Annotated in this window: 432 protein-coding genes, 1 tRNA gene, 3 rRNA genes, 2 pseudogenes and 1 riboswitch (2 of these 439 running past the window's edge); of the genes and pseudogenes, 288 read left to right on the top strand and 150 right to left on the bottom strand. The window is 68.7% G+C overall.

Annotated elements, in window-relative coordinates:
- Nucleotides 1-98, bottom strand: the start of a protein-coding gene (gene aspS / locus OG555_RS02425; RefSeq protein ID WP_329480726.1) for an aspartate--tRNA(Asn) ligase. Its footprint begins 1,192 nt before the window's first position; only the first 98 of its 1,290 coding nucleotides appear in the window; the start codon lies at nt 96-98; its stop codon lies off the left edge, out of view.
- Nucleotides 99-356: 258 nt separating this feature from the next.
- Nucleotides 357-2,627, bottom strand: coding sequence for a sigma-70 family RNA polymerase sigma factor (locus OG555_RS02420; RefSeq protein WP_329480725.1), 2,271 nt, complete (start codon nt 2,625-2,627; stop codon nt 357-359).
- A 270-nt stretch (nt 2,628-2,897) separates the two neighbouring features.
- Between OG555_RS02420 and OG555_RS02415 the strand changes: the two genes are divergently transcribed.
- The 6 genes from OG555_RS02415 (at nt 2,898) to rsrA (ending at nt 7,009) form a co-directional block, all read left to right on the top strand.
- Nucleotides 2,898-3,713: a hypothetical protein gene (locus tag OG555_RS02415; protein ID WP_329480724.1), complete on the top strand. Its 816-nt coding sequence runs from the start codon at nt 2,898-2,900 to the stop codon at nt 3,711-3,713.
- Between the two features lie 394 nt (nt 3,714-4,107).
- Nucleotides 4,108-4,305 (top strand): DUF6767 domain-containing protein, encoded by a 198-nt coding sequence (locus OG555_RS02410; protein ID WP_329480723.1) that lies wholly within the window; start codon nt 4,108-4,110, stop codon nt 4,303-4,305.
- A gap of 171 nt (nt 4,306-4,476) precedes the next feature.
- Nucleotides 4,477-5,277 carry an SOS response-associated peptidase gene (locus OG555_RS02405; protein ID WP_329480722.1) on the top strand — a complete coding sequence of 267 codons (801 nt, stop codon included), beginning with the start codon at nt 4,477-4,479 and terminating at the stop codon, nt 5,275-5,277.
- 37 nt (nt 5,278-5,314) lie between these two features.
- Complete coding sequence (locus tag OG555_RS02400; RefSeq protein WP_329480721.1) at nt 5,315-5,956, top strand: alpha/beta hydrolase family protein; 642 nt, start codon at nt 5,315-5,317, stop codon at nt 5,954-5,956.
- A gap of 127 nt (nt 5,957-6,083) precedes the next feature.
- Complete coding sequence (locus tag OG555_RS02395; protein ID WP_329480720.1) at nt 6,084-6,734, top strand: sigma-70 family RNA polymerase sigma factor; 651 nt, start codon at nt 6,084-6,086, stop codon at nt 6,732-6,734.
- The gene (gene rsrA, locus OG555_RS02390) at nt 6,731-7,009 is read left to right on the top strand and encodes a mycothiol system anti-sigma-R factor (RefSeq protein WP_329480719.1); all 279 of its coding nucleotides are present in this window, start codon (nt 6,731-6,733) and stop codon (nt 7,007-7,009) included. The genes OG555_RS02395 and rsrA overlap by 4 nt, the downstream gene beginning before the upstream one ends.
- A 151-nt stretch (nt 7,010-7,160) precedes the next feature.
- Here the strand turns inward: rsrA and OG555_RS02385 are convergent, their stop codons facing one another.
- Together OG555_RS02385 and OG555_RS42695 are read right to left on the bottom strand one after the other, a co-directional pair.
- Nucleotides 7,161-9,632 carry a tetratricopeptide repeat protein gene (locus tag OG555_RS02385; RefSeq protein ID WP_329480718.1) on the bottom strand — a complete coding sequence of 824 codons (2,472 nt, stop codon included), beginning with the start codon at nt 9,630-9,632 and terminating at the stop codon, nt 7,161-7,163.
- Nucleotides 9,633-9,969: 337 nt separating this feature from the next.
- A complete protein-coding gene (locus tag OG555_RS42695) occupies nt 9,970-10,044 on the bottom strand; it encodes a 50S ribosomal protein bL37 (RefSeq protein WP_369759046.1) in 75 nt (24 codons plus the stop codon).
- 274 nt (nt 10,045-10,318) lie between these two features.
- Here OG555_RS42695 and OG555_RS02380 point away from each other — a divergent pair, with 274 nt between their 5' ends.
- Entirely contained in the window at nt 10,319-11,668 is a 1,350-nt protein-coding gene (locus tag OG555_RS02380) for an HD-GYP domain-containing protein (RefSeq protein ID WP_329480717.1), read from the top strand.
- A complete protein-coding gene (locus tag OG555_RS02375) occupies nt 11,668-12,948 on the top strand; it encodes an HD-GYP domain-containing protein (RefSeq protein WP_329480716.1) in 1,281 nt (426 codons plus the stop codon). Before OG555_RS02380 ends, OG555_RS02375 begins: the two co-directional genes overlap by 1 nt.
- On the opposite strand, the gene OG555_RS02370 is transcribed toward OG555_RS02375, so the two are convergent.
- The 3 genes from OG555_RS02370 to OG555_RS02360 form a co-directional block, all read right to left on the bottom strand.
- On the bottom strand, nt 12,910-13,536 hold the full coding sequence (locus OG555_RS02370) for a DUF5317 domain-containing protein (protein WP_329480715.1): 627 nt from the start codon (nt 13,534-13,536) through the stop codon (nt 12,910-12,912). The two genes, OG555_RS02375 and OG555_RS02370, sit on opposite strands and share 39 nt — an antisense overlap.
- Nucleotides 13,537-13,653: 117 nt before the next feature.
- Complete coding sequence (mctP, locus tag OG555_RS02365) at nt 13,654-15,309, bottom strand: monocarboxylate uptake permease MctP (RefSeq protein WP_442914478.1); 1,656 nt, start codon at nt 15,307-15,309, stop codon at nt 13,654-13,656.
- Complete coding sequence (locus tag OG555_RS02360) at nt 15,306-15,596, bottom strand: DUF3311 domain-containing protein (RefSeq protein ID WP_329480714.1); 291 nt, start codon at nt 15,594-15,596, stop codon at nt 15,306-15,308. Before OG555_RS02360 ends, mctP begins: the two co-directional genes overlap by 4 nt.
- Nucleotides 15,597-15,679: 83 nt before the next feature.
- Between OG555_RS02360 and OG555_RS02355 the strand changes: the two genes are divergently transcribed.
- Nucleotides 15,680-16,657 (top strand): endonuclease/exonuclease/phosphatase family protein, encoded by a 978-nt coding sequence (locus OG555_RS02355; protein ID WP_329480713.1) that lies wholly within the window; start codon nt 15,680-15,682, stop codon nt 16,655-16,657.
- Here OG555_RS02355 and OG555_RS02350 read toward each other — a convergent pair.
- Entirely contained in the window at nt 16,641-17,549 is a 909-nt protein-coding gene (locus tag OG555_RS02350; protein WP_329480712.1) for a DUF2785 domain-containing protein, read from the bottom strand. The genes OG555_RS02355 and OG555_RS02350 overlap by 17 nt on opposite strands.
- Before the next feature lie 104 nt (nt 17,550-17,653).
- Between OG555_RS02350 and OG555_RS02345 the strand changes: the two genes are divergently transcribed.
- Nucleotides 17,654-19,132 (top strand): sensor histidine kinase, encoded by a 1,479-nt coding sequence (locus OG555_RS02345; protein WP_329480711.1) that lies wholly within the window; start codon nt 17,654-17,656, stop codon nt 19,130-19,132.
- Nucleotides 19,133-19,241: 109 nt separating this feature from the next.
- On the opposite strand, the gene OG555_RS02340 is transcribed toward OG555_RS02345, so the two are convergent.
- Nucleotides 19,242-19,493 carry a WhiB family transcriptional regulator gene (locus OG555_RS02340; RefSeq protein WP_012922773.1) on the bottom strand — a complete coding sequence of 84 codons (252 nt, stop codon included), beginning with the start codon at nt 19,491-19,493 and terminating at the stop codon, nt 19,242-19,244.
- 567 nt (nt 19,494-20,060) lie between these two features.
- Between OG555_RS02340 and OG555_RS02335 the strand changes: the two genes are divergently transcribed.
- Complete coding sequence (locus OG555_RS02335) at nt 20,061-20,339, top strand: hypothetical protein (RefSeq protein WP_329480710.1); 279 nt, start codon at nt 20,061-20,063, stop codon at nt 20,337-20,339.
- Nucleotides 20,340-20,343: 4 nt separating this feature from the next.
- Here the strand turns inward: OG555_RS02335 and OG555_RS02330 are convergent, their stop codons facing one another.
- The 5 genes from OG555_RS02330 to OG555_RS02310 form a co-directional block, all read right to left on the bottom strand.
- The gene (locus OG555_RS02330) at nt 20,344-21,138 is read right to left on the bottom strand and encodes an RNA polymerase sigma factor SigF (protein ID WP_329480709.1); all 795 of its coding nucleotides are present in this window, start codon (nt 21,136-21,138) and stop codon (nt 20,344-20,346) included.
- Nucleotides 21,135-21,527 carry an ATP-binding protein gene (locus OG555_RS02325; protein ID WP_329480708.1) on the bottom strand — a complete coding sequence of 131 codons (393 nt, stop codon included), beginning with the start codon at nt 21,525-21,527 and terminating at the stop codon, nt 21,135-21,137. Before OG555_RS02325 ends, OG555_RS02330 begins: the two co-directional genes overlap by 4 nt.
- A 123-nt stretch (nt 21,528-21,650) precedes the next feature.
- Complete coding sequence (locus OG555_RS02320; protein ID WP_329480707.1) at nt 21,651-22,469, bottom strand: amino acid ABC transporter ATP-binding protein; 819 nt, start codon at nt 22,467-22,469, stop codon at nt 21,651-21,653.
- Nucleotides 22,469-23,431: an amino acid ABC transporter permease gene (locus OG555_RS02315; protein ID WP_329480706.1), complete on the bottom strand. Its 963-nt coding sequence runs from the start codon at nt 23,429-23,431 to the stop codon at nt 22,469-22,471. The genes OG555_RS02320 and OG555_RS02315 overlap by 1 nt, the downstream gene beginning before the upstream one ends.
- A gap of 7 nt (nt 23,432-23,438) precedes the next feature.
- A complete protein-coding gene (locus OG555_RS02310; RefSeq protein ID WP_329480705.1) occupies nt 23,439-24,341 on the bottom strand; it encodes an ABC transporter substrate-binding protein in 903 nt (300 codons plus the stop codon).
- 360 nt (nt 24,342-24,701) lie between these two features.
- On the opposite strand from OG555_RS02310, the gene OG555_RS02305 reads away from it, so the two are divergent.
- The 4 genes from OG555_RS02305 (at nt 24,702) to OG555_RS02290 (ending at nt 28,877) form a co-directional block, all read left to right on the top strand.
- The gene (locus OG555_RS02305) at nt 24,702-25,898 is read left to right on the top strand and encodes an NAD(P)-dependent malic enzyme (RefSeq protein ID WP_329480704.1); all 1,197 of its coding nucleotides are present in this window, start codon (nt 24,702-24,704) and stop codon (nt 25,896-25,898) included.
- 1,040 nt (nt 25,899-26,938) lie between these two features.
- On the top strand, nt 26,939-27,907 hold the full coding sequence (locus OG555_RS02300) for a zinc-binding dehydrogenase (RefSeq protein WP_329480703.1): 969 nt from the start codon (nt 26,939-26,941) through the stop codon (nt 27,905-27,907).
- Complete coding sequence (locus OG555_RS02295; protein WP_329480702.1) at nt 27,908-28,417, top strand: GNAT family N-acetyltransferase; 510 nt, start codon at nt 27,908-27,910, stop codon at nt 28,415-28,417.
- A gap of 154 nt (nt 28,418-28,571) precedes the next feature.
- Nucleotides 28,572-28,877, top strand: a complete 306-nt coding sequence (locus tag OG555_RS02290) for a WhiB family transcriptional regulator (protein WP_329480701.1) — start codon at nt 28,572-28,574, stop codon at nt 28,875-28,877.
- Here the strand turns inward: OG555_RS02290 and OG555_RS02285 are convergent, their stop codons facing one another.
- Nucleotides 28,878-30,113 (bottom strand): sodium:proton exchanger, encoded by a 1,236-nt coding sequence (locus OG555_RS02285; RefSeq protein ID WP_329480700.1) that lies wholly within the window; start codon nt 30,111-30,113, stop codon nt 28,878-28,880.
- A 114-nt stretch (nt 30,114-30,227) separates the two neighbouring features.
- On the opposite strand from OG555_RS02285, the gene OG555_RS02280 reads away from it, so the two are divergent.
- The 3 genes from OG555_RS02280 (at nt 30,228) to OG555_RS02270 (ending at nt 32,507) form a co-directional block, all read left to right on the top strand.
- Nucleotides 30,228-30,581 carry an ArsR/SmtB family transcription factor gene (locus tag OG555_RS02280; RefSeq protein WP_328518813.1) on the top strand — a complete coding sequence of 118 codons (354 nt, stop codon included), beginning with the start codon at nt 30,228-30,230 and terminating at the stop codon, nt 30,579-30,581.
- A 222-nt stretch (nt 30,582-30,803) separates the two neighbouring features.
- Nucleotides 30,804-31,007: a hypothetical protein gene (locus OG555_RS02275; RefSeq protein WP_329480699.1), complete on the top strand. Its 204-nt coding sequence runs from the start codon at nt 30,804-30,806 to the stop codon at nt 31,005-31,007.
- 252 nt (nt 31,008-31,259) lie between these two features.
- Nucleotides 31,260-32,507 (top strand): IS256 family transposase, encoded by a 1,248-nt coding sequence (locus OG555_RS02270; protein WP_329475051.1) that lies wholly within the window; start codon nt 31,260-31,262, stop codon nt 32,505-32,507.
- A gap of 393 nt (nt 32,508-32,900) precedes the next feature.
- Here the strand turns inward: OG555_RS02270 and OG555_RS02265 are convergent, their stop codons facing one another.
- From OG555_RS02265 to OG555_RS02250, 4 genes are all read right to left on the bottom strand, one after another.
- Nucleotides 32,901-33,620 (bottom strand): AAA family ATPase, encoded by a 720-nt coding sequence (locus OG555_RS02265; RefSeq protein WP_329480698.1) that lies wholly within the window; start codon nt 33,618-33,620, stop codon nt 32,901-32,903.
- 9 nt (nt 33,621-33,629) lie between these two features.
- Nucleotides 33,630-33,806, bottom strand: coding sequence for a DUF6104 family protein (locus OG555_RS02260; RefSeq protein ID WP_165554028.1), 177 nt, complete (start codon nt 33,804-33,806; stop codon nt 33,630-33,632).
- Between the two features lies 1 nt (nt 33,807).
- A complete protein-coding gene (locus tag OG555_RS02255) occupies nt 33,808-37,611 on the bottom strand; it encodes a multifunctional oxoglutarate decarboxylase/oxoglutarate dehydrogenase thiamine pyrophosphate-binding subunit/dihydrolipoyllysine-residue succinyltransferase subunit (RefSeq protein ID WP_329480697.1) in 3,804 nt (1,267 codons plus the stop codon).
- A gap of 426 nt (nt 37,612-38,037) precedes the next feature.
- A complete protein-coding gene (locus OG555_RS02250) occupies nt 38,038-38,445 on the bottom strand; it encodes a DUF3052 domain-containing protein (protein WP_329480696.1) in 408 nt (135 codons plus the stop codon).
- Nucleotides 38,446-38,475: 30 nt separating this feature from the next.
- Here OG555_RS02250 and OG555_RS02245 point away from each other — a divergent pair, with 30 nt between their 5' ends.
- The 4 genes from OG555_RS02245 to OG555_RS02230 all read left to right on the top strand — a co-directional run bounded on the left by OG555_RS02245 (nt 38,476) and on the right by OG555_RS02230 (nt 43,526).
- Nucleotides 38,476-39,147, top strand: coding sequence for a FadR/GntR family transcriptional regulator (locus tag OG555_RS02245; RefSeq protein ID WP_329480695.1), 672 nt, complete (start codon nt 38,476-38,478; stop codon nt 39,145-39,147).
- Between the two features lie 14 nt (nt 39,148-39,161).
- The gene (locus OG555_RS02240; protein WP_329480694.1) at nt 39,162-39,371 is read left to right on the top strand and encodes a DUF6343 family protein; all 210 of its coding nucleotides are present in this window, start codon (nt 39,162-39,164) and stop codon (nt 39,369-39,371) included.
- Between the two features lie 151 nt (nt 39,372-39,522).
- Nucleotides 39,523-41,103 (top strand): ABC-F family ATP-binding cassette domain-containing protein, encoded by a 1,581-nt coding sequence (locus OG555_RS02235; protein WP_329480693.1) that lies wholly within the window; start codon nt 39,523-39,525, stop codon nt 41,101-41,103.
- Between the two features lie 350 nt (nt 41,104-41,453).
- The gene (locus OG555_RS02230; protein ID WP_329480692.1) at nt 41,454-43,526 is read left to right on the top strand and encodes a copper-translocating P-type ATPase; all 2,073 of its coding nucleotides are present in this window, start codon (nt 41,454-41,456) and stop codon (nt 43,524-43,526) included.
- On the opposite strand, the gene OG555_RS02225 is transcribed toward OG555_RS02230, so the two are convergent.
- A complete protein-coding gene (locus tag OG555_RS02225; RefSeq protein WP_329480690.1) occupies nt 43,503-44,048 on the bottom strand; it encodes a TetR/AcrR family transcriptional regulator in 546 nt (181 codons plus the stop codon). The two genes, OG555_RS02230 and OG555_RS02225, sit on opposite strands and share 24 nt — an antisense overlap.
- Before the next feature lie 69 nt (nt 44,049-44,117).
- On the opposite strand from OG555_RS02225, the gene OG555_RS02220 reads away from it, so the two are divergent.
- The 7 genes from OG555_RS02220 (at nt 44,118) to OG555_RS02190 (ending at nt 52,365) form a co-directional block, all read left to right on the top strand.
- Nucleotides 44,118-44,423 carry a DUF2218 domain-containing protein gene (locus tag OG555_RS02220; RefSeq protein WP_329480688.1) on the top strand — a complete coding sequence of 102 codons (306 nt, stop codon included), beginning with the start codon at nt 44,118-44,120 and terminating at the stop codon, nt 44,421-44,423.
- Between the two features lie 118 nt (nt 44,424-44,541).
- The gene (locus OG555_RS02215) at nt 44,542-45,888 is read left to right on the top strand and encodes a purine-cytosine permease family protein (protein WP_329480686.1); all 1,347 of its coding nucleotides are present in this window, start codon (nt 44,542-44,544) and stop codon (nt 45,886-45,888) included.
- 20 nt (nt 45,889-45,908) lie between these two features.
- Entirely contained in the window at nt 45,909-47,477 is a 1,569-nt protein-coding gene (locus tag OG555_RS02210) for a hydantoinase/oxoprolinase family protein (RefSeq protein WP_329480685.1), read from the top strand.
- A gap of 20 nt (nt 47,478-47,497) precedes the next feature.
- Nucleotides 47,498-48,571: a DUF917 domain-containing protein gene (locus OG555_RS02205; RefSeq protein ID WP_329480684.1), complete on the top strand. Its 1,074-nt coding sequence runs from the start codon at nt 47,498-47,500 to the stop codon at nt 48,569-48,571.
- Nucleotides 48,568-49,683: a DUF917 domain-containing protein gene (locus OG555_RS02200; RefSeq protein ID WP_329480683.1), complete on the top strand. Its 1,116-nt coding sequence runs from the start codon at nt 48,568-48,570 to the stop codon at nt 49,681-49,683. Before OG555_RS02205 ends, OG555_RS02200 begins: the two co-directional genes overlap by 4 nt.
- Before the next feature lie 88 nt (nt 49,684-49,771).
- A complete protein-coding gene (locus OG555_RS02195; RefSeq protein ID WP_329480676.1) occupies nt 49,772-50,842 on the top strand; it encodes a DUF917 domain-containing protein in 1,071 nt (356 codons plus the stop codon).
- On the top strand, nt 50,839-52,365 hold the full coding sequence (locus OG555_RS02190) for a helix-turn-helix domain-containing protein (protein WP_329480673.1): 1,527 nt from the start codon (nt 50,839-50,841) through the stop codon (nt 52,363-52,365). Before OG555_RS02195 ends, OG555_RS02190 begins: the two co-directional genes overlap by 4 nt.
- Nucleotides 52,366-52,496: 131 nt before the next feature.
- On the opposite strand, the gene OG555_RS02185 is transcribed toward OG555_RS02190, so the two are convergent.
- From OG555_RS02185 to OG555_RS02175, 3 genes are read right to left on the bottom strand one after another with little or no spacing between them, the layout of a single operon-like run.
- Entirely contained in the window at nt 52,497-53,459 is a 963-nt protein-coding gene (locus tag OG555_RS02185; RefSeq protein WP_329480672.1) for an aldo/keto reductase, read from the bottom strand.
- The gene (locus tag OG555_RS02180) at nt 53,459-54,220 is read right to left on the bottom strand and encodes an SDR family NAD(P)-dependent oxidoreductase (protein WP_329480670.1); all 762 of its coding nucleotides are present in this window, start codon (nt 54,218-54,220) and stop codon (nt 53,459-53,461) included. The genes OG555_RS02185 and OG555_RS02180 overlap by 1 nt, the downstream gene beginning before the upstream one ends.
- Nucleotides 54,217-55,542, bottom strand: coding sequence for an L-fuconate dehydratase (locus OG555_RS02175; RefSeq protein ID WP_329480668.1), 1,326 nt, complete (start codon nt 55,540-55,542; stop codon nt 54,217-54,219). The genes OG555_RS02180 and OG555_RS02175 overlap by 4 nt, the downstream gene beginning before the upstream one ends.
- Before the next feature lie 186 nt (nt 55,543-55,728).
- Here OG555_RS02175 and folP point away from each other — a divergent pair, with 186 nt between their 5' ends.
- The 5 genes from folP (at nt 55,729) to OG555_RS02150 (ending at nt 59,635) form a co-directional block, all read left to right on the top strand.
- Entirely contained in the window at nt 55,729-56,610 is an 882-nt protein-coding gene (gene folP, locus OG555_RS02170; RefSeq protein ID WP_329480666.1) for a dihydropteroate synthase, read from the top strand.
- Nucleotides 56,610-57,335, top strand: a complete 726-nt coding sequence (locus OG555_RS02165) for a pyrimidine reductase family protein (protein ID WP_329480664.1) — start codon at nt 56,610-56,612, stop codon at nt 57,333-57,335. The genes folP and OG555_RS02165 overlap by 1 nt, the downstream gene beginning before the upstream one ends.
- Before the next feature lie 2 nt (nt 57,336-57,337).
- A complete protein-coding gene (locus tag OG555_RS02160; RefSeq protein ID WP_329480662.1) occupies nt 57,338-58,024 on the top strand; it encodes a class III extradiol dioxygenase subunit B-like domain-containing protein in 687 nt (228 codons plus the stop codon).
- Nucleotides 58,025-58,039: 15 nt separating this feature from the next.
- A complete protein-coding gene (locus tag OG555_RS02155) occupies nt 58,040-58,648 on the top strand; it encodes a hypothetical protein (protein WP_329480660.1) in 609 nt (202 codons plus the stop codon).
- 69 nt (nt 58,649-58,717) lie between these two features.
- Nucleotides 58,718-59,635, top strand: a complete 918-nt coding sequence (locus tag OG555_RS02150; RefSeq protein WP_329480658.1) for an alpha/beta hydrolase — start codon at nt 58,718-58,720, stop codon at nt 59,633-59,635.
- 1,225 nt (nt 59,636-60,860) lie between these two features.
- On the opposite strand, the gene OG555_RS02145 is transcribed toward OG555_RS02150, so the two are convergent.
- Entirely contained in the window at nt 60,861-61,517 is a 657-nt protein-coding gene (locus OG555_RS02145; protein WP_329480656.1) for a hypothetical protein, read from the bottom strand.
- Nucleotides 61,518-61,538: 21 nt separating this feature from the next.
- Nucleotides 61,539-62,519 carry an ABC transporter substrate-binding protein gene (locus OG555_RS02140; protein ID WP_329480654.1) on the bottom strand — a complete coding sequence of 327 codons (981 nt, stop codon included), beginning with the start codon at nt 62,517-62,519 and terminating at the stop codon, nt 61,539-61,541.
- A gap of 73 nt (nt 62,520-62,592) precedes the next feature.
- Here OG555_RS02140 and OG555_RS02135 point away from each other — a divergent pair, with 73 nt between their 5' ends.
- The 8 genes from OG555_RS02135 (at nt 62,593) to egtD (ending at nt 70,549) form a co-directional block, all read left to right on the top strand.
- Nucleotides 62,593-63,642, top strand: coding sequence for a FecCD family ABC transporter permease (locus tag OG555_RS02135; protein ID WP_329480652.1), 1,050 nt, complete (start codon nt 62,593-62,595; stop codon nt 63,640-63,642).
- Nucleotides 63,639-64,667: a FecCD family ABC transporter permease gene (locus tag OG555_RS02130; protein WP_329480651.1), complete on the top strand. Its 1,029-nt coding sequence runs from the start codon at nt 63,639-63,641 to the stop codon at nt 64,665-64,667. Before OG555_RS02135 ends, OG555_RS02130 begins: the two co-directional genes overlap by 4 nt.
- A gap of 3 nt (nt 64,668-64,670) precedes the next feature.
- Complete coding sequence (locus OG555_RS02125; RefSeq protein WP_329480649.1) at nt 64,671-65,444, top strand: ABC transporter ATP-binding protein; 774 nt, start codon at nt 64,671-64,673, stop codon at nt 65,442-65,444.
- Nucleotides 65,441-66,100, top strand: a complete 660-nt coding sequence (locus OG555_RS02120; RefSeq protein ID WP_329480647.1) for a (2Fe-2S)-binding protein — start codon at nt 65,441-65,443, stop codon at nt 66,098-66,100. Before OG555_RS02125 ends, OG555_RS02120 begins: the two co-directional genes overlap by 4 nt.
- Before the next feature lie 165 nt (nt 66,101-66,265).
- Entirely contained in the window at nt 66,266-67,492 is a 1,227-nt protein-coding gene (locus OG555_RS02115; RefSeq protein ID WP_329480645.1) for a glutamate-cysteine ligase family protein, read from the top strand.
- Complete coding sequence (gene egtB / locus OG555_RS02110; protein WP_329480643.1) at nt 67,489-68,826, top strand: ergothioneine biosynthesis protein EgtB; 1,338 nt, start codon at nt 67,489-67,491, stop codon at nt 68,824-68,826. Before OG555_RS02115 ends, egtB begins: the two co-directional genes overlap by 4 nt.
- A complete protein-coding gene (gene egtC, locus OG555_RS02105; RefSeq protein ID WP_329480641.1) occupies nt 68,826-69,587 on the top strand; it encodes an ergothioneine biosynthesis protein EgtC in 762 nt (253 codons plus the stop codon). The genes egtB and egtC overlap by 1 nt, the downstream gene beginning before the upstream one ends.
- Entirely contained in the window at nt 69,584-70,549 is a 966-nt protein-coding gene (gene egtD / locus OG555_RS02100) for an L-histidine N(alpha)-methyltransferase (RefSeq protein WP_329480639.1), read from the top strand. Before egtC ends, egtD begins: the two co-directional genes overlap by 4 nt.
- 2 nt (nt 70,550-70,551) lie before the next feature.
- Here the strand turns inward: egtD and OG555_RS02095 are convergent, their stop codons facing one another.
- The 3 genes from OG555_RS02095 to OG555_RS02085 are packed head-to-tail and all read right to left on the bottom strand — an operon-like array spanning nt 70,552 to nt 73,737.
- Nucleotides 70,552-71,853, bottom strand: coding sequence for an ABC transporter substrate-binding protein (locus OG555_RS02095; RefSeq protein WP_329480638.1), 1,302 nt, complete (start codon nt 71,851-71,853; stop codon nt 70,552-70,554).
- 14 nt (nt 71,854-71,867) lie between these two features.
- Nucleotides 71,868-72,794, bottom strand: coding sequence for a carbohydrate ABC transporter permease (locus tag OG555_RS02090; protein WP_329480636.1), 927 nt, complete (start codon nt 72,792-72,794; stop codon nt 71,868-71,870).
- Complete coding sequence (locus tag OG555_RS02085) at nt 72,775-73,737, bottom strand: carbohydrate ABC transporter permease (protein ID WP_329480634.1); 963 nt, start codon at nt 73,735-73,737, stop codon at nt 72,775-72,777. The genes OG555_RS02090 and OG555_RS02085 overlap by 20 nt, the downstream gene beginning before the upstream one ends.
- A 110-nt stretch (nt 73,738-73,847) precedes the next feature.
- Here OG555_RS02085 and OG555_RS02080 point away from each other — a divergent pair, with 110 nt between their 5' ends.
- Nucleotides 73,848-74,897 (top strand): LacI family DNA-binding transcriptional regulator, encoded by a 1,050-nt coding sequence (locus OG555_RS02080; RefSeq protein WP_329480632.1) that lies wholly within the window; start codon nt 73,848-73,850, stop codon nt 74,895-74,897.
- Between the two features lie 29 nt (nt 74,898-74,926).
- Nucleotides 74,927-75,655, top strand: a complete 729-nt coding sequence (locus OG555_RS02075; protein ID WP_329480630.1) for an alpha/beta fold hydrolase — start codon at nt 74,927-74,929, stop codon at nt 75,653-75,655.
- Between the two features lie 43 nt (nt 75,656-75,698).
- Here OG555_RS02075 and OG555_RS02070 read toward each other — a convergent pair whose 3' ends face one another.
- Complete coding sequence (locus OG555_RS02070) at nt 75,699-76,388, bottom strand: CHAP domain-containing protein (protein WP_329480628.1); 690 nt, start codon at nt 76,386-76,388, stop codon at nt 75,699-75,701.
- A gap of 107 nt (nt 76,389-76,495) precedes the next feature.
- On the opposite strand from OG555_RS02070, the gene OG555_RS02065 reads away from it, so the two are divergent.
- Nucleotides 76,496-77,179 (top strand): NBR1-Ig-like domain-containing protein, encoded by a 684-nt coding sequence (locus OG555_RS02065; RefSeq protein WP_329480626.1) that lies wholly within the window; start codon nt 76,496-76,498, stop codon nt 77,177-77,179.
- A 283-nt stretch (nt 77,180-77,462) separates the two neighbouring features.
- On the opposite strand, the gene OG555_RS02060 is transcribed toward OG555_RS02065, so the two are convergent.
- Together OG555_RS02060 and OG555_RS02055 are read right to left on the bottom strand one after the other, a co-directional pair.
- Nucleotides 77,463-78,383, bottom strand: coding sequence for a type IV toxin-antitoxin system AbiEi family antitoxin domain-containing protein (locus OG555_RS02060; protein WP_329480624.1), 921 nt, complete (start codon nt 78,381-78,383; stop codon nt 77,463-77,465).
- A 370-nt stretch (nt 78,384-78,753) separates the two neighbouring features.
- The gene (locus OG555_RS02055; RefSeq protein WP_329480622.1) at nt 78,754-79,263 is read right to left on the bottom strand and encodes a GbsR/MarR family transcriptional regulator; all 510 of its coding nucleotides are present in this window, start codon (nt 79,261-79,263) and stop codon (nt 78,754-78,756) included.
- A 97-nt stretch (nt 79,264-79,360) separates the two neighbouring features.
- Between OG555_RS02055 and OG555_RS02050 the strand changes: the two genes are divergently transcribed.
- The 7 genes from OG555_RS02050 (at nt 79,361) to rpe (OG555_RS02020) (ending at nt 85,908) form a co-directional block, all read left to right on the top strand.
- The gene (locus tag OG555_RS02050) at nt 79,361-80,278 is read left to right on the top strand and encodes an ABC transporter ATP-binding protein (RefSeq protein WP_329480620.1); all 918 of its coding nucleotides are present in this window, start codon (nt 79,361-79,363) and stop codon (nt 80,276-80,278) included.
- Nucleotides 80,275-81,873, top strand: a complete 1,599-nt coding sequence (locus OG555_RS02045; protein ID WP_329480618.1) for an ABC transporter permease — start codon at nt 80,275-80,277, stop codon at nt 81,871-81,873. The genes OG555_RS02050 and OG555_RS02045 overlap by 4 nt, the downstream gene beginning before the upstream one ends.
- Before the next feature lie 84 nt (nt 81,874-81,957).
- Nucleotides 81,958-82,344, top strand: a complete 387-nt coding sequence (locus OG555_RS02040) for a pyridoxamine 5'-phosphate oxidase family protein (protein ID WP_329480616.1) — start codon at nt 81,958-81,960, stop codon at nt 82,342-82,344.
- Nucleotides 82,334-83,605, top strand: a complete 1,272-nt coding sequence (gene cbiE, locus OG555_RS02035) for a precorrin-6y C5,15-methyltransferase (decarboxylating) subunit CbiE (RefSeq protein ID WP_329480614.1) — start codon at nt 82,334-82,336, stop codon at nt 83,603-83,605. The genes OG555_RS02040 and cbiE overlap by 11 nt, the downstream gene beginning before the upstream one ends.
- Nucleotides 83,602-84,342, top strand: coding sequence for a precorrin-4 C(11)-methyltransferase (gene cobM / locus OG555_RS02030; RefSeq protein WP_329480612.1), 741 nt, complete (start codon nt 83,602-83,604; stop codon nt 84,340-84,342). The genes cbiE and cobM overlap by 4 nt, the downstream gene beginning before the upstream one ends.
- Nucleotides 84,339-85,073, top strand: coding sequence for a cobalt-precorrin-6A reductase (locus tag OG555_RS02025; RefSeq protein WP_329480610.1), 735 nt, complete (start codon nt 84,339-84,341; stop codon nt 85,071-85,073). Before cobM ends, OG555_RS02025 begins: the two co-directional genes overlap by 4 nt.
- Nucleotides 85,074-85,242: 169 nt before the next feature.
- Nucleotides 85,243-85,908 carry a ribulose-phosphate 3-epimerase gene (gene rpe / locus OG555_RS02020; protein ID WP_329480608.1) on the top strand — a complete coding sequence of 222 codons (666 nt, stop codon included), beginning with the start codon at nt 85,243-85,245 and terminating at the stop codon, nt 85,906-85,908.
- Here rpe (OG555_RS02020) and OG555_RS02015 read toward each other — a convergent pair.
- The gene (locus OG555_RS02015) at nt 85,873-87,090 is read right to left on the bottom strand and encodes an MFS transporter (RefSeq protein WP_329480606.1); all 1,218 of its coding nucleotides are present in this window, start codon (nt 87,088-87,090) and stop codon (nt 85,873-85,875) included. The genes rpe (OG555_RS02020) and OG555_RS02015 overlap by 36 nt on opposite strands.
- 80 nt (nt 87,091-87,170) lie before the next feature.
- Between OG555_RS02015 and OG555_RS02010 the strand changes: the two genes are divergently transcribed.
- A complete protein-coding gene (locus OG555_RS02010) occupies nt 87,171-87,962 on the top strand; it encodes an HAD-IIA family hydrolase (RefSeq protein WP_329480604.1) in 792 nt (263 codons plus the stop codon).
- Here the strand turns inward: OG555_RS02010 and OG555_RS02005 are convergent.
- The 6 genes from OG555_RS02005 to OG555_RS01980 all read right to left on the bottom strand — a co-directional run bounded on the left by OG555_RS02005 (nt 87,959) and on the right by OG555_RS01980 (nt 92,832).
- Nucleotides 87,959-88,699: a polysaccharide deacetylase family protein gene (locus OG555_RS02005; RefSeq protein WP_329480602.1), complete on the bottom strand. Its 741-nt coding sequence runs from the start codon at nt 88,697-88,699 to the stop codon at nt 87,959-87,961. The genes OG555_RS02010 and OG555_RS02005 overlap by 4 nt on opposite strands.
- A gap of 115 nt (nt 88,700-88,814) precedes the next feature.
- Nucleotides 88,815-89,561 (bottom strand): polysaccharide deacetylase family protein, encoded by a 747-nt coding sequence (locus OG555_RS02000; protein WP_329480600.1) that lies wholly within the window; start codon nt 89,559-89,561, stop codon nt 88,815-88,817.
- Between the two features lie 80 nt (nt 89,562-89,641).
- Complete coding sequence (locus OG555_RS01995) at nt 89,642-90,391, bottom strand: amino acid ABC transporter ATP-binding protein (RefSeq protein WP_329480598.1); 750 nt, start codon at nt 90,389-90,391, stop codon at nt 89,642-89,644.
- Nucleotides 90,375-91,142: an amino acid ABC transporter permease gene (locus tag OG555_RS01990; RefSeq protein WP_329480596.1), complete on the bottom strand. Its 768-nt coding sequence runs from the start codon at nt 91,140-91,142 to the stop codon at nt 90,375-90,377. The genes OG555_RS01995 and OG555_RS01990 overlap by 17 nt, the downstream gene beginning before the upstream one ends.
- Complete coding sequence (locus OG555_RS01985; protein WP_329480594.1) at nt 91,142-92,011, bottom strand: substrate-binding periplasmic protein; 870 nt, start codon at nt 92,009-92,011, stop codon at nt 91,142-91,144. Before OG555_RS01985 ends, OG555_RS01990 begins: the two co-directional genes overlap by 1 nt.
- 176 nt (nt 92,012-92,187) lie before the next feature.
- A complete protein-coding gene (locus tag OG555_RS01980) occupies nt 92,188-92,832 on the bottom strand; it encodes a DNA-binding protein (RefSeq protein WP_329480592.1) in 645 nt (214 codons plus the stop codon).
- A gap of 181 nt (nt 92,833-93,013) precedes the next feature.
- Between OG555_RS01980 and OG555_RS01975 the strand changes: the two genes are divergently transcribed.
- The 8 genes from OG555_RS01975 (at nt 93,014) to ribH (ending at nt 102,421) form a co-directional block, all read left to right on the top strand.
- Complete coding sequence (locus OG555_RS01975; RefSeq protein WP_329480590.1) at nt 93,014-95,083, top strand: vWA domain-containing protein; 2,070 nt, start codon at nt 93,014-93,016, stop codon at nt 95,081-95,083.
- Nucleotides 95,084-95,344: 261 nt separating this feature from the next.
- Nucleotides 95,345-96,766 carry a serine/threonine-protein kinase gene (locus tag OG555_RS01970; protein ID WP_329480588.1) on the top strand — a complete coding sequence of 474 codons (1,422 nt, stop codon included), beginning with the start codon at nt 95,345-95,347 and terminating at the stop codon, nt 96,764-96,766.
- A 49-nt stretch (nt 96,767-96,815) separates the two neighbouring features.
- Entirely contained in the window at nt 96,816-98,042 is a 1,227-nt protein-coding gene (locus OG555_RS01965) for an MFS transporter (protein ID WP_329480586.1), read from the top strand.
- Nucleotides 98,043-98,132: 90 nt separating this feature from the next.
- Nucleotides 98,133-98,266, top strand: a riboswitch (FMN riboswitch).
- A 130-nt stretch (nt 98,267-98,396) separates the two neighbouring features.
- Nucleotides 98,397-99,434, top strand: a complete 1,038-nt coding sequence (ribD, locus tag OG555_RS01960) for a bifunctional diaminohydroxyphosphoribosylaminopyrimidine deaminase/5-amino-6-(5-phosphoribosylamino)uracil reductase RibD (RefSeq protein ID WP_329480584.1) — start codon at nt 98,397-98,399, stop codon at nt 99,432-99,434.
- Nucleotides 99,435-100,040 (top strand): riboflavin synthase, encoded by a 606-nt coding sequence (locus tag OG555_RS01955; RefSeq protein ID WP_329480582.1) that lies wholly within the window; start codon nt 99,435-99,437, stop codon nt 100,038-100,040. It begins immediately after the preceding gene.
- Entirely contained in the window at nt 100,037-100,711 is a 675-nt protein-coding gene (gene pnuC / locus OG555_RS01950) for a nicotinamide riboside transporter PnuC (protein WP_329480580.1), read from the top strand. The genes OG555_RS01955 and pnuC overlap by 4 nt, the downstream gene beginning before the upstream one ends.
- A gap of 1 nt (nt 100,712) precedes the next feature.
- A complete protein-coding gene (locus OG555_RS01945; protein WP_329480578.1) occupies nt 100,713-101,951 on the top strand; it encodes a bifunctional 3,4-dihydroxy-2-butanone-4-phosphate synthase/GTP cyclohydrolase II in 1,239 nt (412 codons plus the stop codon).
- Entirely contained in the window at nt 101,951-102,421 is a 471-nt protein-coding gene (ribH, locus tag OG555_RS01940) for a 6,7-dimethyl-8-ribityllumazine synthase (protein ID WP_329480576.1), read from the top strand. Before OG555_RS01945 ends, ribH begins: the two co-directional genes overlap by 1 nt.
- Before the next feature lie 156 nt (nt 102,422-102,577).
- On the opposite strand, the gene OG555_RS01935 is transcribed toward ribH, so the two are convergent.
- A complete protein-coding gene (locus OG555_RS01935; RefSeq protein WP_329480574.1) occupies nt 102,578-103,540 on the bottom strand; it encodes a hypothetical protein in 963 nt (320 codons plus the stop codon).
- A gap of 62 nt (nt 103,541-103,602) precedes the next feature.
- Between OG555_RS01935 and OG555_RS01930 the strand changes: the two genes are divergently transcribed.
- Entirely contained in the window at nt 103,603-104,568 is a 966-nt protein-coding gene (locus tag OG555_RS01930; RefSeq protein WP_329480572.1) for a helix-turn-helix transcriptional regulator, read from the top strand.
- On the opposite strand, the gene OG555_RS01925 is transcribed toward OG555_RS01930, so the two are convergent.
- Nucleotides 104,559-104,738 (bottom strand): hypothetical protein, encoded by a 180-nt coding sequence (locus OG555_RS01925; RefSeq protein WP_329480570.1) that lies wholly within the window; start codon nt 104,736-104,738, stop codon nt 104,559-104,561. The genes OG555_RS01930 and OG555_RS01925 overlap by 10 nt on opposite strands.
- Nucleotides 104,739-104,802: 64 nt before the next feature.
- Nucleotides 104,803-105,798 carry a P1 family peptidase gene (locus tag OG555_RS01920; RefSeq protein ID WP_329480568.1) on the bottom strand — a complete coding sequence of 332 codons (996 nt, stop codon included), beginning with the start codon at nt 105,796-105,798 and terminating at the stop codon, nt 104,803-104,805.
- Here OG555_RS01920 and OG555_RS01915 point away from each other — a divergent pair.
- Nucleotides 105,797-106,510 (top strand): MBL fold metallo-hydrolase, encoded by a 714-nt coding sequence (locus OG555_RS01915; protein ID WP_329480566.1) that lies wholly within the window; start codon nt 105,797-105,799, stop codon nt 106,508-106,510. The two genes, OG555_RS01920 and OG555_RS01915, sit on opposite strands and share 2 nt — an antisense overlap.
- Here the strand turns inward: OG555_RS01915 and OG555_RS01910 are convergent.
- A complete protein-coding gene (locus tag OG555_RS01910) occupies nt 106,487-106,891 on the bottom strand; it encodes a VOC family protein (protein WP_329480564.1) in 405 nt (134 codons plus the stop codon). The two genes, OG555_RS01915 and OG555_RS01910, sit on opposite strands and share 24 nt — an antisense overlap.
- 82 nt (nt 106,892-106,973) lie before the next feature.
- Between OG555_RS01910 and OG555_RS01905 the strand changes: the two genes are divergently transcribed.
- From OG555_RS01905 to OG555_RS01895, 3 genes are read left to right on the top strand one after another with little or no spacing between them, the layout of a single operon-like run.
- The gene (locus tag OG555_RS01905) at nt 106,974-107,237 is read left to right on the top strand and encodes a phosphoribosyl-ATP diphosphatase (RefSeq protein ID WP_328518885.1); all 264 of its coding nucleotides are present in this window, start codon (nt 106,974-106,976) and stop codon (nt 107,235-107,237) included.
- A gap of 51 nt (nt 107,238-107,288) precedes the next feature.
- Nucleotides 107,289-108,137 (top strand): ATP phosphoribosyltransferase, encoded by an 849-nt coding sequence (gene hisG, locus OG555_RS01900; protein ID WP_329480562.1) that lies wholly within the window; start codon nt 107,289-107,291, stop codon nt 108,135-108,137.
- 1 nt (nt 108,138) lies between these two features.
- On the top strand, nt 108,139-108,600 hold the full coding sequence (locus OG555_RS01895; protein WP_329480560.1) for a PH domain-containing protein: 462 nt from the start codon (nt 108,139-108,141) through the stop codon (nt 108,598-108,600).
- Here the strand turns inward: OG555_RS01895 and OG555_RS01890 are convergent.
- The gene (locus OG555_RS01890; RefSeq protein WP_329480558.1) at nt 108,597-109,487 is read right to left on the bottom strand and encodes an aldose 1-epimerase family protein; all 891 of its coding nucleotides are present in this window, start codon (nt 109,485-109,487) and stop codon (nt 108,597-108,599) included. The two genes, OG555_RS01895 and OG555_RS01890, sit on opposite strands and share 4 nt — an antisense overlap.
- A gap of 187 nt (nt 109,488-109,674) precedes the next feature.
- On the opposite strand from OG555_RS01890, the gene OG555_RS01885 reads away from it, so the two are divergent.
- Genes OG555_RS01885 through OG555_RS01870 form a run of 4 tightly spaced genes read left to right on the top strand, consistent with a single transcriptional unit; the run spans nt 109,675 to nt 112,507 of the window.
- Entirely contained in the window at nt 109,675-110,019 is a 345-nt protein-coding gene (locus tag OG555_RS01885; protein ID WP_329480556.1) for a YciI family protein, read from the top strand.
- 1 nt (nt 110,020) lies between these two features.
- Nucleotides 110,021-111,259, top strand: a complete 1,239-nt coding sequence (locus tag OG555_RS01880; RefSeq protein WP_329480554.1) for an RNA polymerase sigma factor — start codon at nt 110,021-110,023, stop codon at nt 111,257-111,259.
- Complete coding sequence (locus OG555_RS01875; protein ID WP_329480552.1) at nt 111,256-112,044, top strand: class I SAM-dependent methyltransferase; 789 nt, start codon at nt 111,256-111,258, stop codon at nt 112,042-112,044. Before OG555_RS01880 ends, OG555_RS01875 begins: the two co-directional genes overlap by 4 nt.
- Before the next feature lie 4 nt (nt 112,045-112,048).
- On the top strand, nt 112,049-112,507 hold the full coding sequence (locus tag OG555_RS01870) for a group II truncated hemoglobin (protein WP_329480550.1): 459 nt from the start codon (nt 112,049-112,051) through the stop codon (nt 112,505-112,507).
- On the opposite strand, the gene OG555_RS01865 is transcribed toward OG555_RS01870, so the two are convergent.
- The gene (locus tag OG555_RS01865) at nt 112,486-113,163 is read right to left on the bottom strand and encodes a uridine kinase family protein (RefSeq protein WP_329480548.1); all 678 of its coding nucleotides are present in this window, start codon (nt 113,161-113,163) and stop codon (nt 112,486-112,488) included. The genes OG555_RS01870 and OG555_RS01865 overlap by 22 nt on opposite strands.
- Complete coding sequence (locus OG555_RS01860) at nt 113,150-113,644, bottom strand: hypothetical protein (protein WP_329480546.1); 495 nt, start codon at nt 113,642-113,644, stop codon at nt 113,150-113,152. The genes OG555_RS01865 and OG555_RS01860 overlap by 14 nt, the downstream gene beginning before the upstream one ends.
- Nucleotides 113,645-113,824: 180 nt before the next feature.
- On the opposite strand from OG555_RS01860, the gene OG555_RS01855 reads away from it, so the two are divergent.
- Complete coding sequence (locus OG555_RS01855) at nt 113,825-114,325, top strand: SseB family protein (RefSeq protein WP_329480545.1); 501 nt, start codon at nt 113,825-113,827, stop codon at nt 114,323-114,325.
- On the opposite strand, the gene OG555_RS01850 is transcribed toward OG555_RS01855, so the two are convergent.
- Nucleotides 114,315-114,740, bottom strand: a complete 426-nt coding sequence (locus OG555_RS01850) for a DUF1707 domain-containing protein (RefSeq protein ID WP_329480543.1) — start codon at nt 114,738-114,740, stop codon at nt 114,315-114,317. The genes OG555_RS01855 and OG555_RS01850 overlap by 11 nt on opposite strands.
- Before the next feature lie 120 nt (nt 114,741-114,860).
- Between OG555_RS01850 and OG555_RS01845 the strand changes: the two genes are divergently transcribed.
- Entirely contained in the window at nt 114,861-115,565 is a 705-nt protein-coding gene (locus OG555_RS01845) for a TetR/AcrR family transcriptional regulator (RefSeq protein WP_329480541.1), read from the top strand.
- Between the two features lie 57 nt (nt 115,566-115,622).
- Here the strand turns inward: OG555_RS01845 and OG555_RS01840 are convergent, their stop codons facing one another.
- Nucleotides 115,623-116,792 carry a glycoside hydrolase 5 family protein gene (locus tag OG555_RS01840; RefSeq protein ID WP_329480539.1) on the bottom strand — a complete coding sequence of 390 codons (1,170 nt, stop codon included), beginning with the start codon at nt 116,790-116,792 and terminating at the stop codon, nt 115,623-115,625.
- Nucleotides 116,793-116,812: 20 nt separating this feature from the next.
- Nucleotides 116,813-117,847 carry a LacI family DNA-binding transcriptional regulator gene (locus OG555_RS01835; protein ID WP_329480537.1) on the bottom strand — a complete coding sequence of 345 codons (1,035 nt, stop codon included), beginning with the start codon at nt 117,845-117,847 and terminating at the stop codon, nt 116,813-116,815.
- A 110-nt stretch (nt 117,848-117,957) separates the two neighbouring features.
- Here OG555_RS01835 and OG555_RS01830 point away from each other — a divergent pair, with 110 nt between their 5' ends.
- From OG555_RS01830 to OG555_RS01810, 5 genes are all read left to right on the top strand, one after another.
- Nucleotides 117,958-119,250: an ABC transporter substrate-binding protein gene (locus OG555_RS01830; RefSeq protein ID WP_329480535.1), complete on the top strand. Its 1,293-nt coding sequence runs from the start codon at nt 117,958-117,960 to the stop codon at nt 119,248-119,250.
- A 35-nt stretch (nt 119,251-119,285) separates the two neighbouring features.
- Entirely contained in the window at nt 119,286-120,128 is an 843-nt protein-coding gene (locus OG555_RS01825; RefSeq protein WP_329480533.1) for a carbohydrate ABC transporter permease, read from the top strand.
- The gene (locus tag OG555_RS01820) at nt 120,125-121,045 is read left to right on the top strand and encodes a carbohydrate ABC transporter permease (protein ID WP_329480531.1); all 921 of its coding nucleotides are present in this window, start codon (nt 120,125-120,127) and stop codon (nt 121,043-121,045) included. Before OG555_RS01825 ends, OG555_RS01820 begins: the two co-directional genes overlap by 4 nt.
- Nucleotides 121,046-122,075: 1,030 nt before the next feature.
- Complete coding sequence (locus OG555_RS42690) at nt 122,076-122,381, top strand: hypothetical protein (protein WP_442914477.1); 306 nt, start codon at nt 122,076-122,078, stop codon at nt 122,379-122,381.
- A 51-nt stretch (nt 122,382-122,432) separates the two neighbouring features.
- Entirely contained in the window at nt 122,433-123,206 is a 774-nt protein-coding gene (locus tag OG555_RS01810; protein WP_329480530.1) for an LLM class F420-dependent oxidoreductase, read from the top strand.
- Nucleotides 123,207-123,262: 56 nt separating this feature from the next.
- On the opposite strand, the gene OG555_RS01805 is transcribed toward OG555_RS01810, so the two are convergent.
- The gene (locus tag OG555_RS01805; RefSeq protein ID WP_329480528.1) at nt 123,263-123,679 is read right to left on the bottom strand and encodes a DUF1844 domain-containing protein; all 417 of its coding nucleotides are present in this window, start codon (nt 123,677-123,679) and stop codon (nt 123,263-123,265) included.
- Between the two features lie 276 nt (nt 123,680-123,955).
- Here OG555_RS01805 and infC point away from each other — a divergent pair, with 276 nt between their 5' ends.
- The 5 genes from infC to OG555_RS01780 all read left to right on the top strand — a co-directional run bounded on the left by infC (nt 123,956) and on the right by OG555_RS01780 (nt 127,154).
- Entirely contained in the window at nt 123,956-124,690 is a 735-nt protein-coding gene (infC, locus tag OG555_RS01800) for a translation initiation factor IF-3 (RefSeq protein ID WP_329480526.1), read from the top strand.
- An 84-nt stretch (nt 124,691-124,774) separates the two neighbouring features.
- The gene (gene rpmI / locus OG555_RS01795) at nt 124,775-124,969 is read left to right on the top strand and encodes a 50S ribosomal protein L35 (protein ID WP_329480524.1); all 195 of its coding nucleotides are present in this window, start codon (nt 124,775-124,777) and stop codon (nt 124,967-124,969) included.
- Between the two features lie 79 nt (nt 124,970-125,048).
- Nucleotides 125,049-125,441, top strand: coding sequence for a 50S ribosomal protein L20 (gene rplT / locus OG555_RS01790; RefSeq protein ID WP_131367113.1), 393 nt, complete (start codon nt 125,049-125,051; stop codon nt 125,439-125,441).
- Nucleotides 125,442-125,464: 23 nt separating this feature from the next.
- Nucleotides 125,465-126,283 (top strand): TrmH family RNA methyltransferase, encoded by an 819-nt coding sequence (locus tag OG555_RS01785; protein ID WP_329480522.1) that lies wholly within the window; start codon nt 125,465-125,467, stop codon nt 126,281-126,283.
- Nucleotides 126,284-126,449: 166 nt separating this feature from the next.
- Nucleotides 126,450-127,154, top strand: a complete 705-nt coding sequence (locus OG555_RS01780; RefSeq protein WP_329480520.1) for a hypothetical protein — start codon at nt 126,450-126,452, stop codon at nt 127,152-127,154.
- Here OG555_RS01780 and OG555_RS01775 read toward each other — a convergent pair.
- Nucleotides 127,144-127,848 (bottom strand): TetR/AcrR family transcriptional regulator, encoded by a 705-nt coding sequence (locus OG555_RS01775; protein ID WP_329480518.1) that lies wholly within the window; start codon nt 127,846-127,848, stop codon nt 127,144-127,146. The genes OG555_RS01780 and OG555_RS01775 overlap by 11 nt on opposite strands.
- 55 nt (nt 127,849-127,903) lie before the next feature.
- On the opposite strand from OG555_RS01775, the gene OG555_RS01770 reads away from it, so the two are divergent.
- From OG555_RS01770 to OG555_RS01745, 6 genes are all read left to right on the top strand, one after another.
- On the top strand, nt 127,904-129,436 hold the full coding sequence (locus tag OG555_RS01770) for an MFS transporter (RefSeq protein ID WP_329480516.1): 1,533 nt from the start codon (nt 127,904-127,906) through the stop codon (nt 129,434-129,436).
- Nucleotides 129,437-129,613: 177 nt separating this feature from the next.
- Nucleotides 129,614-130,723 (top strand): phenylalanine--tRNA ligase subunit alpha, encoded by a 1,110-nt coding sequence (gene pheS, locus OG555_RS01765; RefSeq protein ID WP_329480514.1) that lies wholly within the window; start codon nt 129,614-129,616, stop codon nt 130,721-130,723.
- Nucleotides 130,723-133,302 (top strand): phenylalanine--tRNA ligase subunit beta, encoded by a 2,580-nt coding sequence (locus tag OG555_RS01760; RefSeq protein WP_329480512.1) that lies wholly within the window; start codon nt 130,723-130,725, stop codon nt 133,300-133,302. Before pheS ends, OG555_RS01760 begins: the two co-directional genes overlap by 1 nt.
- A 5-nt stretch (nt 133,303-133,307) precedes the next feature.
- Nucleotides 133,308-134,855, top strand: a complete 1,548-nt coding sequence (locus OG555_RS01755; protein ID WP_329480510.1) for a gamma-glutamyltransferase — start codon at nt 133,308-133,310, stop codon at nt 134,853-134,855.
- A 36-nt stretch (nt 134,856-134,891) separates the two neighbouring features.
- Nucleotides 134,892-135,866, top strand: coding sequence for a glycosyltransferase family 2 protein (locus OG555_RS01750; protein WP_329480508.1), 975 nt, complete (start codon nt 134,892-134,894; stop codon nt 135,864-135,866).
- On the top strand, nt 135,863-138,070 hold the full coding sequence (locus OG555_RS01745) for a hypothetical protein (protein ID WP_329480506.1): 2,208 nt from the start codon (nt 135,863-135,865) through the stop codon (nt 138,068-138,070). The genes OG555_RS01750 and OG555_RS01745 overlap by 4 nt, the downstream gene beginning before the upstream one ends.
- A gap of 1,083 nt (nt 138,071-139,153) precedes the next feature.
- Here OG555_RS01745 and OG555_RS01740 read toward each other — a convergent pair.
- From OG555_RS01740 to OG555_RS01730, 3 genes are all read right to left on the bottom strand, one after another.
- Nucleotides 139,154-139,672 (bottom strand): GNAT family N-acetyltransferase, encoded by a 519-nt coding sequence (locus tag OG555_RS01740; RefSeq protein WP_329480504.1) that lies wholly within the window; start codon nt 139,670-139,672, stop codon nt 139,154-139,156.
- Between the two features lie 219 nt (nt 139,673-139,891).
- Nucleotides 139,892-140,764, bottom strand: a complete 873-nt coding sequence (locus OG555_RS01735) for an RNA polymerase sigma-70 factor (RefSeq protein WP_329480502.1) — start codon at nt 140,762-140,764, stop codon at nt 139,892-139,894.
- Nucleotides 140,761-141,315: a carboxymuconolactone decarboxylase family protein gene (locus tag OG555_RS01730; RefSeq protein ID WP_329480500.1), complete on the bottom strand. Its 555-nt coding sequence runs from the start codon at nt 141,313-141,315 to the stop codon at nt 140,761-140,763. The genes OG555_RS01735 and OG555_RS01730 overlap by 4 nt, the downstream gene beginning before the upstream one ends.
- Nucleotides 141,316-141,541: 226 nt before the next feature.
- Here OG555_RS01730 and argC point away from each other — a divergent pair, with 226 nt between their 5' ends.
- From argC to OG555_RS01690, 8 genes are all read left to right on the top strand, one after another.
- Nucleotides 141,542-142,573, top strand: a complete 1,032-nt coding sequence (argC, locus tag OG555_RS01725) for an N-acetyl-gamma-glutamyl-phosphate reductase (protein ID WP_329480498.1) — start codon at nt 141,542-141,544, stop codon at nt 142,571-142,573.
- The gene (argJ, locus tag OG555_RS01720; protein ID WP_329480496.1) at nt 142,570-143,772 is read left to right on the top strand and encodes a bifunctional glutamate N-acetyltransferase/amino-acid acetyltransferase ArgJ; all 1,203 of its coding nucleotides are present in this window, start codon (nt 142,570-142,572) and stop codon (nt 143,770-143,772) included. The genes argC and argJ overlap by 4 nt, the downstream gene beginning before the upstream one ends.
- On the top strand, nt 143,769-144,656 hold the full coding sequence (gene argB / locus OG555_RS01715; RefSeq protein WP_328518927.1) for an acetylglutamate kinase: 888 nt from the start codon (nt 143,769-143,771) through the stop codon (nt 144,654-144,656). The genes argJ and argB overlap by 4 nt, the downstream gene beginning before the upstream one ends.
- Nucleotides 144,653-145,855, top strand: coding sequence for an acetylornithine transaminase (locus OG555_RS01710; RefSeq protein ID WP_329480494.1), 1,203 nt, complete (start codon nt 144,653-144,655; stop codon nt 145,853-145,855). The genes argB and OG555_RS01710 overlap by 4 nt, the downstream gene beginning before the upstream one ends.
- On the top strand, nt 145,852-146,787 hold the full coding sequence (gene argF / locus OG555_RS01705) for an ornithine carbamoyltransferase (RefSeq protein ID WP_329480492.1): 936 nt from the start codon (nt 145,852-145,854) through the stop codon (nt 146,785-146,787). The genes OG555_RS01710 and argF overlap by 4 nt, the downstream gene beginning before the upstream one ends.
- Entirely contained in the window at nt 146,784-147,338 is a 555-nt protein-coding gene (locus tag OG555_RS01700) for an arginine repressor (RefSeq protein WP_329480490.1), read from the top strand. The genes argF and OG555_RS01700 overlap by 4 nt, the downstream gene beginning before the upstream one ends.
- A gap of 66 nt (nt 147,339-147,404) precedes the next feature.
- Nucleotides 147,405-148,820, top strand: a complete 1,416-nt coding sequence (argH, locus tag OG555_RS01695; RefSeq protein WP_329480488.1) for an argininosuccinate lyase — start codon at nt 147,405-147,407, stop codon at nt 148,818-148,820.
- A 21-nt stretch (nt 148,821-148,841) separates the two neighbouring features.
- A complete protein-coding gene (locus OG555_RS01690) occupies nt 148,842-149,525 on the top strand; it encodes a DNA-3-methyladenine glycosylase (protein ID WP_329480486.1) in 684 nt (227 codons plus the stop codon).
- Here OG555_RS01690 and OG555_RS01685 read toward each other — a convergent pair.
- Nucleotides 149,522-150,469 (bottom strand): LLM class flavin-dependent oxidoreductase, encoded by a 948-nt coding sequence (locus tag OG555_RS01685; protein ID WP_329480484.1) that lies wholly within the window; start codon nt 150,467-150,469, stop codon nt 149,522-149,524. The genes OG555_RS01690 and OG555_RS01685 overlap by 4 nt on opposite strands.
- Before the next feature lie 111 nt (nt 150,470-150,580).
- On the opposite strand from OG555_RS01685, the gene OG555_RS01680 reads away from it, so the two are divergent.
- The 8 genes from OG555_RS01680 (at nt 150,581) to OG555_RS01645 (ending at nt 162,281) form a co-directional block, all read left to right on the top strand.
- Nucleotides 150,581-151,618, top strand: a complete 1,038-nt coding sequence (locus OG555_RS01680; protein ID WP_329480482.1) for an App1 family protein — start codon at nt 150,581-150,583, stop codon at nt 151,616-151,618.
- 59 nt (nt 151,619-151,677) lie between these two features.
- Nucleotides 151,678-152,982, top strand: coding sequence for a tyrosine--tRNA ligase (gene tyrS / locus OG555_RS01675; protein ID WP_329480480.1), 1,305 nt, complete (start codon nt 151,678-151,680; stop codon nt 152,980-152,982).
- Between the two features lie 562 nt (nt 152,983-153,544).
- A 16S ribosomal RNA gene (locus OG555_RS01670) occupies nt 153,545-155,062 on the top strand.
- A 490-nt stretch (nt 155,063-155,552) separates the two neighbouring features.
- Nucleotides 155,553-158,678: ribosomal RNA gene (locus tag OG555_RS01665) — 23S ribosomal RNA — on the top strand.
- A gap of 170 nt (nt 158,679-158,848) precedes the next feature.
- Nucleotides 158,849-158,966 (top strand): 5S ribosomal RNA (gene rrf, locus OG555_RS01660).
- The 16S, 23S and 5S rRNA genes sit together here, the layout of an rRNA operon.
- A 235-nt stretch (nt 158,967-159,201) precedes the next feature.
- Complete coding sequence (locus OG555_RS01655) at nt 159,202-160,473, top strand: hypothetical protein (protein ID WP_329480478.1); 1,272 nt, start codon at nt 159,202-159,204, stop codon at nt 160,471-160,473.
- Nucleotides 160,470-161,348: a hypothetical protein gene (locus OG555_RS01650; protein ID WP_329480476.1), complete on the top strand. Its 879-nt coding sequence runs from the start codon at nt 160,470-160,472 to the stop codon at nt 161,346-161,348. The genes OG555_RS01655 and OG555_RS01650 overlap by 4 nt, the downstream gene beginning before the upstream one ends.
- Nucleotides 161,349-161,402: 54 nt before the next feature.
- Entirely contained in the window at nt 161,403-162,281 is an 879-nt protein-coding gene (locus OG555_RS01645; RefSeq protein ID WP_329480474.1) for a CHAD domain-containing protein, read from the top strand.
- Nucleotides 162,282-162,285: 4 nt separating this feature from the next.
- On the opposite strand, the gene OG555_RS01640 is transcribed toward OG555_RS01645, so the two are convergent.
- The gene (locus OG555_RS01640) at nt 162,286-163,455 is read right to left on the bottom strand and encodes a DUF1015 domain-containing protein (protein ID WP_329480473.1); all 1,170 of its coding nucleotides are present in this window, start codon (nt 163,453-163,455) and stop codon (nt 162,286-162,288) included.
- 24 nt (nt 163,456-163,479) lie between these two features.
- Here OG555_RS01640 and OG555_RS01635 point away from each other — a divergent pair, with 24 nt between their 5' ends.
- The 16 genes from OG555_RS01635 to OG555_RS01560 all read left to right on the top strand — a co-directional run bounded on the left by OG555_RS01635 (nt 163,480) and on the right by OG555_RS01560 (nt 179,211).
- Nucleotides 163,480-164,589, top strand: a complete 1,110-nt coding sequence (locus OG555_RS01635; RefSeq protein ID WP_329480471.1) for an HAD-IIA family hydrolase — start codon at nt 163,480-163,482, stop codon at nt 164,587-164,589.
- A 167-nt stretch (nt 164,590-164,756) separates the two neighbouring features.
- Nucleotides 164,757-165,242 carry a polyhydroxyalkanoate synthesis protein PhaF gene (locus OG555_RS01630; RefSeq protein ID WP_329480469.1) on the top strand — a complete coding sequence of 162 codons (486 nt, stop codon included), beginning with the start codon at nt 164,757-164,759 and terminating at the stop codon, nt 165,240-165,242.
- A 1-nt stretch (nt 165,243) separates the two neighbouring features.
- Complete coding sequence (locus OG555_RS01625; protein ID WP_329480467.1) at nt 165,244-165,738, top strand: hypothetical protein; 495 nt, start codon at nt 165,244-165,246, stop codon at nt 165,736-165,738.
- Entirely contained in the window at nt 165,739-166,554 is an 816-nt protein-coding gene (locus OG555_RS01620) for a TlyA family RNA methyltransferase (RefSeq protein WP_329480465.1), read from the top strand. It abuts the gene before it with no gap.
- Between the two features lie 12 nt (nt 166,555-166,566).
- On the top strand, nt 166,567-167,508 hold the full coding sequence (locus tag OG555_RS01615) for an NAD kinase (protein ID WP_329480463.1): 942 nt from the start codon (nt 166,567-166,569) through the stop codon (nt 167,506-167,508).
- A complete protein-coding gene (gene recN / locus OG555_RS01610) occupies nt 167,508-169,229 on the top strand; it encodes a DNA repair protein RecN (RefSeq protein ID WP_329480461.1) in 1,722 nt (573 codons plus the stop codon). Before OG555_RS01615 ends, recN begins: the two co-directional genes overlap by 1 nt.
- 127 nt (nt 169,230-169,356) lie before the next feature.
- On the top strand, nt 169,357-170,538 hold the full coding sequence (gene steA, locus OG555_RS01605; protein ID WP_328518946.1) for a putative cytokinetic ring protein SteA: 1,182 nt from the start codon (nt 169,357-169,359) through the stop codon (nt 170,536-170,538).
- Nucleotides 170,535-171,482 (top strand): copper transporter, encoded by a 948-nt coding sequence (locus OG555_RS01600; RefSeq protein WP_329480459.1) that lies wholly within the window; start codon nt 170,535-170,537, stop codon nt 171,480-171,482. The genes steA and OG555_RS01600 overlap by 4 nt, the downstream gene beginning before the upstream one ends.
- Before the next feature lies 1 nt (nt 171,483).
- Entirely contained in the window at nt 171,484-172,293 is an 810-nt protein-coding gene (locus tag OG555_RS01595) for a hypothetical protein (protein WP_329480457.1), read from the top strand.
- Complete coding sequence (gene murJ / locus OG555_RS01590) at nt 172,272-173,897, top strand: murein biosynthesis integral membrane protein MurJ (protein ID WP_329480455.1); 1,626 nt, start codon at nt 172,272-172,274, stop codon at nt 173,895-173,897. The genes OG555_RS01595 and murJ overlap by 22 nt, the downstream gene beginning before the upstream one ends.
- A complete protein-coding gene (locus OG555_RS01585; protein ID WP_329480453.1) occupies nt 173,894-174,919 on the top strand; it encodes a glycosyltransferase family 4 protein in 1,026 nt (341 codons plus the stop codon). The genes murJ and OG555_RS01585 overlap by 4 nt, the downstream gene beginning before the upstream one ends.
- A 21-nt stretch (nt 174,920-174,940) precedes the next feature.
- Entirely contained in the window at nt 174,941-176,659 is a 1,719-nt protein-coding gene (locus tag OG555_RS01580) for a CTP synthase (protein WP_329480451.1), read from the top strand.
- Nucleotides 176,656-177,306: an NUDIX hydrolase gene (locus OG555_RS01575; RefSeq protein ID WP_329480449.1), complete on the top strand. Its 651-nt coding sequence runs from the start codon at nt 176,656-176,658 to the stop codon at nt 177,304-177,306. Before OG555_RS01580 ends, OG555_RS01575 begins: the two co-directional genes overlap by 4 nt.
- Before the next feature lie 101 nt (nt 177,307-177,407).
- Complete coding sequence (locus tag OG555_RS01570; protein WP_328518953.1) at nt 177,408-177,557, top strand: hypothetical protein; 150 nt, start codon at nt 177,408-177,410, stop codon at nt 177,555-177,557.
- A complete protein-coding gene (locus tag OG555_RS01565) occupies nt 177,554-178,246 on the top strand; it encodes a cytochrome b N-terminal domain-containing protein (protein ID WP_329480447.1) in 693 nt (230 codons plus the stop codon). The genes OG555_RS01570 and OG555_RS01565 overlap by 4 nt, the downstream gene beginning before the upstream one ends.
- Complete coding sequence (locus tag OG555_RS01560) at nt 178,243-179,211, top strand: hypothetical protein (RefSeq protein ID WP_329480445.1); 969 nt, start codon at nt 178,243-178,245, stop codon at nt 179,209-179,211. The genes OG555_RS01565 and OG555_RS01560 overlap by 4 nt, the downstream gene beginning before the upstream one ends.
- Before the next feature lie 149 nt (nt 179,212-179,360).
- Here the strand turns inward: OG555_RS01560 and OG555_RS01555 are convergent, their stop codons facing one another.
- On the bottom strand, nt 179,361-179,969 hold the full coding sequence (locus OG555_RS01555; RefSeq protein WP_329480443.1) for a hypothetical protein: 609 nt from the start codon (nt 179,967-179,969) through the stop codon (nt 179,361-179,363).
- A gap of 106 nt (nt 179,970-180,075) precedes the next feature.
- On the opposite strand from OG555_RS01555, the gene OG555_RS01550 reads away from it, so the two are divergent.
- From OG555_RS01550 to OG555_RS01535, 4 genes are all read left to right on the top strand, one after another.
- On the top strand, nt 180,076-180,933 hold the full coding sequence (locus OG555_RS01550) for a sulfurtransferase (RefSeq protein ID WP_329480441.1): 858 nt from the start codon (nt 180,076-180,078) through the stop codon (nt 180,931-180,933).
- Between the two features lie 92 nt (nt 180,934-181,025).
- Nucleotides 181,026-181,259 (top strand): hypothetical protein, encoded by a 234-nt coding sequence (locus tag OG555_RS01545; RefSeq protein WP_329480439.1) that lies wholly within the window; start codon nt 181,026-181,028, stop codon nt 181,257-181,259.
- Nucleotides 181,260-181,271: 12 nt separating this feature from the next.
- Nucleotides 181,272-181,535, top strand: a complete 264-nt coding sequence (locus OG555_RS01540; protein ID WP_329480437.1) for a hypothetical protein — start codon at nt 181,272-181,274, stop codon at nt 181,533-181,535.
- A gap of 84 nt (nt 181,536-181,619) precedes the next feature.
- Nucleotides 181,620-182,903, top strand: coding sequence for an amidase (locus OG555_RS01535; protein WP_329480435.1), 1,284 nt, complete (start codon nt 181,620-181,622; stop codon nt 182,901-182,903).
- A 1,095-nt stretch (nt 182,904-183,998) separates the two neighbouring features.
- Here OG555_RS01535 and OG555_RS01530 read toward each other — a convergent pair.
- Together OG555_RS01530 and OG555_RS01525 are read right to left on the bottom strand one after the other, a co-directional pair.
- Nucleotides 183,999-185,039, bottom strand: a complete 1,041-nt coding sequence (locus tag OG555_RS01530) for an HAD-IIA family hydrolase (protein ID WP_329480433.1) — start codon at nt 185,037-185,039, stop codon at nt 183,999-184,001.
- Nucleotides 185,036-185,923 (bottom strand): class I fructose-bisphosphate aldolase, encoded by an 888-nt coding sequence (locus OG555_RS01525; RefSeq protein ID WP_329480431.1) that lies wholly within the window; start codon nt 185,921-185,923, stop codon nt 185,036-185,038. Before OG555_RS01525 ends, OG555_RS01530 begins: the two co-directional genes overlap by 4 nt.
- Before the next feature lie 197 nt (nt 185,924-186,120).
- Between OG555_RS01525 and OG555_RS01520 the strand changes: the two genes are divergently transcribed.
- Genes OG555_RS01520 through OG555_RS01505 form a run of 4 tightly spaced genes read left to right on the top strand, consistent with a single transcriptional unit; the run spans nt 186,121 to nt 190,366 of the window.
- A complete protein-coding gene (locus OG555_RS01520; protein ID WP_329480429.1) occupies nt 186,121-187,191 on the top strand; it encodes a class 1 fructose-bisphosphatase in 1,071 nt (356 codons plus the stop codon).
- Nucleotides 187,192-187,203: 12 nt separating this feature from the next.
- Nucleotides 187,204-188,079, top strand: a complete 876-nt coding sequence (locus tag OG555_RS01515) for a phosphoribulokinase (RefSeq protein WP_329480427.1) — start codon at nt 187,204-187,206, stop codon at nt 188,077-188,079.
- 39 nt (nt 188,080-188,118) lie between these two features.
- Complete coding sequence (gene gap / locus OG555_RS01510) at nt 188,119-189,126, top strand: type I glyceraldehyde-3-phosphate dehydrogenase (RefSeq protein ID WP_329480425.1); 1,008 nt, start codon at nt 188,119-188,121, stop codon at nt 189,124-189,126.
- A 4-nt stretch (nt 189,127-189,130) separates the two neighbouring features.
- On the top strand, nt 189,131-190,366 hold the full coding sequence (locus OG555_RS01505) for a phosphoglycerate kinase (protein WP_329480423.1): 1,236 nt from the start codon (nt 189,131-189,133) through the stop codon (nt 190,364-190,366).
- Here the strand turns inward: OG555_RS01505 and OG555_RS01500 are convergent.
- Genes OG555_RS01500 through OG555_RS01480 form a run of 5 tightly spaced genes read right to left on the bottom strand, consistent with a single transcriptional unit; the run spans nt 190,342 to nt 195,022 of the window.
- Complete coding sequence (locus tag OG555_RS01500; protein WP_329480421.1) at nt 190,342-191,109, bottom strand: CbtA family protein; 768 nt, start codon at nt 191,107-191,109, stop codon at nt 190,342-190,344. The genes OG555_RS01505 and OG555_RS01500 overlap by 25 nt on opposite strands.
- 10 nt (nt 191,110-191,119) lie before the next feature.
- Nucleotides 191,120-191,302: a CbtB domain-containing protein gene (locus OG555_RS01495; RefSeq protein WP_328518967.1), complete on the bottom strand. Its 183-nt coding sequence runs from the start codon at nt 191,300-191,302 to the stop codon at nt 191,120-191,122.
- Nucleotides 191,287-192,483 (bottom strand): MSMEG_0565 family glycosyltransferase, encoded by a 1,197-nt coding sequence (locus OG555_RS01490; protein ID WP_329480419.1) that lies wholly within the window; start codon nt 192,481-192,483, stop codon nt 191,287-191,289. Before OG555_RS01490 ends, OG555_RS01495 begins: the two co-directional genes overlap by 16 nt.
- 2 nt (nt 192,484-192,485) lie before the next feature.
- The gene (locus OG555_RS01485) at nt 192,486-194,015 is read right to left on the bottom strand and encodes a hypothetical protein (RefSeq protein WP_329480417.1); all 1,530 of its coding nucleotides are present in this window, start codon (nt 194,013-194,015) and stop codon (nt 192,486-192,488) included.
- Nucleotides 194,012-195,022: a carbamate kinase gene (locus OG555_RS01480; protein WP_329480415.1), complete on the bottom strand. Its 1,011-nt coding sequence runs from the start codon at nt 195,020-195,022 to the stop codon at nt 194,012-194,014. The genes OG555_RS01485 and OG555_RS01480 overlap by 4 nt, the downstream gene beginning before the upstream one ends.
- A gap of 119 nt (nt 195,023-195,141) precedes the next feature.
- Here OG555_RS01480 and OG555_RS01475 point away from each other — a divergent pair, with 119 nt between their 5' ends.
- From OG555_RS01475 to OG555_RS01465, 3 genes are all read left to right on the top strand, one after another.
- A complete protein-coding gene (locus OG555_RS01475; RefSeq protein WP_329480413.1) occupies nt 195,142-195,798 on the top strand; it encodes a hypothetical protein in 657 nt (218 codons plus the stop codon).
- A gap of 74 nt (nt 195,799-195,872) precedes the next feature.
- Nucleotides 195,873-197,036 carry an MSMEG_0568 family radical SAM protein gene (locus OG555_RS01470; RefSeq protein ID WP_329480411.1) on the top strand — a complete coding sequence of 388 codons (1,164 nt, stop codon included), beginning with the start codon at nt 195,873-195,875 and terminating at the stop codon, nt 197,034-197,036.
- A complete protein-coding gene (locus OG555_RS01465) occupies nt 197,036-197,569 on the top strand; it encodes an MSMEG_0567/Sll0786 family nitrogen starvation N-acetyltransferase (protein WP_329480409.1) in 534 nt (177 codons plus the stop codon). The genes OG555_RS01470 and OG555_RS01465 overlap by 1 nt, the downstream gene beginning before the upstream one ends.
- Before the next feature lie 4 nt (nt 197,570-197,573).
- On the opposite strand, the gene OG555_RS01460 is transcribed toward OG555_RS01465, so the two are convergent.
- Nucleotides 197,574-198,554, bottom strand: coding sequence for an AIR synthase related protein (locus OG555_RS01460; protein WP_329480407.1), 981 nt, complete (start codon nt 198,552-198,554; stop codon nt 197,574-197,576).
- A 77-nt stretch (nt 198,555-198,631) separates the two neighbouring features.
- Between OG555_RS01460 and OG555_RS01455 the strand changes: the two genes are divergently transcribed.
- Both OG555_RS01455 and OG555_RS01450 read left to right on the top strand, forming a co-directional pair.
- Entirely contained in the window at nt 198,632-200,047 is a 1,416-nt protein-coding gene (locus tag OG555_RS01455) for a DUF1116 domain-containing protein (protein WP_329480406.1), read from the top strand.
- A gap of 4 nt (nt 200,048-200,051) precedes the next feature.
- Nucleotides 200,052-200,864, top strand: a complete 813-nt coding sequence (locus OG555_RS01450; RefSeq protein ID WP_329480404.1) for an oxamate carbamoyltransferase subunit AllH family protein — start codon at nt 200,052-200,054, stop codon at nt 200,862-200,864.
- On the opposite strand, the gene OG555_RS01445 is transcribed toward OG555_RS01450, so the two are convergent.
- Complete coding sequence (locus OG555_RS01445) at nt 200,815-203,997, bottom strand: ATP-binding protein (RefSeq protein WP_329480402.1); 3,183 nt, start codon at nt 203,995-203,997, stop codon at nt 200,815-200,817. The genes OG555_RS01450 and OG555_RS01445 overlap by 50 nt on opposite strands.
- A gap of 112 nt (nt 203,998-204,109) precedes the next feature.
- Between OG555_RS01445 and OG555_RS01440 the strand changes: the two genes are divergently transcribed.
- The 7 genes from OG555_RS01440 to OG555_RS01410 are packed head-to-tail and all read left to right on the top strand — an operon-like array spanning nt 204,110 to nt 211,124.
- Nucleotides 204,110-204,904, top strand: coding sequence for a phosphosulfolactate synthase (locus OG555_RS01440; protein ID WP_329480400.1), 795 nt, complete (start codon nt 204,110-204,112; stop codon nt 204,902-204,904).
- Nucleotides 204,894-205,823, top strand: a complete 930-nt coding sequence (locus OG555_RS01435) for a DUF7714 family protein (protein ID WP_329480398.1) — start codon at nt 204,894-204,896, stop codon at nt 205,821-205,823. The genes OG555_RS01440 and OG555_RS01435 overlap by 11 nt, the downstream gene beginning before the upstream one ends.
- A complete protein-coding gene (locus OG555_RS01430) occupies nt 205,808-207,157 on the top strand; it encodes a class-II fumarase/aspartase family protein (RefSeq protein WP_329480396.1) in 1,350 nt (449 codons plus the stop codon). Before OG555_RS01435 ends, OG555_RS01430 begins: the two co-directional genes overlap by 16 nt.
- Nucleotides 207,148-208,140 carry a 1-aminocyclopropane-1-carboxylate deaminase/D-cysteine desulfhydrase gene (locus OG555_RS01425; RefSeq protein WP_329480394.1) on the top strand — a complete coding sequence of 331 codons (993 nt, stop codon included), beginning with the start codon at nt 207,148-207,150 and terminating at the stop codon, nt 208,138-208,140. Before OG555_RS01430 ends, OG555_RS01425 begins: the two co-directional genes overlap by 10 nt.
- Nucleotides 208,137-209,651: an argininosuccinate lyase gene (locus OG555_RS01420; RefSeq protein ID WP_329480392.1), complete on the top strand. Its 1,515-nt coding sequence runs from the start codon at nt 208,137-208,139 to the stop codon at nt 209,649-209,651. The genes OG555_RS01425 and OG555_RS01420 overlap by 4 nt, the downstream gene beginning before the upstream one ends.
- Nucleotides 209,652-209,706: 55 nt before the next feature.
- Nucleotides 209,707-210,039, top strand: a complete 333-nt coding sequence (locus OG555_RS01415) for a hypothetical protein (protein ID WP_329480391.1) — start codon at nt 209,707-209,709, stop codon at nt 210,037-210,039.
- A gap of 17 nt (nt 210,040-210,056) precedes the next feature.
- Nucleotides 210,057-211,124, top strand: a complete 1,068-nt coding sequence (locus OG555_RS01410; protein ID WP_329480389.1) for a type I glyceraldehyde-3-phosphate dehydrogenase — start codon at nt 210,057-210,059, stop codon at nt 211,122-211,124.
- On the opposite strand, the gene OG555_RS01405 is transcribed toward OG555_RS01410, so the two are convergent.
- Nucleotides 211,125-211,781 carry a helix-turn-helix domain-containing protein gene (locus OG555_RS01405; RefSeq protein WP_329480387.1) on the bottom strand — a complete coding sequence of 219 codons (657 nt, stop codon included), beginning with the start codon at nt 211,779-211,781 and terminating at the stop codon, nt 211,125-211,127. It abuts the gene before it with no gap.
- A gap of 130 nt (nt 211,782-211,911) precedes the next feature.
- On the opposite strand from OG555_RS01405, the gene nthB reads away from it, so the two are divergent.
- From nthB to OG555_RS01370, 7 genes are all read left to right on the top strand, one after another.
- Nucleotides 211,912-212,574, top strand: coding sequence for a nitrile hydratase subunit beta (nthB, locus tag OG555_RS01400; protein ID WP_329480385.1), 663 nt, complete (start codon nt 211,912-211,914; stop codon nt 212,572-212,574).
- Nucleotides 212,571-213,167: a nitrile hydratase subunit alpha gene (nthA, locus tag OG555_RS01395; protein WP_329480384.1), complete on the top strand. Its 597-nt coding sequence runs from the start codon at nt 212,571-212,573 to the stop codon at nt 213,165-213,167. Before nthB ends, nthA begins: the two co-directional genes overlap by 4 nt.
- The gene (locus OG555_RS01390) at nt 213,164-213,526 is read left to right on the top strand and encodes a nitrile hydratase accessory protein (protein ID WP_329480382.1); all 363 of its coding nucleotides are present in this window, start codon (nt 213,164-213,166) and stop codon (nt 213,524-213,526) included. Before nthA ends, OG555_RS01390 begins: the two co-directional genes overlap by 4 nt.
- The gene (locus tag OG555_RS01385) at nt 213,507-213,950 is read left to right on the top strand and encodes an OsmC family protein (protein WP_329480380.1); all 444 of its coding nucleotides are present in this window, start codon (nt 213,507-213,509) and stop codon (nt 213,948-213,950) included. Before OG555_RS01390 ends, OG555_RS01385 begins: the two co-directional genes overlap by 20 nt.
- Before the next feature lie 31 nt (nt 213,951-213,981).
- Nucleotides 213,982-215,304, top strand: a complete 1,323-nt coding sequence (locus OG555_RS01380) for an FAD-dependent oxidoreductase (RefSeq protein WP_329480378.1) — start codon at nt 213,982-213,984, stop codon at nt 215,302-215,304.
- A gap of 10 nt (nt 215,305-215,314) precedes the next feature.
- On the top strand, nt 215,315-215,572 hold the full coding sequence (locus OG555_RS01375) for a hypothetical protein (RefSeq protein WP_329480376.1): 258 nt from the start codon (nt 215,315-215,317) through the stop codon (nt 215,570-215,572).
- 70 nt (nt 215,573-215,642) lie between these two features.
- Entirely contained in the window at nt 215,643-216,131 is a 489-nt protein-coding gene (locus tag OG555_RS01370; RefSeq protein ID WP_328518992.1) for an MSMEG_0572/Sll0783 family nitrogen starvation response protein, read from the top strand.
- 56 nt (nt 216,132-216,187) lie between these two features.
- Here the strand turns inward: OG555_RS01370 and OG555_RS01365 are convergent, their stop codons facing one another.
- From OG555_RS01365 to rpe (OG555_RS01355), 3 genes are read right to left on the bottom strand one after another with little or no spacing between them, the layout of a single operon-like run.
- Nucleotides 216,188-216,889, bottom strand: coding sequence for an HAD-IA family hydrolase (locus OG555_RS01365; RefSeq protein WP_329480374.1), 702 nt, complete (start codon nt 216,887-216,889; stop codon nt 216,188-216,190).
- Nucleotide 216,890: 1 nt separating this feature from the next.
- Nucleotides 216,891-218,825 carry a transketolase gene (gene tkt / locus OG555_RS01360; protein WP_329480372.1) on the bottom strand — a complete coding sequence of 645 codons (1,935 nt, stop codon included), beginning with the start codon at nt 218,823-218,825 and terminating at the stop codon, nt 216,891-216,893.
- Nucleotides 218,825-219,538 (bottom strand): ribulose-phosphate 3-epimerase, encoded by a 714-nt coding sequence (rpe, locus tag OG555_RS01355; RefSeq protein ID WP_329480371.1) that lies wholly within the window; start codon nt 219,536-219,538, stop codon nt 218,825-218,827. Before rpe (OG555_RS01355) ends, tkt begins: the two co-directional genes overlap by 1 nt.
- A gap of 134 nt (nt 219,539-219,672) precedes the next feature.
- On the opposite strand from rpe (OG555_RS01355), the gene OG555_RS01350 reads away from it, so the two are divergent.
- Together OG555_RS01350 and OG555_RS01345 are read left to right on the top strand one after the other, a co-directional pair.
- Complete coding sequence (locus tag OG555_RS01350) at nt 219,673-220,341, top strand: response regulator transcription factor (protein ID WP_329480369.1); 669 nt, start codon at nt 219,673-219,675, stop codon at nt 220,339-220,341.
- Complete coding sequence (locus OG555_RS01345) at nt 220,338-221,507, top strand: GAF domain-containing sensor histidine kinase (RefSeq protein ID WP_329480367.1); 1,170 nt, start codon at nt 220,338-220,340, stop codon at nt 221,505-221,507. Before OG555_RS01350 ends, OG555_RS01345 begins: the two co-directional genes overlap by 4 nt.
- 9 nt (nt 221,508-221,516) lie before the next feature.
- Here OG555_RS01345 and OG555_RS01340 read toward each other — a convergent pair whose 3' ends face one another.
- Together OG555_RS01340 and OG555_RS01335 are read right to left on the bottom strand one after the other, a co-directional pair.
- Nucleotides 221,517-222,512: a class I fructose-bisphosphate aldolase gene (locus tag OG555_RS01340; RefSeq protein ID WP_329480365.1), complete on the bottom strand. Its 996-nt coding sequence runs from the start codon at nt 222,510-222,512 to the stop codon at nt 221,517-221,519.
- 35 nt (nt 222,513-222,547) lie between these two features.
- On the bottom strand, nt 222,548-223,447 hold the full coding sequence (locus tag OG555_RS01335; protein ID WP_329480363.1) for a LysR family transcriptional regulator: 900 nt from the start codon (nt 223,445-223,447) through the stop codon (nt 222,548-222,550).
- A gap of 110 nt (nt 223,448-223,557) precedes the next feature.
- Here OG555_RS01335 and OG555_RS01330 point away from each other — a divergent pair, with 110 nt between their 5' ends.
- The 3 genes from OG555_RS01330 to OG555_RS01320 are packed head-to-tail and all read left to right on the top strand — an operon-like array spanning nt 223,558 to nt 226,445.
- Entirely contained in the window at nt 223,558-225,018 is a 1,461-nt protein-coding gene (locus tag OG555_RS01330) for a form I ribulose bisphosphate carboxylase large subunit (RefSeq protein WP_329480361.1), read from the top strand.
- Between the two features lie 32 nt (nt 225,019-225,050).
- The gene (locus OG555_RS01325; protein ID WP_328519001.1) at nt 225,051-225,476 is read left to right on the top strand and encodes a ribulose bisphosphate carboxylase small subunit; all 426 of its coding nucleotides are present in this window, start codon (nt 225,051-225,053) and stop codon (nt 225,474-225,476) included.
- Between the two features lie 3 nt (nt 225,477-225,479).
- Nucleotides 225,480-226,445, top strand: a complete 966-nt coding sequence (locus tag OG555_RS01320) for an AAA family ATPase (RefSeq protein WP_329480359.1) — start codon at nt 225,480-225,482, stop codon at nt 226,443-226,445.
- On the opposite strand, the gene OG555_RS01315 is transcribed toward OG555_RS01320, so the two are convergent.
- Nucleotides 226,439-227,017 (bottom strand): hypothetical protein, encoded by a 579-nt coding sequence (locus OG555_RS01315; protein WP_329480357.1) that lies wholly within the window; start codon nt 227,015-227,017, stop codon nt 226,439-226,441. The two genes, OG555_RS01320 and OG555_RS01315, sit on opposite strands and share 7 nt — an antisense overlap.
- A 140-nt stretch (nt 227,018-227,157) precedes the next feature.
- On the opposite strand from OG555_RS01315, the gene OG555_RS01310 reads away from it, so the two are divergent.
- Nucleotides 227,158-227,532, top strand: coding sequence for a BlaI/MecI/CopY family transcriptional regulator (locus OG555_RS01310; RefSeq protein ID WP_329480355.1), 375 nt, complete (start codon nt 227,158-227,160; stop codon nt 227,530-227,532).
- A gap of 16 nt (nt 227,533-227,548) precedes the next feature.
- Nucleotides 227,549-227,971 carry a cupin domain-containing protein gene (locus OG555_RS01305; RefSeq protein WP_329480353.1) on the top strand — a complete coding sequence of 141 codons (423 nt, stop codon included), beginning with the start codon at nt 227,549-227,551 and terminating at the stop codon, nt 227,969-227,971.
- A gap of 16 nt (nt 227,972-227,987) precedes the next feature.
- On the opposite strand, the gene OG555_RS01300 is transcribed toward OG555_RS01305, so the two are convergent.
- From OG555_RS01300 to OG555_RS01290, 3 genes are all read right to left on the bottom strand, one after another.
- Nucleotides 227,988-228,683 carry a DUF4386 family protein gene (locus tag OG555_RS01300; RefSeq protein WP_329480351.1) on the bottom strand — a complete coding sequence of 232 codons (696 nt, stop codon included), beginning with the start codon at nt 228,681-228,683 and terminating at the stop codon, nt 227,988-227,990.
- Between the two features lie 126 nt (nt 228,684-228,809).
- The gene (locus OG555_RS01295) at nt 228,810-229,640 is read right to left on the bottom strand and encodes an LLM class F420-dependent oxidoreductase (protein WP_329480349.1); all 831 of its coding nucleotides are present in this window, start codon (nt 229,638-229,640) and stop codon (nt 228,810-228,812) included.
- A 105-nt stretch (nt 229,641-229,745) separates the two neighbouring features.
- The gene (locus OG555_RS01290) at nt 229,746-230,492 is read right to left on the bottom strand and encodes a phosphotransferase (protein ID WP_329480347.1); all 747 of its coding nucleotides are present in this window, start codon (nt 230,490-230,492) and stop codon (nt 229,746-229,748) included.
- Between the two features lie 355 nt (nt 230,493-230,847).
- Here OG555_RS01290 and ald point away from each other — a divergent pair, with 355 nt between their 5' ends.
- The 7 genes from ald to OG555_RS01255 all read left to right on the top strand — a co-directional run bounded on the left by ald (nt 230,848) and on the right by OG555_RS01255 (nt 238,243).
- Nucleotides 230,848-231,963 carry an alanine dehydrogenase gene (gene ald, locus OG555_RS01285; RefSeq protein ID WP_329480345.1) on the top strand — a complete coding sequence of 372 codons (1,116 nt, stop codon included), beginning with the start codon at nt 230,848-230,850 and terminating at the stop codon, nt 231,961-231,963.
- A gap of 41 nt (nt 231,964-232,004) precedes the next feature.
- Entirely contained in the window at nt 232,005-232,892 is an 888-nt protein-coding gene (gene xerD, locus OG555_RS01280; RefSeq protein ID WP_329480343.1) for a site-specific tyrosine recombinase XerD, read from the top strand.
- Nucleotides 232,893-233,517: 625 nt separating this feature from the next.
- Nucleotides 233,518-234,429 (top strand): ParA family protein, encoded by a 912-nt coding sequence (locus tag OG555_RS01275; protein ID WP_328519012.1) that lies wholly within the window; start codon nt 233,518-233,520, stop codon nt 234,427-234,429.
- Nucleotides 234,414-234,794: a hypothetical protein gene (locus OG555_RS01270; protein ID WP_329480341.1), complete on the top strand. Its 381-nt coding sequence runs from the start codon at nt 234,414-234,416 to the stop codon at nt 234,792-234,794. The genes OG555_RS01275 and OG555_RS01270 overlap by 16 nt, the downstream gene beginning before the upstream one ends.
- A 2-nt stretch (nt 234,795-234,796) precedes the next feature.
- Nucleotides 234,797-235,780: a segregation and condensation protein A gene (locus tag OG555_RS01265; RefSeq protein WP_405072295.1), complete on the top strand. Its 984-nt coding sequence runs from the start codon at nt 234,797-234,799 to the stop codon at nt 235,778-235,780.
- Between the two features lie 86 nt (nt 235,781-235,866).
- On the top strand, nt 235,867-237,519 hold the full coding sequence (gene scpB / locus OG555_RS01260) for an SMC-Scp complex subunit ScpB (RefSeq protein WP_329480339.1): 1,653 nt from the start codon (nt 235,867-235,869) through the stop codon (nt 237,517-237,519).
- Complete coding sequence (locus OG555_RS01255; protein ID WP_329480337.1) at nt 237,509-238,243, top strand: pseudouridine synthase; 735 nt, start codon at nt 237,509-237,511, stop codon at nt 238,241-238,243. Before scpB ends, OG555_RS01255 begins: the two co-directional genes overlap by 11 nt.
- Before the next feature lie 105 nt (nt 238,244-238,348).
- Here OG555_RS01255 and OG555_RS01250 read toward each other — a convergent pair whose 3' ends face one another.
- Complete coding sequence (locus OG555_RS01250; protein ID WP_329480336.1) at nt 238,349-238,537, bottom strand: hypothetical protein; 189 nt, start codon at nt 238,535-238,537, stop codon at nt 238,349-238,351.
- A 127-nt stretch (nt 238,538-238,664) separates the two neighbouring features.
- Here OG555_RS01250 and pafA point away from each other — a divergent pair, with 127 nt between their 5' ends.
- The 3 genes from pafA (at nt 238,665) to OG555_RS01235 (ending at nt 242,488) form a co-directional block, all read left to right on the top strand.
- Entirely contained in the window at nt 238,665-240,026 is a 1,362-nt protein-coding gene (gene pafA, locus OG555_RS01245) for a Pup--protein ligase (protein WP_329480334.1), read from the top strand.
- 51 nt (nt 240,027-240,077) lie between these two features.
- Nucleotides 240,078-241,370, top strand: a complete 1,293-nt coding sequence (locus tag OG555_RS01240; RefSeq protein WP_329480332.1) for a GNAT family N-acetyltransferase — start codon at nt 240,078-240,080, stop codon at nt 241,368-241,370.
- A gap of 143 nt (nt 241,371-241,513) precedes the next feature.
- Nucleotides 241,514-242,488: an FKBP-type peptidyl-prolyl cis-trans isomerase gene (locus tag OG555_RS01235; protein ID WP_329480330.1), complete on the top strand. Its 975-nt coding sequence runs from the start codon at nt 241,514-241,516 to the stop codon at nt 242,486-242,488.
- A 54-nt stretch (nt 242,489-242,542) separates the two neighbouring features.
- On the opposite strand, the gene OG555_RS01230 is transcribed toward OG555_RS01235, so the two are convergent.
- Together OG555_RS01230 and OG555_RS01225 are read right to left on the bottom strand one after the other, a co-directional pair.
- Entirely contained in the window at nt 242,543-242,749 is a 207-nt protein-coding gene (locus OG555_RS01230; RefSeq protein ID WP_329480328.1) for a hypothetical protein, read from the bottom strand.
- Nucleotides 242,750-242,881: 132 nt separating this feature from the next.
- Entirely contained in the window at nt 242,882-243,955 is a 1,074-nt protein-coding gene (locus OG555_RS01225) for a DUF3866 family protein (RefSeq protein WP_329480326.1), read from the bottom strand.
- Nucleotides 243,956-244,064: 109 nt separating this feature from the next.
- Here OG555_RS01225 and OG555_RS01220 point away from each other — a divergent pair, with 109 nt between their 5' ends.
- Together OG555_RS01220 and OG555_RS01215 are read left to right on the top strand one after the other, a co-directional pair.
- The gene (locus OG555_RS01220; RefSeq protein WP_329480324.1) at nt 244,065-245,018 is read left to right on the top strand and encodes a helix-turn-helix transcriptional regulator; all 954 of its coding nucleotides are present in this window, start codon (nt 244,065-244,067) and stop codon (nt 245,016-245,018) included.
- Nucleotides 245,015-245,986 (top strand): helix-turn-helix transcriptional regulator, encoded by a 972-nt coding sequence (locus OG555_RS01215; RefSeq protein ID WP_329480323.1) that lies wholly within the window; start codon nt 245,015-245,017, stop codon nt 245,984-245,986. Before OG555_RS01220 ends, OG555_RS01215 begins: the two co-directional genes overlap by 4 nt.
- 753 nt (nt 245,987-246,739) lie before the next feature.
- Here the strand turns inward: OG555_RS01215 and OG555_RS01210 are convergent.
- The gene (locus tag OG555_RS01210) at nt 246,740-247,930 is read right to left on the bottom strand and encodes a winged helix DNA-binding domain-containing protein (protein WP_329480321.1); all 1,191 of its coding nucleotides are present in this window, start codon (nt 247,928-247,930) and stop codon (nt 246,740-246,742) included.
- Nucleotides 247,931-248,083: 153 nt separating this feature from the next.
- Here OG555_RS01210 and OG555_RS01205 point away from each other — a divergent pair, with 153 nt between their 5' ends.
- From OG555_RS01205 to OG555_RS01185, 5 genes are all read left to right on the top strand, one after another.
- The gene (locus OG555_RS01205; protein WP_329480319.1) at nt 248,084-248,275 is read left to right on the top strand and encodes a hypothetical protein; all 192 of its coding nucleotides are present in this window, start codon (nt 248,084-248,086) and stop codon (nt 248,273-248,275) included.
- Between the two features lie 59 nt (nt 248,276-248,334).
- Nucleotides 248,335-248,628, top strand: coding sequence for a twin-arginine translocase TatA/TatE family subunit (locus OG555_RS01200; RefSeq protein WP_328519027.1), 294 nt, complete (start codon nt 248,335-248,337; stop codon nt 248,626-248,628).
- An 84-nt stretch (nt 248,629-248,712) separates the two neighbouring features.
- Nucleotides 248,713-249,468 carry a twin-arginine translocase subunit TatC gene (gene tatC, locus OG555_RS01195; RefSeq protein ID WP_329480317.1) on the top strand — a complete coding sequence of 252 codons (756 nt, stop codon included), beginning with the start codon at nt 248,713-248,715 and terminating at the stop codon, nt 249,466-249,468.
- Complete coding sequence (locus tag OG555_RS01190) at nt 249,468-250,337, top strand: diacylglycerol/lipid kinase family protein (RefSeq protein WP_329480314.1); 870 nt, start codon at nt 249,468-249,470, stop codon at nt 250,335-250,337. The genes tatC and OG555_RS01190 overlap by 1 nt, the downstream gene beginning before the upstream one ends.
- Nucleotides 250,338-250,418: 81 nt before the next feature.
- Complete coding sequence (locus OG555_RS01185; protein WP_329484946.1) at nt 250,419-250,865, top strand: chitosanase; 447 nt, start codon at nt 250,419-250,421, stop codon at nt 250,863-250,865.
- 58 nt (nt 250,866-250,923) lie between these two features.
- Here the strand turns inward: OG555_RS01185 and OG555_RS01180 are convergent, their stop codons facing one another.
- Nucleotides 250,924-251,427, bottom strand: a complete 504-nt coding sequence (locus OG555_RS01180; RefSeq protein ID WP_329480312.1) for a MarR family winged helix-turn-helix transcriptional regulator — start codon at nt 251,425-251,427, stop codon at nt 250,924-250,926.
- Between the two features lie 87 nt (nt 251,428-251,514).
- Between OG555_RS01180 and OG555_RS01175 the strand changes: the two genes are divergently transcribed.
- The 3 genes from OG555_RS01175 to OG555_RS01165 all read left to right on the top strand — a co-directional run bounded on the left by OG555_RS01175 (nt 251,515) and on the right by OG555_RS01165 (nt 256,645).
- Nucleotides 251,515-252,405 carry an alpha/beta hydrolase gene (locus tag OG555_RS01175; RefSeq protein ID WP_329480310.1) on the top strand — a complete coding sequence of 297 codons (891 nt, stop codon included), beginning with the start codon at nt 251,515-251,517 and terminating at the stop codon, nt 252,403-252,405.
- 90 nt (nt 252,406-252,495) lie between these two features.
- Complete coding sequence (locus OG555_RS01170; protein ID WP_329480308.1) at nt 252,496-255,309, top strand: DEAD/DEAH box helicase; 2,814 nt, start codon at nt 252,496-252,498, stop codon at nt 255,307-255,309.
- 67 nt (nt 255,310-255,376) lie between these two features.
- Nucleotides 255,377-256,645, top strand: a complete 1,269-nt coding sequence (locus OG555_RS01165; protein WP_329480306.1) for a serine hydrolase domain-containing protein — start codon at nt 255,377-255,379, stop codon at nt 256,643-256,645.
- Here OG555_RS01165 and OG555_RS01160 read toward each other — a convergent pair.
- Nucleotides 256,642-257,106: a MarR family winged helix-turn-helix transcriptional regulator gene (locus tag OG555_RS01160; RefSeq protein ID WP_329480304.1), complete on the bottom strand. Its 465-nt coding sequence runs from the start codon at nt 257,104-257,106 to the stop codon at nt 256,642-256,644. The genes OG555_RS01165 and OG555_RS01160 overlap by 4 nt on opposite strands.
- Before the next feature lie 63 nt (nt 257,107-257,169).
- Between OG555_RS01160 and OG555_RS01155 the strand changes: the two genes are divergently transcribed.
- Nucleotides 257,170-257,541, top strand: a complete 372-nt coding sequence (locus tag OG555_RS01155; RefSeq protein WP_329480303.1) for a cupin domain-containing protein — start codon at nt 257,170-257,172, stop codon at nt 257,539-257,541.
- 1 nt (nt 257,542) lies between these two features.
- On the opposite strand, the gene OG555_RS01150 is transcribed toward OG555_RS01155, so the two are convergent.
- Nucleotides 257,543-258,829, bottom strand: a complete 1,287-nt coding sequence (locus OG555_RS01150; protein WP_329480301.1) for a glycoside hydrolase domain-containing protein — start codon at nt 258,827-258,829, stop codon at nt 257,543-257,545.
- A 104-nt stretch (nt 258,830-258,933) separates the two neighbouring features.
- On the opposite strand from OG555_RS01150, the gene OG555_RS01145 reads away from it, so the two are divergent.
- From OG555_RS01145 to OG555_RS01130, 4 genes are all read left to right on the top strand, one after another.
- Entirely contained in the window at nt 258,934-259,407 is a 474-nt protein-coding gene (locus OG555_RS01145) for a GyrI-like domain-containing protein (protein WP_329480299.1), read from the top strand.
- Nucleotides 259,408-260,463 carry an ArsR/SmtB family transcription factor gene (locus tag OG555_RS01140; protein WP_329480297.1) on the top strand — a complete coding sequence of 352 codons (1,056 nt, stop codon included), beginning with the start codon at nt 259,408-259,410 and terminating at the stop codon, nt 260,461-260,463.
- A gap of 795 nt (nt 260,464-261,258) precedes the next feature.
- Complete coding sequence (locus tag OG555_RS01135) at nt 261,259-261,801, top strand: GNAT family N-acetyltransferase (RefSeq protein WP_329480295.1); 543 nt, start codon at nt 261,259-261,261, stop codon at nt 261,799-261,801.
- A 63-nt stretch (nt 261,802-261,864) separates the two neighbouring features.
- The gene (locus OG555_RS01130; protein ID WP_329480293.1) at nt 261,865-262,620 is read left to right on the top strand and encodes a DinB family protein; all 756 of its coding nucleotides are present in this window, start codon (nt 261,865-261,867) and stop codon (nt 262,618-262,620) included.
- A 1-nt stretch (nt 262,621) separates the two neighbouring features.
- On the opposite strand, the gene OG555_RS01125 is transcribed toward OG555_RS01130, so the two are convergent.
- A complete protein-coding gene (locus tag OG555_RS01125; protein WP_329480291.1) occupies nt 262,622-263,008 on the bottom strand; it encodes a VOC family protein in 387 nt (128 codons plus the stop codon).
- Between the two features lie 254 nt (nt 263,009-263,262).
- Here OG555_RS01125 and OG555_RS01120 point away from each other — a divergent pair, with 254 nt between their 5' ends.
- Nucleotides 263,263-264,489, top strand: coding sequence for an MFS transporter (locus tag OG555_RS01120; RefSeq protein ID WP_329480289.1), 1,227 nt, complete (start codon nt 263,263-263,265; stop codon nt 264,487-264,489).
- Nucleotides 264,490-264,510: 21 nt separating this feature from the next.
- On the opposite strand, the gene OG555_RS01115 is transcribed toward OG555_RS01120, so the two are convergent.
- Nucleotides 264,511-265,596: an FAD-dependent oxidoreductase gene (locus tag OG555_RS01115; protein WP_329480287.1), complete on the bottom strand. Its 1,086-nt coding sequence runs from the start codon at nt 265,594-265,596 to the stop codon at nt 264,511-264,513.
- Between the two features lie 40 nt (nt 265,597-265,636).
- Between OG555_RS01115 and OG555_RS42685 the strand changes: the two are divergent.
- A pseudogene (locus OG555_RS42685) lies at nt 265,637-266,197 on the top strand (LysR family transcriptional regulator); the annotation flags it as partial.
- Nucleotides 266,198-266,321: 124 nt separating this feature from the next.
- A pseudogene (locus OG555_RS42680) lies at nt 266,322-266,537 on the top strand (LysR substrate-binding domain-containing protein); the annotation flags it as partial.
- Here OG555_RS42680 and OG555_RS01105 read toward each other — a convergent pair.
- From OG555_RS01105 to OG555_RS01070, 8 genes are all read right to left on the bottom strand, one after another.
- Nucleotides 266,527-267,009, bottom strand: coding sequence for a 2,4'-dihydroxyacetophenone dioxygenase family protein (locus OG555_RS01105; RefSeq protein WP_328519049.1), 483 nt, complete (start codon nt 267,007-267,009; stop codon nt 266,527-266,529). The pseudogene OG555_RS42680 and the gene OG555_RS01105 sit on opposite strands and share 11 nt — an antisense overlap.
- An 11-nt stretch (nt 267,010-267,020) precedes the next feature.
- Nucleotides 267,021-267,725 (bottom strand): SDR family NAD(P)-dependent oxidoreductase, encoded by a 705-nt coding sequence (locus tag OG555_RS01100; RefSeq protein ID WP_329480283.1) that lies wholly within the window; start codon nt 267,723-267,725, stop codon nt 267,021-267,023.
- 91 nt (nt 267,726-267,816) lie between these two features.
- Nucleotides 267,817-268,467, bottom strand: coding sequence for a hypothetical protein (locus OG555_RS01095; RefSeq protein ID WP_329480281.1), 651 nt, complete (start codon nt 268,465-268,467; stop codon nt 267,817-267,819).
- 87 nt (nt 268,468-268,554) lie between these two features.
- Entirely contained in the window at nt 268,555-269,331 is a 777-nt protein-coding gene (locus OG555_RS01090) for a hypothetical protein (protein WP_329480279.1), read from the bottom strand.
- Between the two features lie 61 nt (nt 269,332-269,392).
- Nucleotides 269,393-270,928, bottom strand: coding sequence for a precorrin-2 C(20)-methyltransferase (locus tag OG555_RS01085; RefSeq protein WP_329480277.1), 1,536 nt, complete (start codon nt 270,926-270,928; stop codon nt 269,393-269,395).
- Entirely contained in the window at nt 270,928-271,560 is a 633-nt protein-coding gene (locus OG555_RS01080; RefSeq protein WP_329480275.1) for a precorrin-8X methylmutase, read from the bottom strand. Before OG555_RS01080 ends, OG555_RS01085 begins: the two co-directional genes overlap by 1 nt.
- A complete protein-coding gene (locus OG555_RS01075) occupies nt 271,557-272,651 on the bottom strand; it encodes a precorrin-3B synthase (RefSeq protein ID WP_329480273.1) in 1,095 nt (364 codons plus the stop codon). The genes OG555_RS01080 and OG555_RS01075 overlap by 4 nt, the downstream gene beginning before the upstream one ends.
- A gap of 10 nt (nt 272,652-272,661) precedes the next feature.
- Nucleotides 272,662-273,828 carry an MFS transporter gene (locus OG555_RS01070; protein WP_329480271.1) on the bottom strand — a complete coding sequence of 389 codons (1,167 nt, stop codon included), beginning with the start codon at nt 273,826-273,828 and terminating at the stop codon, nt 272,662-272,664.
- 281 nt (nt 273,829-274,109) lie between these two features.
- Here OG555_RS01070 and OG555_RS01065 point away from each other — a divergent pair, with 281 nt between their 5' ends.
- Nucleotides 274,110-274,592, top strand: a complete 483-nt coding sequence (locus OG555_RS01065) for a MarR family winged helix-turn-helix transcriptional regulator (RefSeq protein ID WP_329480269.1) — start codon at nt 274,110-274,112, stop codon at nt 274,590-274,592.
- Nucleotides 274,593-274,603: 11 nt separating this feature from the next.
- On the opposite strand, the gene OG555_RS01060 is transcribed toward OG555_RS01065, so the two are convergent.
- Genes OG555_RS01060 through OG555_RS01045 form a run of 4 tightly spaced genes read right to left on the bottom strand, consistent with a single transcriptional unit; the run spans nt 274,604 to nt 276,643 of the window.
- Nucleotides 274,604-275,224, bottom strand: coding sequence for a dihydrofolate reductase family protein (locus OG555_RS01060; protein ID WP_329480267.1), 621 nt, complete (start codon nt 275,222-275,224; stop codon nt 274,604-274,606).
- Nucleotides 275,224-275,727 (bottom strand): SRPBCC family protein, encoded by a 504-nt coding sequence (locus OG555_RS01055; protein WP_329480266.1) that lies wholly within the window; start codon nt 275,725-275,727, stop codon nt 275,224-275,226. The genes OG555_RS01060 and OG555_RS01055 overlap by 1 nt, the downstream gene beginning before the upstream one ends.
- 3 nt (nt 275,728-275,730) lie before the next feature.
- The gene (locus OG555_RS01050) at nt 275,731-276,072 is read right to left on the bottom strand and encodes an ArsR/SmtB family transcription factor (RefSeq protein ID WP_329480264.1); all 342 of its coding nucleotides are present in this window, start codon (nt 276,070-276,072) and stop codon (nt 275,731-275,733) included.
- 46 nt (nt 276,073-276,118) lie between these two features.
- Entirely contained in the window at nt 276,119-276,643 is a 525-nt protein-coding gene (locus OG555_RS01045) for an NUDIX hydrolase (RefSeq protein ID WP_329480262.1), read from the bottom strand.
- A gap of 378 nt (nt 276,644-277,021) precedes the next feature.
- Between OG555_RS01045 and OG555_RS01040 the strand changes: the two genes are divergently transcribed.
- On the top strand, nt 277,022-278,449 hold the full coding sequence (locus tag OG555_RS01040) for a DHA2 family efflux MFS transporter permease subunit (protein WP_329480260.1): 1,428 nt from the start codon (nt 277,022-277,024) through the stop codon (nt 278,447-278,449).
- Complete coding sequence (locus tag OG555_RS01035; protein ID WP_329480258.1) at nt 278,442-279,056, top strand: TMEM175 family protein; 615 nt, start codon at nt 278,442-278,444, stop codon at nt 279,054-279,056. Before OG555_RS01040 ends, OG555_RS01035 begins: the two co-directional genes overlap by 8 nt.
- Here the strand turns inward: OG555_RS01035 and OG555_RS01030 are convergent.
- The 9 genes from OG555_RS01030 to OG555_RS00990 all read right to left on the bottom strand — a co-directional run bounded on the left by OG555_RS01030 (nt 279,049) and on the right by OG555_RS00990 (nt 286,949).
- Complete coding sequence (locus tag OG555_RS01030; protein WP_329480256.1) at nt 279,049-280,620, bottom strand: carboxylesterase/lipase family protein; 1,572 nt, start codon at nt 280,618-280,620, stop codon at nt 279,049-279,051. The two genes, OG555_RS01035 and OG555_RS01030, sit on opposite strands and share 8 nt — an antisense overlap.
- Nucleotides 280,621-280,676: 56 nt before the next feature.
- Nucleotides 280,677-281,435, bottom strand: a complete 759-nt coding sequence (gene cobF / locus OG555_RS01025; RefSeq protein ID WP_329480254.1) for a precorrin-6A synthase (deacetylating) — start codon at nt 281,433-281,435, stop codon at nt 280,677-280,679.
- A gap of 19 nt (nt 281,436-281,454) precedes the next feature.
- Complete coding sequence (gene frdD / locus OG555_RS01020) at nt 281,455-281,811, bottom strand: fumarate reductase subunit FrdD (protein WP_329480252.1); 357 nt, start codon at nt 281,809-281,811, stop codon at nt 281,455-281,457.
- A complete protein-coding gene (locus tag OG555_RS01015) occupies nt 281,808-282,188 on the bottom strand; it encodes a fumarate reductase subunit C (protein WP_329480250.1) in 381 nt (126 codons plus the stop codon). The genes frdD and OG555_RS01015 overlap by 4 nt, the downstream gene beginning before the upstream one ends.
- Nucleotides 282,185-282,928 (bottom strand): succinate dehydrogenase/fumarate reductase iron-sulfur subunit, encoded by a 744-nt coding sequence (locus OG555_RS01010; protein ID WP_329480248.1) that lies wholly within the window; start codon nt 282,926-282,928, stop codon nt 282,185-282,187. The genes OG555_RS01015 and OG555_RS01010 overlap by 4 nt, the downstream gene beginning before the upstream one ends.
- A gap of 2 nt (nt 282,929-282,930) precedes the next feature.
- Complete coding sequence (frdA, locus tag OG555_RS01005) at nt 282,931-284,673, bottom strand: fumarate reductase (quinol) flavoprotein subunit (protein ID WP_329480246.1); 1,743 nt, start codon at nt 284,671-284,673, stop codon at nt 282,931-282,933.
- A 12-nt stretch (nt 284,674-284,685) separates the two neighbouring features.
- Nucleotides 284,686-284,919: a hypothetical protein gene (locus tag OG555_RS01000; protein ID WP_328519072.1), complete on the bottom strand. Its 234-nt coding sequence runs from the start codon at nt 284,917-284,919 to the stop codon at nt 284,686-284,688.
- Nucleotides 284,920-285,003: 84 nt separating this feature from the next.
- On the bottom strand, nt 285,004-286,500 hold the full coding sequence (gene zwf, locus OG555_RS00995; RefSeq protein ID WP_329480244.1) for a glucose-6-phosphate dehydrogenase: 1,497 nt from the start codon (nt 286,498-286,500) through the stop codon (nt 285,004-285,006).
- 71 nt (nt 286,501-286,571) lie between these two features.
- Nucleotides 286,572-286,949 (bottom strand): VOC family protein, encoded by a 378-nt coding sequence (locus tag OG555_RS00990; protein WP_329480242.1) that lies wholly within the window; start codon nt 286,947-286,949, stop codon nt 286,572-286,574.
- 142 nt (nt 286,950-287,091) lie between these two features.
- Between OG555_RS00990 and OG555_RS00985 the strand changes: the two genes are divergently transcribed.
- The 7 genes from OG555_RS00985 (at nt 287,092) to OG555_RS00955 (ending at nt 293,825) form a co-directional block, all read left to right on the top strand.
- A complete protein-coding gene (locus OG555_RS00985) occupies nt 287,092-287,421 on the top strand; it encodes a YciI family protein (protein WP_329480240.1) in 330 nt (109 codons plus the stop codon).
- Entirely contained in the window at nt 287,418-288,605 is a 1,188-nt protein-coding gene (locus OG555_RS00980) for an RNA polymerase sigma factor (protein ID WP_329480238.1), read from the top strand. Before OG555_RS00985 ends, OG555_RS00980 begins: the two co-directional genes overlap by 4 nt.
- A gap of 18 nt (nt 288,606-288,623) precedes the next feature.
- Nucleotides 288,624-289,253 (top strand): maleylpyruvate isomerase family mycothiol-dependent enzyme, encoded by a 630-nt coding sequence (locus OG555_RS00975; RefSeq protein WP_329480236.1) that lies wholly within the window; start codon nt 288,624-288,626, stop codon nt 289,251-289,253.
- A complete protein-coding gene (locus tag OG555_RS00970; protein WP_329480234.1) occupies nt 289,250-289,633 on the top strand; it encodes a VOC family protein in 384 nt (127 codons plus the stop codon). Before OG555_RS00975 ends, OG555_RS00970 begins: the two co-directional genes overlap by 4 nt.
- A gap of 389 nt (nt 289,634-290,022) precedes the next feature.
- On the top strand, nt 290,023-292,629 hold the full coding sequence (locus OG555_RS00965; protein WP_329480232.1) for an ATP-binding protein: 2,607 nt from the start codon (nt 290,023-290,025) through the stop codon (nt 292,627-292,629).
- 102 nt (nt 292,630-292,731) lie between these two features.
- Nucleotides 292,732-292,983, top strand: coding sequence for a DUF4242 domain-containing protein (locus OG555_RS00960; protein WP_329480230.1), 252 nt, complete (start codon nt 292,732-292,734; stop codon nt 292,981-292,983).
- A gap of 2 nt (nt 292,984-292,985) precedes the next feature.
- The gene (locus tag OG555_RS00955; RefSeq protein WP_329480228.1) at nt 292,986-293,825 is read left to right on the top strand and encodes an alpha/beta fold hydrolase; all 840 of its coding nucleotides are present in this window, start codon (nt 292,986-292,988) and stop codon (nt 293,823-293,825) included.
- On the opposite strand, the gene OG555_RS00950 is transcribed toward OG555_RS00955, so the two are convergent.
- Nucleotides 293,774-294,787 (bottom strand): aldo/keto reductase, encoded by a 1,014-nt coding sequence (locus tag OG555_RS00950; protein WP_329480226.1) that lies wholly within the window; start codon nt 294,785-294,787, stop codon nt 293,774-293,776. The two genes, OG555_RS00955 and OG555_RS00950, sit on opposite strands and share 52 nt — an antisense overlap.
- Before the next feature lie 63 nt (nt 294,788-294,850).
- Here OG555_RS00950 and OG555_RS00945 point away from each other — a divergent pair, with 63 nt between their 5' ends.
- Both OG555_RS00945 and OG555_RS00940 read left to right on the top strand, forming a co-directional pair.
- Nucleotides 294,851-295,771, top strand: coding sequence for an AraC family transcriptional regulator (locus OG555_RS00945; protein WP_329480224.1), 921 nt, complete (start codon nt 294,851-294,853; stop codon nt 295,769-295,771).
- 397 nt (nt 295,772-296,168) lie between these two features.
- Nucleotides 296,169-296,567, top strand: a complete 399-nt coding sequence (locus tag OG555_RS00940; RefSeq protein WP_329480222.1) for an SHOCT domain-containing protein — start codon at nt 296,169-296,171, stop codon at nt 296,565-296,567.
- Between the two features lie 143 nt (nt 296,568-296,710).
- On the opposite strand, the gene OG555_RS00935 is transcribed toward OG555_RS00940, so the two are convergent.
- Both OG555_RS00935 and OG555_RS00930 read right to left on the bottom strand, forming a co-directional pair.
- The gene (locus OG555_RS00935; protein WP_329480220.1) at nt 296,711-300,265 is read right to left on the bottom strand and encodes a PQQ-dependent sugar dehydrogenase; all 3,555 of its coding nucleotides are present in this window, start codon (nt 300,263-300,265) and stop codon (nt 296,711-296,713) included.
- 156 nt (nt 300,266-300,421) lie between these two features.
- Complete coding sequence (locus OG555_RS00930; protein ID WP_329480219.1) at nt 300,422-300,823, bottom strand: SHOCT domain-containing protein; 402 nt, start codon at nt 300,821-300,823, stop codon at nt 300,422-300,424.
- A gap of 369 nt (nt 300,824-301,192) precedes the next feature.
- Here OG555_RS00930 and OG555_RS00925 point away from each other — a divergent pair, with 369 nt between their 5' ends.
- Nucleotides 301,193-301,711: a DUF1269 domain-containing protein gene (locus tag OG555_RS00925; RefSeq protein WP_329480217.1), complete on the top strand. Its 519-nt coding sequence runs from the start codon at nt 301,193-301,195 to the stop codon at nt 301,709-301,711.
- A 16-nt stretch (nt 301,712-301,727) separates the two neighbouring features.
- On the opposite strand, the gene OG555_RS00920 is transcribed toward OG555_RS00925, so the two are convergent.
- A tRNA-Arg gene (locus OG555_RS00920) sits at nt 301,728-301,799 on the bottom strand.
- Nucleotides 301,800-301,967: 168 nt separating this feature from the next.
- Between OG555_RS00920 and OG555_RS00915 the strand changes: the two genes are divergently transcribed.
- The 13 genes from OG555_RS00915 (at nt 301,968) to prmC (ending at nt 314,657) form a co-directional block, all read left to right on the top strand.
- Nucleotides 301,968-302,153 carry a PspC domain-containing protein gene (locus tag OG555_RS00915; protein ID WP_329480215.1) on the top strand — a complete coding sequence of 62 codons (186 nt, stop codon included), beginning with the start codon at nt 301,968-301,970 and terminating at the stop codon, nt 302,151-302,153.
- 44 nt (nt 302,154-302,197) lie between these two features.
- A complete protein-coding gene (locus tag OG555_RS00910; protein WP_329480213.1) occupies nt 302,198-302,728 on the top strand; it encodes a hypothetical protein in 531 nt (176 codons plus the stop codon).
- 57 nt (nt 302,729-302,785) lie between these two features.
- A complete protein-coding gene (locus tag OG555_RS00905) occupies nt 302,786-303,025 on the top strand; it encodes a FitA-like ribbon-helix-helix domain-containing protein (protein ID WP_329480211.1) in 240 nt (79 codons plus the stop codon).
- Nucleotides 303,025-303,438: a type II toxin-antitoxin system VapC family toxin gene (locus OG555_RS00900; protein ID WP_329480209.1), complete on the top strand. Its 414-nt coding sequence runs from the start codon at nt 303,025-303,027 to the stop codon at nt 303,436-303,438. Before OG555_RS00905 ends, OG555_RS00900 begins: the two co-directional genes overlap by 1 nt.
- Before the next feature lie 62 nt (nt 303,439-303,500).
- Complete coding sequence (argS, locus tag OG555_RS00895) at nt 303,501-305,159, top strand: arginine--tRNA ligase (RefSeq protein WP_329480207.1); 1,659 nt, start codon at nt 303,501-303,503, stop codon at nt 305,157-305,159.
- Nucleotides 305,156-306,559: a diaminopimelate decarboxylase gene (lysA, locus tag OG555_RS00890; RefSeq protein ID WP_329480205.1), complete on the top strand. Its 1,404-nt coding sequence runs from the start codon at nt 305,156-305,158 to the stop codon at nt 306,557-306,559. Before argS ends, lysA begins: the two co-directional genes overlap by 4 nt.
- A gap of 150 nt (nt 306,560-306,709) precedes the next feature.
- Nucleotides 306,710-308,005, top strand: coding sequence for a homoserine dehydrogenase (locus OG555_RS00885; protein ID WP_329480203.1), 1,296 nt, complete (start codon nt 306,710-306,712; stop codon nt 308,003-308,005).
- A gap of 3 nt (nt 308,006-308,008) precedes the next feature.
- Entirely contained in the window at nt 308,009-309,085 is a 1,077-nt protein-coding gene (thrC, locus tag OG555_RS00880) for a threonine synthase (protein ID WP_329480201.1), read from the top strand.
- Nucleotides 309,085-309,975, top strand: coding sequence for a homoserine kinase (gene thrB / locus OG555_RS00875; protein WP_329480199.1), 891 nt, complete (start codon nt 309,085-309,087; stop codon nt 309,973-309,975). Before thrC ends, thrB begins: the two co-directional genes overlap by 1 nt.
- A 326-nt stretch (nt 309,976-310,301) precedes the next feature.
- Entirely contained in the window at nt 310,302-312,350 is a 2,049-nt protein-coding gene (gene rho, locus OG555_RS00870; RefSeq protein ID WP_329480197.1) for a transcription termination factor Rho, read from the top strand.
- A 104-nt stretch (nt 312,351-312,454) separates the two neighbouring features.
- On the top strand, nt 312,455-312,661 hold the full coding sequence (gene rpmE, locus OG555_RS00865; RefSeq protein WP_130387310.1) for a 50S ribosomal protein L31: 207 nt from the start codon (nt 312,455-312,457) through the stop codon (nt 312,659-312,661).
- Between the two features lie 95 nt (nt 312,662-312,756).
- Nucleotides 312,757-313,833: a peptide chain release factor 1 gene (gene prfA, locus OG555_RS00860; RefSeq protein WP_329480195.1), complete on the top strand. Its 1,077-nt coding sequence runs from the start codon at nt 312,757-312,759 to the stop codon at nt 313,831-313,833.
- Nucleotides 313,830-314,657, top strand: coding sequence for a peptide chain release factor N(5)-glutamine methyltransferase (prmC, locus tag OG555_RS00855; protein WP_329480193.1), 828 nt, complete (start codon nt 313,830-313,832; stop codon nt 314,655-314,657). Before prfA ends, prmC begins: the two co-directional genes overlap by 4 nt.
- Here the strand turns inward: prmC and OG555_RS00850 are convergent, their stop codons facing one another.
- Together OG555_RS00850 and OG555_RS00845 are read right to left on the bottom strand one after the other, a co-directional pair.
- The gene (locus OG555_RS00850; protein ID WP_329480191.1) at nt 314,658-315,575 is read right to left on the bottom strand and encodes a hypothetical protein; all 918 of its coding nucleotides are present in this window, start codon (nt 315,573-315,575) and stop codon (nt 314,658-314,660) included.
- A 54-nt stretch (nt 315,576-315,629) separates the two neighbouring features.
- Nucleotides 315,630-316,646 (bottom strand): adenosine deaminase, encoded by a 1,017-nt coding sequence (locus OG555_RS00845; protein ID WP_329480189.1) that lies wholly within the window; start codon nt 316,644-316,646, stop codon nt 315,630-315,632.
- Between the two features lie 119 nt (nt 316,647-316,765).
- Here OG555_RS00845 and OG555_RS00840 point away from each other — a divergent pair, with 119 nt between their 5' ends.
- From OG555_RS00840 to OG555_RS00760, 17 genes are all read left to right on the top strand, one after another.
- On the top strand, nt 316,766-317,587 hold the full coding sequence (locus OG555_RS00840; RefSeq protein WP_329480187.1) for an L-threonylcarbamoyladenylate synthase: 822 nt from the start codon (nt 316,766-316,768) through the stop codon (nt 317,585-317,587).
- Nucleotides 317,587-318,705: a glycosyltransferase family 4 protein gene (locus OG555_RS00835; protein WP_442914476.1), complete on the top strand. Its 1,119-nt coding sequence runs from the start codon at nt 317,587-317,589 to the stop codon at nt 318,703-318,705. Before OG555_RS00840 ends, OG555_RS00835 begins: the two co-directional genes overlap by 1 nt.
- Before the next feature lie 215 nt (nt 318,706-318,920).
- The gene (locus tag OG555_RS00830; protein WP_329480183.1) at nt 318,921-319,385 is read left to right on the top strand and encodes a hypothetical protein; all 465 of its coding nucleotides are present in this window, start codon (nt 318,921-318,923) and stop codon (nt 319,383-319,385) included.
- 90 nt (nt 319,386-319,475) lie between these two features.
- A complete protein-coding gene (locus tag OG555_RS00825; protein ID WP_329480181.1) occupies nt 319,476-319,688 on the top strand; it encodes an AtpZ/AtpI family protein in 213 nt (70 codons plus the stop codon).
- A 118-nt stretch (nt 319,689-319,806) separates the two neighbouring features.
- Nucleotides 319,807-320,589, top strand: coding sequence for a F0F1 ATP synthase subunit A (atpB, locus tag OG555_RS00820; protein ID WP_329480179.1), 783 nt, complete (start codon nt 319,807-319,809; stop codon nt 320,587-320,589).
- Between the two features lie 74 nt (nt 320,590-320,663).
- Entirely contained in the window at nt 320,664-320,897 is a 234-nt protein-coding gene (atpE, locus tag OG555_RS00815; protein ID WP_329480177.1) for an ATP synthase F0 subunit C, read from the top strand.
- A 30-nt stretch (nt 320,898-320,927) separates the two neighbouring features.
- Nucleotides 320,928-321,500: a F0F1 ATP synthase subunit B gene (locus OG555_RS00810; RefSeq protein WP_329480176.1), complete on the top strand. Its 573-nt coding sequence runs from the start codon at nt 320,928-320,930 to the stop codon at nt 321,498-321,500.
- Nucleotides 321,500-322,297, top strand: coding sequence for a F0F1 ATP synthase subunit delta (locus tag OG555_RS00805; protein ID WP_329480174.1), 798 nt, complete (start codon nt 321,500-321,502; stop codon nt 322,295-322,297). Before OG555_RS00810 ends, OG555_RS00805 begins: the two co-directional genes overlap by 1 nt.
- A gap of 90 nt (nt 322,298-322,387) precedes the next feature.
- Complete coding sequence (gene atpA / locus OG555_RS00800) at nt 322,388-324,025, top strand: F0F1 ATP synthase subunit alpha (RefSeq protein ID WP_329480172.1); 1,638 nt, start codon at nt 322,388-322,390, stop codon at nt 324,023-324,025.
- Nucleotides 324,026-324,028: 3 nt separating this feature from the next.
- Nucleotides 324,029-324,940, top strand: coding sequence for a F0F1 ATP synthase subunit gamma (locus OG555_RS00795; protein WP_328519108.1), 912 nt, complete (start codon nt 324,029-324,031; stop codon nt 324,938-324,940).
- A 5-nt stretch (nt 324,941-324,945) separates the two neighbouring features.
- Nucleotides 324,946-326,403 (top strand): F0F1 ATP synthase subunit beta, encoded by a 1,458-nt coding sequence (atpD, locus tag OG555_RS00790; RefSeq protein ID WP_329480170.1) that lies wholly within the window; start codon nt 324,946-324,948, stop codon nt 326,401-326,403.
- Nucleotides 326,404-326,408: 5 nt separating this feature from the next.
- Nucleotides 326,409-326,822, top strand: a complete 414-nt coding sequence (locus OG555_RS00785; protein WP_329480168.1) for a F0F1 ATP synthase subunit epsilon — start codon at nt 326,409-326,411, stop codon at nt 326,820-326,822.
- A gap of 104 nt (nt 326,823-326,926) precedes the next feature.
- Nucleotides 326,927-327,358, top strand: coding sequence for a DUF2550 domain-containing protein (locus OG555_RS00780; protein WP_328519111.1), 432 nt, complete (start codon nt 326,927-326,929; stop codon nt 327,356-327,358).
- Between the two features lie 164 nt (nt 327,359-327,522).
- Entirely contained in the window at nt 327,523-328,575 is a 1,053-nt protein-coding gene (locus OG555_RS00775) for a TRM11 family SAM-dependent methyltransferase (protein ID WP_329480166.1), read from the top strand.
- A 16-nt stretch (nt 328,576-328,591) separates the two neighbouring features.
- Nucleotides 328,592-330,151, top strand: a complete 1,560-nt coding sequence (locus tag OG555_RS00770; RefSeq protein WP_329480164.1) for an FAD-dependent oxidoreductase — start codon at nt 328,592-328,594, stop codon at nt 330,149-330,151.
- Nucleotides 330,152-330,288: 137 nt separating this feature from the next.
- Nucleotides 330,289-330,723 carry a hypothetical protein gene (locus tag OG555_RS00765; protein WP_329480162.1) on the top strand — a complete coding sequence of 145 codons (435 nt, stop codon included), beginning with the start codon at nt 330,289-330,291 and terminating at the stop codon, nt 330,721-330,723.
- A gap of 543 nt (nt 330,724-331,266) precedes the next feature.
- Nucleotides 331,267-333,279, top strand: a complete 2,013-nt coding sequence (locus OG555_RS00760; RefSeq protein WP_329480160.1) for a hypothetical protein — start codon at nt 331,267-331,269, stop codon at nt 333,277-333,279.
- A 4-nt stretch (nt 333,280-333,283) separates the two neighbouring features.
- On the opposite strand, the gene OG555_RS00755 is transcribed toward OG555_RS00760, so the two are convergent.
- Both OG555_RS00755 and OG555_RS00750 read right to left on the bottom strand, forming a co-directional pair.
- Nucleotides 333,284-336,217: a glycoside hydrolase family 2 TIM barrel-domain containing protein gene (locus tag OG555_RS00755; protein WP_329480158.1), complete on the bottom strand. Its 2,934-nt coding sequence runs from the start codon at nt 336,215-336,217 to the stop codon at nt 333,284-333,286.
- Nucleotides 336,202-337,998, bottom strand: a complete 1,797-nt coding sequence (locus tag OG555_RS00750; RefSeq protein ID WP_329480156.1) for a glycoside hydrolase family 127 protein — start codon at nt 337,996-337,998, stop codon at nt 336,202-336,204. The genes OG555_RS00755 and OG555_RS00750 overlap by 16 nt, the downstream gene beginning before the upstream one ends.
- Before the next feature lie 226 nt (nt 337,999-338,224).
- Between OG555_RS00750 and OG555_RS00745 the strand changes: the two genes are divergently transcribed.
- The 14 genes from OG555_RS00745 to OG555_RS00680 all read left to right on the top strand — a co-directional run bounded on the left by OG555_RS00745 (nt 338,225) and on the right by OG555_RS00680 (nt 358,950).
- Nucleotides 338,225-340,588 (top strand): Ig-like domain-containing protein, encoded by a 2,364-nt coding sequence (locus OG555_RS00745; protein ID WP_329480154.1) that lies wholly within the window; start codon nt 338,225-338,227, stop codon nt 340,586-340,588.
- 11 nt (nt 340,589-340,599) lie between these two features.
- Nucleotides 340,600-342,588, top strand: a complete 1,989-nt coding sequence (locus tag OG555_RS00740) for an ABC transporter substrate-binding protein (protein WP_329480152.1) — start codon at nt 340,600-340,602, stop codon at nt 342,586-342,588.
- Nucleotides 342,588-343,586, top strand: a complete 999-nt coding sequence (locus OG555_RS00735) for an ABC transporter permease (protein ID WP_329480150.1) — start codon at nt 342,588-342,590, stop codon at nt 343,584-343,586. Before OG555_RS00740 ends, OG555_RS00735 begins: the two co-directional genes overlap by 1 nt.
- A gap of 6 nt (nt 343,587-343,592) precedes the next feature.
- The gene (locus OG555_RS00730) at nt 343,593-344,681 is read left to right on the top strand and encodes an ABC transporter permease (RefSeq protein WP_329480148.1); all 1,089 of its coding nucleotides are present in this window, start codon (nt 343,593-343,595) and stop codon (nt 344,679-344,681) included.
- A gap of 10 nt (nt 344,682-344,691) precedes the next feature.
- A complete protein-coding gene (locus OG555_RS00725) occupies nt 344,692-345,693 on the top strand; it encodes an ABC transporter ATP-binding protein (RefSeq protein WP_329480146.1) in 1,002 nt (333 codons plus the stop codon).
- Complete coding sequence (locus OG555_RS00720) at nt 345,690-346,694, top strand: ABC transporter ATP-binding protein (RefSeq protein ID WP_329480144.1); 1,005 nt, start codon at nt 345,690-345,692, stop codon at nt 346,692-346,694. The genes OG555_RS00725 and OG555_RS00720 overlap by 4 nt, the downstream gene beginning before the upstream one ends.
- Before the next feature lie 28 nt (nt 346,695-346,722).
- The gene (locus OG555_RS00715) at nt 346,723-348,231 is read left to right on the top strand and encodes an ABC transporter substrate-binding protein (protein WP_329480142.1); all 1,509 of its coding nucleotides are present in this window, start codon (nt 346,723-346,725) and stop codon (nt 348,229-348,231) included.
- Complete coding sequence (locus OG555_RS00710) at nt 348,225-349,292, top strand: sialidase family protein (protein ID WP_329480140.1); 1,068 nt, start codon at nt 348,225-348,227, stop codon at nt 349,290-349,292. Before OG555_RS00715 ends, OG555_RS00710 begins: the two co-directional genes overlap by 7 nt.
- A complete protein-coding gene (locus tag OG555_RS00705; RefSeq protein WP_329480138.1) occupies nt 349,289-350,683 on the top strand; it encodes a DUF5060 domain-containing protein in 1,395 nt (464 codons plus the stop codon). Before OG555_RS00710 ends, OG555_RS00705 begins: the two co-directional genes overlap by 4 nt.
- Nucleotides 350,680-351,867 carry a DUF5605 domain-containing protein gene (locus tag OG555_RS00700; protein ID WP_329480136.1) on the top strand — a complete coding sequence of 396 codons (1,188 nt, stop codon included), beginning with the start codon at nt 350,680-350,682 and terminating at the stop codon, nt 351,865-351,867. The genes OG555_RS00705 and OG555_RS00700 overlap by 4 nt, the downstream gene beginning before the upstream one ends.
- Nucleotides 351,867-353,927 (top strand): hypothetical protein, encoded by a 2,061-nt coding sequence (locus tag OG555_RS00695; RefSeq protein ID WP_329480134.1) that lies wholly within the window; start codon nt 351,867-351,869, stop codon nt 353,925-353,927. Before OG555_RS00700 ends, OG555_RS00695 begins: the two co-directional genes overlap by 1 nt.
- Nucleotides 353,924-355,030, top strand: a complete 1,107-nt coding sequence (locus tag OG555_RS00690) for a glycoside hydrolase family 28 protein (protein WP_329480132.1) — start codon at nt 353,924-353,926, stop codon at nt 355,028-355,030. Before OG555_RS00695 ends, OG555_RS00690 begins: the two co-directional genes overlap by 4 nt.
- 17 nt (nt 355,031-355,047) lie before the next feature.
- Nucleotides 355,048-357,753 (top strand): alpha-L-rhamnosidase, encoded by a 2,706-nt coding sequence (locus tag OG555_RS00685; protein WP_329480130.1) that lies wholly within the window; start codon nt 355,048-355,050, stop codon nt 357,751-357,753.
- Nucleotides 357,754-358,095: 342 nt separating this feature from the next.
- Nucleotides 358,096-358,950 carry an alpha/beta fold hydrolase gene (locus OG555_RS00680; protein ID WP_329480128.1) on the top strand — a complete coding sequence of 285 codons (855 nt, stop codon included), beginning with the start codon at nt 358,096-358,098 and terminating at the stop codon, nt 358,948-358,950.
- A gap of 12 nt (nt 358,951-358,962) precedes the next feature.
- On the opposite strand, the gene OG555_RS00675 is transcribed toward OG555_RS00680, so the two are convergent.
- The gene (locus tag OG555_RS00675) at nt 358,963-359,982 is read right to left on the bottom strand and encodes a LacI family DNA-binding transcriptional regulator (RefSeq protein WP_329480126.1); all 1,020 of its coding nucleotides are present in this window, start codon (nt 359,980-359,982) and stop codon (nt 358,963-358,965) included.
- 191 nt (nt 359,983-360,173) lie between these two features.
- Between OG555_RS00675 and OG555_RS00670 the strand changes: the two genes are divergently transcribed.
- Both OG555_RS00670 and OG555_RS00665 read left to right on the top strand, forming a co-directional pair.
- Nucleotides 360,174-362,621, top strand: a complete 2,448-nt coding sequence (locus tag OG555_RS00670; protein WP_329480124.1) for a pectinesterase family protein — start codon at nt 360,174-360,176, stop codon at nt 362,619-362,621.
- Between the two features lie 51 nt (nt 362,622-362,672).
- Nucleotides 362,673-363,866 (top strand): hypothetical protein, encoded by a 1,194-nt coding sequence (locus OG555_RS00665; protein ID WP_329480122.1) that lies wholly within the window; start codon nt 362,673-362,675, stop codon nt 363,864-363,866.
- Nucleotides 363,867-363,980: 114 nt separating this feature from the next.
- Here OG555_RS00665 and OG555_RS00660 read toward each other — a convergent pair whose 3' ends face one another.
- Genes OG555_RS00660 through OG555_RS00650 form a run of 3 tightly spaced genes read right to left on the bottom strand, consistent with a single transcriptional unit; the run spans nt 363,981 to nt 368,090 of the window.
- Nucleotides 363,981-365,267, bottom strand: a complete 1,287-nt coding sequence (locus tag OG555_RS00660; RefSeq protein WP_329480120.1) for a glycoside hydrolase family 28 protein — start codon at nt 365,265-365,267, stop codon at nt 363,981-363,983.
- The gene (locus tag OG555_RS00655; RefSeq protein ID WP_329480118.1) at nt 365,264-366,688 is read right to left on the bottom strand and encodes a glycoside hydrolase family 28 protein; all 1,425 of its coding nucleotides are present in this window, start codon (nt 366,686-366,688) and stop codon (nt 365,264-365,266) included. The genes OG555_RS00660 and OG555_RS00655 overlap by 4 nt, the downstream gene beginning before the upstream one ends.
- Before the next feature lie 10 nt (nt 366,689-366,698).
- Nucleotides 366,699-368,090 (bottom strand): glycoside hydrolase family 28 protein, encoded by a 1,392-nt coding sequence (locus tag OG555_RS00650; RefSeq protein ID WP_329480116.1) that lies wholly within the window; start codon nt 368,088-368,090, stop codon nt 366,699-366,701.
- Nucleotides 368,091-368,247: 157 nt separating this feature from the next.
- On the opposite strand from OG555_RS00650, the gene OG555_RS00645 reads away from it, so the two are divergent.
- The 5 genes from OG555_RS00645 to OG555_RS00625 all read left to right on the top strand — a co-directional run bounded on the left by OG555_RS00645 (nt 368,248) and on the right by OG555_RS00625 (nt 377,367).
- On the top strand, nt 368,248-369,675 hold the full coding sequence (locus tag OG555_RS00645; RefSeq protein WP_329480114.1) for a glycoside hydrolase family 28 protein: 1,428 nt from the start codon (nt 368,248-368,250) through the stop codon (nt 369,673-369,675).
- Nucleotides 369,654-370,661, top strand: coding sequence for a LacI family DNA-binding transcriptional regulator (locus OG555_RS00640; RefSeq protein WP_329480112.1), 1,008 nt, complete (start codon nt 369,654-369,656; stop codon nt 370,659-370,661). The genes OG555_RS00645 and OG555_RS00640 overlap by 22 nt, the downstream gene beginning before the upstream one ends.
- A gap of 54 nt (nt 370,662-370,715) precedes the next feature.
- A complete protein-coding gene (locus tag OG555_RS00635) occupies nt 370,716-372,719 on the top strand; it encodes a beta-galactosidase (protein ID WP_329480110.1) in 2,004 nt (667 codons plus the stop codon).
- Complete coding sequence (locus OG555_RS00630; protein ID WP_329480108.1) at nt 372,701-375,583, top strand: glycoside hydrolase family 2 TIM barrel-domain containing protein; 2,883 nt, start codon at nt 372,701-372,703, stop codon at nt 375,581-375,583. The genes OG555_RS00635 and OG555_RS00630 overlap by 19 nt, the downstream gene beginning before the upstream one ends.
- 611 nt (nt 375,584-376,194) lie before the next feature.
- Nucleotides 376,195-377,367, top strand: coding sequence for an IS110 family transposase (locus tag OG555_RS00625; protein ID WP_329484945.1), 1,173 nt, complete (start codon nt 376,195-376,197; stop codon nt 377,365-377,367).
- 89 nt (nt 377,368-377,456) lie between these two features.
- Here OG555_RS00625 and OG555_RS00620 read toward each other — a convergent pair whose 3' ends face one another.
- The 4 genes from OG555_RS00620 to OG555_RS00605 are packed head-to-tail and all read right to left on the bottom strand — an operon-like array spanning nt 377,457 to nt 384,511.
- The gene (locus OG555_RS00620) at nt 377,457-380,207 is read right to left on the bottom strand and encodes a glycosyl hydrolase family 95 catalytic domain-containing protein (protein ID WP_329480106.1); all 2,751 of its coding nucleotides are present in this window, start codon (nt 380,205-380,207) and stop codon (nt 377,457-377,459) included.
- Nucleotides 380,204-382,630, bottom strand: a complete 2,427-nt coding sequence (locus OG555_RS00615; RefSeq protein WP_329480104.1) for a glycosyl hydrolase family 95 catalytic domain-containing protein — start codon at nt 382,628-382,630, stop codon at nt 380,204-380,206. The genes OG555_RS00620 and OG555_RS00615 overlap by 4 nt, the downstream gene beginning before the upstream one ends.
- On the bottom strand, nt 382,627-383,403 hold the full coding sequence (locus OG555_RS00610) for an amidohydrolase family protein (RefSeq protein ID WP_329480102.1): 777 nt from the start codon (nt 383,401-383,403) through the stop codon (nt 382,627-382,629). The genes OG555_RS00615 and OG555_RS00610 overlap by 4 nt, the downstream gene beginning before the upstream one ends.
- Nucleotides 383,396-384,511, bottom strand: coding sequence for an FCD domain-containing protein (locus OG555_RS00605; protein WP_329480100.1), 1,116 nt, complete (start codon nt 384,509-384,511; stop codon nt 383,396-383,398). Before OG555_RS00605 ends, OG555_RS00610 begins: the two co-directional genes overlap by 8 nt.
- A gap of 177 nt (nt 384,512-384,688) precedes the next feature.
- Here OG555_RS00605 and OG555_RS00600 point away from each other — a divergent pair, with 177 nt between their 5' ends.
- The 10 genes from OG555_RS00600 to OG555_RS00555 all read left to right on the top strand — a co-directional run bounded on the left by OG555_RS00600 (nt 384,689) and on the right by OG555_RS00555 (nt 397,871).
- A complete protein-coding gene (locus tag OG555_RS00600; RefSeq protein WP_329480098.1) occupies nt 384,689-385,957 on the top strand; it encodes an ABC transporter substrate-binding protein in 1,269 nt (422 codons plus the stop codon).
- Nucleotides 385,954-386,823, top strand: a complete 870-nt coding sequence (locus OG555_RS00595) for a carbohydrate ABC transporter permease (protein ID WP_329480096.1) — start codon at nt 385,954-385,956, stop codon at nt 386,821-386,823. Before OG555_RS00600 ends, OG555_RS00595 begins: the two co-directional genes overlap by 4 nt.
- Nucleotides 386,820-387,698: a carbohydrate ABC transporter permease gene (locus OG555_RS00590; protein WP_329480094.1), complete on the top strand. Its 879-nt coding sequence runs from the start codon at nt 386,820-386,822 to the stop codon at nt 387,696-387,698. Before OG555_RS00595 ends, OG555_RS00590 begins: the two co-directional genes overlap by 4 nt.
- Nucleotides 387,695-389,614 carry a hypothetical protein gene (locus OG555_RS00585; protein ID WP_329480092.1) on the top strand — a complete coding sequence of 640 codons (1,920 nt, stop codon included), beginning with the start codon at nt 387,695-387,697 and terminating at the stop codon, nt 389,612-389,614. Before OG555_RS00590 ends, OG555_RS00585 begins: the two co-directional genes overlap by 4 nt.
- Nucleotides 389,615-389,622: 8 nt before the next feature.
- Entirely contained in the window at nt 389,623-390,417 is a 795-nt protein-coding gene (locus OG555_RS00580; RefSeq protein ID WP_329480090.1) for a hypothetical protein, read from the top strand.
- Nucleotides 390,418-390,439: 22 nt separating this feature from the next.
- Complete coding sequence (locus OG555_RS00575) at nt 390,440-392,299, top strand: right-handed parallel beta-helix repeat-containing protein (protein WP_329480088.1); 1,860 nt, start codon at nt 390,440-390,442, stop codon at nt 392,297-392,299.
- Nucleotides 392,296-394,149: a right-handed parallel beta-helix repeat-containing protein gene (locus tag OG555_RS00570; protein ID WP_329480086.1), complete on the top strand. Its 1,854-nt coding sequence runs from the start codon at nt 392,296-392,298 to the stop codon at nt 394,147-394,149. Before OG555_RS00575 ends, OG555_RS00570 begins: the two co-directional genes overlap by 4 nt.
- Before the next feature lie 310 nt (nt 394,150-394,459).
- Nucleotides 394,460-395,326: an ABC transporter permease gene (locus OG555_RS00565; RefSeq protein WP_329480084.1), complete on the top strand. Its 867-nt coding sequence runs from the start codon at nt 394,460-394,462 to the stop codon at nt 395,324-395,326.
- Complete coding sequence (locus tag OG555_RS00560) at nt 395,323-396,255, top strand: carbohydrate ABC transporter permease (RefSeq protein WP_329480082.1); 933 nt, start codon at nt 395,323-395,325, stop codon at nt 396,253-396,255. Before OG555_RS00565 ends, OG555_RS00560 begins: the two co-directional genes overlap by 4 nt.
- Nucleotides 396,256-396,257: 2 nt before the next feature.
- Complete coding sequence (locus tag OG555_RS00555; RefSeq protein ID WP_329480080.1) at nt 396,258-397,871, top strand: hypothetical protein; 1,614 nt, start codon at nt 396,258-396,260, stop codon at nt 397,869-397,871.
- Nucleotides 397,872-397,942: 71 nt separating this feature from the next.
- On the opposite strand, the gene OG555_RS00550 is transcribed toward OG555_RS00555, so the two are convergent.
- Complete coding sequence (locus OG555_RS00550; protein WP_329480078.1) at nt 397,943-399,049, bottom strand: SGNH/GDSL hydrolase family protein; 1,107 nt, start codon at nt 399,047-399,049, stop codon at nt 397,943-397,945.
- A gap of 487 nt (nt 399,050-399,536) precedes the next feature.
- On the opposite strand from OG555_RS00550, the gene OG555_RS00545 reads away from it, so the two are divergent.
- On the top strand, nt 399,537-402,038 hold the full coding sequence (locus tag OG555_RS00545; RefSeq protein ID WP_329480076.1) for a DEAD/DEAH box helicase: 2,502 nt from the start codon (nt 399,537-399,539) through the stop codon (nt 402,036-402,038).
- Here the strand turns inward: OG555_RS00545 and OG555_RS00540 are convergent.
- Nucleotides 402,025-403,236 (bottom strand): MFS transporter, encoded by a 1,212-nt coding sequence (locus tag OG555_RS00540; protein ID WP_329480074.1) that lies wholly within the window; start codon nt 403,234-403,236, stop codon nt 402,025-402,027. The genes OG555_RS00545 and OG555_RS00540 overlap by 14 nt on opposite strands.
- 128 nt (nt 403,237-403,364) lie before the next feature.
- Here OG555_RS00540 and OG555_RS00535 point away from each other — a divergent pair, with 128 nt between their 5' ends.
- Nucleotides 403,365-403,916, top strand: a complete 552-nt coding sequence (locus tag OG555_RS00535; protein WP_329480072.1) for a CGNR zinc finger domain-containing protein — start codon at nt 403,365-403,367, stop codon at nt 403,914-403,916.
- A 16-nt stretch (nt 403,917-403,932) separates the two neighbouring features.
- Here OG555_RS00535 and fabV read toward each other — a convergent pair whose 3' ends face one another.
- Nucleotides 403,933-405,102, bottom strand: coding sequence for an enoyl-[acyl-carrier-protein] reductase FabV (gene fabV / locus OG555_RS00530; RefSeq protein ID WP_329480070.1), 1,170 nt, complete (start codon nt 405,100-405,102; stop codon nt 403,933-403,935).
- A 71-nt stretch (nt 405,103-405,173) separates the two neighbouring features.
- Nucleotides 405,174-406,460, bottom strand: a complete 1,287-nt coding sequence (murA, locus tag OG555_RS00525) for a UDP-N-acetylglucosamine 1-carboxyvinyltransferase (RefSeq protein WP_329480068.1) — start codon at nt 406,458-406,460, stop codon at nt 405,174-405,176.
- Nucleotides 406,461-406,509: 49 nt separating this feature from the next.
- Here murA and OG555_RS00520 point away from each other — a divergent pair, with 49 nt between their 5' ends.
- Nucleotides 406,510-407,097 (top strand): cob(I)yrinic acid a,c-diamide adenosyltransferase, encoded by a 588-nt coding sequence (locus OG555_RS00520; protein WP_329480066.1) that lies wholly within the window; start codon nt 406,510-406,512, stop codon nt 407,095-407,097.
- Between the two features lie 7 nt (nt 407,098-407,104).
- On the opposite strand, the gene sppA is transcribed toward OG555_RS00520, so the two are convergent.
- From sppA to OG555_RS00495, 5 genes are all read right to left on the bottom strand, one after another.
- Nucleotides 407,105-408,757: a signal peptide peptidase SppA gene (gene sppA, locus OG555_RS00515; protein WP_329480064.1), complete on the bottom strand. Its 1,653-nt coding sequence runs from the start codon at nt 408,755-408,757 to the stop codon at nt 407,105-407,107.
- A gap of 79 nt (nt 408,758-408,836) precedes the next feature.
- Entirely contained in the window at nt 408,837-409,787 is a 951-nt protein-coding gene (locus tag OG555_RS00510; RefSeq protein WP_329480062.1) for a hypothetical protein, read from the bottom strand.
- Nucleotides 409,788-409,897: 110 nt separating this feature from the next.
- Complete coding sequence (locus OG555_RS00505) at nt 409,898-411,022, bottom strand: CU044_5270 family protein (RefSeq protein WP_329480060.1); 1,125 nt, start codon at nt 411,020-411,022, stop codon at nt 409,898-409,900.
- Entirely contained in the window at nt 411,019-411,636 is a 618-nt protein-coding gene (locus tag OG555_RS00500) for an RNA polymerase sigma factor (RefSeq protein ID WP_329480059.1), read from the bottom strand. Before OG555_RS00500 ends, OG555_RS00505 begins: the two co-directional genes overlap by 4 nt.
- Before the next feature lie 132 nt (nt 411,637-411,768).
- On the bottom strand, nt 411,769-412,101 hold the full coding sequence (locus OG555_RS00495) for a hypothetical protein (RefSeq protein ID WP_329480057.1): 333 nt from the start codon (nt 412,099-412,101) through the stop codon (nt 411,769-411,771).
- 126 nt (nt 412,102-412,227) lie between these two features.
- Between OG555_RS00495 and OG555_RS00490 the strand changes: the two genes are divergently transcribed.
- The 3 genes from OG555_RS00490 to OG555_RS00480 all read left to right on the top strand — a co-directional run bounded on the left by OG555_RS00490 (nt 412,228) and on the right by OG555_RS00480 (nt 416,649).
- The gene (locus tag OG555_RS00490) at nt 412,228-412,596 is read left to right on the top strand and encodes an STAS domain-containing protein (RefSeq protein ID WP_329480055.1); all 369 of its coding nucleotides are present in this window, start codon (nt 412,228-412,230) and stop codon (nt 412,594-412,596) included.
- A gap of 74 nt (nt 412,597-412,670) precedes the next feature.
- Nucleotides 412,671-414,653 (top strand): methylmalonyl-CoA mutase family protein, encoded by a 1,983-nt coding sequence (locus OG555_RS00485; protein WP_329480052.1) that lies wholly within the window; start codon nt 412,671-412,673, stop codon nt 414,651-414,653.
- A gap of 349 nt (nt 414,654-415,002) precedes the next feature.
- The gene (locus OG555_RS00480; RefSeq protein WP_329480050.1) at nt 415,003-416,649 is read left to right on the top strand and encodes a glycoside hydrolase family 32 protein; all 1,647 of its coding nucleotides are present in this window, start codon (nt 415,003-415,005) and stop codon (nt 416,647-416,649) included.
- Here OG555_RS00480 and OG555_RS00475 read toward each other — a convergent pair.
- Nucleotides 416,618-417,220, bottom strand: coding sequence for a TetR/AcrR family transcriptional regulator (locus OG555_RS00475; RefSeq protein WP_329480048.1), 603 nt, complete (start codon nt 417,218-417,220; stop codon nt 416,618-416,620). The two genes, OG555_RS00480 and OG555_RS00475, sit on opposite strands and share 32 nt — an antisense overlap.
- Before the next feature lie 77 nt (nt 417,221-417,297).
- Here OG555_RS00475 and OG555_RS00470 point away from each other — a divergent pair, with 77 nt between their 5' ends.
- Nucleotides 417,298-418,248: a patatin-like phospholipase family protein gene (locus tag OG555_RS00470; protein ID WP_329480046.1), complete on the top strand. Its 951-nt coding sequence runs from the start codon at nt 417,298-417,300 to the stop codon at nt 418,246-418,248.
- 116 nt (nt 418,249-418,364) lie between these two features.
- Nucleotides 418,365-419,195 (top strand): aldo/keto reductase, encoded by an 831-nt coding sequence (locus OG555_RS00465; RefSeq protein WP_329480044.1) that lies wholly within the window; start codon nt 418,365-418,367, stop codon nt 419,193-419,195.
- Here OG555_RS00465 and OG555_RS00460 read toward each other — a convergent pair.
- From OG555_RS00460 to OG555_RS00445, 4 genes are all read right to left on the bottom strand, one after another.
- Nucleotides 419,150-420,382, bottom strand: coding sequence for an MFS transporter (locus tag OG555_RS00460; protein WP_329480042.1), 1,233 nt, complete (start codon nt 420,380-420,382; stop codon nt 419,150-419,152). The genes OG555_RS00465 and OG555_RS00460 overlap by 46 nt on opposite strands.
- A 41-nt stretch (nt 420,383-420,423) precedes the next feature.
- Nucleotides 420,424-421,611, bottom strand: coding sequence for an amidohydrolase (locus OG555_RS00455; protein WP_329480040.1), 1,188 nt, complete (start codon nt 421,609-421,611; stop codon nt 420,424-420,426).
- Nucleotides 421,612-421,637: 26 nt separating this feature from the next.
- Nucleotides 421,638-422,270 (bottom strand): GntR family transcriptional regulator, encoded by a 633-nt coding sequence (locus tag OG555_RS00450; protein WP_329480038.1) that lies wholly within the window; start codon nt 422,268-422,270, stop codon nt 421,638-421,640.
- Between the two features lie 85 nt (nt 422,271-422,355).
- A complete protein-coding gene (locus tag OG555_RS00445; RefSeq protein WP_329480036.1) occupies nt 422,356-422,844 on the bottom strand; it encodes a pyridoxamine 5'-phosphate oxidase family protein in 489 nt (162 codons plus the stop codon).
- An 85-nt stretch (nt 422,845-422,929) separates the two neighbouring features.
- On the opposite strand from OG555_RS00445, the gene OG555_RS00440 reads away from it, so the two are divergent.
- Complete coding sequence (locus tag OG555_RS00440; protein ID WP_329480034.1) at nt 422,930-424,819, top strand: hypothetical protein; 1,890 nt, start codon at nt 422,930-422,932, stop codon at nt 424,817-424,819.
- A 15-nt stretch (nt 424,820-424,834) separates the two neighbouring features.
- Here OG555_RS00440 and OG555_RS00435 read toward each other — a convergent pair whose 3' ends face one another.
- The 3 genes from OG555_RS00435 to OG555_RS00425 form a co-directional block, all read right to left on the bottom strand.
- Entirely contained in the window at nt 424,835-425,557 is a 723-nt protein-coding gene (locus tag OG555_RS00435; protein WP_329480032.1) for an isocitrate lyase/PEP mutase family protein, read from the bottom strand.
- Nucleotides 425,558-425,563: 6 nt separating this feature from the next.
- Entirely contained in the window at nt 425,564-426,028 is a 465-nt protein-coding gene (locus OG555_RS00430) for a carboxymuconolactone decarboxylase family protein (RefSeq protein WP_329480030.1), read from the bottom strand.
- 302 nt (nt 426,029-426,330) lie between these two features.
- Nucleotides 426,331-427,047 carry a TetR/AcrR family transcriptional regulator gene (locus OG555_RS00425; RefSeq protein WP_329480029.1) on the bottom strand — a complete coding sequence of 239 codons (717 nt, stop codon included), beginning with the start codon at nt 427,045-427,047 and terminating at the stop codon, nt 426,331-426,333.
- A 127-nt stretch (nt 427,048-427,174) separates the two neighbouring features.
- Between OG555_RS00425 and OG555_RS00420 the strand changes: the two genes are divergently transcribed.
- The 6 genes from OG555_RS00420 to OG555_RS00395 are packed head-to-tail and all read left to right on the top strand — an operon-like array spanning nt 427,175 to nt 432,834.
- A complete protein-coding gene (locus tag OG555_RS00420) occupies nt 427,175-428,173 on the top strand; it encodes an NAD(P)-dependent alcohol dehydrogenase (protein ID WP_329480027.1) in 999 nt (332 codons plus the stop codon).
- On the top strand, nt 428,170-429,069 hold the full coding sequence (locus tag OG555_RS00415; RefSeq protein WP_329480025.1) for an ABC transporter ATP-binding protein: 900 nt from the start codon (nt 428,170-428,172) through the stop codon (nt 429,067-429,069). The genes OG555_RS00420 and OG555_RS00415 overlap by 4 nt, the downstream gene beginning before the upstream one ends.
- Nucleotides 429,066-429,869 (top strand): ABC transporter permease, encoded by an 804-nt coding sequence (locus OG555_RS00410; RefSeq protein ID WP_329480023.1) that lies wholly within the window; start codon nt 429,066-429,068, stop codon nt 429,867-429,869. Before OG555_RS00415 ends, OG555_RS00410 begins: the two co-directional genes overlap by 4 nt.
- Before the next feature lie 4 nt (nt 429,870-429,873).
- The gene (locus OG555_RS00405; RefSeq protein ID WP_329480021.1) at nt 429,874-430,734 is read left to right on the top strand and encodes an SDR family oxidoreductase; all 861 of its coding nucleotides are present in this window, start codon (nt 429,874-429,876) and stop codon (nt 430,732-430,734) included.
- A 40-nt stretch (nt 430,735-430,774) separates the two neighbouring features.
- Nucleotides 430,775-432,151: a MocR-like pyridoxine biosynthesis transcription factor PdxR gene (gene pdxR, locus OG555_RS00400; protein WP_329480019.1), complete on the top strand. Its 1,377-nt coding sequence runs from the start codon at nt 430,775-430,777 to the stop codon at nt 432,149-432,151.
- A gap of 2 nt (nt 432,152-432,153) precedes the next feature.
- On the top strand, nt 432,154-432,834 hold the full coding sequence (locus OG555_RS00395; protein ID WP_329480018.1) for a VOC family protein: 681 nt from the start codon (nt 432,154-432,156) through the stop codon (nt 432,832-432,834).
- A gap of 43 nt (nt 432,835-432,877) precedes the next feature.
- On the opposite strand, the gene mmuM is transcribed toward OG555_RS00395, so the two are convergent.
- Genes mmuM through OG555_RS00365 form a run of 6 tightly spaced genes read right to left on the bottom strand, consistent with a single transcriptional unit; the run spans nt 432,878 to nt 438,886 of the window.
- A complete protein-coding gene (gene mmuM / locus OG555_RS00390) occupies nt 432,878-433,828 on the bottom strand; it encodes a homocysteine S-methyltransferase (protein WP_329480017.1) in 951 nt (316 codons plus the stop codon).
- Complete coding sequence (locus tag OG555_RS00385) at nt 433,812-434,738, bottom strand: FAD-dependent oxidoreductase (protein ID WP_329480016.1); 927 nt, start codon at nt 434,736-434,738, stop codon at nt 433,812-433,814. The genes mmuM and OG555_RS00385 overlap by 17 nt, the downstream gene beginning before the upstream one ends.
- Nucleotides 434,739-434,789: 51 nt before the next feature.
- A complete protein-coding gene (locus OG555_RS00380; RefSeq protein ID WP_329480014.1) occupies nt 434,790-436,112 on the bottom strand; it encodes an enolase C-terminal domain-like protein in 1,323 nt (440 codons plus the stop codon).
- Nucleotides 436,109-437,023: a 5-dehydro-4-deoxyglucarate dehydratase gene (gene kdgD, locus OG555_RS00375; protein WP_329480012.1), complete on the bottom strand. Its 915-nt coding sequence runs from the start codon at nt 437,021-437,023 to the stop codon at nt 436,109-436,111. Before kdgD ends, OG555_RS00380 begins: the two co-directional genes overlap by 4 nt.
- A 52-nt stretch (nt 437,024-437,075) precedes the next feature.
- Nucleotides 437,076-437,768 carry a FadR/GntR family transcriptional regulator gene (locus tag OG555_RS00370; RefSeq protein ID WP_329480010.1) on the bottom strand — a complete coding sequence of 231 codons (693 nt, stop codon included), beginning with the start codon at nt 437,766-437,768 and terminating at the stop codon, nt 437,076-437,078.
- Nucleotides 437,765-438,886 (bottom strand): L-talarate/galactarate dehydratase, encoded by a 1,122-nt coding sequence (locus tag OG555_RS00365; protein ID WP_329480008.1) that lies wholly within the window; start codon nt 438,884-438,886, stop codon nt 437,765-437,767. Before OG555_RS00365 ends, OG555_RS00370 begins: the two co-directional genes overlap by 4 nt.
- Before the next feature lie 104 nt (nt 438,887-438,990).
- Between OG555_RS00365 and glsA the strand changes: the two genes are divergently transcribed.
- The gene (gene glsA / locus OG555_RS00360) at nt 438,991-440,346 is read left to right on the top strand and encodes a glutaminase A (protein ID WP_329480006.1); all 1,356 of its coding nucleotides are present in this window, start codon (nt 438,991-438,993) and stop codon (nt 440,344-440,346) included.
- Nucleotides 440,347-440,365: 19 nt separating this feature from the next.
- On the opposite strand, the gene glmS is transcribed toward glsA, so the two are convergent.
- The 3 genes from glmS to nucS form a co-directional block, all read right to left on the bottom strand.
- The gene (gene glmS, locus OG555_RS00355; protein ID WP_329480004.1) at nt 440,366-442,186 is read right to left on the bottom strand and encodes a glutamine--fructose-6-phosphate transaminase (isomerizing); all 1,821 of its coding nucleotides are present in this window, start codon (nt 442,184-442,186) and stop codon (nt 440,366-440,368) included.
- Between the two features lie 34 nt (nt 442,187-442,220).
- Nucleotides 442,221-442,502 (bottom strand): hypothetical protein, encoded by a 282-nt coding sequence (locus tag OG555_RS00350; protein ID WP_442914021.1) that lies wholly within the window; start codon nt 442,500-442,502, stop codon nt 442,221-442,223.
- 128 nt (nt 442,503-442,630) lie between these two features.
- Complete coding sequence (gene nucS, locus OG555_RS00345; RefSeq protein WP_329480002.1) at nt 442,631-443,290, bottom strand: endonuclease NucS; 660 nt, start codon at nt 443,288-443,290, stop codon at nt 442,631-442,633.
- A 73-nt stretch (nt 443,291-443,363) separates the two neighbouring features.
- Between nucS and OG555_RS00340 the strand changes: the two genes are divergently transcribed.
- The 4 genes from OG555_RS00340 to OG555_RS00325 all read left to right on the top strand — a co-directional run bounded on the left by OG555_RS00340 (nt 443,364) and on the right by OG555_RS00325 (nt 446,916).
- A complete protein-coding gene (locus OG555_RS00340) occupies nt 443,364-443,687 on the top strand; it encodes a hypothetical protein (RefSeq protein ID WP_329480000.1) in 324 nt (107 codons plus the stop codon).
- Nucleotides 443,684-444,565, top strand: coding sequence for a class I SAM-dependent methyltransferase (locus OG555_RS00335; RefSeq protein ID WP_329479999.1), 882 nt, complete (start codon nt 443,684-443,686; stop codon nt 444,563-444,565). The genes OG555_RS00340 and OG555_RS00335 overlap by 4 nt, the downstream gene beginning before the upstream one ends.
- Nucleotides 444,562-445,017 (top strand): NUDIX domain-containing protein, encoded by a 456-nt coding sequence (locus OG555_RS00330; RefSeq protein WP_329479997.1) that lies wholly within the window; start codon nt 444,562-444,564, stop codon nt 445,015-445,017. Before OG555_RS00335 ends, OG555_RS00330 begins: the two co-directional genes overlap by 4 nt.
- A 120-nt stretch (nt 445,018-445,137) precedes the next feature.
- Nucleotides 445,138-446,916 carry a 3-hydroxyacyl-CoA dehydrogenase family protein gene (locus OG555_RS00325; protein WP_329479995.1) on the top strand — a complete coding sequence of 593 codons (1,779 nt, stop codon included), beginning with the start codon at nt 445,138-445,140 and terminating at the stop codon, nt 446,914-446,916.
- Between the two features lie 13 nt (nt 446,917-446,929).
- On the opposite strand, the gene OG555_RS00320 is transcribed toward OG555_RS00325, so the two are convergent.
- The gene (locus OG555_RS00320; protein WP_329479993.1) at nt 446,930-447,718 is read right to left on the bottom strand and encodes a phytanoyl-CoA dioxygenase family protein; all 789 of its coding nucleotides are present in this window, start codon (nt 447,716-447,718) and stop codon (nt 446,930-446,932) included.
- Nucleotides 447,719-447,888: 170 nt separating this feature from the next.
- Between OG555_RS00320 and OG555_RS00315 the strand changes: the two genes are divergently transcribed.
- Complete coding sequence (locus tag OG555_RS00315; RefSeq protein ID WP_329479991.1) at nt 447,889-448,686, top strand: helix-turn-helix domain-containing protein; 798 nt, start codon at nt 447,889-447,891, stop codon at nt 448,684-448,686.
- Between the two features lie 514 nt (nt 448,687-449,200).
- Here OG555_RS00315 and OG555_RS00310 read toward each other — a convergent pair.
- Together OG555_RS00310 and OG555_RS00305 are read right to left on the bottom strand one after the other, a co-directional pair.
- On the bottom strand, nt 449,201-449,848 hold the full coding sequence (locus OG555_RS00310) for a response regulator transcription factor (RefSeq protein ID WP_328519215.1): 648 nt from the start codon (nt 449,846-449,848) through the stop codon (nt 449,201-449,203).
- Nucleotides 449,800-451,095, bottom strand: coding sequence for a sensor histidine kinase (locus OG555_RS00305; protein WP_329479989.1), 1,296 nt, complete (start codon nt 451,093-451,095; stop codon nt 449,800-449,802). The genes OG555_RS00310 and OG555_RS00305 overlap by 49 nt, the downstream gene beginning before the upstream one ends.
- Nucleotides 451,096-451,365: 270 nt before the next feature.
- On the opposite strand from OG555_RS00305, the gene OG555_RS00300 reads away from it, so the two are divergent.
- From OG555_RS00300 to OG555_RS00250, 11 genes are all read left to right on the top strand, one after another.
- Nucleotides 451,366-452,397 (top strand): fatty acid desaturase family protein, encoded by a 1,032-nt coding sequence (locus tag OG555_RS00300; protein ID WP_329479987.1) that lies wholly within the window; start codon nt 451,366-451,368, stop codon nt 452,395-452,397.
- A gap of 67 nt (nt 452,398-452,464) precedes the next feature.
- Nucleotides 452,465-453,856, top strand: a complete 1,392-nt coding sequence (locus tag OG555_RS00295) for a M28 family peptidase (protein ID WP_329479985.1) — start codon at nt 452,465-452,467, stop codon at nt 453,854-453,856.
- 56 nt (nt 453,857-453,912) lie between these two features.
- Nucleotides 453,913-454,206, top strand: a complete 294-nt coding sequence (locus tag OG555_RS00290) for a hypothetical protein (protein WP_329479983.1) — start codon at nt 453,913-453,915, stop codon at nt 454,204-454,206.
- An 11-nt stretch (nt 454,207-454,217) separates the two neighbouring features.
- Entirely contained in the window at nt 454,218-454,982 is a 765-nt protein-coding gene (locus OG555_RS00285) for an alpha/beta fold hydrolase (protein ID WP_329479981.1), read from the top strand.
- Between the two features lie 104 nt (nt 454,983-455,086).
- On the top strand, nt 455,087-456,187 hold the full coding sequence (locus OG555_RS00280; RefSeq protein ID WP_329479979.1) for an exo-beta-N-acetylmuramidase NamZ family protein: 1,101 nt from the start codon (nt 455,087-455,089) through the stop codon (nt 456,185-456,187).
- A complete protein-coding gene (locus OG555_RS00275; RefSeq protein WP_329479977.1) occupies nt 456,187-457,152 on the top strand; it encodes a GNAT family N-acetyltransferase in 966 nt (321 codons plus the stop codon). The genes OG555_RS00280 and OG555_RS00275 overlap by 1 nt, the downstream gene beginning before the upstream one ends.
- Before the next feature lies 1 nt (nt 457,153).
- On the top strand, nt 457,154-458,431 hold the full coding sequence (locus OG555_RS00270) for an extracellular solute-binding protein (protein ID WP_329479975.1): 1,278 nt from the start codon (nt 457,154-457,156) through the stop codon (nt 458,429-458,431).
- A complete protein-coding gene (locus tag OG555_RS00265; protein WP_329479973.1) occupies nt 458,428-459,366 on the top strand; it encodes a carbohydrate ABC transporter permease in 939 nt (312 codons plus the stop codon). Before OG555_RS00270 ends, OG555_RS00265 begins: the two co-directional genes overlap by 4 nt.
- Nucleotides 459,363-460,241 (top strand): carbohydrate ABC transporter permease, encoded by an 879-nt coding sequence (locus tag OG555_RS00260; protein ID WP_329479971.1) that lies wholly within the window; start codon nt 459,363-459,365, stop codon nt 460,239-460,241. The genes OG555_RS00265 and OG555_RS00260 overlap by 4 nt, the downstream gene beginning before the upstream one ends.
- A 10-nt stretch (nt 460,242-460,251) precedes the next feature.
- Entirely contained in the window at nt 460,252-460,980 is a 729-nt protein-coding gene (locus OG555_RS00255) for a PIG-L deacetylase family protein (RefSeq protein WP_329479969.1), read from the top strand.
- A 277-nt stretch (nt 460,981-461,257) separates the two neighbouring features.
- Nucleotides 461,258-461,373, top strand: partial view of a hypothetical protein gene (locus OG555_RS00250; protein ID WP_329479966.1) — the start only. The gene runs 562 nt beyond the window's last position; 116 of the gene's 678 nt are visible here — the first part of the coding sequence; its start codon is at nt 461,258-461,260; the stop codon falls past the right edge of the window.

Genomic DNA, 461,373 nt, shown 5'->3' with positions numbered 1-461,373 from the left:
AAACTGACGGCGGCGAGCCGTCGTCTTCGGTGCACCCAGCCGGCCACCGTGACGGTCTGGCCTACTGCTGAGGGGATCTCATGGCTGAGAATGCGCATCGCTGTTTCACCTCCAGGTCGTTTCTCGTACCCCGGAGGTGTGGGCGAAGGGGATCTCGCGGTGCCACCACACCTTCACCGGATCGGGACGACCCGGCCTCTTTGCCTTGCAGTCGCTCGGGAGTGTCTTCGCCACCGCTCCACGTATCGCCTTCACAGCTACCGGCGACTCTCTCGGACGTGGCGTACGGCGCTACTCGGTTCCGTCAGCGCGAACACGACCAGCGTAGCGACCCAGGTCACCGACCACCAAGTGGGTTACCGCCGCGACGGTGACGGCGGGATCTGCACGGTGTCGGTGTCCTCGCGGCCGCCGACCCGGGCGTGCACGGTGAGCAGGTTGTTCGTGCCGGTGCCCGGCAGCCACGCGGTCCACTCGGAGTTGAACGGCTTGAGGTAGTTGTCGGTCCAGCAGGTGGCGCGGTGGATGTCGCTCGATCGCGAGCAGGTCCAGCCCGGCTCCTGGGAGTTCAGGAACGCCAGGTTGCGGCCCCACAAGATGTCCAGCGTGACCCGCTGGTTGCCGGCCCCGTTGACCTTGAGGAACCGGTTGTAGACGAACGGGTTGGGGTCGGTCTGCGGCGTCGGTGTCACGATCTGCAGCAGCGACTCGTCCGCCTGGACCCCCGGCAGCACTTCGGAGTCGGTGTCGCTCACCAGGCCCGCCGTCGCGGCCACGGTGAACGTCCGCGCCGCCGCGGACCCGTCCTGGGGTACGGCGAAGTCCGCCGGGAGCGGAGCCGGTCGCGCCGGGGTGAGCGCCGTACACGTCTTGGTCGTGGCCGAGCACTTCCAGCCGGCCGGGTTCGCGGCGATCGGCCACTCCAGCGAGGAGCCGTAGCTGATCTTCAGCGTCACACTGGTCCGGTCCGTGCCGGGGGCAACGGTCAGGATCCGGTGGTGGACGTCGGGATCGGCCTTGCCGTCGAGGATCTTCAGCAGGTTCTCGTCGGTCCGCGGGGGAGCGGGAGCCTGCAGCGTCGCCGAGTCGTCGTCGTACAACCGGCCGGTCTTGGCCGAGACGGTGAAGGTGCGATCGACTGCCGATCCTCCGGCCGGGGCGGTGAACGTCACCGGCATCGACGCGGGGGTGGCCCGGTTGAGCGCCGTACAGGTGCCGGCCGCCTTGTTGCAGGTCCAGCCGGCCGGGTTGCCGGCCAGCGGCCAGTCCAGGGCGCCGCCGCGCTTGAGGCCGATCATCACCGGGTCGGTGTTGTTCGCCGGGGCTTTGATCGTGAGGATGAACCGCACGCCGGCCTCGGCCTGCGTGCCGCCGGCCCGGTCAGCGGGACCGCCGCCTCCGCTCGGCATGCTGATCGTCAGCAGGCCCTCGTCCAGGATCGGTGTCGTCGGCAACGGTGGGGTCGGACTCGTCGTCGTCGCGGTCGGGGACGTCGGCGCGGGGGTCGGCGTCGTCGCGGGCTGGGTCGGCTGGGTCGTCGGCACGGTGGTGGGCGCTGTGGTGGGCGCTGTGGTCGGTGCGGTGGTCGGCTGCGTCGACGTCGGCTTGACCGTCGGTGGCTTGACCGGGGGCACGGTCGGCGGATTCCCCGGCGGCTGGGTCGGTTGCTGTGCCGGCGGCTTGCTGATCGCGGCCGGGGGAGTGTCGTTACCGGTCAGCGCCATCGCCGCGAGTACGGCGGCAACCGCGACGACCACGACCGCACCGGCGCCGACCGCCGTACGGGTGCTGTTCTCCGTGGCCTTCTTCCAGCCGGTGACGACGAAGCCGACCAGGCCGACCTTCGCGCCCGAGGCGGCGGCCAGGTAGCCGAGACCCGCGGTGCCCAGCAGGGCCGGGGCGAGCAGCGCGGGCAGTGCGCTGTTGATCTCGACCAGCTCGAGGTAGACCGCGGTGCACTTCGCGCAGCCGTCCAGATGCTCGCGGACGTTGCGGTTCTCCCGCTTGGTCAGGCCGCCCCGGACATACGCGCCGAGTCGCTCGGTGGTCCAGCGGCAGCGATCGCCGGCGACGTCGGCCAGGTGCTGCTGAAGGTAGGCCTGCCGCAGACCCTCGCGGGCGCGATAGGCGAGCGCGGACACGCCGTTCGCGGTCAGGCCGAGCAGGGGAGCGATCGCGGCCGGCTTCTCGCCCTCGACCTCGGTGTGCCAGAGGACGGCCTGCCACCGCTCGGGCAGGCTCGCGAAGGCCTTGGCCGCCGCACCGCTCTCGAACCCGGTCACGGTCGGGTCGTCGAAGGTCTCCGACTCCCGCTCGTACGCCGCGATGTCGTCGGTGGCCGTCACCTTCCGGCCGGACCGGATCCGGTCGACGTGCACCCGCCGTACCGTCGTCAGCAGGTACGCGCGGAAGGAGATGTCCGGGCCGCCGCCGGAGCGCAGCGCGTCCAGCACCTTGGCGAACGCGTCACTGGCCAGGTCGTCGGCGTCGTTGGCCGGGACCAGCTGGCGCGCCATCCGCTCGGCCGCGTGGTGGTGGCGGCCGAAGAGCTCGCCGTACGCCTCGAGATCGCCGGTGCGGACGCGCGCGATCAGTTCGGCGTCGCTCGGTCCTTCCGGCGTCTCCATCCAGCTCCCCGTGGGTGTGTCACGACTGTCCGTACGGCGATGTAACGGTCCGTCACATAGTTGCCGGGAACAAGGTTCCCACGTGGGACGGATCCGTGCACGTTTCCTGACGCGGAATCGTGCACCTTTCCTGACGAGAGCACCAGCCCGGAAGTTACGCGAAAAAAGTTCTGCGAATCCGCGTCATGAACTCCGCCGCCGCCTGTCTCACCTCCGAACGACGCTTCCGGCCGCCCGGTCGGGAGACTGACGGGATTCTTGAGGAGGGCCATGTCGCTGTTCGCGGACATCCGCAGGCGGTTCGACCTGCGCCCGCACAAGTCCCTGAACCTGGCGGGGTCGCCCGCCCGGAACCGGCCGGAGGCGTCGTCCCCAACCGAGCAACCGTGGGGTTGGGGGGAGCCACACGGCACAGACAGCACCGACCACAGCGCCTATCTCGCGATCGCCGAGGCGCTGCGGGACGGGGCCGATGTCGTGCCTGCATCGGACGAGGTCGGGCGCCAACTGGCGACCGACGGAGTCTCGCTGGTGGAGGCACTTGATGGGCTGAGTGCGTTGTACCGCTCGATCGCCGGGGGCGAGCCGGCTTTCGACGCGGTACGCGCACTCAGTTCCAGCTGGGCCGAGGCCTCGCTCGTCTATCTGCACTCGCTGTCCTGCGAGGACCCGCTGACCGGGCTGTCCAGCCTGGCGCACCTGCGGTCCCGGCTCGGCGAGCTCTATCGAGAGGCGGAACTCCGTGGCACCTCCGTATCGCGATCCCACGCACTGGTGGTTGTCGAGCCGCTCAATCCGCCGGGGACGTCGCCGTTCGATCGCGAGCTCCGGCTGGTCGACGTGGCGGAGTGCCTGCGGATCGTCTTCTGCGGCGGTGACGTACTGGGCCGCGTCGGCTCACACCGCGCGGCGGCGCTCGTCGGCCGCGAGCCGAACCTGCCGGAGCAGGTCGCGACGGCTCGAGCCCTGATCACCCAGTGGCGGCTGGACACCGACGTACCCCAGCTCGCCCGGGTCTGGATCGAAGGACTGCCGAACACCGACGCCATGGCAGGGAGGGTGCTCGACGAACTCGCCAGACCTTAGGACCTGCGTCCGGACGCCAACAGGGGGGTGCCCGGACGCAAAGGCCGGCGGCGGATCGCCCGACACGGGGTGGGCGATCCGCCGCCGCTTGTCCTGATCGCCTAGGTACGGCGCTCGCCCGGCATCGCCGAGGGCTGCGGCCGGAGTGTCCCGCCTGGTTCGGTGTGGATGTACCGAGGCCCGCGGAAGAGCGAGTCGGCAGCACCGACCAGCGACATGCCGATGGCGACCGCGAACACGATGACCAGGCCCTGGTGGAAGGGCGCCGACCGACCAGGTGATCGCGATGGTCGAGCGGACACCGGATGGGGGCGAAAGGCCCTGGTGGTAGCGGCCGGAAGCCCGTCGTCGCGCTGGTCGGCCGACGGTAAGTTGGAGGCCAGGACGGTGAGCGATGGCCAACGGCGGGAAGCAACCCCAAGCACGCTGTCCGATCCGGCTCGGAGAACCCTGCTCACTCTGTGTGCCAGGTGCGACCGGGCCACAGGACTGCTCTCTCGTCTACCTGGTGATGTCCGATCCCGCGTTGCGTGACGAGTTGCGCCTGCTGCGCATTGCCGGATCGTCCAGCGGGCCGGCGACGATCGACTGAGCCTGCGGGCCGGGTGGGGAAAGAATTCGTCACCAGACGCAAACTTCTCTCCCCACCGACCGAGCCCCGCACGTCACGCGCCGGCCGATCCGCACCTCCCGGCCCACCCGCCCCTGCCGTGATGCGACGCAACGGCAGGAACTGTCCGGCGGCGTCGCTAGGCTGGTCCGTATGTGCGGTAGGTATGCGTCCAGCCGGGACCCGTCCGATCTTGTCGTGGAGTTCGAGATCGAGGCGGGCAACGTCCGCGAGGCCGTGCAGGAGTTGCCGGACAACTACAACGTGGCGCCGACCGATCAGGTGATCGCGGTGGTCGAGCGGAAGAACCGTGAGGTCCCCGACGACACGATCCGCAAGCTGACGACGGTCAAGTGGGGGCTGGTCCCGTCCTGGGCGAAGGACACCTCGATCGGGAACCGGCTGATCAACGCGCGGATGGAGACGGTCGCCGAGAAGCCGGCCTTCAAGAAGGCGTTCGCCACCCGGCGCTGCATCCTGCCGGCGGACGGCTACTACGAGTGGTACACGGCCGAGGAGAAGGTGAACGGCAAGCCCGTCAAGCAGCCGTACTTCATCCACCCGGCCGATGGCGGCGTGCTGGCGATGGCCGGGCTGTACGAGATCTGGCGGGACAAGTCGGTCGAGGACCCGGACAAGGACGAGGCCTGGCTGTGGACCTGCACGGTCCTGACCACCACGGCCACCGACGACCTCGGCCGCATCCACGACCGGATGCCGCTGCTGGTCGAGCGGGAGCGGTACGACGCGTGGCTCGACCCACTGTCGTCGGATCCCGACGATCTGCTCGAGCTATTGGTGCCCGCCGCGCCCGGACGGTTGGAGGCGTACGCCGTCTCGAGGGCGGTCAGCTCGGTGAAGAACAACGGACCCCACCTGCTCGACCCACTGCCGCCTGACGGCATCGATCCGATCGACAAGCCGGCCGCGCCGGAGGAGACCACCCTCTTCTGACGTTTCGTGTCCACTCATTCCAGGTCGTGATGACAGGATGGGCCGGGTGACCGACGAACGGATTGTGCGGACGCCGCACGGGGACGCCCGGATCGTGGCGCATCGGGCCCGGCGGCCGGTGGCGACGCTGGCCCTCGGTCATGGCGCCGGGGCCGGGATCGAGTCCGGTGACCTGGCCTCGCTGGCCGCCCGGCTGCCGAAGCAGGACATCAACGTGTTCCTGATCGAGCAGCCCTGGCGCCGGGCCGGGAAGAAGCTCGCGCCGGCGCCGAAGATCCTCGACGAGGCCTGGATCGCGATCATCGGCCAGCTCCGGGTGCGCACCCCGCTGGTGATCGGTGGCCGCAGCGCGGGGGCCCGGGTGGCCTGCCGGACCGCGAGCGGTCTGGGGGCGTCCGGCGTACTCGCGCTGTCGTTTCCGCTGCACGCACCGGGGAAGCCGGAGAAGTCGCGCGTCGACGAGTTGCAGGCCGCCGGGCTGCCGACGCTGGTCGTGCAGGGGGAGCGGGATCCGTTCGGGACGCCCGAGGAATTCCCTCCGCTGACCGAGATGGCCGTCGTACCGGACGCCGACCACTCCTTCAAGGTGCCGAAGCGGGCGGAGCTGGATCAGCAGGAGGCCTACGACCTGCTGGTCGAAGCCGTGTTCGAATGGGTGAGCCGCGAAGTGTCCGGATAGTGGTCAGCCGCTGACCGGTCCTGCAGGCGGGAATGGCCCCGCGACCGGGCGTGTTGTGACCAACATGATGGCGACGAGAGAGGCTCCGGCGAGGACACCTGGGCAGACCCCGGTATTCTCGATCACGATGCCGACTCCCACCACGACCGAGACACCCGAGCAGCGGACCGCGCGCTTCGAGCGCGAGGCGCTGCCTTTCCTGGACCAGATGTACGCCGCGGCGATGCGGATGACCCGTAATCCGTCGGACGCCGAAGACCTGGTGCAGGACACTTTCGCGAAGGCGTACAGCTCGTTCCATCAGTTCACGCCGGGCACCAACCTGAAGGCGTGGCTGTACCGGATCCTGACGAACACGTTCATCAACGGATACCGGAAGCGGCAGCGTCAGCCGACGCAGTCGCCGACCGAGGAGATCGAGGACTGGCAGCTCACCGCCGCCGAGTCGCACACTCCCGGCGGCCTGAAGTCGGCGGAGGCGGTCGCCCTCGAGCACTTGCCCGACTCCGACGTCAAGGAAGCCCTGCAGACCATCCCGGAGGACTTCCGGCTGGCCGTGTACCTGGCCGATGTCGAGGGCTTTGCCTACAAGGAGATCGCCGACATCATGGGAACGCCGGTCGGCACCGTGATGTCCCGGCTGCACCGTGGCCGGCGCCAGCTGCGTGAGCTGCTGGGGGACTACGCCCGGGACCGCGGTCTGATCCCGACGTCGGACTCCGACGAGACGACGCCGGCCGCGAGCACTGACGCGACCGCGGAGAAGGAGGAGTCGTGAGCTGCGGCGAGCACCACGACGTCGACTGCAGTGAGATCCTGCAGCGGGTCTACGTCTTCATCGACAACGAACTCGAGGACGCCAGCACCGACGAGATCCGGCAGCACCTCGAAGAGTGCGCCCCCTGCCTGGACGAATACGACCTGGAACGCTGCGTCAAGAAACTGGTCCACCGCTCCTGCGGCTCCGACCACGCCCCCGACGCCCTCCGCCAGAAAATCCTCCTCCGGCTGACCCAGATCCAAGTAGAAACCACCATCTCCACCACGGACTGATCGACAGCAGAGGTCTGGCTCGGACCCCGTAGTGCGGGCCGCAGTAGCCTCACCGTCCCCTCGATCCCTGTTCCGGTCAGGGCCCAAGCCGGTCCGGCAAGCCCGAGATGGCTGTCGGCGCGGGAACCAGGCGCTCAGGGCGAATCCGTCCTCAGAAAAGGGTGGGGCCGAATGTGATCGCCTCAGCGCGTTGGATCTGCCCGATGAGCTCTACCGCCTCGCGCTGGATTTTCGGCGAGGCGTCGCGCAGGACCTCAGTGGCTTGGCTGAGTACGTCGATGGCCTCGGTGTGCTTGCCCTCCAGAGCCATGATTCGACCGAGCTGAAAGAGCACCCGGCCTTCTCTCAAGCGGTTTCTGACCGTCCTGGTCAATTGCAGAGAGGAACGGGCGTGCTGGGCCGCGGTGGCGAATTCGCCCAGTCTCGCGTAAACGACAGCAGCCAGCTCCCGTGCCTCGGACTCGGCATTTGAGTTACCGGATCGCTCGGCGACCTCGATGCTCGAGAACACCGACGGCAGCGCCCGCTCGATTTGGCCGGTGGCGACATGCGACTTGGCGATGTTGAGGTACCGCTTGGCGAGGGATCGGTGGTCGCCGGAGTCCTCGGCGAGCCGGATGCTCTGGGCGAACGCATCCTCTGCTTCGGCCAGCTGGCCGAGTCTGTTGTGCAGTACGCCGAGCGCGACGAACGAGACACCTTCGATGGTCGCGTCGCCGATCTGCAGGCTGAGGGCGAGTGCCTGGCGAGTGAAATCCAGTGCCTCGTCGAGTCGGCCGAGTTGCTCGAGCACATGACCCAGCGACGTGCAGCAGCGAGCCTGGCCAGTAAGGTCGGAGAGCCGACGGAACCTCTGGAGCGCGTTCGCGAGATGAGCCAGGGCGATGTCGAGATCGCCGTTCTCCGCCTCCGGGATGGCTCTGTCGTGCTCCAGCCATGCGGCGACGGCAGCCAGCCCCCGTTGCTCGGCGAGCTCGACCATTCCGGCGGAGAGGTCGCGCATCTCGTGCCAGCGCGAGCGGGATTCGTGATAGCCGAACAGTGCGAGCGTCAACTCGGGTAATAGGTCCGACCGCACCAACGAGGAGACGGATGCTTGGCGGAACCTGTCCATGACGTTGCGTTGTTCGTCGTCGAGCCAGGCGAGGGCTGGGACGGTGTCGGCCAGCGCGGCGATTGGCTTGATGTGGATCGTTGCGAGCCTGAGGCGCGGGCTGGCTTCGTGCGTCAGAGACTGGCAGGCCCAGGCGAATCCGGTGTAGAAGCGGAGGATGCGTTCGAGGCCGGCGTCGCGTACTGGCGGCGTGAGGGCTTGGTCGGCGAGCTCGCGGGCGTAAGCGCGGATGAGGTCGTGGAAGCGGTAGTGCTCGGGCGCGACGGACTCGAGCAGGTTGAGGTCGACGAGGCGTTCGAGGATGGCATCGGCGCGGCGGACGGGAACGTCGAGCAGATGAGCCGCGACGACCGTGAGCAGGTCTGCTCCGTCGGGGATGCTGAGCAGTGGCAGCGCCCGAGCGGCTTCGCGGTCGAGGTCGCGATCGCTGGACTCAAGGAAGCGCACGGAACTGGCAATGCTCGCGCGGACGCCGGTCTCGTCGGAGCCGAGGCTGTCGAGCCGGCGTTCTTCGTCGTGGAGGAGATCGACCAGGTGCTGGATCGGCCAGGCCGGGCGGGCGGCGAGCCGGCCGCCGATCAGCCGCACGGCCAGTGGCAGGCGACCGGTGAACGAGATGAGCATCTCCGCCGCGTCCGGCTCGGCAGCGACGCGGGACCGGCCGATGACTCCGCTGAGGAGCTCGATGGACTCCGACTCCGACAACGCGTCGAGCCGGATCTGGCGTGCACCAGGCAGCGCTGCAAGCGAACCACGGCTGGTGATGATCGCCGCCGACCCCGGGCTGCCGGGGAGCAGTGGCATCACCTGCCGTCCGTCGGCAGCGTTGTCGAGCAGCATCAGCATCCGGCGCCCGGCGAGCTGCGATCGCAGCAGGGCAGCCGCTTCCTCGACGGCTTCCGGGATCAGCTGGGTGTCCACGCCGAGCGAACGAAGCAACTGGCGCAAGGCGTCGGCGGCGCTCATCGGCTGACCCGGCCCGTAGCCGCGCAGGTTGAGATAGAGATGGCCGTCGGGGTAACTGTCGGCCAGTCTGTGCGCGGCCTGAACCGCCAAGGCCGTCTTGCCGATACCGCCCATACCGGTGACCGTGACCAGGCCGACGGCATCGCTGCGTAGGCCGGCGGGAGCTCGCAGAACCGACAGAATCGCCTCGACCTGGGCAGCGCGGCCGGCGAAGTCCGGCACTGCCGGCGGTAGTTGCCACGGCACCGGTAATGCGTCGCTCGCCACCGGGATCTCCGCTTCTGGTGCGTGACTGCGAGGTTCGTGACGCTTGCCGCGGGCAACGGCCAGGAACTGTTCGGCCTCGTCGGCGTCGAGTCCGAGGGCTGCGGTCAGTGACCGAATGGTGTCCATCCGGGGTCGGCTGCGGGTGCCGCGTTCGAGCACGCTGATGGCCTGCTCGCTCAGACCGGCCTCCTCGGCCAGGGCTGCTTGGGTGAGCCGGGCCCTGGCCCGGAACCCGCGCAGGAGTTCGCTCAGGCTCACAGTGGACAGCCCACCCACCTCCCTCACTCGTTGGTCGCCACTCCGCTACGTACGGTGCCAGGACATCCGGCCCTAACTCTAGGAGCATCCGCCGACTGTCCGCCGAAGTTATCCACACCGTCACCTGGACCGGTTCAGGACAGGGGACCCGGAGGCGTTCCTGCGGCGGTATGCGAAGGGGCAGTCGGCGGATCGGCCGCAATACCCAACACTCGTTTGAAGCTAGCATTCAGTATGCGCGCGAGGACTCTCCGAATGCGGAACCTCTGAGAAAGGTGGTCTGGTGTAAACCTGTGACCAAATTGCAAGGACCCCGGATTTCGCCGGGGTCCTCGCTTTGCGTAGCCGCCTGCAGTCAGGCGTTGGGGCGCTTACCGTGGTTCGCGCCCTTCTTCTTGCGTGCGCGGCGCTTGCGGCCGGTCTTGCCCATTTCTAAGCCTCCTTGAAACAACTGCAAAGAGTCACAGTCTCTCATACCCTGGCGGGCTCTTCCTCCCGTGCGGCGGGTCACGGGTCTGGCTTACAGTGTTTCGGCGCAGCGAGAATGAGAAAAATACTGATTAGTCAGTGATGTGCTGTCTGCCCCCCTACGCCCCGGTCCCCCCTCGGGACGTAAGACTGCAACCGCTGAACGGAGGTGCGACATGTTTGCCGACGGCTGGGACTGGTAGTCCGATCGAGTCCGTCCGGGTAGCGTTGCGCGCGTGAACCGGCGGGTGCTGCTTAGGCTCGTGGTGGTCGTCGCGACTGCCACGGCTGCGGTCATTCTCGGATTCGCCGCAGCGCACGCGACGTTTGACGCGCCCACCGTCTGCCTCGGACTGTTGATGCTGGCCGGAACTGTGCTCCGGCCCCGAGTGGGACAGATCTATCGGACCTCGCTCGACTATGTGGTTGTCATCGCGCTCTACCTGTTGTCCGGAGTGGCGTCGGCAATCCTGGTCGGCGCGGTCGGTGCGCTGTCCCAGGACCGGCGCCACCCGCTGGTCAAGAAGGTGTTCAACGGCGCACAGTCGGTGATCTGTGCGGCAGCCGGCGGCTTGGTCTTCCACGTCGCCGGAGGTCCGACGGGTGTCGCCGTACTGCGCAATCCGTGGGACGCGATCTGGACCACCACCGCGGCCAATCTGGCCTGGCTGATCATCAACGCGTTGCTGCTGTGCGTGGTGCTGTCGCTCGAACCGGGAGATCCGACTCCGCTCGCGTTCCTGCGGAAGGTCGCGCTGCCGACGTTGCCGTCCCTGCTCGGCTACGGGCTGCTCGGCCTTCTGCTCGCGGTCGCCTGGCTGTCCGGTCTGAGTTTTCTCTCGATCGTGCTCATCTTCGTGCCGCTGTACGTCAGCCGTTGGGCGCTCACGCAGTACGAGGCCGAGCGACGGGCGCAGGCTGCGACCATGCGGGCCTTCATCCAGGTGATCGAGACCAAGGACCTCTACACCCGGGGACATTCCGAACGGGTCAGCGAGGGAGTGGGCATGCTCGGTCGCCAGTTGGGGCTGGCCGACGACCGGCAGACGGCCCTCGAGCATGCCGGCCTCCTGCACGACGTCGGCAAGGTCGGTGTGCCGACCAGCATCATCCAGAAGTCCGGCCGGCTGGACGATTCGGAGATGGACGCGATCAGGCTTCACCCGGCCCGCGGGGTCGAGCTGATCGGCAACATCCCGTTTCTCGAAGAGGTCAAGTCCGCCGTGCTGCACCATCACGAGAAGTACGACGGCTCCGGCTACCCGGCCGGACTGAGTGGCGAGAACATTCCGTACTTCGCCCGGATCATCGGCATCGTGGATGCCTTCGACTCCCTGACGTCGACGCGTTCCTATCGTCCGGCGCGGGGCGTCGAGGAGACGCTTGCCATCCTCGTCCAGGATCGGTTCAGCCACTTCGATCCGCGCTTGGTGGACGCGTTCGTCGAAGTGATCCGGAAGGACGGCTGGACGACGGCGGCCGACCAGCCGGCGCCGGACGGCACGGTACTGGCCACGATCGATCACGACGACCTCAGCCTCGGTAGTGGTGGCGGAGCGAGCGGCAGCGCGGCAGGGCCGGACTGATGGCCGCCGGGTTCACCGAAGGGCAGGAGCTGCGCCGGATGGGCAGCGGCGTGGTCATCGTCGCGGCCGGTGTGATCCTGGCCGCCATAGCGATCGTCGTGACGGCTCGCTACGGCGTCACGGAATGGGCGTACGCGCTGACCTTCGGTGCCCTGATCACGATCGGCGAGATGGTGCAGTTCCGCGTCGATCGCATCCGCAACCGGGCTCCGATCGCCACCAGCGCGGCGCTCGGGTACGCGATGCTGCGCGGGCCTTCGCTCGGGCTGCCGCCGGACGTCGCCCAGGTCGCGGCGGTCACCGCCATCGCGACGGTCGGCGGGATCCTGCCGCGGGCGATCGCCGGCCTCCCGTCGGATGTCGTCGTCTCGTGCCGCCGTGGGATCTCCGTCGCCTGCGCTGCCGCGGTCTTCGCCGCACTGACGCCCCGGGATCTCATCTGGACGGGGCACTGGGCGGACGCGATCTGGATCGGCGGAGCGATGCTGGCCGCGGTCCTGAGCGCCGGCATCAGCGACGCGGTGATCGGTGCCGGACAAGCGACCGAGCGCTACAACAGACCCTTTCCCGCGGCCTTGCGGGACGAGCTCACGGTGATGACCAGGATCGGCATGGCCATGGGCATCACGGCGATCCTGCTCGCCACGGGCACGTCGCTGATCGGCCTGTGGGCGCCGCCGGTGGTGATGGTGCCGCTGCTGCTGACGCAGTTTGCGTTTCGGCGGTTTGCTTCGGCACAGCGGACTTATCGGACCACGGTGCGGTCGATGGCCCGGAGCACGGAGATCGCCGGGTTCAGTAGTCCGGGGCAGAACGCGCGGACGGCCCAGTTGGCGGTGGCTCTGGGCAACGATCTGGGGCTGACTCTGGCGCGGATGGAGGCGTTGGAGTATGCAGCGTTGTTGTCCGGGGTGGGGCAGTTGGCGTTGGCGGATCCCAGTCCTGGTGGGGCTTCGTTGTTGCGGACCCGGGAGGAGCGGCAGCGGGCGGCGGCGATCGGGGCTGCGGTGATCGAGCGGTCGGGGGCGCTGGATCATGTGGCGGAGATCGTGCGGCACTCCAACGATCCGTACCGGCACGGGCGGGCGAACAACTCCGACATCCCGGTCGAAAGCGGGATCGTCAATGTCGCCCTGGCTTACGAACAACTGGTGGGTGAGGGGACCGGACAGTCGCCGGACAAGGCGATGGAGTCGATCGGCCTGGGAATCGGAGCGGAGTACGACCCGCTCGTGGTCGAATCACTCCGGCGCGTGATCGGCCGCGGCTTCCGCTTCTGAGGACAGGCGCAGCAGCGCGGGAGTGCCGGCGCAGGGTTCCAGCTCGTCCCACACCGGCGCGGTCTCGGCCGGGACCCGGCCCGATCCGCCCATCCCGGCGTACAGGAGCAGTCCGGCTCCGGCCGCAATCAGTACGTCGCCTGGACTGACCCCCTGACCGAAGCCCGGGAGAGCCACTGGTACGACGTCTCCCAGCCAAGGCAACCGGGTTGCGGCGTCGGACAGCTCATGCCGCGGGTCGCCCAGGACAGCAGCGCCCACGCCCGCGCGGGACAGGGCAGCGAGCGATACCGGCATGGCGCCGTTCAGAGCCACTACCAGGGCGTTGGAAAAGAACCCCAGCGCCAGTAGGCCGACGCCGGGGTGGCGGAGGTTCAGCCGCAGGAAGACGGCGATGCAGACCGCGGACCCGATCAGTCCGACCGGGTACGCCGTACCTCCGAAGAACGAGCCGAGGAGCTGGCCGATGGCGGCCGCGGCCAGCCAGTGCACGCCGGTCAGGGAGTTGTCGGCCAGTCGTCCGAACTGTCCACCGGTCGCGAGTGCCGCGGCGGCGGCGAGCACCATGACGAGGAGGACCAGCAACACCCTGGCGATTCTGCCGCGCCGGCGGCCCGAATCCGGGCAAGCAGACCCCGCAGCGTGTCGATATGGCGGCAAAACGTGACGGCGACCCTTCAGCGGAAGGGTCGCCGCCACCAGCGATTACGACTTGGCTGTCGCCGCGCCGCCCTCGTCCAGGAACTCCGGCAGGTCCTGCACTCCCGGGTCGCCCTTGTCCGCGACGTAGTCCGTGTGATGCGTGCTGTCGACGCCGTCCGGCACCTTGAGCGCCCGGAACAGCACCGTCAGCACGATCACCACGATCAGGTTGATCACGAAGGCCGTCAGCGCGATGTAGACCTGCGTGTGGGTGAACGGGATGTTCGCCAGCGAACCGCCGAAGTGCTTCTTCGTCGCCGGGTTGATCACGTTGCGGGCCTCGATCGTCCCGAACACCATCGCCACCGCCCAGCCGGCCAGCAGCGCCCAGCGGTGGAACCACCGGGTGTACAGGCCGACCACGATCGCCGGGAAGGTCTGCAGGATCCAGATCCCGCCCAGCAGCTGCAGGTTCAGCGCGATCGTCTTGTCCATCCCGAGCACGAACACCAGCGCGCCCACCTTCACCAGCAGCGAAGCGAGCTTGGAGACCTTGGCCTCCTGGGCGGGCGTCGCGGACGGCTTGATGAAGTCGCGGTAGATGTTGCGGGTGAACAGGTTCGCCGCCGCGATCGACATGATCGCCGCCGGTACCAGCGCGCCGACCGTGATCGCCGCGAACGCGATCCCGGCGAACCAGGACGGGAACTCCTGGTCGAACAGCCGCGGGATCGCCAGCTGCGGGTTCGTCAGGCCGTCCAGGCCCTTCGTGTTCACGTTCGCCTTGATCGCCATGAAGCCGAGCAGCGCGAGCAGGCCGAGCAGCAGCGAGTACGCCGGCAGGATCGCGGCGTTCCGCCGGACGATGTTGCGGTTCTTCGTGGACAGCACCGCGGTCACCGAGTGCGGGTACATGAACAGCGCCATCGCCGATCCCAGCGCCAGCGTCCAGTACGCCGAGAAGCCCGCCTCACCGGGGATGAACGCGCCGACCGGCTTGCCGGTGACCGGGCTGGTCGCGGTCAGCTTCTTCTCCGCGGCGCCGAAGATCGCATCCCACCCGCCGAGCACGTGCGGCAGGTAGAAGATCGCCACCGCGATCACCAGGTAGATCAGGCCGTCCTTGACGAACGCGATCATCGCCGGCGCCCGCAGACCCGAGGAGTAGGTGTACGCCGCCAGCACCGCGAACGCGATCAGCAACGGCAGGTCCTTGGCCAGCGTGTTGGTGCCGCCGAGCCCCATCGTCTCGAACACGGCCTGCATACCGACCAGCTGCAGGGCGATGTAGGGCATGGTGGCGAGAATGCCGGTGACCGCCACGGCCAGCGACAGCGCCTTGCTGCCGTACCGGCCGCCGACGAAGTCCGCCGGGGTCACATAGCCGTTGCGGTGGGACACCGACCACAGCCGGGACATGAAGATGAAGATGATCGGGTAGACCACGATCGTGTACGGCACCGCGAAGAACCCGCTGATCGCACCGGTCGCGTACATCGCGGCCGGTACGGCGATGAACGTGTATGCCGTGTAGAGGTCGCCACCGAGCAGGAACCAGGTGATGAAGGTCCCGAACCCGCGGCCGCCCAGACCCCACTCGTCCAGGTTCTCGAGCCGTCCCTCGCTGCGCCAGCGCGCGGCCATGAAGCCCATCACGGTGACGGCGCCGAAGATCACCACGACGATGATCAGCTGGACCCAGTCGACACTCGTGTTCACCGGCCCGCCTCCTTCGCGGTGCCGGCGGAGTCGGGACGCTCAGGGTCACCAAGCCCCTGAGCGGCCCGCCGCTTGCGCTCCTCGGCGCTCACCAGGCGGTAGCAGATGCTCACCAGGATCGCGGACAGGAAGACCCACATGAGCTGGTACCAGTAGAAGAACGGGAAGCCCCACAGCCTGGGCTTGTCCTTGGCGTAGGTCGAGACCAGGAGCGGTATGACGATCGCGATCGCCAGCAGGACGCCGGAGATCCAGTACGCGGGTTTGACCGCGGACAATCGGGACACTGCAAACCTCCTCGGGACGTAGCAGGCGCAACGGAGCACGCTACCGTTCGTCCGCATGACCGACTAGATCTTCAGGGTGGTTCATGGATAACGAACGCGCATGGTTGGTCCGGCGGGTCGTGCTGTCCGTGTTGTTCCTGGTGGTCGTTGCCGTGCCGCTGTATCCGGAGCTGTTCGGGCTGGACGAAGTGACGCCGTTCGCCCAGCTCGTCGCCTTCCGGCCGCAGGGGCTTGCCGTGGCGCTGGTGCTGGCCCTGGTGATGCTCGTACGGCGGGGCTGGCGCCTCGCGGCAGCCCTTGTCGCCGTACTGGCCCTGACCGGAGCCGCGTTGACCGCACCGCGGCAGTTCTCGGACGCACGACCTGCACCGGCCGGGTCCCGGGTGCTGACGATCATGGTGGCCAATCTGCTCGGCGGCGGGGCGGACGCGGGCGCCGTCGCCGAGGTCATCCGGGCGCGGAGGCCCGATCTGGTTTCGTTGCCCGAGGCACCGGTCGACGTCCGTGAGGAGATCCGCGCGCAGCTGCAAGACCTGCAGTACAGGGGATATACGGCGCAGCCGAGCAAGGCGGTGGAGAGTGCGACGAGTGTGCTGGTCTCGCCGTCGCTCGGTCCGGTGGCCTTCCGGGCCGAGCCGGGGACGGCCTTCGGCCACATCATCGTGACCGGCGGCAATCTCGGGGAGATCCGGCTGATCGCCTACCACGGCTTCCCGCCGCTGCCGGACGCGGTGACGACCTGGAAGCAGGACCTCCAGGTGCTCCGGCGCTGGTGCTCGGAGGATCCGCCGACGATCGTGGCCGGCGACTTCAACGCGACGCTCGATCACGCGGACTTCCGGCACGCGCTGGGCGGCAACTGCCGGAGCGTGGCGCCGGCGGTGGGCGGTGGGCTGGTGGGGACCTGGCCGGCGGATCAACCGGCCGTCGTGCGGGCCCAGATCGACCACGTGGTGGTGACCCGGCAATTCCAGCCGGAGCGGTTCACGACGTACGCGATCCCGGGCACCGATCACCGTGCGGTCGTCGCGACCGTCGCCGCACCTATGACTGCGGGTTAGTCGCGGGACGGTAGATGTAGGGCTGCGACGCCTGGACCGATTCGGTCACCATCAGCAGCAGGTCGGCGCGGGCCTCGATCGGCCGGCCGAAGAGCTCGTCGTCGCCCGGGATCGGGAAGCCCTTCACGCCGATCGCGAGCTGGCTCAGCAGCACGTGCAGCACGCCGCGGGCGTTGAACACCGACGGTGTCGGCCACTCCGGCAGGGTCTCGTGCATCAACGGCTGCTGCGCCGCGGTCGCCGCGATCGGCTTCAGCCAGCGCTCGAGCTCGTCGCTGGTCAGCATGTTCCGGTGCAGGATCGTCATCACCGCATGCGCGACGCGGTCGTGCTCCTCGTGCACCCAGCGGTACTGCGTGTCCTTGACGATCCGGTCCGCGAGTACGTCGAGCAGCGCGCGGAGGACCCCGGCGTCGCAGTGCCGGGAGCGGGCCAGCGCGCCGATCGCATCGGCGCCGTGGGCAACGGCATGCGCCCAGCCGCAGTCCGGCACGAACCCGCGCAGGTCGCGCTCCCGCAGCAGCCAGGTGGCCAGCCGGTCGCCCCACCGCATCACCACCTCGTCGTGCACCAGGAACTCGGCGTTGTCGCGGTGGATCACCTCCGCGAGCGTCAGCGCGGTGAACGAGCGGCGGAACACCGTGTCGGTGCCGTCCTCACCCAGCCCGTAGTTCAGGCCGGCGCACAGACCGTCCCCGAACCCGGGCAGGAGATCGTCGTACACCCCGCGCTCCAGCCAGGTCGCCAGCGTCGGGTAGGCCAGCGCGTCGCGGACCTGCGGGTTGGTGCTGGCGAGGCCGCGGACGAGCTCCTCGGTGAGGTCGGCCAGCGCACGGTCGCCCGGTACCGCGTAGTCCGCGGCCATCACGTCCTGCCAGTACGTCGACTCCACCCGAGCATCCTTTCATCCGGCCCTGATCAATCAACACCTACCCGCACCTACTTGTCGAGCGGACCACCGCAGGTACTGGTATACGCCATCGGTAGCATCGAACCGTGCCGTCTCTGACCGACGTGGCCCGTAACCACACGACCCTGGACCAGGCCGACCTGGATCGCCTGCAGTTGCTCGTCTCCGACTGGCAGATGCTGGCCGACCTGTCGTTCGCCGACCTGGTGCTCTGGCTGCCCGACACCGAGGGGCTCGGGTTCTGGGCCGGGGCGCAGATGCGGCCCACCACCGGGCCCACGGCGTACCTGGACGACATCGTCGGCAGCTTCATCCCGCGCGGCCGCCGGCACCTGCTCGACCAGGCGTACGACGGCGGCCGGATCTGTCGCGAGGGCGACCCGGAGTGGCGCGACGACGTCCCCGTCCGCGTCGAGACGATCCCGGTACGCCGCGGCACGCGCGTGATCGCGGTGATCGCGCGCAACACCAACCTGCTCGGCGTCCGGACGCCGTCGCGGCTGGAGATCGCCTATCTGCAGAGCGCGACCGACCTGGCCCGGATGATCACCGACGGCATCTTCCCGTACGGCGGGGAACGGCTGCTGTCCACCACCCCGCGCGTGGGTGACGGGTGCATCCGGGTCGATCGGCACGGAATGGTGACGTTCGCCAGCCCGAACGCGTTGTCGGCGTACCGGCGGATGGGACTCGTCACCGACCTGGTCGGGAGCAGGCTGAAGGACGTCACCGGTGAGCTGCTGCACAGTGGGCACAAGGTGGACGATGTGCTGGCCTCGGTGCTGACCGGGCGGGCGGCCAAGGAGATCGAGATCGAGAACTCCGACGCCACGCTGTTCCTGCGCGCGATCCCGCTGCGCGCGGACGGGCAGCACGTGGGGGCGCTGATCCTGCTCCGGGACGTGACGGAGCTGCGGAGCCGGGAGCGGGAGCTGGTCACCAAGGAGGCGACCATCCGGGAGATTCATCATCGCGTCAAGAACAACTTGCAGACCGTCGCCGCGTTACTGCGGATGCAAGGACGGCGGATCACCGTGCCGGAGGGCCAGGCCGCGCTGGCCGAGGCGGTCCGGCGGGTCGGGTCGATCGCGATCGTGCACGAGACGCTGTCGGAATCCTTCGACGAGCATGTGGACTTCGACGACGTCGCGGACCGGATCGCGCTGATGGTGGCCGATGTGTCGACCGTCAACACCTCCGTCGAGACCAAGCGGAGTGGGAGCTTCGGCGTTCTCGACTCCGAGATCGCGACCCCGTTGGCGATGGTGCTCACGGAGCTCATGCAGAACTCGGTGGAGCATGCGTTCGGTACGCGCGAGGGCGGAGCGGCGAGCGGCACGATCGAGCTGGCCGCGGATCGCTCGGTCGGCCGGCTGCACGTCACCGTGGTGGACGACGGCCAGGGCCTACCGGCGAACTTCGATTCGGAGCTGTCCGGGAACCTCGGCCTGTCCATCGTCCGTACGCTCGTCATCGGCGAACTGGACGGCACCCTGCAGTTCGGGCCCCGCCACGACGGCAAAGCCGGCACCCAGGTCACCCTGGACCTGCCGGTCAAGGACTGACTCGTTACGTCCGAACATCCGAGGGTCGGAACCCTCACATCTTCGGACGCAACGCGTCCGGAAAGCGAAAGGCCCCGCGGGCTGATCCGCGGGGCCTCGGAGAATGTGGTCAGGCGGTGCGGATGCGGGCGCGAGCGTTGCGGCGCTTCAGGGCGCGGCGCTCGTCCTCGCTCAGGCCACCCCAGACACCGTGGTCCTGGCCGGCTTCCAGCGCCCAGGCGAGGCACTGCTCACGCACGTCGCAGCGACGGCACACCTGCTTGGCCTCCTCGATCTGCATGATCGCGGGCCCGGTGTTGCCGATGGGGAAGAACAGTTCCGGGTCCTCGTCGAGGCATACGGCCCGGTGGCGCCAATCCATGGCGGATCCCATCTCTCTCAGTAGTTGTCGTAGCCTGTCGGGTAGGTCTGTGCCCGATCAGCGGTGCTGTACTCGTGATTCGTCTCGCACGGGGGGTTCGTGCGTGAAGCGTGTTGTGAACGTTTTCACGAACGAGACCATGTTCCCAATCTCAGCTGGGTGAAACAAGGGTTCTGGAGTTGTCGATCAGATCACAACACTTCCTTAACACTACGAACCGGCGCACAGCGGTTCTCCCCATCCGAATATCGGACAGAGGGCTCCGGCTGCGCTCACCCGTTCACTGCAGGTAACCGTTCCAACCACCTTTTGGTTACGCACAACCTCAAATCCCTTGTGGGGCCTGGGTTCCGCGACCGGTCGGGCTCGCGGAAAGAGCAGGTGGTCGTCCCTTGCGCCCGAAGTACACCCGGCAGGGGGCACTAAGCTGGCGAAGTGCCGACCGACTCCCCAGCTGCCGCCGTACCGAGACCGCTCAAAGTAGCCGCGGCTGTGGTCGCTGCGGAAGGGCTTGTGCTCATCGTTTTGGGAATTGCCGAAGCATTTACCCTCGATCGATCCCGTTTGGTGCTCGGTCTGACCACCGCCGCGTTCTTCGTCGCGTACGGCGTCGGCCTCGGATTCGTCGCCCGTGGGCTGTCCCGGGCGTCGACCTGGAGCCGGGGCCCGACCGTGTTCGCCCAGCTGATCCAGCTCCTGGTCGCCTACAGCTTCTGGGGCGGGGCCACCAAGGCCGTCTCGATCGCGCTCGCGGTCGCGTCCGTCGGCGTCCTGATCTGCGTCTTCCAGAAGGTCTCCACCGAGGCCCTGGCCGACAACCCGACCAAGGACCACCCGGTCCTCTAGGCGGCTACTCCTTCAGAAGCCCGGTCCGCAGCTCGGTCAGCGTGCGGGCCAGCAGCCGGGAGACGTGCATCTGCGAGATCCCGATCTCCTCGGCGATCTGGGACTGCGTCATGCCGCGGAAGAAGCGCAGTGTCAGGATCCGCTTCTCCCGGGTGTCCAGCTGGGCCAGCAGCGGCTTCAGGGACTCCCGGTACTCCACGCTCTCCAACGCTTCGTCCTCGCCGCCGAGTCCGTCCAGGACTGTGGTCGCGTCGGCCTCGTTCTGATCCGGGGCGTCCAGGGACAACGTGTTGTAAGCGTTGGCGGACTCGAGCCCCTCGATCACCAGATCCGGTGAGAGTCCCAGTCGGTCCGACAGCTCGGCCACCGTCGGCGCCCGGCCCAGCTCCTGGGTCAGCTCGGCCGTCGCCGCGGTCAGCGACAACCGGAGCTCCTGCAGCCGCCGCGGCACCCGGATCGCCCAGCCCTTGTCCCGGAAGTACCGCTTGATCTCGCCCAGGATCGTCGGTGTCGCGTACGTCGAGAACTCGACGCCACGGTCGGAGTCGAAGCGATCGATCGCTTTGATCAAACCGATGGTGGCCACCTGGACGAGGTCGTCGTACGGCTCGCCGCGGTTGCGGAAGCGGCGGGCCAGGTGCTCGACCAGCGGCATGTGCAGCGCGACCAGGCCGTCGCGGGCCGCCGTGTGCCGCGGATCGCCCGCGCCGGTAGCAGCCATCGCCGAGAACAGTGCAGCCGTCCGGGTACGCAGATCTGGGGTTTCCTGGGGCTCGCCCAGGGCTCGGTCGTCGATCACGCCTTCTCCGTGGCGGTGGCGGTTGCCGTCACGGTGATGGTGAGCCGGCCATCGATGGTTTCGGCGGCCGCCGACTCGACCAGCGCGGTCAGCACGGTCCAGCCGAACGCGCTGGTGTCCGGCCGCCAGCCGTGCGGTACGACGGCGCTCGTGCGCACGGTCAGCTGCGGCGGCTCGATCTCGAACACGCACTCCAGCACGCCGTCCGAGGCTTGCGGCAGCAGCAGCGCGCAGGCCTCGTCGACGGCGATCCGCAGGTCGTCGATCGCGTCCAGGGTGAAGTCGTTGCGAGCAGCCAGGTTGCCGACCACCGACCGCGGTACCGCGATGTAGGCGCTGTCCGCCGGAATGCTCAGGCGGACCTCGGCGGAACGTCCGGTGCTGCTCACACTGCCTCCCTCGAGTCGGGCGGCCGATCGGACCACCACGTCGTACATCCTTCCACTCTGCCGGCTTGATATGCACGGCGAGAGGGCCGGTCCCGTCGACGGGACCGGCCCTCTCGCGAGGCTTCACGGGTGTTCGTGCGCGGAGCGCAGCCGGGTCAGGAACGTCTTCGTGCGCTGGTGCTGCGGGTTGTTGAGCACCTCGCGTGGCGGCCCGGACTCGACCACCACGCCGCCGTCCATGAACATGACCGTGTCGGCGACCTCACGGGCGAACTCCATCTCGTGCGTCACCGCGATCATCGTCATCCCGTCGTCGGCCAGCTCACGCATCACCGCGAGGACCTCGCCGACGAGTTCCGGGTCGAGGGCGGACGTCGGCTCGTCGAACAGCATCAGCTTCGGTTGCATCGCCAGCGCACGGGCGATCGCGATGCGTTGTTGCTGGCCGCCGGACAGCTGCGCCGGGTAGGCGTTGCAGCGCTCCGCGAGTCCGACCCGGTCGAGCAGTTTCATCGCCCGCTCCCGGGCGCTCTTCTTCGACTCGCCCCGGACCTGGGTCGGCGCCTCGATGATGTTCTGCAGCGCGGTCTTGTGCGGGAACAGGTTGAACCGCTGGAACACCATCCCGATCTCGCGCCGCTGGGCCGCGATCTCCTTGTTCTTCAGGCGATACAGCCGCCCGCCGCGATCGGTGTACCCCATCAGGTCGCCGTCCACCCAGATCCGGCCGCCGTCGATCGTCTCGAGCTGGTTGATACAGCGCAGGAACGTCGTCTTTCCGGATCCCGACGGGCCGAGCAGGCAGACCACCTGACCGCGTTCGACGTCGAGGTCGATGCCCTTCAGCACCTCGACGTGGTGGAAGGACTTGGTCACGTTCACCGCGTGCACGAGCGGTTGGGTCAGGGACTCGGCCGGCTCAGCGGCTGCCGCGGCGGTCATCACACACCCCCTGCGCCGGCTGGGCGGGTGGCCCGCGGCGCCTGGGTTCCGAAGCCCCGGCCGAAGTGCCGCTCGAGGAAGTACTGGCCGATCATCAGCACGCTCGTCGCGGCCAGGTAGTACAGCGTCGCCGCGACGGCGATCGGGAACGTCTTGTAGTACGTGCTCCCGATCGACTGCAGCTGGTAGAACAACTCGCCGAGGACCGGAACCGCCAGCAGCAGCGAGGTGTCCTTCAGCATCGCGATCGTCTCGTTCCCGGTCGGCGGCACGATCACCCGCATCGCCTGCGGCAGCACGACACGTCGCATCACCTTGCCACTGCCCATCCCGAGCGCCTCGGCCGCCTCGGCCTGGCCCTTGTCGACGCTGAGGATGCCGGCCCGGGCGATCTCGGCCATGTACGCCGCCTCCGACAGCCCGAGCCCGATCACACCGGCGACCAGACCGGTGAAGATCTGGTTCGCGTCCAGGGTGTAGAACCGCCAGTCGCCGGACAGTCCCAGCCACTCCATGATCTTCCAGTCGAAGGGCACCCCTAAGGAGACACCCTGCTGGAACAGGATGCCCAGCGTGCCCATCGTGAACAGCAGGATGTAGCGCGGGATGCTGCGGAAGAACCACGTGAACACCCAGGCCACGCCGGCCAGGATCGGGTTGTCGGACAGCCGCATCACCGCCAGGATGACGCCGCCCACCACGCCGACGATCATCGACAGCACGGTGACCAGCAGGGTGCCCTTGATGAAGCCGTTGATCACCGGCTGCTGGCTCATCGCCTGGAAGACGAAGCGCCAGTCGAACGCCTTGTTGGTCACCAGCAGGTGCACCAGCATCGCGAACAGGACGGCGATGACCGCGATCGCGACCCAGCGGCCGGGATGCCGGACCGGTACGGCATCGATCCGGCCCGGCCGGTCGGCATCCGACGCGGCCGGGCGGGCTTCGGTGTCAGTGCTCATGGTCAGCTCACGGGTTCACGGCGAAGTCGGTGATCGCACCCGAGTCGTTGTTCCACTTGGCCAGCGTGGACTTGTACGAGCCATCGGCGTTCATCGCCTTCAGCGCCTCGACGATCGCCTGCGCGAACGCGGTCTGCGCCTTCGGGACCACGTAGCCGTACGGCGCGGCGTCGTAGATGTCGCCGAGCTTCTCGAGCTGACCGTTGGTCTGGCTGATCGCGTACAGCACGACGGGGGAGTCGGCCAGCATCGCGTCGGCCTTGCCGCCGACCAGGTCCGCGGTCGCCTGGTCCTGCTTCTCCCGGACCACGAGCTTGATCTCCGGCTTGCCGTCGGCCTTGCACTTGGCCTGCCGCTTCGGGATGTCGTCCTCGAGTTGCGTCGTACCCTTCTGGACCGCGACGGTCTTGCCGCACGCGTCGTCGGGGTTGACGCCCTTCGGGTTGCCCTTCGCGGTCGCCCACAGTGTGCCGGCGTTGAAGTAGCTCACCATGTTGACCTGCGCCTTGCGCTTGTCGTTGATCGTGAACGACGAGACGCCGACGTCGTACTTGCCGCCCTGGACACCGGTGATGATGGTGTCGAACCCGGCCGGCTGCCAGTCGACCGTGACGCCGAACTTCTGCGCCACCGCGTTGAACAGGTCGACGTCCATACCGACGACGGTCTTGCCGCCCTGCAGGAACTCGTTGGGCGGGTAGCTGGCGTCGACGCCGACGACGATCTTGCCGGCGCTCTTGACCTTCGGCGGCAGGGACCCGCTCAGGTCCGGGCCGCCACTGGAGGGCGCACTCGACGGGGCGCTGGTCGGCGCACTGGTCGAACCGCCTTCGAGCGAGTTCGAACCGCAGCCGGCCGCGGCCAGAACCAGGACGCCGGACAACACCAGCGTCCTACGCAGGACAGACATCTAGCCCTCCAAACCTGGGCACCGGCAGGCCCGGCGCCATGTGTCCGCATCTTGACACAGCCGCAGGCGTGGGATGCACGGACCAACCCGGAATGGAGACCGATTCGTAGTCGTCGCGTGCGGCCCGTCGACCACCCGGGCACGCAGCGTGACGACGTACGGCGTCTCAGCCCGGCTCGACGTGGGTCGGGTCCAGAACCCGGCGGAGGAAGGTGCGGGTGCGTTCCTCCCGCAGCGAAACGGGATCGTCACCCGCTGTGGGACCCCTCACAGCAGACCAGTTACCCCTGTGGTTTACTCGTACGCACGGGCGATCCCCTGCTGTCGAACACTTCCTCCAAGTTTTCCGAAAGGGCTCTGATGGTCGCCCAGCCATTTTCACCTGAGGTTTCCGACCCGTTCGCGGGTGACGCCGTCTTCGAGCTGCACCGCGGCGGGAAGATCGAGGTGACGTCCTCGGTCCATGTCCGCGACGCCGACGACCTGTCCAAGGCCTACACGCCGGGCGTCGCCCGGGTCTGCACCGCGATCGCCGAGGACCCGTCCCTGGTACGCCGCTACACCTGGAAGTCCAACGTGGTCGCGGTCGTCACCGACGGCACCGCCGTACTCGGCCTCGGCGACATCGGGCCGGCCGCGTCGCTGCCGGTGATGGAGGGCAAGGCCCTGCTGTTCAAGGAGTTCGGCGGCGTCGACTCGGTGCCGATCGCGCTGGACTGCACCGACGTGGACGAGTTCGTCGAGACCGTGGCCCGGATGGCTCCGACGTTCGGCGGCATCAACCTGGAGGACATCTCCGCACCCCGCTGCTTCGAGATCGAGCGGCGGCTGAAGGAGCGGCTGGACATCCCGGTCTTCCACGACGACCAGCACGGCACGGCCGTCGTCGTACTCGCGGCTCTGCGGAACGCGCTCCGGGTCACCGGGAAGTCGATCGAAGACATCCGCGTGGTGATCTCCGGCGCCGGTGCGGCCGGGGTGGCGTGCGCCAGGATCCTTTTGCAGGCAGGGGTTGGCGACCTGGCCGTCGTCGACAGCAAGGGCGTGCTGCACGAGGATCGCGCCGACCTGAACCCGGTGAAGCTCTCGCTGGCCCGCGACACCAACACCGGCGGGCTGTCCGGCCGGCTGGTCGACGCGCTGGAAGGTGCGGACCTTTTCCTCGGAGTGTCCGGTGGGACCGTGCCCGAGGACGCGATCGCGCGGATGGCCGACGGGGCGATGATCTTCGCGCTGGCGAACCCGAACCCCGAGGTGCACCCGGACATCGCGCACCGGCACGCCGCCGTGGTCGCGACCGGCCGCTCGGACTTCCCGAACCAGATCAACAACGTCCTCGCGTTCCCCGGCATCTTCCGCGGGGCCTTCGACGCCAACGCGTCCCGCATCACCGAGGGCATGAAACTGGCCGCGGCCGACGCGCTCGCGAACCTGATCGCGGAAGCCGACCTGCGCCCCGACTACATCATCCCGTCGCCCTTCGACGAGCGCGTCGCCCCCGCAGTCGCAGGCGCGGTCGCCACCGCCGCCCACACCGACGGCGTCGCCCGCGCCTGAGGCACGGCTCCCGCGGTCACTCCACCGCACCCGCTCAGTGGGATATCCGGCTCTTGTGTCGTTTCCGTGGGTGCCCAATTCGGGCCAGTCGGGGGCGACTTTGTGCACCAGATACGTACGCCGAGGTCGTCGCCGTACGGATCTCGTGCACAAAGTGACCGATCGCGACGACGGGTGGTGGCAGCCGGACGGCCGGGCAGGTCAGGCGGGCAGGACGGCCGGATATCCCCTCGGTTTGTGGTTCTCCCTCGGTACACCAGGGGGGAGAACCCAGCAGTCGCAGGGATATCCGGCGCTCCGGTCGGTTCCGTGGGTGTCGCCGCGCCGTCGATCGGATCGCCAGGCCATCACAACGAGGCGAGGACGAACGCCTCCCACCGACGATCGCGGCGTGTCGATGATTGTGATGGCCGGGACGTCCGCCCACCCCCCGCCCCGGCGGTGGTGGCGGGTTGGGCGATGCCGCGCCTGGACCGGACCTGCACCACTCGCCAAGAGCGCGATGCCAGACATGCCCCGCTCGGCGGCGTGCACTCGGCGCCCGAGCGGACCGGCTTAGTGAGTGCGGCCAGTCGACGGTCGGCCGCTGTTGGTCGGCGGGGGTTTGTCCTGGGGGGAGCGTTACCCACCTCGGCGGGCCAGACTCCCCCGACCCCGATCGGAGCGGGGGAGAGGGCTGGCCACGGGTCCGTGGCGCTGGAGGGTGTGGGCACGGAGACACCGGCCCGGGATGCGCCCCGTTCTGTTCGGGTGGGGGTTTTCCTGCCGGTTTGGGGAGGGTTTTCCTCCCGGACCGGGCTAAAACCCTCCTCGGACCAGACACAGACCCCACCGAACCCCACCGACCAGGTGATGGACGATTGCGTGAGCCGAGGTCGGCCAGCTGACCGCGAACACGTCCTGTCGAAAAGTCCGCGGTACCGCGACCGCACCCGCCCACACCCACACGTCAGTCAGAAGAGCCGGATAACCCCTTGACTGGGGATGGGTGGTGAGTTCGGTAACTGACTTGGTGCGTACCACCGCCTAAGGTGGTCCGCATGCTTGCTGCCTACGCTGCCAAGTTCGACGCCGACGACCCGATCGCCGCTCTGGAGGTGGGGGAGCGCCCCGATCCGACGGTGCCCGAGGGCTGGATGACGATTGACGTGCGGGCGACGGCGCTCAATCACCACGACCTCTGGTCGCTCAAGGGGGTCGGGCTGGCCGAGCAGAGCCTGCCGATGATCCTCGGCTGCGACGCGGCCGGGGTCGACCCGGACGGCAACGAGGTCGTCGTGCACGCGGTGATCTCGGACCCGGCCTGGAAGGGTGACGAGACGCTCGACCCGAAGCGGTCGCTGCTGAGTGAGCGCTACCAGGGCACCCTTGCGGAGAAGGTCGCCGTACCAGCGCGGAACGTCGTACCGAAGCCGGCCGGGCTGAGCTTCGAGCAGGCCGCGTGTCTGCCGACCGCGTGGCTGACGGCGTACCGGATGCTGTTCACGCAGTCGGGGCTCAAGCCGGGCGACACCGTCCTGGTGCAGGGCGCGGGTGGCGGTGTGGCGACCGCGTTGATCACGCTGGCGCGGGCCGCGGGGATGCGGGTGTGGGCGACCAGCCGGGACGAGGGGAAGCGGGCCAAGGCGCTGGAGATCGGCGCGCATGACGCGTTCGAGTCAGGGGCGCGGATGCCGGAGCGGGTCGACGCGGTGATGGAGACGGTCGGTCAGGCGACCTGGTCGCACTCGCTCAAGTCGCTCAAGCAGGGTGGCACCCTGGTCATCTCCGGCGCGACCAGCGGCCAGGCGCCGAAGTCGGCTGAGCTGAACCGGATCTTTTTCCTGCAGTTGCGGGTCCAGGGCTCGACGATGGGCACCAGGACCGAGCTGGCCGAGCTCATGCAGTTCATGGCGACCGCCGGCATCTCGCCGCACATCGACTCGATGCTCCCGCTCGCCGACGCCCGCAAAGGCTTCGCGAAGCTGAACGAGGGCGACGTGTTCGGCAAGATCGTCTTTACTGTCTGAGTGCAACCAGAGATCAGGCCGGCTGGAGTCGAGGACGCCGAAGCCGGCGCATGGTGTCATCTGCAGTGCTGGCTGGAGGCGTACGCCGATCTCGTCGATCCCGCCAAGCTGGCCGAGCGGACCGCCGACATCGACACCCGGATCGAGCGCTGGACGACCGCCGCGAAGGAAGGCCGGCCACGCTGGGTCGCGCTGAACCCGGACCCCGAGGCGCCGGTGCGGGACCGGGTGGTCGGATTCATCGCGATCCGGCCGACCCAGGACGAGGACGCGCCGGTCCCGATCGAGGTGCAGGCGATCTACACCAGGAAGGCCTGGTGGAGCACTGGGCTCGGCAGCCGGCTGATGGAGGTTGCGATTGGCAACGCGCCCGCCAGCCTGTGGGTGCTGGACGGGAACGAGCGGGCCCAGGCGTTCTACCGCCGCAAGGGTTTCGTCGCGGACGGGACGGTCGCCGACGAGCCGTTCTTCGACGTCACCGAGCTCCGGATGGTCCGCCGAGGGGCCTAGCGTCACCGGCACAGCTGTGACACAGGCGGCGTACGACGTTTCATGGCTGAAACATGGGCGTCGCACCGGGGCAACGAGGCTGGCTCAGTCTGGTCCTACCGCGAGAAACCCCCGCGGTTTCGATCCGCCCGATCGATGAGGAGCAGGAGTGCCCATGAGGCCGACCTTGACGGTGATCGCCGACCCCGCCGACCGTTGGATGACCCAGGCCGCCTGCGTCGGCCAGGCGCCGGCGTACGACGAGACCGCCAGCCAGTGGGAGCAGCGCAAGGCCCAGGCGGTCTGCCTGACGTCGTGCCCGGTGCTGGAGGAATGCCGTGAGTGGGCCCGCCGGACCAAGTTCACCGGTACGGCTGCCGGCGAGAAGTTCCTCTACGGCCGCCGTCGCGGCCGCCCGGGCCCGCAGGAGCGCCGCCGCACCAACCCGATGGTCGAGGTCGAAGAGCAGCAGGCCAGCTGATCAGGCGTTGAGGAGCTCGTCGGCGCGGTCCGCGTCGGCGGGCTTTCCTGTCCGCCGGAACGGCGACCTCAGCGTCGCGACGACGTACTGGCGGTTGTGGACGACCGCGACGGTCGCCAGCACCAGGTAGATCGCACTCAGCACATACCGCCCGGTCTGACCCGGTACGGCGAACTGGACAGCGAACAGACCGAGCAGCGTCCAGGCCGCCCACCGCGGGAAGCGAAGACTCAGCAGTACGGCGAGCCCGAGCAGGGTCTGCGTGGCGGTCAGCAGGAACTCCTCGATCTGCCGTCCGTCCAGGTGCAGCGCGATCGGTCCACCGCCGACGCCGTACGCGATCGGGAGGCTGCCGATCAGCAGGGTCCACTGGTTCACCTTGGCCGAGATCAGCAGACCCAGCGCGGCCGCGCCCTTGCCCCGCCAGGCGAACAGCAGGGCGACGATGAACTCCGGCGCCTCCGAGGCCAGCGGAGCCAGCCACTGGACCAGCAGGAACTGGTCGATCCCGAGCGCCCGGCCGCCCTCGACCAGCGAGTCCGCGAACGGCTCCGCCGATGCCAGGATCACCGCCGCCGACGCCAGGAACATCCCGATCACCGTGATCCGCCGCTGCACCGTCGGCAGGCCGCCGATCGTCGCCGCCGGCCCGATCAGGTCGGGCTCGGCGTCGTGCTCGGAGATCGCCGCGCGGTACAGGTAGTAGGCGAAGAACGCGAGCAGCAGGATGCCGAGCACCAGGTGGATCTCGCCGGTGACCGGGATGACGAACGCGACCAGGCCGGCGATCGCGAGGAAGCCGAGCTCGCGGCGGTAGCCGGACTCGAGCACCAGCGCCTTGACCGTCTGCCCGCTGCGCCGGGAGGCGACGTACAGGCTGACGAGGACGACGCTGGACCAGCCGAGGCCGAGGAGCAGCCGGTTCGAGCCGGTCATGTTGGCCGCGGCGAACTGCACATAGTCAGGGTTCGAGCCGGCGGTGTGCGCGAAGTAGAGGTCGACGGCGTACTCCGGGAGTACGGCGATGACCGCCAGCAGCGCGATCGCCAGACCGCCCGAGATGTCCACCTCTGCGGCCTCCGCGGCCCAGGCCAGCACGAACGACGCGGCGACGACGGCGAGGCCGAAGACGAGGATCGACGCGAGCGCCGGCGGGTGGGTGCCGGTCAGCCGGAGGGCGACCGCGGGGATCGCCACCACGAGCAGTAGGAGCACAGGGCGGAGGGCTCGGAACATGGTTCCAGCCTGCCACCGTTTTGATACTTTCGCAATTGCGAAAGTATGAGACCGTGCTCACGACGGCTCGGCGGACTGCCGTCCGGCCCGTCCACCGGTCACAATGACTGCGCGATGACCAGATCCCCTGAACCGACGAAGGCACAGCTGGACTCCGCCGCCGGCACCTTCGCGATGCTCTCTGCCCCGGTGCGGCTGCACCTGGTGTCACTGGCGGCCCAGGGCGAGTACGACGTCGGCACGCTGGCGGAGCGGGTCGGCGTGAGTATCGCCACCGCCAGCCAGCATCTCGGCAAGCTCCGGCTGGCCGGCATCATCACCGCCCGCCGCGAAGGCCGCCGGCACATCTACACCGTCGACGACCCGCACGTGCTGAATCTGGTCGACCAGATCTTCGAGCACATCGCCCCCGACGGCACCCTGGCCCCCGACCCACCCCGACGGACCCGGCCTCCGCACACCGACTAGGTGTAGTCGGCCGTGAGGTCGGTTGCAGTCGGGTGATGGGTGGTTGGCCGTGAGATCAGTAAGCCGCCGAGTCAACGGCTCCACCGCGCGAACAACGCCAGCGATCAACCCATTGGCATCCGGAGCCCGTGGTCCAAGCGTCGGGACCCAGGCCAGAACGGCGGGCTGAGACAAGAACTGGTGGGCTTGGACAGGCTATTTGTTGTTCCCATCCCCCAGAAGATGTCCGATCCCCCGAGCGGCCGCTACCCGAGCGGCCGCTACCCGAGCGGCCGCTACCCGAGCGGCCGCTACCCGAGCGGCCGCTACCCGAGCGGCCGCTACCCGAAGGGCCGCTACCCGAGCACTCGCCCGCCGGGCGGCGTGTGCTCCGGCCCAGACACGCCGTACCACACACCGCTCTCGCAGCCGGCCCATTGCCTGTGACCGACCGTAACGGATCTGCTGACGGGTAGGCCTGGATCCGGCCATGAGGTTGGTCGCAGCCGGGTGCAGGCGGGTGAACGCGGGGCGCCTGTGGGGCGGTGCAGCGTGTGGTGGCCGGGGTTCGAGTTGAGTCCCCGATAGTGGTGTAGCGCGGTCGCCGAGTTCGTCACCGGCGTGTACGTCGGACGAAGAAGCGGCCACCGCGTGATCCTTCGAGTCAACCTTCCACAGAATCCTCGAGGACCAACCACGATGACCGCACCACATATTGTCGACCCTGCCGGCCTGCTTGGCGAAGCGCTCGCCGAGGCCTCGCCCGATCTGATGCGCAGCCTGCTGCAGTCGATCATCAACGCCCTGCTGTCGGCTGATGCCGATGCCGTCGCCGGCGCCGAGTGGGGCCGTCCCAGCCCGGGCCGTGCAGCTCAGCGCAACGGCTACCGCCACCGCGACCTGGACACCCGCGTCGGCACCATCGACGTCGCGATCCCCAAGCTGCGCAAGGGCACCTACTTCCCCGAGTGGCTGCTCGAGCGCCGTAAACGCGCCGAAGCGGCCCTGATCACGGTCGTGGCTGACTGCTACCTCGCCGGGGTGAGCACCCGGCGGATGGACAAGCTGGTCAAGACCCTCGGCATCGACTCGCTGTCGAAGTCCCAGGTGTCGCGGATGGCTGCCGACCTGGACGCGATCGTGGACGACTTCCGCCACCGTCCCCTCGACGCGTCCGGGCCGTTCACGTTCGTGGCCGCCGACGCACTGACCATGAAGGTCCGCGAGGGCGGCCGCGTGGTCAACGCCGTGGTCCTGCTGGCGACCGGAGTCAACGGCGACGGGCACCGCGAAGTGCTCGGCATGCGCGTTGCCACCAGCGAAACCGGGCCGGCGTGGAACGAGTTCTTCGCCGATCTGGTCGCCCGCGGCCTGGCCGGTGTCCGGCTCGTCACCTCCGACGCCCACGCCGGCCTGCGGGAGGCGATCGCAGCCAACCTGCCCGGCGCCAGCTGGCAGCGGTGCCGCACCCACTACGCCGCCAACCTCATGTCGATCTGCCCCAAGAGCATGTGGCCGGCGGTGAAAGCGATGCTGCACTCGGTCTACGACCAGCCCGACGCGACCGCCGTGCACGCCCAGTTCGACCGACTGCTCGACTACGTCGCCGAGAAACTCCCCGCCGTCGCCGACCACCTCGCCGCCGCCCGCGAGGACGTCCTCGCCTTCACCGCCTTCCCCAAGGACGTATGGACCCAGATCTGGTCCAACAACCCCGCCGAACGACTCAACAAGGAGATCCGCCGCCGCACCGACGCCGTCGGGATCTTCCCCAACCGCGACGCCATCGTCCGCCTCGTCGGCGCCGTCCTGGCCGAACAGACCGACGAATGGGCCGAAGGACGCCGCTACCTCGGCCTCGAGATCTTGGCCCGCTGCCGCCTCACCACCATCCCCACCACCAACCCCGAGATCGGAGCCGACGACCTGCCCGCACTCACCGCCTAACAACCGCCCAAGGATCGCGCAGCGCTACACCACCACAAGGGACTTGACCGGGGTTCGTTGGTCAGTTGCCGGCGTCTGCCCTTCGGTTGGTCGTCGTCCCGGCGGGGTAACAAATGTGCGCCAGGTGACTGGAATGTTCCCCGCCGAGCGTTGTGGCCGGTGGGCTGTGGGCGGTGGGCGGACGCCAGTGGACGGTGGCCGGTGTTCCAGATGGCCGGTTCTCGAGGGATCGGACGTCTTCTGGGGGATAGGAACAACAAATAGCCTGTCCGAGCCCACCAGTTCCTGGCCCAAGCCACGCCGGCTGGACCAGAGGCTCCCGGCGTACCCACTGGTCCTGTTTCGTTGCCGGGCCGGTCGACTCGGCCGCCACCAACCCGCCGGCCGAGTCACCTACAGGACGTGTCGCAAGTACCGCTCCGGTGCTTGCAAGTAGGACTTCCAGTTCTGGACGAGTTGGAGGTCATCCCACCTGGTTTTGCGGATGCCCCAATCGCCGACCTCGAGGATGGTGGCGCCGGGGAGCGCCGCGATCACGGGGGAGTGGGTGGCGCAAAGGACCTGGGAGCCCGACTCGGCGAGCCGGCCGAGTACACCGACCACCGCGAGGCTGCTGGAGAACGACAGGGCCGACTCGGGCTCGTCCAGGCAGTAGAAGCCCTGCCGGGTGAAGCGGTCGTTGATGAGGCTGAGGAAGCTCTCGCCGTGGCTCATCTCGTGGAAGACGGGCTCGGCACGGGCGCCCGGGTTCTGCTCCAGGTACGTGTAGAAGCCGTGCATCGTCTCGGCGCGGAGGAAGAACCCGGCCCGCTTGGCGCCGACGCCGCGGGTCAGGAGCAGGTCGTCGGCCAGTGGCGACTCGGTGGCACGGGTGGTCAGGCGCGCGCCGGTGGAACCGCCCTCGGGAGACAGACCGAACGCGACGGCGATCGCCTCGACGAGGGTGGACTTGCCGGTGCCGTTCTCGCCGACCAGGAAGGTGACGCCCGGTTGGAGCTCCAAGCCGTCGGTCAGTAGCTGGCGGACGGCCGGGATGGTGTGTGGCCAGTGGGTGGACGGGCGAATGCCCTTCGCCGCGGTCACCCGGCGTACTGGGTGATCGGCGAAGGGCATTGGCTCAGGTTAGTCGTCCTCGTCGTCCAATCGGGCCAGCCAGGTGGCGAAGCGCTCGATCGGGGTTTCGAACTCGGGGTTCAGGTCGACGAACTCGCGCAGCCGCTCGGCCACCCAGGCCAGCGTGACGTCCTCCTCGCCACGCCGGCCCTCGAGTTCCTCGATCCCTCGGTCGGTGAAGTACACGTCAGCTGAAGGCCTGCTTGAGCAGGGTCGCCTGCTCGGTGCCGTGGACGCCGTGCGAACCGACCGCCGGGGCGGACATGGCCGGCCGGGAGACCCGGTAGAACGGCTTGCCGCCGAGGTGCTCGGTCAGGTTCAGCGCCATGAACGGCCACGGGCCCTGGTTCGCGGGCTCGTCCTGGACCCAGCGGATCTCGGTCGCGTTCGGGTACTTCGCCAGCTCGGCGACGACCTCCTCGGCCGCCAGCGGGTAGAGCTGCTCGACCCGGAGGATCGCGGTGCTGATCTTGTCCGGCTCGACCTTCTTCCGCTCCGCCAGCAGGTCGTACACGATCCGGCCGGAGGCCAGGATGACGCGCTCGACGGTCGCCGGGTTCGCCTCGGCCTCGGCGTCGTTGATCACCGGCCGGAAGGTGCCATGGGTCAGGTCCTCCGGCTGCGACACCGCCTCCTTGCGCCGCAGCAGCTGCTTCGGCGTGAAGACGATCATCGGGTTGTGCTCCTCGCCGAGCGTGTGCCGGCGGAGCAGGTGGAAGTACGACGCCGGCGTCGACGGCTGCGCCACCGTCATCGCGTTCTCGGCGCAGAGCTGGAGGAACCGCTCGATCCGGGCCGAGGTGTGGTCCGGGCCCTGGCCCTCGTAGCCGTGCGGCAGCAGCAGCACGACACCGGACTTCTGGCCCCACTTCGCCTCACCGGACGAGATGTACTCGTCGATGACCGACTGCGCGCCGTTGACGAAGTCGCCGAACTGCGCCTCCCACAGCGTCAGCGCCTCCGGCCGGGCCACGGAGTACCCGTACTCGAAGCCGAGCGCGGCGTACTCACTCAGCAGCGAGTCGTAGACGTAGAAGTTCGCCTGGTTCTCGTCGAGGTTCTGCAACGGGACGTAGTCCTGCGCGTTGACCCGGTCGATGACCGCGGCGAACCGCTGCACGAAGGTGCCGCGGCGGCTGTCCTGACCGGCCAGCCGGACCGGGCGCCCGTCCAGCAACAGCGAGCCGAACGCGGTGATCTCCGCGCTGGCCCAGTCGATCGGGCCCTGGGTGATCGCGTGCGCCCGGCGCTGCAGCTGCGGCATCACCTTCGGGTGCACGGTGAAGCCCTCGGGCAGCGTGGTGTGCGCGTCGGCGATCTTCTTCAGCACCTCGGGCGTCGTCGCGGTCGCGTCCGGGCCCTCCGGCTTGTCCGGGTAGATCGGGACGGTCACGTACGGCGCCGGGGTGTCGGGCTGGCTCTTCGCCTCGCGGACCTCGGCGAAGACCCGCTCGAGGCGATGCTGGAAGTCCTGCATGGCCTGCTCGGCCTCTTCGATCGTGATGTCGCCACGGCCGATCAGGGCCTCGGTGTAGAGCTTGCGGACGGACCGCTTCTGCTCGATCAGGTCGTACATCAACGGCTGGGTGAAGCTCGGGTCGTCGCCCTCGTTGTGGCCGCGGCGGCGGTAGCAGACCAGGTCGATGACGACGTCCTTGTTGAACGCCTGGCGGTACTCGAAGGCCAGGTCGGCCACCCGGATGCACGCCTCGGGGTCGTCGCCGTTCACATGGAAGATCGGCGCCTGCACCATCCGGGCCACGTCGGTGGAGTACATCGACGAACGGGACGACGCCGGTGAGGTGGTGAAGCCGACCTGGTTGTTCACGATCACGTGGATCGTGCCGCCGGTGCGGTAGCCGCGCAGCTGCGACAGGTTCAGCGTCTCCGCCACCACGCCCTGGCCGGCGAATGCCGCGTCGCCGTGGACGAGCAACGGCAGCACCGGGAACGCGGCGCCGCGGTCCAGCAGGTCCTGCTTGGCCCGGACGATGCCCTCGAGCACCGGGTCGACCGTCTCCAGGTGGGACGGGTTCGCCGCGACCGAGACCTTGATCTTGTCGCCGAACTCGGAGACGAACTCGCCCTCGGCGCCCAGGTGGTACTTGACGTCACCGGAGCCCTGGACGGTCCGCGGGTCGATGTTGCCCTCGAACTCGCGGAAGATCTGGCCGTACGACTTGCCGACGATGTTGGCCAGGACGTTCAGCCGGCCGCGGTGCGCCATCCCGATCGCGACCTCGGACAGACCGGCGCCGGCCGCCTCCTCGCAGAGCTCGTCGAGCAGCGGGATGGTGGTCTCGGCGCCCTCCAGCGAGAACCGGCGCTGGCCGACGTACTTGGTCTGCAGGAAGGTCTCGAACGCCTCGGCCTCGTTCAGCTTGGCCAGGATCCGCAACTGCTCCTCGCGCGGCGGCTTGGTGTGCGGCCGCTCGACCCGCTCCTGGATCCACTTGCGCTGCTCGGGGTCCTGGATGTGCATGTACTCGACACCGGTGGTCCGGCAGTACGAGTCGCGCAGGATGCCGAGGATCTCGCGCAGTTTCATGAACCTCCGGTCGCCGCCGCCGAACGAGCCGGTGGCGAACTCGCGGTCCAGGTCCCACAGGGTCAGGCCGTGGGTGGCCACGTCCAGGTCCGGGTGGCTGCGCTGCTTGTACTCCAGCGGGTCGGTGTCGGCCATGATGTGGCCGCGCACCCGATAGGCGTGGATCATCTCGAGGATGCGCGCCTGCTTGGAGACGTCCTCCTCGTGGCTGTGCGGGAGGTCGGCGGCCCAGCGGATCGGCTCGTAGGGGATCCGCAGCGACTGGAAGATCTCGTCGTAGAAGCCCTCCGCGCCGAGCAGCAGCTGGTGCAGGCGGCGCAGGTACTCACCCGACTGGGCGCCCTGGATGATCCGGTGGTCGTACGTCGAGGTCAGCGTCATCACCTTGCTGACCGCGAGCTTGGCCATCGTCTCGTCGGCCGCGCCCTGGTACTCCGGCGGGTACTCCATCGCGCCGACGCCGATGATGCAGCCCTGGCCGGTCATCAGCCGCGGGACCGAGTGCTGCGTGCCGATGGTGCCGGGGTTGGTCAGGCTGATCGTGGTGCCCTGGAAGTCGGGCAGCGCCAGCTTGTTGTCCCGGGCCCGCCGGACGATGTCCTCGTAGGCCATCCAGAAGTCGGCGAACGTCATCGTCTCGGCGGCCTTGATCGACGGCACCAGCAGTTGCCGGGTGCCGTCCGGCTTCTGCATGTCGATGGCCAGGCCGAGGTTGATGTGGGCCGGCTGGACGTGCGTCGGCTTGCCGTCGGTCTCGTCGTACGACGCGTTCATCTCGGGCAGCGTCTTCAGCGCCTTCACCAGCGCCCAGCCGATCAGGTGGGTGAAGGAGACCTTGCCGCCGCGGGCGCGCTTGAGGTGGTTGTTGATGACGATGCGGTTGTCGATCAGCAGCTTGACCGGGACCTGCCGGACGCTGGTCGCGGTGGGGACCGTGAGGCTGGTCTCCATGTTCTGCGCGGTCCGCGCGGGCGCGCCGCGCATGATCTGCCGCTCGCCGTCGGAGTTGGTCGCGGGAGCCGGCTTGGGCTGGACGCTGGGCGGCTGGTTCACCGTGCCTCCGGTTGGGGCGCCGGTCCGGGCCGGCGCTTGCTTCGCTGCGGGTTGAGTCTGCGGTACGGCGGCCTGCGCAGCGGCCGGCGTGGGCTGAGCGGCCGCGGTGGTGGCCGCGGGTGCGCTGGAGGCGGGCGCGGACGGCGTCGTACCGCGGCTCGGCGCCTCAGGGGTCTTGTTGTCGGACACCGCGTCGGGCCGGGGAGCGTCGGCCGGGGTGGTGTTCACCGGCGTCGCGTCGTCACCAGGCTTGTAGGTCTTGAAGAAGTCCAACCACGCCGGATCCACCGAATTCGGGTCCTGCTGGTACTTCTCGTACAGCTCGTCGACCAGCCATTCGTTCGCACCGAAGGCTGCTAGGGGATTGGTGTCTGATGGCTCGGTGGCCACTGGGCAGTTCGCCTCTTCCGATCGGGTCCGGTACCGCGGTTGTTACTGCTGATGTTATGGGTGGTGTCCCAGGGCAAGGCTAATAGCACGCCGACCACTTCCACAGCCCGGGATCACCGGACCAGTGCGGCGAGTGGTCAGGCTCTGGCGGCTTGATCGATCGAGGCCTGAAACACCGTGCAGGCAGGTGTTTCAGCTCATCGGCCGGAGGCTCCGGAGCCGACGGCACGGTCCGGAGCCGACGGAACTGCGGGACCCCTTGCAGAGGTGGGATTTCGGCCGCTCGCCGAGGTGACGCTGAGTAGAGCATTTGAGCGCAGGTGCCCACTGTATGCAGTTGTGCGCTTGCCGGTGGTGATGATCAGGACTGCGCAGATATGTGGTCAACGTCACCCTCTGGATCAGTCCAGTTCGCCGCGACTGGGCTCACCGGTGACTCAGCCGCCGGACCAGCTTCAGGCCGGACCAGGTCGCGTCGATCGCGGCCACCTTCACGTCGACCACGCCGAGCGGCAGGGCCAGCTCGCGGATCCCGTTCTCGTCCAGGTCGGTCGGTACGCCGGACGACCGCTTCGGCCAGGCGATCCAGATCATCCCCGCGGGCACCGTCTTGCCGAGCAGCACCGGCAGGCGTCTGGTCAGCCGGCTCCGGTCCGGGCAGAAGGCCAGCACCACCTCGTACGACGTCCGGCCGGCTCGGCGGACGACCGTCGTACCGGCGGGCAGGCCCTCGATCGCGAAACCGTCCGGCGCGTTGTCCAGCAGTACGACGTGCTCCCGCTTGATGCCCAGCTTCGCCGCGAGCGGTTTGCCCGAGTAGCCCGGTGTGGTCATGAACGGATCGTAGGGCGGCATACTGACGAGATGGCGTTGACGGATGAGGCGATCGTCAAGATCAAAGGGATGATCACCTCGGGGGAATTGGGTCCAGGGGATCGACTGCCGAAGGAGGCGGATCTCGCGGCGCGGCTCGGCCTGTCGCGGAACTCGCTGCGCGAGGCGGTCAAGGCGCTGACGCTGGTGAACGTCCTGGACGTCCGGCACGGCGACGGCACGTTCGTCAGCAGTCTCGACTCGGCGCACCTGCTGGACGCGCTGAACTTCATGGTCGACCTGCATCGCGACGACTCGGTGCTGCAGTTCTTCGAGGTCCGGCGGCTGCTCGAGCCCGGGGTCGCGGCGCTGGCCGCGGTCCGGATCACCCACGAGCAGCTGACCGAGCTGCGGCTGCTCTGCAGCGACCTGACGGCGGACTCGCCGGTCGAGGATCTGGTCGCCAACGACCTGCGGTTCCATCGCGCGATCGCCGAGGCGACCGGGAACCAGGTCGTGTGCTCGCTGCTCGACGGCATCTCCGGTGCGACCCAGCGGGCCCGGATCTGGCGCGGGGTCACCCAGGCCGGCGCGGTCGAGCGGACGCTGTCGGAGCACGCCGCGATCCTGGACGCGATCGAGATCGGTGACGCCGAGGCGGCCCGGGCCTGGATGACCGCGCACATCGCCGGCGTCGAGACCTGGCTCCGCAAAGCACCCTGAGGTACTCCGGTGGCATGGCCTTCGAACCGGCGCCGCCCCGCAGTGCGCTGACGCTGCGCCTGGTCCTCGCGTCGTTCGGTCTGGCGCTGTGGATCGCGGCGGCCGTGCTGGCCGTCGTCTTCGACCTGCCGGTCGGCTGGGTGGTCGCGTTCGGTGCGCTCGCGGTGGTCGCGCTGGTCGACCTGCTGATCGTTGCCTGGCGCAAGCGCCGGGAAAACGGTTGAACCCGGCCGGGAGTGCCGCCTACCCTTGGTGATGTCCCATTCCCGACGTCAGGGGTCCGCGTTGTAGCTCCGAGGTCTTCTCTTCAGCCGATCGATCGCCACCCGTCCTGGTGTGCGATCTCGTCCGAGACCTCTTCTGGAGTTCACGCACATGAGTTTTTCCCTGTCCTGTACGGACCTCTTCTTCGCCTGGCCGGACGGCGACGTCCTGTTCGACGGGCTCACCTTCGTCGCCGGACCCGTGCGGTCCGGGCTGGTCGGCCGCAACGGCGCCGGCAAGTCGACGTTGCTCCGGCTCATCGCCGGGCGGCTCACTCCGCAGCGCGGGTCGATCCGGGTCAGCGGTGAGCTCGGGTACCTGCCGCAGGATCTGACCCTCGACACCGGCCTGCGGGTCGATCAGGCGCTCGGCATCGAGGCCGTCCGCCGCGCCATCACCGCGATCGAGTCCGGTGACGCCTCGGAGGAGAACTTCGCGATCGTCGGCGACGACTGGGATGTCGACGAACGGGCCGAGGCGCTGCTCGGCAAGCTCGGCCTCGGCGCGATCGACCTCGACCGGAGCGTCGGTGAGCTGTCCGGCGGCGAGACGATCCTGCTCGGCCTGGCCGCTGAGCTGCTGCGGCGTCCCGACGTACTGCTGCTCGACGAGCCGACCAACAACCTCGACCTGCGGGCGCGGAGGCATCTGTACGACGCGGTCGAGCAGTTCCGTGGTGCGTTGGTCATCGTCAGCCACGACCGCGAGTTGCTGGACCGGGTCGACCAGATCGGCGAGCTGCGCAAGGGCGACGTCGCCTGGTACGGCGGGAACCTCACCGCCTACGAGGAGGCGGTGGCGATCGAGCAGGAGGCGGCCGAGCGGATGCTGCGGTCGGCCGAGGCCGACGTCCGCAAGCAGCGGCGTGACCTGATCGAGGCGCGGATGAAGATGGACCAGCGCCGGGCTCGCGGACAGCGGGCGTTCGAGCAGGGCGGGATCCCGAAGATCGTCGCGGGTGGGCTGAAGCGGGCGGCGCAGGTGTCGGCCGGGAAGCACCTCGGGATGCAGTCCGAGCGGCTCGACTCGGCGCGGGAGGCGCTGGCCGACGCGGAGGAGCTCGTCCACGACGACGACACGATCCGCGTCGACCTGCCGAAGACCGCCGTACCCGCGGGCCGGGTGGTGCTGCGGCTCGAGGATCACGTGCTGCGGACCGGGGCGCAGGTGGACCTGGAGATCCGCGGGCCGGAGCGGATCGCGCTGACCGGGCCGAATGGCGCGGGCAAGACGACGCTGCTGCAGTCGATCACGAGCGGCGGGTTGCCGGAGGTGCCGTTCCGGTACCTGCCGCAGCGGCTGGATCTGCTCCGGGACGACCTGTCGATTGTCGACAACCTCGCGTTGCTGGCCCCGAGCACGGAGAACCAGGAGCGGCGGTCGCGGATGGCCCGCTTCCTCTTCCGCGGGCGCGCGGCCGATCAGCTGGTCAGCACGCTGTCCGGTGGCGAGCGCTTCCGGGCGACGCTGGCGGCGCTGCTGCTGGCGGAGCCCCCACCGCAGTTGCTGATGCTGGACGAGCCGACCAATAACCTGGACCTGGCCAGCGTCGCCCAGCTCCGCGACGCCCTCGCGTCGTACAACGGTGCCCTGATCATCGCCAGCCACGACCTCCCGTTCCTGCGCGAGATCGGCATCACCCGCTGGGTCGAACTGACCCCGGACACGCTGACCGACATCGATCCGCTGTAGTCGGACTCAGGCCAGGAGGTTGGCCGGGGTGCGACTCTCAGAGGACGGGCTGTCGTCGGGGGTTGAGACAGGTAGTGGTGGGCTGGGACAGGTCATTCCCTGTCGCAGCCCACCAGAAGGTGTCCCAGCCCCCGGGAGTCGGCTGTCCGGGCGCCAGGGGGCAGGTCGCTTTCCGGAGGAATCCGGTCACCTGGCGGCCAGTTGTTTCCGAAGATCCCAGCTGATCAGCCGGCCGCCGCCACCAGCTCCTGTCCAGGTGCAGGCGTACCTCCGTCGCCCCGTCGTCCGTGCTGGACGGCGGGGCGGTCTCGCTGGTTGCGGTTAATACCCCTCGGGGGTATGTTTCGAGCATGGATGAGCATCACGACCACACCGCGCATGCCGACCACGCTGACCACGGTGGGCACGCAGACCACGGTGGGCACGCGGGTCACGGGGATCATGCGGCGCAGTTCAAGGATCGGTTCTGGATCAGCCTCGGGTTGGCGGTGCCGGTGGTGTTCTTCAGTGCGATGTTCGCCGACCTGCTCGGGTACACCCGGCCGGAGTTCCCGGGGTCGGGGCTGATCGCCCCGGTCCTCGGGACGGTGATCTTCGTGTACGGCGGGCAGCCGTTCCTGACCGGAGGTTGGGGCGAACTGAGGTCCCGTCGGCCCGGGATGATGCTGCTGATCTCGATGGCGATCACGGTCGCGTTCGTGGCGTCCTGGGTGACGACGCTCGGCATCGGCGGGTTCGACCTGGACTTCTGGTGGGAGCTCGCGCTGCTGATCGTGATCATGCTGCTCGGGCACTGGCTGGAGATGCGTGCGCTCGGCGCCGCGTCCGGTGCGCTCGACGCGTTGGCCGCACTGCTGCCCGACTCGGCGGAGAAGGTGACGGCCGACGGTGTGGTCGAGGTGCCGCTCGGCGAGTTGCTGGCGGGAGACGTCGTACTGGTCCGCTCCGGCGGGCGCGTGCCGGCGGACGGGACCGTGATCGACGGGCAGGCCGAGGTCGACGAGTCGATGATCACCGGTGAGTCGCGGCCGGTCCTGCGGGCGGCCGGGGATTCCGTCGTCGCCGGGACCGTTGCCACCGACAACGCTCTGCGGGTCGAGGTCACGGCGGTCGGGGACGACACCGCGCTGGCCGGGATCCAGCGGCTGGTCGCCGAGGCGCAGGCGTCGTCGTCCCGCGCGCAAGCCCTTGCCGATCGGGCCGCGGGGTTCCTCTTCTACTTCGCGTCGATCGCGGGGCTGATCACGTTCGTGGTGTGGACGCTGCTGGGTGAGGTGAACGAGGCCGTCACGCGGACCGTGACCGTCCTGGTGATCGCCTGCCCGCACGCCCTCGGCCTGGCCATCCCGCTGGTGATCGCGATCTCCACCGAACGCGCCGCGAAGGCCGGCGTCCTGGTGAAGGACCGGCTGGCACTGGAGCGGATGCGCACGATCGACGTCGTCCTGTTCGACAAGACCGGCACGCTGACCAAGGGCGAGCCGGCGGTGACCGGCGTCGCCACGGTCGGACCGATCACCGACGAGGAACTGCTGGAGCTGGCCGCCGCGGTCGAGGCCGACAGCGAACACCCGCTGGCCAAGGCCATCGTCCGAGCACACTCCGATCGGGTGCCGGTCGGTCACGGACGAGGTGTGGTGGCATCGGAATTCCAGTCCCTCACCGGTCGCGGCGTACAGGCTGTTGTGGACGGTTCCGAGGTTGCTGTCGGTGGACCAGCGTTCTTGCGGGAGTACGGCGTACCCGAGCCGGCGGAGCTGGAGACGGACGTCGCGACCTGGAAGGGGCGTGGGGCCGCCGTGCTGCATGTGGTTCGGGACGGGCAGGTGGTCGGGGCGGTCGCGTTGGAGGACGAGGTTCGCGAGGAGTCGAGGCAGGCGGTGGATGCGCTGCATAGGCGTGGCGTGAAGGTCGCGATGATCACCGGCGACGCACACCAGGTCGCCGACGCGGTCGCGAAGGAACTCGACATCGACGAGGTCTTCGCGGAAGTGCTTCCGCAGGACAAGGATGCGAAGGTCGCCGAACTGCAGTCGCGCGGCCTGAAGGTCGCCATGGTCGGCGACGGCGTGAACGATGCCCCCGCTTTGGCCCGCGCCGAGGTCGGCATCGCGATTGGCGCCGGCACCGACGTCGCAATCGAATCGGCCGGCGTGGTCCTGGCCGCGAACGACCCCCGCGCCGTCCTCTCGGTGATCACCCTGTCGAAGGCCAGCTATCGCAAGATGTGGCAGAACCTGGCCTGGGCCACCGGCTACAACGTCATCACGGTCCCGCTCGCGGCCGGCGTACTCGCCTTCGCCGGCGTGGTCGTCTCGCCGGCCGTCGGCGCGATCCTGATGTCGATCTCGACCATCGTGGTCGCCCTCAACGCCCAGCTACTGCGCCGCCTCGACCTCTCACCCGCTCGACTCGCCGCGTAACCCGGTCAGCGTGACCGCGACCAGGCGCCGTACCGCCGCCTTCGACGGTACGGCGCCCGCCGCGCCGAGCGCATGCACGCAGTACGCCGCCAACTCTCTGGGTGGAACGTCGTCCCGCACGTCTGTCATCAGGCCCGCGAGGAACTCGACGAGGTGCTCACGAGCCGTGGCCACATGCTCCGACCGATGCAGCGACGCCGCCGGCTCCGACTGCGGGTGCTCGTAGCAGATGAACGCATAGGCCTCCAGCACGTCGCTGAGCTGCCCGCTCCGCTCCCAGATGTCCTCGACCTGCCGGAGATGCTCACCCACCTGTCGCTCATGCCACGCGGCCAGGACCGACTCGACGTCCGGGAAGTACTTGTACAGCGTCGCCCGCCCGACCCCGGCCCGCTGGGCAACCTCCGACATCGTCACCCCGGTCACGCCGCGCTCAGCCACCAGCGCGGCGGCGGCATCGAGCACAGCTCCCCGCACCGCCTCGCGATGCGTGGCAATGCTGTCATCCCACAACTTCGGCACGACCATCAGCCTACCTTGACAGACTGTCCGTATTCGAGACACTCTGTCTTGAAAAAGGAGTGTGTGGGAATGGCAGTTCTGCAGGCGTACGTCGGGACTCCGCGAGCGGCACGGTATGTCGAACAACTGACCAGCCACTTCGGTCACCAGCCCGGCGGGATGAAGGTGCTGGCGAGTAGTCCGGGTGAGCTGGTCATCGACCTGGGCGAGGGAACGTGGACGATCCGCAGCGCCGTGGACGAGCTGATCCTCCAGGTCGAGGCAGCCGACACCGCCCGCCTGGACGAACTGAGCGCCCACGTCGCCGCCCGCATCGAACAGATCGGCCGACGCGACGGCCTTCAGGTCCACTGGCGACCCCAAGACCCGGAGTGAGCAAGAGCAGGGACATGGGCTGATTGCACAGTCTGCGGACGCCTGGTGTGCACGATGGACGGTGAACAGGCCCGCCCAGCGCCGTACGTTCGATGAAATCCCCAGGCTGGAGGTTCTCATGGCCGGTTCATCTGTTGGTACGGACGACTATGCGCTCGCTCGGGTTCCGCAGAGCGCCCGATATTCGTGGTGGTCTGTCGCGACGCAGCGGTTCGGGCAGATCTCGGCGCTCAGTCAGTTTCTGCTCGGGGCGACGCTCGGGTTCGGCATGGACTTCTGGACCGCGTTCTGGGCGCTGACGCTCGGCGCGGTGATCCTCGAACTGGTGGCGATCCTGATCGGAATCATCGGGGCTCGCGAGGGCTTGCAGACCTCGGTGATCGCCCGCTGGACCGGGTTCGGTCAGGCCGGGTCGGCACTGATCGGGCTGGCGATCGGGATCAGCTTGATCGGCTGGTTCGGGATCCAGTCCGCGGTGTCGGCGGCCGGTTTGAGCCAGCTGATCGGCGTACTGCCGGCGTGGGGCTGGTCGCTCGTCTTCGGTCTCGCGGTCACGCTGGTCGTGCTCCGTGGCTTCCACTCGATGGCGTGGGTCGCGTATGTGACCGTGCCCGCGTTCCTCGTCCTGGTCGGCTGGTCGATCATCAGCGAGCTGTCCGACCACAGCCTCAGCGCACTGGTCAGCTCCGCGCCGCCGGGTCCGCCGCTGAGCCTGCTGGAGGGTACGACGCTCGTCGCCGGCGGATTCATCGTCGGCGCGGTGATCACCCCGGACATGACCCGCTTCAACCGGACGGTCGGGGACGTGGTCAAGCAGACCGTTCTCGGCATCACCCTCGGCGAGTACGTGATCGGCCTGTGCGGCGTACTGCTCGCGCACGCGGTCGGCTCGGCGAACGTGATCACCATCGTCACCTCGTCGGTCGGCTGGGTCGGCACACTGGTGATCATCCTGGGCACGATCAAGATCAACGACTGGAATCTCTACAGCTCCGGCCTCGGCGTGGTGAACTTCATCGGCACCGTCTTCGGCCGGCACGTCAACCGGGGCGTCGTCACGCTCGTGGTCGGCATCCTCGGCAGTGTGCTCGCGGCCGGCGGGATCCTGGAAAAGTTCACCGAGTTCCTGATCGTGCTCGGCGTCGCGTTCCCGCCGATCGCCGGGATCATGGTCGCCGAGTACTTCGTGGTGAAGCGCTGGCGCCCCGAGCTGGACGCGACCCGGGCCGACGGCAAGCTGCCCGCCACCGCGCCGACCTGGGTACCGGCCACGATCGTGATCTGGGTCGCCGCCGCCCTGATCGGCAAGTACGTCACCTGGGGTCTGCCCAGCATCAACTCGCTGGTGGTCGGCTTCGCGGCGTACGTCGTCGCCGGCCGGCTCGGCCTGATCCGGGGCGTCGGGACGAGTCGCACCATGGACAGTGAGCAGACCGCCATCAACGCCGTACCGGCGACCAGCTAGGCACAACGGGAGGATCTGGAATGCGTATCGGGATCGATGTCGGTGGTACCAACACCGACGCCGTACTGCTGGAGGGCGAGGGAACCGGCATCAGCGTGCTGGCCGCCAACAAGTCGGCCACCAGTGCGGACGTCACCGCGGGCATCATCGACACCCTGGACCGGTTGCAGGCCGAGCGGTCCTTCGACCCGGCGCAGATCCAGGCGGTGATGATCGGCACCACGCACTTCATCAACGCCCTGATCGAGGCGCGCCGGCTCGCCCCGACGGCGGCGCTGCGGCTCGGACTGCCGGCCACCGCGTCGCTGCCGCCGCTGGTCGACTGGCCGGAGCGACTCGTCGAGGCGATCAGCGGGCGCAGCTACCTGGCCCATGGCGGGCACGAGTTCGACGGCCGGCACATCGCCGAGCTGGACGAGGACGAACTGCGCCGGCACGCCGCGGACATGGTGTCGCACGGCGTCCGGTCGGTGGCGATCTCGTCGGTGTTCTCGCCGGTGAGCAACGAGTTCGAGCTGCGCGCGGCCGAGATCCTGCGCTCCGAACTCGGCGACGACGTGGCGATCTCGCTGTCCCACGAGATCGGCCGGATCGGTCTGCTCGAGCGGGAGAACGCGACCATCATCAACGCGGCGCTGCGTGAGCTGGCCGCGAGCATCGTGGACGGTCTGGCCGGCGCGGTCGCGGGCCACGGCATCGCGGCGCCGCTGTACCTCAGCCAGAACGACGGCACGCTGATGGATGTCGACTTCGCCCGCCGCTACCCGGTCGCCACGTTCGCGTCCGGCCCGACCAACTCGATGCGCGGCGCGGCGCTGCTGTCCGGCCTGGACACCTGCGCGGTCGTCGACGTCGGCGGTACGACGACCGACGTCGGCGTACTCACGCACGGCTTCCCGCGGGAGGCGACCACGGAAGTGGACGTGGCCGGCGTCCGGACCAACTTCCGGATGCCGGATGTGCTCAGCATCGGCATCGGCGGCGGCAGTTTGGTGGCTGAGGGCAACGACCTGGTGACGGTCGGCCCGCGGTCGGTCGGCTATCGGCTGACCGAGGAGGCGCTGGTCTTCGGCGGTACGACGCTCACCGCGACGGATATCGCGGTGGCGGCGGGCCGGGCCGAGATCGGTGACCCGGCGGCCGTGGCCGAGCTCGATCCGACGCTGGTGAAGGCGGCGCTGGCGCGGGTGGCGGCGGACATCGCGGACGCGGTGGAGCGGATGCGTACCTCGCCCGACCCGCTGCCGGTGGTCGCGGTCGGCGGTGGTTCGATCCTCCTGCCGGACGATCTGCCGGGCAGTCTCGCGGTGCATCGGCCGGATCACTTCGCGGTGGCGAACGCGATCGGTGCGGCGATCGCCCAGGTCGGCGGCGAGGTGGACCGGGTGTACGCGATCGATCCGGGTCGCCGGGACGCAGTGGTGGACGAGGCGCGGCAGGAGGCGGTCGACCGAGCCGTCGCCGCGGGCGCTGATCCGGCGCAGGTCCGGATCGTCGACTTCGACGAAGTCCCCATTCCGTATTTGCCAGGCAATGCCACCCGCATCCGCTGCAAGGCCGTCGGCGATCTCCGGCTGGGGGCGTCGTGAGCCCAGGTGGGGGGAACGCGATGAGGCTGGGTGCCGACGATCTCGCCGCGCTTGCCCGTGGGGCGGCCGTGCTGGGCACCGGTGGTGGCGGGGATCCGCACATCGGCCGGCTGCTCGCGCAGCAGGCGGTCCGGGAGTACGGGCCGGTCGAAATGGTTGCCGTCGACGACCTTCCGGACGACGCGTGCGTGTTGCCGGTGGCGATGATGGGCGCGCCGACCGTCATGGTCGAGAAGCTCCCGTCGGCGGATCAGATCTCGGTCGCCGTCCAGACCCTGGCTCGGTATGTCGGCAAGACGCCGACTCACATCGCGTGCATCGAAGCGGGCGGTGTGAACTCGACCGTCCCGGTGATCGCCGCCGCGCAGCTCGGGCTGCCGTTGGTGGACGGTGACGGGATGGGCCGCGCGTTCCCCGAACTGCAGATGGTGCTGCCGACGCTGGCCGGCATCGAGGCGACCCCGATGTCGATTGTCGACGAGAAGGGCAACCGCGGCGTCTTCGACACGATCGACAACCCCTGGGCCGAGCGGCTGGCCCGGTCCGCGACCGTCGACATGGGCTGCTCGGCGATCGTCTCGCTGTACGCGATGACCGGCACCGAGATCCGCGAGGCGTTCGTCCCCGGAACTCTCAGCCAGTGCCTCGCGATCGGTCACGCGATCGAGCGTGCGCAGCAACAGCACAGCGATCCGGTCGCGGCCGTGGTCGATCAGCTCGGCGGCCGGTTGCTACATGTCGGCAAGGTGGTCGACGTCCAACGCCGTACGACGACCGGGTTCGCCCGGGGTGATGCCGCGATCGACGGACTGGACGCATCGCTCGGGCGATTGCTGGCGCTGCACTTCCAGAACGAGCACCTGGTGGCCGAGATCGACGGCACCGCGGTCGCGACCACGCCCGACCTGATCATCGTGCTCGACACCGAGTCCGGCGAACCCATCACCACCGAGGCGTTGCGCTACGGCCATCGCGTGAGCGTGCTCGCAGCGCCCGCCGACGAACGGTGGCACTCACCGGAGGGCATCGAGCTGGTCGGCCCGCGCTACTTCGGCTACGACCTCGACCCGATCCGCGCACTGGAGACGGTATGAGCTGGCAGCTCGACATCGAGCACCTGAGAGACCTTGCCAGGGGTGCTGCGATTCTCGGCACCGGCGGTGGTGGCGATCCGCTGATCGGGCGCTTGCTGGTGGAGCAGGCGATCCGCGAGCACGGGCCGGTCACGGTCCTCGACCCGGATGAGCTCGACGACGACGCCTTCGTCATCCCGACCGCGCAGATGGGCGCGCCGACGGTCATCGTGGAGAAGATCCCGCGCGGCAGCGAGCCGGTCGGCGCGTTGCGCGCCCTCGAGCGCCATCTCGGCCGCACCGCGGATGCGACCATGCCGATCGAATGCGGCGGCATCAACTCGATGATCCCGCTGCTCGTCGCTGCCCGGACCGGTCTGCCGGTGGTCGATGCCGACGGCATGGGCCGCGCGTTCCCCGAACTCCAGATGGAGACGTTCTCGGTGTACGGCGTACCCGGGTCGCCGATGGCAATCGCCGGGGAACACGACGAGACGGTCGTCATCGACACCGGCACGGACAACCAGCAGATGGAGTGGCTGGCCCGCGGGATCACGATCCGGCTGGGCGGCGTCGCGCACATCGCGGAGTACTCGATGACGGGCGCCGAGGTGAAGCGCACCGCCGTACCCAGAACACTCAGCCTCGGCCTGTCGATCGGGCGCGCGGTCCGCGAAGCCAGGGCTGCGCATGACGATCCGATCGAGGCCATCCGGGAAGCGCTCGCGCCGACGCTTTACAACCACCTCCGGGTGCTCTTCCGCGGCAAGGTCGTCGACGTGGAACGCCGTACCGTCGAGGGCTTCGCCCGCGGCCGCGCCCGCTTCACCGCGTACGACGGCAGGTCCGAACTGGAGTTGCGCTTCCAGAACGAGAACCTGGTCGCAGAAGTCGACGGCGAGGTGGTCTGCACGGTGCCGGACCTGATCTGCGTGCTCGAGGCCGACACCGCAGAGCCGATCACCACAGAGGGCCTGCGCTACGGCCAACGGGTCACCGTGGTCGGGATCTCCACGCCCGACCTGATGCGCACACCTGAGGCGCTGGCGGTGTTCGGCCCAGCCTGTTTCGGGCTCGACGTGGAGTTCAGTCCGGTCGAACGCCGTGTCGAGGCTCTGCCCGTCGCCCACTGACTCTCGGCCCGCCGTGCTCGATACCCCTCTGCGGCGGGCCGAGTGTTCCACTCCGCCGGGGCGGAACACTCGGTGACATCATCGGCTCATGACGACGGTCATCCGTGAGCAGGATCTGGGGGCGCTGGTCGTCGGCGTCACCCTGCTGGGGTCCGGTGGCGGCGGCGACACGGGTGCGTTCGGGCGGATGCTGCGTCGGCGGCTAGGGGCTGGTGAGCTCGTACTGCGGGACGCCTCGGACACACCTGGTGCGTACCTGAGCCCCATCGGCGTGGTGGGTGCGACCAGCGTGCTGGCGGAGAAGTTGCCCAGCGGTGGTGAGTTCGAGACTGCAGTTAGGGCGGTGAGCCGCTGGACCGGGCAGGCGGTCACCGGGCTGATGTCGCTCGAGGCAGGTGGGCTGAATGGCCTCAGTCCGCTCATCGCCGCGCTGGACCTCGGACTGCCGTTCGTCGACGCCGATCTGATGGGCCGGGCGATGCCTCGGCTCGACCAGTTCTCCTGGGCGGTGGCGGGGCGTTCGCTGACACCCTGTGCGCTCAGTGAGCCGAGCGGGCAGGTGATCGTGGTGGATCACGTCGATGCGTCCGGTCTGGAACGCGCGGTGCGGAGCTTCGTCGCCCACACCGGTGGTTGGGCTGTTCTGGCGCTGGCACCAACCCCAGTCGAGGCTGCGACGTCCGATGCGGTCAATGGCAGTTTGACTCGAGCTCTGGCGCTGGGCCGGGCGCATGCCGGGCTCGACACCGGCGCCGCGCCGGCGACGGTCGCGTCGGCTCTCGGCGGCCGGCTACTGGGTGGCGGACGGGTCGAAGAGGTCGCGCGGCATGCCATAGCGAACGGCGGTGCTGCCTTCGGGCGCGGCAGTGTCTGTGTGGTCGATTCCGCCAGCCGTGCGGTGGTGCGGATCGAGACGGAGAACGAGTATCTGCTCGCCATGGTCGACGGAGAGCCGCTCGTGAGTACGCCGGACCTCGTCTGTGTGCTGGATCGACGCACACTGCAGCCGATCGCGGTCGAGGCGATCCGGACCGGCGACGAGGTACTGGTACTCGCGCTGCCCGGACCGGAATGGTGGCGGCGCGGCGATCGGATCGGGTACGTCGGACCCCGGGCGTTCGGACTCGGGTGCGACCCGCAACTGCTGGAGGCCTCATGATCGCGCCTTCGCTGGCGGCGATGCTGACCTCACCCGGCTGGCGGGATGTCGTCGTTCTGGGCGGTGGACAGGAACCTGGTCCCACGCTGATCGGCTCTCGTGTGCTCATGAACGTTGCCGGCCACCCGGAGCCGATGACCGGCGAACTATTGGTCGTACTGCTGGCAACCGACCACGCCGACTGGCGGATCGACGCACTGATCAGCCGAGCCTCGGCAGCAGGCGCAGCGGCCCTGCTGCTCGCCGGTGCCGAGCCACTCGGACGTGGCGCTCAGCTGCTGGCCGAGCGGTTGCAGCTGCCGGTGCTGGGCAGTCCGGATCCGCTGGCAGCTCACGAGCACCTGAACAAGGTGGCTTCCGAGCCCGACCTGGTCCGAGCAGATCTCGTCCTGCATGCTGTCACCGCATTGCGGCGTTCGGACCGTGACCTGACCTCGGTGCTGCGGACGACGTCCGCCGTACTGGACAGGCCGGTGACGCTGGCCGGCTCTGACGGTGGGACTTTGGCGGGGGAGCCGTTGGAGGCTGAGGAGCGGTCTGCGCTGGTTGGTGCGCTTCCGGCAGTGCCGGTTCCGTGGGCGGCGCCGTACCGGGTGGATCTGCGGAGTGGTGCGGTGCTGATCGCTGTGGCAGTGCTCGGTGCTGGGCCCGTGTGCTGGCTGGTGGCTCGGTTGCCCGGAGTCGTGCCGGCTGAGGTTGCCGCCGTACCCGCTGTGTTGACGGTGGTGGCGCCCGCGGTGGGAGAGCGGTTGGCGTTGCGGCGGCTGGAGTTGGAGCGGGACGCGCGGCAGCGTACGTCGTTGCTCGGTGAGCTGCTGCACGGTGAGCCGTCGGAGGCGACGCGGCGGCGGGCCGTGGATCTCGGGTGGCAGCTGGACGGGTGGCACACGGGGATCCGGATCGGGACCGACGGGCAGGTGGACGTCGCAGGGCGGCGGGCCGACGTGGTGGAAGCTTTTGACGCCGAGGGTCTGCAGGCGGTCGTGGTCGAGCAGGGTGACGGATGGTCCGCATGGATCACCGCTGCGCGCGAGCCGACGTCAACTGAGGTTCAGCAGCAAGCGGCGGCGATCAGACGGGTGCAGCGTCGCCTGCTGACCGTCGATGCGTACGTCGGTGTCGGCCGGGTTGCACCTGGTCCGAGCGGGATCGCCACTTCCCTGGCCGAAGCAGGTGATGCGGCCGGTCTGGCCCGGGGCCGCGCCGAAACCGGCCGCTTCCTCCACGTCGACCGCCTCGGCCTGGCCCAGCTCCTCCTCGCCTGGACCCGCACCGACACCTTCCAGCCGGCCGCCCGCGCCCTCCTAGCCCCCATCGAAGACCAGCCCGGCGACCTGGTCACGACCCTCGCCGTCTACCTGGACACCGAGTCCTCGCTAGCCGAAACCGCCGCCGTCCTGGGCATCCACCGCAACACGGCCGCCGCCCGCATCACCAAGATCCAGCACCTCCTAGGCGTAGACCTGGCCAACCCGGACGAACGTCTGGCCCTCCACCTCGCCTCCAGAACCACCAGAACCTAACCTCACCCCCGGCCAGAAGTTGGGGGCTGGGACAGGAACTGGTGCGTGGGGACAGGCAATAACCTGTTCACGCCCACCAAAGGTCGCGGCAGCCCCCGACATGTGCCCCGAGCGCTGCGGCCGCGGTGGAGTTATGGCGTGGGCGCGTCCTCGCGGAGGAGGCCTGCTGACTTCAGGTCTGACCAGAGGGCTGCGGGGACCTCGGCACGGGCGAGGGTTGCGTTGGTGTGGACCTCGTCAGGGGTGCGGCAACCCACCGCGATGCCGGCTACGGCGGGGTGGGCCAGCGGGAAGGCGAGCGCGGCGGCGGGGAGGGTGACCCCGTGGGACTCGCAGATGTCGGCGAGCTGGTTGGCCTTGGCTACCAGGGAATCCGCGGCGGGTGCGTAGTTGAAGGTGGCGCCGGGGGCGGGGCGCGGCTGGGAGAGCAGGCCGGAGTTGAAGATGCCTACGGCAACTACCTGGACGTCGTTGGCGAGGCAGGCGGGGAGGACGTCGTCGAGGCCGTCGGGGTCGATCAGGGTGTAGCGGCCGGCTAGCATGATCGCGTCGATGTCGATCTCGGTGACGAACCGGGTGAGCATCGCGGTCTGGTTCATGCCGGAGCCGATCGCGCCGATCACGCCCTGGTCGCGCAGCTCGATCAACGTCGGGAAGGCGGTCGCGACGGCTTCGTCATAGTGGTCGTCGGGGTCGTGCACGAAAACCACGTCGAGCCGGTCGGTGCCGATCCGCCGCAACGAGTCCTCGATGCTCTGCAACACGCCGTCCCGCGAGAAGTCCCAGCGCCGCCGCCGGTTCGTGTTGATCTCGAAGCCCTCGTCGTCGGTCGCCGCGCCGTCGGCCTCGTAGATGATCCGCCCGACCTTGCTCGACAGCACGAACTCGTCCCGCGGCTTGCCGCGCAGCCCACCCCCGAGCCGTTCCTCGGCGAGCCCGAGCCCGTAGTGCGGAGCGGTGTCGAAGTACCGCCACCCCTCGTCCCAGGCAGCGTTCACCGTCGCGACCGCGTCCGCTTCGCTCACCGAGCCGAGCAGATTCCCCAGCGGCGCACCGCCCAGTCCGACCCGCTGACCGTTCGGAAAGATCTTCATCACTGGGCTCGATTCTGGGCCGCCGGAAGCCGCAGGTTCTGCATCCCGCCGTCGACGGCGAGCGCCGTAGCGGTCGTCGAGCCCGACAACGGGCTGGCCAGGTAGGCGATCGCGTGCGCGACCTCGTCCGCCGACACCAGCCGGCCCATCGGCTGACGCGATTCCAGGGCGGCTCGTTCGGCGGCCGGGTCCTCGGCCACGTCGAGCAATCGGCCGACCCACGGCGTGTCCGCCGTACCAGGGTTCACGCAGTTGATGCGGATCCCTTCGCGTACGTGGTCCGCGGCCATCGCCATCGTCAACGCGAGTACGGCGCCTTTGCTCGCCGAGTACAACGCACGATTCGGCAGGCCCGCGGTCGCGGCGATCGAGCAGGTGTTGACGATCGCGGCGGCCGACGACTTCCGCAGGTACGGCAGCGCGGCCCGGGTCACGCGAGCGATGCCGACCACGTTGACGTCGAGGACGCGGTGCCACTCGTCGTCGTCGTTCCCGGCGACCGTGCCCTGCGCGCCGATGCCGGCGTTGTTCACCACAATGTCGATCCCGCCGAGTTGCAGCGCCGCCGCGGCGACCGCGTCCCGGACCGAACCGTCGTCGGTGACGTCCGCGGCGATCCCGGTCAGCGGCTCGGACACGTCAGGCTTGAGGTCGAACACGACTACCCGCGCACCCCGGGACGCCAGCAGCGAGGCGGCCGCAAGTCCGATGCCTTGGGCGCCTCCGGTCACCACGGCCCGCAGGCCGGCGAAGTCCGTCACTTCCCGCTCTCCTTCGAATCAGTCAGGTCGGTCCAGATCTTGCCACTCGGGTACCGGAAGTCGGTCAGCGTCTCAGCATCCATCTCGGCGCCGAACCCGGGCCGCTCCGGCGCCACGTAGTGCCCGTCCCGGATCACCACCGGGTCCAGGAAGTGCTCGTGCAGGTGGTCGACGTATTCGATCACACGATCCTCCAGCGACCCGCTCACCGCGACGTAGTCGAACATCGACAGGTGCTGGACCAGTTCGCACAGCCCGACCCCACCGGCGTGCGGACAGACCGGTACGCCGAACTTCGCCGCCAGCAGCAGGATCGCGACGTTCTCGTTCACCCCCGCGACCCGGGCCGAGTCGAGCTGCAGTACCGACAGCGCCTCGGCCTGCAACATCTGCTTGAACACCACCCGGTTCTGCACGTGCTCACCGGTCGCCACGCGGATCGGCGCGATCGCCTTCGCGATGGCCGCGTGCCCGAGGATGTCGTCCGGGCTCGTCGGTTCCTCCACCCACCAGACGTCGTACGGCGCCAGGGCCTCGACCCACCGGATCGCGTCGGCCACGTCCCAGCGCTGGTTGGCGTCGATCGCGATCCGGATGTCCGGGCCGACCGCCTCGCGGGCCAGCCGCATCCGGCGGATGTCGTCGTCCAGGTCCGCGCCGACCTTCAGCTTGATCTGGGTGAAGCCCTCGGCGACCGCTTCGTGACACAACCGCACCAGCTTGGCATCGTCGTACCCGAGCCAGCCGGGCGTCGTCGTGTACGCCGGGTAGCCCCGCTCCCGCAGCAGTGTCTCCCGCTCGGAGCGACGCGCCTTCGCGGCGCGCAGGATCTCGAGTGCTTCCGACGGCGTCAGTGCGTCGGTCAGGTAGCGGAAGTCGACGAGATCGACGATCTGCTCCGGCGTCAGGTCGGACAGCAGCTTCCACAGCGGTACGCCGGCCCGCTTGGCGGCCAGGTCCCAAACTGCGTTGACGACCGCGCCGATCGCCATGTGCATGACGCCCTTCTCCGGGCCGAGCCAGCGCAGCTGCGAGTCGTGCACGAGCGACCTCCAGAACCCACCGAGATCGTTCAGCGTCGCGTCCAGGTCGAGGCCGATCACGTGGTCGCGGAGCGCCTCGATCGCCGCGGTCTGTACGTCGTTGCCACGGCCGATCGTGAACGCGAATCCGTGCCCCTCCAGCCCGTCGGCCGCGTCGGTCCGCAGGATCAGGTACGCCGCGGAGTAGTCCGGGTCGGTGTTCATCGCGTCGGAGCCGTCCAGGTCCAGCGACGTGGGGAAGCGGACGTCGTACGTCTCTAACTCGGTGAATCGTGGCATCAGGACCCGATCTGCGGCGGTGGGCGGACTGTCGCCAGGAATCCTATAGGATATGTGGCGATTTGGGCAGCCGTAGGGCGGATCGCCAGGCCATCACAACTGGCCGCGTCGCCGGCGCTCGTGCCTGGCGGAACAGCCGGACGCCGATGGTGATGGCCTGGGGATCCGCCGGTTAGAGTCGGTGCCGTGGCGGACGAGGGCGACGGCGTACTGCGGTTGGGGAGCCGGTCGTTCGGCGTGGGCGAATTCGCCCTGATGGCGATCATCAACCGCACCCCGGACTCGTTCTTCGACCGCGGCGCGACGTACGCGACCGACGCGGCCTACGCGGCGATCGACCAGGCGGTCGCGGACGGTGCCGACCTGGTCGACATCGGCGGCGTCAAGGCCGGCTACGGCGAACCCGTCAGCGAGGACGAGGAGCTCCGCCGGACCGTGGACTTCGTGGCCGGCATCCGGGCCCGGCATCCCGGTCTGGTGATCAGCGTCGACACCTACCGCAGCGGCGTCGCCCGCCGGGTTGCCGAGGCCGGCGCCGACCTCCTCAACGACACCTGGGCCGGCGCAGATCTCGACCTGGTCCACGCCGCCGCCGAAGCCGGGGCGGGGCTAGTCTGCAGTCACGTCGGTGGCCTCTCGCCGCGCACGGATCCGCACCGGATGGCGTACGACGACGTGGTCGCGGACGTGATCCGGACGACGACCGGCCTCGCGGACCGGGCGGTCGCAGCCGGGGTCCGGCCGGACGGGATCCTGATCGACCCGACCCACGACTTCGGCAAGAACACCCTGCAGTCACTCGAGCTGACCCGTCGCCTGGACGAGCTGGCGGCGACCGGCTGGCCGGTCCTGGTCGCGGTGTCGAACAAGGACTTCATCGGCGAGACCCTCGAGCTCCCGCCGGGACAGCGTGGCAACGGGACACTCGCCGCGCTCAGCATCTCGGCCTGGCTGGGTGCCCGGGTGTTCCGCGTCCACAACGTACCCGCGGCTCGACAGGCGCTCGACCTGATCGCCGTACTGCGTGGCACCGCCCAGCCCGCCGGAACCCGAAGGAGCCTGGCCTGATGCGTCGCCTGGAAGACCTCTCCGACCCGGAACTGGCCGCGGTCTACCAACCGGAGGATCGGTCGGTCGCGCACCTGCGGGCGAACTTCGTCAGCAGCCTCGACGGCGCGGTCGAGATCGACGGCCGGTCCAAGGCGTTGTCGAGTGACTCCGACAGCCGGGTGTTCAGCATGGTCCGGAGGCTGGCTGATGTGGTGCTGGTCGGCGCCGGCACGATCCGCGACGAGGGATACACGCCGCTGCGGTTGTCCAAGGCGGCCCGGGAGTGGCGGACGGCCCAGGGGCTGGCCGAGAATCCGACGTTGGTGATCGTGTCGTCGCGGTTGGAGCTGAGCCCGGTGAACCCGGTGTTCCAGTCGGCGGTTCGGCCGCTCGTGGTCACCCACGCTGCCTCGCCGCCGGAGCGGCGCGAGGCCCTCGGCGAGGTGGCAGAGGTGCTGGTCCTGGGTGCGGCCGAGGTCGATCTGAAGGCGCTGGTCGACGAGTTGGCGGCGCGGGCGATGCCGCAGATCCTGTGCGAGGGCGGGCCGCATCTGCTCGGGGCGCTGACTCACGCCGACCTGGTCGACGAGATGTGTCTCGCGCTCGCGCCTCTCCTCGCCGGGCCCGGTTCCGGTCGCATCACCGCAGGGCCGGCGACGACGCTGACCCGGCAGATGAAGCTGACGTCGACGCTGTCCGCGGCTGACGACTACCTCTTCTTCCGCTACCTGCGGGAGGCATAGCCGTGCCCGTCGTCGCCGCCGCGGTCTGCCCGCACCCACCCCTCCTCGTCCCCGAGGTGGCGTCCGGAGCCGCCCCCGACCTCGACGACCTCCGAGCCGCCTGCCTCGCCGCAATCGACCAACTGTCCACCGCGTCCAGCGTGCTGGTCGTCGGCGCCGCGGCCGCCCGCGCCACCTACTCAGCCACCGCGGGCGGCTCGTTCGGACCGTACGGCGCACCCGGCGTGCGCATCGGCACCGGCGACCCAGTCCTGCCGTTGTCGTTGGCGGTCGGGGGTTGGTTGCTCGAGCAGACCAAGGCTGCTCAACTGCCCCGCGCGTACCTGGCCGTGCCCATGGACGCCACCCCGGCCGAGTGCCGGCAACTGGGGCAAGAAATTGCTGACGGCAACGATCGGATCGGCCTGCTGGTGATGGGTGACGGCTCGGCCCGACGGAGTGAGCACTCGCCGGTCCACCTCCACCCGAGAGCCGAGATCTTCGACACCACGGTCGCAACCGCCTTGCAGTACAGGGATCTCGACGTACTGAATGCCCTCGACCCGGACCTCGCCGCCGAGCTGCAGGCCGCCGGCCGAGCCCCCTGGCAGGTACTCGCAGGCGCGCTCACGGCGACCACCTTGACGGGCGACCTGACCTACCACGCCGCGCCGTACGGTGTCGGCTACTTCGTCGCAAGCTTCACCTGACTGGATACTGTCCGAGTGGCTGAGGAGCGCGCGGGGTATCGGCGGTCGGCGAAGTCGCCGCGCGGTGAGGCGCGGCGGCGGGAGCTGCTCGACCGCGTCGCCGACGAACTCGGCGTCAACGGGCTGGTCGACTTCTCCCTCCGGCGGGCGGCGCGCGCGGCCGGTACGACGCACAAGGTGCTGCTGTATCACTTCGACGGACCGGAGGACCTGCTCACGCAAGCCGTTCTCCAACTCCGCGAACGCCGGATCACCCGCGGAATGGCAGCCGCGACCGCGGGCCCGGCCGATCGATCGCTCGCGGACCGGGTCCGATCGATGTGGCCGGCGCTGATCGGCGAGGAGTCGTGGGTCCTGGACCAGGCCATCGGCCTCGCGATGTACGACGCGGCGCGGTACGCGGACCTCGCGCGCTCGGCCTCGAGACAGTACATGCCCGCATTGCTGTCGATCTGTCCCGCGGACTGGCCTGAGCAGCGCAAACGTGAGGTCGCCGAGCTGATCCTGGCCACCTTGCGGGGGTTCCTGATCGAGTGGCGGACGAGTGGTGATGCCGACGGCATCGACGCCGGGTTCGCCGCGATGGTGCGAGCACTCGAGCGCGAGGAGTCCGCCGGCGACTGAAGGGGCGTGGGTCGGCCCCGGCGGCGTACCCCTATGGACAGTTTGCGAACCGCGTGGTTCACTTTTGGTATGCGTGAGAAGGTGAGCTTCCCCAGTGCCGGCGTCGAGTGCGCGGCCTGGCACTATCCAGGGTCGAACGGCGGCTGCGTGATCATGGCCGGCGGATTCGGCGTGACGAAGGAACCGGGCACGGACCGGTTCGCAGAGCGGTTCGCGGCGGCCGGGTTCGACGTACTGGCGTTCGACTACCGCAACCTCGGTGAGAGCGGCGGCGAGCCGCGCCAGGTCGCCAGGATCGCCGACCAGTTGGACGATTGGCGGGCCGCGATCGCGTTCGCAGCGACGCTTCCAGGGGTGGAACGCGTGGGCATCTGGTCGTTCTCGCTGTCCGGCGGCTACGTCCTGCAGCTGGCGGCGGAGCATCCGGACGTGACGGCCGCGATCGCGCAGTCGGCCAACGTGGACGGCCCGGCCGCGAGCCGCAACGCGTCCCGCTACCAGACGCCGCTCACGGCACTGCGGATGATCGGACGCTGCATCCTCGACACGCTCGGCGGCCTCGTCGGTCGGCCGCCGAAGCTGGTCGCCCTGGCCGGACCGCCCGGCACGGTCGCGCTGCTCAACACACCGGATGCCCAGTTCACCAACGAGGCGCTCGACCCCGAAAACCAGTACGACTGGCAGCAAGCCATCGCGGCGCGCTCAGTCTTCGCCGCCGCCGTCTACCGCCCCGCCAAGTACGCGAGTCAGGTCCGCTGCCCACTGCTCTTCGTGGTCTGCGACGACGACCAATCAGCCCTCGCCGCGCCGGCCCTCGCAGCCGCCGCCCAGGCCCCCACCGCCGAAGTCCTCCGCGTCCCCGGCGGCCACTACGCCCCCTTCCTCGACGCCCACGAAACCGCAGTCGAAGCCGAACTGACCTTCCTCAACCGCCACCTAACCACCCACCCCGCTCCGGCCGAATCCCCCCTCCACCACTCCGCCTGACGCCGCTACCTGTCCGGGTGTCCGCGTGGCACCGTCGGCCTACCTGTCCGGGTGTCCGCGTGGCACCGTCGGCCTACCTGTCCGGGTGTCCGCGTGGCACCGCCGGCCTACCTGTCCGGGTGTCCGCGTGGCACCACCGGCCCACCTGTCCGGGTGCCCGCGTGGCGCCACCGGCCCACCTGCCCAGGTGCCCGCGTGACATCACCGGCCCACCTGCCCAGGTGCCCGCCTGGCCGCCCGCCTGCCCGCCACGCCCAACCGCGTGGACATTGCAGGGGAAACGCCCGAGCCGGATGCTTGCCCGCTCCGATTCTGAGTGGGCAACCATCCAGCTCAGGGGCGATCCGGGGCTCCGGTCGGTTCTGTGGGTGTTGCCCGTGCCGTCGACCGGATCGCCAGGCCATCACAACGAGGCGCGGACGAAGGTCTCCCACGGATGACCGCAGCGTCTCGGCGATTGTGATGGCCTGCAGGTCCGCCACACCCCGCCGCGCGGCGGTGGCGGGTCTGGTGATGCCGCGCCGCTGACCGGACGTGCACCACTCACAGCAGCGCGATGCCGAGATGCCCCGCTCGACTGGGGGCAGTCGGCGGTTGCCGGACCGGGTTGGTGAGTGTGCCACGTCCGCCCAGGTCGCGACCCGCGGGCGGCCGGGGCCAGGCTGGGGAGGATCTCCCACCCGATCCGGGATCCGATCCGGGACGAGATCGTCCCCGCCCCGGCGGCAACCGACAGAGCAGGGCCAACTGCCGGGATGCGACGGAGGCGAACGAACCACCCACAGACGCGTCAGAAGGGCCGGATATCCCCTCAGCTGGAGGGTTGCCCACTCAGATTCCGAGGGGGCAACCCCCGAACTCGGGGGGCATCCCTCCGATTCGTGTCCTCTGGTCTCGTACACCAGCAGACCCAGCATCCGCACGAAGATCCGCTCCACCGTCCGGGCGCTGTACGGCGGACGGGGGCGCGGACACCTTGTCGGGACTTGCGACAGCTCATAACTTGTCCCAGGTCCCGATACGTTGTCTTAGCCCCCTGCGGCTGTCGAAGTCCCCGGTCGCCGTACGCCGCCAGTGGTCCGCGATTACAGGTGCGGCGCCAGCGGCCCCCGGTTTCAGGTGCGGCGCCGCGGCCCCTGGCTACCCCGTAGGCCACCTGCGGTTCCCGGTTACCTGTGCGGCGCCGGCGGTTCCCGGTTACCTGTGCGGCGCCGGCGGTTCCCGGTTACCCGTGCGGCGCCGGCGGCTCGACGGGGACGGCGGGCCACCTCGGCGCGGTCGCCGCCAGATCAGGTCGTCCAGCAGCCAGCAGTTGGTCGGCCAGTTCTTCCCGGGCTGTCTGTACGACGGCGACCGCGGCGTCCGCGGTTTCGTGGGGACCCGACCAGTTGCAGGTCGCGTCACCGGCATACCAGTCGCCGGCGGCCGAGCGTCGTACGTGCGAGGCGGCGAGACGGGCCGCGGGGAGGTTGGTGCCGGCGAGCTGGATGACGGCGTCGACCGCGACCACCTCGGCGTCGAGGTCGAGGATCGGCTGCAGTTCCACCGCATCCGTCAGCACGAACTCATATCCGGCCGGAGCGCGCTCACCCAGCCAAGCCAGCGCCTCCTCGGCCGTCGCCCGCAAGAGCCGCGCGTTGTCCGGATCCGCCAGCGTATGCACGCCACAGAGCCGCGTATGCGTCGGCCGGAGTTCGTTCTGCCACAGCCGGACCTGCAGCTCCTCCCGCCCCGACAACCGTCGCCCAAGAATCCGCGCCAGCCCTACCACGTCGAAGTTCAACTCATCCGGCGTCCGCTTCCGCCCCGCCTCGAGCGGCTCACCCACCCGCGTCCCCCGCGTAGTCCACGCACCCACGTGCCACCTGGTCAGAGCCGCCATACCTCCGACCCTACCGACCGGTCAGGCGGACTTGGCTGGGGCCGGTACGTCGAAGGTTTTGGCCAGGTCGGTGAGGATCGACCAGGCGCCCTGGAGGCCGACCGCGGTCATCCAGGTGAGATCGGGGACCTCGTGGACCTTCGCGGCCAGGGGCTTCCAGAGGGGGTTGGACTTGAACTGGGCGGCGGTCTTGGCGCTCAGGCCCTTCTCGTCGGCGTAGGTGGCGACGAAGATCGCGTCGGCGTCGGCGTCCTTGATCCGCTCGGGGCTGATCTCGAGGGCGAAGCCGTTGACGTCCTGCGGCGCCGGGCGCTTCAGGCCGGCGTCCTTCAGCACGATGCCGGAGAAGCTGGCGTTCTGGTAGAGCCGGGTCGGCCCGTCGACGAACCTCACGACCGAGATGGTCGGGTTTCCGGCCTTCGCGTTGATCGCGTCGCCGACGGTCTTGGCCGCGTTCTCGTACGACGAGAGTTCCTTCTCCGCCAGGTCTTCCTCGCCGAGTGCCTTCGCCTCGAGCCGGATGTTGTCCTTCCAGGTCGGCCCGGTGGTCTCCGACATGATCGTCGGCGCGATCGCGGACAGTTGGTCGTAGAGCTTCTCGTGCCGGACCTTCGCGGTGATGATCAGGTCCGGGTTCAGTTCGGCGATCTTCTCCAGGTTCGGCTCGGCCAGCGTGCCGACCGCCTGTGCCTCGGAGCCGTACGTCGTCCGGTCGTCGCCGAGGTAGTCCGGCAGCTTCCCGTTGATGCTGCGGTAGTCGGTGTACCCGACCACCGGCGTGTCCAGGATCAGCGTCGCGTCGACGAAGCTCGCGTCCAGCGCGACCACGCGCTTCGGCTTGGTCTTGATCTCGGTCTTGCCCATCGCGTGCTCGACGGTCCGCGGGAAGCCCGCCGCGGAAGCCCCGGCGGCGTCCGGCGCGTCGCCGGAGTCCGAGGAACCGCACGCGCTCAGAGCGAGCGCGGCGACAGCGAGCAGGGCGGTGAAGCGAGGCAGGCGCACGGGTGTCTCCTGGTCAGGACGGGTCGCAGGTTAAGGTGGCTCACCACCTCAAAGGTAAGGCAACCCTAACCGCATGTCCGTGTCGTCCGCACGCCCCGCCGCGCCGCCGTCCCCAGTTCGTCCCAGTGCGACTGCGTCCGTACGGCGTACTGCCGCGCTGCTCGCTCTCGTCGTGATCCTGGTGCTGGCGTTCGCGGCCGGCCTCGCGCTTGGCTCCCGCTGGTTGGGACCGGGTGCGTTGTGGCATGCCCTCACCGCGAACGACGGCTCCGATGCCGACGTGATCGTCCGCAGCCTGCGGTTCCCGCGCACGGTCGTGGCCGTGCTGATCGGTGCCTGCCTGGGCATCGCCGGGGCGTTGATGCAGGGCCACACGCGCAACGCCTTGGCCGAGCCGGGCATCTTCGGCGTGAGCTCGGGCGCCGCGTTCGCCGTCGTACTCGGTCTGCAGTTCGGCGTTGCCGACTCGGTCGGAGCAACGGTGTGGTTCGCGCTGATCGGGGCACTCATCGCCACGTTCGGGGTGCAGCGGTTGGCGTCGCGGGGGAGTGGCGCGACGCCGGTCGGGCTCGCGCTGACGGGTGCCGCGGTGGCCGCGATGCTCGGTGCGCTGACGTCCGCGATCGTGCTGCTCGACGCGGACACGCTGGACAGTTATCGCTTCTGGGCGGTCGGTTCCGTGGCCGGGCGCGGGCTGGATGTCGCCGGTCAGGTGCTGCCGTTCGCTGTCGTCGGACTACTGCTGGCCGCGGTCAACGCCCGGGACCTGGATTTGCTTGCCTTGGGCGACGATGTGGCCGCCGGCCTGGGCCTGTCGATCCGCCGGGCCCGGCTGGTCGGGCTGGGTGCGATCGGCCTGCTCACCGCCGCCGGAGTCGCAGCCTGCGGACCGATCGGCTTCCTCGGGTTGCTCGCCGGCCACGTCGCCCGCCAGATCTTCGGCGCCCGCAACACCTGGCTGATCCCGTCGGCCGGACTGATCGGCGCGACCGCCCTGGTCCTCGCGGATCTCGTCGGGCGGCTGGTCGGTGGTGCGGGCGAGGTCCAGGCCGGCGTCGTCCTCGGCATCGTCGGCGCGCCCTTGTTCGTGCTCGTCGTACGACGCCGGGCGGTGGTCCTGTGAAGTCGCGGACCGTTGCCCTGAGCATTCTCTTCGCGGCCCTGGCGGTCGTGATCGCCCTGATCTCCTTGAGCGTCGGTACGACGAAACTCCCGATCGCCGATGTGGTCGAGGTGCTGCTCGGCGGCGGCCGCCGCGGTACGCGTCTGGTCGTCCTCGAGTTGCGACTGCCCCGGGTCGCCACCGGACTGCTCGTCGGCATCGCGTTCGGCGTCTCCGGCGCACTCCTGCAGACCTTGTCCCGCAACCCTCTCGCCAGCCCCGACATCGTCGGCGTGAACTCCGGCGCGTCCGCCGGTGCCGTCGCGGTGATCGTGCTGGCCGGCACCGGCGGCGGGAACATCTCCGGCGCCGCCGCGAAGGTCGGCATCCCGCTGGCCGCCGTCCTAGGCGGACTGATTGCGACGCTGATCGTCGGCGCGTTGTCGGTACGGCGTGGCGTGGTCGACGCCGGTCGGGTCGTCCTGATCGGGGTCGGGGTCGCGGCCGCGGCGAACTCGCTGGTCGCCTGGATGCTGGTGATCGGCGACGTCAACGACGCGGGCCGGGCGGCCGCCTGGCTGGCCGGTTCGCTCAACGCCCGCGCCTGGAGCGACGCGATCCCGGTGCTGATCGCTGTCGTGTTCTTGTTGCCGGTGGCAATGATGTTCAACCGGGACCTGTCCGCGCTGGTGCTGGGTGACGATGTCGCGTCCTCGCTCGGCGTCCGGGTGGCCCGGATCCGGCTCGGATTGCTGGTCATCGCGACCGTGCTGGCCGCGATGGCGACCGCGGGCGCCGGGCCGATCGCGTTCGTCGCACTCGTCGCGCCGCAGATCGCCCAGCGGCTGACCCGGATGGAGCGACCACCCCTGCTCACGACCGCGATGCTCGGTGCGCTGTTCGTCGTACTGGCCGATCTGCTGGCGCGAAACGGTTTGCAATGGTTGCGGGTCGGGCCGTACGAGTTGCCCGTCGGCGTGGTCACGGCGGCCTGCGGAGCGCCGTACCTGCTTCATCTGATCGGCCGTCAGCAGAAGGGACGCTGAACCGTGCACGTGGAGGACCTGACCCTCGCGTACGGCGCTGATGCGCCGGTCGTGTCCGGATTGACACTGGAGGTGCCGACCGGTCAGCTGACTGCTGTGGTCGGACCGAATGGGTCCGGCAAGTCGACCCTGCTGCGTGGGATGAGCAGACTGCTGATTCCGCAGAGCGGTCAGGTGCTGCTGGACGGCAAGGACATTCACAAGCTGCCGGCGCGTGAACTGGCCCGGCAGCTCGGTGTGCTGCCGCAAGGTCCGGTCACACCGGAGGGGATCACTGCAGCCGAGTTGGTATCGCGGGGGCGCCATCCCCACCGCGGACTCTTCGGGCGGCTGACCGCCGAGGACGACGAAGCTATCGACGAGGCCCTCGAGGCTGTCGAGCTGACCGAACTGCGGGACCGGCCGGTCGACCAGTTGTCCGGTGGTCAGCGGCAGCGAGTGTGGATCGCCATGGTGCTGGCCCAGGGCACGCAACACCTGCTGCTGGACGAGCCCACGACGTACCTGGACCTGGCGCATGCCGTCGACGTGATGAACGTGGTCCACGCCGCCGCGACCTCGGGCCGGACCGTGGTCGCGGTGCTGCACGACCTCACCCTCGCCGCGCAGTACGCCGATCACCTGGTGGTGATGGGGAGCGGCCGGCTCGCAGCCGAGGGCCGTCCGGTCGACGTACTGACCGAGGACCTGCTCCACGACGTTTTCGGGTTGCGAGCCACCGTGGTCGAGGTCGGGGGAGCGCCCGTCGTCGTACCGGATCGTAGGCTGGCTGGGTGACCCACTCCGTCAGCGGACTCGCGGACATCCTCGCGGATTCGGTGCCCTGGATGTCCGTGCGTACGGCGGACTCCGTGCCCGGACCGGAGTGGGTGTCGTGTGCGGAGCTGGTCGCGGAGCAGTTGGCCGGAGGTGATCCGACGTACGGCTGGCGCCAAGCCGCAGCGGATGACTATGCGCGGGACTACGCCATAGATCCGCCTGAGCAGGTCGCCGCGATGTTCACGCTGATGTGGTACGTCCAGGTGCCCGCACTGGTGGCGGGAGTGACGGCCGCGGCGACTGGTGTCTCACCCGAGGTGTCGCCGTCCGCTCTGGCGTTCAGGCGACACCCGACCGCGCACTACCCGACCGAGGTCGCATTGCTGTCGACAGAGGTCGTGCCACTCGCCGCAGCCGCAGAGCAACTCAAAGCACACACCACGACCTTCCTGGAGTCGTACGAGCCCGGTGTGAAGCTTGGCTCGCGGCAGCGCTTCGGTGCCGTCGACGACGAGGTGCGGGCCGCGATCCGGTTGCCGGACGACGCGCCGTACGCCGAGCAGGCCGCCAAGGCGTTCGGGGTGTCGCTGGAGCAGAAGCTGCGGACCTCCTGCTGCTACTTCTACGTGCTGCCGAAGGTGAACGCCTGCACCACCTGCCCGCGCTTCCGCTGAATTTCGCTGAGAGCGAAACGACCCCCGCCCGTCCGGATCCGGCCGGAAAACTGTCGGTGCTACCGGGAAGCATCGCGGACATGAATCGTCAACTGTCCCAGGTGTCACCGGCGGGTAATCCCACGTCGGTTGTCCGGCCCCGGGTCCGGGGTTAGGTTCGCTGACGTGACCTCGTCCGGTGGTTCTCCGGCGACGACTCCGATCGGCTCCCGGGCCGAGGCGGAGGGTTATGTCGCGATGGTCTGTTTCAAGCACGGTCCTCCTCGGCTGTACGGCGTCGAACTCGAGTGGACCGTGCATCACGCGGAAGATCCGCACCGGCCGCTCGACGCCGGCCACTTGCGCAAGGCCCTGGGCGTGCACGCGCCCCCGACCCTGGTCAGAGGCAGCCCGCAACTGCCGCTCGGCCGGGGCGCCCTGGTCACCGTGGAGCCCGGTGGTCAGGTAGAGATCTCCGGCCCCGCGTCGGACTCGATCCCGCAGCTGATCGATGACACCGCCGCCGACGCGGCCGAGCTCACCTCTCTCCTTCTCGATGCGGACCTCGTTCCGGGCGACCACGGCCTGGACCCCTTCCGCACACCTCGCCGCATCCTCACCGTCCCGCGCTACGCCGCGATGGAACACGCCTTCCAGCGCCTCGGCCCGCACGGCCCGCGGATGATGTGCAGCACGGCCGGTCTCCAGGTCTGCCTGGACGCCGGCGAAACGGACCAGACCGCACAGCGCTGGCGCGCGCTGCACGATCTCGGTCCCGCGCTGGTCGCCCTGTTCGCGAACTCCCGCCGCCGGGCCGGCGCGGACACCGGCTGGGCCTCCGCCCGGACCGAGGCGACCTTCGGCACCTGCGCACCATTCACCGAGCCGCCACCACTCGATGGCGATCCCGCCGCCGCCTGGGCGCGGACGGCGATGGAGGCGCCGGTGCTGTGCTTCCGCCGGGGCGACAGCTGGGACGCGCCGGACGGACTGACCTTCGGCGCCTGGGCGGACGGACAGCTGCCCGGCGACAGGCCGACGTACGACGATCTGGACTATCACCTGTCCACGCTGTTCCCGCCGGTTCGCCCGCGCGGGTATCTCGAGGTGCGCTACCTCGACGCGCAGTCCGGCGACGGGTGGATCGCCCCGACCCTGCTGCTCACCGCGCTGATGTCCGACCCGGCCGTGATCGACCGCGTGCTGGCCGCGGCCGAGCCCGCCGCGGGTCGCTGGTTCCCCGCGGCCCGGGAGGGGCTGGAGGACAAGTTGGTCCTGCAGGCCGCCCGCGACGTGGTCGACCTGGGCACCGAGGTGCTGACCCGCACCGGCGCGGACCACGAACTCACCGATGCGGTCGCAACCCGGCTGCATCGCATCGTCGACGACACCCAAGGAAGGCGAGCCTCATGAATCACCAACTGTCCGAGCTCTCCCCGGAGGGCTTGCGCGCGTTCGTCGCCGAGCAGCTCGAGCGGTCCCGGGCCCGGACGGTGCAGCTGACCGACGCGGTCGACACCGACGACCTGGTCAAGCAGCACTCCAAACTGATGTCGCCGCTGGTCTGGGACTACGCCCACGTCGGCAACCAGGAGGAGCTCTGGCTGGTCCGCGACGTCGGCGGCCGTGAGCCGCTCCGCCAGGACATCGACGAGCTGTACGACGCGTTCATGCATCCGCGGGCGGATCGGCCGGCGCTGCCGCTGCTCGGTCCGGCGGAGACGCGGTCCTATGTGACCGAGGTCCGGGACAAGGTCATGGACGTCCTGGACCACGTGAAGTTCGACGGCGGCCGCGAGCTGGTGGACAACGCCTTCGCGTTCGGGATGATCACCCAGCACGAGCAGCAACACGACGAGACGATGCTCGCGACGCACCAGCTGCGTGTCGGTGCGCCGGTGCTCGATGCGCCGCCGCCTCCTCCCGGTCGCAAGCTGGCTGCCGCCGAGGTGCTGGTGCCCGGTGGCGTCTTCGAGATGGGTACGTCGATCGAGCCGTGGGCTCTGGACAACGAGCGACCGGCGCACGCTGTCCGGGTGGCGCCGTACGTGATCGACACGGCGCCGGTGAGCAATGGGGACTATCTGCGGTTCGTGGTCGCCGGTGGCTACGAGGATCTGCAGTGGTGGTCCGAGGCCGGGTGGGCGCACGTGCGGAAGGCGTCGCTGGTCGCGCCGCGGTTCTGGGAGCTCGCCGACGGTGAGTGGTGGCGGCTGCGGTTCGGCCATCGAGAGCGGTTGCCGTTGGACCAGCCGGTGATGCATGTGTGCTTCTACGAGGCCGAGGCGTACGCGAAGTGGGCCGGGAAGCGGCTGCCGACCGAGGAGGAGTGGGAGTTCGCGGCGCGGTTCGACCCGTCGAGCGGCCGGACTCGGCGCTTTCCGTGGGGTGACGACAGCCCAGGCCCGCAGCACGCGAACCTGGGCCAACGGCATCTCGCGCCGGCGCCGATCGGGGCGTACCCGGCCGGTGCGTCGCCGCTGGGAGTCGAGCAGCTGATCGGCGATGTCTGGGAGTGGACGTCGAGCGACTTCACGCCGTACCCAGGGTTCCGCGCGTGGCCGTACGACGAGTACTCGCTGGTGTTCTTCGGGCCTGACTACAAGATCCTCCGCGGCGGCTCGTTCGGCACCGACGAGGTCGTTGCTCGAGGCACCTTCCGGAACTGGGACTACCCGATCCGCCGGCAGATCTTCGCCGGCTTCCGCTGCGCCCGCGACCCCCGGCCCGAGGAGCTGAACGCCTGATGTGCCGTCACCTCGCCTATCTGGGCCCGCCGGTCACGCTGGCCTCGCTGGTCCTGGAGCCGTCGCACTCACTGTTCGAACAAAGCTGGTCGCCGCAGGACATGCGCGGCGGCGGTTCCGTCAACGCCGACGGCTTCGGCCTCGGCTGGTATCCCGAGGGCGATGCCACCGTGTCCGGCGGCCCGGTCCGGTACCGGCGGCAGGTGCCGATCTGGACCGACGAGAACCTCCCCGGCCTGGCCGGCTCGATCCGGTCCGGTGCCGTCGTCGCCGCCCTCCGGAACGGGACCGTCGGGATGCCGTACGGCCAGGCGGCGGTCGCGCCGTTCATGGCCGGGGACTGGTTGTTCAGTCACAACGGACTGATTCCCGGCTGGCCGGAGTCGACGCTGAAGCTGGCCGAGCGACTCCCGGTCGCCGAGCTGCTCCGGCTCGACGCGCCGGTGGACTCGGCGCTGCTGTGGGCGCTCATCGCCAACCAACTGTTCGGCGGGATCCCGCCGGCCGATGCGGTGGCGGCCGTCGTACCGGAGGTGGAGGCGGTGGCGCCGGGATCGCGGCTGAACATCCTGCTCACCGACGGCGAGCAGTTGGTCGCGACCACCTGGACCCATTCGCTGAAAGTACGCCGGACCGCCGACTCGGTGACCGTCAGCTCGGAGCCGTTCGGTGCCGGCGACTGGGACGACATACCGGACCGCTCGCTGCTCGTGGCCACCGCCACAACGCTGCACATCACCCCGCTGGAAGGACAAGAGTGACCCTCATCGACGTACATCTGACTCCGGACTATGCGGCCCGCGCGTTGCGGGACGACGTCCGGGCGGGGCTTACCGCCGACCCGAAGTGGCTGCCGCCGAAGTGGTTCTACGACGCCCGCGGGAGTGAGCTCTTCGAGGAGATCACGCGGCTGCCGGAGTACTACCCGACCCGCGCCGAGCGCGAGATCCTGCAGGCCCGGTCCGGCGAGATCGCCGCCATCACCAAGGCGCACACGCTGGTCGAGCTCGGCTCCGGATCGTCGGAGAAGACCCGGCTGCTGCTCGACGGGTTGCGGGACCGCGGCACGCTGACGACGTTCGTACCGCTGGACGTCTCGGAGTCCGCGCTGCGGGAGGCGGCTGATGCGATCAACGCCGACTACCCGGCGCTCGACGTCCACGGCGTCGTCGGCGACTTCACCGCCCACCTCGACAAGCTCCCCGGCGACCCGCCGCGCATCGTCGCCTTCCTCGGCGGCACCATCGGCAACCTGCTCCCGGCCGAGCGCGAGACCTTCTACACCTCGATCCGCGAAGTCCTCGAACCAGGGGAGTGGCTCCTCCTGGGCACCGACCTGGTGAAGGACCCAGCCACTCTCGTCGCCGCGTACGACGACAGCGCAGCCGTCACCGCCGAGTTCAACAAGAACGTCCTGCGAGTGATCAACCGTCAACTCGGCGCGGACTTCGACGTCGACGCCTTCAGCCATGTGGCGATCTGGGATCCCGAGAACGAGTGGATCGAGATGCGGCTGCGCGCCGACCGCGCCGTCAGGGTTCTCATCCCCGAGGTGCACCTCGAGATCGAGTTCGCCGAAGGCGAAGAGCTCCACACCGAGATCTCCGCCAAGTTCCACCGCCACGGCGTGGAGGCAGAACTGGACAAAGCGGGCTTCACATCGGCCGCGTGGTGGACCGACTCCGAAGCCCGCTTCGCCCTGTCGCTCTGGCAAGCCGTCTGACGTCAGCCGGCTGACTTGATCAGGCCGTTGATCTTGTCGATATAGGCAGGCAGGTCGGTGATCGGCTTCTTACCGCTCAGGATGGGCTGGTAGTTGGCCGTCGTCAGGTCACCGACCTGCTGGGCCCACTGCGTGGTGAACCGCACGCCGACCGTCTTCTCCGCGCCCAGGTCCGCCTTGACCGTGTCCACCACCGTCGCCTGCTGTGCCTTCGTCAACGCGTCGAAGTAGCTCGCCTGCGCCGGGGTGTACGCGGGCGGCGCGACCGGCGAGGCCGGCAGGACGGCGTTCCACACGTTCGTGTTCAGGTACTCCAGCACCTTGAACGTGGCGTCCTGATCCTTCGTGTACTGCGGGGTGCAGATGCCGACCGAGTCGTACAGAGTCGTCGGGGTGTCGACCTGCGGGAACGGAGCGAATCCGTACTTCACCTTCGGCTTGTCGGTCTGGAACCCGGCGGCCAGCCACTGCCCGCCGAACATCATCGGCACCTTGCCCGCGGCGAACAGCGACTGCACGTTCGCGACGTCGTACCCGGGCGGCGAGACCGAGCCGCTCTTGATCGCGTCGGCCAGCTTCTGCACACCCTCGGTGTACTTGGCGTCGGCCTCGGCCTTGGTCGGATGGTTCACGTTGTCGGTGAACGGCGCGCCCCCGGCCGAGACGGAGTACAGGCCCATCGTGAACGGGCCGTCGGCGGAGGTGAGGTTGTCGGCGACCAGGCCGTACTTCGCGCCGTTCTTGTTCGCCAGCTTCGCGGCCGCGGCGTACATCTCGTCCCAGGTCCAGCCGGCCTTCGGGACCGCCAGGCCGGCAGCGGTGAACGCGTCCTCGTTGTACCAGACGCCGTACGTGTTCATCAGCGACGGCAGGCCGCCCATCTGGCCGTCGGCGGTCTTCCAGTTCTCCATTGCGGAACCGACGAACTTGTCGGCCTTGAAGTCTCCGTCGCCGTCCTTGATCTTGCTGCTCCAGTCGACCAGCAGCCCCTGCGAGGTGTACTGCTGCTCGGTGTCGTTGCCGCACCAGAACAGATCCGGCAGCTTCTTCGCCTGGGTCAGCGACGCGAGCTTGTCGCCGAAGTTGCCGGCCGGTGTGTCGAGCAGTTGGACGGTGATGTTGTCGTCCTTGAAGTCGGCCAGTGCCTTCTTGATCGCGGCATTGGTCTGGGCCGACTCCCAGGTCATCACGGTCACGGTGACCGGGCCACTGCTCGAGCCGCCGCCGGAGTCCGAGCCGCTGCAGGCCGTTGCCGCCAGCAACCCGGCGCAAGCCAACGATGTGATGATGAAGGTGCGTTTCACTTCGAACTTCCCCTCTATTTCTGGGTCGTGCTGCCGAGCGCGCCGAGACCCTGGATGAAGTAGCGCTGCGCGGCGAAGAAGACGATCAGCGGCGGCAGCATGTAGAGCAGGTTCGTGGCCATGTAGAAGCTCCAGTCCGGCGTCTTCCCGGCGAACGGCGAGATGAATGACGCCATCCCCACCGACAACGGCCACTTGCCGGACGAGTACAGGTAGACCAGCGGGTTGAGGTAGTCGTTCCAGGACGCCTGGAAGGCCAGGATCGCCATCGTCAACCAGGCCGGCCGGGTCAGCGGCAGCATCACCTGGGTGAAGATCCGGAAGTGCCCGGCGCCGTCGATCTTGGCCGCCTCGTCGATCGAGTACGGGATGGCCAGGAAGTACTGCCGGGCCAGGAAGATGAAGAGCGGGTTCCCGCCCAGGAACGCCGGCACGATCAGCGGCAGCCAGGTGTCGTACCAGCCGATGCTCTTGTACAGCTGGAACAGCGGGATCAGTCCGACCACACCGGGCAGCAGCATGCTCCCGACGAACAGGTAGAACCACACCTTCCGGCCCGGGAATCGCAACCGGGCCAACGCGTAGCCGGCCATCATCGCGGTCATCACTCCGCCGAGCACGCTGAGCGCGGTGATGATGACCGAGTTCAGCAGCAGCCGTGGGAAGTGGATCGCCTTCGGCCCGTTGACGAAGTTGCTCCAGGTCCACTCGTGCGGCAGGAGCTTCGGCGGGATGTCGAACACGGCGGTCCGGCTCTTCAGGCCGATCGTGATCATCCACAGCAGCGGGACGATCATCACCGCGCAGACGAACAACGCGACCACGTACCAGGACGTCGTACCGACGAGGCGGGGCTTCTTCTTCGCCGGCGGCGCGATCGGGCTGGGAGCGGGCTGTTCGACGTCGGTCAGGACAGCGGTTTCAGTCGGGAGTGTTGTCACTGTACGTCCAGAGCGAGGAGAACTTCGCGGTCAGGGCGATCACGGCGATGATGATCACGAACAGCACCCACACCTGCGCCGACGCGTAGCCCAGTTGGGGAATCTGGCCCAGGTTCGGGAAGCCGTTCTTGTAGATCGACAGCATCAGTACGTTGGTGCTGAATCCCGGCCCGCCGTTGGTCAGGATCTTCGGCTGGTTGAACGTCTGCAGCGCCGCTGTGGTCTGCAGGATCACCTGCAGCAGCATGATCGGGCTGATCATCGGCAACGTGATCCGGAAGAACACCGACCACGGCCCGGCGCCGTCCACCCGGGCCGCCTCGTACAACTCGTTCGGCACCGACTGCAACGCGGCCAGGAAGATGATCATCGTGCTGCCGACGCCCCACAGCATCACCAGTACTACCGAGGGCATCGACATCGCCGGGCTCTGCAACCACAGGCTGGTCGGCAGTCCCAACCGATCCAGGACCGTGTTCAGCAACCCGACCTGCGGATCGAGGATGAACTTCCACAACGTGATCGTCGCGACCGCCGGGAGTACGACGGGCAGATACGCCAGCGTCCGTACGACGCGAACGCCGGCGAACCGCTGGTTGCAGAACAGCGCCAGCGCCAGCCCGATGACCAGCGACAGCGGCACGTAGAGGAGCACGAGATACCCGGTCGCGCGCAGCGCCGGCCAGAACGCGGGGTCGACCGTGAACAACCGGCGAAAGTTGCCCAGGCCAATGAACACGGGGTCGACCAGACCGTTGTACTTGGTCAGCGCGAGGTAGAACGAACGGATCAGCGGGTACGCGACGAAGACAACGAACCCGATGATCGCCGGGGCGATGAACAGGTACGCCGCCTTCACGTCGGAACCGGCGTTCCGGCTCATCCCGCCGCTGGGCCGGCCGGGCCGCCGGACGCCGCTTCTGAGGGGAGAGACCCTGCTCATTCTTCCCTCGCTGCGCTCGAGGAAGAACTCATCCTGCCTCCTGGACGGTAACGTTTCCAACGTCTTACTGTTGGGTGACGATGCCGTGTCGTGAAAAGGAAGTCAACCCCGTGTCCGAAACGTTTCCAAACAGACCAGAGGCCGCCCGGCCGACGATGATCGACGTCGCCCGGCGGGCCGGCGTCGGGCTCGGCACGGTGTCCCGGGTGGTCAACGGCGGGCACGGTGTCCGGGACGAGACCGCGCAGCGGGTCCGGACCGCGATCGAGCAGCTCGGGTTCCAGCGCAACGAGGTGGCTCGCGCACTCCGGCCGGGCAAGAAGTCGTCGAGCCTCGCGCTGGTGCTGGGCGACCTGACCAACCCGTTCTACGCGACGATCGCGAAGGCCTCGCTCGAGGTCGCCGGGCAGTCGGGGTTCGCCGTCGTCCTGGGCAGTGTGGACGAGGATCCGGAGGGCGAGAAGCGGGCCATCCAGGAACTGGTCAGCCGGCAGGTCGCCGGGCTGATGATCGTGCCGGACCAGGGGGATCACTCGTTCCTGGTGGGCGCCGGCGTACCGGTGGTGTTCGTGGACCGGCCCGCCACCGGGATCGACGCCGACATCGTGATGGTCGACAACGAGGGCGGCGGCCGGCTGGCCGCCGAACACCTGCTGGGGCAGGGCCACGAGCGGATCGCGATCCTGCTGGCGCCGTCGTACTACACGACCGGGCGACGGCTGCGCGGCTTCCGGCGAGCGCATCGGGCGGCCGGGATCGACGTCGACGAGTCGCTGGTCGTCCAGCTGCCCGAAGGCAACGCCGAAGCCGCCGCCAAGGCGACCCGCGAGGTGATGCTGCGGCCCGATCCGCCGACCGCGATCTTTGCCTCGACCAACTTCCTCACCGAGGGTGTGTTGCGGGCTCTGCGCCAGCTCGGCCGGGAGCCCGCGGTGGTGGGTTTCGACGACTTCCGGCTGGCCGACATGTTGCCGACTCCGGTCACGGTTGTTGCCTCCGACATCGCCGAGCTCGGCCGCAGCGCGGCGCGGCTGCTGCTGGACCGGGCGTCGGGTGCGGACACTCGACCACCGCAGCGGATCGTGTTGCCCTGCGCCCTGATCCAGCGCGGCTCCGGCGAGCGCGCACCGGATTCTGCTCCGAAGAGAAATCCTCAGTGAGCCGTGCACGCGGTGGCTAGGGTCGAGACATGTACTACGAGTCCTTCGGCGAGGGACGGCCGATCATCTTCCTGCCCGGCTGGGGTGGCGACAACGGCGAAGGCCGCGACATCCACGAGCCCGTGTTCGAACGGCGTCCCGGGTGGCGGCGGATCTACGTCGACCCGCCGGGCACCGGCAAGTCTCCGGCTGACCCGTCGATCACGGACCAGGACGGCATGCTCGCGGCGATCCTCACGCTGATCGACGAACTGGTCGGCGACGAGCGCTTCGCGCTGGCGGGTACGTCGGCCGGCGCCCTGCACGGCCGCGGCATCGTCAGGCGCGACCCGTCCCGCGTCCTCGGTCTCCTGCTGCGCGTGCCCGGCATCGTGGTCGACCGCACCAAACGCACGCTACCCACCGACGAGTATCTGGTCCGGACTCCCGAATGGGACGACAAGGATCGCCGGTACTACGACGCCGTCGACTCCATCGCCGATCTCGACTTCCTCGGCCGGATCCAGGCCGACGTCAGCACCTATGGGCTGAGCGAGGACCCGGCGACCCGGTTCGAGGGCCCGACGTTGATCGTCACCGGTCGCCAGGACACCATCACCGGATACGCCGATGCCTGGTCGATCCTCGACGACTACCCGCGCGCGACGTACGCCGTCCTCGATCAGCAGGACCACGGGCTTCCGGTCCGGCGACTCACGGCGTACCGGGCGCTGGTGGACGACTGGCTGGATCGCGTGGAGGAGCACCTGGACGCGTGAGGGGCGGAACGCGCGTCCAGGTGCTCTCCAGTGAGGGGACTGGTCAGAAGTTCGGCCAGGCCCAGCCGAGGTAGCTGGAGAAGTAGGGGAGTTTTGCCAGGCCGATCTTGCCGTTGACGCTGGTGGCCCAGAAGTAGCCGTCGCCGCGGGCCACTCCGACGTGACCGTACGGTGCGGCGAGATCCCAGAACACCAGGGCGCCCTTCGGCGGGTTCAGGTCGCCCTTGTGCGCGACCCCGCGGGCGACGGCGTCGTTCCAGTCGATCTTGGCCGAGCCCCAGATCAGGTCCTTGTTGTACGAGTTCTCGGCGGCCTTCTCGCAGTACCCCTGGTACGCCGTCGACCCGTTGCGGGCGGCGTACCAGTTGATGGCGCGATCAGCGCGCGGGTTGCTGGCGCACAGCGGCGCGACCAGGCCGGAGCTGCCGGTGTTGACGTAGGCGTCGGAGATGAAGCCCTTGCCGGGAACGTGGTCCCAGACCAGGCTGCGGCCGAACTTGCCGGTGACCGGCTCGCCGTAGGTCTGGCAGTCGATCTCGACGGAGCCGTTGGGTTGGGTGCCGACCGCGCCGAAGTCGGTGGCGTTGCCGGATCGGATGGTCACGCCGAGGCCGCTGTCGGTGACCACCGTGCCGGTGGCGGCGTTCGCGGGCAGGGTGCTCAGGGCAGCGGCCCCACCGAGTAGGGCGGTGGCGGCTACTCGGGCGGTGATGCGCATTAGGGCGGTACGCATGGTGTTTGTCCTTTTCGCTCAAGCAGTGGCGAAGTGGCACTGACTTACAGAGAATCAGAGGGTTACGGTGTTGTCGCAGTGGGCAACGATCGACCGGGGAGTGCGTCGTGAGGCCAGCGCAGGCTCGCTTTGTGATCGGCTGCCGGATGCGCGAGCTCCGGGAAGCGGCCGGCGTGCCGCTCAGCCGCGCGGCCGCGGAGTCCGGCTGGGACAAGGGCCACCTGTCCCGGGTCGAGCGCGGCCACACCAAGCCCAGCCGCGAGCTGATCGAGTGGTACGACGCCTCGTTCGGAGCCGGCCAGGCCTTGGTCAACCAATTGATCGAGCTGGATGCCGCCGTCCGCGCCGGCCGGGACATGTCCCAACGCGACCTCCGCCGCCACGTGCAGCCAGTACTCCTCGGCGGCTCCGTGCCGATCGACCACCACCCGGAGGACCGCGCCGAACTGGTGGGGGAGTCCGTGCCCGACGGCACGCGTGTCTGCCGGGATCAGTCATTCGACAAGACCTGGGAGGTTCGCAACAGCGGCGAACGCCCCTGGCACAACCGCTGGCTGACCCGCCAAGGCGCCGCCGGCGCCCCCGGCTGGCTACGGTCACCCTTACGCGAACGCCTGCCCGACGCCGAGCCGGGTCACATCGTGACGGTCGCGATGACCCTGCAGGCCCCATCCCAGATCGGCGCCTCGACCGCCTACTTCAAAATCACCGACGAAGCCGGCCGCCTTTACTACCCAGGCCTGGAGTCCCCACCCATGTACTGCACCATCTTCACCGTCTACGAGCTCTAGGCCCGCCCCACCCCCTCGCCGCCCCCCAGCCCCGTGCCGCGCCCCAGCCCCGTCGCCGCGCCCCAGCCCCGTGCCGCGCGTCAGCCCCGTGCCGCGCGTCAGCCCCGTGCCGCGCCTCAGCCCCGCGCCGCGCGTCAGCCCCGTGCCCCGCCCCACCCCTGGCCGCCCGCCGGCCAGAAGGTGGGGGTGTGGACAGGATCTGGTGGGGTTGGACAAGGAATAACTTGTTCACGGCCACCGCCCAGTGGTGCAGGCCCCCAGACCTGGACAGCAGCGCAATGCCTCACGCTGCTGCCCGAATCCGGTCCGCGGTGGCTCGCGGCTGATCGAGGTCGGCCCAGCTCGCGCGCACAACCCGGTACCCGCAGGCACGGAGCCGATCTTCGCGCCACTTCTCCGCCAACACGGCATCCGCGGCCTCGCCGTACTTCAGTGCGCCATCGAACTCGACGACCACCCGACCGAACAACAGGAAGTCGACCCGACCGACCAGCCGACCATCCGCATCGCGAATCTCGACCTGCAGCGTCGGCACCGGCAACCCGTGGTTCGCCATCAGCACCCGCAGCCGCGACTCGCCGACCGACTCACTCAACCCGTCGGCGAATCGTGCCGCTGCCAGTGCCGCTGGTGATCCGGTCCAGAACCTGTGGCGATCCGCCGTAGCCAGCAGTGCCTCCGCCGTGACAAGTCCCTGATGCAGAGCCGCGTCCGCGAGTACGACTCCTACCGCGTACGACGAGCCGCAGGCCGTCTCGGTGACCGCACGGGCAGGTGTGACGACCCGCAGGCCGTCGACCACTGTGATTTCGCCGGGGTCGAACCGGGAGCGGTGGACGTCCGCGACGGCGTCGGACCGGGCTCGGCCGGACGGTTTGGTCAGGTGGACCTTGCTCAGATCGAGACCCCAGGTCGGCAGCCCGTGCAGCACGGCAGCGGATTGATGGCTGACGACCACGCCGGCGCCCATCCGATCTACGACTGCTCGAGTCCTCAGCAGGTGCAGGCGTCTCGCCCGCTCCCATGAAGGTTCCTCGCTGGGCCACATCCCCGGTTCGACGTACACATCGCGGGACAGGCGCGACCACTGTCCGGCGCGCAGCCGTCGGCGGAGCTCGCTGTCGCTGTAGCCGGATTCGATCGCGTCTGCTCGGCTGAACCAGCCGCGCCGGGCAGTGGTCAGCACACTCAATTTCGGGTTCATACCGGCAACATGCCGTTGATCCGGTCCCCGGACGTGCCCCGATTTGCTACCTGTGGACAACCACGACCCGGGGCCTTGGACCCCAACCGGGGGGCTTGAACAAGCAATAACCTGTTCAAGCCCCCGACGCCGTGGTCAAGCCCCCGACAACCTGTTCAAGCCCCCGACGCCGTGGTCAAGCCCCCGACAACCTGTTCAAGCCCCCGACGCCGTGTTCAAGCCCCCGACGCCCGGGTCAACCTCCGTCGCCGTGGTCAAGCCCCCGACGCCCTGGTCAAGCCCCGACGCCCTGGTCAAGCCCCGACGCCCTGCTCAAGCCCCGACGCCCTGTTCAAGCCCCCGACGCCCTGTTCAAGCCCCCGACGCTTGGTCAGAGGCCGGAGTCCAGTTCCGCGTCGATTTCGGCGTCCAGTTCGGCTTTGCGTTTGATCCAGCGTTCGCTGAGGCCTTTGACCTCTTCGCCGATGAAGTCGATGAAGCCGAGGGATACGCGGATGCGGCGGTGGGCGGCGGTGCCTTCGCCGGAGGCGTCGAGGACCTTGCGCAGCGAGTCGGCCCAGCGGACCAGGGCCTGGTCCTCGCTCATCATCGTCTGGTACCAGGCGTCGTCCTGGACGACGTACACATCGCGACGGGTGCCGGGCTCGCGCTCGCGGGTGGCCAGGCGCAGCTGGAGCAGGTAGTTGACCGCACCGGAGACCGCGGCCGGACTCGCCTGCAGCTGGTCGGACAGGTCGGCGGCGGTCATCCGTCCGTCCACACTCGACAAGATGGCGGCGAACACCCGGCCGGCCATCCGCGGCCAGCCGGTCTCGGCCAGCAGGTTGCCGAACTGTTCGGTGTACCGCCTCACGGCGTCGTCGTCTCGCTGTGCACTCACCGCCCCATCATCCCCTCTAGGTCACTCGGAAACCTGACACGTGAACGACATGTTAGAAAGATTCACAATCTTCTGAATGAAGTGTACGTTATGAATCATGACATCAGCCATCGTGGTCTCTGGACTGCACAAGTCGTACGGGAGTACGCACGCCCTCGACGGTCTCGACCTGGACGTCGCGACCGGAGAGGTGCACGGATTCCTCGGGCCGAACGGCGCCGGGAAGTCCACCACCATCCGGGTCCTGCTGGGGCTGCTGCGGGGTGACGCCGGCGATGTCTCGCTGCTCGGTGGCGACCCGTGGCACGACGCGGCGAAGCTGCACCGGCGGCTCGCCTACGTTCCCGGCGACGTGAACCTGTGGCCGAACCTGACCGGCGGCGAGGTGATCGACCTGCTCGGCCGGCTCCGCGGCGGGCTGGACGAGAAGAAGCGCGACGACCTGCTCCGCCGGTTCGACCTCGACCCGACCAAGAAGGGCCGCACGTACTCGAAGGGCAACCGGCAGAAGGTCGCCTTGGTCGCAGCGCTGGCGTCGGACGTCGAGCTGCTGATCCTGGACGAGCCGACGTCCGGTCTGGACCCGCTGATGGAGGAGGTGTTCCGGCAGGTCATCGAGGAAGACCGTCAGCGCGACCGGACCGTGCTGCTGTCGAGCCACATCCTGTCCGAGGTCGAGGCGCTGTGTGACCGGATCAGCATCATCCGCCGCGGCAAGGTGGTCGAGACCGGCACGCTGTCCGACCTGCGCCACCTCACGCGTACGTCGATCCACGCCGAGCTGGCCGCGTCCCCGAACGGCCTGGCCCAGCTGCCCGGCGTCCACGACCTCGATGTCGAAGGCAACCGGGTCCGCTGCGAGGTGGACACGGCCCAGCTGGACGCGGTGATGCGGCAGCTGTCCGCGAGCGGGATCAAGAGCCTGGTCGCGCAGCCGCCGACGCTGGAGGAGCTGTTCCTGCGGCACTACGAGGACGACGACACCAGCACCGAGCCCGTGGCGGCCGCGCGATGAACGACTTCGTCGGTACCGGCACCCTGGTGCGGCTCGCGCTGCGCCGGGACCGGATCCTGATCCCGGTGTGGATCGTGGTGTTCGTGATCTCGGCGGCCGGGTCCGCGAAGGCGTCGATCGACCTCTATTCGGACCCGAAGTCCCTGGCCGAGGCCGCACGGACGTCGAACGCGTCCCCCGCGCTCGTCTCCCTGTACGGCCGGATCTTCGACGAGTCCTCGCTCGGTGAGGTCTCGCTGTTCAAGTTCACCGCGTTCGGTGCCCTGCTGGTCGGGTTGCTGGCCGCCATGCTCGTCGTACGGCACACCCGGACCGAGGAGGAGAGCGGTCGCCTCGAGTTGCTCAGCGCCGGAGTGGTCGGCCGGTACGCCGCTTTGACCGCCGCGCTGATCGTGTCGTCGGGGACCGTCGTACTGCTGGGCCTGTTGACGGCTTTGTCGCTGATCGGGAGCGGTCTGCCTGCTACTGGTTCGTTCGCCTTCGGAGCGATGTGGGCCGCGGCCGGTCTGTCGTTCGCAGGCGTCGGTGCGCTGACGGCACAGGTCACCGAGGGCGCGCGGGCAGCCAACGGGCTCACCGCGGTCGTGCTGGGTGTTGCGTACGTCTTGCGTGCGGTCGGCGACTCCGCGTCGAACGGCAGCACGCAGTGGGTTTCGTGGTTGTCGCCGATCGGGTGGTCGCAGCAGGTGCGGGCGTACGCCGGCGACCGGTTCGTCGTCGTACTGGTGCCGCTGGCATTCATGGCGCTGACCGTCGCCGGTGCGATGGCGCTGATCCGGCGGCGTGACGTCGGGGCCGGCCTGGTGCGGCCGCGTCCGGGCCCGCCGACTGCTGCGCCTTCGCTGCGGTCGCCGCTGGCGCTGGCCTGGCGCCTGCACCGTGGAGCGTTCTACGGCTGGCTCTTCGCGTTCCTGCTGCTCGGCCTGCTGGTTGGCAACATCGCGAGCAACGTGGACGGCTTCGTCACCAGTGACAGCGCCAAGGAGATGGTGGAGAAGCTCGGTGGGGTCAATGGCATCACCGATGCCTTCCTGGCGACCGAGATGGGCGTCATGGGTCTGCTCGCCTCAGCCTTCGGGATCCAAGCGGCACTCCGGCTCCGCTCCGAGGAGACCGCGCTCCGCGCCGAGCCACTGCTGGCAACCGATGTCACTCGGAGTCGGTGGCTGGCCAGTCACGTGCTGATGGCGCTGCTCGGCACCGGTGCGCTGATTCTCGTTGCCGGACTGGGCTCCGGGATCTCCAGTGGTGCGTCGCTGGGCAACATGGGTCGCCAGGTGCCACGGATGCTGGCCGCGGCCGCCGTACAACTGCCCGCGATCTGGCTGGTCACCGCACTGGTCGTGATCCTGTTCGGCTCCGCCCCCAAGCTGGTCACCGGCGGATGGGTCCTGTACGGCGTGTTCCTGCTGATCGGCCAGTTCGGATCGGTCTTCAACCTGCCGCAGTCCGTCATCAACCTCAGCCCGTACGGCCACACTCCTCGCCTCCCCGGCGGCGACTTCTCCGTGACCCCGGTCATCTGGTTGACAGCCATAGCCGCCGCTCTGACCCTGGCCGGCTTCGCCACCTTCCGTCGCCGAGACATCGGCTGACCCGAGCCGCGCTGGTCTGAGGGGTCCAGCGCCAACGGCCCGCCCGGCACCTCACCGGGCGGGCCGCTTGTCTACGATCGCTAGGTGTTGAGCGAGCGACTTGCGGGATTCTGGACCGAGCGGCATCTGTGTGTGCTGAGTACCGTTCGAGCGGACGGGACTGTGCATGCGACGCCGGTGGGGGCGACGCTGGATGTCGAGGCGGGGATCGCTCGGGTGATCTGCTCGGGGACGTCGCACAAGGCGCGGACGATCCGGAAGGCGGGTGCCGAGGGTGCTGCGGTGGCCGTGACTCAGGTGGACGGACGGCGGTGGAGCACGCTCGAGGGGCGTGCGGTGGTGAGTGACGACCCGAAGCGCGTCGAGGAGGCGGTACGGCGGTACGCGAAGAGGTACCGCGAGCCGCGGGAGAACCCACGCCGCGTGGTCATCGAGATCACCATCACGAAGGTGCTCGGCAATGCCGGCTGACCTGGTCACGGTGGTGGGAGTCGGTGCCGACGGCTGGCACGGCCTGTCCCCGGCTGCCCGTGCCGCCGTCGAGTCTGCCGAGGTCCTGATGGGCAGCCCCAGACAACTGGCCCTCGTCCCGCCAGACCTCGGCGTGGCGGACGACTCTGGCGACGTCGGAGCTGCGTCGCCCACGGACGTTCCCAGCGAGGTCGTGGGCCGGGTGCGGGTTGCTTGGCCGTCTCCGCTTTCTGAGGCCTTGCCTGGCTTGCTGCAGGAGCACCGCGGTCGCCGGATCTGTGTGCTGGCCAGCGGCGACCCGACGTTCCACGGCATCGGCACGACACTGACGCGGTTGCTCGGCCCAGACGCCGTACGGGTCATCCCACACCCGTCGAGCGTGTCGTTGGCCTGTGCTCGGCTGGGTTGGCCCCAGGACCAGGTGCAGGTAGTGAGTCTGGTCGGCCACCCCGTCGAGCGAATCCACCCGCACATCCAGCCCGGTCGTCAGCTTCTGGTGCTGAGTTGGGGTGCTCACACCCCTGCAGAGGTCGCGGAGCTGTTGGTTGCGCGCGGCTACGGCTCCAGCCAACTCACCGTCCTCGAACAACTCGGCGGCCCGTCGGAGCGTGTGCGGACGACACGAGCCTCGGAGTGGTCGGATGACACCAATGCGCTCAACGTGATCGGTGTGCTCTGCCAGTCCGACGCGGACGCAGTCCTGCTGCCCACGGTGCCCGGTCTGCCGGACGACGCGTACGAGAGCGACGGACAGTTGACCAAGCGGGAGGTGCGGGCGGTGACGCTCTCCCGGCTCGCACCGGTGCCGGGCCAGTTGCTCTGGGACGTAGGCGGCGGCGCCGGCAGTATCGCGATCGAGTGGTCGCGCCATCACCCCACCTGCCGGGCGATCGCCATCGAACGCGATCCGGACCGGGCGAAGCGGCTGGACCGCAACGCCACTGCGCTCGGGGTGGAACTAGCTGTGGTGCACGGCGCGGCTCCTGCGGCCCTCGACGGGCTGCAGTCACCCGACGCGATCTTCATCGGCGGGGGAGCGACCGCGGCCGGCATTTTCGACGTCTGCTGGAACGCGCTCCGGCCCGGCGGCCGCCTCGTCGTGAACGGCGTGACCCTGGAGACCGAGTCCCTCATCGCCCAGTGGTACGGCGCGGTCGGCGGCGACCTCATCCGGCTCGACGTGCAGCGCGCGTCACCCGTCGGAACCATGACCGGCTGGCGTCCCGCGATGCCGGTCACGATCTGGAGCGTGACCAAGTGACCGTGCACTTCATCGGGGCCGGTCCGGGAGCCGCCGACCTGATCACGGTCCGCGGCCGAGACCTGATCGCCGCCGCACCGGTCTGCCTGTACGCCGGCGCCCTCGTCCCGGACGAGCTCCTCGACTACTGCCCACTCGGCGCGCGCAAGGTCGACACCGCCTCGCTCACCCTCGACGAGATCATCGCCGAGCTCTCCGCCGCCCACGCCGACGGACTCGACGTCGCCCGCCTCCACTCCGGCGACCCGTCCGTGTTCAGCGCGATGGCCGAGCAGATGCGCCGCCTCGACGCCCTGGGCATACCGTACGACGTGACACCCGGCGTACCCGCCTACGCGGCTGCCGCGGCGACGCTCGGCCGCGAGCTGACCGTGCCCGAGGTCGGCCAGACGGTGATCCTGACCCGCATCGGTGGCCGGGCCAGCGCGATGCCGGCGGGCGAGGAACTGGCGGTGCTTGGTGCGAGCCGGGCGACGCTCGTACTGCACCTCGCCGTCCAGCAGATCGACCGGGTCGTGGCCGAGCTCGTGCCGAACTACGGCGCCGACTGCCCGGTCGCGGTGGTTGCCCGGGCCTCGCGCGACGACGAGGTGGTCCTGCGTGGGACGCTGGCCGATATCGCGGATCAGGTGCGGGCCGCGGACATCCGCCGTACTGCCGTGATCATCGCCGGAAAGGTGCTCTCGGCAACGACCTTCCGCGACAGTCATCTGTACTCGGCCGCGCGGGTGCGATGAAGGTTCTCTTGCTCGGCGGGACCGGCGAGGCTCGGGAGTTGGCCGACGTGCTGGTCGCATCTGGTTGTGGGGTGGTGTCCTCGCTCGCCGGGCGCACTACTGACGCGCGGCTACCCGTCGGCGAGGTCCGCTCAGGTGGCTTCGGTGGTGCGGCCGGGTTGGCGCGCTGGCTCCAGACGAACCCGGTCGACGCCGTCGTCGATGCGACGCATCCCTTCGCGGCCACGATGACGTCGCATGCAGTGACTGCCGCGCGTCAGGTCGGCGTACCGCTACTCGTCCTCCGGCGTCCGGGCTGGAGCGCCGAGCCCGGCGACACGTGGCACTGGGTCGACTCGCCGGCCGAAGCTGCCGGGTTGCTGCCCTCCTTGGGATCCCGTGTGTTCCTCACGATCGGCCGCCAAGGTCTTGACGCCTTCGCGACCACCGGCCTCTGGACTGTCGCCCGCTGTGTCGACGCGCCCGAACCCCGGCCGTCGTGGTGCACGCTGGTCCTCGCCCGCGGCCCGTACGACGTCGACGGTGAGCTCAGTCTGCTGCGCGAGCACCGGATCGACGTCGTGGTCAGCAAGGACAGCGGCGGCCCAGCAACTTCCGCAAAGCTGGAAGCCGCGCGTCGGCTACGCATCCCCGTGGTCGTCATCCGCCGCCCGCCGCTGCCGTCCGGGGTCGCCGTGGTGGACTCCGTCGCCCAGGCAGCCAAGTGGCTCGCGGACAACTTCACCCGTTGATCCGGAAGCCCTCGAATACACCACCGATCCACCTGGAGCTCTTCGTCCGCCGCCGGCCCACCACGATCCGGGAAGTTCTGGCCGCCGAGCTCACCACCTGACGGCGATCCCTGGTCGCTGAGCTGACCACCTGACGGCGGATCCGCGGGGGCTCGGTAGATTGACGCCCATGGGGATTCAGATCGCGCCGAGCATCCTGTCCGCCGACTTCGCGCGGCTGGCCGATGAGGCGGCTGCTGTGCCGAATGCGGACTGGCTGCACGTCGACGTGATGGACAACCATTTCGTCCCGAACCTCACCCTCGGCCTGCCGGTGGTGGAGTCGCTGGCGAAGGCGACCGACACCCCGCTCGACTGTCACCTGATGATCGAAGACCCGGACCGCTGGGCACCTGGGTACGTCGAGGCCGGTGCGTCCAGCGTCACCTTCCACGTCGAGGCGTGCAAGGCGCCGATCCGCACCGCACGCGAGATCCGCGCCAAGGGCGCCCGGGCCGCGATGGCGCTGAAGCCGGCGACGCCGATCGAGCCGTACGAGGATCTGCTGTCCGAGCTCGACATGATCCTGATCATGACCGTCGAGCCCGGCTTCGGTGGCCAGAAGTTCCTCGACGTCTGCGTGCCGAAGATCCGCCGAACCCGCGAACTCATGAAGAAGCACGGTCTCGAGCTGTGGATCGAGATCGACGGCGGAGTCTCCGTCGACACCATCGAGCGGTGCGCTGAGGCGGGCGCCGACGTGTTCGTGGCCGGCTCGGCCGTCTACGCCGCCGACAACCCGAACGCGATGGTCGAGCAGCTACGCGGTCTCGCCGAGCAGGCTGCCGGCCGGTAGCGCGGACTCAGTCGGCGACTGCGCCGGCACCCGCAACAACAGCACCATTGAGACTCCCGCGAGTACGGCGGCCACCAGCCAGACGTACCGCACTCCGAAGCTCTCGATCACCGCGCCCGACACAGCGGCTCCGATCGCCGCTCCACCCATTGCCGCGCTGCCCATCCACCCGAACACCTCGGTCCGGACCGTGTCCGGCGTCAGCGCACCCAGGCGCTCGTACAGCGCACCGATCGCCGGAGCCAACGTGAGCCCCGACAACGTCAGCGCAATCCCGAGCGACACCGGTGACCACGTTGCGAACACGCAGAGCAGCATCCCCGCCGTGACCAAGGCGGCCCGCCGCCAGAGGTACGACGTACGCCGGCCAGGCAACGCGCCTGCCACCGCGCCACCGACCAGACTTCCGAAGGCCCAGACGGCTTCGAAGATGCCCGCGATCAGCCGCTCACCGTGCTCGTCCGCGAACGCCACGATGCCGAGCGAGATGCCGTTGAACGCCATCACCCACAGGCCGAAGGAGAGGATCAACGGCAACCGATACCGGTGCCAGAGCAACTGACGCGCGGTCAAGCGCACCTCGCCGTGATGATCCCGGTGCAGCGGCTTGGGTTGTCGGAGCGCGTACCACCAGATGAAGAGCGCAGACATCGACGCCGCGAGCAGGACACCCAGCCGCGGGCTGGCAACGCTGACGGCCGTTGCCCCGAGCATCGGCCCGACAATGAACAGCAACTCCTGAGCCGTCGCATCCACCGCGTACGCCGTCCGCAGTGCCGGACCCTTGACTACGCGGGGCCAGGCAGCGCGCAGCGTCTGCATCACCGGCGGCACGAACGCACCGCTGATCAGGGCAGCCAGTGGCATCAGCCGAGACCAACCGGCCGGCAGCAGAGCGATCCCGAGCTGGGCCACGCTCCAGGTGATCCCGGTGAGTAGCAGCACGCCGCGTGGACCGCGCCGATCGGCCGCGCGGGACCACAGCGGCCCGGCGATCGCCATACCGACGGAGTACGCACCTGCGACCACGCCAGCCCAGCGGAACGAACCGCTCAGGTCCTTCGCGAGGAACGCGATCGGGACCATCGTGGCGAGGACGGGCAAGCGCGCCAGCAGGGAGGACACCAGCAGCGCCATCACGCCGTGCGTCCGCCACAGCTCGCGATACCCGGAAAACTCCATGCACGGCATTCTCGCTCTCCCCACCGACACTTTGCGATGGATTACCTCGCCGACGGAACCGGCCCACCTACGATGGGCCAATGACCGAGCACAAGCCGGTGGAGAGCTGGCTCACGGATATGGATGGCGTGCTGGTGCACGAGGAGCGTGCCATCCCCGGGGCCAGTGAGTTCATCGCGTCGCTGCAAGCGTCCGGGAAGAAGTTCCTGGTGCTCACCAACAACTCGATCTTCACTCCCCGCGACCTGCGGGCCCGGCTGCTGGTGGCGGGCATCGACATCCCCGAGACGGCGATCTGGACCAGCGCGCTGGCTACGGCCCAGTTCCTGGACGACCAGCGTCCGGGCGGTACGGCGTACGTGATCGGCGAGGCCGGCCTGACCACGGCGCTGCACGAGGTCGGCTATGTGCTGACCGAGCGGGATCCGGACTATGTCGTCCTCGGGGAGACCCGCACCTATTCCTTCGAAGCGATCACCAGGGCGATCCGGTTGATCTCCGACGGCGCGCGGTTCATCGCGACCAACCCCGACCCGACCGGCCCGTCGCAGGAGGGTCCACTCCCCGCGACCGGTTCGGTGGCCGCGCTCATCACCCGGGCCACGGGCGTCGCGCCGTACTTCGTCGGCAAACCCAACCCGCTGATGATGCGCAGCGCGCTGAACCGGATCGAGGCGCATTCCGAGACGACCGTGATGATCGGTGACCGGATGGACACCGACATCGTCAGCGGTCTCGAGGCCGGCCTCCGCAGCGTGCTGGTGCTCTCCGGCTCCACCGGCGAACACGAGGTGAACCGCTTCCCTTACCGTCCGACGCGGATCGTCGAGTCGATCGCCGACGTCGTACCGCTCGTCGCCGCGATGTCCTAGCAGGTCAGCGTGCGGAAACCGTAGCCCTGCGCCTTGAGCGACTTCAGGATGGTGGGCAGCGCGGCCGCGGTCTGAGTGCGGTTCCCGCCGCCGTCGTGCATCAGGATCACCGACCCGTTGTGGACGTTCTTGAGCACGCGCTGCACGATCGCCGGTGCACCGGGCTTGGTCCAGTCACGGGAGTCGACGGTCCACACCACCAGGTCCTTGCCGAGCGCCCTTGCCCGTTGCGTCACGGTGGGGTTCATTCCGCCGTACGGCGGTCGCAGGCAGGCCGGCGTACTCCCGGTCGCCGCCCGGATGGCCTGATCCGTCGACGCGACCTCCTGCCGGAACGCCGGCGCGCCCAGCTTGCGGAGGTCGGCGTGGTCCCAGGTGTGGTTCTCCACGCTGTGCCCGGCGGCGTGGATGGTCTTGGTCAGCTCCGGGTGCTTCGCGACGTTCTTGCCCACCTCGAAGAAGGTGGCCTTGGCGTCGTATTGCGCCAGGATCGCCAGGATCTGCGGTGTGTACGTCGGGTCGGGCCCGTCGTCGAAGGTCAGTACGACGTACTTGGTCGGCAGCGCGACCTTGGCCGGCGTCGGCGCCGCCGCTGCGGGCGCGGGCGGCTTGGGCGCCGGCGGTTGGCTGGGTGTGCGGGCGGCCGCGACAACGACAGAGCCGATCACCGCGCTGACCACCATCATCATGGCCAGCCCGATCATCCGGTTGCCGGCGCGCGTCAAGCGAACATCCATGCGTCCCCCAGGGCGGTGGGTGGCTCACTTCCTCACCCGTCCACCATGGGCACACCGCCGCCGAAAGCCAGCGCCCACGCCGCTTCCGCGTCAACAAACCACGAATACCGGACGCTCAGGTACAGGACATCGCGGTGAAGCCGTAGCCGCGTGCCTTCAGGGTTCTCAGGATCGTCGGCAGCGCGGCAACCGTCTGGCTGCGATTCCCGCCGCCGTCGTGCATCAGGATCACCGACCCGCTGTGCACCTTCGCCAGCGCCCGGCGCACGATCACCGGCGTTCCCGGACGCGACCAGTCGCGCGTGTCGATGGTCCACACGCGGATCTTCTTGCCGAGGGCGGCTGCCCGCCGGGAGACGAGTTTGTTCGTCCCGCCGTACGGCGGCCGCAGACAGCGTGGGGTGTAGCCCGTCTGGGCCCGGATGTAGCGGTCCGTCTTCTGGACCTGGTACCTGAAGGACGTCGCCGAGACGTGGCGGAGATCCGGGTGCGACCAGGTGTGGTTCTGCACGCTGTTGCCCTGTTGGTAGACGCGCCGGGTCAGGCTCGGGTAGCGAGCGACGTTCTGGCCGATCTCGAAGAAGGTTGCCCTCGCCCCGTAAGCGCGAAGGATCTTCAGGATCTGTGCGGTGTACCGCGGACTCGGGCCGTCGTCGAAGGTGAGATAGACGTACTTGGCCGCGGCATCGGCCTGGCTGGTGGCGGTCGTGGTGGCTCGGGTGGTCGTGGCTCGGGTCGTGGTGACCCGGGGTTTGGCAGTCGCCGTGAGCCCAAGCGTCGTGACCAATCCGATGGCGACTGCGGTGATCATGAGCTGGCGCGGCCAGCGAGCCTGGGCCGGCGATCGACGGAACAGAGACATGGCTACCCCCCGTGTGTAGCTGCACCCCGAACGGGGCCGTTCTCCATCGTGCGCTCCCGGCAGGGCTTTGGGCCAGGGCCTCAGAGCACCTGTGACAGGAACTGCCGCAGCCGCGGCGACTCCGCCGCGCTGAAGATCTGCTCCGGTACGCCGGACTCGACCACGACCCCGTGGTCCATGAACGCGACCTGGTCGGCGACCTCGCGGGCGAACCCCATCTCATGCGTGACGACGACCATCGTCATCCCGGCCTGGGCGAGGTCGGCCATCAACCCGAGCACGCCCTTGACCAGCTCCGGATCGAGCGCCGAGGTCGCCTCGTCGAACAGCATTACCTCGGGATTCATCGCGAGCGCGCGGGCAATCGCGACCCGTTGCTGCTGACCGCCGGACAGGTTCCCTGGGCGCGCTTCCGCCTTGTGGCTGAGCCCGACGAGCTCCAACTGCTCCAGGGCCCTGGCCCGCGCCTGCTCGGCGTCGAGCTTCTTGAGCTTGCGCAGGGGGAGGGTGATGTTCTCGAGCACGGACTTGTGCGGGAAGAGGTTGAAGTGCTGGAACACCATCCCGATCCGGCGCCTCAGTTCGTCCGGATTGCCCTTCAGCACGGACTCACCGGCCAGCCTGATGTCCCCGGCTTGTGGTTCGAGTAGCCGGTTGATCACCCGGAGCAGTGTCGACTTCCCGGATCCCGACGGGCCGATCACACACGCCGTACGCCCGGTCGGTACGGCGAGATCGACGCCGCGCAGCACCTTGTTGCTGCCGAACGCCAACTCGACTCCGGCCACCTCGAGACTGGCGGCGGTGTTGACCTCAACGGTGGTTGGCATGCGCCAGCTCCTCCAGTACGACATCGTCCGCGCGGGACTCGTCGGTCGGACGGCCTTCCCGGAGACGGTTGTCGAAGTAGTTCACGAGATGGGTCAGCGGCACCGTGATCACCAGGTAGAAGATGCCCGCGAGCAGCAACGGAGACAGGTTGCCGTTGGTCGCGGCGGCGTCCTGGCCGATCCGGAACAGCTCGCGCTGACTGGCGAGCAGGCCGAGGAAGTAGACCAGGCTCGAGTCCTTCACCAGGGCGATGAACTGATTCACCAGCGCGGGCAGAACCCGTCGTACGCCTTGCGGAATGACGACCAGCCGCATGCCGTCCGGGTAGCTGAACCCCAATGCGCGCGTCGCCTCGAGCTGGCCCTTCTCCACGCTCTGGATGCCGGAGCGGAAGATCTCGCCGATGTACGCGGCGGCGATCAGGGAGAGGGCGAGGATGCCGAGCGGGTACGGGTTCGGGCCCCACCAGTGCCGGGTGATCGGGGACAGGCCCTGGCCGATCAACAGGATCGTGAGGATCGCGGGCAGGCCACGGAAGATGTCGGTGTAGATCTTCGCGGGCCAGCGCAGCCGGCGCTTGGTGGACAGGGCGAGGACCGCCACGATCATGCCGAGCAGAGTGCCCAGCACGACCGAGGCGGCCGCCAGGATGAGGGTGTTGACCAGTCCCACCTTGAGCATCTCGGGCAGGACGTCCTTCATCGACCCCCAGTCGAGGAAGGTGTCGTTCAGCGTGGACCAGATGTCCATCAGCCGGCTGCTGGGGTGGTGCTCGCCTTGGGCGCGGCGACGTTTCCGCTACCCGGCTTGAAGTTCGGCGGTACGGCGCGACCCGGGTAGTACTGCGCGACCAGCTTGGTCCAGGTGCCGTCGGCGATCACCTCGTCGAGCGCCTTGTTCACCGCGTCGCGCAGCTTGTCGTTGCTCTTGGCGACGGCGAACGCCATCGGCGCGTCGCTCAGCTGCTTGGCGGCCAGGATAACCGTGCCGCCGCCCTGCTCCTTGGCCATCTTCTCGCCGATCTCGGCCGGGCTCACCCAGGCGTCGGCCGTACCGGCCTTGAGCTGACCGAGCGCGGCGTTGTAGTTCGGCACCCGGACCGGGTTCAGGTTCTTGGTCGTGGCGTAGTCGTCCTGGACGGTGCCCTGGACCACGACCACGCGCTTGCCCTGGAGCTGGTCGAACGACGTGATCCCGGAGTCCTTGGTGGTGTTGAGGCCGAGGTAGCCGAAGTCGTACCCGTTGCTAAAGGCAACCGTCTTCTTGCGCGCCTCGGTGACCGTGATCGACGAGCTGCCGAGGTCGAACTGACCGCCGTTGACCTGCGACAGCAGCGCGGAGAAGTCGGTCCCGACGAACTCGGGCTTCAGGTTCAGCTTCGCCGCCACCGCGGTGATCAGGTCGTTGTCGAACCCGGTGAACTTGCCGTCCTTCACGTACACGTTCGGAGGCGCGTCGGTCAGCGTGCCGATCCGCAACGTGCCGGCCTTCATCAGCCCGAGATCCGGGCCACCACCCGCGGCCGAGTCCGCATTGCTGCCACAGGCAACCATCGAGACAGCCAACGTGACCGCGATCCCAACCGCAACAACCCGCCGAACGGCGCCCAACGCGCGCACAAGCTTCTCCTCACAACGTCAACGAACGCAGGGCAATCCACCCCGCCGACGCAACCCAACACCACCCGCGAACCCGGCATTCCACCCCGACACCCACTGAGACACCACCACAATGTCCACCCGGCTTGTGCTATATCAACGCCTGGCTTGCGCCTGGAAGCCGTTGCCTAGGCCCCTCAACCGTGGTGTTTCTCATAGTGGGCGAGGGCATCGGCTGTGCGTCCGGTTCCGTAGGCCAGCAGCAGCTCGGCCACGGCCGGCGAATGCTCCGCGGCCGCAGCGGCCGCCGCTTGGATCTCCTCGGCGGAAGCGACCGCACGGAAGAGGTCCTGGATCTCGCGCACGACAGCCCGCGCGGGCTGGGACGTGTTCGCGGTCAGATCGTGCCGGACAGCCGGCGCGGACTGACTCGTCGGTGCCGGCAATCCGGCGGGCGCCGCGAATGGTGTCGCCGAGTCCGTGACCTGTCCTGGCAGGTGGGCGGACGATCGCGGCAGATGTGTGGTGGTGGGGTCGTAGGCGCCGGTGGCGGCGCGGATCCGGTCCAGGTCGCCGGGAATGTCTTCGGGATCGATCTCACCGGCCACCGCCAGGTCGGCGAGCTGCGAAACGGCGCGAAGGCGCGACACCACCGCGGGGTTGCCGATCTTCACCCGCTGCGCGCTCATCAGCTGCGACAGCATCGGCGCGGACAGTCCGATCACCTGGGCGAGGGCGCTCTGGTTCAACCCGAGCGGCCCGGCCACCCGCCGTACGACCTCACCGAGCGGTTCGCCGTACAGATCGATCTGCTGCTGGATGTTGTGTGCTGTCTGGTCCATCGGTGAGCTCCCCTCTCGCCGGCCGCCGTCCGTGGTCGACTGCAAACATCTTCGCAGTTGCGAACGCAAATTTCCAGTCCTGGCGTTTGCAGTTGTGGATTTCGAGCGCCAGACAGTCGGTTTGACATTTGCGATCGCAAACTGCCAAGGTTTGCGGCAGCGAATCTCACTGGAGGAAACGATGACGGCTCTGCAGGGACACCGCCGCCCCGCGGTGTGGGCGCTCCTCGCCATCACACTGACCGCCATACTGACCGGTCTGACGACCGGGACCGCCCTGGCCGACCCCGATCCAGCCAGCGGCAAGCTCGTCCTGGTGCTCGACTCGTCCGGCTCGATGAAGGAGCCGGCCGGCGACGGGCAGACGAAGATCGCCGCGGCTCGGACCGCGCTGACGCAGGTGGTGACCAAGCTGCCGCCGACCGCGGAGGTGGGCCTGCGGGTGTACGGCGCGACCGTGTTCAAGCGCACCCAGCCCGGCGCGTGCACCGACACGCAACTGACGGTCCCGATCGGCACGAGCAACCGGCCGCAGCTGCAGGCCGCGATCACGAAGTACAAGCCGTACGGCGAGACGCCGATCGGCTACGCGCTTCAGCAGGCGGCCAAGGACCTCGGCCCGAGCGGCCAGCGCACCATCGTGCTGGTCTCCGACGGCGAGGCCACCTGCGCGCCGGATCCCTGTGTAGTGGCGCAGTCGATCGCCAAGCAAGGCATCGACCTGAAGATCGATGTGGTTGGGTTCCGCGTCGGCGGGAAGGCCCGGACCCAGCTGCAGTGCGTCGCTCGCGAAGGCCGGGGTGACTACTACGACGCCGACTCGACCATCGACCTCGAGGCCGGGCTGGATCGCCTGTCCACCCGAGCCTTCCGCCCGTTCCGGATCTCCGGTACGCCGGTCCAGGGTGCGCCGCAGCAGGAAGGTGCCCCGGTGCTTGCCCCGGGCCACTATTCCGACACGTTCGGGGTGGACGACACCTCGAAGCATTACCTGATCAAGCGGACCATGACCGGTTCGACGCTGCGGGCCGGGGTGAGCTTCCGGCGTCCGTCGGGTGGCAGCTTCGTCATCCAGACCGAGGTGAAGCTCAACACGCTCACCGGTGAGCAATGCGGCTGGAGCTACCCGAGAGCGTTCGACGGTGACCAGGGCCTCGCCACGGGCACGGCCGCAAGCTGGTCGAAGTACAAGAAGAAGAACGACGAGTGCGCCGAGTCCGACCAGTTGGTGCTCACCGTGAATCCGGGCAAGGACTTCCGGGAGATCAAGGGAGTGCCGTACGAACTGCGGATCGACGAGGAGCCGCCGGTGGATTCGACCACCAGCCTCCCGGCGCCGGCCGCCGACCCGGTCTGGGTTCCGATGGCCGGTTCGACCCCGCGCGAGATCGTCCCCGGCTCCAGCTTCCCGGATGCACCGCTGCTCCAGCCCGGTAGCTACAAGACGACGTTGATGCCGGGGGAGTTGCAGCTCTACAAGGTCAAGGCCGACTGGGGTCAGCGGATCCAGGCGCAGATCACTGTGCCGGAGATGGCCGGAGCCATGGCTGAGGCCATCGATGGGATCCGCTACTTGGACACCGCGCTGATCTCGCCGATCGGTGAGGACGTGTACGCCGTCTTCGCCAAGAAGGTGCCCGGTGGTTCGTACACGAAGGCTGTGCTCACCAAGCGTGGTCTCGTGAAGGCAGTGACGACCAAGGAGGTCCGCTACCTGAACCGGAACGGAGCCAACAACCAGGACACCGGCACCTCGACCCCGGGCGAGTACTACATCGCGGTCTCGCTGACCCGGAAGACCGACGACAAGGCCTTCGCGATCCCGCTGACTCTGACCGTCGGCCTGCAGGGCACCGCCGGCACCGGTAAACCGGAGTACGTCGACGGCGCAACGCCTGTCTCCGGTGACTCGATCACCCCGTCGCCCACCGCATCCCCCTCAGAGACCCCGAGCAACGGCTCTGGTGACGGCAACAACACCGAGGCCGGCGGCCCGGTCCAGGGCAGCGCCGACTCGGGCGACGGCACTCCGGTCGGCCTGATCGCGGGCCTCGGCGGAGGCGGCCTACTCCTCCTGCTGCTCGGGGCGTTCGCAGTACTCCGACTCCGCAAAAAGCCGGCCACCGCCCGGCCGGCTGCACCCTGGCAGCCCGCCCAACAGCCCTACCCGAACCAGCCCCCGCCCCAGTACCCGAACCAAGCCCCGCCGCAATACCCGAACCAGGGCGGCCAGCAACCGCCGCACCACTAACACCCGCACACGGCCCGGATCACACCCCCAGTGATCCGGGCCGTGCCATCTCCAAACCAGAACGACCACCCGCCCGCCCCACCCACCGCCGCCCCACTCCACCGTCGCCCACCACATCGGCGCACCGGCGATGGCCGCCGCAGACGCGGCGAAGGCTGGACTGCGGCCGCCCCGCTGACCGGCCGCTGGAGCTCCATCTACTCATCGCGGCGGGGCGGTGGGCTGGGGGTGGTGGGCGGGTGGGGCGGTAGGTTCTGGCTGGTGGAGGCGTTTGCGGGAAGGTATCGGCTGATCGACCTGATCGGGACCGGTGGGATGGGGTCGGTCTGGCGGGCGTGGGATCTGCGGCGGTCGGCGTACGTGGCTGCGAAGGTTCTCGGTCAGCATGATGCGGTGACGTTGCTGCGGTTTGTCCGGGAGCAGTCGTTGCGGATCGAGCACCCGCATCTTGTCGCGCCCCACGGCTGGGCTGCTGACGACGACAAGGTCGTGTTCGCGATGGATTTGGTGCGTGGCGGGTCGGTCGCCACGTTGCTTGGTGATCACGGTCCTCTTCCACCGTCGTACGTCGCTGTCCTGCTCGATCAACTCCTGCATGGGCTCTCCGCAGTTCACGCCGCGGGCGTCGTACACCGTGATGTGAAACCCGCCAACCTCCTGCTCGACGTGACGGGTAAGGGGCGACCGCATCTCCGGCTGTCCGACTTCGGCGTCGCGGGCCTGCTCGACGAACCGCGGATGACCCGGCACAGCACAGTCCTCGGCACCCCGGGCTACCTCGCACCCGAACAGCTGGCCGGTGCCGACCCGGACCCACGCCAAGACCTGTACGCCGTCGGCGCCGTCGCAGCCGAACTCCTCACCGGCGAACGCCCCGGCACGGACGGCAAGCTTCCGCCCGTAGACGGTCCGCTCGCCGACTTCATCCGCCGGAGTACGGCGACGGACCCGTCCGACCGCCCCGACTCCGCGACCACCGCCGGCCGCCTACTCGCCGCCACCGGCGTACTCCCACCGGCCGGCACCACTCCCTGGACCTCCGACCCCGACTCACCCGAAGTCTTCGACCAACTCCCACCCCTTCCACCCGCGTGGACCCCAACAGGCCCAGCCCCACACCCGACGCCATCCCGCCCCGCAACCCCACGGCCCACCCGACCCGCCACCGAAGCCGCCCACCCGGCCCCCGCCGTGCACACAAAGCCCGTCTCCGCCGCGCACACATCACCCGCCCCTGCCGCGCAGGCGTCACCTGCATCCGCCTCGCAGGGATCACCTGCATCCGCCTCGCAGGGATCACCTGCCTCCGGCGTGCAGGGATCACCTGCCTCCGCCTCGCAGAGATCACCTGCCTCCGGCGTACAGGCATCACCCACCTTTGGCGGGGAGTCGGCGGCGGCTCCCGGCGGGCGGGCGGCACTCGCTTCCGGAGCGCAGGCAACACCCACCCCCGGCGTGGAGGCGGCAACCCCATTCGGGGTCGAGGCAGCATCCGCCTTTGGCGGACAGGCACCTGTCTCCCGTCGACACTCGGCACCGTCCGGCGGGCGGGCGGCACTCGGGGCTGGCGGGGATGTGGGGTCAGATGGCCGGGCGGGGTGGGTGCTTCGGTGGACGGCCGGTGTGAGTTTTGTTGGCGCGGCCGGGTTGCTCGGGGCCGCTGCTTGGCTGCTTCTGCGGTGAGCGTCGAATTCCAGTTGCGGTCGGTGGGTGGAGTGAAAGACTGCGGGTGATGAATTCGACGACGGTCAGCGCGCGGGTGGCGGGTGGCGATCGGGTTCGGGTTCGGCGGCTGGTTGCGGCGCTCGCGGTGACGACGACGGTTGGGTACGGCGTACTCACCTATGCGTTCAGCGTGTTGCTCGGGCCGATGAGTCGTGAGCTAGGGATCTCCACCACGACCGCGGTCGGTGCGTCGACGACCGCCGTACTGATGAGTGGTCTGATGTCGATCCCGGTCGGGCGGTGGCTCGATGTGCGGGGTGGGCGTGGGCTGATGGCGTCGGGTTCGGTGCTGGCGTCCGTCGCCGTACTGGGCTGGTCGCAGGTGCAGAACAGTGTCCAGTTGTACGGCGTCTTCGTGGCGATCGGGATCGCGTCGGCGATGGTGCTGTACCCGCCGGCGTTCGCGGTGGTGGTTGCGGCCGCTGCTCCGGCATCGCGAACGAACGCCATTCTCAGCATCACGCTGGTCGGTGGTCTGGCCAGCTCGATCTTCCTGCCAACGACCGGTCGGCTTGTCGACGGGTATGGCTGGCGTACCACCCTCGTCCTGCTGGCCAGTGTGCTCGCCGTGACCACGATCCCGCTGCACGCGGTCGCCGTACGACGGATCAAGCCCCAGCGGACGGAATCGGCCGAGAGGAGGGGGGCACCTGCCAGGGTGCTGCGTGATCCGGGGTTTTGGCTGCTTGCGGGGGCGTTTGTCGTGCACAGTGCGGCACTTGCCGTGATCTCGGTGCACCTGGTCCTTTACCTGGTGAGTCTCGGGCATCCGCCGGCGCGGGCGGCTGCGCTGGCCGGGCTACTCGGGCTGTTGTCGGTGACCGGGCGGTTGGTGACGAGTTTGTCGGCCCGGTGGTTGCCGATGGCGACGATTACGGCGGGGATTCTGTTCGTGCAGGGGGTGGCGATCTCGCTGTTGCCGGTGGTCGGGCGGCAGGTGGCGGGGGCGGTTGGGTGTCTGGCGCTGTTCGGGCTCGGGTTCGGGGTGTCGTCGATCGCGATGCCGGCGATCCTGCTGGACCGGTACGGCGCCACCGGGTTCGGCACCATCTCTGGGCTGCTCACGACGCCGACCACCATCGCGAAGGCGCTCGGGCCGCTCGGTGGCGCAGGGCTGGCGAACGCGTTCGGGTACCGCCCGCTGATCCTGACGGTCGCCGGCGGGTGCGTCGTCGCGGCCGTCGCGCTCGCGCTCACCCGGCGGCTCACGCCCCGGCGGGAGACCAGGATGTGAGCCGTCGCGCTCGTGCGGGAGACCAGGATGTGACCTAGGTCGTAGTGGGACTTGCCGGGGAGGGCATACTTGAATCACGAGTGAACCCACTCGCGTGCTCCGGGGTCGGTGTAATTCCGAGCCGGCGGTGACAGTCCGCGACCCGGCCGCTGCGGTATGGCGGCCGGTTGACCTGGTGGAATTCCAGGACCGACGGTGAAAGTCCGGATGGGAGGCGCACGCGATCGGCGGGTGCGCTCTGACGTCCGGCAACGCGGGCCCGCGATAGGCGGCGAATCCGAGGACCCCGGACGGCAGTGCGTGAGCGCCGGTTGTCATGGCCCCGGAGTGCGTCCGTGACGACGAGGGGCCGTGGTGAGCAAGACTTCGCCGATTGACGTCGCCTGGATGCGGCGTGCGATCGAGTTGGCCGCGAAAGGTATCGGCAGTACCCACCCGAACCCGGTGGTGGGCTGCGTCATCACGGGCCCGGACGGGCATCCGGTCGGTGAGGGGTTCCATGCCGTTGCCGGCGGCCCCCATGCCGAGGTCGAGGCGCTCCGGATGGCGGGACCACGAGCCCGCGGCGGTACGGCGTACGTGACCTTGGAGCCCTGTAATCACACCGGCCGGACCGGGCCGTGTGCCGATGCGCTGATCGAGGCCGGGATCACCCGCGTGGTGTACGCCGTACCCGACCCGAACAACGAGGCCGCCGGGGGCGCCGAGAAGCTGCGACGTAAGAACATCCAGGTCGAGCAGGGCGTGCTGGAGGCCGAGGCCGAGGCGGTCAACCACGTCTGGTTGCACAGCGTGCGGATGGGGCGGCCGTTCGTCACCTGGAAGTTCGCCACCACACTCGACGGGCGCAGTGCGGCGCCGGACCGGACCAGCCGGTGGATCACCGGCCCGATCGCGCGCGCCGACGTGCACCGGCACCGGGCCGAGTGCGACGCCATCGTCGTCGGCACCCAGACCGTGCTGGACGACGACCCCGAACTCACGGTCCGTGACGAGAACGACGTACCGGCAGCTCGGCAGCCGCTCCGCGTTGTGGTCGGTGACCGCGAGATCCCGCCGACCGCAAAGGTCCGCAACGACCGCGCGGAGACCCTGCTCCTGCCCACCCACGATCCCGCCGAGGTGCTCCGGCAGCTGGACGACCGGCAGATCCGGCACCTCTGGCTCGAAGGCGGCCCGACGCTGGCCGCCGCGTTCCTGCGCGCCCAGCTCGTCGACCAGATCGTCGCCTACATCGCCCCGGCGGTGCTGGGCTCCGGGTACGCCGCGATCGGGGACCTGGGCGCGGAATCGATCGACCACCTGCGGCGGTTCAAGTTAGCGGACGTCACCCGCCTCGGCGACGACGTCCGGCTGATCCTGACGCCGCTCGAACCGCAAAGGACACCCTGAATGTTCACCGGAATCGTCGAGGAGCTCGGCACCGTCGAAGCCCTCGACCTGCTCGAAGGTGACGCCGCCCGGCTCACCATCCGCGGCCCGTTGGTCACCGAGGACGCCGGCCACGGCGACTCCATCGCGGTCAACGGCTGCTGCCTGACCGTCGTCGAGACCGGCGACGGCACCTTCACGGCCGACGTGATGCGCGAGACGCTGCAGCGCACCAGCCTCGGACAGGCCGCCAAGGGTTCGCGCGTCAACCTGGAGCGGGCCGTCTCCGCACACGCCCGGCTCGGCGGGCACATCGTCCAGGGCCATGTCGACGGCGTCGGCACGATCGCGAGCCGGACGCCCTCCGAGCACTGGGAAGACGTCCGGATCGCCGCACCCGCGAACATCCTCAAGTACGTCGCCGAGAAGGGCTCGATCGCGATCGACGGGGTCTCGCTGACCGTCACCGACGTGGACGACGCGACCGGGACGTTCGGGGTCAGCCTGATCCCCACCACGCTCGAACTCACCGTGCTGGGCTCCAACCAGGTCGGTGACACCGTCAACCTCGAGGTCGACGTGATCGCCAAGTACGTCGAACGACTGCTCACCGGAGGCACCAAGTGAACCCGATCGACTGGCTGCTGCATTCGCAGGTGGTGATCGCCGGTTCGGCGGTCCTGGTGCGGGAGATCGTCGGCAACGGCTTCGGTCTCGCCAGCGCTCTGTTCGGCATGCGCCGTCGGGTCGCGGCCTGGCCGATCGGCATCGTCGGCAACGTCTTGCTGTTCACCGTCTTCGTCGGCGGGGTCTTCGACACCCCGCAGGACAAGGACCTCTGGGGTCAGGCCGGCCGCCAGGTGTTCTTCGCGATCATCAGCGTCTACGGCTGGTATCGCTGGTACCAGACCCGGCACCACGGCGCGACCACGGGCGTGCAGCCGCGCTGGGCGACGACGCGGGAGCGGCTCGAGCTGCTCGGCATCGCGGTGGTCCTCTACGCGATCGCGTACGTCGTCCTCCGCGAACTGGGCTCGTGGGGTCCGCAGTGGGACGCGTGGATCCTGACCGGCTCGATCCTGGCGACGTACGGGATGGCTCGCGGATTCGTGGAGTTCTGGCTGATCTGGATCGCAGTGGACGTGGTGGGCGTGCCGCTGCTGGTGCAGGCGAAGTTCTACCCGTCGGCGACCATGTACGTCGTCTACGGACTGTTCTGCGTGCTCGGCTTCGCGTCCTGGTGGAAGATCCAGAACCGCGAACGCGTCGGCACGCCCGAACCAGTGGTGGTGGGATGACATGGGTGACGTGCTGAAGCTCGACACGATCGAGCATGCGATCGACGAGATCCGGGCCGGACGGCCGGTGATCGTGGTCGACGACGAGGACCGCGAGAACGAGGGCGATCTGATCTTCGCCGCCTCCAAGGCGACCCCGGAGCTGCTGGCGTTCCTGATCCGGTACAGCTCCGGCGTGGTCTGCGTACCGATGGAGGGCGCCGAGCTCGACCGGCTCGGCATCCCGCTGATGACCCCGCACAACCGGGAGCGGATGCGGACGGCGTACACGATCTCGGTCGACGCCCGTGACAGCATCAGCACCGGGATCTCGGCGGCCGACCGGGCCCGGACGATCCGGGTGCTGACCGACTCGGCCTCGGAGCCGTACGACCTGGTCCAGCCCGGCCACGTGTTCCCGTTGCGTGGGCGCGAGGGCGGCGTACTGGTCAGGCCCGGGCACACCGAGGCGTCGATCGACCTGGCCCGGATGGCCGGGCTGACGCCGGCCGCGGTCATCTCCGAGCTGGTGAACGACGACGGCACGATGAAGCGCGGTCCGCAGCTGCGGACGTTCGCCGACGAACACGGGCTGGTGCTGGTGTCGATTGACGATCTGATCCGCTACCGGCGCCGTACCGAGTCGCAGATCCAGCGCGTCGCGACGACCACGCTACCGACGCAGTACGGCGATTTCGTTGCCCACGGCTACCGGAACACGGTGGACGGGTCGGAGCAGCTGGCGCTGGTTCGCGGCGAGATCGGCGACGGACCGACGCTGGTGCGGTTGCACTCGGAGTGCCTGACCGGTGATGTGTTCGGCTCGCTGCGGTGTGACTGTGGTCCGCAGCTCGACGAGGCGATGCGGCAGGTTGCGGCTGAGGGCGGTGTTGTCGTGTATCTGCGCGGGCATGAGGGGCGTGGGATCGGGTTGTTGCACAAGCTGCAGGCTTATGAGTTGCAGGACGCGGGCCGGGACACGGTTGACGCGAACCTGGATCTCGGGTTGCCGGCGGATGCGCGCGACTACGGCACCGGCGCGCAGATCCTCGCGGATCTGGGTGTGAAAGAGGTGCGGTTGCTGACCAACAACCCGGACAAGCTCGCCGGGGTCCAGGGGTACGGCATCGACGTGGTCGAGCGCCGCGGCATCTCGATCGACCCGACCGAACACAACCTGCGGTATCTGCGGACGAAGCGCGACCGGATGGGTCATCACCTGCCCGGCGGCGTACTCACGGAAGAGAACGGAGCCGGCTGATGTCGGGCAGTGGAGCACCAAGCCTCGAGGTCCCGCGCGCGGACGGGGCCCGGGTCGCGATCGTCGCGGCCCAGTGGCACCCGAAGGTCACCGACGCTCTGGTCGCGGGTGCGATCCGCGCGCTCGACGACTCCGGCGTCACCGACTACACGGTGATCCGGGTCCCGGGGTCCTTCGAGCTCCCGGTCGCGTCGCTGCACGCGGCGAAGAACGGGTACGACGCTGTGGTGGCGCTGGGCGTGGTGATCCGAGGTGACACTCCGCACTTCGAGTACGTCTGCCAGGCGGCGACCGAGGGCCTCATGCAGGTCGGCGTGAGCACGGGCATCCCGATCGGCTTCGGCGTACTCACCTGCGACAACGACCCCCAGGCCCTGGACCGAGCCGGCCTCCCCGACAGCCGCGAAGACAAAGGATACGAGGCAACGCAGGCAGCCCTCTCCACCCTGGTCGCAATCCGCGAGCTGTAACTGTTTGCCCCCCACGCGCGCTACGCATGTAGGGCTCGCGGACGGCGTCGAGTCGTGAATCGGTGCTTGCGATGAGGTCCTCGCCGACCCCGATCCACGACTCGATGGCTGAACGGATGCGCAGTTGGGCGGGCAGCGCGTGGGAACGGCCACCCGCTACTTGATCCGGGTGTGTTGCATTTTCCAGTTGGGGAGCCAGGTTTTGCCGCCGTCGATGGAGAAGGATTGCTCCCAGGCGGCTTTGTCGACACCTGGGGTCCAGAGGAAGCGGACGTCGATGGGCTGACCGTCCCAGACGTCCGGACCCTCGAAGGTCCCGATGCCGTCCTCGGCGAAGGAGCCGATGACGGGGGTCTCCAGTTGGCCGCGGAGGCTGTTGATCCAGTGGATGGCCCAGGTCTTCGACTCGGGGTTGTAGATGCGCAGGGTTGCGCCGCGGAAGCCCTCGGTCGGGAACCAGCCCTCGTCGAAGCTGATCGCTCCGTCGAAGTACGTAGTGACTTCCATCTCGGACTCCATGTCGTACCACTCGGCCGGCTCGCCCAACACAGGCTTGCGGCGGCTGTTGTGCATGTCCCAGCGACCGACGAGGAAGTCGAAGTCACCGGTCACCTTGGGGATGTCGAGAGCGGGTGGCGGCGTGGACCGGCGGGTGAAGTCCATCATCCAGTTGGTTTCCCAGGTCTCGCCGCCGTCGTTGGAGTACGCCTGCTCCCAGTGCGCGGTCTCCGCGGTGATGTCCGACCATTCGTAGCTGCAGAGGATCGGCTTCCCGTCGAGCTCGTCCTCACCGACCAGCCGGCAGGTCGAGCCGTCCTCCGACCAGCCGCCGCGCACCGGGGGATAGAGCTGCATCGTGGTGCTGTTGATCCACCAGATGCTCCACTCCTTGGCGACCGGGTCGAACAACCGCACCGACAGGCCGTACGACCCTTTCGTCGGGAAGCGCATCTCGTCGATGCTGATCGCCCCGTCGAAGTACGTGTGTGCCGTCGTCGTCCCGTCGTACTCCAGCCACTCGTCGCTGCCGGCGAAGGCTTGCTTCAAGGTTCGGTGCCGGACGTCGAAGTACCCGTTGAGGAAGTCGAAGTCGCCGGTCACCTTGGTCCATGTCGTCATGCAGCCAAGCTTCGCCGCCATACCTGACAGGTCATGGCAGTGTTTGCAGCTAACCTCGGAGCATGCGTTCGAGTCGGTTGCTGTCGATCCTGCTGTTGCTGCAGACGCGGCGGCAGTTGACCGCGCGTGAGCTCGCCGACGAACTCGAGGTGTCGCTGCGGACCATCTACCGCGACGTCGAGGCGCTCGCGGCGGCCGGCGTTCCGGTGTACGCCGATCAGGGGCGGGCCGGCGGCTATCGGCTGGTCGAGGGGTACCGGACCAGGCTGACCGGACTCACCGAGCAGGAGGCGGCCGCGCTGTTCCTGGTCGGCCTGCCGGGCGCGGCCGCGGCGTTCGGGTTGACCGCGGAGACGAGCGGGGCCGAGCTGAAGCTGCTGGCCGCGCTGGCGCCGGACCAGCGGGATCGCGCCGGTCGGCTGAAGAACCGCTTCCACCTCGACCTGCCCGCCTGGTACCAGGACGCCGAGAACTCACCGCATCTCGCCGCCGTCGCCGACGCCGTACTGCACGACCGCCGGATCACGGTGCTCTACCGCCGGTGGGAGGAGCCGCGCGAGGTCGAGCGCGTGCTGGCGCCGTACGGGCTGGTGCTCAAGAACGGCAGTTGGTACGTCGTTGCCGCGACCGCCAACGGGATGCGCACGTACCGGGTCTCCAACATCCTCGAGCTGACGCCGACCGAGGAGGAGTTCGAGCGGACCGAAGGGTTCGACCTCTCGCGGTACTGGCAGGAGCATCTCGATCAGTTCGACCAGGTCCGCTTCACCGGGTACGCCGTACTGCGGGTGTCGGCGCGGTTGGTCGGGCGCATGCATGACGTCTCGTTCCCCCAGTTGGTGAAGGCGGTCGCGGCGGCTGAGCCGGCGGAGGACGGCAGTGTGACGGTCACACTGCCGATCGAGTCGGTGCCGAACGCGGCTGCTGCGTTCTGCCGGTTCGGCGATGCCGTGGAGGTGCTGGAGCCGCCGGAGCTGCGGACCGAGCTGGCGAGGCTCGGCCGCACGCTGTCCGACCTCTACTCCTGAGCCAGCTGGTCGTTGGCCCGCTCGCCCGCCTCGCTGCTGCGGCGGAGAAAGCCGGCGATCAGGTCGAGCTCGGCCTCGCTGTAGCCGGCCAGGACGTCGTCCATCGCGCCGATCATCGGCTGGTAGAGCCGGAACACCTCCACCCCACGTGCCGATTCGACTTTGAGCACCCACCAACCACTTCCAGGCGCCGAGAGTGGTTGGTGGGTTCTCAAGGTCGAGCCGCGGGGCGGATCAGCGAAGTACGCCGGCCGACCTCAGCCGCTCGATGATGAGGTCGTGGGGGACGGCTCGGGCGCTGTTGCCGCCGTGGCCGGTGGTGGTGCGGGCCATCGTCAGGGAGTTGAGGAGGGCTTCCTCGACGGACTCGGTGACGGCTTGGAACGGGCCGCGGAGGTCGCGGTCGGCAAAGCCGGGGGTGCGGTTGGTGGTGAAGGCGATGGCGTAGTCGCCGCCGCCGGGGGAGTAGTCGGAGCCGACGCGGGCGAGCGCGAAGATCGCGCGCCGGGCCAGGCGGCCGAGTTGGCGGGCGTCGAGGGGGAGGTCGGTGGCGACGACGATCATGCAGGAGTTGCCGTCGGCGTCGAGCGGCTGAGCCGGGATCGGAGTGCCGAGGACGGTGAGCAGACCGGAGAAGTTGGACTGAACCAGAGCACCGACCGTGCCCACGCCAGCTGCGAGGGAGGCGAGGGTGCGGGAGGCAGTGCCGATTCCGGCCTTGAAGCCGAGGGCCGCCGTACCGGTGCCGGCTCCTACGCACCCCTCTGCGGGGAGGTCGGGGGAGGCCGAGTCCAGGGCGGCGTGGACGTGTGCTGGGGTGATCGGGCGGCGGCGGATGGCAGAGAGGTGGCCGTCGTTGGTTTCGCCGACGATCGGGTTGAGGCTGGTGGCGTTCGGGTCGCGGTCGAGGAGCCAGGTGAGGAAGGCGTCGGCAACGCGGAAGACACTCAACGTCCCGGTGAGCAGGATCGGGGTCTCGATCACCCCGAGTTCGTCGACCTGGGTGGAGCCGACGAGTTTGCCGTACCCGTTGCCGACCGCAACCGCCGCCGGCAGCCCGTCGGCGTACCCGTCCGGCAGGATCGCCGTCACCCCGGTGTTGAGATCGCCACCGGAGATCGTCGTCTGCCCGACCCGCACCCCAGGTACGTCGGTGATCGCGTTGAGCGCACCGGGAGGCAGGGTGCCGACGACGACGCCGAGGTCACGGACTCTGCGGGGAGTGTGCATGCGCACTATCGTCGGCCAGGTGCTCGAACACTTGACCGGCCGGGTCTGGCTCTACCCCCACGACCCTGACCCCGACGCGGTCCGCCCGTCCGTAGCCGTCATCGCCGACGACCGTGGCAGCGTCCTGATCGACGCCGGCAACAGCCCCGAACATGCCCGCGACATCCAGTCAGCCATCGCGACCGCCGGGCTGCCCGCGCCGAAGTGGCTCGTCTACACCCACCACCACTGGGACCACACCTGGGGTGCCTGCGCCTGGCCGGGCGACCTGACCGTGGTCGCCCACGCCGCGTCCGTCGAGCTTCTCCGCGCCGAGGCCGATCGCCCGTGGAGCCATCGCTACCTCTACGACCAGGTCAAAGCCAACCCCAAACTTGGGCCCAGCTTCCGCGCCCGCGCCCTCGCGATCCCCGACTGGGCGGACTTCCGCATCGTCCTCCCGCACCAGACCTTCGACGACACGCTCACGCTGCCGACAGGCGTCGTACTGCGTCATGTCGGTGGCAACCACGCGCCGGACTCCCTGGTGGCGATCGATTCCGGCGTCATGCTGCTCGGCGACGCCTTCTACCCACCGCCGTTCCACCTGCGCACGCCTGACGACACCCTCGACTACGCGATGGTCAAGCAGTTCCTGTCCGAGCGCCACTCCTACTACGTCGACGCCCACTCGCCCCCGCGCACCCTGTCAGCCGCCCTGGTGGGGCAGTAGCGGCGACTTGTCGCCGACGAACCACAGGTGGCCGAAGGGGTCCAAGAAGGTGCCCTGCCGGTGTGGGCCCCAGGGCATCGCGTGGGTGCGCACCGGGTCCTTCCTCGGGTCAGCGCCGGCGTCGACGGCGCGCTGGATGAAGGTGTCCGGGTGGTCCACGAAGACCTCGACCCGCACCGTCGGGAGGCCGACGGCCTCAGGTGTGGCCCAGCCGTTGTTGCCTGGCTCGCCGAGGAAGAAGGCAGCGCCGCCGACGCTAAGGCCGATCACGCTGCCCAGGTTCCACAGCTCCACGGCGCCGAGCGCCCGCGCGTACCACTCTGCCGCGGCCGGTGCGTCCGGCACCGCCAGCATCACCGAGATCTGCACTTGTTCGTCCACGACTCCAGTAACCCACAGATCGGGTCCGCCTACCGGACCTGGGGACGATCCCGCCGCACCCGCCCCGTAGGCTGGGCGGGCGATGAAGAGATTTGAGGAGCTGTTTGCCGAGCTGGGTGAGAAGGCGGCGACGCGGCCGGAGGGTTCCGGGACCGTGGCGGCGCTGGATGCCGGCGTGCACGCGATCGGCAAGAAGCTGGTCGAAGAGGCCGCCGAATCCTGGATGGCTGCCGAGTACGAGAGCAAGGACCGGGCCGCGGAAGAGCTGTCACAGCTGCTCTACCACGCCCAGGTGATGATGCACGCGCTCGGCCTGGATCTCGACGACGTGTACCGACATCTGTAGGAGACGCCCCACAGACCCACCGGTTCACCTCACCATCGAAAGGGCAGTGCCATGCTGCGCGTCGCAGTACCCAACAAGGGCTCGTTGAGCGAAGCCGCCATCGAGATGCTCACCGAGGCCGGCTACAAACAGCGCCGGACCACCAAGGACCTCACCCTCACCGACACGGCCAACGAGGTCGAGTTCTACTACCTGCGCCCGCGGGACATCGCCGTGTACGTCGGCGAGGGCACACTCGACGTCGGCATCTCCGGCCGCGACCTGGTGCTCGACTCGCACGCGGACGCGGACGTGATCATGGAACTCGGCTTCGGCTCGTCCACCTTCCGGTTCGCCGGCCGGCCCGGCGTCGCCGACACCATCAAGGACCTGGCCGGCAAGCGGATCGCCACGTCGTACGCCGGGGTCCTGCAGGATCACCTGGCCGAGAACGGTGTGGACGCCGCCGTGGTCCGCCTCGACGGCGCGGTCGAGTCGGCCGTCCAGTTGGGCGTCGCGGACGTGATCGCCGACGTCGTCGAAACGGGTACGACGCTGCGCCAGGCCGGACTGGAGGTGTTCGGCGACCCGATCCTGAAGTCCGAGGCCGTGCTGATCAAACGGCACGGCGTGGAGACCCCGCCGAACGGGATCCAGCAGCTGGTCCGCCGGCTCGAGGGCGTCCTGATCGCGCGCAACTACGTGATGATGGACTACGACATCCGCGCCGAGGACGTCGACGCGGCGACCGCGGTCGCGCCCGGCCTCGAGTCGCCGACGGTCTCGCCGCTGCACCGGCAGGGCTGGGTCGCCGTCCGGGTGATGGTCCAGCGGGCCGACGCGCAGCGGCTGATGGATCAACTGTGGGAGGTGGGCGCACGTGCCATCCTCACCACCGACATCCACGCCTGCAGGATCTGACATGACCGACCGGCTGTTCACCTTCCATCCGCGGATCGTGGCGCTGATGGCCGGTCTGATGGGTCTGTCGCTGATCGCCGTGTTCGGGGTCATCTGGTTCCGGCTGCCGGCCGACGCGCGGGAGTCGTTCAGCTGGTTCCAGCGGCTCACGCTGCTGGCGTTCTTCGGCGCCGTGCTGTGGATCCTGTACCGGATGACCACGCTGCGGGTCACGGCGTACCCGGACCGGCTGCGGGTGCGCAACGTGTTCAAGTCGTACACGGTGCCGTGGGGCGACATCTCGGCGCTGCGGTTCCGCTCCGGCGACGCCTGGCTCCAGCTGTTCGATGCCGACGGCAACCGGCTCGGGATCCTCGCGGTCCAGGCCGCCGAAGGATCCCGGGCGAGCCGGGCGGCAAAAGAGCTGGCGGCGGTGGCCCGCGAACACGGCGCCGGCCCGGCCACCAGGCACCCGGAGATCTAGGCCGACACCCGCAACGTCGTGGTGTGCGACTCACCGGGCTTCAGGACGATCAGGTCCTGCCCGGTGATGAACGCGTTCGGCGGACAGGTCATCGGCTCGACGGCGAGCGCCGTACGTCCGATCGCGGCGCCGGTGTAGAGCTGCAGCCACGGCGTGTCACTGGTCAGGACCGCGTTGGCGCCGGTATCCGGATCGGTCAGCGTGACCGACCACGAGCCGCCGCCCAGACCGGTGAACGCGTTGTCGATGTCCAACTCTCCGAGCACCCGGCCGGCGGCGAAGTCGAAAGGCGAGCCGGCGACCGGGGTGAGTCCGATCGGTGTCATCCGCTCGGGTGACACCTCCAGCCACTCAGCCGCACTGAACTCCAGCACGCACTCGTCGATCCGACGGCCCACGCTCAGATAGGGATGGGTGCCGTACCCGTACGGTGTGTCGCTCGCCCCGACGTTCGTGGCGGTGGCGTCGACAGTCAGCCCGTCGTCGCCCAGCCGATAGGTGAGCCGGAGGTCGAGCTGGTGCGGGTACCCGGGCTGCCCGTGCAACCGGTGGCCGACCTCGACCACCGCCGGGTCGGTCCCGTCGTCCGCGCGCTCCCAGTTCGCCCAGCGAGTCAGGCCGTGGATCGCGTTCTGCCGGGTGGGCTCGGTCAGAGCGAGCTGCTGGTCGACGCCCTGGAAGGTGTACTTGCCGTCGGAGATCCGGTTCGGCCACGGGAACAGGTGCTGGCCGATCCCCGCGTGCGCCGGCTCGTCCTCGCCGTACCCGAGCAGCACCGGCCGCCCGTCGTACGTGAGCCCGCGCACCCCGCCGCCGACACTCACCACGGTCGCGGCGTACCCGCCGGCCTGGACGCTCCACTGCTCTCCCGAAGGCAAGACGCTCATGGACCCCATCCTCGCCTATTGCGTACCGAAGAACGGGTAGTAGTTCGGTTCGCTCGCGCTGCTTCCGCTGGGCCGGGCCGACGGAGGGCGGCTCGGGGTGACTACTACCCGTTCTTCGGTACATCTTTGTCCATCGGAGGGGACCCCGTTCGTGGTGATGCTGTAGACACGCTGACAGGAGGTTCTGATGAAGTACATGCTCTTGATCAACGCCGGTGAGCTCGACGCGAGTGGGGGAGCGGTCGGGTGTGAGCCGGAGGACTGGATGCGGTTCGACAAGGAGATCAACGATTCGGGCGTCGTCGTGGCGTCGGAATCGCTGGCCGACCTGGTCACCGCCACCCGGGTGCAGGTCGCCAACGACGGGAAGCGGACCGTCACCGACGGGCCGTTCGCCGAGACCCGGGAGGTGCTCGGTGGGTTCTTCGTGATCGACGTACCCGATCTCGACGTCGCGCTCGACTGGGCGGCCAGATGCCCGGGATCGCGGGCCGGAGGCTCGGTGGTGGTCCGCCCGGTCGCGGAGTTCTGACGTGGACCAGGTCGAGGAGGTCTTCCGGGAGGAGCGCGGCCGGCTGCTGGCCGCGCTCGTCCGGCGGTTCGGCGACCTCGACCTGGCCGAGGAGGTCGCCTCGGAGGCGATCGAGGCGGCGCTGGTGCGCTGGCCGGTCGACGGCGTACCGCCGAACCCGGGCGGCTGGCTGATGACCACAGCGCGGCGGAAGGCGGTCGACCGGTTGCGGCGTGACCAGGTGTACGCCGCCAAACTCGCCGTACTGCAGGTCGAGGCGGACCGGGCCGCGCCGCCATCCGTGGACGGCCAGCTGCCGGACGAGCGGTTGGAACTGTTCTTCACCTGCGCGCATCCGGCGCTCGCGCCCGAGGACCGGGGTGCGCTGACCCTGCGCTGCCTGGCCGGGCTGACCACGCCGGAGGTGGCGCGGGCGTTCCTGGTCCCGACCGCGACGATGGCGAAGCGGATCGTCCGGGCGAAGACGAAGATCCGGGAAGCGCGGATCCCGTTCCGCGTCCCCGGCCCGGACGAGCTGCCGGAGCGCCTGCCCGGCGTACTGCAGGTGATCTACTCGGTCTTCACCGAGGGGTACGCCGCCAGCTCCGGCCCGTACCTGCAACGCCTCGACCTCGCCGAGGAGGCGATCCGGCTGGCCCGGATCCTGCACCGGCTGCTCCCGAAGGAGCGCGAGGTCACCGGGCTGCTCTCCTTGATGCTGCTGATCCACGCCCGCCGCGACGCTCGCAGCGGACCCGACGGCGAGATCATCCTGCTCGAAGACCAGGACCGCGAACGCTGGGACCGCGCCATGATCACCGAAGGCCGGGACCTGGTGGTCGCCGCCCTCACCGGCGGCTCGGCCGGCCCGTACGCCGTCCAGGCCGCGATCGCCGCCCTCCACGACGAGGCCGCCGACTTCGCCGGCACCGACTGGCCGCAGATCGTCACGCTGTACGACGTCCTGCTCGCGATCGACCCGTCTCCGGTGATCGCGCTCAACCGCGCCGCCGCGACCGCGATGCGCGACGGACCCGAGGCCGGGCTGGCGCTGCTGGACGAGCTCGCCGGCGAACCCCGCCTGCGCAACTACCACCCGTTCGCCCTCGCCCGCGCCGACCTGCTGCACCGGCTCGGACGCTTGCCCGAGGCAACCGCGGCGTACGAGCGGGCGTTGCACCTGGCCGGCGCCGAACCGGAACGAGACCATGTCCGCCGCCGGCTTGCGGCGATCACGATGTCGACGGAGGAGATCCGATGACCGAGCCCGACGAGCGTCTCAGCCGGACGGCGCGCGGATGGGACGAGGCGGCCGATGGCTATCAGGCGTACTTCGTGCCCCGCTTCGCGCCCTGGGTGAAGGCTGCTGTCGAGGCGGTGGCCGAGGTGCCCGACGGTCCCATCCTGGTGCCGTGCTGCGGGACCTTCCCCGAGCTCGACCTGCTCGCACCACGGTTCCCCGGGCGGGCGATCGTCGGCATCGACCTGTCGGCGGAGATGGTGCGGCTGGCCCGGGAACGGGCAAGCCGGCTGCCGGACGTCGACGTCTTCCAGGGTGATGCCGCGGCGCTTGATCCACGATGGTCCGGCACCTGCGCGGCGGTTCTGTCGGTGTTCGGCCTGCAGCAGCTACCGGCCCCGGCGGCGGCCATCAGCTCGTGGTTCGGTGCGCTCCGGCCGGGCGGCCGGATGTGCGTTGTCTACTGGCCTGAAGTCGCCGAGGAGACCGGGCCGTTCGCCCTCCTCGACGAAGTCCTCGAAGACCACGCGGACCGCTCGTGGGAGGACGGACTCGTCGATGCCCTCGCCGACGCGGTTGTCGAGCGAGACGAGCTAGTGGCCTATCCGATGACCCATCCGAGCGCGGCGGCGTACTTCGACGCCGCGGACCGGGCCGGACCGCTGCGGGCGCTCGCGCTCGCCCGGGGCGACACCTTCATCGCTGAACTGCGCCAGCAGTACGTCGACCAGGCGCCCGCGGGAGAGTGGATCCATCATCCGCACGCCAGGCTGCTCGCGGTCCGGAAGCTGACGAGGGCAGACTGACTCCATGCAGACGGTGTACGAAGCGGCGGGTGGGGCTGACGGGATGCTGCGGCTGGCGCACGCGTGGCATGAGCGGGTGATGGCCGACGAGATCGTGAGTCACGCGTTCAGCCACGGGTTCCGGCCGGACCACAGTGAGCGGCTGGCGGCGTACTGGGGTGAGGCGCTCGGCGGACCGGTCGCGTACTCCGGGACCTACGGGGACGAGACGTCCGTCGTCCGGCTGCACAGCGGGAACGGTCAGCACGAGGAGATGGATCGCCGGGCGATCGCGTGCTTCGACGAGGCGCTCGCCGATATCGGACTGGCCGACGACCGGCTGCGTGCGGTGCTGCACGACTACTTCGCGTGGGCGACCACTGTGCCGATGGCGCAGTACCACGGCTCGGCCGACGACGTGCCGTCCGGCCTGGTCATCCCGCAGTGGTCCTGGGACGGCCTTCAGGAAGCGGCTGAGTCGTGAGGCGGTAGTGCCACCGACTTGGTGATGATCTCCAGCGCCGGGTCGTGCGGGATCGACGGATTGCCGTCGACGATCACGTGGGCGCGGGAGCGGGTGGCCTGGTCGGCGAAATGATCGCGCTCCCACCGCATCCACTCCAGCCAGTGGTCGCGCTGGGCCTCGCCGTCGCGTTCGATGCCGCGGTCCAGGCGGACCTCGTTGGACGTCTCGATCCACAGCCGCAGGGACTGCCAGTGGCCGGCGTCGCGGTCGCACGAGGTGACGCCCTCGACGATGAGCAGCTCGATCGTGGCTGGTACGACGTGCAGCTCGGCGTACGCGCCGAGGTGCCAGTCGTAGCGCCGGTACCGGCCTTCGCGGCCGTCCGCGATCCGCTGCAGGACGTGGTCGCGCAGCAGGCCGAAACCACGCTCGGCTCCGGACCAGCCGTCGTACAGGTCGTCCATGTGGATGACGGCGGTGTGCAGTCCGCGAGCCTCGGCCCGGGCCGCGACGTTCGCCGCGAGGCAGGACTTGCCGGAGCCGGCCGGTCCGTCGATGCCGATCAGCCGGGTCCGGCCGAGGCGCGGCGGGCCGGACTGGACGTTGCCGAGCAGGGAGTCAATGGTCAGGGGGGCGAGAGTGCCGTGGTCAGCGGCGATATCAGTTGATTCCATGGCGCTTCAAGATGTCCTCGATCTCGTCGAACTCCGACGATTCCTGCTGCTTGGCCTTGGACCCCTTGGCCGGCTTGGCAGCTTTGGCGGGAGCGGCCGACGCGGGTGCGGGACCCGTGGCGGTCAGCTCGCCCGCGGGCGAGGCGGGTTTCTTCTGTACCTTCGGGGTGTCGCCACGCCGCCCGCGGGCCACGCCGGAGACGACGTACAGCACCACCGAGACGCCGAACAGCGCGACCCCGGCCCACACGGTCGGCGAGAAGATCAGGTGGGTGACCCAGCTCACCGATGACCTGACGATGTCCCAGACCAGCTCCAGCAGCCCGGTCAGGTAGAGCGAGACCGGGAGCAGGGACCAGGCCACGCCGCGCGTGCCGGCCGCGACCCCGCGGCGCCGCCACGCGGCCCACGAGCCGATCAGGCCGAGCAGCGTGAGGCCTACGCAGAACGGCAGCAGCGTCAAATCGTTGAAGTTGGGCACATACCCAGGCTCGCACAGTCCGCGCCGGAACCAAGAGGGGAAGAGCCCTGACGCCACCCTGAAACCCCGCTCCGGATCCCCAGGCCATCACATCGGGCCCCGGACCGACCGCCCGAGCGTGGCACCGCTCGATGTATTGCCGTTGTGATGGTCGGGCGGTCCGGGGGAGACAATGTGTGCGTGCAACCACAACGCCGACTGGCTTTCACCGGGTTCGACAACGACGACGGGTCGGCCGACCCCGCGCTGGCCAGGGCGCTCGCGGAGGGTGACCACGGCGCGATGCTGGCGGCGCTGACCAGGGCGCGGCTGCTGGTGCCGGTGGTCGCGATGCTCGGCGAGGTCGAGTACGACGAGAACGGCCTGGCGCACGACAAGACGTCGGACATGGCGGTCGCGCTGCTCCAGGGCCAGGACGGCCGCAACGCCTTACTGGCCTTCACCGGAACCGAGAGCCTGGCCCGCTGGAGCCCTGACGCCCGCCCGATGCCGGCGCAGACCAAGCTGGCCGCGACCGCGGCCATCCAGGAGGGCGCCGCCGCGATCGTCCTCGACATCGCCGGCCCGGCGACCGGCGTGATCGAGACCGACGACGTACGGCGCCTGGCCGCCGGCCTCCAGGTGGTTCGCCTGGAAGACGGCGGCTACGCGTGGATCGAGCCGGGGCCTGTCATCGATTGAGAAGTACGGCGCTCTTGCGGTGGTACGACTCGTGGGTCCACCAGAGGATGCCGACCACCGCGCCGAGGCCGAGGTCGGAGTACAGCCACCACGGCCAGTCGAAGCGGCCGAAGAAGGCCAGTGACAGCCAGACCACGAACTGCACGACGCAGGTGATCAGCCAGACAGCGGTGGTCACGCGCAGTGCGGTCGTGAGTCGACGCGGCGGGATTGCGTCGTCCAGGCCGTCGAGGACCTGGTGGAGCTCGCCGCGGGTGTGGGACGCATCGAGGAGATCGTGCCGGTCGAGCGCCTGCGGCGGGGTCAGCCTGCCCTGCCGGACAGCGCTGTCGAGCTTGTCGGACGCGGCCTGCCGGTCGGTCGCGGACAGCGCCACCTGGTCGGGCAGCAGGAGCGGATCGAGAACGGTGTTCATCGGGAGTACCTGCGCTTTCGTGAGGTTTACTGATAAAAAGCGTAGGGATTGAACAATTCGGGTCCCAGGGTCTTGGGATCCCAGTTCGGGGTGGTGCCAGCACCCCTGAGAATGGTGGTCATGACCGAGGACCTGCCGCCGGGGCTGGCGCTGTCCTGGGGTGTGCAGCCGGTGCAGCGGCGCGGGCCGAAGCCGGCGCTGTCGGTCGAGCGGATCGTGGCGACCGGGATCGAGTTCGGCGACCGGCACGGGTTCGAGGCGATCTCGCTGCAGAAGATCGCGGCGCACTTCGGCGTCAGCACGAACGCGATGTACCGGTACGTCCGGTCCAAGGACGAGCTGATCGTGCTGGTCCACGACACCGCGGTCGGACTACCGCCGGAGCTCCCGTCCGGTTGGCGGCCGGCGGCGACCGCGTGGGTCCACGCCCAGGTCGAGTTGTACGCCGTACGCCCCTGGCTGCTCGAGGTCCCGATCCGGGGTGCACCCGTGACGCCGAACGTGTTGCGCTGGATCGAGGTGATCCTCGAGGCGATGGCCGGGACCGGGCTCAGTCAGCACGACAACCTTGGTTGCCTGATGCTCCTGGACGGATTCGCGCGCAACTACGCGAACCTGGCGCGGCAGCTCGGGGCCAGTGACAACACGCCCGTGCAGGCCGAGCAGGTCGGCCGGTTCCTCGTGCCGCGGCTGATCGCGGGCGGCTATCCGATGCTGACCGCGCTGTACACGAACCAGGAGTACGAAGACGGTCTCAACGACGACCTCGAATTCGGCCTGACCCGCATCCTCGACGGCATCCAGATCCTGATCGACACCCATTGATTCGTTGCGTCCGAAGAAGTGTGGGTCCTGACCCTCGGATCTTCGGACGCAAGAGAGTCAGGGGAGGACGATGCGGACCGGGCCGTTGGCGCGGGCGGCGACCCACTGGCGGTGGAATTGGCTGCCGGGGGCAACTTCCGGCCGCCGGTGCGGCTGGGTGCGGAGGTTGACCGGAGAGGTCAGGGTGGTGGGCGCCGGTTGCGGCGGTACGCCGTTCGCCCGGACCTCCGCGATCACGTCCGCGAGCGCTTGCGCGGCCGGCTTCCGCTGATGGTCGACGGTGAACAGGCCCAGGTCGTACTCCCGATCCGGGAAGTCCAGCAGTCGCCGGTCGATGTCGTGCGACGACCACCAGGTCACACCCCACAGCGCGGGATTCGGCAGCACCGACTCGACCGTCCGCCGGGTGAACTCGGCCTGCAGTTTCACCGGAATGTCCGGCCCCGGTACGCCGATCTCCTGCAACCACACGGGTCGGGCCGGATCGAGCGAGGTCGCTTTGGCGAGCTCGACCAGGTAGTCGGCGTGGGTGAGCGTCGCCGGCCCGAGGGGACCGTCCACTCGTGAGACCCCGTTGAAAACCCACGAGTGGACAGTGCTCAGCTCACCCAGTTCCACGACATCAACGGGGTGGAACGGGTGGTCGGCCTTGTACCAGGCGTCGTCGAACAGCGAGTGCAGGGCAAGGACGTCGGGTGCGGCCTTCTTCACCGTGGTCAGCAGATCCAGCGCCCAGGCGGTCGAGCTCTCGAAGCCGGTCGCGCTGTCCGGCCAGAGGTTGTTGACCTCGTTCCCGAGCGTGATCGCGACGACGTTCGGCCGCGTCGCGACCGCGCGCGCCACGGTGTCGACGTACGCCGTGAGCCCGTCGCGGACCGCCGGATCCTCGAACAGGCTGGTCTTGTGCCAGGTCAGCACCCACGACGGTAGGAAGTCGAAGCTGGACAGATGGCCCTGGATCAGGTCGACCGCGACCGTCAGTCCATGCTCGGCGGCGGCGTCGATGGTGTCGAGCAGGTCGTCGATCGCGCGCTCGCGGATGATCGCCCGGTTCGGCTGGATCCAGGGCCAGACCGGGAACACCCGGACGTGGTCCAGGCCGATCCCGGCCAGGTCCGCGAAGTCCCGCCGTACCGCGTCGCCGTCGTAGTCGAGCCAGCTGTAGAACCAGCCGGCCGAGGGGACGTGGTTCGCGCCGAACCGGCACGTGACGGGATCCAGGGGCATGCGGAGGATGCTAAAACGGTTTAGGGCACCCGGGCAACCGAGGGCGGGGGAGCGGTGGACTCGCGGACGGTGAGGATCGGGTCGGCGGTGCGGCGGTTGATCATCTGGGTGGGGTCGGCGATCACCTCGAGCAGCACCTCGGCCGCCTGCCGGCCGAAGTCGAAGGTGTCGCGGGACAGCGCGGTCAGGGCGGGATGCATCAGCTGGGTCAGGATCGAGTCGTCGAAGGCCACGATCGACAGGTCGCCCGGCACCGAGACGCCCATCTCCATCGCGACACCCAGGCCGGCCACCGCCATCACGTCGCTGTCGTAGACGATCGCGGTCGGCCGGGCCGCCTGGGAGAGCAGCTTGCGCGTGGTCGCCGCGCCCTCGGCGTCGCTGAAGTCGGTGGTGATCGACGGTGCATCGATCAACCCGAGTCGCGGCGCGGCGTCGCGGAGGGCCCGGATCCGGCGCTGGGTGTGCTGGAAGACCGGCGTACCGGCGACGTGCGCGATCCGGCGGTGACCGAGGGCCGCCAGGTACTCCACGATCGACAGCATCGCGTCCCGGTCGTCGGCCCAGACGGAGGAGAGCGCGCCCTTGCCGCCGCGGCCGCCGATCACGACGGCCGGTAGTTCGAGCGTCTTGAGCTCCTCGATCCGCGGGTCCTTCACCGTCAGGTCGACGAGGATCACGCCGTCGACGCGGTGCTCCGAGGCCCACCGGCGGTACACCTCGAGCTCGGTCGCGGTGTCCTCGACGATCAGCAACTGCAGCGAGATCGACCGCGCGGACAGCCCCGATTGCACGCCGGACAGCAGGTGCGCGAAGAACGGTTCCACCCCGAGCGTGCGAGCCGGCCGGGCGATCACCATGCCGACCGAGTCGACCCGGCCCTCACCCAGCGCCCGGGCCGCGCTATGCGGCCGCCAGCTCATCTGCTCGGCGATCTTCAGGATCCGCTCCCGGGTCGCGTCGCTGACCCCCGGCCGCCCGTTCAGCGCGAACGACACCGCGCCCTTGGACACCCCGGCCCGGTTCGCGATGTCGGCGATCGTCGGTCTCGCCATCCGGCACCTCCCTTCGAGGGTGTCTCGGCACCCTCTCGCCCCTTGACAGCGGATTCTACGATGTGGATAGTGCAGGAGCTATACCGGTTTATCAAACCCAGGAGATTTCCATGCGTAGACGCCGTCTGGCGCCGGTGGCAGCCCTCGCCGCCGCCGCTCTCACTCTGGCTGGTTGCGGCCTCGGATCCGGCGATTCCGGCAGTGCCGCCGCCAAGCCGACCGTCGACGCGAACGCCCAGGTGACCGGTGAGGTCAGCTTCCAGACCTGGGCCCTGAAGCCGAAGTTCACGACGTACGTCGAAGGTGTGATCAAGGCCTTCGAGACGAAGTACCCGGGCACCAAGGTCACCTGGCTGGACCAGCCGGGCGACGGCTACGACAAGAAGGTGCTGAGCCAGGCCTCGGCCGGCCAGCTGCCGGACGTGACCAACCTGCCGCCGGACTTCGCCCTCTCGCTGGCCAAGCAGGACATGCTCCTCGACGTCGGCGCCGCCGACCCGAAGATCAACGACGAGTACGTCGAGGGCGGCGTCCAGGCGTACCAGTACCAGGGCATGAACGGCACCTTCGGCTACCCCTGGTACCTGAACACCGACATCGACTACTGGAACGCGACCAAGTTCGCCGCGGCCGGACTCGACGTGAAGAACCCGCCGAAGACGTTCGACGAACTGCTCGCGGCCGCCAAGGTCATGCACGACAAGACCGGCGGCAAGGAGTACCTGATGAGCCGGCTGCCCGGCATCGGTGACTTCACCAACGCCGGCGTGAAGATCCTGTCCGACGACGGCAAGAAGTTCGTCTTCAACACCCCTGAGGCCGCCGCGCTGCTGGACAAGTACCGCGACGCCTACAAGGCCGGCTACCTGCCGCGCGACATCCTGACCCAGGAGTACCTGGGCAACTCCAAGCTCTTCACCCAGGGCAAGGTCGCCTGGACCACCGGTGGCGGCAACGCGATCCAGGACTTCCAGAAGGACAACCCGTCACTGAAGGGCAAGGTCGTCCCGTCGCCCGCGCTCGACACCCCGCCGCTGTACGTGCAGGGCCTGTCGGTGTCGGCCAAGACCAAGAACCAGGCGGCCGCGATCGCGCTGGCCCGGTTCGTCACCAACGCGGAGAACCAGGCCGCGTTCGCCAAGATCGTGAACATCTTCCCGTCCACGAAGGCGTCCGCCTCGGACCCGTACTTCTCGAAGAGCGACGGTACGCCGGAGAGCGACGCCAAGGTGCTCGCATTCCAGTCGCTGGCCAAGGCGAAGGTGCTGCAGCCGCCGGTGATCAGTGGCGCCACCAACGACTTCATCGGGCAGCAGATCTCGCTCGCGATCGCCGGCAAGATCTCGTCCCAGGCAGCCCTCGACGCGGCGGTGGCGAAGGCCAACCAGCTCCTCACGCAGTAATGCGGTATCACCGCTGGTTCACACCGTGGGTGCTGGTGATCCCGGCACTCGCCTGGTTGCTGGTGTTCAACCTCTGGCCGTCGATCAACACCGTCATCCTGTCGTTCACCAACGCCAGGCCGATCGGCGGCGGCACCTTCGTCGGGCTGAAGAACTTCGAGACCCTCCTGCACGACGAGCAGTTGCGCTGGGCGCTGCTGAACAGCGTCATCTATATGGTGGTCTGCCTGCCGTTCCTGACCGTCCTGCCGCTGCTGCTCGCCGTACTGGTGGAGAAGAAGCTGCCCGGGATCACGTTCTTCCGGACCGCCTTCTACACCCCGGTGGTGGCCTCGGCGGTCGTGGTGGCGCTGATCTGGCAGTGGATCCTCGACGATCGCGGTCTGGTCAACGGACTGGCCGAGAAGCTCGGTGTCATCTCCGGGCCGCTGCCGTTCCTGTCCGACCAGTGGCTGTTGTTGCTGAGTGCAATCAGTCTGACGATCTGGAAGGGGCTCGGGTACTACATGATCATCTACCTGGCCGCCCTCGGGAACGTCGGACGTGAGCTGCACGAGGCCGCAGCGGTCGACGGCGCCGGGTCGTTCCGGCGGTTCGTCCACATCACCATCCCCGGGGTGCGCGGGACGATGATCCTGATCTCGATCCTGATCTCGGTGTCGGCGCTGCGGGTGTTCTCCGAGCTGTTCATCCTGAGCGGTGGCAAGGGTGGTCCGGGTGGCCGGGACAACTCGGTGGTGATGCTGATCCAGCAGTACAGCCAGGGCTTCGAGGGCAACCTCGGGTACGCGTCCGCGTTGTCGATCGTGCTGTTCTTGGTCACCGTCGTACCGATGCTGGTGCTGGCCCGCCTGAACCGCCAAGGAGCCGAAGCATGAGTGTTGTCACCGATTCGGCGCGGCCGGCTGTTGTCGAAGCTCCTGATACGCCGGGGGGTTCGAAGCGTCGGCGTGGAACCTTCGGATTCAACACCGTCTCGCCGCGCGAGAAGGTGGTCCGCTACCTGCTGCTGGTGTTCGTGCTACTGATCACGATCGGGCCGTTCCTGTGGCAGTTGTCCACGTCGCTGAAGGGATCCGGGGAGGACATCTACACCCGGATCCCGCGGTTGCTGCCGGCCCAGCCGACGATCGACCACTACAAGTCCGTGACCGACACGATCCCCGTCTGGGATTATGCGCGGAACTCGCTGGTGGTCGCCGTACTCGTTGTTGGAGGCAACGTTATTGGGGCGTCGCTGGCCGGGTTCGCGTTGTCGCGGTTGCAGTTCCGCGGGCGCCGGCTGGTGCTCGGGCTGTTCCTGGCCACGCTGGTGTTGCCCGGTGAGGTGACGATCATCTCGCAGTACGTGACGGTGCGGGAGTTCGGGCTGGCGAACACGCTGTTCGGGGTCGCGCTGCCCGGCATGATCGGGGCGCTGAACGTGCTGCTGATGTACAACGCGTTCCGGTCGCTGCCGATCGAGGTCGACCAGGCGGCGATCGTGGACGGCGCGAACGCGTGGCAGCGGTTCGTGTACATCGGGCTGCCGTCGGTCCGGGGGACCATCAGCGTGGTCGCGATCTTCGCGTTCATCGGCGCGTGGGACGACTTCCTCTGGCCGCTGATCGTGCTCACCGACCCGAACAAGTACACGCTGACCGTCGGCCTGCAGTACCTGTCCGGCACCTTCAGCAACAACCCCCGCCTGATCGCCGCGGGCACGATGATCGCCTTCATCCCGATCGTGATCGTCTTCGCCACCCTCCAACGCTTCTTCTTCAAAGGCGTCGAAGAAGGCGCCGTCAAGGGCTGACCCGCACGGGTGCACCCACGGCCACCCCACCGTCGCGTCCGCTGCGCGCGCTCCCGGCCCGCCCGGGGGTGCGCGCTGCCGCGCTTCGTCGAGAACACCGGCCGACCTTGGACATCCCAGCGGACAACACTGCGCCAGCCCCGGTCGCTGGTCGCCGCCACTCGCCCCGCCCGGCTACCCGACTGCCCCGCGCCGGCTGCCCGACTGCCCCGCCCGGCCGCCCGGCCGCCCGACAGCCCCGCCTCGCTACCCCGCCCGACAGCCCCGCCTCGCTACCCCGCCCGACAGCCCCGCCTCGCTACCCCGCGCGGTGGCTTGGTCGGTCACTTTGTGCACCAGATCCGTACGGTGCCGGCCCTCCGGGTACGGATCTGGTGCACAAAGTCGATCTCTGCTGTGGCCGGCACCGGTTCGGCCAGGGTCCGGGCTCGCTTCCGCGGTGCTGGCATACTCACCGAGCAACGCGGTCCTGCCTCGGTCACGCTCCGATCCGGGGCGGCGGTGAGCTGACGGTGGGGTTGGTGAGTGTCTCAGGTCCGTGCCGATCCCCGCAGCAGCGGCGTCGACACCGCCAAGGTCGGGTAGCCACCGAGACGCCACAACGGCTCGGACAACGCCTCGGCTCGGGGAGTTCTCCCCTCGTAAACGAAGAGAAAGCCAGCACGCGTTCGGATATCGGCTCCACCCTCCGAGGCGCCGTTTGACGGCGGGGGTCGGGTCCGCTGCGGGCGTCGCGGCGGGCGTGGAGCGGCCTGGACGACGCACGACCGGCCGTGCGGACACCAAGTTGGGGCCTGGGACAACTCATGACCTGTCCCAGGTCCCGACACCTTGTCCCAGCTCCCTGCTCCGGCCCGAAATCCCCGCCCACCGCTCGTCGCCGCCCGCGCCCGCCGTCTTCCGCCGCCGACCGCCGCCGACCGCCGGCGCCGGCCGGTGGTGGTTGTCGTTCCGCCCGGGCTGCGAGCTTCATCGAGTTCGCCGACAGACCTCGGGCACTCGTCGGGGTCTTGGACTGGGTGCGGGGGGTTTGGACAGGTTATTTCTTGTTCAAGGCCACCGCTTCTTGTTCGTGCTGCTCGTCGGGGATCCATTGGAGGAGATCGCCGGGTTGGCAGTTGAGGGTTCGGCAGATGGCTTCGAGGGTGCTGAAGCGGACGGCTTTGGCTCGGCCGTTCTTGAGGACTGCGACGTTGGCGCGTGTGAGGCCGGGGACACCGAGGCGGCGCTGGCGGCGTACGAGTCCGACCTCTTCCCCCGCGCCGAACAGTCCGCGGCCGAATCCGCCGCCACCCTCGACCTCTGTTTCGCCCCGATGCCCCCATCAGCCTGCTGAACTTCTTCAGCACGATTGGGTAGGACGTACCGCATCTGAGGGAGCACTGTCATGAGACCAGTCCGCATCGGTGCCCAGCTGGCGCCGCAGCGCGCCGAGTACGCCGCGATCCGCCGGGCCGCCGCCGAGGTCGAGGACCTGGGCGCGGACATCCTCTTCACCTGGGACCACTTCTTCCCACTGGGCAAGATGGCCGAGGGCAAGCACTTCGAGGGCTGGACGATTCTCGCCGCGTGGGCCGAACAGACCTCCCGCATCGACCTCGGGGTCCTGGTCAGCTGCAACAGTTACCGCAACCCCGACCTGCTGGCGGACATGGCGAGGACCGTCGACCACATCAGCGGTGGGCGGGTCGTGTTCGGGATCGGCGCCGGCTTCAAGGAACGCGAGTTCCTCGAGTACGGGTACGAGTTCCCCTCGCCCGGCCGCCGGGTGGCCGAGCTCGCCGAGGCCCTGCCGCGGATCGAGAAGCGCCTCGCCGCGCTGAACCCGCCGCCGATCGGCCCGATGCCGATCCTGATCGCCGGCGGTGGCGAGCAGAAGATGCTCCGCGTGGTCGCCCGGCATGCCGACATCTGGAACACCTTCGCCGAGGGCGAGGACCTGGTCCGAAAGCTCGGCGTGCTCGATCGGCACTGCGCCGAGATCGGCCGTGACCCGTCGACGATCGAACGCTCCGTCCACGTCGGAGGCGATCCCTGGCAGAACGGTCCGGCCCTTCGCGAGCTCGGTGTCAGCCTGTTCACGGTCTCCACGAGCGGACCCGACTACGACCTCGACACCATCCGCCGCTGGATCGCCTGGCGCGACGAACAGAACGCCTGACGCTGTAAAGGATCGCCGGCCTCTTCATCCTCACCCCCGAGGTCCCGCAGACGGGGTTACCTGCGGGCGGCGGTGGGGTGGACGGGGCCGGTGTACTTCTCGCCAGGCCCGGCGCCGGGCTCGTCTGGGATGGTGGAGGACTCCTTGAAGGCCAGCTGCAGAGAGCGGAGGCCGTCGCGGAGGGGGGCGGCGTGGTGGTGGCCGAGGGACGGGGCGGAGGCGTCGAGGAGGCCGGCGAGCGCGTCGATCAGGGAGCGGGCCTCGTCGAGGTCCTGGTGGTCGGGGAGGTCTTCGGCCAGGCCGAGGTGGACGGCGGCGGCGCTCATCAGGTGGAGGGCGGCGGTCGAGATGATCTCCACGCTGGGTACGTCGGCGATGTCGCGAGACACTGTGGACAGCGGATCCGGGCGGCTGTCGTCCGCGGCCGCCGGCTGAGCGTCGTCCGGCTGCGAAGTGGCACCTGAGTCGGTCATGCTGCTACTCTTACATGGCGACCGACCCGGTCCGTTGGTGACCCCTGAGCGGAATACTCGAGGGCCTCCGGTGGTTCGAGTCTAAGCGGAGGGCCACCTCCCACCCAGTCGATGCAGAGTCGGCGGGTCCCGGTCACGCTGAGAGGTTCTGGAGGATATCCGGAGAATCACAGCGGTCGTACGGCGTACCACCCGGAGGGGTTGGGACGTCGTCGATCTGGGAATTGGGCCTTCGTGTGATCGCACGGAGGCCTTGGTGTTTTCCAGGGGCTTTCGGTGATCACGAGGTGGCACCAGTACGAGCACAACCCAGGAGGACCCATCACCATTGAACTGCGCGTCAACGAGCGCATCCGCGTTCCCGAGGTGCGACTGGTCGGACCGAACGGTGAGCAGGTAGGCATCGTCCGGATCGAGGACGCACTTCGGCTGGCACAGGAGGCCGATCTCGACCTCGTCGAGGTCGCGGCAACAGCCCGGCCTCCCGTCTGCAAGCTGATGGATTTCGGCAAGTACAAGTACGAGACTGCGCAGAAGGCGCGCGAGTCCCGCCGGAACCAGACCAACACGGTCATCAAAGAGATGAAGCTGCGGCCGAAGATCGACCCGCACGACTACGAGACCAAGAAGGGTCACGTCGTCCGGTTCCTGCGTGCCGGGGACAAGGTCAAGATCACCATCATGTTCCGCGGACGTGAGCAGTCCCGCCCGGAGCTCGGCTTCCGGCTGTTGCAGCGGCTGGCCGAGGACGTGAGCGAGCTCGGCTTCGTCGAGTCCTCGCCGCGGCAGGACGGCCGGAACATGATCATGGTGCTCGGACCGCACAAGAAGAAGTCCGAGGCGCGCGTGGACGTGGAGGCCGAGAAGGCGAAGAAGCAGGCCGAGCGTGACGCTGAGCACGAGGCGGAGCGCGCCGAGCGCGCCGAGCAGGTTCAGGCGCACGAGGCCGAGCGAGCCGCCGGCTCCACGAAGAAGCCGAAGGGTCCGGCAGACAACCTCGACCCGGAGTGACGTGATTGCTCCGGCCGGCCGCGAGGACAGCCGGAGCACCGCACCGAGTTCGAGTCAACGAAAGAACAACAGGAGTACATAGCCATGCCGAAGATGAAGACCCACTCGGGGATGAAGAAGCGCGTCCGGATCACGGGCACGGGCAAGGTCCGCCGCGAGCAGACCGGTATCCGCCACCTCGCCGAGGCGAAGTCGTCCCAGCGCAAGCGTCGCCTGAGCGGCACCGTCGAGGTCGCGCCGTCGTACGCGAAGAAGGCCAAGAAGCTTCTCGGCATCTGAGCACCGCCCTTCCCCCCGAACATCCCCGCCGAGTGGGCCCAGTCCGGCTCTGGCGCAGAAGTACAAGGAGTAACACCTCATGGCACGCGTGAAGCGGGCAGTCAACGCCCACAAGAAGCGCCGGGTCGTCCTGGAGCAGGCCAGCGGCTACCGCGGCCAGCGCTCGCGTCTGTACCGCAAGGCCAAGGAGCAGGTCACCCACTCGCTCGTCTACGCCTACCGGGACCGCAAGGCGCGCAAGGGCGACTTCCGCAAGCTGTGGATCCAGCGGATCAACGCCGCGGTCCGCGCCGAGGACCTGACCTACAACCGGTTCATCCAGGGTCTGCGGCTGGCCGAGGTCGAGGTCGACCGGAAGATCCTCGCCGACCTGGCCGTCAACGACCCGGCCGCGTTCTCCGCGCTGGTGCAGGTGGCCAAGGCCGCCCTGCCGGCCGACGTGAACGCGCCGAAGTCCGACGCCGCGGCCTGAGCAACACCCCGAACAGCACTGCAGTGGCGAGCCCTGGTCTGCTGACCGCACAGTCCGTGCGGATCAAGCAGGCCCGGCGGCTCGCCACTCGTGCGTTCCGGCGCAAGACCGGCCGCTTCCTGGTCGAGGGACCGCAGGCGGTCCGCGAAGCCCTCGAGCACCGCGAACTCGTCCTCGAGGTGTACGCCGAACCCGCCGTCGCCACCCGTCACCGTGACCTCCGCGACCTGGCCGAGGCCGCCGGTGTGCCCTGGTTCGAGGTCAACCGCGCCGCCGCCGAGGCGCTCAGCGAGACCGTCACTTCGCAAGGCGTGGTCGCCGTCTGCTCCCTCGTCGACACACCGTTGGACCAGGCGGTCCGTTGTACCGCCAAGTTGGTGGCCGCCGGCGTGCAGGTCCGGGATCCCGGCAACGTCGGCACCTTGATCCGTACGGCGGATGCCGCCGGCGCGGATGCGGTCGTCCTGTCGTCGGAGTCCGTCGACCCACACAACCCGAAGGCGGTCCGGGCCAGTGTGGGCAGCATCTTCCACGTGCCGATCGCCGTCGACGTGGACATCGCCGCGGCCGCCAAGTCCTGGCGGGACCAGGGACTGCAGGTCCTCGCCGCCGACGGGTACGGCTCCTCCGACCTGGACAGCTGCATCGAGGACGGCACCCTGACCCGGCCGACCGTCTGGCTGTTCGGCAACGAGGCCCACGGTCTCCCCGACGGCTTCGACGCCATCGTCGACCGCTCGGTGAAGGTCCCGATCTACGGCCGCGCCGAGTCCCTCAACCTCGCCACCGCCGCCGCCATCTGCCTGTACGCGTCGGCCCGGGCCCAGCGCCGTACCGGTTGACGCCGACGCGGCGGCCGTGTCAGCGTTGGCGCAGCGCGTGCCAGGGCGCCTCCTCTCCGCGGCAAGCACCGAGTGCACCTGGATCGAACAGCAGGACTCATGACGGCCGGTGAACCCTTCGGGACGGCCTGTTTCAGCGGAGCGGGCTGCCCTGGAAGGACCATCGATGTCGACCACACCGCTGCCCGCCAAAGCCAGCCTCAGCCAGCTGCGCATGCAGGCGAAGGACCTCCGCAAGGCTGTGACCAAGGGACGTCCGGACGCGATCGAGCGGGTCCGGGCCCAACACCCCAACTACACAAATGGTTTTACCCTGCGGGACGCGCAGCTGACCATCGCCCGTGAGTACGGGCTGGCCAGTTGGCCCGAGCTGATGGCGAAGGTGGCCACCGAGCTCGTCGAGGGCCGCGAACTGCACCGCTACTTCGGCGTCGAGCTCAACAACGAGACCTGGGACCTGCTCGAGCAGATCGACGAGACCAGTCCGCTCCTCGACCAGGAGCGCGTCCTGTACGGCGCGTACGCCGCCTGCCTGCACTGGCTCGAAGCCGGCAACGAAGCGAACCATGCCCGTGGCGAGCACCTGATCGCCCGGGTCGCACTGCGGATCGGCTGCGTCGAGCTCGGCCTCGGCCACGCGCGGCGTTGTCTGCAGCTCATCCAGAACCACCCGGATCAGATGGGCGACTGGGACGAACCGTTCGCCCGTGAGGCACTCGCCCGCGCGCTCGCGGCGACCGGCTCGCCCGACCAGGCGCGAGCCGAACTCCGCCGGGCGGAGGAACTCACGGCACTGGTCGCGGATCCCAGAGACCGCGAAGTACTGCTGACCGAGCTCGGCAAGGAGCCGTGGTTCGGCCTCACTTCCTGAGGCGAGCCTCGAGCCCGTCGAGCAAGGCGTCGAGGCCGAAGGCGAAGGACTCGGTGAACAGCGCGTTCACATCCTGGTCGGCGCGTCGCCGGACCGACTCCTGCATGCCGGGCAGGTCGGTGGAGAGGACTTCGGCCTGCTGCAGAAGGTCCCCGCTCATCTGCTCCAAGGACTGGCCGGCCCTCCGTGCCATCTCGCGGGTCGCGACCTCGGAACTCGCGGTGCCGAGGACGTAGGACATCACGCTGCCCATCGCGAAATCGACGTCCGGGCCGGAGAAGCCGGCCGCGCCGAACAGCACCAGGCCGCGCGAACCGAGCGTCATGGCGTTCGGCCCGATGCTGGGCCGGACGTACATGATCTCGGGGAGCCACGGATGGCGGAGCACGGTGGCCCGCAGGCTGTGGCCCAACAGCAGCGCACCGTTCCGCCAGCCGACCAGCTCAGGATCCGGTACGTCGACCTCGCTCCAGATCTCGTCGATGAGCAGGTCGATCAGGTCGTCCTTGGTCGGCACGTGCCAGTAGAGGCTGGTCGCGCCCGCACCGAGCTTGGCGGCCAGCTTCCGGATGCTGAGCCCGGCCAGGCCCTCCGCGTCGAGGGTCGCCATCGCCGTCTGCACGATCTGCTCCCGGCTGAGCGCCTCTCGGGCCGGTGCGGCGGCCCGCTGCCGGGTCCAGATCGATTCCTTCATGACGCCATCCTAATAACCTCTGGAACACTGTACGAGTTTGTCGTACAGTGTGCGAGTGACTAGTACACCGTTCGAGTCCTCCTCTGATTCTTCGGCGACCGGCCATCCGCGACGCTGGTGGATCCTGCTGATCCTGTGCCTGAGCCTGATGGTGCTGGTCGTCGACAACACCGTGCTCAACCTGGCGATCCCCTCGCTGATGCGCGACCTGGACGCGACACCCGCGGACATTCAGTGGGTGATCGACGCGTACATCCTGGCGTTCGCCGGGCTGTTGCTGACCGCGGGCAGCCTGTCCGACCGGTTCGGGCGCCGGAAGATGCTGCTCCTCGGGCTGGTCATCTTCGGGGTGGCCTCGCTGCTGGCGACGCTGGCCCAGAACCCAGGGCAGTTGATCGCGTGCCGCGGGCTGATGGGTGTCGGCGGCGCGCTGCTGATGCCGAGCACGCTGTCGCTGCTGTTCACGGTGTTCCCGCCGCAGGAGCAGCGCAAGGCGATGGCCGGCTGGTCGATGGTCGCGATGGTCGGCGTGGTCGCCGGTCCGACCGTGGGCGGTGTACTGCTGAACCACTTCTGGTGGGGCTCGATCTTCTGGCTGAACGTGCCGATCGCCGTCCTCGCGATCATCGGCACGCTGGCCCTGATCCCGGAGTCGAAGGGGCCGGCGCGCGACGTCGACCCGGCCGGCGCGGTGCTGTCGATCATCGGGATGGCGGCGGTCGTGTGGGCGATCATCTCGATCCCGGCCGACGGGTTCGGTTCCGCGAAGGTGCTCGGCGGGCTGGCCGTCGGGGTGGCGGCGCTGACCGGGTTCGCGCTGTGGGAGATGCGGAGTGAGCACCCGATGGTGCCGCTCGCGCTGTTCCGGGATCGGAACTTCAGTGGGACGAGCTTCTCGATCGTGTTGCTGTCGTTCACCGCCGGAGGGCTGCTGCTGGCGCTGACGCAGTACCTGCAGTTCGTGCTCGGGTACACGCCGCTCAAGGCCGGCCTGGCGTTGATCCCGTACGCCGTGGCCGCGACGGTGTTCAACGCTCTCGGGGCGACGCTCGGCAAGAAGATGGCGGATCGCACGCTGATCGTGCTGGGGCTGGTGATCATCGCCGGCAGCTTCGGCATCCTGACCCAGGTCTCCGACCCGACCGGTTACGGCCTGCTGATCATCGGTCTGATGGTGATGGGCGTCGGCGGCGGTCTGGCCGGGCCCGCGGCGTACACGCTGCTCATGCAGGCGGTTCCGCCGGACCACCGCGGTGTCGGATCGGCGATGAACGACACCGTCCAGCAAACCGGTGCCGCGCTGTCGGTCGCCGTACTGGGCAGCGTGCTGGCTGCGGCGTACTCCTCGTCGCTGCCGGACTCGGTTCCCGAACCGGCGCGCACGTCGATCGCGGACACGCTCGCCCTCGGCCCGGACTTCGTCGCCGCGGCCCGGACCGCCTTCACCGACGCCATGTCGATCTCGATGACAGTCGGCTTGATCGGTGCACTGGCCGGCGCGCTGGTCGCTCTCGTGGTGCTGCCGCGCCGGCAGGCCAAGCAGGCGACGCAGGAAGCCGTCCCGGCGGTGGACGACACGGTGCACTGACCTGACGCGGCGCAGCGTTGTCGGCTTTGCGGTAACTAAATTGCGCTAGGTGACCGGGATGTTCCACAAAGCGCGTGCTGGGGGCTTGGGGCGCGGGCTGTGGACAGGCGATTCACGCTCCGGGGCGAGAGGTTCCTAGACTGCAATCCGCAGAAGTTCCGAAACCGAGAGCGAGCCATGTCCGGTCCCAACACTGATTACGACCCGGTCGAAGTGACGCCGCTGCATGCCGAAGAGGTGGAGCGGACCCGCGACGAGGCACTGAAGGCCTTTACCGAGGCGGCCGACCTGGCCGCCCTGCAGGAGGCGAAGGGCGCGCATCTCGGCGAGAAGTCGCCGATCGCGCTGGCCAACCGGGAGATCGGCGCGCTGCCGCCGCAGGGCCGTAAGGAGGCCGGTCAGCGGATCGGCGCGGCCCGGAAGGCGATCAATGAGGCCTTCGCGGCCCGGCTCGCGGTCCTCGAGGCCGAGCACGAGGAGCGGATGCTGGCCACCGAGCGCGTCGACGTGACGCTGCCGTGGCACACCCCCGAGCTCGGCGCGCGGCACCCGCTCTCGCTGATCTCCGAGCAGGTCGCGGACGTCTTCACCGCGCTCGGCTGGGACGTCGCCGAAGGCCCCGAGGTCGAGGCCGAGTGGCTCAACTTCGACGCCCTGAACTTCCAGCCCGACCACCCGGCCCGGCAGATGCAGGACACCTTCTTCGTCGAGCCGGCCGGATCCGGCAAGGTGCTGCGGACCCACACGTCCCCGGTGCAGGCCCGGTCGATGCTGACCCGCAAGCCGCCGATCTACGTGATCTGCCCGGGCCGCGTGTTCCGCACCGACGAGCTGGACGCGACCCACACGCCGGTCTTCTACCAGGTCGAGGGCCTCGTGGTGGACGAAGGCATCACGCTCGCGCACCTGAAGGGCACGCTCGACCACTTCGTCGTCTCGATGTTCGGCGAGGGCCTCGAGGCGCGCCTGCGGCCGAACTTCTTCCCGTTCACCGAGCCGTCGGCCGAGGTGGACCTGAAGTGCTTCGTCTGCCGCGGAGCCTCCGTCGGCAACCCGGACCGCCCGTGCCGCACCTGTGGCAGCGAGGGCTGGATCGAGTGGGGCGGCTGCGGCGTGGTGAACCCACGGGTCCTGCAGGCCTGCGGCATCGACACCGACCGGTACTCCGGCTTCGCGTTCGGGATGGGCCTGGAGCGGACGCTCATGTTCCGCAACGGCGTCGAGGACATGCGGGACATGGTCGAGGGTGATGTGCGGTTCAGCCGCCAGTTCGGGATGGAGATCTGATGCGGGTCCCACTGTCATGGCTTCGTGAGTACGTCGACCTCCCGGCCGGGGTCACGGGTCGCGGCGTCGCGGAGAAGCTGATCCGGGCCGGCCTCGAGGTGGAGACCGTCGAGGAGTCCGACCTGACCGGGCCGCTCGTGGTCGGCAAGGTCCTCACCTACGAGGACGAGCCGCAGAAGAACGGCAAGACCGTCCGCTGGTGCTCGCTCGACATCGGCAAGGACGAGCCGCAGTGGGTGGTCTGCGGTGCGAACAACTTCGCGGTCGGTGACCTCGTGATCGTCGTACTCCCGGGCGCCGTGCTGCCGGGTGGGTTCGCGATCTCGGCGCGGAAGACGTACGGGCATGTCTCCAACGGCATGATCTGCTCGAGCTCGGAGCTCGGCCTGGGTGACGACGGTACGCACGGCATCGTCGTACTCGAGCCGGGTGAGGCCGAGCCGGGTGACGACGCGATCGAGCTGCTCGCGCTGCGCGACGACGTGCTCGACATCGCGGTCACCCCGGACCGCGGCTACTGCCTGTCGATCCGTGGTGTGGCTCGCGAGGCGGCTACGGCGTACGGCGTTCCGCTGAAGGATCCGGCCGACCTGGCGCTCGACGGTTCTGGCTTGGGCGGCTATCCGGTGCGGGTCGATGATGCCGAAGGCTGCGGCGTCTTCGTCACCCGGACGGTGACCGGCATCGACGCGAAGGCGCTCTCGCCGCGGTGGCTGCAGAAGCGGCTGCTGGCGGCCGGGATGCGCCCGATCTCGATCGGCGTCGACATCACCAACTACGTGATGCTCGAGCTCGGCCAGCCGATCCACGGCTACGACAAGGATCGGCTGTCCGGCGAGATCGTGGTCCGGCGGGCCTACGCCGGCGAGAAGCTGATGACGCTGGACGACCAGACCCGTGAGCTGGACGCCGAGGACCTCCTGATCACCGACGACTCCGGCCCGATCGGCATCGCCGGTGTGATGGGTGGCGCGTCGACCGAGATCTCCGACGCGACCACCGACGTGGTGATCGAGGCCGCGCACTTCGACCCGATCGTGATCGCCCGCGCGTCGCGGCGGCACAAGTTGTCGTCGGAGGCGTCGCGGCGGTTCGAGCGCGAGGTCGACCCGCTGCTGCCGCGGTACGCCGCCCAGCGCGTCGCCGACCTCCTCGCCGATTTGGCCGGTGGCACCATCCGGCCGGACGAGACCGTCGTCGACACCCACGCCCTCCCCGAGCCGGTTACCCTCCGCGCCGATCACGCCGCCCGGGTCGCGGGAGCACCGATCTCCATCGCCGAGACCGTCCTGCACCTGCAGTCCGTCGGGTGCGCGGTCGAGCGCGCCGTCGCCGACGCGGTGCCGGCACCGCTCGCGGCGGGTGTGCATGCCCCGGCGCTGGTTGTCGCCGCACCCTCGGCCCCGGCTGGCCTCGCAGCTGGGCTTGCTGGTGATGACTTGCTGACGGTGACTCCGCCTTCGTGGCGGCCCGACCTGCGGGATCCCAATGACTTTGCCGAAGAGGTTATTCGGCTGTTCGGGTTCGTCAACGTGCCATCGGTTCTGCCGCCCGCGCCGGGTGGGCAGGGGCTGACGGTGTCGCAGCGGCGGCGCCGCCGGATCGCGACCGCGCTGGTCGGCGCGGGCCTGACCGAGGTCGTGTCGTACCCGTTCGCCGGGGACGCCGACTTCGACGCGATGGGCCTGCCCGCCGACGACTCCCGCCGTACGACGGTCAAGCTGGTCAACCCGTTGTCCGACGAAGAGCCGTCGATGCAGACCACGCTGCTCGCGACCCTGCTCCGGACCGCCGAGCGCAACGTCGGCCGCGGCGCCACCGATCTGGCGATCTTCCAGACCGGCCTGGTCTTCCTGCCGAAGCCGGACGCGAAGCCCGCACCACTGCCGTCCGTCGCGCACCGCCCGAGCGACGCCGAGATCCAGTCCCTGTACGACGCTCTGCCCGAGCAGCCGCTGCACGTCGCAGTGGTGCTGACCGGTTCACGCACGCCGACCGGTTGGTGGGGCAAGGGTCGCCCGACCGAATGGGCGGATGCCGTCCAGTTCGCCCGGATGATCGCGTCGGTGGTCGGTGTCGAGCCGGTCGTGAAGAACGTGGAGCTCGCGCCGTGGCATCCGGGCCGGTGCGCGGAGTTCTCCGTCGACGGCAAGGTCGTCGGTCACGCCGGTGAGCTGCATCCGAAGGTCTGCCAGGCGTTCGGTCTGCCGGCGCGGTCGAGCGCGGTCGAGCTCGACCTGGACGCGTTGATGGCGGCCGGTCCGGAGTCGATCACGGCGACACCGTTCTCGTCGTACCCGGTGGCCAAGGAGGACGTGGCGTTGATCGTCCCGGCCGAGGTGGCGGCGGCGGACGTGGAGGCGGCGCTGGTCGAGGGTGCGGGGGCGTTGCTGGAGTCGATCCGGCTCTTCGACCTGTACACCGGTGAGCAGATCGGCGCGGGGAAGAAGTCGCTGGCGTTCGCGCTCCGGTTCCGGGCGCCGGATCGCACGCTGAAGGAGAACGAGGTCGCCGACGTCCGGCAGGCCGCGGTCCAGGTCGCCGTCGACCGCTTCGGCGCCGTCCAACGGGTCGGCTAGCCATCATGAGCGGCAGTCATCCGAGGGTGGCAGTGGCGGCGCCGAACGCGGCAGCTGCTGAGGCCGGCGTGCGGGTGGCCGCCGAGGGCGGGAACGCGGTGGACGCGGCGATCGCGGCCACGTTGGTGACGATGGTGAACGAGATCGGCGTGGTCTCGCCGGCCTCGGGCGGCTTCGTCACCCTGCAGGTCGCCGGCGGCGACGCGGTCACCATCGACGGCTGGGTGGAGATGCCGGGCCGCGGCGCGTCCACCGACCGGTTCGGCCGCGGCGTCTGGGACATCACCACCGACTACGGCGGCGGTACGACGACCACCGTCGGCCACGGATCCGTCGCGACCCCCGGCGGGATGAAGGCGCTCGACCTGGCCCACCAGCGATCCGGGAAGGCGCCCTGGCGTGAGGTGGTCCAGCCCGCGATCGACGTCGCCCGGAACGGGTTCGCGCTGAGCCGGACCTCGGGCTACTACCTCGGCTTCACCCACGAGATCATCTTCGGCTGGCACCAGCCGAGCCATCAGGTCGTGCACGAGGACGACGGTTCGGTGATCAAGGCCGGCACCACCGTCGTGATCCCCGAGCTCGCCGAGGCGCTCGAACTGATCGCCCGCGACGGCGCCGAGACCATGTACACCGGTGAGCTCGCCCAGCTACTCATCCACGACATGGCCGAGAACGACGGCATCCTCACCGCGGAAGACCTTGCGGCGTACGAGGCCGTCGTACGGCCGGCGCTGATGGTCCGGCAGAACGGCTGGCGCCTGGCGACGAACCCGCCGCCGGCCGTCGGTGGTGTCGCGGTCGCCGCGATGCTCGCGCTGCTCGACGGCGTACCGGCCGACGGCAGCTGGAGGCAGTCCGAGCTCGAACGGCTCGTCGAGGTGCAGCACGCCGTACTCGGACGGCGGCTGGCCGAGCTGGACGAGGAGGACAGGCGGCAGCTCGAGGCCAACAAGCTGCTGGACCTCGCGGCGGCCGGTGATCTCCGCGCCCTGTCCTCACCCAGTACGGCGACTGTCTCGGTGGTCGACGACGAGGGCGACGCCTGCGCGATCACCGTGTCGTCCGGCTACGGCTCCGGCGTACTCACCCCAGGCACCGGCATCTGGCTAAACAACGCCCTCGGCGAGCAAGAGCTGCTGCACGGCGGTCCGCACAGCCTCGCGCCCGGCACGCGGCTCACCTCGAACATGGCCCCCAGCGTCGCGCGCAGGGACAGCGACGGCGCGGTGCTTGCGATCAGCTCGCCCGGCTCCGACCGGATCCCGACCGCGCTGGCGCAGGTCTACGCGCTCTATACGCACGGTGGGTTGCCGCTGCGCGAGGCGGTCGACCATCCGCGGCTGCACGTCCGCGTCCGTGAAGACGTGGTCGTCGACTATGAAGACGACCTGCCTGTGTCCGGTTCGACCGCGCTGCCGACCCGGCCGATGCCACCGCACTCGATGTACTTCGGTGGCGTCGCGGCCGCGTTCTGGGATCCGGCCGACGGCCTGCTCGCGGTCGGCGACCCCCGCCGTACCGGGGCAGTCGCCATCTCGCCGGGCCAGTAAGGTCAACCCTCTGACAACTGAGCTGGGAGGCAGCCGATGCGGGACACCGAGGACCCCGAGCTCTCCGTCGTCGTACCGATGTACGACGAGGAGGACGTGCTGCCGATCTTCTTCGACCGGATGCATCCGTTGCTCGACAGCCTCGGCATCAGCTACGAGGTGCTCGTCGTCGACGACGGCAGCCGGGACAAGACGGCCGCACTGCTGCTCGAGGCCGTGCAGGACTGGGCCCAGCTCCGCGTCGTCCGCCTGCTCCGGAACAGTGGTCACCAGGCCGCGCAGTCGGCCGGCTTCCGCCGCGCCCGCGGCCGGTACGTCGTCACCATCGACGCCGACCTGCAGGACCCGCCGGAAGTGATCGCCGAGTTCCTGTCGGCCGTCCGCGAGCAGGACGTCGACGTCGTGTACGGCGTTCGCGCGGACCGCTCGAGTGATTCCTGGGCGAAGCGGACGACGGCCCGGCTGTATTACCGGCTGATGTGCCGGCTGGTCGGCAAGGACATCCCGTTCGATGCGGCCGACTTCCGGCTGGTGTCGCGCCGGGTGGTCGACGCGGTCAACGCACTCCCCGAGGACGGCCGGGTGTTCCGGTTGGTGATCCCGTGGCTCGGGTTCCCGAGCGCCGAGGTCCGGTACGTCCGTGCCGAGCGAGCCGCCGGGACGACGAAGTACAGCCTGTCCAAGATGCTTCGGCTCGCGTTCGACAGCGTGACCGCGTTCTCGGCGGCGCCGCTGCGGCTGGCGACCTGGCTCGGCCTGCTCGGCGGCCTGATGTCCGCGCTGTTCGTGGTCGGCGCGCTGGCGATCAAGGTGAGCGGCCACAGCATTCCCGGTTGGACATCGACCGTGCTCGCGGTCAGCGTGATCGGCGCGATCCAGTTGCTCTGCCTCGGCCTGCTGGGTGAGTATGTGGCCCGGTTGTTCCAGTCCAGCCAGCGGCGCCCGCAGTTCCTCGTCGGGTACGACAGCCTCGAAGACCAAGGGCATCAGGAACCGGTCCAGCACAGATGAGGCGGTTGCTCCCGTGGCTGCTGCCATTGCTGGTAGCGGTCCTCGGGCTCGCGTCGGTCGACGTCGGTCCCGGCCCGATCGTCAAGTACGCCGTGTACTTCGCGCTGGCGATCGCACTCCCCGGGACTCTCCTGCTCCGCGCCGCGTGGCGTAGTACCGGCAACTGGGCGGAGGACGTCGGCCTCGGGTCTGTCGTCGGAGCGACCTGGCAGCTGATCGGCTGGGCATTGTTCACCGCCCTCGGCTGGCAACGCTGGTTGATCGTCTGGCCGGCTTTGGTACTGGTCGCCTTCGCGGCGTTCGGACGGAGGTTCTGGCGGATCGCCGACCCGAAGCCGTTGCCGGTCGCGTGGACCTGGGGACTGGCCGTGTCGTCAGCGGTCGTGCTCGGCGCGTCAACAGTCGGCGTGATGGCGTATCACCCGATGCCTCCGGGCGGTACGGCGTACTACCCGGACCTGCTCTATCACCTGTCGATGGTGCACGAGCTGATGCGGTCGGTGCCGCCGGAGTTGCCACAGGTCGCGGGGGAGCGGCTGGAGTACCACTGGTTCGCGAACGCCGACATGGCCGGGGCCGTGGACATCACCCGCCTCGCACCGATCGTCGTGGTCTTCCGGCTGTGGCTGCTGCCCTGGCTGGTCGTCGCCCTGCTCGTGTGCGCGACGTTGGCGCGGACGGTGAGTCGCACCTGGTGGACCGGCGTACTCGCGGCTCTCGCTCTGGCCGCGCCGCAGTTGTACTTGCTCGTCGACACGAGTGTGAATCTCGCCGCGCCGGTCAGCTTCCTCAGTCCGTCGCAGACGTTCGGGATGGTCGCCGGTGTGACGGTGGCGGTGTTCCTGATCGAGTTGCTGTTCCGCAACGCCGGGGGCTGGTTGTGGGTGGTCGCGGTCGCCGTCGCGATCGTCGGCGGTGGGTCGAAGCCCGCGGTGCTGCCGCTGCTGGTCGCGGGGGTCGGGCTGGCCGCGGTGTTCTTGCTGGTGACGACCCGGCGCGTGCCTGCGCGGATCGTCATCGCTGGGACCGCGCTGGTGGCGGTGGGTGTGGGGACCATGCTGACGGTTGCCGGGAGCACCAATGGTTCCGGGGTGCAGTTCCTCGCCGTGCTGAAGTCGCTTCCCGTCTACACGGCCGCGACCGGTGATACGACGCAGCCCGGGGCGGGCGGTCTGATTGTGCCGGCGCTGGCACATGGTGCGGTGGTCGGGACGCTGACGCTGCTGTTGGGGTTGCTGCTCACGCTGCAGGCGATGGCGCTGGTCGGCTTCGGGGTCGTCGGCCGGCGGGATCCGGTGGCGTGGTTCCTGCTGGGTGCGATGATCGCCGGCTGGGCGGGTTACCTCTTGATCGACCATCCGTCCGTGAGCGAGTCCTATTTCATCTACACGGCCGCGCCGTTCAGTCTGGCGGGAGCGGGCTGGTTCGCGGCGACCAGTGCCCGCGCGGCGCGCAGGCCGGTCTGGGTGGCGGTCGCGGCGTTCGGCCTCTCGGTGATCTACGCCGGTCTTTTCGTGTGGGCAAGGGGGGTGCCGGCCGGTCCGCCGAGCCGTCAATTGTGGGCGAGTACGCGGCTGCTGCTCGTCGTACTCGCGTTGACGGTCGTGCTGCTGGTCGTGTGGCGGCGGTTCTTGCGGCAGGCGGGTAGCGGGTTGTTCGTCGTACTGATGTTGCTGGCGATCGCGCCGATCAGCTCGTTCATCCAGAGCGCGGTGCATGGGGACACCGAGAAGTCGCCGACGTATCGGGCGCCGCGGTGGGTGGTGTATCCGGATGAGGCCTCGGCGGCGTTGTGGCTGGGTTCGCACTCGGCGCCGACGGATGTGGTCGCCACCAACACGTGGTGCCGGCCGGCCGGACCGCAGACGCCGGGGTGTGACGCGCGGGGGTACCTCGTCAGCGGGATGGCGGGCCGGCGGACGGTGATCGAGGGCTGGGCGTACACGAACCAGGCCATGGCCGCGCAGGGCGTCGGCGGCCGCCGCTACACCGAGCAGCCGTCGCCATGGCCCGAGCGGGTCGCGCTCACCAACCAGACCCTGGCCGCGCCGACCGCGGACGTGCTGCGGCGGCTGCGCGACGAGTACGGCGTTCGCTGGGTGTACGCCGACTCCCGCGACGGGACCGTGTCACCTGCACTCGACCGGCTGGCCGTGCTGCGACACAGCGTCGGCAAGATCAAGATCTACGAACTCGGAGAGTGATTGTCCCGTAACATTGGGTCCGCGTAGACCGTTACCTCTACGCAGGCCCGCCCGTCGCCCACCGCCTCCGACCAACTCGAGGGGTATCCGTCTGACGCATCCGTGGGTGGTTCGATCGCCTCCTTCGCGTCCCCGGCAGTCGGCCTCGTCCTGCCGGTTGCCGCCGAGGTGGGGAGAATCTCGTCCCGGATCGGGTGTGGAGATCGGGTGGGAGATCCTCCCCAGCCTGGCCCGGGTTCCCCGCCTACGGGTCTCGACCTGGGCGGACGTGGCGCATTCACTAACCCGGTCGTCAGCCGTCGACTGCTCGCGGCCGAGCCGGGGCATCTCTGGCGTCGCGCTGGTTGATGAGTGGTGCAGGTCCGGTCAGCGGCGCGGCATCGCCACACCCGCCACCGCCACGGGGCGGGCGGGGTGTGGCGGACTCCCAGGCCATCACAATCACCGAGACGCCGGGACCGCCCGCGGGAGGCCATTGTCCCCGCCTCGTTGTGATGGCCTGGCGATCCGGTCGACGGCACGGGCTACACCCACGGAACCGACCGGAGCGCCAGATATCCCCACGATTGATGCCTTCTCTCCTCGGACGCCGGTGGAGAACGCAGCACGCGCCCGGATATCCGGACAGCGTCAGGGGTGGTGGCGCGGCCTGCGGCGCCGTCGTCTGACGGGCGGGCCCGCGAACACCACGTCGGGCCTTGAACACCCCACGACCTGTCCCAGGCCCCGACAACCTGTCCCAAGCCCCCACGCCTGCCCGAAGTCCTCGCCGACGTACGCCGCCTCCCCGCGGCTGCCGTGTGCCGCCTCCCCGCGGCTGCCGTGCGCCGCCTCCCCGAGGTCCCCGTACGCCCGCCGTACCGCCGCCCGTCCTGGCCGCCGTGTCGCCGCCTCGCCCCGGCCGCCGTACGGCGCCGTCGCGGCCGACTCGTACGCGCCACTTGGTGGTCGGCAGCCGACTTTGTGCACCGTTGACGCGTCGTCGCCAAGGGGGCTCGGTGCGGACTCGGTGCACAAAGTCAGGCGGGTCGGCTACGGGCGGCCGACAGGAGATCCCACGGACGGCGGAGGTGAGGGCTGGGGCTACAGGTCCAGGACGAGCAGGATCTCGTCGCGGTAGTCGTCCTCGACGACGCGGACCGCGCGTGGGTGGCGGCCGACGACACGGTAGCCGAGGGGCTCGTAGAACTGCTCGAGGCCGAGGCCGTCGCGGATGGTCAGCTGGAGTTGTTCCAGGCCGAGGTCCACGGCCGAGCCGCGTAGGCCCTCCATCAGCACGCGGCCGGCGCCGTTGCCCTGGTGCTGCGGATGGACCATGACCCGCAGCACCGTGCGCCAATGCGCCTGTAGTGCGCTGCCGCGATCCACCAGCAGGCCCATCCCGGCGTACCGCTCGCCGGTGTGCAGCACGCCGAGCAGGTCGAGACCGGCCGCGACCCGGCCGAGCGCCTCGTCGAGCGTCTCCGCGACCAGCTCGACCGGGGCGGGTGGTGTGAACCCGACCGCGCCGCCGGCATCGGTGGCCGCGATCCAGGTGTCCAGCAGATCCCCCCGCAAGCCCGGATCCAGCGCGTCGTCCGGTTCCACCACCAGGTACTTCACGGCACCTCCATCTGCGACTGAGTTGCAGATAGTCTAAGGCCCCAGGTCACGCAGAGGCGGGACCGTGCTCGGGTCATCTCAGGTGATCCATCGCCTACTGCGCGGCACTCGGTACGGCACCTCGCCGCACTGGCGCAAAGGCCACGATGCTCCGCATCGAGACCTTCGCTCCAGCACGCCGATGCACCGCACCGAGCACCTGCTCGCTACGGCGCTGGATCACCTGAGATGACCCAACTTCTCCGGGTTGCGGATCAGGTAGAGCTCGGTGATCAGTTCGTCGGTGGTTTCGAGGAACGCGACCGTGTCCGGCTCGTCGTCGAAGTACGCGATGAACGCGGTGTCGTCGTTCAGCGTGGCCATCCGGATCTCGAAGTTCGGGTTCTCCGCGATCACCGCGAACAGCCAGCGGGCGATCTTCTCCGGGCCGTGGATCGGGCGCAGCGCGGCCCGCTTCTTGCCGCCGCCGTCGCTGATCAGTACGGCGTCCGGCGCGAGCAGCGACACGACCTGGTCGAAGTCGCCGGAGCCGGCCGCCGCCATGAATCGCATCGTGAGCTCGTTGTGCCGCGCCTTGTCGACGTGGTGCCGCGGCTGGCGCGCGTGCACGTGCTCGCGGGCCCGGTGCGCGAGCTGCCGGACCGCGCTCTCCGACCGGCCGAGGGTGTCCGCGATCTCGTCGTACGGGAGATCGAACACCTCACGCAGGACGAACGTGGCGCGCTCGAGCGGCGAGAGCGTCTCGAGGACGACCAGCATCGCCATGCTGACGGAGTCGGCCATCTCGACGGCGGCCGCCGGGTCGTCGTTCGACGCGAGGGCCGGACCTATCGGCTCGGGCAGCCACGGGCCGACGTACTGCTCCCGCCGCGCCTTCTGCTCGCGCAGCCGGTTGAGCGCGAGCCGTGTGGTGATGCGGATCAGGTACGCGCGTACGTCGCGGATGTCGTCGTGGTCGATCGCGGCCCAGCGCAGCCAGGCCTCCTGGACCACATCCTCCGCGTCGCTGACACTGCTGACCACCCGGTACGCCGCTCCGACCAGGACGGCCCGGTGTTCGTCGAACTCCCGGGCCAGCTGCTCGTCGTTCACCGGACCGGCCTCAGCTCGCAGAACTCCTTGAAGCCCTGGCTGGTCAGGCCGAGCGCGGCGTTGACGCGGGAGCGGTAGTTCTCCAGCGAAACCATCGCGGTCAGCTCGACCAGCTGCTCGTCGGTCAGGTCCTGGCGCAGCCGCTCGACCTGCTCGTCGGTGACCTCCGGCGGGGTCGCTGTCATCGCCTCGGCGTAGTCCATCACCGCGCGCTCCAGATCCGTGTAGACGTCGCTGTCCCGCCACCCTGGCACATCGCGCAGCTTGACCGGGTCGACACCCTGGTGGTGGAACTCCCAGTAGCCGAAGTCCATGCACCAACTGCACCCGATCCGCGCCGACACCACCATCACCGCCAGTGCCTTGAGCCCGGGATCCAGCGCCTTCCAGCGCGCCGCCGTCCCCTCCAGCAGCAGGGTCGACACCAGCACCCTGCGGTTGTGCAGTGCGACCTTCCCGGGATCCGGCACCTTCCCGTACTTCCGCCGGCTGCCCCACTCCGCCAACCGCACAAACCAGGTCCGCTCATGCTCCAGCCCGATCCGAGCCATCAAACCCACCTCCAGGTCGTCGTCCCCTCCCGGACACGCCCCACCGGCCGCCTGTGACATGAGCTGGGTCACAGCTGTGCAGCTCGACAGGATGTAGTCCTCGTCGAGCGAGGTGGTGAACGAACCGGCAGGCGTGCGGGATGCTGTACGTAGATGGGTACGTCCTGTCGGAGTGCACAGCCGGTGTCTGTTGGATATTCTTCCGGAGCATGGCATACTCATTCATATGAGTGTGAAGGTGGCGGTGGCCGGGGCCAGTGGATATGCGGGCGGTGAGTTGCTGCGGTTGCTGAGCGGCCACCCGCAGGTCGAGATCGGCGCACTGACCGCCGCAGCGAGTGCCGGTACGGCGCTCGGCGCGCACCACCCGCACCTCGTGCCGCTGGCCGGGCGCACCCTGGTCGAGACCACGGCGGAGACGCTGGCCGGTCACGACGTGGTGTTCCTCGCCCTGCCGCACGGACAGTCCGCCGGAATCGCCGAGCAACTCGGCGAGGACGTCACCGTGATCGACTGCGGCGCGGACTTCCGGCTGACCGAGGCCGAGGCGTGGGTCGAGTTCTACGGCGGTGAGCACGCCGGCTCCTGGCCGTACGGACTTCCGGAGCTCCCGGGGCAGCGGGACAAGCTCCGCGGTTCGCACCGTGTCGCCGTACCGGGGTGTTATCCGACGGTCTCCACGCTCGCCCTGCTGCCCGCCGTACAGAACGGCCTCGTCGATCCCGGCCAGCTGGTGGTGGTCGCGGTCAGCGGGACGTCCGGCGCGGGCAAGGCGCCGAAGCCGCACCTGCTCGGCGCCGAGGTGATGGGGTCGGCCTCCGCGTACGGCGTCGGCGGGGTCCACCGGCATACCCCGGAGATCGAGCAGAACCTCACGCCGTACGCCGAGCAGCCGGTGAGCGTCTCCTTCACCCCGGTGCTCGTGCCGATGTCCCGCGGCATCCTTGCCACCTGCAGCGCACCGGTTGCCGACGGCACCGATGTGGCGACGCTGCGGCAGGCCTACGAGGATGCCTACCGCAACGAGCCGTTCGTGCACGTGCTGCCCGAGGGACAGTGGCCGCAGACGCAGGCCACCCTCGGCGCGAACACCGTGCAGCTGCAGCTCGCCCTCGACCCGCGCACCGGCCGCGCCGTCATCGTGGCCGCGATGGACAACCTCACCAAGGGCACCGCCGGCGGAGCCGTGCAGTGCATGAACCTGGCCGTCGGTCTCGACGAGACCCTGGCCCTTCCCCTCGTAGGAGTAGCCCCGTGACCGTAGCCGTCACCCCGGACACCCAAGTCGATCGGAGCGCCGGGGTCACAGCGCCGGCCGGCTTCCGTGCGGCCGGGGTGATCGCCGGGATCAAACCGGCAGGCACGCCGGACCTCACCGTCGTGGTCAACGAGGGCCCGCACGATGTGGCCGCCGGAGTCTTCACCACCAACAAGGTGAAGGCCGCGCCCGTGCTCTGGTCCCAGCAGGTCCTGACCGCCGGCAAGCTGAAGGCCGTCGTCCTGAACTCCGGCGGCGCCAACGCCTGCACCGGACCCGAAGGCTTCCAGGACACGCACCAGACCGCGGAGAAGCTGGCCGAGGTGCTCGGTCTCGGCGCGGCCGAGATCGGGGTCTGCTCGACCGGCCTGATCGGCGAGCGGCTGCCGATGGACAAACTCATCCCCGGCATCGATGCGGCCGTGGATGCGCTGGGCAACGGTCCCGAGCACGGGCTGGCCGCGGCAACTGCGGTGATGACGACCGACAACGTGCCGAAGCAGGCTGTGCTGAAGCACGCGGACGGCTGGAGCATCGGCGGGTTCGCGAAGGGCGCCGGGATGTGCGCGCCGAACATGGCGACGATGCTCAGCGTCATCACGACCGACGCCGTACTCGACCAGCCGCACCTGGACCACGCGCTGCGGAACGCCGTCGGCAAGACCTTCAACCGGCTCGACGTCGACGGGGGAACGTCGACCAACGACACCGTCCTGCTGTTGAGCTCGGGCGCGTCCGGGGTGAGCGTCAGTCCGGAGGAGTTCGAGGCCGCTCTGGCGATGCTGGCCGGCGACCTGGTGAAGCAACTTCAGGCGGATGCCGAGGGCGTCACCAAGCACATCAGCATCACCGTGCAGGGCGCGGCGACCGAGGCGGAGGCGCTGGCCGCCGCGAAGGTCGTTGCTGAGGACAACCTCTGCAAGACGGCGTTCTTCGCCTCCGATCCGAACTGGGGACGGATCGCGATGGCGGTGGGCAACGCCCCGACCGCGTTCGACCCGTCGTTGCTCGACATCACCTTGAACGGCGCGCCGGTCTGCGTTGCCGGTGACAAGGGCGTCGACCGGTCCGAGGCGGACCTGAGCGGCCTGGAGATCGACGTACTGATCGACCTGCACGCCGGCCCGGCGTCGGCCACGGTGCTCACCACCGACTTGTCGCACGCGTACGTCGAAGAGAACTCGGCGTACGCGTCATGAGTCTGACGACGACGCACGCACAGGCGGTCGAGAAGGCCGCGGTCCTGACCGAGGCTCTGCCGTGGCTGAAGGAGTTCCACGGCAAGACGGTTGTGGTGAAGTACGGCGGGAACGCCATGGTGGACGAGGAACTCAAGCGCGCGTTCGCCGAGGACATCGTGTTCCTCCGGTACAGCGGCGTCCGGGTCGTCGTGGTCCACGGCGGCGGCCCGCAGATCAGCGACATGCTCGGCCGGCTCGGCATCGACAGCGAGTTCCGCGGCGGCTTGCGAGTCACCACGCCGGAGGCGATGGACGTCGTCGGCATGGTCCTGGTCGGCAAGGTCGGCCGTGAGTTGGTCGGTCTGCTCAACGCACACGGTCCGTTCGCCGTCGGCATGTCTGGTGAGGATGCCGGCTTGTTCACCGCGGAGCGTCGGACGGCGATCGTCGACGGCGAGTCGGTCGACATCGGGCTGGTCGGGGACGTGGTCGACGTACGGCCGGAGGCGGTGATCGATCTGATCGACGCCGGCCGGATCCCGGTCGTGTCGACGATCGCGCCGGACGAGGACGGCCAGGCGCACAACGTGAACGCCGACACCGCGGCCGCCGCGCTGGCGGTCGCGCTCGGCGCCGAGAAGCTGGTCGTGCTGACCGACGTGGCCGGGTTGTACCGGAACTGGCCGGACAGCGACGAGATCATCACCCAGATCGACGCGGCCGAGCTGGCCGAGTTGCTGCCGTCGCTCGCGTCCGGCATGGTGCCCAAGATGGAGGCCTGCTTGCGCGCGGTCGAGTCGGGCGTCTCCCGGGCGACCGTGATCGACGGGCGGGTGCCGCACTCCCTGCTGCTGGAAATCTTCACCGACGCCGGAAGTGGAACCCAGGTGATTCCGTCATGACCGAACTGCTGACCGTCGACGGCACGCAGAATGCTCTCACCGAGCGGTACACCAGTGCGCTCATGAACACCTTCGGTGCGCCGAAACGGGTGTTGGTCCGCGGCGAGGGCGCGTACCTGTGGGATGCCGACGGCAACAAGTACCTCGACCTGCTCGGCGGACTCGCGGTGAACTGCCTCGGCCACGCGCACCCGTTCGTGGTGTCCGCCGTGACGTCGCAACTCGCCACCCTCGGCCATGTCTCGAACTTCTTCGCGTCGGCACCGCAGATCGCGCTGGCCGAGAAGCTGCTCGGCCTGTTCGATGCCCCCGGCAAGGTGTTCTTCACCAACTCCGGCACCGAGGCGAACGAGGCGGCGTTCAAGATCACCCGTCGCACCGGGCGGACCAAGATCGTCTCGACCGTCGGTGCCTTCCACGGGCGGACCATGGGCGCGCTCGCGGTGACCTGGAAGCCGGCGTACCGGGAGGCCTTCGCGCCACTGCCCGGCGACGTGGAGTTCGTCCCGTACGGCGATGTGGACGCGCTGGCCGCGGCTGTCGACGACGAGACCGCGGCCGTCGTGCTCGAGCCGATGCAGGGGGAGAACGGCGTCGTCGTACCGCCGGCCGGATACCTGCAGGCGGCGCGGCGGATCACCTCGGAGCACGGCGCGCTGCTGTGGCTCGACGAGATCCAGACCGGGATCGGCCGGACCGGGACGTGGTTCGCGTTCGAGCCCGAGGGGATCACACCGGACCTGGTGACCGTCGCGAAGGGCCTCGGCGCGGGGATCCCGATCGGTGCGTGTATCGGGCTGGGCGCGGCCGCGGACTTGTTGCAGCCGGGCAACCACGGGACGACTTTCGGCGGCAACCCTGTCGCGGCGATCGCGGGTCTCGCCGTCCTGACGGTGATCGAGCGGGACGGGCTGCTCGCCCAGGTGAATGCCGTCGGCAACCACCTCGCGTCGTCGATCATCGCGCTCGACCATCCGCTGATCGCGGGCGTGCGCGGTCGCGGGCTGCTGCTGGCGATCGAGCTGACCCGGCCGGTGTCGGACCAGGTCGCCGCGCTGGCGCTGGCCGCCGGGTTCGTGATCAACAACCCGATTCCGGACGCGTTGCGGCTGGCGCCGCCGTACATCCTGAGCAAGGCTGACGCTGATAGTTTCGTCGCGGCCCTGCCCGGGCTGCTGGACCAGGTGGAGACCCGATGACCGTCAGGCACTTCTTACGTGATGATGACCTCAGTCCGGTCGAGCAGGACGAGGTGCTGACGCTGGCTGAGCAGATGACGACGGACCGGTACGGACACCAGCCGCTGGCCGGCCCGAAGACGGTCGCGGTGATCTTCGACAAGAACTCCACCCGGACCCGGATCTCGTTCACGGTCGGCATCACCGAGCTGGGCGGCCTACCCATGGTCATCGACGCGCAGAGTTCGCATCTGGGGCGCGGTGAGCCGATCGCGGACACCGCGCGGGTGCTGGAGCGGCAGGTAGCGGCAATCGTCTGGCGGACGTCCGGGCAGACCCGCATCGAGGAAATGGCGGGAGCCTCGCGGGTGCCGGTGATCAACGGGCTGACCGATGAGTTCCACCCGTGCCAGATCCTCGCCGACCTGCAGACCGTGCGGCAGCACAAGGGATCGACCGCCGGGCTGAAGCTGGTCTACCTGGGTGATGGTGCCAACAACATGTCGCACTCCTATCTGCTCGGTGGTGCGACGGCCGGGATGCATGTGGTCATCGCCTCGCCGGCCGCCTACCAGCCCGATCCGGCCATCCTGGCTCGTGCGGCCGAGATCGCGGCGTCGACCGGAGGCTCGGTCGCTTGGACGGCGGATCCGGTGGCGGCGGCCGACGCCGCCGACGTGGTGGCCACGGACGCATGGGTGTCGATGGGGCACGAAGCCCAGGTCGCCGAGCGGGCGGAGCCGTTCGTCCCCTACGCGGTGACCGAGGAACTGATGGCGAAGGCAAGCTCCGACGCGATCGTGCTGCACTGTCTGCCCGCCTACCGCGGCAAGGAGATCGAGGCGGCCGTGATCGACGGACCGCAGTCGGTCGTCTGGGACGAGGCCGAGAACCGCCTGCACGCGCAGAAGGCGCTGCTGTCCTGGCTGCTGGCAAGGAGCTTCGCAGCATGAACGTGGCAGTGCCGACGACCAAGACTGCGCGTCAGCAGCGGATCGTCGATCTGCTCGGGCGGCAGCCGGTGCGCTCGCAGACCGAGCTGGCCGACCTGCTCGCGGCGTCCGGCCTCGTCGTCGGCCAGGCCACGCTGTCCCGCGACCTGGTCGAGATCGGGGCGGTGAAGGTCCGCGACTCGTCCGGCCAGCTCCTGTACGCCGTACCGGGTGAAGGCGGCGACCGTACGCCGCGAGCCGGCGAGGCGGCCGCCTTCGAAGCCCGGCTGGGCCGAGTGGCGTCGGAACTGCTCGTGAGCGCCGAGGGCAGCGCCAACCTGGTCATCCTGCGAACCCCGCCGGGGGCGGCTCAGTACTTCGCGTCGGCGATCGACCACGTGGGACTGGACGACGTCCTCGGCACCATCGCCGGCGACGACACGGTCATGGTCGTCTCCCGCAACCCCACCGGCGGCGAGGCCCTCGCGGCCCGCTTCCTGGGCCTGGCCGAACGCGCCGACACCAAGCCGGACCACACGGTCGTACCCCTCAAACACCTGACCGACGACTGACTGGCAGCCCGACCTGGCCACCCGCCGTCAGCCGCCCACTCCGAAGCCAAGTAAAGGAAATGTGAGATGAGTACGGGAGAAAGCGCTGCCCTGTGGGGTGGGCGGTTTGCGGGCGGGCCGGCGGATGCGTTGGCGGCGTTGAGCAAGTCGACCCAGTTCGACTGGCGGCTGGCGCCGTACGACGTCGCGGGGTCGAAGGCGCATGCGAAGGTGCTCCACCGAGCTGGACTGCTGACAGACGAGGATCTGGAGAAGATGCTCGCCGGGCTGGATGAGCTGCTGGCTGACGTACTCGCGGGGCGCTTCCTGCCTGCCGAGGGCGATGAGGACGTGCACACGGCGCTCGAGCGCGGGCTGCTGGACCTGCTGGGGGCCGAGCTGGGTGGGCGGTTGCGTGCCGGGCGGTCGCGGAACGACCAGGTCGCCACGCTGTTCAAGGGCTACCTGCGCGAGCACGGCCGAATCATCAGCCGGCTGCTGCTGGAGCAGGTGAGCACGCTCGCCGAGCAGGCCGAGAAGCACCTCGGGGTCGCGATGCCGGGCCGGACTCACTTGCAGCACGCGCAGCCGGTCCTGCTCTCGCACCACCTGCTCGCGCACGCCTGGCCGCTGATCCGCGACCTCGACCGGCTGGCCGACTGGGACGCCCGCGTCGCCGCGGACTCGCCGTACGGATCGGGCGCGCTGGCGGGCAGCTCGCTGGGGCTGGACCCGCAGTTCGTCGCGACCGAGCTCGGCTTCACCAACTCCTCGGCGAACTCGATCGACGGGACCTCGTCGCGCGACTTCGTGGCCGAGTTCGCGTTCGTCACCGCGCAGATCGGGGTCGACCTGTCCCGGCAGGCGGAGGAGGTGATCATCTGGGCGACGAAGGAGTTCGGCTTCGTCGAGCTGGACGACGCGTTCTCGACCGGGTCGAGCATCATGCCGCAGAAGAAGAATCCGGACATCGCCGAGCTCGCCCGCGGCAAGGCCGGCCGGCTGATCGGTAACCTCAGCGGCCTGCTCGCGACACTGAAGGCGCAGCCGCTGGCGTACAACCGAGACTTGCAGGAGGACAAGGAGCCGGTCTTCGACTCCATCGACACGCTCGAGGTGCTGCTGCCCGCCTTCACCGGGATGATCCGGACGCTGCGCTTCAACACCTCGCGGCTGGAAGAGCTCGCGCCGCAGGGCTTCTCGCTCGCGACGGACATCGCCGAGTGGCTGGTCCGGCAGAAGGTCCCGTTCCGGGTCGCCCACGAGGTCGCCGGGGCCTGCGTGCAGGAGTGCGAGAAGCGCGGCATCGAGCTCTGGGACCTCACCGACGAGGACCTGGCCGCCATCTCACCCTCGCTCACCCCGGACGTCCGCTCGGTGCTGACGGTGGAGGGCTCGCTCGCCTCCCGGAACACCCGCGGCGGTACGGCGGCCGAACGGGTCACCGAGCAACTGGCCGAACTCCGCACCCGCGCCACCGCTCTCACCGAACGCCTCGCCTGACGCTCGTCTAGGGTGCTGCGCATGCCCGTACGCCGCTCGCTGCTCGCGGGTCCCGTCCTCGACGTGGCCCCGAAGCTCCTCGGCATGGTCCTGCGCAGCACCACCGACGAGGGGACGGTCGCCGTCCGCCTCACCGAGGTCGAGGCGTACGACGGCCCGAACGACCCCGGCTCGCACGCCTACCGCGGCGAAACACCGCGGAACGCGGTGATGTTCGGCCCACCCGGATTCCTCTACGTCTACTTCACCTACGGCATGCATTACTGCATGAACGTGGTCGTCGGCCCGGAAGGCCGGCCCTCAGCGGTCCTGCTCCGGGCCGGCGAGATCATCGAAGGCCTCGACCTGGCCCGCGCCCGCCGCGGCCAACCCGACGCCCAGAAGGTCGTCGTCAACCAGGCACGTGCCGGTGTCCGAGCCGGACCGGTCGTCAAACGGCCCAACGGCAATCCGGACCGCGACCTCGCACGCGGCCCGGCCCGGCTGTGTGTTGCCCTCGGCATCGGACGGGACGGCAACGGCGCAGACCTGCTCGCCAAGGACTCGCCCATCCAGCTTCTCCCCGGCCCCGGCTTCGACGGCGAACCGTCCACCGGTCCCCGGGTAGGTCTCCGCGAAGCGGCCGACTGGGCCTGGCGCTTCTGGATCCCGGGCGATCCGACGGTCTCGCCGTACCGCCCGCACGTCCCGAAGCGCCGCGCCTAACGCTTGGCCAGCTCGAGGACGTAGTCGAGCTGCGGAAGACCGTGCTCCACCTCCGGATCCGGGAACAGCCCGATGTGATGCACCCCGGCCGCCTCCAGTGCGTCGAGGTGCGTGGCCGCGTCGTCCAGCGTGCCGATCGCCCCGATCTGCGTCCACCAGTCGACCGGCATCCCCACGAGCCCTTCGACGCCCGACTCGTCGAACAGCTTCTTCATGTCGTCGAAGAACGGCAGCGCGGTCACACCCGGGTGCTTGTCCCCGATCCGCCATCCCAGCCACGGCGCCGTCCACTCGTACGCCGTCTTGCGGTCACTCCGCACACACATCGCAGTGAACACGGCGACCACGAACCCCTCAGGTGATCCGGCGTACTCGACCGACTGACGCACGTACGGCGGCGTCGCGGGCTCCGCGAGTACGACGCCTCCCGCGACCCGGCCGGCCAGTGCCATCGACTTCGGTCCCATCACGCCGAGCAGGATCGGCGGCGGCTCGACCGGCGGCGCGTCCAGCTTCACATCCTTCAGGTAGACGGCCTTGCCCTCGAAGCTCACGTTCTCCCCGGCGAGCAGCCGGGTGACGGTCGTGGTGACCTCTTCGAGCGTGGTGAGCGGCGACTTCGGCCGGACGCCCATCTGGCCCATCCACTCCTGCACGCCATGGCCGATGCCGGGCAGGAACCGCCCCGGCCCGAGCGCCTCCAGCGTCGCGAACTCCATCGCGGTCACCGCGGCGGTGCGGGCGACCGCGGGCACGATGCCGAGGCCGATCTTGAGACGCTCGGTCGACGTCAGAGCGGCCGACACCAACGACGGTCCGGCGGTGAAGAAGCAGTCCTCGATGATCCACAGTTCGTCGGCCCCGCCTTGGTCCAGACGGCGGGCCACGTCGGTGACGAGGGCGGCGGGGTAGGTGCGCGGGAAGCACATTCCGAGAGCGGTCATGCGAAGACGGTAGAGGCAGGCGCCGACAGTTCGCCGAGGAGTCGGTAAAGGTCTTCCCACGGGTGGCGGGGGAGCGAGCGTAGGTGACCTCGCTCCGGGTAGGTTTCCGGTATGGCCCGTCCGCACTACGCCTCCCGTCTCGAGGACTGGTTCAACATCGGGGTGCAGGCGATCCTCCGGCGTCGCGGCTGGCGGGAGCGGATCATCCCGCATGTCGGCTACGGGACCTCGGAGTTCGTCCGGGTGCTGGCCCGCGTCGTCCTCGGCCGGGACCCGCGCAACCAGCCGCGGTTCGACGAGGACCAGGTGGTGCGGGGCTGGAAGGTGTTCGTCACCGCGCCGGCGACGAAGGTGCCGGTCTCGGTCACGGTCGGCGGGCAGACGTTCGAGGCGATCAGCGACCGGGGTGGGTTCATCGATCTCACCGTTCCGGTGGTGCTCCCGCCGGGCTGGCACGAGATCAACCTCGGCGTGCACGGCGAGCGGCAGGCCAGGGCCCGGGTCTACGTCCCTGACCCGGATGCGACCTTCGGACTGGTCAGCGACATCGACGACACGGTCATGCTGACCATGCTGCCGCGGCCGATGATCGCCGCCTGGAACACGTTCGTCCGCGATGAGCAGGCGCGTCGCGTCGTACCAGGGATGGCAGAGCTGTACGACGAGCTCCTGGCGGACCACGCGGGTGCGCCGATCTTCTACCTGTCCACCGGTGCGTGGAACACGGCTCCGACGCTGACCCGCTTCCTGGCCCGGCACGGGTACCCGGTCGGACCGTTGCTGCTGACGGACTGGGGGCCGACCAACACCGGCTGGTTCCGCAGCGGGCAGGAGCACAAGCGGACCGCACTGCGCCGGCTGGCGAAGGAGTTCCCGAACGTCCGCTGGGTCCTGGTCGGCGACGACGGCCAGCACGACCCCCAGTTGTACGGCGACTTCGCGCAGACGCACCCGGATCACGTCCGCGCCATCGGCATCCGTCAGCTCACCCCGGCCGAGCAGGTGCTGTCCCACGGTCTTCCCGTTCCCAACCCGGACCCGGGTGCCCACGATCCACAGCGGCCGACGGCTGCCACGGTCCAGGGGCCTGACGGCCATGCGCTCCGTCCGCAGCTCCGCGACGTACTGACGCGTCCCGAGCCCACCTGAGGCTCGTCGGCTCGAGTACAGGACACTTGTAGCTGACCGACGTACTCGAGGAGAGCCAAGTGACCGACAGCGGGACCGCACGCCGCACCCAGGTGCTGGATGACCTGGACAGCCGTGGCCTGATCGCCCACTCCACCGACCCGGACGCCCTGCGGGCCTCGATGGCGGCGGGACCGATCACCTCCTATGTCGGCTTCGACCCCACCGCACCCAGCCTGCACATGGGCAACCTGCTGCAGCTGCTGACGCTTCGACGGCTCCAGCTGGCCGGCCACAACCCCATCGGCCTCGTCGGTGGCGCCACCGGTCTGATCGGCGACCCCAAGGAGAGCTCCGAGCGGGTGCTGAACCCGAAGGACGTCGTCCACCAGTGGGTCGAGCGGGTCCGCAGTCAGGTGGAGAAGTTCGTCGACTTCGACCCGGCACTGCCGAACCCGGCCCGGATCGTCAACAACTACGACTGGACCAAGGACCTCAACACGCTCGACTTCCTGCGGGACATCGGCAAGCACTTCCCGGTGAACCGGATGCTCGGCCGTGAGGTGGTGAAGGCCCGGTTGGAGCAGGGGATCAGCTACACGGAGTTCAGCTACGTGCTGCTGCAGTCACTGGACTACCTGGAGCTGTACCGGCGCTTCAACTGCACGCTGCAGACTGGCGGTAGCGACCAGTGGGGGAACCTGACTGCCGGAGTCGAGCTGATCCGCCGTACTGACGCCGGCAAAGCGCACGCCCTGGCTACGCCACTGGTGACCAAGGCCGACGGGACCAAGTTCGGGAAGACGGAGTCCGGATCGGTGTGGCTGGATCGGGAGCTGACGTCGCCGTACGCCTTCTACCAGTTCTGGTTCAACAGCGACGACCGCGACGTGATGCAGCTGGTGCGGTTCTACACGTTCCGCACGGTGGATGAGATCGCAGCCCTCGAGCAGGCGACGATGGAACGTCCACAGGCCCGTGAGGCGCAGCGTGTACTCGCGGAGGACGTCACAACGCTGGTGCACGGCGCTGAGGAGACGAGGAGAGTGCAGGAGGCATCCAGGGCGCTCTTCGGCCAGGGGGAGCTGGCGTCCCTCGACGGCTCCACACTCGTCGCCGCACTACGCGAAGCACCCCATGTCGAACTAGGCGCCGGCGAACCGATGCCGACGTACGGCGATCTGCTGGTGAAGGCGGGACTGGTCGCCAGCAAATCGGCTGCGCGGCGGACGGTCGCCGAAGGCGGTGGATACCTCAACAACGAGAAGGTGAAGGACGCCGAGTACGTGCCTGGCACGGACGATCTGCTGCCCGGGGGAGTGCTGGTGCTGCGCCGCGGGAAGCGTTCGTTTGCAGGCGTTCTGGCCTCGCGGCCGCAGGACTGACGGCGGTCGGCTCCACTCCCACATCTGGGTTGCCGAGAGCAAATTACAACCGTGTGATCCTGCCCACCGGGAACCGATTTGACCGGCTACCTGCGAGCCACGTAATGTTCTTCTTGTTGGAGCGAGGCGCGGGACGCGAAAGCGGCCGGTCGCTCCGAACCCCCCAAGGCTAGCTCAGTCGAAACGCGTCCTCGGACTCGGGTCGGCAGCTCAGACGCGGCGGGTGAGCGGAAAAACTGGGACTTGACTCGGTGGATCTGCTCCGGTAGAGTAACGCAGGTTGCCCCGGGGTCCTCAGCTGCAAGGCTGGGACGCGGTGTGCGTCCGATTCTTGAGAACTCAACAGCGTGCCGAAAGTCAATGCCGAAATTGTATTATCCCCGTACATGGGCTTCGGATGATGTTCTGCCAGGGATCTTTGTGGTTTTTGGTGGGGGTTGTTTGTTGTCTGTGTCGGATTCCTTTGAAATATTTTCTGGATTCAAGTCAGTTTGATTTGTTTCTGATGTTCAGAGGATCACTCGATGTGTCGGCTCACCGGTTTTCCGGTTTGTCATATTTTTCAACGGAGAGTTTGATCCTGGCTCAGGACGAACGCTGGCGGCGTGCTTAACACATGCAAGTCGAGCGGTAAGGCCCCTTCGGGGGTACACGAGCGGCGAACGGGTGAGTAACACGTGAGCAACCTACCCTCAACTTTGGGATAAGCCTCGGAAACGGGGTCTAATACCGGATATGACTTCCGCCTTCATGGGTGGGGGTTGAAAGTTCTGGCGGTTGGGGATGGGCTCGCGGCCTATCAGCTTGTTGGTGGGGTAATGGCCTACCAAGGCTTCGACGGGTAGCCGGCCTGAGAGGGCGACCGGCCACACTGGGACTGAGACACGGCCCAGACTCCTACGGGAGGCAGCAGTGGGGAATATTGCGCAATGGACGAAAGTCTGACGCAGCAACGCCGCGTGAGGGATGACGGCCTTCGGGTTGTAAACCTCTTTCAGCAGGGACGAAGCGAGAGTGACGGTACCTGCAGAAGAAGGACCGGCCAACTACGTGCCAGCAGCCGCGGTAATACGTAGGGTCCGAGCGTTGTCCGGAATTATTGGGCGTAAAGGGCTCGTAGGCGGTTCGTCACGTCGGGAGTGAAAACTCGGAGCTTAACTCCGAGCCTGCTTCCGATACGGGCAGACTAGAGGTAGGCAGGGGAGAGCGGAACTCCTGGTGTAGCGGTGGAATGCGCAGATATCAGGAAGAACACCGGTGGCGAAGGCGGCTCTCTGGGCCTTACCTGACGCTGAGGAGCGAAAGCGTGGGTAGCGAACAGGATTAGATACCCTGGTAGTCCACGCCGTAAACGTTGGGCGCTAGGTGTGGGGGACATTCCACGTCCTCCGTGCCGCAGCTAACGCATTAAGCGCCCCGCCTGGGGAGTACGGCCGCAAGGCTAAAACTCAAAGGAATTGACGGGGGCCCGCACAAGCGGCGGAGCATGCGGATTAATTCGATGCAACGCGAAGAACCTTACCTGGGTTTGACATATAGGGAAATCTCGCAGAGATGCGGGGTCCGTAAGGGTCCTATACAGGTGGTGCATGGCTGTCGTCAGCTCGTGTCGTGAGATGTTGGGTTAAGTCCCGCAACGAGCGCAACCCTCGTCCTATGTTGCCAGCACGTTATGGTGGGGACTCATAGGAGACTGCCGGGGTCAACTCGGAGGAAGGTGGGGATGACGTCAAGTCATCATGCCCCTTATGTCCAGGGCTTCACGCATGCTACAATGGCCGGTACAAAGGGCTGCGAAACTGCAAAGTGGAGCGAATCCCAAAAAGCCGGTCTCAGTTCGGATTGGGGTCTGCAACTCGACCCCATGAAGTCGGAGTCGCTAGTAATCGCAGATCAGCAACGCTGCGGTGAATACGTTCCCGGGCCTTGTACACACCGCCCGTCACGTCATGAAAGTCGGCAACACCCGAAGCCGGTGGCCTAACCCTTGTGGAGGGAGCCGTCGAAGGTGGGGCTGGCGATTAGGACGAAGTCGTAACAAGGTAGCCGTACCGGAAGGTGCGGCTGGATCACCTCCTTTCTAAGGAGCATTGACGCCAGGTTCCGTTAAGGGTCTGGTGTCTACTCGTCGTTTCCTGGACGTCCGTTCCAGGGCGACGGTGCTTCGGAATGTGGAACATTGACCATTAGGCTCGGATCTCGAGCTGCGAGGCTAGTACTACCCACTTGTGGGTGTGGAACGTGGAGCGGTGAAGAGTGAAGGGCCGAGGCGCGCTGTTGGGTCCTGAGGAATCGGGCCCGGCTCACTGGACGTGATGTCTGGGGGGACGTGGACTGGTTTTTCTGGGTCACAGCCACACTGGATGGTTTTGGTGTGGTGGGTGGCTGGGGCCGGCTCTCACCAAACTGCTGGTGGGTTCGCTTGATGGGTGTGTTGTTTCCCTGGATGGTGTGCTCGATCATGTGTGTGGTGGTTTAAGGGTTGGTGTTCCTGCCCGTATTTTGAGAACTGTATAGTGGACGCGAGCATCTCTTTGTAGCGTAATTTTGTCTTTTGTTGTTTGTTTTTGTGACAAGCTACTAAGGGCAATCGGTGGATGTCTTGGTACCAAGAGCCGATGAAGGACGTTGGAGCCTGCGATAAGCCCCGGGGAGTTGGCAACCGAGCTGTGATCCGGGGGTGTCCGAATGGGGAAACCCAGCTGGCATTCTAAAGCCAGTTACCAGTGCCTGAACACATAGGGTTCTGGAGGGAACGCGGGGAAGTGAAACATCTCAGTACCCGCAGGAAGAGAAAACAATAGTGATTCCGTGAGTAGTGGCGAGCGAAAGCGGATGAGGCTAAACCATGTGCGTGTGATAGCCGGCGTGCGTTGCGTATATGGGGTTGTGGGAGCATTCGGGTCTTAATGCCGTGAGACCAGAGAGTTATAAATCGCTGTTGAAGTCGAATCTTCTGGAATGTCGAGCCGTAGTGGGTTATAGCCCTGTAGGCGTAAGACAGTGACTCTCGAGTGTTTTCCCAAGTAGCACGGGACTCTTGAAATCCCGTGTGAATCTGGCGGGACCACCCGCTAAGCCTAAATACTTCTTGGTGACCGATAGCGGACTAGTACCGTGAGGGAAAGATGAAAAGTACCCCGGGAGGGGAGTGAAATAGTACCTGAAACCGATTGCCTACAATCCGTCGGAGCATCTCCTTGTGGGGTGTGACGGCGTGCCTTTTGAAGAATGAGCCTGCGAGTTAGTGGTGTGTGGCGAGGTTAACCCGTGTGGGGTAGCCGTAGCGAAAGCGAGTCTGAATAGGGCGCTTTAGTCGCATGCTCTAGACCCGAAGCGGAGTGATCTATCCATGGGCAGGTTGAAGCGTGGGTAAGACCGCGTGGAGGACCGAACCCACCAGGGTTGAAAACCTGGGGGATGACCTGTGGATAGGGGTGAAAGGCCAATCAAACTCCGTGATAGCTGGTTCTCCCCGAAATGCATATAGGTGCAGCGTCGCGTGTTTCTTACCGGAGGTAGAGCACTGGATGGTCTAGGGGGCTTACCGGCTTACCGAAATCAGCCAAACTCCGAATGCCGGTAAGTGAGAGCGCGGCAGTGAGACTGCGGGGGATAAGCTCCGTAGTCGAGAGGGAAACAGCCCAGATCACCAGCTAAGGCCCCTAAGCGATTGCTAAGTGGAAAAGGATGTGGAGTTGCCCAGACAACCAGGAGGTTGGCTTAGAAGCAGCCACCCTTGAAAGAGTGCGTAATAGCTCACTGGTCAAGTGATTCCGCGCCGACAATGTAGCGGGGCTCAAGCAATCCGCCGAAGCTGTGGCATTCACACTCGTACCAGGTGTTGTCTTCGGACGGCATCCAGGTGTGTGGATGGGTAGGGGAGCGTCGTGCAGCGTGTGAAGCAGCCTAGTGATGGAGTTGTGGATGCTGCACGAGTGAGAATGCAGGCATGAGTAGCGAATGACGGGTGAGAAACCCGTCCGCCGGATGATCAAGGGTTCCAGGGTCAAGCTAATCTGCCCTGGGTAAGTCGGGACCTAAGGCGAGGCCGACAGGCGTAGTCGATGGACAACGGGTTGATATTCCCGTACCGGCATTAACACGACCCGACCGAACCCGCTGATGCTAAGGACCAGAATCCATGACGCCTTCGGGCTGAGTGGTGGACGGTTTGACCCGAGGTGGTAGTAGGTGCATTGAGGAGTGACGCAGGAGGGTAGTCCAACCGCGGCGATGGTAGGCGCAAGCTGATCCGCGGGCAAGGTGGTAGGGCGAGGCATAGGCAAATCCGTGTCTCACATAGCCTGAGAGCCGAGGCGGACCCGTTTAGGGGAAGTGGATGATCCCATGCTGCCGAGAAAAACTTCGCAGTGAGTGTTAGAGCCGCCCGTACCCCAAACCGACACAGGTGATCAGGTAGAGAATACCAAGGCGATCGAGTGAACCATGGTTAAGGAACTCGGCAAAATGCCCCCGTAACTTCGGGAGAAGGGGGGCCGGATCCGTTAGGTGACTTGCTCACCGACGCGGTGATGGCCGCAGAGACCAGGCCCAAGCGACTGTTTACTAAAAACACAGGTCCGTGCGAAGAAGTAATTCGATGTATACGGACTGACGCCTGCCCGGTGCTGGAACGTTAAGGGGACAGGTTAGTCGGCTTAGGCCGGCGAAGCTTTGAACTTAAGCGCCAGTAAACGGCGGTGGTAACTATAACCATCCTAAGGTAGCGAAATTCCTTGTCGGGTAAGTTCCGACCTGCACGAATGGCGTAACGACTTGGGCGCTGTCTCAACCGTGGACTCGGCGAAATTGCATTACGAGTAAAGATGCTCGTTACGCGCAGCAGGACGGAAAGACCCCGGGACCTTTACTACAACTTGGTATTGGTGGTCGGTACAACTTGTGTAGGATAGGTGGGAGACTGTGAAACTCGGACGCCAGTTCGGGTGGAGTCATCGTTGAAATACCACTCTGGTTGTTCTGGCTGTCTAACTTTGGTCCGTTATCCGGATCAGGGACAGTGCCTGGTGGGTAGTTTGACTGGGGCGGTCGCCTCCTAAAAGGTAACGGAGGCGCTCAAAGGTTCCCTCAGCCTGGTTGGCAATCAGGTGTCGAGTGTAAGTGCACAAGGGAGCTTGACTGTGAGACAGACATGTCGAGCAGGGACGAAAGTCGGAACTAGTGATCCGGCGGTGGCATGTGGGAGCACCGTCGCTCAACGGATAAAAGGTACCCCGGGGATAACAGGCTGATCTTCCCCAAGAGTCCATATCGACGGGATGGTTTGGCACCTCGATGTCGGCTCGTCGCATCCTGGGGCTGGAGTAGGTCCCAAGGGTTGGGCTGTTCGCCCATTAAAGCGGCACGCGAGCTGGGTTTAGAACGTCGTGAGACAGTTCGGTCCCTATCCGCTGCGCGCGCAGGAGACTTGAGAAGGGCTGCCCCTAGTACGAGAGGACCGGGGTGGACGAACCTCTGGTGTGCCAGTTGTTCCGCCAGGAGCACGGCTGGTTGGCTACGTTCGGGAGTGATAACCGCTGAAAGCATCTAAGCGGGAAGCACGCTTCAAGATGAGGTCTCCCACCGGGTTAACCGGGTAAGGCCCCCAGTAGACCACTGGGTTGATAGGCCAGAAGTGGAAGCATCGCAAGATGTGGAGCTGACTGGTACTAATAGGCCGAGGGCTTGTCACACACACCCACCCATGGTGGGTAGCAAACCCCCAACAGACACTGCGCTACGTAACTGAGAGAAGCATTCGCGTCCACTGTACGGTTCCCGAAATACGGTCAACCCCCAGCCCACCAAACCCCACACGGGGTTTGTGGCTTGGCAGGATGGTTGGTTGATATTTCTATAGAGTTTCGGTGGCCATAGCGTCGGGGAAACACCCAGTCTCCATTCCGAACCTGGAAGTTAAGCCCGACAGCGCCGATGGTACTGCGATCGGGAGATCGTGGGAGAGTAGGACGCCGCCGGACATTCACACTGTTAAGGGCCACCCCGTAAGGGGTGGCCCTTAACACATGTCCGGATCTTCTCGGCCCGCACCGCCAGGTCCACGGGAGCCCTCGATGGGGCTCCCCGGCGTGGGTGGCGGTAGGTTTGTGCGGTTACCGCACCACTGCATCGTTTGCACAGCATCGTTAGGAGTCACCGTGGCTACGCCACCTCGCAATTCTCACTCCGGCTCGGGGGATCGTCGTGGTTCGTCCGGTGGCGCCGGAGGTTCCGGTCGCTCTGGAGGCGGCCGGTCCGGTGGAAGCAGCGGGCGATCCGGTGCGGGCGCCGGCCGATCCGGCGGTTCTGGTGGTGCCGGGCGGTCAGGTGGTTCTGGCGGTGCCGGACGATCTGGTGGCGCGGGCGGCTCCGGGCGACCTGGTGCCGGTGGCTCCGGACGATCGGGTGGTGCCGGCGGTTCTGGCGCTGGGCGGTCTGGTGGTACCGGCGGGCGCGGTGGTTCTGGCGGTGGGCAGTCTTCCGGTGGGTATCGGGGACCGTCCGGCCGTGGGGACGGACCGCGGACGAGTGGGCCGCGTGGTGGATCACGGGACGGGCGTTCCGGGGATCGTGACGACAACCGGTACGACAACCGGCGCGGGTATGCCGGGGCGCGGGGTGATGACAAGGCTGAGCGGGATCCGTTCCGTGGGCAGTTGTCCGATCGTGAGCAGCGCGATGACCGGGGTGCCGGTGCTCGTGGCGCCGGTCGTGATGACCGGGCCGGTGGTTACCGCCGTCCCGAGGGACGTGACGACCGTGGGAGTGCGGGCCGTGGTGGTCCCCGACGGGACGAGAGCGGCTTCCGGCGGGACGAGCGGCCGGCTGATCGCGGTACCTACCGCAGGGACGACCGGTCTGGACGCGACGACCGCGGCGGTCCCCGCCGCGACGAGCGCGCCGGCGACCGCGGCGGCTACCGCCGCGATGACCGCTCCGCAGGTGGCGACCGCGGCGGCTACCGGAGCAGCGAGCGTTCCGGGAGTGGCGATCGCGGCGGCTACCGGAGCGATGACCGATCCGGTGGTGGCGATCGCGGCGGCTACCGGCGTGACGAGCGCTCGGGTGGTGGCGATCGCGGTGGATACCGGCGTGACGAGCGTTCCGCAGGTGGGGACCGTGGCGGCTACCGGAACGAGCGTTCTGGCGGCGGTTATCCGCGGGCCGGGCGGGACGAGCGTGGTGGGCGCGATGAGCGTAGTGGGTATCAGCGGGATGACCGGGGTGGTCGGGATGAGCGGCCGGCTCGGGATGGGTACCGTGGTGCGGCGCGGGGGAGCGGGCCGGCTCGGGGTGAGCGTGGCGCGTTCCGGCGGGATGAGCGTGGTGGCGACTCGCGTGGGCGTTCGGGGCCCCGACGGGACGACCGGGACGAGCGCCGTGGTGGGCCTCGGCGGGATGATCGGGGCGAGGAGAGGGTTGGGCCTCGCCGGGACGATCCGGCCATTCCGGAAGGGATCACCGGGGCTGAGCTCGATCGTTCGGTGAAGGCCGAGCTGCGGTCACTGCCGCGGAGTCTGGCGGATCTGGTCGCCCAGCATCTGGTCGCGTCGGGGCGGTTCCTCGACGACGATCCGGAGCTGGCGTATCAGCATGCCCGGACGGCGCGGCGATTGGCTGCGCGGCTTGGCGGCGTACGGGAGGCTGTGGCGATCACGGCGTACCTGGCGGAGCATTATGACGAGGCGCTGACGGAGTTCCGGGCGGTCCGGCGGATGACCGGGAACCACGAGGTCCTCGCGATGATGGCTGACTGCGAGCGAGCGCTCGGGCGGCCGGACAAGGCGCTGGCGCTGACGAAGGACAAGCACGTCCGCGAACTGTCGGAGGGTACGCAGATCGAGCTGCTGATCGTGGCGGCCGGTGCGCGGCGCGACATGGGGCAGACGGCGGCGGCGATCCAGACGCTCGAGGTGCCGGAGCTGACCAAGCGGACGCGGGCCGAGTGGTTGCCGCGGCTGCGCTATGCGTACGCCGACGCGCTCGAGGCGGCTGGGCGCACCGAGGACGCGCTCATCTGGTTCCACCGGGCGGCCGGCGTCGACGGGGACGGTGTCACCGGCGCTGCCGAACGCGCTGCCCGGCTCGAAGGCCTCGAGTTCACCGACCTCGACGAAGACGACACCGTCGTGGACGACGAGTACTTCGAGCAGGAAGACGACCTGGCCGAGCAGGAAGACGCAGCGGACGAGCTGGAAGACGCCGCGGACGAGCTGGAAGACGCCGCGGACGAGCTGGACGACGCGGCGGACGAGCTGGACGATGCTGCGGACGAGCAGGAAGACGCCGTAGCCGAGCTGGAAGAGGCTGCGGACGAGGGTCTGGTGGACACGCCTGCGGAAGACGACAAGCCGGAGGAATAAGACAGCGCGCTCGACGCACAGCCGCGTTCAGCTCGAGCGGGGGAGAATGGGGCGATGACGGAGAGCGTGGGTGGGGCGGGCGAGCCGCTGGGGGCCGAGGCTCCGGTTCGGGTGCTGGTGGGTAGCGCGCTTGCGAAGGGCGCTACCCGGCTGCAGGGCGCCGTGCTGATGGTGGAGAAGGGCCAGGACGACGCCATCCACCAGGTGCGGGTGTCGTGCCGGCGATTGCGGAGCGACCTGAAGCTGTTCCGGAAGCTGCTGGCGGGCGACTGGGCCGGCGAGTTGCGCAGCGACCTGGCCGCCCTGGCCCAGGCGTGCGGTGAAACCCGGGATCTGGAAGTGATCGCCGCGCTGGTGCGCGAGACCGCGAACAGCGAGGACGACGAAGAGCACGTCGAGACGATCCTGACGACGCTCACCGTCGGGCTGGACCGGGCCTCGGCACGATCGGCCGAGGTGGTGCTGGGGGCGACCACCGCGGAACTGCTCGAGACACTCGAAGCCGTCGCCGCGGCGCCGGACCTCAAACCCACGGCCGCCAAGCCGTGCGGCGAGGTCCTGCCCGAGCTCCTCGATGCCGCCAACCTCAAGTTCACCCAAGAGGCCAACAAGCTGAAGCCCTGGACTCCGGACGACGACTGGCACGAGGTGAGGCTGTTGGCGAAGCGCGTCCGATACGCCGCCGACACCAGTGCGTCCGTGCTCGGTGACGAAGCCAAAGCCACCGCCACCCAAGCAGCCAAATATCAAGAGCTATTGGGCCAGCACCAGGACCACTGCGCCGCGGCCGACGCTCTGACCGCCATGGCCGAGGACGCAGCCGCTCAGGACGACCCAGAGCTGTCCTTCACCCTTGGACGCCTGACAGAGCGCCACCGGGCGGCTCGCAGGCCACTCCGCGAGGAGTTCCTCAGCCTGTACCACCGGCCCTGACAGCTCACAGCGTCCGGAACAGCAACCCCACCCGCGGCTTAGGACCGAACGACGTCGCTTTCTGCGGCAGTACGGCGCCCCGCACGGCCGACCGTAGTACCTGATCCATCCGAGGCGCGACGAGCTCCACAGCCGCCTGCTGAGGCCCAGCCAGCGCCACCGCGTCCTGAAGGGTGTGGTGGAAGCTGATGTCCGCCTCAACCACTCCCCAGGCCGGCAGCAACAGGTCGTGAAGCATCGAGACAGTTGGAGCTTCCTGTCCGCGCGTGGAGCGCAGAGTCACCCAGCTCGACCCATCGGTCACGGCGATCCGGTCCGGCACACGTTCCACTCGACCGGGCAGCACCTGCCAGCCCTCCGGGGTACGCGTCTGGACTGTGGCGAGGTCGAGCCCCGGTACGACGCGGTGGATCGGATCCAGCGTGAGTGGGTGGCGGTTGTAGTCGACCAGCATCGCCAGACCGAACTCCGCACTCGGGCGGGTCGGTTCACGCCGCTGGCGTTCCAGGTACGCCGCATAGCGGTGGTGGCCGTCCGCGATGAGCGCCTCGTGCTGAGCCAGCTCCGCTGCGATCATCGCCAGCGTGGAAGGGTCCTCGATCCGCCAGATCCGGTGATGTGCGCCGTTGTAGGTGTCAGCGACGACCCATGGATCACCAGAGCGGGCGTTGTCCACCGCATCACTCGCCGCGCCACCATCGCCGTATGCGAGCAGGATGGGCTCCAGGTCGGCGTCGGTCGCTTCCATCAGTTCGAGCCGGTCGTCCACCCAGTGCGGCATGACATCCTCATGGGGCAGCACCACTCGCGCCGCCGGATCCAGGCCGAGTGAACCGACCAGTCCGCACAGTACGGCGCTCCCCAGTTGCTGCTCGTACACGTACAGCGCGGGCCGCGGGTCCTGCACGACCACACCGTCGCGTTGCCACCCGGTCAGCCGTCGCGCGGGTTCGTCGTACCGGCCGGGGCCGAGGTCCGGATCGCGTGGAAGGATGAGCCTCACCATGTTGTGCAGATCAGAGTCAGTCAGCCGCCGGACCAGGGCGGGTTCCAGTACGTCGTACGGCGGTGACGTGACGGCGCCGAGCGCGCTCACCTTGCCGGCGACGAACCGCCACGCGCGCAGCGGGTCGAGCCGCAGGGCGCCCCTCGAGTCCGGCCCGCTTGATGGCATGGGCGGAATCGTACGGGGGGAAGCATGACCACGGAACGGAAAGCGCCCGCGCCGCTCTCGGCGTGTGATGAACCCCTCGCCAGCCGGTACGACGTGGCCCTGCTCGACCTGGACGGGGTCGTGTACGTCGGCCCGGATCCGGTCCCGGACGCGCCCGAGAACCTGCGGAAAGCTGCCAAGGAAGGCATGCGGATCGGCTACATCACCAACAACGCGAGCCGGCCGGCGCGGGTCGTCGCCGAGCACCTGGCGTCGTTCGGGCTGGATGTGATCGCCGACGACGTGGTGACGTCCGCGCAGGCGGCGGCGAAGTTGATCGCCAGCGAGTTCCCCAAGGGTTCGCCGGTGCTAGTGGTCGGTGGTGAGGGGCTGTACACGGCCCTTGAGGAGTACGGGCTGAGTCCGGTCCGGAGCAGCGACGCGCGGCCGGTCGCCGTCGTCCAGGGATTTCACCCGGATGTGAACTGGGTGATGCTCGCGGACGGCGCGCACGCGATTCACGAGGGCGCGAAGTGGTTCGCGACCAATCTGGATCTGACGATTCCGACCGCGGCCGGGAAGGCGCCGGGGAACGGGACGCTGGTGCGGGCGATTCGCGCCGCCGTCGATGTGGATCCGGTCGTCGCCGGAAAGCCCGAGCCGCCGCTGCTGGAGACAAGCATCGAGCGGCTCAAAGCCCAGCGTCCGTTGATGATCGGGGACCGGCTGGACTCGGATATCGCCGGGGCGCACGCGGTCGGGATCGCGAGTCTGTGGGTCGCGACGGGCGTGAACGACGCGCATGATCTGGCCCGGGCGTCGAAGGACCAGCGGCCGACGTACATCGCGGCCGGGCTGGGCGCGCTTGCGGAGAAGCAGGCCGGCGTGACGGTCGACGGTGCGCGGCACGCGTGTGCGGGCTGGACCGCCGAGGTCGTGAACAACGCGGTGTCGGTGAAGGGCGAGGGCGCGCCGTACGACGGTCTGCGGGCGATCCTGTCCGCGGTGTGGGCCGCGGTCGACGCACCGGCGAAACCGGGCCCGAAGCCGGCCAAGACGGCCGGTCGCACCCGTCGCCCGCTCCCGAAGCCCGCGCCGGCCCCCGGCACGATCGCCATCGACGCCGCCCTGCACCGGGTCGGCCTGGACAAATAGACGCATGCCCCCTCACCTCGAGGGTTGCCCGCTGAGATTTCCAGGGGGCAACCCTCCAGCTGAGGGGCTGCCCGTTCGGTTGGGGGGTTGGGCAGTTGGGGGGCGGGGCTGGGTGGTATTGCGGGGGTGAGGCGATACCGTTGCTGGGGACGAGCGAGGAGGCAGTCATGGTGTTGGACGCACTGCGCGGCTACGTACAGCTGGCGAGCGGGCTGACCGAGGTCACCCGGCAGAAGGCCCAGGCGGCCGCGAAGGCGCTGTTGCAGCAGACCGGCGCGGATTCGCTGACGACCGGGCTGACCAGCAAGGTGAGCGAGCTGACCGACGAGATCGTTGCCACCAGCAAGAGTAACCGTCAGCTCCTGCAGGCGATCGTGTCGAACGAGGTCGAGGGCGCGGTCGCGCGGCTCGGGTTCGTCCGCGCCGAGGAGGTCGCGGCGCTGACCCGCCGGGTGCGGGCGCTCGAGGGCGAGCTGGCCGAGACCCGCGGCACCGCGCCCGCCGCTGCCGCGCCGGCCGGTGACGAGCTGGAGGACGACGACTGGTCGGCACCGGTGCCGAAGAAGGTAGCCAAGAAGGCGGCCGCGAGGAAGGCACCGGCCGCGAAGAAGGCGGCCAAGAAGCCGGCGGAGAAGCCGGCGGAGAAGGCGTGACATGACCGAGCATCCAGGCGAGCAATTCCCGCCGGACGTGGACCCCGACGTCGAGCCGGGCTTCGCACCGGACCCGTCCGAGGAAGCGCCCGCGCTCCCCGACTACGACACCGAACCGGGCCCGCAGAACCACGCGTACGCCGAGGCCGAGGTCGACACCGAAGCAGCCTTCGAAGCGTCGCCGGACGAATCAGCCGCCGGTGAGACGGCTGAGGAGCACGCGCATGTGGACCCGGCCGAGGTGGAGTTCGGTCCCGAGTTCGCGCGGTCCCCGGGCCAGGAACACGAACACTCCTTCCTGGCCGAGTCCGCCGAGGATCCCGCTCCGCGCGAGCAGGGTCATCCTCTCGTGGAGGAGACGATGTCCCGGCTTGACGAGTTGCGCGACCGGCCGGTGAGTGAGCACGCCGAGGTGTACGCCGACCTGCACGAGCGACTGCAGAGCGCCCTGGTCGAGGCCGACGCCGAGCACGGTGACCGAGGCCAGACGGTCTGAGTGGCCAAGGGAGTCAAGCGATCGCGGCTCGACGCCGAGTTGGTACGACGCGGTCTCGCGCGGTCTCGTGAGCACGCGAGCGACCTGATCGCGGCCGGCAAGGTGAAGGTGTCCGGGACTGTGGCCACCAAGCCCGCGACCGGTGTCGGCGCCGACGCACCGATTCTCGTCGACACGTCCGGGACGGACGACCCCGGCTATGCGAGCCGTGGTGCGCACAAGCTGATCGGTGCCCTCGAAGCCTTCGACCAGGTGCAGGTCAAGGGCCGCCGATGCCTCGACGCGGGCGCGTCCACCGGCGGATTCACCGACGTACTGCTCCGCAACGAAGCAGCTCACGTGATCGCGGTCGACGTCGGCTACGGCCAGCTGGTGTGGTCGTTGCAGACCGACGAGCGCGTCACGGTGATGGACCGGACCAACGTCCGCACGCTGACCCTCGACACCATCGGTGGTGAACCGGTCGATCTCGTCGTCAGCGACCTCAGCTTCATCTCGCTCACGCTCGTGCTCCCGGCGCTGATCGGCGTCGCGAAGCCGGACGGTGACCTGGTGCTGATGGTGAAACCGCAGTTCGAGGTCGGTAAGGAGCGGCTCGGTAAAGGCGGCGTCGTCCGCGACCCCGAGTTGCGCGCGGACGCCGTACGCGGAGTGGCGGCCAGGGCTGTCGAGCTCGGCTGGGGAATCGCGGGCGTCGCGGCCAGCCCGTTGCCTGGTCCGTCAGGAAATGTCGAATACTTCCTGTGGATACGCCGGTCAGCGTCGGCGCTCGATGAGACGATGCTCCAGACCGCTGTTCGGAGCGGTCCACAGTGAGAGGTGGGGTCGTTGGTGGGTGAGCGCGAGCCGCGGCGCGTGCTGCTGGTGACGCACACCGGGCGGGAACTGGCGGTGGAGGTGGCGCGCGAGGCACACCGGCTGCTGACCGGCGCCGGGATGCAGGTCCGGCTGCTCGGCGACGAGGCCGAGGCGCTCAAGCTCGACCCGGTGGAGATCGTCGACGACCACGAGAAGGCGGCGCTGGACGTCGAGCTGATCATGGTGCTCGGCGGCGACGGCTCGATCCTGCGCGGCGCCGAGCTGGCCCGCCCGCACGGTACGCCGGTGCTCGGGGTGAACCTCGGTCACGTCGGGTTCCTGGCGGAGGCCGAGGTGGACGACCTGGAGCGGATCGTCCAGGTGGTGGTGGACCGCAGCTACACGGTCGAGGAGCGGATGACGCTGGCCGTCGAGGTCCGGCTGGCCGGCGAGCTGATCTTCGACACCTGGGCGCTGAACGAGGCGAGTGTGGAGAAGGCGGCCCGCGAGCGGATGCTCGAGGTGCTGGTGGAGGTCGACGACCGCCCGCTGTCCCGCTGGGGCTGCGACGGCGTCGTGGTGGCGACCCCCACCGGGAGTACGGCGTACGCGTTCTCCGCGGGTGGTCCGATCGTCTGGCCCGAGGTCGAGGCGATCCTGATGGTGCCGCTCAGCGCGCACGCACTGTTCTCGCGGCCGATCGTGGTGGCGCCGACGTCGCGGCTGTCGATCGAGCTGATCCCGTCCTGGCACGGGCGCGGTGTGCTGTGGTGTGACGGCCGCCGGATGGTCGAGGTGCCGCCGGGCGCCGAGATCGAGGTGCGGCGCGGCACCACCCCGGTCCGGTTGGCCCGGGCGCACGAGGCGCCCTTCACCGACCGGCTGGTGGCGAAGTTCGATCTCCCGGTGCTCGGCTGGCGTGGCGCCGCCGAACGCAAACGCAACGGCAACAGCCAACAGGAGAAGACCTGATGCTCTCCGAAATCCGCATCACCGGATTGGGCGTGATCGAGGACGCCACGCTGGACCTCGATCCGGGGTTCACCGCGGTCACCGGCGAGACCGGGGCCGGCAAGACGATGGTCGTGACCGGGGTGAACATGCTGCTCGGCGGCCGGGCGGACAGCGGCCTGGTGCGGCACGGCACCCGCCGGGCGCGGGTCGAGGGCCGGGCCAGCGGCGTACCGAAGTCGATCGTGCAGCAGGCCGAGGACCGTGGCGGTGAGCTGGACGACGACGAGTTGCTGATCGCCCGCGAGCTCTCCGCGGAGGGCCGGTCCCGGGCGTTCCTCGGCGGCGCGTCCGTCCCGGTGTCCGTGCTGGGTGAGGTCTCCGGCGATCTGGTCGCGATCCACGGCCAGGCCGACCAGTGGCGTCTGCTGCAGCCCGCGCGGCAACGCGAAACCCTGGACACGTTCGCCGGCAAGCCCCTGCTCGTGCCCCTGCAGGAGTACGCCGCGGCCTACAAGCGGCACCGCGAGGTCGAGGCCGAGCTGACCGAGCTGACCACCCGGCAGCGCGATCGCCTCGCCGAGGCCGACCTGCTCCGCTTCGGCCTGGACGAGGTCGCGAAGGCCGAGCCCTTGCCGGGCGAGGACATCGAGCTCGCCGCCGAGGAGGACCGCCTCGCGTACGCCGACGGCCTGCGGACCGCGGCCACCACGGCAGCCGACGCCCTCGCCACCGAGGACATGGACTCCACCCGGCCGAACGACGTGATCGGGCTGCTCGCTCTGACCAAGCAGGTCCTGGATGCGGAGCGCCGGCACGACCCCAAGCTGGCCGAGCTGGCGGACCGGGCCGGCGAACTCGGGTACCTGGCCGCCGATCTGGTCGGCGAACTGTCGTCGTACGCCGCTGATGTCGACACCGACCCGGCTCGGCTGGCGGTGGTGAGCGAGCGGCGCTCCTTGCTGACCGGTCTGGTTCGCAAGTACGGCGCCGAGCAGGGCACCGTGGACGAGGTCCTCGAGTGGACGAGGCGGTCCGCGACTCGCCTGGCCGAGCTGGACGGTAGCGATGAGCGAGTGGAGTTGCTCACCGCTGAGCTGGCAGAGCTGGACGCGAGGCTCGCCGACCTGGGCCGGCAGATGCGCGAGGCCCGGATCGAGGCCGCGGAGCGGCTCGGCGTTCTGGTGTCCGAGGAGCTGACCGGCCTGGCGATGCCGCACGCGAAGCTGTCGGTCGTGGTGCACGAGACCACGGCCGGACCGTACGGGATCGACGAGGTCGAGTTCTGCTTCGCGGCGAACCCGGGGAGCCCGGCGCGCCCACTCCAGAAGGCCGCGTCGGGCGGTGAACTCTCCCGGGTGATGCTCGCGCTCGAGGTGATCCTGTCCGACACGCACCCGGTGCCGACGCTAGTGTTCGACGAGATCGACGCCGGGATCGGCGGCCGCGCCGCGGTCGAGGTGGGCAAGCGGCTGGCCCGGCTGGCGGAGAAGACCCAGGTGATCGTGGTGACGCACCTGCCGCAGGTGGCCGCGTTCGCGGACCGTCACGCCATGGTGCTGAAGAGCGACGACGGCTCGGTCACGACGAGTGGTCTGGTCGCGCTCGACGACGATGCCCGGCTGAAGGAACTGTCGCGGATGATGGCCGGCCTGGAGAATTCCGACGCCGCTCAGGCCCATGCGGAGGAACTCCTCGCCCTCGCGGCGGAACGCCACAAACCCCGGCGGAAGAAGCGCTGAACCCCGCCGCATTTCGTTCGAAAGGACGATTTTGACGCAGCGTTACTGTTATTTCAGTGCGTGAACAAGGGCCTGCCCGGGTAAATGACCAGGGAAGGGGCTCTTGACATGGCAGGATGAGAGCGCGATGAAACTGCCCAGCCTGCGGAGAGCGCGACCTACTGAACTGCCCGGGACCGCCGGAGTGGTCCGGCTCGATCGGCGTACCAAGAATCTCACGAAACGGCTGAAGCCGGGCGAGATCGCGGTCATCGACCATGTCGATCTGGACCGGGTCAGCGCCGAGGCGCTGGTCGACTGCAAGGTCGCCGCGGTGGTGAACGTCGCCGACTCGATCAGCGGCCGCTATCCGAACCTCGGTCCGGAGATCCTCGTCGAGGCCGGGATCCCGCTGGTCGACGGGGTCGGCCGCGAGGTGTTCTCGATCCTGCACGAGGGCGAGCGGGTGCGGCTGCACGAGGGCTCGCTCTACCGCGGCGAGGAAGTCGTCGCCAAGGGCGTCACCCAGGACAGCCAGACCGTCGCGGAGCTGATGGACGAGGCCCGGTCCGGGCTGTCCAGCCAGCTCGAGGCCTTCACCGCCAACACCCTCGAGTACCTGCGGCGCGAACGCGACCTGCTGCTCGACGGTGTCGGCGTCCCCGAGATCCACACGCCGATGGACGGCAAGCACGTGCTGATCGTGGTCCGCGGGTACGACTACCGCGAGGACCTGGTCGCCCTGCGGTCGTACATCCGCGAGTACCGGCCGGTGCTGATCGGGGTCGACGGCGGCGCCGACGCCCTGGTGGAGAACGGGTACGCCCCGGACCTGATCGTCGGCGACATGGACTCGGTGCGGGACGACACGCTGAAGAGCGGCGCCGAGGTGGTCGTGCACGCGTACCGCGACGGCCGCGCGCCCGGCTCGGAGCGGCTGGAGCGGCTCGGGGTCGACTCGATCGAGTTCCCGGCCACCGGCACCAGCGAGGATGTCGCGATGCTGCTGGCCGACTCCAAGGGTGCCTCGCTGATCGTCGCGGTCGGCACGCACAACTCGCTGGTGGAGTTCCTCGACAAGGGGCGCTCCGGGATGGCGAGCACCTTCATCACCCGGCTGCGGGTCGGTGCCAAGCTGGTGGATGCCAAGGGTGTCGGCCGGCTGTACCGCAGCCGTGTGTCGACCTTCCAGGTGGTCGCGCTGGCCGTGGCCGGCCTGTTCGCACTCGGCATGGCGTTGGTCGCGATCGGCGCCGACGACGTGCTCTGGTCGATCCTGCGGGCGCGCTGGAGCGACTTCGTCTACTGGATCCGGGAGCTGTTCACGTGATCGACTTTCGCTACCACATCGTCTCGATCGTGGCGATCTTCTTCGCCCTGGGCGCCGGTGTGGTGCTCGGTTCCGGCCCGCTGAAGGGCGCCGGCAACGAGCTCGTCCAGGCCCAGGCCGAGAAGGACCGGCAGCAGCTGGCCGACGCGCGGGCCGAGCTGGTGCAGGTGAAGGCCCTGGACAAGTACCGCGACGACTTCGTCGCCAAGGTCACCACCGGGCTGACCGACGGCAAGCTGACCGGCAAGAAGATCGTGGTCGTGACGATGCCGAACGCCGACGGCGACCTGACCACGTCGATCCAGGACGAGCTGGAGAAGGCCGGCGGCCAGGTGACCACGAAGGTGGCGCTGGACGCCAAGCTCTTCGACCCCGGTCAGCGTCAGCTGGTCGAGTCGCTGGTCACCCAGCTCGTCACCGCGGACATCCAGTTCCCGGCCGACAGTACGACGTACCAGCGGGCCGGACTGATCCTGGCCCGGGGGGTCGCGGCCAAGGAGGAAGGCAGGACGGCCGACGCCGACTCGACCAAGATCCTCAGCGGACTGACCGGCGCGAAGCTGTTGTCGCTGAAGCCGTCGCAGATCAAGGACCGGGCCACCTTGTTCGTCGTCGTGGCCGCCAAGCCGCCGACGCCGACGCCGGACAACTCGACGTACAACGACTCCGTCGACTTCATCCAGGGTCTGGATGAGGGCAGCGGCGGTGTCGTCGTGGCCGGTACGCCGGAGACCGCACAGAACGGCGGTCTGATCAAGGCCTTGCGGAGTGACTCCGAGGCGTCCAAGATCGTTTCCTCGGTGGACGTGGCCGATCTCCCCTCCGGGCAGATGACAGTCGTCTTCGCGCTGGTCGAGCAGGCGAGTGGCAAGGCGGGGCACTACGGCGCCATCGACGCGAAGAACGGCGTCGCGCCGTCGGCCGTACAGACGAAGGACAACTGACGTGGGAATTCTCAGCGCTGCCGTCGCGGCAGCCGCCACCGCCGCGCTCGAACGCGCCGCGGACAAGCTGCCGAAGGAGAACCGGGAGCCGTTCGAGCGGACGAACCATCGCGGTGAGCCGGTCACGTTGCTGGAGGGACCGATCGCGGTCCTCGGCGCGCTGGCCGGGGTCGCGGCGTCGAAGTCCGACGGCAAGGTCAAGGCGGCCGCGCTGCTCGCGGGCTCGGTGTCGGGTGCGGTCGGTGCGTACGACGATCTGCGCGGCACCGCGCAGGCCAAGGGTTTCCGCGGCCACTTCGGCGCGTTGAAGCGTGGCGAAGTGACCAGCGGCGCGGTGAAGATCCTCGGCGTCGGTGCGGTCGGCCTGGCCGCCGCGGCGCTGCTGCCGCGCAGGTCCAGTGGCGTGAAGGCGGTCGCCGGAATCGTTGCCGACGGCGCCTTGATCGCCGGCACCGCCAACCTGACCAACCTGCTCGACCTGCGTCCCGGCCGTGCGCTGAAGGCGGTCGCCGCGGTGAACGCGCCGCTCGCGGTCGTGAACGGCCCGGCCGGCGCGGTCGTCGGAGCGGCCGTGGCCTCTGCCCCGTCCGACCTCGGCGAGCGTTCGATGCTGGGCGACTGCGGCGCGAACGGCCTCGGCGCCATCACCGGTACGGCGCTCGCCGCATCGCTCCCGCGGCCACTCAAGACGCTGGTGCTGGGCGCGGTCGTCGCGCTGAACCTGGCGAGCGAGAAGGTCAGCTTCACCAAGGTCATCGCAGGCAACCCGGTCCTGGACAAGATCGACCAGTGGGGCCGACGACCCAGGTGAGCGAAGACGGCTCGGCCGGCCGGCCGAGCGCGGGAGCGCGCGTAGCGCAGGCGGCTCTGCTCATTGCCGGGATCACCGTGCTCGCCCGAGTGGCCGGCTTCGGCCGCTGGCTCGTCTTCTCGAAGACCGTCGGGGCCGGTTGTCTCGCCGAGGCCTACACCACAGCGAATCAGCTGCCGAACATCCTGTTCGAGGTGGTCGCCGGCGGAGCGCTGGCCGGTGTGGTCATCCCGGTGCTGGCCGGCCCGGTGGCGCGGGGCGACCGAGCCGCGCAGGGGCGCATCATCGGCGCACTCTTCTCGTGGTCCTTCCTCCTGCTGGCGCCGTTCGCCTTGCTGGCTTGGGTTCTTGCAGGTAGGTACTCGGACGCGATGCTGGACCCCGGCGCGGAGTGCGGTGGTTCGGTGGCGACTGCGACGCGGATGCTGGCGATCTTCGTGCCGCAGGTGTTCGGCTACGCGATCGCCGTGATCGCGACCGCGGTTCTCCAATCCCACAGGCGTTTCGCGGCCGGTGCGTTGGCGCCACTGATTTCGAGCCTGGTGGTCATTGCCACCTACTTCCTGTTCGCAGCCGCGGCGCCTGACGCCGACGCCGCCTCACGGAGTGCCGCCGGCCTGCTGGCCTGGGGTACGACGGCCGGAGTGGCCGCACTGGCGCTCACGGTCCTCGTGCCGATGCTTTTCCTGCGCCTGCCGATCAGACCCACACTGCGACTGGACCCTGGCGTCGGGCCGGTGCTTCGAAGGCTCGCACTGGCCGGCCTGGCGGTCCTGATCGCACAGCAGCTCACCTTCGTCGTCACCACCTACCTGGCCAACCACAGGGGTGTTGCGGGCAGCATTGCCGTCTACACCTGGGCCAACGCGATTTACCTGCTCCCGTACGCCGTACTCGCGGTGCCGATCACCACGGCGGTGTTCCCGCGACTCGCTGCGACGCATGAGTCAAGGGAGCGCTTCGACTTCTACGCGTCGGGCTCAACGCGCGCGGTGATGCTGGCCGGCGGTGCGGGAGCAGCCTTGCTGGTCGGGACCGCTGTCCCGGTGGCACGCATCTTCGCGTACGACGACGGCACGGTGCACGAGGCCACTGCGTCTTCGCTGGCTCACGCGCTGGTCGCCTTCGCACCTGCCGCCATCGGTTTCGCCGTCCTGATGCATGTCGGTCGCGTGCTCTACGCGCGGCACTCCGGTCGCCAGATGGCTATGGTGACGTCGGCGGCCTGGGTGCTGGTCGCCGTTGCCGGAGTGGTGCTGACAGCCGAGTGGGACGCGGTGCCGGCGTTGGCAGCAGCCATGTCGGTAGGCATGGTGGCAGGCGCTGTTGTCCTACTCGTCGTCCTGCAGCGTGAAGCCGGGCCTGGTGTGCTGTCCGGACTGACCCGTGCCACCCTTGCCGCAGTGGTCGGCGCCGCGCTGGCCGGTGCTGCAGGCTGGGCGGTCGCCCTGCCGGCCGACGACGCCGGAGTGGGCGAGGCACTCGTGTTCGGCGTGCTATCGGGTCTGGCGGTTGTCATCGTGTACGCCGCGGTCGCGGTGGTCCTGGATCGCGCGGATGCCCGCGCACTGTTCCGTCGGCGTCTGGTGGAGGAGAAGCAATGAGGATCGGGCTGCTGCTCGCGGAGTCGCGCGGCGGGATCGGGCAGCACGTCGCCTCGCTCGTGCCCCGCTTCATCGACGCCGGGCACGAGGTGGTCGTGTGTGCGCCGCCAGGCACCGCGGAGCACTTCGACTTCGGCGCCGCGACGATCGTCACGCAGGCGCCGGCGCTGCGTGGGTCCGATGTGATCCACGCGCACGGCTATCGCGCCGGCATGGCCGCACTGCGGGACCGGTCGAGGTTGCGGCCGCTCGTGGTCAGCTGGCACAACGCGGTGATCGCACCCGGACCGCGTGGGCTCGTGATGCGGTTGGGCCAGCGCCTGGTCGCCAGGGGCGCGGACCTGACTCTGGGCGCCTCCAGCGACCTCGTGGACCTGGCGAAGAGCCTGGGCGCCCGGGATGCCCGTCTGGCGCCTGTTGCGGCTCCTGCGATCCCTCAGGCCCGCACGCCGGCTGCCGACCTGCGCCAGGCACTGGGCGTGGGCCAACAGCCCCTGGTCCTCACAGTGGGTCGGTTGGCTCCGCAGAAGGACTATCCGACCCTGCTGTCCGTCGCTGCCCGGGTGCACGAGTCGACTCCGGATGCTGTGTTCGTGGTTGTCGGTGACGGCCCGCTGCGCGAGAACCTGCAGGCCCGGATCGACGCCGAACAACTGCCGGTGCGTCTGCTCGGACATCGGTCCGATGTCGCCGACCTCTTGGGTGCGGCCGATGTGTTCTTGCTCACATCGCACTGGGAGGCCCGGGCTCTGGTGATCCAGGAGGCGATGCAGGTCGGCGTACCGGTGGTGGCGACCGCGGTCGGCGGCATCCCCGAGCTGGTCGAGGGCAGCGCTGTCCTGGCGTTTCCCGGTGACGCGGATGGGTTGGCCGACGGCGTTCGGGCGGTGCTGGCGGAGCCCGAGACTGCGAACGGTATGCGGACGCGAGGCCGGGAGTTGGCCGCCAGATGGCCGGACGAGGACGCGGTGGCGAAGAATCTGCTGGACATCTATGCGGGTCTCGTCGCGACCAGGGGTTGACAAGAGGTAGGCTGAAGGCCCGTGGACAGGGCTTCGAACTTCCAGCAGACCAAGCACGTTTTCGTCACCGGTGGTGTGGCGTCCAGCCTCGGCAAGGGGCTGACAGCGTCAAGCCTCGGCAGTCTGCTGACGGCACGGGGCATCCGGGTGACCATGCAGAAGCTGGATCCGTATCTCAATGTGGATCCCGGCACCATGAACCCGTTCCAGCACGGCGAGGTGTTCGTCACCAACGACGGCGCCGAGACCGACCTGGACATCGGGCACTACGAGCGCTTCCTCGACCGGGACCTCTCCCAGGTCGCCAACGTGACCACCGGACAGGTCTACTCGAGCGTGATCGCCAAGGAGCGGCGCGGCGAGTATCTCGGTGACACCGTCCAGGTGATCCCGCACATCACCAACGAGATCAAGGAACGGATGCTGGCGATGGCCGGCCCGGACGTGGACGTCGTACTCCACGAGATCGGCGGCACGGTCGGCGACATCGAGTCGCTGCCGTTCCTGGAGGCGGCCCGGCAGGTCCGGCACGACGTCGGCCGCGACAACGTGTTCTTCCTGCACATCTCGCTGGTCCCGTACCTCGCCCCGAGCGGCGAGCTGAAGACCAAGCCGACCCAGCACTCGGTCGCCGCGCTGCGCTCGATCGGTATCGCACCGGACGCGGTCGTCTGCCGCGCCGACCGGCCGATCCCGGACGGGGTCAAGCGGAAGATCTCGCTGATGTGCGACGTCGACCAGGAGGCCGTGGTGGCCGCCGTCGACTCGCCGAGCATCTACGACATCCCCAAGGTGCTGCACACCGAGGGCCTCGACGCGTACGTCGTCCGCCGCCTGAACCTGCCGTTCCGCGACGTCGACTGGACCCGCTGGGACGAGCTGCTCCGGGTCGTGCACCACCCGAAGGACGACGTCACGGTCGCGCTGGTCGGCAAGTACATCGACCTTCCGGACGCGTACCTGTCGGTCGCGGAGGCGCTGCGGGCCGGCGGCTTCGACAACGACGCGCGGGTGAACCTGCGCTGGATCGCCTCCGACGAGTGCGCCACGCCGGAGGCGGCCGCGCGGCTGCTAGGTGACGTCGACGCGATCTGCATCCCGGGCGGGTTCGGCGTCCGCGGCATCGAGGGCAAGATCGGCGCGATCCGGTTCGCCCGCGAGCAGGGAATCCCGATCCTCGGTCTGTGCCTCGGCCTGCAGTGCATGGTGATCGAGGTGGCCCGCGACCTGGCCGGCCTGGTGGACGCGAACTCCAGCGAGTTCGACCCGGATGCCGAACAGCCGGTGATCGCGACGATGGAAGAGCAGAAGGACATCGTGTCCGGCTCCGGCGACCTGGGCGGCACCATGCGGCTCGGCCTCTATCCGGCGAACCTGGCCGACGGCTCGATCGTCCGCGGCCTTTACGGCGCTCCGTCCGTGCAGGAGCGGCACCGGCACCGCTACGAGGTCAACAACGCGTACCGGGACAAGCTGGAGACCGCCGGACTGGTGTTCAGCGGACTGTCGCCGGACAACGAGCTGGTCGAGTTCATCGAGCTGGACCGCTCGCTGCACCCGTACTTCGTCGCCACCCAGGCGCACCCGGAGCTGCGATCCCGGCCGACCAAGCCGCACCCGCTGTTCTCCGGGTTGATCGCGGCCGCCCTGGTCCGCCAGCGCGAGTCCCGGCTCCCGGTCGAGGAGCCTGCCGTCACGAAGAAGGCCGCGGCCGGCAAGACCGCGGTCAAGACTCGATGAAGGACCACCCAGAACTGCGATTCGGTGCCGGTCTGGCCGACGTCCGTGAGCAGTGGCCGGTCTCCTCGTCGGAGGTCGTGCACACGACCGGTCGAGTGATCTCGGTACGGCGCGACACCGTCGCCCCACCGGGTCAGGACTCGTTCGTGCGGGATGTCGTCGTACACCCCGGTGCGGTGGGTGTGGTTGCCCTGGACGAGGACAACCGGATGCTGCTGGTGCGCCAGTACCGGCATCCGGTCGGCTACCGGCTGCTCGAGCCACCGGCCGGACTGCTCGACGTGCACGGGGAGCAGTACCGCCTGGGCGGTGAGCGCGAGCTGTGGGAGGAGACCGCGACCAAGGCCGCCGACTGGCGCATCCTGGTCGACGCGTTCACCTCGCCGGGCATGACCACCGAAGCGATCCGCATCTTCCTGGCCCGCGACCTGTCACCCGACGACGAGTCCTACGACCGCCTCCACGAGGAGGCCGACATGGAAACCGTCTGGGCCCCCCTGATCGACGTCGTCGGCGCCGTCCTGGCCGGCCACCTCCAGAACCCCATCCTCGTGATGGGCTCCCTCGCCGCCTGGACGGCCCTCAACGGCCCCGGCTTCGAATCCCTCCGCCCCGCCGACTCACCCTGGCCTGCCAAGGACCGCTAGAGCACGACTTTGGTCCCGTGCGGTAGAGGCCTAGGTCCCTGCCCAACGGTCCCGCCCGCGCGGACTCTGGGAGCAACAGCGGGTTCCGCGGAGGTGACCAGATGAAGGGCAGCTACATCCACTGGGGCGTCATCCAGATCTCGGTGACAAACCTGGTGATTATCGTGGCGATGATCGTCGTCTTCGGACTGGCCCTCGTCGTCCCGTTCCCGACGGGCCGTTCGGACGATGACGACGAGGCCGGATCATGACCTCGATCGCGAGCCGCGCGGCGGCCGGGGGACAATCGCAGCCGGAGTCACGGAACTGGACAGCCCGTCTCCGCGCCCGGCTCGGACGAACCGTCCCACCTGGTCAGCTGTTGCCGGACCGGCAACCGGCGTACGTCAATTCCTGGATCTATGTCTTCGGCGCGCTGACGCTGGCTGCTTTGCTGACGGTGCTGGCCTCCGGGGTGGTGCTGACGCTGGGCGGTGCGGCCTGGTGGCACACGTCCTCAGTCGGACACTTCGTGAACTCGCTGCATCTGTGGAGCGTGGAGTTGTTCTTCGCCTTCATGGTGATCCACCTGTGGGGGAAGTTCTTCATGGCCGCATGGCGCGGGCGGCGGGCGCTGACCTGGATGACCGGGGTCGTCGCGTTCCTGGGTTCCATCGGCACCGCGTTCACCGGATACCTGTCGCAGTCGAATTTCGACGCGCAGTGGATCGGTGGTCAGGCGAAGGACGGCCTCAACTCGGTCGGCATCGGTGCTTGGTTCAATGTGCTCAATCCGGGTCAGATGCTGCTGTGGCACGTCGCTCTGCTTCCCGGGTTGCTGGGGATCCTGGTGGTCGCGCATGTCGTGCTGGTCCGCCGGCACGGTGTCGTCCCGCCGCTCGACGCGGAGTCGCCGACCGCGGTGAAGCCTGACGAGTCCGACGAGGAGGGCCTGCGATGAACGCGACCTCCACACCGCACCGGGCCGCGCGACGCGACCGGACCCCGGATGCGCACGACTTTCCCACCCGCTCCTACGACCTGGTCAAGGAGTTCGTCCTGGCGCTGGCCGTCGTGGTTGTCCTGACGGTTCTCCTGGCGGTGGTGTTCTCGTCACCCGACGAGAAGTCGATCAGCCTGGCGGACTGGGCCAACAATGCACCGAACGACGTTGTGGCGACTGCCGCCGGTGAGCTGGCCGGCACGACCACGAGTGCCGAGTACGGCGCGCCGTACAACACCGCCGGGGACGGACAGGTCCTGGGTCCGCTCGCGCTGCAGCGGTGGGCAGGGGTGCGGATTCCGGTCGACTCCGCGCAGGATCTGGTCATCGCACCGCTGAGCGGTGTGAGTGGCGACCCCGCGCTGACAAGCGCACTGGCCCGCTGGAATGCGGCGACCCCTGAGCAGCGGCAGGCCTGGGCCGCGACCTATGCCGACGCGCTCGCCGCGGCACCGGACACCAACGCCTCCGCTGTCCCGGCCGTGCCCGCCGAAGGCCCGGTTCCGATCCTGGCGGCGAGCTTCCTGCGGTTGGCCCGGAGCGGCGGACTCGAAGGCGCACTAGATGCCAAGGGCAACTTCTACAAGGGCGATGCGACGCGTGGCCTGCTGCTGCTGTCCGACGGCGCCTACCTCGAGGACCAGGCGCGGGCGCGGAATCTCGGTGGCGACCAGTGGGGCATGATGAACGAGACCGGGAACTACCCGGGCCAGCCCTGGATGTGGCTCTACACATTCTGGTACCAGGTCAAGCCGTTCTCGACCTCCGACAACGCCGACGCCCAGGTCTGGGCGCTGATGATGGTGCTGTCCCTCGGGCTGGTGCTCGTGCCGTTCATCCCCGGGATCCGCTCGATCCCGCGCTGGGTACCGATCCACCGGCTCGTCTGGCGCGACTACTACCGTCAGAACCCTCGCCGCTGACCCAGCCCGGGCCGGGAGGGGCTTGAGGCAGGGAGTCAGGCTCCGCATCTTCACGCTGGCGACCGGCCGAGCCCACTCGAGTGGGGAAATAAACTTGCACCAGGCGCCGAATAGTTTCCCCACAGGCGCGAACCGATCGGGCTCGGGCGTCAGTGCCGCCCGAGGCCGATCGCCTCGCCGCCGTCCTCCGCGAGGGCGGCGGCGACCAGCCGTGCGTTCGCTGCGAACTCCTCAGCGGGCAGCTTCGGCAACATGTCGTCCCAGGCCGCGATCATGGCTCCACGCAGCTGCATCATCCCGGCCGGCCGCGCGAGGAACCAGACGTGGAAGTGCTCGCTCCCGTCGCCCCACCGGTTGAAATGCGTCCGCCCCACGCTGTCGATCCGCTGGATCGCGCCGGCCACGCGCTGGATCATCGGCCCGAGCGTGGCGGTCAGCTCCGGCGGCAGGTTGTCGAGCCGGTAGTGCTCACGCGGTTCGAGCAGTGCGACCATCGGCAGGCCGCTCAGCTGGAACCCGGCCTTGAGAGCCCACTGGTCGTCCCGCCAGATCACGAACCCGTCCGGATCCGCACACTTCGGGCACGCGTCCCCGCCGGGCTCACCGCGCCGCGGCGGCTCGGGGAGCACCGGGTCGGCCAGCGGCACCACCTGGATGTCGCCCTCGAACGGGAAGAACGGTCCGCCCTGCAACGGCTCGGCTGACATGCGTTCGCCGTACGGAAGCCTGCGGTGGTAGTCGGACGGGAGTTCGGTCATGCGCACATTCTGCCTGCCGGCCGTCTCACGTTCGCAGTGTTCGGATCGAGCAGGGGACAGCGGTACGTACACTAACGATTCGTACACTAATCAATGAGGAGGAGCGATGGCGCGAGAGCAGGTGCTGGTCGACGGTGATTGGCTGGAGAAGCGGCTGGACGACCCCGCGGTGGTGGTCTTCGAGGTGGATGAGAACAGCCAGGCGCACGCCGATCGGCACATCCCCGGCGCGCTCGCCCTCGACTGGCGAGCCGACCTGCAGGACCCGCTCCGCCGGGACCTGATCGGCCAGGACGCCTTCGAGGAACTGCTGACCACGCACCAGGTCACGCCGGACGACACCGTGATCCTGTACGGCGGGGACAACAACTGGTTCGCGGCCTACGCGTACTGGTATTTCAAGCTCTACGGTCATCGGGACGTGCGCCTCCTCGACGGAGGCACCAAGCGCTGGCAGCTCGATGGACGAGTGCTGACGGATGCGCCGGCCGCCCGTGCGCGCAAGCCCCGGCCGGCCGCCTACCAGGCCCAGCCCGCGGACGCGAACCTGCGGGCCTACCGCGACGACGTGATCGCCGCCATCGGCCGGGACAGCATCCTCGACGTCCGGTCGCCGGCGGAGTTCTCCGGCGAGATCCTGGCGCCGGCGCACTTCCCGCAGGAGCAGCCGCAGGTCCCCGGGCACGTCCCCGGCGCGGTCAACGTGCCGTGGTCCCAGGCCGTGGCCGACGACGGCACCTTCCTCGCCGACGAACGGCTTCGCGAGCTGTACGCCGGTGCCGGGCTCTCGCTGACCGGACCCGGCGAGGCCGCCGCCGACATCGTCGTCTACTGCCGGATCGGTGAGCGCAGTGCGCACAGCTGGTTCGTCCTGCACGAGCTCCTGGACCAGCCGTCGGTCCGGAACTACGACGGCTCCTGGGTCGAGTACGGCTCGCTGATCGGCGTACCGGTCGAGCTGTGACCCGGCCTGTACGGGCGTTGCAGCGAGGTGCAACGCCCGTGCAACAGGCCGGCGGACCATCTGATCACGACCCCTCAGCTCCGGGAGATCAGATGAGCATCGCCAGGGAACGACACTGGACCACCGACCTCGTCACAGCCTTGTGCCAGCAGCTCTACGCCCTGGCACGACGCGAGGAGGAAGCCGCCGCCAACCTTGCCTCGCGGACGCCGTACTGGGCGTCGCTCCCGCCGTCGGTCGAGGCACATCGCGTGGCGGCCCGGCGGCTGCGCGACGATGCGGACCGCCTCGAGTTCGAGTCCCGTCCCTGGGGCGTCCCGATCTGAGGAGGTGGGCCCATGCTGATCGAAAGCTCAGAGGTCGACCAGGTGGTGCTGGTGTGCGGCTCGGACGATTGTGGCGGCCGCGAAGCCGACCACGAGTCCGAGACTGTCGCGTACTGGGAGACGCCCGACTCCGGCACCCTGGTCACCCGGAAAACCTGCCGCCGGTGCAGCCTGGCGACGATCATCCGGCGATGGGTCGGGCCCGCCCGTCCACCGTCGCACGACTGCGGCTACTACAGCGACTCCTCTGGTCTCTGTTCCTACTGCACCTGCTGATGGTTGCTTGGCCGAGCCTGGCCGAACTCCGGCACGACCTGGTGATGCGGGGTCCGCACCTCGATCGCCCTCGTCGGCGAGTGCTTGACGCGGATCGCCGAGCTCGACCCGCGGCTGGGCGCCGTACTGGCATTGAATCCGCAGGCGGGAAGCGACGCCGCGGCGGCCGACGAGCAGCTCCGGCCGACGGGTGAACCGCTCGGTCCGTTGCACGGCATCCCGATCCTGGTGAAGGACGTGTTCGAGACGCGAGGGATTCCCACGAGCTTCGGGTGCCGCGTCTTTCGCGACCACGTTCCGGCAGACGACGCGGAGGTCGTACGGCGACTGAGGTCAGCCGGAGCCATCATCCTCGGCAAGACCGCGACCCCGGACTTCGCGATGTCGTGGTTGTCCGACTCGTCCACCGGGGTCGACACCGTCAACAGTCGATCGGAATGGCATGAGGCCGGCGGCTCGAGCAGTGGATCCGCGGTGGCCGTTGCGGCTGGGCTCGCACCGGCAGCGCTTGGGTCCGATACGGGAGGGTCCGTGCGGGTGCCGGCCTCGTTCAACGGGGTCGTCGGGATGCGTCCGACGACAGGCCTCGTACCGACGCGTGGGATGGCCGCACTCGTGTCGATGCAGGACACCCCGGGTCCGCTCGCCAGGTGCGTCGATGATGCCGCGGTCCTGCTGGAAGTGCTGGCGGGTAAGCGATGGGACGAACCTCCGCGGCGGCTGGAAAACTACCGGCTCGGTGTGCTCGTGTTGTCCGACTGTCCGATGGAATGGGACGGCTCAGAGCAGGTGTCTGCGGTATTCGACGATGCACTCGCTCGTCTGCGCTCCTGCGGGGTTCAGATCGTCGACCGGGTCCAGGTACCGAAGCTCGGGGACCTCCTTCGGGAGAGCTCGCCGTACCTGGTGGCGGCGCGGGAGGACATCGACGCCTTCTTGGCCTCGCGTGGCCGCAGATCCTTCAGCGACCTGTACGAAGAGGGTGTCTTCCCTGAGGGATTGGATCTCGCCGAGTTGCTTGCGACGCGGTCGTCACCCGGAGCTCAGGCCCAGGCCGAGCTGCAGGCCGCGCGGAGTCGGCTGCGTGAAACGGTCGTGGACGTGATGGCAGGTCAGGGATTGGACGCCCTCGTTTACCCGACCGTTCGGGTGCCGGCGCCGCGGCGGGATCGCGATCGGTTGCGACTGCCGAGTCGGCGGCTGCCGGTCAACACCCTGATCGCATCACAGGCGGATCTGCCTGCGCTGACCTTGCCGGTGGGCAGAATGGACGAAGGGCTGCCGGTCGGTCTGGAGTTGCTGGGACGGCCGGCTGCGGACGCGGCTTTGCTGAGCCTGGCACGCCTGGTCGAGCACGCCTTGGCCTGAGTCCGAGAAGCGGCGGCTGCAACGGCTCCCTTCGGTCGACCGAACCCAACCACTTGAAGGGATCTCCCCTCAAGATGCCCCTTCTCCGCCCGAAATACCGCGAGAGAAGGGGCAAGATCCGGTCAGATCCCCCTGAAATGGCGCTCGCTGGTCGCGGCGTGGGTGGTTGGCGGTCTGCGCGTGTTGGTCGGAGGACGGACCCAGATCCGGTGACCTGGGGCACCCGGTGGTGTGGGCCGGTGTGGTGCAGCTCGACAGGAAGTATCGGCCGGGCCCTGCCCGGGCGGGCCGGTTTCACGCTGAATACCTCCGCCGACCAGTTGCGATGAACCGACACTTCCTGTCGACCTTGCACCCCAGCCACCCGAACCTCACCAGCCAGGCCGGATCCCGGACCTCCGCCCACGTCACCCACACATCCGGCAGCAGAGCCTGAAATGAGGCTGTTCTGCTCGATGGCTGGGTGGTGGCATCTGCCGTGTCGTGGTTAGCGGGCGGGCCCCAGGACCGGTGACCTGAGACGGCCTGTGGTCCGGTCGCGAGCCCCGGTTCCCGGCGTCCGGTCGGCAGCGTCCACACGCCCAGACGCCCGGGGTCCTGACATGCTGCGCCGCCAGGGGGTGTTGATCGGCGCGATTGCCGCGACCCTGGACAGGTACCGGGGACCTCGGACACCGCACAGCCTGTCCGAGGCCCCCAGATGGTGTCCCAGGCCCCGCGGATCGCCACCGGAGCCACCCGCCGCCACGACGAACCCGTCCAGCCACTGCTCCTGCCCGCCCGTGTGCGGCCGGTCCGGCTGCGAAGGCTGCCGACGGTGCGGCCGGTCCGGCTGCGGAGGCTGTCGAGGGTGCGGCCGGAGGCTGGGCGTGCCGGCGCGACAGGAGGTGTCCGCTCCGGCCCCGGCGTGGCCGGCCGGAGGCAGGCGTGAATGCCTCCTCCGACCAGCACCCCTGGACCGACACCACCTGTCGAGCTGGCACGCCCAGCCGACCTCGCCTGCACATCCAGCAGAAGAGCCTGAAATGATGCCCAGCTCATGGACACTGGATCGCTGGTGTCAGCGAACACAGCATGTCGTCCACGGATCCAGGCTTAGATGCCTAGCCGACGTTCGAGGGCCGTCCACGTAGCGGGGTCCGTGGCGAGCGGTCGATCGTGGTCGCGGGCGTGCCAAGCAGCCGACACGACGGCTCGGAGGAGCCGGTGCCGCGCGACAGGACGTCCTACCGACAACACGCCTTCCGGTGAGATCGCGACCGCCTCGTCGGGCTCGGGTCGCGGGTGCAGGCCCGGTTGGAGCAGACCCGACAGGTCGAACGCGAAGTACGTCGGCCTCGCGTCGTCCTCGGCGAACGCCAGGTCACGCAGGCTGCTCGCCCCGCCCAGCACGAACAGCGAGTCCACTCCGGCCGATCGCGCGCCGACGATGTCGGTGTCCAGCCGGTCGCCGACCATGATGGCTTCGGACCGGTCGCACCCGAGTCGTGAGCACGCGAGCTCGAACAACGCCGTACCCGGCTTGCCCGTCACGTGCGGAGCGGCAGTCGTCGTGGTCTGTACGGCTCCGACGAACGCGCCGTTGCCCGGCGCCAAGCCGCGTGAGGTCGGCACCGTCGCGTCGAGGTTCGTCGCCACCCAGATCGCGCCGGCCTGGGCCAGGTAGGCCACCTCGGCCAGGTCGCGCCAGGTCACGTCCTGCCCGGCGCCTTGCACCACAGCTTCCACCGACGTCCCACTGCCGAGCTCGGCGACCCGAACCGCCGTCAGACCTGCCTCGGTGAGTGCGTCGGCAACGCCCGGTCCGCCCACGGCCAGAACTGGCGCACCGGGCGCAAGCCGTCCAGCGACGTACGCCGCGGCCGCCTGCGAGCTGGTGACGACCGACCAGCCTTCGTCGGTGAGCCCCAGCTCGCGCAGATGTGTCCGGGCAGCCGTGGGCGTCCGGGATGCGTTGTTGGTCGCGAACACCACCGGGACTTCTCCGGCAACCATCGAGTTCAAGCTCGGGATCGCACCCGGCACCGCCTGCGCACCGCGGTACACCACGCCGTCCAGGTCGCAGATCACCCCGCGGTACTTCGCCAGCAGCGGCTGAGACCTGTCGATGACGGCCGCGTCGTGGACGTGGCTCACGAACGCGCCCCGCTGGAGACGAGAGCGGCGGCGACGGATTCGCTGGCCCGCTTGCAGTTCTGCAGCAGGACGCGTCCACTCTCGGCCGCGTCCTCCGCGCGTCGCCAGGCCTCGGCCGCCGCGGCGACCAGCGAACGCGAGAACCCGTAGGTCACCTGCCAGGGATGACCCGAGTCCGCGGCGATGGCCTGCAAGTGCGCGCAGGCCTGGTCGAGTGGTTGCCCACCGGAGAGCAGCAGTACGCCGGGAGTCTGGGCCGGCACGCCCTTCTCCAAGAGAGCCGTGGTCAGGCGGGCGACCTGCTCGGAGTCCGCGGGCACCGGGTTCGAGAGGCCGGGGATGACCATGTTGATCCGCAACAGCAGCCGGCTGGGGTCGACACCGACCCGGTCGAGCTCGGCGCGCAGGGCGAGCAACGCGTTGGTCGTGACGGCCTGACTGACGGTAATGCTGGAGGCGCCGAGCTCCGGCATGGCGATGGTGAGGACGGGAAGAATCCCCGCCGCCTGCGCCGCCGCCGCTCCCCGGGCGAGCACCTCCGCACCGATGTGGACAGAGCCCAGGGGAACGTCGAGCGGTGACAGGTTCTCGCGCCACTCGGCGAACGCCGCGCCGCGCCCGGCCAGGTGCGCCAGGGAGATCTCCGGCGTCGTCATGCGTACGCCGATCAACGGCCGGCTCCCGCTGGGACGCAGCGCGGCGAACGCCTCGGGTGTCAGAAGGACGGCGGAGACGTAGTCGCTCAGGCCTTCCGTGTGCAGTACTGCCTCGGTGAACCTGTGGGCCCGGTCCGCGCCGACGAGGGCCTCGGCGTACTCGTCGACGACGAGCATTCCCTTGGGTGGTTCCAGGATCGCGGCTGCGGTCTCGTCGATGGTGCGCATTGGGGCCTCCCGGCAACGAACGTGCGGCGTGCCACCGACGCTAGTCAGCAGTGCGTACATCCCGATTCACCCTTAGGGCTGAGTGTGTGGGTGAGCCGGTGATCGGCTACCACCCCTGCGGTCACCCCTCGGGTGGATGCCGACGGGACGCGGTGCTGGTGTGCTCGAACAGTCCACCCCCGCCGCGAGGAGCGCCCATGCTGACTGAACGCCCGACGCTGACGCAGTTCCTGACCGAGGAACGGCGTCGTCACCCTGGTTCGACCGCCGACGTCGACGCGCTGATCCTCGACGTCGCGCTGGCCTGCAAGGCGATCTCGCAGCGGATCGCGTCCGGCGCGCTGGCCGGCGTGCTCGGCGCCGCCGGGGCCAGGAACGTGCAGGGCGAACAGCAGCAGAAGCTCGACGTACTGGCGAACGAGATCTTCCTGCGCACCAACGAATGGGGTGGGTTGCTCGCCGGGATGGCGTCGGAGGAGCTCGAGGCGCCGTACGCGATCCCTACGCGGTATCCGCGCGGCGACTGCCTGCTCGTGTTCGACCCGCTCGACGGCTCGTCGAACATCGACGTCAACGTGTCGGTCGGGAGCATCTTCTCGGTCCTGCGCGCGCCCGGGTCCGGCGCCGAGCTCGAGGACTTCCTCCAGCCCGGCACCGAACAGGTTGCCGGCGGCTACGCGATCTACGGCCCGTCGACCCTGCTGGTCCTCACGGTCGGCAGCGGAGTCCACGCCTTCACGCTGGATCCCGCCCTGGGCGAGTTCTTCCTGACCCGGCAGGACATCACGGTGCCGGAGTCGACCAAGGAGTTCGCGATCAACAGCTCGAACAGCCGGTTCTGGGAGCCCGCCGTACGGCGCTATATCGACGAATGCCTGGCCGGGTCGACCGGCCCGCGGGAGAAGGACTTCAACATGCGCTGGGTCGCGTCACTGGTGGCCGAGACGCACCGGATCCTGACCCGCGGCGGCGTGTTCCTGTACCCGCGTGACACCAAGGATCCCGCGCAGGAAGGGCGGCTCCGGCTGCTCTACGAGGCCAACCCGATCGCCTTCCTGATCGAACAGGCCGGCGGCCGTGCCTCGACCGGACGTGAGCGCGTGCTCGGGGTCCGGCCGACCGGGCTGCACCAGCGGACCGGGTTCGTCTTCGGCTCGCGCGAGGAGGTCGACCGGATCGAGCGGTACCACGCCGAATACGGCGCCGATCCCGAGGAGCAGAGCAACCCGTTGTACGGCTTCCGCGGCCTGTACCGCGCCACCGCCTGAGGAGTTGATCCCATGTCAGCCAAGCACCCCGTCGTCGCGATCACCGGTTCGTCCGGAGCCGGAACCACCTCGGTGATGCGGACCTTCGAGCAGATCTTCCGGCGTGAGCAGGTGCGGGCCGCGTTCGTGGAGGGCGACAGCTTCCACCGCTACGACCGGATGGGGATGAAGGAGCAGATGGTCCGGGCGTTGGCCGAGGGGGATCACACCTTCAGCCACTTCGGCCCGGACGCCAACCTGTTCGAGGAGTTGGAGGCACTGTTCCGCGAGTACGGCGAAACCGGGGGCGGCCGGGTGCGCAAGTACCTGCACGACGAGCCGGAGGCCGCGCCGTTCGGACAGGACCCCGGCACCTTCACACCGTGGGCGGATCTGCCGGATGACACCGACCTGCTGTTCTACGAGGGGCTGCACGGCGCGGTCGTCACGGAGAAGGTCGACGTCGCCCAGCACGCGGATCTGCTGATCGGTGTCGTGCCGGTGATCAACCTGGAGTGGACGCAGAAACTGCACCGGGACAAGGCCATGCGTGGCTATTCCACCGAGGCGGTGACGGAGACGATCCTGCGGCGGATGCACGACTACGTGAACTACATGTGCCCGCAGTTCTCCCGCACCCACGTCAACTTCCAGCGCGTCCCCGTGGTCGACACGTCCAACCCGTTCATCGCGCGGACGATCCCGGCGCCGGACGAGTCGATGCTCGTGATCCGGTTCAAGGATTCGCACGGGATCGATTTCCCTTACCTGCTGTCGATGCTGCACGACTCGTTCATGTCGCGGCCGAACACCATCGTCTGCCCCGGCGGAAAGATGGATCTGGCCATGCAGCTGATCTTCACCCCGATGCTGTGGCGGTTGCTCGAGCGCCGCGACAAGACCCGCTGACGTTCATCGTTCCCCGTCCACTCTGGAGGTTCCGTCTTCATGACTGTTCGTGTCGGCATCAACGGCTTCGGCCGGATCGGCCGCAACTTCTTCCGCGCGGTCCGCGCATCCGGGGCCGACATCGAGATCGTCGGCGTCAACGACCTGACCGACAGGTCCACCCTGGCGCACCTGCTGAAGTACGACTCGATCCTCGGCCGACTGGACGCCGACGTCAGCGCGACCGGCGACGAAATCGTCGTCGGCGACGCGTCGATCGCCGCCCTGGCCGAACGCGACCCCGCGAAGCTGCCCTGGAAGGACCTCGGCGTCGATCTGGTGGTCGAGTCGACCGGCCTCTTCACCGACGCGAACCAGGCCCGCGCGCATATCGACAGCGGTGGCGCGAAGAAGGTCATCATCTCGGCTCCGGCCACGAACAACGACGTCACGATCGTCATGGGTGTCAACCACGACCAGTACGACGCCGACGCGCACACCGTGATCTCGAACGCTTCCTGCACCACGAACTGCCTCGCCCCGATGGCGAAGGCCCTGCATGACGGTCTCGGGATCGTCAAAGGGCTGATGACCACGATCCACGCCTACACCGCCGATCAGAACCTGCAGGACAACATCCACAAGGACCTGCGCCGGGCCCGGGCCGCTGCGATCAACGTCGTACCGACCTCGACGGGCGCCGCGAAGGCGATCGGCCAGGTGCTGCCCGAGTTGAAGGGGAAGCTGGACGGCTACGCGATCCGGGTCCCGGTGCCGACGGGCTCCGCCACGGACCTGACGTTCGAAGCGGCGCGCGAGACCTCGGTCGAGGAAGTCAACGAGGTCGTGCGGGCGGCGGCCGACGGCGAGCTCAAGGGCTACCTGCGCTACTCCACCGACCCGATCGTCTCCTCCGACATCGTCACCGACCCGGCGTCCTGCATCTTCGACGCACCGCTGACGAAGGTGATCGGCAACCAGGTCAAGGTGGTCGGCTGGTACGACAACGAGTGGGGCTACTCCAACCGCTTGGCCGACCTGGTCATGCACGTCGGCGCGAGTCTCTGAGCCGATGGCAACCATCGACGACCTCAGCCGAGAGCTGGGTGGACTACGCGGCCGGAGAGTCCTGGTCCGATCGGACCTGAACGTCCCGCTGGACGGCGGCACCATCACGGACGACGGGCGCATCCGGGCCAGCGTTCCCACGATCCGGCGGCTCGCAGACCGAGGCGCCAGGGTCGTGGTGTCCGCGCATCTCGGCCGGCCGGACGGAGCGCCGGACCCGACGTTCTCGCTCGCTCCGGTTGCCGAGCGGCTCGGCGAACTGCTCGGCGCGCAGGTGGCCTTCGCGACCGACAGTGTCGGCGAGAGCGCCCAGGCAACGGTCGAATCGCTTCATCACGGCCGGGTCGCGCTGCTGGAGAACGTGCGCTTCAACGCCGGCGAGACCAGCAAGGACGATGCCGAGCGCGGCCAGGTCGCGGACCGGTTGGCTGCTCTCGCCGATGCCTTCGTCAGCGACGGCTTCGGCGTGGTGCACCGTAAGCAGGCGTCCGTGTACGACGTGGCACAACGGTTGCCAGCGGCAATGGGTCAGCTCGTCGCCACCGAGATCGACGTACTCCGGCGGCTCACCCGGATTCCCGAGCGGCCCTACGTCGTGGTGCTCGGTGGTGCGAAGGTGTCCGACAAGCTCGGCGTGATCGACAACCTGCTCGGCAAGGCCGACCGGCTGCTGATCGGCGGCGGCATGGCCTACACCTTCCTTGCGGCCAAAGGATACGAGGTCGGCAACAGCCTGCTCGAGGCGGACCAGATCCCGGTCTGCCGCGAATACCTGGAACGCGCGGCGGACCGGGGCGTGCTCCTGCTGCCCGTCGACGTGCTGGTCACCGACAGGTTCGCGGCCGACGCCGTGGCCGAGGTCGTGCGGGCCGACGAGATTCCTGTGGATCGGATGGGACTGGACATCGGCCCCGAGTCCGCGAAGGCGTTCGCGGCCGCGCTGGCCGACGCCCGGACCGTCTTCTGGAACGGCCCGATGGGCGTCTTCGAGTTCGATGCGTTCGCGGCCGGCACCCGTGCCGTGGCACAGGCTCTGACGGAGATCGACGGGCTGTCGGTGGTCGGCGGCGGTGACTCCGCGGCCGCCGTACGGCGACTGGGCTTCGACGAGACCGCCTTCGGCCACATCTCGACCGGGGGAGGGGCCTCGCTGGAGTACCTCGAGGGCAAGAAGCTCCCCGGCATCGACGTACTCGATGCCGGGGAGCGGGAGGGTCAGCGACCGCTCAACGCCCGGTGAGTTCGGGCGTACGCCGTAGCGGTATGGCTCGCCCGTGCCAGCAGCGTGCCGGTCACCAGACCCAACGTGGTCCAGAGCAGTGCGAGCGTGCCGAGCGACTGGAGCCGGAACCGCCAGACCAGGCCCGCGGCGACGTCGGCGGGAATCGCATCGGGACTGGGCGGCAGACCGGCGAAGAGAAGGACACCCGCCACGACCAGCACGCCGACGACGCTCCAGCAGGTGCGGGTGGACGACCACCCGCGCCGCCGGGCGGTGCGGACGACGACGAGCAGCGTGATGAGTGCCAGAGCCGCGATGGCGATCGCGCACGCGTAGAGGAGCGTGCGCTCGGTGACCGTGTCGGGGTCGCCGACAGCGGGCGGGTTGGCCGGGTACTTGAGGCCGGGCGCGAGTGCGAAGACCGCGAAGCCGCCGCCGGCCACGACCAAGGCACTGGCCAGCTCGCTGAAGTTCGACGTACGCCGGAAGCGGCTCAGGGCAACGGCGTACAGCAGGGACAGCAGCAGCGCGGCGACGATCACGGCAATTGCACCGCCGACCTGCTGCAGGCCGCGCGAGACGAGCTCGGTGTCGTGCCCTGATTCGCCGTGCGCGTGTTCCATCGCGGTGCGGCTCGCCTCGACGGCCAGCGCGAGCCGGACAGTCGGTTCGACGACCACGAAGCTGAAAGCGGCCGCGACCACACCGGCGGCGAGTCCGCCGGTGAGCGCGGCACGAAGTGTTGACGGCCAGAGGTTCATCTCGTCGTCCCTAGTGGCAGGGCACGCCGAGAATGTGGCGTCCGTCGTGGGTGAACTCGTGGACGTACGGCGCCAGGGTCGACAGCACCGCGCCGTTGTCCTGGAGCATCAGGTACAGCGCGATCAACGACACTACGGCGATCAGGTACGCCCAGACCGGGATGCGCTCGGTGGTGGCTACGTTGCTCGGCATTGGTCGTGGTCTCCTTCGGTGGTGGATGAGAGTGCTCGTCGATAGACCTCGAGGTGCTGTGCGGCGGTGCCGGACCACGGGTACGCCGCGGCGACGGCCGGACCGCGCAAGGCCAGCCGCTGCCGGGTGGTGTCGTCGTCGACCAGGCGCGCCAGACCCAGCGCCAGCGATTCGGCGTTGCCCGCGCCGGTCATCAGGACGTCCTGCTCGTCGGTCAGGAACTCGTGGAACACGTCGATGTCGGACGTGACCACGGGAAGCCCCGCCGCCATCGCCTCGAGGACCACCAGCCCCCACCCCTCCTTCATCGAGGGGAACGCGAAACCGTCGGCCGCGCCGAACCACTCCGGCAGTTCCTCGTCCGGAACGGTGCCGAGCAGGACGATGTCGTCATCGAGCCGCAGACCACTCGACTCCAGCGAGTCGAGGACGTTCTCGCGGTACGCGCGATAGTCCTGGAAGGAATGCCCGCCGATGATCGCCAGCAGCGGAGGGTCCGGATGCGTCGCCTTCAGCCGGGCCATCGCCTCGACGAGATAGGCGGTGCCCTTGCGCGGCTCGATGCCGCCCACCGTGAGGTAGACGAAGCGGTCGCCGGCGCCGATCCTGCGCCGCAACTCCTTGCGGCGCAGCTCACTGATGCCGGCGCCGAACCTGTCGGTGCGTACGCCGTTGGTGACGATGGCCGCGTGGACGCCGTAGTCCCGCAGCAACTGTTCCTGCCAGAGCTTGCTGACCACGAGCACGTCGTCCGGCTCGAGGATCGCGTTGCGCTGGCAGTCCATCAGCGCCTGGGTGGTGAAGTCGTCGACGTGGTGGACAGTGCGGATCAGCCGGTACGGAGCGCCCGCATCGCGGACGCGTGCGGCGGCCCGGGCCGAGATGCAGTCCTGGCTGTGCACGATGTCGAACTGGTCGCCGATCTCGCTCAAGCACGCGGTCAGCGTCGCGATCGAGTCGAACACCCGCTCCTCGAGCGTGGCCGCGGGGGCCGGTGCCTCGACCAGGTGCACGGGCACGTCGACCTTCCGGAAGAAGCCCTTCCCCTGATCGGACAGAGCCACCACGGTGACGTCGACCCCGGCCGCCTGCAGTGCTTCGGCGAGCTCGAGGGTGTGGACGACGCCACCGCGTGGCTTGACCGAGTACGTCGTGAGCGCGAGGCGCAGGCGGTCAGCCATCGCTACAGCTCCGCCGCGACCAGAGCGGGGTCGCGCAACGCGATCGCCGAGGCGGCGAGCGCGGCCCGGGCGGCCGTCTCGGTGACGATGGCGCCCGCGCGGCGCAAGGTGTCCTGCTGGGCCGCGAATCCCTGGGGGTCGAGCTCGGTGCCGAGCACGTAGGCGACGACCGTCGCGCCGGAGCCGACCACCTTCTCGATGGCGGGCGCGAGCGTACCGGCCGGATCCTGGTGGGCACCGTCGCCGATCACCACGTCGAGGAGGACCGCGGCCACGGCGGCGTCGTCGACCTGCCGCTCGAGGAACTCGATCCGGGCCTGCGGGTCGATCATCGGGTGCGGACGGCCCTTGGTGTACTCCTCCTCGCCGAGGTCGAGGAACAGATGCGAGTCGGGAGTCGCCGCGTCGACGGTGAGCGACTTGTCCAGCGGGACGTTGGAGTGGATCGGGCCGAGGTGGTCGGTGGCGATCGTCAGCGCCTCGTAGCACAGCGTTCCACCGCTGTAGAGACCGACCACCTTGCGTCGTGCCGGTGCCAGCCCGGTGATCAGACCGGCCACCTCCTCGGCCAGCCCCTGCACCAGATCAGGGGCTGATCCGCCGACCAGGGCGACGGTCTCGGCGGCACCCCGCTCGAGGGTGTTGACCACCGTCACGTGCTCCGCGGTGGACAGGCTGTCCCGCAGGCCCATCAGCGCGGCCACGGTCGGTTTGGACGGTACCTTCAGCAGCCGCTCGGCCACCTCGCGGGACGGCGGCTTGGACACCAGCAGGATCGCCTGGGTCCGCTCGTCGGCGTCGAGCGCGCGCAGCGCCGACTCGGCCATCAGGCCGCCGACCTCGGGCGACAGGTCACGGCCGCCGACGCCGATGACGTGCGACACTCCGATGCCCCAGCGGTCCAGCAGGCTCATCACTTCCTGCGCCCCCGTTCCGGCCGCGGCGACGATGCCGACCGGACCGGCGCTGACCCGGTTGGCGAACCCGAGGCCGGCTCCGGCGATCATCGCCGTACCGGCACCCGGCCCCATCACCAGCCGGCCGAGGTCGCGGGCCCGTTCCTTGAGCTCGATCTCCTCCTCGAGCGGCACGTTGTCGCTGAAGAGGAGCACATCCAGGCCGGCCGTCAGCGCCTTGTGCGTCTCGAGCGCGGCGTACGAGCCGGGCACCGAGATGATCGCGACGTTGGCATCCGGCCGCTCGGCCAGCGCGCCGGCCAGATCGGTGGCGTTCGGTACGGCGTCGTCCGCTTCCTGCGCGTTGGCCGCGAAGAGCGTCGCCTCGGCGGTCTCCAGCGCCGCTGCCGCCGAGTCGTCGTCATCGGCCCGGACTGCTAGCACAAGATCGTTCGCGGCTGCGCCGTCCGCGTCGCCGGCGATGCCCTGCTCCGCGAGGGTCTCGAGGTTGGCGGGGGTGGCCATCAGGGCCCAGCCCCAGGACACCCCGGGCGATCCGAGGATCGCGCGGGTGGCCTCGAGGAGGCGCACGCTGTCCTTGTAGGAGTTCTTGCGTACGGCGACGCGGGTGCTCATCCGACCAGCTCCTTGGTGGTGGCGGGGGTGGGGACGTCCTCGGTCAGGATCCGAGTGCCACGGTGTCCCTCAACCACCCCGTGGGGTTCGTCGAGGGTCGCGTAGACGAGTTCAGGGGTGGTGATCGCGGCGAAGCGCGGCCGCTCGGCCGAGGACGAGCCCTCGACGAACTTGATCGCGGCGCTCATCTTCGGGCCCATACTCCCGGGCGGGAACTGCCCGTCGGCGAGATGCCGCCGGGCCTCGGTCACCGTGAGTTCCTCGACGGACCGCTCCTGCGGCGTACCGAAGTCGAGTTTGACCGACGGCACGCCGGTGACCATCACGAGCGCGTTCGCGTTCGCCGCGACCGCGATCCGCTCAGCGGCGAAGTCCTTGTCGATGACGGCGTCCACGCCGCGATAGGCGCCGTTCTCCTCGATCACCGGAATGCCGCCACCGCCCGCGGCGACGACGATGTGACCGGACTGCGTCAGCGCCGCGACGGCGTTCGCCTCGAGGATCGCCTGCGGGGTCGGGGACGGCACGACCCGGCGGAAGCCGCGGCCCGCGTCGGCGACCATGGTCCAGCCGCGCGTGCCGGCGAACTGCTCCGCCTCGCCCTCGGTGAAGAACGGCCCGATCGGCTTGCTGGGCTGGGCGAACGCGGGATCGTTGCGGTCGACAACGATGTGGGTGACGACCGAGACCGCACCGGAGATCTCGCGGCCGCAGACCTCGTGCAGGGCCAGGCAGATCAGGCTGCCGAGGGCTCCCTGGGTCATCGCGCCGAGGGAGAACAGCGGCTGCGCCGGCACCAGCCGGGCGCCCTCCTCGTGCTGGATCGCCAGGTTGCCCACCTGCGGCCCGTTCCCGTGGACGATGATGATCTGCCAGCCTCTGCGCAACAGCGACCGGACGGACTTGGCCATGGCCAAGGCGTTCGAGTACTGCTCCTCGACGGTGCCCCGCTGGTCCTCGCGGGTGAGTGCGTTGCCGCCGAGGGCAATGACCGCGATATCGCTCATGTACGGCTCCCACTGTCCGGGGGGCGGGCGTTGGCATCCGCCCGATGCAGATGGCACAACATAGCAGATGGTCATGTCGTATAGTAGATGTCGAGTGAACTCGACCAGGGAGATGTGCGATGACTGACGAGATGACCGCCCGAGCGCTGCGATCCTCCTGGCGTGCGTCGGAACAGGCGCTGTACTCCCTGGGTGGCGGAGATGTCGGGCGCTACGAACGCGCCGTCCAGCTGGTCCGCGCGATCGTCGACGAACTGCGGGACATCACGTCGACCGCCGCTTTGGTCGATCGCTGGCCGGAGGCCGGCGAGATCGTCGCCGCCGCCGTGGAGCGGGTCGGCCTGGCGCTCGGCTCGCTGCCGGTGGATCAAGTGGCAGGTGCGGCCTTCGCGCTACGCCATGCGGCGTTGCAGGCCGACGAGACCCGGCGTGCCAGGTCCGAGCTCATCGCTGCGGCCCGGCAGGAGGGGGCTGACTGGGTCGTCCTGCATGAGAGCGGTGACCTGCTGGCGGGGTTCGCAGATCCGTACGGCACCACGCGGATGCACCTCGCGTCCGGTCTCGCGATCGTCGCCGCGGTCCAGCCGGAGCTGACCACGGGCGCGACGGTCCGCACGCTGACCGTGGTCCGGCTCGACCCGCGCACCGGTGACCTCGTGGACGACGACCCCGGAATCGCCGACCTCGCGTACTCCGACAGTTCGTCCTTCCGCAGTGGCGAGGCCGCGTTGCGGGAGGTCGTCGAGGAGGCGGCCGCGGCAGATCGTGTCGGATGATAGACGAACGTGTCTGTCAGGAGATACGGTAAGCCAATTGCGCTGCAGGACGACACGCTCGGAAGGACGCTCCCGTGACCCAGACGGCACAGACCCGGACCCCCATCGCCACGGTCGACGACGGCAGTCGGCTGAGTGACCTGATCCTCGAGCTCCAGGAGAAGGGGCTCACGGTCAGCGGACCGTTGGAGCGCCGGCCCGGTGGCGCCGGTCCGTCGGACGCGGGCATGATCTGGGTCGAGGGGACGCCCGTCACGGTCCCCGTCGACGCCGCGTACGTCGCGAGTACGCCGTACTCCCTGGAGCGGGAGGATTCCGGCCACGGGATCTACCGCGACGGGGTGCGGCTGGCGTCCGCGACACCGGCCGGGCGGCCGCGTTTCTACGACCTCGAGACCGCGGACGGTACGCCGTACTGGAAACTTGCGCTGATGCACCTGGACTCGCTGGCGAGCACCGTGCTGCAGACCTGTGCCTACTGGGGGAACGACGACCAGTGCACGTTCTGTGGCATCGGTGTCTCGCTCGCGTCGGGCAACACGGTCAAGGTGAAGCGGCCCGAGCAGCTCGCCGAGGTCGCGGTCGCCGCGCGCGATCTCGACGGCGCCGTGGACATCACCCTCACCACGGGGTCGACGTGGGGCAAGGACCGCGGCGCGTACTACGTCAGCAAGTGCGGCCATGCGATGAAGGAGGCCTCCGGGCTGCCGGTCGAGGTGCAGTTCGAACCGCCGACCGACCTGGCTGTCATCGACAAGGTGCACAGCCTGGGCATCGACTCGCTCGGGATCCATGTCGAGTCGTTCGATCCGCAGGTGCTCGCCCGGGTCGCGCCGCCGAAGGCCCGTACGGGCATCGAGCGCTACTTCGAGACCTGGGAGTATGCCGTCGAGCGGTTCGGCGAAGGACAGGTGTCGACGTACGTCATCCTCGGTATGGGCGAGGATCCGGAGGTCACGCTGGCCGGTTGCAAGCGGGCGATCGACATCGGTGTCTACCCGTTCATCGTTCCGCTGCGCCCGGTGCCCGGCAGCCTGATGGCCGATGCCGTCCCGCCGAGTCGTGCCTACACCGAGCGCATCGCGCGGGCGGTGGCGCCCGAGCTGGTCAAGCGCGGACTTACCGCGGACAAAGTCTCCGCGGGTTGCGCGCGGTGTCAGGCATGCTCGGCCCTGGGGTCGCTCGAACGAACTATCCAGCTGGGCATGCCGGGCCGGTTGCCGGTGCGGAGCGCGTGATGACGCGCTCGCCCGACATCGGTGTCTGGCGGGCGGCCGGGCCGGATCTCGCCCGGCACTACGCGATCCGTCAGCGCGTCTTCGTGCTCGAGCAGCGCATCCTGGAGCTCACCGATCTCGATGGGCACGACCGCGACGCGAACACGATCCACGTGCTGGCTGCGCAGGGCTTTTGCGCGGCCGGCACGGTGCGGCTGTACCGGCTGGACGGCGAGCTGTGGCAGGGCGACCGGCTCGCCGTACTCCCGTCGCACCGGTCCTCGATGGTCGGGGCCGAGCTCGTCCGCTTTGCCGTCGCGACGGCCTGCGCACTCGGTGGCGCCCAGATGGTGGCCCAGATCCAGTTGCCGAACGTGCGCTTCTTCGAGCGGCTCGGCTGGACCCGGGCCGGTGCTCCCGCGCCGTACTGCGGCCGCGACCACCAACCGATGGTCTACGACCTGACGCAGGCGCCGGCCTTCCTCCTGCCCGGGAGACCGGTCGAGCTCATGCTCGAGCCGCTCGTCGAGGTGCCGGATCTGCGAGCAGGCTGAGGCCTCAGGCCCACAGGCCGGTGATCGTCTCCGTGGCCAGATCCATCAGGACCGCCTCGTGCTCGCCGTCTCCCACGGTCAGCCGGCTGCCCTCGGTCACCTGACCCACCTCTGCACAGACCAGACCGTGCCGCTCGAACACTGCGGCACAGTCCGCGACGCGATCCGCCGGAGCGGTGAGCCAGAACGCGTACGTCGGGAAGGCGATCAGCCAGCGCAATGGGTCCGCGCCGGCCGGCATCGGCATCCGCCGGAGGTCGACGGACGCGCCGTGGCGGGTGAACTCGAGCAGCATCGCCAGCGATCCGAGTGCGCCGGCCATCGACACGTCCTTCGCGGCGACGGCTGACCCGTCGTCGGCGACCTGGGCGAGCAGCCGGACATCGCGGGCCAAGGTCGCGGACTGCGCCGCGATGGAGGTGAAGAACGGGAAGTCCGTCCGCATCGTGCCGTCCAAACAGGCCGCGAACAGCACTGCCTGGCCCGGTCGTACGTGCGCCATCGAGAGCGCGGAGTGCACCTGGCCGAGCGCGAACGCCGACAACGAGGTGTCCGCGTCGGCCCGGGTCAGATGGCCGCCGACGATCTTGACGTCGTACATCGTGGCGGCGTCGGCCATTCCACGGAGGACTTCCGTCACGTCGGCGTCGCGGCCGACCACCGTGTTCACGATGGCCTTCGGGACTCCGCCCATCGCGGCGACGTCGTTGACGTTGGCCAGGACGGCGGCAATGCCCGCGCCGTACGGATCCTGGCGGACGAAGGCCGGTGCGATCGCCTCACCGCAGACCACGGCGGAGGCGCCGTCGAGCCGGACCACGGCGCCGTCGTCGCCGGGACCGTGGAGGGGATCGCTGGTGTCGACGAACTCGCACACCTGGGCGATCGCGCCCTTCCCGGAGACGCCCGCGTGCCGGCGGACGACCGCCACCACGTCGTCCACGCGGGGCAGGGACTGGACGGCAGTCGGGGCTGGATCGATCATGACTCGTATCCTATAGTAGATGCTCATATCGGTCGAGAGATATCTGCTCCGGCTGTCACCCCTCGAAAGGCATCGTGATGAGTCAGACTCCCGTCGTCGATCTGCCGGCCGCCGTTGACGTGGTCAACATCGGGCTCCCGTTGTTCGAGACCGCCCTGCGCGATCAGGGCCGGCCGGTGATCGGTGTGGACTGGCGGATCCCCGGCGGCGGTGACGCTCGGACCGTGGCGGCGCTGGCCCGGATGCTGGGTCCCGCGGCCGGCCGGATCGACAAGGCCAACGCCGAGGTGATCCGGCGGCTCAACGAGGGCGTGCCGCTGCTGGTCGGCGTCGACCGCGCAGGTGCCGTCATCCCGGGCATGGGCGAGCGCACCATCCTGCACTGTGGTCCCTCGATCGCCTGGGAACAGATGCCCGACCCACTCCAGCGGTCGGTGCGGGCAGCCGTGGTGGCTGAGGGCTGGGCTCCCGATGTCGCTGCCGCCGGCCGGCTGGTCGAGTCGGGCGAGGTAGAGCTCGAGCCCGCCAACGAGCACCGGACGGTGGTCCCGATGGCCACGTCGATCGGCCCGTCGGCGCCGGTGTACGTCGTCCAGAACGAGCTCGGCGGTACGACGGCGTACTCCAGCATCAATCAGGGATCGGGCGCGGTGCAGTGGTTCGGTGTCGACAGTGACGACGCTATCGCGCGGATCGTGTTCGTCCGGGACAAGGTCGGACCGGTGCTGGCCGAAGCCCTCGCGAGTCACGGTCCGGTCGACGCCTTCGCCCTTGCCGCGCAAGGCGTTCCGATGGGCGACGACGTGCACATGCGCGTCCAGGCGACCACGAACCTGTTCCTGCGCGACCTGCTGCCCTACCTGGTGCGGGCGCAGCACCCCGCTGCGCCCGAGGTGGCGACCTTCCTCAGCGGCAACCACCTGATGTTCCTCAACGTGGCGATGGCCGCGGCGAAGTCGCTGGTGGAGTGGGCCGGCGAGGTGCGCGACGCGAGCATCGTCACGACGATGGCACGCAACGGGACGACGTACGGCGTCCGCCTGGCCGGCGGTGGTGACTGGTTCCTCGCGCCCTCGCCGCCGATCCAGGATGCCTTGTACTACCCGGGTTTCGGCCCGGAGACGAGTGCGCCGGACATCGGCGACAGCGCCGTACTCGAGCTGGTCGGACTGGGCGGCCCGGCCGCGGCGAACTCGCCCGCGGTGGCCGGCTTCCTCGGTGGCCGGATGTCGCACGCGATCGCCGCCACCCGGAGCATGCAGCGCATCTGTGCGGGGGAGAGCCCGCGGTTCCGGCTGCCGATCCTCGACAACGTCGGGACCCCGGTGGGTGTCGACGTACGCAAGGTGGTCGAGCTCGGCATCACGCCGGCCGTGAACACCGGAATCATCCACAAGACCGATGGCGCCGGTCAGGTTGGTGCCGGCGTGGCCTGGGCCCCGATCGAGCCCTTCACCGATGCGTTGCTCGATCTCGACCGACGGCTTGCCTGACCACGTGACCGAGCACCTCGCGCCGGTCGTCGTCGGGGAGGCTGTCGCGGCTGCCCACCCCGACGGGGCGCACGGGACCGTGGTGGGAACCTTCCGGCACGGTTGCTACGTGCAGGTCCACGGCGACATGTACGCCGTCGCCGGACCTGCCGTGGCACCCGGGCCGATCCACCTGATCGTCGAGCACGCCCCCGCTCGCGTGCCGGAGGGCCTCGCTGTCTGGCGCGACGGCGGGCGGCTTCGCTCGACCGAATGGCAGCTGGACCTGGCCGGAGCCGCGGTGTACCGGCCACGGATGCCGGCCGCGACCGACCTGCACCTGGCGACGACAGCCCTGAAGGCGATGCGCCACCGGCTGGCAGTGCCTGAGGATCTGCGGAACTGCTGGGAGTCGGTGCGGCGGGCCGTGGCCACGGACGATCTGACCGCGGCCAGGGAGCTGCTCGAAGGCCGTGGCGGCGGCCTGACGCCGACCGGCGACGACGTACTCGCGGGTGTCCTGCTGGTCCACGCTTGGCGAGGCGACGACCCCGACGGTCTGCTGCGAGTCGCAGCGGAAGCAGCGACGACGAATCTCAGTCGTTCGTTCCTGGCCTGGGCAGCCCGGGGTCAGAGCCTGGCACCTGTGCATGACCTGGTGGCGCACGCGGCGGCGAACGACGTCACCGGGTTCGACCAGGCGGTGGCGACGGTGTCGGCCATCGGCGGGTCGTCAGGCGTTGCTCTCCTCTGGGGGATCGGACTCGCCACCACCGCCGCCGGGACCGTCAGGAGTTGGCGCGCGGCAGCCGTCCCGCCTGCGCGAAGTTCGTCCTGAGCTGCCGGGGGAGTGTGGCCTCCAACCGGCGCAGCGCGTCGCGGGCCTCGTCGGGGCCGCCGACCTCACCGAGGAGCAGCAGGGATCCGGTCTGCCGAGCGAGGGTCGCGGCGTCCTCGCCGCGGCCCAGCAGGTGGAACGCCAAGGCCTGGTACTTGAGCGAGCCCGCCGTACGCGCGGCATCGAGCAGCGACTCGGGATCGTCGAGTCCGATCCGGCAGCGTACCTCGCGAACGCGGAGGTCCGCCCGCCACCGGAACGGCAGCCAGTGCTCGATCAGCCGGCCGGCCGTCTCCAGCCGCTCGGCGGCGAGCTCCGTCTGGCCATCGAGGCGCTCGCTGTCCGCGAGCGAGCACAAGGCATGCAGCTCCTGCTCGATCTGCAGGCTGCCCGCCTCCACCTCGCGGGACTGACTCAGGGCGAGCTCGGACAGGTCGTGGGCCCGGATGGGTTCGCCGAGCTCGCGCCAGACCCAGGCCAGTGTGGTGTTCGTCCGCGCGCGGTAGAACGAGACGTCGTACCGCTCGAGGATCGCGGCCTTCGTCTGCAGCACGGTCAGGGCGCCGGACAGATCCCCGGCGTTGCCGCGGGCCAGGCCGGCGAAGAACAGTGCCCGCAGCAACGGATGGAACGCGCCGATGCGGTTGGAGATCGCGACCGCGTCGTCGAGCACCTCGATCGCCTCGCCGTACCGGTCGGCGTGCGCGAGCAGTGCGCCGAGGCAACTCGACACCGAGGCCTTCACCGCCCCGTCCTCGTCGCCGTTCTCGTCGAGGGCGCGCTCGTACGCGCGATAGGCGGCGTCGAAATCGCCGGCCCAGTGCTTGGTCCGGCCGAGCAGGTTCCACGCGCTGGGCCGGGCGCCGGGCATCCGGGATGCTTCGTCCGCGCGGGCGACGGCTTCCTCGACGTCGCGTCGGTAGTACGCCGTCCAGCCGAGCCGCTCGACCGCGGTGGCGCGAAGCGACCGGTCCCCGCGGGCGACAGCCAGCGCCTCCGCCTCCTGATGGTCGTCGGTCGCCGCGTCGAAGTCACCGAGCTCTTCGCGAGCCGCACCCCGGCCGATCAGGGCGAGCCCTTCGAGCTCCTGATCGGCGGCCTTGCGGGCGGCGTCGAGCGCCGAGGTGAACAGCCGTACGGCGTCGGCGTTCGCGAACGAGCGGCGCGCCAAGGTGGCCGCTTCGTACCACGACCTCGCCGCCGCCGCGGTGAGGCCGGCGCGCTCCTGGTGATGTGCCCGCAGCTCCGGCCGGGCCGAGAAGATCTCCGCCAGCTGACGATGCCGCAGCACCCGGACCGGTCCGGGGAGATTGTCGTACAGCGCCTGCAGCAGGATCGGCGGCGACGACACGAACAACTCGTTGCGGGAGGCAAGCAAACCGGCCGCCATCGCCTTCTGCAGCGTGGGCATCATATCGACAGCCGGACGACCGGCCAGCTGCTCGAGGGTGTCAAGGTCGAAGGCGGTCCCGATCACGGCCGCGGCCTGGAGCAACTCGTCCACATCGCTGCCACTGCGTCGGACCCGGTCGAGCACCATCGAGCGCAGGGTGCCGGGAATCTCCGGCTCGGGCTCCCCGCGGTTCAAGGCGGCGAGCACCTCGATCACGAACATCAGCTGGCCCTGGGTCAGCTCCCAGACGAAGGCCGCCTCCGAAGCGCGGCCTGCCTGCTTCGCCAGCTGGGCCACCTCCGCCTCGGTGAGCGGACCGAGCTCGACCAGCAAGCCGTTGCCTGCCAAGGCGCGAAGGTCTGGGTCCAGCCGGTCGGACGGGACGGTCGCCACGACGAGAAGGGGCGCATCGCTGATGGTGTGGAGGAGCCACTGGAGTGCTTCCAAGGTGGCAGTGCCGGCCAGGTGCAGGTCGTCGAAGAACAGCAACAACGGTTGGGCTTCGGCCGCGGTCGTGAGCACATGGCGCAGGGTGTTGAGAATCCGCCGGTGCTCGATCTCCGGGCTCGCGCGCCGGTACTCCGCTGCGCCCACGACGTCGCGCAGATCGGGCACCAGCTCCACCGCCGTGTCGGTCCACGAACCGAGCATGGCCGGGAGGGCGTCGGGAGCGGTCGAGAGCAGGATCCGGCTGAGCACTGTGACGAGTGGCTGCAGCGGTGACGACCGCTCGCCCTCGAAGCAGTCGACCCGGATCGCGCGGGCGCCACCGCGATCGGCGTAGTCGGCCAGGTCTTGCGCCAGCGACGAACATCCCGAGCCCGGGCTTCCGGTGACCAGGATCGCCCCGGCTTGACCGGCGGCAGCTAGGTGCCAGCGGTCGACCATCGCGGCGTACTCGTCGTGCCGGCCGATCAGGGTCGAGCTGCCGGCGACCTCGCCTGGACGCGGAGTGAGCACCGGCCCGGGTTCGGCGCCACTCACGATCGCGCTGAACAAGGCGTCGGTCTCCGGGCTGGGCTCGACCTCCAGCTCGTCGCGCAGCTCGAGCCGGAGCTCCTCGTACGTGCGCAGCGCCGACGCGCGATCGCCGAGATGCCACTGCGCGTTCATCAGCGCGCGACCGGCCTGCTCGTCCTGGCGGGCCTGCGCGAGCACCGACTCGGCCTGGCTCGCGATGTCGCTCCACATGCCCAGCTGTGCCTGCGCATCCCAGCTGGCGCGGTGCAGCCGGCGGCCCAGCGCATCCACGTGCCGCTGCTGATCCTCGGCCCAACCTCGTTGCGCGAAGGCCGGCGGAAGTTCCGGGTGGCCACGGGTGAGAAGTCCGAAGGCACGCCGCGCGGCGGTCACGGTCACGGCCGGACTCAGGGCGGCGCGTGCTTGCGCGGACTTGGCCAAGTCCTCGACGAGTGCGAGATCACTGGTCCACGCCCGCCCGCTGTTGAAGCGGTAGCCGGTGGACGACGATCCGGTGATCACGTCCGAGCCGACCGCCCGGCGTACTCGGCTGACGAGCGACGCGATCACCCGGTCGGCGGCGAGGGGAGCATCGTCGTCGTCCCAGAGCGCGTCCACCAGGGCGTCGATCTGCACGAGTGCACCGCCCGCGGCCACCAGGCGGCGCAGCAGGATCCCGGCCCGGCCGGCCGGAACGGGACCGAGGCGGCGTCCGTCCGCGTCGGTGACCTCCAGCGTGCCGAGCACGAAGACGGTCGAGGGCGCCGCATGGGTGGACATCAGGTGACGCTCCTCTCCCGGGTCGGCCTCGGCGTTTCCTATGATATAAATACATCACTGATAGTGGAGGGTGTCGATCCTCCCGGGCGAGTCGGCTGGAGAGGCGGGCGCAATGGCTGGGTCTGGTCCGAGCTTCCTCACGCTGCCGGAGCGATCCACCAAACCCCGTTCGGCCGGGCTCACCCACGTCTTGGACAAAGGGTATTCCCTCGACCGCGCGGCGTCGGTTCTCCAGGCGTACGCCGGCTGGATCGACATCTGGAAGCTCGGCTGGGGTACGGCGTACATCGAGCCGGCGCTGGCCGAGAAGGTCCGGCTGCTGCGCGACCATCAGGTCAAGCCGTGCACCGGTGGCACGCTGCTCGAGATCGCCTGGCTGCAGGGCCGGGTCGACGAGTTCTTCGAGTTCGCCACCTGGGCCGGATTCGAGTGCGTCGAGGTGTCCCGCGGGAGCACGGACCTGCCGTTGGCCGAGAAGCACCGGATCATCCGGCAGGCCCGGTCCCTCGGGTTCGAGGTCTTCGCCGAGGTCGGCAGCAAGGACCCGGGTGACCTGGTGTCCGCCGCCGAGTGGACGGACGAGCTCGAGTCGGACCTGGACGCCGGCGCCCGCTGGCTGGTCGCGGAGGGTCGCGAGAGCGGCACCGTCGGTCTGTACGACGCCGGCGGCGAGCTGCGGGAGGATCTGCTCGATGAACTGGTGTCGTCACGTGCGGCCGGATTCATCGTCTACGAGGCTCCGCAGCGGTCGCAGCAGGCTCACCTGCTGCGGCGTCTCGGCTCCGAGGTGAACCTCGGCAACATCGCCCTCGACGACGTGATGGGCCTGGAAACGCTGCGTCGCGGCCTGCGCTCCGACACGATCGGGCTCGGTGCGGCCCTGGAGACCTCGGTCCGTGCGCACTGACGAGCAGATCACGAGCCGGCCGACCGATCCGGAGGCGCCGAACGTCATTCCGGGGCGCTATCGGCAGGTCGCCGTCGCCAGTGTCCCGACGCTCGACCCGGCCTGGCTGACCGAGCACTTCACCGATCGCGAGGTGTACTTCCGGACCCGCTTCGTCGTGGCCCGGCACGAAGGCCGCGTGGCCCTCGTCGAGGTGGACCGCAAGCCGTCGGACGACCTGTTCACGCTGACCATCTCGGCCCGGGTGCTGGCCGGAGCCGACGACTGCGCGGTCGTGGTGGACGAGACCGTTGACACCGCCGTTCCTTCGCAACTGGCAGCCGCCGCCGAGAGGTTCCCCGGCGTCCGCTGTGTCGTGGTCGAGGGCTCGTACTCGCACGTGAGCTTCATCCTCAATCCCGCTCCGCTCCGGATCAGATTGGTCGACGTCGTTCCGCCTGGTCGGGCCAAGTTGCTGGACCAGGTCCAGCGGGTGCTGGCCACGGCCGAGGATCTCCCGCCGGTGGTCGTCGTACCTGATCTCGTGGACAGCCGGCAGTTGCTCGCCGCGGCGCACGACGTACCTCCGCGAGATCTGCTGATCCCGTGCCGTGGCTCGGGGATGGACTTCCCGGGCAGCGCGGTGTCGTTCCTCGACGAACGACCGCCCGAACGGGACTGGACGCTGCTCGGGTGTGAGCGGTCCAACCAGATCCATCAATGGTTCTACGGCAGTACGCCGGAGCGGGTCGACATCTGCCCGCGGCAGTGGCTGAAGCCGGATGGCCGGAGCACGCTGACTCGCTGCTGCCTGCTCCAGGAGGGCGTCGAGAGCGAGCGAACCGGAACGGTCGTTCCGTGGGGCGCCTCGCTGGCCGAGGTCCGCGCGGCGCTCGAGATCATCGTCGAACGGGCGGAGGTGGCATGGACGCACATCTGATCGATTCCGCGATCTTCGGTCATCAGTGGAGTACGGCGGAGAGTCGCGGGATCTTCGCCGAGACCGCTCGGGTCGCCCGGTGGGTCGACGTGATCATCGCGCTCGCCGAGGCCCAGGCGGACGTCGGCATCATCCCCGCCTCCTCGGCGGCCGCGATCGCCGGCCTGCGCGGCAGCCGGCTCGATCTGGCCGGCATCGCGGCAGGAACGCGGACCACATCGCACTCGACGCTCGGGCTGATCCAGGTGCTGCAGCGCATGCTGCCCGCGGAAGCGGCCGAGCACGTCTACTACGGCGCCACCGTCCAGGACATCTCGGACACCGCGCAGGTCCTGGAGATCGCTGAGGTCGCCGGGCTTGTCTGGCGGGATCTGTGGGCGATCGAGGCGGAGCTCCTGACTCTTGCCGAGCGGCACCGCGCGACGCCGATGGTTGGTCGTACGCACGGTCAGCCGGGGGCTCCGATCACCTTCGGGTTCAAGGCCGCGACGTGGGCCGACGAGATCGGCCGCAGCCTTGAGCGCCTTCATCAGGGCCGCGACCGCTGGCTGGTGGCGGAGCTGGGCGGTGCGGTCGGCGTACTCGGGTTCTTCGGCGCGCAGGCGATCCCGCTGCGTACGGCGTACTGCGAGAGACTCGGTCTCGGGGAGCCGGCCATCTCCTGGCTGACCACCCGCGATCGGCTCGCGGAGTTCGCCCAGGTGCTGGCCGCCGCGGTCAGCGCGATGGCCCGGATCGCGAACGAGGTCTACGTGCTCGCCCGGGCCGAGCTCGCCGAGGTGCGCGAGCCGTCGCCGTCGAGCACGGTGGGCAGCATCTCGATGCCGCACAAGCGCAATCCCGAGGTGTCCGAGCAGGTCGTCACGCTCGCGCGTCTGGTGCGTTCGTTGGCGGGTGTGCTCGCCGAGACCGTGATCGGCGAGCACGAGCGAGACGGACGATCCTGGAAGACCGAGTGGGTCGTGCTGCCGGAGCTCAGCCACTACACGCTGGCCGCGGCCGGGATGACGCGGTCCCTGGTCGGCGGCCTGGAGGTCGACCCCGCGCGGATGCTCGCGAACCTGAGAGCGACGGAAACCGCGTCCTCGGAGCGGCTGCTCAGCGCGATGTCGGCCCGGCTGGGCAAGCACAAGGCGCAAGCGACGCTGCAGGACGCGTACCGGGCCGCGATCGGCACCGGCCGTTCCCTCACAGCGGTGCTCGACGGGCGGATCGAGGCGGCCGAGCTGGCCGAGCTCGACCGGGTCGACACCGGCGCCGCGGCGGCGATGGCCGACGAGGTCGTCGTCCGCGCCATCCGCCGCCGCGCGGGGGAGAGTGCGTCGTGGCGCTAGCGAGCCTCCCGCGGATTCCCCTGGGGATCTTCCCGACCCCGGTCCATCACGTCGCGGATCTCGCGGGTACGCCGGGATTGCGCGACGTACTCGTCAAGCGCGACGACCTGACCGGATTCGCGTGGGGCGGCAACAAGGTGCGCACTCTCGAGTACGTCCTGGCCGATGCGCTGTCGCTGCGGTCCGACACCATCGTGGTCGCGGGCGGCCCCACCTCCAACTTCGCCGCCCTGTTGGCCGTTGCCGCGGCCGGGCAAGGGATCGACGTCGTACAGGTCTGCTACGGCGACCCGCGCGCCGGTGCGGCTGCGCTGGCCTTGTCGAGGAGTGCCGGTGCTCAGGTCGAGTTCACCGGTTCCGCGGATCGCAGGAGCATGGATCTTCGCGCGGGCGAGTTGGCCGGCCGGATGCGAGCCGAGGGCAGGCGTCCGTACGTCGTACCTCGCGGGGGAGCGACTCCGATCGGCGCCTGTGGTTTCGCCGTGGCCGCCACCGAGCTGGTCGCGCAGTTGGCCGGTCGCTCGGTCACTGTGGTGATCCCGGTCGGTTCGGGAGGCAGCATCGCCGGTCTGGTGGCCGGCCTCGCGTCAGTTGACGGCGACGGGGTCGAGGTGGTCGGAGTGTCGGTCTCCCGGCCCGTCGCGGAGATCGAGGCACAGGTCGCCAAACGTGCCACGGAATGCGCCCGGCTCGTCGGTGCCGGCGGTCCGCTGCCGCGGTGGCGAGTGGTCGACGGACGAGGACCCGGCTACGGCGGGGGATGGCCCGAGGCGGACCGGTTGGCGGGCGCGTTGCTGCAGCACAGCGGATTCGTCGCCGACCCCGTGTACAACGCGAAGGCACTGCTGTGGCTGAACGATCATCGCGGTGAGCTGCCCGGGCCCGTCCTGTACTGGAGCACCGGCGGGGCACTCGCAGCCGCCGACGAACTCACCACCACGGCAGCCGCGATCGCGGCCGTCGGCGAGGAGGCAACGTCATGACAGCGGTGAACTCAGCGCGCCGGGTCGAGGGCCCGTCCAAGGATCGGCCCGCGCAGCAACTCGTCGACGCGGGATTCGCCTGGGAGATCGCCGACGCACCGCTGCTCCACCACGGGCTGAACATGGCCGACATCGCGCACGTACTCGATCTCCGCCACCGCCGGATCATCCCCGACCGCGCCGCCGCGGCGCTGCTCGGCGTGCTACTGGACACGCATCGCACCAGGCCGGAGGACTTCCCGTACGACGCGGCGTACGGCGAGCCGTACAACTCGCGCGAGCGGCACTTCGTCGCGACCATCGGTGACGACGCCGGCTGGCTCCACGCGGGCCGGCCCCGGCGGGAGGCGGCCCGGGTCGCGCTGCGGATCCTGCTACGCCGACTGACCGCCGAGCTCGCGGCCGGCGCCGCCGAGTTCGCAGCCACCACCTGTCGTACGGCGGCCCGCTACCGCGAGGTCTACATGCCGGATCAGACCTACCTCCAGCAGGCGCAGCCGTCGACGTTCGGCCACTACCTGCTGGCCTTCGTGCCGCCGGCGATCCGGGACTGCGAACGCCTGCTCGACGCACTCGACCAGGTCAACACGAGTCCCGGTGGCGCAGGATGCGTCAACGGCAGCCGGTTGCTGGACGACCGGCGAGTGATCGCGGACCTGCTCGGGTTCGGCGACGTCATCACGCACACCCGCGACGCGATGTGGCAGACCGACACCTTCGTCGATGTCCTGAGTACGAGCGTCAGCCTGCTGTCCAACCAGTCCAAGCTGGCCGAGGACCTGGAGATCTGGTCCAGCCAGGAGTTCGACTACATCGACCTGGCCGGCCCGTACACCCGCGCGTCGGTGCTGATGCCGCAGAAGCGCAACCCGTACGCGTTGTCGATCGTCCGCGGTGGCGGCGGCGTCCTGATCGGGCGGCTGACCGGATTCCTGGCGGTCGTGAAGAGCCCGTCGGCCCGCAGCGACAACCTGATCTTCGCGTACGGCGAGATCCCCAAGGCGGTCGAGTTCGCGACCCGCATCACGGCGCTGATGGAAGGTGTCGTCGACACGCTGAGTGTGAACGAGACCCGGATGTGGGAGCGCCTCGAGGAGGGGTACACCCAGGCCACGGACCTGGCCGAGTTCGTCATGCTCCGGTGCGGCCTGGACTACCGGGCGGCGTACCTCGTGGTCGGGGAGGTGGTGCGCGACGCCAGCCGGCGCGGCGTCCGGGGTGTCGACATCACGTCGGAAGACCTCGATCAGGCCGCGCTGTCGGTCGTCGGGCGTTCGCTGGATCTGGATGCCGAAGAGATCCGGAACGTCCTGGATCCGCGCGCCATCGTGGCGACCCGCAGTGCCCTGGGCGGCGCCGCGCCCGAGGCGGTCGAGACCATGACCGAGCAGTACCTCGCCAAGGCCGTCGACCTCGGCTACCGGGCGAACCACGCGCTCGAGAAGTACGCCGCCGCGGAGGCCCGGTTGCTCGCCGAGGCCGAGCAGGTCGCGGCCGGGCGGGGTGAGTGACCGGCGTTGCAACGCCGTGCAACACCTGTGCAACAGCGGGCGGCAAGATCCGTTCATGGACACGTTCAACCCCGAACCTGACTGCTGCGGATGCCGCTTCGAGCAGAGCGCCCCGGCGCACCATCGGCGCCTGGTCTCGCTGGAGGCGCAGCCGATGATGTCGCTGGTGGAGCTGATCGAGATGGCGGCCACCTGGGGCGAGATCGAGTACGGCGAGGCCGAGCCGGTGATCCCCCCGAGCGAATGGATCGATTTCGCCGAAGCACACGCGTGGGCCGATGGCGACCGCGTGTTTGACGCGCTCGTGGCACTTTCCTCCCTGGTGCCACGAGCGCGGACCAAGGCCGGCGCCGGTGCGAAGCCGGTGCCCGTGCTGGTTCCGGTGTGACCCGAGAGGACTTCCCGATGACCGACGTACCCCGGATCGCGATCAACGGCCTCGGCCGGATCGGACGTGCGCTGCTGCGCGCCATCATCGCGCGCGACTCGTTCGTCGACGTCGTCGCCGTCCATGATCTGACCCCGGCCGCGACGCTGGCCTACCTGCTCCAGCACGACACGGTCCACGGGCGGCTCGGCGTACCGGTGGCGGCGACCGACGACGAGCTCGTGGTCGGCGACCGGCGGATCAAGGTGCTGCGGGCGAACCATCCGGGGAACCTGCCGTGGGGGTCGCTGGGAGTCGACGTGGTGGCCGAGTGCAGCGGGCACTTCACCAGCCGGGACCGAGCCGGCGGGCATCTGCGGGCCGGCGCGAAACGGGTGATCGTGTCCACCCCGACCGACTCGGCGGAGGCGACGATCTGCCTCGGTGTCAACGAGGCGACCCTCGACCCGAACTCGCACCGGATCATTTCGAACGCGTCCTGCACGACCAACTGCGTCGCACCGATCTTCGCGATCCTGGACGAGGCCTTCGGGGTCGAGGGCGGCTGGGTCGACACCGTGCACGCCTACACCAACGACCAGCAGTTGCTCGACCTGCCACACCACGACCTGCGCCGGTCCCGGGCCGCGGGTCAGAACATCATTCCGACCGGGACCGGTGCGGACACCGCACTGGCCCGGGTGCTGCCGCAGCTGAAGGACCGCGTGCACAGTGTCGCGGTGCGCGTCCCGGTGCCCGACGGCTCGCTCAGCAACGTCGTGGGAATGCTCCGTACCCAGGCCACCACCGAGCAGGTGCGCGACGCCTTCATCCAGGCGGCGCTGTCTGAGCGCTGGGCCGGGATCGTGGGCGTGAGCGATATGCCGATGGTCTCCAGCGACGTCATCGGCGACCCGCGCTCCTGCGTCGTCACGCTGCAGGACATCGAGTCGCACGGCAACGCAGTCCGCGTGTTCGGCTGGTACGACAACGAGTTCGGCTACGCCAACCGGTTGCTCGACCTGATCGAGATGGTGACGCTGCGGACCAACGTCAGACGCCCCGCGGAAGCTCGTACGACGCCCTCGTCGGCGCTGGTGTGGTGATCAGCCGCGTCGTTCGGGCAGCGACACCCAGACGACCTTGGTGGTGCGCGCGGACGGATTGCGCCACGAGTGGTTCTCCTCGGAGCGAAAGTGCAGCGAGTCGCCCGCGCTGAGGCGATAGGTCTGCGCACCGACCGTGAGCTCCAGCGTCCCGGACTGGACGTGCACCAGGGCCTCGCCGGCCGGACGCCGGTCATCCGGGGCCGACTGTGCGCCCGCGGCCATCTCGGTGATGCTCGCGGTGAGCTCGAACGGCCCGGACTCCGCGGAGATCGAACCCACCACGACGTCGCCGTCGGGTGACGTCCGGACCCGCCGCTGGTTCTTCGGGGTGAAGCTGACCGGCGTGGCCGGCGCGTCGGTCTCGTCGATGAAGTGGGCGACCGGCACCTGGAATGCGGCCGCGAGCTTGAGCAGCGTGGTGATGGTGGGGACCATCGTGCCCTGCTCCACCTTGTGGATCGCGGCCGGCGAGACGTCGGAGCGCTCGGCCAGCTGCTGCAGCGAGAGTCCGAGCCGGCCGCGCAACGTCCGGAGCCTCGGGCCGATGCCGGCGACGACCTCGGAGACCTCGGACTCCGACAGCGGAGCCCCGGCGGGTCGCTCGGCCGGCGCGTGGTCGCTGACCCGTGCGGATCGTGCGGATGGCGGTGTCACTTCGGCACTCCTTCGGTCTGCCCCCGGCCTTTAGTAGACGCAGTATATCCGATGGTTGACGGGCGTCGATGTGTCTCATAGTGTATTTCCTTATCGGATAAGAGATTTCGACGAACCCGAGGAGCTGCTGGTGGACGGCATTCACGACATGGGCGGCGCCCATGGCTGGGGCGCGGTCGCGATCGAACCGGACGAGCCGGTGTTCGCGGCGGACTGGCACGCCCGCACCTTCGCGCTGGGGCTCGCCTCGATGGGCGCGTCGGGGACCAACCTCGACGCCTTCCGGCACGCGCTCGAGCGCCTGCACCCGGTCGACTATCTCGCCGACGGGTACTACGGGCGGTGGCTGGCGGCCGCAGAGCTGCTGCTGGTGGACAGCGGCGTACTCGCGCAGGGTGCAGTCGAGGCCCGCGCTCGCCGCCTGGCCGGTGAGGACGTCAGCGAGCCGGCCGACGTCGAGGTGCGCAAACCCTCGTACGAGCGCGGTGGCCCCGGATCGTTGCGTCAGATCGACGACGCGCCGGCCTTCGAGGCCGGGCAGCGAGTGCGGGCCAGGGAGCAGTACAAGGCGGGTCACACCCGGATGCCCGCGTACGTCCGCGGTCGCGCCGGGGTCGTCGAGGCTCGCCGTCCTGCCGCCGTACTGCCGGACAGCACCGCCCACTTCACCGGCGAGGACGCGCAGCACGTCTACACCGTGCGCTTCGAGGCGACCGACCTGTGGGGTCCCGGCGCCGAGCCGGCGACCGTTTTCATCGACCTCTTCGAGAGCTACCTGGAGGACTGCCAGTGAGTGCCGATCCCCGTTCCGTCGACCGGCCACCGGCCGCCCTGCGCGCCGAGGCGCTCGAGGAGCTGCTCACCGAGCGCGGCCTGGTGAAGACCGAGGTGCTCGACGGCTTCATCAATCGCTACGTCAACGACGTCGGCCCGCTCAACGGCGCCAAGGTGGTGGCCAAGGCGTGGGTCGACCCGGACTACCGCGAACGTCTGCTCGCGGACGGCACCGGCGCCATCAAGGAGCTGGGCTTCGCCGGTCCGCAGGGCGAGCACATCGTGGTCGTGGAGAACACCGCCGAGGTGCACAACCTCGTCGTCTGCACACTGTGCTCCTGCTACCCGTGGCCCGTGCTCGGACTGCCCCCGAACTGGTACAAGGATCCGGCGTACCGGTCCCGGGCGGTCCGGGAGCCGCGGGCGCTGCTCGCGGAGATGGGGCTGCCACTCGCGGACGGCATCCGCATCAGGGTGTGGGACTCCAGCGCGGAGAACAGGTACTTCGTTCTGCCGCGGCGCCCACAGCACACCGACGGCCTGACCGAGGAAGAGCTCGCCGCCCTCGTGACCCGCGACGCCATGGTCGGCGTCGCCGAGGTGCTCTCGTGACGGCGGAGATCGCCGGCACCCTGGACGACACAGTCACCGGGCTGCCGCGAGCCAACGGCGAGCTCGTCTTCGAACAGCCGTGGGAGAGCCGTGCCTTCGGAATCGCGGCCGCGCTGGCCGATCAGGGCCTGTTCTCCTGGAAGGACTTCCAGGGCAGCCTGATCGCCGAGGTGGCCCGGCGCGACGGCGAACCGGGGGAGTACAGCTACTACGACCGCTGGCTCGGCGCGCTCGAAGAGCTCTTGACCGAGCGCGGGGTCGTGGCCGCGGACGACATCGACGCCCGCGCCGACGTCCTGTGCCACCGGCCGCCCGGTCACGACCATCGCGACGAGGACCATGGCCACCACGCGCACTGAGGACCTGGTGGCGGCCACCCGCAGCGTCGAGAGTGTCTGGCACGGCGGGTACCACTGCACCGTCGAGGCCGGCCCCTTCACGATCCAGGTCGACGAACCGGAGGAGGTCGGCGGCGCCAACCTCGGTCCGCAGCCGACCGACCTGTTCCTGGCTTCGGTCGCGTCCTGCTTCACGCTGGCGATCAGCTACGCGGCCCGCAAGCGCTCGCTCGACCTCACCGAGCTGACGGTCCGAGCGACCGGCCGGTACGACGGCCTGCAGTTCGGCGCCGTCCACGTCGAGGCGCGGATCGGTGCCCCCGAGGCCGAGCTCGAGCGACTGGTCGCGGCGGCCGAGCGGGTCTGCTATGTGACCAACACGCTGCGCTCCGGCGTCCGGCTGACCACCCGAGCAGTTGTCCCCCAGGACGGAGAGATCCAGTGACCATGCGATGCGAAGCAGGGAGTGAGTTCTCGTGAAGATCGTTGTGATCGGCGGCGGTGCCGCCGGCCTCGGGGTGGCCGGTGCCGCCAAGGGCCAGGACCCGTCCGCCCAGACGGTGGTGTACACCGAGTACGAGGACGTGGCCTACAGCCCGTGCGGGATCCCCTTCGTGCACGGCAAGGAGATCGAGTCGTTCGAGAAGCTGTTCCTCGCGACCAAGGAACAGTACGTTGCCCAAGGCATCGATGTGCACTACGAGACCAGCGTCGAGAGCATCGACCCCAGGTCGCGGACCATCAAGGTGAGCGGCGAGGGCGAGGTCTCCTACGACAAGCTCGTCCTCGCGACCGGCTGGAACTACGACACCCCCGACATCCCCGGCGTCGAGCTCGGCGGCATCTACCACGTCAAGAACATCCGCGCAGCGATGGAGTGGGACCGCTACCTCGACACGGTGAAGTCGGCCGTGGTGGTGGAGTCCGGGCCGATCGCGATGGAGATGGTCTCGGCCCTGCGGCATCGCGGCATCGACGTGACCCTGATCGATCCCGGACCGTGGCCGATGGCCGACGTGATTGACCCGGACATCGTCGAGCCGGTCCGGAAGAACTGGGAGGAGTCCGGTGTCACGCTCAAGTTCGGCGAGCGGGTGACCGCCTTCCGGGGCACGGACACCCTCACCCATGTGAGTACGACGTTCGGCGACGTACCGGCGCAGTTGGTCGTGATCGGCAGCCACAAGGTGGCCAACTCCGGTCTCGCCGGGTCCGCCGGGATCAAGCTGGGCAGCACCGGCGGTATCGCGGTCGACCCGCGGATGCGCACCTCCGACCCGAACGTCTATGCGGCGGGCGACTGCGCCGAGATTCCGCACGGTGTCTCGAACGTCCCGTTGCAAGGGCTTTCGGGCAGCCACGCCTACGCCCAAGGCAAGACCGCGGGGATCAACGCGGCCGGCGGCTCGCGGGTGCACAACCCGGTGTACGTGCCCTGGGGGATGCTCGCCGGGCAGTGGATGATCGGCGGGGTCTCGTTCGGCGAGACGCTCGCCACGGCGCTGGGACTGCCCTTCGTCACCGGCGTTGCCGACGGCATCACCCGGGCGCGGTACTACCCGGGCGTGAAGCCGATCAAGGTCAAGCTGCTCGCGGACCCCGAAACCCGGCGGTTGATCGGCGCCCAGATGGTCGGTGGCGAGGGGATCAAGGAGCGCGCGGACTTCCTCGGCATCGTGGCCCGGACCGGTATCACGGTAGACACGCTGGCCACGATGGAGAACGTCTACTCGCCCTCGATCGGAGCGTTGAACGAACCCATCGCGATGGCGGCGCAAGCCCTCGTCGCGAAGCTCTGAGGTGGCCGGTATGCCCTTCTTCCACTGGCTTCGCGCGAACTCCGAGCACGCCCTGCTGGCCGACGCGCAGCGCCGGATGGCGACCAAGTACGGCGCCAATCCGCCGGCCCGCCCGCACGGACTCAAGGACCGCTGGTGGCGACAGGTGTTCGCACCCGCCTACCGGATCCTGCCCTGGGGCCTGCGCCGGACCACCATGCAGGCGATTCCGGGCAGCCATCGCAGGGGATGGCCGAAGCCCGACTACCTCCCGCCCGGCGATTACTGAGCCCCTGCCCCGACCGGGTGCAGGCCGTCCCACCTCTCCGCACTGCCGACACTTCGAAGGAGTCAGCATCATGCCGAAGACAGTCACCATCGAACCGCCCCAGGAGGGCGACATCCTCTTCGACGTCGAGGAGAAGATCTTCCCCGACCACCAGGCCAACGAAGGCGACAAGGCGTATGTCTTCATGCACACGGTCCCGTTCGAGGGCTCCGTCGGCCTGGTCAACATGCTCACGGCCACCCGCCTGCAGCGGAAGGGATTCGACCTCACCTTCATCCTGTACGGTCCCGGCGTCCTGATGGCCTCGGCCGCCCGCGGCTACCCGGCCGTCGGGAGCGAGGGCTTCCCGGGCAACCTCGGGTACAACAAGCAGCTCAAGACGCTGATCGACGAGGGTGCGAAGGTGTACGCCTGCCGGTTCGCGATGGGCGCGCTCTACGGCATGCGCGAGGACGACCTGATCAAGGGCGTCATCCCGTTCAACCCGCTGGACGTGCTGGACGCCAACATCCAGGCCTGGCGGGACCGGGCCATCGTGTTCGCGACCTGGACCGTCTGATCCGTCCCACGACGAACGATGCCCCGCAGCCGTGAGGCTGCGGGGCATCGTCATGTTCATCCTTGCGGAGGCGGGATGCGACGGCGGAACCAGGCGACCAGGGCTGGGTCCTCGAACCCGCCGGCAACCAGCGCCGCGCCGGACAGGTCGTCGTCCTGCGTGTAGTCGTTCTGGGCCGCAACGCAGCACAGTCCGGCCGCCACAGCCGCGCGTACGCCGTTTTGTGAGTCCTCCACGGCCACGGTCCGATCGGCCGGGCAGCCCGTTCGCCGTAGCACCTCGAGGTACACCGCCGGGCTGGGCTTGAGCTCGGGAACTTCGGTGCCGGTGACAACGGTCTGGAAGCGCGGGCCGAAGACCCGGTCCAGCAGCGGTTCGACCCAGGCGCGCGTACCGGTCGTTGCCACATGCATCGGTACGCCGGCCGCGTCGAGCTCGTCGAGCAGCCGATGAACACCCGGCCTGGCCTGCACCTTCCCGGCCTCGATCAGGTCCCGCATGATCTCGGTCTTGCGAGCGTGCAACCGCTCGGCCAGGCGCCGGGCATCGCCGGCGGGCACTCCGGCCTTCTCGAACCAGAACGCCAGTCGCTTGGCCCCGCCGGCGATGTGAAGCAGCTTTCCGTACGTCGGAATGTCCCAGCGGTCTCCTAGTCCGGCCTCCTCGAAGGCGGCGTTGAAGGCAACCCGATGGCCATCGCGTTCGCTGTCGACCAGCGTGCCGTCGACATCGACGACGACCGCGGCCAGCCGGCCCACCTCAGGCCCCCGGCGACTGCTGCAGGTACTCGCGGATCCGGCCGAGCACCGCCGTGCTGGTGAAGCCATGATGCGCCATCACCTGGTCGCCAGGGCCGCACGTGCCGAACTCGTCGATACCGATGGCCAGGTCGACCAGCCCCTTCCAGCCCATGGTGCTGCCGGCTTCCAGGCTGACCGTGACCGCGAGCGGATCCGGGACGTAGGCGGATCGGTCCAGCGCGGAAACTACGCGGACGCTGTGACCTTCGGCGGTCAGTGCTTCGGCGACCTCAGCGACCAGGGCGACCTCGGATCCGGTGGCCACGATCTCGACCGAGACGGGTGAGCGCTCATCGGCCGGCAGCGCGGTCTGGGGGAGTGTCTGGCGCGACAGGATCAGGGCAGTCGGCCCGTCGGTACGCTCCAGCGCGAGCTGCCAGGCCCGTGCCGTCTCGGCGTCGTCCGCCGGGCGCAGTACCTGCAGTCCGGGGATGACTCGCAGCGACTCGATCTGCTCGACGGGCTGATGGGTGGGGCCGTCCTCGCCGACCGCGATCGAGTCGTGGGTCAGCACGTGGATGACGGGCTGGCGCATCAGCGCGGCGAGCCGGAGCGCCGGCCGCAGGTAGTCGGCAAAAACCAGGAACGTACTCCCGTAGACCCGGAACCCGCCGTGCAGGCTGAGCCCGTTCATGATCGCGGCCATGCCGAACTCCCTGATCCCAAAGGCGATCGTGGAGCCCGAGTAGTCGTCACGGGTCACCACGGCTCCGCCGGTCGCGGTCCCGGTGGAGCCGGCCAGGTCCGCCGATCCGCCGATCAGCTCCGGCATCACCGCCGTCATAGCCTTCAGGCAAGCCTGGGACGACTGCCGAGTCGCCCGAGGCGCTTCGCCGGGAACTGCGGACAACTTCTCCACAAGAGCACCCGGCAGCCGCCGATCGCGGCTGCGACGGAACCCCGCTGCATGATGCGGTGCGCTCGCCTCGAAGGCGGCGAACGCCGCCTGCCAGGCAGCGTGTTCGCGGGCGCCGACCGACGCCAACGCGTCGCAGGCAGCCCGCACCGGCTCCGGAACGCTGAACGGCGGGTGCTCCCACCCGGCCAATCGCTTGGCCTCCGCGGCCAGTTCCTCCCCGAGCGGTGAACCATGCGCCTTCGACGTACCCGCTACGCCTGGCGCGCCGTGGCCGATCATGGTCCGGACCGCGATCAGGCTCGGGCGCGAGTCAGCCTTGGCCCGAGCGATCGCGGCGTCGATCGCGTCGACATCGGTACCGTCCTGAACCGTCTGCGTGTGCCAGCCGTACGCCGCGAAGCGGGCGACCTGGTCGTCGCTGCAGGAACGGTCGACCGAACCGTCGATGGTGATCGAGTTGTCGTCCCAGAGCACGACCAGCCGGCCCAGACCGAGATGCCCGGCGAGCGAGGCAGCCTCGTGGCTGACCCCCTCCATCAAGCAGCCGTCGCCGACGATCGCGTACGTGCGATGGTCGGTGATCTCCGGGTAGCGCGCGTGCGTCATCCGCTCCGCCAGGGCCATCCCGACCGCCATGGCCAGGCCCTGGCCGAGCGGCCCCGTCGTGCACTCGACCCCGGCGGTGTGACCGAACTCGGGATGGCCGGGAGTGCGCGACCCGAGCTGGCGGAACGCGCGCAGTTCGGCCTCGGGCAGGTCGTAGCCGACGATGTGCAGCAGACCGTAGAGGAGGGCCGAACCGTGCCCGGCCGAGAGCACGAAGCGATCCCGGTCGGCCCAGTCAGGTGCCGAGGGGTCGTGGCGCAGATGCCGGCTCCAGAGCGCCCACGCCATCGGGGCGGCGCCCATCGGCATGCCGGGATGGCCTGAGTTCGCGGCCTGCACCATGTCGACGGCTAGGAAGCGCAGGGTGTCGACCGCCAGCCGGTCGGTCTCGACGGAGGGCGTCGCCGTTCGTTGCAGCAGCTCGGTCATCAGGCGGCCTCCTCGTTCTTCTGCGCAGCGCTGACCGCGGCCGCGCGCAACTGCCGGACGGCGGCGGCCTTGCCGTCGCTGTGGGCATACATCCACGAGCCGGAGATGAACACGTCGGCGCCGGCCGCGGCCGCGCCCCGGATGGTGTCGGCGGTGATGCCGCCGTCGACCTCGAGCTCGATCGGCAGGCCGGACTCGTCGATCAGCCGCCGCAGCCGGGCCACCTTCTTCTCCACCGAGGGGATGTAGGCCTGCCCGCCGAAGCCGGGGTTGACCGTCATCGCCAGCACCAGGTCCGTCTCGGTCAGGACATGTTCCACCAGATCCACGGGCGTGTGCGGATTGAGCGCGACACCACTGCGTACGCCGAGATCCCGGATCCGGCCGAGCGTGCGATGGAGATGGGTGCATGCCTCGGCGTGGACGATGATCAGCTCGCATCCGGCCTCGACGTACCGGGGTAGGAGCTCGTCCGGCTCCACCACCATCAGATGGGCCTCGAAGGCGACCCGGCTGTGCTCCTGGGCCGTCGCGATCACGTCCGGGCCGAAGGTGAGGTTCGGGACGAACACCCCGTCCATCACGTCCCACTGGATCCGGTCGACGCCGGCGTCGCACAGCGCGCGGATCTCGTCGCCGAGGCGCGCGAAATCGGCGGGCAGCACCGAGGGGACGATGAGCGGACGGGGGGCGCGAGGGGTGGGCTCGGTCATGGCTGGCCTTCCTGATCGGAGACTTCCAAGCGCACCGTGCCGCGCCGATCACGCCCTCACCCGCCCGGGTGGAGATGCGGGTGAAGTCCCTTGTGATCGTGGGGAATCGCGCCGTCTCCGCTTACTCTTGGCCCATGCCGGCCACGACTCCGACCCCGCTGCGCCTCGTCCTGGTGGACGACCACGAGATGGTGCTGCACGGCCTCGTCGCGATGCTCGGCCATTTCGTCGACCAGGTGGTGGTCACCGGCCAGGCGACGACCGCGGCGGAGGCCCTCACGCTGGTCTCCGACCAACGGCCCGACGTCGTGTTGTGCGACGTACGGATCGGCAAGGAGAGCGGGCTCGACCTCTGCCGCCAGATCACCGCGCAGTATCCGGAGACCAAGGTCGTGCTGCTGACGGTGTACGACGACGAGCACTACCTGTACCAGGCGCTGAGAGTCGGTGCGTCGGGCTACATCCTCAAGCGGATCGACGGTCAGGAGCTGGTCGGGCATCTGCGCCGCGTCCGTGAGGGCGAGACGGTCATCGACCCTGCGCTGGCCGGACGCGTCGCGCTGTCCGCCGCCAGGCTCAGCGCGGGCGAGTTCTGGCCGGGCGCGCACCTCGGACTCACCCAGCGCGAGTCGGAGGTCCTGGAGCTGCTCGTCTCCGGCCACTCCAACCGTGGTGTCGCGAGCAAGCTCGTCGTCAGTGAGGACACGGTGAAGACGCACATCCGTGGCCTGTACCGCAAGCTCGGGGTCTCCGACCGCAGCGGCGCCATCGCCGTCGCGCTCCGCGAGGGTCTGTTCCATTGACCGCCGAGACAGGGCCCGTCCCCTCGGCGGCCGAGCTCGCGCGACTTCTTGAGGCCGACGGTGTACTGCTGCTCGCCAGCGACGGTCAGGAGCTCACGGTCGCCGACATCTGGCCGCCCCACCCGTCGACGGCCGCGCTGAGTATGCCGGTCGGATTCGGGGTGACGGGTCTCGTGGCCCGCAACGGCACGCCCGTCGTCCTCGCGTCCGACTCGCCGCGCAACGCGCTGCACCGGCAGTTGCTCCGTCTCGAACCCCGGCAGACCGTCGCGAGGATGTGCGTTCCGCTCCGAGGGCTCGAGGACCACATCGTCGGAGTGCTGGCGGCCCATCGCAGTCCGCGCGTTCCCTTCGGTCCGGCCGATCTCGCCCGCGCCGAGCGGTACGCCGCGGCGGTCGGTCTGCGGCTGCACGCCGAGCAGCTGTGGCTGGCGGTGAACCGGCACCGGACCGAGCGGGATCGCCTGATCAAGCAGGCCATCTCGGCCCAGGAGGCCGAGCGCCGGCGGATCGCCTTCGACCTGCACGACGGGGTCACGACCGCGCTGGCGTCCATGTCGTTCCACCTCTCGGCCGCGGACATGACCGTGTCCGAGCTCGCCGTACGCGACTCCGCGGGTGGAGTGCCGGAGGCCGAGCTGGCGCGAGCGCGGGCCGAGCTGGTCAGCGCCCGAGAGCTGGCCGACCTGGCCTACCACCAGACGCGGGCCGCGATCTCCGGCCTGCACAGCCTGGTCCTGGACGACCTCGGCCTGGTCGCGGCGATGGAGTCCCTGGTGCAGATGGCGGCGGGTGGCGAGAGTGCTCCGTCGATCGACCTGCTGGTCGATCCCGCGGCGACCCTCGACGACATCCCCGACCACGTCGCCGCAGCGCTCTACCGGATCGCCCAGGAGGCGCTGGCCAACGCGGTCAAGCACGCCGAGGCCGATCGCGTCGTACTGTCGCTGCGGCGGGTCGGCGACTCGATCGTGTTCGGCTGCGCCGACGACGGCAAAGGGTTCGACCCGGAGGAACGGCGGACCGCCCGCGCGGGCGACGCGGACGGTGCGCAGCACTTCGGGCTCAGCTCGATCGCGGAACGCTGCGCGCTGATCGAGGCCTCACTGCGGATCGAATCGATCCCCGAGCGAGGTACGACGGTCCTGGTCGAGCTGCCCTTCTGAGCCCACGGTTCAGCGGGTCGCCTGACCGGCCCGACGGCAGTTGTCCACCAGGACCTGCTGGGCTTTCGGCACATTCCGGGCTTCGCCACCCCAGGTGCTCAGAGCATCGCTCACCAGAGCGCGCCCGAAGGAGAACGTGACCGGCCACGCGCGGTCGCCGAGTCGGTGCAGTTCGCGGAGAGACTCGGACACATGGCCTGTCGGCTGGCCACCGGAGAGGAATGCGATCCCGGCCAGCGCCTCAGGCACTGTCTCGGACAGTACGCCGAAGGTCGCAGCGGCAATCGTCCGCGCGGTGGCTGCCGGGGCGTCGAGGCCGGGAGTCACGAAGTTCGGCTTGAGGACGACGCCGGACAGGTCGACGCCGGCCTGCGCCAGCTCGTCGAACAGGGTGCGCAGGGCAAGGTTCGATGCCTGCGCCGACGCACCCAGATCGTGGTCACCGGTGCACAGAACCTCCGGCTCGACGATCGGGACGATGCCGTGCTGCTGGCAGAGAGCGGCGTACCGGGCGAGCGCGTGACCGTTGGCCCGGGCCGAGTACGGCGTGATCGTGGCGACATCGGACACCGCGCGCCACTTGGCGAACGCAGCCCCGCGTTCGGCGTACGACGCGAGCCGGTCACCCAGCCCGTCGAGCCCTTCGGTGACCAGCGCGCCACCGCCGCCGGGCAGCTTGCTCGTGCCGGTGTCGACCTTGATGCCGGGCAGGATGCCGAGCTCGTGCGCGGCCTGGGGGAACGGGCGGCCGTCGGCCAGCTCCTGCCCGAACGTCTCGTCGCACCAGATCACCCCGCTGACCCAGTCCGAGAGCCCATCGGCGGTGATCAGCAGTTCGCGATAGTCCCGCCGGGCGGTCGGGCTGGACGGAATGCCTTCCTCTTCCAGCCGGGACGACATGGTCTTGATGGATTCGTCGGCGGCCAGGATGCCGCGACCGGCATCGGTCATCCGACGGGCGGTGTCGGCGAGAGTGGGGAGATCGGTGCGCAGCGTCGTGGTCATGCAGTGCAGCATCGCCCGGCGCGGCACCGCCGTACTCACCCCTGGGGGCGAGACCGGGTGTGAAACGCCGCCGCCCCTACCCGGCCGGCATCGCAGACGTGGCGGAGGAACAACCGGCTCGCCGCGGTCGGCTCGGCGGTGGTGCACAGGTGCCATGGACGATCGACGGGAGTTCCGGGTACGGCGTACGTCGCGAGCTCACCGGCGTCGAGTTGACCGCGCACGGCCTCCTCGTGCACCAAGGTCAGGCCGAGTCCCTGGCGCGCCGCGGCGACTGCTGCCCCCGAGGTCCCGAGGGTGAGCAGCGGTGGCGCCGCCTGCAGCCGCGTCAGCAGCGACAAAGTGGTGTCCCGCGTGCCCGAGCCCTGGCCGGTGAGCAACCAGGTGCTGGTCAGTGGATCGTCGTCGCGTCCAGGTCGGCCGACGAGCACCAGCCGGTTGGCCCGGCGGGCGCGGGTGACCAGGCCGGATCCGCGCGGCGGCCGTCCGGCGAGCACGACATCGACGGCATGGTCGCGGGCCTGGGCGAAGAGCTCGTCCCGGGGGAGGACCGACAAGGACAGCTCGACCTGCGGATGCTCATCGACGAACGAGGCCATCAGGCGGGGAAGGACATACTCGCTGGCCGTCGCCACCGCGCCGATCCGGAGCCGGCCCCGATCGGCGTCGTGCACCGCGCCGGCCGCCTCGGCGAGCAGCCCGAGGAGCTTGCGGACGTACGCCGCGAACGTCTCGCCGGCGTCCGTCGGCACGATGCCGCGCCCGGCCTTGCTGAACAGCGCGGTGCCGAGCGCGGTTTCCAACGCCGAGATCGCCGCCGACACCGCCGGCGGCGTGACGTGCAGGGTCTCGGCCGCCGCGCGGATGCTTCCGCCTTCGTAGACGGCCAGGAAGGTCTGAAGCCGTCCCCAGGTGGCCGCGGCCGGCAGATCCATTTATGTACCTATCCCTTAATGGTCAGCGGAGAAGTTTCAATTGTAGTTGATGCTTCACCGGAGCAGGCTGGTGCCCGAAGGATCACGCAGACACCGGATGGGAGCAGCCGATGACGACGACCGAGAACGGCGCGAAGGCCAAGGAGCGCTGGGACCCGGGGGTGCAGAGCTACGCCGGGATGGGCTACTGGAACCCCGACTACGAGCCCAAGGAGACCGACGTACTGGCTGTCTTCCGGGTGGCGCCGCAGGACGGCGTCGAGCCGATCGAGGCCGCGGCCGCCGTGGCCGGCGAGTCCTCGACCGCGACCTGGACGGTGGTCTGGACCGACCGGCTGACCGCGAACCACCACTACCAGGCGAAGGCGTATCGGGTGGAGGAGGTGCCCGGGCGGCCGGGTGAGTACTTCGCCTACATCGCCTACGACATCGACCTGTTCGAGGAGGGGTCGATCGCCAACCTGACCTCCTCGATCATCGGCAACGTGTTCGGCTTCAAGCCGCTGAAGGCGCTGCGGCTGGAGGACCTGCGGATCCCGGTCGCGTACGTGAAGACGTTCCAGGGCCCCGCGCACGGGATCGTGATGGAACGCGAGCTGCTCAACAAGTACGGGCGTCCGTTGCTTGGAGCAACCATCAAGCCGAAGCTCGGGCTGTCCGCCCGCAACTACGGCCGGGTCGTCTACGAGGCATGCCGCGGCGGCCTGGACTTCACCAAGGACGACGAGAACATCAACTCGCAGCCGTTCATGCGCTGGCGGGACCGCTTCCTCTACGCGATGGAGGGCGTGAACAAGGCGGTGGCCGAGACCGGTGAGCTCAAGGGCCACTACCTGAACGTGACCGCCGGGACGATGGAGGAGATGTACAACCGGGCCGAGTTCGCCAAGGAGCTGGGCAGCGTCGTCGTGATGATCGACCTGACCATCGGCTACACCGCGATCCAGTCGATGGCGCACTGGGCCCGGCAGAACGGCGTACTGCTGCACCTGCACCGCGCGGGGCACTCGACGTACACCCGGCAGAAGACGCACGGCGTGAGCTTCCGGGTGATCTCGAAGTGGTGCCGGCTGATGGGTGTCGACCACGTCCACGCCGGCACCGTGGTGGGCAAGCTCGAGGGCGACCCGGCGACGACCCGCGGTTTCTACGACACCCTTCGAGAGGACCACGTCGCGAGGAACCCGGAGAACGGGATCTTCTTCGACCAGGACTGGGCCTCGATGCCGGGCGTTCTGCCGGTCGCCTCCGGCGGGATCCACGCCGGCCAGATGCATCAGCTGCTCGACCTGTTCTCCGACGACGTCATCCTGCAGTTCGGCGGCGGCACGATCGGCCACCCGTTCGGGATCGCGGCCGGCGCCGAGGCCAACCGGGTCGCGCTCGAGGCCATGGTCAAGGCACGCAACGAGGGTCGAGACCTGCTCCGTGAGGGGCCTGACGTCCTGCGGGTCGCCGCCAAGTCCTGCGCCCCGCTCGAGGCCGCGCTGTCCACCTGGGGTGACGTCACCTTCGACTACACCAGCACGGACGCCCCCGACGTCGTCCCGACGGCGACAGCCTCCGTCTAGCCCCGATCCGCACCGACTCGAGGAGCATCACCATGCAACTGCGCCACGGGACCTTCTCCTACCTGCCCGACCTCACCGACGACGAGATCGCCGACCAGATCCGCTACGCCCTGCGGCACGGCTGGCCGGTCTCGGTGGAGTACACCGACGACCCGCACCCACGCAACGTCTACTGGGAGATGTGGGGCCTGCCGATGTTCGACCTCGCCGAACCTGACGGGGTCCTTGCCCAGATCAACGAGTGCCGGGCGACGTACCCGAACCACTACGTCCGGGTCCTCGCGTACGACGCGAGCCTCGGGCGTCAGACGACCGCGATGCAGTTCCTCGTGCAGCGGCCCGCCGAGGAGCCCGGCTTCCTGCTCTCCCGGGTCGAGGGGCCGGACCGGACCCAGCGCTACGCCATCTCGTCGTACGCCACGACGCGACCGGCCGGAGCGCGCTACGGGGACGGGTAACAGATGGACGGCTTCGGGTTCCCCCGTGCCGCCGCCACCTCGCCTGAAGAGGTGAGCGCCGAGGCCGCGGAACAGGCGCCGCTGACGGACGATGCCGAGCTCGACCTGTCGGTCGACGAGGCCGCGGCCAGGGTCGAGGAGACCCTGGCCGCCCTCGAGGCAGAGCTGGTCGGGCTGGCCTCGGTCAAGCGCCGGGTGCGCGAGATCGCCTCATTGCTCCTGGTGGATCGGGCGCGCCGTCAGTTCGGGCTGACGTCGTCCCGGCCGACGCTGCACATGAGCTTCACCGGCGGGCCCGGGACCGGGAAGACGACGGTGGCACTCAGGATGGCCGCGATCCTGCACGCACTCGGGTACATCCGTGCGCCGCGCGTACACACCGTCACCCGCGACGACCTCGTCGGCCAGTTCATCGGCCACACCGCGCCGAAGACCAAGGAGGCGATCGCGCGGGCCGCCGGCGGGGTGCTGTTCATCGACGAGGCCTACTACCTCTTCCGGCCCGACAACGAACGGGACTACGGGCAGGAGGTGATCGAGATCCTGCTGACCGAGATGGAGAACGAGCGAGGTGACCTGGTCGTCATCTTCGCCGGCTACCCGGACCGGATGGCCACTTTCTTCTCGGCGAACCCCGGCCTGAGCTCGCGGGTGCCGCATCACATCGAGTTCGAGGACTACGACCACACGGAGCTCGTCCAGATCGCCGATCTGATGCTGACGTCGGAGAACTTCCGCTTCGACGACGCGGCCCAGGCCGCCTTCTCGGAGTACCTGACCCGGCGGATGCAGCGGCCGCGCTTCTCCAACGCCCGCAGCGTGCGCAACGCGATCGAGCGGTGCCGGCTCCGCCAGGCCCGGCGGCTGGTCGAGCTGAGACGCCCGCTGCGCAAGGAGGATCTCATCACGCTGACCGCGGACGACATCTTCGGCAGCAGTGTGTTCCTGGCAGCGAGCGACGCTCAGTAGGCCACCGACGTGACCCTGCCCTCCACCTCGTCCCAGAGCGCGTCGAGCTTCGCACACAGCGTCCGGGCGACGTGGCCCGGAAAGCCGGTGTGGGGCAGGTGCGGGTGGGGACGCGTCGGCGCGGCTGCGACGGCTCGCGTGAACCTTTCCCGCACGCGAGCCTCGTCGTCGGAGTCGAGGTGCTCGCCGAGCATCGCGGCGAGCCGCCGCTCGGCGGCGATGGTCCGCCCGAGGTGGTGGTGGACGCCGGACCACACCGAGGGCCACGGCACCTGGATCGTCTGGGCCTGGCCGTACTCCTTGGCCTTCGCCCGCACCAGCGTCCGTTCCAGCCGGCGGATCGCGCGCAGGTGGTCGCGCACCTCGGCCCGCCCGGCCGGGAGATGCCGCGCGACCGGCGGAAGCAGGATCCAGGTCGCCGCGGCCGTGTGCCGGCTGGCTTGGGCGAGGAATCTGTCGGTGTTCGTCCGCGCCTCGCCGGGCTGGGCCGGCGACCCGCGGTGGGCGGCTGTCCGCAGCAGCGTGAGCAGCGCGGCCTGGCGACCTTCGACTTCGCTCAACAAGGTTTGCATGGTGCACCTCGCGGGTTCGGGGCTGGGGTGCTCCGAGTCTCCGAGCCGTTTCACAAGTGCACAAGGTTGATCTTCGGCTCACCCGTCCGCTCACCCTTCCGGGGCAGGGGCCTGGCGGAATCCGCCGGTACAAAGAGATCGTGGACACATGGACCGGCTCGCCGGCGCGACGCGGCGCCGGTGAACTCGAGAGCGAAGTGCTCGCCGCACTGTGGGCTGCCGAGGGACCACTGTCTCCCGTCGAGGTGCAGGCCGCGATGGCCGGCAACTTGGCCTACAACACGGTGCACACCATCCTGACCAGGCTCGGCCGGAAGCGCCTGGTTGCTCGGGTGCCGGGCGGCTGCCGCGCTCGCTACCGCCCGACCAAGGGCGCCGCGGAGTTCGCGGCGGAGCAGATGCGGGCCGCACTGGGCCAGGGCTCGGATCGCTTGGGGATCCTGCACCGCTTCGTCCGGGCCCTCGACCCGGTCGACAAGGCCACATTGCGAGCACTGCTCGGCGACCCGGGGTAGGTCCGAGAATGGCGTGATGGACAAGCCGGAGTTGGCGACGTTGCTGGACCTCGAGCCGCATCCGGAAGGCGGGTGGTTCCGGGAGACGTGGCGGTCGGCCGTGGAGTTCGAGCCGCCGGGGTACGGCGGTGCCCGGGCCACTGCGACCGCGATCTACTTCCTGTTGGGACCGGGAGAGGAGTCGCAGTGGCATCGCGTCCGGTCGGCGGAGATCTGGCTGTGGCACTCCGGTGGCCCGCTGACGCTGGAGTACGGCGAGTCGCCGGACGTGGCCGAGGCAGTCACTCTCGGGCCGGATGTGACGACGGGGCAACAACCTCAGGTGGTGATCCCGGCCGGCGCATGGCAGGCAGCACGGCCGGCCGGAGACGCGGCCGTGCTGGTGTCATGCGTGGTGTCGCCCGGTTTCGACTTCGCCGACTTCACGCTTCAGCGCTGAAGCGGCCGGCCCGGGATCACATCTGCGGTACGGCGGCCTCCCCGGTGGACACCTCCGGAAGGTGCTCGCGGACCATGAAGCCACCCGCGCAGGCGATCCAGACCGCGGACAGCAGCAACGGGATCGTGCTCATCAAGGTGCCGCCGGCAACGAACACGCCGTGGGTTGCGAACACGCCGAACGCGCCGGCGAACGACACCAAGGCGGCCAGCAGAGCCAGATAGCCCAGCCAGTTCGGCATCAGGTGGGTGCGCATCACGCCGATCCCGGCCGCCGCCAGCGGGAGCGCGGCGGCGACGCCGATCATCGTCGTCATCACCGCGGTGACGTCGTACATCAGCATCGTGATCGCCACGTTCCGGCCGCCGATGCTGAACACGGTCGCCGCGGTGAGTGCCGCGTTCACGAAGATCGCGGCGCCGACCAGCACCGAACCGGCCAGCAGCGCCAGGTGGACGTCACTGCGCTCGTTCCGTTCCCGGATCGCCTCGGCGAAGGCGGCGGCGAACCAGATCACCAGTCCGGCCGCGGCAGCCCACAGGAGCGCGCTGAACAGGATCGTCGTCCGGTGGTCGTTCAGCCAGCCACTGATCGTGCTGTCCGAGTCGGCGACGGTCGGAGGGTTGCCGGGCAGGAATCTGCCCAGGAGAGCCAGGACGACGAAGGCCAGTCCGGCGAAGCCGCCCCACCTCAACTCGTGTCGCTCAGTCATGGGGAAACACCTCCAAGGAGCACCGCGAAGTGCGGTGCATCTACTGCCGATGTTCCCCCGTTCCGGCCGGGAATCAAGGGGTGCCGTCCGGCGAACAGGCGCGTCGTCGGACGGCTCCGCGAACCCCTACTGGAGAACGGTTGCCAGCGCCTCGTACCCGGGCAGCAGGTCGACTCCTTCCCGGCCCAGTTGCTGGATCACGACATGGTCCGCACCCGCGTCCAGATGGGCCTTCAGCCCCGCCGCGATCTCGACCGCCGTGCCGTGCAGCACGAGCGCGTCGACCAGCCGGTCGCTCCCGCCGTCGGCGATGTCCTCGCCGGTGAACCCGAGCCGCTCGAGGTTCGAGACGTAGTTGCTGAGCTGCAGGTACGACGCCAGGTAGTCGCGACCGGTCGAGCGCGCGATCTCCGGATCGGTCTCCAGCACGACCTTCTGCTCCGGCGCCAGCAGCACTCCGCCGCCGAGCGTACGGCGTGCTTCCCGGGTGTGCTCCGGCGTCGTCAGGTACGGCAGCGCGCCCGCGGTCCGGGTCGCCGCGAGCTGCAGCACCTTCGGGCCGAGCGCGGCCAGCGCCCGCCGGTCGACCGGGACCTTCGCGTCGTCCAGGTCGTCGAGGTAGCCGACGATGGTCTGGTACGGCGACCGGTACGCGCCGGTGCGCTCCGGGTGACCGATGCCGACCCCGAGCAGGAACCGGCCCGGGTAGTCGTCCTCCAGCCGGTGGTACGACGCCGCCACGTCGGCCGCCGGCGTCTTCCACATGTTCACGATGCTGGTGCCGACGGCAACGGACTTCGTTGACGCCAGCAACACTTCCGCATCGCGCAGATCGGCCTCCGGGGAGGCACCCAGCCACAACGTTCCGTACCCGGCCTGCTCCAGCCCCGCCGCCAGTTCCGGACCCCAGTGCTGGGGTCCGTGCCAGACCCCGTACCGTCCCAGTTCGACCGCCACGCCGTACTCCTCTCGTCGTCCTACTCAGGGTGCAACTGGGAGCGGGCGGGCTCCATTCCAAGCATCCCCGACCGGCTGGAGGGGCCGTCAATGATCGCTGTCACGTCAGAGGTGGGCGGCGATCTCCGGAACGCGGCGCCGCAGGTCGGTCAATCGACGCTCGGTGCGCCCGGGCTCGCCGACCGTGGCCAGATTGAGCAGGCCGGGGTCGCCCGCAACCTGGCCGGCGCGGATGACGCGGGCCGATCGTTGCGCCCGGATCGGAGCGCCCTCGAGGATCTGCAGCGGCGTGAACACATCACCGCCGTACGCGTCGGCCATCAGGCGCAGCCGCGCGGCCTGGTAGGCGGGATCCATCGGCAGTGCGAGGGGGACCGTGTTCCACGCGGTGAAGGCGATGTCGTCCAGGGGGACGCCCGCACCGGCCATGTCCCAGTCGATCACGCCGCTGAAGCCGGACTCGGTGCCGATCCAGTTGTAGTACCCGTAGTCGTGCATGCAGATGATCTGATCGGCCGCGAGTTCACCCCGGCTGGTCCGCCAGACGATCTCACCCTTCGGCCGGTACGACGCCACGACCCGGTGATATCCGGCCAGCCAGCGCATGGCATCCGCGAGCACGTCATCGGGTACTTCGGGGCCGTACGACGTACCCGGGAGGTAGTCGAGGATCTCGCGGCCCTGGTCGTCGAACCCGAGCACCCGCGGGAGGCCGGTCAGGCCGGCGTCCGCCAGGTAGTTGAGCAGGCTGTGAACTGCCGGCGTCCACGCGCCGGTCGCGCGCCGTACCGTGTCGCCGACCCGGACCGCGCCACCGACGTTGCCGCCCGGGAGGGCGATCTCAGCGTCCATGTCAGAACCTTCCCTGAAGCGATTGAGATGCGGGTACCGGAAGAGCACGAACCGTCGCTCTTCGAGGCAGTGCAAAACTGGGGTTAAGACAGAAGTAGAGATTGCGTCAAGATTGCGCAAAGCCTGCGGGGTAAGGGATTCCGGTGTAAACGTCACGGACTGCCACCGCGTCTTACAAGAGTGTAACCGAACCGCCGGGGGGTGTTCCGCGAGTCATGCAGCGATCAGACCATCCGTTCAGGTGGTATGAACCTTGCGGGCTTACACTCAGCAGCGACCTGGCATCACCCCTCACGCCGGGCCGCGGACACAACGACGTGGGCCGCACACCTGGATTGTGAAAGAAGGGCGAGTTGTGAAGGTCGGAGTTCCGAAGGAAGTCAAGAACCACGAGTATCGGGTGGCGATCACCCCGTCCGGCGTGCACGAGTTCGCGCGCGCCGGGCACGAGGTTCTGATCGAGCAAGGCGCGGGGGACGGTTCGCTGATCCCCGATGACGAGTTCGTCGCGGCCGGGGCGCGGATCGTGCCGACGGCGGACGACGTCTGGGCGGACGCTGAGCTGGTGCTCAAGGTGAAGGAGCCGGTGGCCGAGGAGTACCACCGGATGCGCAAGGACCAGGTCCTGTTCACCTATCTGCACCTGGCTGCCAGCGCCGAGACCACCGAGGCGCTGCTGTCGTCGGGTATCACCGGGATCGCCTACGAGACGGTCCAGCTTCCGGACGGATCGCTGCCACTGCTGGCCCCGATGAGCGAGGTGGCCGGCCGGCTCGCCCCGCAGGCCGGCGCCTACCACCTGATGCGCAACGGCGGTGGCCGCGGTGTGCTGATGGGCGGCGTCTCCGGCGTGCACCCGGCCCGCGTGGTGATCATCGGCGCGGGTGTCGCCGGGATGAACGCGGCCGCGATCGCGCTCGGCATGCAGGCGCAGGTGCAACTGTTCGACCGCAACATCGCGCGGCTGCGCGAGGCCGACCGGATCTACCAGGGTCACCTGCTGACGATCGCCGCGAACTCGTACGAGATCGAGCGCGCGGTGCTCGAGGCCGACCTGGTCATCGGCGCGGTGCTGGTGCCGGGCGCGAAGGCGCCGAAGATCGTCACCAACGACATGGTGCGGCGGATGAAGCCGGGCAGCGTGCTCGTCGACATCGCGATCGACCAGGGCGGCTGCTTCGAGGACTCGCACCCGACCACACACGCCGACCCGGTGTACAAGGTGCACGACTCGCTGTTCTACTGCGTCGCGAACATGCCCGGCGCGGTGCCGAACACCTCGACGTACGCACTCACCAACGTGACCCTGCCGTACGCGATCGAGCTGGCGAACCTGGGCTGGCGGGAGGCCCTGAAGCTGGACCACAGCCTGGCGCTCGGCCTGAACACGTTCGACGGTCACGTCACCTACGGCCCGGTCGCCGACGCGCACAACCTGCCCCAGCGGAAGCTCGACGAGGTGCTGGTCTGAGCATCGCCCGGGCGGTCGGCGCGTACCTGGACCACCTGACGGTGGAGCGCGGCCTGGCTGCGAACACCCTGGCGTCGTACCGGCGTGACCTGCGCCGGTACGGCGACTACCTCGCGGCCGCCGGGATCGACGACCTCGGCCGGATCACAGAGGCCGTGGCGAGCGACTTCCTGATGCGGTTGCGGGAGGGCGACGCCGACCATCCGCCACTCACCGCATCCAGTGCGGGCCGGACTGTGGTCGCCGTCCGCGGGTTCCATCGGTTCTGTTTGCGGGAAGGGCTGACCGCGGTGGATCCCGCGGCCGCGGTCAAGCCGCCGGCGCCGCCGCAACGGTTGCCGAAGGCACTGTCTGTGGACGAGGTGACGCGGATCCTTGCCGCTGCCGCCGGGGCGGAGGCGGAGCCGGCCATCTTGGCCACCCGGGACGCTGCTCTGCTGGAGTTTCTCTACGGCACGGGTGCCCGCATCTCCGAGGCGGTCGGGCTGGACGTGGACGACATCGACCTGGAGGCCGGTGCGGTCCTGCTGCGGGGCAAAGGCAGTAAGGAACGCGTCGTCCCGGTCGGGTCCTACGCCCGCGAGGCGCTGTCGGCGTACCAGGTCCGCGGCCGTCCAGACCTGGTACGGCGGGGGCACGGGACGCCGGCGCTGTTCCTCAACGCACGGGGCGGTCGGCTGTCGCGGCAGAGTGCGTGGACGGTACTGCGCCGGGCCGCACAGCGCGCGGGGATCGCGAAAGAGATCTCACCGCACACACTGCGGCACTCCTTCGCGACACATCTCCTGGACGGCGGCGCCGACGTCCGCGTGGTCCAGGAGCTCCTGGGCCACGCCTCAGTCACGACCACTCAGGTCTACACGCTGGTCACCGTCGACAAGCTCCGTGAGGTCTACGCAACGTCCCATCCGAGGGCGCTGTCCTCGTAGGGTGTCGAGCGTGGGGCGTGACTCGCGCTGTCCGCGTGCCAGTTGCTGGGGGCTTGAACAGCAACCCGGGTGTTGGCACAGGAAATAGCCTGTTCAAGGCCCCGGTGGTGTGGGTCAGCCCACGAGACGTGGCACGGACCAGGCGGTTCGCGTCGTACGAGCGGCTCGTGAAACGGTAGGCCCGATGCGGCCGATCCGGGGACGGTGTGCGATCATCTGACTACGGTCGGTCATCCGGACGCGGTGATCGGCCGGGTCCGGAGCTTTGTCGACAAACAGCCCCACCCCGGTGCGGAGTGGCTGGTTGAGAGTGCTTGAATGCACGCTTACAGTCGCTGGGATCGCCCGTATCGGTTGAAAGGTTTGACGAGTCATGAACGAGTCGACATTCCCGGGCACCGAGCACCTGCCGACCCCGGCCCGACCGATAGCGCCGACGGTCGCTCAGGCGGGCGCTGCGCCGTACCAGTCCACCTCCTACGGCCACGAGCCGCCGGCAGGCAGGCACGCGGCCCCGACGCAACCGGCAGCAGCGCAACCGAACGAGGCACAACCGAACAGCACCACCTCTCCGCGCCCGGCGCAGCCGCAGCGGAACCTGACCCCACCCGACAACTATGCGGAGATGCCGAGGCCGACGGCCAAGCTCACCGCGGAGGACATCGCACCTGTGAATGACGCGCACGGTCCGAGGAACAAGATCGGACCGACCGGCCGGCCGGTGCCCGACCTGCCGATGCCGCAGCGGCCGACGAAGACAGGGCCGGCGCAGGTGATCGCGATGTGCAACCAGAAGGGTGGCGTCGGCAAGACCACCACCACGATCAATCTTGGCGCGGCGATCGCCGAGACCGGTCGCAAGGTGCTGCTGATCGACTTCGACCCGCAGGGTTCGGCCTCGATCGGTCTCGGCGTGCAGCCGCACGACCTGGAGCTGTCGGTCTACAACCTGCTGATGCAGCGCGACATCACCCCGGACGAGGTGATCCGTCCGACCCGGGTGGAGAACCTCGATCTGCTCCCGGCCAACATCGACCTGTCCGCGGCCGAGGTGCAGCTGGTCCAGGAGGTCGCCCGCGAGTACACCCTGCAGCGCGTGCTCGAGCCGATCGTCCCGAACTACGACGTGATCCTGATCGACTGCGCGCCGTCGCTCGGCCTGCTCACCGTGAACGCGCTGACCGCGTCGAACGGCATCGTCGTACCGCTGGAGTGTGAGTTCTTCGCGCTCCGTGGGCTGGCCATGCTGACCGACACGATCGGCAAGGTGCAGGACCGGCTGAACCCGAAGCTGGAGATCGTCGGCATCCTCGGGACCATGTTCGACGGGCGCACGACGCACGCCCGCGAGGTGCTCGACCGGGTCGTCCAGGCCTTCGACGAGCGCGTGTTCCACACTGTCATCCGGCGTACCGTCAAGTTCCCCGAGACCACGGTCGTCGGCGAACCGATCACGACGTACGCCCCCTCGTCCCAAGCGGCTACCCAGTACCGCGACCTTGCCAAGGAGGTGCTGGCGCGTTGTCCCGCCGGGTGAGCCTGCCAGGTGCCAGTGAACTCTTCGGGGGTGCGGCACCGAAGCAGACCAGACCCGAGAAGCGCACCACCACTGACGGCCCGGCGCCGGGCGGAGTCCGCGCGCGCACAGCCGTCGTCGACGACCGCAAGTCCAGCGGTCGGGTCCGGCACGACACGAAGATCACCGTGTACGTGACGGAGGAGGAGCTGCTCGGCCTGGAACAGACCAGACTCGCGCTACGTGCCGAGCACGGGTTGATGGCCGACCGCGGCCGGATCGTCCGCGAGGCGATCGACGTCCTGCTGGCCGATTTCGTCGACCACGGGCCGGACTCGGTGCTGGTACGGCGGCTCGAGGCCGCGGAGCTCAAGGGCCCGGAGTGACCGTGTCCTCGGACTCGCTGCCCTTGGACCTGCCCGCCACCGACGGTGGGTCGACTGTTGCTGAGGGCAAGGGGTTCAGCGTCCACCTGGTCAACTTCGAGGGGCCGTTCGACCTGCTCCTGCAGCTGATCAGCAAGCACAAGCTGGACATCACCGAGATCGCGCTCTCGGTGATCACCGACGACTTCATCGCCCACATCAAGGCGCTCGGGTCGGAGTGGGACCTGGACCAGACGTCGGAGTTCCTGCTGATCGCGGCGACCCTGCTGGACCTGAAGGCCGCTCGGCTGCTGCCGAAGGGTGAGGTCGAGGACGACGAGGACCTCGCGCTGCTGGAGGCGCGGGATCTGTTGTTCGCGCGGCTGCTGCAGTACCGCGCGTTCAAGCAGATCGCGGCGCTGGCGCAGGAGCGGATGGCGCTGGAGGCCCGGCGCTTCCCGCGGGCCGTCGGGATGGAGCCGCGGTTCGCGGAGCTGCTGCCGGAGGTGCTGCTCGGGATCGACCCGGCCGGACTGGCCGCGCTGGCAGCACGTGCGCTGGCGCCGAAGACCGACGTACCCGAAGGTGTGTCGCTCGCCCACCTGCACGCGCCGACGGTGACGGTCCGCGAACAGGCTGTGGTGATCGTGGACCGGCTGCGGCGCCAACGCAGTACGACGTTCCGCGCGCTGGTGGCCGATTCGCCGGACACCGTGACGACGGTGTGCCGCTTCCTTGCCTTGCTGGAGCTCTTTCGCGAATCGGCGGTCATCTTCGACCAGGTGACGCCGTTGGGCGAGCTGACGATTCGCTGGACGGGCACCGACGAGGGCGAGATCGACGTCTCCGACGAGTTCGACGAGGAATCCAAACCCGAGCCCGAGGACGGCGAGGCCCCCGTGGTCTCCGACGAAACCCCCTTCCTCGAACCCGGCGAATCCCTCACTGCAGAAGACGACCCCGCCCCCCACCCGGCCGAAGACCCCACCGAGACGGCAAACCAGTGACCGAACCAACCCCAACCACCCCCGAGACCCTCGTCACCGGGGACGCTGCCCCGCCCACAGCAACCCCCACCGCCCAGCCTGCGGACGTGGAACTCGAGCCCACGAACCACGCGGTCCTGAATGCGGAGGAGGCCGACGACACCACCTCGTCGGCGGAGTCCGGGGAGGTTATTGCCCCCGAATCGGGCAGCAATCCTCCCCAAGCCGGTGCGACTTCCCCGGACAACCCGGCTGCTTCCGCGGAGGACGACGTACCGGGTCACGACGTGGTGGGGGATGAGGACTACCTGCCGCCGGGGCAGACGGAGGTGCCGGTCGGCGACGAGGTGGTGATCGACGACGACACCATGCGCCGGGCGCTCGAGGCGATCCTGATGGTGACGGACGAGCCGCTGCCTGTGCTCACATTGGCCCGCGCGGTCGGCCGCCCGACAGGAGATGTGTCAGCGGCGCTGGCGACACTGGCAGCGGAGTACACCGAGCAGGGCCGGGGGTTCGACCTGCGTGAGGTGGGTGGCGGCTGGCGCTACTACACCCGCGTCGAGGCAGCGCCGTACGTCGAGCGCTTCGTCCTGGACGGCCAACAGGCGCGCCTGACTCAAGCAGCCCTCGAAACCCTCGCCGTGGTCGCGTACAAGCAACCGGTCAGCCGCGCCCGCGTCTCCGCCATCCGCGGCGTGAACGTGGACGGCGTCGTCCGAACCCTGGTAGCCCGAGGCCTGGTCGAAGAAGCCGGCGCCGACACCGAGTCCCAGGCGATCCTCTACCGCACCACCTCGTACTTCCTGGAACGCATGGGCATGCAGTCCCTCGACGACCTCCCCGAGCTGGCCCCCTACCTCCCCGACATGGACGACATCGAGGACGAACTAGCCGCCCAAACCCTCCCACCCACTCCGGAGCCCGCTCCGTCGCCGGACGCAGACGACGAGTCGCGTACGCCGCCTCCCGCCGAAGCCGACGTGCAAGAGTCGCCGGCCGTCAGCATCGACGCGGACCTGAACACAACCGAAGCCGACGACCTCGAGCCGGCCGCCGACCAACGGCAGTCGTCGGCCGACACGGACGAGCCAGCTGAGGAAGGCGAGCCCACGGGCTGGTCCGGCACGGCGTCCGCCGACCGAGCTGGCGCGGAGGAGTCCGGTGCGGCGTCCGCCGACGAACCTGCTGCGGACGACCCGGCCACCGGCGTCGACGGCGATCACACCACCGCCGAGCCGGCCGACCGCGAGGTCGACCCCGACGACGCCGAGCCGACGCCGGCCGACGACGTGGAGACGGGAATCAACCGGGATCGGAGCACCACCGAGCCGATCGACCGTGAGGTCGAGCATGAGTCCGGCGACGCCGATCCTGGTGACGAAAGCGAGTCGGTTGACGCTGACGCGATGGAGTCGTCGGCGGAGACGGACGAGCCCACCGACGGAGCGGAGCCGGCCGATCAGGCCGAGCTGACACCAGCCGACGACACGGAGCCGGCGGACGAGGTCGAGCTGACGCCAACCGACGCAGCGGAGTCGGTGGGCGAGGCTGAGCTGACGCTTACCGACGACACGGAGCCGGCGGACGAGGTTGAGCTGACGCCAACCAACGAAGCGGAGTCGGCGGACGAGGCAGAGCTGACGCTTACCGACGACGCAGAGTCGGTGGACGAGGCTGAGTCGGCGCCGGTAGGCGACGCGGGGGAGCGCATTGCCGGGCGTGAGGCGGCGGAGTTGGGTGTGCGGGATGGGGGATGAGACCGGGATTCGGTTGCAAAAGGTTTTGGCTCAGGCGGGGGTGGCCAGTCGGCGGAATGCCGAACTGCTGATCGAGCAGGGGCGGGTCGAGGTCGACGGGGTGGTGGTGACCGAGTTCGGGGTGCGGGTGGATCCTGAGGTTTCCGTCATTCGGGTGGACGGGGAGCGGATCCCGCCGGTCAGCGCTCACGTCTACCTCGTACTGAACAAGCCACGCGGCGTGGTCACGACGATGTCGGACCCGGAAGGCCGTCCGTGCATCGCGGACTACGTGCAGGATCGCCCGGAGCGCCTGTTCCACATCGGCCGCCTCGACACCGACACCGAAGGCCTGCTGCTACTCACCAACCACGGCGAATTCGCCCACCGCCTCGCGCATCCGTCGTACGAGGTCTCCAAGACGTACGTCGCCGAAGTCGAAGGCAACGTCAAGCCCGGGGTGCTCCGCAGACTCCTCGACGGTGTGCAACTCGACGACGGCCCGGCCCAAGCCGACACCGTCAAGGTCATCTCCAGCATCCGCGGCCGCACTCTCATCCAGATCACCCTGCACGAGGGCCGCAACCGCATCGTCCGCCGCATGTTCGACGCCATCGGGCACCCGGTCAAACGCCTCACCCGCACCGCCATCGGCCCCGTCCGCCGCGGCAACCTCCACACCGGCGAACTCCGCCTCCTGGACCCCAAAGAACTAGGCCAACTCCTCGACATCGTCGACCTCTAGCTGTCCCCGGTCCGGGTGAGACCGCACGTGCTTTCCGGAAACAAATGGCCGCCAGGTGACCGGGATGTTCCGGAAAGCCGCAAGCCCGGAGCGAGGGTGATGTTGTTATTCGCCGTACAACGTTGGGGCTTCTGAGCCGGCGTAGTAGCGGAAGTAGGTGTCGTCGGAGAAGGCGGCGAAGGTGCTGCCAGCCTGCCCCAGGCCCTTGATGACTGTCGCCGCGCCGTTGGCGTGGCCGACGGCATACAGGTAGGCCGTTCGGGTCGTCAACACATGCAGCTCGATGCCGATCATGGGCGAGAGGTTAGGGGCTCAAGGGCCCGGTGTTTGGCGCCTCCGGTCGCATCAATGGGGTAACACCGGGGTACGGCGCGCCTGAGACATGGCCCGGTTGTCGGAGCAGCGCCGTAGTGTGGGTGATGTGAACCGGCGAATCTTCGGTCTGGAGAACGAGTACGGCGTCACCTGTACCTTTCGCGGTCAGCGCCGACTGACCCCCGATGAGGTGGCGCGGTACCTGTTTCGGCGGGTTGTGTCCTGGGGGCGGAGCAGCAATGTCTTCCTCCGCAACGGGGCCCGGCTCTACCTCGACGTGGGGTCCCACCCGGAGTACGCGACCGGTGAGTGCGACTCGGTCACCGACCTGATCGCGCACGACAAGGCCGGTGAGCGGATCCTCGAGGGTCTGCTGGTCGACGCGCAGAAGCGGCTGCACGACGAGGGCATCTTCGGCGACGTCTACCTGTTCAAGAACAACACCGACTCGGCCGGCAACAGCTACGGCTGCCACGAGAACTACCTGGTCAGCCGGCACGGCGACTTCGCCAAGCTCGCCGACGTGCTGATCCCGTTCCTGGTCACCCGGCAGCTGATCTGCGGCGCCGGCAAGGTGCTGCAGACGCCGCGCGGCGCGGTCTACTCCGTGTCCCAGCGCGCCGAGCACATCTGGGAGGGCGTCTCGAGCGCGACCACCCGGTCCCGCCCGATCATCAACACCCGCGACGAGCCGCACGCGGACGCCGAGCGGTTCCGCCGGCTGCACGTGATCGTCGGCGACTCGAACATGTCCGAGACCACGATGCTGCTGAAGGTGGCCAGCACCGATCTCGTGCTGAGGATGATCGAGGCCGGCATCGTGATGCGCGATCTCACCCTGGACAACCCGATCCGCGCCATCCGCGAGATCAGCCACGACATGACCGGCCGCCGCGAGGTCCGGCTGGCGAACGGTCGCGAGGCGAGCGCGCTGGACATCCAGGGCGAGTACCTGAGCAAGGCCCGCGACTTCGTCGACCGGCGCGAGCTCGGGACGCCGGCGGTCGAGCGCGCGCTGAACCTGTGGGAGCGGACGCTGAAGGCGATCGAGTCCGGCGACCTGTCCGGGATCGAGCGCGAGATCGATTGGGTGATCAAGTACCGGCTGATCGAGCGCTACCGGTCGCAGAACAACCTCGGCCTGGCCAGCCCGCGGGTCGCGCAGCTCGACCTGGCGTACCACGACATCCACCGGCCGCGCGGCCTCTACTACCTGCTCGAGCGCAAGGGCGCGGTCACCCGAGTGGTCGACGACCTGCGGGTCTTCGAGGCGAAGTCGGTGCCGCCGCAGACCACCCGGGCCCGGCTGCGCGGTGAGTTCATCAAGCGCGCGCAGGAGCGTCGCCGCGACTTCACCGTCGACTGGGTGCACCTGAAGCTGAACGACCAGGCCCAGCGGACCGTGCTGTGCAAGGATCCGTTCAAGTCGCACGACGAGCGCGTGGAGAAACTCATCGCCAGCATGTAGTCCTCGGCTAAATCATGTGTCCGGCCGGCGCCCGCGGCGTACAACAACCGCATGGCGATCGAGATCCGGCCGGTCACCCCGGCCGAAACCAGGGAGTACCTGCGCGTCCTGCCGTACGTGAACGGCCTCCCCCAGGAGGAGCCCGAACCATCCGCCTGGTACGCCGGTCACGCTGCCTGGCCACCGCAGGTCCCAGCGACCGAGGAAATGCTGGACCAGTACGTCGAGGAGGCGCAGAGCGACTGGTTCCGACCGCAGGCCGCGTTCGTGGACGGCAGGATCGCCGGTGGGTCGGCGATCGTGTCGGTCCAGGTCACGCTGCCCGGCGGGCGCCAGGTTCCGCTCGGCGGTGTCACGGCTACCGCGGTGCTACCGACGTACCGGCGGCGCGGGCTGTTGCGGAGGATCATGACCGCGATGTTGGACGACTGCCGGCAGCGTGGTGAGTTCCTGGCCGGGCTGAGTGCGAGTGAGGGCACGATCTACGGCCGGTACGGGTTCGCTCCGGCGACATTCCAGCATCGCTGGGAGGTACGTCGTACCGACGCCGTCTTCCGTGCGGACTTCGCTGACCCGGGTTCGCTCGAGCTGGTGGACGGTACGGTCGCAGCCGGCGTTTGGCCGGTTTTGCACGAGCAGGTGCGGGCTGTGCGAGTGGGGGAGATCAGTCCGCTGCCTGGCAAGTGGGACGGGCTTGCGACGGGTGTTCTGCCCGCGGACGGGTCCGGACCGGCGCATCACCTCGTGCATCGGGACCCCAGTGGTGGTGTCGATGGTGCGGCGTTGTTCCGGCTGCCATGGTCGCCGGACCCTGAGCAGGTCGGCGTACTGCAGGTCGAGGCGTTTGAGGCGCTCACCTTGGATGCCTACCGGGCGTTGTGGGGACTACTGCTCGACTTCGACCTCACCAAGCGGGTTGTCGCGGCCAGGCGTCCGGTCGACGAACCACTCCGCTGGATGCTGACCAACCCCAGGGCGCTGAAGCTCACGCGAACACGTGACAACCTCTGGCTGCGGATCCTCGACGTACGAGAAGCACTGGAGGCTCGCACGTACGCCGCCAGTGGTTCGCTGATCCTGGATGTGTCCGACGACCTGTGCGGGTGGAACGCCGGGCGCTGCCGGCTGGATGCGTCGCCGGAGGGAGCTACCTGCTCGCCGGCTGAGGAGTCGGCAGACATCAGCCTGAGCGTGAACGAATTGGGTTCGCTGTACCTCGGTGGGGTCCGCGCGAGTGAACTGGCCCACGCCGGGCGGATCGGTGAACACCGCACCGGGGGTGTAGCCCTGCTGGACGCTCTGTTGCGACCGGACCGTGCACCGCACAACGCAGTCGGCTTCTGAGCGGTGTGACTGTACGTGGTGTGATGCAACGGTGACTCGGGCGGCCGGTGGCACGGTTGGACGTGCAGGCTAGGGTGGGCGGCGTTATTGCCCCTGAGTCGAGCGGCGCGGAGCGCGTCGGGATGTATCGAGGTGCTGGTTTCGTGCGCAAGTTGTTGAGTCTGGTCGCGGTTGCGGCGCTGGGGGCGTCCCTGGTGGCCTGCGGCTCCGATGGTAAGTCCGATTTCGGGGCGGGCGGGGTCAAGGTGACCTCGGACTTCGGTCAGAAGCCAACCGTCACCCACCGCGAAGGTGACCCGGACAAGACCCTGGTGACCGAGGTCCTCAAGGAGGGCGACGGGCCGGAGGTCAAGAAGGGTGAACTGCTCACCGCGAACTACCTCGGCCAGATCTGGCGCGACGGCAAGGTCTTCGACAACTCCTACGACCGCGGTGCGCCGTCGTCGTTCCCGATCGGGGTCGGCGGGGTCATCTCCGGCTGGGACGAGGGCCTGGTCGGGAAGAAGATCGGCAGCCGCGTGATGCTGTCCATCCCGTCCGACAAGGGCTACAAGTCGACCGGCAACGAGCAGGCCGGCATCAAGGGTGACGACACGCTGATCTTCGTCGTCGACCTGGTCGGTGCGTCCGCCAACGACACCCCGCTCGACGCGAGCGAGGTTCCCCCGTCGACGCCGACCAAGATCACCGTCAGCGGCCCGCTGAACGCCGAGCCGAAGGTGACGGTCGCGGCCGGCACCAAGCCGCCGGCGAAGCCGGGCAAGCCGGTCGTGTTCGCGCTCGGCAAGGGCAAGCCGATCGAGAAGGGCAGCCAGCTGATCGGCCGGTACGTCGTGTACGACTACACCGGTAAGAAGCAGGCCAGCACCTGGGACGGTCAGCCCGCCGCCAACGGCCAGCCCGCACAGCCGGGTGCGCCGACCGACCAGCTCCAGGTGGGCCCCGGCCCGTCCGGCCAGACGGGTGCGCTCGACGGTCTCGCCGGCATCCCGATCGGCAGCCGCGTCCTGGTCGAGCTCCCGCCGTCGAAGGACCAGGCAGGCAAGGCGATCAACGCCTTCGCGGTCATCGACATCCTGAACGCCTTCCCGGCCCCCAAGCAGCAGCCGGGCCAGTAGTACAAGCGTTCCGAAGGCCGGTCTCCCGAATGGGGGACCGGCCTTCGGCTTGTGTCAGCGGTGGAACCAGCGGGCGGTCTGGGGATGAAGGGTGAAGGCCAGGGCCGTCAGGACCGCGGTGAGGTGGACCCAGCGGAGGACGGCGATGGTGAAGAAGGTGGCGGACCAGTCGACGGTGGAGAGGTCGCCGTTCTGGATCAGCCAGCCGATCGGTTCGGACACCAGTGACGCGACCCCGACCGTGCCCAGAAGCCCGGCCACCAAATAGTCGCCGCAGAAGCCGTCCGGATCAGGAGTACTGCGACCACACTCCAGGTGGACCTACATCCACCGATCAGCCGCGCTCTAACCCCGTGATCCGGTCCTGTGTCCGCACAGCCGCCGCGTTGATGATCACGGCACGTCCACCAGACCGGCCGCGTGCCGGCCGGCCGCGGCGGCGGCTTCGAAGTAGGCGCGGTCGCCATCGAGGTCGCGGCCCATGGTGGACAACTTCACCGGTGCGGCCCGCAGGGCCTCGTACAACCCGTCCACTCCGACCCGCACGACCCGATGCCTGGCCTTGAGTGGCTCCGCTGCGTCCCGTACGGCGTCGCCGAAGTCGCCCGGCAGATCGGGTACGACGACATCCGCCGGCTGCAACGCGACCCGGCCGTACGCAGTCAGACTGTGGTGCGAGATCCCCCGATGCCGGGGTCGCGGATCAGCCTCCGAGATCCGCAGCGATGCCACCGCCCGACCACCTAGCGTGCCGACCGCGTTGACCGCCTCACCCGATTGCACACCCGAGAACCCCCAGCGAGTCCCCGTCCCGAGATTGCCCGGCCCTTGCGTCAGTACGACGAGCTCCGCCGACAACACGTGTACGGCGGTCAACAGCCCGGTGTGAACCGTCACCGCCTCACGATCCCCGCCGTACGCCTGTCCGACGGTCACTGTCCCGCTGAGCCAGCCACTGTCCCGCAGCGACGCCACGGTCCGCGAGAACGCGAGTGGTAGCGCCCCACCGTCGGTCATGACATACACAACCCGGGTTGTCGGCCGAGCCTCGTACACGCCGGCCAGTACGGCGGGCAGCGCGGAGTGCAGGTCCGCCACGACCACCGGCGTACGGAACAGGTCGTCCGCATCCCGCAGTACGTCGTGATCCGGCGAGTCCTGCTCGTCCGCACCCATCACCATCGCCTGCAGCGGCGTGTACCGAGCCTTGACCAGGTGACCGCGCTCCGGCGCGTCGGCAGGCAGCCGGTCCGGTATGGCGACCACCAGCGCGTACCCGCCCGTCCCCAGCCCGCGATCGAGCGCACCGACGTTCAGCAACACTCGGTCGCCGGGGACTGGCGTACCCACCAGGTCTGGATAGGCCAGAGCGCGCACAGGCTGCGCACCGACCATCACAGTCAGTTCAACCGCACCGGCCCAGCTCCGCCCGAGCTCACGCACCACTCCGTCGCGCCACCTAATCACAGGGCGACACTAGCGGGATCCTGGACCTCCATCGGCGGGTCGAACCCGTGTTCGAAGGTTTCGGTGCGGCAGGGCGGGTTTTGACGCTCGAAGGCCGTAAGGTGGTCGGGTGTCGGCGCGGAAGAGTGAGCGACTGCTCAATGTGGTCATCTGCCTGCTGGTCGCGCGCACCTATGTGACCAAGGAACGCATCCGCGAGGTGGTCGAGGGGTACGCGGGCCAGACCGACGACGCCTTCGAGAAGATGTTCGAGCGGGACAAGGACGAGCTGCGCGACCTCGGCATCCCGATCGAGATGGGCACCATCGACAAGTTCTTCTCCGACGAGGTCGGCTACCGGATCCGCCGGGACGTGTTCGAGCTGCCCGAGGTGCACCTGGAGCCGGACGAGGCCGCCGTACTGGGGGTCGCCGCCCGGGTCTGGCAGCACGCCAGCCTGGCCGAGGCGACCACGTCGGCGGTGCTGAAGCTGAAGGCCGCCGGGATCCAGACCGACCAGTCCGCGCTCAGCGCGATCGAGCCGCATGTCGGTGCGTCGGAGCCGGCCTTCGACCCACTTTGGTCGGCTGTAGTGAGCCGGACCGCAGTGCGCTTCCAGCACCTGCGCAGTGGCGCGTCCGAGCCGACCACGCGGACTCTGGAGCCCTGGGGCATCGTGTCCTGGCACGGCCGCTGGTACGTCGTCGGCCGCGACCGGGATCGCCAGGCCACACGGATGTTCCGGATGTCGCGGATCGGCGGAGACGTGAAGACGGTCGGTGCGTCGGCCGCGTTCACCGTGCCGGAGGGCACGGACCTGCGTTCACTGGTGTCCGAGCTGGCGCCGCCGCGGCCGACTTCCGAGGCGAAGGTCCGGGCCCGCACTGGGTCATGTGTGAGCCTGCGCCGCCGCGCCAACGCGATCGAGCCGTACGAGGAGGGCTGGGACCTGCTGCACGTCCCGTACGCCGACTCCGGCGTGCTGGCCGAGGAGATCGCGTCGTACGGCCCGGATGCCGTGGTCGAGGGACCCGGGGACGTGCTGGATGGTGTTCTGTGGCGGCTTCGGACGGTGGCCGGATGAGCAATGCCCGTGACCAGGTGCAGCGGTTGCTCGCACTGGTGCCGTATCTCCGTGAGAACGACGGCGCTCGCGTCGACGACGTGGCGGCGGAGTTCGGCGTACGGCCGAAGCAGATCATCGCCGACCTGAAGGTGCTGTGGTTCTGCGGGCTGCCTGGGGCGCAGATGGGCGATCTGATCGAGATCGACATCGAGGCGGCCGAGGGCGACGGCGTCATCCACATCAACAACGCGGACTACCTGGCCCGTCCGCTGCGGCTGGCCGCGGACGAGGCGCTGGCGCTCCTGACCGCACTGCGCACCCTGCGCGAGGTGACGGCCGGACACGACCGGGAGGCAGTCGACCGCGCGATCGGCAAGCTGGAGCGTGCCGCGGGGGAGGCCGCGGCGGCCAGCGAGGGCGCGGCGGCCCACGTGCACGTCGAGCCGGCTGCGCCGGAGATCGCCGAGACGGTCAACCGCGGCCTGGCCACCCAGCGCCGCCTGCATCTCACGTACGACGTCCCGTCGCGCGACGAGACCACCGAGCGGGATGTGGACCCGATGCGCCTGGTCGTGTCGGAGGGCCGGACCTATCTCGAGGCCTGGTGCCGGCTGGCCGAGGACGTCCGGCTGTTCCGCCTGGACCGCATCGCCGCCGTCAAACTCCTCGACCTCCCCAGCGAACCGCCGCCCGAGGCGACCCCGCGCGATCTGTCGAACGGCATGTTCCAGCCGTCCGAGCGCGACCTCCTGGCGACCGTCCGGCTGGCGCCTCCGGCCCGCTGGGTCGCTGAGTACTACCCCAACGAGTCCGTCGAGGAAGGCCCCGACAACTCACTGATCGTCAAGCTCCGCGTCGCCGACACCGCCTGGCTCCAACGCCTCGTCCTGCGCCTCGGCGGCGCCGCCACAGTCCTGGACCCACCCGACCTCAGCACCCAGATCGCCGCCACCGCCCGCGAAGCCCTCTCCGCGTACGACGACTGACCCCGCCCGCCACTAGAGGCCCTCCTGCTCAATGTGGGGGTGGTCTTCGCGGCTTCGGGTCGCGCGCCGGTGCGGGCTGTGTGGCCGCACCCTGCCCGACATCCTGCGGTCGTCGAGTCGTCGAGTCGTCGAGTCGTCGAGTCGTCGAGTCGTGGATTCGGGGGGAGGATTGGCGGTTTCTGGGACCGCGATCCACGACTCGGTGCATCGCCTCTCGTCTCCCCGGGCAACGACCGAGCCGGTTAGCGGCGTGGTAGTGCCCGGGGTGTCCCGGACGTGCTGCGTCGGCAGGCGGGCGCGGGGGGAGGACAGGTACTGGTTGGGCGGGAGCCGGACGTGGGGCACTCACCAACTCCGCGGGGCCGGGGTGCATCACGCGCAGCTCGTCGCCAGTGATGGTTGATTGCCGGGGGTCGGTGAGTGCGGGATGCCCGCCCCTGGCGGGCGCTTCCGGCCCACGGAGGGGGAGGGCGCCGCTGCCTGCGTGTGGTGGCTGGCTGTGGACGCCCAGGCCATCACATTCGGCGCGCTCGGGCGTCGGACCGTGGGGGCGTCGTGCTGGAGACCCAGTTGTGATGGCCTGGACGCGCACCCGAGGGCATGCAGCACAAGAGAAGAGCCGGGTGGCCCCTCGAATGCAGCGGTCGGCGTCGGCAGTGCGGGGTCAGGAGCATCACAACGCCAGCCTCACCCAGGCCGCGCTGGCAATCGCGGTCGCGGTCCGCGGCGGCAAAGACGGTTGGCGTACGGTGATCAGCCTTTGCTGAGCTGTTTCTCCAGTGGGGCTCGGAAGCGCGGGGTGACGCGGACGCCGGCGAGCCAAGTGGTCCAGTGGTCCGCTTCGGCTTCGATCAGGGCTGCGGTCTCGCGGCCCACGTCCTCCAGCAACTGGTAGCGGACCTCGCCGGTTTCGGGCTGGCCCCAGCCGCCGACGATGCGGCCGTCCGCCCAGATGGTCGGGCCGATGTTGCCGGTGTTGTCGAAGAGCTTGGCCTTGTGCTCGCCCAGGTACCAAGCGCGCTCCTTCCAGCCCATCGGCGTCGGGTCGAGGGCAGGCAGGAACGCGACCCACGGCTCCGTCGGAACCTCCGGCGCCTCGTCACCCGGCAGCACATAGCCGACCTGGCCGTCCAGGTCGACCGGGACCGCCTCGACCGCGGTCAGGGCCTTCTTCGTCTGGCCGGCCGTCCAGCCGGCCCACCACTGCAGGTCCGCCGCCGTACCCGGGCCGAACGACGACAACCACGCCCGCGCCAGCGTCATCCGTGCCTCGTCCGCCGTCGGCCTGTCACCCAGCCTGTCGGGCAGCCAGTCCTCGGCCGGCGACCACTGGTGCTGACCGCTCAGCCACGTCCCCAGCGGGCGCCCACGGACGATCCGTCCCTCGGCCGACAGCTGGAACAACACCCGGCTCGTCACGTACGGCTGAGCGGCGTACGCCTTGCCTTCGGCCATGCTCAGCCGGGTCCGCAGCCGCGGCTCGTCCGCGGCCAGCTCCTGTGCGGTCGCCGATCCACGCAGCGCCAGCGCGGTCGCCGTCGACTCCTCGACCGCCCGCAGCCACTTCCCGGACGCCTCCGGATCGCCGGCCACCCCGGCCTCGGTGAGGTGTTTCACCAGCAACTTGCGCTGCTTGACCGCGATGTCGTCCGTGCACGCCGCCTGCACGATCGGCGCGAACGGAGTCGGTACGACGAACACCGTCCGGCGCATGCCGAGCATCCGGATCAACACCCGGTCGTCGTAGAGCGCACGCTCCGTGCCCGCAACGTCACTCCCCGGAACCCGCGCAGCCACACTCAGGTGAACCGTCGCCGGGTCGGTGGCGTGCAAAGCGACCAGCGCCGCGGCCGCCTCGACCGGATCGGCCGCCCGGCACTCCGGCCCGAGCCGGTGCCGCCGCCCGAGCCGCGCCCGCCGCTCGTCCACCCCGATCCGAAACATCCGCAACCCCTCGCTCACCGAATACCTACCGACCCCACGCCACGCGGCGTACTCCGCAGACACACGGTTCTACCATCACGTTCCGACACCGTTGTCCGCTCAGACTCCCCGCAGGGCGTGGGCGATGGACGACGACCGGCTAGGCTCCTGGGTATGTACTGGTTCCTGCTCTTCCTCGCGGTGCTGGCGGTGTGGCTTCTGGTCCTCGCCCTGCTCGCGAAGAGGGTGTGGGGCCAGGCCAAGGCGCTGACGCGTGAGTTGGTCGCCGCCCAGTCCAAGCTGGACGCCGCACAGTCCGCGGCCGGGTCTGGACAGACCCGCCAGGATGAGCACGCTCCGGCGTAGTATCGGCCCACGTTCTCACGCTTGAGCCACGAGAAGAAGTTTGTGAAAGGGAGATCGACATGGCACCGCTCCTCGGTATGCCCCAAGGCGCAGAGTGGCTCGTCATCCTCGCGATCGTCGTGCTGCTGTTCGGTTCGGCCAAGCTGCCGGCCCTGGTGAAGCAGCTCGGCAAGTCGAAGAAGATCTGGGAGGAAGAGGTCGGCCCCAAGAAGAAGGAGCCGGAGCTCACCGAAGGCACCCAGCAGGTCCAGGCGCCGACCCAGCAGGCGGCCCCGCAGGCCCAGCCGGCCCAGCAGCCGAACCAGGTGAACGGTCAGGGCGACGGCCTGCCGCCCACCCACACGGCCAACTGAGCCGAGCGCCCGCCGGTGTCAATGGTGAGGATCGGACGGCGTAAAGAGAAGAAAGAGCGCCGCCCGAAGGACGACGAGGGTCGGATGACCCTGCGCGAGCATATTGTCGAGCTTCGCAACCGGTTGCTCATCAGCGTGCTCGCGATCGTGGTGTGCACGGTGCTCGGCTGGATCTTCTACGACGAAGCGTTCAGGTTCCTGACCCAGCCCTTCCACACCAGCGTCGGTGACCTGGCCCGGGAGCAGGGCAAGGAGCCGATCCTCACGTTCCCCGGCGTCGGCGACGCGCTGACGTTCCGGATCAAGATCTCCGCGCTGTTCGGCCTGGTGCTCGCCAGTCCGGTCTGGCTGTACCAGCTCTGGGCGTTCGTCGCGCCGGGCCTGCACCGCAACGAGCGCAAGTGGGCCTACATCTTCGCCGGAATCGCGGCGCCGCTGTTCGCCACCGGTATGGCGGTGGCCTACTGGACGCTGCCGAAGGGCATCGCGATCCTGATCAGCTTCACGCCGCTGGACATCCAGAACCTGATCGAGCTGCCGACGTACCTGGACTTCGTCATCCGGACGATGCTGGTGTTCGGCGTCGCGTTCCTGATCCCGCTGGTCGTCGTGCTGCTGAACATGGTCGGCGTGGTGCCGGCCAAGGCGCTCGCCAAGTTCCGGCCGTACATCATCCTGGTGATCTTCGTGTTCGCCGCGGTCGCGACGCCGTCCGGTGACCCGTTCACGATGTGCCTGCTGGCGATCCCGATGTGCCTGCTGTTCTTCGCCGCCGAGGTGATCTCGCGCTTCAACGACAAGCGCCGCGCGCGGCACTCAGAGGAACTGCTGGCCGACTGATGAGGCGTGTTGCGCTGGTAGTGAATCCCACTGCCGGTCGGGGCCTTGGTGCCCGGGTTGCTCCGATCGTCCGCGAACGGCTTGCCGCGGCCGGACTGACCGTCGACGTGTTCGCCACCAGTTGCGCCGAGGACGTGGGCCGGATCTCCGCTGAGGTGGTCGCGTCCGGCGCGGATGCGGTCGCGCTGATCGGGGGCGACGGCACGATCCATCTCGGTGCCCAGGTGCTGGCCAAGTCCGGAATGCCGTTCGGCGTGATCCCGGCCGGCACCGGGAACGACTTCGCCCGCGGGATCGGCGTACCGCTGAAGGATCCGGCCGCGGCGGCCGACCTGATCGTGGCCGGCAAGACCCGGACGATCGACCTCGCGGTGGCGAAGGACGAATACATCACCACCGTCGTGGCCGGCGGCTTCGACTCTCTGGTGAACCGGCGCGCCAACGCGATGAGCTGGCCGAAGGGCAACTCCCGCTACACGGTCGCGACCCTGGCCGAGCTCCGCACGTTCAAGCCACTCGAGTACGTCGTGACCGTCGACGGCGAGGTGATCGAGACCAAGGCGATGCTGGTCGCGGTCGGCACCGGGCCCACGTACGGCGGGGGACTGCAGATCTGCGCCGGCGCCGAGATCGACGACGGCCTGCTCGACGTCACGATCATCCAGCCGGTGTCCCGGCTCACGCTGCTGCAGATGTTCCCGAAGCTGTCCAAGGGCACCCACGTCGGCCATCCGATGCTGCGGACCTTCCGTGGCCGCTCGGTCCGGCTCGAGTCGCCCGGCATCACGGCTTACGGCGACGGCGAGGTGCTCGGGCCGCTCCCGATCGACATCACCATCGCCCCGGGCGCCCTCACCGTGTTCGCCTGAGACAGAACCTTCACACTCTGAAACCCCACTCACCTCTGGTCGTGCTGAGATTGCTCTGATAGGAAAGCTTCCTAACAGTTCATCTCTCGGACGCCCACCGGAGGCACCAAGGACTGGAAGTCCGCCGCCAAGGACACCGTCTTCCAGCAGTGCCAGAACGACGAGCGTGACCGCGTCTACTTCAACCCGGCGGTGTCGCAGGGGAAGTCCGACGGCCTGCGCACCCTCGGTCAGTTCTGCTACTACGACGCGATCGTCATGCACGGGCCCGGCAGCGACGCCACCAGCTTCGGGGGAATCCGGAGTCGTGCCCTGAGGACGGCCAAGCCGCCGTCGCAGGGTGGAAACGAGACGACCTACCTCAACGCCTTCCTTGACGCGCGTGTCTGGGCTATGAAGCAGGAAGAGGCACACAGCGACACCAGTCGCGTCGACACCGCGCAGCGCGTCTTCCTCCGCAACGGCAACTTCGACCTGAACACTCCGCTCGACTGGAAGGTATACGGCGACCCGTACCACATCAGCTGATCCATCCGGACCCGCAGCCGGACTCCCACCGACCACCAGGGGAGGGAGTTCGGCTGTGTCATGTCTGAGGCGTGTCCAGCGGCCCGGGAGCCTGTCGTGTGGTCGCCGCCGGCTCGGTGCGGTCGGTGCGGGGATCGGACTCGGCGCGTTGGCGGAGCATCGAGAGCATGGTGGCGAGCAGTTCGAGGTTCGCGGCCGGGAGGACCGAGCCGACCCACGTATTGAGCTCGGCCTCGACCGTCGGTGTCGCCGCGGCCAGGATCTCGGCGCCCGCGGGCGTCAGCTCGACCAGGGAGGAGCGGCGGTCGTGCGGGTTCGCCGTACGGCGGCAGCGGCCGGCGGACTCGAGTCGGTCGACGGCTTTGCTGGTCGCGCCGACCGTGATCGCGATGTCGTGCGCCAGGTCGTAGACCCGGGCGTTCCCGCGGGCCGCGATGACACGGAGGAACTCGAACTGGCCGAGCGGGAGGCCGTGCTCGGCCTTCAGCCGGGCGTCGAGCACGTTGTAGAGCCGCGTTTCCAGCCGGACCAGGTCCGTGAACAACGATGTGAGATCAGTCACAGCCAGATCCTGACGATCACGGAATTGGATTCCTCGGAATGTAGTTAGGCAGAACTATATTCCCCGGAATCTATCAGGAGGCGGACGATGAGTCAGGACCAACGAGCCACCGCACGCGGCATGATCTCCAAGGGTGACCCGTCCCGGTCGCCGGCCCAGCAGCGGGATGACTTCGACGCGGTGTTCGGGGCCCTCCCGCTCGGTGACGACGTCACGCTGGAGCCGCGCTCGCTCGGCGGTGTCCCGGCGCTGGACGTGAAGGTCGCCGGAGCCGACGGGGACGGCGTGATCCTGTATCTGCACGGCGGGGGCTACGTGATCGGGTCGGCGCGGACCGGGGCCAATCTCGCCGCGCCGCTGGCCCGTCGCACCGGCCTGCAGGCGGTGTCGCTGGACTATCGCCTGGCGCCGGAGGCCGCCTTCCCGGCGGCGGTCGACGATGCGCTGGCGGCGTACAAGGAACTCCTCGAAGGTGGCCGCGAGATCTTCGTCGCGGGCGACTCCGCGGGCGGTGGGCTGGCGCTCGCCCTGGTACTGGCGGCACGCCGGGAGGGCCTGCCGTTGCCGGCCGCGGTCGTCGTGTTCTCGCCCTGGGCGGACCTCACGCTGTCCGGTGCGAGCATGGACACCCGGGGTGACTTCGACCCACTGTTCAGCCGTGCGCACATGGAGGCGTACGTCGACCACTACCTCGCCGGCCACGACCCGAAGGACGAGTTGGCGAGTCCGCTGCTCGCGGACCTGACCGGACTGCCGCCGCTGCTGATCCAGGTCGGTACGGCGGAGGTCCTGCTCGACGACTCGCTAGGGCTCGCGGCCCGCGCCGCGGACCACGAGGTCGACGTCAGCCTGGACGTCGTCGCGGGTGCGCCGCACGTCTACCAGTACAACGTCGGCCTCATGGACGAGGCCGACGCGGCGCTCACCCGGGCCGCCGCCTGGCTGACCCAGCGTGGCTTTGGGGGTGGCGTCGCATAGATTGGGGCCTGTGAGCGAGCGGAGCGAGGTCACCATCCAACACAGCGCATCTCGTGTCTCATCCGCGCCCGGAGCGAAGCGAGGACGTGGATGAGCACTCCGTCCGAGAAGTACGCCGTGTTTCGCTCGGACCAGGAGCATCCCGCCGTGAAGGAGTTTCGGGCGCTCTATGACTTCGAACTGGACGAGTTCCAGCTCCGCGCCTGCGCCGCCCTCGAGGACGGTCATCAGGTGCTCGTGGCCGCGCCCACCGGCTCCGGGAAGACGCTGGTCGGCGAGTTCGCCGTCCACCTGGCGCTGCAGCGCGGGCAGAAGTGTTTCTACACCACCCCGATCAAGGCTCTGAGCAACCAGAAGTACGCCGACCTGGTCAGCCGCTACGGCAGCGACAAGGTCGGCCTGCTCACCGGCGACAACTCGATCAACTCCGAGGCCCCGATCGTCGTGATGACGACCGAGGTCCTGCGGAACATGCTGTACGCCGGTTCCAGCACCCTGCTCGGTCTCTCGTACGTCGTGATGGACGAAGTGCACTACCTGGCCGACCGCGCTCGTGGCGCGGTGTGGGAGGAGGTGCTGATCCACCTGCAGGAATCGGTCTCGGTGGTGTCGTTGTCGGCGACCGTGAGCAATGCCGAGGAGTTCGGCGACTGGCTGGAGACCGTCCGCGGCAACACCGTCGTCGTCCTGGAGGAGAAGCGGCCGGTGCCGCTGTTCCAGCACGTCATGGTGGGCAAGCGCCTGCACGACCTGTTCGCTGGTGAGGCGCCGACCGCAAGGGTCGGCGCACCCACGAAGGCCAAGTCCGGCAACCCCGCGAAGGCCAACCAGGTCGACCTGAAGGACCTGGTCAACCCGCAGCTGGTCCGGATCGCCCGCGACGACAACCGGATCTTCCGCGACGACTCGCGCAAACCCCGACGGCGTCGCGATCTCCCGAAGGGCCGCCCGCAGCGGTCCCATTTCACGCCGTACCGGTCCGATGTGGTCGAGGAGCTGGACGCCGGCGCGCTGCTGCCGGCGATCTACTTCATCTTCTCCCGCAAGGGTTGCGAGGACGCGATGATCCAGTGCCTGCGCTCGGGCCTGCGGCTGACCAAGCCGTCCGAGCGGGACGAGATCAAGCGGGTGCTGGCCGAGCGGACCGCGGACCTGCCGGACGAGGACCTCGGCGTACTCGGCTACCACGACTTCGCCGAGGCGCTCAGCCGCGGCATCGCGGCCCACCACGCGGGCATGCTGGCCGCGTTCAAGGAGGTCGTCGAGGAGCTGTTCGCGCGCGGCCTGATCAAGGTCGTGTTCGCCACCGAGACGCTTGCCCTGGGCATCAACATGCCGGCGCGCACCGTCGTACTCGAGAAGCTGAGCAAGTGGAACGGCGAGGCGCACGTCGACATCACGCCGGGGGAGTACACGCAGCTGACCGGCCGGGCCGGGCGTCGTGGCATCGATGTCGAGGGTCATGCGGTCGTGCTGTGGCAACCAGGCTTCGACCCACGCGCCGTGGCCGGTCTGGCGAGCACCCGTACGTATCCGCTCCGCTCGTCGTTCTCCCCGTCGTACAACATGGCCGTCAACCTGGTCCGCCAGGTCGGGCGGACCAGGGCCCGCGACATGCTGGAGCTGTCGTTCGCGCAGTTCCAGTCCGACCAGGCCGTGGTCGGGCTGGCCCGGCAGGTGCAGCGCAACACCGAGGCGCTCGAGGGCTACAAGGAGTCCATCGACTGCCACCTCGGCGACTTCCTCGAGTACGCCGAGCTGCGCCGGCGGATCGGTGAGCGGGAGGCGTCCGGCTCGAAGCGGCGCAAGCTCGATCGCCGGGTCGAGGCCCAGGAGTCGATCGAGAAGCTGCGGATCGGCGACGTCATCCGGATCCCGGCCGGCCGCAGTGCGGGCTGGGCGCTCGTCCTCGACCCGGGGATGCGCTCGGAGCGCGAAGGTCCGCGGCCGACCGTGCTGACGCTGGACCGGCAGGTCCGGAAGCTGTCGATGATCGACTTCCCGACGCCCGTCGAGGCGATCAGCAGCCTGCGGATCCCGAAGAAGTTCAACCCACGCAACCCGCAGCAGCGGCGTGAGCTCGCGCAGGTACTGCGGAACCACACGGACATGCTCGGCGAGGACGGGCCGCCGTCGCGCACCCGCGGCCGGGATGTGGTCAGTCACGCCGACGACCCGGAGCTGCAGGAAATGCGGGCGCAATTGCGCGCGCACCCGTGCCACGGTTGCTCGGATCGCGAGGACCACGCTCGCTGGGCCGAGCGGTACTTCCGGCTCGACCGGGAGAACCGCGAGGTGCAGCGAAAGATCGAGCAGCGGACGAACACCATCGCCCGCCAGTTCGACCGGGTCTGCCAGGTCCTCGACGCGTTGCACTACCTGGACGGCGACAAGACCACCGAGGCCGGCGACCGGCTGTCGCGGATCTACACCGAGCTCGACCTGGTCGCGGCTGAGTGCCTGCGGCAAGGAGTTTTCGACGACCTCACCGTGCCCGAGCTCGCGGCGTGTCTTGCCGCGCTGGTGTACGAGGCGCGGTCGAAGGACGAGCCGACGTCTCCACGGTTGCCGCGTGGCGACGTACGCCTGGCGCTGGAGAAGATGGGTGGGATCTGGCGCGACCTGTCCGCGCTGGAGCGGGACATGCGGGTGGACTTCCTGCGCTCGATGGACCTCGGCTTCTGCTGGCCGGCGTTCCGGTGGGCGTCGGGTGCCTCGCTGGCCGAGGTGCTCTACGAATCCGACCTGGCTGCCGGTGATTTCGTTCGTTGGGTGAAGCAACTGATCGACCTGACCGAGCAGGTCGCGGACGCTGCCGGACCGACCCCGTTGCGTTCCACCGCGCGAGCCGTGGTCGACGAGATCCGTCGTGGGGTCATCTCGTACGCATCGATGATCGAGTAGACCCCTGCGGTGAGAGACTCCTTCAGCAGTACCCCCCTGCCTTGAAGACCTGAAGGAGAACACGTCCGTGGAGTTGTCGCGCCGGAATCTCGGCAAGCTAGCCATCGCCACCGGCGCGGTCGCCGCCGTCGGCACCGGAGCAGGAACGGCCCTGAGTCGCTCCGCCGATGCCGCCGCGACCTGGAAGACCACCGGCACCGCTGTCGCGGCCCTGGCCGGGTTCGACAGTCAGATGAAGACGTTCATGCAGGCGCGCGGCGTGACGGCCGGCCAGCTTGCGGTGACCTACAAGGGCCGCCTGGTGCTTGCCCGCGGCTACAGTACGTCCACCGCGCTCACCGTCAACCCGACCTCGCTGTTCCGGATCGCCAGCCTGACGAAGTCGTTCACGGCCGCCGCGATCGTGAAGCTGGTGCAGGACGGCAAGCTGAGCCTGTCGACGCCGGTCGGCAACATCATCTCGATCACGCCGCCGACCGGTCAGACCAAGGACACCCGCTGGTCCGCGGTCACGATCAAGCGACTGCTGCAGCACCTCGGCGGCTGGGACCGCGACATCTCGGGCGACCCGGAATGGGAGGACGCGGTGATCTCCCGGGCGCTGGGTGTCCCGATGGAGCTGCACCCCGCCGACGTGATCAAGTACGAGGCCGGCCGGAAGCTCGACTACGCCCCGGGCACCAAGTACGCGTACTCCAACTTCGGGTACACGCTCGCCGGCCGGGTGATCGAGAAGGTGAGCGGCCTGAGCTACCCCGCCTATGTGCAGCAGAAGCTGCTCACCCCGTTGAAGATCACGCGGATGGCGCAGGGCTACTCGATCGCGAAGCACTCCGGTGAGGTGCCGTACGAGTCGCAGTACACCGGGAAGACCGTGCTCGACATGTCGGGTGCCACCGTGCCCGCGCCGTACGGGTCCTTCAGCATGCGCATCCAGGATGCCAACGGCGGCTGGATCGCGAGCGCTCCGGACCTGGTCCGGTGGGCGAAGATGTTCGACACGTCGTCGAGCGTGCTGAACACGGCGTCGCTGAACAGCATCTGGGCGAAGCCCGAGATCGGCGTGAACTCCGACGGCTGGTACTACGGCCTCGGCTGGCAGGTGCGCCCGACGACCGGCGGCACCGGACGCAACACCTGGCACACCGGCAGCATGCCGGGGACCTTCACCATCATGGTCCGGACCTACAACGGGATGAGCTGGGCGGCGCTGTTCAACCGCCGCGACGACGCCAGCGGCAAGTCGTACGGCGACATCGACGCGGCGCTGTGGACCGCGGCCAACGGCGTGAAGACCTGGCCGACGAACGACCAGTTCTCGAAGTACTTCGCTTAGAACATCAACGCGCGGAAGTGCGGCGTACTGATCTGGGCCTCGCCGGCCATCTCGGTCAGTACGCCGCGCACCGTGTCGATCGCCTCGTCGCCGAAGCGCCTGCGGAGCTTCCGTTCATAGGCCTGGTGGAACTTCCGGGCCGCCTGGAGTGCGGCCTCTCCTCGTGCGGTGAGCTGTAGCAGCCGAGCCCGGGCGTCGGTCGGGTCGGGCCGGCGCTCGACGTACCCGCGGCGCTCCATGTCGTCGACGATCTGGCTCGCGCCCTGCTTGGTGATCTCCAGCCGCTCGGCCAGTCCGCTGATCGTGGTCGGCCCGGCGCTCAGCGTGCGCAACACGAACCCGTCCGACCGGCCCTGGTCGTCGTACCCCTGCTCGGCCGTCGCCTGGCGGAGTGCGCGGACGAACTCCTGGTCCGCCAGCAGCAACAAGATCCCGAAATCCGGCTTGCCCGATCGCGTCATGCACGCCATGATAGTCAAGCTGGCTTGGTCAAGTCAGCTTGACTATCTGGAGTGGGGGAACCCATGCACGTCATTCGCGCGACCGAGGCGCCGCGGTTCGAGTTGCACGGCGTCGAGTTCACCGGGCTGGCAGCACCCAGCCGTGGCTCCGCCGGTCTGTGCACCTGGAAGCTCACGGTCGATCCCGGGCACGGCGGCGGTGAGCCGCACACGCTCGACCGGGACGAGGTGTTCATGGTGCTCACCGGCACGGTGCAGATCACGGCCGACGGCGACAAGCTCGGTCCCGGCGACGCTGTCGTCGTACCCGCCGGCGAGCCGATCGCGCTCACCAACCTGGGCGAGGGCAAGGCCGAGCTGTACGTCGCCATCACCGCGGGTTTCACCGGCACGATGGCAGACGGCACGCAGATCCAGCCGCCCTGGGCTCAGTGAGTCAGCAGCGGCGGATCGGCGCGGTGTAGGTCGTGTTGCTCGCCGTGGCGACGTAGTAGTCGGTGACGTACGAGCCGTCGCTCAGACGGTTCCAGACCGAGGTCGTGCCGACCTTGGTGCCGGGGAGCTGGCAGGTGATCCAGGCCAGTGCCCCGGCCGGCAGCGGGCCCGGGTAGGTCCCGTACGACGTACCCGGGCCGCGCCGCCGGCTCAGGCCGTTGATGGTCGTCTGGAACGGGTAGCTGCAGCCGGGGAGGGGTGGGCTGTAGCCGGGCTTGCTCGGTGTCCGGGTGTAGTAGTCCGTGATGTAGGTGCCGTTGATCAGCTTGTTCCAGACGATCGTGGTGCCGATCTTCGCGCCGAAGGTCTGGCAGACGATACTGACTTTCGCGTTCGCGGGGATCGTCGACCTGACCGGATAGGCGGTCGAGGGGCCGCTATAGCTGTGGATGGTCGTCCTGACCGTGTAGAGGTACGAGACACTCGCGACCGGTGCGTCGAACCGGTCGTTGTCGATGTTGAGCGTCACACCGCCGTACGTCTCGGTGTGGTCGCCCCGGTACTGCTTGCCGCGCTGTCCGACCGCCCAGAAAGGGTTAGGGACAGTCGGCCAGCCGGTGAGCGAGCTGCTGAGGTCCCAGCGTGCGATCCACAGCGCATCCGGTCGCGCGTACGACGTGGAGTTGTAAGCGGCGGCCAAGTCCGGTGCACCGGAGTTCTGGTGAACGTAGACGCCGGACAGGTATCGCTGCAGGTGTACTTCCTTCGTCCACGCGGACAGGTAGTGCAGTACGGCGGAACGGCAGACGGCGTTCGTGTTGTCGTAGTTCTCCATGTCGTTGTAGATCGCACTGCCCGGCAGGATGCCCAATGCCTTGGCCTTGGCGACCGCGTCATCCGCCTCCCGGACCCCCTCCCGGTTGGAGGAGGTGGTCGACATCTTGTATCTCCGGGTGCCGCAGGGTGCCTGAAGACCCAGATAGATCGGGACCAGCCGCCAACCCATCGCCGTGACGGCTGTGACCCAGCCGGCGGTGAGCTGTGGCTGGGCACAGCTGCGGTTGACTCCGCCGATGTAGATGCCGATCGCCTTGTACGGCGATGCCTTCCACGCGGTCATCTGCGTGAGGGTCGGCGCCGTACACGTGTCGAACGCAAGCCCGGTGAACCGCGTCGCCGTGGTCCCGGCGTTGTAGGTGAGCGGTGTGGTCGGCTCGGCCAGAGCAGGTGCCGACGGACCTAGTACCAACGTGGCAACAGCAACTACGGCAACCTTGACCTTGAACATGGCGGCCACCCCCGGTCTCAGTACACGCTCAGTCGCCCACCTCGGCAAGCCTGTGCCATCCAGCAGGCGTTAGGTTGAGTCCATTGTCGAGTTGGGAGGATCGCATGCCGGAGATCGTGGAAGTGGGGGAGCGGCCGTACGTCGCACTGCGGGGCAAGGTCGCGTTGGACGGGATCGCGGCGTTCGCGGACCGGATGCGCGAGGTCATCGACTGGCTCGCCGCGCACGAGATCGCGCCGAACGACGCGCCGTTCTTCAAGTACGACGTGGTCGACATGGAGGCCGGGCTGGTGATGGAGATCGGGTTCCCGGTCGACGACCTGCACCACGGCGAGGGGGAGATCGTCACCGGCGTACTCCCGGCCGGCCGCTACGCGAGCGTGAACTACCACGGCCACCCGGATGGTCTGCTCGACGCCACTCGCGAGCTGCTCGCCTGGGCTTCCGCTGAGGGGCTGGAGTGGGACGCTGTGGGCGACAACTGGACCGCCCGCTTGGAGATCTACAAGTCCGATCCGCGTGAGGTCCCTGACATGGCTGATTGGGACACCGAACTCCAGTTCAAGCTGAAGGACTAAGTGCCGACAGTTCTCGCGGGGCTGAGCCGGCTCGACCCCGAGCGGATCCGGCACGTCGCGTCGCCATTGATCGAGCTGGGCTGCGCGTTGCATGTGCTGGCCGAGCCCCGGCATCACGGGCGGGTTGAGTGGGCGGCTGCGGTGCGGATGCCCGCCGTACTGCGGTCGGAGTTGTCGCAGTGGACGTGGACTGTGCGGGCCGTGCGGGCTCGATTCTTTGCGACCACTGCTGCGACTGGGGTGCCTTCTTGGGAGGACGAGCTACGCGCTCTGCGTGCGCGTTCTCCGTCGGAGTTGGCTGCTGAGCTGGTGCGGCCATTGCGGGGGCGTCCGTTGAGCGCTCGTACCACTGACACGGACGCCGTACTGCATTGGGCTCGCAGTCGGGGGCGGTCTGTCGCCGCATTGGTCGAGGCGTTGCTGACTGATCCTGCTGAGCCGGTACGTCGGTTTGTCGATCTGCTGGATGCTTGTTGGGTCGAGTGGTTCTCTGCCGTGTGGGAGGAATCGCAGGAGGCGCTGGCGGCGCGGGGGCGGCAGGACCGGGATCTGGCGGTGCGGGACGGCGCGGGGGCGATGCTGCGGTCGCTCGACGGGTCGATCGAAGTACGCGACGCGGACAGTGTCGTGGTGCAGAAGGTGCAGAGCAAGCGCGTCGATGTGGCTGCGCGGTCCGTTTTGCTTGTCCCGAGCAACTACATTGCGCCGCATCTCTTCCTGGGCGAGATTCCCGGTGAGCCGCTCACGATCATCTATCCCGTCGGCGGTCGTGGGATCGTCGTACCGACCGCTCATCAAGTCCGTGCCCGGTTGGAAGCGCTCGCCGCCCCCGACCGCCTGCAGGTCTGCCGGGCCGTCGCCAGTGAACCCCGCACTGCCGGCGAAATCGCCGCCCTGTGGGGCCTCCACCCCACCCAGGTCACCCGCCATCTCCGAGCCCTCACCCGAGCCGGCCTGGTAACCGCCGAACGCCAAGGCCGGTTCGTCGCCTACCGCCTGGACGAGTCCGCCCTCACCACCCTCGGCACCGACCTCCTCACCCTCATCATGCGGTGATTCCCCCTCGCGTGAGACCCGGCGGCCCCTAGATCCATGTCGAGGTCGTTACCGCACTCGCCCTCCACCCGGGTCAATTTCAGGGGAGAACCGGCTCTCCTGACTGGTGTGTGGGTGGGGTGGTGTCCTGCGGGAGGGTGCGGTCGCGGTACAGCGGACTTTTCGACAGGACGTGTGGCCGACCTGGGCTCACGCAATCGTCCATCACCTGGTCTATGGGGTTCGGTGGGTCTGTGTCCTGGTGCGAGGAGGGTTTTACCCCGGTGCGGGACGAAAACCCTCCCCAAACCGGCAGAAAACCCTCCACCGAAGAGAACGGGGCGCACCCCGGGGCCGGTATCTCCGTGTCCACACCCTGCAGCGCCACGGACCCGTGGCCTGCCCCCTCTCTTCCGGTCCGATCGGGGTCGGGGGAGTCTGGCCTGCCGATCCAGGTGTGCCGATCCAGACGGGTAACGCTCCCCGATAAACCCCCGCCGATCAACAGCGGCCGACCGTCGACTGTCCGCACCGCTCCCACACGGGTGAGGCGGGACGGAGCGGGAACCGACCAGGGGCACCACGCAACGCGCTCCGAAACCACCCACATCCAGCAGACGAGCCGGAGAACCTCGCAGTTGCACCCTTCTGCCCACCGCATTCCGGGGGTGCTGGGACCAGATCAGGGGTGAACCCCGAACCTGGCTCGTGGTCATTTCGCCTGGTCCAAAGCGCTTTGCAGGCCGCCGGGGTGGGCTTCGGGGTCGGAGCCTGGAGTGGCGGCGGAGCCGCGGGGTTGTGTTGGATGCAACGGTGATGGACGAACTGCACCTCGCGAATGACTTGGCTGCGCAAGCCCGTACCGAGGGGCTTCAACTTCAATCCACCGCGCTCGGCATGGCGCTGCACACGCCGCCACCGGCATCCGCCGTACCGCCTGAAACCGAGCTGGTTCAGGTCATGGATCGCTCCGGCGTGGACGAGTTCGTCGCGGTGCATCGCAGTGTGTTCCGCGATGGCCGCCGGGATGTCGGAGCGGTCGACCACTTCGCGTCGCCGGGCGCGTTGTTGGCGCCGAACGTGGCGGCCGTAGTCGCCCGAGTGAACGGCACACCGGTGTCCTGCGCGATGGTCATCCACGGCGGGCCCGCCGCCGGGGTCTACTGGGTGGCGACCGCGGCCGCAGCGCGCAACCGGGGGCTCGGGACGCTCGTGACCGGGGCCGTCGCACGAATGGGTTTCGACTACGGGGCCGACGTCGTCGTACTCCAAGCCACCGAGCTTGGCGCTCCGGTCTACCGACGGATGGGCTTCGTGCCCTTCACCGACTATCAACGGTTCCTCGTGCCCTGGGAATGACAGCGGAGACTGTCGGAGGCGCGTGTTAGCTTGCGGCAACTGGGTGCTCGAGGAGGAGAAGTCATGGCAACTTTCGGCCGGTCTGATGACCTGAAGGCGGCGGAGTTCGTCGGTGTGGATCTGAGTGGTGCCCGGTTCGTCGAGAGTGATCTGTCCGGGGTGGTGATGCGCGGAGTCGAGGTGGCGCGGACGGATATCGATGCGCCGTGGCTCGGCGAGGGTGAGTTCTTCCGGATCAATGGTGTCGACGTGATCTCGTTCGTCGAGGCTGAGCTGAACCGGCGCTTTCCCGGTCGCGCGGACCGGCAGGCCGGGGATCCGGATGGTCTGCGTGCGGCCTGGAGGTTGCTCCAGTCCACCTGGGCGGTGACGCTCGAGCGTGCCGCGGCGATGCCGGCCGGGATGGTTGACGTGTCGGTGGACGGGGAGTGGTCGTTCGCGCAGACCCTGCGGCACTTGGTGCATGCGACGGACATGTGGCTGGGCAAGGCGGTTCTGGAGATCGAGCAGCCGTTCCATCCCATCGGCCAACCGGACAGAGACATCGAGGCCGACGGCGTGGACGGGTCGGAGTCCACAACGGACAGACCGTCGTACGACGAGGTGCTCGAGGTCCGGGCGGGTCGGGTCGCGATGGTGAGCGACTTCATTGCCACGGTCACACCGGAGGTGCTGGCCGAGACGCGCCGGAATCCGCACGCCCCCGACCACGCCGAGACAGTCCTCTCGTGCCTGCACGTGATCCTGGAGGAGGAGTGGGAGCACCACCGTTTCGCCGTCCGCGACCTCGACGCGATCGAAGCGGGGTCCGACGCTTGATTCAGTCGGCCGCAGGGACCCAGCACAGGCAGAACGGGTGGCCGGCCGGGTCGGCGTAGACCTGGATACCGCGGGGCGCCGTGCGATCGTCGGTGGCCTTCAGCAAGCGAGCACCCAGGCCGGTCACCCGCTCATGGGCAGCGTCCCAGGCTTCGAGGCCCTCGAAGTAGAAGTCGAAATGGATCTGCTGAGGAGCACCATCGGGCCAGTCCGGGCGCACATGGTTCGGAGCTGACTGGACACCCAGCGCCCACTCGCCGTCGACCCAGATCGAGTGCCATCGGTCGCCCCACTTCTCGACGGTGCCACCCAGGAACCCGGCCCAGAACGTGCTCACCGCATCGATGTCGGCAGCGTCCAAGACGATCATCCGGTGTTTGATCTCCATGACTCGCCAGTGTGGCAGCCCAACCGCCGCGCCACCGTGAGCCGGGGTTTGGCGAGAATGCCGGAATGGATCTGCCTCTGCGGTTGGGGGAGGAAGGTGGGCTCGCGGAGCAGACCTATGCGCAGTTGCAGGAGCGGATCAGCACCCGACGTGTTGCCTGCGGGAACGGTGCTGCCGTCGTCCCGGGAGCTGGTGGATTGACGGGATCCGTCAGTCCAACGGCCGAACTAGGCAGATGGACGTTGGGTGAGGGGGTGACTGGATCTCTCCCGCCGGCCGTGCGCCGGTTGATTGCGGCAACGTTGGTCAACACGCTGGGGAACGGTGTGTACGCGGCTGTCGGCGCGCTCTACCTGACCAGGGCAGCCGGGCTCTCGGTCGGGCAGGTCGGCGTCGGTCTCACGGTGGCCGGGCTGGTCGGGCTGGTGACCAGCACCCCGCTCGGTGTCGTCGCCGATCGGCTCGGGCCCAACCGCGCGTACGTCGGCTTCCTCATCCTCCAGGCGATCACGATGAGTGCGCTGACGCAGGTCCGTTCGTTCGTTCCGTACGTCGTGGTCGCGGGCGTCACCGCGATCGCGGACTCCGGCCAGCGGGGCGCGAAGGGCGCGCTGATCGCCGGCCTGTCCCCGGCCGACCAGCGGGTGCGGACCCGGGCGATCCTGCGCGTGACGACCAACATCGGGATGGGCGCGGGGATGGCGCTGGCCGGGATCGTGCTCGCGGTCGACCGGCGGGAGGTGTACGTCGTCGCCCTGCTGGTGAACGCGGTGACGTACCTGGCCACCGCCGCCCTGGTCCGGTTCGGCCTGCCGGCGGTGGAAAGGGTGCCATCGGCAACTGGTCCGGCCGCGTCGACCGCGTTGAAGGACCGTCCGTTCCTGGTCTTCGTCGCGTTGGACGGCGTACTCAGCATGCACAACGCGATGGCGCAGATCGCGATCCCGCTGTGGGTCGCGACCGCGACGGACGCGCCGCGGTGGTTGATCTCGGTGCTGCTGGTGATCAACTCCGTCGCCGTGGTCCTGCTCCAGATCCGGGTCGCCCGCGGAACCGAAAGCCTTCCCGGCGCCGCCCGCGCCGGGCGCCGGGCCGGCCTTCTGCTGGCCGCCGCGTGTGTGGTCCTGGCCCTCACCGACATCACGTCCGGAGCGATCACCGTCGGCCTGCTGATCGCGGCCGCTCTGGTACACGTTCTCGGCGAGATGCTGCAGTCCGCCGGGGGGTGGGGGATCAGCTTCGAGCTGGCCCCGCCCGGTGCCCAGGGCCAGTACCAAGGCGCGTACGCGATGGGTCACCAAGTCGGCGATCTCATGGCTCCACTCATTCTCACCACCATCGCCGTCACCTGGGGCTGGCCCGGATGGTTGCTCACAGCCACCATCTTTCTCACCGCCGGCACGCTTCTCCCGATCGCCGTCCGACGGCACCCCTGTTGGCCCGAACCGACCGCCACCCGGGATCAGGTAGCCACCGCGTGAGCACGTGGCTGGTCCAGGAGATCACGACGCGACTGCCCGGTCGGGTCTGACCTCGGGTTTGAGGAGGTCGCGGAGGTCGCGGGCGGCGGTGAAGCCGGCTCGGTTGGCGCCGATGGTGCTGGCAGACGGACCGTACCCGACCAGGTGGATGCGGGGATCGAGGACGGTGGCGGTGCCGTTCATCCGGATGCCGCCAGTGGTCTCGCGGAGGTGGAGGGGAGCGAGGTGGGCCAGGTCGGCGCGGAAGCCGGTAGCCCAGAGGATCGCGTCGAGGTGCTCCGAACGCCCGTCGGCCCACTCGACGCCGTCGGGCGTGATGCGGGTGAACATCGGGAGCCGGGTGTAGACGCCACGCTCCCACGCAGCCTGCTCCTGCTCGCGGAGGTGCAGGCCCGTCACACTCACCACACTTCTCGGCGGCAGGCCCGCCCGGACGCGTTCCTCGACCTTCGCGACCACCTTGCGGCCGTACTCGGGATTGAAATCCTCACCGGTCCGCCACTCCGGCGGCCGCCGCGTCACCCAGGTGGTCGTCGCGACCTCGGAGATCTCCGCGAGCAATTGGACCGCCGACGCACCACCGCCGACGACCAGCACGTGCTGTCCGGCGAATTCGGCGGCCCCGTTGTAGTCGGCCGTGTGTAGCTGCCGCCCACGGAAGGTCTCGATCCCCGGATACCAGGGAATGAACGGCCGGTTCCATGTCCCCGTCGCGTTCACCAGAGCCGCCGTACGGTAGCTGCCGGCAGATGTCCGCACCTCGAACCCGCCGTCCACGGCCTGCACGCTCGACACCGTCACCGGCCGCACCACAGGCAACTCGAACCGCTTCTCGTAGTCCGCGAAGTATGACGGCACAAACGCGTTCGCCCGCTCCGGCCCAGCGCTCGACGGCACCGGCACGCCCGGCAGGTTCGCGATCCCGTGCACGTCGTGCATGGTCAGCGACTCCCACCGATGCTGCCACGCCCCACCCGGCTCCGGGTTCCGGTCCAGGACGACGACCTCGTCGTACGGCGTGAAGCCCAGCCGCACCAGGTGGTACGCAGCCGACAGGCCGGCCTGGCCGGCGCCGATCACCACTACCTCGAGCACATCAGAGGTCAACGTCCGGACCGGCCGCGGTCTTCCCGGCTAGCGTGATGCCATGGATCTCACCGCGGCGTACGGGTTCCGGATGGACTGGATCGTCAGCTTCGTCGCCGTCGCCCGCCACGGCGGGTTCTCGGCCGCGGCCAAGGCGACCTTCCGCTCCCAGTCGCGGATCAGCGAACACATCGCCGAGCTGGAGAAGGCCCTCGGTGTGCAGCTCTTCGACCGCACCACCCACCCGGCCAGACTTACTCCGGAAGGACGTGCACTCGTCCCGCACGCCGAGGAGATCCTCAACCGACTCAACGACCTGGCGTCTGCCGGGGGAGAGGTCCGCTTCGGCACCTACCCGAGCGCCGCGGCCTGGCTCTTCCCTCAAGTGGTACGACGCCTGCCCACGGAGATCAGGCTGCATCTGGTCGAGGGGCCGAGCATCGACCTCGAAGGCGCCCTCGGGCGGGGTGACGTCGACCTCGCGATCCGGCCGGTCCATCCGCTGGTGGCGTCGGAGTCGCTGCACCACGAGATCCTCTGGACCGAGCCGCTGGTCGCCGTGTTCCAGGACGGCCACCCGCTGGCCGCGGCGCCGCAGGTCAGCCTCGGGGAGTTGGCCGAGTTGCCGCTGATCTCGATCGGAGAGACCTCGGGCGTACGCCAGTTCGAGTCACACCCTTGCGTTCGCCTCCGCTGGACTCAACCCGGAGAGTGTCTTCCGCACCAACCAGCCGCAAACCCTACTCTCGCTGGTCCGCCACGGTCTGGGCACAGGCGTCACCAACGCACTCGCGGTCACCACCGCCAACCTCACCGGCGTACGCCTGGTCCCGATCAGCGACTCAGGAGTGCAGCGGCAGGTGGCACTCTTCGTCCACCGCGACCGGCCTCGCACCCCGGCACTGGACCAGGTGATCACCGCGGTCCGCGCCGTACCCGCGCCGACCTGGGCTAGCGGATGAACTGGTCGACGTAGTCCGCTCCGAGGCCGTTCGACCCGTAGTGGTCGCGGCAGAGCTGGATCTTGGTGAACGTGTCCTCGTACCCGGTCTGGTTGCCCTCGTCGTCGACGTAGATCATCGCGCCGGAGATGTTGAAGAACGTGATCATCTCGGTGCAGTCCTCGGGCACTCGCAGCGTGTGGATCTCGCCCGGCGGTTCGTACACGAACGATCCCGTCTCCGCGACCCATCCGTGCTCGTCGTACTGCCACTTGCCCTTGATCACATAGCCGAAGACCGCGCTCGGGTGCCGGTGCCGGGACACGATGCCGGACCGGGTGACCTTGAGCAGGTTGCACCACTGACCGGTGACCGTGTTCAGCATCAACGGCCGGAACCATACGTCCGGCGCCTGCGGCACCCACAGCCGCTCGTCCTCGGGCACCGCCGGTACGGCGATCTCCGCGGGCACACCTGCTGAAACCGGGATCATCGACTGCTCCTTCACATGCTCTGGTATCCGCCGTCGACGGGTACGACGGTGCCGGTGACGAACCCCGCGTCCGGCCCGGCGAGGAACGCGATCACACCGGCGACCTCGGCGGGCGTGCCCCAGCGAGCCATCGGCGTCCGGGAAAGGATCCGGTCGGAGGCGACCGGATCGGCTTGCAGCGCGGCGGTCAGGTCGGTGGCGATCCAGCCGGGCGCGACCGCGTTCACCCGGATGCCGTCCGCGGCCCACGCGACCGCGAGCGACTTGGTCAGCTGGACGATCCCACCCTTGCTGGCGCTGTACGCCGGGACGAGCGGACCACCGAAGTAGCTCAGCATCGACGCGACGTTGACGACACAGCCCTGGCTCGCGGACAGCAGGTCGTGCGCCACCTCGGCCGCTCGCATCGCGCCGGTCAGGTTGATCTCGACGACCTCGCGGAACACCTCCGGCCGGTGCTCGTCACCTCGCCGGATGATGCCGGCCGCGTTCACCAGGACGTCGAGACCGTCGAGCGACTGGATCAGGTCCTCGAGGGCGTGCGGCTCGCTCAGATCGAGCTCGCGAACGTCGGCGACTCTCCGCAGCTCCGGCGGGGCCTCCGAGCCGCCCAGGCCGGCGGCGATCACGGTCGCGCCGTCGGCGCCGAACCGCAGCGCGGTGGCCGCGCCGATCCCACTCGTGCCTCCGACGACGAGCGCAGTACGGGCTGACATGTCCGGCATCCTGCACGGCGCCGGCACCTCGGGCAAGGAAGACCCGGACGGCGGATGGGAGCTATCCGCCGTCCGGGTCTGGTCCCTGCTGTCAGTCGCCGCTGAGGTCGATGCGGCGGTGGTAGCGCTGCCCGGCCTTGCCGCCGACCAGCGCGGCCAGCAGCGTGACCACGACAGCCGCCGCGAGGGCGACCAGTCCGCCCGCGGTCAGCGTGTGGACCGCGATCGGCAGTGACGGCAGATCCACCCGGTTCAGGACGTCGTACTGCGAGCCGGCCAGTGCCGCGATGCCCGCGACGACGACCGTCACGAGTACGCCGATCAGCCAGACGCCGAAGCCCTGCCGGGCACCGTCGAACCGGGCCAGCCGGCCGGCTACGTACCCGCCGTTGTAGTAGGCGATCGCCAGGATCACGACCAGGACCGCGCCGGACACGACGCCGATCGTGCCCGCGTCGGCCTTGGCCGCGGTCCAGTCGATCGGGGTCGCGTAGTCCACGCCGGCCGCGATGGCGCCGACGATTCCGGTCAGCAGGGCGATCAGTCCGATCGCGACCAGCCAGCCGAAGAACGCGGAACCGCCTTTGAACCCCCGGTACGCCGGGTCCACCTCAGTGGCGGCCGAAGTCCGGACGTCCGCTCGGTGCGTCGGCTGGGTCTCTTGCTCGTGCTCAGCGCGGCGCAGCGTGCGGGTCTCGTCGAGCTGCTGTGTATCCGTGTCGTCACGGTAGTGCTGGACCATCGTCAGTTCTCCTCACCGGCAGGCCCCGTGCACCCGTCCGGTACCCGCGAAACCGCTGGCCATGCGTGGTGAGGTGGTAACTGCCCGCTAGTCGAGCAAACGGTCGATCTTGTCGTGGTACCGCTGGCCGGCCTTCCCACCGAGGATCGCGAACATCAGCGTCAGCAGGACCAGCGTCGCCGCCGCGATGATTCCGCCCATGGTGAGCGTGTCGTTGGACAGCGCCACGTCCGGCCGGTTGATGTCGGCGATGAGGTCGTACTGGTTGTTCAGTAGCGCGCCTCCGCCGGCCGCGAGGACCGAGACCAGCAGCGCGATCATCCAGACGCCGAAGCCCTGCCGTCCGCCGTCGAAGCGAGCGAGCCGGCCGGCGACGTACCCGCCGGCGTAGAAGGCCAGGCTCAGCATGAAGACGGCGACAGCCGCAGCGGTGATGGCCGCTGCGCCGGGGTCGGCCTTCGCGTCGGTACTGGTGTAGTCCAGGACCTGCGCGGTGCCGAGGGCCGCCGCGGAGACGGCGGCGAGCAGCAGCACCGACATGGCGATCGCGATCAGCCACCCGAAGAACGCCGCACCGAACTTGAAGCCGCGGTAGGACAGCAGCTCAGGGTCTACGTCCGGCTCGACGGCCGTCCAGCCGGCGGGCGTTCGGAGTGTCCCCGTCGTCGTTGGCTGGGTCCCCGTCGCCGGTGGCTGGGTCCCCGTCGTCGGTGCCTGGTCCGCGGGGATCGAAATGGTGCTCATCGCGCGGTTTGCCGCCTCTCGCATCTGTTCGTAGCGCTGCGTGCTGGTCGTTTCGGGGTCGGGCGTCGTGATCGTGGCGGCCTCGCCGTACTGCTGGGCCATGTCCGCTGTTCTCCTCACTGGTCAGCCTCGCGCGGTGTCTACCCCGCCGGAGCGCGTCTGACACAGGCGGAGGGCGGATTTAACCAGCCCCTGGCGTGGACTCACTCACTGTCGCCGGGTAGCGGCGCGGAGTGAAGACCAGGGGGCCGGCCGGGCGGGGCACGGTGCGGGTCTGCGACGAGCCGACCAGCAGCAGGCACCGCATGTCAACTGCCTCCGGGGCCAGCTCAGCCAGGGTTGTGACCGTGATAGCTTCCTGCGGGCCGCCCACGTCGCGGCCGATGACGACCGGAGTGTCCGCGGAACGGTGTTCGAGCAGCAGGTCACGGGTCGCGGCCACCTGCCAGGTGCGGGACTTCGAGGCGGGGTTGTAGATCGCGATCGCCAAGTCGGCCGCCGCAGCCGCCGACAGCCGCCGGGCGATCACGTCCCATGGCTTGAGCCGGTCCGACAGCGACAGGACGCAGTAGTCGTGCCCGAGCGGTGCTCCGACCCGGCTGGCGACGGCCTGAGCCGCGGTCATGCCGGGCAGCACGCGTACGGCGATATCGGCGTACTCGGGCGCCGACGCGACCTCCGTGACCGCACTGGCCATCGCGAACACCCCAGGGTCACCGGACGAGACCACGACCACGGTGGAGCCCTTGCGCGCCAGGTCGAAGGCGAACGCGGCCCGCTCGGACTCGACCCGGTTGTCCGACCCGTGCTTGCGCTGACGGGCGCGGTCCGGCAGGCGGTCGACGTACGGGCCGTAGCCGATCAGGTCGTCGGCCCCCGCGATCGCGGCGCGCACCTCGGGGGTCATCCACTCCGGCCCGGCCGGTCCGAGGCCGACCACGGTGACCGAACCGTCCGTGGCGGTCTTGGGCACCAGGGGAGTGAAGGCGTTGTTGATCGGGCTCGGGAGCAGGGCGAGGGAGAAGTAGGGGACGTCGTCCGGGTCCACCTCGTTGAGGGGAGCCGAGCGCTGCGCGTCGGTTGTCGCGCGTTCGACGTACCAGGCCTCGTCGGCGCGTCCGGCCAACTCGAAGGCCTCGCGGACGTTGTGGAACGTTCGGCCGAGCTTCATCACCGCTGCAGCGTCGGTGCTGCGGAGGCGGTCGGCGAGGACGTCGGGTGGCAGGGTCCCGGGCAGCACGGTGAGGATCTCGTCCCGCTCGCACAACGGCCGTCCGAGTACGGCGGCCGCCGCGCTCACCGAGGTCACGCCGGGGACGACCTCGCAGGGGTAGCGGTCGGCCAGCCGCTTGTGCATGTGCATGTAGGAGCCGTAGAAGAGCGGATCGCCCTCGGCCAGTACGACGACGTCGCGGCCGGCGTCGAGATGTGCGGCGAGCCGCGCGGCACAGTCGGCGTAGAAGTCGTCCATCGCGCCTTGGTAGCCGCCGGGATGATCAGTGGTCTCGGTCGTCAGCGGGTAGACCAGGTGCTCCTCGAGCTGGCCTTCCCTCAAGTACGGCGCTGCCACACTTCGCGCGATGCTCCGGCCGTGACGCGCACTGTGAAACGCGATCACATCGGCGGCACCGATCAGCCGGGCCGCCTTCACCGTCACGAGCTCCGGATCGCCGGGTCCCAGCCCGACACCCCACAACCGTCCGATGCGGTCGCCCATCACTCTTCCTCGCTTGCGATCGCGTTGATGGCCGCCGCGGTGATCGCACTCCCACCGCGACGTCCGCGCACCACCAGGTACTCCAGCCCGAGCTCGTTCGCCGCCAGCGCGTCCTTGGATTCCGCCGCGCCGATGAACCCGACCGGGATCCCGAGGATCGCGGCCGGCCGCGGCGCGCCGTCCTTCAGCAGCTCGAGCAGGCGGAACAGGGTCGTCGGAGCGTTGCCAATAGCAACGACCGAGCCGCTGAGGTGCTCATCCCAGAGATCGACCGCCGCCGCACTCCGGGTGGTCTGCAACTCGTGCGCCAGCTCGACAGTCCTCGGGTCCTGCAGTGTGCAGATCACCTGGTTGTCCGCCGGCAGCCGGCGCCGGGTGATGCCGGCCGCCACCATCTGCGCGTCACACAGGATCGGCGCGCCACCCTGCAGCGCAGCCCGCGCGTTCTTGACGACATTCGGCGACCAGGCTAGGTCCGCGACCAGATCGGTCATCCCACACGCATGGATCATCCGTACGGCGACCTGCGCCACGTCGGCCGGAAGCTCGCCAAGTGCCGCCTCACGCCGGATCGTCGCGAAAGACCGCCGGTAGATCTCCGCGCCGTCCCGCACGTACTCGAACCCGCTCACATCCGCTCCCCGTCCACCAGATACCCATTGCCCACAGCAACCACATCCACAAAGTCCCCGGCCGGCTTCCCGCACCGCCGCTCACACCCCGACCAATGCACCCGGCGCCCGTCCCGCTCCATCCCCGGCACCACCCGCCAGGCGTCCGCCCGAACATCCGCCAAGGCTTTCCCACACCCCGGCCGCCCCGCACACGCCGTCACACCCTCCCAGACCGAGTCCGCGGTAGTAACCAACCCAACCCGCTCCAGCTCTTCGGTCGACACCACCGGCACCACAACCGACCGCCATGGCGTAAGCCGGACCTCGTCAGCAACCTCGGTGAGCACACCGGCCTGTTCCTGGGTGAGGCTTCCCAGTGGGACGGTCACCACGAGTGCAGACCCGTGCTGACCGGCCGCGACCCTGGTGCTCGTCGTCGGGAGGTCCTCGGTCGGCTGCAGCGCGAGCCGGTTGAGGATTCGGTTCTCGCCGTCGTCTAGCTCCGCGATCCGCCACTCCTGAGCGTCACGCTCGGCCAGGAACGCCTCAGCTGCTGCAACCATCAAGCCGACCGCATCACCCCACCGCACCCGAACACCGCGGGTACCGACGCTCAGGAGGGCCTCGCGGTCGTCTATCGCTCGGAGAGAGACGTCAGCCCGCACTCCGGCCACGTCACCTCGACCGTCGTCCAGGGCGAACAGGAAGCGGCCTGGCAGCTCGGCCAGCGCAGGGCGGGCGCAGAGCTCTCGGTCGACCGCGGCAGCCACCGGGAGTACGTCGTACCGGGACTCCTGGTCCAGACCGGAGAGTGGGGACGCGAGGATGTTGCGGACTCGCTCGTGCGTCAGCGACGGCAGCAGTCCGGCCGCGTAGAGCCGATCCGACAGCTCGCGTGGTCCGTCTGGTCTTAGCGCGCGGATCTGCACGTTCCCGCGCGAGGTCAGCTCCAGTCGCCCGTCGCCCAGCTCTCGCGTGGCCGACCGGAGCACCTCGAGCTGCTGAACGCTGAGCACCCCACCCGGTACCCGCACCCGCGCGAGACCGCCGTCGGCTGCCTGGTGTACCGCCAGCACACCAGGGCACCGATCGGTCTGAGTCCTCGCCACAACCGCGATGCTACGTGCCTGGCACCTCCTGTGTTCTGGACCACAGCAGCACGCCGACCGTGAGCGCTGCGCCCACCCCGCCGCACACCATCGCCGCCGACACAGACCACGCGTCGACCACCAGTCCGCCCAGCAACGCCCCGATCGACAGCACTGCCTGGAACGACGAGGTGAAGAGTACGGTCGCAGCCTCCCGCGACTGCGGTGCGGCCTTCGCGAACATGCTCATCGAGCACACCGGGATCCCGCCGTACCCGAGTCCCCACACCACCAACAGCAGCAGGGCTCCCGCCGTACTGCGACCCACCACAGGCATCAGCAGCGTCGCCGTCGCGATCAGACCAGCGCAGCCGGCGAACGTGAGCGTGAGGTTGCGGGCGGCCGCAGTACCGGCCACGAGGTTTCCCACCAGGCCGGCGGCGCCGTAGATCAACAGGAACACCCCGATCAGCTCCGGCCGTACGACGTCCCGCAGCAAAGGCGTCACGTAGGTGTAGGTGGCGAAGTGCGCCGTCACGATCAGGCAGGTGACGATGAGTGCGTTCCGACTGCCTCGCAGCGCATCCCGCAGTACGGCGGGCCGCGTGACCTGCAGCGGCGGCAGCGGAGGGACAGTGATGTAGAGCGCGGCGAGCACGATCAGTGATAGCACTCCGAGCGCGACGAACGACGTACGCCACCCTGCCAGCTCACCCACGAACGTCCCCACAGGTACGCCGAGCACCGAGCCGAGTGGGACCGCGGAGAAGATGACTGCGGTCGCGCGTACGGTCCATTGCTCAGGGACCAGCCGCCCGGCCAGGCCGGCGCCGATCGACCAGAAGCCGCCGATGGTCAGGCCGACCAGGGAGCGGGCGAACAGTTCGAGCGAGTAGACCGGAGCGGCCGCGGCGAGGAAGCCGGCCGCGGCGAGCAGCACCATCAGGGCACACAGCATCAGGCGCCGGTCGAGCCGGGCTGTTACGACTGTCACGACCGGCGCGGCGACGGCTGCGACCAGGCCGGGCATGGTCATCAGCCAGCCGGTGCGGCCCGGTGTCAGGGCGAAGTCGCTGCCGATCGGGGTCAGCAGTCCGATCGGCAGGATCTCGGTGGTGACGATGGCGAAGATCCCCAGGGTGACCGCGACGACTCCGAGCCACCGGACGGTTGGCGTACGCGCTGCTGTGACAGTCATGCGAGCAACTCAACCTCGCCGCCCGCGCCCCGACTCGCGGCTTTGCGACAGTGCCCTTGGGAGCAAGCTGGACGTCGTTCTTCCGCTATGGCGCCGGCTGCCGTTGCCGGGGGCCAAGGCTTTGCGCGAGTGTGGCCGGGTTGTCGGTGGGGCGTGGCAGGGTCGGCGGCATGGTGCTCAGGGACCGGCCGTGGCCGGCGGACGACTCGACGCTGCGGCACCCGGGAGAATGATCTGCAGCGGATCATCTTTCAGTAGATAATCCGCGCTATGCTCGGATCATGGCGAAGACACCACCGCGGACGGTTCCCGACCTCACCGGCTACCTCACGCATGCCGGTCACGTCCTCGAGACCCGGCTGTCCGCGGCGCTGGCGGACGTCGGGCTGACGGTGCGGATGCAGTGCGTCCTGCGGCACGCGCTCGAGGAGGAGCGCACCCAGATCCAGCTCGCCGAACTCGCGTACATGGACAAGACGACCATGGTCGTCACCGTCGACGCCCTCGAAAAAGCCGGCTACGCCGAACGCAAGCCCTCCGCCACCGACCGCCGCGCCCGCATCATCGCCGTCACCGAGGCCGGCGCCAAGATCGCCGCCGAAGGCCAGCAAATAGTCGGCCGAGTCCACGCCGAGGCTCTGGCCGCCCTCACCGCCCCCCAACGCAAACCCTTCGTAGACGCCCTGGTCACCCTGGTCGACGGCCACCTCTCCACCCCCGCAGAGGCCCAGTCCGTACGCCGCCCCCGCCAACGCGCCGGCTAACAGCCGGCCGCCTACCGCTGCCGGACGGCGTAGGTCAGGTGCGTCACCCTCGGGGAGGGCTCCGCGCGGATCGGCTCCAGGGCCACGCGGTCCGCGTCCACGCCCTCGAACAGGCGGATTCCGGAGCCGAACAACACGGGCGACAGCGCGATCGAGAACTCGTCGATCAGGCCGGCGTTCACGTACTCCAGGATCGTCGCACCGCCGCCGGCGATGCGGACGTCGCGGTCGCCGGCGGCCTCGCGGGCCTGGTCGAGTGCGGCCTCGATGCCGTCGTTGACGAAGTGGAAGGTGGTCCCGCCCGGCCGCTCCCATGGGTCACGCTTCTCGTGCGTCACGACGAAGACCGGCGTGTGGAACGGCGCCTCCTCCGGCCACATCTGCTCGCCGGCGTCGAACATGCGCTTGCCCATGATGCTCGCGCCGGTGCGCTCGAACGTCTCCCGCGCGATGTCGTTGTCGCGCCCTTCCTCGCCGCCCTCGCCGAGCTTCAGATTCTCCCGGAAGAACCGCAGCGGGAAGACCCACCGCTGCAGTTCCATCCACTGCTTCCCCATCAATTCCCCGAGAGACCCGGGCGCGATGAAGCCGTCCAGCGACATCGACACACCGAAGAACACTTTCCCGGCCATCAGTCCTCAACTCCCTTGACGATCTCGGTGACGTAGGCAGCCAGGCTGCTCAAGGTCTGCTGGCCGCCCTCGATTGCGTGGTACTTCTCGACCGCCTCGTCGCGCAGCTTCTTGGTGGGGAACAACGCGCGCATCTCGATCCGGGTCGCCGCACCGTCGAGGTCGAACGTCACGACCGACTCGAAGGCGTTCGGGTCGCCGCGGAACTCACCATGCAGCATCGCGATCCGCTCCGGTGGGACGATCGCGGTCCAGGTGATCCACTCGGGGTAATCGGTCCCGTCCGGCCCGTGCTGTACGAAGTCCCACTCCCCGCCCTCGCGGAACTCGAAGGACCGCGTGGTCGTGGTGAACCCCTCCGGACCCCACCACCGCGACAAGTGCCGGACCTCGGTGAACGCCTCGAACACCAGCTCCCGGGGGGCGTCGATCGACCTGGAGAGCACGATCTCCCGGTCGGCCGTCGCCGGCTCCGTCCGCGTTTCTTGCCTTGCCCCTGCCATCGGTCAGTCCTCCTGCCGTGTCTGCTTGAGATCCTGCACGTAGCTGTCCAGCCGGTCGAAACTCTCGTTCCAGAATTGCTCGAATCCGCCGACCCACTCGTGGATCGGCCGTAGCCCGCGGGCGTCCAGGCCGTAGAGGCGCTGCTTGCCTGCCTTGCGGTCCCGCACCAGACCGACCTCCCGGAGCACCCGCAGGTGCTTGGACGCCCGCGGCTGGCTCATCCCCAGCTCCTGGGCCAGGTCGGTCACCGGACGCTCACCCGCCCGCAGCAGCACCAGGATGTCCCGGCGCTGCGGCTCGGCGATCGCGTTGAACGCGTCCGACGTCGTCGCTGCTCGTGCCATGGATGCCATCATATGCCTATATCGGCATGCGTCAAGGCGAGCTGAATCAGGCGGGTCTCGTCAGATGCCGATCGTGACCCTTGTCAGCTGCGACCGGGGATTTCGGTTCACTGATGTCGATCGGGTCTGGTGGCGCGCCGTCGATCAGGAGGTCTGTCAGTAGACGGCCGAGGCGGGGTGGGTAGATCGTCTCGGTCGCTTCGCTCAGCTCCCGCGCCCGCCACCATCGGAAGCCCACGACGCTGCGTGCTTCACCCTCAGTCAATTGCGCCGGCGCCGGCTCGAAGTGATTCACCGTGTACATCAGCCACTCTTCGTGGACCTCGACGACCCGGCCGTCGTACTCGTACAGGTGGTCGCGTCGCCAGACCGGGAGTCCCGGCGGGAGGTCGACCAAGCCAGTCTCTTCGTAGGCCTCGCGAACCGCTGCATCCTGCAATGTCTCGCCAGGCTCGACCCCGCCGCCCACGGGATACCAGCACTCCGCCTGTGTCTGAGGGTCCTTGGCGTGGATGAGCAGTAGCCGGTGGTCCTCCTCCAGCAGCACAAGCTTCACCGCAAGTCGTGCCACGGCCCGAACAGTAGCCGGGCCAAGGCGCCCATCCCGTCTGTCCGATCAATTCCCGGCCCTGCCGCTCCTGGAACAGCCGCCCACCGAGTCGTGGTGTATGGCTACGCACCGAAACCGCGAGTCGTGGACTGTGGTTGTGAAGTGCCGGGTGTCGGCAGCCGTATTCAACGACTCGACGAAGGGTGCGGTTAGTTGGTGGGTGGGGGTGGTGATCCTGCCAGAGAACTCGGGTAGCTGATCAGTGGGTTCCCAGGCGGGCTGATGGGGGTTGTCGTTGTGGTGGCCCGGGTCGCGATGGTGATCCGATAAAAGATCGTCTAGTACGGGACTATCTGTTATGGTCGTTCTTGTCAGATCAGTACGACAAGGAGACGACCGATGTCGGTAGATGTTCTGGGTTCTTCGAGCACGAGTGGCAGGGCTGCGCCGGGGCGCGTGAGGTCGCTGGTCGTGCTGTGTGTGATGCAGTTGATGATCATCTTGGACGCGACCGTGGTGACGGTCGCGTTGCCAACGATTCAAGGGGATCTGGGGTTCTCGCAGGCGGGGCTGGCGTGGGTGATGAACTCGTACTTGATCGCCTTCGCGGGACTGCTTCTGCTGGCCGGGCGGATCGGGGATCTGATCGGCAGCAAGCGGGTGTTCGTGGCCGGGCTCGGGCTGTTCACCGCGGCCTCGTTGCTGTGTGGACTGGCCCGTAGCTCGGAGGTGCTGATTGGCGGGCGGTTCCTGCAGGGTGTCGGTGGTGCCCTGGCCTCAGCGGTGATCCTGGGCATGATCGTCAACCTCTACCCGGGTCCGGGTGAGCAGGCGCGGGCGATGGGGGTCTACAGCTTCACCTCCGCGAGCGGCGCGTCGATCGGACTGATCTTCGGCGGAGTGATCACGCAGACCGTCGGCTGGCACTGGGCGTTTCTGATCAACGTGCCGATCGGACTGACCGCGCTGGCGTTTGCGTCGCGATTCCTCGCGCAGGAGAAGGGCCTCGGCCTCGGGAAGGGCGCTGACGTGCTGGGCGCCGTACTGGTGACCGCAGGTCTGTCGCTGGGCGTCTACACGATCGTCCAGACCGCCGAGCCGCACGCGACGCTACTGCGCACGCTGATCCTGGCCGCGGTCTCGATCCTCCTGCTGGCGGCGTTCGTACTGCGTCAGGCCTGCATCGCGAACCCACTGCTGTCCCTGCACATCTTCCGCAAGCGTCAGTTGACCGTGGCAAACGTCATCGTCGTGCTGCTGTTCGCAGCCGGCTTCGGCTTTCAGTTCACGACTGCGCTCTACGTGCAGCGAGTCCTCGGCTATGACTCGCTCACGACCGGAGTGGCCTTCCTGCCCGCGCCGATCATGAACGCTGTGATGTCCCTGTCCATCGCACCCCGTCTGACCGTCCGCTTCGGTCCGCGCACCATGCTCAGAGCAGGCCTGGCCGCCTTCCTCGTAGCGCTGCTCTGGATCAGCCAGGCACCAGTGGACGGTTCGTACGTCGTCAACGTCGCTCCCGTACTCGCGGTGATGGGCGCGGGGATCGGACTGGCCATCCCGGCCGCGATCATGCTGGCCATGTCCGGTGCGGACGCCAAGGACGCCGGACTCGCCTCAGGCCTGAACAACACCGCACAGCAGGCCGGTGCGGCTGTCGGGACCGCCGTACTGGCGACACTGGCCGCATCCACGACGACGAACCGGCTGGCTGACGGCGCAAGCAACGTACTGGCGCTGCGGGACGGCTACAGCGTCGCGTGGATCACAGCGGCCGCCTTCGTCCTGGCAGCCCTGCTACTCGCTACTGTTGTCGGCCGTGAGTAAGACGAGGGATCCCGACCGGCTGGTCCTGTTCACCGATGCGGTCGTCGCGATCGCGATCACGCTGCTGATTCTGCCGCTGGTGGACGTGGTCACCGAGGCCAAGAGCCACGGGGTCGACGCGGTCGGCGTGATCACCGAGAACAAGGCGCAGATCTACTCGTTCCTGCTGAGCTTCGTGGTGATCTCGAGCTTCTGGCTGGGCCACCACCGGGTGTTCGAGCACGTCAAGGCCTACACCCCGGCCATCATGCGGCTGAACCTGCTGTGGCTGCTCACGATCGTGGTGCTGCCGTTCCCGACCCAGATCGTCGGCGTCTACGACAGCGACCAGTTCACCGCCGGCCTCTACACCGGCACGATCCTCCTGCTCAGCATCTGCCAGTCCGCGCTCACCTGGCTGGTCCGCGGGCATCAGGAGCTCGAGGACCCGGACAACCCGGTCAGCAGCCGGGAGCTCGCAGGCTCCCTCGTGATGACCGGGTTGACCCTGGTCGCCTTCCTCCTGGCGGCCTTCGTGCCCGGAGTGCACTTCTATGCGCTACTGCTGCTACTCCTGTCGCCGATCGCGCTGCGCGTCTGGGCTCGGCGGCCCCAAAAGGTCAGCTGAGTTCCGCCCAGAAGGCGCAGTGGTGTTCGGTGCTGAGGTTGACCGGCTGGATGCCGCCCTGGTCCGCCGGAGCCAATGACAGGCCGTTGATGGTCTGATTGCTGGTCGGCGACCAGCGCGGCCGGTCCGGTCCGTTCGGATTGCCGGTCCGGGCGAACGCCGTCCAGTAGTCGATCATCTGGTTCGACAGCCGTTGCTGCGTCTCCGGCATCGGGAAGTCATAGCCACCAAGCCGGAACAGATACGGCAGCTCCATGGCGTGCGCGGCGCCCAACCCGGGTTGGGCGATCGGCGAGTGCTTGTCCGCGAATTCGTACGCGTACACAGGTACGTTGCGAGCGGCCTCCTGGTCGGTGCCGATCTGCGTGCACGACCAGATCCGATCCGTGGTGACCGCGCCCCACGCTGCCGCCGGCGACTCGTACCGGTCGAGTGGGTACTGCCGCAGGACCTTCGGAGCCTGCTGGGCGCCCACCATGTTGGTCACCAGTTGCGGGTAGTCCTTGATGTCCCCGAACGCGGCCACCCACCCGTTCGCCTCGTCGTGGTTGTTGCCGGAGATGATCGGGACGCGGTGGAACAGTCCGGCCTTCAGGGCCGTTGCCGGACTCAGTGGCACCGCTGCGGTGCCGCCGTACCCGACCTGGGTGAAGTTCAGCGTGTCCTCGACCAGTACGTCGGACTTCACCGCGCGGAGACAGTCGAGCATGGACTGGCCGGGCTTGCAGGCCAGCTTGGCCTTGTTGCCGTCGGCCCACTCCTTGCCGTTCGCCTGGACCCGGCTGACCGGGATCCACGGGGAGTCCGCGGCCTGACCCGGGTACTGGCTGTTGTCGGCCCAGTTGAAGGCGCAGGAACCGCTCTGCATGATCGCCTTCGCAAACAGCCCGGCGGAGGTCGGTGAGGTCAGCTGTGCGCAGACACTCATGCCGCCCGCGGACTCACCGGCCACGGTGACGCTGCGCGGGTCGCCACCGAAGGCCCGGGCATTGCGTTGCACCCAGCGCAGGGCTGCCTGCTGGTCCTGGATGCCATAGGTGCCGGAGCCCGGCAGACCCGGGTAGCCGAAGAACCCGAAGATGCCGAGGCGGTAGTTGACCGTCACCACGACCACATCGCCCCGGGCGGCGAACTTGGACGCCTCATAGCTGGTGCCGGCGCCGGTGAAGAACCCGCCACCGGGAATCCACACCACGACGCCCCGCGGCTTCGGCGACGAGGTCGCCGGCGTAGTGACGTTCAGATAGAGGCAGTCCTCGGCCGTGGCGCCCTCCGGTGCCTCGGAGTTGGGCTGCTGCGGACACGGGTTGCCGAGCGCCGACTCCCGCACCCCGTCCCACGGCTTCACCGGCTGCGGTGCCTTCCACCGCAACGCGCCCACCGGGGGAGCGGCGTACGGAATCCCGTCGAAGACCCGCGCGTCCCCGACCGCCTTGCTCGCCACGAGTCCGGCATCAGTTCGTACGACGTCCCGTTGCGCGGCCGAACTCGGCTCCGCGGAACCCACCAAGAGCCCGGCCGGGGCGACCGCCGCGGCCAGCATCACCAAGAGTTTCTTTGTCATGCCGGAAGCGTCGCCGTGATCCCGCCTCCTCCGCTTCGGCCCGAAGGCCAACCCACCTACACCTTTGGTCTACGTCGCAGCAGGTAGGTGTCCATGATCCAGCCCTTCCGTTCGCGGGCCTCGGCGCGGACCTTCTCGATCTCGGCGGCGACCTCGCGGAGTGGGCCGGAGATGAGGATCTCGTCGGGGGTGCCGAGGTAGGCGCCCCAGTAGATGTCGGCGTCCTGGTCGAGGTGCTCGGTGAAGGCGGTCTGCGCGTCGAGCATCACGACCACATCGTCCACGTCGTCCGGCCACGCCTTCGCGAGCCGCCGGCCGGTGGTGATCTGGATCGGGCGGCCGACCTGGTTCAGTCCGACCCGGTGCCGCGCGGCCAGCGTCGACACGCTGCTGATCCCCGGGATCACCTCGACCTCGAAGACCAGTTCGCCCCGCGCCAGGATGTCGTCCAGGATCGCCAGCGTGCTGTCGTACAGCGACGGGTCACCCCAGACCATGAACGCGCCGACCTGATCCTCGCCGAGCTCCGACGCGATCAGCCCCGCACACACGTCGGCCCGGCGGCGACGCCAGTCGTCGACGGCTTCGACGTACGCGCTGGTGGTCCGGTCCCGCTCGGGGTCCCGGCCGACCACCACGCGATGGTCCTGGGCGTACCGCCGCAGGATCTCCGACCGCAGGTCGACCAGCTCTTGCTTGACCTCACCCTTGTCCAGCACGAAGAACACGTCGACCCGTTTCAGCGCCGACACGGCCTGCATCGTCACCTGCTCGGGATCACCCGCCCCGACGCCGATCACCACGATCTCCCGCATTGGCGCAGCCTATGACACCTCAGACGGACACCAGCAGGCCGGCGGCGATGACGGATCCGACCACAGCACCGCCGTAGCACAGGATCACGATCGGTACGGCGTACCGCTTCAGCTGCAGGCCGTCGTACAGGGTGTAGCGGAAGCGGTGTGCCCAATGGAACAGGGCCAGCGTGCACACGCCGAACAGCACCAGTCGGGTCAACGGATTCCGCAGTACGGCGAACAGATTCGCATGCCTCGGCGGTGTCAGCCAGTCGAGCGGGAACGCGATGCCGAACAGGAACAGCAGCACCGGGATCATCAGCGCGGCGACCATGCCTCCGGAGCTGAACAGCATCCAGAGGAACGGCTCGGGGGAGCGGGAGCGGCGGTTCATCGGAGCACCACCCAGGCGACGATCGCCGACAGCACCACCCAGGCGAGGTAGTGCGCGGCGACGACCTGCCGCGGCGGCAGCCGCCCCCCACGCACCTTGACGACCATCGCCCTGGGCGCCAGGGCGAACCATGTCACCACGTGCAGCAGTATGAAGAGCATCGCGAGCACGTTGATCGCGACCACCCACCAGTGTCCACTCCGCTCCAGGAACCGCTGGTACGACGCGTCGCCGTCACTCACCGCGTTGACGAGCAGCAGCAGGTACACCACGGACCACGCGACGAAGACACTGCTCAACTCGCGCAGAACGAAGAGCAGATACGACCGGCGCTCCAGCCACCAGAACAGGTGGACCGGCCGCTGGTAGACGCTCATCGCCGGCGCCTCGGCATCAGCAGGTCCTTGATCGCCTGGGTCGCCGCGGTCAGTTTGTACCGCTGGATCGCGCCCGCCGGGTCCACGCCCTTCGGGCACACCGCACTGCACTCACCGACGAAGGTGCAGGCCCAGATCCCCTCGGGTGACGTCAGTACGGCGCTACGCTCGTCCGCACCCTCGTCCCGCGAGTCGAGGTTGTACCGCTGCGCGAGCGCGATCGCCGCCGGCCCGAGGAAGTCCTGGTCGAGGCTGTAGACCGGGCAGGCCGAGTAGCACAGCATGCAGTTGATGCACATGCTGTACTGCTGGTACTCGTCCAGCTCCTCCGGCGTCTGCAGATACTCGCCCTGCTCGACCGGGCTCTGCACGTCCCGGATCACCCACGGCTTGACGGTCGGGAGCTTGTCCATGAAGTCGCCGATGTCGACCACGAGATCGCGGATCACCGGGAAGTTGTTCAGCGGCTCGACCCGGATCGGACCGGGTGCGTAGTCGGTGAGGAACGTGGCACAACTCAGCTGGGGCTCGCCGTTGACGGTCATACCGCAACTGCCGCAGATACCCATCCGGCACGACCACCGGAACGACAGCGTCCCGTCCAGGTGGTCCTTGACGTAGGCGAGCCCGTCGAGGATCGCCCAGTGCTCGCGCAGCGGCACCTGGTAGGACTGCATCACCGGTTCGGTGTCTTCCCCCGGCCGGTAGCGCGCGACCTCGAGGGTGATCTCGTCTGCCATCACTACCTCCCGTACACCCGTTCTCCCGGTGGCCACCGCGTGATGGTCACCGGGAGATACGTGACCCGGCGGGTCCCGTCCGGTTGGCGCCGTACCAGTGAATGCGCCAGGAAATGGTCGTCGTCGCGGGCCGGGAAGTCGGTGCGCTGGTGGGCACCGCGCGACTCCTCCCGGCGCGCCGCGCAAGCGATGATGCTCTGGGCAACATCGAGCATGAAGCCGAGCTCGAGCAGTGCGACCAGCTCGGTGTTGAAGTTCTTGCTGTGGTCATCGATCGCCGCATGCTCGTACCGCAGCTGCAGCTCCTCCAGCCGGTGCGCCGCCTTGGTCAGCGAGTCGCCGTCCCGATAGATGCCGGCCCCGTTCTCCATCGTGGTCTGCATCTCGGTCCGGATGTCCGCGATCCGCTCGTGGCCCTCCGCGTGCCGGGCCAGCTCCTCGGTGAGCCTGCGCTCCTCGTCCCGGCCCTGCGCCTCGACAGCCTTGGGTACGGCGCTGCGGTAGCGGCCGGCGAACACCGCGGCGGCCCGGCCGGCGCGGTTGCCGAACACCAGACACTCCGGCAGCGAGTTCGACCCCAGTCGATTGGCGCCGTTGATGCTGACGCAGGCCACCTCGCCGGCGGCGTACAGACCCTCGAGTGACGTCGCGCCCCGGATGTCGGTGTGGATCCCGCCCATCATGTAGTGCACCACCGGACGCACCGGGACCAGCGAGGTCACCGGGTCGATGTTCTGGTACTTCGAACACAGCTCGCGGACGAACGGCAGCTTGGCGTCGATCAGCTTCGCACCCAGGTGCCGCAGGTCCAGATTCACCACCGGTCCGTACGGCGTGTCGATCGTGCGGCCCTTCTCCTGTTCGTGCACGAACGCCTGCGACAACCGGTCGCGCGGTCCGAGCTCCATGCTGCGCAGCACCGGGGTCGGGGACGGCGTACCGAGGTCGTAGTCCTGCAGGTAGCGATAGCCGTCCTTGTTGAGCAGCCAGCCGCCCTCGGCCCGCGCCGCCTCCGTGATGAGGATGCCGGTGAACGGCAGGCCGGTCGGATGGTACTGGACGAACTCCATGTCCTTCAGCGCCGCGCCGGCCCGGTACGCGAGGGCCATCCCGTCGCCGGTCTTGATGTTCGCGTTGGTGGTGAACGGGTAGACGCGTCCGCAGCCGCCGGTGCACACGATCACCGTGCTGGCGGTGATGGTCTCGATCCGCCCGGTCGCCAGTTCGATCGCGACGACGCCGTACGCGCGGCCGTCGTCGACCAGGATCTTCGTGACGTACCACTCGTCGTAGCGGACGATGTCGGAGTACGAGAGCGCGGTCTGGAACAGCGTGTGCAGCAGGTGGAACCCGGTCCGGTCGGCCGCGAACCAGGTCCGCCTCTTCTTCATGCCGCCGAACGCCCGGACGGCGATCCGGCCGTCCGGCTGACGGCTCCACGGGCAACCCCAGTGCTCCAGCCGGAGCAGTTCGCGCGGCGCCTCGGCGACGAACGCCTCGACCGCGTCCTGGTCACACAGCCAGTCGCTACCGGACACCGTGTCGTAGGCGTGTTCGTCGAGGCTGTCGTCGTCGGCGGCAACGGCCGCGGCGCCACCCTCGGCCGACACCGTGTGGCTGCGCATCGGATACACCTTCGACACGACCGCCACCCGCAGCGCCGGATTGGTCTCGGCCACCGCAATGGCGGCACGGAGCCCCGCGCCGCCGCCCCCGATCACGACCACGTCATGAAACGTGCTCATCGATTACCCCAGTCAGGCCTCATGGTCGCCGCTGTGCTCGTCCAGCAGGATCTTGCCGTCGTGGCGCACGGTGCGGATCCGGACACTGCCGTCGTGGAACTCGTGCCGAATCCGCCGGCACCCACAGGCGTAGCTCACGTCGTCGAACCGGAAGCCCTCGAAGTCGTCCTCCTGGCTCCGGTCCGCATCCCCCACCCGCCCGCAGGGCGCCTGCTCCGCCGTCAGATGCGTTTTCGTCCCTGTCATTCGCCAACCCCCTCAACGCTCGAAGGTGTTTGTGACTCACATCACACCTCGATAGTGCGCCTCGGTCCGGGCGGCGGCAATGGCTTACTGCTTGGCTTCGCGCCACTCGCGTTCGAAGGGCAGGCGCCAGGCCCGCGGGGCGATCAGTTGGTGGATCGCGTTCGGGCCCCAGGTGCCGGGCGCGTAGGGCTTGACCGGAGGCGGGTCGTCCAACAGGATCGCGGACCGGTCCCACAGCGATTCGATGCCCTCGGCGGTGGTGAACAGAGTGTGGTCGCCGCGCATCGCGTCCAGGATCAGCCGCTCGTACGCCTCCAGTACGTCGCCCGCGCTCCCGGTCTCCTGGGTCGAGAACTGCATCGACAGCTTCTCCAGACGCATGCCCGGACCGGGCCGCTTGCCGTAGAACGAGAGCGACACCCGGGACGAGTCGGCCAGGTCGAAGGTCAGGTGGTCCGGACCCTCCGAGCCGACCCCGGAACCGGTCGGGAACATCGTCTTCGGCGCCTCCTTGAAGGCGATCGAGATGATCCGCATGCCCTCGGCCATCCGCTTGCCGGTCCGCAGGTAGAACGGCACCTCGGCCCAGCGCCAGTTGTCGATCTCGACCTTCAGCGCGATGAACGTCTCGGTGTCGGAGTCCGGCGCGACCCCGTCCTCGTTGCGGTAGCCGGAGTACTGGCCGCGGACCACATCGGTGGGCTGGATCGGCAGCATCGACCGGAACACCTTGTTCTTCTCCTCCGAGATCGCCCGCGGCTCCAGGGCGGTCGGCGGCTCCATCGCGACGAAGGACATCACCTGCATCAGGTGGGTGACGACCATGTCCTTGAACGCGCCGGTCGGCTCGTAGAACGTGGCCCGCTGGTCCAGCCCGAGTTCCTCCGGGATGTCGATCTGCACGTGGTCGATGAAGTTGCGGTTCCAGATCGGCTCGAACAGTCCGTTCGCGAACCGGAACGCGAGGATGTTCAGCGCGGCTTCCTTGCCGAGGAAGTGGTCGATCCGGAAGATCTGCGACTCGTCGAAGGTCTCGTGCACGAAGTCGTTCAGCTCGATCGCGCTGTCCAGGTCGTCGCCGAACGGCTTCTCCATCACCACCCGGGCCCGGTCGACCAGGTCCGCGTCGCGCAGCATCACGATCACCGCCTGCGCGGCCTTCGGCGGCACCGACAGGTAGTGCAGCCGGCAGGCGTCCGGCCCGAGCTTCTCCTCCGCCGCCTTGACGGCCGCGGCCAGCGCCTCCGGCCCGGCCGCGACCGGCACGTACTCGAGCCGGTCGGCGAACTGCGCCCACTCCTCGTCGGACATCTTGTGCGTGCCGAACCGCTCGACCGCCTCCCGCGCCCGGGCCCGGAACTCGTCGCAGGTGAGCTCCTCGGTCGCCGTACCGATGATCCGTACGTCGGGCGCGAACTTGGACTGCTGCAGATACGCCAGCCCCGGCAGCAACTTGCGCTTGGCGAGATCGCCGGTGGCGCCGAACAGCACGATCACGTGCGGCGCGAGCGGCTCTTGATCCCGTCGCGACGGCCGCGACCCGGGCGCCGGGTACGCAATGGTCTGGGTACGGTCAGGCATTCAATCCTCCCGAGGACACCACCGGAGCCAACACACTTCGCAGTGTAGGTGGCCCCGGTGACGCTCAGACATCAGGCGGATTGCCAGAGTCCGAGGATGTTTCCCTCCGGGTCCTCGAAGTACGCGGCGAAGCCCATGTCGCCGACCGGGAGCTTCTCGCCGACCTGCTTGCCGCCGAGGCTCTCGACGGTCTTCAGCGCCGCATCGAGGTCGTCCACGTCGATCGTGAGCACCGGCCCGCGGAGCGCCTCGGTGCGCTCGAACATCCCGCCGTTGATGAAGCCGGCCTCGGACGGCACCGCGTACTCGTCCACCGGTCCGGTCGACGCCATCGTGTAGTTCATCTCCGGCATCTCCGTCAGGTTCCAGCCGAACGCCTCCCGGTAGAACGCCCGGGCCCGGTCGCCGTCGCTGTACGGAACCTCGAAATGCACCACTCGCCCTGCCATCGCACACCCTCCCTGGTGATCAGTTCGCTCTCGACGCTAGACCCGGTCCGGCATCGCTTCCAGACCTCGACGATTACCGTGGAGGTGTCTGTTTCCGGCGCACCCGTTCGTCGGTGGGTGAGACCGGCACTGGAGGAGGACCGTGAAGTACCTGCTGATGATCTGTGGTGACGAGTCGCACGCGAACGACGGCTGCGGCGGCTGGTCGGAGGAGATGGAGCGCCGCGGCGTGGTCGAGGGCGGGGCCGGACTGCGGCCGCCGACCGAGGCGACGACGGTCCGGGTGCGCGACGACGAACTGCTGCTCACCGACGGGCCGTTCGCCGAGACCAAGGAGCAGATCGGCGGTTTCGTGCTGATCAACTGCGCCGACCTGGACGAGGCGATCGAGATCGCCGCCAAGCACCCGGCGGCCGGCTACGGCACGATCGAGATCCGTCCGGTGTTCGAGCCGCCTCCGGGAGTCGTGTGACGTTCGAGGAGGTCTACCGGCAGGAGTGGGGCCAGGTGGTCGCCACCCTGATCCGCGTGACCGGGAACTGGGAGCTGGCCGAGGAGTGCGCCCAGGAGGCGTTCGCCGCGGCCCTGGAGCGGTGGCCGCGGGACGGCGTACCGGACAAACCCGGTGCCTGGCTGACCACCACCGCACGCAACCGTGCGATCGACTGGCTGCGCCGTGAGGCCGTCGGCGCCGCCAAGCTCCAGGAGGTGGCCGCGATGACGTATGAGCCGGACCCGCAGTACGACGTACCGGACGACCGGCTGCGCCTCATGTTCACCTGCTGCCACCCGGCGCTGGCGATGGAGGCCCGGGTGGCGCTCACGCTGCGGACGCTGGCCGGACTGAGTACGGCGGAGATCGCACGGGCGTTCCTGGTCCCGGAGACGACCATGTCGAAGCGGCTGACCAGAGCCAAGCAGAAGATCCAGCACGCCGGAATCCCGTACCGCGTCCCGCCGGCACACCTCCTGCCAGAGCGGACGCCCGCCGTACTGGCTGTGCTCTATCTGCTGTTCAACGAGGGCTATTCAGATGTCGTGCGCACCAGTCTGAGCGGTGAGGCGATCAGACTGGCCAGACTGCTCGTGCAGCTCATGCCGGACGAACCTGAGGCCGCCGGACTGCTCGCACTCATGCTGCTGCACGACGCGCGACGTGACACCCGCCTGACCGCGGACGGCGTACTCGTGACCCTGGAGGACCAGGACCGCACTCGCTGGGACCACGCCGTGATCACCGAGGCCGAGAGCTTGCTGGACAGCACTCTCCGGCGGGGCGCACCGGGGCCTTATCAAGTGCAGGCAGCCATAGCGGCTTGTCACGCGACAGCTCGTACGGCGGAGGACACGGACTGGCCGCAGATCGCCGGACTGTACGGACGGCTCAAGCAGACTCCGGTGATCGCGCTCAACCGCGCGGTCGCGATCGGCATGGCGGACGGACCGGCCGTCGGACTGCGACTGGTGGACGACCTGGCTGCCGGGCCGCTCGCCGGCTACCACCTGCTGCCCGCGACCCGCGCCGACTTCCTCCGCCGTCTCGGCCGCTTCCCGGAGGCGGCCACGGCGTACCAGGAGGCCCTCGGTCTGGCCGCGACCGACGCGGAACGCCGGTATCTGCAGAACAGGTTGCGGCAGGTGTCTGTCGGCGCCTGATCCGTTCGTCGGTGGGGTATGACGGATATCAGAGTGGCCGTGGCGGGGGAGCGGGCCGATCTCGCCGACGTGCTGGCCGGATTGGCGGACGACGACTGGGACAAGGCGACGCTGTGCGCGGGCTGGCGGGTCCGCGAGCTCGTTGCTCACATCACCATGCCCTATCGGCTGTCCACACCACGCTTCTTGGTGGGGTTGGCCAAAGCTCGAGGCAACTTCGATCGGTTCGCCGATCGCCAGGCTCGCCGCGACGGTCGTGAGCTCTCGGCCGCCGAGCTGCTGGATTGTCTGCGGCAGAACATCGACCACCCCTGGAAGCCGCCGGGTGGCGGCTACCAGGGTGCGTTGTCGCACGACGTGATCCACGGCCTCGACGTGACTGTTGCCCTCGGCATCGACAGGCAGGTGCCCCTGGACCGGATGCGCCTCATCCTCGACGATATGAACCCACGGCAGCTCAAGTACTTCGGCGTGGACGTCACCGGCATCCGGCTCCAAGCCACCGACCTGGATTGGACCTACGGCACCGGCGAACCACTCACCGGCACCGCCCAGGACCTCCTCCTGGTCCTCTGCGGCCGCACCCTCCCGCCCAACCACCTGTCCGGCCCTGCCGCCGACCGCTTCACCGCTGGAGTGACCCGATGATCATCAGCCTCCCGATCGAGGACCGTCCGCGCTCGTACGCCTTCTACCAGGAGGCTTTCGGCTTCAAGCCAGTCGGTGAGCTTGCGGAGGACGGCATACCCGAGCCCTTGCAGTTCGCCCTGACCGACGACGTGCGGCTCATGCTGATCCCGACGGGCGGGTTCGGCTGGGTGCTGGGCGACCAGCCGGCCGCACCGGCCGGCACCAGCGAGTGCATTCTCAGCGTCCACGCCGATAGCGAGTCCGCCGTCGACGCCCTCGCCGCCAAGGCGGTGGCCGCCGGTGCCGAGCTGGTCACTGCGCCGATCCGCAAGCCCTGGGCCTACATCGCCACCTTCACCGACCCCGACGGCCACCTCTGGATGGTTGAAACCGCCTAGACCGGTCGGCCCCGCGGATCGGCCGCCTGCAGGCCGCCCACAGCCGAGCGCCGGAATCGTCTTGCCCGCAGTGCGTGAATCCGTCGACTGAGCCAGGACTGCCGACCGGACCGCGCCGCGCGGACAAGACGATGGTGCTCCGCTTGGCGGAGCAGATCATCCTGCCGGGCTTCGGCCATCGCCTTGCCGAGGTAGGGATGCATGTTGAGTTCCTCCGTAACCGAGAGGAGCGACGACCGCTCCTCCGACGAGCGTCAAGCAGACGGAGGGACTCTCGAATCGGCGTCGAGCGCCCATCTCGGCGACCGATCCACCTACCTTCCGTGCCGTGCTACCCATTCCGGTGGCGGGTGTTTACGGTGAGCCTGAACCGGTCCCACACTGGGCTCATGGGTTTGCTCGAGCGCGACAGCGCTCTCGAGGCATTGACGCAGTACGCAGCACAAGCCCGTGCCGGCGAGGGGCGGGTAGTTCTCATCTCGGGCGAGGCCGGCGCCGGTAAGTCCGCCTTGCTGGAACAGCTGCAACGAGAGCTCGTCGATGTCTGCTGGGTCGGCGGCACGTGTGACGGCCTGTTCACGCCCCGGCCACTCGGCCCGTTGTTCGAGATCGCCGAGCAGTTGGGGGGTGAACTGCTCGACGCGTGCCGCAGCGATACGGGGCGCGACGAGCTGTTCAGCGTGCTGCTACGCCGCCTGTCGGCCCCAGGTCCGCCGGTCGTCGTCTCGATCGAGGATCTGCACTGGGCCGACGAATCAACGCTTGACCTCGTCCGGTTCCTCGGCCGTCGGATCCGTACGACGCCGTCGCTGCTCCTCGTCACCTTCCGTGATGATGCGCTCGGGTCGGACGAGGCGCTGCGCATCGCCCTGGGTGGACTCGCCGGCGAACGAGCGATGCGTCGGGTGACTGTTCCCGCGCTGTCGGCGGACGCGGTCGCGGTCCTTGCCGCCGGTAGCGGACTTGCGGCCGACGACGTGTACCGGCTCAGTGGCGGGAACGCGTTCTTCGTCCATGAGATCGTGAGGTCCGCGAGCGAGCTGCCCGCTTCCGCGCGCGACGCCGTACTCGCTCGCGTCGCGCGGCTGAGCGATTCGGCGCGAGCTGTGCTCGACATCGCGGCCGTCGCCGGCCTCCACGTCGATCTGGGCCTGCTCGAGTCGTTGGGCACGGCGGTTCGCGATCTCGACGAGCTCGTCGAGGCCGGCGCGCTGGTCAGCGACTCGGAATCGCTGCGGTTCCGCCACGAGATCAACCGGCGTGCTGTGGCGAGCGAGATACCCGTGCATCGCAAGGCTGCGATCCACGCCCAGCTCCTCGCGGCGTTGCAGCGCTCGGGCGGTACCGACGAGGCGGTGCTGGCCTGTCACGCCGACGGTGCCGGAGACCAGGCCGCGGTCCTGCGCTATGCACCGGCCGCCGGGCGGCGGGCAGCCGACCTCGGCGCACACCGCGAGGCCGTCGAGCATTTCGAGTCCGCAGTGCGCTTCGCCGGCCAGGTCACGCCGCGAACGGCTGCCGACCTGTATTCCCGGCTCGCGGCCGAGGCGTCGGTGATCGAACGCTGGCAGCTGGCTCTCGACGCCGGCCAGCGAGCGCTGGAGCTCTGGACCGAGGTGGCCGATCCGCTCCGTTTGAGCGACGCGATGCGTTCGTTGTCCGCGACGATGTGGCGCCTCTGCCGGGGTCGGGAGTCGATGGAGCTTGCCGTCGCGGCCGTCGACGTCGTCCGCGACGGCGGCGCGACCCCGGAGCTGGCCCGCGCCTACGCACAGCTGGCGCAGCTGCGGAGTCACCACGGCGAGGTCGAGGCTGCGTCGTTGCTACTGCGCCGCGCGGGCGACCTGGGCGACGCGCTGGACCTCCCGGATGTCCGTAGCGACGTGGCGAACACCCGAGCCATCGTCGCGTGGACTTCCGGTGAAGAGTGGATGCCCCTGCTGCGCCGCGCGCTGGACATCGCCCTGGACACAGGAGCTCACGAGCAGACGGCGCGTGCCTACGCGAACCTGTGTACTGCGCTGTGCGACTTCGGCCGGCTCGCGGAAGCCGAGGCGTATTACGTGCGGGGTGCGGCCATGTGCGACGAGACCGGCATGACCCGGTTCGGGATCTGTCTGCGCGCCACCTGGGGCGAGATTCTGCTGGGTGTGGGCCGGTGGGACGAGGCGGTCGACGTGTGCCGGCAGGTTCTCGCCAGCGGCGCTTCGCGGTTCAACCGGCTCTCCGCCGCGACCGTGATCGGCCGGGTCCATGCCCGGCGAGGCGACGGTGATCCGTGGCCCTACCTGGACGAAGCGGTGACCAGCGCCGACGCGACGGAGCGCCCGGACCTCATCGCGCTGACCCGATCCGCACGGGCGGAGGCGCACTGGCTGGCGGGGAATCTCGACAGTGCGCTGCATGACGTCACCGTCGGGAGTCTCCACATCGAGCGGGCCCACGAATGGTTCCAGGGCCAGATCGCGACCTGGCAGACGCGTCTCGGTGTCGCCGTGACGCCGTCGCCGACCAGGCTCCCGGAGCCGCACGCCCGGTCGGTGAGCGGGGACTTCGATCGTGCGGCCGAACTCTGGGACGGTATCGGCAGTCCCTTCGACGCCGCGCTCGCCCTGCTCGACTCCGGTTCGGAGCCGGGGATGCGGGAGGCGTTACGCCGCTTCGACACCGTCGGCGCGGACGCGGCCGCGAGGCTGACGCGCCGGCGGATGCGCCGGCTCGGCCTGCGCGCGATCCCTTCCGGTGCGCATCCATCGACGCGCTCCGACGCGGCCGGTATGACCCGCCGTGAGCGCGAGGTGATGACGTTGGTCGCGGCCGGGCAGTCGAACGCGACCATCTCCGCGCAGTTGGTGATCTCACCGCGGACCGTCGAGCATCATGTGGCCGCGATCCTCGCCAAGCTCGGAGTCGCATCGCGAACGCTCGTCGCGGGCGAAGCTCGCCGCCGCGGCCTGCTGGAGGCCCCCGACCGGCCGGGCGCGGCAACAAACTAGGTCGCTACGCGCGGAACCTGGGTGCTCACTACGGATCACCCGAACGACCTTGCCGGCATAGGTTCGCTGCGAAATGACCAAGCGACCGAAAGAGTGTGAATCATGCCGCTGTACATGGACATCCACAACTTCACCGACGGCGTCTCGGCAGAAGACGTCGCCAAGGCGCACGCCGCCGACCTGCAGACCGAAGGCGGCTACGAGGTGCGGTATCTGCGGTACTGGGTGAACGAACGGCACGGCAAGGTGTTCTGCCTGGTCGAAGCCCCGTCGGCAGAGGCGGCGTCGACGGTGCATCGCGAAGCGCACGGTCTCGTCGCCGACGAGATCTTCCAGGTTCAGGAAGGCGTCTGACGATGGCCGGACTTGCCTTTCACCGAACCGGAACCGGACCGCCGCTCGTGCTGTTGCACGGCATCGGGTGTTCGCACCGAGTGTGGTCTCCGGTCGTCGCCGCACTCGCCGAGCACTTCGACGTCATCGCCGTTGATCTTCCTGGCTTCGGGGACTCGCCGCCGCTGGCAGCGGGGGTGGAACCGCATCCGGCCGCGCTGGCGGATGCAGTCGCCACCTTTCTCGACGGTCTGGGCATCGTTGCCCCCATTGTCGCCGGGAACTCGCTCGGTGGGTGGATCGCCCTTGAACTGGCCGACATCAGGCCGACCGCCTCTCTCGTACTGATCTCGCCTGCGGGCCTCTGGCCGGGGAGCACGCCGCTGTATAACCGGCTCAGCCTGCGGGGGACGAGGTGGCTCGCGCGGACCTGGGTCAAGCCGCTGTCGCGGTTGGTGAACCACAGGTTCGGACGTGCGCTCGTGCTGCGCCAGATCGTTGGCCGGCCGTCCCAGACCAGCCCTGACCTGGCCAACGCGATGCTGTGGGACATGGCGACGAGTCCCGGCTTCGACGCGACCCTCGACGCCACCCGCGATCGGCGCTACCTGGCCGGGCCGGGGTTGGAAGTGCCGATCACAGTTGCCTTCGGCACGCGGGATCTCCTGCTGAGGCGCCGGTCGCGCCACGTCGAGCAACTCCCACCTGGCGCTCGACTCGAGACGCTGGCCGGCTGCGGCCACGTCCCGATGAGCGACGACCCGCTCGCCGTCGCCGCCCTGATGACGGCAGCGGGCCGCCGGGCCTCTTCTCAGCGGCGCCGGAGAGAGGCGTGTTCGATCGCCGGTGGGGTGGCGTCGTAGTTGTCGGCCGGATCCAGTTCGGTGCCGGGTGCAACGATCTCGTCGATCTGGTCGAGGATGTCGCCGGACAGCTCGATCTCCGCGGCAGGCAGCAGGCTGTCGAGTTGCTCCTGCGTGCGCGGGCCGATCAGCACCGACGTCACCGCCGGGTGTGCCCGGACGAATGCCGTGGCCAACTGCGGCAACGGCAGCCCGGCTTCGTCGGCGAGCGCGGTCAGCTTCGCCACCGCGGCGGTCTTCGCCTGACCGGTCGGGGTGGAAGGGTCGTAGTGGGACGGCCGTGTCGACGCTCGGTGCGACGACGCCTGGTTCGCCCGGCCGGACAGCCAGCCGCTGTTCAGCGGACTGAACGTGAGTACGCCGAGGTCGTACCGCTGGGCCACCGGGAACACGGACGCCTCCGGCCGGCGGGTCAGGATCGAGTACATGGTCTGCTCGGTCAGGAACCGGTGCGTCCCACGGCGTTCCGCGGTCCACTGTGCCTCGACGATGGTCTCCGCCGGGAACATCGACGAACCGAATGCCCGGATCTTCCCGGCCTGCACCAGATCGGACAGAGCCGACAATGTCTCGGCGGGATCGGTGTCGTGGTCAGGGCGATGCAGTTGGTACAGATCGAGGTGGTCGGTGCCGAGCCGGCGCAGGCTGTTCTCGACCGACCGCATGATCCAGCGGCGGGAGGCGCCGCGCTGATTCGGGTCCGCACCCATCGGCAGGCCGAACTTGCTGGCCAGTACGACGTCGTCGCGCCGGCCGCGGATCGCCGTACCGACGATCTCCTCGGACTCACCGGCCGAGTAGACGTCGGCGGTGTCGATCAGGTTGATGCCGGCGTCGAGGGCGCGGTGGATGATCCGGACCGAGTCCTCGTGGTCCTGGTTGCCCATCGCGCCGAACATCATCGCGCCGAGGGCGACGTCGCTGACCGAGATGCCGGTCGCGCCGAGAATTCTGCGGTGCACGGGGTGGTGCCTTTCTCGAGTTTGCTGGTACCTCTCGATCAGAGCACCGCGGGACCCCGGATCGTGAGCACGTTGCTGGCACCGGCTTGCGCGATCCTGCCGACTTGGTTCACTGGGGGAGTGGACCTGCTCGACGAACTCCGGACGCTCATCCTTCGGCATGCGGCCGGGCAGCGTGGGCACAGCGTGCCCCTGATCGACGGGGTACAGGTCAGTCGGCGCGACGAACCCAACGGGCCGACCGCCGGAATGGCCAAGCCGTCGGTCGCGATCGTCGCATCCGGCGTCAAGCAGACCCTGCTCAACGGTGTCCCGTACGAATACCGCGCCGGGCAGTTCCTCGTCACGTCACTGGACCTTCCGGTCATCGGCCAGGCGCTGAAGGCGAGCCCGGACGAGCCGTTCGCCGTGGTCAGCCTGCGGCTCGACCCGCTGGAGATCGCGCCCCTGCTGCTCGAGACGCCGCCCCGGCCCCCGCAGTACGGCGGTCTGGTGGTGAGTGACGCGACACCGGAGTTGCTCGATCCCGTCGTACGGCTGTTGCGGATCGCTGACCGTCCGGACGACGTACGGGTGCTGGCGCCGGGGATCCGGCAGGAGATCCTGTGGCGCCTGCTGACCGGTGAGCAGGGTGGTCTGGTCCGCCAGATCGGTCTGGCCGACGGCATGCTGGCTCACATCTCGCAGGCGATCCGCTGGATCCGCCGGCACTACAGCGAACCGATTCTGGTCGCCGAGCTGGCCGACCTGGCCGGCATGAGTCAGTCGACCTTCCACCGGCACTTCCGGGCCGCGACCTCGATGACGCCGATCCAGTTCCAGAAGCAGATCCGCTTGCAAGAGGCGAGAGTGCTGCTCCGGACCCAGGCCGCCACCGCGGCCGATGTCGGCTACCAGGTCGGCTACACGAGCGCCGCCCACTTCACCCGCGCCTACCACAAGGCCTTCGGCCGAACCCCAGGCGAAGACCGAACAAAGTCCTAGCTGTTCGCATGCGTCTCATCCCCTGAGGGGTGATGCGAAGGCACGAGCACACGGAGTATCCAGTAGACGACGTGGGCGTGACGTTGACGGACAGGGGTGACGAGATGACGACGGCACGGCACAAGCCACCACCGAGATCTAGAAGCTGCTGATCTCGGGCCATCAACCGCCGGCCGGCCGGTCGAGTCATGGAGTCGGCTGTGCTGGTCGAGGCGGGTTGGCGCAGCAGCGTGTCGCGGTCGTGCCGGCGCCAGAATCAACCCGGAAAGGGTGAGGACGCCGGCCGCGAAATGCGATCGAATGAGTACGCATGCTGAGTGGGGTTGCGTACGCCGAGGATCTTCGAGGTCCGACCTGAGCGCCTCGTCAGCACCAATCCCACACTGGAGGCAGTCAGATGTTCAACGACAACGGGTCGTTCCTGCTCGCATTGTTCGAGTTCTTCATCTTCTTCGCATGGATCATGTGCGTGTTCTATGTCTTCGCGGACATCTTCCGTAGCCACGACATGGGCGGGGTAGCGAAGACTCTCTGGTGCTTGTTCGTCATCTTCGTGCCATTTCTCGGCATCTTGGTCTACCTCATCGCCCGCGGCGGCGGCATGTCGAAGCGCGCCATGGAGCAGCAGCAGGGGCTCCAGGAACAGCAGGCTGAGTATGTGCGTTCAGTCGTCGCTACGAGCGGTGGCGGCTCGAGCGCCGATCAGATCGCGTCGGCCAAACAACTCCTCGACGCGGGGACGATCACTCAGGCCGAGTTCGACCAGATGAAGGCGAAGGCTCTCGCCAGTACATGACAGCTACGCACGGCGATCTGCGCGCGGCAGACCGGTGCGGGCACACAGCGGGTCCATCGCAAGGGGCGACGGTCGACCCGACAGTAACCGCGCGGTCGCCAGGCCGGCTCGACCACTCCGGGCGGCAAGGTCGTTCGGGGTCGTTAGTTGACCGCTGTTGCCAGGTCGGTCTGGATCTCGGTGGCGGTGAGTGCGCGGTTGTAGACGCGGATGTCGTCGAGCAGTCCGCGCCAGCGTTCGCCGCCACAGCTGCTGCAGGCCGACTGGCCGAACACCAGGGCCTGTGTGTTGGGCACAGGTGCCGTGGTCTCGTTGGCCGTGCGGATCGCAGTCCCGTTCAGGTACAGGGTGTAGGTGTTGGCCGCGTCGTTGAACACGGCGGCGAGGTGCGACCACTGGTTCAGCGGAATCGTCGGAGTGGTGCTGACGTACTCGCGGCAACCGCCGTTGCTGAACCCGCTGGCGATCTTGTTTCCGGTGGTCTGCAGCCAGTAGCCGCAGCCGCCGGTCACCTCCTTGATCAGGATCGTCTCGTAGTTGCTCAGCGCTGTCGGGTTGACCCAGGCCTCCAGGGTGTAGCTGGAGTTGAGGCTGATCGACGCCGAGTGCGGCACGGTCACGTTGCCTGATGACCCGTTGAACGACAGGGCAGCGCCGTACTTGCCGGCCGTGGTCCAGGTGGCGCCGACGCCCGACAACGTGCCGTTGTTTCCGCTGCCCGACGAGTCGTGCACGCTTGTCCCGGAGCCTTCGTTGAATCCCCAGGCACCCACCAGTCCGGTCGGCAACGGCGTCGCGGTGAACGTCGCCGTGTAGCTCTGCGCAGCCGCCGGCACCGTGATGGTGTGCTGCTGCCCGCCGCCGTCGGACCAGGACGCGAATGTGTACGACGTGCCGCCCGCGATCTGGTTGCGCGCCTCGATCGTGTGGTTGTACCCGACCAGCGTGTCGTAGACGAACGGCGTCGTCTTGGCGATCCCGTCGAGATAGAGCTGCCGGCCGCTGGGCACGGTGTCGAACGTCAGGTTGACCTTCTGCGGATAGACGATGACCGACTGCGTCGAGGTCAGGCCGGTCGAGTCGCGGACGGTCAGCTGGATGCGGTAGCGCGTGTTGCCGCTGAAGTCGTGGCCCGTCGACGGGATGACGAAACTGCCACTCTTCACGCCGGTGATCGGCGTACCGGGGTGGACGTGGCCGTCGTGCAGGAAGTCGATGTTCCAGGTGAACGCACTGGCGGGGAGCGGGCCGTCATCGGGATCGATGCCGTCACCGCTGTACGTGATGACGTCGCCGGCCACGAACTGTGCGCCGTCGGTCGGCGCCAGGATGGTTGCCGTCGGGACGCTGCCCGCGCTGATGGTGATCGGTGTCGAGATAGAGCTGTTCACGCCGTCGGAGACGGTCAGCCGAGCTTGATAGGCGCCGGCCGTGACGTAGGTGTGCACCGGGTTGGCCTCGGTGGAGGTGGCACCGTCACCGAAGGTCCAGGAGTAGGTCAGCGGCTGGCCCTCGGGGTCGGACGAGCCGGCACTCGAGAACGTGACGTCCAGCGGTGCCGGGCCCGAGGCCGGAGTGGCCGTGGCGGTCACGACCGGCGCCTGGTTGGACTGGACATACTTGATCCGGCGGATCTTGCTCACGCCGAACATTCCGCTCTCGTCGGAGTAGCCGAGGTCCGCGTAGTACAGCGCACCGTCGGGTCCCTCGGCCAGGTAGACGATGTCGCCGTACGGTCCGTCCACGGAGCCGTCCGGTGGCTCGAAGTTGAAGCTGCCGGTGACGGCACCGCTCGCGTCGAGGGTGACGCCACGGATCCAGTTCTGGGCGTAGTCGGCGTAGAAGTACGCGCCTCGGTACGCCGGCGGGAACACGGTGCCGTGATAGACGAAGCCGCCGGTGACTGCCGCGTCGCGGCCCGCGTGCGGGTACCAGATCAGTGGGCTGGTGCAGGGGGCCGCACAGGGGCCCTCGGTGCTGGGCCAGCCGTAGTCGGCTCCGCGGACACCGAGCTCGACCTCCTCCTTCGACGTCGACGTGTCGTTGCCGCCGACATCGCCGATGAAGTAGCGCCCGGTCGGTGCGTCGTAGTACGCCCGGAACGGGTTGCGCAGACCGCGCGCCCAGATCGTGTCGACGTTCGGACCGGCCCCGTCGTAGAAGGGGTTGTCGGTCGGCGCTGTACCGTCGGGGTTGATCCGGTGGACCTTGCCGCGCGGGCTGGTGAGCAGCGGCGCGGCCGAGGGAACGAAGTGCTCACCGGTGGTGAAGAGCAGCTTCCCGTCGTTGGCGAAGTTCAGCGAGCCGCCGTGGTGCTCCGCATTGGCGGTCTGCGGATCCTCGTACAGCACGAACTCGCTGCCCGCGACGGTGCCGTCCAGCGCGGCGTTCGCGGTGAAGCGCGAGACGCGGTCGTGGTTGGGCGTGCCCAGTGTGTAGAACACGTAGTAGTAGTGGTTCGTTGCGAATCCGGGGTCGAGCACGAGGTCGTAGATGCCTTGCTGTACTCCGGCCGAGCCGATGTTCGTGATCTGCAGGAACAGCGTCGGGCTCGGCTGCGTGTACGGCGGGGGCAGGACCTTGATCCGGCCTTGCAACTCGGCCACCAGCATGCGGCCGTCCGGCAGGAACTCGAACGTGGTCGGCAGGTCGAAACCGGTCGCCAGGACCTCGTTCTGGAAGTAGTTGGTGTTGGTGACATTGACGTTGACCAGGGCCGTCGTCGTCGCGTTGCCGGCGGCGTCGCGGGCCCGGGCGGACAGCGTGTGGGCGCCGTTGGGCACAGTGCGACTGTCCCAGGTCAATGCGTACGGCGCTGTGGTGTCCTCGGGACCGTTGGCACTCCCGTCGACCAGGAACTGCACTGCCACGACTCCCACGTTGTCGGCGGCGTCCGCGCCGACCACGACGATGTCGTTGACGGTGGCATTGTTCGCGGGTGCGGTGATCGCGACAGTCGGGGGAGTGGTGTCGGCTGGAGTCGAGTCAGCCTTGAAGGCCACCATGTGCATGGCCCAGGCGGTGCTGTTCTGGGTTGCGGTGGCGCTGTAGGGGCCTGCGGTGGTGACCAGTCTGTCCTCGGTCCGGTTGCCGAAGTTGCTGCGCCGAGTGGTGAAGCCGGTTCCTCCGGCGGTCACGGTGCCCAGGGACGCGCCGGCTCCGAAGATCAGGTCGTTGGCGTTGGTCGTGGTCGCCGTACCGCTGTTCATCGCGCTCGCGGTGCCGACGGCTGCGGCGGAGACGTCCAGCGGGTTCGTCTTGTCGAGGCCGGAGTACTCGTGGATGTAGAGGTCGCCGAACGACGTGATCGCGGTGCCGAAGGTCGCGCGCACCGTGTTGGTGCCGGCGGCAACGTTCTTCGCGTAGAACACCTGCGAGCTCCAGGCGTTGCCGTTCCACCTCGTCACCGGCGCGGCAGCGGCGTACGCGTTGCCCAAGGTGTCGGTCACCGTGACCGCGGAACTGTTGCTCCACACCACGTAAACGACGATCAGGTTGCCGGCCACGTTGTTGTTGGTGAACTTGAGGCTGTCCAACGTGCCGGTGGTGATCTCCTTGCCCCGGCTCTGTACATGCACCGGCGTGGCCGCCTGTGCCGGCGCTGTCACCGCCACCAACCCCACGGCAGCCAGCGCACCCGTCAGCACAACAGCCGTAACCCGGCCCGACCGACGCCCCCACACATGGCGAAGCTCCATCGCCCCCACCCCCCTGCGTTCGGTGCACGCGGCCCCCCGGGTGCCCCGCTGCGAGTGTCCGCCCATTCCGACACTCACGGCAAGGCCACCCGACTGTGGAGGCCGCTTTGCTACCAACCGCAACCAGAGGGGATGTCGCGGTGATCCCGACCCGGGTCAGCCGCCCGCGAGGGCCTTGGCCTTTCCGGCCTCGAACTCCGCGTCCGTGATCACACCCTTGTCCTTGAGGTCCGCGAGACGGCTGATCTCATCGGCAGTGCTGGTCGAGGACCCGGCCACGCCCTTGATGTACTCACGGGTCGCCGCGTCCTGGGCCTGAGCCTGCTTGTAGGCGCGATCGTGCATCTTCCCGCCACGAACGATCAGATAGATGAACACACCGAAGTAGGGAAGGATCACGACGAAGATCGTCCACAACGCCTTTCCCCAGCCCGACAGGTCGGAGCTGCGGAAGATGTCGGTAAAGACGATGATCAGCAGCCAGAACCAGATGATCCACAGGAAGAACCAGAGAAGTGACAGGAACACGTCACCATTTCCGAAGTCAAGCGCGATCATCTCGCCGCCCCCTGTTCGTGAAGTGCCGCACCCGGGCACCGGCGGAGCCCGATGGGTGCGTTGTTCTCAGATCTCATGAGATTCCCTCTTTACGTGGGATGTTTACGGGACGATGGTCACAGCCGTCGGCGTCCCCGGCATCCCCTGCGGTGGGTGAGATCGAGAGGACGGAGGGGATGAATCCGCCGGCTGGGTGGCACTCAGCGTCACTGTGGGTCACGGTATGTGACCGCTGAGCCCGACGCCTCGGGCCGCGGACCAACCGTGCGGGGCGGAATCACCTAGGGGAGGGGATGACGGCGCAACGGGGCGATGTGACGGTGGCCGCAGGTGGCCGGGCGGCCACAACCTGAACAGGGGGCACCCATCATGGCAGATCGCAACTACACGCTGTTCGTCGCCGCGTACCACGACGAAGCCTCCGCACAAGCGGACTTCACGACCATCAAGGAGCTGGACGACACCGTCGTCATGGCCGCGGTGGTCCTCTCCCGTGACTCCTCGGGCCAGGTGGAGGTCAAGGAGCACGGCGGCGGCTACGTCGCCGCCGGTACCACCCTGGGCGCGGTCGGAGGGCTCGTGGTCGGATTGTTCGCCCCGCCCCTGTTGCTTGCCGGTGTGGTCGGCGCCGGGATCGGTGCCGGTGCAGGGGCCATCGCCAAGCGTCACTCGGAGAAGTCCATCGGTGTGGACGCGGAGGAGTGGCTGCCTGCCGGTTCCTCGGCGATCGCCGCGGTCGTCGACGACCTCTACCTCGACCGTGTCGACAAGGCCGTCGGCAAGGCGACCAAGAAGGTCAGCAAGGCCATCGACAAGGGCGACTACGACGCCGTCGTCAAGGCCGTCAACGAGGGCGACGAGAAGGTCATCGACGCCGCGGAGTCCTGATCCAGTAAGAAACGTGCGCCCCCGGCAGGATTCGAACCTGCGCACCCGCCTCCGGAGGGCGGTGCTCTATCCCCTGAGCTACGGGGGCTCAGGAACGTGCAGAACAGTAGCAGGAAGTCACTGGAAATCCCGAATCGGGTCGAGCGCTCCGGGAGACCCTGAGCCGACCCTGGAACCACGGTGCGGCGGGATCGACTTCCGGTGCGCCGACGTCATAGTGGTTGTAAGCCCAACAGCTGAAAGGAAATCGGTACCCATGGCTACCACTCTGGTCCGCCCGTCCAACGGTCGCTGGATCGGCGGTGTCTGCGCCGGGCTGGCCCGCCGGTTCGGCATCTCGGCGAACACGATGCGTCTGATCTTCGTCGTCAGCTGCCTGCTGCCCGGCCCGCAGTTCCTGATCTACATCGTGCTCTGGGTGCTGATGCCGTCGGAGGACTGACCCTGCGGCAGCCCGGCCGGGCGCGCATGGCAATCTGGCTCGTCATGAGAGCAGGCAGGTGGCGCCGGGCGGGCGTGACGGCGGCCGCCCTGCTCCTCATGAGCACCGTGGTGGGCGGCTGCCAGGTGGGCCCCGCACCGCCCGGTCCGGCCGAGCTCCGGACCGGGCCGCCTCCGTGGGACGCACCCCGCGACGCGGTCTCGTACATCGACAAGGCCGGTTTCGAACGACTCCCGCTCGACTTCTCGGGCCCCTCGCCGTACACCCTGACCATCGCCGTCACGGTCGACGGCACCGCGGTCCAGGTCCCGGCCGGCGTCGGCATCGACCGCCTCCGCGCCGAGCAGGCCGCCGTCCACACCCACACCACCGACGGCCTCGTGTACGTCGAGGCCAAAACCACCGCCGAGCACCCCACCGTCGCCCAGTTCTTCACCCTCTGGGGCGTCAAGTACGACGCCAACTGCCTCGCGGACGCCTGCAAGTCCCTGACAGTCGCGGTCGACGGCAAACCCGCTCCCTGGGACACACCCCTGGTTCCCAACAGCCATATCGCCGTCACGGTGCGTCACTGACTCGTGCAATCAGTGCTACGCTTTCTGCTAGCACCGAAGGCAGAGAGGGGACCGAGTGTGGCGGCAATCACCGTGCGAAGCCTGGACGACGATGTGAAGCACCGGCTGCGAGTTCGGGCGGCGAAGCACGGCCATTCGATGGAGGCCGAGGTGCGAGCAATCCTCGTCGACGCCGTGGCCGAGGAGGAGCCCAGCAACTGGGTCAGGTTCCACGAGCGGTTCGCTGCGATCGGCGGGGTCGAGCTGGATATACCGCCACGGACCGGTGGCCACCGCGAACTGGTCGAGTTCGACTGATGATCGTTCTCGACACGAACGTCCTCTCGGAGCTAATGAAGGAGTCTCCGAACGAGACCGTCTGGCAGTGGCTGCAGGGCAACCCGGACGAGGAGCTGTGCGCGACGGCAATCACGGCCGCCGAGATCCATGACGGAATCGAGCAGATGCCGGCCGGTCGCCGTCGCAGGCAGGTGCGGGAGGCTGCGGACGTCGCATTCGCCGTGGTCGAGGACGACCTGCTGTCGTTCACTGCGGAAGCCGCGATGGCCTATTCGGTGGTGGTCCGGGACCGGCGCCGAGCAGGTTTGCCGATCGGCGTCCTGGATGCGCAGATCGCGGCGATCTGTCGGGTGGAGCAGGCTGCGCTCGCGACCAGGAATACCCAGGACTTCGCCCGGACCGGCGTCGAGCTGATCAATCCGTGGGAGTGAGGCCGTACCGGGCTGTGGATGCTGAGTCAAGGGATCGGGTGGCGGGCCATTAGGCTGAGGCGGTGACTCCGGAACAGCTCGCTGAGAAGATCCTGCAGGCCCTGGCCGCGCTCGCCGACGACGGCGCCATCACCGTCGAGGGCGGGCTGCCGCGCGAGCTGAAGGTCGAGCGACCCAAGAACCCCGAGCACGGGGACTACGCCACCAACGTCGCGATGCAGCTCGGCAAGCGCGCCGGGCTGAATCCGCGCCAGTTCGCCGAGCTGCTCGCCGCCAAGCTGCGCACCGACGACGCGATCACCGCGGTCGAGATCGCCGGCCCCGGCTTCATCAACCTCCGGGTCGCGGCCGACGCCCAGGGCAAGGTGGCCCAGGCCATCGTCGACGCCGGCCCGCAGTACGGCACGAGCGACACCCTGCACGGCCAGTCGATCAACCTCGAGTTCATCTCGGCCAACCCGACCGGCCCGCTGCACCTCGGCCACACCCGCTGGGCCGCCGTCGGCGACGCGCTCGCCCGGGTGCTGACCGCCGCCGGCGCGACCGTCGCCCGCGAGTTCTACATCAACGACCGCGGCCTCCAGATGGACAAGTTCGGCGCCAGTCTGCAGGCGGCGGCCAACGGTCAGCCGATCCCCGAGGATGGCTACCACGGCGAGTACATCCTCGATCTGGCGAAGCAGATCGTCGACGAGGTCCCGGACATCCTGTCGCTGCCCGAGGACGAGCAGATGATCGCGTTCCGCGAGGCCGGATACGAGCGCCAGCTCAAGGAGCAGCAGGCCCAGCTCGAGCACTTCCGGACCAAGTTCGACGTGTGGTTCTCCGAGCGCAGCCTGACCGAGCAGGACGGCGTCGGCCACGCGATCGAGAAGCTCCGCCAGCAGGGTCACCTGTACGACGCCGACGACGCACTGTGGATGCGGACCACGGACTTCACCGACGACAAGGACCGGGTCCTGATCCGCTCCAACGGCGAGCCGACGTACTTCGCCTCCGACGCGGCCTACTACGTGAACAAGCGCGAGCGCGGCTTCGACGTCTGTATCTACCTGCTCGGTGCGGACCACCACGGCTACGTGAACCGGCTGAAGGCGATCGCGGCCTGCGCCGGCGACGACCCCGAGCACAACATCGAGGTCCTGATCGGCCAGCTGGTGAAGATCCTCAAGGGCGGCGAGGAGATGCGGCTGTCCAAGCGGGCCGGCACCATCGTCACGCTGGCCGAGCTGGTCGAGGAGGGCGGCGTCGACCCGCTCCGCTACACGCTCTCCCGCTACCCGGTCGACTCCCCGCTGACGCTGGACATCGAGGAGATGACCCGGCAGGCCAGTGACAACCCGGTCTACTACGTCCAGTACGCGCACGCCCGGCTCGCGTCGATCCTGCGCAACGCGGACGAGCTCGGCATCAAGCTGGACGAGTTCGACCCAGGCCTGCTCAGCCACGAGCGCGAGGGCGACCTGCTCCGGGCGCTCGCCGAGTTCCCGCGCGTCGTCGCCACCGCCGCCGAGCTGCGCGAGCCGCACCGGATCGCCCGCTACCTGGAGGGCACCGCGGCCGCGTTCCACAAGTTCTACGACAGTTGCCGCGTGCTGCCGCGCGGCGACGAGGAGGTGGAGCCGGTGCACCAGGCTCGCCTGACCCTGGTCTCGGCGACCAGGACCGTGCTCGCCAACGGACTGGACCTGCTCGGCGTCTCCGCTCCGGAGCGGATGTGAGAGCGCACGAGGCGGGCGACGCCGGCCACCGCGGACCGGCCTGGTTGCGTCCCCCGGCGGACGTCAACGACCTGGTGCCACAGCTGTGGTCGTCGACCGCGACGAAGACGGCCGACGGGGCGCTCGAGGTCGGCGGTGTCGACGTCCGCGCGCTGGTCGCTGAGCACGGCAGCCCGGCGTTCCTGCTGGACGAGGCCGACTTCCGCGCCCGGGCCAGGGCGTTCCGGGAAGGATTCAAGGACTTCTCGGTCTACTACGGCGGCAAGGCGTTCCTCTGTACGACGGTGGTGCGCTGGCTGATGGAGGAAGGACTGAACCTCGACATCTGCTCGGGTGGTGAACTCGCCGTCGCCCTGCGCGCCGGTGCTGATCCCCAGCGGTTGGCGTTCCATGGCAACAACAAGTCCGAGTCCGAGCTGGCCCGCGCACTCGACGCGAGGATCGGACGGATCATCGTCGACTCCTTCCACGAGATCGAGCGGCTGATCCGGCTCGCCGCGGACCGGGGAGTGGTGGTGCCGGTGATGGTCCGGGTCACCGCCGGCGTCGAGGCCCACACCCACGCCTACATCGCGACGGCCCACCAGGACCAGAAGTTCGGCTTCTCCATCACCACCGGCGACGCGTTCGAAGCCGTTGCCCTGGTCAACAAAGCGCCCGAGCTGGAGCTGCTCGGGCTGCACTCGCACATCGGCTCGCAGATCTTCGACTCGTCCGGGTTCGAGATCGCCGCGAAGCGCGTGATCGCCTTGCACGCAAAGGTTTCCGAGGAGCTCGGTGTGGACATGCCGGAGCTCGACCTCGGCGGCGGCTTCGGGATCGCGTACACCACGCAGGACGATCCGTCCGACCCGGCGCAGCTCGCCACCGAGATGGGCAAGATCGTCGAGCACGAGTGCCGTGCGAACTCCGTCGACATACCGCAGCTGTCCATCGAGCCTGGTCGCGCGATCGTCGGGCCGGCTATGTGCACGGTCTACTCGGTCGGCACGGTCAAGGAGGTCCAGCTCGACTACGGTGCCTCGCGCATCTACGTGTCGGTCGACGGTGGCATGAGCGACAACATCCGCACCGCGCTCTACGACGCCGACTACTCGTGCACGCTGGCAAGCCGGTACAGCCAGGCCGATCCGGCCTTGGCCCGGGTGGTCGGCAAGCATTGTGAATCGGGTGACATCGTGGTGAAGGACGAGTTCCTCCCGTCTGATGTGCGCCCCGGCGACCTCATCGCGGTCCCCGGCACCGGCGCGTACTGCCGGTCGATGGCGAGCAACTACAACCACGTGCCGCGGCCACCGGTGATCGCGGTCAAGGACGGTCACACCAAGGTCGTCGTACGGCGTGAGACCGAAGACGACCTGCTGGCACTCGACATGGGGGCTGAGGGCCATGCCTCCTGACCCCACGCGTGCTGCGCTGCACTCGGCGGCGCACCTCGGTGCACTGGTGCAAAGGCCACGATGCTCCGCATCGAAACCTTCGCCCCAGCACACCGAGCTACACCACCGAGCACATGCTCGCGACTGCGTGGGATCAGGAGGCATGACCCAGTGAACGACGCCAAACCTCTCAAGGTAGGCCTGCTCGGTTGTGGCGTGGTCGGCACCGAGGTGGTGCGGATCCTGACCGAGCAGGCTGACCACCTGGCCGCCCGGGTCGGTGCCCGGCTGGAGATCGCGGGCATCGCCGTACGGCGGGCCGGACGCGAGCGTGACATCGCCGTCGACCCGTCGCTCGTCACCACCGACGCCCAGGCACTGGTGTCGCGCGGCGACCTGGACCTGGTGATCGAGGTGATCGGCGGGCTGGAGCCGGCCCGCACCCTGATCCTGTCCGCGCTCGAGCACGGCGCGTCCGTCGTCACCGCGAACAAGGCACTGCTGGCCGAGGACGGCCCGACGCTGTTCGCGGCCGCGGAGAAGTACGAGCGCGACCTGTACTTCGAGGCCGCCGTGGCCGGTGCGATCCCGATCCTCCGGCCGCTGCGCGAGTCGCTCGCCGGTGACGACGTGACCCGGGTGATGGGCATCGTCAACGGCACCACGAACTACATCCTCGACAAGATGGACAGCACCGGCGCCGGCTTCGACGAGGCATTGGAAGAAGCACAGTCCCTCGGGTACGCCGAAGCCGACCCGACCGCGGACATCGAGGGCTTCGACGCGGCCGCGAAGGCGGCACTGCTGGCGAGTTTGGCCTTCCACACCAGGGTTTCCATCGCCGACGTGCACCGCGAGGGCATCACCGAGGTGACCGCCACCGACATCGCGTCGGCCCGCGAGATGGGCTGCGTGGTGAAGTCGCTGGCGATCTGCGAGCTGGACGAGGCGACCGACTCGGTCAGTGCCCGCGTGTACCCGGCGATGATCCCGGCCACCCACCCGTTGGCCAGTGTTCGGGACGCGTACAACGCCGTGTTCGTGGAAAGCAAGGCAGCCGGCCAGCTGATGTTCTATGGTCGTGGTGCCGGCGGCGCCCCGACGGCCAGCGCCGTCCTCGGGGATCTCGTGTCCGCCGCGCGCAACCGGCTCAAGGGCGTGCCGGGGGTCGGCGAGTCGTCGTACACCCAGCGAGCCGTGCGGCCGATGGGTGACGCGATGACCCGCTACCACGTGTCGCTGGACGTGGCCGACAAGGCCGGCGTGCTGGCGGCGGTGGCCCACGCGTTCGCCGAGCACGACGTGTCGATCCAGACCGTCCGCCAGGAGGGCCGGGGCAGTGACGCGCAACTGGTGGTGGTCACCCACACCGCGACCGACGCCGCGTTGTCCGCGACCGTGGAGGCCCTGCGTGACATGGACATCGTTCGGGAAGTCAGCAGTGTGATGCGGGTAGAAGGCGAGTAACGAATGGCTCAGCAGCGGCCTCATCAATGGCAGGGCGTGATCGAGGAGTACAGAGACCGGCTTCCCGTTTCGGCGGACACCCCGGTCGTCACGCTCGGCGAGGGCGGTACGCCGCTGGTGGCCGCGCAGTGGCTCAGCGAGCAGACCGGCTGCGAGGTCTGGCTCAAGGTCGAGGGCAACAACCCGACCGGCTCGTTCAAGGACCGCGGCATGACGGTGGCGATCTCGCTCGCCGCGCAGGCCGGTGACAAGGCGGTCGTCTGCGCCTCGACCGGCAACACGTCCGCATCGGCGGCGGCGTACGCCGTCCGGGCCGGACTGATCCCACTGGTGCTGATCCCGGCCGGCCGGATCGCGAAGGGCAAGCTGGCCCAGGCCATCGTGCACGGCGCGCGGCTGGTCTCCGTCGACGGCGGTTTCGACGACTGCCTGCGGATCGTCCGCGAGCTCGGCAAGCACTACCCGGTCGCCCTGGTGAACTCGGTCAACCCGGTCCGTCTGGAGGGCCAGAAGACCGCCGCCTTCGAGGTGTGCGACGCGCTCGGCGACGCCCCGGACCTGCACCTGCTGCCGGTCGGCAACGCGGGCAACATCGCGGCCTACTGGAAGGGATACCAGGAGTACGCGAAGGACAAGCTGGCCTCGAAGACCCCGCGGATGTGGGGTTTCCAGGCCGAGGGCGCGGCGCCGATCGTGCGCAAGGCGATCGTCGAGCAGCCCGAAACCGCCGCCACCGCGATCCGGGTCGGGAACCCGGCCTCCTGGACCCTCGCCGAGGCCGCGCGGGACGAGTCCGGCGGCCGGATCGAGATCGTCACGGACGAGCAGATTCTCACCGCACAGCGTGAACTCGCCGCCCGCGAAGGCGTGTTCGTCGAGCCCGCGTCGGCGGCCGGCGTCGCCGGACTCCTGCACGCGAAGGCCCAGGGCTGGCTGCCCGGCGGCTCGACCGTGGTGATCACCGTCACAGGCCATGGTCTGAAGGACATCGACACCGCGCTCGACCACGCCCAAGTGGACCAGTCCCCAGTCACTCCGGCCGACACCGACGCCGTCGCCCGCGTCGCCGGCCTGGCCTGATGACCAGCTGTCACCAGGTGCGGATCCGGGTCCCGGCAACGAGCGCCAACCTCGGCCCTGGCTTCGACGCGTTCGGCCTCGCGCTCACGCTGTACGACGAACTGATCGTGACGCCCGGTGGATCCGGGGTGCGGGTCGAGGTCTCCGGCGAGGGCGAAGGCGAAGTGGCGCTGGACGAGTCGCATCTCGTCGTCCGCTCGATCCGGGCCGGCCTCGAGGCGCTCGGGGCCTCGGTGCCCGGCTTCACCTTGCGGTGCGAGAACCGGATCCCGCACGGACGCGGCCTGGGGTCGTCGTCGGCCGCGATCGTCGGCGGTCTCGCGGCGGCGTACGGACTGGCCGATGAACCGGTCGACCGGGAGCGGATCGTCGTACTGGCGAACGAGATCGAGGGTCATCCGGACAACGTGGCCGCTGCGACATTGGGTGGGTTCACGATTGCCTGGACGGAAGGCGAAACCGGCCGGGCGGTTCGGCTCGACCCGGCGGGCGGCTTGGCCGCAGTGGCTTATGTACCTGACAATCGCGTGCTGACCACGGAGGCGCGCGGGTTGCTGCCGAGCGTCGTTCCCCACAGTGATGCCGCGGCGAATGCCGGGAAGGCTGCCTTGTTCGTGGCGGCGCTGACCGGGCGTCCCGAGCTGTTGCTGACGGCGACGGAGGATCGGCTGCACCAGGAGTACCGCGAGCCCGCGATGCCCGAGAGCCTGTCGCTCGTGCACAAGCTGCGGGGGAGCGGGCTGGCCGCCGTCATCAGCGGGGCCGGCCCGACCGTCGCCGTTCTGGGCCGCCCAGATGGGACCTCGCCGGACGCGCCGGACGGCTGGACGAGGTACGAACTGGGAATCGATCCAGTCGGCGTACAGGTCTGGTCGCTGGAATCCGGTTGAGCGCGGGAATGATCCAGAACTGACACGCGTTGTACCCCCTCGAGTCAGCAGAACGACCCGTAGTGGTGCTAGTCTCGACTCACCCGATCCCCTCCAGGTGATCGGTGAACTCTCGTCACGATCCGGGCTGTGCTCCCGGCACCCTGTGTTGTGTGGCGACCCTCCTGTGGATTTGACCTTGCGCCGCCTGCGCCGGAGATGTCCGGGGGGACTCAGATCGAGCGAGAGCCTCTTGTGTCCACGTCGCCGTTTCGTCGGTCGTGGGTGATGAAATTTGATCGATGTGCCTTCTGGGACATCGATGATCCGTGTGGGAAGGACCTCACGTGACAGAAACTGTTGAAGCCTCCAGCGGAGCCGGAACTACGTCGGCCCCGGGAACCGATGCCGCGGCCACCACCGCCACGCGTCGCCGGAAGGCCGGAGGCGGCCTCGAGGGCATGCTGCTCCCCGAGCTCAAGCAGCTCGCCGGGACGCTCGGCATCAAGGGCACCGGCGCACTGCGCAAGGGCCAGCTGATCGAGGCGATCAAGGCCGCTCAGGCCGGTGGCTCCGCGGGCACGGCCCGGGCGAAGGTGAGCCAGCCGACCCTGGACGAGGGTGCCGCCGAGGCCCCCGCGGCCAAGACCCCGGCCAAGCGCGAGGGTGGCAGTCGCCGGACCCGCGCCGCCGCCGAGAAGGACGCCGGACAGAACGGCGCCACCCCCGAAGCAGCCGCTCCGGCCACCGCGGCCGTCGAAGCGCCTGCCGCGTCCCAGAACGGGACGACCGCCGCGCAGAACGGCGCCGTGACCGCCGAGCCGAAGGCCGAGCAGAGCGCGGAGAGCCGCGACAACCAGCGCGACGGCAACCGCGACACCCGTGACGCGAACCAGAACCGCGACCGCGATCGGAACCGGGACAACCGCGGCGACGCCAACCGCGACAGCAACCAAAACCGCGACCGCAACCGCGACAACCAGCGGGACAACCAGCGCGACGGCCAGGCCCGGGACAACCAGAACCGCGACCGGGACAACCAGAGCCGGGACAACCGCGGCGACAACCAGCGCAACCGCCAGCAGGACCAGAACGACCGCGGCGAGGAAGGCGAGGGCCGTCGCCGGCGCCGCCGGGGCCGCGACCGCGATCGCAACCGGGAGCCCCAGACCGGTCGTGACATCAGCCGCAACCGCGGCCGCGGCGAGCGGTTCGACCCGGAGCCGACGATCAGCGAGGACGACGTGCTCGTCCCGGCCGCAGGCATCCTCGACGTACTCGACAACTACGCGTTCGTCCGGACCAGCGGCTACCTGCCCGGCCCGAACGACGTGTACGTCGCACTCTCGATGGTGAAGCGGTACGGCCTGCGCAAGGGTGACGCGATCACCGGTGCGGTGAAGCAGCCGCAGGAGGGTGAGCGCAAGGAGAAGTTCAACCCGCTGGTCCGGATCGACACCGTGAACGGTGCGGACCCGGAGATCGCCAAGCAGCGGCAGGACTTCAACAAGCTGACCCCGCTGTACGCGACCGAGCGGCTCCGGCTGGAGACCGAGCCCGGTGTGCTCACCACCCGGATCGTCGACATCGTCAGCCCGATCGGCAAGGGCCAGCGCGGCCTGATCGTCTCGCCGCCGAAGGCCGGAAAGACGATGGTGCTGCAGGCGCTGGCGAACGCGATCACCACGAACAACCCCGAAGTGCACCTGATGGTCGTGCTGGTGGACGAGCGGCCCGAAGAGGTCACCGACATGCAGCGCACCGTCAAGGGCGAGGTCATCGCCTCGACGTTCGACCGCCCGGCCGACGACCACACCACGGTCGCGGAGCTGGCGATCGAGCGGGCCAAGCGGCTGGTCGAGCTCGGCCACGACGTGGTCGTCCTGCTCGACTCGATCACCCGGCTCGGCCGCGCGTACAACATCGCGGCCCCGGCCAGCGGCCGGATCCTGTCCGGTGGTGTCGACTCGTCCGCGCTGTACCCGCCGAAGCGGTTCTTCGGCGCGGCCCGCAACATCGAGGACGGCGGCTCGCTGACCATCCTCGCGACCGCGCTGATCGAGACCGGCTCGAAGATGGACGAGGTGATCTTCGAGGAGTTCAAGGGCACCGGCAACATGGAGCTCCGGCTGCGCCGCGAGTTCGCCGACCGGCGCATCTTCCCGGCCATCGACGTGGTCGCCTCCGGCACCCGCCGCGAGGAACTCCTGATGTCGAAGGACGAGACCTCGGTGGTCTGGAAGCTCCGCCGGGTGCTGAGCGCGCTCGACGGCCAGGCCGCCCTGGAGCTGCTGATCGGCAAGCTCAAGGAGAGCAAGTCGAACATCGAGTTCCTGCTCCAGGTGAACAAGACCACCCCGTCGGCCGGCGGCCGCTCCACCGACGACGGCAGCTGACGCGATTCGCCAGCTCCGGCCTCCGGATGGCAAACTAGTTTGTTGGTTCCGGTTCACGCTCGTACCGTGCGGGCGACCCGGGGCACCTGAACCTAGGAGATCCTTTGAAGAGCGACATCCACCCGACCTACGTGGACACCACGGTGACCTGCACCTGTGGCGCCACGTTCACCACGCGCTCGACCGCGGAGAACGGCGTGATCCATGCCGACGTCTGCTCGCAGTGCCACCCCTTCTACACCGGCAAGCAGAAGATCCTCGACACCGGTGGCCGGGTGGCCCGCTTCGAGAAGCGGTACGCCAAGAAGTAGCGACCTCACCGCGCGCCGGTCCGCGAGCTCAGGCTCCGCGTGACCGGCGCGCGGTTTGCGTTGTCAGAGAAACTTTTCGAAGGGAGGAGTGCACGATGTTCGAGGCGGTTCAGACGCTCAAGGCCGAGTACGCCGAGCTGGAGCGGCAGATGTCGGATCCGGAGCTGCACTCCGACCAGGCCAATGCCCGCCGGGTCGGCAAGCGCTACGCCGCGCTCGCGCCGGTCGTCCGCACGTACGACGAGTGGCTGCAGACCAGCGACGACATCGAGGCGGCGCGTGAGCTCGCGGCCGAGGACCCCTCGTTCGCGGAGGAGGCCACCAAGCTGGCGGCCCGCCGCGAGGAGCTGGCCGAGAAGCTGCAGATGCTGCTGGTCCCGCGCGACCCGAGCGACGACAAGGACGCGATCCTCGAGATCAAGGCCGGTGAGGGCGGCGACGAGTCGGCCCTGTTCGCCGGCGACCTGCTGAAGATGTACCTGAAGTACGCCGAGTCGCAGCACTGGAAGACCGAGGTCCTCGACTCGGCCGAGTCCGACCTGGGCGGGTACAAGTCGATCACCGTCGCGGTGAAGGCGAAAGGTACGCCGGAGCCGGGTGAGGCGCCGTACGCGAAGCTCAAGTTCGAGGGCGGCGTGCACCGGGTCCAGCGGGTGCCGGTGACCGAGTCGCAAGGCCGGATCCACACCTCCGCGGCCGGCGTGCTCGTGCTGCCGGAGGCCGAGGACGTCGACGTCGAGATCGACCCGAACGACCTGCGCATCGACGTGTTCCGGTCGTCGGGCCCGGGTGGGCAGAGCGTGAACACGACCGACTCCGCGGTCCGCATCACCCACCTGCCGACCGGCATCGTGGTCTCGATGCAGAACGAGAAGTCCCAGCTGCAGAACCGCGAGCAGGCGATGCGGGTGCTCCGGTCCCGGCTGCTCGCCGCTGCTCAGGAGGCCGCCGACCAGGAGGCGTCCGACGCCCGCCGGTTGCAGATCCGGACCGTCGACCGGTCCGAGCGGATCCGCACCTACAACTTCCCGGAGAACCGGTTCTCCGACCACCGCGTCGGCTACAAGGCGCACAACCTCGACCAGGTCCTCGGCGGCGAGCTCGCGCCGGTCATCCAGGCCCTGACCGAGGCCGACCTGGCCGCCCGCCTCGAGGCCGTCGACTCGAAGTGAGTACGAAAGCCTTGCTCGGCGAGGCGACGGCACGACTGCGCGCGGCCGGCATCGCCTCACCCGACTTCGACGCCGCCGAACTGCTCGCCTTCGTCACCGGCTCGAGCCGCTTGCATCTCTCCGTCCCGACCGCCGACCAGAAGCTCCGGTTCGACGACCTGATCGCCAGGCGCGCCGCCCGCGAACCTCTGCAACACCTCACCGGTACGGCGGCCTTCCGCTACCGGGAGCTCGCGGTCGGGCCAGGGGTCTTCGTGCCGCGGCCGGAGACCGAGGTGATGGTCGGCTGGATCCTCGACCGCATCGCCGACGTTCCCCAGCCGTTGGTTGTCGACCTCTGCTCGGGCTCGGGCGCGATCGCGGGTGCCGTCGCGACCGAGCGCCCGGACAGCATTGTGCACGCGGTCGAGCTGTCACCCGAGGCGTGCGTCTGGGCCCGGCGCAATCTGGCCGGCACCGGTGCGGTCCTGCACGAGGGCGACATCGACGGTTGCCTGCCCGAGTTCGACGGTCAGGTGGACGCGGTGATCTCCAACCCGCCGTACATCCCTTTGACCGCTTGGGAATCCGTCACCGCCGAGGTCCGCGACCACGACCCGGCCCTGGCGCTGTGGTCCGGCGACGACGGCCTCGACGAGATCAAGGTGGTCGCCGCCACCGCGGGCCGGCTGCTCAAGCCCGGCGGCTGGTTCGCCTGCGAACACGCTGACGTGCAGGGCGAGTCTGCCCCCGCCGTCTTCACCGCCACCGCCTCGTTCACCGAGGTCCGCGACCAACTCGACCTGGCCGGCCGCCACCGCTTCACCACCGGCCGCCGGATCTGACTACTCGTAGACCACGAACTCCGGGCGTGGTTTCAGGGCGAGGACCTGGGCCGGTGTCATCAGCGGGCCCTGGCGGGCGTCCTCGGTGTAGAAGAGTTTGAAGCCGGCGTGGACGGCGGCCGGTGGGTTGGTGGTCAGCTTGGCCCAGGTCTTGAGCTTGTCGACACGGGCTCCGATCCCGTCGACGGACTTGATCGTCACGACGCCTGGGTGTTTCTTGAGAGCCTGTTCGTTGCTGACGATCCGCGGCGACAACTGGTGAAAGACGAACGCCTTCTCCGGTAGGTCGTTGGCCTGCACCAGCCCCGACAGGTACGACGCGATGCTGTCGAGCTCGACGCCCGTCGTATGACCGAAGACCCGGCCCGGCACCTGACCCGGCCCGACCGCCCACTCCGGATCGAAGGCCAGGCCGACATCCGGCTCCTTCAGCCAGCGTTCCAGCCGTTTCACCTCGGGCAGGATCTTCGCCCGGCCCGGCTGGATGTCGAGCAGCAACAGCATCCGGTGCTTGCGGGCGACAGTCAGGTACTCCTCGATCGCCGCGTCCGGCAGCCGGCCCCGGTACAGCCCGTCCTTGCCCCGCGATCCCCTCGCGACCACGGCGATCAGCTCCATCACCGGCTGCGGCGTCCGCCCGGCCGCATAGGCCCGCGACAGCTTCTCCAGCTTCGCCGCCTTCGCATCGAGGTTCTTGTCCAGCGGTCCGAGTGCCGGCGATCCGGGCAGGCCGACATAACCAACCAGTTGGTACTTCGGGAAGATCGTTCGTCCGCCGCGCGGCAGGTCACCGTCGGCCGGCGGGGGAGGAGGGGTCGGCGAACTCGGACTGATCGTCCTCGTCGGCGCGGGCGCCGGGCTGGCGGGACCGGGGACGTCGCTGCAGGCCGCAAGGCTCAGCAGAACGACGGCCACCACCCCACAGACTTTCCGCACCGGACCAGAGAACCACACTCCTCCACCGCGGGTCGGCTAAGCGTTCACGTAGGTGTCGATCTCGTTCAGCAGAGCGTTCTTGACCGAGTCCTCGGCGAAGGACACCCGGACGGCGGTCTTCGCCAGTTCGGCGACGCCGGACTCGTCGAGGTCGAGCAGTTGCGCGGCGACGGCGTACTCGTTGATGAGGTCGGTGCCGAACATCGGGGGGTCGTCGGAGTTGATCGTGACCACGAGTCCGGCCTCGACCATCGCGCGCAGCGGGTGCTCGTCGTACGACGCGACCGCGCGGGTGGCGATGTTCGACGTCGGGCTGACCTCGAGCGGGATCCGGTGCTCGCCCAGGTAGCCGACCAGGGCCGGGTCCTGCATCGTCGACGTACCGTGGCCGATCCGCTCGGCCTTCAGCACCCGGACCGCGTCCCAGATCGTCTCCGGCCCGGTGGTCTCGCCCGCGTGCGGCACGCTGTGCAGCCCGGCCGCGATGGCGGCCTCGAAGTGCGGCTGGAACTGCGGCCGCGGTACGCCGATCTCCGGCCCACCGAGCCCGAACCCGACCAGGCCGTCGGGCCGGATCTTGGTCGCGATCCGCAGCGTCTCGTCGGCGCCCGGCAACCCGTCCTCGCCGGAGATGTCGAAGATCCAGCGCAGCGTGATCCCGAACTCCTTCTCGGCCGCCACCCGGGCGTCCTCGATCGCCTCGCAGAACGCCTCGGCCGCGATCCCGCGGACCACGGACGTGTACGGCGTCACGGTCAGCTCGGCGTACCGCAGGTTCTGCTGCACGGCCATCTCGCGGGCGACCTCGTAGGTCAGCAGCCGGACGTCCTCGGGGGTCTTGATCAGCTCGACCACGCTCAGGTAGATGTCGATGAAGTGGGCGAAGTCGCTGAACTTGAAGTACTCCGCGAGCAGCGCCGGGTCGGTCGGCACCGGCGACTCGGGGTGCCGGGCGGCGAGCTCGGCGACGATCCGCGGCGACGCGGATCCGACGTGGTGGACATGCAGCTCGGCCTTGGGCAACCCGGCGAGGAACTCACGCGACACAGTCATGTCGGGATCCTAGGGAGTCAGCCGGTCGACTGGCCGGAAAGTTGACAATCATTTGTCAGGAAGGGCCTCGCTGTAGGCCGGTTGGAGTCGGAGACCACCGGAGTGGCACGATTCGGTGCGTGAGTGAGCGCTTCGACTTCACCGGCGACGAGCTGGCCCCCGCCTACCGAGCGGCCGTGGACGCCATCGAGGCCGGTGAGCTGGTCGTCCTGCCGACCGACACCGTCTATGGCATCGCCGCGGACGCCTTCAAGGCCGACGCCGTGCAGCGGCTGCTGGACGCCAAGGGGCGCGGGCGGGACATGCCGCCGCCGGTGCTGATCTCGGTGGTCGAGTCGCTGGACGCGCTCGCCACCGACGTCCCCGAGGCGGGTCGCAAGCTCTGCCAGGAGTTCTGGCCCGGGCCGCTGACGGTGATCTGTCACGCGCAGACGTCGCTGATGTGGGACCTGGGGGAGACCCAGGGCACCGTCGCGCTCCGCGTGCCCGACCACGAGAACACCCGCGAACTGCTCTCCCGGACCGGACCGCTCGCGGTCAGCTCGGCGAACAAGAGCGGCCGCCCGGCCGCCCTGGACGTGTACGACGCCGAGGAGCAACTGGAGGACACGGTCGCGGTGTACCTCGACGGTGGCGCCGTGACCGGTGGCGAGCCGTCGACGATCGTCGACCTCACCGGTGACACGCCGCACGTCGTACGCCTCGGCGCTCTCTCGCTGGACCGGCTGCGGGCCGTCGTACCAGAGGTCACCTCGGACGACGACGAGAAGCCCGACGAGAAGCCGGCCGACGACGAGAAGCCGGCCGACGACGAGAAGCCGGCTGACGACGAGAAGCCCGCTGAAGAAGGCGAGCCAACTAAAGCGCCGGTCGAGGCGTCCAACTCGGAAGAGAAGGATGACGAGAAGCCAACAGAACCCGATGTGAGGCCTGCGGACTAGTGCGCGAGTACCTGCTGGTCCTGTTCGTGGCGATGGCCACGACCTTTCTGCTGACCGGCGTGGCCAGGCAGATCGCGCTGCGCTACGGCGCCGTCGCGAAGGTGCGGGCCCGGGACGTGCACAAGGTGCCGATCCCGTACTTCGGCGGCATCTCGATCCTCGGCGGCCTGATCGCCGGATTCGCGGTCGCCTCCAGCCTGCCGTTCCTCGGTGACAGCCTGCAGGTCGCGCACGACGCCCGGGCGATCCTGATCGGCGGCGTGGTGATCTGCGCGGTCGGCGTGGTCGACGACCTGTTCGAGCTGGACGCGATCACCAAACTGGCCGGCGAGGTCCTCGCGGTCGGCGTGATGGTTGTTCAAGGCATCCAGTTGTACTGGCTCCCGCTGCCCGGCGGTGTCGTTTCGCCTTCGCCTGCTCAGCTCGCGGTGCTGACCGCGGGCATCCTGCTGGTGTCCTGCAACGCGGTGAACTTCGTCGACGGCCTGGACGGCCTGGCCGCCGGGGTCACCGCGATCGGGGCGACCGCCTTCTTCACGTACTCGTACCTGCTGAACGTCCACGAGAACCTCGACCGGGCGACCACCTCGACCCTGATCACGGTCGCGCTCGCCGGTGCGTGCCTCGGCTTCCTGCCGCACAACTTCTTCCCGGCTCGGGTGTTCATGGGCGACTCCGGTGCCCTGCTGATCGGCTTGATGCTCGCCGCGTCCACGATCAGCCTCACCGGCCAGATGGACCCGAACGCGGTCCCGTACGAGGTCGGTGGCTCCAGCCTGCTGCCGGCGCTGCTCCCGTTGGTCCTCCCGATCGCCGTCCTCGCGATCCCCGCCCTGGACCTGACGATGGCCTACGTACGCCGTACCAAGGCCGGCCGGTCGCCGTTCGCCGCGGACAAGCTGCACCTGCACCACCGGCTGATGCAGCGCGGCCACTCGCACCGCCGGGCCGTCCTGCTGATGTACCTCTGGACCGCCTTGATCGCGTACGGCGTGGTCGTCCTCGGACTGGTGTTGACCTGGTGGACGGCCCTGATCGTGCTGGCCGTCGCGGTCACCGCGGTCCTGCTCACCACCGGTCTGCCGCGCCGATCCCGGAAACCGCTCGCCAAGGTCTGAGCCGAGTCCGATCGCGAATTGACAGGGACCAGACCACTCATCAGCGTGGCCTACCGATAGGGTGTTCGTGTACAGCGGCAGGGAGCTCGTTTTGCTGACCGTGCAGACTTTGTGCTAGTTTTCACAAGCACCAGCAAAGTACAGCGACACCCCTGACCCCGCCCACCCGACGACCAGGCCGCGAGACCTGGTCGCCAGCAGGACGGAACCACCAGATGGCTCCTTCGGCTCACAGTCCGAAAGTCGCCGGCCAGGCCACCAGGCACCCGGCGCTAGCGATGCTGCGTGGCGCTCTGATCGCCGCGCTCGTCGTCGGTGTCAACGCGACTGCGGTGTCCGCCGTCGCAGCCGGTCTGCCCGGCTTGTGGGGAGCGTTGCTGGGGCTGCTGATGGTGGTCGTCTTCTCCGGCGCCGGCCTGTTCGCGCTGCATCTGTCCCGGCGGACCTCGCCGACCATGCAGCTCGCCCTCGCGATGGCGTCGTACACCGGCCGGATCGCGGTCTTCGGCGGTCTGCTCGCCATCGCGCTGAGCTCGGACAGCCTGGCCGAACACGTGAATCTCACCGTGCTCGGCGTGGTCGCGGTGGTCGTCGTGATGGGCTGGACGGCCGGCGAGATCTGGGCCTGGTCGCGGCTGCGCGTGCCGATCTACGACCTCGACGAAGAGGTGACGGCGTGAGCACCCTGGGTAACGTTTTCCCCGCTGTGGCAGAGGTTACGGGTGCCGATGTGACCGGTCCGGTCCACTCCTGGTACGTTTCGGTTGCCCATGAGCGAGCACGAGGATCCGAAGCCATCACCCCCGAATTCGGGCGACGGCTGGCGGGTCCTGTCCTACTTGATCGGCGGCGTCGTGGTGTACGGCGCCATCGGGCTCGGGTTGGATCGCCTCTTCGGCACCCAGTTCTTACTCCCGGTGGGCATCGTCCTCGGTGCCGGGCTCACCGTTCTGTTGTTGCACTTCCGGTACGGAAAGTCCTGATTCCCTCGGGGTCTGGCCTGATCCGCGCCGGGTCTGACGTTGTTGACCGCCATGCCCTGAGCCGCCCTGCCCTTAGCCACAAGGCGTCCGACTTGAGCACGACGCGAGAGGAGACCCGGTGACCGCCGGCGTTCCGACCGAGTTCATCGCACCCGGTCCACAGAGTTTCGACACCCCGCCGATCATCGATGGCGTGGACTGGTTCACCAAGCCCGTGCTGGTGTCCGCACTGACCGTCGTCGTCATCCTGTGGTTCTTCTGGGGTGCGTCCCGCAAGGCCGCCGTCGTCCCGGGCAAGCTGCAGTTCGCCGGCGAGCTCGGGTACAACTTCGTCCGCAACTCGATCGCCCGCGACGCGATCGGCAGCCAGGAATACATGAAGTACGTGCCGTATCTGACCGGCCTGTTCTTCTTCATCCTGCTGAACAACGTCGCGGCCACCATCCCGCTGGTCCAGTTCCCGACCTTCAGCCACATCGGCTGGGCGTACAGCGCCGCGATCATGACCTGGGTCATCTACAACGCGGTCGGCATCAGGAAGCACGGTCCCTGGGGCTACTTCAAGCACCAGACCATGCCGCCCGGTGTGCCGTGGTGGCTGATGCCGCTGATGATCCCGATCGAGTTCATCTCGAACATCGTGGTCCGGCCGATCTCGCTGAGCCTGCGGTTGTTCGCGAACATGTTCGCCGGCCACATCCTGCTGCTGGTGTTCGTGCTCGGCGGTGAGTACCTGGTGTTCGAGGCCAACAGCATCGCGCTGGCCGGCGTCGGCATCCTGACCTGGATCATGGGCCTCGCGATCGGTGGACTGGAGCTGTTCGTGCAGTGCATCCAGGCCTACATCTTCGTGGTGCTCACCGCGCAGTACATCGGCAGCGCCATCGCCGAGGACCACTGAGAACCAACCACCCAGACCCGTACGTAACGGAAACCCGGATAGCCCCTATCCGTACTGAAAGGAAACACCGGACCATGGCAAGTGACCTGGCTCTCGCAATCACCGGCAATATCGCCGTTCTCGGCTACGGCCTGGCCGCGATCGGCCCGGGCGTCGGCGTCGGTCTGATCTTCGCCGCCGTGATCAACGGCACCGCGCGCCAGCCGGAGGCCCAGAGCAAGCTGCAGTCGATCGCGTGGATCGGCTTCGGCGTCACCGAGGTGCTGGCGATCATCGGTATCGCGCTCGCCTTCGTCTTCCGTACCTGAGCCACTTCCTCCGACTGACAGGATCCAGACATGAAGACGTTGGTGCTACCGCTCAGCGATGCGGCCGGTGAGACCACGAATCCGCTGATCCCGCACCCCACCGAGATCATCTTCGCCTTCGTTTTCCTGGTCCTGCTGGCCATCGCCTTCGCCAAGTACGTCGTCCCCCGGTTCGAGAAGGCATACGCCGACCGGACCGCGGCGATCGAAGGCGGGATGGACGCGGCCAAGCAGGCTCAGGCCGAGGCGAAGGCGGCTTTGGACAAGTACAACGCGCAGCTGGCCGAGGCCCGGCAGGAGGCTGCGAAGATCCGCGAGGACGCCCGCGAGCAGGGTGCCCAGATCATCGCGGAGATGCGCGAGCAGGCGAACGCCGAGGCCGAGCGGATCGTCATGCACGCGCGGACCCAGATCGACGCGGAGCGGACCCAGGCGGTCGCTTCGCTGCGCAGCGAGGTCGGCACCATGGCGACCACGCTGGCCGGCCGGATCGTCGGCGAGTCGCTCGAGGACGAGGCGCGTCAGCGTCGCACCGTCGAGCGCTTCCTGGCCGATCTCGAGGCGTCGGAGTCCGCTCGTCAGGCCGTCGGAACGGACGGCTGATGCGCGGCGCGTCGAACGAGTCACTCGCCCGGGCCGCGGAGGCCCTGGCGGGTGTCACCGTGACCGAGGGGCTGGGCGCCGAGCTGTTCTCGGTCGCCAAGCTGCTGGACGGCAGCGGCGCGCTCCGGCGTGCACTGACCGATCCGGCCCGGCCCCGCGACGCCCGCGTCTCCCTGGTCCAGCAGCTGTTCGGCGGCAAGATCTCCACCCAGGCGCAGGAGATCCTGACCACGGCGGTGGCCGGTCGCTGGGTCGGCGGCCGGGACCTCGGGAACGCCCTCGACCAGCTCAGCGTGCAGGCCGAGGTGGCGTACGCCGACGGCCGGCGCAAGCTGGACGACCTCGAGGACGAGCTGTTCCGGCTGGACCGGATCGTCGCGGCGGAGCGGGGACTGAGCGACAAGCTCAGCGACCGCAACATCCCGCTCGCGGCCCGGCAGGAACTGCTCGCCGGACTGCTGCAGGGCAAGGCCGATGCCGTCACGGTGCGGCTGGCCGAGCGTGCGGTGGACGGCCGGGGCCGCAGCTTCGCGGCCTCGATGCGGACGTACCAGGTCGCCGCGGCGGCCCGGCGCAACGCCAGCATCGCGACCGTGCGGGTCGCCACCGACCTGACCGAGGGCGAGCGCGAACGGCTCGCCGCGACGCTGGGACAGCAGTACGGCCGGGACATCCAGCTGAACGTCATCGTCGACCCGAACGTGGTCGGCGGCGTCCGGGTGGACATCGGCGACGAAGTGATCGACGGAACCATCGCGGCCAGGCTCGACGAGGCGCAACGGCGCATCGCGGGCTGAACCCCCTTAACGACATAAAGCGGCGCTAAGGGTCGGGAAAGCCTTTAGAGCCACAACAGGCCAGCAAGGGTCAAGGAAGCAGGAAACACAATGGCTGAGCTCACGATCAGGCCGGAGGAGATCCGGGACGCCCTGGATCGGTTCGTCACCGAGTACCAACCGGAGCAGGCGAGCCGGGAAGAGGTCGGCACCGTGATCGACGCGGGTGACGGCATCGCGCACGTCGAGGGCCTGCCCTCGGCGATGACCAACGAGCTGCTCGAGTTCGAGGACGGCACCCGGGGCATCGCGCTGAACCTGGACACCCGCGACATCGGTGTCGTCGTCCTCGGTGAGTTCGACGGGATCGACGAGGGCCAGCAGGTCCGCCGGACCGGCACGGTGCTCTCGGTACCGGTCGGCGAGGGCTACCTCGGTCGCGTCGTCGACCCGCTGGGCAAGCCGATCGATGGCCTCGGCGAGATCAAGGACCTCGAGGGCACCCGCGCGCTGGAGCTGCAGGCGGCCGGCGTGATGGACCGCCAGGAGGTCCGCGAGCCGCTGCAGACCGGGATCAAGGCGATCGACGGGATGATCCCGATCGGCCGCGGCCAGCGTGAGCTGATCATCGGTGACCGCAAGACCGGCAAGACGGCGATCGCGGTCGACACGATCATCAACCAGAAGGCGAACTGGGACTCCGGCGACCCGAAGAAGCAGGTCCGCTGCATCTACGTCGCGGTCGGCCAGAAGGGCTCCACGATCGCCGCGGTCCGCGGTGCGCTCGAAGAGGCCGGCGCGATGGAGTACACCACCATCGTCGCCTCCCCGGCGTCCGACCCGGCCGGCTTCAAGTACGTCGCGCCGTACACCGGCTCGGCCATCGGCCAGCACTGGATGTACCAGGGCAAGCACGTGCTGATCGTCTTCGACGACCTGACCAAGCAGGCCGAGGCGTACCGCGCGATGTCCCTGCTGCTGCGCCGCCCGCCGGGCCGCGAGGCCTACCCGGGCGACGTGTTCTACCTGCACAGCCGCCTGCTGGAGCGCTGCGCGAAGCTGTCCGACGAGCTCGGCGGCGGCTCGATGACCGGCCTGCCGATCATCGAGACCAAGGCCAACGACGTGTCGGCGTTCATCCCGACCAACGTCATCTCGATCACCGACGGCCAGATCTTCCTGCAGTCCGACCTGTTCAACGCCAACATCCGGCCGGCCATCGACGTCGGTATCTCGGTCTCCCGGGTCGGCGGCGCCGCGCAGGTCAAGGGCATGAAGAACGTGTCCGGCTCGCTGAAGATCGACCTGGCCCAGTTCCGGGCGATGGAGGCGTTCGCGATGTTCGCGTCCGACCTCGACGCCACCTCCCGCCGGCAGCTCGACCGGGGTCAGCGGCTCGTCCAGCTGCTGCGTCAGCCGCAGTACTCGCCGTACCCGGTGGAGGAGCAGATCGTCTCCATCTGGTCCGGTACGAAGGGCAAGTTCGACGACGTGCCGGTGGACGACGTACTGCGCTTCGAGCGGGACTTCCTGGACTACCTGCGGCGCGAGAGCAAGGTGCTCGACGCCATCCGCGAGTCCGGGCTGTTCGGCGACGACGAGGCGCAGGCCGTGACCGAGGCGCTGGACGCGTTCAAGCCGACGTTCCAGACCTCCGAGGGCACGCTGCTCGGCACCGAGGCGGAGGCCGAGGCGATGGACGAGGGCGACGTGGAGCAGGAGCAGATCGTCCGGCAGAAGAGGGGTTGACCGATGCCGGCCAATCTGCGGGAGCTTCGCGATCGCAAGGCCTCGGTCTCGACGATCAAGAAGCTCACCCGGGCGATGGAGCTCATCGCGGCGTCCCGGATCGTCAAGGCGCAACAGCGCGCCCAGGCGGCCGGTCCGTACGCGCGTGAGCTCACCCGTGCCGTGTCGGCGGTGGCGACGTTCTCGAACGTCGACCACCCGCTGACCACCGAGAAGCCGAACCCGAAGCGGGCCGCCGTCCTGCTGATCACCTCCGACCGCGGTCAGGCCGGGGCCTACTCGTCCAACGTGATCCGCGAAGGGGAGCGGCTGAACCAGCTGCTGCGCGACGACCAGAAGGAGATCGTTCCGTACCTCAGCGGCCGCAAGGGCGTTGCGTACTACACCTTCCGGCAGCGCGAGATCGCGCAGTCGTGGACCGGCGACTCCGACAACCCGAGCTTCGCCCGGGCCCGGGAGATCGCCGACGCGCTGATCGAGGCCTTCCTGAAACCGACCGAGGAGGGCGGCGTGGACGAGATCCACATCGTCTTCACCCGGTTCGTGTCGATGCTGACCCAGCGCGCGGACGTGATCCGGCTGCTGCCGCTGGAGGTCGTCGAGGGCGAGGAGACACCGGCGGCGGACGACGTACTGCCGCTGTACGAGTTCGAGCCGTCCGCCGAAGAGGTGCTCGACGGGCTGCTGCCGAAGTACGTCGCCAGCCGGATCCACTACTGCATGCTGCAGGCGGCGGCCTCGGAGCTGGCCAACCGGCAGCGGGCGATGAAGTCCGCGACGGACAACGCGCAGGACCTGATCGAGAAGCTGACGCGGGACCTGAACCAGGCCCGCCAGGCCCAAATTACCCAGGAAATCAGCGAGATCGTCGGTGGCGCCAGCGCGCTGGCCGACGCGAGCGCCGGGAGCGAGTGAGAGAGATGACTGCCACGGTTACCGAGAAGAACGATCACAGCGGAGCGGCCGGGTCTGTTGGCCGCGTCGCCCGGGTGATCGGCCCGGTCGTCGACGTCGAGTTCCCTGCCGACGCGATGCCCGACATGTACAACGCGCTCGAGGTGGACATCACCCTGGGCGACACCACCCAGACGATCACCCTCGAGGTCGCGCTGCACGTCGGCGACAACATCGTCCGGGCGATCTCGATGAAGCCGACCGACGGCCTGGTCCGCGGCACCGAGGTGCGTGACACCGGCGCGGCGATCTCCGTACCCGTCGGCGACGTCACCAAGGGCCGGGTCTGGAGCGTCACGGGCAAGTGCCTGAACCAGGACGAGTCCGAGTTCGAGATCGCCGAGCGCTGGCCGATCCACCGCAAGGCGCCGGCCTTCGACCAGCTCGAGTCGAAGACCGAGATGCTGGAGACCGGCATCAAGGTGCTCGACCTGCTCACGCCGTACGTGCAGGGCGGCAAGATCGGCCTGTTCGGCGGTGCGGGTGTCGGCAAGACCGTGCTGATCCAGGAGATGATCTACCGGATCGCCCACAACTTCGGTGGTACGTCGGTGTTCGCCGGCGTGGGCGAGCGGACCCGTGAGGGCAACGACCTGATCAACGAGATGGAAGAGGCCGGGGTCTTCAAGGACACCGCGCTGGTCTTCGGTCAGATGGACGAGCCGCCGGGCACCCGGCTGCGGGTGGCGCTGTCGGCGCTGACGATGGCGGAGTACTTCCGCGACGTCAAGGAGCAGGACGTGCTGCTCTTCATCGACAACATCTTCCGGTTCACCCAGGCCGGTTCCGAGGTCTCCACGCTGCTCGGCCGGATGCCTTCGGCCGTGGGGTACCAGCCGAACCTGGCCGACGAGATGGGTGTGCTGCAGGAGCGGATCACCTCGACCCGGGGTCACTCGATCACCTCGATGCAGGCGATCTACGTGCCCGCCGACGACTACACCGACCCGGCGCCGGCGACCACCTTCGCCCACCTCGACGCGACCACCGAGCTCTCCCGCGACATCGCGTCGCGTGGTCTGTACCCGGCCGTCGACCCGCTGACCTCGACGTCGCGGATCCTCGACCCGCAGTACATCGGCCAGGAGCACTACGACGTGGCCGTCCGGGTGAAGCAGATCCTGCAGAAGAACAAGGAACTGCAGGACATCATCGCCATCCTGGGTGTCGACGAGCTCTCCGAAGAGGACAAGATCACCGTCGCCCGCGCGCGCCGGATCGAGCAGTTCCTCTCCCAGAACACCTACATGGCGGAGAAGTTCACCAACATCCCGGGCTCCACCGTGCCGCTGAAGGACACCATCGAGTCCTTCAAGAAGATCACCGAAGGCGAGTGCGACCACATCGCCGAGCAGGCGTTCTTCAACGTCGGTTCGCTCGAGGACGTCGAGCGCAAGTGGGCCGAGCTTCAGAAAGAACAGTGACTGACATGGCTGTTTCCGATTCAGCCGCTGCCAAGCACCTCGAGGTCGCGCTGGTCGCGGCCGAGCGGACCGTGTGGCAGGGCCAGGCCAAGATCGTCATCGCCCGGACCACGGACGGTGACGTCGGGATCCTGCCCGGCCACGCGCCACTGCTGGGCCTGCTCCAGGGTGGCACCGTGCAGGTGCGGACCGTCGACGACGAGTACTTCGTCGCGGCCGCGCCGGACGGCTTCATCTCGGTGGCGAACGACCGGGTCTCGATCCTGGCCGAGGACGCCGAGATGGGTCACGACATCGACCTTGAGGAGGCCCGGCGCGAGCTCGAGCAGGCGCTCGCGACCGGCACCGCGAGCAACGCCGACGCCGACGAGGTGCGACTCGCCGAGGCCCGGGTCAGGGCCGCCGAGACGACGACCTGACCGCACCTGCCATAATTGAACATCGTCACTGACAGTACGGTTCTCCGGCGGTGCCCGGGGCGGCAGTACCGGCTATTGGGCACCGGAAATGGGGTCGGCAAGGTATGAGGACAGTCCTCGATGTCGTCGGGGTCTGTCTGCTTGCCGCCGTACTGCTGATCATCATCTTCGCGTTCCGCCGTCGCTGGTTGTCCAGGGACGGCGGAACGTTTGATTGCAGCCTGCAACTCGCCGAGAAGGACCACGGTCGCGGCTGGGCCCTCGGCCTGGCCCGCTACGTCGGCGATGAGTTGCAGTGGTTTCGCGTCTTCAGCCTCGCCTGGTGGCCCAAGCTCGTGGTCAACCGCCGCCAGCTCGAAGGCGTCACCACCCGCCGCCCGATGGGCAACGAGCCCCTCGTCACGTACGCCGGCCACGTCATCGTCGACGCCGAGCTCCGCGACCGGACCGTCCACTTCGCCATGACCGAAGAAGCCCTCACCGGCGTCCTGGCCTGGATGGAATCCGCCCCACCGAGCACCCAGACGTACCTCTGACCGATATTCGGTGGGCACCGCGACGACCGTGTGCCACCATCGCCGCATGACAGCTTTCTTCCGACTGGGCTAGCTCCCGCTGGCCGGTCGAGGCTTTGCCCGCAGCCAGCGAGGCGGGAGCTGATCGTTCGATCGCTCCCGACGCTGACCGGGAGAACACTGTCATGCATTCTGCGCGTAGTGACGCGGCGGAGTCGATCACTCAGGTGCTCGTGCGGACTGTCACGGGGCTGGAGCGCCTTGCGGCCGAGGAGTTGGCGGCCGCGGGTCATCGTGTGATCGACGTGTCCAAACGCCAAATAGTTGTCGAAGCCACCACCGCGGCCATCATCACCAGCTCGCCTCGGCTGGCCGATGATCTGTTTGTCGTGCGGGCTGCTGTGGCGGATCCGGGGCCGACGAAGCAGGCGCTGGCTGCTGCGGTTCGCGGTCTGGCGGTGCCGGGTACCCGCGGGCCGTTCGCGGTGAGTGCGTCGTTTCAGGGGCGGCGTAACTTCAGCCGCTTCGATGTCGAGGATCTGATCGGCGGGCGGATCGACGCTGGCACGTACCACTCCCGCCGTACGGGCGCGGTTCCGCCGGCTGAGCGGGTCGACTGGCGGGTTGTACTCGACGGGAAGACGTTGTGGATTGCGGTGCGGCCGTTCGAGGTGCCGCTTCATCGGCGGGCCTGGCGTCGGCGGACGGTGGCCGGGAGCCTGCATCCGCCGGTCGCGGCGGCGATGGCCGGACTGGCCGGCATCAGGGCGGGGCAGCGGGTGCTGGATCCGTTCTGTGGCGCGGGGACGCTGCTGCTCGAGGCATACGCCATCGAGCCCGGTGCGAACTATCTGGGGATCGATCGGCAACCGGCTGCTCTTGCCGCGGCCCGCGCGAACTCTCCGAGCCGGGAAGTCACCTGGCGGACGGGTGACGCCGCCCGGCTGTCCGACCCAGTGGATCGCATCCTGACCAACCCGCCCTGGAACGTCCGCGTGAGCCTCGGCGACTTCGCGCCGTACCTGCGGGAGTGGCGGCGGGTGCTGAGGCCGGGCGGGCGCGTGGTCGCGATCCTCAACCAGGAGCAGGCGGCGCGGATCAGCGTCGATGCTGCCTGGCGAGTGGTCGAGGCGTACGACGTGGCTGTCGCGGGCCGGCATCCCCGGATCGTGGTGGCCGAAAGAAGTGCGCATACGTATGATCCGGGACCAGCGACGGCCGTCGCCGCACCCCGCTGACGAAGGAGCGAAACGCGTGGAACTCACGACGGACGTCCTGGTGGTCGGGGGCGGCCTTGGAGGTGTCGCGGCCGCGCTTGCCGCGGTGCGGCTGGGACAGCGCGTCGTCCTCACCGAGTCGACAGACTGGCTCGGCGGCCAGCTGACCAGCCAACTGGTGCCACCCGACGAGCACCCGTGGATCGAGGAGTACGCCGCTCCCGGGTACTCCGAACTCCGCCGGCGGATCCGGGACTACTACCGGCGCAACTACCCGCTGCGACCCGAGGTGGCCGCCGATCCGCTGCTCGACCCGGGGCGCGGCGTCGTCAGCCGGTTCTGCCACGAACCGCGGGTCGCCGCGGCGGTGCTCGAGGAAATGCTCGCACCCTGGCGGGCGAGCGGCCACCTGACCGTTCATCTCGAGCACGAGCCGATCGCGGCGCACACCGGTGGCGACGAGATCGACGCAGTGACGCTACGCGACCTCCGCTCCGGCAACGAGCTGACCGTATCGGCCGCGTACGTCGTCGACGCGACCGAGCTCGGTGACCTGGTGGAACTGGCCGGGGTGGAGCACGTGGTCGGCGCCGAGAGCCGTGCCACCACCGGCGAGTTGCACGCGCCCGAGGTTGCCGATCCGCTGGACCAGCAGGCCTTCTCGTCGTGTTTCGCGCTGGAGCACCGGCCAGGGGAGGACCACACCATCGACCGGCCGGCCGGGTACGCGCACTGGCACGACCACATCGCGCCGTTCTGGCCGGGACCGCAGTTGTCCTGGGAGGACGTCGTACCGGTCACGTTGGAGCGCCGGGAGTGGCGGTTGTTCGAGGCGAACCCGGACCGGCTCGCGCCTTTCTCGCTGTGGCGGTACCGGCGGATCCTTGCCAGCAGCAACTTCCTGGACGGAGCGATCCCCGACGTCACCGTCGTGAACTGGCCGCAGCTCGACTACTGGGAGCAGCCGCTCGTCGGGGCAGCGGACCCCGCCGCGGCGCTGGCCGCGAGCCGGGACCTGTCCTTGTCCTTCCTGTATTGGATGCAGACCGAGGGCGGCTACCCCGGTTTGCGGCTGCGGCCGGATGTCACGGGTACGGCCGACGGTCTGGCGAAGGCGCCGTACATCCGGGAATCGCGGCGGATCCAGGCCGAGTTCACCGTGCTCGAGCAGCACGTCGGGGTCGAGGCGCGGCCGGACGGGTCGGGGAGTGAGGTGTTCGCCGACAGCGTCGGGCTCGGACGGTACCGGATCGACCTGCATCCGAGCACGGCCGGCCGCAGCTATGTCGACATCGAGGCTTATCCCTTCCAGATCCCGCTCGGCGCGCTGATCCCGGTCCGCGTCGACAACCTGCTGCCGGCGAACAAGAACATCGGCACGACTCACATCACCAACGGCTGCTACCGCCTGCATCCGGTCGAGTGGAGCATCGGCGAGGCCGTCGGCGCGCTCGTCAGCTTCTGCCTCACGAACGGGCTGTCGCCGCGCAAGGTCCGGAACGACCCGAACCATCTGGCCGACTACCAGCGCCTGCTCACGAACGAGCTCGGCGTCCGGCTCGCCTGGCCGGACGAGATCCGTACGCACCGCGACTGACAGACGAATCCCGCGTTCAGGAAGTCCGCCCTCGCCGGCGACGAGTACATCCAGCCGGTGGTGACGGCGATCCGGTCAATCGCGTCGAACGTGATCCTGATGGGAGTCCGTACTGGAGCACCCGGCTGAACGGTGCGGTGACCGATCCGATTGCTGGGGGCAACATCGCGTACGTCCACCACCTCGATCCGAACCAGGGTCCGGCGACCGCAGCCAACCAGGTGACGGCGGGTACGACGTCGGGTTGGGGGCTGCCGTTGCGGCAGTACCTGGATGTGCGATCACAGATCGGCTGGCGGGGGTGGATCTTCGACAACCTTTGGGCGCCGGTGATGTCCGACAAGAACTGGAACCTGATCAGCGGTAGATACCAGGGCGCCTTCATCCGCGAATGGCTGGCCGGCTCTCCCGGGGTCTCGCCCTGCTCCGACGACTTGGACCGGGGTGCCACGGTCGTCGCGTCCTCGACGTACGACGCTTCCCCGGGCGCGGCGAAGGCGGTGGACGGGTGTGCATCGGCACCGGCCGCTGGATGTCGGCCGTCGGCGACACGGCACCGGTCCTCACGGTGAATCTAGGCACGTGCAAGGACGTCAACGAGGCCGCGGTACGGCTACCCGAACGTTGCCACTGGCACCGTCCTGACCGTCTTCCAGGTCGCGGCGCACACCGCCGCCGGCTAGGTCCAGCTCGGCGTCGTCGTCACCGTCGACACCCGGCCCCTCGTCTCATTCGCCGGACCACAGGTCTCGGCGTACGCGCGTTCGGACGTAACTCGTACCGGTCGCCGATCGCCTCGTCGTCCGCCACCGCGGACCAACTCCGCCTGACCATCACAGACCCTCCAGCACCACTCCCGACGTCGCCCGCGTCTACGAGGTCACCGCACTGGAGCTTGAAGGACGCGGTGTCTGCGACCACTCCCAACCGGCAACCACTGGCCGACACCTGGCTCGCTGCACGGCGCACACACACTCCACCAGCCCACGTCAGATGACCGTGCTCCCTACTCGATTCCTGCTCTCGCTCGGTGTGATGTTTTCCCTTGTGGATAAGGGATTTCGGGGCCTCGATGGATTTGCGACGGCCTCATAGCGGTGCGTAGAATCGCACACATGTTCGAAGGAGACCTGGCGACGCTGACGACGGCCGACCTGCTGGCCTCGGCCGCCGACCACGACGCCGAGGCCCGGCGGGTCGACGCGCGGCGCCTGGAACATGCCCAGGTCTATGCCGATCGTTTCCATCCTGACGCGTGCCCGGTCCGGCCGGGCCGGCGGTCGTGGGAGGGCCGCGAACGCGCGGTGGTACTGGGTGGCGACGGCTGCCCGGAGATCCTGGAGTTCGCGATCGCCGAGTTCGCGGTCATGTTGGGGATCTCACCGCGGGTCGCGGCGAACTACATCGGTCAGGCGTTGGCGTTGCGACACCGGTTCCCGTTCACCTGGGCGCGGGTCCTGGCCGGTGAGGCGACCCCGTGGAAGGCGTGCCGCATCGTCTCGGAGTGCGCGAAACTGTCCGAGGACGCGGCCCGGTACGTCGACCGGCGGGTCGCGCCGTTGGTGGACTCGATCACCCCGTACCGGCTGAACAAGATCGTCCAGGCCGCGAAAATGCACGCCGATCCCGACCTGGCGCGGGCCGAGGCCGCCGAGACGGCCCGCGAACGCGGTGTGTTCGTCGGCCGCGCGGATGAGCACGGCACCAAAACCATGTACATCAAGGCCGCCGCCGGCGCGGTCATCCGCAACAAGGCGACCCTCGACGCGATCGCCGACGCCCTCAAAACCTTCGGCGACACCCGCCCCGTCCAGCACCGCCGCGCGGACGCGGTCGGGATCCTCGCCGACCCTCGCTACACCCAAGAACTCCTCACCCAAGCCCGCCACCACCACACCAACACCTCCACCCCGGACACCTCCACCCCGGACACCTCCGCGCCGGACACCTCCGCGCCGGACAGCTCCGCGCCGGACACCTCCAGCCCGGACACCTCCAGCCCGGACCGCTCCGCGCCGGACACCTCCACCCCGGACACCTCGACCCTGGACGCCACCGCTCCGGGCACGACCGCTCGGGAAGGCGTCGGCGCTCCGGGCACCACCGCCCGAGGCGGCACTGCTTCGGGTGCGAGTGCTCCGGGCGCCGAGTGCGCCGAGGCCGGTGACGGTCGCTCTCACGGGACCACCGACCTGGCCCGGGCGCTTGCTGACCACCTGGTCGGATCGGGCCACGGCATCGCTCCCGCGAGGGCCACCGGGATGGCCGGGGCTGCCGCGAAGCCCGGCGTGGGACGAGGTTCCCGGTGGGGTGATGAGGACCGGACCAAGAGAAACGACGAGCCCAGCCCGGACGACGAGGCCGACCGCGACGCACCCCACCCGAGTGGCAGTGATCTGCCCGACCCCCTGGACACCCCAGACACCGTGCCGATCGAACCCTTCGACCCCTCCGACCCCGGCCTACACCTCGACCCCGACGACGGCCAGCCTATGGACGCCGCCGCCCGCCGCGCCCTGCACGCGCGCCTGGCCCAGATCAAACAGGACGCCTACACCATCCACCCCACCCGAACCGGCGAGGACAGCGCCGGTAGTCCCGACCGTGCCGGCGGACGGGTACGTCCGCGCCAGACCGAGGTCTATGTCCACCTCACCGACCACACCCTGGCCACCGGGACCGGCGTGCTGCGCGCCGAGGGCATCGGCCCGTTCCTCGCCGACCAGTTGGCCGAGCTGATCGGCTACGGCCCGTACACCGTGAAGCCGGTCATCGACCTGAACGACGCGGTCAGTGTCGACGCCTACGAGATCCCCGACCGGATCCGCGAACGCGTCAAGCTCACCTACCCGGTCGAGTTGTTCCCTTTCGGCACCCAAGAGACCCGCAGCGGCATGGACCTGGACCACATCCAGCCCTACGACCCCCTCGGCCCACCAGGCCAAACCAGCACCCTGAACCTCGCACCCCTCGGCCGCTTCGGCCACCGGGTCAAGACCCACGCCCACGGATGGACCGTCCACCGCATCGATCCCAAAACCCTGGAATGGACCACACCCCACGGCTTCACCTTCCACGTCGACCCCACCGGCACCCACCGAGTGCCGAAGGCCACGCCGGATCCCTGAACGGTCACCCCAGGCTGAACCGGAACCGGTGCGAGCAGGCCTGCAGGTCGTGCGGCGGGAGGATCGGAGCACCGCTGGTCGGACTACCCAAGCCGTGCTGCAGGGCATCCAGAGTCACCCACACCCTGTCGCCCGCGACCAGATCCTGCGGGTGCGCTGCGGCCGCGAGTTCGGCGATCGTCCACCTGCGAACGGTCAGTGCAAGGTGTGGGTCGCCGGCCAGCCGGATCTTCCCGGCCGTGCCGGACAGTTCGGCCCAACGTACGTCTGCCCGCGAGCCGTTCTCCTGCGGATAGAGGAACGGTACCTGGTAGTCGTCGATGGTCGAGGTGTAGCGGCCGATGCGCGCGGCCGCCCGCGAATCCGGATACGCCTGCCCTGGCCCCAGCCCGAACCAGCTCACGTCCTGGAATCCACCCGGCAGCCCGAACGTCACCCCAACCCTTGCCCAAGGCACCATCCACTGACCAGCCGGCTCCACCTCCACCTCAGCTGCCAGCCGATCCCCTTCCGCCCTCCATCGGTACGTCGTCAACACCCGAGCGTCCGTAGCCGCCACCCCCACCATCGTCACCACAACCAACTCGTCGCCGGCCGCCTCCACGGACACCGTCCGATACCGCAACCGATCCAGCCCGGCGTTGGCCCATCGCGTCTTCCGGTCCAACGTGGTCGCATCCCAGGTCCGCGCATCGTGCTGAGTAGGCGCCCGCCACAACTCCAACGGCACGTGCTCAACCTCCCACCCAGACAGGCTGATCAGCCTCCCGGTCCGCCCACAGAACCGCCCCGCCCCAAGCCGGACCTCGCCGCCATCCTCCAATCTGGTGGGCTGACCCACGGCACCGCGGGGTGACGCACCGGAGTCCGGGGTGCGAACCCACCGGCTGGTGGGCTGACCCAGGAGATTGGGGTGCGCGGGCTGCGCGTTCGGGGTGACCTGCGCTTGGGTGAAGGCGATCTCGTGTCCCGCAGTTGCCCACGGGGTGTCGTTGGCCAGCACTGCCCGGACTGTCAGCCAGCGTTCGCGGTTCTGAGGCGGCGCGGCGAAGTCGGGCAACTTGACGGTCGCCTCGGTGCCGGGGGCGATCACCGGCGGGTCTAGGGAGCCCTGCGCGACCACCTCACCGTCGTCGGCGAGGTCCCAGTGCAGCGCCAGGTGGGTGGTGTCGAGGACGTCGTACCGATTGATGATCCTCACGGCGTCCGAGACCACGGACAGGTGGACGGGCTCGAAGGCTTTGCGGACCTCCGCGAGGACTGGTTGGGGAGTGAGGTCCGGGAAGACCAGCCCGTCCAGGACGTACGTGCCGTCGTGGAGTTCCTCGCCGAAGTCGCCGCCGTACGCATACGTACCGTCAGGGCGGAGGATGCCGTGCTCCATCCACTCCCAGAGGAAACCGCCCTGGCAGCGTTCGAAGGTGTGGAAGAGCTCCTCGTACTCCGGCAGCCCGCCAGGACCGTTGCCCCCGGCATGCGAGTACTCGCACAACACGAACGGCATCGCCCGCCGCCGCGCGTCCAGGGCCGGATCGTCCAATGGCTTCTCAGCCCGTCGGCCGATCGCCTCGACCTCGGCGTGGGATGCATACATCCGGCTGTACACATCGACGTCCGCACAGGTCAGATCGCCCTCGTAGTGCAGCGGCCGCGACGGATCACGACGACGCGTCCACGCCGCCATCGCCGACAGGTTCGCCCCGACGCCGGCCTCGTTGCCGAGGGACCACATCACCACGGACGGGTGGTTCTTGTCGCGCTCGACCATCCGCCGCATCCGGTCCAGCGAGGCGTCCAGGAAGCGCGGATCGTCGGCCGGGTTCCCGCGCCAGTCCAGCAGGAAGAAGCCGTGCGTCTCGTAGTCGCACTCGTCCATCACCCAGAACCCGAGCTCGTCGCACAGCTCCAGCAGCCGCGAGTCCGGCGGGTAGTGGCTGGTCCGGATCGCGTTGATGTTGTGCTGCTTCATCACCAGCAGTTCCCGCCGCAACCGCTCCGTCGGTACGACGCGACCGAGCACGGGATCGTGTTCGTGCCGGTTGACCCCGTGGAACAACACCCGCCGCCCGTTGACCGTGAGTACGCCGTCGACGATCGCCACCGAACGGAACCCGATCCGCAGCGACACGGTCTCACCGGGGGTCACGACGACGGCGTCGTACAACCGCGGTGCCTCCGCGGACCACGGCTCGACGCCGGGGATCATCACCGACTGACCAGCCGTCGCCTCGACACCCAGTTCCGCGATTCGCACGACCGCACCCGGGACGGATTCCACCCGCAGCGTGCCGGCACCGGTCCGATGGTCGTAGTCAGCATGGACCCAGACATCATCCACACCATCAGCGGGCCGGGCGATCAGCGTGACGTCGCGGAAGATCCCCGGCAGCCACCACATGTCCTGGTCCTCGAGGTAGCTCCCCGACGACCACTGATGCACCCGCACCGCGAGCACGTTCCGCCCCGGACGCAGTACGGCACTCACGTCGAACTCACTCGGCAACCGGCTCCCGCGAGTCACACCGAGCTCGACGCCGTTCAGCCAGACCCGCGCACACGAATCCACCCCGTCGAAGCGCAGTACGGAAGGCCCGTCCCACGACGCCGCCAGGTCGAACACCAGTCGGTGGTCCCCGGTCGGGTTCTCATCGGGCACGTACGGCGGATCGACCGGGAACGGATACTTCTGGTTCGTGTACGACGGCCGCCCGTGCCCGTGCATCGGCCAGCTCGACGGCACCGGCAAGTACGCCCATCCGGAGTCGTCGAAGTCCACTCCCTCGAAGCCATCAGCGGCATCCGCGACCGTCTCCGCCAGCCGAAACCGCCATTGACCATTGAGACTCAGCCGTCCCGCATCCGTGCGTACGGCGGCCCGCGCCGGCAGCACGCCGTAGCCAGGGCCCGGGTCTTCGTAGTACGTCACTCCGAGACCCACACCGTCATCGGCCCGACTGTCCGATTGGCCCACGCGTAATAGGGGATCGCCGTCAGGGTCTGCCCGTCCCGCGCCGGCACCTCGACCGTCGTCACCCCACCCAGCAACTCCAGTCGCTCCCGCTCGACCAACGCACCCGGAACCACCGCCGTCTCATCCAGTACGACGTCCTGGTCCAGCTGCTCGAAGCAGTACACCAACGGCCCACGCTCGATCGCGATACACCCACGGACCGAGTCGATCCGTTCGTCCGGCGACGTACGACGAGCCTCCACGGGCAACTCCAGGACCAGCTCGTCACCGGCCTGCCAGCTCCTCCGAAGCGGAAGCAGCCGCCCGACAGCCCCCGTCCGCTGCTCCACGCCGTTGATCGCAAGCGTGCAGCCGGCGGCCCAGGCGGGAAGGCGAAGGCCCAGGGTCCAGGCCTCGCCCGGCGACTCGGTGACGCGCACCCGAACAGTGCCGTGCCACGGATACTCCGTCGTCACCTCCAGCCCGACCGTGCCAGCACCGATCTCGGCGGTCACCGCAGCCGGCGCGTAGAGCTGCAACTGCACCCCGTTGTCGTCCGACGTCGCGACGAGTTGATCGAGGGACGAGAGCGTGCGCATCACGTTCGGCGGGCAGCACGCCGTCCCGTACCACGGCTGCCTCCCGCCGATCGCGGACCGCTGGTCATCGGCGTACGCGTGCTGTCGCACCTTCAACGTGTTCACGTAGAAGAAGCTGTCCCCGGTCAGCGAGACCCCGGAGGTGACCGCGTTGCACAGCGTCCGCTCGATCAGGTCGGCGTACCTGCTCTCGCCGGTCGCGAGCAGCAGCCGCCAGCTCCACTGCACGCTGGCGATCGCCGCGCACGTCTCGCAGTACGCCGTATCCGGTGGCAACTCGAACGGGTCGCCGAAGGCCTCGCCGTACCACCGCGATCCGACGCCGCCGGTCAGATACGTCTGACTGCCGACCATCGTCTGCCAGGTAGCCCGGAGCGCATCGAGAAGCTCGGTGTCACCGGTCTCGACGGCGACATCGGTCGCCCCAGCCGCGAGATACAACGCCCGCACGGCATGTCCCGCGAGCGTCCGCACGGCGCGCACCGGCAAGTGATCCTGGAAGTACGCCGGCCCATGATGACCCGGCGGGGTCAGTAGCCCGTGCCCGCGCGCCTCGACGAAGTACGACGCCAGCTCCAGGTACGACGGCGTCCCGGTCTCCCGGTACAGATCGACCAGCGCCATCTCGATCAGCGGATGACCGTCGACGCCTTCCAGCCGGCCTGGCCCGAACGTCTTGCACAGCAGATCGGCGAGTCGGCAGGCGACGTCGAGCAGTGTGCGATCACCGGTCGCCCGCGACTGCGCGACCGCGGCTTGCAGCAGGTGGCCGGCGCAGTAGAGCTCGTGCCCCTTCTCCAGATCGCCGTACCGCTGACCGTCGAGCACAAGTCGCGTGTAGGTGTTCAGGTAGCCGTCCGGCTCCTGTGCGGCAGCCACCAGCGCGCTCGTTGTCGTCTGCCAGGCTGCGAGGTCGCCGGCCGGCTCGCGGGCCTGCTCCCAGGCGACCGCCTCGAGCCACTTGTAGACATCCGTGTCCGCGAAGAGCTTCCCCGCGAACTGACCCACGCTCGAGCGATCCGCGGCCCGGCGGAAGTTCAGCAGCGTGCCCGCTTCCTCCAGCCGCTGGGCCGCGGCCGGGATCGTCGAGGTGCGGTTGATCCGCTGGCGTTCGGACCAGAAACCACCGGTGATCCGCGCAGCGCCGAGGGGGAGTGGGCGAAGGGGCATGGCTGAAGGAAACCATCACCGTGACGGGGCCGACAAGGGTTCGGCGCGGGATTGGTGCAAACGATTGCCGCCGCGCGATCTCGTGGCTGCAAACGATTGCAAATCATCCGCGTCATGCTCTTGACACTCCTTCGTAACCTCCGCAACCATGAGGCCCGTCGATCCATTCGATGCCGATTAGATATTCACTCCGGCGGCCGCCCCCTGCGAAAGTGAGGCATGGACGATGACTGAAACTTCCTCCGGCTGGACCCGGCGCGGGTTCGTCGGGACCACCGCCGCCGCGGTCGGCGCGGCCTCCCTGGGGATCGCGCCGACCGCCTCGGCGAAGACCGCGACCGCCGCATCCGCCGCGAGCGGGGACCGGCTGCCCGCGTTCCCCGGTGCCGAGGGCGCCGGGAAGTGGGCCGTCGGCGGCCGCGGTGGTTCCGTCTACGAGGTGACGACGCTGGCCGACTCCGGTCCGGGCTCACTGCGCGAGGGCGTGTCCGGTTCGGACCGGACCATCGTCTTCCGGGTCTCCGGCACCATCGAGCTGCAGTCCCAGTTGCTGATCGCCGGCAACAACCTCACCATCGCGGGTCAGACCGCGCCCGGCGGCGGCATCTGCCTGTCGGGCCACAGCACCGGGATCAAGGGCAGCGCCCACGACATCGTGATCCGCTACCTGCGCTTCCGGCTCGGTGACCACTTCGAGATCGCCGACGACTCCTTCAATACCAACGTGCCCGGCTCGGTCAGCCCGGAGATCCGCAACCTGATCATCGACCACTGCTCGTTCAGCTGGGCGGTCGACGAGTGCCTGTCGCCGTACGGGAACTTCGACGTCACCGTCCAGTGGTGCATCGTCTCGGAGGGCCTGGCGCTGTCCGCACATCCGAAGAACCGGCACGGGTACGGCGGGATCTGGGGTGGCGAGCGCAACACCTACCACCACAACCTGATCGCCCACCAGGGCGGCCGGCAGCCGCGGTTCGGCTACACCGAGGGCATCAACCTCGAGGTCGACCACTACAACAATGTGGTCTACGACCACGGCTACACCTCGGTGTACGGCGGCGAGTGGTCGAACGGCATCAACATCGTCGGCAACTACTACAAGCCCGGCCCGACGACGCTCGGCGAGGTCGCCCCGGTCATCGTGAGCGCGAACCGCGGCGGCCAGTGGTACGTCGCCGGCAACCAGGTCGACGGCCATCCCGACGTCACCGCGCACAACCGGCGGGGCATCCGGTACCCGATCGGCGGCATCGTCGAGCTCGCCGAGCCGCAGCCGATCCCGGGTCGCGGCGACATCCAGTCCGCGGCCAAGGCGTACGAGGCCGTGCTCGCGAACGCCGGCGCGATTCTGCCGCGGCGGGACGCGGCCGATGCCCGGGTGGTCGACGAGGTCCGCAACGGGACCGGACGGCTGATCAACTCCCAGAAGGAGGTCGGCGGATACCCGCCGCTGGTTCAGACCGAGGCGCCCGTGGACTCCGACCACGACGGCATCCCGGACTGGTGGGAGAAGGCGCAAGGCCTGGACCCCAACGATCCGTCCGACGCCCAGAAGATCGCGCCGAACGGCTACACCTACCTGGAGAACTACCTCAACTCGATCGTCCCCGACCCGGTCGGCAGCCCGGCGGTACGGATCACCAGCCCGACGTACAACCAGACGATCCCGGGCCGGACCGCGCCCACCGTGACGGTCGAGGCGGACGCCGCGCCGGCCAAGGGTGGCGAGCTGGCCGGCGTCGAGTTCTTCGTCGGCGACCAGTCGATCGGCTCGGCGGCCACAGCGCCGTACCGGGTGCAGTGGAAGAACGTTGCTGACGGCACCTACTGGGTGACCGCGCGGGCCACCGACCGGAACGGGACGGCGACCCAGTCGACCGCGGTGCCGGTGCACGTCAACCTCCAGTCCGGTACGCCGGGCTGGACGTCCGCTGCCGTCGGCAAGCCGGCGGTCCCGGGCTCGGGCAGCCTCGACAGCGGGATCCTGACGATCAAGGGCTCCGGCCGGATCCTCGGCCGGTCGAGCAACTTCCACTACGTGTACCGCAAGCTCCAGGTCGGCGGCGCCGGATCGGTCGCCCAGATCACCGCCCGGCTGGACAAGATCGCCAAGGTGGCGAACGGGATCACCGCCGGCCTGATGATCCGCGACAGCCTCGACCCGGCCGCGCCGTTCATGTACGGCGGGATCGGGTTCGGCGTGGCCGGCGGGATGGGCACGGTCGGCGACAACGCGAGCGACGCGCCGGACGTCACCGACGACGGCGGCATGAAGGCGCAGGCGATCCGGATCCAGACCGACGGCACGGTGCCGAGTGTCGGGCCGTGGCCGTGGGACGGCAGCTACCTGGATCCCACCAAGCAGTACTGGCTGCGGCTGCTCCGGCGTGAGCGACCGCAGGCGCGGGAGGTCGAGTTCGAGGCCTTCATCTCCACCGACAAGACCAAGTGGGACCGCTTCGGCTACGAGAAGATCATGATGCCGAGCCGGACCTTGTACATCGGACTCGCGATCGACGGCGGCAAGGTGGACAACGCCCTCGTCGACTACGGGACCGCGCAGTTCAGCAACCTCTCGGTCGAGCAGTGAGGCAGGAAGCGATGTCCGGAGCACGACGTACGATCGACCGCCGGCGGATTCTGCAGGGTGGGTTGGGCCTGCTGGTAGCGGCCACAGTCCCCGGCTGCAGTTTCTTCGACACCAAGCCGGCCGGTGCCGGCGCACAGGCTGCCGCAGCCGGTGAGAAGGAGTCGCCGATGCTGAAGGCCCTGGTGGACAAGGGATCCCTGCCGCCACTGGCCGAACGCCTGCCGAAGAACCCGCCCGTGATCAAGCCGCTGTCGGGCCCGGCGCAGTACGGCGGGACCTGGCGCTCGGCCATGCTGACCCAGGAAGACACCCAGTGGCTGTGGTACGCGATGGCCTACGAGCCGCTGGTGCGCTGGAAGCCGGACAAGACCGGCAAGCCCGGGTACGACGAGATCGAGGCGAACGTCGCCGAGTACACGGTCGATGCCGACAGCAAGGAATTCACCTTCACACTGCGCGAGGGCCTGAAGTGGTCCGACGGGAAGCCGTGCACCGCGGACGACATGCTGTTCACCGTGCTCGAGGTGCAGTGCGACACCGGCCTGCACCCGGATGGGATCTACGACGCCTTCCTCTCGCCCGACACCGGCAAGCTGGCCACGATCGAGAAGGTCGACGAGCGGACGGTGAAGTTCACCTACACCGCGCCGCAGCCCTCGCTGCTCGGGCAGATCGCCGACGCGATCTTCCTGCGTGAAGGCGCCTACGGAATGCTGCTGCCGAAGCACTACTTCCAGCAGTTCCACCTGAAGTACAACCCGAACGCGAACGCGCTCGCGAAGAAGGCCGGCGTCGGCAGCTGGACCGACCTGTTCACCCAGAAGCAGAACCCGTTCACCAACGCGGACCAGCCGACGGTGGCGGCGTGGAAGGTGGGCACTGCGCTCGGCAAGGGTTCCGCGGTCACGCTGAGCCGCAACCCGTACTACTGGAAGGTCGACGACCAGGGCCGACAACTGCCCTACATCGACGCCTGCCGGGTCGAGGTGGTCCAGGACGCGCAGGTCGAGCTGCTCAAGGTGATGAACGGCGAGTTCGGCATGCAGTACCGCAACTTCGGCACCCCGCAGAACAAGCCGGTGGTGGCGCAGAACCGGGACAAGGGCGGCTACAAGATCTTCGAGGTGCCGACCCAGCTCACGAACACGATGGTGATCGGGATCAACCAGACGCACAAGGATCCGGTCAAGCGGGCGCTGTTCGCGAACAAGGAGTTCCGGATCGGGCTGTCGTACGCGATCAACCGCAAGGAGATCATCGACGCGGTGTACGCCGGTCAGGGCGAGCCCTGGCAAGGCGCTCCGCCGAAGGATTCGCCGTACTACAACGAGCAGCTCGCCACGCAGTGCCTGGAGTTCGACCTGGCGAAGGCGAACCAGCACCTGGACGCCGCCGGGCTGACGAAGAAGTCGGCGGACGGCCGGCGGCTGGGCGCCGACGGCAAGCCGGTGTCGGTGACCGTGCTGGTCAGCGAGTCGTTCCCGGACCACGTCGAGGCGATCGAGTTCGTCAAGAAGCGCTGGCTCGCGGTCGGCGTCGAGTTGCGGACCCAGGCCGTCAGCGAGGACCTCTACAAGGAGCGGGTCAAGGCCAACGACCACGACGCCGGGACCTGGACCAGCGGCACCTTCGTGCTGCCGACCGGCACCGGTGGCGATCACTACTGGGTACCGACCAACGACGGCAGCGCTCGCTACGGCATCGGCTGGGCGCAGTGGTACCAGTCCCACGGCAAGGAAGGCACCACGCCGCCGCCGGAGGTCCAGAAGCAGCTCGACCTGTTCACCAAGGCCCGCAACGAGCCGGACCCCGCGAAGACACTTGACCTGGGCAAGCAGGTGCTGCAGATCGCGGCCGACCAGTTCTACTACATCGGCATCAGCAGCGTGCCGAGCACGTACGGCGTCGTGAAGAACGACTTCCACAACGTACCGGACCAGATGATCGAGGCCGTTGCCCCCGGCATCGTCCATCCCGAGCAGTTCGCGATCGGCACGTAATGCTGCGGTTCGTGACCCGGCGGCTGCTCTGGATGGTCCTGACGCTGGCGGCGATCTCGTTCGTCACCTTCGTCGTGATCAAGCTGCCGCCGGGCGACTACACCTCCACGGTGATCGCGAACGCGGAGGCTCGCGGGCAGGACATCCCGGACTCGCAGATCGCCGAGCTGAAGCGGCACTACGGGCTGGACAAGCCGTTCATGGTGCAGTACCTGACCTGGGTCTCCGGGGTGGTGCTGCACGGCGACCTCGGTCAGTCCTTCGCCTGGAACCAGTCGGTGGCCAGCCTGATCGGCAGCCGGGTGCTGCTCTCGATGGTGCTGTCGATCGCGAGTCTGTTGTTCGTCTGGGCGATCGCGTTCCCGATCGGCATCTACAGCGCCCTGCGGCAGTACTCGCCCGGTGACTACTTCGCGTCGTTCCTCGGCTTCATCGGGATGGCCGTGCCGGAGTTCATGCTCGCACTGGTGATGATGTACGTCGGCTTCCGGTACTTCGGCCAGAGTGTCGGCGGACTGTTCTCCCCGCAGTACTCCGACGCCGCTTGGAACCTGGGCAAGCTGCTGGACCTGATCTCACACCTGTGGATCCCGATCGTCGTGGTCGGCGTGGCCGGCACCGCGGGGCTGATCCGGATCACCCGGGCGAACCTCCTCGACGAGTTGCACAAGCCGTACGTCGCGACCGCTCGGGCCAAGGGTCTGCCGGAGTGGAAGCTCCTGCTGAAGTATCCGGTCCGGATGTCGCTCAGCCCGTTCTTCAGCACGGTCGGCTGGCTGCTGCCCGGCCTGATCAGCGGCGAGACGATCGTGTCGGTGGTCATGAGCCTGCCGACCAGCGGCCCGCTGCTGCTCGGCGCGGTGAAGAGCCAGGACATGTACCTGGTCGGCAGCTTCGTCCTCATCCTCAGCACGCTGACGGTGATCGGCACGATGCTCAGCGACCTCGCGCTGGCCTGGTGGGATCCGCGGATCCGCACCCGGTTCCAGAAGGGATAGGTCAGGATGCTCCAGCAGACAGCGCAGCAGACCGTCCCGCAGACCCAGTGGCGGTTGATGTGGCGCCAGTTCCGCCGCCACAGACTGGCCCTGATCGGGTTGATCGTGCTGGTCCCGATCTATTTCGTCGCGCTCTTCGCGGGCTTCTTCGCGCCGTCCGGCAGCGACACCGCCCACACCTCCCTGCCCTACGCGCCGCCGCAGACGATCCAGTTGTCGACCGAGCACGGCCTGTTCGTCTACGGGTTCTCCTCCACCCGGAACGACGAGACCTTCGAACAGACCTTCACCGTCGACAAGTCCAAGATCATCGACGTCGGGTTGTTCGTCCGCGGCGACAGCTACAAGGTCCTCGGGCTGATCCCGTCCGACATCCACCTGATCGGGCCGGTGAACGCCGGCGACCCGTTCTTCCTGCTCGGAGCCGATCAGTCGGGTCGCGACCTGCTGTCCCGGCTGATCCTCGGCGCCCGGGTCTCGTTGTCGATCGGTCTGGTCGGCGTGTTCGCCAGCTTCCTGCTCGGCATGCTGATCGGCGGCATCTCCGGGTACTACGGCGGCTGGGTCGACAACGCGATCCAGCGGGTCATCGAGTTCATCATGTCGATCCCGACCCTGCCGCTGTGGATGGCGTTGTCGGCGGCGTTGCCCGGCGGCTGGGGGCCACTGACCCGGTACTTCGCGATCACGGTGATCCTCTCGCTGATCGGCTGGACCGGACTGGCCCGGGACGTCCGCGGCCGGTTCCTCAGCCTGCGCGAGGAGGACTTCGTGATGGCCGCGCGGCTGGATGGTGTCAGCCGGCGCGGGATCATCTTCGGCCACATGGTGCCGTCGTTCGCCAGCCACATCATCGCGTCGGTGTCGATGGCGGTGCCCCGGATGATCCTCGGCGAGACCAGCCTGTCGTTCCTGGGCCTCGGTCTGCAGCCGCCGGCGGTGACCTGGGGTGTCCTGCTCGAAGGCGCGCAGAACATCCGGGCCGTCGCCACCGCGCCCTGGCTGCTGACCCCGGGCCTTGCGGTCGTGGTCGTCGTACTGGCCATGAACTTCGTCGGCGACGGTCTCCGCGACGCCGCGGATCCCTACAAGTAGGAGGACTCCGATGGCTACGCCTTTGCTGGAAGTCCGCGACCTGAGGACTCACTTCGAGCTCGACGACGGCGTCGTGAAGGCTGTCGACGGCGTCGACCTGACCGTGAGCCGGGGCCGCACCCTGGCGGTGGTCGGGGAATCCGGCTGCGGCAAGAGTGTCACCGCGCGCTCGATCCTGCGCCTGGTCGAGCGCCCGGCCCGGATCGTCGGCGGCCAGGTCCTCCTGTACGGCGACGAGCCTGGAAGCGACCCGCTGGACCTGGTGGCCGCGAAGGACAAGCGGTTGCGGCAGGTGCGGTGGGCCGACATCGCGATGGTGTTCCAGGAGCCGATGGCGTCGCTCAGTCTGGTACACACGATCGGCGACCAGATCGTCGAGGCGATCCGGCTGCACGAGCAGGTCGGCAAGGCGGTGGCCCGCGAGCGTGCGGTCGAGCTGCTCGGCCGGGTCGGCATCCCGGACCCGCAGCGCCGGGTGGACTCGTATCCGTTCGAGCTCAGTGGCGGCATGCGGCAGCGCGCGATGATCGCGATGGCCCTGTCCTGCCAGCCGCGGTTGCTGATCGCGGACGAGCCGACGACGGCGCTGGACGTGACGACGCAGGCGCAGATCCTCGATCTGCTGCAGGATCTCCAGCAGGAGTTCGGCATGGCGATCATGCTGATCACGCACGACCTGGGCGTCGCCGCGCAGGTCGCCGACGAGGTCGCGGTGATGTACCTCGGCGAGGTGGTCGAGCATGGTCCGGCCGCCTCGGTACTGAGTCGCCCCAAGCATCCCTACACACAAGCGCTGGTGCGCTCGGTACCCCGGCTCGGGCAACTCCGTCAGCGCCGGCTGGCCGCCGTCCGGGGGACCGTGCCGCCGCCGTACGAGCGGCCGTCGGGGTGCCGGTTCCATCCACGGTGTGACGCGTTCATGGCCGGGAAGTGCGACGAGACCGTGCCGGTCCGGGTGCGGACCGACGACATCGACGTCGCCTGCCTGCTGTACGGCGAGGGGGAGCAGTGAGCCTGCTGACGACGAACGGCCTGACCATGCACTTCCCGCTGCATGGCGGGTTCTTCGGCCGGAGCCGCGGTGTGGTGAAGGCGGTCGACGGGGTCGACCTGTCCATCCGCGCCGGCCGGACGCTCGGGCTGGTGGGGGAGTCGGGATGCGGGAAGACCACGCTCGGCCGCTGCATCGTGCGGGCGTACGAGCCGACGTCGGGCAGCATCATGTTCGACGGTGTCGATCTCGCCCCGCTGTCCGAGCGGCAGCTGAAGCCGTACCGCGCGCAGGTCCGGCTGATCTTCCAGGACCCGCACTCCTCGCTCGACCCGCGCAAGACCCTGCGCGACACCGTCGCCGAGCCGTTGCGGGTGCACCAAGGCGGTTCGCGCGACGAGATCGACGACAAGGTCGCCGCGTTGCTGCGTCGCGTCGGACTGCGGGCGGAGTACGCGAACCGTTATCCGCATGCCTTCAGCGGCGGTGAGCGGCAGCGGGTGGTGATCGCTCGTGCCCTGGCGACCGACCCGCGCCTGGTTGTCGCGGACGAGGCGGTCAGCGCGCTCGACGTATCGGTCCGGGCCCAGATCCTCAACCTGCTGAAGGATCTGCAGGAGGAGTCCGGGCTGACCTATCTGTTCGTGTCCCACGACCTCGGCATCGTCGAGCATGTCGCCGACGACGTCGCGGTGATGTACGTCGGCAAGCTCGTCGAGAGTGCATCCACCGAGGAGCTCTACACCAAGCCCCTGCATCCCTACACCGAGGCGCTGCTGAGCGCCGTACCGGATCCCGATCCCGCGTCCCGTGGCAAGCGGTCCCGGATCATGCTCCGCGGCGAGATCGCGGATCCGTCGAAGGTGCCGCCGGGCTGTCCGTTCAGTCCGCGGTGCGGTTACGCCGAGGAGCGTTGCCGCAAGGAAGTACCCGAGCTTCGTGAGGTCGGCGGCCGCCGTGTCGCCTGCCACTTCGCGGAACAGCTGGACCTGAAGGGTGTCACCGCCGTCGTTCCGGCGTGACACCGCCGCCCCAGGAGAAAGGCCCACCATGTCTGACCAAGGAATGTCGCGTCGCGGCTTCGTCCGGAACAGTGCGCTGATCGGCGGCCTCGCCGCCCTCGGCGGCGCGCTGCCCGGCACCGCGGCCGCCGCGACGACCAGTTCGACCTCCGCGGTGCCGCGCGCCGGCGCGCAGTCCGCCGCGGGTACGGTCGACATCCCGAACCGCTACAACAAGCCGTTCTCGGTCGCCGACGACGAGCTGTTCATCTTCGCGGCCAACTTCAAGCCGTTCGAGCTCGGCGGCGACGACGACGGCCGGGAGTCGACCCGGTACTTCGACGCCGTCTACGGCGACGCGATCCGTGCCAGGTTCCCCGGGGTGAAGATCAAGTACGCCACCTGGGACTACCCGATCCGGTACGAGGACATCGCCAAGACCACCCGGGTCCCGGACCTGATCCTGGAGGATCCGCGGCTGCGGATCGACCGCGACCTCGAGCCGCTCGGCTGGGTCCAGGACATGACCGCGTTGGTACAGCAGGCCGGGATCGACCTGACCACGCTGAACGTCGGCTCGGTCGAGCAGGTGAAGTCGCGCTCGGACGGCGGGCTGTACGGCGTCCCGGTGTTCATCGACGAGAGCCTGCTGTTCTACAACAAGCTGATCTTCGACAAGTTCCAGGTGCGGTACCCCGGGCTGGGTTCGACGTACGACGACGTCTACAAGCTGGCCCAGCGGCTGACCCGGCAGGACGGGCTCGACCACTACAAGGGCTACATGCAGCACCCGGACAACTATCTCGTGATGAACCAGCTAGGGGTCTACCCGTTCGTGCCCGGTTCCAGCGAGCAGCCGGCGCCCGAGGATGTCAAGGTCAACCTGACCAGTCCGGCGTGGAAGACCCTCGCGAACAACCTGTACCGGTTCCTGATGATCCCGCGGAACAACTTCACCACGGTGGACGACTTCTTCAAGGGCGACATGAGCTTCCCGGGTCACCTGGCGATGGCGGTCAACAACCTGTCGAAGCTGAACGCGTACGCCCTCAGCCCGCTGTACGTCGAGGAGGACGACGCGGAGCAGTTCGGCGAGTGGGCCAAGAGCGTGCAGATCGGTGTCACCTCGATGCCGGTGCTGTCCCGCGGCTCGACGGCGATCTACCAGCCGGACACCCGGGCCGCGTTCGTCCCGCCGCAGTCCCAGCACAAGGACCAGGCGCTCGAGATCATCAAGTACCTGGTCTCGGAGGAGATGCAGACCCGGATCTCGTCGTACGGGATGAAGGGCGTGCTGAAGACCGACGCGGTGGTCAACGCGTTCGGTACGGCGATCCCCGAGCTGGCCGCGATCGATACGTCCGCCGTGTACTGGGGTGACAACGCTGTGGTCAAGAACTACCAGAACACCGAGTACTGGGACATCCCGCTCTACAAGGTCTTCCGGCAGCACGTGCTCAAGGACGGCATGGACGTCGACTCGTCGCTGCTGGTCGCCGAGCAGCAGGACATCCCCAACTACATCAAGGCCCAGGCCGCCGCAGGACTCACATGGTGATCGATCACCGCTTCGACGGCCGCATCCGCGAGGGTGCGGCCCTCCTGCCGACGATCCACCCGGGCGACAGCCATGCGGCCACCTTGGTCGAGACGCACGCCGGCGATCTGCTGTGTGCGTGGTTCAACGGGCCGGGGGAGGGGGAGCCGGACACGAACATCGTGCTGTCCCGGCTCCCCGCGGGCTCAGACACCTGGCTGCCCCCGGAACAGCTGTCGGCTGACCCGGATCGATCCGAGCAGAACCCCGTGCTGTTCGTGGCTCCTTCGGGTGAGGTCTGGCTGCTGCACACCTCGAACGAGCCGCATGACCAGTCCACGTCGCGCGTGCTCCGCCGTGTCTCGCGCGACGGCGGCATCACCTGGGACCCCAGCACCGTGATGTTCGAGCGGCCCGGCAGCTTCATCAGGAACCCGATCGTTGTGCTGAGCAACGGTGACTGGCTGCTCCCGGCGTACGACTGCGACAAGTCCGCCGAGACCACGGTGATCCAGCTGAGCTCCGACCAGGGCGCGACCTGGACGCGGATCGACCTGCCCGATGCGATCGGTCAGGTGCAGCTGAGCGCGATCGAAACCGCCCCGGGTGAGCTGCTCGGCTACTTCCGCAGCCGTGCCGCCGACCGGATCCACCGGTCGGTCTCGAAGGACGGCGGCCGCACCTGGACCGCACCGGAGCGGACCGCGGTCCCCAACAACAACTCCGCGATCCAGGTGCTGCGGCTGACCGACGGCCGGCTCGTGCTCGTGTTCAACGACTCGTCCGCCGAGCGGGACCAGTTCCGCTGGGTGCCCGACGGGAAGGGCGGCGTACGGCGGAAGACGCTGCGGACACCGCTGACACTGGCGCTGTCCGAGGACGACGGTGCCACCTGGCCGCACTGGCGGAACCTGCAGGTGCAGGACGAGGAGTATCGCGACAACGAGTTCGGGTACTCGTATCCGATGCTGTTGCAGACCCGCGACGGTCGGCTGCACGTCGCGTACTCCTACCTGCGCAAGACCATCAAGCACGTGATCCTGACGCCCGAGTGGATCGAGGCAGGAGACCGGTTTCCATGACTGTCGAGCGGTGGGGACTACACGAGCTCACCCTGTCCGGACCCGCGGACGGCAACCCGTTCGCCGACGTGGAGCTCCGCGTCGCCTACCAGTACCGGAACCGGATCGTGGTGGTCGACGGCTTCTACGACGGCGACGGGATCTACCGCGCCCGGTTCTCGCCGGACCGCGAGGGGGAGTGGTCGTACGTCACGTCGAGCTCCGCGACCGAGCTCGACGGCCACCGCGGTTCGTTCGTGTGCACCCCGCCCGGCCCGGACAACCACGGTCCGGTCGGGGTGCGCGGCTCCCACCACTTCGCGTACGCCGACGGCACGCACTACGACTGCGTCGGGACGACCTGCTACCACTGGACCTACGAGTCCAAGGATCTGCAGGAGCTGACTCTCGCATCGTTGCGGTCGGCCCCTTTCGACAAGGTGCGGATGTGTCTGCTGCCGACGGACGGGATGCGCCCGGACCGGACGCCGTTCGCGGGATCGACGCCGGGGGAGGTGGACGTCGACCGGTTCGATCCCGCGTTCTTCCGCGCCTTCGAGGGCCGGCTCGCGGATCTGCTCGCGCTGGGGATCCAGGCCGACCTGATCCTGTTCCATCCGTACGACCGCGGGGTGTGGGGGTTCGACCGGATGACGCCGGCGCGGGATGCGGCGTACCTGCGGTATGTGGTCGCGCGGCTGGCGGCGTACCGGAACGTCTGGTGGTCGTTGTCGAACGAGTACGACTTCAACCACGAGAAGACGGTCGCGGACTGGGACCGGCTGCTGCAGCTGGTCCAGCGGTACGACCCGTACCAGCGGCTGCGGTCGATCCACAACGGGACCAAGATGTACGAGGTCTTCACGCCGTACGACTTCACCAAGCCGTGGATCACCCACCAGAGCGTGCAGCACTGGGACGGCGCCGAGGTCGCCGCGTGGCGGGCGTGCCCGAAGCCGGTGGTGATCGACGAGATCGGCTACGAGGGCAACGCCGGCCGCCGCTGGGGCAACCTCACCGCCGACGAGCTGGTGCATCGCTTCTGGCAGGGCATGAGTCTCGGCGGGTACGTCGGCCACGGCGAGTCGTTCGTCGACCGCGAGACGCGCGCGTGGATCTCGGTCGGCGGCCGCCTGTACGGCGAGAGCCCCGAGCGGATCGCCTTCCTCCGCTCGGTGTTCGCCGCGCTGCCCCGGTTGGCCGACGGCGAGCTCGACACCGATCGCTGCGTTCTCCACTACCTCGGCGACCGCCAGCCGTCCGCGGTGGACCTGGAACTGCCCGGCGGCACGCCCTTTCATTTCGACCTGATCGACACCCGGGCGATGACCATCACCCCGCTTCCGGGTGAGCACACCAGCCGCATCCGTCTCCCGTCCCGTCCCTACCTAGCTCTGCGAGGCATTCGATGACCGAGGTCGAACGCTGGGGCCTACTGGAGCTACCGGCAGACGGCCCGGCCAGTGTCCGGTTCCACCACGAACACGGCGACACCGCCTCCGCGGAGTCCTTCCGGACCGGCGACCAGTGGCTGATCCGTTTCATGCCACAGATGGAGGGCAGCTGGGACTACACCCTCGCCGATCGACAGCAGACCTTCACCTGCACACCCGCGTCGACCCGAGGCCCGATCCGCCGCTCCGGATCAACCCTGCGGTGGGCTGACGGAACGCCGTACCACCCCCTCACCACCACCTGGTTGAGCCAGGCCGGCGACCGGTGGACGGATGCGTGCCGGGCGATCGCCGCATCACCGTTCAACCGGGTCCGGCTCCGCGCGGACGTGGAGCGAGTCGACGGGCAGGTCCGCGACCTCTTGGCGGTGGACGTCGCTGCCGAGATCCTCCTGCCCGCCGATGAATCGGTGATCCGCACCGTGGTCAACCAGGTGGCGGCGTACCGCAATGTCACCTGGTGTCTCGATTCGACCCCCGACGCGCGCCGACTGGCCGAGCTGATCGCCGAGTGCGACTCCAGCCATCATCTGATCTCCGTTCACGCCGCACCGGAAGTGGTGGACCCCGGTCCGCCCTGGTTCACCCACCTCAGCGTGCCGCTGGAGAACCTGCGTGGTGTCTCGGCCCTGCGCCGCGACTACGCCAAGCCGGTCTTCGTCGACGCCTGCGGCTACGAGGGCGACGGCTCCACACCGGACACCAGCCTCAGACCGGAAGAGCTGCTCACTCGCATCTGGGAGGGCACAGTTCGCGGCGCCCACGTCACCCACGGCGAGTGGTACGGCGAAGCCGACGGCGGCCCGTGGTCAGCCGGCGGCATCCGCCCCAACGGCGTTGTCGCCCAGCGCCTCCGCCTACTGCGGGAGGTCCTGGACGAGTTGCCCGACGACGTGGAGCCGATCGACGACTACCGCGACGCACCGACTCTCGCCGTACCGGGCTCCTACTACCTGCAATACCTCGGCGAACACCGCTTCCCCGACCGCACCTTCACGCTTCCCGCGGGCACTTATCAGGTGGAGGTCCTGGACGTCTGGAACCATTCGGTCCGCCGTACTCAGGAGACTGTCACCGACACGCTCACCGTGCGCCTCCCTGGCACCGAGTACCAGGCCATCCAGATCCGCCGGGCGACCTGATGCCCGCCCTGACCTCCGGCGACCGCATCGCCGAACTCCGCAGAACCTCAGCCGGAGTAGTCCTCCACCTGGGCCTGACCACACCTGCGACCTATCTGGAGCGGCCGGTCGCCGAGTTGCTGACCTGCTCGTCCGGCCGGCCATGGCAGCCCAACACGATGCAGCCGGACGGATGGTGGATCTCCCGCCGCCCCGGCGAGCACCGGGCCGGCTGCCGGACCGGACCGGTCGCCGTCGAGATCCGGTTGTCCTTCGACGCCGCCGACCGTCTGAACCTCGAGCTCCGCTGGCGCAACAGCGGTCAACGGCGGCTGGGCGATCTCGCCGTCGGTCTGCTGCTCGACCTCGGTAGCCTCACCGACAGCCAGGTCACCATCCCCGGCCTGCTCTACAACGACAACCCGTCCGCCGACCCGGCCCGCGCCGTACCCCGGATCGGATCGGCGCCCGGCGACGGTTTCGTCGCCGAGGAGGACCGCCTCCCGATCCCCGGCGTCAACGTCGAGTGGCGCGCCGGCCGCGAACGCCGCTGGGTCAGCGTATTCTCCCGCCCGGAGGCTCGCCAGTCCGGAGACGGCCAGGTTCGCTACGGCTCGCTGGGTGTCATCCGCCAGGACGGACCGGTGATCGCCGCGCTGAGCGGCGTACTGATGTTCGACGGCAAGCAGGACGTGCGCTACGTCAGCAAAGCCGAGACCGAGTCGACCGAGGACGGCTACCTCACGCTGCGGCCCGGCGAGGTCTACACCCAGCGGCTGATCCTCGACTGGGGTCCACAGCAGGATCGCGGCCACGCCTTCCGGGAACTCGTCCGCACCGGTCGCTCACTCTTCACCGAGCCCGGCGCCCGACCGCTCACCCTGGACGAGATCGTCACCCGCAAGACCGTTGCCCTCGACAACAGGTGGCACCAGGCGGGGACCGTGGCCGGATACACCAAGTTCAGCGACGTCGCGGACAACGGCCCGGCCAAGGCCCGGCACTTCCTCTACGGCTGGACCGGCCAAGCGCTGAAGCTCGCCTGGTGCGACGCCAGGCTCGGCTTCGAGACCGGCGACCGGGCCAGGATCGACCGCTGCCGCGCGGCCGTCGAGTTCTACCTGGCCGGCAGCTCGACACGGACTCCGGGGCTGCGGCACAACGCCTACCAGGTCGGCAGCCGCCGCTGGACCAGCTTTCGTTCCGGCGGGCGGGTGATGGTGTCCAGTCGCGCGTACGGCGAAACGATCGCGGACCTGGCCGAGATCATCACCCTGTTCCGCTCGCACGGCGAACCGGTGCCGCCTTCCTGGCCGGACGCCCTCGCCGGCGCGTGGTCGTTCCTCCGCACCGCGCTGCTGCCCGACGGCACCTTCCCGATCGGGTGGCGTCTCGACGGCACTCCCGCCGCGACCACGGTGTCCGCGGCGGGCATCCCGTGCGTCCTCGCGGCCATCCAGGCGTCGGTGGTCCTGGACGACTCCTGGCTGTTGTCCGAGGCAACGACCTGGCTGACGCGCTACCACGGACAGCACGCGCGGACCTTCGACCGCCCGTTCGCCCGCTCCACCCTCGACGCGGCCAGCGAGGACAAGGAGGCGGGCCTGTTCTTCTTCCTCGCCGCATATGAGTTGTACCGCCTCGCCGGTGACGACCTCTACGCGCGCTGGGCCGAGGTGACCGCCGACTGGCTGCTCACCTGGGTCTACGTCTGGTCTCCCGAACTGGACCTCGACTCCCCACTCCGCACCGCCGGCTTCAACGCGATCGGCTGGCCCACCGTCAGCGTCCAGAACCATCACCTCGACGCCTTCTTCCCGACATACGAACTGCTTGCCTTCGGCCTCGCCGTCGAGCGACCTGACTATGTCGCCGCGGCCGAGACGATCATGAACGCGATGGGTCAAGGCATCTGCGGAACGCCGGGGGAGTGGGGCTTCCAAATCGTCGGCGAACAGGGCGAGGCCTTCTTCCAGACCCACTGGCAACGCCGAGGTCACTCCAACACCTGGAATCCGTCCTGGGTGATCGCCATACCCCTGGCCAACGCTCTCCGCATCCGCGCAGGATCCGCTGAATGACCGACCACTGCATCACCTCGTACGGCGCCCGGCCCGACGACGACTGCACGGATGCGATCGAGCGCGCAGTCCGGGCTTGCGAACTGACCGGTGGCCGGGTCGTGATACCGGTCGGTGTCTTCGTCACCGGACCGATCCGGCTGCGCAGCAACGTCGAGCTGCACCTGTCGGTCGACGGGACACTACGTTTCCGGACCGATCCGTCGGCGTACCCGATCGTCAGAACGCGCTGGCAGGGGATCGAGTGCTTCAGCCATTCGCCACTGACCTATGCGTACGACGAGGTGAACGTCGCCGTAACCGGGACCGGGACCCTGGACGGTGGGGCCGGGGTGGACAACTGGTGGGCCGACACCAAGCCGGTCGACGACTGGAACCGCTTGCTCCGGATGGTCGCTGATGATGTCCCAGTCGAGGATCGGATCTTCGCGCCAGGGCACGGCTTCCGGCCGAGCTTCATCCAGCCGTACAGCTGCCGGCGGGTGCGGATCGAGGATGTGCGGATCGTCAACGCGCCGATGTGGGTGGTGCATCCGGTGTTCTGCTCGGACGTGCTGATCCGTGGCATCACGGTCGACAGTCGCGGGCCGAATAACGACGGCTGCAATCCGGACTCCTGCTCGGACGTCGTGATCAGCGGGTGCTCGTTCGACACCGGCGACGACTGCATCGCGATCAAGTCCGGCCGCGACGCGGACGGTCGCCGGGCCGGCCGCCCGGCGGAGAACATTGTCATCGAGTCGTGCCGCTTCGGCACCGGCCACGGCGCCCTCACCATCGGCAGCGAAACCTCCGGCGGCATCCGCAACATCCACGCCCGCGACCTCCACATCACCGGCCCCGCGGTCGACCACGCCCTCCGCATCAAAACCAACTCCGACCGCGGCGGCCTGATCGAACACATCACCCTCCACGACACCGTCGTCGACTCCGTCACCACCTCCGCCGTCGTCATCAATACCCGCCACGCCGAACCCACCGGCACCCACCACCCGACCGTCCGCAACATCACCCTCTCCAACCTCCAGGTCCAGGTCGCCCCACGAACCCTGGAGATCCATGACACCCCCGAATCCCCCGTACATGGCGTGAACTTCAGATAAGAGACGGAGTGGTCCTGGTGACAACTGACTGGATGCTGACCGATCCACCGAGCGTTCCGGCGCTGACGCCGTACGACCTGCGCTGTGAGCACCGGGTGAACCCACTCGGCATCGGGACCGCGCGACCGCGGCTGAGCTGGCGCCTCGCGTCACCGGTGCGTGGAGATCGGCAGGAGGCGTTCCGGGTCCGCTTGGCGCGCGACGGCGTACAGGTGTGGGACAGCGGGTGGCGGTCCGGGCAGCAGGCGTACGTCGACCACGGTGGTGCACCGCTGACGTCGCAGATCGACTACGTGTGGCGTCTGGAGGTACGGGACGCCGCCGGGCAGCACGCCGAGGCGTCGGCGACATTTGCCACCGGCATCTTCCGTGCGGAGGAGTGGGAGGCGCACTGGATCGAGCACGACTACGAGACCGATCCGTACTTCGAGCCGCCGGTCGACCGCGCGGAGCCGAGGACGGTACGTCAGGCCACGATCGCCGCACCGCGCTACTACCGGCGATCCTTCGAGCTTCCGCAACCAGTGGTCCGGGCTCGCGTCTACGCGACAGCCCACGGCCTCTACCAACTGAGCGCCAACGGCCAGCGTGTTGGCACCGACGAGCTGACACCGGGCTGGACGGACTACCGCGAGCGCCTCGCCTACCAGACGTACGACGTCACGCACCTGCTGCACGCGGGGGAGAACGTACTCGGCGCAGTGTTAGGTGAGGGCTGGTGGTCCGGGTACGTCGGCTGGGACACCCGCAGCCATGCGCACCACTACGGCAGGAAGCCGCAACTGCTCGCTCAACTCGTGGTCGACCATCCAGATGGATCGCGGACAGTGGTCGCGACCGACGGGCGCTGGGTGGAACGGGTCGGCCCGCTCAGGTTCGCCGATCTGTTGATGGGCGAGTCGTACGACGCCAGGCTCGAGCTCGGCGAATGGTCTAGTCCGGGGTACGACGCCACGGGCTGGGCACCGGCCGGAGACATGGGCGCCGACCTGTCGACTCTGATCGCGGCGCCTACCGAGCCGGTCCGGGTGACCGAGGATCTGCCGGCCGTCGCAATCACGCCGCGTGGCCCCGGTCGGTTCATCGTTGATCTCGGTCAGAACATCGCAGGCCGGGTCCGACTGCGCATCCGCAACGCATCCGCCGGCGATCGGATCCGCCTGCGACACGGCGAGATGCTGGAGTCCGACGGCGAGCTCTACACCGCCAACCTCCGCACCGCCGACGCGACCGACTACTTCGTCAGCGCCGGTGCCACCGAGGAGTTCTTCGAGCCGATCTTCACCGTGCACGGCTTCCGGTACGTCGAGGTCGACGGCTACCCGGGTGAGTTGACGGTTGAGGATGTGACCGGTCGGGCACTGCACTCCGACACCCCCGTCGCCGGACGGTTCGAGTGCTCGGACCCCGGCGTCAATCAACTGCTGAGCAACATCCGCTGGGGTCAGCGCGGCAACTTCGTCAGCATCCCGACCGACTGCCCGCAGCGCGACGAGCGGCTCGGCTGGACGGCGGATGCGCAGATCTTCCTGCCGACCGCCGCGTACCAGGCCGACGTACTGACGTTCTTCGACAACTGGCTCGGCGACCTGGCGGTGGCGCAGACCGACGAAGGCGCGATACCAGATGTCATCCCGCACGTCATCACCGGCCGGCACGGCACACCCGCGTGGGCCGACGCGGCGACCATCGTCCCGTGGACGCTCTATCGCATGTACGGCGACGAACGCGTTCTGCGATCCGCATGGCCGGCGATGCGCCGGTGGGTCGACTACGTGCACCGCGCCAACCCGGACCTGATCTGGCGGAACCGCACCAGCGGTCACTACGGCGACTGGCTGCAGGTCGGCGTACGCACTGACCGGGACGTCCTCGCCACGGCGTACTTCGCTCGCAGCGCCGAGTTCACCGCCGCGACCGCGCGGGTCCTCGGTCTCGCGGACGAAGCGGCGGCGTACGGCGAACTGCGGGAGCGCATCGCGGACGCGTTCGTGACGGAGTTTGTCGATGCCGAGGGCAAAGTTCGCGGCGACACACAGACCGGATACCTGTTGCCGCTGGCGTTCGGGCTGCTCCCGGACGAGGCCGAGCAGGCGGCTGTGAAGCACCTCGTCGCGGATCTGGAGCGGCGCGGCCGGTCGCTGACCACTGGCTTCGCCGGAGTCGCGTTGCTGTGCCCGATCCTGACAAGGTACGGGCACGCCGACCTCGCCTATGAGCTCTTGCACGACGACCGGTATCCGTCCTGGGGCTACTCGATCAAGCACGGCGCGACGACGATCTGGGAGCGCTGGGACGGCTGGACCGAGGAGAACGGCTTCGGCCCCGTCGCGATGAATTCCTTCAACCACTACTCCCTCGGCTCGGTCGGCGAATGGCTGTACGCCGACGTCGCCGGCATCAGCCAGTCCCCGGACTCGATCGCGTTCCAGCACCTGGTGATCCGCCCTCGCCCAGGCGGCCGCCTGACCTGGGCCCAGGCCTCCTACAACACCCCCACCGGCCAAGTCTCAACCCACTGGGAGCGGGCCGACGGCGAAATCCAGCTCGACGTCGTGGTGCCACCGGGAGCCGTGGCCACTGTTCATGTCCCGACGACCGACGCCGGGTCGGTCCGCGAGTCGGGTCGCCCGCCAAGCGAGCTCGTTGTCCTGGAACCGCAGGACAACGCGGTGGTGTTCAAGGTGCCATCGGGACGGTACAGCTTCACGGCCCGCGTCTGACCATCCTCTGGCCCCCTGCGCTGACGCCTCAAATGTGGCTCCTCTGCTGGATGTGTGGGCGAACTGAGCGAGGTCGCCCGGTGTGCAAGCTCGACAGGAGGTATCGGTCCGGGGGTGCTGGTCCGGCGCGGCATTCACGCCTGGGCCCAGCCGGCTCGGCCGAGGCCAGGCGGACACCTCCTGTCGACCTTGCACACCCCAGCCACCGTCCCCATCCCCGGGCTGTGCCGTGTCCGAGGTCCCGACTACCTGTCCGAAGCCGCGGCGATCCCACCGCTCCGCACTGGCTTCTTGTGCTGCAGTGCCTGGACAATCATGTGAACCGCATGGTTCACTTCAGAAGTGAACGAGCTGCGCATCGCCGAGCTGTCGTCAGGATCTGTGGAGTACGTCGACACGGGTGGCGACGGGCCGGTCGTCGTGTTCCTGCACGGCCTGCTGATGGATCGAACCCTGTGGGACCAGGTGATCCCGAGCCTGTCTCCACGGTTCCGCTGCATCGCGCCGACCCTGCCACTGGGCGCACACAAACACGCGCTGAAGGACCAAGGAGGTCTCTCGCTCGACGGACTGGCCGCCACGGTGGTCGAGCTGCTCGACAGCCTGGGCCTCGATCGAGTCACGCTTGTCGGCAACGACACGGGTGGTGCTGTCGCACAGTTCGTCGTCCGCCACTACCCCGATCGCATCGACAGACTGGTCCTCGCATCGTGTGAGGCCTTCGACAACTTCCCGCCAGGGCTGACCGGTCGCACGATCGTCACGGCCGGCCGACTCCCACCTGCTCTGTTCGGCGTGTTCATGCAGCAGTTGCGGTTACGCGTCGTACGGCGTTCGCCGATGGCGTTCGGCTGGTTGACCCGACGCGGCGATGCGGTCGTCCGAGGCTGGCTCAACCCGGTCCTCCACGACCCCGCCGTACGCCGGGACGCCGTACAGCTACTGCGGGCACTAGCCAACGCCCGGCCCACACTCGCGGCGGCATCTGAGGACCTGGCGAAGTTCGACCGTCCTGCCCTGGTCATCTGGGCAGCCGACGACAAGGTCATGCCCCCTGATCACGGACGCCGCTTGGCCGAGCTCCTGCCGCAGGGCCGCCTCGAAGTCATCCCCGACAGCTACACCCTCCTGCCACTCGACCAGCCCGCCGAGTTCGCCACTGCGGTGACCGCATTCCTCTCGCAACCCGCGCACTGAGGGCTCCAGGTGTTAGCGCGAGGTGCGGCGGCGGGGTGGTTTTGCAGTGGACGCGCGGATGACCAGGTCGCCGGAGAGGTGGGTGGTGGTGGGGGAGGGGTTGGGCGTGAAGCGGGCCCAGGCTTGGCGGCCTAGTTCTACTGTCGAGACGGCGTAGGTTGTGAGGCCGGGGTCGGTGTGGGCGCTCATGGGGGCGTTGTCGATGCCGGCTACCGAGATGTCGTCAGGGACCGACATGCCGAGTTCGCGAAGGCGGCTCAGAACGCCGACGGCTACGTGGTCGTTGAAGGCGATCAGGGCGGTTGGCTTGTGTTCGAGTGCCTCGTCGACGGCCGCATGCCCGTCGCAGAGGGATGAGCCGCAGGGGACGCGGATGACGGTCAGCCCAGCGGCCTCGGGTATGCGGAAGCCGCGTTGTCGTTGCTGGTCGGACCAGGCGGTCGTCGGCCCTTCCAGGTAGGCGATGCGCTGGTGGCCTAGCGACATGAGGTGTTCGCACAAGGCGCGTACGCCGAGGTGATAGTCGACGACCACGGAGCCAACCGAGGGATGACGCAGTACGCGATTGATCAGCACCAGCCGGCGGGCCGCCTCCGCGACCTCCCTGAGCCTGGACGTGCTCATCCGTGGTGCGCACAGCAGCAGGCCGTCGACCCAGCGGGCCAGTTCGAGGGCGGAGCGGTACTCCTGCTCCGGGTCCTCCTCGGTTCCGGCGACCAGCGTGTGGTGGTCGTCAGCGGCCGCCTCGGCCGCGATGCCCTTCAGGACTTCCGCGAAGTACGGGTTACCGAGGTCGGGCACGACGACGCCGATGGTCCGGCTGCTGCCGCGGAGCAGCGTCTGCGCCGCCGGGTTCGGCCGGTAGCCGACCTCGTGGGCGGCCGCGCGGACCCGCTCGGCGACCTGCGGCGAGACCGGTTTGCCGCCGCTCAGCACGCGGGACACCGTCGCCGTCGACACCTCGGCGAGGCGGGCGACGTCGTGGATCGTGGCACGGGCGGCCGTCGCACGGTCCCCGGTCGGCTTTCTCACCGGATCATTGGACCACGTTCGCGCCGGAATCGCCGCCAGTGCAGCGATGTAAACCTTTTCCCGATTCGCTGAACTTCACCACGGCCAGGCCTTGACGTGGCCGCGCCGCGCTGCGACGGTAGCCGAGGAAAAGGATTACCCGCCCACCGCCCCGGGCACTCGGCCACGGCGGTCCGCGCGAGGAGACCACCGTGAGAAACCGCCTGTCCAGCCTGTTCTTCGCAGTCGTCCTCGTTGTCTGTGCGCTCACCGCTGGGGGTCCGGCGACCTCGGCGACCGTCGCGGCGAACCCGGCGACGTTCGGCCCGTTCGACCCGCGGATCGAGTTGGACGGGCACTGGGGGCGCGACGACGACGTGGCGATCACGGTGAACTCCGGATCCTCGGTCCGCTTCCGCTTCACCGGCGACCACCTCGGCGCCTGGTTCGACACCGCCTCGATCACGAACCCGGCCCAGCTGTACGTCGTGATCGACAGCGGCGATCCCGTCCTGGTAAAGGTCGACGCGGACCACAAGATCTTCGCCGAGAACCTCGACCCCACGGTCGCGCACACTGCCGAGATCCTGGTGAAGGACGTCGACGAGTACGCCAACCGCTGGACCACCCCACTGCAGTCCGGCATCGTCCTCGAGAAGATCGAGCTGGCGCCGGCAGCACAGCTGATTCCGCTGCCGACGACCGCCGAGCATCGCATCGAGTTCTACGGCGACTCGATCACCCAGGGCGTGATGGCGCTCTGTCCGGAGCTCGGCAGCGACTGCGCCGACGGCACCAAGAGCTACCCGCACCTCGTCGGCGAGGCGTTCGGCGCGGACACGAACCAGGTCGGCTTCGGCAAGCAGGGCATCCTGCAGCCCGGCCACGGCAACGTCGGCACCGCGGCCGAGTCCTTCGGCTGGGACCTGGCCGGCTTCCCGGCCGCACCTGCCGACCCGGGCATCGTCGTGGTCAACTTCGGGACGAACGACGCGTCGTACACGAGCGCCGAGTTCACCCCGGCGTACCTCGCCTACCTGAGCAAGATCAGGGCGGCAGACCCGCAGAGCCTGATCGTTGCCCTCCGCCCCTTCAACGGCACGCACGCAGCGGACATCAAGGCCGCGCTCGCCGCCGCGCAGGACCGGAAGATCGTGTACGTCGATACCACCGGATGGCTGGGGCCGGACGACTTCAACGGCAGTACGCATCCCAACGTCAAGGGTCACCAGGTCGCCGCCGCCAAGCTGACCGCGGTCCTCGAACACCTCACCGGCTGGCGCTCCACGCACCCGGGGGACACGGCCGCCGCGAAGCTGTCACCACACGCTACGGCAGATGCCACCTGCTCGGACACCACGCTGACGATGACCTTCAACGGGCCGGTCCGGCTCGGTGTACGCGGCAGGCTGCAGATCCACCGGGCCGGCGGCGAGGTCGTCGACACGATCGACCTCGCGGACCTCACGTCGTACCAGCGTTTCATCGGTGGCGCGCGCTCGGACTTCGGCGAGCTGCACACGTGGACGTACCAGCCGGTGGTCGTCGATGGCCGGACCATCTCGATCCATCCGCATGAGCGGCTCGCGCCCGGCCAGGCGTACTACGTCACGGTCGATCCCGGCTTCGTGGTGGGGAATCCGGGGATCGGCAACTGGAGGTTCCGGACCAAGCAGGACCCGAGGACGGACAGCCGGTTGAAGGTCGGCCCAGGCGGGGACTTCTGCACGGTCCAGGGCGCGATCGACTTCGTTGCGGAGGGCCACAAGGCACGCATCGACGTGGCACCGGGCTTCTACCGGGAGCTCGTCTACGTGCCGCGGACGAAGCCGGGTATCACGATCGTCGGCGCGGGCGCCGGCCGCACGCTCATCGGCTATCCGAACAACAACCTGCTGAACGGCGACTACGCGATGGCGAATGTCCCGATCGAGCAGGCGTACTGCCCGCGGCGCGTGCTGGACCAGCCGGACCGCTTCAACTGCTGGCGGTCCGCGATGGGCGTCGACGCCGACGACTTCACGCTGGCGGACGTGACCGTGCAAAACCTCACGCCGTACCGCGGTTCGCAGGCCGAGGCGTTCCGCGGCAACGGCAACCGGATCGTCCTCGCGCGGGTCCGGATCCTCGGGTACCAGGACAGCCTGCGGTTGCAGGGCCAGGCCTTCGTGACCGGCAGCTACGTCGAGGGCGACGTGGACTTCGTCTGGGGGACCGGCGGCGTCTTCGTCCAGGACTCGGAGCTGAAGGCGTTGCACGAGGGCTACTACAACCAGGTCCGCAACAGCGACAACGGTCCCGGCAACGTCTTCGTCCGCGTCCGGCTGACCCGTGGGCCCGAGGCGCCCGACGACAGCGTGTTCCTCGGGCGGGTCGAGCTGAGCCGCTTCCCGACCAGCCAGGTGGTCTTCATCGACTCGGCGATGGACAGCCACGTGAAGAAGACCGGCTGGCAGATCACCAGTCCCAACGACTGCGCGGCCGCCGGTCAGGTCCGGTTCTGGGAGTACCACAGCACCGATCTCGCCGGCCGCCCGCTCGACACCAGTGCACGACTGGCGTGCTCCCGCCAACTCAGCGACGACGAGGCGGCGCAGTTGCGCGACCCGTCCGCGGTGTTCGGCGGCTGGCATCCGGTTGTCCCCCGCCCCGAAAGGTGAACAAGGATGAGCCCAGTCAACCGTAGAACCGTTCTCGGAGGAGCTCTCGCCGTGACCGCAACCACCGCGACCGGCTGGCCCGCGACCGCCGCCGCTGACACGCCGGGTTCACCCGCCGGTGGCGTGCAGCCGCATCCGGCGCCGCGGCCGGTCGCACCCGTGAACACGGAGATCGCGGCTGCGCACTCGGCGGCGTACAAGACGCTCCCGCAGGTGGTCGTCGGCGTCGACGTCGAGGATCTGATGAAGATCCACACCGCCGCCGACGCGGATGCCCTCCGCCCGCAGCTCGTCGCGCAAGTCTGGAAGGACACCGGCGTGCTCCCGACCGGTCTCCCGACGGTACGACGTGATGTCGGTGTCCCGGCCGAGTTGCCGACATTCACCGGCGTACGGCGCTACGACCGGCTCGAGGTGGCGATGCCCTTCGGGTACGTCGCCACCGTGTTCGTCCTCGAGCCCGCCAAGAGCAACCACCGCCGGGTCGCGTTCTACCACAACGGCCACGGCGAACCACTCGACACGATGCAGCGGGTCGCCCAAGGGCTCCTCGACCACGGCTACACGGTCCTGCTGTTCGCGATGCCGTTCTACCACTGGAACCCGAAGACCCTGCAGGATCCGGCGGACCCGTCGGTCATGCAACAGCCGTCGCACAACGACCTCCCGCAGTGGGAGTCCGCCGCGTACTCACCGCTCGCCCTGTTCCTCGAGCCCCTCGCGGTGGCGATGAACCACGTCCAGGCGACGTACCGGCCGTCGTCGGTGCAGATGGTCGGCCTGTCCGGCGGTGGTTGGGCAACGACGATCTACCCGGCGCTCGACCCGCGGATCACCCGGTCCTACCCGACCGCCGGCTCGCTGCCGTTCTTCGTCCGGCCCGGCTCACCGAAGCCCAGCCCGACGCGGGGTGACTGGGAGCAACGGCAGGACATGCAGCCCGGGTTCTACGGTCTGGCCGACTTCCCGGACCTCTACGCGCTGGCTGCGACCGGCCCGCATCGCCGGCAGCTCCAGATCCTCAACCGCTTCGACGAGTGCTGCTTCAACGGCGTCGGCCACCGCTCCTACGAGGCCGCGGTCCGGCAGCGGATCGCCGTGATCGGGACGGATGCCGTCAGCAACGAGTCGAACGGCCACTGGGAACTGCTCGAGGACGCCACTCACGGCGAGCACACGATCAGCCCCTACGCCCTGTCCGTCATCCTCTGGGACCTGGACATCCACTGCGCCCACCTGCCGTGAATCTTGTACCGAAGAACGGGTAGTAGTCCCACAGAACCGCGTCAGGCGAAGGGCGTCGAGCGGGCGGAGTCTGGTCGAGGATGACTACTACCCGTTCTTCGGTACGGGATGTGGTCAACGCAGTTGGTGGACGTCGGTGATGCGATGGCCGTTGACGGTGACGTTGTCGAAGATGAGCTCGGCGTGCTGGACTGTGCTGGGCGCGTCGACCGTGAAGCTGCAGTCGATCAGGCGGAAGTCCTCGATGGGTGAGCGGCGGTAGCCGCGGAGCAGCAGGGCGTTGCGAGCCCGGTGAACGGTGACGTTGCGCAGCTCGACGTTCCGGACGGACGGCGTGAGTGGGCCGGTGTCGCCTTCGCCGCGGAAGAAGTTGCACTGGACAACCTCTTTGGTCAGGTTGGAGATCGAGAGATCTCGAAGGTAGACGTTCTCCGCGAAGCCGCCCCGGATCGAGTTGGTCTTGATGTACAGACCGAAGTACAGCGACGGCCCGCCGATCACGCAGTCGCGGACGAACACGTTCCGGATGCCGCCGGTCAGGTCCGAGCCGAGCGTGATCGCGCCGTACTTGACCCGGAGCACGCACCTCTCGATCAGGATGTCCTCCGACGGCACGTTCACCCGCAGCCCGTCCGCCTCCCGGCCGGACTTGATCGCGATGCAGTCGTCGCCGGCGTCGATCGTGCAGCCGCGGATCAGCACCGATCGACAGGACTCCAGGTCGATGCCGTCGTTGTTCGGTCCTTGCGAATCGATCACCACGTCCCGCACGGTCACATTCCGGCACAGCACCGGATGGACCTGCCAGAACGGCGACCGCACGATCGTCACACCTTCGATCAGCACGTTGGTGCAGTCGTACGGCTGCACGAAACTCGACCGCAAGTGATACCCATCGCCGTACACCCGCTCCGCCAGGGGTACGCCGAAACACGCTTGCTGCCGGAGTTGCGCAAAGTCCTCGTCGCACTCGTGGAACCAGCCCCACCAGCTGTCCCAGCCCGCCTGACCGTCGAGCGTGCCCGACCCGGTGACGGCGATGTCGGTGCATCCGTTCGCGTAGATCAGCGGTGAGTAGTTGCAGACCTCCAAGCCTTCGTAGCGCGTCTCGACCACGGGCAGGTAGTCACAGGGGTCCGTGCTGAAGAGCAACGTCGCACCCTCGGATACGTGCAGGTTGACGTGCGACTGCAGGTGGATCGCGCCGGTCTGCCAGGTCCCCGGAGGTACGACGACTCTGCCGCCGCCGGATTCGTGACACGCGCGGATCGCGCGGGCGATCCCCTCCGTGGCGTCGGTCGCGGTCGCGCCGTACGTCGTGATCGGAAAGTCGCGATCGGGAAAGACCGGTGGTCGGACGTCGGCCAGGATGCGGTCGGCGTCCGACCAGCCGGCCGTCACAGCAGCTGCGCCGGATCGGTGATCCGCTGGCCGTTGACGGTGAAGTTGCGGAACGACATGTCGACGTCCTGGATCTCACTGACGTCGTCGATGCTGGTGAACGTGCAGTCGATCAGCCGGAAGTCCTGGATCGGTGAGCGCGGGTAGCCGAACATCGAGAACGCGTTGCGGGCATGGCCGACGGTGATGTTGCGCAGCTCGACGTTGCGCACCCGCGGCGTCAACGGCCCGGTGTCGCCCTCGCTGCGGTAGAAGTTGCAGGAGACGACCTCCTTGGTGAGGTTCGAGATCTGCAGGTTGTCCAGGTAGATGTTCTCGGCGTAGCCGCCGCGGACCGAGTTGGTCTTGATGTAGAGGCCGAAGTACAGGTTCGGGCTGCCGATCGTGCAGTTGCGGACGAACACGTTGCGCACGCCGCCGGTCATCTCGCTGCCGATCGTGATCGCGCCGTACCGGATGTTCAGCGTGCAGTTCTCGATCAGGATGTTCTCCGACGGCACGTTGACCCGCAGGCCGTCGGCGCCGCGGCCGGACTTGATCGCGATGCAGTCGTCGCCGCAGTCGAGCGTGCAGTCCTGGATCACGACGTACTGCGAACTCTCCGGGTCGATGCCGTCGTTGTTCGGGCCGCGGCTGTCGATGTGGACGCCGCGCACGGTGATATTGCGTGACAGCACCGGGTGGATCTCCCAGAACGGCGACCGGAGGATCGTCACGTCCTCGATCAGCACGTTGCGGCAGGACTGTGTCTCGATGAAGGCCGCCCGCAGGAAGTGGCCGGCGCCGAACACGCGATCCTGCACCGGTACGCCGTCCTCGGCCATTTGCTGCAGTGCCTGAGCGTCGGGGCTGGACGGACCGACCCAGGACCACCAGGTCTCCCAGGTCGCCCCACCGTCGAGGGTGCCCTTGCCGGTGACCGCGATGTTCTCGCAGTCGCGGGCATAGATGAGCGGCGAGTAGTTCATGCACTCGGCACCCTCGAAGCGGGTCAGCACGACCGGGAGATACTGCGCCGGGTCGGTGCTGAACAGCAGGGTCGCGCCCTCGGACACATGCAGGTTCACGTTCGACTGGAGGTGGATCGCGCTGGTCAGGAATGTTCCCGCCGGTACGACGACCCGTCCGCCGCCGGACCGGTGACAGGCGTCGATCGCGGCCGCGATGGCTGCGGTTGCGTCTGTGGTGCCGTCGGCGACGGCACCGTATTCGGTGATCGGGAAGTCACGAGGGCGAAACTGTGGCGGCCTGGTGTTCTGCAGGATCTTGCCGACCTGTCCCCAGCCAGGGCCCGGGTCGTCAGGCGCTGTCGCTGGCAGATCGGCGCCGAACGCTGGTCCGGCGATGAGGCCGGCGGCAGTCGGTGCGAGAGCGGCTCCGGCACCGAGCCGGAGGAAGTTCTTGCGGCTGAGCTTCTCCATGCAGACTCCTTCAGTTGTCGGCGCGGACGCCGTTGATCCAGACCTGGTCCAGCCGCAGACCGTCGACGTACTGGATCGAGTTGTCCTCTTCCATCGCGTCGAAGCGGCACTGGTACAGCTGGATGTCCCGGAGCGGATCATCGGGGAGGCCGAGCAGGTTCAGCGCGCGCGGTGCGGCGGCCGCGGTCAGCTGGCTGATCGTGATGCCGTGGACGTCCGGCGGATAGGCGCCAGTGGTGACGTTCGCGTAGTTGAGCACGATCTCGATCACCGCGTCGGCGGCCTGCCCGATAGTCACCCGCCGTACGTCGATGTTCGCGATGGTGCCGCCGCGGTCGGGGTTGCTCTTGATCCGGATCGCGCGTTCCAGCCGCGGGCTGCTCATCCGGCAGTCGCGGACGAAGATGTCCATGACGCCGCCGGTGGTCTCGCTGCCGGCCGTTACGCCGCCGTTCCCGTCGGCCATCTCGCAGTCGCGGACGACGGCGTACCGGGTCGGGACGTTCACGCGGCGGCCGTCGGCGTCCTTGCCGGCCTTGAACGCGATGCAGTCGTCGCCGGTGGAGATCGTGCAGCGCTCGATCAGCACGTCGGTGCAGGACTCGGGGTCGATGCCGTCGTTGTTCGGGCCGTGCGGGCTGTCGACGGTGACGCCGCGGATAGTGACGTTGCGGCACAGCACCGGGTGGATGTTCCACATCGGGGAGTCCTTGACGGTGATGCCGTCGAGCAGGACGTTCTCGCAGCGGTTGAACTGGAGCAGGTTCGGCCGCAGGTAGTGACCGGCGCCGAACATCCGCTGCTCGACCGGAACACCGTCGGCCGCCAGCTGGATCAGCAGGGTCTTGTCCGGTGACTCGTTCGGCGGTGGGCCTCCGGTCCAGTCCCACCAATGGTCGGCGTCGGCCCGGCCGTCGAGCACGCCGCTGCCGGTGACGGCGATGTCGCGTTGTCCGTAGGCGTAGACGAAGGGGGAGTAGTTGTAGCACTCGGTCCCTTCGTAGCGCGTGGGGACTGCCGGCAGATACGCGGCGGGATCCTGACTGAACGCGAGCCTGGCGCCTGCGGCCAGATGCAGGTCGACCCCACTCAGCAGGTGGACGGCGCCGGTCCGGTAGTCACCCGCCGGTACGACGACATGGCCGCCGCCGCGCCGATGACACGTCTCGATCGCCACCCGGATCGCCGCCGTACAGTCGGTCGCGTCGTCACCGACCGCGCCGAAGCCGGTCACGTCGTACCAGCGGTCGGGGAAGTGCGGCGGCTTGATCCGCCGCAGGATCGCGGCGACCTGGGCGTCGGCGGAAGGATGGCCTGCGGCGGCCGGGGCGGTACCGCCGCTGACGATCGCGAGAGCTCCACCGGCGAGCAGGAGGGTACGGCGGCGAACTGGGGCGGACATGCACGGCCTCCTCGAATGCAAACGATTGCAACGATCGTGCCCGGGACCGGCCGAGGTGTCAACGGGTGGCGCGGACGAACTCTTGACCGGCTCGGGATCTGCTGGATACTTGCGGGGCAAAGGTTTACCTACCCAGTGGATCGGAAGGTGCCCGCCCATGCATCCCACCCGTCGTCAGGTTCTGGGAATCGGTCTTGGTGGAGTGGTTGCTACCGGCATCGGATTGCCGGCGGTCGCGAGTGTGGACCATGAGCAGTCCGTCCGGGCCCGGATCCGCCCACCACGGTTCCGGGATGCGTGGTTCCCCATCACGGATCACGGTGCCACGCCGGAGGACGCGACCGCCGGGATCGCGGCGGCGATCCGTGCGTGTCATGCGGCCGGCGGTGGGCATGTCGTCGTACCGCCGGGGGTGTGGCACACCGGAGCGATCCAGCTCCTCAGCAAGGTCGACCTGCATCTCGAGCGGGGCGCGACGTTGCGGTTCAGCACGGATCCGGCCGACTATCTGCCGGTCGTGCGGACGCGGTGGCAGAGCGTGGAGGTGTACAACTACTCGGCGCTGATCCGCGCCGAGGGGCAGACCGACATCGGCATCACCGGCGAGGGCGTGCTCGACGGCGCCGGGGACAACGAGCACTGGTGGTATCTGATCGGCAGTGGTCAGTACGGCTGGCACACCGGCCTGCCGAACCAGCGGGCCGACTGGGCCGAGCTCGAACGCATGAACAACGAGCAGGTCCCGGTCGAGCAGCGCGTCTTCGGCGACGGCCACTACCTGCGCCCGAGCTTCATCCAGCCCTTCCGCTGCACGAACGTGCTGATCGACGGCGTGACGGTGATCAACGCCCCGATGTGGACCATTCACCCGCTCGAGTGCCACAACGTCACCGTGCAGGGAGTCGCTGTCCACAACCTCGGCCCGAACGGCGACGGCTGCGATCCCGAGTCGTGCACCGACGTCCTGATCCGGGACTGCACGTTCGAGACCCACGACGACTGCATCGCGATCAAGTCCGGCCGGGACGCGGACGGCCGGCGGCTCGGTCTGCCGTCGCGCGGGATCATCGTCGAGGACTGCACGTTCGTCAGCGGTGGCGCGGCGGTCGCGGTCGGGAGCGAGATGAGCGGCGGGGTCGAGGACGTCTGGGTTCGCCGGCTGCGCATGCCGGCCGACCCGAGCGCGGACGAGGCCTGGCTGCAGTGGGTGCTGTGTGTGAAGTCGACGTCGACGCGCGGCGGGTACGTGCGCAACGTCAGCGTGCACGACGTCGATTCGCGGGCGTGGATGTATCGTCCGTTGGAGATCACCTTCAGCTACCAGGGTGGAGGGGACCAGTCCCTGTTTCCCGACGTGCGGGACATCCGGTTCGACCGGGTCCGGGTGGCCCGGGCCGAACGGGCGTACCGCATCGTGGGAGCGGAGACCCGGCGGATTCGTTCCGTCGCGATCACGAACAGCCGGTTCGACGTCGTCGCGGCGGAGGCTGTCGTACAGTACGCCGACGACGTGACGATCCGGAACGTGCGGATCGGCGACACAGAGGAACACGAGGGGCGAGGGTGGCGGAGCGGGTTCGGCTGATCGACGTGGCGCGCGAGGCGGGCACGTCGGTGTCGACCGTGTCCCGGGCGCTGAACGGTTCGGACCTGATCTCGCCCGAGGTGGTCGCCCATGTGCGCGCGGTGGCGGGCGAGCTGGGCTATCGCGCCGACAAGCGCGCGCAAGAGTTCAAACTGGGCCGTCCGTTGACGGTCGGGGTGACCGTGCCGGACCTGACGAACCCGTTCTTCTCCGAGGTCCTGAAGGGCCTCGCCGCCTCGGCGCGGGCCGGCGGCTACCGCCTGCTGATCGGGGAGAGCGGCGAGGACCCGGCCGAGGAGCTGCGGCTGGTCGAGGAGCTCGTCGACCACTCCGGCGCGCTGGTCCTGTGCAGTTCGCGCCTGACCCGCAGCGGCCTGGAGAAGGCACTCGCGCTGCCCGTCCCGGTGGTGTGCATCAACCGGACGGTGAAGAACGCGGGCGCGGTCGCGATCGACTACCGCGCGGCGAGCCGTCTGCTGCTCGAACACCTCACCGGTCTAGGCCATCGCCGGGTCCTGTACGTCGGCGGCCCGGCCGCCTCCTGGTCCGACGGCGAGCGCCGCCGGACCCTGCGCCGGACCGCTCGTGCCCTCGACGTCACACTGGACGAGATCGACGGCGGCTGGGCCGGGAACCACGGGTACGACGCCGGCCCGACCATACTGCGGAGCCGGGCGACCGCGGTGATCACGTTCAACGACCTGGTCGGCATCGGGCTGCTCAGCTGGATGCACGACAACGACGTCGAGGTCCCGGCCGAGCTCTCGGTCGCGTCGTACGACGACATCCCGATCGCGGCGTACGCGCGGCCGCCGTTGACCTCGTTGCGGAACGAGCGGGCCCGGTTGGGGGAGCTGGCCTGGCAGCAGCTCACCACCCGTCTCGCCGGCAACGACTGGCCGCCGCCGGATCTGCTCACGCCCGAGCTGGTCGTGCGCGCCAGCACGGGGCCTGCGCGGCGCCGGGCGCGGATCCGTGCGCACTGAACGGCTGCATGCAAACGATTGCACGCAGCTGGTGTAGTCGGCTAGCGTTGGCTCATGCTGCCGCCACGTGTCGTGCTGGGGACGGCCTACTACCCGGAGTACCTGCCGCGTGAGCTCGGCGATCGGATCGGCACCGACCTGGACCTGATGGCAGCCGCCGGCCTCACCGCGATCCGGGTGGGCGAGTCGGTCTGGTCGACGTGGGAACCGCGCGACGGCGTCTTCGAGCTCGAATGGATCCGCCCGGTGCTCGACTGTGCCGGTCACCGTGGGATCGACGTCGTGCTCGGGACTCCGACGTACGCCGTCCCGCCGTGGCTGCAGCGGGCGCATCCGGAGATCGCGGCCGAGCGTCGTACCGGGGAACGGGTGCCGTGGGGGATTCGTCAGGAGATCGACTATGGCCACCCGGTGTTCCGGTTCCACGCGGAGCGGGTGATCCGGCGGATCGTCGAGCGGTATCGCGATCATCCGGCGGTGATCGGCTACCAGGTCGACAACGAGCCGGGGGTGTTGCTCGCGCACAACGAGGGCGCGTTCCAGGCGTTCGTTGCGCGATTGCACGAGCAGTATGGCGACGTCGAGACGCTGAACGAGGCGTGGGGACTGACGTACTGGTCGCATCGGTTGAGTGACTGGCCGGAGTTGTGGCGGCCGGACGGGAACAGCACCCCGTCGTACGACCTGGCCTGGCGACGGTTCCAGGCGGAGCGGACGACCGAGTTCATCGGGTGGCAGGCGGAGCTCGTGCGGGAGTTGCGGCGGCCGGAGCAGTTCGTGACGACGTGCCTGGCCTACGACCGGCCGGCGGTGGCCGACGTACCGCTGACCTCGCGCCTTGACGTTGCTGCGGGCAACATCTACGTGGATGTCCAGGAGGGGCTCGAGCGGCCGGCCCGGCCGTCGCGGCTCGACGTGGGCTGGATCGGGCGCAGTGTCGCCGAGCTGTACCTGGCGGCGGACCGGGTGTACGGGTCGCGAGGCGAGCCGTTCCTGGTCACCGAGACGAACGCGACGTCGATCGGCGGGTCGCACCAGAACCGTCCGCCGTACGACGGTCAGCTGCGGCAACTCGCGTGGGCGATGGTGTCGCGTGGCGCGCGGATGGTCGAGTACTGGCACTGGCACTCGATCCACCACGGCGCGGAAACCTTCTGGGGCGGCATCCTCGGCCACGGTCTCCAACCGGGACGCGTGTATGACGAGATCGCGACGATCGGTGCCGAGTTGACCGCGGCCGGATCAGCGCTGGCCGGATTGCGGCCGGACGTTGACGTGGCGGTCGTGTGGTCGACGGAGAGCGATTGGGCGCTGCAGTTCCAGCCTCCGCTGGCGCATCCGGGAGGTGCTCCGGACAGCTCGTCGTACCGGACGATCGTCGGCGCCTTCTACGCCGGCGTACTCCATGCCGGATTGCAGCCGGGGGTCGTGCCGATCGAGCGGCTCGGTGGGGATCCGGCAGCCCTCGTGTCGCGGTGTCCGGCGCTGGTTGTTGCTGCGCTGTACATCGCGTCGGACGAGCAGCTCGACCTGCTGGTCGAGTACGCGCGGGCCGGCGGTCATCTGATCGTGGGACCGCGGACCGGCTATGCGGATCCGGAGGCCCGCGCACGGGCTGAGGTCGCGCCGGGTCGGCTGCGGGATGCGGCCGGGGTGCACTACCTGGAGTACGAGAACCTGCTCGACGACGTACCGGTGACGGGTCTGAACGGGCATGCGACGCGGTGGGCAGAGGCGTTGATCGTGGACGATGCCGAGCCGCTGGCGTGGCTCGAGCATCCCCGCGGTCGGCCGATCGTCACCATGCGACGGTTCGGTGCGGGCCGGGTCACGTATGTCGGCACGGTGCCGGACCCGGCGTTGGCGGCTGCCATCCATGGGAAGTCCGCCAGCTGGGCTCCATCGGTGACCGCGTTGTCGGCGGTGAACTCCGCGGGGGAGCGGTTGTGGTTCGTGCACAACTGGTCTGGGGCCGAGGTGGCAGTGAAAGGGCTTGAACTCGGGCCTTGGGATGTTCGGATGCTCAGAGAGGACCGCGGATGTACTTCGACGATCTGACGCCGAGTACGGGATGCCGGGAACCGCGGGCCTGGCTCAAGTCGTCGCGACCGCGGCTCAGCCTGAACGGGCGGTGGAAGTTCGAGCTGTGGAGTGACCCGGCCGACGCGCCGGCGGTGCCCGATGTCCGCGAGGACTGCGGCGAACTGGAGATCCCCGGGCACTGGGTGCTGCAGGGCCACGACCGGCCGCGGTACACGAACACTGCCTTCCCGTTCCCGATCGACCCGCCGCGGACGCCGGACGCGAACCCGACCGGCGATCACTGGCGCTGGTTCGATCTCCCGGACGACTGGCCGGCGGATGGCGCCGTACTGCGCTTCGACGGGGTCGACTCGTGCTTCAAGGTGTGGCTGAACGGGACCGAGGTCGGTACGGCGAAGGGGAGCCGGCTGCCGAGTGAGTTCGACGTCGGCGAGTTGCTGCGGCCTGGACGGAACCTGCTGACGGTCCGGGTCCACCAGTGGTCCTCGGGCAGCTACCTCGAGGATCAGGACATGTGGTGGCTGCCGGGCATCTTCCGCGACGTGACGCTGCTCGCCCGCCCGTTGATCGACGATGTGTTCGTCCATGCGGACTACGACCACCTGACCGGCTCCGGGAGGTTGCTCGTGGAGACCGCGGCCGGCGCGGTAGTGCGGATCCCGGAGCTCGGGATCGAGATCGCGGCCGGTATGGCGGTGACGATTCCGGCCGTCGAGCCGTGGTCGGCCGAGGCACCACGGTTGTACGACGCGACCGTCGCCGTACCCGGGGAGACGGTCGAGCTGCGGATCGGCTTCCGGACCGTCGCGATGATCGACGGCCTGCTCACCGTCAACGGCCGGCCGCTGTTCTTCCGCGGCGTGAACCGGCACGAGCACGACGAGCGCCGCGGCCGCGCGCTCACCGTCGATGCGATGCGCCAGGACCTGGTGCTGATGAAACAGCACAACCTCAACGCGGTCCGGACCGCGCACTATCCGCCGCATCCCGCGTTCCTCGACCTGTGCGACGAGCTCGGGCTGTGGGTGATCGACGAGTGCGACCTGGAGACCCACGGTTTCATCTACACCGACTGGCGCGGGAACCCGGCCGACGATCCGGACTGGGCCCCGATGATGCTGGACCGGATGCGCCGGATGGTGGAGCGCGACAAGAACCACCCGAGCGTGATCCTTTGGTCGCTGGCCAACGAGAGCCACCGCGGCCGGAACTTCGGCACGCTGGCCGGCTGGACCCGGGAGCGGGATCCCGGCCGGGCCGTGTTCTACGAGCGGGACCGCAGCTACGAGTTCTCCGACTTCTACAGCCTGATGTACACACCGCTGGAGGATCTGGAGGCGATCGGCACCCGCACCGAGGACGTGCCGCCGGAGACCGCCGACGACCCGGCGCTGGAGACCCGTCGCCGCGGGCTGCCGTTCGTCCTGGCCGAGTACGCGCATGCCATGGGCAACGGGCCCGGCGGGCTGGCCGACTACCAGCGGGTGCTGGAGCGGTACCCACGGCTGCAGGGTGGGTTCGTCTGGGAGTGGATCGACCATGGCTTGCTGTTGCCCGGAGCAACCGATCATGTGTACGGCGGGGACTTCGGGGAGCGCGTCCACGGCGCGAACTTCTGCATCGACGGACTGCTGTTCCCCGACCGCACCCCGTCGCCGGGGCTGATCGAGTACAAGAAGGTGATCGAGCCGGTCCGCATCACGGGGACCGAGCCGATCACCATCCAGAACCTCCGCACCTTCACAGCGCTCGACGACCTGGAGTTCGTGTGGTCGCAGGAGGTGGACGGGGTCGAGGTGCGAGCCGGCCAACTGGAGGTGCCCGAGGTCGGCCCGGGCGAGTCGGTGGAAGTCAGGCTGGACCTCCAAGCACCGACTGATGTGGTGGGCGAGCGGTGGTTGACGGTCCGAGCTGTGTTGGCGAAGGACGAACCGTGGGCCGAGGCGGGCCATGAGATCGCGTGGGCGCAGTTCGCGTTGCCGAGTGCGCCGCCGAAGGACCCGTCACCGGTGCGGGGTCCAGTCGTGCACCGGGCTGGTGACCTCGTGCTTGGTGGCGGTGAGTTCGACCGTCGAACCGGGCGACTGATGCGGTTGTTCGGAGTGCCGGTCGACGGTCCGCGACTTGACTTGTGGCGGGCGCCCACGGACAACGACAACGGGCAAGGTGGGCGGAACGCGGTGGTCACGGAGTGGCGGGCCGCGGGGCTGGACCGGCTTCTGCATCGGGTGGATGAGGTCGAGACCGGGGAGCGCGAACTGGTAGTGCGGACCCGGGTCGCGCCGGACGGGCTCGGGCTCGGCGTGCGCGCGACGTACCGATGGGTGGCGCTCGGGGATTGCCTGCGACTGACGATGGACGTGGTGCCGGAGGGGGAGTGGGGCGGTACGGCGGTCACGCCGCGGTGTGGGAGTTGGCCGCGCGTCGGCGTACGGATGGCCGTGCCTCGCAGCCTGGACAACGTGCGCTGGTACGGCGGTGGACCGGGGGAGGCGTACGCCGACAGCCGCGAGGCGGCCCGGGTCGGACGGTACGTGCGCACGGTCGACGAGTTGCAGACGCCGTACGTCGTACCGCAGGAGAACGGATCGCGGATCGACGTGCGCTGGGCCGAACTGACCGATGCTGACGGCAACGGTTTGCGGGTGGCGGGCTCGCCGTCCTTCCAGCTCACCGCACGGCGGTGGACGAGCGAGGACCTCGAACTCGCCCGCCACCGCTCGGACCTCAGCTCACGAGACCACGTCTACCTCAATCTCGACCTGGCCCAGCACGGCCTCGGCTCCGCCTCCTGCGGTCCGCCCGCCACAGCGCAACACGCACTCGAGGTAGCTCCCCGCACCTTCGGTTTGTTGTTCCGTCGACTCGGCGGGACCTGACCGGATTGATCGGTGAGATTGCCGTGACCTCGGACAGGTAGTGGGGACCTCGCACATGGCACAGCCTGTCCGAGGTCGCCAGATGGTGTCCCGGGTTCGGTATCGGCACGGTCCCCGGCCAGCAGGACGAGTGCGTCCAGTCACTGCATCTGCCCGCCGGTGCGGGCCGCTCGGGTGCGGACGGTGGTTGGGGTGTGCAAGCTCGACAGGAGGTGTCCGCCTCGCATCGGCCGGGCAGACCGCGGCCAGGCGTGAATGCCTCACCCGACCAGCACCCCTGGACCGACACCTCCTAATGAGAGTTACCGGGTCGCCGTCGGGCAGACTCGGGGCTGGTAAGCCGCCGGTGGGTGAGCACTTGTACCTCCTGGACCGTTTGAGTCCTGTCGACAGATCGTGCCCCTGCCGGTGACCGGGAGATTTGATCGCTGATGGGATGTCGTGCCCGGCCCTTGGTGTGGTTGGGGGGCGTGAGCACTGCTTCATTAGGTCGCTGATGGTTCTCCCGACCGGCTTGCTGGTGGTGTGGATGGCGTCGAGAGTGTGGGAGATCGGTGTTGAGGTTCTTTGTGGGAGATGACTGGGCCGAGGCGCATCACGATGTGGAGGTGATGGACCCGGCGGGGCGGGTGCTGGCCAAGGCGCGGTTGCCCGAGGGGGTGGCGGGGATGGCGCGGTTGCATGCGCTGGTGGCCGGGCAGTTCGGTGCGGCTGATCCTGACGAGGTCGAGGTGGTGGTCGGGATCGAGACCGATCGGGGCCCGTGGGTGGCCGCGCTGGTGGCCGCGGGGTACCTGGTGTTCGCGGTGAACCCGTTGCAGGCCTCGCAGTACCGCAAACGGCACGCGGTGTCGGGTGCCAAGAGCGACGCGGCCGACGCGCATGTGCTGGCCGACATGGTCCGCACCGACTCCCACCAGCTGCGCCCGGTGGCCGGTGACAGCGCCGAGGCCGAGGCGATCAAGGTCGTCACCCGGATGCACAAGACCCTGATCTGGGAACGGACCCGGACCACGCAGCGGTTGCGGCACGCGCTGCGCGAGTACTTCCCGGCCGCGCTGGAAGCCTTCGAGGACCTGGACGCCGCCGACACCCTCGAGCTGCTGACCAAGGCCCCCGACCCGGCCGCGGCGGCCCGGCTGACCACCGCCCAGATCACCGCGGCGCTGAAACGGGCCCGTCGCCGCAGCATCGCCGACAAGGCCGCGGCGATCCAGGCGGCGCTGCGCGCCGAGCACCTCGGCCAGCCCGCCGTGGTCACCGCCGCCTACGCCGCCTCGACCCGCGCACTGGTCGCGGTCCTGGCCGTCCTCAACGAGCAGGTCACCGGCCTGCAAGGGCAGGTGGAGGCCCATTTTGGCCGGCACCCGGCCGCTGAGATCATCTTGTCCCAGCCCGGGCTGGGACCGATCCTCGGCGCCCGGGTGCTCGCAGAATTCGGCGACGACCCCGACCGCTACGCATCGGCCAAAGCCCGCAAGAACTACGCCGCGACCAGCCCGATCACCCGCGCCTCGGGCAAGAAGAAAGTCGCCCTGGCCCGCTACGTCCACAACGACCGGCTCATCGACGCCCTCATGAGCCAAGCCTTCGCCGCACTCAACGCCTCGCCCGGAGCCCGCGCCTACTACGACAAACAACGAGCCCGCGGAGCCGACCACAACCCCGCCCTACGCCAACTCGCCAACCGACTCGTCGGCATCCTCCACGGCTGCCTCAAAACCAACACCCACTACAACGAAACAACCGCCTGGACCCACCCCACCCAAACCCTCGCAGCTTGACACCCAAACTCCTGGGATGTCTGTCGAGCTTGCACGGCCGGCCGGTCGGTCGGGTCGAGGAGGTGCGCGACCAGACCGACCGTCGATCTTCAGTTCGGAATGACGAAGGTGATGTAGGTCGAGTTGCCCTTGTTCGGCACACTCGCGTTGGCGCCCAGTGCCAGTGGGCCTGCCGGCACATCACGCTTGAAGAGGACGAGCCGCTGGTCTGTCGTGCCGACAGTCTCACCGGTCCTGGTGAAGCTGCTGAGCCAGGACGGCCACCACACGTTCTCCCCGCGTGGGTCGAACGCGACATAGACGGTCGCGGGCCGCGTCAGGTTCAGAGTCAGGTAATCGTCGGGACCTGTCGCCTTGGAGTCGTCGTTGGCTCCCTGGACCAATGCCTGCCCGGTCAGCTCCGCAGGCAGATCGGTGATCGTGTAGCTGCGATCCACGTAGATCGGTGCACCCGCCTGAGCCTTCACGAGGTTGGACAGCTTCTCCGGGGCACGCACACTGACCAGGTTGCTGAGCAGTGGCGGCTCACTCGCCGGTACGCCGAGCATCCGGCTGCCGACCGTCTTCACCGCTGTGGCCGGCTGACCGGTCAACGGCACGAACCGGAACGACGACAACGGTACGGCGACCCGCTCGACGGTGTACGACGCGTGCGGTGCCACCGCGATCGACACCACCTCGGCAGAGGTCGGCGATACGACGGTCCGGCCGTGTGAGTCGATCACGCGCACCTGCTGCCCCGGCCACGGGTTGCGGACGCGCAGCGTGTCACGACTGCCTGCCTCGATCCCGATCACGTTCGGTACGCCGTCGTGCACCTCGGTGCTGATCCGGTGGCCACCTTCGATCTGCACCGAGCCGGACACGTCCCAGTCCTTCGGCCACGCCGGTGCGACGTCGACGACACCGTCGTACGACTGGACCAGCGCCTCCTGCAGGCCGGTCGTCACCACGCCGCCCCACTCGTTGTAGAAGCTGTGGTTCCGGACCGCCTCCTGACCGGTGCGGTGGACGGTGAAGCCGTTCGGGTAGATCTGGAGGTCCTGGATGCCCTTCAGCAGCAATCGCTTCACCTCTTCGGAGAGCCCGAGTCGCGCGGCCCACGTGGTGTCCATGCCCCAGTCCTTGTCCTGGGGATAGACCCGCTGACGATAGGTCGCCTGCATCAAATCGGAGGTCTCGTCGAAGAGGCCCCAGGGCCAGAGCGCCTCCATCTCAGGGTTCTGCGTGTTGTGCGCCGCTTCGTCCGTGCCGGACCACGCGAGTACCTCCTCGCCCCCACGCTGGACCGTTCGGAACGGCGGGAGCTTCGCTAGCGCGTCCCGGAGCTGAGCGGCCAGGGCGGTGTCGCCTCGCGACGAGGCGAGGTCGGCGACGATCGGGAAGATCACCCGCATCGCGGCGAGGTCCGGGACGGGGTCGCTGGTGTCCCACTGCACTTCGAGCGCGTTGACATGTTCGAGATGCAGCAGGCCATCCACACCGGGTGTCAGTGCCGACAGATAGAACTTCGCCACGTCCCGCATCAGCGGATAGCTGCGGTTCAGCAGCGCCTTGTCGCCGGTGTAGCGGTATTGCTGCCAGATGTTGTTCACCAACTCCGGTCCGCTGCTGAGGATCCGGGTCACCCAGCTCGGTTCACTCGTGTTGTCGCAGCCGTCGCCGGTCCCGTCGTACCGGAGGAACTCGGGCACGCAGAGCCCTTGCCCGCCGATCCAGTGGGTCCGCGTCCACTCCCGCATCAGCTCGGCACGGTCGAGGTAGAAGCGGAAGTACGGCGCGTTCAGGTCGGCGATGCCCGCGCCGAGGTTGGCGGACACGAGCTCGCGCAGGTTGAAGTGCCAGTACGAGTCCTGCGCCCAATCGGCCTGGTCCTGTGCCGAGGAGAACATCCGTACGACGGCGCCGTGCGTACTCGGCACGTCGCCACGCATCGACGCGGCCATCGTGTAGAGCTGAAGCGTGCGGAGGTTCTCGACGTACTCACCGCTGCCGTCGGCCGACGTGATCCGCATCGGCGCCGCCTTGGCCCAGAACGCGTGCCACCAGGCCAGATGGTTGGTCTGCGAGTCGACCACGGCCCGCTTCGCCGCCGCCCGCAGATCACCACCGCGGTACGACGGAACGCCGACGACCAGCCGGAAGCTGCCATCCGCGTTGGGTCGGAAGCTGAGCCGGACCGTCAACGGGTCGACCACGGACGCCGAGACGTCCCGGGCGTGCGCGGTCAGCGCGGCGACCGCGCCGGTGATACTGCCGGACGCGCTGTCGTGGAAGGTCTCCGCCAGCGCGGCGACAGCATCGGCCGCGCTGGTGGTCGGTGTCCGCCCCGGCCAGAGCTTGAGGTCGGCTGTCTGCGGCTTCGAGGGATCAGCCCCGGTGACCTCGAGCACGAACTGATCCGCGTCGGCGCGTACGTAGGAACGAGCCGCCATCCCGCCGCCATGCTGCACGAGCCGGCCGTCGTACAGCGCCAGCCGGCCACTGTAGTCCGTTGCCCGCATCAACGGATCGAGACCGGGTACGACGAGGCGCCCGGCGGACTTGAGGTCCGGGAAGGTATCCACCCGGTTGAGCTGGGCGCTGAAGCCCTTCTCGGCCCACACCGCGGCGCCGAGTACGCCGTTGCCGAGTGGCATGGCCTGGTACGGGCGCCAGGCCGGACCTTCCTGGACGAGATCGGACCGAGCGACCAGCCCGGCCGGGTCGGTGCGCAGTGCGCCGTCGTGCCAGGCCGTCGTGGGCTGGTCGGACGTTGTGGACGGGCCGGCCGCGGCGAGTGATCCGGTGCTGGTGGCGAGCAGAGTGATGAGCAAGGGCAGGGTCCATCTAGTTCTCATGAGCGCGGCTCGATCAGGTAGTCGACGCCTCGCTGGGTGCGGAACTCGACCACGCCGTCCTCGGGCCGGGCGAAGGCGACCGGACCAGCGGTGGACGTCACGTCGACCTGTCCGCCGGTGCGCAACCGGAGACGATTGCCCAGCAGGGAACGGATCCGGGCCTTGGTCAGCTTGCCCTCCGACCAGGACAAGTCCAGATCGAACCCGCCCCGCGCCCGCAGACCGCGGATACGGCCGGTTGAGAACGCCGTCGGCAGACAAGGCAGCAGCGCGACCTCGCCGGAGTGGCTCTGCATGAGCATCTCGGTGATGCCGGAGATGCCGCCGAAGGTCCCGTCGATCTGGAACGGCGGGTGCAGGTCGAACATGTTCGGCGCAGTGCGACCGGGAGCCAGGAGTTGCGTGAGGTGTTTGTACGCGTTGTCCGGTTCGAGCAGCCGGGCACGCAGGTTCAGCTTCCAGGCCAGCGACCACCCTGCCGTGACGGCCGGGCCGCGGAGTTCCAGCGACTTCCGCGCCGCGTCGGCGAGTTCTGGCGTACGGCGGGGAGTGACCTGGTCGCTCGGGAACACGGCCCACAGGTGCGAGACATGGCGACTTGTCTCCAGCGCGGCCTCCTCCCAGTCGATCAGCCATTCCTGGATCTGGCCGAGGTACCCGATCTGGATCGGCGCCAGCCGGGACCGCGCGGCAGCCGCCTGAGCGGCCAGTGCGGAGTCCTCACCGAGCAGGGCGGATGCCTCACCGAACACCTTGAACAGGTCGTGCAGGATCTCGGTGTCCATCGTCGGGCCCGCGCACATGCTCACCCCGACGTTGTCGTAGTCGTGGTGCTTGACCTCCGGCGAGTGCGACGGGCTGGTCACCAGCCAGCCCGTCTTCGCGTCGGTCTGCAACTGGTCGAGGAAGAATTCGACGGATCCCCTCAGCACGGGGTAGTACCGGCGCAGCATCGCCAGGTCGCCGGTGTACTCGTACCGCTCCCAGAACAGCAGCGACAACCACGCGCCGCCGGTCGGCCAGACCCCGTAGAACGCGAAGTCGACCGGAGCCGACCCGCGCCACCCGTCCGTGTTGTGATGGGCGACCCAACCGGGAGCGTCGTACATCGTCGCGGCCGTCCGCGCGCCGGACTCGGCCAGCTCCGTGATCATCTGGAACAGCGGGTCCCAGCACTCGGCGAGGTTGGTGGGACCGGCCGGCCAGTAGTTCATCTCGCAGTTGATGTTCAGCGTGAACTTCGACTGCCACTCCGGCAGCATCTTGTAGCTCCAGATGCCCTGCAGGTTGGCCGGTTGCCCGGGGCTGCGCGAACTGGAGATCAGCAGATAGCGGCCGAACTGGTAGTACAGCGCGGCCAGTTGCGGATCCCCACCATTGCGGAACGCGATCACCCGTTGATCGGTCGGCAGGGCGATCGAGTCCGACGTCCCGAGATCGATGTCGAGCCGGCCGAACAGCCGCTGGTAGTCCTCGACGTGCTCGTGCCGCAGCCGTCCGTACGCCGGGCGCTCCGTGGGCAACGGTGCGACGGCCCGAGCCACCTGGTCGGCGCTGACGTCGACGTAGTTGCGGTAGCTGGTCCCGACCGAGAACACCAGCGTGACCGCGTCGGCGCCCGCGACGGTGAGCTTGCTGTCGGCAACAGTCGTCGTACCGGCCTCGGTGAACGCGCGCAGCAACGCACAGAACTTGACCGACCCGGTCAGCCCTTCGGCGTCGCCACTGATCCCGTTGAGCGCGAGCGTGTGGTCGTCGAAGCGATCGACGGTGGCCGCCTGCTCGGTGGTGAAGGTTGCGTCGAAGCTGATCGAGCCGCGTCGATCGGCCGTCAGCCGCATCACCAGCACCTGCGCCGGGTGTGAGACGAACACCTCGCGGCTGTACCGCACACCGTCGGCCACGTAGCTGACCGAGGTGATCGCCGTGGTCAGATCGAGCTCTCGCCGGTACGACGAGACGCCGGCCTCGGTGATGCCGGGGAAGGTCATCATCAGGTTGCCGACCGGCTGGTACTGCATCTGCTCGGTCGGCCGGCCCATGAAGTGCTCGTCCGCGAGGTTCTGCGCGTCGAGGTACTTCTCCTCGGCGATCAGCCGGCGGATCTCCGGGAGCACCTCACGTCCGACCGGATCGTCGTACTGGTGCGGGCCGCCGGCCCAGATCGAGTCCTCGTTGAGCTGCAGCTGTTCGGTCGCGGTCCCGCCGTACACCATGGCGCCGAGCCGGCCGTTGCCGATGGCAAGGGCTTGGAGCCACTCGGTGGCGGGCTGGGCGTACCAGAGTTGGAGTGGGTTGGTCTCGCTGCCGGCGGTCTCGACGGCGGCAGCGGACAGGGGGTCGGTGAGCGAGCCGGCGACGACGGCGGTGCCGGCCGCGGCGCCAGCGGTCCGCAGGACCTGGCGTCGGGTGTATTCGGTCATGGGGCGGTCTCCCTGGGGCGGTAGATGCGCTGGGCGGTGCCGCGGAACACGTCGTTGTGCGTGGCGGGCGGGAGCAAGGCAGCGGTACGACGGACAACGTCGGAACGACTGCCCGTGAGCGTGCAGACGGGCCAGTCGGAGCCGAACATCAACCGCTCGCTGCCGAAGAGGTCGAGAGTGATGCCGACGAGCTCGCTGAAGTCGTCGGACGGTAGATGGGCGGTGCCGGAGACCTTCACGGTCACGTTCGGCGCTGCGGCGAGGGCCTTCATCCCCGTCAGCCAGTCGGTGTCGACGGCGTTCGGGTTGCCGAGGTGGTCCAGCACCAGGCGGGCTTCGGGCACTGCGTCGGCGAGCCGTGCGGCGCCGATCAGCGCGGGTGGGCGGAGGAGCAGGTCGATGGCGAGGCCGGCGTCAGTGGCGGCTCGCACACCGCTGATGTGTGCGGGGCTGGTGAGCGCTTCCGGATCGGTCTGGTCGGCCGGTGGGCTGCGGATGCCGACGAGCCTGGGGTCGTTCGGTAGGTCGAGGGTTGAGCCGAGAAGGTCGAACGACGCGACGACGCCGACCACCGCGGGGGTGCGGGCCGCGAGGTCGAGCAGGTCGTGGACCTCGGCCGGATCGGCGTCCGCCTGCACGAGCACCAGCTCAGCGAGCGGGCCGTCCTCGGCGAGATCCGTGAGTGCGAAGTCGCGACGCAAGGGATGACCCTCGGGGAGCCACGGCAGTTCGCGTCGTGCGGTGTCCCAGACATGAACGTGCGCATCAATCATGGCGGCCGGCGGGTCTGGTGATGGAGCTTTCGCCGCGGGCGTGGGCCGAGAACAGGCGGGCGGCGTCCTCGGGGTCGCTGCCGGCGAGCACCTCGATCAGGTCCAGGTGCCGGCGCGCCATCAGACCCCAGTCGCCGGCGTACATGGCGTTGGAGACGACCTGCAGGTTCCACAGCGCGGGCTCGAGAGTGCGCCAGACGCGCAGCAGCATCGAGTTGCCGCTGGTCGCGAGGACCTGGCGGTGGAAGCGCAGGTCGGCCTCGCGGAAGGCGCCGATGTCGTGGTGATCGGCGGCGTCGGTCATCCGCTGTACCTCGATCCGCAGCAGGTCCAGCTCGTCCGGCGGGACGTGGCCGGTCGCGCGCCGGGCTGCCGCGGCCTCGAGCAGGACGCGGACCTCGCGCGCCTCCCGGGCCTCCACCTGGGAGATCGCGGTGACGAAGTTCCCCAGCCGCGGCTGGTACGTGACCAGTCCTTCGTGGGCGAGCCGTCGTACCGCTTCCCGGGCCGGGGTCTGGCTGGTGCCGAGGACGCGGGCGATCTCGGACTCGACCACGCGCATGCCGGGGGCGAGTTCGCCGGACAGGATCCAGCCGCGGATGGCGTCGTACACCCGATCCGACAGCAGCTCGGTCTCGCCCGACGGCGGGGGCGAGGGTTGCGTGGAACGCAACGCGATCCCGCCGCCGGTGCGGTGGTGCTGCAGTTCTTCGCGACGACGACGCGAAACCGTCGACTGCGAGACGCCGTACGAGGCAGCGACGTCGCGGGTCGGGGGCCGGTGTCCGGATCCGGCCATCGATGTTGCCGCCACCGCGCCGAGCTGGACCCGGTCGACCATCCGCGGCCTGCCGCTGCGCATGCCGTCGTCGAGGCCGGCCATCCCCATCCGCAGGAACCGTCGCCGCCACTTGCCGACCGTGCCCGGGGTGACCATGAGCAGGTCCGCGACGTCCTTGTTCGACCGGCCCTCGGCGCAGGCGAGCACGATCCGGGCGCGCAACCGCATCCCCGCGCTGGTCCGGGGACCGGTCACGAGCCGGCTGAGCGCGGTCCGCTCGGCCGTCGACAAGGTCAGCGGCGACTTGGGTCTTCCGGCATCGGGCATGGCTGCATGGTGACCCCGCTCACGCCGATCTGCCAACCCTTTATGGCATGGACTTCTGACTCAGAACGTCCACCTTGCCGTTTAAACGTTGACACTTGAGCGGGCTGCTCTGCATTGTCGATCGCTAACGACGCCCGGCCGCCCCCGACGCCGGGACGATCCGAGGAGGACCCGGAAATGGCTCGTTCGGTACGGCGGAAGCCTGTCCTGCTGGCGGCGGTTGCGATCCTGGTGGGCGCGGCCGGCTGCGGTGGTGGCGGGTTCAGTGACGAGGGTTCGGCCGGTGCCGGCACCGGTGAGGTGCGGATGCTGGTGAACATCACGCCCAATCTGACCAAGGGATACTGGGAGGGCCTGGTCAAGCCGTTCGAGGACGCCAACCCCGGCGTCGACGTGAAGATCGAGGCACCGACCGGATCCGGTGTGAAGGACACGCTGCCGCAGTTGCTCGCGGCCGGCAACGCGCCGGATGTCGTCGAGACGCTGATGGCCGACAAGGTGCTCGCGCCGCAGATGCTCGACCTGACCGACCAGACGTGGACCAAGGACACCCCGCTGGTGCAGCAGGCCGCACTCGACGGGAAGGTCTACACCGTCGGTGTCGGTCAGCAGGCCCAGTCGCTGGTCTTCTACAACAAGGACGCGTTCACCAAGGCAGGGATCAGCGCGCCGCCGAAGGATCTCGACGAGCTGACCGCCGCGATGGGCAAGCTGAAGGCCGCGGGCTACCTGCCGCTGCAGACGGCCGGCGACTACGTGACCGGGTTGCAGCTGCTGCAACTCGGCGACCCGTCGATCGCGACCAAGCACCCCGACTGGTTCCAGCAGGTCAAGGCCAAGCAGCTCACCGTCGGGCAGTCCATGCTCCCGCTGCTGCAGCGCTACGAGTCCTGGATCAAGAACGGGTACATCGACAAGAACGCGCTCGGCCTGAAGGACGTGACCGCGCAAACCAACTTCCTGTCCGGTAAGGCCGGGATGTACATCATGGGCAGCTGGTTCGTCCGGAGCGCGGAGAGTGCCAAGCCCGCCTTCGACCTCGGGGTGTTCGCCGCGCCGACCGAGACCGGCCAGGCGTACCCGGGACCACAGGGCGTCACGATGGCCGCGCCGTACATGGTGCTCAAGTCGACCAAGCAGCGCGACCTCTCGGTGAAGCTGGTCCAGTGGCTGGTCACCGACCGCGGCGCCGTCCAGAGCCAGCTCGCGCAGGACGGCAACTTCCGCAAGGGCTTCACCGACAAGCTGACGCCGCTCGGCCAGCAGGTGCAGGACATCCTCGACCAGGCGCCGCAGCAGGTGGCCCAGGGCGAGGGGTACGGCGCGAACACGCTGCCGCAAGGCTTCAACGGCGAGTGGAACAAGGCGGTCCAGAGCCTCTACACCGGCAAGAGCGCGCCGGACGTCGCCAAGCGCATCGACAGCTGGATGGGGTCGAAGTCGTGAGGAACCGGCTGACGACCATCAGCATGGTCGGGCCGGCTCTGGCGCTGTTCGTCGTAATGCTCGTCATCCCGGTCGGCCTCTCGGTCTACCTGAGCCTGACCGACTGGAACGGGTACAGCGCGAACCCGGCCGTCGTCGGACTGCGGAACTACCTCGACCTGGTGCGCAGCGACGAGGCGATCCGGGCCGGCTGGGTCACCTTGCTGATCGCCGCCGTCGGGACCGTCCTCCTGAGCGTGCTCGGCCTCGGCTTCGCCCTGCTGGTGAATGGTGCGTCCCGGCTCAACTCGCTGTTCCGCGTCGTCCTCTTCTATCCCCATGTGCTCAGCGCGCTGGTCGTCGGCTTCCTCTGGAGCGCCGTCCTCGGTACGTCGGGTGTCGCGAACGGCTGGCTCACCTCAAAGGGCGCTGACGTGTTTCCGTTCCTGTCCAACCCGAACTGGGCGCTCGCGAGTCTCATCGGCGTCCTCGTGTGGGCCGGATTCGGCGTGAACGTCGTGCTTTATCTGGCGGGTCTGCAGACCGTGCCGAAGGAGCTGCTCGAGGCCGCGCGGATCGACGGGGCCTCGACGCGGCAGACGTTCCGCAACGTCACCCTGCCGGCGCTCGCTCCGGTCGTGACTGTGAACCTCGTGCTGTCGCTGGTCACGCTGCTGAAGACGTACGACCTGGTCGTGTCGCTGACCGGAGGTGGGCCGGCCGGGTCCACGCAGACGGCGGCGTACCTGATCCTGTGGGACTCGTTCCACAACAACGCGCTCGGGTTCGGCTCGGCGCAGAGCGTCGTACTGATGATCGTCACCGCCGGGCTCGCCCTGACGGTCGCGCGGCTGCGATCGCGAGCCGACCAGGGGGTGCAGGCATGAGTGCGATCCGGATGCCGCGGGTCATGACTGTGCAGCTCCGCCCGATGCGCACCAAGGGAGTGGGCCGGGTCGTCTTCCTGGTCGTCATCAGTGCGTTGATGCTGATGCCGCTGTATCTGCTGGTCGTCAGCGCGTTCAAGTCGCAGCAGGACATCCTGACCCACCCGTTCTCGCTGTCACCCGACCAGCTCACCACGGAGTACATCCGCAAGGCGGCGACGAACCCGGACTTCAACATCCTCAAGGGGTACGCCGTCACCGTGCTGTTCGTGGTCTCGGTGAACGTGCTGTCCGTCGCACTGGCCGGTCCGGTGTCGTACGTGATCGCCCGTCGCAGCGAGCGCCGCTACCGGATGCTCCTGCTGCTGTTCGTGGCCGGGACGTTCATCCCGAGCCAGGTGCTGGTCATCCCGGTCGTCTACACGCTGAAGTACCTCGGCCTGATGGGCACGATCCCGGGCTTCGTACTGTTCGAGACGACGCTGACATTGCCGTTCTCGATCTTCCTGTACGCCGGCTACATCATGACGATCCCGGCCAGCCTGGACGAGGCGGCCGCGGTCGACGGCGCCGGCAAGCACCGGGTGTTCTGGTCGATCGTGTTCCCGCTGATGAAGCCGGCCGTGGTGACGATGGTCATCCTGAACACCTTCTCGGTGTGGAACGACTTCGTGAACCCGCAGATCATCCTCGGCCCGGGCAGCGGCCTCTACACCGTCACCACCGGCGTGTACGCCGCCGTGAGCCAGTACTCGACCGACTACACGGTCGTCTTCCCGACGCTGCTGCTCGCGGTGGCACCACTGCTGGTGGTCTTCGTGCTGTTGCAGCGGCACGTGATCAGCGGCCTGACGGCGGGGGCGACCAAGGGATGACAACGACAACTGTTCTTGCCGAGACCCCGATCGGTACGCCACCCGCGTGGGCGATCATGCAGCGCCGCCTGTTCGACGTGATGGACGAGGGCTGGTGGCTGTTCCGCGAACGCTACTGCCTGCCGGACGGCAGTCTCCGGTACGCCGGACCCGTGCAGAGCCGTGATGGCGCGGACGACTTCTACGAGGCGTTCGTGAACTGGCCCGTGCTCTACCAACTCGGCGGCGCGGACGATCTGATCGACGTGGCCAAGTGGCATTGGGAAGGCGTCACCCGCCAGCTCACCGACCTGGGCTTCCTGGTCGACGAGTTCGAGCGTGGCTACGACTGGTTCCACCTCGGCGAGTCGATGATCTTCTTCTACGCGTTGTGCGCGGCCGATCCGGGTGACGAGGCGTTCCGCGAGCGCGCGTACCGGTTCGCGGAGCTCTACCTGCCCGGATCGCCGGCCGGCAACTACGACCCGGCGACGCGCACCATCCGCGCACCGCACAACGGCGGCGGCGGTCCGCGCTGGGGCATCAACGACGAGTGGCGCACGTACGGCGCGGACCTGACGAACATGCGGATCTTCGGGCTGCCGCTGTCCGGCGTACCCGGTATCACCACCTGGGAGGACCTCAAAGATCCAGCCAACGCCGACCTGATGGGCGCGGAAATGATCCGCCGCCTGGGTGCCGGCGACACCGCCGTCAACCTGGCCGCGACCACGCTGACCGCCAACGCCTGGCTCTACGACCACAACGACCGGTTCGCGGCGTGGACGCTGGAGTATCTGGACGCGTGGCAGGAGCGGGCGCAGGCGAACGGCGGTCTGCTGCCGGACAACGCCGGTGCGAGCGGTGCGGTCGGCGAGCTCCAGCACGGCCGCTGGTACGGCGGCCTCTACGGCTGGAACTGGCCGCACGGCGTGTACAGCGTCGGCTCGGCGGCCTGTGTCGCTGCGCTGAACGGCGTCGTGCTCACCGGCGACGCGAAGCGGCTCGATGTCGCGCGCCAGTTGCTGGATCACCTGTACGAGCGCGGCGTCACTGCCGCGGTCGACGAGACTGAGATGAGCATCCGGGATCGTTGGCAGGCCGAGCTGGGCGAGGACTGCGCGAAGCCGACCCTGCTGATCCCGAACCGGCACGGCGACGACGGATGGTTCGACTACCAGCCGCCACAGCTCGGAATGCCGATGTGGTTGTGGCAGGCCGCCTTCGACGCGTCCGACCGCGACCGGCTGACGGAGCTGCGGGAACGCAGCGGCTACGACTGGCGGACGGTCCACGACTTCCGGAACAAGGAGGACGCCGGGCACGAGGCGCCCTGGCTCGCTTACCTGGCCGGCGACAACCCCGGCTATCCCGAGGCGATGCTCGGTGTCGCGCTCTCGCAGGTGCAACGCCGGATGGATCTGATGGCTGCGGACACGACCGACCCGGCCGAGCTGAACATCCATCACTGGCAGCGGCACAATCCAGTTGCGACCGAAGCCCTGCTGCAGTTGACCACCGGCACACCGCAGCTTCTCTACAACGGCGGTCTCCTGCCTCTGCGCGTCCTCTACCTCGACCCGGACCGCGGCCGGCCCGGCCTGCCGCCCGATGTCGCCGCGTTGGTCGACACGGTCGAGCCGGATCGAACCGGGCTGCAACTTGTCAACCTGTCGGCCACCCAGACCCGCCGCGTGATCATCCAGGCCGGCAGCTTCGGCACCGACCGGATCGACGAGGCCACCGTGAGCACCGCGACCGGTGAGTACCCCGGCCCGTCGCCGGCGTACACCTCCCCGCCACCGACCCCGGGCACCCGCACGGTCGTTGTCGGCGGCAACAGACTCGAAGTCGTCATGCCGCCGGGCCGGACCATCCGGCTCGATCTCCGGCTGACCCGGAACACCTACCGCGCCGCACATCTGGCGCTTATCTGAGGAGACCTATGACCAGCACGGAACAAGCCCCGGTGACGCCTGTCTGGGACCTGCCGGTGCGCGGCGAGAACCCGCCGGCGCCGGACCCCGAACTGGTGTCGCGGTTGTCCGAGATCGGGTCGGCCACCGCCTGCGCCCGGTTGCACGGACAGGGCATCCGCCGGACCTTCGTCGACGGTCCGACCAGCATGTTCCCCGGTAAGAAGGTGGTCGGCCGCGCGCTGACCCTGCAGTTCATGCCGCAGCGCGAGGACATCGCCGACGGCCAGACCCAGGAGTACATCGAGCGCAGTACGGCGCTGTGGGCCGTGCTCGACGAGGTCCAGCCCGGTGACGTGCTGGTGGTCCAGGCCTACGGCAGCCACACCACCGGCTGCTTCGGCGACATGCTGGTCCGGTACTTCAAGCTCCGCGGCGGCGCCGGCATCGTGGTCGACGGCCGGATCCGCGACGTACCCCGGGTGGCGCAGCTCGACGTTCCGATCTGGTCGACCGGCGCCACCCCGCACTACGCGTCCCAGTCCGAACTGTTCCCGTGGGCGTACAACGTCCCGGTCGCGGTCGGCGGCGTCCTCACGCTGCCCGGCGACCTGGTGCTCGCCGACGACGACGGTGCGGTCGTCGTGCCCCGGCGGCGCGCTGAGGCCGTCGTCGACGCGGCCGCCGAGCACGACGCGTGGGAGAAGTTCAGCCGGCGCCGGATCGACGAGGGTGCCCCGCTGCGTGACTACTACCCCCTGACCGAGAAGACCCGCCTCGAGTACGAGAGCTGGCGTGCCCGCGACGGCAACGCCGGCGACTGAATCTGAGAGGACCCCGCCCAAGATGTCCCACAAAACAAGGCGTACGGCGCTGAGCGTCGGCGCCGGAGTGGTCGCGACTGCCCTGGTGACGGTCGCGGCCGTCCAGCTCAACACCCAGCCCGCCGGTGCCGTCGACTGCAAGACCTTCTGGGTCGCGCCCACCGGCAACGACTCCGCCAACGGCACCGAGAAGGACCCGTGGAAGACCGTCACCCGGGCCCGCGACGAGATCCGGGACAAGCACCTCAACGACCGGATGAACTGCGACATCACCGTCAACCTGAAGGCCGGCGACTACCCGGTCTCCTCGACCATCGACCTCGACCAGCGTGACTCCGGGAAGAACGGCCACCGGGTCATCTACCGCAGCGTCGACGGTCCCGGCAAGGCGAACGTCGAAGGCGCCGAGGAGATCACCGGCTGGACGCCGACCCATGACGGTATCTACAAGGCGAAGTTCGACGCGTCGAAGCCGTTCTACACGCTGTTCGAGGACGGGAAGCGGGCCACCAACGCTCGCTATCCGAACCGTGGCTCCGATGACACCTGGTCGCCGTACCTGCGATCGATCCTCTACGAAGAGGACAAGATGGACGTCCACAACTGGCTGTGGGGCCAGCCCGGTGACTGGGATCCCAGCTGGGACATGAGCCAGGCGTCGGTGACGATCTGGTCGGGTGGGTCGTGGTCCTGGTTCACCGACACGATCCCGCTGCTCGACACGAACTTCAAGAAGACCCAGACGACGCTGAAGTACTGGACCCGCTACGCGATGGTCAACAGCAACGGCGGCTCCCGGTACTTCTTCCAGAACTCGCTCAGCTTCCTCGACCAGCCGGGGGAGTACTACCTCGACTACAAGGCCGGCGAGGTCTACTACAAGCCGCGCGGCGGCACGATGGACGGCGTCCACGTACTGCGGCCGACGGTGCAGACCGTGCTGGATCTGGCCGGCACGTCGGCGCAGGACCGGCTGCATGACGTGACGTTCGACGGGCTCGGGGTGCAATACTCCGACTTCGTCAGCTGGTACCGCAATGGCTGGGTCGCCGGTGGTGACGCCGGGGCCGAGCACAAGTACCCGGAGTACGACCGACAGATCGAGATGCCGCGGAACCGGTTCGGCGCGATCCGGCTGACGAACACGAGCAATATCGACCTGTCCCGGATGCATCTGTCCGACACCGGGTTCACCGGGATCTATCTGCTGTTCGCCAACGACCACACCCGGATCACCGACAGCCTGCTGGAGAACATCGGTGCCGACGGCATCAAGGTCGAGGGCGGCTGGCCCGGAGAAGGTGACCTGAGCAACCATCACACGATCTCCAACGTCTTCGTCGACCACATCGGCGAGCTGGTGCCGGGCGACGCGTCCGGCATCGAGTTGATGGACACCGGCAGCAACACCGTCTCGAACGTCGAGGTGAAGCACAGCGCCCGCTACGGCATCAGCCTTGAGTCCCGACCGGAGGTAAAGGACGGCGACCAATACGCGAACGGCAACTCCTTCAAGTACATCAAGCTCGAGGAGATGGGCCTGGACAGCGGCGACATGGGCGCCTTCTACACGTACGGCGTGGACAACCAGGAACCGCATCCGATCCAGAACACCGTCGACCAACTGGTGATCGGCGACGTGATCCCCGACCCGTCGATGCCGGACGCGGGCGGGACCCGCGGAGTCCACATGGACGCCGGTGGTTGCGGCTTCGCGTTCAGCAACGTCCAGGTCGGGAAGGTGACCGACCAGAAGTACCAGTCGTACCAGTGCAACGACGTGACCAACGCCGACTGGGTCGCCGGCTTCGACGCGTCCAAGATGGAGTACGACAAGATCGGCGTCCTGCCGACCTTCCCGTACGACGTCGCGGGCCGGTGATCGCGGTGCGGGGATTCGTCGGCGGAGTGCTCGCCGGGCTCGCACTTCCGGCGCTCGTGGTCGGCGGCGGGGTGGCGGCGCGAGCCGCCGCCCCGGCCGGGGCGGACAAGTGCACAGCGTTCTGGGTTTCGCCCGGTGGGAACGACGCGGCCGCCGGCACCGAACGGAAGCCCTGGAAGACGATCGAGCATGCTCGCGACACCCTTCGTTCCGAGCAGGTGGGTCGCAGCTGTCAGCCGGTGGTGAACCTGAAGGCCGGGACCTACCAGGTGGACAAGACGATCACCTTCGACGACCGTGACTCAGGGGTCGTCTACCGGAGTGTGGACGGCCCGGGGAAGGCCGTCTTCGAGGCAGGGCGGGAGGTGACCGGGTGGACGCCGTACAAGGACGGCATCTTCAAGGCGCCGGTCGACGTGTCCCAGCCCTTCTACAGCCTGTACGTCGGCGGCAAGCGGGCAACCACCGCGCGGTACCCGAATCGGCAGTCGGATGACGCCTGGGCGCCGTACCTGAAGTCCACACTCTTCGACCCGACGAAGGAGGCGGTGCACGACCAGCTCGGATTCAGCACCGGCGACATCGACCCGTCCTGGGACCTCCGGCTCGGTACGTCGTGGCCGGCCCAGGTGACGGTGTGGTCGGGCGGCTCGTGGTCCTGGTTCACGGACACGATCCCGATGCTCGACATCAACTTCACCAAGAAGCGGACCACGCTGGTCTACCCGGCGCGGTACGGGTTCATCAACTCCGGCGGCGGCTCGCGGTACTTCGTGCAGAACTCGCTCAGCCTGCTCGACCAGGCCGGTGAGTACTACCTGGACTACCCGGCCAAGACGCTGTACTACAAGCCGGCCGGCGGAACCATGGATGGTGTCCACGTGGTGCGGCCCACGCAGACACAGGTCTTCTCGCTGGCCGGCGCCTCGCCGAACCGGCGGGTGGAGAACCTCACGCTGGACGGGCTGACCATCCAGGACACCGACTTCATGGACTGGTACCGCTACGGCTGGAACGGCACCGGCGACTCCGGGATCAAGCACAAGTACCCGAAGTACGACACCCAGATCGAGCTGCCGCGGAACCGGTGGGGCGCGATCACGCTCACCAACACCCGAGGAGTGAAGCTGACCCGGCTGCACATCCAGCAGACCGGTTTCACCGCGATCGAGCTGCTGTTCGCGAACGAGCGGACCACGGTCTCCGACAGCCTGCTCGAGCACCTCGGCAACGACGGCATCAAGGTCGAGGGCGGCTGGCCGGGTGAGGGAGACGTTGCCCACAGCAACACCTTCACGAACAACTACATCCACCACATCGGCGAGCTGGTCGCGGGCGACTCGGCCGGCGTCGAGATCATGAACAGCGGCCGGAACGAGATCAGCCACACCGTCGTCGAGCACGGCGCGCGGTACGGCATCAGCATCGAGTCCCGGCCCGAGATCCCGAACGCCGACAACTACACCGGTGGCAACACGGTCGAGTTCGTCCGGCTGTCGCACCTCGCGCAGGACAGCGGTGACACCGGTCCGTTCTACGCGTACGGCGTACGCAACGAACCGCCGTACACACCGGATGCGGCCGTGTCCCAGCTGATCGTCGACGACGCGAACGCCGACCCGTCGATGCCGGACGCGAAGCCGTACGGCGTGCACATGGACTTCGGCGGCTGTGGATTCGCGTTCTCGGACATCAAGGTGACGAACACAGAGAGCGACCCCTATCACGGACCGTCCGCGGGACCGTGTGACACGTTCGCCAACGTCAGCTGGGAGCCCGGGTTCGACGATTCCCGGATGCAGTACGACCAGATCGGCGTACTGCCGTCCTTCCCCTACCAGAAGCCCTGAGGTGCGGTTTGGCACCGTGACGCTCCGTTCGAGCTGCGCCTTTCCCCAACACACGCCAAGATCGGACAAGGGGGAACGGAAAACGCTCTCCAGACGGGAGGGCGGCTTTCGACGACGCAGGGAGTGAGGCGTGGCCCGAGCAGACGGAATTCTCAGCCCCGAAGCCAACCGAACCAAGTCGATCGATCCAGCCGGTTCCAGCGGTTCCGGCCCCCCGGACAACTCCGCCACCGAGAGACCCAGACTCAGTTCCGGCGCCAAGCCGCTCTCCTGGTGGGGGCGAGCCAGGCGGGACAAAGTGCTGCTGCTGATGGCACTGCCTGGTCTGGTCCTGTTGCTCGCCTTCCACTACCTGCCGTTGTTCGGCAACCTGATCGCGTTCCAGGAGTACCTGCCGTTCGTTCCGCTCGGACGCAGCGCGTGGGTCGGGCTGGACAACTTCGCGGTCATCTTCAACGGTGACCCGGACTTCCTCAATGCGCTGAAGAACACGCTGCTGATCACGCTGGTCCAGGTGGTCTTCGTCTTCCCGGCGCCGATCGCGCTGGCGCTGCTCCTGAACAGCCTGCTGTCGGAGCGGATGAGGCGCATCGTCCAGTCGGTGCTGTACCTGCCGCACTTCCTGTCCTGGGTCATCGTGATCGCGATCTTCCAGCAGGTCCTGGGCGGCAGCGGCCTGATCAACAACGCGCTGCGGTCCCACGGCATCGACACGATCGACTTCCTCGGCAATCCCGACAGCTTCATCGCGCTGCTCAGCAGCCAGGTGATCTGGAAGGACACCGGGTGGGCGACGATCCTGTTCCTGGCCGCGCTGACGCAGATCGATCCAGGACTGTACGAGGCGGCCCGGGTCGACGGAGCCTCGCGCTGGCGGCAGTTGTTGCACGTCACCGTGCCGGGGATCCGCAGCCTGATCATCCTGCTGCTGATCCTGCGGCTCGGCGACTCGCTCACCGTGGGCTTCGAGCAGATCATCCTGCAGCAGAATCTGGTCGGCAGACCGGCCAGCGAAGTCCTCGACACCTACGTCTACAACAACGGCGTACTGGCCGGCCAATGGGGCGTGTCCGCCGCGGTCGGCCTGGTGAAGGGTCTGGTCGGCGTCGCCCTGGTGATCGGCGCCAACAAGGTCGCGCACATCTTCGGTGAGGCGGGGGTGTACCGCAAACCATGAGTACACAGACGAATCTCCTCCGATCCTCCGGTACTGCCGGAGGGCGGAGCTCGATCGACGAGATCCCCACGATTCCCGCGCGGGCTCTCAAAGGCATCGTGCTGCTGGTGTGCTGCGCGCTCGTGATCATCCCGTTCATCGGAGTGATCTCGACCAGCATCGCCAGCCAGTCCCATGTCACCAACTCCGGCGGCTTCGTGCTCTGGCCGGACGGCCTCAACCTCGACGCCTACCGGACCATCTTCAACGGCGGTGTGGTGCAGCGGGCGTTGCTGGTCAGCGTCTTCATCACCCTCGCCGGCACGCTGATCAGCCTGGCCGGGTCGACCATGCTGGCGTACGCACTCAGCCGCTCCGGATCCTTCGGGCAGCGGCCGATCCTGATGATCGTGCTGTTCAGCATCCTGTTCAGCCCGGGGCTGATCCCGAACTACCTGGTGGTGAAGGAGTTCGGGCTGCTCGACTCGTTGCTCGCGCTGATCCTTCCGACCGCGATCAACGGGTTCAACGTGATCGTTCTCCGCGCGTTCTTCATGGGGATCCCGGACTCGGTGATCGACTCGGCCCGGATCGACGGTGCGGGCGACTTCCGGATCTTCTGGTCGATCGTCCTCCCGCTGTCCCGGGCGGTGCTCGCGGTGGTCGGCCTGTTCTACGCCGTCGGGTACTGGAACGCGTTCTTCAACGCGATGCTCTACATCAACGACACCGCGAAGTGGCCACTGCAGCTCGTGCTGCGGACGTACGTGATCAACAACACCGAGGTCAGCAGCGGTGATCTCGGCGGGGCATCGGCCGACCAGTTGCCACCGCAGGAGTCGATCCAGATGGCGATCCTGGTGGTCTCCCTGGTTCCGATCCTGATCGTCTATCCGTTCCTCCAGCGGCACTTCACCAAGGGGATGCTGACCGGGGCGGTGAAGGGATGAGCATGATCAGCAGACGAACGCTGCTCGGTGGGTCGCTGGCTGCCGCCGCCGTCGGCCTCAGTGGCTGCTCCACCGTGACCAGGTCGACCGACATCGCGGCGTTGAACAAGCCAGTGGGGCTGCCGACGTACAAGCGGTTCGACGGACCGAAGCCGGACCTGCCTCGAGTGCATCCCCTGATGCCGGACTGCTTCTACCGGTTCCCGGCGCAACCAGCCCGGGTCACCGACGGCGTACCGGCCGATGGCAGCGATCTGTCCGGATCGGTGCCGACGTCGAACCCGATTCCGCCGACCGCCGATCGCAATCCGTACTGGCAGGAGCTGAACCGGAGAATCGGTTCACCGCTGGCGCTGACGATCACCTCGGCGACCGGCACCGACTTCACCAACAAGTTCGCGACCTCGGTGGCCGGGGACACGCTGGGTGATCTGTTCAATGTCGACGGCAAGTTCTCCTATCTGCCTCAGTTCCTCGAGGCCCGGGCCCAGGACCTGACCGAGCACCTGTCCGGCGACGCGATCCTGGAGTACCCGTTCCTCGCGAACCTGTCGCCGGAGTCCTGGCGTGGATGCGTGTTCGCCGGTGGGATCCGGGCGGTGCCGATCCAGCGCGGCGTGATGTCATCCACCCTGCTGCTGGCTCGGCAGGACCTCCTCGATCAGTTCGGCGTCGAGCTCGGCTCACCCGGCGTGGACGAGTTGATCGCGGTGGCCAAGGCGGTGACGGACCAGAAGAAGAACCGCTGGGCCTTCGCCCTTCCACCATCGGCGGCGCTGAGCGCGATGCTCGGGTTGCCGAACGGCTGGGAGGTTCGCGACGGCCGCCTGGTGCACAGCCGGGAACTCCCCGAGCACAAGGAGATGATCGCGATCTCCACGAAGATGCAGGCCGACGGGCTGATTCATCCCGACGGGGTGGCGAAGAACAACCAGAAGGTCTGGTTCAGTCAGGGCTCGGCGGTGATGACACAGGACACCTACTCGTCCATCCAGAGCTTCTACCGCCGCGCCGTGGTGAAGACCTTCGCCATCTCGCTGCCGGTCGTCCGTGACAGCACTGGGAAGGTCGGCCGGTTCCTGCTCGGCGCGCCGAACAACTCGATCGCGGCGATGCGGCCCAGTTCGCCGGAGCGGACCAAGATGCTGTTGCGGGTGCTGAACTGGATGGCCGCGCCGTTCGGGACCGAGGAGTACCTGTTCCGCAAGTTCGGCCTGCCCGGGCGGCACTACACGCTGAAGGGCACCGACCCGGTCCTGACCGAGGCCGGCGGTAGCGAGGTCTGCCTGGGCGAGTTCCCGATCCAGTACCTGGCCGACGGTGGATATCCGGTCTACTTCCCGGGCCACCCCGAGGCGGTCGACGTCGCGTACAACCACCTCAAGACAATCCTGCCGACCGCGATCCCGCAGGCGACGTACGGGCTCTACTCACCGACCGACTCGACCAAGGGCAAGGTCTCCGACAAGGATTTCGACGCGCTCACCAAGGAGATCCAGCTCGGCCGCTCCGATCTCTCGGACTGGGACACGGCGATCGCCAACTGGCGCAAGTCGAGCGGCGACGCGATCCGCCACGAATACGAGCAAGCCCTGTCCATCCACGGCCGCAAATAGCGGCACCCGGGCCATCGGCCATCGATCCAGCGCCGCAGGCTTCTCGTCTAGCCGCACGCGGCTGTTCTTGTCTAGTTGCAGCGGAGGGTGTCGAGGTTCGCCGCATACCCCATCGCGTGGTTCCCGGCGTCGTTGGGGTGGAGGCCGTCGCCACCGTCGTACGCGGATTGCAGGCGCGTGGGATCGGCGGGGTCCCGCGTGGCAGCGTCGAAGTCGACCACGCCGTCGAACTCGCCGCTCGTGCGGATGAACTGGTTCACGGCCTGCCGCGTCGCCTCCTTCTCGGGTGTGTAGACGAAGGAGCCGCCAACCGGGGTCAGCGTCCCGCCGACGATGCAGCGCCCGGACGCATGGACGCGCGCGATCAACTGCCGGTAACCCGCGATCAACTGATCCGAGGTAGCGCCGGCGTAGATGTCGTTGATCCCTTCCAGCAACAACACCGTGCGTACGCCGGGCTTCGTCAACACATCCTTGTCGAGCCGCGCCAACGCACTCGCCCCCGCACTGCCGGCCTTCGCGACCCCACCGAGCACCCGGTTGCCCGAGATACCTTCGTTGGAGATCGCCAGCCGCCGAGGCTCAGGCAGTTGACCGTACCGATCCGCCAGCACGTCCGGCCACCTGCGGTTCGTGTCGATCGTCGTACCGACCGATGACGTGATCGAATCGCCCAGCGTCGCCACCGTCTCCACCTGCTGCGGCGCCTCGACGATCGCCGCGTTGAGGAAGTACCAGGCCGACGACTCGGTCTGGTACGCCGCCGGCGACTCGTCCGCCGCGTGATCGCCGGACGTCGACTTGTAGCTGTGCTGCATGGCCCGGTTGTGCGCGGTGATCACCCCGGTCGTCCCGACCACATGCAGACTCACCGTCAAACTCGTCCGCGCCGGCACCGGCCCCGGCAGCGGATCACTGATCGCCATCGCCCCCGGTGGTATCTCCACCGACGTACTCCCGCCGAACGTCAACCGCCGACTGGACCCCGGTACGACGCCTGCCGCCGCCTCCTGCCGCCCGACGTACACCGAATCCGTCACCAACGGCTGATCCCCGTTCGCGTTCGACACCCGGATCCGCAGGTCCTTCCCACCGACACTCGTGCGCAGGATGTTCCGCACCGTCACGTCGTTCAAGGTGCCACCGGCAATATCGTCACTCGCACCCCACGTAGTCACCTCCGCAGACCCACCTCGATCACCCCCACCATCCGGTGTCGCGGCCCCCACGAGCCCCGCCGCCCCCACCACAGTCACCAACAAACCCGCGCCCATCCGGCGCCACACTCGAGTTCTCATCCCCTCAAGTCACCACCGAATACCCAGGCATGCAATCGTTTGCGGAGATCCGTGCGCCCAACGGCCGCCTCCACGGGGCAAGCGGTCACAGACACATCAGGAAGCCCGCCCGTCCGCCCGGAACCATCAGCCGCATGCTGCCTACCGCGGCTCGATGATGAGCAGCGTCCGGCCTGAACCGCTGCGCGGTCCAACTCTGGAGGGCTGCACCACCGCGCGGTGGCCGTGAACAGGTTATTGCGTGTCCCAACCCACCAGGTCCTGTCCGCACCCCCGCAGATCGGCGCGGGTCCCGGCGTACTGCGGGATTCGGTGAAGTCGACCTGGTCGGGCGGGTGTTCCCAGGGGTAAGGGACAATGGTTGGCGATGACGCTGACTGAGCAACTGCCGGGGACGACTGGGGCTGACGACCTGTACGACGCGTTCGCGCGTTGGGTGGGGGAGCAGGGGATCTCGTTGTACCCGGCGCAGGAAGAGGCGTTGATCGAGGTGATGACGGGGTCGAACGTGATCCTGTCGACGCCGACCGGGTCGGGGAAGAGTCTGGTGGCCACGGGGGCGCACTTCGCGGCGCTGGCCCACGGGCAGCGGACGTTCTACACGGCGCCGATCAAGGCCTTGGTGTCGGAGAAGTTCTTCGCGCTGTGTGACGTGTTCGGGGCGGACAAGGTCGGCATGTTGACCGGGGACGCGTCGGTGAACCCCGGCGCCCCCATCATCTGCTGCACCGCCGAGGTGCTCGCCAACGTGGCGCTGCGCGAAGGCTCGGCGGCCGACGTCGGTCAGGTGGTGATGGACGAGTTCCATTTCTACTCCGAGCCCGATCGCGGCTGGGCGTGGCAGGTGCCGCTGCTGGAGCTGCCGAATGCCCAGTTCGTCCTGATGTCCGCGACCCTCGGCGACGTCGAGCGGTTCAAGATCGACCTGTCCCGGCGGACCGGCCGCCCGACGGCGATCGTCGCGTCGGGTGAACGCCCGGTGCCGCTGATCTACAAGTACGTCACCACCGCGCTGCACGAGACGCTCGAGGAACTCCTCACCACCCATCAGGCCCCGGTGTACGTCGTCCACTTCACCCAGGCCGCCGCCCTCGAACGCGCCCAGGCGTTGATGAGCATCAACGTCTCCTCCAAGGAGGAGAAGGAGAAGATCAACGAGCTGATCGGTCACTTCCGGTTCAGCAAGGGCTTCGGCCGGACCCTGCAGCGGCTGGTGAAGCACGGCATCGGTGTCCACCACGCCGGCATGCTGCCGAAGTACCGCCGCCTGGTCGAGCAGCTCGCCCAGGCCGGCCTGCTCAAGGTCATCTGCGGCACCGACACCCTGGGTGTCGGCATCAACGTCCCGATCCGGACCGTCGTACTGACGGCTCTGAGCAAGTACGACGGACGCCGGCAGCGGATCCTGAAGGCGCGGGAGTTCCACCAGATCGCGGGCCGGGCCGGCCGGGCCGGGTACGACACCTCGGGGACGGTCGTCGTCCAGGCGCCGGATCACGTGGTGGAGAACGTGAAGGCGCTGGCCAAGGCGGGCGACGACCCGAAGAAGCAGCGCAAGGTCCAGCGGAAGAAGCCGCCGGAGGGGTTCGTCACCTGGGGCGAGGACACGTTCGACCGCCTGGTCGCAGCCGAGCCTGAGGCGTTGCAGTCGCGGATGCGGGTCAGCCACGCGATGCTGCTGAACGTCATTGCCCGCGACGGCAATGCGTTCGAGAGCATGCGGCACCTGCTGCGCGACAACCACGAGGACTCGAGGGCCCAGGTCCGGTTGATCCGGCGCGCGATCCAGATCTACCGCACGCTCGTCACCGCCGGTGTGGTCGAGCGGCTTGACGAGCCCGACGAGAACGGCCGGCTGCTGCGCCTCACCGTCGACCTGCAGAAGGACTTCAGCCTGAACCAGCCGCTGTCGACCTTCGCACTGGCCGCGCTGGACCTGCTCGATCCGGAGGATCCGCTGTACGCGCTCGATGTGGTCTCGGTCGTCGAGGCGACACTGGAGGATCCGCGCGCGGTGCTATGGGCGCAGGAGCACCACGCCCGCGGCGAGGCCGTGAACGCGATGAAGGCCGAGGGCATCGAGTACGACGAGCGGATGGAACTGCTCGAGGACGTCACCTGGCCGAAGCCGCTCAACGAGTTGCTCGAGGCAACGTTCGAGATGTACCGGCAGACGCACCCGTGGATCGCGGACGCCGGGTTGTCGCCGAAGGCAGTGGTCCGGGACATGTTCGAGCGGGCGATGACGTTCGGCGAGTTCATCGGGTTCTACGGACTCGCGCGCTCCGAGGGCGTCGTACTACGCTATCTGAGCGACGCCTACAAGGCGCTCCGGCAGACCGTTCCGCCGGACAAGGTGAACGAGGATCTCACCGACCTGATCGAGTGGCTGGGTGAAGTGGTCCGGCAGACCGACTCCAGCCTGCTCGACGAGTGGGAGGAGCTGACCAACCCCACCGACGAGCCGGAGGCCGAGGTCGTCCCGGCGGGTCCGCGCCGGATCACCTTGAACACCAGGGCTTTCCGGGTGCTCGTCCGCAACGCGATGTTCCGCCGGGTGGAGCTGCTCGCCCTGCACCGCTGGGCGGAGCTCGGTCAGCTCGACGCCGAAGCCGGCTGGGACGCGGGCCGCTGGGCCGAGGCGGGTACGGCGTACTACGCCGAACACGACGTGGTCAACACCGGACCGGCTGCTCGAGGCCCGGCGCTCTTCCTGATCGAGGAACACCCCGGCTACTGGGAAGTCCAGCAGATCATCGACGACCCCGAGGGCAACCACGACTGGCGCATCACCGCCTCCGTGGACCTCGCCGCCTCCGACGAAGCCGGCGACCTCGTGCTCGAGTTGGCCTCGTTCAAACCGTTGTAGTCACCGGCGTCTCGAGCGTCCGGACTTCACGCACGAACATGGGCAGGGACGACAGCGCGATGCCGATGGTGCCGACGGCAACGGCCGTGGTGGTGCCGAAGGTGCTTCCGAGTACGCCGCCGATCGCGGCGCCGATCGGGAGGACGCCGAAGGTGAATGTGCGGTAGGCGCCGTTGCTGCGGGCAAGGGCCGTGCGGGGGATGAGCAGCTGGCGGATCGTCACCGACAACACGTTCGCGCTGCCGAGGCCGATCCCGGCGAGGAACTGGACTGCTCCGAGGAGTACGCCGTACTGGAGTCCGCGGCCGGGGAGGATAGCCAGCAGGAGTGGGAGTCCGGTGGACAGGATGAGTGAGGTGCCGAAGGCGCGGCCGTAGCCGAGTCGCTTGGCGAGGCGGAGGCCCAGCATCGCGCCGACGAAGGCGCCGGCGCCGCCCGCGCTCAGGGCGATGCCGTAGCCGCCGGCGGACAGTCCACGTTCCTTCACGGCCAGGATGACCAAGTTGACGACGAGGATCTGCGCCGATGCGTTGTACAGGGCGGCGTGCGCGGTCAGGGACCTGAGGAACGGGCTCACCTTGAGCTGTCGCACGCCTTCCCACAAGCCGGCTCGCTCGTCGGTCGCGTGCGGTGTGGGCTCAGCGCGTCGTGCTGAGGCGATGCCCGTCGCGCTGGCCAGATAGGAGGCGGCGTCGACGAGTAGTGCGATGGCCGGACCGAGGAGTTGCACGAGCAGACCGGACACACCAGGGCCGCCGACCTGGGCTGCGGTCGACGAACCCTGCAGGGCGCGGTTGGCTCCCGGTAGGTCCTGCTCGGGCACGAAGTCCGGCAGATACGCGAACGACGCGATGTCGAACACCACGCTCGCCGCGCCGACGAGGAACGCGACGACGACCAGCAACGGCAGTGTCAGCTGCCCAAAGGCCCAGGCGAGCGGGATGACCGCCACCGCGGCGGCGCGGATCACGTCGGTCGCGATCATCACGCCGCGCTTGCGCCGACGCTCGAGCCAATGGCCGGCCAGCAGCGGAAGGGCCGCGCTCGGGAGGTAGCTCGCGGTGGCGATCGCGCTGACCCCGGCCGCACCCGCGTCCAACGTGAGTGCCGCGGTCAGCGGGAGCGCGACCGCGGTCACCTGCGTGCCGACCGCGGAGACCGTGTGGCCCGCCCAGAACCGCCTGAAGTCGCCGTCCACCAGTACCTCCACCTCATCCGGTAACGGCCATCGCGTCATCGCTGCCGCCGTCGTGAACGGTTACCGTTACGAGCTCTTATCCGGTAACCGTTACCGGATCATGCCTCATGAGCGGTAACGTGGCAAACGTGATTCAGCCAGGTGAGCGCACTCCGGCCCCCGAGCCGCTGGTGCTCGTCCAGGACCTGGTGAACACGGTCGACCTGGAAATGGAGCAGGACGCGCTGACGAGGCCTGCGGAGCTGAGCACGTTCTGTGCCGACCACGGGCTGCCTGGTTTGCGCTTCGACTGGGACGATCTCGAGCAGGTGGTGACGCTTCGCGAGGCGGTCCGCGATGTCTGCCAGGCTCATGCGGGAGTCGACGTACCCGCGCAGTCGCTGGCGGTTCTCGACCGGCTGCTGGCCGAGGCGCCGCTGCGGTTGGCGTTGTCAGCCGACGGCGGTGCGACGGTCCGCCCAGCCGAGGGGCTGCGCAACGTACACGCCCTGGTCGCCCAGTTGGCCGCGGACATCACCGCATCCGTCGCGGCCGGCACATGGCCACGTCTCAAGGCGTGCGCCGCCGACACCTGTCGCTGGGTCTACTACGACCGCAGCCCAGCAGGCCGCAGCCGCTGGTGCACGATGTCACTCTGCGGCGCCCGCAACAAAATGCGAAAGTACCGTGCCCGCACCTAGGGCCGGCTGGGGTGGGTTAGGGCCAGGGTGTGTCGACTTCGGTGGGAGATTCGTAGTTGGTGGTGGGGACGTCGAAGCCGTAGAGGCGGCGGACCTCGGCGAAGAACCACGCTGTATCGGCGACATTGGTGATGTTGTCCTGGTTGGCGGACTCCCAGCGATCGCGGACGGCGGACTGGACGTCGTCGTTCAGCTCCCAGCGGTCGAGCCTGATCCGGCCCTCGTCGTCGAGGTCCAGCGGGGTCGCGCCGGTGAGCTGGTCCCAGAGCGCGATCGACTGCTGGATCGGGGATTGCAGCTCGTCGCCGAGGACGTTGTGCAGGAGGCTGACGTAGAGGCCGATACCCGGGATCGCGGAGGATGCCTGGGTGACGGCGGCGCCGTTGACCGAGGTCATCGCCTGGACGCCGTCCTTGCTCAACGTGAGGGCGGTCTGTTCGAGGTCGGCCTTCGCGGCGCCGATCGAGCCCTGGCGGTAGATCGGGCCGGTCAGGTCGGAGCCGATGTAGGTGAGAGCGACTGTGTTGAAGCCGGGGTTGAGCAGACCTCGCTCGGACAGGGCCTCGACCCAGCGAGCCCAGTCCTCGCCGCCCATCACCTTCACGGTCTGCGCGATCTCGTCGTCGGTCGCGACCTCGATGCCGACCTCTTGGAGGACCGGTTGGCCGTCGTCGAAGGCGAGGCTCTTGGTGGTGTGCGCGGCCCCGATCGCCTTGATCGCCGACTGGTACGTCTCCCCGTTCCGCGGATCCACCCGGCGAGGTGCGGCCACGCTGTAGATCAAGTGGTCGATCCCGCCGAACCGCTCGGCGATCAGATCGAGCACCTCGGTCTTGGTGGTGTCCGCGAAGGCATCCGCGTTCACGAAGGAAAACGAGCTGCCGAGCTCGGCGGCGAGCGCCGCGGTCTCGGCGGTGCGATACCAACCGGCGGTCGCAGTACGACGGGCAGTAGGCGCCTTCTCGAAGGACACTCCGACCCCATCGATCCCGTAGCGCGCGAGGCCGGCGATCGTCGTCGCCAACCCGTAGCCGGAACTGGAGCCGATCACGAGTGCCGTGCGGCGTTCCGGCGTACGGCGATCGACTTGGGCGGCCAGGTCGCGGACCAGTTGGGCACATCCGGCGGGATGTGAGTCCAGGAACAGGAATCCACGGCCTACGGGCTTGATCACGCGCTCACTCATGCCGACGACCCTAACCCGCCGGATCGGCTCCGCAGGGCGGAGTGCGCGGAGAATGCGCCGAAAAGGCGAGTTCAGTTCCAGTACAGTTCCGCGTCGTCCGGCTCGACCGTGACGTCCGCGCCGAGGCGGCGGAGGTTGCCGGCGAAGTCGGTGTAGCCGCGGTGGACGTGATGCGCCGCGGACACCAATGTCTCGCCCTCGGCCGCGAGGCCGGCGAGCACCAGCGCAGCGCCGGCCCGGATGTCACTGGCCACCACGGGAGCGCCGGACAGCCGCGGTACGCCGCGAACCACCGCATGGTGACCGTCGGTCTGGATGTGCGCGCCCAACCGAGTCAGCTCCTGCGCGAACGTGAAGCGGCCTTCGAACAGGTTCTCCGTCACCATCGCCGCGCCGTCACTCAGCGCGTTCAGCAGGATCACGAAAGCCTGCAGGTCGGTCGCGAAGCCCGGGTAGGGGAGCGTCACCACGTCGACCGGCTTCGGCCTGTCGTTCATCCGCACCCGGAACCCGGAATCGAGCACGGTGATCTCCGCGCCGGCCTTGTGCAGCTTGTCCAACGGCAACTCGAGGTGCTCGGCGCGGCCGTTCGTGATCGTCACGTCGCCCTTGGTGATCGCGGCCGCGAACGCCCAGCTCCCGGATACGATCCGGTCCGCGACCACGGTGTGCTCGACCGGCGTGAGCAGACCGGTCACTCCGGTGACCTCGATCCGAGGCGACCCGGCGCCGTCGATCTGGGCGCCCATCTCGACCAGCAGCGCGGCGATGTCCTGGATCTCCGGCTCCCGCGCCGCGTTCTCGATGATCGTCGTACCGGCGGCCAGCACGGCGGCCATCATGATCGTCTCGGTGGCGCCGACGCTCGGGAAGTCCAGCCAGACCTCGGCGCCGTGCAGCCCCTGCGGTGCCTCCGCGATCACGAAACCGTGCTCGATGTGCACCTTCGCGCCCATCGCCTCCAGACCGGCGACGTGCATGTTCAGTCCGCGGGAGCCGATGTTGTCGCCTCCTGGCAGCGCGACCTCCGCGCGGCCGCAGCGGGCCAGGAGCGGACCGAGCACCGAGATCGACGCCCGCAGCTTGCGCACCAGTTCGTAGTCGCACTGGTGACCGATCTCGTGCGGTACGGCGATGGTCGCGATCTGCTCGTCCGCGTCGACCTTCGCCGAGCATCCGAGGGTGTCCAGCAACTGGGCCATGAAGGTCACGTCGAGGATGCCCGGCACCTGCCGCAGCGTCGTCGTACCCTCCGCCAGCAGTGCCGCAGCCATCAGCTTGAGCACGCTGTTCTTCGCCCCAGCGACTTGCACCGCCCCAACGAGGCGTGCCTCACCCGCGATCCGAAACCGTTCCACCGCACGACTGTAGCGAACCGTTGTCCCGGCACTTGCGTAGAGTCCTCGCATGGCTGTGAACTTGACGCGGATCTACACCCGCACCGGTGACGCTGGCGAGACCCGCCTGGGCGACAACTCCACCACCTCGAAGACGGATCCGCGGCTGGCGGCGTACGGCGAGGTGGACGAGGCGAACTCGGCGATCGGTGTCGCGATCGCGGCCGGACATCTGAACAGCACCCTGGTGGTGTTGCTGACCCGGATCCAGAACGATCTCTTCGACGTCGGCGCCGACCTGTGCAACCCGATCGCGCCGAATCCGGAGTATCCGCCGCTGCGCATCACCCAGGAGTACATCGACCGGCTCGAGGGCTGGTGCGACGACTACAACAGCCGCCTGACCAAGCTCCGGTCGTTCATCCTGCCCGGTGGCACCGAAGGCGCCGCCTACCTGAACGTCGCCCGCACAGTGGTCCGCCGGGCCGAGCGAGCCGGCTGGGTCGCCGTCGAGGCGCACGGCCCGTCGGTGAACCTGCTCGCCATCACGTACCTCAACCGCCTGTCCGACCTGCTCTTCATCCTCGGCCGCGTCGCCAACCTGTCCTCCGGCGGCGACGTCCTCTGGGTCCCGGGCGGCGAACGCACCACCCCGTGACGTCGCTCTAGCTCAGCTGCCAGCTCAGCGGCATGGTCAACAAGCCAGTGGGTGGCAGACCGAGCGCCGCGTAGATGCTGCTGGTGACGCCGTCCAGAGTGAGCGGCTGCGTCGTGACCGCGAGGTCGTCGGTGGTTCTCGGAGCGCGAAGTTGATCCAGCAGGTTGCGATGCGGAACGCTCGCCAGCCCGATCTCGTCGCGGTCCAGACCAGCACGGTTGCAGGCCAGGGTTAGCGCGTGCTGGAAGCCGCCGAGCTCGTCGACGAGCTTGCGGGCGTGCGCGTCGGCGCCGGTCCAGACCCGACCGCGGGCCAGCGCCTCCAGCTGCTCCTCGGGCAGACCGCGGTCCTGCGCTGCCTTGGCGACGAAGTCCTTGTAGATGCGGTCGAGGGTCTCCTCGAGCCGCGCCCACTGGTCGTCGGTGAACTCCTCCTGCGCCGAGTACATCCGCGCGTTCGTACCCTCCGACACGGCCTCCTGCGAGATCCCGATCCGCGCCAGCGCATCGCGTACGACGCCCTTACCGGTCAGCACACCGATGGAGCCGGTGATCGTGCCCGGCTGCGCGACGATCACATCGGCCGGCATGGCGACGAAGTACCCACCTGATGCCGCCACACTGCCCATCGACGCGATCACGGGCCGGCCCGTCGACCTCAGCCGCAGCACCTCGTTCCGGATCGCGTCCGACGCGACATACGACCCACCTGGGCTGTCCACTCGTAGTACGACCGCCTTGACCTTGTCGTTCTCGCCCACGGCTCGCAGTGCCGCGCCGACCGTGTCAGAGCCGGACCCAGGACCACCAAATGGGCTGCTGGAGTTGCGACCGACGGTGATCCCGCCAGACACGCGTACGACGGCCACCAGCGGCTTCTGTGGCCAGGGGAGTGTCTTGCGCACGTCCTGCAGAGTGCGCGGACCACGCCGGATGTAGCGCTCGGCCAGCAACCGACTGTCGTAGCCGAGTTGCTTCTGCAGTTCGTCGTACACGTTGGAGCGGTAGCCGAGGCTGTCGACCAGTCCGGCATCCAATCCGGCCTGTGCGTGGAGCGGTGCGCTGTCCACGAGCTCCCGCACGCGTGCAGTGTCCAGACGCCGCCGTACGGCGATCCCCTCGACGATCTGTTCGTACGCCGACTCCGCGAGCCGCGATGCCATCTCGCGGGCCGGTGCGGTCATCTCCTTCTCGGTGAACGTGTCGGCGGCGGTCTTGTACTCACGCCGCTTGGCCAACTGCGGGATCACCCCGGCCTTGTCCAGCGCACCGCGGATGAAGACGGCTTGCACCGAGACACCGGTGATGCCGATGTCCCCGGACGGCTGGACCCAGATCTCGTCGAACGCGGTGGCCAGGTAGTACGCCACGGTGCCACTGCCGCCCTCACCGAAGGATTCGGTCCACGCGACCGCGGGCTTGCCCGACGTACGGAAATCGGCGACGGCCTCGCGCAGATCCTGCACCTGGGCGAGCGAGAGCCGCTGTCCGCCCAGATGGGCGACCACGCCGGCCACCGCATCGTCGCGGGCGCCCTTCCGCAGGGCCGCCACCAGCTCCCGCAGTGTCGGCAGGTGGCGCGCACGGAACGCGGCCACCGGCGAAGCGGGCGGCGTCTCGAGTACGCCGCGGGTCAGATCCAGCTCCAGCAGAATCGCCATACTCCGACCCTAAACCCGCGCAAAAGCCCTGCCCCCGTCCGGCAGGGCCGAGCGGGGGCAGGGGAGTGCGACTAGTGGATCATCCGCCGACGCGCTGCGGACCGTAGGCTCCGGTCAGGAGGAAGTGGACCTTCGCCCCGAAGGACGCCTGGAAGCTGCCGTAGCTCTTGATTGCCGTGGTCGGGCCGGTGGCGCGGCCGACGGCGAAGATCGTGCCCAGGTTCGTGTCGTGGTCGAACGCCGCCAGCAGCGTGCTGGTCGCGCCGCAGCGCTGGGCCACAAGCGACTCGTACGAGCCGAACCCGCTGGCCCGGACCTGCGTCACGATCGGCTTCATCGGCGCGGTCACCGGCACCCGCACCGTGTACAGGGCACCGCCCCGGGTGGTGACGAGCAGGGTGTCGTACGTCGCGGTCTCGGCGATCAGTGTCATCGCCTTGACCGAACTGAAGCCCGGCGCCGAGCCGTAGGAGCGCGCCGCGTTCGACACCGTGTAGCGGTAGAGCGAGCCGTTGGCGTGCAGGCCGTACAGGAAGTAGTGCTGCTTCGCGCCGTACACGTAGTTGGAGTCGGTGATCTGGTTGAACCCGCTCCAGCCGGAGCCCAGCTTGGTCGCCCGGACGGTCGGTGTGGTGGCCGTGCCCGTGTAACTGGACACCGCGGCGTACAGGTTCCCGCCCTGCAGGACCATGCCGTAGAACGTGTCGTTGCTCCCGCTGGATTCCAGGTACCAGGTGGAGCTGGCCCGGACGCCGAACAGCTTGTACTGGTCGAGAGCCGCCACCGTCGGCGGCTTGGTGGCAGTGATGTCGTAGCCGCCGGCGGTACCGGTGGCGTTGACGGCGCCGACCGACACGCCACAGGCCGCGGTGGCGGCCTGCGCGGCGGTGGTCGGTAGCTTGGCCGCGGCCTTGCCGGCGGACCGGAACGACTCCGGCTTCGGCTTGGTCGCGCCCGCGGTCACGGGGACCGCCGCTGCCGCGACCAGGCTGAGCCCGGCCATCGTCAGCGCAACACTTCGCATGGTCATCTAGAGACTTACCTTTCGAGTACTCGATGCCCGCTCGGGCATGCGCCCGTACATCGTTTTCGCGATACTCGGCGTTACAGCAACCATTTGACGAGCCCGATGGCGGAGGGCTAGCTGATTCTTGCCGATGGTGGGGCGGGATTCTCGTCGGTCCAGCCGGACTCGAGGACGACGGTGGAGCCGGGCTTGGGGGCGCCGATCGACGAGCTGAGCAGGCGGCCGGTGACTGGGTCGATGATGTACGAAGCGCCGCTGCCGAACAGGAACGTCTTGTCGCCGCTGGCCTTCGACAGGTCCGCGGCGAGCGTGATCTCCGTGCCGACCCGGCCGATGGGGTCCTTGACGCCGGCCCGGATGTGGGTACCGGGCAAAGCCGCGAGTACGCGCAGTGCCGCGCCGCGCAGCTTCGGTGGTGAGGGCAGCTCGAACAGCAGGCGACCGGCCGCGGCAAAGACTGGGTAGTCCCGCTCGGCCGCTGTGTCAGCCGGGCCTGCGCTCCTGGCGAGCATCGCCTCGAGCGCGACCGGGTCGGTCGGGAGCGCTGCGATCTGCTGGGCGCTCAGTGGCCTGTCGCCGGTCAGGTAGTAGCCGGGCGGGACGTCGCGGAACGACATCTTGTTCACGACCGGCGCCTCGTCCTCGGTGGTGATCGGGTCCACCTCGTACGGCAGCTGCCAGGACGTCGGTGATCCCTGGGCACGCCACTTGGCCGCGTCGGCTGCGGTCGCCGGACGGTAGGCGAGATTCACCCAGCCGAACCACGACTGGACCCCCGGCTTCATCGGCATCCAGCTCTCGCTGATGGATCGCCGTTCGAGCGTGTACTTCGGACTCCCGACCCGGGTGTTCGCACTCAGATGCAGACTCCGGACCCGGAAGTACTTCCCCGAGACCTTCTCATCCACCTCCTGCCGCACCGCCGCGGCAATCAGAACCTGAGCCGCCGTCATCAGCCGCGGCGCAGTCGGCGTCACCGTCGCACCGGGCGCGGCTCCGCCGCCATCCCCACCGCCGCCGACCAGCAACGCTCCGCCAAGGCCCACCACGGCCACCACTGCGGTCACTGCAGTAACAGCGGTCCCCACCCACCCCGCACGTGCTGCCCCAGGCCACCTCTGACGGGTCCTCTCCTCGCGGATCAGTGCTTCCACCTGGCGTCGCGCAGCCCCGGCTGCTTCGGGAGTGGGCGCTTCCGCATCCGGGAAGGCGCGGCGGAGCTGTTCGAACTCGTTCATGACGGGTCCTCGAGGGTGGCGCGGAGAGTTCGGCGGGCTCGGGAGAGGCGGGAGCAGACCGTGCCGTACGCGATCCCGAGCGCCGTGGCGACCTCGTCGTACGTGAGATCGCCGAGGGCGACCAGGAGCAGCACCTCGCGGTCCTTGGTGGAGAGCTTGGCCAGGGCAGCGGCGATTTCGCGGCTCGCGCCCTGCGCCGTGACCTGGGCGGCGATCCGGTCCTCGGGGGCGCCCACCGGCACCGGCAGCGGCAGCTTCGCGATCGCCCGCCAGGCACGCACCTCGTCGCGGCGATGCCGGCGGATCAGGTTCGTCGCGATCCCGTACAGCCAGGCCCGCACGACACCGTTGCGCCGGTCGAACCGCTCCCGCTGCCGGAACGCGATCAGGAACGTCTCCGCCGCCAGATCGTCGGCGATATCGATCCCCAGCCGGCGAGCGACGTACGCGTGCACCTGACCGAAGTACCGATCGAAGATCACCGTGAACCGGTCCGGCTCCCGCACCGACGCCTCCAGTACGCGGCCGTCCTCGCCCATCGCGGTGTCCGGTACGGCGGCACCCGGCCGGCGACCGGGGAAGTCAACGGCCAGCGAGGCCACGTCGGGCGTCATCGAACTCCTCACATCTGGTGCGCTGCCGCTCGGCTCACCTTGTTCTTGTCCGATGTCCCCAGAACCCTTCTCGCTACCCCGAGCTGCCGGGACATGGACGCGCGAGAGCGCTCCCTGGAGGACAGCGAAGAGTCAGGAAGCGTCGAGCAGGCCGCGGGCGGCGGCCTCGTCCTGCGGCCAGACGTAGATGGTCCAGCCGTCCTTGGTGCGCGCCGCGGTCGCCTTGATGCCGAAGTCCTTCAAGGTCGACACCGTGACGCGGGCCTCGTTGTAGGTGCGCACGGTCCGCACGTCGCTCAGCAGCCCGAACGCGTCCCGCTCGGCGGGGCGGTCGTCGACCCGGCGAACCAGCGACCCGCCCTTCGCCTTCGAGAAAGCCCAGCGGCAGAGCAGTACCATCAGTCCGGCCAGGGCGATGGCCAACACCGGAAAGACGAAGTACTGGTCGGCGAACACGGACACCATTGTCTCGCGAAAAGAAAGATCGTGAGGTCTTGGCAACCTTCCCTGTCGCCAGGGAGTCTTTACCAACACAAACGCTGCCACGCGGCCGATGACTCGGGGGCCGCCGGAAGAGCGGAGGGCACGGACATGCTCGCACCGACCCACGACACGACAACTCTGCACACAACCGCCCCATCCTCGACGGTGACCCCGGCCGAGAACAATGTGGTGCATCTGACCGGCATCCTGGACGTCCGCTCGGTGGGCGACGTCCGGCAGACCCTGAACACACTGATCGACACCTCCGACGGCGACGTCATCGTCGACCTGGAGACCGTCGACGCGGTCGACGCAACCGGCCTCGGCCTGCTCGTCGCGACCCATCGCCGGACCCAGCTCCTCGGCCGCCAGCTCGTGCTCTGGCACCCGATGCCCTCGGTCGTCCGCATCCTCGCGGTCACCCGGCTCCACCGCATCCTGCACGTCGAACGCAGCCCCCTGCCGATCGGCGCCTGAGTGTGACGTAAGCCCTGGTGACACCCGTCACGAGGTGCGGACTCACAAGGGAACACAGTCCTACTCTCGGGTACATGGCGACCGAGAAGGATCGACCCTGGGTGATGCGGACGTATGCGGGCCACTCGTCCGCGGCGGAGTCGAACGCGTTGTTCCGGCGGAACCTGGCCAAGGGCCAGACAGGGCTATCGGTCGCGTTCGATCTCCCGACCCAGACCGGGTACGACGCGGACCATCCGCTGGCCAAGGGTGAGGTCGGGAAGGTCGGCGTACCGGTCGCGCACCTCGGCGACGTCCGCGCGCTGTTCGAGCGGATCCCGCTCGCGCAGATGAACACGTCGATGACGATCAACGCGACCGCGATGTGGTTGCTCGCGCTCTACCAGGTCGCCGCCCAGGAGCAGGGCGCGCTTCCGGACGAGCTGACCGGCACGACGCAGAACGACATCGTCAAGGAGTACCTGTCCCGCGGCGCCTACGCGTTTCCGCCGGACGCGTCGCTGCGGCTGACCACCGATGTGATCGCGTACACGGTCGCTCATATGCCGAAGTGGAACCCGATCAACATCTGCAGCTACCACCTGCAGGAGGCCGGCGCGACGCCGGTGCAGGAGCTCGCCTTCGCGATCTCGACGGCGATCGCCGTACTGGACAGGGTCCGCGACGCGGGTCAGGTCCCGCCGGAGCGGTTCGGCGATGTGGTCCAGCGGATCTCGTTCTTCGTGAACGCCGGCGTGCGATTCATCGAGGAGACCTGCAAGATGCGGGCGTTCGTCCGGCTCTGGGACGACCTGACGCTGAACCGGTACGGCGTGACCGACGCGAAGGCGAGGCGGTTGCGGTACGGCGTACAGGTGAACTCACTCGGGTTGACCGAGGCGCAGCCGGAGAACAACGTCCAGCGGATCGTGCTCGAGATGCTCGGCGTCACGCTCTCCAAGAACGCCCGGGCCCGCGCGGTCCAGCTGCCGGCCTGGAACGAGGCCCTCGGTCTACCGCGTCCGTGGGATCAGCAATGGTCGCTGCGCATGCAGCAGGTACTCGCGTACGAGTCGGACCTCCTCGAGTACGACGACATCTTTGACGGATCGCACGTGATCGAGGCGAAGGTCGACGAGTTGGTCGCCGGTGTGCGCGAGGAGATCGACCGCGTGCAGGCGATGGGCGGTGCGGTCGCGGCCGTCGAAAGCGGCTACTTGAAGCAGGCGTTGGTCGCTTCGCATGCCGAGCGGCGGCAGCGGATCGAGTCCGGCGAGCAGGTCGTCGTCGGTGTCAACAAGTTCGAGAACACCGAGCCGTCGCCACTGACCGCGGACCTCGACACCGCGATCCAGACCGTCGACCCGGCGGCCGAGTCCGCGGCGTTGGAGTCATTGCGGAAGTGGCGGGCAGAGCGTGATGGTGCCGCCGTCGAGACCGCGCTGACCAAACTGCGCGAGGTCGCCAAGACGACCGACAACCTCATGCCCGTCACCCTGGAGTGCGCCCGCGCGGGCGTGACCACGGGGGAGTGGGCCGGGGTGCTACGGGAGATGTACGGCGAGTACCGTGCGCCGACCGGGGTGTCCGGATCGGTCGGCGTCTCCGGCGGTGGTGTGGCGATCGCCGCCGTACGCGAGAAGGTCGCCGCGACGTCCAAGGAACTCGGCGGCCGGTTGCGCTTCCTGGTCGGCAAGCCCGGCCTCGACGGTCACTCCAACGGTGCCGAGCAGGTCGCCGTCCGGGCGCGTGATGTCGGCTTCGAGGTGATCTACCAGGGCATCCGCCTCACACCTGAGCAGATCGTCGCCGCCGCGGTCACCGAGGACGTTCACTGCGTCGGCCTCTCGATCCTCTCCGGCTCCCACATGGAACTGGTCCCTCAGGTAGTCACCGGCCTCCACAATGCCGGCCTGGAAGACGTCCCCGTCGTCGTCGGTGGCATCGTCCCCGACGCCGACGCCCGCGCTCTCCTGGCCGCCGGCGTAGCCGCCGTCTACACCCCCAAGGACTACGACCTCACCGGCATGATGTCCAACGTCGTAGACGTAATCCGCCACGCCAACAAGCTCGCGTAACCCACGTGTGCTCGCCGGCGGGTGGAGCAGCACAGTGTGGGTGACAGGGGCTGCGGTCCCTGTTTGGGGTGCACGGCCCCGCGCTGTGACCGCTGCGCGGCGTATCGGCGGTGGCGTGATCTCGGTGGGGTTCGCTAGGTCTGGCGTGCGGAGCGGACCGCTGCCACTCACCAACCTCGATCGACGACCCCTGGTCACGCTCGCATCGGAAAGCGCTCGACTGGAAACGGCAGGTTGGTGAGTGCCAGCGGTCCGCCACGAGGAGCGGTTGTGAAAGCGGCGAGGTCTGTAGGGACCGGGCGTCGGTAGTGTTCACGGCGAATGGGGTTCAGGGTGGCGAGGAGGCGTGGTGGAGTCAGCTGCGGGTGGCGCCGTACGGGGTGACGGTGATCGGCCGGTTGTGGCGATTGCCTCGGCGGAGTTCATCGTCGAGCGGGATTTCGTTGCGTACGGCGTGAGTGGTGGGGACTACGAGTTCGTGTGTTGTCTGAACTTGTTGGTGGGTGGGGAAGTGGTCCGGAGTGCGACGGGGCGGGACAGTGACACTCTCGTGCCGGGTAGTTGGGATGTGCGGGAGTACGCGGGCCGGCAGGCTCGGTTGCAGGTGGTTGATCGGGCTCATGGGCGCGTGATCGTCGACTATGTGGTGCAGACCGATCATCCCGACGTACGGCCGGTGGCGACGGAGCCGTTGTACGGCGAGCGGTGGCGGCCGCGGTGTCACTTCACGGCGCGGCAGTTCGTGATGGATCGGCTGAATCCGGGGATGCGCCAGGAGGGCTGGCTGAACGACCTGAACGGCCTGGTGTATTACGAAGGCGAGTACCACCTCTTCGCCCAGCGATGGAACAAGTGCTGGATCCATGCCGTCAGCAACGACTTGGTGCACTGGACCGAACTGCCGCCCGCATTCTTCGAGGAATCGCTGGACTCGGGCGTGCAGTCCGGGTCGGTGGTGATCGACTACGGCAACACGTCCGGGCTGTCGCCTGATCCGGCCGAGCCGCCGATGGTTGCCTTCTGGTCGCGCAACGACAACCGGAGTCAGTGTCTGTCGTTCAGCCTCGACAAGGGGCGCACCTGGCAGCACTACGCCGGCAACCCGATCATGACGATGCCCGAGCGCGACCCGAAGGTGTTCCGCTACCACGCAGGCGACCACTGGGTGATGATGCTGTACGGCGACCAGCGGTATCACCTGCTCACCTCGACCGACCTGTTGCACTGGACCGACACCGGCAACGTCGTACCGAACAGCTATGAATGCCCCGACTTCTTCGAGTTGCCGCTGGACGGCGGCGACACCAAATGGGTGCTGGTGCGAGGAGACGGGAAGTACTCGGTCGGCGACTTCGACGGGACGCGATTCACCGAGGAGTCCGAGCAGGCGCTGTCCGACGCCGGCCCCAACTTCTACGCCACCCAGACCTGGAACAACACCGAGACCGGTGACGGCCGCCGTATCCAGGCCGCCTGGATGCGGGACGGGGTCTATCCGGACATGCCGTTCAACCAGCAGGTCACGTTCCCGTGCGAGCTCACCCTGCGCACCCTCGACGGCCGCCCACACCTCTTCCGTACGCCGGTTCGCGAGCTGGCCACTCTGCACTCCGGCACCAGGCATTGGACCGGCCTGGTCAATCCGGGTGATGACCAGGTCCTCACCACCAATCCACTCGAAGCCGATCTGCACCTCGAGGTCGCGATCCGACCCGACGCGACCCTCACCGTGAACGTCTCCGGTGCACCGATCCACCTCACCAGCGGCAGCGTGACCTCAGGCTCGGAGCCCCAAGCCCTCTCCGGACCGCTGCGCACCGTTCAGGCCCTCATCGACCGGACCTCGCTGGAGCTCTTCGCCAACGACGGCGAAGTCTCGATCTCCCGCTGCTACCTGCCGACCGACCGAGGCGTCGTCCTGAGTTCGACCGCACCAGTCTCCGTCACCTCGACGCTCCACACCCTCACCTCGATGTGGGTGCCTGGAAGCCGTTGAGGAGGGCGTTGACGCCAAGGCGCCAGCGGCGGTTGATCGACTGCTTCGACGTTCCCAGCCGGTGCGCGTTCTCGGCTGCGGCCAGGCCCTCGACGAAGGTGAAGAAGACGAGGGCGATGTCGGTCGGATCGCCGGTGAGGAGCTCCGCATCCACCGCGTCGCGGACGTGCTGCACGAAGATCCTGCGGACCTTCACACCGGCCTTGGTCTCGTCGTGCGTGGGATCGAAGTCGGCGAACGGCCGGGAGAACATGACCTCGGCGAGCACCGGATGCGCCTGGATGAAGCCGCGGAAGGCATCGGCAAGACCTCCCAGGGCCTCGAGTGGGTCCTCGGCCGGCGGGAGTGCGGAGAGTTCGTCTGCCAGCATCCGGAAGCCCTCGAAGAAGACCGCCCGGACGAGTCCCGCCTTGTCGCCGAAGACCTCGTAGATCGCCGGGACGGAAGCATTCGCGCGGCGGGCGACCGTCCGCGTGGTCAGGCCTGTCACGCCCGCTTCGTCGAGCACTGCCAGGGCGCTCGCCAGCCCGCGCTCGTGGAGCGCTTCGGTGCGTTGTTTCAGCCGGGGCACGACCCGACCGTAGCACGCGCCGGTGCATCCGAACCAACGTTATGGAACGACGATACAGAACGAGGTATAAAGGAGCTGTGACCGACACCGTCCTGAAGTTGCTGCGTGACCGTCAGGAACAGCGAAGCACGCCCGGACGCCGTAGCGACGACGCCCGCGTGGCGCTGCTCGTCGAGGGCGGGAGCTCTCGCGGTGCGTACTCGAGCGGGATGACGATCGCCATCGAGCAACTGGGACTGTTGCCGAGCTTCGATGCCGTCTACGGAAGCTCGGCCGGAGCGCTGAACGCGGCCTGGCTGTTGTGCGGCCGCGCTGAAAGCACCATGCATGCCTGGTGGGATCCCATGATCATGGGGACGACCATCAATCCGAGACGCGTCCTGCGGCGCGGCCGGCCCGTGGTGGACACGCGCTACCTCGTGCACACCGTCTACACCGAGATCATGCCGATGGGATTCCAGGAGATTCTCGACAACCCCGTCGAGCTCCACCCGATCGCCACGGACGCTCTGACCGGCAAGTCCGCCGACCTGCACGGGCACATCCACGACCAGGCCAGTCTCCAGGCCGCGCTGCGGGCTTCGGCGGCGATGCCGTTGCTCGCCGGCGAACCGGTCGAGATCGACGGACGAGCGTACGTCGACGCCGGTCTCAGCGAAGGGACGCCGGTACGCACGGCCCTGGACCAGAAGGCCACGCACATCGTGGCGTTTCGTACTCGGCGCATGGACGAGACCCAGTCGGCTCCGTCCCGGGCGGAACGGATGCTGATGTCGCGATGGTTCGCTCGGCACGCGCCGGGTGCGCTGGATCCGTGGTTGCGTCGCGTCGAGATCCGGGCGGAGGAGGAGCGGCTCCTGGCGTCCCACCCTGCGACGCTTCAGATCCGCCCGCCGTTGGGGAGCGTGCGCATCGGCCGCACCGAGCGGCGGCCAGGTCCGCTCCAGACGGCCGTCGACACCGGCCGGCAAGCGGCGCTGGACGTGCTGGCTGCCGGCGTCGACGTACCCTCCCGTGGATCAGGCTGAGGAGGCCGGCATGCGTGGACTTCACGGCGCCGGCGGAGGCCGGCCCGCGCGACGCTGGCGCGGGTCATCCTGGACTTCGCGAACGGAGCGTTGAGCTCACGTGGTAGAAGAGGAGCATGGCTGCTAACGACGCTCAGTTGACGCGGACGCTCTCCAACGGCACCGAGATCCCCGTGGTGGGTCTCGGGGTGTGGCAGGTGCAGGACGGCCCGGAGTGTGAGCGGGCGGTCGAGTGGGCGCTCGAAGCGGGCTACCGGCTGATCGACACCGCGCAGGCGTACGGGAACGAGTCGAGTGTCGGGCGGGCGATCCGGAACAGCGGCGTACCCCGGGAGGAAATCTTCCTCACGACGAAGTTCTACCCGGGTGGTCGGGACCCGCACGCCGAGGCGGCGAAGAGCCTGGAGCGGCTCGGGACCGATTACCTCGACCTCTACCTGATCCACTGGCCGCAGGGTGGGCCGACGTGGGCCTGGCCCGGGATGGAGCAGGCCAGCGAGGCCGGTCTGACGAAGGGCATCGGGATCTCGAACTTCAGCGCCGGGGAGATCCAGGAGCTGCTCAAGGTGAGCCAGATCCAGCCGGCGGTCAACCAGATCCAGTTCAGCCCGTTCGAGTACCGTGCGGGCCTGGTTGAAGCGTGTGAGGAAGCGGGCATCGTCGCCCAGGCGTACAGCCCGCTGGGCACCGGCCGGCACCTCGGGGATCCGGTCGTCGACCGCATCGCGTCCGCAGCCGGACGTACGCCGGCGCAGGTCCTGATCAGGTGGGCCATGCAGAAGGGCCTGTCGGTCATCCCCAAGTCGACCCACCAGGACCGCATCCAGGAGAACTTCGGCGTCTTCGACTTCGAGCTCGACGACGACTCCATCGCCGCACTGGACGCCCTCGACGCCACTCGTCAAACCTCCGACGCGCTGTCTCGCGACGGCAAGTGGTGGTCCTGACCGCCGTAGCGGAGGAGCTGAGGGGTCCACGCAGCTAAGGCGAACATCAGGAGGACCAGGAGGGTCGCACTGACGAAGGCGGTCGCGCTGATGCCGAAGTGCTGCGCGAAGGCGCCGAGAATCAGGGACGTGACGGGCATGACGCCGATGGCCAACTCCTGGACTCCCAGGGCCCGGCCGTGCAGACGTACGTCGGTGGTCATCAGCAGCAGCGTGGTCTGCAGGACACCGAACGCCGCGCTCAGCACTCCGATCGCGGTCATCAGCACGAACGACGCCGCCGGACTCCGGGACACGGCGAACAGAGCCCACATCGCGCCCCACGCCGCGGTGCCGAAGACGAACAGGCCACCCTTGAAGCGGAAGTCGCCGAGCCAGGCGATCACCAGCGAGCCGGCCAGGCCGCCGAGGCCACTGCAGGTCAGCAGCCAGCTGAGGCCCGCGGCATCCAGGCCGAGCGACTCCTGGGCGAAGACAGGGATGAAGGACTGCGCGATCGGCCACACCAGGGTGTTCGCGGCCAGCGTGACCAGCAGAACCGTTGCCGCCATGCGGTTCCGGCAGATCGCGCGCAGCCCGCTGACGACCATCCGGACCGAGGAGCCGGTGTGCTCGTGAACCACCTGGCCGAGTCCGCGTAAGGGCAGCAGGAGGACGAGCGAAACGGCGTACCAGATCGTCGAGACCCAGAGCGCGGCCGGCGCGCCCAGAGCGTTGATCAGGAGACCGCCGGCTGCGGGGCCGATGACCTGCGTCATGTTGAGCGCCATCGAGTTGAGCGCGTTGGCGTTGCTGAGGTTCTGACGCCCGACCAGGTCGAGCACCAGTGAGGCTCGCGCCGGCTGCGACGGTGACTGCGCGAGTCCGAGGGCGAGTCCGCCGACCAGCAGCACGCCGTACGACGCTCTGCCGAGCGACGCGAGCGTGGCCACGACACTGACGGCCGCCAGCGCCCACGAGCACGCGATGACCAGCAACCGGACCCGGTTGTGCCGGTCGGCGAACGCCCCGGCGAACGGCCCGAGCAGCAACGGCGCCAACCGCACCGCACCGAACACCGCGAGCAGGAAGTCGGAGTGGGTGGTCTCCCAGGCCAGCCACCCCAGGACGAGCGTCTGCGTCCACACGCCGCCGAAGAAGAACAGGTTGGAGAACCAGAGCAACCGGAACGGGCGGTTCTCGCGCAACGAACCGAGTGTCCGCCCGACCACCGCGGTACGACGGGTATTCACATCTGGAGTTCGCCGTTGTGGACGACGATCCGTCCGCCGGCGACGACCATTTCCCGGCGAGGTGCGCGGACGAGCACATCCGGCACGTTCTCGGCGTCGATCAGGACGATGTCCGCGCGTGCCCCCGGGACGAGGTCATGGTTCTCGCGGTGGACGAACCGTGCGCCGGCGGTCGTCGCGAGCTCGACCGCGTACGTGAGGTCCGCATCGGTGCGCAGCCCGTGCAGCCGGGCGAAACCGCGGGCGACCTGCAGCAGGTCGCCGTCGCCGTACGGCGACCACAGGTCGCGGATGCCGTCGGTGCCGAGGCCGATCGCGACGCCCGCCGTACGCATCTCGCGCCAAGGGAGGGGCGCCGAACCGACCGGTGCCACCGTCGTCCACGAGATCCCGGCCGCGCCGAGCTCGTCGACGAGCTCGGCCTGGCGTGCCGCAGACAGCTCGCCGAGGGCGAACCCGTGGGACACATTCACCTTCCCCGCGAGACCGGCTTGCCGCGTGCGCTCGATGATCAACTCGTACTGGAATGCGCCGAGCTGACCGCCGTCGTGCAGATGGATGTCGATCCCGACACCTCGTCGTACGGCGATGTCGAACAGTGCGTCCAGCTGACCGACCGGGTCGCGGTCGATCGACGCCGGGTCGAGGCCGCCGATACTCGTGGCGCCGGCTGCCGCGGCTTGGTCCAGCAGATCGAGTACGCCGGGACGCCGGAGTACGCCGTCCTGGGGAAACGCGACGATCTCCACCTCGACCGCGCCGTCGAGTGCGGCCACGGCCTCGCGGACGGTGGCGATACCGCGCAACCCGACCCCGAGATCGACGTCGATGTGGGTGCGGGTGGCCGTCGTACCGTGCCTGAGGAACTCACGCAGCACCGCGGTGGCACCGGCGACACTCGGGATTCCGTACTTGTCCCGCTCGGCGCGCTCGTGAGCGATCCGCCCTTGGGTGGTCGGCTGACCGCCGTACGAGACCCATGGCTGCCCCCACCAGCTCTTGTCGACGTGCGCGTGGGCGTTGACGAACCCGGGAAGCGCCAGCAGTCCGCGCCCGTCAACACGCTCCGCCTGGTCGGCCGCCGTACCGGCCGGGGTGATGTCCGTGATCACGCCGTCGGCAATCACCAGGTCAACCAGGTCGCCACCCCAAGGGCGGACGTCAGCGAGCCGCAGGAAGGTCATGGGCGCAATGGTATACCAAATGGAGATTAGCTCCGGCCGGCCCGCAGCAGGGCCTGGGAGTGGGCGAGGTGCTCGACGGCGAGCCGCTCGGCCTCGGCGACATCGCGGTTCGCGATCGCGGCGTACAGCTGCTGGTGCTGGCTGGCGACCGCCGGCAGATCATCGTGCTGTGACATCAGCCAGCGCATTCGGGTGCGCAGCGGGCGTTCGATCTCGACCAGGAGCTCGTTGGACGCCAGTTTCGTCACGATCTCGTGGAAGTCGGCGGCCTTCCGCCGGGCCAGGACGGAGTCGCGTGCCTGGGCAGCGGCGAGTTGCTCGTCCAAGGTCCGCCGCAGCCGGTCAAGACCCTCGCGGGTACGGCGTTCGGCCGCGAGCCGGAACGTCAGTGGCTCGAACGCGGCGCGAACCTCGTTCAGATCGGCGATATCGGAGTCGGTGAACTCGCGAACGACGGCCCAGGACCGCGGTCGCAACGTCACCAGCCCCTCGGCGACCAGGGCCTTGAGTGCGTCCCGGACCGGCACCCGGCTGACGTCCAGCGCCCCGGCCACCTCGCGCTCGACGAGCCGTTCCCCTGGCAGGCGCACCCCGTCGAGGATCTCGCCCCGCAGCCGCCGCGTCACCCGCTCGGTCTCGGACTCTCGACTCTCAGTCATCGGCTCTCCTGATTGGTATACCACCACCCAGGATGCCCTAAGAGTCCACAATCCCCAGCCTGCCTCGCCGAGAATGTGCCTGGGCTCAACCCGCCGCCTTCTCCTTGATGAGGTCTTCGACCGACTTGGGGATGGTGGTTTCGAAGTCGAGGAGTTTGGCCCAGGTGGGGGTGACCGTGATCAGGCCCATCTCGGAGTAGAGGCCTTTCACGCCGGCCTCCCACTCGGGGTACTGCTCGTCGGTCATCACCTTGTGGCCGGCGATCAGGTAGCCCTCCGGGACGCCCTGGACCACCTCGACCTCGGCGGTGCCGCGGATCAGGAGCGCCTTCGGCGGGAACGCGCCGGTGTCGATGGTGAGGGCGACCTTCGGGTTCTTCCGCACTGCCGCGACCTTGGCCGACTTCGGCACCGTCGCCATCAGGATCCGCTCGCCCTCGATCCAGAAGCCGATCGGGATCACCCGCGGGTCGCCGTCGAGACCGTCGTACGCGAAGCGGGCCGGCTCGGGGCCGTTGAGCAGCTGCTGCGCGTACGGCTTGGCCAGAATCACGGCGATCTCGTCCTTGGTCATGGTGCTGACCCTTTCCACTCGGAGGTGTTCTCATCAGGGGGACGGAGCCGCTTCCCGGTCCTCGACATGGATAGGTTGACGAATCGTGGAGATCTTTCGCTGCGGTGCCGGGACGGTCCACGTCGGGGACGACGGAGCGGTCGAGCAGGTCGTTCATCCGGACGGCCGGCGGGTGCTCCTCGACGACGGCCCGGTGCACGACAGCCTGCATGCCTGGGGCAAGGGCTTCGTCATCACCGACCGCGGCAGCCATCGCTTCGACAGCCCGGCGATGGTCCGCTGGCGGCAGACCGGGATCGACCTGCTCTATCAGTTCGGCGAGCTGGAGTTGCGCGTCGGCCGGCGGTTCGGGGATCAGTGGACCGAGACCTACGAGCTCCGCAACACCGCGGCCGACCCCGTCGAAATCGGTGCCCTCGCGATCAGTACGCCGTACCGCGACGTCTACACGTCGAGCCGGGAGAGCCTGACGGGTGCTGTCCACGCGCACGTCTGGACCGGTGGAGCCGACGCGTGGGTGTGGGCGGTCCCGATGGACGGCAGCGGTCCCGGGCTCGGCCTGCAGCTGAAGGAGGGCGAGCTGTGGGCGTACTCGATCGAGTCGCGTGAGCCCGGGACCAGCAGCAACGTCCGCGGCCACATCTACCTCCACGTCACCGACCACGCCCGCGCGCCGCACGCGATGGGCGGTCAGCCGGCTGTGTCACTGGCTCCCGGCCAGTCCTACCGCTGGACCTGGCAGTTGGCCTGGTACGACGACCTGCCCGCGTTCCACGCGGATCGTGAACCACTGATCAACGCCGACCAATTGGCTGCCGAGGTGGGTGAGACGATCCAGCTCGCCGGCGCCGGCCCGAGCGAGGTCAGCAGCGACGAGCCCGGGGTGATGTACGTCGACGCGACCGACGGCAAGCGGGCCGCTCGGATCGCCGTACTGTTTCATCAACCACTGCAGGAGATCGCGGAGCGGCGGGTGCGGTTCGTCCTCGACCGGCAGCGGCGTCCGGAGCTGGCCGACAGTCGCAGGTACGCCTTCGTGCCCTACGACAACGACAGCGGCCTCACTGTGCTGTCCAGCGCCTGGCGGGACTGGTCCGACGCGCGCGAACGGATCGGGATGGCCCTTCTCCTACAAGAGGTCCGCGCCCGCGGCTGGGGCGACCGGGCGGAGCTGGACGAGGCGCTCGCCGGGTATGAGCAGTTCGTCCGCGAGCACCTCGTCGACGCGGACGGCACGGTCCACGACGACAGCATCCACAAGACCGCCGTGCGGCTCTACAACTTCCCCTGGTTCGCGCGGTTCTTGCTCGGCCAGGGCGATCGGGCCGGAGCGACCCGCATCCTCAACCGGTACTACGAGCTCGGGGGCGACCACTTCCTCGCCTTCGACCTCGGTCCACTGCTCAGCGAACTCGGTCTGCGTGACCATCTGGTCCGGCACGCGCGGACCTTCATCGAGTACGGCGATGAGCTGCCGCCTCACGAGGTCAACTACGAGCAGTCGATGGTCGCGCCGCTCCTCGAGCTCCTGGTGGCGGCGTACCGGACGGCGCCCGACGAGATCGATGGCGCCGAGCTGAGCCGTCGCCTGCCCTGGCTGACCGCGTTCGCTGCGGACCAGCCCGACGTACGTCTGCGACACGTGCCGATCCGGCACTGGGACGGGTATTGGTTCGGGCGGCTGCGGTTGTGGGGCGACGTCTTCCCGCACTACTGGTCCGTCCTGAGTGCAGCCGTGTACGCCGGTTGGCCGCGCGAACTCGTCGACACCGAGCAGGCAGCCTGGCTGGACGCGGCGGCCGACGCGATTCTTCGTGCGAACCTGGCCAACTTCGCGGCAGACGGCTCAGCGACGTGTGCCTTCGTCTATCCGAGTTGTGTGAACGGACAGCCCGCCCACGTGGCGGATCCGCTCGCCAACGACCAGGACTGGGCTCTGGTGTACGCAATCAGGCACAGTGATGGGCCGTCCTGAGGACGGCCCATCACCTCACGCCAGCGTTGGCAGCAGTTCCCGCAGTGAATCCATCAGGTGCTTGTGCAGGCTGGTGCCGTACGAGATGCGCGTAGCCCCGGCGCCCACCAACTCGGCGGCCGTCGGTCCGCCCGGTGCCGCATGGGCGTTGACCGGTCCACCGACGCCCTCGACCACCGCGGTCAGTTGGTCCGTCGGCGCCATGATCGGGTACACGCAATCCGCACCGGCCCGGCGGTACTCGCGGCCCCGGCGCACCGCATCATCGACCGCGCCGGCCTGGTCGGCGCCGGGACGGACGAAGGTGTCGATGCGGGCGTTGATCACCAGGTCGGCTCCGGCCGCGGCGCGAACCTCGGCGAGGTAGTCGGCCTGCCGGGCCGGGTCGGTCAACTGACCGCCGACCGAGTCCTCGAGGTTGCAGCCGACCGCGCCCGTCTCGAGCAACCTGTCGACGAACTCCTTGGCCGGCAACCCGTACCCGGCCTCCATGTCCGCGGTGACCGGTACGTCGACCGAACGGACGATCCGAGCGACGGCGGTGAACATCTCGGCGGGCGGTGTCAGCTGGCCGTCGTCGTACCCGAGGACGCGGGCGACCGCCCCGCTGCTGGTGGCAACTGCGGGGTAGCCGGCCTCGGCGATGATCCGGGCACTCACCGGATCCCAGGCGTTGGGCAGGACCAGGGGAGTGCCGCCGTGGTGGAGGGCGCGGAACAGTTCGGCTGTGGCTGTCATCGGGGCTCAGCTCGGCTTGTAGTGGCCGGGCTCCATCCTTCCGGTAACGCCCACCCGGGTCCACATGTTGATGGTGATGATCAATGCGATCAACTGTGCAAGGTCCTTCTCGTCGAACGCCTGCGCGGCAACGTCGTACACCTCGTCCGGGACGTGGTCGACGCTGATCAGCGTGATCGCCTCGGTCAGGGCGAGCGCGGCCTGCTCCTGCTCGGAGTAGAACTTCCGAGCCTCCCGCCAGACCGGCAGCAAGGTGATCCGCTGCTGGTCGTCGCCGACGTGGAGCAGATCCAGCGAGTGCATGTCGGTGCAGTACGCACAGCCGTTGATCTGCGAGGCCCGGATCCGCACCAGGTGAGCCAGCTTCGGATCCAGCCCCCGATCGGAGACCGCATCCAGTTCGATCATCGCCTTGTAGAAATCAGGAACCACGCTGGCGAGCTTCACCCGCCGCGTCATAGTTGAACTCATATCCCCACGCTATGACCACACCGGCCCAGGCACGTGGTCCACTTCCGACCAAGATCCAGGGGCCAATGCGCTCAGTACGCGTCCGGCCCTCGAAATCACCGAGGGGTCACCGGGACTTCCGGGCTCGGGATGGTTGGTGGGGGTGGTCTGAGGATGGAGTTGCGCGGAGTTCCGGGAGGGTTTTGTGCCGCTCCGGGTGCAAAACCCTCCCCGCACCGGTAGTGGCGGTCGATCCGGTCAGCCAACCGCCACAAACAACAACCACTCCATCTGTTGACGGGCGCCCTGAGCACGCGCCGAAGTCATTCGTGCAGGTCCTCGCTACCGGCGTCGCCGCCGTTTGCTGACAGGAGGGATGCGCTGAGGGCGTCGAGGATGAGGTTCAGGCCGAAGTCGAATTCGTCGGCGAAGTCGTAGGTGGTTTTGAAGTAGTAGCCGGTAGCCATCTCGACGAGGTGGGGGTAGTCGCCGGCGGTGAAGTGCTCCATGATCGACTCCGCGACCGGCGCCACGGTGTCGGGGCCTTCGAACGGGAGGCCGGCTTCCTGGAGTGCGAAGCCGTAGGTGTAGCTGTCGATCAGGGCGTAGGCGTGCGCGGTCATCTCCAGCGAGAAGCCCGCCGCGCGCAGGGTGGCGAGGACCGCGTCGTGGTGGCGCAGCGTCGCCGGGCCCGGGGCGGTCCGGGACTCCATCAACCCGATCGCCCAGCGATGCCGCCGCAGCACCTGACGGGCGGAGGCAGCGCGCCGGCGCAGTTCCGAGCGCCAGTCGCCGCCGGGTGACGGCAGGTCGATCTCACCGAAGACCACGTCGACGATGCCGTCGAGGATCGCCTCCTTGCCGGCGACGTGGTAGTAGACCGACATCGGTTTCGCGCCGAGCTCCTGGGCGAGGGAGCGGATCGTGAGTGCCCCGAGCCCGCCGGCGTCGGCCACCCCGACGGCGGCGTTCAGCACCCGCTCCCGGCTGAGCCGCTGGCGTCCCCGCGGTGCGTCGCTGTCGCGCACGGACTTTTCCACCCCCGGACCATAGCAGTTTCGTACAAAGTACGATACGTTGGTCGTACTTAGTACGAAAGGCCATCGGCGCTGGGGGCTCCGAGATCCGGTACACGCTTCGAGATCCAGCACACCAGGGGGAACCACCATGGCCATCACGACCACGACCACGATGCGGGCGATCGTGCAGGACAGGTACGGCGAAGCCGACGTCCTGCAGGTCGGACACATCGCCCGGCCCGAACCGGCCGCGAACGAGGTACTCGTCCACGTGCACGCCGCCGGCCTCGACCGCGGCACCTGGCACGTCATGACGGGCAAGCCGTACCTCCTCCGGCTCGCCTTCGGGTTCCGTGGCCCGCGGAACCCCGTGCCCGGACGAGATGTCGCCGGCACGGTCGAGGCCGTCGGATCTGCGGTGACCAAGTTCTCCGTCGGCGACGAGGTGTACGGCGTCGCACCCGGCTCGTTCGCCGAGTACGCCGTCACCCGCGAGGACAAGCTCGCCCCCAAGCCGGCCAACCTCTCCTTCGAACAGGCCGCTGTGGTCCCGGTCTCCGCGCTCACCGCCCAGGATGCGTTGACCACCGGCCGGGTCGAGGCCGGCCAGCACGTCCTGATCATCGGCGCATCAGGTGGCGTCGGCAGCTACGCCGTACAGCTGGCCAAGGCCTCAGGGGCGGAAGTGACCGGCGTGGCCAGCACCGCCAAGCTGGACCTGGTCCGGGCGCTCGGCGCCGATCACGTCATCGACTACACCCGCGAAGACTTCGCCGAGACCGGGAACCAGTACGACCTGATCATCGACATCGCAGGCAACCCCAAGCTCTCGAGGCTCCGGCGCGCGCTGACGCCAACCGGGACAGCCGTCATCACCGGTGGTGAGGACGGCGGCAGCCTGAGCGGCGGTATGAACCGGCAGTTCCGCGCGCTGGCCCTGTCGCTGTTCGTGCGCCAGCGCCTGACCTTCTTCGTCAACAAGGAACGCGGTAGCGACCTCGAACGGCTCACGCCCCTCATCGAGGCCGGCAAGGTCACCCCGAGCCTCGACCGGACCTACCCGCTCGACCAGGTCCCGGATGCGATGCGCCACCTGACCACCGGCAGGACCCGCGGCAAGATCGCCATCACCGGCCTGTCCGCGTGATCACCGTCGAGCGACTCACGAAGAAGTACGGCGCCACCCTGGCGGTCGACGACGTCAGCTTCACCGCCGCCGCGGGCCGGGTGACCGGATTCCTCGGCCCGAACGGCGCCGGCAAGTCGACCACGATGCGGATCATGGTCGGGCTCACCCGGGCCACGTCCGGAACCGCCACGATCGACGGGCGGAGGTTCGCGGACCTGCCCAACCCGGGGCTCGAGGTGGGCGTCCTGCTCGACGCGTCCGCGCAGCACGCCGGTCGCACCGGCCGGGAGATCCTGACCCTGGCCCAGCGCCTGATGGGCCTGCCGCGCACCCGGGTCGAGGAGATGCTGGCCGCGGTCAGCCTGACCCCGGACGAAGCATCCCGGCGGGTGGGGGAGTACTCCCTCGGCATGCGGCAACGGCTCGGTATCGCGACCGCCCTGATCGGCGACCCGGAAGTGCTGATCCTCGACGAGCCCGCGAACGGACTGGACCCGGCCGGCATCCGCTGGATGCGTGACCTGCTCCGCGGGTACGCCGACCGCGGCGGAACCGTCTTGCTGTCCTCGCACCTCCTCCACGAGATCGAGGTCATCGCCGACGACATCGTCATGATCGGCCACGGCAGGATCGTCTCCCAAGGCACCAAGTCCGAACTGCTGCACGCGGCCGGCACCATCGTGCGCGCCGTGGACCTGGCCCGCCTCGAGCAGGCTCTGACGGACTGGGGACTCACCGCGAGCCCGACCGGCGACGGCGCGCTGCGGACCGACGCGGACGCCGCACTCGTCGGGACGGTGGCGCTCGAGTCGGGGATCGCCCTCACCGAACTGCGGGCCGCCGAAGGCGCCGGCCTGGAGGAAATGTTCCTCGAGCTCACCTCCACGACCCAGCGCGAAGGAGCACCGGCATGACCGCCGTCGCAGTAGAAGCCGTCCGGCCGCGCCGAGCCGTAGTCCAGCCGGTCCCGCTGACCCGCATCATCGCCGTCGAGCTCCGCAAGATGTTCGACACCCGATCCGGTTTCTGGCTGATCGCCAGCATCGCGATCACCGCCGTACTGGCCGCGGCCGGCGTCATCCTGTTCGCCGCGGAGGACCAACTCACCTACTCCACCTTCGCGACCGCGATCCGCTTCCCGGTGGTGATCATCCTGCCGCTGGTCGCGATCCTGGCCGTCACCAGCGAATGGAGCCAGCGCACCGGCCTGACCACCTTCACGCTGACCCCGCACCGGGGCCGGATCATCACCGCGAAGGCGATCTCGTCGGTCGTCATCGCGATCGCGGCGATGGCACTGACGTTCGCGGTCGGGGCCCTCGGCAACCTGTTGGGCGCCGCCGTCACCGGCGCCACGCTGGTGTGGGACGTGACGATCACCCAATGTCTGTACTACGTCCTCGGCATGGTCCTGAGCCTGCTGATCGGCTTCATGCTGGGCGTCCTGATCCGGGCCTCGATCGGGGCGGTGGTGACGTACTTCGTGCTCACCTTCCTGCTGCCCACGATCTTCAGCCTGCTGGCCGCCGGCTCGCAGTGGTTCCACGACCTGCAGCCCTGGGTCGACATCCAGTTCGCGCAGAGCGGCCTGTTCGTCTTCGACAAGTCGCTGACCGGCGAGCAGTGGGCCAACATCGCGGTCACCGGTATCGTCTGGCTTGTCATCCCGCTGCTGATCGGGCTCCGGATGGTGATGCGAGCAGAGGTCAAGTAGGCAGATGACACCTGACCACGAGGGTCCGATGGCCGGCCGGACGGTGCTGGTCACCGGCGGCACCGGCGGCATCGGGAAGGCGACCGCCGCCGGCCTCGGCATCCTCGGCGCCCGCGTCGCGATCACCGGCCGCGACCGCGGGCGCGCCGAGGCTGCCGCAGACGAGATCCGTACGGCGACCGGCGCGCAGGTGGATGTGTTCGTCGCGGACCTGTCCTCGCAGGCAGAGGTACGGCGGTTGGCCGTCGAGGTACTCGCGGACCTTGCCCGCGTCGACGTGCTGGTCAACAACGTCGGAGGCTACTGGAACACCCGGCACGTCACCGCCGACGGGCTCGAGCGCACCTTCGCCGTCAACCATCTGGCACCGTTCCTGCTCACCCAGCTGCTGCTGGAGCGGCTCGGGGAGAGCGGGACGGCCCGCGTGGTCACAGTGTCCTCGAACGCACACACCGCCGGGCGCATCGACTTCGAGGACCTGCAGGGGGAGCGGTCCTACTCCGGCGAACGGGCCTACAGCCAGTCCAAGCTCGCCAACATTCTGTTCACCTACGAGCTCGCCAGACGGCTGCAGGGAACCTCGATCACCACCAACGCGCTGCATCCCGGCGTGGTGCGCACCGCCTTCGGTGCCGAGGATCCCAGCGGCGTGCAGCGAGTGCTCGTTCCGGTTCTGCGGCCGTTCCTGAAGTCTCCGGCGCGGGGCGCCGCCACCTCGATTCACCTGGCGTCGGCACCAGGTCTCGCGCAGGTGTCCGGAAAGTACTTCGTCAACGGCAAGCCCAAGGCGTCCTCGGCGCGCAGCTACGACGAGGCGGCCGCGAGGCGGCTCTGGGAGATCAGCGAGGAACTGGTGGCGGCCTGAACGGACTGGGACGCGAGGTGGCGGGATAGGGTCCCGTTTCATGGAGGATTCCGATGTGGTCGGGGCGGATCTTCATCTGGATCTGGCCGCGGCACGGGGACGCAACGAGCTGGTCCGGGCCTTGCACGACTCGATCCGGAGCGGGCGGTTGCCGGCGGGGACGCGGTTGCCGTCGTCGCGGTCGCTCGCCCGCGATCTGGGGATCGCCCGCAACACAGTCGCCGACGCGTACGGGCAATTGGTCGCCGAGGGCTGGCTGACCGCGCGCCAGGGGTCCGGCACGGTCGTCGCCAACCGCGTCAGCACGCCGGCGGTCGCCGTACCGACGTTGCCTGAGGCAAGGAGTTTCCGGTACGACCTGACGCCGGGGTCGCCCGATGTGTCGACGTTTCCGCGGGGTGAGTGGCTGGCCGCGGCACGGAAGGCGTTGCCCGCGGCGCCGAACGAAGCGTTCGGACTGGGTGATCCGCGCGGCCGGATCGAGTTGCGCCGGGTGCTCGCCGACTACCTGGCCCGGGCGCGTGGGGTGCGGGCCGATCCGGAGCGGATCCTGATCTGCTCGGGGTATGTACAGGCACTGAGTCTGCTCAGCGAGGCCGTCAAGACCCAGGGCGGTACGACGATGGCGGTGGAGGAGTTCGGGTACGGCCTGCATCGGGACGTGATCCGGGCACGCGGTCTCGAACCCGTGCCGGTGCCGGTGGACGAGCTGGGTGCGCAGGTGTCGGAGCTGTCCGGTCAAGGCGTGCTGCTGACCCCGGCCCACCAGATGCCCACGGGCGTGCCGCTCGCGCCTGAGCGTCGTACGGCGGCGGTCGAATGGGCCCGGGAGTCCGGGGCAGTGCTGATCGAGGACGACTACGACGGGGAGTTCCGCTACGACCGGCAGGCGGTGGGGGCGTTGCAGGCGCTGGATCCCGAGCGGGTCGCGTACACGGGGACGGCGAGCAAGAGTCTCGCACCCGGCCTTCGGCTCGCCTGGATGGTGTTGCCGCAGCGGCTGATCGAGCCGGTGATCGCGGCCAAACGGACCGCGGACTACCAGACCGCGACGCTCGACCAGCTGACGCTGGCGGAATTCATTGCCTCCGGCCACTACGACCGGCACGTCCGGCGCTCGCGCATGCACTACCGCCGGCGTCGGGACCGCCTGGTCGAACTGCTCGCGGTCCGCTCCCCGGAGGTCAAGATCGCCGGCATCTCGGCCGGAATGCACGTCCTCCTCGACGTACCGGGTGACGCCGAGGACATCGTCGCCCGCGCCGCCCGCCAGGGTCTCGGCCTCGCCAGCCTCAGCAGGTACCACTTCGACCCGACCCCGGCCACCCGCCAAGCCGTCATCGTCGGCTACGGCACCCCACCCGACCACGCCTACCCCGGCGCTCTCGACCTCCTCTGCCAGGTCCTAGGAGTGTGACCATGCCAGCTGATGCGTCGGCACCGATCCACAACCGGATCGGCGCAGTCTTCGTCCACGTCACCGACATGCAGCGGGCGATCGCCTGGTACAGCGCGCTCTGCGGCGTGCCGCAGTCGGCGACGAGCCATGAAGGACTGATCTACGACGTCCCGATGGACGGTCCGACCGGGCTGACCCTCGACGGTCATGCGCATGCCCGCGGCGCGTTTCAGCCGGGCGGGCCGCTGCTGATGCTGCCCGCCGACGACATCCATGCGGCGCACGCCTTCGCCGGCGAGCACGCACGGGAGGTCGGACCGGTGGAGGACATCGGCAGCGTCAGCGTCTTCCACCTCGCCGACCCGGACGGGAACAGGCTCATCGTGTACGCCGAGAACCGACCAGGCGACACCAGCAGCTCTGCCAAGAGGCGTGGAGGTCGTTGCCGCACGCATGCGGTCAGTGGCTGGGGGTGTGCAAGGTCGACAGGAGGTGTCCCCCTGGCGCCGGCCCGGCCGGCCGGGGTCAGGCGTGAATGCCACGCCCGACCAACGCCCCCGACCGACACCTCCTGTCGAGCTTGCACACCGGCCGACCTCGCCCACACATCCAGCAGTAGAGGCCAATTTCAGCGGTCAACCTCGCAGCTGCACCCTTCTATCCACCGCATGCCAGATGTGAAGGGACCAGATCAGGGGTGAACCCCACACCTGGCCTCCCCGGCTGACTTGGCTTGACGGGGCACTAGCTTCGACCGATAGCGCTGGCCAGGGCGCGGATGTCCGCTGGGCCGACCCGGCAACAGCCGCCGATGTACTCCGCTCCTGCCCGCCGCCAACCGAGGGAGAGGGTGGTGAGGGTGCGCATGGTGGTGGGGTAAGTGGTCGGGTCGGCGATGGGGCCCAGGATGGCGGTGGGAGTGGTGACTGTCGGGGTTGCGGTCCACCGGTGGGTGGTGGCGTCCCAGGATTCGCCGCTGTTCGGGTAGGCGATGGCGGGTTTGCCGGTGACCGCGACCGCTGTCTCGACCGCGTGTTGCACGGCGTCCGGCCGGCAGCAGTTGATGCCTACAGCAACCACCTGGTCGATCGCGGCGATCGCGAAGGCGTCCTTCAGTGGTTGGCCGGCGCGGGTGCGCGAGCCGTCGATCGAGTACGAGAACCAGGCCGGGAAGTCCAGCTCGGCCAGCAACTCCACCAGCACCTCGGCCTCGTCCGTATCCGGGATCGTCTCGACCGCGAGCAGATCCGGCCCGGCGCCGATCAGTAGCTCCAGCCGCGGCCGGTGGAAGTCGCGAAGGACGGAAGCCGGCACGCCGTACCGACCGCGATACTCCGAGCCGTCCGCGAGCATCGCGCCGTACGGCCCGACCGACGCGGCGACCAACCGCCCGCCGCCGCCCAGTTCGTCTCGCACGTCGCGGGCGATCCGCACACTGCTGGCGATCAGCCGCTCGGCCTCACCCCGCGATACCCCGGCGCGCTCGAAGCCGATCACGCTCGCCTGATAGCTGGCGGCTGTCGCCACCATCGCCCCGGCTTCGTAGTACGCCCGATGCACCGCGGCAATCTCCTCCGGCGCGTCTTTCAGCAACCGCGCCGACCACAACGCGTCGGACAGATCATGCCCGCGATCCTCGAGCGCGTTCGAGAGGCCGCCGTCGAGGATGACCGGGTGATCAGACGCTTTGGACAAGTTCGAAGACCTCGTCGGCGCAGCCCCAGGAGAGGGTGACGCCGGAGCCGCCGTGGCCGTAGCAGTGGATGACAGGCTCGCCGGTGCGAGTGCGGACGAGTTCGCAGCGGATCGTCGGGCGGGCCGGACGGAGCCCGACGCGCTGCCGGAGGATCTTCGCCTTGCGGAGTTGCGGGACGAGTTCGGCAGCGCGGGCGAGGATCTGGTCCGTCGTCTCGGGGTCGACCGCCATGGTCCAGTCGCCGGGCTGGCTGGTGCCGCCGACGACGACGTCGTTCTCGCGGGGGATGACGTAGGTGAGGTCGTAGGGAGGGCGGTCCGCGATCAGCCACTCGGACAGACCACACTGCTCGACCGTCATCACCTGACCGCGGACCGGCGTCACGGTCGGGTCGGCGGCGGTCAGCCGGGCGCCAAGGCCGGTGCAGTTCACCACCAGGTCGGCCGAGGTCGGAAGCGCGGACAGCGCCGAGCGCGTCAGCGTTCCACCGGCCTGCTCGAGCCGCTTCACCAGCGCTTGCAGATAGACCGGCATCTCGATCACCGGCGCCGTGAACGACCACCCGTCCACGAACCCGGCCGGCGGCGACGGCACCCGGGCCAGATCAGGCAGTACGTCGGCCCAGCGCGGATCCGGCGTCCGTTCCTCCAGGAACTCGCGCCCGTGCCGCATCCGCACCGACGGCTCGAGCTCCGCCAGCTTCGCGAACTCCTCGTACGCCGTCCTGGACCAGGCGGCGACGCGATCCTCGGGGGCCGACAGGTACGGGTACCAGATCGCAGCCGCCACCGCCGACGTCGTCTCCAACGGCAGGTCGCGGGCGAACACGGCCACGTCGTACCCACCCTCGGCGAGCCGGACGGCACAACTCAGCCCGATCACGCCCGCACCCACCACGATCACGCGCATCTACAGATTGTTACCCGCTGATCGCGATCACGCCACCGGTTGCCTCCGGCATCAGCGCACCAGGCAGGGCCGCTTCGGGTCGAAGGTCCAGTCCTCGATCAGGTACTGCATCGCTACCGCGTCGTCCCGCGCACCGAGTCCGTGCCGCAGGTACAGCTCGTGCGCGGCGGCCAGTGCGTCGCGATCGAGTTCGACACCGAGACCAGGACGGTTCGGTACGGCGATCTCGCCGCCGACGATCTGCAGTGGCTCCTTCGTCAGCGACTGCCCGTCCTGCCAGATCCAGTGCGTGTCGAGCGCGGTGATGTCGCCCGGCGCGGCAGCACCGACCTGGGTGAACATCGCGAGCGAGATGTCGAAATGGTTGTTCGAGTGCGACCCCCAGGTCAGCCCGAAGTCGTGGCACAACTGCGCGACCCGCACCGACCCGGCCATCGTCCAGAAGTGCGGATCGGCCAGCGGGATGTCCACCGCGTCGACCCGGATGGCGTGCGCCAGTTCGCGCCAATCGGTGGCGATCATGTTGGTCGCCGTTCGCAGCCCGGTCGCTCGCCTGAACTCGGCCATCGTCTCCCGCCCGGAGAACCCCGCCTCGGCGCCACATGGATCCTCGGCATACGCGAGTACGTCGTGCAGCCCCGAGCACACCGCGATCGCCTCGCGCACCAGCCAGGCGCCGTTCGGATCGATCGTGATCCGCGCGGACGGGAACCGCTCCGCCAGCGCGCGCACCGCGTCGATCTCCACGTGGGCGTCGAAGACCCCGCCCTTCAGCTTGAAGTCCGCGAATCCGTACCGCTCCTGCGCCGCCTCGGCCAGCGCCACCACCGCGTCCCGGGTCAACGCCGGCTGTCGCCGTAGCCGCGACCAGCGATCACCGAAGCCGTCGTCGGTCAGATACGGCAGCTCCGTGCGCCCCGGATCGCCGACATAGAAGAGATAGCCGAGCACCGGCACGGCAGATCGCTGCTGCCCGTCGCCCAGCAGCTCAGCCACCGGTACGCCGAGATGCTGCCCGAGCAGATCGAGCAGAGCCGACTCGAGTCCGGTCACCGCGTGGACCGTCGTACGGAGGTCGAAGGTCTGCAGACCACGGCCGCCTGAGTCGCGGTCGGCGAAAGCGAGGCCAACGGTCCGTAGCAGTTGGCGGTAGCGCGCGATCTCCTGGCCTGTCACCAACCCCGCGGCCTCGCGGATGGTCGATGCGATCTTCTCGCCGCCCGGCACCTCGCCCAGCCCGGTGTTGCCCGAGCTGTCGGTCACGATCACGACGTTGCGGGTGAAGAACGGGCCGTGCGCGCCGCTCAGGTTGAGCAGCATGCTGTCGTACCCGGCGACCGGCACGACCTCGACCGACGTGATGGTCGGCGTCACTGGATCTTGCCGATCAGATCGGTCAGCTGGGCGAGCTCTTCGGTGGTCAGGTCCTGTAGCGGCGGCCGGACCGGGCCTGCGCTGCGCCCGATCGCGGTGAGGCCGGCCTTGACGATCGAGACGGCGTACCCCTTCATCCGGTCGCGGATGTCGAGGTAGGGGAGGACGAACTCGTTCAGCTTGCGGTAGACCGACTCCCGGTCCTGCGCGACGACGTCGGCGTAGAAGCCGAGCGCGAACTCGGGGACGAAGTTGAAGATCGCCGACGAGTACGTGCTGACGCCGAGCTGCAGCAGCGGCAACGCGAACGTCTCGGCCGTCGGCAGGCCGCCGATATACGTGAGCCGGTCGCCGACGCGGGCGTAGGTGCGGGTCATCAGTTCGATGTTGCCGACGCCGTCCTTGAGGCAGACCAGGTTCGCGTTCCGGTCGGCGAGTTCGGCGACTGTGACATCGGTCAGGATCGCGTTCGCCCGGCTGTAGACGGTGACTCCGAGATTGGTACTGCGACAGACCGCCGACACGTGCTCGCTCAGACCACGCTGACCGGCTTCGGTCAGGTACGGCGGGAGCAGCAAGACCCCATCAGCGCCGGCGGCCTCGGCGGCCTGTGCTTGCTCGATCGCGGTCGCCGTACCGCCGGTGGCGGGTGCGATCACCGGGACCCGGCCATTCACCTCTGACACCGCCGTACGGACGACCTTGTCGATCTCGGCCGCGGTCAGGGAGAAGCCCTCGCCTGTGCCGCCCGCGGCGAACAGGCCGGCGACGTCGTACTGGCTCAGCCAGGAGAGGTGCTCGCGGTAGCCGGCCTCGTCGAAGCTCAGATCAGGAGTGAAATGCGTGACCGGGAAGGACAGCAGTCCGGTCTTGAGCTGGGCAGCCAGTTCGGCGGGGGAGTAGTGGGTCACGCTCGTGAGCCTAGGAAGCATTCTGAATACCTGTCCAAGTTCTTTTTTGGATCTATCGATGCTCTGTGGGCATCGCGAGGCGGTGCCGGGTGTTCGCCAGGTGCACCCGCGCTGCGGCTCGGGCCGCTTCGGGGTCGGAGCGGGCGATCGCGGCGTGGATGTTCTCGTGCTCGTGCACGACGCGGGTGAGATGGTCGGGGTCCGACATCTCGTACGCCGGATCCAGCCGGGTCCGCGGCAACAGGATCATCATCGGCCCGAGCGACCCGATCAGGTCGGAGTAGAAGCGGTTCCCGGCCGCGGCCGCGACCTTCAGATGGAACGCGAAGTCCGCCTCCACCGAGCGGCTCGGGTCGTCCCCGATCCGCCGGAAGTCGGCCAGCGCCCGCTCGATCCCCAGCAGCTGATGCTCGGTACGCCGTACCGCCGCAAGGCCCGCCGCCTCACTCTCGACGCCGATCCGGAAGTCCATCAACTCCAGCACGTCCTGATGCGACCGAACCTCCCGCATCCCAGAGGTCCGCTCCGGCACCTCCAGGACGAACGACCCGCGTCCCTGGAACGTCTCCACCAACCCGGCCGCCTGCAGTCGCGAGACAGCCTCCCGCACCACCGTCCGGCTGACGCCGAACTCCTCGACCAAGCTGTTCTCGGCCGGCAACTTGTCGCCGGGCGCGATCTCTCCGCTGAGGATGCGCCGCTTCAGCTCCTCGACCAGCTCGTAGGCCAGCCCTCGTCCGCTCATCGGGTGCCGAACTCACACGCGTCGACCGTCCACGCGGCGCACTGCTCGCTCGTGGTGAAGCCCAGGCCCGGACGGTCGGGCACGAGCATGCGGCCGTCCAATGTCTCCAGCCGCTCGTTGAACAAGGGATTCAGCCACTCGAAGTGCTCGACCCACGGTTCGCGCGGATAGGCCGCGGCCAGGTGCAGATGGATCTCCATCGCGAAGTGCGGCGCCAACTGAAGTCCATGATGATCAGCCAGCGTGGCCAACTTGAGGAACGGCGTGATGCCGCCGATGCGCGGCGCGTCCGGCTGGATGATGTCGGCAGCCCGCGCTTCGATCAGCCGGACGTGTTCGCCGACACTCGACAACATCTCCCCGGTGGCGATCGGCGTGTCCAGCGCAGCCACGAGCTCCGCATGTCCGAGCGCGTCGTACGCATCGAGCGGCTCCTCGATCCACACCAGGTCGAACTGCTCCAGCACGCGGCCGAACCGCAGTGCCGTCGGCCGGTCCCACTGCTGGTTCGCATCCACCATCAGCGGTACGCCGTCGCCGAGGTGCTCGCGGACCGCGCGGACCCGCTCGAGGTCGATCCGCGTGTCCGGCTGCCCGACCTTGATCTTGATCCCGCCGATGCCGTCCGCCAGCGACTTCGACGCGCGCTCCTTGACCTCCTCGATCGGTGCGTGCAGGAAGCCACCGGAGGTGTTGTACGCCCGGACCGAGTCACGATGCGCCCCGAGCAACTTGGCCAGCGGCAGACCGGCCCGCTTCGCCTTCAGATCCCACAGCGCGATGTCGATCGCCGCGATCGCCTGCGTCGCCACCCCGGACCGCCCGACCGACGCGCCCGCCCACAGCAGCTTGTCGTACACCTTCGCGATGTCCGACGGATCCTCGCCGATCAGCCCGCTGGCGACCTCCTTGGCATGCGCGTACTGCGCCGGACCACCGGCCCGCTTCGAGTAGCTGAACCCGATCCCGTGCTGCTCCTGCGCGGTCGCGATCTCCGCGAACAGGAAGACGATCTCGGTCATCGGCCGCTGCCGGCCGGTCAGCACCTTGGCGTCGCTGATCGGCTGGTCGAGCGGCAGGACGACGGAGGACAGCCGGACATGGCGGATGTGGTCCATGCAGTGATCATACAAGCAATCAACTTGTACGACGACTAGCGGTTTGACGGTCTCGTAACACCAGGGAACCAGCCCGGAAACACACGCCGGAGAAGGTCTGTCGCATGGCCGAATTCGACGTGGAGAGTCTGTTCCGCTCGCTCGACACCGACCGGGCGAACGTGGTCTGGAAGTGGAAGCTGCTCGAGGAGCTGGGGCAGGCCGGTCTCCGCGCCGACGACCCGCGCGTCGAGCGCGCGGTGAGTTCGACGGTGGACTCCGGTACGCCGTTCGAGCCCGGTCAGCCGGAGTGGCTCGACTTCGAGCAGTTCCGGGAAGTGGTCCGGGAGCCGGTGATCTGGCGTGCCTTGCAAGGGCAGCTGTCGATGCGGCCGGACGAGTTCGCCGAGTTCACCCAGGGCGTCGAGCGGATCTACGCCGAGCTCCTGGACGAGCGGTCCGGTGAGGTCGCGCAGTACATCCCGACCTTGCGCAACGCGGACCCGGAACGGTTCGGAATCGCGGTCTGCACGGGGGACGGGCAGGTGTTCCAGATCGGCGACGCGAACGTCGGGTTCAGTGTGCAGTCGACGTCGAAGCCGTTCAGCTACGCGATGGCGCTCGAGCAGCTCGGCGCCGCCGACGTGCACCGTTGGGTCGGTCAGGAGCAGAGCGGCGGGACCTTCAACGACCCGAGGCTGTCACTCGACGCGGCCGGCAAGCCGCAGAACCCGATGATCAACGCCGGCGCGATGGCGACCCTCGCGCTGGTCGAACCCGACCTGGACGTGTCCGAGCGGTTCGCCAAGGTCGAGCAGACCTGGGCCCGGATGATGGGCGCGCCACCCGGTTTCGACCACCGGACGTTCCTGGCCGAGCGCGACACCGGCCACGGCAACCGTGGCCTGGCCAACCTGATGGCCGCGAAGGACATGCTGAACGTGGACCCGAAGGACCGCGACGCGCCGCAGAAGGCGGCCGAGTTCTACTTCGCCGTCTGCTCACTCGAGGTCGACGCCCAGCGTCTCGCGGCGGCCGGAGCCACGCTGGCCAACGGCGGCGTCGCGCCGTACTCGGGTGAGCGGGTGTTCTCCCAGGAGACCGCCGGGCGGGTGTTGTCCGTGATGGGACACAGCGGGATGTACAACGACTCCGGGCAGTTCGCCGGCCAGGTCGGGCTGCCGGCGAAGTCCGGCGTCTCGGGCAACGTGATGCTGGTGGTGCCGGAGAAGCGTCTCGCGGTCGTCACGTTCTCGCCGCGGCTGGACGAGGCGGGCAACTCGGTCCGCGGCGTCGAGGTCTGCAAGCGGCTGGTCAACGAGTTCGGCCTGCACCCGTATCAGAGCCTGGGCGCCGAGCGTGAGGTGGCGCGGCTCGCGTTCGGAGGGGTGACGAGGCCGGGTGGCGGACGTGCAGACCAGCACAATGCAGCGGCCCCCGCCACGGCGAGCGTGACGAGGGCCGGCGAGCTGCAGTTGTGATGGCCTGGCGGTCCGGGCCTTACTCGACCGTCACCGACTTGGCCAGGTTGCGGGGCTTGTCGACATCGTGGCCGAGGGCAACGGCCGCGTAGTACGCGATGATCTGCAGCGGGATGGTGAGCAGGATCGGGTCCAGCTCGGGCTCGTTCTTCGGTACGACGATCTTCGCCGCGACCCCGTCCGGGACCTCGACGCCCGGGTGCGTGACGACGTACAGCGGGCCGGAGCGGGCGCCGATCTCGTGCAGCGCACCGATGTTGCGGTCGAGCAGCTCGTCGTCCGGGACGATCGCGACACTCGGAACGTCCGGCGAGATCAGCGCGAGCGGGCCGTGCTTGAGCTCGGAGGTCTGGTACGCCTCGGCGTGCCGGTAGGAGATCTCCTTCAGCTTCTGCGCACCCTCGCGGGCGACCGGGTAGCCGCGGGTCCGGCCGACGAAGAACAGGCTCTCGTGCTGGGCGAGCCGGCCGGCGATCTTGGCCAGCTCCTCCTCCTGGGCGACGATCGACTGGATGTGCTCGGGGAGCTTCTTCAGGCCCTCGATCAGCCGGCGGCCGTCGGCGGGGGAGACGTCGCGGATCCGGCCCAGGTGGATGCCGAGCATTGCGAACGCCACCGCCATGTTGGTCAGCGCCTTCGTCGACGCCACCGAGACCTCCGGGCCGGCGTGCAGGTAGACGCCGCCGTCGACCTCCCGGGCGATGCTCGAGCCGACCGCGTTCACCAGGCCGATCACGCGACCGCCCTTGCGCTTCAGCTCCTGCACCGCGACCAGGGTGTCCAGCGTCTCGCCGGACTGGCTGACCGCGATATACAGGGTGTCGCGCTCGACGACGGGGTTGCGGTAGCGGAACTCCGAGGCCGGCTCGGCGTCGGCGGGGATCCGGGCGACCTCCTCGATGAACTGGGCACCCATCTGGCCGGCGTAGTACGCCGAACCGCAGCCGAGGATCTTGACCCGCTTGATCTCCCGCGCCTCGCGGGCGTCCATGTTCAGGCCGCCCAGGTGGACGGTGTGGAAGCGCTCGTCGAGGCGGCCGCGGATGGCCCGGCCAACGGCGTCCGGCTGCTCGTGGATCTCCTTCATCATGAAGTGCTCGTGCAGGCCGCGCTCGTACTCGTCGGCCTCCCACTCGACCGTCTTGGCGGTCTTGGTGGTCGGAGCGGCGTCCTGGGTGAACGTGCGGTAGCCGTCGGCGCGGACGGTGGCCATCTCACCGTCGTCCAGGTAGACGACCTGGCGGGTGTAGCGGATCAGCGCCGCCGCGTCGGAGGCGACGTGCATCTCGCCGTCACCGATGCCGAGGATCAGCGGGCTGCCGTTGCGGGCGACCACGATCCGGTCCGGGAAGTCCAGGTCGATCACGGCGATGCCGTAGGTGCCCTCGATCCGGCGCAGGGCGGCCATCACCTTCTCCTCGAGGGTGGCGCCCTCGGACTGCTCGATCAGGTGCGCGAGCACCTCGGTGTCGGTCTCCGAGCGCAGCTTGACGCCCGCGTCCTCGAGCTGGGCGCGCAGCGCGCCGGCGTTGTCGAAGATGCCGTTGTGGACGACGGCGATCCGCTCGTTGCCGCTGGCGTGCGGGTGTGCGTTGTCCTTGCTCGGACCGCCGTGGGTCGCCCACCGGGTGTGGCCGATGCCCAGCTTGCCGCCGAACCGCTTCGGCAGTGACGCCTCCAGCTCACGCACCCGGCCGGCGTCCTTGTGCACCTTCAGCTCGCTGGACCCCAGCACGGCGACACCCGCCGAGTCGTACCCGCGGTACTCCAGCCGGGCCAGTCCGTCCACCAGGATGGGCGCGGCCGGCTTGGTGCCGACGTACCCGACGATTCCGCACATGTAGTGGTGCCTTTCGAAGGTTGGAGTGTGCCGGTCAGCCGTAGACGATCCGTCGCAGCTGCCGGGCGGAGAGTTCGGGTGAGCGGACCGGCCAGTGCCGGAGCTCGGTGCCGAGCCGGGCGAAGATCTCGTCGTTGCGGGCCCCGTAGGTCTGCAACTCCCGGTGCCGGCGCCGGACGTACTCCTCGGTCGTTTCGGTGAAATAGGCCAGGACGTCGGCGACCACGCGCCGCGCGTCGTCCGCGGACAAGCCGGTCGTCCGGCTGACCTGCTCGGCCAGCTCGTCCACCGGCCCCACCGCCGCCTCACTGATCACGCGTCAACTCTGCAGCGCTTCCAGGGCCAACACAAAGGATCTGCCCGAAATCGGGCAAAAAAGTTAACCTGTCAGGAAGGGGATTCGAATCTGCGCAGCCCGAGCGGGTTGTCAGCGCTTCGGGGTGGTCAGAAGAGGCGCAGGACGTCGGATTCCATGCCGCGGAGGGCGTCGTAGTCGACAGTGACGCATTCGAGGCCGCGGTCGCTGGCGAGGAACTGTGCCTGCGGCTTGATCAGCTGGGCGGCGAAGATGCCCCGGACCGGGGCCAGCAAGGGGTCGCGGTTGAGCAGTTCGACGTACCGGGTGAGCTGCTCGACACCGTCGATCTCGCCGCGGCGCTTGATCTCGACCGCGACGTGCTTGCCGTCGGCATCGCGACAGAGCAGGTCGACCGGACCGATCGCGGTCGGGTACTCCCGGCGGACGAGCGTCCAGCCTTCGCCGAAGGTGTGCACATGCTCGGCCAGCAGTTCTTGCAGGTGCGCCTCGACGCCGTCCTTGATCAGGCCGGGGTCCGTGCCGAGCTCGTAGGCGGTGTCGCTGTGCACCTCCTCGATGGTGATCCGCAGCTCCTCGCCGGCCTTGTTGGTGACGCTCCAGACGTCGTCGTCCACGGTCAGCTTGCAGGGTGGCGACATCCAGTTCAGCGGCTTGTACGACCCGCCGTCGGCGTGGATCAGGACCGACCCGTCCGCCTTCACCATCAGCAACCGCGGCGCCATCGGCAGATGAGCCGTCAGCCGTCCGGAGTAGTCCACAGAACATGTAGCAATCACCAAGCGCACGAGAAAGCACCGTAGTCCACAACCGGCCCGAAACCTATGTCGCCTGGCCGCATGGAGTGGGAGGCTGGACGCCATGATGCCGAAGGTCAGCGAACAGGCGATCGCCGCGTACGAGACGGTCGCCGCGGGACTGGTGTCGGCCGGGGTGGTCCGGGGCAGCATGTTCGGCATGCCCTGCCTCAAGGTCGGCAAGAAGGTGCTCGCCGGGATGTTCGGTGACGCCATGACGTTCAAGCTCCCGCCCGAGCCCCGGGAGAAGGCGCTCGCGCTGCCCGGCGCCGAGCCGTTCGACCCCGGCATGGGCCGCCCGATGAAGGAGTGGGTGGTGATCCCGCTGGCGCAGTCGGCGGCCTGGCCGGACTATGCCGCCGAGGCGCTGGAGTACGTCGCCGGATGAATCTCATGTGCCCCGCGCGGATTCTGCTGCTACCTGGGGATGTGCAGGATCCGGCGGTCGGGGAGCCGATCGCCCAGGTGTACGCCGGCTCGTTCGAGGCCGCGGCCGGAGCGCGGCTGGCGGACCACCTCGGCGTGCCGCTGACCGTCGTACCCGAGCTGGTACGGCGTCCTGACGACGAGTTGCTGGCGATCGCGGATCTGCATCGCGGCGAGACCGTGGTGGTGCTCGGGCTGGATCTCGGGCTCAGGCTGCCCGCGATCGTCGAGCACACCGGCGACGGGTGGACGCGGGTGCCGAGCGACAACGAGGTGACGCTGGCGACGTACGAGCAGGCGGCCGACCGGTTCCGGGAGTCGATCCCGAAGGAGCCCAATCATCCGTTGATCGACCTGCTCGCCGAGCGGGTCGGGCCGGGTGGGCGCGTGCTGGAGCTGGGAAGCGGGACCGGGCGGGACGCGATCGAGCTCGAGCGGCGGGGGTTCGCCGTACGGCGGACCGACGCGACGCGGGCCTTCCTCGACATGATGCGAGCCGACGGGTACGCCGCCGACCCGCTCGACGCACTCCGGGACGACTTCGGCGGCCCGTACGACGCGGTGTTCGCCGACGCCGTGTTCCTGCACTTCGATCGTGCCCAACTGGCCGACGTACTGCGGAAGGCGGCGCGGGCGGCGGGCGTGCTGGCCTTCAGCACGCGGGAAGGCAAGGGCGAGGAGTGGACGAACCGGCTCCTCGACCTACCGCGGCATTTCGTCATGTGGCAGGAGGATCCGTTGCGAGATCTGCTCACCAGCACCGGCTGGACCGTTCAGCACCTGCGACGGGGCGAATCCCAGTTCGGTGGCTGGTTCTACGTCCTGGCGACGCGCGCATGATCCGGGCCGGAGTCGTGCTGCTGTCCGGGCAGGGTGTCGCGGCGATCGAGCGGGTCCGGGACGGTACGACCTACCACGTGCTGCCCGGTGGTCAGGTCGAGGACGGCGAGAGCCCGGCCGAGGCGGCCCGGCGGGAGGCACACGAGGAGCTCGGCCTGCTGGTGAAGATCCGCGGGCTCGTCGCGGTCGTGCACTTCGGCGACAGCACCCAGCACTACTTCCTGGCCGAGACGATCGGCGGCGAGTTCGGGACCGGGGACGGGCTGGAGCTGGCGAGTCCGGCCGAGTCCGACCGGGGAAGTTATCGGGCGGTGTGGTTGCCGGTCGGGGAGCTCGACGGGCGGCAGCTGCGGCCGAAGCCGATCGCGGCGGCATTGGCCGGCGCGCCGGATCCGGAGTGGCTGATGGACGGCTGGCTGGAGACGCCGGTGGCGTTCGACGAGGGCGTGTGAAGCCCGGACGCGATGAGCTGTCCAAATATGTCCGGACGCGATGAGCTGTCCAAATGTATACAGCCTCGCGGGTGACTCAGCTCATGGGCGGACCAGTGTGCGGACTGGCATAGTGCAGGCATGGCTCGGGAACTGAAGACGGTAGGTGTGGTGGGTCTCGGCACGATGGGCGCCGGGATCGCCGAGGTGTTCGCGCGCAACGGGCTGACCGTGGTCGGCGTCGAGCGTGACGAGGAGGCCGCCGAGCGCGGCCGCGGCCACATCCAGCACTCGACCGATCGGGCCGTGAAGCGCGGCAAGCTGTCCGTCGAGGACCAGCAGGCGCTGTTCGACCGGGTCACCTTCGCCACCTCGATGGACGCGCTCGCCGACTGCGACCTGGTGATCGAGGCGGTCATCGAGCGGCTGGAGCTGAAGCGCGAGATCTTCGCCGAGCTCGACAAGGTCGTCCGGGAGGACGCCATTCTCGCGACGAACACGTCGAGCCTGTCCGTGACCGAGATCTCCGTCGCCACGCAGCGTCCGCGCCGGGTCGTCGGCATGCACTTCTTCAACCCGGCGCCGGTGCAGGAGTTCGTCGAGGTCATCAAGACCGTCGTCACCGAGCCGGACGTGGTCGAGGACGTACTTGCGTTGGCCCGCCGGCTCGACAAGGTTCCGGTGGTCGCCGCGGACCGGGCCGGCTTCATCGCCAACGCCCTGCTGTTCGGCTACCTCAACCACGCGGTCTCGATGGTCGAGTCCCGCTACGCGACCCGTGAAGACGTGGACGCGGCGATGCGGCTCGGCTGCGGCTACCCGATGGGTCCGCTGGCGCTGCTCGACCTGATCGGCCTGGACACGACGTACGAGATCCTCGACACGATGTACAAGCAGGGCCGCAACCGGCTGCACGCGCCGGCCCCGATCCTGAAGCAGATGGTCACCGCCGGCCTGCTCGGCCGCAAGACCGGCCGTGGCTTCTACACCTACGAGGCTCCGGACTCGCCGGTCGTCGTGGACGACGACCTGACCCCTTCGACCTCAGGTGACGCTCCGGCCGTCCGCCCGATCAAGCAGGTCGGCGTGGTCGGCTCCGGCACGATGGCGGTCGGCATCATCGAGGTCTGCGCGAAGGCCGGGTACGACGTTCTGTACGTCGCCCGCGGCACCGAGAAGGTCGACCAGGTCCGGGCCGGGCTGGAACGCTCGCTGGAGAAGGGCGTCCAGCGCGGCAAGCTCTCGTCCGACGAGCGCGACGCGGCTCTGCGCCGGATCACCGGTACGGCGAAGCTCGACGACCTCGCCCGGGCCGACCTGGTGATCGAGGCCGTGGTCGAGGAGCTCAGCGTCAAGCAGGCGCTGTTCGAGACCTTCGACGAGATCTGCAAGCCGGGCGCGATCCTGGCCACCACCACGTCGTCCCTGCCGGTGATCGACCTGGCGATGGCGACCAAGCGGCCGGCCGACGTGGTCGGGCTGCACTTCTTCAACCCCGCGCCGGTGATGCAGCTGGTCGAGGTGGTCAGCACCGTCAGCACCGCACCCGAGGTCGCCGACACGGTCGCGGCGCTGGCCGTTGCCGCTGGCAAGCATCCGGTCCGCTGCGGCGACCGGGCCGGCTTCATCGTCAACGCTCTGCTGTTCCCGTACCTGAACGACGCGGTCCGGATGCTCGAGGCGCACTACTCGAACGTCGACGACATCGACGCCGCGATGAAGCTCGGCTGCCGCCTGCCGATGGGCCCGTTCGAGCTGCTCGACGTGGTCGGTCTGGACGTCTCGCTGGCGATCCAGCGCACCCTCTACCTCGAGTTCCGCGAGCCTGGCTTCGCGCCGGCCCCGCTGCTCGAGCACCTCGTCACCGCCGGCTACCTCGGCCGCAAGACCGGCCGAGGCTTCCGCGACTACAGCAACTGACCAAGGTCGTGTCCTAGGGTTCGGCGTCCGCGTAGTCGCCGCAGGGGCCGCCGCCGATGGCTTCGGGGAGGACGGCCGTACGACGGTCCGGTCGCACGAGCGGGTTGTAGAAGGCGGCGATCTCGGTGCTGTCCTCCGGGATGTAGTGGAAGATCAGCGCGCGGCGGAAGCGGTCCACGCTCGTGTTGGGCCGGGAGCCGTGCACGACGCTGCCGTGGAAGAACAGCACGTCGCCGGCCCGCATCTTCGTCTGCACCTTGGTCAGACCGTCGGGCACCGGGACCTCGGCGTTGGTGAACGACTCGGTCAGGTCGGCCGGTTCCGGGCAGGCGAGCTCGGTCTGGTGCGAGCCTGGGACGACCGCGAGCCCGCCGTTCTCCGCGTCCACGTCGTCGACCGCGATCCAGGCGGCCAGGCAGGTCTCGGGATCCGCGCGCAGGAACGTGTTGTCCTGGTGCAGGGCCTGCCCGCGGGCGCCCGGCGGCTTGAAGTAGAACATCGACTGGGCACCGAGCGCCGGTCCGATCAGCACGGTGACGACATCGAGGATCCGGCTGTCCAGCATCAGCTCCAGCGCAATCCGGCCGGCCGCCACATCGGTCCGCCGGTGTGGGTGCACGAACCGCGGGAACCGGGCCAGCGGATCGTCGTCCGGTACGCCGTCGTCGATCGCGAGCGAGTGGTCTTCGGCGACCTGGTCCATGAAGACCGTCCTGAGTTGCTCGACCTCGGCGGCGTCGAGCAGTTGGGGGACCTGCACGATCCCGTCCCGCCGGTAGATGTCGGCGATTGTCTGGGTCATGGGGCCTCCCGGCCTGGACTGAGGAGCGGAGGGAGCGAAAGCGACTGGAGCGACGAGGGAAGGCCGGGAGCAACAGCCCCATGACCCGCCGCGCCGGAGGCGTGGCATGAGTAGAGTCATGAGTCCAGGATCTGCGCAGGAAGTCCGGACGGGCGATAGTCTATCGAGCTGTGAACCTTCGAGATCCTGCTGAGTCTCCGCATCCGGTTGTCCGCCGGCTGGAGACCGGTGAGTTCGACGAGGGACCGGAGTACGCGACGTATCGTCGCCGCGGGACCACGGACTGGCTGCTGGTGCAGACTCTCGACGGCACCGGCAGGTTCGGAGCTGTCGCGGCGGATCCCGACACGGTTGTCCTGGTCCGGCCGCGAACCCGGCACGACTACGCCACCACCGGGCCGCGCTGGCACTTCCTCTACGCGCACCTGCACCCGAAACCCGACTGGTTGCCGCTGCTCGACTGGCCCGAAGTTGCCCCCGGCATCCTCCTGCTCAGGCCGGCACCCGCGGCGGCTGAACGAATCGCCGATCATCTCCGGCACGCCGTCCGGCACCAGCGCAGCGTCCTCACCCAAGGCGAGCAACTGAGCGCGAACGCCCTCGAGGCCGCACTGCTCTGGTGCGACACCCAGAACCCCAAAGCAGTCCGGATCGACGACCGCCTGCTCCGCGTCATCGAGCTGATCGACCAGGACCTCAAGGCGAGGTTCGAGCTGCCCAGGTTGGCGCGCGCGGTCAACCTGTCGGTGTCACGGTTCGCCCATCTCTTCCGCGAGCAGCTCGGTGTCAGCCCCCAGCAGTTCGTCGAACGCCGCCGCCTCGACGCGGCCTGCCGCCTGCTCGAACTCACCGCCCGCCCGATCGCCTCGGTCGCCGCCGAGGTCGGCTACCCTGACCCGCTCTACTTCTCCACCCGCTTCCGGCTCCACACAGGCCTGAGCCCATCGGCGTACAGGAGCCGCTCTTAAACCGTGGACGGCATGGGTTGTCCGCTGCTGTTGTGGGTTCTCCCCTCGTGCACCAGGGGAGAACCGACAACGGGATGGGAGATCCGGCGCTTCGGTTGGTTCGGTGGGTGTTGCTCGTGCCGTCGACCGGATCGCTAGGCCATCACAACGAGGCGACGACGAAGGCCTCCCGCGGACGATCGCGGCGTCTGGGTGATTGTGATGGCCTGGAGGTCCGCCCCACCCCGCCGCGGCGGTGGTGGCGGGTGTGGCGATGCCGCGCCGCTGACCGGACCTGCACCACTCACAAGCAACGCGATGCCACAGATGCGACGCTCGACCGCGAGCACTCCGCGCCGGACGGACCGGGTTGGTGAGTGCGCCACGTCCGCCCAGGCCGCGACCGCCGGCCGGCCGGGGCAGGCTGTTGAGGATCTCCCACCCGATCCGGGATCCCGATCCGGGATCGGGTCGCAGCCGCGGGTGGCTTGGTCGCTGGTCTGCGTGCCGCTGAGCCTGTTCCGGGTGACGTGTCCTAGCGGGACGACAGGTAGGTGAGTACTGCCATCACACGGCGGTTGTCGTCCTCCGAGGGGGGCAGGTCGAGCTTGGAGAAGATGTTGTTGGTGTGTTTGCTGACGGCCTTCTCGGTGACGAAGAGGGCACCGGCGATCGCGGCGTTGGACCGGCCTTCGGCCATCAGGCCCAGGACCTCGGCCTCGCGCGGGGTGAGCCGGCTGATCGGCTCGTCGCGGGTGTTGCGGGCCAGGAGCTGTCCGATCACGTCCGGGTCCATCGCGGTGCCTCCGGCGGCAACCCGCCGTACCGAGTCGAGGAACTCGGCCACGTTGGAGACCCGGTCCTTCAGCAGGTAGCCGACCGCGCCACCGCCGCCGGTCAGCAACTCCCGCGCGTAGAGCTGCTCGACGTACTGCGAGAGCACCAGGATCGGCAGGCCCGGGACTTGGCGGCGGGCCTCGATCGCGGCCTTCAGGCCCTCGTCGGTGAACGTCGGTGGCAACCGGACGTCGACCACGGCGACGTCCGGCCGGTGCTCCACCAGAGCGGGCACCAGCCGGGGACCGTTGTCGACTGCCTCGACGACCTCGAAATCGTGCGCCTCCAGCAGGCGGATCAGTCCGTCCCGGAGGAGGGCGTGGTCTTCAGCGATGAGGACTCGCAAGGCAACTCCATGATCACGGTGGTCGGCCCGGCGCTCGGGCTCACGACGGTCAACGTACCGTCGAAGGCGGCCAGCCGCCGTTCGATACCGTACAGACCGCCACCGGGCCGGACGACCGCACCTCCGACGCCGTCGTCGCCGACCAGGATGTGCAGCCGCTCTTCCTCGTGGGTGATCTGGATCCACGCCTGCGTCGCGGCCGAGTACTTGACCGCGTTCGCGAGCGCCTCGGCCACCGCGAAGTACGCCGCCGACTCGACCGGCGCGGGCGGCCGGCCGGGGAGGTCGAAGGTGACGTCGACCTTGAACGGGCAGGTCAGCGCGAGCGCCTTGACCGCGCCGTCCAGACCGCGATCCGCGAGGACCGGCGGGTGGATGCCACGGACCAGGTCGCGCAGCTCGGACAGCGCCGTACTGGCGGACTCGCGGGCCTCGGTGAGCAGTGCGGCCGCCTGGGCCGGATCACGGGCGACCATTTCCTCGGCCATGCCCAGGTTCATGCTGAGCGCGGCCAGCCGGGCCTGGGCGCCGTCGTGCAGATCCCGCTCGATCCGGCGCAGCTCGGCCGCCTGGGTGTCGACGGTCTCGGCCCGGGACTCGGCCAGCTCGCGGACCCGCATCGCCAGCCGGGCGCTCTCGGTCGGGCCGAGCAGCGAGCGGGCGATGTACGCGTTCGCCTTGAGCAGCCGCTCGCCGGCGGCGTACCAGATCATGAACGCGATCAGCGCGACCGGCATCAGCAGGAAGCTGGTCCAGAAGTTCACCGTGACCAGCCCGCCGAACGGCTCGGTGAACACACCCTCCGGGGTGACGCCGACGAGCAGCGGGTAGACCAGATAGAACAGCGTGGCCAGGAAGAGTACGGCGCTCAGCAGACACAGGGTGAACCCCAGTACGGCGTTCACCAGCAGCCACACGATGTCACGCCAGGTAGCCGGGTCGGTCAGCGTCGTCCGCAACCACATCAGCACCCCGGGCACCGGCGGCTTCTTGTACGGGCGGGGGATCGGCTCGCCGAGGAATCCGGCCAGCATGGTCCGGTGGCAGTTCGCGAACCAGCGTGCGGCCGGTACGAACACGAGCAGCAGCGGGATCCCGACCCAGACCGCGATCAGCGGCACGGCGACCACGTTGAGCACGAAGAAGGCGATCCCGAGCTCGGCCAGGATGGCCAGGAACAGCGCGATCCATGGCTGCGCGAGCTTGGGGTACCGCAGCGGCGGCGCCTGGGTGGCAAGCTTGCTCATCCACGTCCTCGCTTCGCTCCGGGCGCGGACGAGACACGAGATGGGCTGTGCCTGCTGATGAACTCACTGCGTTCGTTCATGTCTCCATCATGACCGAGTGTGAGACCTGACTCAGTGGTGTTAGGCCCACTGTCGCCTGGGCACTGGCTCCCCATCGCGTTCGGGTAGTAGCACTCATGTGCTGAGCCGTTAGGGCGCTGAGGCTTGATGACGTACGCTGGCCGCGGCTGTACGCCTAGGCCTCCCCCGATCCCGAGACGAGGACCTTTGATGGCTCAGCCAACGGTTTCACCTCCTATTGCCACGCGCGGTTCCGACTTCTCCCCGTTACTGCGGGAGATCAAGGCGGCCGGTTTGCTGGAGCGCCGTACGGCGGCGTACGCGATGGCGATCGGGATCAACGTGGTCCTGATGGGATTGACCTGGGCGGCCATCGCCGTGGTCGGCAGTTCGTGGTGGGTGCTGCTGCTCGCGCTCCCGCTGGGCATCCTGACCACCCGGGCCGCGTTCTTCGGGCACGACGCCGGCCACCAGCAGATCGCCAGCTCCCGCAAGCTGCACGACTGGGTCGGCCTGGTGCACGGCAACCTGCTGCTCGGGATGAGCTACGGCTGGTGGAACGACAAGCACAACCGCCACCACGCGAACCCGAACCACACCGACAAGGACCCGGACGTCGGCGAGGGCGTACTGGTCTGGACGCTCGAACAGGCTGAGGGCCGCACCGGCCTGCACGGCTGGCTGACCCGTCACCAGGCGAAGATCTTCTTCCCGCTGCTGACGCTGGAAGGCTTCAACCTCAAGGTCTCCAGCATCCGCTTCCTGCTCGGCCGCCCGCGCCGCGAGGCCAGGCTCGAGCTCGGCCTGATGGCCGCGCATCTCGTCCTCTACTTCACCGCGCTGTTCCTGATCATGTCGCCGGGCCAGGCGGTGCTGTTCGCGCTGATCCACCACATGATCTTCGGTCTGCACCTGGGCAGCGTGTTCGCCCCGAACCACAAGGGCATGGAGATGCCCGACGGCGAGACCAACTGGGGCCACCTCGAGAAGCAGGTGCTCACCTCGCGCAACGTGAACGGCGGCCTGGTCACCGACTGGATGATGGGCGGCCTGAACTACCAGATCGAGCACCACCTCTTCCCGAGCATGCCGCGGGCCAACCTCCGCTTCGCCCAGCCCGTCGTCCGCTCGTACTGCGAACAGATCGGCATGCCGTACGTCAGCACCACCCTGATCGATTCGTACCGAATGGGTCTGCAGCACCTGCACGAAGTGGGCAGCGAACTTCGCGCTGAGTTCTAGGCGACTCAGTCGCAGATGGGTTAGGTTCACAGGTCTCGGGGCCGCCCACCCTTGTGAGGAGACCTGCATGACCGATAGATCCGGTCTGAGTCGCCGCGGACTGCTCGGCGCTGTCGCCGGGGTCACCGCCGCAACTGCTCTTCCCGCCGCCCCCGCCTGGGGCACCGACGACCAGCGACCGGGTGCGATGAACCGCCCGACGCTGGACAAGTACGACCGCCAGATCGTGTCCGGCCTGTCCTCGGACCGCGCGCTGCGCCACCTGCAGGTGCTGTCCGAGGACATCGGCCCGCGGATCGGCGGGACCACGAGTGAGAAGCGAGCGGCCGACTACCTCGCCGGCCAGCTCGACAAGTTCGGCTACCGGACCCGGCTGGAGCCGTTCGGAGTGGCGGACAAGTTCACCGCCGAGATCGAGGACGTCCGGGACATCCTGCCCGGCGACCTGTGCTGGCAGGCCGGCGCCGCCCCCGGTGGCAAGCTCGACGTCACCGTCGAGGGTCCGGTCCGGGACGTCGGCCCGGCGACGGCACCGGTCTGGCCGGCTGATGTGGCCGGCTCGATCGTGATCGCGGACGACGTGGCAGCGTCGCGCCCGGCCTTAGTCGCGGAGGCCGTGGCGCGGGGTGCTGTCGGTGTGATCCTGTTGCCGGCCGACCAGGTGTTCCCCCGCCGGGCGTCGGCGTTCGCGCCGAGCGGCCTGACCGACGTACCGATCCCGGTGATCGGCGTCGCCCAGGTGCAGAAGCGGCTGATCCGCGAAGCTCTCGCGGTGGTGAACTCACTGCCGCTGCGGATCAGTACGACGGCCCACCGCGGTCTGATCTCGAACAACGTGATCGGCGAGGGTCGGGGGAGGTCCGGTACCAACGGGCCGATCGTGATGGTCAGCGGTCACTACGACTCGGTGATCGGCGCACCGGGTGCGAACGACGACGGCTCGGGCACCGTGCTCACGCTGGAACTGGCCCGGGTGATGAGCCGTCTCCCCACCAACGCGACCCTGCGGTTCGCGCTCTGGGGTTCGGAGGAGCAAGGCCTGATCGGGTCCCGGTATCACGTCGCGCAGCTCGCACAGGACCAGCGCGATCGGTACCGGGCGGTCTTCCAGAACGACATGGTCGCCACCAGCTGGGACCCAGCAGTCACCTATTGGCTGCTGTCGTTCACCGGCCTGGCCAACACGGCGACGGATGCGGTCCGGGCGGCCGGTCAGCGGCTCGGGTACGACCCGCAGCTGGTCGGTCCGGTCCAACGTGGTGCGTCGGATCATCAGTCGTTCCAGGAGGTCGGGATCGCGTCCGCCAACTTCTCGTGGCGTGGCGAGATCTCGCCGGCTCACCTGGAACCGCCGTACCACTCGCCCGAGGACACCATCGCGAAGAACGTCAGCCTGGAACGCCTTCAGGTGTCGATGGAGCTGATCGGCACCGCGGCGTACGCCGTCGCGCGCAGCTGACCTGCGGGCCGACCATGCCGGAGTGACCTGGCTCATACGGCTAGCCTTGAAGAGCTATGTCGCGCAGAAGGCCTTCCAAGTGGCAGCGGCCGGTCGGTGACCGGCCGCTGCTCGGTGGTACCCAGGCCCGCGAGGAGCGATCCGACGGCGAGTGGATCGTCCGCCGCGTGTCCGGCTCCGCGTCGGCCAAGTCCTATCGTTGTCCCGGCTGCGACCAGCAGATCCTGCCTGCCACGCCCCATGTCGTGGTCTGGCCGGAGAACCCCAGCCTGCTCGGCGCGATCGGCGGCGCCCAGTCCCTCGACGAGCGACGCCACTGGCACACCGCCTGCTGGCAACGCCGCCGCTGAAAGGTATGCGGATGAAGCTTCCGGTCACGTCGTACGGCGCGTCGGGCACGCCCGTCGTGGTGATGCACGGGCTGTTCGGATCCGGCCGGAACTGGATGACCGCGGCCCGGCGCCTCGCGGACCGGCACCGGGTCTTCGCATTCGACCTGCGGAACCACGGGACGTCGCCGCACACGGACACGATGAGCTATCCGGAGATGGCCGAGGACGTCCGGGAGACGATCGAGTCGCTCGGCGTCGGGCCGGTCGCGCTCGTCGGTCACTCGATGGGCGGCAAGACCGCGATGCTCACCGCGCTGCAGTTCCCGCAGGTCGTCGAACGCCTGGCCGTGGTCGACGCCGCGCCGGTCGCTTACCCGCCGGCCTTCGTCGACTACGCCCAGGCGATGCGCAACGCCGACCTGTCCTCGGTGCAGCGCCGCGCCGACGTCGACGCCCAACTGGTTGCCGCCGTCCCCAATCCCGGCACCCGCGCCTTCCTCCTGCAGAACCTCATCCTCGACTCCTCGGGCGCCCGCTGGCGCCCCAACCTCCCGGTCATCGAGGCCGCGCTGCCCGCCATCTCCGGCTGGCCGGCGGTCGAGGGACTGCGGTACGACGGCCCGACGCTGTTCATCTACGGCGGCAAGTCCGACTACGTCCAGCAGGACCACCGCGCCACCATCGCGTCGTACTTCCCCCAGGTCCAGTACGCCGAAGTCCCCGAAGCCGGCCACTGGGTCCACGCCGAGCGCCTCGACGACTTCCTTGCCGTGCTGGCCCCGTTCCTGCCCTGATTTGGCAAACGGTTCCCGGTAACCCATTGACCTTTGCCTGACCGCGTCGGTAAGTTTTTGCCCAGTTCCTGCACGATCCACGATCTGGGGCGGCGGTGGTGGCGATGGAGGTACGAACCGGCGCGGAGCGTCTGGCCGCGGAGCCTGGACTGGTGGCCGACGGTCGCCTCGGGCTGATCACGAACTTCACCGGCGTCCTGCCGGACCTGCGGCCGACTGCCGTCGCGCTGCTGGAGTCCGGACTGCGGTTGACTGCGCTCTTCGGTCCCGAGCACGGTCTGCGCGGCACGGCCCAGGCCGGCGCATCCGAGGCCGAGGGCAACGATCCGGACACCGGGCTGCCGGTCTTCGACACCTACCTCCGGCAAGGGCCTGCGCTCGACGAACTGTTCTCCGGCGTGGATGCGGTGCTCTTCGACATCCAGGACCTCGGGACGCGGTTCTACACCTATGTCTGGACGATGTACGACTGCCAGCAGGCGGCCGCGCGCCTCGGCAAGCCGTTCATCGTCCTCGACCGGCCGAACCCGCTGGGCGGCGTACGCGTGGAAGGTCCGCTGCTACAGCCGGGCTTCGAGAGCTTCGTCGGTCGCGCCCCGATCCCGCTCCGGCACGGCTTGACCGTCGGCGAGCTGGCCCTTCAGTTGGGTAAGGCAACGGTCATCCCGATGGAGGGCTGGTCCCGCTCCTTGCCGTCCGGGCTGCCGTGGGTGCCGCCGTCGCCGAACATGCCGACGATCGACACCGCGCTCGTCTACCCCGGCACGGGCCTCTTCGAGGGCACCAACCTCAGCGAGGGACGCGGTACGACGCGGCCGTTCGAGACGATCGGGGCGCCGTACGTCGACGATCGGCTCGTCCCGGCGTTGCGCTCGTGCGACCTGCCTGGAGTCATCTTCCGTCGTACGTGGTTCGAGCCCGTCTTCAGCAAGTACGCCGGCCAGGCGGTGTCCGGCGTACAGCTGCATGTGGTCGATCGGTCGGCGTTCGAGCCGGTGCGGACCGCGCTGGTGATGCTGCGGGTGCTGAATGAGCTCTACCCGGACGACTTCGGGCTGCTGCCGTCGCTGGACAAGCTGTGGGGATCCGACTCGCTCCGCCAGGCGCTCGAGTCGGGCGACGACCCGATCGCTCTCTTGCCTGAGGCAACCACGCCGGCCGGCTGGGTGCGGCCCGGCGTACTGCTCTACGAAGGGACAGCGTGATGATCCGTTCGTTCGAGGTCGGCGACGGCCCGGCGCTCGCCGCGGTCTGGACGGCGGCGGCCCCGGCCGATCCGATCGGCTATCCGCGCTTCCGTGACCTGTTCCTGCTCGACCGCAACTTCGACGCCGCCGGTCTCAAGGTCGCGATTGTCGACAATCAGATCGTCGGCGCGGCCTATGCCGTACGACGTCTGATCGCGGTCGACGCGGACGAGCTGGAACCGGCGAGTGGGTGGATCCCGTTCTTCTTCGTCCACCCCGATCACCGCGGCCGCGGCCTCGGCCGGGAACTGTTGACGGCGGCAATGGACTGGCTGCGCGACCACGGGCGCTCCGAGGTCTTCTTCTCGTCGTACACGCCGAACTACTTCCTCCCCGGCCTCGACGCCGAGCGCTACCCGGCCGCCGGACGGCTGCTGCCGGCGCTCGGCTTCGAGCGGCAGTACGACGCGGTCGCGATGGACCGGAGTCTGGTCGGGTACGAGATCCCGGCGGACGTCGGGAAACGGATCGAGACGTTGACGGCCGAGGGCTACAGCTTCGGCACCCCGAACGGCGACGAGCTGACGTCGCTGATCTCCATCGCCGGTGGCGAGTTCAACCCCGACTGGGCGCGCGCGATCCGCGAGGCCGTCGTCGCGGGGATGCCACTGGACCGCATCGTGGTGGCCCGTGATCCGGGCCGCGGGATCCTCGGCTGGGCGATGCACGGGACCTACGAGTCGGTGATCGATCGCTTCGGGCCGTTCGGCGTACTCCCGGCCTCGCGCGGAACCGGGCTCGGCAAGGTGCTGCTGCACCTGACGCTCGAGCGAATGGTTGCCCTCGGCGCGCACAGCGCCTGGTTCCTGTGGACCGGCGAGAAGTCGCCGGCCGGGCAGCTCTACCTGAAGACGGGGTTCAGCATCACCCGCACGTTCACCATCCTCCGGGCGCCCCTGGCCCCGGCCGAAGGGACTGACTGACATGCGAATCTGCAAGGGACTCAGGCTGGCTGTCGTCGTGGGTCTGCTCGCCACGGGCGCCGCGTGCGGTGGTGGCAGCAGCGGCTCGGGTGGTGGCGGCAAGGTCGAGCTGACGCTGCTGAGCCACTACAGCGACGGCCCGTCGAAGACCGGGCTGGACAAGATGATCGCGAAGTGGAACAAGGACAACCCGGACATCCAGGTCAAGGCGGAGGTCGTCAAGTTCGACGACCTGCTGACCACGATGACGGTCCGGCAGACCGGCGGCCGGGGCGCCGACATCGTCAGCGCCTACGGCCTGTGGGGCGGGCAGTTGCAGAAGGCGAACGTCGTGGCCAAGGTGCCGGACGACATCGCGTCGAAGATCAAGGCCGAGTACAGCCCGGCGGCACTGGGCGCGGTCACCACCGGCGACACGCTGCTCGGGTACCCGACCGAGCTCAACACCTACGTGCTCTTCTACAACAAGAAGATCCTCGCCGCCGCCGGCATCACCAAGCCACCGAGCACCTGGGCCGAGCTCGAGGACGCGGCGAAGAAGACCGTCAAGCGGGACAGCAAGGGCAACATCCAGGTCGAGGGCCTGAGCCTGATCCAGGACGGTGACAACAAGTCGGTGCACCCGTTCCTGTCGCTGCTCGACTCCGCGGGCGGGAAGTTCCTCGCTCCCGACGGGACGCCGCAGTTCGACAACGAGCAGGGCAAGGCCGCGCTGAAGCTCGAGAGCGACCTCGCGACGGCGAAGGCCACCAATCCGTCCATCTCGCCGACCAAGCAGTTCCGGAGCGGCGGGGTCGCGATGGCGATCCAGGCCGGCTGGTGGATCGGCAGCCTGCGGGAGCAGATGAAGGACAAGTACTCCGATGTCGGGGTCGCGGCGATCCCCGGACCGGCCGCTGGTGACAAGGGCTCGCTGGCCTACGGGTTCTTCATGGGCGTGAACCAGCGCAGCAAGCACGCGGACGAGGCGTGGAAGTTCCTCACCTGGCTGAACGAGCACAAGACCGGCGACGGTGTCACCGAGGTCGGCAAGTGGCTGGCGGACCAGGGTCTGATCCCGCCGCGGACCGCGGACCAGGCGACGTACAAGAAGTCGCTCTCGGACCCGAACCTGATCCCGATCTACGACGCGACGACGTACGCGATGGCGGAGCCGAACCAGCCGGGGGCGTACGAGGCGAAGACCGCGCTGCACAACGCGATCATGACGGTGCTTGCCGATGGCAAGAGTCCTGACGACGCGCTGGCCCAAGCGGCCAAGGCCGTCAAGCCCCAATGACCACCGCGGTCAGCAGGGTCGGCGCCGTCGCGGCGCCGGCCCAGCGGGTCGACAGACTGCATCGCGAGGGCCGGGCGGCGTACCTGTTCCTCACGCCGGTGCTGCTGTTCTTCTGTGTGTTCCTGATCCTGCCGTTCATCTTCGCGATCGTGCTCGCGTTCTCGGACTGGGGTGGGTTCGACCTCGGCACGATCCAGTGGGCCGGCGTCGCGAACTTCCGGGAGGTGCTCAGCTTCGACGGCACCTTCGTCAAGCCGATCCTGGTGAACACGTTGCTGTTCGCCTTCGGATCGGTGCTGCTGGCAACGTTCGGCTCGGTGCTGGTGGCCTACTGCATCGACCAGCTCGGCTTCCAGGGATTCTGGCGAGTGCTGTACTTCCTCCCGGTGGTCGCGACGGTGGTGGCCATCGGCAACGTGTGGAAGATGATGTACCAGCCGGCCGGCTTGATCAACGGTGTGCTGAACAAGCTCGGCGTCAACAGCATCGGCTTTCTGTCGGATGCGTCGTACGCGTTGCCGTCGGTGACGATCGTCCATGCGTGGGCTTCGATCGGTGGCGCCGTACTGATCCTGACCGCTGGACTCAAGGCGATCCCGGAGATGTACTACGAGGCCGCGGAGGTCGACGGGGCCGGGTCCTGGCACATGTTCTGGTCGATCACCTTGCCGTTGCTGCGGCCGGCGTTGCTGTTCGTGCTGATCACCCAGTTCATCGGTGGGCTGCAGTCCTTCGCGCTGATCATCGTGATGACGGGTGATGGTGGGCCCGTCAACGCGACGAACGTGGCGGCGTTCGAGATGTATCAGCGGGCGTTCAAGTTCGGCGCCTGGGGGACCGCGAGTGCGATGGCGATGGTGCTGTTCGTGATCATCCTCGTGATCACGCTGCTACAGCTGTGGATCGCCCGCCGGCGGGGAGAGGAGACCTCGTGAGACGACGTCGTGGTGGGTTCCCGTGGTTCGCGTACCTGATCGTCGTCCTCGGTGCGATCGCGATGGTGATGCCGTTCCTCGACATGGTGATGAGCTCGTTCAAGGGCCCGGGGGAGTACGGCGTCATCCCGTACAAGCTCCTGCCCAAGTCGTTCAACCTGGACAACTATCGTGACGCGATCTCACAGCTGGAGCTCGCCCGGTTGTTCCGCAACAGCGTGATCGTCACGATCAGCGTGACCGTGTCGGTGCTGATCACGTCGTCGATGGCCGGCTACGCGCTGGCGAAGCTGCGGTTCCGCGGGCGGGCGGTGATCTTCCGGTTCATCCTCGCCACGATGATGCTGCCGCCGTTCCTGCTGCTGATCCCGACCTTCCTGATCATGCTGAACTGGCCGCTGGCCGGCGGCAACGACATCCTCGGCCGCGGTGGTGACGGCGGACTCACCACCAGCCTGATCGCGCTGATCCTGCCGTTCGCGGTCAGCGGGTTCGGGATCTTCCTGATGCGCCAGTTCATGGTGTCGCTGCCGGACGAGATGCTCGAGGCGGCCAAGATCGACGGCGCCAACCAGTGGCAGATCTGGCGCCTGATCGTGCTCCCGCAGACCAAGCCGGTCGCGATCACGCTCGGCCTGATCACGTTCATCGGCACCTGGAACGAGTACATCTGGACCCTGCTCATCTCGTCGTCCGACCCCGCTCTGCAGACGCTGCCGGTCGGCATCCAGCTGCTGCAGAGCTTCCTCGACCCCGACCGCACCATGCCCATCGTGATGGCCGGTCTGGTGATCAGCACCCTCCCGGTGCTGGTCGTGTTCCTGCTGTTCCAGAAGTACTACGTCCGAGGCGTCGTACTGAGTGGCCTGAAGTGAGGAGACCCCTTTGACCAGAACAGTGCTTGCCATCGGAGCGCACATCGGCGACATGGACCTGACCGCCGGCCCGACGTTGGCCAAGCTGGTCCTGGAAGGTGCCAACGCCACCATCGTCGCGCTGACCCCGGGGGAGCGTGGCCACCCCCGGCTGTCGCCGTCGGAGTACAAGAAGCAGAAGATCGCCGAGGGCGAGGCCTTCGCCACCGCGATCGGCGCCGACTTCATGGTCCTCGACCACAGCGACGGCTTCCTCCCCGACACCGACGAGGTGGCCGTGGAACTCGCCACGATCATCCGCGAGAAGCAACCCGACACGATCATCACCCACTGGAAGAACTCCATCCACAGCGACCACGAACACGCAGCTCGTCTGGCCGAACGCGCCCGCTTCCTGGCCGGCCTCCCGATGGACCCCTCCTCCGAGAATGACGGCCCTGTGCGCAAGCTGGCCGACCTCCCCCGCCATGGCGTCCGCACCTTCTTGCACGCCGAGAACTGGGAGGACATGGAAGGTTTCCACCCCTCGCTCTACGTCCCCATCCCCGACGAAGCCTTCTATCGCTGGGTCTCCGCGATCCGCCACCAGGCCTTCGCCCGCGGCGAAACCTATGGCTTCCGCTATATCGACTACTACACCGCCCTCATGACCACGAGAGGCTGCCTGGCCTCCTACCCCCGAGCCTGCGCCTTCCACACCAACCCCACCCCCGAAGTAACCAAACTCGCCGGCCCGTAGATTCATCCGCGCGCTGTCTAGTGAGATTGCCTTGAAAGTGGCTAGTCTTCTAGACTATTCTGTGTGGTCAGTGAGCAGCCGACGCGGAGGGTCGTCAAGGCCTTCAGGCCTTCAGGGATGCGGCCTGGCGGCGGGCTCGGACGGAGGGGTCGCACAGTGTGTATGAGTGTCCCTGCGGGCAGCACGTGTTCACTCTGCCCGATGGATATCGGGCGATCTCTCCTGGTGTCGTCCGCAAAGCCGGCAAGGCGCTCGCCGAGTGCGAGGGGTAGGGCTGATGAAGAGCTATGAGGCGGCGGTGACTCGCGAGGGTCGCTGGTGGATGATTGAGATTCCTGAGCTGGACGGTCTCACTCAAGCGCGCCGGCTCGACGAGGTGGAGAGGGCAGCGCG

Origin of the sequence: Kribbella sp. NBC_01484, from assembly GCF_036227145.1 — a bacterium.
In the GTDB taxonomy this organism is placed as follows: Bacteria; Actinomycetota; Actinomycetes; order Propionibacteriales; family Kribbellaceae; genus Kribbella.
Note: the sequence above shows the minus strand (reverse complement) of the source record. Positions and strands in the feature narration are given on the sequence as shown.

Coding starts and splice junctions, on each gene's coding strand:
- OG555_RS01430 (WP_329480396.1), top strand. CDS start 205,808: ATGGACGCACATCTGATCGATTCCGCGATCTTCGGTCATCAGTGGAGT.
- OG555_RS02310 (WP_329480705.1), bottom strand. CDS start 24,341: ATGTCTGTCCTGCGTAGGACGCTGGTGTTGTCCGGCGTCCTGGTTCTG.
- OG555_RS02395 (WP_329480720.1), top strand. CDS start 6,084: ATGCCGACTCCCACCACGACCGAGACACCCGAGCAGCGGACCGCGCGC.
- OG555_RS01885 (WP_329480556.1), top strand. CDS start 109,675: ATGAAGTACATGCTCTTGATCAACGCCGGTGAGCTCGACGCGAGTGGG.
- OG555_RS00610 (WP_329480102.1), bottom strand. CDS start 383,403: ATGATTGATGCGCACGTTCATGTCTGGGACACCGCACGACGCGAACTG.
- OG555_RS01455 (WP_329480406.1), top strand. CDS start 198,632: ATGAGTCAGACTCCCGTCGTCGATCTGCCGGCCGCCGTTGACGTGGTC.
- OG555_RS01440 (WP_329480400.1), top strand. CDS start 204,110: ATGGCTGGGTCTGGTCCGAGCTTCCTCACGCTGCCGGAGCGATCCACC.
- OG555_RS01870 (WP_329480550.1), top strand. CDS start 112,049: ATGCAGACGGTGTACGAAGCGGCGGGTGGGGCTGACGGGATGCTGCGG.
- atpA (WP_329480172.1), top strand. CDS start 322,388: ATGGCTGAGCTCACGATCAGGCCGGAGGAGATCCGGGACGCCCTGGAT.
- OG555_RS01495 (WP_328518967.1), bottom strand. CDS start 191,302: ATGCCGAGCAACGTAGCCACCACCGAGCGCATCCCGGTCTGGGCGTAC.
- OG555_RS02275 (WP_329480699.1), top strand. CDS start 30,804: ATGTCCGATCCCCCGAGCGGCCGCTACCCGAGCGGCCGCTACCCGAGC.
- sppA (WP_329480064.1), bottom strand. CDS start 408,757: ATGGCGATTCTGCTGGAGCTGGATCTGACCCGCGGCGTACTCGAGACG.
- OG555_RS00730 (WP_329480148.1), top strand. CDS start 343,593: ATGCTCCAGCAGACAGCGCAGCAGACCGTCCCGCAGACCCAGTGGCGG.
- OG555_RS00970 (WP_329480234.1), top strand. CDS start 289,250: ATGATCATCAGCCTCCCGATCGAGGACCGTCCGCGCTCGTACGCCTTC.
- OG555_RS01645 (WP_329480474.1), top strand. CDS start 161,403: ATGACGGAGAGCGTGGGTGGGGCGGGCGAGCCGCTGGGGGCCGAGGCT.
- atpD (WP_329480170.1), top strand. CDS start 324,946: ATGACTGCCACGGTTACCGAGAAGAACGATCACAGCGGAGCGGCCGGG.
- OG555_RS02410 (WP_329480723.1), top strand. CDS start 4,108: ATGGCCAACGGCGGGAAGCAACCCCAAGCACGCTGTCCGATCCGGCTC.
- rpe (WP_329480608.1), top strand. CDS start 85,243: ATGGGGATTCAGATCGCGCCGAGCATCCTGTCCGCCGACTTCGCGCGG.
- OG555_RS01990 (WP_329480596.1), bottom strand. CDS start 91,142: ATGGACATCTGGTCCACGCTGAACGACACCTTCCTCGACTGGGGGTCG.
- OG555_RS00740 (WP_329480152.1), top strand. CDS start 340,600: ATGTCCGGAGCACGACGTACGATCGACCGCCGGCGGATTCTGCAGGGT.
- OG555_RS01340 (WP_329480365.1), bottom strand. CDS start 222,512: ATGACCACGACGCTGCGCACCGATCTCCCCACTCTCGCCGACACCGCC.
- OG555_RS00585 (WP_329480092.1), top strand. CDS start 387,695: ATGACAACGACAACTGTTCTTGCCGAGACCCCGATCGGTACGCCACCC.
- OG555_RS02400 (WP_329480721.1), top strand. CDS start 5,315: ATGGGCCGGGTGACCGACGAACGGATTGTGCGGACGCCGCACGGGGAC.
- OG555_RS00295 (WP_329479985.1), top strand. CDS start 452,465: ATGACCGATAGATCCGGTCTGAGTCGCCGCGGACTGCTCGGCGCTGTC.
- OG555_RS02015 (WP_329480606.1), bottom strand. CDS start 87,090: ATGGAGTTTTCCGGGTATCGCGAGCTGTGGCGGACGCACGGCGTGATG.
- OG555_RS00625 (WP_329484945.1), top strand. CDS start 376,195: ATGGACCCGGCGGGGCGGGTGCTGGCCAAGGCGCGGTTGCCCGAGGGG.
- OG555_RS01160 (WP_329480304.1), bottom strand. CDS start 257,106: ATGACGCGATCGGGCAAGCCGGATTTCGGGATCTTGTTGCTGCTGGCG.
- OG555_RS01905 (WP_328518885.1), top strand. CDS start 106,974: ATGAAGAGATTTGAGGAGCTGTTTGCCGAGCTGGGTGAGAAGGCGGCG.
- OG555_RS01475 (WP_329480413.1), top strand. CDS start 195,142: ATGACTGACGAGATGACCGCCCGAGCGCTGCGATCCTCCTGGCGTGCG.
- OG555_RS02075 (WP_329480630.1), top strand. CDS start 74,927: ATGTACTACGAGTCCTTCGGCGAGGGACGGCCGATCATCTTCCTGCCC.
- OG555_RS01330 (WP_329480361.1), top strand. CDS start 223,558: ATGACGACGACCGAGAACGGCGCGAAGGCCAAGGAGCGCTGGGACCCG.
- OG555_RS00760 (WP_329480160.1), top strand. CDS start 331,267: ATGTTCGAAGGAGACCTGGCGACGCTGACGACGGCCGACCTGCTGGCC.
- OG555_RS01050 (WP_329480264.1), bottom strand. CDS start 276,072: ATGGCACGAGCAGCGACGACGTCGGACGCGTTCAACGCGATCGCCGAG.
- OG555_RS02150 (WP_329480658.1), top strand. CDS start 58,718: ATGCGTGAGAAGGTGAGCTTCCCCAGTGCCGGCGTCGAGTGCGCGGCC.
- OG555_RS02010 (WP_329480604.1), top strand. CDS start 87,171: ATGACCGAGCACAAGCCGGTGGAGAGCTGGCTCACGGATATGGATGGC.
- OG555_RS01975 (WP_329480590.1), top strand. CDS start 93,014: ATGACGGCTCTGCAGGGACACCGCCGCCCCGCGGTGTGGGCGCTCCTC.
- OG555_RS00485 (WP_329480052.1), top strand. CDS start 412,671: ATGGCGACCGAGAAGGATCGACCCTGGGTGATGCGGACGTATGCGGGC.
- OG555_RS00300 (WP_329479987.1), top strand. CDS start 451,366: ATGGCTCAGCCAACGGTTTCACCTCCTATTGCCACGCGCGGTTCCGAC.
- OG555_RS00435 (WP_329480032.1), bottom strand. CDS start 425,557: ATGACAGCCACAGCCGAACTGTTCCGCGCCCTCCACCACGGCGGCACT.
- OG555_RS02185 (WP_329480672.1), bottom strand. CDS start 53,459: ATGAAGATCTTTCCGAACGGTCAGCGGGTCGGACTGGGCGGTGCGCCG.
- OG555_RS01640 (WP_329480473.1), bottom strand. CDS start 163,455: ATGCCATCAAGCGGGCCGGACTCGAGGGGCGCCCTGCGGCTCGACCCG.
- OG555_RS01895 (WP_329480560.1), top strand. CDS start 108,139: ATGACCGACCGGCTGTTCACCTTCCATCCGCGGATCGTGGCGCTGATG.
- OG555_RS00830 (WP_329480183.1), top strand. CDS start 318,921: ATGGCTCCTTCGGCTCACAGTCCGAAAGTCGCCGGCCAGGCCACCAGG.
- OG555_RS01625 (WP_329480467.1), top strand. CDS start 165,244: ATGACCGAGCATCCAGGCGAGCAATTCCCGCCGGACGTGGACCCCGAC.
- OG555_RS01415 (WP_329480391.1), top strand. CDS start 209,707: ATGGACACGTTCAACCCCGAACCTGACTGCTGCGGATGCCGCTTCGAG.
- OG555_RS02070 (WP_329480628.1), bottom strand. CDS start 76,388: ATGCGTACCGCCCTAATGCGCATCACCGCCCGAGTAGCCGCCACCGCC.
- OG555_RS00965 (WP_329480232.1), top strand. CDS start 290,023: ATGGGTTTGCTCGAGCGCGACAGCGCTCTCGAGGCATTGACGCAGTAC.
- OG555_RS01445 (WP_329480402.1), bottom strand. CDS start 203,997: ATGTCCACCCATGCGGCGCCCTCGACCGTCTTCGTGCTCGGCACGCTG.
- OG555_RS00910 (WP_329480213.1), top strand. CDS start 302,198: ATGAGAGCAGGCAGGTGGCGCCGGGCGGGCGTGACGGCGGCCGCCCTG.
- OG555_RS02205 (WP_329480684.1), top strand. CDS start 47,498: ATGAGGCTGGGTGCCGACGATCTCGCCGCGCTTGCCCGTGGGGCGGCC.
- OG555_RS01480 (WP_329480415.1), bottom strand. CDS start 195,022: ATGAGCGATATCGCGGTCATTGCCCTCGGCGGCAACGCACTCACCCGC.
- OG555_RS01980 (WP_329480592.1), bottom strand. CDS start 92,832: ATGGACCAGACAGCACACAACATCCAGCAGCAGATCGATCTGTACGGC.
- OG555_RS00695 (WP_329480134.1), top strand. CDS start 351,867: ATGCCCGCCCTGACCTCCGGCGACCGCATCGCCGAACTCCGCAGAACC.
- OG555_RS01420 (WP_329480392.1), top strand. CDS start 208,137: ATGACAGCGGTGAACTCAGCGCGCCGGGTCGAGGGCCCGTCCAAGGAT.
- OG555_RS02195 (WP_329480676.1), top strand. CDS start 49,772: ATGACGACGGTCATCCGTGAGCAGGATCTGGGGGCGCTGGTCGTCGGC.
- OG555_RS02050 (WP_329480620.1), top strand. CDS start 79,361: ATGACATCAGCCATCGTGGTCTCTGGACTGCACAAGTCGTACGGGAGT.
- OG555_RS02250 (WP_329480696.1), bottom strand. CDS start 38,445: ATGACCACACCGGGCTACTCGGGCAAACCGCTCGCGGCGAAGCTGGGC.
- OG555_RS01055 (WP_329480266.1), bottom strand. CDS start 275,727: ATGGCAGGGGCAAGGCAAGAAACGCGGACGGAGCCGGCGACGGCCGAC.
- pheS (WP_329480514.1), top strand. CDS start 129,614: ATGTCCGGTCCCAACACTGATTACGACCCGGTCGAAGTGACGCCGCTG.
- glmS (WP_329480004.1), bottom strand. CDS start 442,186: ATGTGCGGAATCGTCGGGTACGTCGGCACCAAGCCGGCCGCGCCCATC.
- OG555_RS01410 (WP_329480389.1), top strand. CDS start 210,057: ATGACCGACGTACCCCGGATCGCGATCAACGGCCTCGGCCGGATCGGA.
- OG555_RS01545 (WP_329480439.1), top strand. CDS start 181,026: ATGAGCATCGCCAGGGAACGACACTGGACCACCGACCTCGTCACAGCC.
- OG555_RS01130 (WP_329480293.1), top strand. CDS start 261,865: ATGGCAACTTTCGGCCGGTCTGATGACCTGAAGGCGGCGGAGTTCGTC.
- OG555_RS01085 (WP_329480277.1), bottom strand. CDS start 270,928: ATGGGCGACCGCATCGGACGGTTGTGGGGTGTCGGGCTGGGACCCGGC.
- argH (WP_329480488.1), top strand. CDS start 147,405: ATGAGTACGGGAGAAAGCGCTGCCCTGTGGGGTGGGCGGTTTGCGGGC.
- OG555_RS01030 (WP_329480256.1), bottom strand. CDS start 280,620: ATGACAAAGAAACTCTTGGTGATGCTGGCCGCGGCGGTCGCCCCGGCC.
- OG555_RS01070 (WP_329480271.1), bottom strand. CDS start 273,828: ATGACTGTCACAGCAGCGCGTACGCCAACCGTCCGGTGGCTCGGAGTC.
- OG555_RS01000 (WP_328519072.1), bottom strand. CDS start 284,919: ATGACAGGGACGAAAACGCATCTGACGGCGGAGCAGGCGCCCTGCGGG.
- OG555_RS02315 (WP_329480706.1), bottom strand. CDS start 23,431: ATGAGCACTGACACCGAAGCCCGCCCGGCCGCGTCGGATGCCGACCGG.
- OG555_RS00960 (WP_329480230.1), top strand. CDS start 292,732: ATGCCGCTGTACATGGACATCCACAACTTCACCGACGGCGTCTCGGCA.
- OG555_RS00735 (WP_329480150.1), top strand. CDS start 342,588: ATGCTGCGGTTCGTGACCCGGCGGCTGCTCTGGATGGTCCTGACGCTG.
- OG555_RS00955 (WP_329480228.1), top strand. CDS start 292,986: ATGGCCGGACTTGCCTTTCACCGAACCGGAACCGGACCGCCGCTCGTG.
- OG555_RS02220 (WP_329480688.1), top strand. CDS start 44,118: ATGGCAGTTCTGCAGGCGTACGTCGGGACTCCGCGAGCGGCACGGTAT.
- OG555_RS02265 (WP_329480698.1), bottom strand. CDS start 33,620: ATGCCCTTCGCCGATCACCCAGTACGCCGGGTGACCGCGGCGAAGGGC.
- OG555_RS01240 (WP_329480332.1), top strand. CDS start 240,078: ATGGCGATCGAGATCCGGCCGGTCACCCCGGCCGAAACCAGGGAGTAC.
- OG555_RS00325 (WP_329479995.1), top strand. CDS start 445,138: ATGGCTCGGGAACTGAAGACGGTAGGTGTGGTGGGTCTCGGCACGATG.
- OG555_RS00605 (WP_329480100.1), bottom strand. CDS start 384,511: ATGCCCGATGCCGGAAGACCCAAGTCGCCGCTGACCTTGTCGACGGCC.
- OG555_RS01955 (WP_329480582.1), top strand. CDS start 99,435: ATGTTCACCGGAATCGTCGAGGAGCTCGGCACCGTCGAAGCCCTCGAC.
- OG555_RS02415 (WP_329480724.1), top strand. CDS start 2,898: ATGTCGCTGTTCGCGGACATCCGCAGGCGGTTCGACCTGCGCCCGCAC.
- OG555_RS00565 (WP_329480084.1), top strand. CDS start 394,460: ATGGCACTGCCTGGTCTGGTCCTGTTGCTCGCCTTCCACTACCTGCCG.
- OG555_RS01175 (WP_329480310.1), top strand. CDS start 251,515: ATGAGTCAGGACCAACGAGCCACCGCACGCGGCATGATCTCCAAGGGT.
- OG555_RS01775 (WP_329480518.1), bottom strand. CDS start 127,848: ATGAAGGAATCGATCTGGACCCGGCAGCGGGCCGCCGCACCGGCCCGA.
- OG555_RS00265 (WP_329479973.1), top strand. CDS start 458,428: ATGACCACCGCGGTCAGCAGGGTCGGCGCCGTCGCGGCGCCGGCCCAG.
- OG555_RS02340 (WP_012922773.1), bottom strand. CDS start 19,493: ATGGATTGGCGCCACCGGGCCGTATGCCTCGACGAGGACCCGGAACTG.
- OG555_RS00795 (WP_328519108.1), top strand. CDS start 324,029: ATGCCGGCCAATCTGCGGGAGCTTCGCGATCGCAAGGCCTCGGTCTCG.
- OG555_RS00290 (WP_329479983.1), top strand. CDS start 453,913: ATGTCGCGCAGAAGGCCTTCCAAGTGGCAGCGGCCGGTCGGTGACCGG.
- OG555_RS01830 (WP_329480535.1), top strand. CDS start 117,958: ATGCGTAGACGCCGTCTGGCGCCGGTGGCAGCCCTCGCCGCCGCCGCT.
- OG555_RS00645 (WP_329480114.1), top strand. CDS start 368,248: ATGCATCCCACCCGTCGTCAGGTTCTGGGAATCGGTCTTGGTGGAGTG.
- OG555_RS01710 (WP_329480494.1), top strand. CDS start 144,653: ATGACCGAACTGCTGACCGTCGACGGCACGCAGAATGCTCTCACCGAG.
- OG555_RS00340 (WP_329480000.1), top strand. CDS start 443,364: ATGATGCCGAAGGTCAGCGAACAGGCGATCGCCGCGTACGAGACGGTC.
- OG555_RS00655 (WP_329480118.1), bottom strand. CDS start 366,688: ATGGAGAAGCTCAGCCGCAAGAACTTCCTCCGGCTCGGTGCCGGAGCC.
- OG555_RS02190 (WP_329480673.1), top strand. CDS start 50,839: ATGATCGCGCCTTCGCTGGCGGCGATGCTGACCTCACCCGGCTGGCGG.
- OG555_RS01750 (WP_329480508.1), top strand. CDS start 134,892: ATGCGGGACACCGAGGACCCCGAGCTCTCCGTCGTCGTACCGATGTAC.
- OG555_RS00275 (WP_329479977.1), top strand. CDS start 456,187: ATGATCCGTTCGTTCGAGGTCGGCGACGGCCCGGCGCTCGCCGCGGTC.
- OG555_RS01335 (WP_329480363.1), bottom strand. CDS start 223,447: ATGGATCTGCCGGCCGCGGCCACCTGGGGACGGCTTCAGACCTTCCTG.
- OG555_RS01060 (WP_329480267.1), bottom strand. CDS start 275,224: ATGGCCGGGAAAGTGTTCTTCGGTGTGTCGATGTCGCTGGACGGCTTC.
- OG555_RS00710 (WP_329480140.1), top strand. CDS start 348,225: ATGGTGATCGATCACCGCTTCGACGGCCGCATCCGCGAGGGTGCGGCC.
- OG555_RS02005 (WP_329480602.1), bottom strand. CDS start 88,699: ATGGATGTTCGCTTGACGCGCGCCGGCAACCGGATGATCGGGCTGGCC.
- ribH (WP_329480576.1), top strand. CDS start 101,951: ATGTCGGGCAGTGGAGCACCAAGCCTCGAGGTCCCGCGCGCGGACGGG.
- OG555_RS01485 (WP_329480417.1), bottom strand. CDS start 194,015: ATGAGCACCCGCGTCGCCGTACGCAAGAACTCCTACAAGGACAGCGTG.
- OG555_RS00630 (WP_329480108.1), top strand. CDS start 372,701: ATGTACTTCGACGATCTGACGCCGAGTACGGGATGCCGGGAACCGCGG.
- OG555_RS01105 (WP_328519049.1), bottom strand. CDS start 267,009: ATGATCCCGGTTTCAGCAGGTGTGCCCGCGGAGATCGCCGTACCGGCG.
- OG555_RS01320 (WP_329480359.1), top strand. CDS start 225,480: ATGGACGGCTTCGGGTTCCCCCGTGCCGCCGCCACCTCGCCTGAAGAG.
- OG555_RS02210 (WP_329480685.1), top strand. CDS start 45,909: ATGCGTATCGGGATCGATGTCGGTGGTACCAACACCGACGCCGTACTG.
- thrC (WP_329480201.1), top strand. CDS start 308,009: ATGGCTCAGCAGCGGCCTCATCAATGGCAGGGCGTGATCGAGGAGTAC.
- OG555_RS00510 (WP_329480062.1), bottom strand. CDS start 409,787: ATGACCATGCGAAGTGTTGCGCTGACGATGGCCGGGCTCAGCCTGGTC.
- OG555_RS01680 (WP_329480482.1), top strand. CDS start 150,581: ATGGCCCGTCCGCACTACGCCTCCCGTCTCGAGGACTGGTTCAACATC.
- OG555_RS01305 (WP_329480353.1), top strand. CDS start 227,549: ATGGACAAGCCGGAGTTGGCGACGTTGCTGGACCTCGAGCCGCATCCG.
- OG555_RS01565 (WP_329480447.1), top strand. CDS start 177,554: ATGACCTCGATCGCGAGCCGCGCGGCGGCCGGGGGACAATCGCAGCCG.
- OG555_RS00450 (WP_329480038.1), bottom strand. CDS start 422,270: ATGACTGAGAGTCGAGAGTCCGAGACCGAGCGGGTGACGCGGCGGCTG.
- OG555_RS01685 (WP_329480484.1), bottom strand. CDS start 150,469: ATGACCGCTCTCGGAATGTGCTTCCCGCGCACCTACCCCGCCGCCCTC.
- OG555_RS01505 (WP_329480423.1), top strand. CDS start 189,131: ATGGCAACCATCGACGACCTCAGCCGAGAGCTGGGTGGACTACGCGGC.
- OG555_RS00810 (WP_329480176.1), top strand. CDS start 320,928: ATGAAGACGTTGGTGCTACCGCTCAGCGATGCGGCCGGTGAGACCACG.
- OG555_RS01935 (WP_329480574.1), bottom strand. CDS start 103,540: ATGACGACATGGACCAAGGTGACCGGCGACTTCGACTTCCTCAACGGG.
- OG555_RS01040 (WP_329480260.1), top strand. CDS start 277,022: ATGTCGGTAGATGTTCTGGGTTCTTCGAGCACGAGTGGCAGGGCTGCG.
- tkt (WP_329480372.1), bottom strand. CDS start 218,825: ATGACCGAGCTGCTGCAACGAACGGCGACGCCCTCCGTCGAGACCGAC.
- OG555_RS01995 (WP_329480598.1), bottom strand. CDS start 90,391: ATGCCAACCACCGTTGAGGTCAACACCGCCGCCAGTCTCGAGGTGGCC.
- OG555_RS01465 (WP_329480409.1), top strand. CDS start 197,036: ATGACGCGCTCGCCCGACATCGGTGTCTGGCGGGCGGCCGGGCCGGAT.
- OG555_RS00505 (WP_329480060.1), bottom strand. CDS start 411,022: ATGAACGAGTTCGAACAGCTCCGCCGCGCCTTCCCGGATGCGGAAGCG.
- OG555_RS01200 (WP_328519027.1), top strand. CDS start 248,335: ATGGCACCGCTCCTCGGTATGCCCCAAGGCGCAGAGTGGCTCGTCATC.
- OG555_RS01730 (WP_329480500.1), bottom strand. CDS start 141,315: ATGGCTCGGATCGGGCTGGAGCATGAGCGGACCTGGTTTGTGCGGTTG.
- OG555_RS01170 (WP_329480308.1), top strand. CDS start 252,496: ATGAGCACTCCGTCCGAGAAGTACGCCGTGTTTCGCTCGGACCAGGAG.
- OG555_RS01350 (WP_329480369.1), top strand. CDS start 219,673: ATGCCGGCCACGACTCCGACCCCGCTGCGCCTCGTCCTGGTGGACGAC.
- OG555_RS01635 (WP_329480471.1), top strand. CDS start 163,480: ATGACCACGGAACGGAAAGCGCCCGCGCCGCTCTCGGCGTGTGATGAA.
- OG555_RS02200 (WP_329480683.1), top strand. CDS start 48,568: ATGAGCTGGCAGCTCGACATCGAGCACCTGAGAGACCTTGCCAGGGGT.
- OG555_RS01375 (WP_329480376.1), top strand. CDS start 215,315: ATGCCCTTCTTCCACTGGCTTCGCGCGAACTCCGAGCACGCCCTGCTG.
- OG555_RS01915 (WP_329480566.1), top strand. CDS start 105,797: ATGCGCACTATCGTCGGCCAGGTGCTCGAACACTTGACCGGCCGGGTC.
- OG555_RS01745 (WP_329480506.1), top strand. CDS start 135,863: ATGAGGCGGTTGCTCCCGTGGCTGCTGCCATTGCTGGTAGCGGTCCTC.
- OG555_RS00750 (WP_329480156.1), bottom strand. CDS start 337,998: ATGCCCCTTCGCCCACTCCCCCTCGGCGCTGCGCGGATCACCGGTGGT.
- OG555_RS00560 (WP_329480082.1), top strand. CDS start 395,323: ATGAGTACACAGACGAATCTCCTCCGATCCTCCGGTACTGCCGGAGGG.
- OG555_RS01065 (WP_329480269.1), top strand. CDS start 274,110: ATGGCGAAGACACCACCGCGGACGGTTCCCGACCTCACCGGCTACCTC.
- frdD (WP_329480252.1), bottom strand. CDS start 281,811: ATGAACCGCCGCTCCCGCTCCCCCGAGCCGTTCCTCTGGATGCTGTTC.
- OG555_RS02230 (WP_329480692.1), top strand. CDS start 41,454: ATGGATGAGCATCACGACCACACCGCGCATGCCGACCACGCTGACCAC.
- OG555_RS00940 (WP_329480222.1), top strand. CDS start 296,169: ATGTTCAACGACAACGGGTCGTTCCTGCTCGCATTGTTCGAGTTCTTC.
- OG555_RS00715 (WP_329480142.1), top strand. CDS start 346,723: ATGTCTGACCAAGGAATGTCGCGTCGCGGCTTCGTCCGGAACAGTGCG.
- OG555_RS02305 (WP_329480704.1), top strand. CDS start 24,702: ATGGTCGCCCAGCCATTTTCACCTGAGGTTTCCGACCCGTTCGCGGGT.
- OG555_RS01630 (WP_329480469.1), top strand. CDS start 164,757: ATGGTGTTGGACGCACTGCGCGGCTACGTACAGCTGGCGAGCGGGCTG.
- OG555_RS02215 (WP_329480686.1), top strand. CDS start 44,542: ATGGCCGGTTCATCTGTTGGTACGGACGACTATGCGCTCGCTCGGGTT.
- OG555_RS00500 (WP_329480059.1), bottom strand. CDS start 411,636: ATGACGCCCGACGTGGCCTCGCTGGCCGTTGACTTCCCCGGTCGCCGG.
- OG555_RS01370 (WP_328518992.1), top strand. CDS start 215,643: ATGCCGAAGACAGTCACCATCGAACCGCCCCAGGAGGGCGACATCCTC.
- OG555_RS02000 (WP_329480600.1), bottom strand. CDS start 89,561: ATGTCTCTGTTCCGTCGATCGCCGGCCCAGGCTCGCTGGCCGCGCCAG.
- OG555_RS00600 (WP_329480098.1), top strand. CDS start 384,689: ATGGCTCGTTCGGTACGGCGGAAGCCTGTCCTGCTGGCGGCGGTTGCG.
- OG555_RS01550 (WP_329480441.1), top strand. CDS start 180,076: ATGGCGCGAGAGCAGGTGCTGGTCGACGGTGATTGGCTGGAGAAGCGG.
- OG555_RS00555 (WP_329480080.1), top strand. CDS start 396,258: ATGATCAGCAGACGAACGCTGCTCGGTGGGTCGCTGGCTGCCGCCGCC.
- OG555_RS00745 (WP_329480154.1), top strand. CDS start 338,225: ATGACTGAAACTTCCTCCGGCTGGACCCGGCGCGGGTTCGTCGGGACC.
- OG555_RS00320 (WP_329479993.1), bottom strand. CDS start 447,718: ATGACCCAGACAATCGCCGACATCTACCGGCGGGACGGGATCGTGCAG.
- OG555_RS02240 (WP_329480694.1), top strand. CDS start 39,162: ATGGCCTTCGAACCGGCGCCGCCCCGCAGTGCGCTGACGCTGCGCCTG.
- OG555_RS01575 (WP_329480449.1), top strand. CDS start 176,656: ATGAAGGACCACCCAGAACTGCGATTCGGTGCCGGTCTGGCCGACGTC.
- hisG (WP_329480562.1), top strand. CDS start 107,289: ATGCTGCGCGTCGCAGTACCCAACAAGGGCTCGTTGAGCGAAGCCGCC.
- argB (WP_328518927.1), top strand. CDS start 143,769: ATGAGTCTGACGACGACGCACGCACAGGCGGTCGAGAAGGCCGCGGTC.
- OG555_RS00780 (WP_328519111.1), top strand. CDS start 326,927: ATGAGGACAGTCCTCGATGTCGTCGGGGTCTGTCTGCTTGCCGCCGTA.
- OG555_RS01540 (WP_329480437.1), top strand. CDS start 181,272: ATGCTGATCGAAAGCTCAGAGGTCGACCAGGTGGTGCTGGTGTGCGGC.
- OG555_RS00270 (WP_329479975.1), top strand. CDS start 457,154: ATGCGAATCTGCAAGGGACTCAGGCTGGCTGTCGTCGTGGGTCTGCTC.
- OG555_RS00990 (WP_329480242.1), bottom strand. CDS start 286,949: ATGGCAGGGCGAGTGGTGCATTTCGAGGTTCCGTACAGCGACGGCGAC.
- argC (WP_329480498.1), top strand. CDS start 141,542: ATGAGTGTGAAGGTGGCGGTGGCCGGGGCCAGTGGATATGCGGGCGGT.
- cobF (WP_329480254.1), bottom strand. CDS start 281,435: ATGCGGGAGATCGTGGTGATCGGCGTCGGGGCGGGTGATCCCGAGCAG.
- OG555_RS00280 (WP_329479979.1), top strand. CDS start 455,087: ATGGAGGTACGAACCGGCGCGGAGCGTCTGGCCGCGGAGCCTGGACTG.
- OG555_RS01760 (WP_329480512.1), top strand. CDS start 130,723: ATGCGGGTCCCACTGTCATGGCTTCGTGAGTACGTCGACCTCCCGGCC.
- OG555_RS01585 (WP_329480453.1), top strand. CDS start 173,894: ATGAGGATCGGGCTGCTGCTCGCGGAGTCGCGCGGCGGGATCGGGCAG.
- OG555_RS00365 (WP_329480008.1), bottom strand. CDS start 438,886: ATGGACCACATCCGCCATGTCCGGCTGTCCTCCGTCGTCCTGCCGCTC.
- OG555_RS02375 (WP_329480716.1), top strand. CDS start 11,668: ATGGCCGCCGGGTTCACCGAAGGGCAGGAGCTGCGCCGGATGGGCAGC.
- pdxR (WP_329480019.1), top strand. CDS start 430,775: ATGGAGGATTCCGATGTGGTCGGGGCGGATCTTCATCTGGATCTGGCC.
- OG555_RS00405 (WP_329480021.1), top strand. CDS start 429,874: ATGACACCTGACCACGAGGGTCCGATGGCCGGCCGGACGGTGCTGGTC.
- OG555_RS00690 (WP_329480132.1), top strand. CDS start 353,924: ATGACCGACCACTGCATCACCTCGTACGGCGCCCGGCCCGACGACGAC.
- OG555_RS01255 (WP_329480337.1), top strand. CDS start 237,509: ATGGGGGATGAGACCGGGATTCGGTTGCAAAAGGTTTTGGCTCAGGCG.
- OG555_RS00925 (WP_329480217.1), top strand. CDS start 301,193: ATGGCAGATCGCAACTACACGCTGTTCGTCGCCGCGTACCACGACGAA.
- OG555_RS01810 (WP_329480530.1), top strand. CDS start 122,433: ATGAGACCAGTCCGCATCGGTGCCCAGCTGGCGCCGCAGCGCGCCGAG.
- OG555_RS02165 (WP_329480664.1), top strand. CDS start 56,610: ATGCGTCGCCTGGAAGACCTCTCCGACCCGGAACTGGCCGCGGTCTAC.
- OG555_RS00430 (WP_329480030.1), bottom strand. CDS start 426,028: ATGAGTTCAACTATGACGCGGCGGGTGAAGCTCGCCAGCGTGGTTCCT.
- OG555_RS01210 (WP_329480321.1), bottom strand. CDS start 247,930: ATGTTTCGGATCGGGGTGGACGAGCGGCGGGCGCGGCTCGGGCGGCGG.
- OG555_RS01325 (WP_328519001.1), top strand. CDS start 225,051: ATGCAACTGCGCCACGGGACCTTCTCCTACCTGCCCGACCTCACCGAC.
- OG555_RS00395 (WP_329480018.1), top strand. CDS start 432,154: ATGCCAGCTGATGCGTCGGCACCGATCCACAACCGGATCGGCGCAGTC.
- OG555_RS01150 (WP_329480301.1), bottom strand. CDS start 258,829: ATGTTCAAGGTCAAGGTTGCCGTAGTTGCTGTTGCCACGTTGGTACTA.
- OG555_RS00590 (WP_329480094.1), top strand. CDS start 386,820: ATGAGTGCGATCCGGATGCCGCGGGTCATGACTGTGCAGCTCCGCCCG.
- OG555_RS01205 (WP_329480319.1), top strand. CDS start 248,084: ATGTACTGGTTCCTGCTCTTCCTCGCGGTGCTGGCGGTGTGGCTTCTG.
- fabV (WP_329480070.1), bottom strand. CDS start 405,102: ATGAGTGAGCGCGTGATCAAGCCCGTAGGCCGTGGATTCCTGTTCCTG.
- OG555_RS01215 (WP_329480323.1), top strand. CDS start 245,015: ATGAGCAATGCCCGTGACCAGGTGCAGCGGTTGCTCGCACTGGTGCCG.
- OG555_RS00495 (WP_329480057.1), bottom strand. CDS start 412,101: ATGGTGTCCGTGTTCGCCGACCAGTACTTCGTCTTTCCGGTGTTGGCC.
- OG555_RS01555 (WP_329480443.1), bottom strand. CDS start 179,969: ATGACCGAACTCCCGTCCGACTACCACCGCAGGCTTCCGTACGGCGAA.
- OG555_RS02235 (WP_329480693.1), top strand. CDS start 39,523: ATGAGTTTTTCCCTGTCCTGTACGGACCTCTTCTTCGCCTGGCCGGAC.
- gap (WP_329480425.1), top strand. CDS start 188,119: ATGACTGTTCGTGTCGGCATCAACGGCTTCGGCCGGATCGGCCGCAAC.
- OG555_RS00305 (WP_329479989.1), bottom strand. CDS start 451,095: ATGAGCAAGCTTGCCACCCAGGCGCCGCCGCTGCGGTACCCCAAGCTC.
- OG555_RS00335 (WP_329479999.1), top strand. CDS start 443,684: ATGAATCTCATGTGCCCCGCGCGGATTCTGCTGCTACCTGGGGATGTG.
- OG555_RS02135 (WP_329480652.1), top strand. CDS start 62,593: ATGTCCGTGTCGTCCGCACGCCCCGCCGCGCCGCCGTCCCCAGTTCGT.
- OG555_RS00285 (WP_329479981.1), top strand. CDS start 454,218: ATGAAGCTTCCGGTCACGTCGTACGGCGCGTCGGGCACGCCCGTCGTG.
- OG555_RS02300 (WP_329480703.1), top strand. CDS start 26,939: ATGCTTGCTGCCTACGCTGCCAAGTTCGACGCCGACGACCCGATCGCC.
- OG555_RS01690 (WP_329480486.1), top strand. CDS start 148,842: ATGCCCGTACGCCGCTCGCTGCTCGCGGGTCCCGTCCTCGACGTGGCC.
- OG555_RS02355 (WP_329480713.1), top strand. CDS start 15,680: ATGGATAACGAACGCGCATGGTTGGTCCGGCGGGTCGTGCTGTCCGTG.
- OG555_RS00330 (WP_329479997.1), top strand. CDS start 444,562: ATGATCCGGGCCGGAGTCGTGCTGCTGTCCGGGCAGGGTGTCGCGGCG.
- OG555_RS00545 (WP_329480076.1), top strand. CDS start 399,537: ATGACGCTGACTGAGCAACTGCCGGGGACGACTGGGGCTGACGACCTG.
- steA (WP_328518946.1), top strand. CDS start 169,357: ATGAAACTGCCCAGCCTGCGGAGAGCGCGACCTACTGAACTGCCCGGG.
- glsA (WP_329480006.1), top strand. CDS start 438,991: ATGGCCGAATTCGACGTGGAGAGTCTGTTCCGCTCGCTCGACACCGAC.
- OG555_RS02025 (WP_329480610.1), top strand. CDS start 84,339: ATGAAGGTTCTCTTGCTCGGCGGGACCGGCGAGGCTCGGGAGTTGGCC.
- recN (WP_329480461.1), top strand. CDS start 167,508: ATGCTCTCCGAAATCCGCATCACCGGATTGGGCGTGATCGAGGACGCC.
- OG555_RS01125 (WP_329480291.1), bottom strand. CDS start 263,008: ATGGAGATCAAACACCGGATGATCGTCTTGGACGCTGCCGACATCGAT.
- OG555_RS02060 (WP_329480624.1), bottom strand. CDS start 78,383: ATGAACCCGAAATTGAGTGTGCTGACCACTGCCCGGCGCGGCTGGTTC.
- OG555_RS02420 (WP_329480725.1), bottom strand. CDS start 2,627: ATGGAGACGCCGGAAGGACCGAGCGACGCCGAACTGATCGCGCGCGTC.
- OG555_RS01835 (WP_329480537.1), bottom strand. CDS start 117,847: ATGGCGAGACCGACGATCGCCGACATCGCGAACCGGGCCGGGGTGTCC.
- OG555_RS01515 (WP_329480427.1), top strand. CDS start 187,204: ATGTCAGCCAAGCACCCCGTCGTCGCGATCACCGGTTCGTCCGGAGCC.
- OG555_RS00635 (WP_329480110.1), top strand. CDS start 370,716: ATGCTGCCGCCACGTGTCGTGCTGGGGACGGCCTACTACCCGGAGTAC.
- OG555_RS00385 (WP_329480016.1), bottom strand. CDS start 434,738: ATGCGCGTGATCGTGGTGGGTGCGGGCGTGATCGGGCTGAGTTGTGCC.
- OG555_RS02290 (WP_329480701.1), top strand. CDS start 28,572: ATGAGGCCGACCTTGACGGTGATCGCCGACCCCGCCGACCGTTGGATG.
- OG555_RS00785 (WP_329480168.1), top strand. CDS start 326,409: ATGGCTGTTTCCGATTCAGCCGCTGCCAAGCACCTCGAGGTCGCGCTG.
- rplT (WP_131367113.1), top strand. CDS start 125,049: ATGGCACGCGTGAAGCGGGCAGTCAACGCCCACAAGAAGCGCCGGGTC.
- OG555_RS01805 (WP_329480528.1), bottom strand. CDS start 123,679: ATGACCGACTCAGGTGCCACTTCGCAGCCGGACGACGCTCAGCCGGCG.
- OG555_RS00465 (WP_329480044.1), top strand. CDS start 418,365: ATGGCTGCTAACGACGCTCAGTTGACGCGGACGCTCTCCAACGGCACC.
- zwf (WP_329480244.1), bottom strand. CDS start 286,500: ATGCCTGACCGTACCCAGACCATTGCGTACCCGGCGCCCGGGTCGCGG.
- prfA (WP_329480195.1), top strand. CDS start 312,757: ATGTTCGAGGCGGTTCAGACGCTCAAGGCCGAGTACGCCGAGCTGGAG.
- OG555_RS01155 (WP_329480303.1), top strand. CDS start 257,170: ATGCACGTCATTCGCGCGACCGAGGCGCCGCGGTTCGAGTTGCACGGC.
- OG555_RS00930 (WP_329480219.1), bottom strand. CDS start 300,823: ATGATCGCGCTTGACTTCGGAAATGGTGACGTGTTCCTGTCACTTCTC.
- OG555_RS00705 (WP_329480138.1), top strand. CDS start 349,289: ATGACTGTCGAGCGGTGGGGACTACACGAGCTCACCCTGTCCGGACCC.
- OG555_RS01930 (WP_329480572.1), top strand. CDS start 103,603: ATGCGTTCGAGTCGGTTGCTGTCGATCCTGCTGTTGCTGCAGACGCGG.
- egtB (WP_329480643.1), top strand. CDS start 67,489: ATGAATCACCAACTGTCCGAGCTCTCCCCGGAGGGCTTGCGCGCGTTC.
- OG555_RS00825 (WP_329480181.1), top strand. CDS start 319,476: ATGAGCGAGCACGAGGATCCGAAGCCATCACCCCCGAATTCGGGCGAC.
- OG555_RS01145 (WP_329480299.1), top strand. CDS start 258,934: ATGCCGGAGATCGTGGAAGTGGGGGAGCGGCCGTACGTCGCACTGCGG.
- OG555_RS01190 (WP_329480314.1), top strand. CDS start 249,468: ATGAGGCGTGTTGCGCTGGTAGTGAATCCCACTGCCGGTCGGGGCCTT.
- OG555_RS00620 (WP_329480106.1), bottom strand. CDS start 380,207: ATGAGAACTAGATGGACCCTGCCCTTGCTCATCACTCTGCTCGCCACC.
- OG555_RS02280 (WP_328518813.1), top strand. CDS start 30,228: ATGACCAGATCCCCTGAACCGACGAAGGCACAGCTGGACTCCGCCGCC.
- OG555_RS00775 (WP_329480166.1), top strand. CDS start 327,523: ATGCATTCTGCGCGTAGTGACGCGGCGGAGTCGATCACTCAGGTGCTC.
- OG555_RS02270 (WP_329475051.1), top strand. CDS start 31,260: ATGACCGCACCACATATTGTCGACCCTGCCGGCCTGCTTGGCGAAGCG.
- OG555_RS02085 (WP_329480634.1), bottom strand. CDS start 73,737: ATGAGCAGGGTCTCTCCCCTCAGAAGCGGCGTCCGGCGGCCCGGCCGG.
- OG555_RS00650 (WP_329480116.1), bottom strand. CDS start 368,090: ATGTCCGCCCCAGTTCGCCGCCGTACCCTCCTGCTCGCCGGTGGAGCT.
- OG555_RS02245 (WP_329480695.1), top strand. CDS start 38,476: ATGGCGTTGACGGATGAGGCGATCGTCAAGATCAAAGGGATGATCACC.
- OG555_RS01385 (WP_329480380.1), top strand. CDS start 213,507: ATGGCCACCACGCGCACTGAGGACCTGGTGGCGGCCACCCGCAGCGTC.
- OG555_RS01100 (WP_329480283.1), bottom strand. CDS start 267,725: ATGTCAGCCCGTACTGCGCTCGTCGTCGGAGGCACGAGTGGGATCGGC.
- OG555_RS02405 (WP_329480722.1), top strand. CDS start 4,477: ATGTGCGGTAGGTATGCGTCCAGCCGGGACCCGTCCGATCTTGTCGTG.
- OG555_RS01300 (WP_329480351.1), bottom strand. CDS start 228,683: ATGACTGAGCGACACGAGTTGAGGTGGGGCGGCTTCGCCGGACTGGCC.
- OG555_RS01945 (WP_329480578.1), top strand. CDS start 100,713: ATGGGTGACGTGCTGAAGCTCGACACGATCGAGCATGCGATCGACGAG.
- OG555_RS01845 (WP_329480541.1), top strand. CDS start 114,861: ATGACCGAGGACCTGCCGCCGGGGCTGGCGCTGTCCTGGGGTGTGCAG.
- OG555_RS01010 (WP_329480248.1), bottom strand. CDS start 282,928: ATGGCAGACGAGATCACCCTCGAGGTCGCGCGCTACCGGCCGGGGGAA.
- OG555_RS00700 (WP_329480136.1), top strand. CDS start 350,680: ATGACCGAGGTCGAACGCTGGGGCCTACTGGAGCTACCGGCAGACGGC.
- OG555_RS02145 (WP_329480656.1), bottom strand. CDS start 61,517: ATGGCGGCTCTGACCAGGTGGCACGTGGGTGCGTGGACTACGCGGGGG.
- OG555_RS01520 (WP_329480429.1), top strand. CDS start 186,121: ATGCTGACTGAACGCCCGACGCTGACGCAGTTCCTGACCGAGGAACGG.
- OG555_RS02285 (WP_329480700.1), bottom strand. CDS start 30,113: ATGTTCCGAGCCCTCCGCCCTGTGCTCCTACTGCTCGTGGTGGCGATC.
- OG555_RS02045 (WP_329480618.1), top strand. CDS start 80,275: ATGAACGACTTCGTCGGTACCGGCACCCTGGTGCGGCTCGCGCTGCGC.
- thrB (WP_329480199.1), top strand. CDS start 309,085: ATGACCAGCTGTCACCAGGTGCGGATCCGGGTCCCGGCAACGAGCGCC.
- OG555_RS00805 (WP_329480174.1), top strand. CDS start 321,500: ATGCGCGGCGCGTCGAACGAGTCACTCGCCCGGGCCGCGGAGGCCCTG.
- OG555_RS01820 (WP_329480531.1), top strand. CDS start 120,125: ATGAGTGTTGTCACCGATTCGGCGCGGCCGGCTGTTGTCGAAGCTCCT.
- OG555_RS01460 (WP_329480407.1), bottom strand. CDS start 198,554: ATGATCGATCCAGCCCCGACTGCCGTCCAGTCCCTGCCCCGCGTGGAC.
- OG555_RS01290 (WP_329480347.1), bottom strand. CDS start 230,492: ATGGACGCTGAGATCGCCCTCCCGGGCGGCAACGTCGGTGGCGCGGTC.
- argF (WP_329480492.1), top strand. CDS start 145,852: ATGACCGTCAGGCACTTCTTACGTGATGATGACCTCAGTCCGGTCGAG.
- OG555_RS00845 (WP_329480189.1), bottom strand. CDS start 316,646: ATGACTGTGTCGCGTGAGTTCCTCGCCGGGTTGCCCAAGGCCGAGCTG.
- OG555_RS01840 (WP_329480539.1), bottom strand. CDS start 116,792: ATGCCCCTGGATCCCGTCACGTGCCGGTTCGGCGCGAACCACGTCCCC.
- OG555_RS02175 (WP_329480668.1), bottom strand. CDS start 55,542: ATGCCACGATTCACCGAGTTAGAGACGTACGACGTCCGCTTCCCCACG.
- OG555_RS01525 (WP_329480431.1), bottom strand. CDS start 185,923: ATGCGCACCATCGACGAGACCGCAGCCGCGATCCTGGAACCACCCAAG.
- OG555_RS00490 (WP_329480055.1), top strand. CDS start 412,228: ATGCTCGCACCGACCCACGACACGACAACTCTGCACACAACCGCCCCA.
- OG555_RS01920 (WP_329480568.1), bottom strand. CDS start 105,798: ATGCACACTCCCCGCAGAGTCCGTGACCTCGGCGTCGTCGTCGGCACC.
- OG555_RS01315 (WP_329480357.1), bottom strand. CDS start 227,017: ATGCAAACCTTGTTGAGCGAAGTCGAAGGTCGCCAGGCCGCGCTGCTC.
- OG555_RS01890 (WP_329480558.1), bottom strand. CDS start 109,487: ATGAGCGTCTTGCCTTCGGGAGAGCAGTGGAGCGTCCAGGCCGGCGGG.
- OG555_RS01095 (WP_329480281.1), bottom strand. CDS start 268,467: ATGGTCCAGCACTACCGTGACGACACGGATACACAGCAGCTCGACGAG.
- OG555_RS01250 (WP_329480336.1), bottom strand. CDS start 238,537: ATGATCGGCATCGAGCTGCATGTGTTGACGACCCGAACGGCCTACCTG.
- OG555_RS01560 (WP_329480445.1), top strand. CDS start 178,243: ATGAACGCGACCTCCACACCGCACCGGGCCGCGCGACGCGACCGGACC.
- cbiE (WP_329480614.1), top strand. CDS start 82,334: ATGCCGGCTGACCTGGTCACGGTGGTGGGAGTCGGTGCCGACGGCTGG.
- OG555_RS01015 (WP_329480250.1), bottom strand. CDS start 282,188: ATGAGCGTCTACCAGCGGCCGGTCCACCTGTTCTGGTGGCTGGAGCGC.
- OG555_RS01570 (WP_328518953.1), top strand. CDS start 177,408: ATGAAGGGCAGCTACATCCACTGGGGCGTCATCCAGATCTCGGTGACA.
- OG555_RS00370 (WP_329480010.1), bottom strand. CDS start 437,768: ATGAGCGGACGAGGGCTGGCCTACGAGCTGGTCGAGGAGCTGAAGCGG.
- OG555_RS00445 (WP_329480036.1), bottom strand. CDS start 422,844: ATGACCAAGGACGAGATCGCCGTGATTCTGGCCAAGCCGTACGCGCAG.
- OG555_RS00420 (WP_329480027.1), top strand. CDS start 427,175: ATGGCCATCACGACCACGACCACGATGCGGGCGATCGTGCAGGACAGG.
- OG555_RS00580 (WP_329480090.1), top strand. CDS start 389,623: ATGACCAGCACGGAACAAGCCCCGGTGACGCCTGTCTGGGACCTGCCG.
- OG555_RS00410 (WP_329480023.1), top strand. CDS start 429,066: ATGACCGCCGTCGCAGTAGAAGCCGTCCGGCCGCGCCGAGCCGTAGTC.
- OG555_RS01850 (WP_329480543.1), bottom strand. CDS start 114,740: ATGAACACCGTTCTCGATCCGCTCCTGCTGCCCGACCAGGTGGCGCTG.
- OG555_RS01700 (WP_329480490.1), top strand. CDS start 146,784: ATGAACGTGGCAGTGCCGACGACCAAGACTGCGCGTCAGCAGCGGATC.
- OG555_RS00900 (WP_329480209.1), top strand. CDS start 303,025: ATGATCGTTCTCGACACGAACGTCCTCTCGGAGCTAATGAAGGAGTCT.
- OG555_RS00615 (WP_329480104.1), bottom strand. CDS start 382,630: ATGACCGAATACACCCGACGCCAGGTCCTGCGGACCGCTGGCGCCGCG.
- OG555_RS00575 (WP_329480088.1), top strand. CDS start 390,440: ATGTCCCACAAAACAAGGCGTACGGCGCTGAGCGTCGGCGCCGGAGTG.
- rpmI (WP_329480524.1), top strand. CDS start 124,775: ATGCCGAAGATGAAGACCCACTCGGGGATGAAGAAGCGCGTCCGGATC.
- atpE (WP_329480177.1), top strand. CDS start 320,664: ATGGCAAGTGACCTGGCTCTCGCAATCACCGGCAATATCGCCGTTCTC.
- OG555_RS01865 (WP_329480548.1), bottom strand. CDS start 113,163: ATGGAATCAACTGATATCGCCGCTGACCACGGCACTCTCGCCCCCCTG.
- egtC (WP_329480641.1), top strand. CDS start 68,826: ATGTGCCGTCACCTCGCCTATCTGGGCCCGCCGGTCACGCTGGCCTCG.
- OG555_RS01135 (WP_329480295.1), top strand. CDS start 261,259: ATGGACGAACTGCACCTCGCGAATGACTTGGCTGCGCAAGCCCGTACC.
- rpe (WP_329480371.1), bottom strand. CDS start 219,538: ATGACCGAGCCCACCCCTCGCGCCCCCCGTCCGCTCATCGTCCCCTCG.
- OG555_RS01875 (WP_329480552.1), top strand. CDS start 111,256: ATGACCGAGCCCGACGAGCGTCTCAGCCGGACGGCGCGCGGATGGGAC.
- tatC (WP_329480317.1), top strand. CDS start 248,713: ATGACCCTGCGCGAGCATATTGTCGAGCTTCGCAACCGGTTGCTCATC.
- OG555_RS01275 (WP_328519012.1), top strand. CDS start 233,518: ATGCCGAGGCCGACGGCCAAGCTCACCGCGGAGGACATCGCACCTGTG.
- OG555_RS02320 (WP_329480707.1), bottom strand. CDS start 22,469: ATGACCGCCGCGGCAGCCGCTGAGCCGGCCGAGTCCCTGACCCAACCG.
- OG555_RS01490 (WP_329480419.1), bottom strand. CDS start 192,483: ATGGCTGACCGCCTGCGCCTCGCGCTCACGACGTACTCGGTCAAGCCA.
- OG555_RS01780 (WP_329480520.1), top strand. CDS start 126,450: ATGTCGACCACACCGCTGCCCGCCAAAGCCAGCCTCAGCCAGCTGCGC.
- OG555_RS00915 (WP_329480215.1), top strand. CDS start 301,968: ATGGCTACCACTCTGGTCCGCCCGTCCAACGGTCGCTGGATCGGCGGT.
- OG555_RS00725 (WP_329480146.1), top strand. CDS start 344,692: ATGGCTACGCCTTTGCTGGAAGTCCGCGACCTGAGGACTCACTTCGAG.
- OG555_RS01965 (WP_329480586.1), top strand. CDS start 96,816: ATGAATTCGACGACGGTCAGCGCGCGGGTGGCGGGTGGCGATCGGGTT.
- OG555_RS00935 (WP_329480220.1), bottom strand. CDS start 300,265: ATGGAGCTTCGCCATGTGTGGGGGCGTCGGTCGGGCCGGGTTACGGCT.
- OG555_RS00520 (WP_329480066.1), top strand. CDS start 406,510: ATGGCTGTGAACTTGACGCGGATCTACACCCGCACCGGTGACGCTGGC.
- OG555_RS01755 (WP_329480510.1), top strand. CDS start 133,308: ATGAGCGGCAGTCATCCGAGGGTGGCAGTGGCGGCGCCGAACGCGGCA.
- OG555_RS00975 (WP_329480236.1), top strand. CDS start 288,624: ATGACGGATATCAGAGTGGCCGTGGCGGGGGAGCGGGCCGATCTCGCC.
- OG555_RS00455 (WP_329480040.1), bottom strand. CDS start 421,611: ATGACCTTCCTGCGGCTCGCTGACGTCCGCCCTTGGGGTGGCGACCTG.
- OG555_RS01500 (WP_329480421.1), bottom strand. CDS start 191,109: ATGAACCTCTGGCCGTCAACACTTCGTGCCGCGCTCACCGGCGGACTC.
- frdA (WP_329480246.1), bottom strand. CDS start 284,673: ATGAGCACGTTTCATGACGTGGTCGTGATCGGGGGCGGCGGCGCGGGG.